Source organism: Sorangium sp. So ce362 (genome assembly GCF_051519845.1).
Lineage (GTDB): Bacteria > Myxococcota_A > Polyangia > Polyangiales > Polyangiaceae > Sorangium.
Genome location: NZ_CP150332.1, coordinates 5,643,529 through 6,104,901 on the forward strand (window position 1 = coordinate 5,643,529; position 461,373 = coordinate 6,104,901).

Annotated in this window: 344 protein-coding genes, 2 tRNA genes and 4 pseudogenes (2 of these 350 cut by a window edge); 188 read left to right on the top strand and 162 right to left on the bottom strand. The window is 71.6% G+C overall.

From position 1 onward, the window contains the following. Positions 1-15,474, bottom strand: the 5' portion of a protein-coding gene (locus WMF17_RS21530; RefSeq protein ID WP_437651001.1) for a type I polyketide synthase. It extends 12,240 nt beyond the left edge of the window; 15,474 of the gene's 27,714 nt are visible here — the first part of the coding sequence; its start codon is at positions 15,472-15,474; the stop codon falls past the left edge of the window. A 439-nt stretch (positions 15,475-15,913) separates the two neighbouring features. Here WMF17_RS21530 and WMF17_RS21535 point away from each other — a divergent pair, with 439 nt between their 5' ends. Next, positions 15,914-17,080, top strand: a complete 1,167-nt coding sequence (locus WMF17_RS21535; protein WP_437651003.1) for an acyl-CoA dehydrogenase family protein — start codon at positions 15,914-15,916, stop codon at positions 17,078-17,080. Positions 17,081-17,202: 122 nt separating this feature from the next. Beyond that, positions 17,203-18,099, top strand: coding sequence for an SAM-dependent methyltransferase (locus tag WMF17_RS21540; protein WP_437603961.1), 897 nt, complete (start codon positions 17,203-17,205; stop codon positions 18,097-18,099). Between the two features lie 91 nt (positions 18,100-18,190). On the opposite strand, the gene WMF17_RS21545 is transcribed toward WMF17_RS21540, so the two are convergent. Further along, on the bottom strand, positions 18,191-18,538 hold the full coding sequence (locus WMF17_RS21545; protein ID WP_437603962.1) for a DUF2834 domain-containing protein: 348 nt from the start codon (positions 18,536-18,538) through the stop codon (positions 18,191-18,193). A gap of 267 nt (positions 18,539-18,805) precedes the next feature. Here WMF17_RS21545 and WMF17_RS21550 point away from each other — a divergent pair, with 267 nt between their 5' ends. The 3 genes from WMF17_RS21550 to WMF17_RS21560 all read left to right on the top strand — a co-directional run bounded on the left by WMF17_RS21550 (position 18,806) and on the right by WMF17_RS21560 (position 21,949). Beyond that, complete coding sequence (locus tag WMF17_RS21550) at positions 18,806-19,561, top strand: thioesterase II family protein (RefSeq protein ID WP_437603963.1); 756 nt, start codon at positions 18,806-18,808, stop codon at positions 19,559-19,561. Positions 19,562-19,935: 374 nt separating this feature from the next. After that, positions 19,936-21,312 carry a hypothetical protein gene (locus WMF17_RS21555; RefSeq protein ID WP_437651005.1) on the top strand — a complete coding sequence of 459 codons (1,377 nt, stop codon included), beginning with the start codon at positions 19,936-19,938 and terminating at the stop codon, positions 21,310-21,312. Positions 21,313-21,394: 82 nt separating this feature from the next. Continuing rightward, the gene (locus tag WMF17_RS21560) at positions 21,395-21,949 is read left to right on the top strand and encodes a site-specific integrase (protein ID WP_437603965.1); all 555 of its coding nucleotides are present in this window, start codon (positions 21,395-21,397) and stop codon (positions 21,947-21,949) included. On the opposite strand, the gene WMF17_RS21565 is transcribed toward WMF17_RS21560, so the two are convergent. After that, positions 21,921-21,995: transfer RNA gene (locus WMF17_RS21565), tRNA-Glu, on the bottom strand. The two genes, WMF17_RS21560 and WMF17_RS21565, sit on opposite strands and share 29 nt — an antisense overlap. A 510-nt stretch (positions 21,996-22,505) precedes the next feature. On the opposite strand from WMF17_RS21565, the gene WMF17_RS21570 reads away from it, so the two are divergent. From WMF17_RS21570 to WMF17_RS21580, 3 genes are all read left to right on the top strand, one after another. Next, the gene (locus tag WMF17_RS21570) at positions 22,506-24,560 is read left to right on the top strand and encodes a TonB-dependent receptor plug domain-containing protein (protein ID WP_437651007.1); all 2,055 of its coding nucleotides are present in this window, start codon (positions 22,506-22,508) and stop codon (positions 24,558-24,560) included. Further along, entirely contained in the window at positions 24,557-25,624 is a 1,068-nt protein-coding gene (locus tag WMF17_RS21575) for an HmuY family protein (RefSeq protein WP_437651009.1), read from the top strand. Before WMF17_RS21570 ends, WMF17_RS21575 begins: the two co-directional genes overlap by 4 nt. Before the next feature lie 126 nt (positions 25,625-25,750). Continuing rightward, on the top strand, positions 25,751-27,544 hold the full coding sequence (locus tag WMF17_RS21580) for a hypothetical protein (protein WP_437651011.1): 1,794 nt from the start codon (positions 25,751-25,753) through the stop codon (positions 27,542-27,544). Between the two features lie 57 nt (positions 27,545-27,601). Here the strand turns inward: WMF17_RS21580 and WMF17_RS21585 are convergent, their stop codons facing one another. From WMF17_RS21585 to WMF17_RS21605, 5 genes are all read right to left on the bottom strand, one after another. Further along, positions 27,602-28,717, bottom strand: coding sequence for a glycosyltransferase family 4 protein (locus WMF17_RS21585; protein WP_437603969.1), 1,116 nt, complete (start codon positions 28,715-28,717; stop codon positions 27,602-27,604). 4 nt (positions 28,718-28,721) lie between these two features. Beyond that, complete coding sequence (locus WMF17_RS21590; protein ID WP_437603970.1) at positions 28,722-29,738, bottom strand: NAD-dependent epimerase/dehydratase family protein; 1,017 nt, start codon at positions 29,736-29,738, stop codon at positions 28,722-28,724. A 95-nt stretch (positions 29,739-29,833) separates the two neighbouring features. Next, positions 29,834-31,051 carry a glycosyltransferase family 4 protein gene (locus WMF17_RS21595; RefSeq protein WP_437603971.1) on the bottom strand — a complete coding sequence of 406 codons (1,218 nt, stop codon included), beginning with the start codon at positions 31,049-31,051 and terminating at the stop codon, positions 29,834-29,836. 147 nt (positions 31,052-31,198) lie between these two features. After that, a complete protein-coding gene (locus WMF17_RS21600; RefSeq protein ID WP_437603972.1) occupies positions 31,199-32,023 on the bottom strand; it encodes a CBS domain-containing protein in 825 nt (274 codons plus the stop codon). Between the two features lie 553 nt (positions 32,024-32,576). Next, positions 32,577-32,969 carry a hypothetical protein gene (locus tag WMF17_RS21605; protein WP_437603973.1) on the bottom strand — a complete coding sequence of 131 codons (393 nt, stop codon included), beginning with the start codon at positions 32,967-32,969 and terminating at the stop codon, positions 32,577-32,579. 711 nt (positions 32,970-33,680) lie between these two features. Here WMF17_RS21605 and WMF17_RS21610 point away from each other — a divergent pair. The 4 genes from WMF17_RS21610 (at position 33,681) to WMF17_RS21625 (ending at position 38,336) form a co-directional block, all read left to right on the top strand. Next, complete coding sequence (locus WMF17_RS21610) at positions 33,681-34,505, top strand: GNAT family N-acetyltransferase (protein WP_437603974.1); 825 nt, start codon at positions 33,681-33,683, stop codon at positions 34,503-34,505. A 50-nt stretch (positions 34,506-34,555) separates the two neighbouring features. After that, entirely contained in the window at positions 34,556-35,962 is a 1,407-nt protein-coding gene (locus WMF17_RS21615; RefSeq protein WP_437603975.1) for an FAD-binding oxidoreductase, read from the top strand. Between the two features lie 128 nt (positions 35,963-36,090). After that, positions 36,091-36,963, top strand: a complete 873-nt coding sequence (locus WMF17_RS21620; protein ID WP_437603976.1) for an alpha/beta fold hydrolase — start codon at positions 36,091-36,093, stop codon at positions 36,961-36,963. 149 nt (positions 36,964-37,112) lie between these two features. Beyond that, positions 37,113-38,336, top strand: a complete 1,224-nt coding sequence (locus WMF17_RS21625) for an MFS transporter (protein ID WP_437603977.1) — start codon at positions 37,113-37,115, stop codon at positions 38,334-38,336. A 66-nt stretch (positions 38,337-38,402) separates the two neighbouring features. Here the strand turns inward: WMF17_RS21625 and serA are convergent, their stop codons facing one another. Continuing rightward, entirely contained in the window at positions 38,403-39,662 is a 1,260-nt protein-coding gene (serA, locus tag WMF17_RS21630) for a phosphoglycerate dehydrogenase (RefSeq protein ID WP_437603978.1), read from the bottom strand. Between the two features lie 168 nt (positions 39,663-39,830). Between serA and WMF17_RS21635 the strand changes: the two genes are divergently transcribed. Next, entirely contained in the window at positions 39,831-41,003 is a 1,173-nt protein-coding gene (locus tag WMF17_RS21635; protein WP_437603979.1) for a S1C family serine protease, read from the top strand. 89 nt (positions 41,004-41,092) lie between these two features. Here WMF17_RS21635 and WMF17_RS21640 read toward each other — a convergent pair whose 3' ends face one another. Together WMF17_RS21640 and WMF17_RS21645 are read right to left on the bottom strand one after the other, a co-directional pair. After that, entirely contained in the window at positions 41,093-42,469 is a 1,377-nt protein-coding gene (locus WMF17_RS21640) for a DUF1552 domain-containing protein (protein WP_437603980.1), read from the bottom strand. Further along, on the bottom strand, positions 42,466-44,181 hold the full coding sequence (locus WMF17_RS21645; protein WP_437651013.1) for a DUF1592 domain-containing protein: 1,716 nt from the start codon (positions 44,179-44,181) through the stop codon (positions 42,466-42,468). Before WMF17_RS21645 ends, WMF17_RS21640 begins: the two co-directional genes overlap by 4 nt. 362 nt (positions 44,182-44,543) lie before the next feature. Between WMF17_RS21645 and WMF17_RS21650 the strand changes: the two genes are divergently transcribed. The 7 genes from WMF17_RS21650 to WMF17_RS21680 all read left to right on the top strand — a co-directional run bounded on the left by WMF17_RS21650 (position 44,544) and on the right by WMF17_RS21680 (position 53,665). Then, entirely contained in the window at positions 44,544-45,374 is an 831-nt protein-coding gene (locus WMF17_RS21650) for an alpha/beta hydrolase (protein WP_437651015.1), read from the top strand. Positions 45,375-45,487: 113 nt separating this feature from the next. Continuing rightward, positions 45,488-47,275, top strand: a complete 1,788-nt coding sequence (locus WMF17_RS21655) for a hypothetical protein (protein WP_437651016.1) — start codon at positions 45,488-45,490, stop codon at positions 47,273-47,275. Between the two features lie 216 nt (positions 47,276-47,491). Continuing rightward, a complete protein-coding gene (locus tag WMF17_RS21660) occupies positions 47,492-48,436 on the top strand; it encodes a CARDB domain-containing protein (protein WP_437651017.1) in 945 nt (314 codons plus the stop codon). 448 nt (positions 48,437-48,884) lie between these two features. Continuing rightward, positions 48,885-49,175, top strand: coding sequence for a hypothetical protein (locus tag WMF17_RS21665; RefSeq protein ID WP_437651019.1), 291 nt, complete (start codon positions 48,885-48,887; stop codon positions 49,173-49,175). Positions 49,176-49,390: 215 nt separating this feature from the next. Further along, positions 49,391-50,464, top strand: a complete 1,074-nt coding sequence (locus WMF17_RS21670; RefSeq protein ID WP_437651021.1) for an NAD(P)-dependent alcohol dehydrogenase — start codon at positions 49,391-49,393, stop codon at positions 50,462-50,464. 618 nt (positions 50,465-51,082) lie between these two features. Then, positions 51,083-51,637 carry a hypothetical protein gene (locus tag WMF17_RS21675; protein WP_437651023.1) on the top strand — a complete coding sequence of 185 codons (555 nt, stop codon included), beginning with the start codon at positions 51,083-51,085 and terminating at the stop codon, positions 51,635-51,637. A 399-nt stretch (positions 51,638-52,036) separates the two neighbouring features. Next, complete coding sequence (locus WMF17_RS21680; protein WP_437651025.1) at positions 52,037-53,665, top strand: S28 family serine protease; 1,629 nt, start codon at positions 52,037-52,039, stop codon at positions 53,663-53,665. Positions 53,666-53,719: 54 nt separating this feature from the next. Here WMF17_RS21680 and WMF17_RS21685 read toward each other — a convergent pair whose 3' ends face one another. Next, a complete protein-coding gene (locus WMF17_RS21685; RefSeq protein WP_437651027.1) occupies positions 53,720-54,301 on the bottom strand; it encodes a LysR substrate-binding domain-containing protein in 582 nt (193 codons plus the stop codon). Between WMF17_RS21685 and WMF17_RS21690 the strand changes: the two genes are divergently transcribed. From WMF17_RS21690 to WMF17_RS21705, 4 genes are all read left to right on the top strand, one after another. Beyond that, entirely contained in the window at positions 54,296-55,234 is a 939-nt protein-coding gene (locus WMF17_RS21690) for a hypothetical protein (protein WP_437651029.1), read from the top strand. The genes WMF17_RS21685 and WMF17_RS21690 overlap by 6 nt on opposite strands. 115 nt (positions 55,235-55,349) lie before the next feature. Beyond that, positions 55,350-55,877, top strand: a complete 528-nt coding sequence (locus tag WMF17_RS21695; protein ID WP_437651031.1) for a hypothetical protein — start codon at positions 55,350-55,352, stop codon at positions 55,875-55,877. Between the two features lie 317 nt (positions 55,878-56,194). Continuing rightward, complete coding sequence (locus tag WMF17_RS21700) at positions 56,195-56,722, top strand: nuclear transport factor 2 family protein (protein WP_437651033.1); 528 nt, start codon at positions 56,195-56,197, stop codon at positions 56,720-56,722. A 313-nt stretch (positions 56,723-57,035) separates the two neighbouring features. Further along, complete coding sequence (locus tag WMF17_RS21705; RefSeq protein ID WP_437651035.1) at positions 57,036-58,103, top strand: trypsin-like serine peptidase; 1,068 nt, start codon at positions 57,036-57,038, stop codon at positions 58,101-58,103. 83 nt (positions 58,104-58,186) lie between these two features. On the opposite strand, the gene WMF17_RS21710 is transcribed toward WMF17_RS21705, so the two are convergent. The 3 genes and pseudogenes from WMF17_RS21710 to WMF17_RS21720 all read right to left on the bottom strand — a co-directional run bounded on the left by WMF17_RS21710 (position 58,187) and on the right by WMF17_RS21720 (position 60,616). Continuing rightward, positions 58,187-58,411 (bottom strand): hypothetical protein, encoded by a 225-nt coding sequence (locus WMF17_RS21710; RefSeq protein WP_437603995.1) that lies wholly within the window; start codon positions 58,409-58,411, stop codon positions 58,187-58,189. A gap of 91 nt (positions 58,412-58,502) precedes the next feature. Next, entirely contained in the window at positions 58,503-59,447 is a 945-nt protein-coding gene (locus tag WMF17_RS21715) for a hypothetical protein (protein ID WP_437651037.1), read from the bottom strand. A 365-nt stretch (positions 59,448-59,812) separates the two neighbouring features. Continuing rightward, positions 59,813-60,616 (bottom strand): annotated as a pseudogene (locus WMF17_RS21720) (phytanoyl-CoA dioxygenase family protein). Positions 60,617-60,726: 110 nt separating this feature from the next. Here WMF17_RS21720 and WMF17_RS21725 point away from each other — a divergent pair. Beyond that, on the top strand, positions 60,727-61,479 hold the full coding sequence (locus WMF17_RS21725; RefSeq protein WP_437651039.1) for a hypothetical protein: 753 nt from the start codon (positions 60,727-60,729) through the stop codon (positions 61,477-61,479). Positions 61,480-62,006: 527 nt separating this feature from the next. Here the strand turns inward: WMF17_RS21725 and WMF17_RS21730 are convergent. The 5 genes from WMF17_RS21730 to WMF17_RS21750 form a co-directional block, all read right to left on the bottom strand. Next, complete coding sequence (locus WMF17_RS21730; protein WP_437651041.1) at positions 62,007-63,140, bottom strand: glycosyl hydrolase family 18 protein; 1,134 nt, start codon at positions 63,138-63,140, stop codon at positions 62,007-62,009. Positions 63,141-63,274: 134 nt separating this feature from the next. Then, positions 63,275-64,462 (bottom strand): glycoside hydrolase family 19 protein, encoded by a 1,188-nt coding sequence (locus WMF17_RS21735; RefSeq protein WP_437651043.1) that lies wholly within the window; start codon positions 64,460-64,462, stop codon positions 63,275-63,277. 529 nt (positions 64,463-64,991) lie between these two features. Further along, positions 64,992-65,918 carry a hypothetical protein gene (locus tag WMF17_RS21740; RefSeq protein WP_437651044.1) on the bottom strand — a complete coding sequence of 309 codons (927 nt, stop codon included), beginning with the start codon at positions 65,916-65,918 and terminating at the stop codon, positions 64,992-64,994. A 190-nt stretch (positions 65,919-66,108) separates the two neighbouring features. Continuing rightward, positions 66,109-67,008 carry a PAS domain-containing protein gene (locus WMF17_RS21745; RefSeq protein ID WP_437651046.1) on the bottom strand — a complete coding sequence of 300 codons (900 nt, stop codon included), beginning with the start codon at positions 67,006-67,008 and terminating at the stop codon, positions 66,109-66,111. A 47-nt stretch (positions 67,009-67,055) separates the two neighbouring features. Next, on the bottom strand, positions 67,056-67,331 hold the full coding sequence (locus tag WMF17_RS21750; RefSeq protein ID WP_437651048.1) for a hypothetical protein: 276 nt from the start codon (positions 67,329-67,331) through the stop codon (positions 67,056-67,058). A gap of 498 nt (positions 67,332-67,829) precedes the next feature. On the opposite strand from WMF17_RS21750, the gene WMF17_RS21755 reads away from it, so the two are divergent. Continuing rightward, on the top strand, positions 67,830-69,116 hold the full coding sequence (locus WMF17_RS21755; protein ID WP_437604003.1) for a PAS domain S-box protein: 1,287 nt from the start codon (positions 67,830-67,832) through the stop codon (positions 69,114-69,116). A 46-nt stretch (positions 69,117-69,162) separates the two neighbouring features. Here WMF17_RS21755 and WMF17_RS21760 read toward each other — a convergent pair whose 3' ends face one another. The 8 genes from WMF17_RS21760 to WMF17_RS21795 form a co-directional block, all read right to left on the bottom strand. Beyond that, complete coding sequence (locus WMF17_RS21760; RefSeq protein WP_437651050.1) at positions 69,163-70,140, bottom strand: hypothetical protein; 978 nt, start codon at positions 70,138-70,140, stop codon at positions 69,163-69,165. 191 nt (positions 70,141-70,331) lie between these two features. Next, positions 70,332-71,144 carry a HugZ family protein gene (locus WMF17_RS21765; RefSeq protein WP_437651052.1) on the bottom strand — a complete coding sequence of 271 codons (813 nt, stop codon included), beginning with the start codon at positions 71,142-71,144 and terminating at the stop codon, positions 70,332-70,334. A 138-nt stretch (positions 71,145-71,282) separates the two neighbouring features. Then, a complete protein-coding gene (locus WMF17_RS21770) occupies positions 71,283-71,663 on the bottom strand; it encodes a hypothetical protein (RefSeq protein WP_437651054.1) in 381 nt (126 codons plus the stop codon). A 132-nt stretch (positions 71,664-71,795) separates the two neighbouring features. Then, positions 71,796-73,856 (bottom strand): SIR2 family NAD-dependent protein deacylase, encoded by a 2,061-nt coding sequence (locus WMF17_RS21775; protein ID WP_437651055.1) that lies wholly within the window; start codon positions 73,854-73,856, stop codon positions 71,796-71,798. Positions 73,857-73,920: 64 nt separating this feature from the next. Beyond that, complete coding sequence (locus WMF17_RS21780) at positions 73,921-75,249, bottom strand: ISL3 family transposase (protein ID WP_437644356.1); 1,329 nt, start codon at positions 75,247-75,249, stop codon at positions 73,921-73,923. A 45-nt stretch (positions 75,250-75,294) separates the two neighbouring features. Continuing rightward, entirely contained in the window at positions 75,295-77,790 is a 2,496-nt protein-coding gene (locus WMF17_RS21785; protein ID WP_437651057.1) for an NACHT domain-containing protein, read from the bottom strand. Positions 77,791-77,907: 117 nt separating this feature from the next. After that, positions 77,908-79,740 (bottom strand): radical SAM protein, encoded by a 1,833-nt coding sequence (locus WMF17_RS21790; RefSeq protein WP_437651058.1) that lies wholly within the window; start codon positions 79,738-79,740, stop codon positions 77,908-77,910. Positions 79,741-79,767: 27 nt separating this feature from the next. Continuing rightward, positions 79,768-81,042, bottom strand: a complete 1,275-nt coding sequence (locus WMF17_RS21795; protein WP_437604010.1) for a glycoside hydrolase family 1 protein — start codon at positions 81,040-81,042, stop codon at positions 79,768-79,770. 220 nt (positions 81,043-81,262) lie between these two features. Here WMF17_RS21795 and WMF17_RS21800 point away from each other — a divergent pair, with 220 nt between their 5' ends. After that, the gene (locus WMF17_RS21800; RefSeq protein WP_437651060.1) at positions 81,263-81,940 is read left to right on the top strand and encodes a tetratricopeptide repeat protein; all 678 of its coding nucleotides are present in this window, start codon (positions 81,263-81,265) and stop codon (positions 81,938-81,940) included. A 76-nt stretch (positions 81,941-82,016) separates the two neighbouring features. Here the strand turns inward: WMF17_RS21800 and WMF17_RS21805 are convergent, their stop codons facing one another. From WMF17_RS21805 to WMF17_RS21840, 8 genes are all read right to left on the bottom strand, one after another. Then, complete coding sequence (locus tag WMF17_RS21805) at positions 82,017-82,346, bottom strand: DHCW motif cupin fold protein (protein ID WP_437604012.1); 330 nt, start codon at positions 82,344-82,346, stop codon at positions 82,017-82,019. 111 nt (positions 82,347-82,457) lie between these two features. Next, positions 82,458-83,189, bottom strand: coding sequence for a methyltransferase domain-containing protein (locus WMF17_RS21810; protein WP_437651061.1), 732 nt, complete (start codon positions 83,187-83,189; stop codon positions 82,458-82,460). 76 nt (positions 83,190-83,265) lie between these two features. Further along, positions 83,266-85,629 carry a lantibiotic dehydratase gene (locus WMF17_RS21815; RefSeq protein ID WP_437651063.1) on the bottom strand — a complete coding sequence of 788 codons (2,364 nt, stop codon included), beginning with the start codon at positions 85,627-85,629 and terminating at the stop codon, positions 83,266-83,268. A 4-nt stretch (positions 85,630-85,633) separates the two neighbouring features. Then, positions 85,634-86,479 (bottom strand): hypothetical protein, encoded by an 846-nt coding sequence (locus WMF17_RS21820; RefSeq protein WP_437651064.1) that lies wholly within the window; start codon positions 86,477-86,479, stop codon positions 85,634-85,636. Between the two features lie 4 nt (positions 86,480-86,483). After that, positions 86,484-87,383, bottom strand: coding sequence for a DUF692 domain-containing protein (locus tag WMF17_RS21825; protein ID WP_437651066.1), 900 nt, complete (start codon positions 87,381-87,383; stop codon positions 86,484-86,486). A gap of 112 nt (positions 87,384-87,495) precedes the next feature. Beyond that, positions 87,496-87,693 carry a hypothetical protein gene (locus WMF17_RS21830; RefSeq protein ID WP_437651068.1) on the bottom strand — a complete coding sequence of 66 codons (198 nt, stop codon included), beginning with the start codon at positions 87,691-87,693 and terminating at the stop codon, positions 87,496-87,498. Positions 87,694-87,751: 58 nt separating this feature from the next. Further along, positions 87,752-88,876 carry a site-2 protease family protein gene (locus WMF17_RS21835; protein ID WP_437651069.1) on the bottom strand — a complete coding sequence of 375 codons (1,125 nt, stop codon included), beginning with the start codon at positions 88,874-88,876 and terminating at the stop codon, positions 87,752-87,754. Then, on the bottom strand, positions 88,873-89,835 hold the full coding sequence (locus WMF17_RS21840; RefSeq protein WP_437651071.1) for a class I SAM-dependent methyltransferase: 963 nt from the start codon (positions 89,833-89,835) through the stop codon (positions 88,873-88,875). Before WMF17_RS21840 ends, WMF17_RS21835 begins: the two co-directional genes overlap by 4 nt. Positions 89,836-90,111: 276 nt before the next feature. Between WMF17_RS21840 and WMF17_RS21845 the strand changes: the two genes are divergently transcribed. Beyond that, a complete protein-coding gene (locus WMF17_RS21845) occupies positions 90,112-90,615 on the top strand; it encodes a cupin domain-containing protein (RefSeq protein ID WP_437651073.1) in 504 nt (167 codons plus the stop codon). A 233-nt stretch (positions 90,616-90,848) separates the two neighbouring features. Next, the gene (locus WMF17_RS21850; protein ID WP_437651074.1) at positions 90,849-92,099 is read left to right on the top strand and encodes a zinc-dependent alcohol dehydrogenase; all 1,251 of its coding nucleotides are present in this window, start codon (positions 90,849-90,851) and stop codon (positions 92,097-92,099) included. Positions 92,100-92,606: 507 nt separating this feature from the next. On the opposite strand, the gene WMF17_RS21855 is transcribed toward WMF17_RS21850, so the two are convergent. Then, positions 92,607-93,410 carry an SDR family oxidoreductase gene (locus WMF17_RS21855; protein ID WP_437651076.1) on the bottom strand — a complete coding sequence of 268 codons (804 nt, stop codon included), beginning with the start codon at positions 93,408-93,410 and terminating at the stop codon, positions 92,607-92,609. Continuing rightward, a complete protein-coding gene (locus WMF17_RS21860; protein WP_437651078.1) occupies positions 93,407-93,541 on the bottom strand; it encodes a hypothetical protein in 135 nt (44 codons plus the stop codon). Before WMF17_RS21860 ends, WMF17_RS21855 begins: the two co-directional genes overlap by 4 nt. An 83-nt stretch (positions 93,542-93,624) precedes the next feature. Here WMF17_RS21860 and WMF17_RS21865 point away from each other — a divergent pair, with 83 nt between their 5' ends. From WMF17_RS21865 to WMF17_RS21875, 3 genes are all read left to right on the top strand, one after another. Beyond that, positions 93,625-94,020 carry a winged helix-turn-helix transcriptional regulator gene (locus WMF17_RS21865; protein ID WP_437651079.1) on the top strand — a complete coding sequence of 132 codons (396 nt, stop codon included), beginning with the start codon at positions 93,625-93,627 and terminating at the stop codon, positions 94,018-94,020. A gap of 522 nt (positions 94,021-94,542) precedes the next feature. Further along, complete coding sequence (locus WMF17_RS21870) at positions 94,543-95,043, top strand: N-acetyltransferase family protein (protein WP_437651081.1); 501 nt, start codon at positions 94,543-94,545, stop codon at positions 95,041-95,043. Between the two features lie 33 nt (positions 95,044-95,076). Next, a complete protein-coding gene (locus WMF17_RS21875) occupies positions 95,077-96,102 on the top strand; it encodes a cation diffusion facilitator family transporter (protein ID WP_437651083.1) in 1,026 nt (341 codons plus the stop codon). 63 nt (positions 96,103-96,165) lie between these two features. Here WMF17_RS21875 and WMF17_RS21880 read toward each other — a convergent pair whose 3' ends face one another. After that, positions 96,166-98,052 (bottom strand): phosphoenolpyruvate carboxykinase (GTP), encoded by a 1,887-nt coding sequence (locus tag WMF17_RS21880; protein WP_437651364.1) that lies wholly within the window; start codon positions 98,050-98,052, stop codon positions 96,166-96,168. A 516-nt stretch (positions 98,053-98,568) separates the two neighbouring features. Here WMF17_RS21880 and WMF17_RS21885 point away from each other — a divergent pair. The 7 genes from WMF17_RS21885 to WMF17_RS21915 all read left to right on the top strand — a co-directional run bounded on the left by WMF17_RS21885 (position 98,569) and on the right by WMF17_RS21915 (position 109,945). Then, the gene (locus WMF17_RS21885) at positions 98,569-99,390 is read left to right on the top strand and encodes an SAM-dependent methyltransferase (protein ID WP_437604023.1); all 822 of its coding nucleotides are present in this window, start codon (positions 98,569-98,571) and stop codon (positions 99,388-99,390) included. Positions 99,391-99,401: 11 nt separating this feature from the next. Further along, entirely contained in the window at positions 99,402-100,496 is a 1,095-nt protein-coding gene (locus WMF17_RS21890) for a tetratricopeptide repeat protein (protein ID WP_437651085.1), read from the top strand. A 15-nt stretch (positions 100,497-100,511) separates the two neighbouring features. Next, a complete protein-coding gene (locus WMF17_RS21895; protein WP_437651087.1) occupies positions 100,512-100,802 on the top strand; it encodes a hypothetical protein in 291 nt (96 codons plus the stop codon). 203 nt (positions 100,803-101,005) lie between these two features. Further along, the gene (locus tag WMF17_RS21900; protein ID WP_437604026.1) at positions 101,006-102,106 is read left to right on the top strand and encodes a tetratricopeptide repeat protein; all 1,101 of its coding nucleotides are present in this window, start codon (positions 101,006-101,008) and stop codon (positions 102,104-102,106) included. 25 nt (positions 102,107-102,131) lie between these two features. Beyond that, on the top strand, positions 102,132-102,419 hold the full coding sequence (locus tag WMF17_RS21905; protein WP_437604027.1) for a hypothetical protein: 288 nt from the start codon (positions 102,132-102,134) through the stop codon (positions 102,417-102,419). Positions 102,420-102,458: 39 nt separating this feature from the next. Next, complete coding sequence (locus WMF17_RS21910; RefSeq protein WP_437651089.1) at positions 102,459-107,819, top strand: trifunctional serine/threonine-protein kinase/ATP-binding protein/sensor histidine kinase; 5,361 nt, start codon at positions 102,459-102,461, stop codon at positions 107,817-107,819. 146 nt (positions 107,820-107,965) lie between these two features. Then, a complete protein-coding gene (locus WMF17_RS21915; protein ID WP_437651091.1) occupies positions 107,966-109,945 on the top strand; it encodes a protein kinase domain-containing protein in 1,980 nt (659 codons plus the stop codon). Here WMF17_RS21915 and WMF17_RS21920 read toward each other — a convergent pair. The 4 genes and pseudogenes from WMF17_RS21920 to WMF17_RS21935 all read right to left on the bottom strand — a co-directional run. Beyond that, a complete protein-coding gene (locus WMF17_RS21920) occupies positions 109,888-111,405 on the bottom strand; it encodes a complex I subunit 4 family protein (protein WP_437651093.1) in 1,518 nt (505 codons plus the stop codon). The genes WMF17_RS21915 and WMF17_RS21920 overlap by 58 nt on opposite strands. Then, positions 111,402-112,826, bottom strand: coding sequence for a proton-conducting transporter transmembrane domain-containing protein (locus WMF17_RS21925; RefSeq protein ID WP_437604031.1), 1,425 nt, complete (start codon positions 112,824-112,826; stop codon positions 111,402-111,404). The genes WMF17_RS21920 and WMF17_RS21925 overlap by 4 nt, the downstream gene beginning before the upstream one ends. Next, complete coding sequence (locus WMF17_RS21930; RefSeq protein ID WP_437604284.1) at positions 112,816-115,878, bottom strand: YbcC family protein; 3,063 nt, start codon at positions 115,876-115,878, stop codon at positions 112,816-112,818. Before WMF17_RS21930 ends, WMF17_RS21925 begins: the two co-directional genes overlap by 11 nt. 141 nt (positions 115,879-116,019) lie before the next feature. Beyond that, positions 116,020-117,624 (bottom strand): annotated as a pseudogene (locus WMF17_RS21935) (SulP family inorganic anion transporter); the annotation flags it as partial. Between the two features lie 360 nt (positions 117,625-117,984). On the opposite strand from WMF17_RS21935, the gene WMF17_RS21940 reads away from it, so the two are divergent. Continuing rightward, positions 117,985-118,119 carry a hypothetical protein gene (locus WMF17_RS21940; RefSeq protein ID WP_437651095.1) on the top strand — a complete coding sequence of 45 codons (135 nt, stop codon included), beginning with the start codon at positions 117,985-117,987 and terminating at the stop codon, positions 118,117-118,119. A gap of 55 nt (positions 118,120-118,174) precedes the next feature. Here WMF17_RS21940 and WMF17_RS21945 read toward each other — a convergent pair whose 3' ends face one another. After that, positions 118,175-119,053, bottom strand: coding sequence for an alpha/beta fold hydrolase (locus WMF17_RS21945; RefSeq protein ID WP_437651096.1), 879 nt, complete (start codon positions 119,051-119,053; stop codon positions 118,175-118,177). Between the two features lie 187 nt (positions 119,054-119,240). Beyond that, positions 119,241-119,978, bottom strand: coding sequence for a hypothetical protein (locus WMF17_RS21950; RefSeq protein ID WP_437651097.1), 738 nt, complete (start codon positions 119,976-119,978; stop codon positions 119,241-119,243). 605 nt (positions 119,979-120,583) lie between these two features. Here WMF17_RS21950 and WMF17_RS21955 point away from each other — a divergent pair. From WMF17_RS21955 to WMF17_RS21985, 7 genes are all read left to right on the top strand, one after another. Further along, positions 120,584-121,810: a FecR domain-containing protein gene (locus WMF17_RS21955; RefSeq protein WP_437651098.1), complete on the top strand. Its 1,227-nt coding sequence runs from the start codon at positions 120,584-120,586 to the stop codon at positions 121,808-121,810. After that, positions 121,807-122,544 carry a hypothetical protein gene (locus WMF17_RS21960; RefSeq protein WP_437651100.1) on the top strand — a complete coding sequence of 246 codons (738 nt, stop codon included), beginning with the start codon at positions 121,807-121,809 and terminating at the stop codon, positions 122,542-122,544. The genes WMF17_RS21955 and WMF17_RS21960 overlap by 4 nt, the downstream gene beginning before the upstream one ends. A 728-nt stretch (positions 122,545-123,272) precedes the next feature. Beyond that, positions 123,273-124,301: an ABC transporter substrate-binding protein gene (locus tag WMF17_RS21965; RefSeq protein ID WP_437651101.1), complete on the top strand. Its 1,029-nt coding sequence runs from the start codon at positions 123,273-123,275 to the stop codon at positions 124,299-124,301. 98 nt (positions 124,302-124,399) lie between these two features. Beyond that, a complete protein-coding gene (locus WMF17_RS21970) occupies positions 124,400-125,950 on the top strand; it encodes a sugar ABC transporter ATP-binding protein (protein ID WP_437604038.1) in 1,551 nt (516 codons plus the stop codon). Then, on the top strand, positions 125,931-127,013 hold the full coding sequence (locus tag WMF17_RS21975; RefSeq protein ID WP_437604039.1) for an ABC transporter permease: 1,083 nt from the start codon (positions 125,931-125,933) through the stop codon (positions 127,011-127,013). The genes WMF17_RS21970 and WMF17_RS21975 overlap by 20 nt, the downstream gene beginning before the upstream one ends. 2 nt (positions 127,014-127,015) lie before the next feature. After that, positions 127,016-128,020: an ABC transporter permease subunit gene (locus tag WMF17_RS21980; protein ID WP_437604040.1), complete on the top strand. Its 1,005-nt coding sequence runs from the start codon at positions 127,016-127,018 to the stop codon at positions 128,018-128,020. Between the two features lie 24 nt (positions 128,021-128,044). Beyond that, positions 128,045-129,037, top strand: a complete 993-nt coding sequence (locus WMF17_RS21985) for an NAD-dependent epimerase/dehydratase family protein (protein WP_437651103.1) — start codon at positions 128,045-128,047, stop codon at positions 129,035-129,037. 161 nt (positions 129,038-129,198) lie between these two features. On the opposite strand, the gene galK is transcribed toward WMF17_RS21985, so the two are convergent. Continuing rightward, on the bottom strand, positions 129,199-130,320 hold the full coding sequence (gene galK / locus WMF17_RS21990; RefSeq protein WP_437604042.1) for a galactokinase: 1,122 nt from the start codon (positions 130,318-130,320) through the stop codon (positions 129,199-129,201). A gap of 292 nt (positions 130,321-130,612) precedes the next feature. On the opposite strand from galK, the gene WMF17_RS21995 reads away from it, so the two are divergent. From WMF17_RS21995 to WMF17_RS22010, 4 genes are all read left to right on the top strand, one after another. Next, positions 130,613-131,050 carry a CBS domain-containing protein gene (locus WMF17_RS21995; RefSeq protein WP_437604043.1) on the top strand — a complete coding sequence of 146 codons (438 nt, stop codon included), beginning with the start codon at positions 130,613-130,615 and terminating at the stop codon, positions 131,048-131,050. A gap of 244 nt (positions 131,051-131,294) precedes the next feature. Further along, positions 131,295-131,510, top strand: coding sequence for an MbtH family protein (locus WMF17_RS22000; protein ID WP_437604044.1), 216 nt, complete (start codon positions 131,295-131,297; stop codon positions 131,508-131,510). 285 nt (positions 131,511-131,795) lie between these two features. Next, positions 131,796-133,529 (top strand): nitroreductase, encoded by a 1,734-nt coding sequence (locus tag WMF17_RS22005; protein ID WP_437604048.1) that lies wholly within the window; start codon positions 131,796-131,798, stop codon positions 133,527-133,529. Between the two features lie 283 nt (positions 133,530-133,812). After that, positions 133,813-136,545 (top strand): protein kinase domain-containing protein, encoded by a 2,733-nt coding sequence (locus WMF17_RS22010; protein WP_437651105.1) that lies wholly within the window; start codon positions 133,813-133,815, stop codon positions 136,543-136,545. 44 nt (positions 136,546-136,589) lie between these two features. On the opposite strand, the gene WMF17_RS22015 is transcribed toward WMF17_RS22010, so the two are convergent. Further along, positions 136,590-138,542 (bottom strand): DUF6345 domain-containing protein, encoded by a 1,953-nt coding sequence (locus WMF17_RS22015; protein WP_437651107.1) that lies wholly within the window; start codon positions 138,540-138,542, stop codon positions 136,590-136,592. 231 nt (positions 138,543-138,773) lie between these two features. Here WMF17_RS22015 and WMF17_RS22020 point away from each other — a divergent pair, with 231 nt between their 5' ends. The 8 genes from WMF17_RS22020 (at position 138,774) to WMF17_RS22055 (ending at position 147,543) form a co-directional block, all read left to right on the top strand. Continuing rightward, on the top strand, positions 138,774-139,886 hold the full coding sequence (locus tag WMF17_RS22020; RefSeq protein WP_437604050.1) for a polyprenyl synthetase family protein: 1,113 nt from the start codon (positions 138,774-138,776) through the stop codon (positions 139,884-139,886). Continuing rightward, a complete protein-coding gene (gene mvk, locus WMF17_RS22025; RefSeq protein ID WP_437651109.1) occupies positions 139,883-140,953 on the top strand; it encodes a mevalonate kinase in 1,071 nt (356 codons plus the stop codon). Before WMF17_RS22020 ends, mvk begins: the two co-directional genes overlap by 4 nt. Beyond that, positions 140,950-141,963 carry a diphosphomevalonate decarboxylase gene (mvaD, locus tag WMF17_RS22030; protein WP_437651111.1) on the top strand — a complete coding sequence of 338 codons (1,014 nt, stop codon included), beginning with the start codon at positions 140,950-140,952 and terminating at the stop codon, positions 141,961-141,963. Before mvk ends, mvaD begins: the two co-directional genes overlap by 4 nt. Then, positions 141,960-142,976 (top strand): hypothetical protein, encoded by a 1,017-nt coding sequence (locus WMF17_RS22035; RefSeq protein ID WP_437604053.1) that lies wholly within the window; start codon positions 141,960-141,962, stop codon positions 142,974-142,976. The genes mvaD and WMF17_RS22035 overlap by 4 nt, the downstream gene beginning before the upstream one ends. A 484-nt stretch (positions 142,977-143,460) precedes the next feature. Further along, a complete protein-coding gene (locus WMF17_RS22040) occupies positions 143,461-144,381 on the top strand; it encodes a hypothetical protein (protein WP_437604286.1) in 921 nt (306 codons plus the stop codon). 134 nt (positions 144,382-144,515) lie between these two features. Beyond that, complete coding sequence (locus WMF17_RS22045; protein ID WP_437651366.1) at positions 144,516-145,769, top strand: AAA family ATPase; 1,254 nt, start codon at positions 144,516-144,518, stop codon at positions 145,767-145,769. Then, a complete protein-coding gene (locus WMF17_RS22050) occupies positions 145,766-146,563 on the top strand; it encodes a hypothetical protein (protein WP_437651113.1) in 798 nt (265 codons plus the stop codon). The genes WMF17_RS22045 and WMF17_RS22050 overlap by 4 nt, the downstream gene beginning before the upstream one ends. A 215-nt stretch (positions 146,564-146,778) precedes the next feature. Further along, positions 146,779-147,543, top strand: coding sequence for a phosphoenolpyruvate--protein phosphotransferase (locus tag WMF17_RS22055; protein ID WP_437651115.1), 765 nt, complete (start codon positions 146,779-146,781; stop codon positions 147,541-147,543). 183 nt (positions 147,544-147,726) lie between these two features. Here the strand turns inward: WMF17_RS22055 and WMF17_RS22060 are convergent, their stop codons facing one another. Then, the gene (locus WMF17_RS22060) at positions 147,727-148,452 is read right to left on the bottom strand and encodes a nucleotidyl transferase AbiEii/AbiGii toxin family protein (RefSeq protein ID WP_437604056.1); all 726 of its coding nucleotides are present in this window, start codon (positions 148,450-148,452) and stop codon (positions 147,727-147,729) included. Next, a complete protein-coding gene (locus WMF17_RS22065) occupies positions 148,439-148,684 on the bottom strand; it encodes a hypothetical protein (protein WP_437494337.1) in 246 nt (81 codons plus the stop codon). The genes WMF17_RS22060 and WMF17_RS22065 overlap by 14 nt, the downstream gene beginning before the upstream one ends. 117 nt (positions 148,685-148,801) lie before the next feature. Here WMF17_RS22065 and WMF17_RS22070 point away from each other — a divergent pair, with 117 nt between their 5' ends. Beyond that, positions 148,802-149,620, top strand: a complete 819-nt coding sequence (locus WMF17_RS22070) for a DUF4150 domain-containing protein (protein ID WP_437651117.1) — start codon at positions 148,802-148,804, stop codon at positions 149,618-149,620. On the opposite strand, the gene WMF17_RS22075 is transcribed toward WMF17_RS22070, so the two are convergent. Then, positions 149,621-149,926, bottom strand: coding sequence for a hypothetical protein (locus WMF17_RS22075; protein ID WP_437604058.1), 306 nt, complete (start codon positions 149,924-149,926; stop codon positions 149,621-149,623). Positions 149,927-150,756: 830 nt separating this feature from the next. On the opposite strand from WMF17_RS22075, the gene hisC reads away from it, so the two are divergent. Together hisC and WMF17_RS22085 are read left to right on the top strand one after the other, a co-directional pair. Next, positions 150,757-151,848 carry a histidinol-phosphate transaminase gene (gene hisC / locus WMF17_RS22080; protein ID WP_437604059.1) on the top strand — a complete coding sequence of 364 codons (1,092 nt, stop codon included), beginning with the start codon at positions 150,757-150,759 and terminating at the stop codon, positions 151,846-151,848. After that, a complete protein-coding gene (locus WMF17_RS22085; protein WP_437651119.1) occupies positions 151,839-152,993 on the top strand; it encodes a tetratricopeptide repeat protein in 1,155 nt (384 codons plus the stop codon). Before hisC ends, WMF17_RS22085 begins: the two co-directional genes overlap by 10 nt. 2 nt (positions 152,994-152,995) lie before the next feature. Here WMF17_RS22085 and WMF17_RS22090 read toward each other — a convergent pair whose 3' ends face one another. The 8 genes from WMF17_RS22090 to nuoE all read right to left on the bottom strand — a co-directional run bounded on the left by WMF17_RS22090 (position 152,996) and on the right by nuoE (position 163,089). Continuing rightward, on the bottom strand, positions 152,996-153,949 hold the full coding sequence (locus tag WMF17_RS22090; RefSeq protein WP_437651120.1) for a hypothetical protein: 954 nt from the start codon (positions 153,947-153,949) through the stop codon (positions 152,996-152,998). 250 nt (positions 153,950-154,199) lie between these two features. Next, complete coding sequence (locus WMF17_RS22095) at positions 154,200-155,726, bottom strand: NADH-quinone oxidoreductase subunit N (protein WP_437651122.1); 1,527 nt, start codon at positions 155,724-155,726, stop codon at positions 154,200-154,202. Continuing rightward, positions 155,723-157,729, bottom strand: a complete 2,007-nt coding sequence (locus tag WMF17_RS22100; protein ID WP_437651124.1) for a complex I subunit 4 family protein — start codon at positions 157,727-157,729, stop codon at positions 155,723-155,725. Before WMF17_RS22100 ends, WMF17_RS22095 begins: the two co-directional genes overlap by 4 nt. Next, positions 157,726-160,236, bottom strand: coding sequence for an NADH-quinone oxidoreductase subunit L (gene nuoL / locus WMF17_RS22105; RefSeq protein WP_437604064.1), 2,511 nt, complete (start codon positions 160,234-160,236; stop codon positions 157,726-157,728). Before nuoL ends, WMF17_RS22100 begins: the two co-directional genes overlap by 4 nt. A 55-nt stretch (positions 160,237-160,291) precedes the next feature. Then, positions 160,292-160,603 (bottom strand): NADH-quinone oxidoreductase subunit NuoK, encoded by a 312-nt coding sequence (gene nuoK / locus WMF17_RS22110; RefSeq protein WP_437604065.1) that lies wholly within the window; start codon positions 160,601-160,603, stop codon positions 160,292-160,294. Further along, positions 160,600-161,253, bottom strand: a complete 654-nt coding sequence (locus WMF17_RS22115) for an NADH-quinone oxidoreductase subunit J family protein (protein WP_437604066.1) — start codon at positions 161,251-161,253, stop codon at positions 160,600-160,602. The genes nuoK and WMF17_RS22115 overlap by 4 nt, the downstream gene beginning before the upstream one ends. Beyond that, a complete protein-coding gene (gene nuoF / locus WMF17_RS22120; protein WP_437604067.1) occupies positions 161,250-162,602 on the bottom strand; it encodes an NADH-quinone oxidoreductase subunit NuoF in 1,353 nt (450 codons plus the stop codon). The genes WMF17_RS22115 and nuoF overlap by 4 nt, the downstream gene beginning before the upstream one ends. Before the next feature lie 4 nt (positions 162,603-162,606). Beyond that, a complete protein-coding gene (gene nuoE / locus WMF17_RS22125) occupies positions 162,607-163,089 on the bottom strand; it encodes an NADH-quinone oxidoreductase subunit NuoE (protein WP_437604068.1) in 483 nt (160 codons plus the stop codon). A gap of 708 nt (positions 163,090-163,797) precedes the next feature. Here nuoE and WMF17_RS22130 point away from each other — a divergent pair. The 3 genes and pseudogenes from WMF17_RS22130 to WMF17_RS22140 all read left to right on the top strand — a co-directional run. Beyond that, a pseudogene (locus tag WMF17_RS22130) lies at positions 163,798-163,863 on the top strand (zinc-ribbon domain-containing protein); the annotation flags it as partial. A 45-nt stretch (positions 163,864-163,908) separates the two neighbouring features. After that, positions 163,909-165,318 (top strand): hypothetical protein, encoded by a 1,410-nt coding sequence (locus WMF17_RS22135; protein WP_437651506.1) that lies wholly within the window; start codon positions 163,909-163,911, stop codon positions 165,316-165,318. 114 nt (positions 165,319-165,432) lie between these two features. After that, positions 165,433-165,786: a DUF2752 domain-containing protein gene (locus WMF17_RS22140; RefSeq protein WP_437651126.1), complete on the top strand. Its 354-nt coding sequence runs from the start codon at positions 165,433-165,435 to the stop codon at positions 165,784-165,786. 15 nt (positions 165,787-165,801) lie between these two features. On the opposite strand, the gene WMF17_RS22145 is transcribed toward WMF17_RS22140, so the two are convergent. Both WMF17_RS22145 and WMF17_RS22150 read right to left on the bottom strand, forming a co-directional pair. After that, positions 165,802-166,368 carry a hemerythrin domain-containing protein gene (locus WMF17_RS22145; protein ID WP_437604070.1) on the bottom strand — a complete coding sequence of 189 codons (567 nt, stop codon included), beginning with the start codon at positions 166,366-166,368 and terminating at the stop codon, positions 165,802-165,804. A gap of 153 nt (positions 166,369-166,521) precedes the next feature. Continuing rightward, on the bottom strand, positions 166,522-167,643 hold the full coding sequence (locus WMF17_RS22150; protein WP_437651128.1) for a serine/threonine-protein kinase: 1,122 nt from the start codon (positions 167,641-167,643) through the stop codon (positions 166,522-166,524). A 255-nt stretch (positions 167,644-167,898) separates the two neighbouring features. Between WMF17_RS22150 and WMF17_RS22155 the strand changes: the two genes are divergently transcribed. Then, positions 167,899-168,453, top strand: coding sequence for an exonuclease domain-containing protein (locus WMF17_RS22155; protein ID WP_437604072.1), 555 nt, complete (start codon positions 167,899-167,901; stop codon positions 168,451-168,453). Between the two features lie 19 nt (positions 168,454-168,472). Here the strand turns inward: WMF17_RS22155 and WMF17_RS22160 are convergent, their stop codons facing one another. Both WMF17_RS22160 and WMF17_RS22165 read right to left on the bottom strand, forming a co-directional pair. Then, positions 168,473-170,914, bottom strand: a complete 2,442-nt coding sequence (locus WMF17_RS22160) for a hypothetical protein (protein WP_437651129.1) — start codon at positions 170,912-170,914, stop codon at positions 168,473-168,475. 33 nt (positions 170,915-170,947) lie between these two features. Continuing rightward, complete coding sequence (locus tag WMF17_RS22165) at positions 170,948-172,906, bottom strand: hypothetical protein (protein ID WP_437651131.1); 1,959 nt, start codon at positions 172,904-172,906, stop codon at positions 170,948-170,950. A 131-nt stretch (positions 172,907-173,037) separates the two neighbouring features. Between WMF17_RS22165 and WMF17_RS22170 the strand changes: the two genes are divergently transcribed. Next, positions 173,038-173,730, top strand: a complete 693-nt coding sequence (locus WMF17_RS22170) for an HAD family hydrolase (protein WP_437604075.1) — start codon at positions 173,038-173,040, stop codon at positions 173,728-173,730. A gap of 37 nt (positions 173,731-173,767) precedes the next feature. Here WMF17_RS22170 and WMF17_RS22175 read toward each other — a convergent pair whose 3' ends face one another. Next, positions 173,768-174,988 carry an AAA family ATPase gene (locus WMF17_RS22175; protein ID WP_437651133.1) on the bottom strand — a complete coding sequence of 407 codons (1,221 nt, stop codon included), beginning with the start codon at positions 174,986-174,988 and terminating at the stop codon, positions 173,768-173,770. Positions 174,989-175,290: 302 nt separating this feature from the next. Next, entirely contained in the window at positions 175,291-179,256 is a 3,966-nt protein-coding gene (ileS, locus tag WMF17_RS22180; RefSeq protein WP_437651135.1) for an isoleucine--tRNA ligase, read from the bottom strand. 189 nt (positions 179,257-179,445) lie between these two features. On the opposite strand from ileS, the gene WMF17_RS22185 reads away from it, so the two are divergent. Further along, positions 179,446-179,574, top strand: coding sequence for a hypothetical protein (locus tag WMF17_RS22185; RefSeq protein WP_437651137.1), 129 nt, complete (start codon positions 179,446-179,448; stop codon positions 179,572-179,574). Positions 179,575-179,600: 26 nt separating this feature from the next. Here the strand turns inward: WMF17_RS22185 and WMF17_RS22190 are convergent, their stop codons facing one another. The 5 genes from WMF17_RS22190 to WMF17_RS22210 form a co-directional block, all read right to left on the bottom strand. Beyond that, a complete protein-coding gene (locus tag WMF17_RS22190; RefSeq protein WP_437651139.1) occupies positions 179,601-180,218 on the bottom strand; it encodes a thiamine phosphate synthase in 618 nt (205 codons plus the stop codon). 31 nt (positions 180,219-180,249) lie between these two features. After that, positions 180,250-180,567, bottom strand: a complete 318-nt coding sequence (locus WMF17_RS22195) for a tetratricopeptide repeat protein (RefSeq protein ID WP_437604080.1) — start codon at positions 180,565-180,567, stop codon at positions 180,250-180,252. Between the two features lie 101 nt (positions 180,568-180,668). After that, entirely contained in the window at positions 180,669-181,931 is a 1,263-nt protein-coding gene (locus WMF17_RS22200; RefSeq protein WP_437651141.1) for a glycosyltransferase family 4 protein, read from the bottom strand. A gap of 100 nt (positions 181,932-182,031) precedes the next feature. After that, the gene (locus tag WMF17_RS22205) at positions 182,032-183,321 is read right to left on the bottom strand and encodes a glycosyltransferase family 4 protein (RefSeq protein ID WP_437651142.1); all 1,290 of its coding nucleotides are present in this window, start codon (positions 183,319-183,321) and stop codon (positions 182,032-182,034) included. Between the two features lie 232 nt (positions 183,322-183,553). Next, complete coding sequence (locus WMF17_RS22210) at positions 183,554-184,336, bottom strand: thiazole synthase (RefSeq protein ID WP_437651143.1); 783 nt, start codon at positions 184,334-184,336, stop codon at positions 183,554-183,556. A gap of 164 nt (positions 184,337-184,500) precedes the next feature. Here WMF17_RS22210 and WMF17_RS22215 point away from each other — a divergent pair, with 164 nt between their 5' ends. The 4 genes from WMF17_RS22215 (at position 184,501) to WMF17_RS22230 (ending at position 189,163) form a co-directional block, all read left to right on the top strand. After that, positions 184,501-185,130 (top strand): hypothetical protein, encoded by a 630-nt coding sequence (locus WMF17_RS22215; RefSeq protein ID WP_437651145.1) that lies wholly within the window; start codon positions 184,501-184,503, stop codon positions 185,128-185,130. Then, a complete protein-coding gene (locus tag WMF17_RS22220) occupies positions 185,117-186,088 on the top strand; it encodes a matrixin family metalloprotease (protein ID WP_437651147.1) in 972 nt (323 codons plus the stop codon). The genes WMF17_RS22215 and WMF17_RS22220 overlap by 14 nt, the downstream gene beginning before the upstream one ends. Beyond that, positions 186,085-187,290, top strand: coding sequence for an HRDC domain-containing protein (locus WMF17_RS22225; RefSeq protein WP_437651368.1), 1,206 nt, complete (start codon positions 186,085-186,087; stop codon positions 187,288-187,290). The genes WMF17_RS22220 and WMF17_RS22225 overlap by 4 nt, the downstream gene beginning before the upstream one ends. Before the next feature lie 115 nt (positions 187,291-187,405). Further along, on the top strand, positions 187,406-189,163 hold the full coding sequence (locus tag WMF17_RS22230; protein WP_437651149.1) for a mechanosensitive ion channel family protein: 1,758 nt from the start codon (positions 187,406-187,408) through the stop codon (positions 189,161-189,163). Here WMF17_RS22230 and bioB read toward each other — a convergent pair. After that, positions 189,102-190,154, bottom strand: a complete 1,053-nt coding sequence (gene bioB, locus WMF17_RS22235; protein ID WP_437651151.1) for a biotin synthase BioB — start codon at positions 190,152-190,154, stop codon at positions 189,102-189,104. The two genes, WMF17_RS22230 and bioB, sit on opposite strands and share 62 nt — an antisense overlap. Positions 190,155-191,200: 1,046 nt before the next feature. Here bioB and WMF17_RS22240 point away from each other — a divergent pair. Further along, complete coding sequence (locus tag WMF17_RS22240) at positions 191,201-191,338, top strand: hypothetical protein (protein ID WP_437651507.1); 138 nt, start codon at positions 191,201-191,203, stop codon at positions 191,336-191,338. A 202-nt stretch (positions 191,339-191,540) separates the two neighbouring features. Here WMF17_RS22240 and WMF17_RS22245 read toward each other — a convergent pair whose 3' ends face one another. From WMF17_RS22245 to WMF17_RS22275, 7 genes are all read right to left on the bottom strand, one after another. Next, complete coding sequence (locus tag WMF17_RS22245; protein WP_437651153.1) at positions 191,541-192,593, bottom strand: type IV pilus twitching motility protein PilT; 1,053 nt, start codon at positions 192,591-192,593, stop codon at positions 191,541-191,543. Between the two features lie 126 nt (positions 192,594-192,719). After that, positions 192,720-193,520 carry a thiamine biosynthesis protein gene (locus WMF17_RS22250; protein WP_437651155.1) on the bottom strand — a complete coding sequence of 267 codons (801 nt, stop codon included), beginning with the start codon at positions 193,518-193,520 and terminating at the stop codon, positions 192,720-192,722. Between the two features lie 13 nt (positions 193,521-193,533). Beyond that, positions 193,534-194,928, bottom strand: coding sequence for a phosphomethylpyrimidine synthase ThiC (gene thiC / locus WMF17_RS22255; protein WP_437604289.1), 1,395 nt, complete (start codon positions 194,926-194,928; stop codon positions 193,534-193,536). A 138-nt stretch (positions 194,929-195,066) separates the two neighbouring features. After that, a complete protein-coding gene (locus WMF17_RS22260; protein ID WP_437651157.1) occupies positions 195,067-195,519 on the bottom strand; it encodes an ExbD/TolR family protein in 453 nt (150 codons plus the stop codon). A gap of 5 nt (positions 195,520-195,524) precedes the next feature. Next, a complete protein-coding gene (locus tag WMF17_RS22265; protein WP_437604092.1) occupies positions 195,525-195,941 on the bottom strand; it encodes an ExbD/TolR family protein in 417 nt (138 codons plus the stop codon). Between the two features lie 111 nt (positions 195,942-196,052). Then, positions 196,053-196,769: a MotA/TolQ/ExbB proton channel family protein gene (locus WMF17_RS22270; protein ID WP_437494415.1), complete on the bottom strand. Its 717-nt coding sequence runs from the start codon at positions 196,767-196,769 to the stop codon at positions 196,053-196,055. Between the two features lie 169 nt (positions 196,770-196,938). Then, on the bottom strand, positions 196,939-197,718 hold the full coding sequence (locus tag WMF17_RS22275; RefSeq protein WP_437651159.1) for an energy transducer TonB: 780 nt from the start codon (positions 197,716-197,718) through the stop codon (positions 196,939-196,941). A gap of 267 nt (positions 197,719-197,985) precedes the next feature. Here WMF17_RS22275 and WMF17_RS22280 point away from each other — a divergent pair, with 267 nt between their 5' ends. Together WMF17_RS22280 and WMF17_RS22285 are read left to right on the top strand one after the other, a co-directional pair. Then, the gene (locus tag WMF17_RS22280) at positions 197,986-201,183 is read left to right on the top strand and encodes a TonB-dependent receptor (protein ID WP_437651161.1); all 3,198 of its coding nucleotides are present in this window, start codon (positions 197,986-197,988) and stop codon (positions 201,181-201,183) included. Positions 201,184-201,213: 30 nt separating this feature from the next. Next, positions 201,214-202,227: a hypothetical protein gene (locus tag WMF17_RS22285; RefSeq protein ID WP_437651163.1), complete on the top strand. Its 1,014-nt coding sequence runs from the start codon at positions 201,214-201,216 to the stop codon at positions 202,225-202,227. A gap of 91 nt (positions 202,228-202,318) precedes the next feature. Here WMF17_RS22285 and WMF17_RS22290 read toward each other — a convergent pair whose 3' ends face one another. The 3 genes from WMF17_RS22290 to WMF17_RS22300 all read right to left on the bottom strand — a co-directional run bounded on the left by WMF17_RS22290 (position 202,319) and on the right by WMF17_RS22300 (position 205,340). Then, complete coding sequence (locus WMF17_RS22290) at positions 202,319-203,620, bottom strand: hypothetical protein (RefSeq protein WP_437604096.1); 1,302 nt, start codon at positions 203,618-203,620, stop codon at positions 202,319-202,321. Positions 203,621-203,686: 66 nt separating this feature from the next. After that, positions 203,687-204,352, bottom strand: a complete 666-nt coding sequence (locus tag WMF17_RS22295; protein WP_437604097.1) for a class I SAM-dependent methyltransferase — start codon at positions 204,350-204,352, stop codon at positions 203,687-203,689. Between the two features lie 10 nt (positions 204,353-204,362). Further along, the gene (locus tag WMF17_RS22300; protein WP_437604098.1) at positions 204,363-205,340 is read right to left on the bottom strand and encodes an NAD-dependent epimerase/dehydratase family protein; all 978 of its coding nucleotides are present in this window, start codon (positions 205,338-205,340) and stop codon (positions 204,363-204,365) included. A gap of 87 nt (positions 205,341-205,427) precedes the next feature. Here WMF17_RS22300 and WMF17_RS22305 point away from each other — a divergent pair, with 87 nt between their 5' ends. Beyond that, positions 205,428-206,354 carry a lysophospholipid acyltransferase family protein gene (locus tag WMF17_RS22305; protein WP_437604099.1) on the top strand — a complete coding sequence of 309 codons (927 nt, stop codon included), beginning with the start codon at positions 205,428-205,430 and terminating at the stop codon, positions 206,352-206,354. A 52-nt stretch (positions 206,355-206,406) separates the two neighbouring features. On the opposite strand, the gene WMF17_RS22310 is transcribed toward WMF17_RS22305, so the two are convergent. The 9 genes from WMF17_RS22310 to WMF17_RS22350 all read right to left on the bottom strand — a co-directional run bounded on the left by WMF17_RS22310 (position 206,407) and on the right by WMF17_RS22350 (position 219,806). Beyond that, positions 206,407-207,381 carry a S66 peptidase family protein gene (locus WMF17_RS22310; protein ID WP_437604100.1) on the bottom strand — a complete coding sequence of 325 codons (975 nt, stop codon included), beginning with the start codon at positions 207,379-207,381 and terminating at the stop codon, positions 206,407-206,409. Between the two features lie 44 nt (positions 207,382-207,425). Next, complete coding sequence (locus tag WMF17_RS22315; RefSeq protein ID WP_437651165.1) at positions 207,426-212,669, bottom strand: hypothetical protein; 5,244 nt, start codon at positions 212,667-212,669, stop codon at positions 207,426-207,428. Between the two features lie 176 nt (positions 212,670-212,845). Further along, positions 212,846-214,312, bottom strand: a complete 1,467-nt coding sequence (locus WMF17_RS22320; RefSeq protein WP_437651167.1) for a serine/threonine-protein kinase — start codon at positions 214,310-214,312, stop codon at positions 212,846-212,848. Between the two features lie 249 nt (positions 214,313-214,561). Continuing rightward, positions 214,562-215,581 (bottom strand): hypothetical protein, encoded by a 1,020-nt coding sequence (locus WMF17_RS22325; RefSeq protein ID WP_437604103.1) that lies wholly within the window; start codon positions 215,579-215,581, stop codon positions 214,562-214,564. After that, a complete protein-coding gene (locus WMF17_RS22330; protein WP_437604104.1) occupies positions 215,581-216,660 on the bottom strand; it encodes a tetratricopeptide repeat protein in 1,080 nt (359 codons plus the stop codon). Before WMF17_RS22330 ends, WMF17_RS22325 begins: the two co-directional genes overlap by 1 nt. A gap of 190 nt (positions 216,661-216,850) precedes the next feature. Beyond that, on the bottom strand, positions 216,851-217,159 hold the full coding sequence (locus WMF17_RS22335; protein WP_437604105.1) for a hypothetical protein: 309 nt from the start codon (positions 217,157-217,159) through the stop codon (positions 216,851-216,853). A 56-nt stretch (positions 217,160-217,215) separates the two neighbouring features. Continuing rightward, complete coding sequence (locus WMF17_RS22340) at positions 217,216-218,286, bottom strand: DUF4190 domain-containing protein (protein ID WP_437651169.1); 1,071 nt, start codon at positions 218,284-218,286, stop codon at positions 217,216-217,218. A 66-nt stretch (positions 218,287-218,352) separates the two neighbouring features. Continuing rightward, positions 218,353-219,426, bottom strand: coding sequence for a hypothetical protein (locus WMF17_RS22345; RefSeq protein ID WP_437651170.1), 1,074 nt, complete (start codon positions 219,424-219,426; stop codon positions 218,353-218,355). A 296-nt stretch (positions 219,427-219,722) separates the two neighbouring features. Continuing rightward, a tRNA-Leu gene (locus WMF17_RS22350) sits at positions 219,723-219,806 on the bottom strand. Between the two features lie 261 nt (positions 219,807-220,067). Here WMF17_RS22350 and WMF17_RS22355 point away from each other — a divergent pair. The 9 genes from WMF17_RS22355 to WMF17_RS22395 all read left to right on the top strand — a co-directional run bounded on the left by WMF17_RS22355 (position 220,068) and on the right by WMF17_RS22395 (position 228,754). Then, positions 220,068-221,399 (top strand): dihydroorotase, encoded by a 1,332-nt coding sequence (locus WMF17_RS22355; RefSeq protein WP_437604108.1) that lies wholly within the window; start codon positions 220,068-220,070, stop codon positions 221,397-221,399. Further along, complete coding sequence (rimO, locus tag WMF17_RS22360; RefSeq protein ID WP_437604109.1) at positions 221,396-222,862, top strand: 30S ribosomal protein S12 methylthiotransferase RimO; 1,467 nt, start codon at positions 221,396-221,398, stop codon at positions 222,860-222,862. The genes WMF17_RS22355 and rimO overlap by 4 nt, the downstream gene beginning before the upstream one ends. Positions 222,863-222,971: 109 nt before the next feature. Next, positions 222,972-223,361, top strand: coding sequence for a hypothetical protein (locus WMF17_RS22365; RefSeq protein WP_437651369.1), 390 nt, complete (start codon positions 222,972-222,974; stop codon positions 223,359-223,361). 125 nt (positions 223,362-223,486) lie between these two features. Beyond that, positions 223,487-224,965 (top strand): sigma-54-dependent transcriptional regulator, encoded by a 1,479-nt coding sequence (locus tag WMF17_RS22370; RefSeq protein ID WP_437651371.1) that lies wholly within the window; start codon positions 223,487-223,489, stop codon positions 224,963-224,965. Positions 224,966-225,128: 163 nt separating this feature from the next. After that, entirely contained in the window at positions 225,129-225,707 is a 579-nt protein-coding gene (locus WMF17_RS22375; protein ID WP_437651172.1) for a type IV pilin protein, read from the top strand. Positions 225,708-225,857: 150 nt separating this feature from the next. Further along, entirely contained in the window at positions 225,858-226,511 is a 654-nt protein-coding gene (locus WMF17_RS22380) for a type IV pilin protein (RefSeq protein ID WP_437651174.1), read from the top strand. Between the two features lie 135 nt (positions 226,512-226,646). Beyond that, positions 226,647-227,210, top strand: coding sequence for a type IV pilin protein (locus WMF17_RS22385; RefSeq protein ID WP_437651176.1), 564 nt, complete (start codon positions 226,647-226,649; stop codon positions 227,208-227,210). Between the two features lie 60 nt (positions 227,211-227,270). Continuing rightward, complete coding sequence (locus WMF17_RS22390; protein ID WP_437604114.1) at positions 227,271-227,768, top strand: hypothetical protein; 498 nt, start codon at positions 227,271-227,273, stop codon at positions 227,766-227,768. After that, positions 227,765-228,754, top strand: a complete 990-nt coding sequence (locus WMF17_RS22395; protein WP_437651177.1) for a hypothetical protein — start codon at positions 227,765-227,767, stop codon at positions 228,752-228,754. The genes WMF17_RS22390 and WMF17_RS22395 overlap by 4 nt, the downstream gene beginning before the upstream one ends. A 197-nt stretch (positions 228,755-228,951) precedes the next feature. Here WMF17_RS22395 and WMF17_RS22400 read toward each other — a convergent pair whose 3' ends face one another. The 3 genes from WMF17_RS22400 to WMF17_RS22410 form a co-directional block, all read right to left on the bottom strand. Beyond that, entirely contained in the window at positions 228,952-231,168 is a 2,217-nt protein-coding gene (locus WMF17_RS22400; protein WP_437651179.1) for a PEGA domain-containing protein, read from the bottom strand. 13 nt (positions 231,169-231,181) lie between these two features. After that, entirely contained in the window at positions 231,182-231,679 is a 498-nt protein-coding gene (locus WMF17_RS22405) for a hypothetical protein (RefSeq protein ID WP_437651181.1), read from the bottom strand. Between the two features lie 82 nt (positions 231,680-231,761). Beyond that, positions 231,762-234,566, bottom strand: coding sequence for a hypothetical protein (locus WMF17_RS22410; protein ID WP_437651183.1), 2,805 nt, complete (start codon positions 234,564-234,566; stop codon positions 231,762-231,764). Positions 234,567-234,751: 185 nt separating this feature from the next. Between WMF17_RS22410 and gatC the strand changes: the two genes are divergently transcribed. From gatC to WMF17_RS22445, 7 genes are all read left to right on the top strand, one after another. Continuing rightward, the gene (gatC, locus tag WMF17_RS22415) at positions 234,752-235,063 is read left to right on the top strand and encodes an Asp-tRNA(Asn)/Glu-tRNA(Gln) amidotransferase subunit GatC (protein WP_020737093.1); all 312 of its coding nucleotides are present in this window, start codon (positions 234,752-234,754) and stop codon (positions 235,061-235,063) included. A gap of 5 nt (positions 235,064-235,068) precedes the next feature. Continuing rightward, positions 235,069-236,616: an Asp-tRNA(Asn)/Glu-tRNA(Gln) amidotransferase subunit GatA gene (gene gatA / locus WMF17_RS22420; RefSeq protein WP_437651185.1), complete on the top strand. Its 1,548-nt coding sequence runs from the start codon at positions 235,069-235,071 to the stop codon at positions 236,614-236,616. 16 nt (positions 236,617-236,632) lie between these two features. Continuing rightward, positions 236,633-237,229: a GNAT family N-acetyltransferase gene (locus WMF17_RS22425; protein ID WP_437604120.1), complete on the top strand. Its 597-nt coding sequence runs from the start codon at positions 236,633-236,635 to the stop codon at positions 237,227-237,229. Positions 237,230-237,322: 93 nt separating this feature from the next. Beyond that, positions 237,323-238,489, top strand: coding sequence for an NAD-dependent epimerase/dehydratase family protein (locus tag WMF17_RS22430; protein ID WP_437604121.1), 1,167 nt, complete (start codon positions 237,323-237,325; stop codon positions 238,487-238,489). 20 nt (positions 238,490-238,509) lie between these two features. After that, positions 238,510-239,769 (top strand): lysophospholipid acyltransferase family protein, encoded by a 1,260-nt coding sequence (locus WMF17_RS22435; protein WP_437651187.1) that lies wholly within the window; start codon positions 238,510-238,512, stop codon positions 239,767-239,769. 29 nt (positions 239,770-239,798) lie between these two features. Then, the gene (locus WMF17_RS22440) at positions 239,799-240,938 is read left to right on the top strand and encodes a tRNA pseudouridine synthase B (protein ID WP_437651189.1); all 1,140 of its coding nucleotides are present in this window, start codon (positions 239,799-239,801) and stop codon (positions 240,936-240,938) included. Positions 240,939-241,154: 216 nt separating this feature from the next. Next, positions 241,155-242,447, top strand: coding sequence for a hemolysin family protein (locus WMF17_RS22445; protein WP_437651191.1), 1,293 nt, complete (start codon positions 241,155-241,157; stop codon positions 242,445-242,447). Between the two features lie 319 nt (positions 242,448-242,766). On the opposite strand, the gene WMF17_RS22450 is transcribed toward WMF17_RS22445, so the two are convergent. Continuing rightward, positions 242,767-243,699, bottom strand: a complete 933-nt coding sequence (locus tag WMF17_RS22450; protein ID WP_437651193.1) for a formin — start codon at positions 243,697-243,699, stop codon at positions 242,767-242,769. A 689-nt stretch (positions 243,700-244,388) separates the two neighbouring features. Here WMF17_RS22450 and WMF17_RS22455 point away from each other — a divergent pair. Then, entirely contained in the window at positions 244,389-245,363 is a 975-nt protein-coding gene (locus WMF17_RS22455) for an alpha/beta fold hydrolase (protein WP_437651195.1), read from the top strand. Between the two features lie 132 nt (positions 245,364-245,495). Here WMF17_RS22455 and WMF17_RS22460 read toward each other — a convergent pair whose 3' ends face one another. The 4 genes from WMF17_RS22460 to WMF17_RS22475 all read right to left on the bottom strand — a co-directional run bounded on the left by WMF17_RS22460 (position 245,496) and on the right by WMF17_RS22475 (position 251,475). After that, positions 245,496-247,892, bottom strand: a complete 2,397-nt coding sequence (locus WMF17_RS22460) for a Tex family protein (RefSeq protein ID WP_437651196.1) — start codon at positions 247,890-247,892, stop codon at positions 245,496-245,498. A 55-nt stretch (positions 247,893-247,947) separates the two neighbouring features. Continuing rightward, positions 247,948-249,231, bottom strand: coding sequence for an imidazolonepropionase (gene hutI, locus WMF17_RS22465; protein ID WP_437651198.1), 1,284 nt, complete (start codon positions 249,229-249,231; stop codon positions 247,948-247,950). Beyond that, the gene (gene nagZ, locus WMF17_RS22470; protein ID WP_437604129.1) at positions 249,228-250,331 is read right to left on the bottom strand and encodes a beta-N-acetylhexosaminidase; all 1,104 of its coding nucleotides are present in this window, start codon (positions 250,329-250,331) and stop codon (positions 249,228-249,230) included. The genes hutI and nagZ overlap by 4 nt, the downstream gene beginning before the upstream one ends. Positions 250,332-250,464: 133 nt before the next feature. Next, positions 250,465-251,475, bottom strand: coding sequence for a zinc-dependent alcohol dehydrogenase family protein (locus tag WMF17_RS22475; protein ID WP_437604130.1), 1,011 nt, complete (start codon positions 251,473-251,475; stop codon positions 250,465-250,467). 199 nt (positions 251,476-251,674) lie between these two features. Between WMF17_RS22475 and WMF17_RS22480 the strand changes: the two genes are divergently transcribed. Beyond that, complete coding sequence (locus WMF17_RS22480; RefSeq protein WP_437604131.1) at positions 251,675-252,739, top strand: CAP domain-containing protein; 1,065 nt, start codon at positions 251,675-251,677, stop codon at positions 252,737-252,739. Further along, the gene (locus WMF17_RS22485) at positions 252,736-253,923 is read left to right on the top strand and encodes a GspE/PulE family protein (RefSeq protein ID WP_437604132.1); all 1,188 of its coding nucleotides are present in this window, start codon (positions 252,736-252,738) and stop codon (positions 253,921-253,923) included. The genes WMF17_RS22480 and WMF17_RS22485 overlap by 4 nt, the downstream gene beginning before the upstream one ends. A gap of 35 nt (positions 253,924-253,958) precedes the next feature. Here WMF17_RS22485 and WMF17_RS22490 read toward each other — a convergent pair whose 3' ends face one another. The 7 genes from WMF17_RS22490 to WMF17_RS22520 all read right to left on the bottom strand — a co-directional run bounded on the left by WMF17_RS22490 (position 253,959) and on the right by WMF17_RS22520 (position 264,222). Next, the gene (locus WMF17_RS22490; RefSeq protein WP_437604133.1) at positions 253,959-255,350 is read right to left on the bottom strand and encodes a GH1 family beta-glucosidase; all 1,392 of its coding nucleotides are present in this window, start codon (positions 255,348-255,350) and stop codon (positions 253,959-253,961) included. An 18-nt stretch (positions 255,351-255,368) separates the two neighbouring features. Further along, positions 255,369-256,424: an ABC transporter ATP-binding protein gene (locus WMF17_RS22495; protein WP_437651200.1), complete on the bottom strand. Its 1,056-nt coding sequence runs from the start codon at positions 256,422-256,424 to the stop codon at positions 255,369-255,371. 2 nt (positions 256,425-256,426) lie between these two features. Beyond that, positions 256,427-257,386, bottom strand: a complete 960-nt coding sequence (locus tag WMF17_RS22500) for an ABC transporter ATP-binding protein (protein ID WP_437494498.1) — start codon at positions 257,384-257,386, stop codon at positions 256,427-256,429. Beyond that, a complete protein-coding gene (locus tag WMF17_RS22505; protein WP_437604135.1) occupies positions 257,376-258,332 on the bottom strand; it encodes an ABC transporter permease in 957 nt (318 codons plus the stop codon). The genes WMF17_RS22500 and WMF17_RS22505 overlap by 11 nt, the downstream gene beginning before the upstream one ends. Before the next feature lie 21 nt (positions 258,333-258,353). Beyond that, positions 258,354-259,331, bottom strand: a complete 978-nt coding sequence (locus WMF17_RS22510) for an ABC transporter permease (protein ID WP_437604136.1) — start codon at positions 259,329-259,331, stop codon at positions 258,354-258,356. Between the two features lie 48 nt (positions 259,332-259,379). Beyond that, positions 259,380-261,101: an ABC transporter substrate-binding protein gene (locus WMF17_RS22515; protein ID WP_437604137.1), complete on the bottom strand. Its 1,722-nt coding sequence runs from the start codon at positions 261,099-261,101 to the stop codon at positions 259,380-259,382. Positions 261,102-261,864: 763 nt separating this feature from the next. Next, positions 261,865-264,222, bottom strand: coding sequence for a right-handed parallel beta-helix repeat-containing protein (locus WMF17_RS22520; RefSeq protein ID WP_437604138.1), 2,358 nt, complete (start codon positions 264,220-264,222; stop codon positions 261,865-261,867). Positions 264,223-265,328: 1,106 nt separating this feature from the next. On the opposite strand from WMF17_RS22520, the gene WMF17_RS22525 reads away from it, so the two are divergent. Both WMF17_RS22525 and WMF17_RS22530 read left to right on the top strand, forming a co-directional pair. Next, positions 265,329-266,012: a hypothetical protein gene (locus tag WMF17_RS22525; protein WP_437651202.1), complete on the top strand. Its 684-nt coding sequence runs from the start codon at positions 265,329-265,331 to the stop codon at positions 266,010-266,012. Between the two features lie 232 nt (positions 266,013-266,244). Continuing rightward, complete coding sequence (locus tag WMF17_RS22530) at positions 266,245-267,786, top strand: Glu/Leu/Phe/Val family dehydrogenase (RefSeq protein WP_437604140.1); 1,542 nt, start codon at positions 266,245-266,247, stop codon at positions 267,784-267,786. A 69-nt stretch (positions 267,787-267,855) separates the two neighbouring features. On the opposite strand, the gene WMF17_RS22535 is transcribed toward WMF17_RS22530, so the two are convergent. Next, positions 267,856-269,820 carry a sigma 54-interacting transcriptional regulator gene (locus WMF17_RS22535; RefSeq protein ID WP_437604141.1) on the bottom strand — a complete coding sequence of 655 codons (1,965 nt, stop codon included), beginning with the start codon at positions 269,818-269,820 and terminating at the stop codon, positions 267,856-267,858. Positions 269,821-270,003: 183 nt separating this feature from the next. Between WMF17_RS22535 and WMF17_RS22540 the strand changes: the two genes are divergently transcribed. The 12 genes from WMF17_RS22540 (at position 270,004) to WMF17_RS22595 (ending at position 281,700) form a co-directional block, all read left to right on the top strand. Continuing rightward, entirely contained in the window at positions 270,004-270,318 is a 315-nt protein-coding gene (locus WMF17_RS22540) for an Mpo1-like protein (protein WP_437604142.1), read from the top strand. Positions 270,319-270,676: 358 nt separating this feature from the next. Then, positions 270,677-271,525 carry an SDR family NAD(P)-dependent oxidoreductase gene (locus tag WMF17_RS22545; protein WP_437604143.1) on the top strand — a complete coding sequence of 283 codons (849 nt, stop codon included), beginning with the start codon at positions 270,677-270,679 and terminating at the stop codon, positions 271,523-271,525. A 429-nt stretch (positions 271,526-271,954) separates the two neighbouring features. After that, the gene (locus WMF17_RS22550) at positions 271,955-273,556 is read left to right on the top strand and encodes an HAD-IG family 5'-nucleotidase (RefSeq protein ID WP_437651204.1); all 1,602 of its coding nucleotides are present in this window, start codon (positions 271,955-271,957) and stop codon (positions 273,554-273,556) included. A 58-nt stretch (positions 273,557-273,614) separates the two neighbouring features. Continuing rightward, entirely contained in the window at positions 273,615-273,935 is a 321-nt protein-coding gene (locus WMF17_RS22555; protein ID WP_437604145.1) for a hypothetical protein, read from the top strand. A gap of 58 nt (positions 273,936-273,993) precedes the next feature. Further along, positions 273,994-275,217: a tRNA pseudouridine(13) synthase TruD gene (gene truD / locus WMF17_RS22560; RefSeq protein ID WP_437604146.1), complete on the top strand. Its 1,224-nt coding sequence runs from the start codon at positions 273,994-273,996 to the stop codon at positions 275,215-275,217. A 63-nt stretch (positions 275,218-275,280) separates the two neighbouring features. Beyond that, positions 275,281-276,045, top strand: coding sequence for a MotA/TolQ/ExbB proton channel family protein (locus tag WMF17_RS22565; RefSeq protein ID WP_437604147.1), 765 nt, complete (start codon positions 275,281-275,283; stop codon positions 276,043-276,045). Then, positions 276,045-276,548 carry an ExbD/TolR family protein gene (locus WMF17_RS22570; protein WP_437604148.1) on the top strand — a complete coding sequence of 168 codons (504 nt, stop codon included), beginning with the start codon at positions 276,045-276,047 and terminating at the stop codon, positions 276,546-276,548. The genes WMF17_RS22565 and WMF17_RS22570 overlap by 1 nt, the downstream gene beginning before the upstream one ends. Positions 276,549-276,567: 19 nt before the next feature. Next, complete coding sequence (locus tag WMF17_RS22575) at positions 276,568-277,596, top strand: energy transducer TonB (RefSeq protein WP_437604149.1); 1,029 nt, start codon at positions 276,568-276,570, stop codon at positions 277,594-277,596. 68 nt (positions 277,597-277,664) lie between these two features. Next, complete coding sequence (locus WMF17_RS22580) at positions 277,665-278,138, top strand: cyclic nucleotide-binding domain-containing protein (RefSeq protein WP_012236950.1); 474 nt, start codon at positions 277,665-277,667, stop codon at positions 278,136-278,138. Between the two features lie 115 nt (positions 278,139-278,253). After that, positions 278,254-278,937: a hypothetical protein gene (locus tag WMF17_RS22585; RefSeq protein ID WP_437604150.1), complete on the top strand. Its 684-nt coding sequence runs from the start codon at positions 278,254-278,256 to the stop codon at positions 278,935-278,937. Between the two features lie 293 nt (positions 278,938-279,230). Next, a complete protein-coding gene (purF, locus tag WMF17_RS22590) occupies positions 279,231-280,673 on the top strand; it encodes an amidophosphoribosyltransferase (protein WP_437604151.1) in 1,443 nt (480 codons plus the stop codon). A 40-nt stretch (positions 280,674-280,713) separates the two neighbouring features. Further along, positions 280,714-281,700: a hydroxymethylglutaryl-CoA lyase gene (locus WMF17_RS22595; protein ID WP_437604152.1), complete on the top strand. Its 987-nt coding sequence runs from the start codon at positions 280,714-280,716 to the stop codon at positions 281,698-281,700. Between the two features lie 64 nt (positions 281,701-281,764). Here WMF17_RS22595 and WMF17_RS22600 read toward each other — a convergent pair whose 3' ends face one another. Together WMF17_RS22600 and WMF17_RS22605 are read right to left on the bottom strand one after the other, a co-directional pair. Further along, the gene (locus WMF17_RS22600) at positions 281,765-283,444 is read right to left on the bottom strand and encodes a putative metal-binding motif-containing protein (RefSeq protein ID WP_437604153.1); all 1,680 of its coding nucleotides are present in this window, start codon (positions 283,442-283,444) and stop codon (positions 281,765-281,767) included. Continuing rightward, a complete protein-coding gene (locus WMF17_RS22605; protein ID WP_437651206.1) occupies positions 283,435-283,887 on the bottom strand; it encodes a hypothetical protein in 453 nt (150 codons plus the stop codon). Before WMF17_RS22605 ends, WMF17_RS22600 begins: the two co-directional genes overlap by 10 nt. 235 nt (positions 283,888-284,122) lie before the next feature. Between WMF17_RS22605 and WMF17_RS22610 the strand changes: the two genes are divergently transcribed. Then, positions 284,123-285,097: a lamin tail domain-containing protein gene (locus WMF17_RS22610; RefSeq protein ID WP_437651207.1), complete on the top strand. Its 975-nt coding sequence runs from the start codon at positions 284,123-284,125 to the stop codon at positions 285,095-285,097. A gap of 78 nt (positions 285,098-285,175) precedes the next feature. On the opposite strand, the gene WMF17_RS22615 is transcribed toward WMF17_RS22610, so the two are convergent. Beyond that, entirely contained in the window at positions 285,176-285,988 is an 813-nt protein-coding gene (locus WMF17_RS22615) for a peptidylprolyl isomerase (RefSeq protein ID WP_437651209.1), read from the bottom strand. A 66-nt stretch (positions 285,989-286,054) separates the two neighbouring features. Here WMF17_RS22615 and WMF17_RS22620 point away from each other — a divergent pair, with 66 nt between their 5' ends. Next, complete coding sequence (locus WMF17_RS22620; RefSeq protein WP_437651211.1) at positions 286,055-286,765, top strand: DUF192 domain-containing protein; 711 nt, start codon at positions 286,055-286,057, stop codon at positions 286,763-286,765. Positions 286,766-286,814: 49 nt separating this feature from the next. Here the strand turns inward: WMF17_RS22620 and WMF17_RS22625 are convergent, their stop codons facing one another. Further along, on the bottom strand, positions 286,815-287,660 hold the full coding sequence (locus tag WMF17_RS22625; RefSeq protein WP_437604158.1) for an MBL fold metallo-hydrolase: 846 nt from the start codon (positions 287,658-287,660) through the stop codon (positions 286,815-286,817). A gap of 138 nt (positions 287,661-287,798) precedes the next feature. On the opposite strand from WMF17_RS22625, the gene WMF17_RS22630 reads away from it, so the two are divergent. The 6 genes from WMF17_RS22630 (at position 287,799) to WMF17_RS22655 (ending at position 295,076) form a co-directional block, all read left to right on the top strand. Continuing rightward, positions 287,799-289,169 carry a hypothetical protein gene (locus tag WMF17_RS22630; protein ID WP_437651213.1) on the top strand — a complete coding sequence of 457 codons (1,371 nt, stop codon included), beginning with the start codon at positions 287,799-287,801 and terminating at the stop codon, positions 289,167-289,169. 337 nt (positions 289,170-289,506) lie between these two features. After that, the gene (locus WMF17_RS22635) at positions 289,507-290,373 is read left to right on the top strand and encodes a formylglycine-generating enzyme family protein (RefSeq protein ID WP_437604160.1); all 867 of its coding nucleotides are present in this window, start codon (positions 289,507-289,509) and stop codon (positions 290,371-290,373) included. A gap of 193 nt (positions 290,374-290,566) precedes the next feature. Next, positions 290,567-291,424 (top strand): 1-acyl-sn-glycerol-3-phosphate acyltransferase, encoded by an 858-nt coding sequence (locus tag WMF17_RS22640; protein ID WP_437604161.1) that lies wholly within the window; start codon positions 290,567-290,569, stop codon positions 291,422-291,424. A 168-nt stretch (positions 291,425-291,592) separates the two neighbouring features. Next, entirely contained in the window at positions 291,593-293,041 is a 1,449-nt protein-coding gene (locus tag WMF17_RS22645) for a serine/threonine-protein kinase (RefSeq protein WP_437604162.1), read from the top strand. Further along, positions 293,038-294,060 carry a hypothetical protein gene (locus WMF17_RS22650; protein WP_437651214.1) on the top strand — a complete coding sequence of 341 codons (1,023 nt, stop codon included), beginning with the start codon at positions 293,038-293,040 and terminating at the stop codon, positions 294,058-294,060. Before WMF17_RS22645 ends, WMF17_RS22650 begins: the two co-directional genes overlap by 4 nt. A gap of 26 nt (positions 294,061-294,086) precedes the next feature. After that, positions 294,087-295,076: a hypothetical protein gene (locus tag WMF17_RS22655; RefSeq protein WP_437651216.1), complete on the top strand. Its 990-nt coding sequence runs from the start codon at positions 294,087-294,089 to the stop codon at positions 295,074-295,076. Between the two features lie 38 nt (positions 295,077-295,114). On the opposite strand, the gene WMF17_RS22660 is transcribed toward WMF17_RS22655, so the two are convergent. From WMF17_RS22660 to WMF17_RS22675, 4 genes are all read right to left on the bottom strand, one after another. After that, positions 295,115-295,915, bottom strand: a complete 801-nt coding sequence (locus WMF17_RS22660) for a hypothetical protein (RefSeq protein ID WP_437651373.1) — start codon at positions 295,913-295,915, stop codon at positions 295,115-295,117. An 18-nt stretch (positions 295,916-295,933) separates the two neighbouring features. Next, positions 295,934-296,638, bottom strand: coding sequence for a DUF2914 domain-containing protein (locus WMF17_RS22665; RefSeq protein ID WP_437651218.1), 705 nt, complete (start codon positions 296,636-296,638; stop codon positions 295,934-295,936). A 729-nt stretch (positions 296,639-297,367) separates the two neighbouring features. Continuing rightward, the gene (locus tag WMF17_RS22670; protein WP_437581800.1) at positions 297,368-297,601 is read right to left on the bottom strand and encodes a hypothetical protein; all 234 of its coding nucleotides are present in this window, start codon (positions 297,599-297,601) and stop codon (positions 297,368-297,370) included. Positions 297,602-297,694: 93 nt separating this feature from the next. After that, positions 297,695-298,294 (bottom strand): hypothetical protein, encoded by a 600-nt coding sequence (locus tag WMF17_RS22675; RefSeq protein ID WP_437651220.1) that lies wholly within the window; start codon positions 298,292-298,294, stop codon positions 297,695-297,697. 99 nt (positions 298,295-298,393) lie between these two features. Between WMF17_RS22675 and WMF17_RS22680 the strand changes: the two genes are divergently transcribed. Both WMF17_RS22680 and WMF17_RS22685 read left to right on the top strand, forming a co-directional pair. Continuing rightward, a complete protein-coding gene (locus tag WMF17_RS22680; protein ID WP_437651222.1) occupies positions 298,394-299,611 on the top strand; it encodes a serine/threonine protein kinase in 1,218 nt (405 codons plus the stop codon). Continuing rightward, positions 299,608-302,793, top strand: coding sequence for a serine/threonine protein kinase (locus WMF17_RS22685; protein WP_437651224.1), 3,186 nt, complete (start codon positions 299,608-299,610; stop codon positions 302,791-302,793). The genes WMF17_RS22680 and WMF17_RS22685 overlap by 4 nt, the downstream gene beginning before the upstream one ends. Before the next feature lie 159 nt (positions 302,794-302,952). On the opposite strand, the gene WMF17_RS22690 is transcribed toward WMF17_RS22685, so the two are convergent. Continuing rightward, positions 302,953-303,798 carry a hypothetical protein gene (locus tag WMF17_RS22690; RefSeq protein WP_437651225.1) on the bottom strand — a complete coding sequence of 282 codons (846 nt, stop codon included), beginning with the start codon at positions 303,796-303,798 and terminating at the stop codon, positions 302,953-302,955. 382 nt (positions 303,799-304,180) lie between these two features. Between WMF17_RS22690 and WMF17_RS22695 the strand changes: the two genes are divergently transcribed. Further along, entirely contained in the window at positions 304,181-306,538 is a 2,358-nt protein-coding gene (locus WMF17_RS22695) for a cyclic nucleotide-binding domain-containing protein (protein ID WP_437651227.1), read from the top strand. 597 nt (positions 306,539-307,135) lie between these two features. Here the strand turns inward: WMF17_RS22695 and WMF17_RS22700 are convergent. After that, on the bottom strand, positions 307,136-307,759 hold the full coding sequence (locus tag WMF17_RS22700) for a hypothetical protein (RefSeq protein WP_437651229.1): 624 nt from the start codon (positions 307,757-307,759) through the stop codon (positions 307,136-307,138). A gap of 301 nt (positions 307,760-308,060) precedes the next feature. Here WMF17_RS22700 and WMF17_RS22705 point away from each other — a divergent pair, with 301 nt between their 5' ends. The 6 genes from WMF17_RS22705 (at position 308,061) to WMF17_RS22730 (ending at position 317,617) form a co-directional block, all read left to right on the top strand. Then, positions 308,061-309,773: a vWA domain-containing protein gene (locus WMF17_RS22705; protein ID WP_437651231.1), complete on the top strand. Its 1,713-nt coding sequence runs from the start codon at positions 308,061-308,063 to the stop codon at positions 309,771-309,773. Beyond that, positions 309,755-311,482, top strand: coding sequence for a DUF4215 domain-containing protein (locus WMF17_RS22710; protein WP_437651233.1), 1,728 nt, complete (start codon positions 309,755-309,757; stop codon positions 311,480-311,482). Before WMF17_RS22705 ends, WMF17_RS22710 begins: the two co-directional genes overlap by 19 nt. Next, positions 311,466-313,919, top strand: coding sequence for an NAD(P)-binding domain-containing protein (locus tag WMF17_RS22715; RefSeq protein WP_437651235.1), 2,454 nt, complete (start codon positions 311,466-311,468; stop codon positions 313,917-313,919). The genes WMF17_RS22710 and WMF17_RS22715 overlap by 17 nt, the downstream gene beginning before the upstream one ends. Positions 313,920-313,972: 53 nt before the next feature. Further along, on the top strand, positions 313,973-315,514 hold the full coding sequence (locus WMF17_RS22720; protein ID WP_437651236.1) for a vWA domain-containing protein: 1,542 nt from the start codon (positions 313,973-313,975) through the stop codon (positions 315,512-315,514). A 159-nt stretch (positions 315,515-315,673) separates the two neighbouring features. Continuing rightward, a complete protein-coding gene (mltG, locus tag WMF17_RS22725) occupies positions 315,674-316,903 on the top strand; it encodes an endolytic transglycosylase MltG (protein ID WP_437651238.1) in 1,230 nt (409 codons plus the stop codon). Positions 316,904-316,996: 93 nt separating this feature from the next. After that, the gene (locus WMF17_RS22730; protein ID WP_437651240.1) at positions 316,997-317,617 is read left to right on the top strand and encodes a hypothetical protein; all 621 of its coding nucleotides are present in this window, start codon (positions 316,997-316,999) and stop codon (positions 317,615-317,617) included. Positions 317,618-317,629: 12 nt separating this feature from the next. On the opposite strand, the gene WMF17_RS22735 is transcribed toward WMF17_RS22730, so the two are convergent. From WMF17_RS22735 to WMF17_RS22745, 3 genes are read right to left on the bottom strand one after another with little or no spacing between them, the layout of a single operon-like run. After that, positions 317,630-319,093 carry a cation:proton antiporter gene (locus WMF17_RS22735; RefSeq protein ID WP_437604178.1) on the bottom strand — a complete coding sequence of 488 codons (1,464 nt, stop codon included), beginning with the start codon at positions 319,091-319,093 and terminating at the stop codon, positions 317,630-317,632. An 11-nt stretch (positions 319,094-319,104) separates the two neighbouring features. Further along, complete coding sequence (locus WMF17_RS22740; protein ID WP_437604179.1) at positions 319,105-320,409, bottom strand: cation:proton antiporter; 1,305 nt, start codon at positions 320,407-320,409, stop codon at positions 319,105-319,107. Beyond that, the gene (locus WMF17_RS22745) at positions 320,406-322,514 is read right to left on the bottom strand and encodes a mechanosensitive ion channel domain-containing protein (RefSeq protein WP_437651242.1); all 2,109 of its coding nucleotides are present in this window, start codon (positions 322,512-322,514) and stop codon (positions 320,406-320,408) included. The genes WMF17_RS22740 and WMF17_RS22745 overlap by 4 nt, the downstream gene beginning before the upstream one ends. A gap of 143 nt (positions 322,515-322,657) precedes the next feature. Between WMF17_RS22745 and WMF17_RS22750 the strand changes: the two genes are divergently transcribed. Next, on the top strand, positions 322,658-323,758 hold the full coding sequence (locus WMF17_RS22750) for a glucokinase (RefSeq protein WP_437651244.1): 1,101 nt from the start codon (positions 322,658-322,660) through the stop codon (positions 323,756-323,758). 30 nt (positions 323,759-323,788) lie between these two features. Here the strand turns inward: WMF17_RS22750 and pgl are convergent, their stop codons facing one another. Genes pgl through zwf form a run of 3 tightly spaced genes read right to left on the bottom strand, consistent with a single transcriptional unit; the run spans position 323,789 to position 327,203 of the window. Beyond that, entirely contained in the window at positions 323,789-324,517 is a 729-nt protein-coding gene (pgl, locus tag WMF17_RS22755; protein WP_437651246.1) for a 6-phosphogluconolactonase, read from the bottom strand. Between the two features lie 35 nt (positions 324,518-324,552). After that, on the bottom strand, positions 324,553-325,629 hold the full coding sequence (locus tag WMF17_RS22760) for a glucose-6-phosphate dehydrogenase assembly protein OpcA (protein ID WP_437604183.1): 1,077 nt from the start codon (positions 325,627-325,629) through the stop codon (positions 324,553-324,555). Further along, the gene (gene zwf, locus WMF17_RS22765) at positions 325,626-327,203 is read right to left on the bottom strand and encodes a glucose-6-phosphate dehydrogenase (RefSeq protein ID WP_437604184.1); all 1,578 of its coding nucleotides are present in this window, start codon (positions 327,201-327,203) and stop codon (positions 325,626-325,628) included. Before zwf ends, WMF17_RS22760 begins: the two co-directional genes overlap by 4 nt. A gap of 235 nt (positions 327,204-327,438) precedes the next feature. Here zwf and WMF17_RS22770 point away from each other — a divergent pair, with 235 nt between their 5' ends. From WMF17_RS22770 to WMF17_RS22785, 4 genes are all read left to right on the top strand, one after another. Next, complete coding sequence (locus WMF17_RS22770; protein WP_437604185.1) at positions 327,439-327,768, top strand: DUF433 domain-containing protein; 330 nt, start codon at positions 327,439-327,441, stop codon at positions 327,766-327,768. Positions 327,769-328,054: 286 nt separating this feature from the next. Next, a complete protein-coding gene (locus WMF17_RS22775) occupies positions 328,055-329,353 on the top strand; it encodes a hypothetical protein (protein WP_437604186.1) in 1,299 nt (432 codons plus the stop codon). 364 nt (positions 329,354-329,717) lie between these two features. Next, positions 329,718-333,491: a serine/threonine-protein kinase gene (locus tag WMF17_RS22780; RefSeq protein ID WP_437651247.1), complete on the top strand. Its 3,774-nt coding sequence runs from the start codon at positions 329,718-329,720 to the stop codon at positions 333,489-333,491. Further along, the gene (locus WMF17_RS22785; protein ID WP_437651249.1) at positions 333,488-334,291 is read left to right on the top strand and encodes a lysophospholipid acyltransferase family protein; all 804 of its coding nucleotides are present in this window, start codon (positions 333,488-333,490) and stop codon (positions 334,289-334,291) included. The genes WMF17_RS22780 and WMF17_RS22785 overlap by 4 nt, the downstream gene beginning before the upstream one ends. 90 nt (positions 334,292-334,381) lie before the next feature. On the opposite strand, the gene WMF17_RS22790 is transcribed toward WMF17_RS22785, so the two are convergent. Continuing rightward, on the bottom strand, positions 334,382-336,115 hold the full coding sequence (locus WMF17_RS22790) for a hypothetical protein (RefSeq protein WP_437651251.1): 1,734 nt from the start codon (positions 336,113-336,115) through the stop codon (positions 334,382-334,384). A gap of 286 nt (positions 336,116-336,401) precedes the next feature. On the opposite strand from WMF17_RS22790, the pseudogene WMF17_RS22795 reads away from it, so the two are divergent. Continuing rightward, positions 336,402-337,052: pseudogene (locus tag WMF17_RS22795) on the top strand (DNA alkylation repair protein); the annotation flags it as partial. A 321-nt stretch (positions 337,053-337,373) separates the two neighbouring features. On the opposite strand, the gene WMF17_RS22800 reads toward WMF17_RS22795, so the two are convergent. Further along, on the bottom strand, positions 337,374-337,922 hold the full coding sequence (locus WMF17_RS22800; RefSeq protein WP_437651253.1) for a DUF892 family protein: 549 nt from the start codon (positions 337,920-337,922) through the stop codon (positions 337,374-337,376). Positions 337,923-338,276: 354 nt separating this feature from the next. Next, positions 338,277-340,823: a DEAD/DEAH box helicase gene (locus tag WMF17_RS22805; RefSeq protein WP_437604191.1), complete on the bottom strand. Its 2,547-nt coding sequence runs from the start codon at positions 340,821-340,823 to the stop codon at positions 338,277-338,279. A gap of 299 nt (positions 340,824-341,122) precedes the next feature. Here WMF17_RS22805 and WMF17_RS22810 point away from each other — a divergent pair, with 299 nt between their 5' ends. Both WMF17_RS22810 and WMF17_RS22815 read left to right on the top strand, forming a co-directional pair. Then, on the top strand, positions 341,123-343,681 hold the full coding sequence (locus WMF17_RS22810; RefSeq protein ID WP_437651255.1) for a hybrid sensor histidine kinase/response regulator: 2,559 nt from the start codon (positions 341,123-341,125) through the stop codon (positions 343,679-343,681). 79 nt (positions 343,682-343,760) lie between these two features. Beyond that, positions 343,761-344,087, top strand: a complete 327-nt coding sequence (locus WMF17_RS22815) for a rhodanese-like domain-containing protein (RefSeq protein WP_437494623.1) — start codon at positions 343,761-343,763, stop codon at positions 344,085-344,087. Between the two features lie 38 nt (positions 344,088-344,125). Here WMF17_RS22815 and WMF17_RS22820 read toward each other — a convergent pair whose 3' ends face one another. The 3 genes from WMF17_RS22820 to WMF17_RS22830 all read right to left on the bottom strand — a co-directional run bounded on the left by WMF17_RS22820 (position 344,126) and on the right by WMF17_RS22830 (position 345,804). Further along, the gene (locus WMF17_RS22820) at positions 344,126-344,449 is read right to left on the bottom strand and encodes a hypothetical protein (protein WP_437651257.1); all 324 of its coding nucleotides are present in this window, start codon (positions 344,447-344,449) and stop codon (positions 344,126-344,128) included. 520 nt (positions 344,450-344,969) lie between these two features. Further along, positions 344,970-345,512 (bottom strand): nucleotidyl transferase AbiEii/AbiGii toxin family protein, encoded by a 543-nt coding sequence (locus WMF17_RS22825; RefSeq protein ID WP_437651259.1) that lies wholly within the window; start codon positions 345,510-345,512, stop codon positions 344,970-344,972. A gap of 73 nt (positions 345,513-345,585) precedes the next feature. Continuing rightward, positions 345,586-345,804: a hypothetical protein gene (locus WMF17_RS22830; protein WP_437651261.1), complete on the bottom strand. Its 219-nt coding sequence runs from the start codon at positions 345,802-345,804 to the stop codon at positions 345,586-345,588. A gap of 178 nt (positions 345,805-345,982) precedes the next feature. On the opposite strand from WMF17_RS22830, the gene WMF17_RS22835 reads away from it, so the two are divergent. From WMF17_RS22835 to WMF17_RS22845, 3 genes are all read left to right on the top strand, one after another. Then, a complete protein-coding gene (locus WMF17_RS22835) occupies positions 345,983-348,688 on the top strand; it encodes a helicase HerA-like domain-containing protein (RefSeq protein WP_437651263.1) in 2,706 nt (901 codons plus the stop codon). A gap of 141 nt (positions 348,689-348,829) precedes the next feature. Further along, positions 348,830-349,672 (top strand): NAD(+) diphosphatase, encoded by an 843-nt coding sequence (gene nudC, locus WMF17_RS22840; protein ID WP_437651265.1) that lies wholly within the window; start codon positions 348,830-348,832, stop codon positions 349,670-349,672. 283 nt (positions 349,673-349,955) lie between these two features. Continuing rightward, positions 349,956-350,348, top strand: coding sequence for a type II toxin-antitoxin system VapC family toxin (locus WMF17_RS22845; RefSeq protein WP_437651374.1), 393 nt, complete (start codon positions 349,956-349,958; stop codon positions 350,346-350,348). Positions 350,349-350,424: 76 nt separating this feature from the next. On the opposite strand, the gene WMF17_RS22850 is transcribed toward WMF17_RS22845, so the two are convergent. Beyond that, entirely contained in the window at positions 350,425-351,900 is a 1,476-nt protein-coding gene (locus WMF17_RS22850) for an MATE family efflux transporter (RefSeq protein WP_437595192.1), read from the bottom strand. Between the two features lie 129 nt (positions 351,901-352,029). Continuing rightward, positions 352,030-353,127, bottom strand: coding sequence for a Nif3-like dinuclear metal center hexameric protein (locus tag WMF17_RS22855; RefSeq protein ID WP_437651267.1), 1,098 nt, complete (start codon positions 353,125-353,127; stop codon positions 352,030-352,032). Positions 353,128-353,837: 710 nt separating this feature from the next. Here WMF17_RS22855 and WMF17_RS22860 point away from each other — a divergent pair. From WMF17_RS22860 to WMF17_RS22870, 3 genes are all read left to right on the top strand, one after another. After that, positions 353,838-355,616 carry an RICIN domain-containing protein gene (locus WMF17_RS22860; protein ID WP_437651269.1) on the top strand — a complete coding sequence of 593 codons (1,779 nt, stop codon included), beginning with the start codon at positions 353,838-353,840 and terminating at the stop codon, positions 355,614-355,616. Between the two features lie 164 nt (positions 355,617-355,780). After that, the gene (locus WMF17_RS22865; RefSeq protein ID WP_437651271.1) at positions 355,781-357,154 is read left to right on the top strand and encodes a WD40/YVTN/BNR-like repeat-containing protein; all 1,374 of its coding nucleotides are present in this window, start codon (positions 355,781-355,783) and stop codon (positions 357,152-357,154) included. Between the two features lie 60 nt (positions 357,155-357,214). Continuing rightward, positions 357,215-357,529, top strand: coding sequence for a hypothetical protein (locus WMF17_RS22870; RefSeq protein WP_437651273.1), 315 nt, complete (start codon positions 357,215-357,217; stop codon positions 357,527-357,529). A gap of 31 nt (positions 357,530-357,560) precedes the next feature. Here WMF17_RS22870 and WMF17_RS22875 read toward each other — a convergent pair whose 3' ends face one another. Beyond that, positions 357,561-358,154, bottom strand: coding sequence for an ATP-dependent Clp protease proteolytic subunit (locus WMF17_RS22875; RefSeq protein ID WP_437651275.1), 594 nt, complete (start codon positions 358,152-358,154; stop codon positions 357,561-357,563). A gap of 127 nt (positions 358,155-358,281) precedes the next feature. Here WMF17_RS22875 and WMF17_RS22880 point away from each other — a divergent pair, with 127 nt between their 5' ends. Then, positions 358,282-359,172, top strand: coding sequence for an AraC family transcriptional regulator (locus tag WMF17_RS22880; RefSeq protein ID WP_437604293.1), 891 nt, complete (start codon positions 358,282-358,284; stop codon positions 359,170-359,172). A gap of 25 nt (positions 359,173-359,197) precedes the next feature. On the opposite strand, the gene WMF17_RS22885 is transcribed toward WMF17_RS22880, so the two are convergent. Next, positions 359,198-359,713 carry a hypothetical protein gene (locus WMF17_RS22885; protein ID WP_437595200.1) on the bottom strand — a complete coding sequence of 172 codons (516 nt, stop codon included), beginning with the start codon at positions 359,711-359,713 and terminating at the stop codon, positions 359,198-359,200. Positions 359,714-359,895: 182 nt separating this feature from the next. Between WMF17_RS22885 and WMF17_RS22890 the strand changes: the two genes are divergently transcribed. From WMF17_RS22890 to clpA, 3 genes are all read left to right on the top strand, one after another. Continuing rightward, positions 359,896-362,466, top strand: a complete 2,571-nt coding sequence (locus WMF17_RS22890) for a glycogen/starch/alpha-glucan phosphorylase (RefSeq protein WP_437643237.1) — start codon at positions 359,896-359,898, stop codon at positions 362,464-362,466. A gap of 266 nt (positions 362,467-362,732) precedes the next feature. After that, positions 362,733-363,056: an ATP-dependent Clp protease adapter ClpS gene (gene clpS / locus WMF17_RS22895; RefSeq protein WP_437494666.1), complete on the top strand. Its 324-nt coding sequence runs from the start codon at positions 362,733-362,735 to the stop codon at positions 363,054-363,056. Then, the gene (gene clpA, locus WMF17_RS22900; RefSeq protein ID WP_437595202.1) at positions 363,053-365,368 is read left to right on the top strand and encodes an ATP-dependent Clp protease ATP-binding subunit ClpA; all 2,316 of its coding nucleotides are present in this window, start codon (positions 363,053-363,055) and stop codon (positions 365,366-365,368) included. The genes clpS and clpA overlap by 4 nt, the downstream gene beginning before the upstream one ends. Before the next feature lie 82 nt (positions 365,369-365,450). Here clpA and apaG read toward each other — a convergent pair whose 3' ends face one another. Beyond that, entirely contained in the window at positions 365,451-365,834 is a 384-nt protein-coding gene (apaG, locus tag WMF17_RS22905) for a Co2+/Mg2+ efflux protein ApaG (protein ID WP_437604294.1), read from the bottom strand. A gap of 181 nt (positions 365,835-366,015) precedes the next feature. On the opposite strand from apaG, the gene WMF17_RS22910 reads away from it, so the two are divergent. Beyond that, positions 366,016-367,050 (top strand): rhomboid family intramembrane serine protease, encoded by a 1,035-nt coding sequence (locus WMF17_RS22910; protein WP_437595203.1) that lies wholly within the window; start codon positions 366,016-366,018, stop codon positions 367,048-367,050. 9 nt (positions 367,051-367,059) lie between these two features. On the opposite strand, the gene WMF17_RS22915 is transcribed toward WMF17_RS22910, so the two are convergent. Continuing rightward, the gene (locus WMF17_RS22915; protein WP_437643239.1) at positions 367,060-368,271 is read right to left on the bottom strand and encodes a hypothetical protein; all 1,212 of its coding nucleotides are present in this window, start codon (positions 368,269-368,271) and stop codon (positions 367,060-367,062) included. Between the two features lie 152 nt (positions 368,272-368,423). On the opposite strand from WMF17_RS22915, the gene WMF17_RS22920 reads away from it, so the two are divergent. Further along, a complete protein-coding gene (locus WMF17_RS22920) occupies positions 368,424-369,041 on the top strand; it encodes a hypothetical protein (RefSeq protein ID WP_437643241.1) in 618 nt (205 codons plus the stop codon). 61 nt (positions 369,042-369,102) lie between these two features. Here the strand turns inward: WMF17_RS22920 and WMF17_RS22925 are convergent, their stop codons facing one another. After that, a complete protein-coding gene (locus WMF17_RS22925; RefSeq protein ID WP_437643242.1) occupies positions 369,103-370,293 on the bottom strand; it encodes a 1-aminocyclopropane-1-carboxylate deaminase/D-cysteine desulfhydrase in 1,191 nt (396 codons plus the stop codon). A gap of 25 nt (positions 370,294-370,318) precedes the next feature. After that, a complete protein-coding gene (locus WMF17_RS22930) occupies positions 370,319-371,281 on the bottom strand; it encodes a ferritin-like domain-containing protein (protein ID WP_437643244.1) in 963 nt (320 codons plus the stop codon). A gap of 194 nt (positions 371,282-371,475) precedes the next feature. On the opposite strand from WMF17_RS22930, the gene serC reads away from it, so the two are divergent. Continuing rightward, the gene (gene serC, locus WMF17_RS22935) at positions 371,476-372,561 is read left to right on the top strand and encodes a 3-phosphoserine/phosphohydroxythreonine transaminase (RefSeq protein WP_437595208.1); all 1,086 of its coding nucleotides are present in this window, start codon (positions 371,476-371,478) and stop codon (positions 372,559-372,561) included. A 368-nt stretch (positions 372,562-372,929) separates the two neighbouring features. Further along, a complete protein-coding gene (locus WMF17_RS22940) occupies positions 372,930-373,391 on the top strand; it encodes a KGG domain-containing protein (RefSeq protein WP_437643246.1) in 462 nt (153 codons plus the stop codon). Between the two features lie 194 nt (positions 373,392-373,585). On the opposite strand, the gene WMF17_RS22945 is transcribed toward WMF17_RS22940, so the two are convergent. Beyond that, the gene (locus tag WMF17_RS22945) at positions 373,586-374,530 is read right to left on the bottom strand and encodes a fatty acid desaturase family protein (RefSeq protein WP_437595209.1); all 945 of its coding nucleotides are present in this window, start codon (positions 374,528-374,530) and stop codon (positions 373,586-373,588) included. Positions 374,531-374,898: 368 nt separating this feature from the next. Between WMF17_RS22945 and WMF17_RS22950 the strand changes: the two genes are divergently transcribed. After that, entirely contained in the window at positions 374,899-375,945 is a 1,047-nt protein-coding gene (locus tag WMF17_RS22950) for an agmatinase family protein (RefSeq protein ID WP_437595210.1), read from the top strand. 9 nt (positions 375,946-375,954) lie between these two features. Here WMF17_RS22950 and WMF17_RS22955 read toward each other — a convergent pair whose 3' ends face one another. After that, positions 375,955-377,250 (bottom strand): M18 family aminopeptidase, encoded by a 1,296-nt coding sequence (locus WMF17_RS22955; protein WP_437604295.1) that lies wholly within the window; start codon positions 377,248-377,250, stop codon positions 375,955-375,957. Positions 377,251-377,533: 283 nt separating this feature from the next. On the opposite strand from WMF17_RS22955, the gene WMF17_RS22960 reads away from it, so the two are divergent. The 3 genes from WMF17_RS22960 to WMF17_RS22970 are packed head-to-tail and all read left to right on the top strand — an operon-like array spanning position 377,534 to position 380,563. After that, a complete protein-coding gene (locus tag WMF17_RS22960) occupies positions 377,534-378,670 on the top strand; it encodes a quinone-dependent dihydroorotate dehydrogenase (RefSeq protein ID WP_437643248.1) in 1,137 nt (378 codons plus the stop codon). Continuing rightward, a complete protein-coding gene (locus WMF17_RS22965) occupies positions 378,660-379,820 on the top strand; it encodes a GNAT family N-acetyltransferase (RefSeq protein WP_437595212.1) in 1,161 nt (386 codons plus the stop codon). Before WMF17_RS22960 ends, WMF17_RS22965 begins: the two co-directional genes overlap by 11 nt. 59 nt (positions 379,821-379,879) lie before the next feature. After that, entirely contained in the window at positions 379,880-380,563 is a 684-nt protein-coding gene (locus WMF17_RS22970) for a hypothetical protein (RefSeq protein WP_437643250.1), read from the top strand. Positions 380,564-380,736: 173 nt separating this feature from the next. Here the strand turns inward: WMF17_RS22970 and WMF17_RS22975 are convergent, their stop codons facing one another. Beyond that, positions 380,737-382,038 (bottom strand): sigma 54-interacting transcriptional regulator, encoded by a 1,302-nt coding sequence (locus WMF17_RS22975; protein ID WP_437643252.1) that lies wholly within the window; start codon positions 382,036-382,038, stop codon positions 380,737-380,739. A 390-nt stretch (positions 382,039-382,428) separates the two neighbouring features. On the opposite strand from WMF17_RS22975, the gene WMF17_RS22980 reads away from it, so the two are divergent. Together WMF17_RS22980 and WMF17_RS22985 are read left to right on the top strand one after the other, a co-directional pair. After that, on the top strand, positions 382,429-384,774 hold the full coding sequence (locus WMF17_RS22980; RefSeq protein ID WP_437643254.1) for a DUF1588 domain-containing protein: 2,346 nt from the start codon (positions 382,429-382,431) through the stop codon (positions 384,772-384,774). Positions 384,775-384,782: 8 nt separating this feature from the next. Continuing rightward, positions 384,783-386,054 carry a DUF1501 domain-containing protein gene (locus WMF17_RS22985; RefSeq protein WP_437643256.1) on the top strand — a complete coding sequence of 424 codons (1,272 nt, stop codon included), beginning with the start codon at positions 384,783-384,785 and terminating at the stop codon, positions 386,052-386,054. Positions 386,055-386,097: 43 nt separating this feature from the next. Here the strand turns inward: WMF17_RS22985 and pbpC are convergent, their stop codons facing one another. The 3 genes from pbpC to WMF17_RS23000 all read right to left on the bottom strand — a co-directional run bounded on the left by pbpC (position 386,098) and on the right by WMF17_RS23000 (position 395,667). Beyond that, on the bottom strand, positions 386,098-388,629 hold the full coding sequence (gene pbpC / locus WMF17_RS22990; RefSeq protein WP_437643258.1) for a penicillin-binding protein 1C: 2,532 nt from the start codon (positions 388,627-388,629) through the stop codon (positions 386,098-386,100). 3 nt (positions 388,630-388,632) lie between these two features. Beyond that, a complete protein-coding gene (locus WMF17_RS22995; protein ID WP_437643260.1) occupies positions 388,633-394,413 on the bottom strand; it encodes an Ig-like domain-containing protein in 5,781 nt (1,926 codons plus the stop codon). Positions 394,414-394,662: 249 nt separating this feature from the next. Further along, positions 394,663-395,667, bottom strand: a complete 1,005-nt coding sequence (locus tag WMF17_RS23000; protein ID WP_437643262.1) for a hypothetical protein — start codon at positions 395,665-395,667, stop codon at positions 394,663-394,665. Positions 395,668-395,890: 223 nt separating this feature from the next. On the opposite strand from WMF17_RS23000, the gene WMF17_RS23005 reads away from it, so the two are divergent. From WMF17_RS23005 to WMF17_RS23025, 5 genes are all read left to right on the top strand, one after another. Further along, the gene (locus WMF17_RS23005; protein ID WP_437651376.1) at positions 395,891-396,970 is read left to right on the top strand and encodes an ABC transporter permease; all 1,080 of its coding nucleotides are present in this window, start codon (positions 395,891-395,893) and stop codon (positions 396,968-396,970) included. Beyond that, the gene (locus WMF17_RS23010) at positions 396,970-397,899 is read left to right on the top strand and encodes an ABC transporter permease (protein WP_437643263.1); all 930 of its coding nucleotides are present in this window, start codon (positions 396,970-396,972) and stop codon (positions 397,897-397,899) included. Before WMF17_RS23005 ends, WMF17_RS23010 begins: the two co-directional genes overlap by 1 nt. Before the next feature lie 73 nt (positions 397,900-397,972). Continuing rightward, on the top strand, positions 397,973-398,671 hold the full coding sequence (gene biuH / locus WMF17_RS23015) for a biuret amidohydrolase (protein WP_437643265.1): 699 nt from the start codon (positions 397,973-397,975) through the stop codon (positions 398,669-398,671). Beyond that, positions 398,671-400,269, top strand: a complete 1,599-nt coding sequence (locus WMF17_RS23020; RefSeq protein ID WP_437651378.1) for an ABC transporter ATP-binding protein — start codon at positions 398,671-398,673, stop codon at positions 400,267-400,269. Before biuH ends, WMF17_RS23020 begins: the two co-directional genes overlap by 1 nt. Further along, a complete protein-coding gene (locus WMF17_RS23025; protein WP_437595223.1) occupies positions 400,266-400,940 on the top strand; it encodes a cysteine hydrolase family protein in 675 nt (224 codons plus the stop codon). Before WMF17_RS23020 ends, WMF17_RS23025 begins: the two co-directional genes overlap by 4 nt. Positions 400,941-400,947: 7 nt before the next feature. On the opposite strand, the gene WMF17_RS23030 is transcribed toward WMF17_RS23025, so the two are convergent. Continuing rightward, positions 400,948-402,141, bottom strand: coding sequence for a BMP family ABC transporter substrate-binding protein (locus WMF17_RS23030; protein WP_437643267.1), 1,194 nt, complete (start codon positions 402,139-402,141; stop codon positions 400,948-400,950). Positions 402,142-402,316: 175 nt separating this feature from the next. Here WMF17_RS23030 and WMF17_RS23035 point away from each other — a divergent pair, with 175 nt between their 5' ends. Continuing rightward, positions 402,317-402,634 carry a cupin domain-containing protein gene (locus WMF17_RS23035; RefSeq protein ID WP_437643269.1) on the top strand — a complete coding sequence of 106 codons (318 nt, stop codon included), beginning with the start codon at positions 402,317-402,319 and terminating at the stop codon, positions 402,632-402,634. Between the two features lie 6 nt (positions 402,635-402,640). Here WMF17_RS23035 and WMF17_RS23040 read toward each other — a convergent pair whose 3' ends face one another. Beyond that, a complete protein-coding gene (locus tag WMF17_RS23040; RefSeq protein WP_437643271.1) occupies positions 402,641-402,811 on the bottom strand; it encodes a hypothetical protein in 171 nt (56 codons plus the stop codon). A 247-nt stretch (positions 402,812-403,058) separates the two neighbouring features. Between WMF17_RS23040 and WMF17_RS23045 the strand changes: the two genes are divergently transcribed. Further along, positions 403,059-405,032, top strand: coding sequence for a DUF2169 domain-containing protein (locus WMF17_RS23045; RefSeq protein WP_437643273.1), 1,974 nt, complete (start codon positions 403,059-403,061; stop codon positions 405,030-405,032). A gap of 9 nt (positions 405,033-405,041) precedes the next feature. Here the strand turns inward: WMF17_RS23045 and WMF17_RS23050 are convergent, their stop codons facing one another. Next, the gene (locus tag WMF17_RS23050) at positions 405,042-406,970 is read right to left on the bottom strand and encodes a type VI secretion system Vgr family protein (RefSeq protein ID WP_437643275.1); all 1,929 of its coding nucleotides are present in this window, start codon (positions 406,968-406,970) and stop codon (positions 405,042-405,044) included. A gap of 184 nt (positions 406,971-407,154) precedes the next feature. Between WMF17_RS23050 and WMF17_RS23055 the strand changes: the two genes are divergently transcribed. The 7 genes from WMF17_RS23055 (at position 407,155) to WMF17_RS23085 (ending at position 415,871) form a co-directional block, all read left to right on the top strand. Continuing rightward, complete coding sequence (locus tag WMF17_RS23055) at positions 407,155-408,045, top strand: hypothetical protein (protein WP_437595229.1); 891 nt, start codon at positions 407,155-407,157, stop codon at positions 408,043-408,045. A 334-nt stretch (positions 408,046-408,379) separates the two neighbouring features. Further along, positions 408,380-409,462 (top strand): ABC transporter ATP-binding protein, encoded by a 1,083-nt coding sequence (locus WMF17_RS23060; RefSeq protein ID WP_437595230.1) that lies wholly within the window; start codon positions 408,380-408,382, stop codon positions 409,460-409,462. Next, complete coding sequence (locus tag WMF17_RS23065) at positions 409,459-410,184, top strand: ABC transporter permease (protein WP_437475460.1); 726 nt, start codon at positions 409,459-409,461, stop codon at positions 410,182-410,184. Before WMF17_RS23060 ends, WMF17_RS23065 begins: the two co-directional genes overlap by 4 nt. Continuing rightward, the gene (locus WMF17_RS23070) at positions 410,181-412,184 is read left to right on the top strand and encodes a Gldg family protein (protein WP_437595231.1); all 2,004 of its coding nucleotides are present in this window, start codon (positions 410,181-410,183) and stop codon (positions 412,182-412,184) included. The genes WMF17_RS23065 and WMF17_RS23070 overlap by 4 nt, the downstream gene beginning before the upstream one ends. Then, a complete protein-coding gene (locus WMF17_RS23075; RefSeq protein ID WP_437595232.1) occupies positions 412,181-413,227 on the top strand; it encodes a DUF4340 domain-containing protein in 1,047 nt (348 codons plus the stop codon). Before WMF17_RS23070 ends, WMF17_RS23075 begins: the two co-directional genes overlap by 4 nt. A 147-nt stretch (positions 413,228-413,374) precedes the next feature. Beyond that, positions 413,375-414,019, top strand: coding sequence for a hypothetical protein (locus WMF17_RS23080; RefSeq protein WP_437595233.1), 645 nt, complete (start codon positions 413,375-413,377; stop codon positions 414,017-414,019). Between the two features lie 4 nt (positions 414,020-414,023). Continuing rightward, positions 414,024-415,871 carry a serine/threonine protein kinase gene (locus WMF17_RS23085; protein ID WP_437595234.1) on the top strand — a complete coding sequence of 616 codons (1,848 nt, stop codon included), beginning with the start codon at positions 414,024-414,026 and terminating at the stop codon, positions 415,869-415,871. 15 nt (positions 415,872-415,886) lie between these two features. Here the strand turns inward: WMF17_RS23085 and xerD are convergent, their stop codons facing one another. Next, positions 415,887-416,777, bottom strand: a complete 891-nt coding sequence (gene xerD / locus WMF17_RS23090) for a site-specific tyrosine recombinase XerD (RefSeq protein ID WP_437595235.1) — start codon at positions 416,775-416,777, stop codon at positions 415,887-415,889. A gap of 160 nt (positions 416,778-416,937) precedes the next feature. On the opposite strand from xerD, the gene WMF17_RS23095 reads away from it, so the two are divergent. The 3 genes from WMF17_RS23095 to rpmB all read left to right on the top strand — a co-directional run bounded on the left by WMF17_RS23095 (position 416,938) and on the right by rpmB (position 419,319). Further along, the gene (locus tag WMF17_RS23095; RefSeq protein WP_437604297.1) at positions 416,938-417,795 is read left to right on the top strand and encodes an N-formylglutamate amidohydrolase; all 858 of its coding nucleotides are present in this window, start codon (positions 416,938-416,940) and stop codon (positions 417,793-417,795) included. A gap of 13 nt (positions 417,796-417,808) precedes the next feature. Further along, positions 417,809-418,885: a hypothetical protein gene (locus WMF17_RS23100; protein WP_437643276.1), complete on the top strand. Its 1,077-nt coding sequence runs from the start codon at positions 417,809-417,811 to the stop codon at positions 418,883-418,885. Positions 418,886-419,094: 209 nt separating this feature from the next. Beyond that, positions 419,095-419,319, top strand: coding sequence for a 50S ribosomal protein L28 (gene rpmB / locus WMF17_RS23105; protein WP_020737334.1), 225 nt, complete (start codon positions 419,095-419,097; stop codon positions 419,317-419,319). Positions 419,320-419,592: 273 nt separating this feature from the next. Here rpmB and WMF17_RS23110 read toward each other — a convergent pair whose 3' ends face one another. The 10 genes from WMF17_RS23110 to WMF17_RS23155 all read right to left on the bottom strand — a co-directional run bounded on the left by WMF17_RS23110 (position 419,593) and on the right by WMF17_RS23155 (position 426,827). After that, on the bottom strand, positions 419,593-420,642 hold the full coding sequence (locus WMF17_RS23110) for a hypothetical protein (RefSeq protein WP_437595237.1): 1,050 nt from the start codon (positions 420,640-420,642) through the stop codon (positions 419,593-419,595). Beyond that, positions 420,639-421,364 carry a DUF72 domain-containing protein gene (locus WMF17_RS23115; protein WP_437595238.1) on the bottom strand — a complete coding sequence of 242 codons (726 nt, stop codon included), beginning with the start codon at positions 421,362-421,364 and terminating at the stop codon, positions 420,639-420,641. Before WMF17_RS23115 ends, WMF17_RS23110 begins: the two co-directional genes overlap by 4 nt. Positions 421,365-421,453: 89 nt before the next feature. Then, complete coding sequence (locus WMF17_RS23120) at positions 421,454-422,401, bottom strand: lysophospholipid acyltransferase family protein (protein ID WP_437595239.1); 948 nt, start codon at positions 422,399-422,401, stop codon at positions 421,454-421,456. 72 nt (positions 422,402-422,473) lie between these two features. Continuing rightward, positions 422,474-423,655, bottom strand: a complete 1,182-nt coding sequence (gene queG, locus WMF17_RS23125; protein ID WP_437643278.1) for a tRNA epoxyqueuosine(34) reductase QueG — start codon at positions 423,653-423,655, stop codon at positions 422,474-422,476. A gap of 70 nt (positions 423,656-423,725) precedes the next feature. Beyond that, the gene (locus WMF17_RS23130; RefSeq protein WP_437595241.1) at positions 423,726-424,301 is read right to left on the bottom strand and encodes an RNA methyltransferase; all 576 of its coding nucleotides are present in this window, start codon (positions 424,299-424,301) and stop codon (positions 423,726-423,728) included. Then, entirely contained in the window at positions 424,298-425,089 is a 792-nt protein-coding gene (gene trmD, locus WMF17_RS23135) for a tRNA (guanosine(37)-N1)-methyltransferase TrmD (RefSeq protein WP_437595242.1), read from the bottom strand. Before trmD ends, WMF17_RS23130 begins: the two co-directional genes overlap by 4 nt. Positions 425,090-425,129: 40 nt before the next feature. Further along, positions 425,130-425,642 carry a ribosome maturation factor RimM gene (gene rimM / locus WMF17_RS23140; protein ID WP_437595243.1) on the bottom strand — a complete coding sequence of 171 codons (513 nt, stop codon included), beginning with the start codon at positions 425,640-425,642 and terminating at the stop codon, positions 425,130-425,132. Between the two features lie 12 nt (positions 425,643-425,654). Continuing rightward, positions 425,655-425,906, bottom strand: coding sequence for a KH domain-containing protein (locus tag WMF17_RS23145; protein ID WP_437572994.1), 252 nt, complete (start codon positions 425,904-425,906; stop codon positions 425,655-425,657). 1 nt (position 425,907) lies between these two features. Further along, entirely contained in the window at positions 425,908-426,174 is a 267-nt protein-coding gene (gene rpsP / locus WMF17_RS23150; RefSeq protein WP_012237071.1) for a 30S ribosomal protein S16, read from the bottom strand. Between the two features lie 470 nt (positions 426,175-426,644). Next, complete coding sequence (locus tag WMF17_RS23155; protein ID WP_437475505.1) at positions 426,645-426,827, bottom strand: hypothetical protein; 183 nt, start codon at positions 426,825-426,827, stop codon at positions 426,645-426,647. A gap of 212 nt (positions 426,828-427,039) precedes the next feature. Here WMF17_RS23155 and WMF17_RS23160 point away from each other — a divergent pair, with 212 nt between their 5' ends. The 9 genes from WMF17_RS23160 to WMF17_RS23200 all read left to right on the top strand — a co-directional run bounded on the left by WMF17_RS23160 (position 427,040) and on the right by WMF17_RS23200 (position 438,824). Beyond that, a complete protein-coding gene (locus WMF17_RS23160) occupies positions 427,040-428,497 on the top strand; it encodes a DUF4350 domain-containing protein (RefSeq protein WP_437595244.1) in 1,458 nt (485 codons plus the stop codon). Then, entirely contained in the window at positions 428,494-429,471 is a 978-nt protein-coding gene (locus WMF17_RS23165; protein ID WP_437595245.1) for an AAA family ATPase, read from the top strand. Before WMF17_RS23160 ends, WMF17_RS23165 begins: the two co-directional genes overlap by 4 nt. A 7-nt stretch (positions 429,472-429,478) precedes the next feature. Then, positions 429,479-431,155, top strand: coding sequence for a DUF58 domain-containing protein (locus WMF17_RS23170; RefSeq protein WP_437595246.1), 1,677 nt, complete (start codon positions 429,479-429,481; stop codon positions 431,153-431,155). A 9-nt stretch (positions 431,156-431,164) separates the two neighbouring features. Further along, positions 431,165-431,995 (top strand): 16S rRNA (adenine(1518)-N(6)/adenine(1519)-N(6))-dimethyltransferase RsmA, encoded by an 831-nt coding sequence (gene rsmA / locus WMF17_RS23175; protein WP_437595247.1) that lies wholly within the window; start codon positions 431,165-431,167, stop codon positions 431,993-431,995. Positions 431,996-432,210: 215 nt separating this feature from the next. After that, complete coding sequence (gene atpD, locus WMF17_RS23180; RefSeq protein WP_437595248.1) at positions 432,211-433,635, top strand: F0F1 ATP synthase subunit beta; 1,425 nt, start codon at positions 432,211-432,213, stop codon at positions 433,633-433,635. A gap of 7 nt (positions 433,636-433,642) precedes the next feature. After that, complete coding sequence (atpC, locus tag WMF17_RS23185) at positions 433,643-434,200, top strand: ATP synthase F1 subunit epsilon (protein ID WP_437595249.1); 558 nt, start codon at positions 433,643-433,645, stop codon at positions 434,198-434,200. 199 nt (positions 434,201-434,399) lie between these two features. Beyond that, complete coding sequence (dnaG, locus tag WMF17_RS23190) at positions 434,400-436,349, top strand: DNA primase (RefSeq protein WP_437643280.1); 1,950 nt, start codon at positions 434,400-434,402, stop codon at positions 436,347-436,349. A gap of 117 nt (positions 436,350-436,466) precedes the next feature. Next, complete coding sequence (gene rpoD / locus WMF17_RS23195; protein WP_437595251.1) at positions 436,467-438,386, top strand: RNA polymerase sigma factor RpoD; 1,920 nt, start codon at positions 436,467-436,469, stop codon at positions 438,384-438,386. A 27-nt stretch (positions 438,387-438,413) separates the two neighbouring features. Then, complete coding sequence (locus WMF17_RS23200) at positions 438,414-438,824, top strand: hypothetical protein (protein ID WP_437595252.1); 411 nt, start codon at positions 438,414-438,416, stop codon at positions 438,822-438,824. Positions 438,825-438,872: 48 nt separating this feature from the next. On the opposite strand, the gene WMF17_RS23205 is transcribed toward WMF17_RS23200, so the two are convergent. Both WMF17_RS23205 and bamA read right to left on the bottom strand, forming a co-directional pair. Continuing rightward, a complete protein-coding gene (locus WMF17_RS23205) occupies positions 438,873-439,634 on the bottom strand; it encodes a rhomboid family intramembrane serine protease (RefSeq protein WP_437595253.1) in 762 nt (253 codons plus the stop codon). 257 nt (positions 439,635-439,891) lie between these two features. Beyond that, a complete protein-coding gene (gene bamA, locus WMF17_RS23210) occupies positions 439,892-442,228 on the bottom strand; it encodes an outer membrane protein assembly factor BamA (RefSeq protein ID WP_437595254.1) in 2,337 nt (778 codons plus the stop codon). Positions 442,229-442,852: 624 nt separating this feature from the next. On the opposite strand from bamA, the gene WMF17_RS23215 reads away from it, so the two are divergent. Both WMF17_RS23215 and WMF17_RS23220 read left to right on the top strand, forming a co-directional pair. Then, the gene (locus WMF17_RS23215; protein WP_437595255.1) at positions 442,853-445,255 is read left to right on the top strand and encodes a DNA gyrase/topoisomerase IV subunit A; all 2,403 of its coding nucleotides are present in this window, start codon (positions 442,853-442,855) and stop codon (positions 445,253-445,255) included. Between the two features lie 2 nt (positions 445,256-445,257). After that, positions 445,258-447,195 carry a DNA gyrase/topoisomerase IV subunit B gene (locus WMF17_RS23220; protein WP_437595256.1) on the top strand — a complete coding sequence of 646 codons (1,938 nt, stop codon included), beginning with the start codon at positions 445,258-445,260 and terminating at the stop codon, positions 447,193-447,195. A gap of 314 nt (positions 447,196-447,509) precedes the next feature. Here the strand turns inward: WMF17_RS23220 and WMF17_RS23225 are convergent, their stop codons facing one another. Continuing rightward, complete coding sequence (locus tag WMF17_RS23225; RefSeq protein WP_437595257.1) at positions 447,510-447,812, bottom strand: hypothetical protein; 303 nt, start codon at positions 447,810-447,812, stop codon at positions 447,510-447,512. Between WMF17_RS23225 and WMF17_RS23230 the strand changes: the two genes are divergently transcribed. Continuing rightward, positions 447,811-448,203 carry a helix-turn-helix domain-containing protein gene (locus WMF17_RS23230; protein WP_437595258.1) on the top strand — a complete coding sequence of 131 codons (393 nt, stop codon included), beginning with the start codon at positions 447,811-447,813 and terminating at the stop codon, positions 448,201-448,203. The two genes, WMF17_RS23225 and WMF17_RS23230, sit on opposite strands and share 2 nt — an antisense overlap. Before the next feature lie 99 nt (positions 448,204-448,302). On the opposite strand, the gene WMF17_RS23235 is transcribed toward WMF17_RS23230, so the two are convergent. Both WMF17_RS23235 and WMF17_RS23240 read right to left on the bottom strand, forming a co-directional pair. Next, complete coding sequence (locus WMF17_RS23235; RefSeq protein ID WP_437643282.1) at positions 448,303-449,121, bottom strand: carbon-nitrogen hydrolase family protein; 819 nt, start codon at positions 449,119-449,121, stop codon at positions 448,303-448,305. Between the two features lie 59 nt (positions 449,122-449,180). After that, positions 449,181-449,957: a hypothetical protein gene (locus WMF17_RS23240; RefSeq protein ID WP_437643284.1), complete on the bottom strand. Its 777-nt coding sequence runs from the start codon at positions 449,955-449,957 to the stop codon at positions 449,181-449,183. A gap of 151 nt (positions 449,958-450,108) precedes the next feature. On the opposite strand from WMF17_RS23240, the gene WMF17_RS23245 reads away from it, so the two are divergent. From WMF17_RS23245 to pruA, 3 genes are all read left to right on the top strand, one after another. After that, complete coding sequence (locus WMF17_RS23245) at positions 450,109-450,594, top strand: NUDIX hydrolase (RefSeq protein ID WP_437595261.1); 486 nt, start codon at positions 450,109-450,111, stop codon at positions 450,592-450,594. Positions 450,595-450,607: 13 nt separating this feature from the next. Continuing rightward, entirely contained in the window at positions 450,608-452,623 is a 2,016-nt protein-coding gene (gene ligA, locus WMF17_RS23250; protein WP_437643286.1) for an NAD-dependent DNA ligase LigA, read from the top strand. A gap of 378 nt (positions 452,624-453,001) precedes the next feature. Continuing rightward, on the top strand, positions 453,002-454,642 hold the full coding sequence (gene pruA, locus WMF17_RS23255) for an L-glutamate gamma-semialdehyde dehydrogenase (protein ID WP_437595263.1): 1,641 nt from the start codon (positions 453,002-453,004) through the stop codon (positions 454,640-454,642). A 71-nt stretch (positions 454,643-454,713) separates the two neighbouring features. On the opposite strand, the gene WMF17_RS23260 is transcribed toward pruA, so the two are convergent. Next, positions 454,714-454,986 carry a hypothetical protein gene (locus WMF17_RS23260; protein ID WP_437573015.1) on the bottom strand — a complete coding sequence of 91 codons (273 nt, stop codon included), beginning with the start codon at positions 454,984-454,986 and terminating at the stop codon, positions 454,714-454,716. 442 nt (positions 454,987-455,428) lie between these two features. Here WMF17_RS23260 and WMF17_RS23265 point away from each other — a divergent pair, with 442 nt between their 5' ends. Both WMF17_RS23265 and WMF17_RS23270 read left to right on the top strand, forming a co-directional pair. Further along, positions 455,429-456,952: a hypothetical protein gene (locus tag WMF17_RS23265; RefSeq protein WP_437643288.1), complete on the top strand. Its 1,524-nt coding sequence runs from the start codon at positions 455,429-455,431 to the stop codon at positions 456,950-456,952. A 152-nt stretch (positions 456,953-457,104) separates the two neighbouring features. After that, positions 457,105-459,255: a M3 family metallopeptidase gene (locus WMF17_RS23270; protein WP_437643289.1), complete on the top strand. Its 2,151-nt coding sequence runs from the start codon at positions 457,105-457,107 to the stop codon at positions 459,253-459,255. Between the two features lie 119 nt (positions 459,256-459,374). Here the strand turns inward: WMF17_RS23270 and WMF17_RS23275 are convergent, their stop codons facing one another. Continuing rightward, positions 459,375-461,373, bottom strand: the 3' portion of a protein-coding gene (locus tag WMF17_RS23275; protein WP_437595266.1) for a tetratricopeptide repeat protein. It continues 803 nt past the right edge of the window; the window shows 1,999 of its 2,802 coding nt (coding positions 804-2,802); its start codon lies beyond the right edge, outside the window — the gene reads right to left on this strand; it ends in the stop codon at positions 459,375-459,377.

Here is a 461,373-nt window from a genome sequence, read left to right on the forward strand (position 1 = left end):
CTCCGCGCTGTCCTTCTCGGTTCCTGGCAGCACCACCCGGCCGTAAAGCCTCGTGCCTTCGCGCCACAGCTCCACGAGCCCCTGGAACGCCGGGCCGTAGTGGAGCCCGCGCTCACGCAGCCGCTCGTAAAACCCGGACAGGTCCACCGCCTCCGCGCCCGGCACAGGCCACGTCGACAGCTCGTCGAGCTCGTCAGGAACGCCGGGGGTCTCGTCCGTCAACACCCCCATGGCGTGCTGCACCCACGGGGCGTCCTCCGGGGCCTGCTCGGGCTGGCTGTACAGCCCGACCTCGCGCCGGCCCGCCGTGTCCGGCATTCCGATCATCACCTGCAGCCGCGCCGCGCCCTCCTCGGCCAGCACCAGCGGCTCGGCGAGCGTGAGCTCCGACAGCGACCGGCTGCCCACCGCGCGCCCCACCGCCAGCGCCAGCTCCAGCATGCCCGTGCCCGGAAACACCACCTTGCCAAACACCTTATGATCCCGGAGCCACGCATGCTCCGCCAGCGACAGCCGCCCTGTGAACAGGTGCCCCTCGCCGTCGGCCAGCTTCATCGCGGCGCCGAGCAGCGGATGGCCGGCCGCCTTCAGGCCCGCCGAGCTCACGTCACCGCGCCCCCTCGGCGCCTCCAGCCAGTAGCGCTGCCGCTGAAACGCGTACGTCGGCAGCTCCACGGGCCGGCCGCCACGGCCCGACAGCACCCGCGACCAGTCCACCTCGTGCCCCTGCACGTGCAGTTGCCCCAGCGTCCTGTACAGCTGCGACACCCCACCTTCGTCGCGCTGCAGGCTCCCCACCACCACGCCCTGCGCCTCCGCGCACGCCGTCGTCAGCGGCATCGCCAGCACCGGGTGCGCGCTCACCTCCACGAACACCCCGTGGCCGTCCTCCAGCAGCTTCGCCAGCGCTCGGTCCAGCCGCACCGTCTGCCGAAGGTTGCGGCACCAGTACTCGCCGTCCAGCCCCTCGCCGCGCGACACCTCTCCTGTCACCGTCGAGTAAAACGGGATCTCCGTCGCCTTCGGCCTGAGCGACGACAGCTTCGCCCCCAGCTCGGGCAGCAGCGCATCCATGTGCGCGCTGTGCGACGCGTAGTCGACATTGACCTTCCGGCAGAACACACCTTCTGCCGTCAGCTCCGCCATCAGCCCGTCCACCGCCTCCACGTCCCCCGACATCACCGTCGAGCTCGACGTGTTCACCGCCGCTATCGCCAGCGCGTCGCCGTACCGCTCGATGCGCTGCTGCACCTCCGACACCGGCCGCTCGACCAGCATCATCGCCCCTGACCCCGACCGCTGCCGCACCGCCTGGCTGCGCAGCGCCACGACCCGCGCTCCCTCCGCCAGCGACAGCGCTCCGCACACCACCGCCGCCGACACCTCGCCCTGGCTGTGGCCCACCACCGCCGCAGGCTCGACCCCCAGCGAACGCCACGCCGCGGCCAGGCCCACGCACATCGCGAACAGCGCTGGCTGCACCACGTCCACCCGCTCCAGCGACGGCTGCTCCTCCCCGCCTTCTCCGCGCAGCACCGACAGCACAGACCAGCCCGTCCACGGCCGCAGCGCCTCATCGCACGCCTGCACCGCCTCCGCGAACGCCGCGCTCTGCTCCAGCAGCGCCCGGCCCATCCCCGGCCACTGGCTCCCCTGGCCGGGGAACACGAACACCACCTTGCCTCGCGCGCGCGCCGTGCCCACCGACGCCGCCCGGTGGCCGCGCCCCTGCGACAGCGCCCTCAGCCCCTCCACCGCCTCCGATACGCTCGCCGCCTGCACCGACGCGCGCGAGGCGAAGTGCGTCCGGTGCAGCGCCGCCGTCCTCACCACGTCCGACCAACGCACCTCCCCGTGCTCGCCGAGCCATGTCGCCCAGCGCTCCACCTGCGCCGCCACCGAGGCCTCGTCTCGCCCCGACAGCACCAGCGGCATCGCAACACCCTCTGCCGCCGCCGCCGCCGCCGGCTCGCGCACCGCCTCCAACGGCGCCTCTTCGAGGATGACATGCGCGTTCGTCCCGCTGATGCCGAACGACGACACGCCCGCGCGGCGCGCCCGGCCGTTGCGCGGCCACCGACGCGCCTCTTGCAGCAACGACAGCCCGCTCCCCTCCCACGCAATGTGCGGGCTCGGCTGCTCCGCGTGCAGCGTCCGCGGCAGCACCTCGTGCTGCATCGACAGCACCATCTTGATCACACCGACCACGCCCGCCGCAGGCCCCGTATGCCCCAGGTTCGATTTCGACGAGCCCAGGTACAGCGGCCGCTCGGCCTTGCGCCCAGGCCCGAACACCTCCGCAAGCGCTCCGGCCTCGATCGGATCTCCGAGGCTCGTGCCCGTCCCATGCGCCTCCACCACGTCGATGTCCCCGGGCGACAGCCGGCACGACGAGAGCGCCTGCTCGATCACCCGCTGCTGCGAGGGGCCGTTCGGCGCCGTCAGACCCTGGCTGCGACCATCCTGGTTCACCGCTGACCCACGGACCACCGCCAGCACACGGTCCCCGTCGCGCCGCGCGTCCGAGAGCCGCTTCAACACCAGAATCCCGCACCCATCCGACCAGATGACGCCGTCCGCTCGCGCAGAGAAGCTCTTGCAGCGACCGTCCCGTGCAAGGCCCTTGAGGCGGCTGAACTCCACGAATCCCGCAGGCGTGGTCATCACGATCACCCCGCCGGTCAAGGCCAGATCGCACTCGCCCTGACGCAGCGCCGTGCACGCCAGGTGCAGCGACACAAGCGACGACGAGCACGCCGTGTCCACCGTGATCGCTGGGCCCTGCAGTCCGAGCACATAAGCCACACGGCCTGAGAGCACGCTCGCCGCGCTCCCGGTGCCCCGGTACCCGTCCAGCGCCTCCAGGTCGCCGCCGTGAAGAGCACCGTAGTCCGAGCCTATCGAGCCCAGGTACACCCCGGTGGCGCTCCCGCTCAGCGCCGACGGGCGCACGCCGGCCCGCTCCAAGGCCTCCCACGTCGTCTCCAGCACAAGCCGCTGCTGGGGATCCATCGACTGCGCCTCGCGCGACGATATCCCGAAGAAACCCGCATCGAACAGGTCGATGTCCGGCAGGAACCCCCCCTCGCGCACGTAGGTCTTGCCCACCGCCTCCGGATCGGGGTCGTAGACCGAAAGCGCATCCCAGCGCGCAGGGAAGCCCGCGATCACGTCCCTCTCTTCCGCCAGGAGACGCCAGTAGTCTTCCGGCGTCTCGACGCCCCCCGGCAGCCGGCACGCCATCGACACGATCGCGATCGCCTCGTCTTCCCGCCCCCGACGACGCGCCCGCGGACGGGATTCCACCAACAGCAGCTCCGAAAACGCGTGTCTAAGGAGCAGCTCTGCGATCGCCCGCGGTGTCGGGTAGTCGAAGACCAGCGTCGCCGGCAGGGAGATCTCGGCTCGGGCGCTGAGCCGGCGGCGCAGCTCCACCGCCATCAACGAGTCGAGCCCCAGATCCTTGAGCACCTGATCCGCTGCCACAGCCTCGCTGCGCGGAAGCCCTATCACGGCCGCAACCTCGCCCCGCACCAGCTCGACGAGCGCGTTCAGCCGCTCCGCCTCCGGCAGCGCCGAGAGGCGCTCGCGGAGCGCCGAGGCGTCTCGCCTCGTTGCCGAGGACGCCTTGCGCAAGCTGGGCCGCAGCAGCGCCCGAAACAGCGCCGGCAGCTCGCCGCTGGCCTCCAGCCCACGCTGCAGCTGCGCGAGATCCAGGTGCACAGGGACCAGGCTCGCTTCAGGGCGTGAGAGCGCGGCGTCCAGCAGCGAGAGCCCCTCTTCCACCGGCATCGGCACGAACCCGTTGCGCCTCATGCGCGACAGCTCGGCCTCGCCCAGGTGCGCTGTCATCCCCACGCCCGCCTGTGTCCAGAAGCCCCACGCGAGGCTCGTCGCCGCGAGCCCGCGGCCGCGACGGTGCGCCGCGAGCGCGTCGAGGAACGTGTTCGCCGCCGCGTAGTTGCTCTGGCCCGCCGTGCCAAACGTCCCGGCCGCCGACGAGAACAGCACGAACGCCGCGAGATCGAGCTCCCGCGTCAGCTCGTGCAGGTGCAGCGCCCCGTCCACCTTCGGCGCCAGCACCCGCGAGAAGCGCTCGGCCGTCTGGGCGGCGAGGACGCCGTCGTCGAGCACGCCGGCCAGGTGCAGCACCGCGTTCAGCGGCCGCGCCGCGTCGATGCCGGCCAGCACACGCGCGACCTCCTCCCGCTTCGACACGTCGCACGCAGCCACCGTCACCGTCTCGGCGCCGAGCTCCTCGAGCGACCGCACAAGCTCACGTGCCCCGGGCGCCTCCAGCCCGCGGCGCGACGTCAGCACAAGGTGCCGCACCCCGTGCGCGCGCACCAGGTGCGCCGCGACCGCCTGACCCAGCTCGCCTGTTCCGCCGGTCACCAGGACCGTGCCCGTCGGGTCCAGCCCGCGAACCGGCGTGAGCGTCTCCGCTGCCGCCTGCACGCGCACAAGGCGCGCGGCCAGCGCCGCGCCGCCACGCAGCGAAAGCTCCGGCTCCGCCGCCGTCGCCAGCGCCCGCGCCAGCAGCCCAGCGTCCACGCGCTCGGTCCCGACATCGATCAAGCGCAGCCGGCGCTCGGGGTGCTCGTTGCGCGCCGTGCGAACAAGCCCCCACAGCGGCGCGTGCGCCAGGTCCTCGACAGCGTCGCTCGGCGCCGCGCTGACCGCGTCCCGCGTCATCCACACCAGCTCGGTCGCGTCGAACCGTGGCTCCGACAGCCACGCTTGCAGCAGCGACAGCGCCTGCCGCGTCGCCTCGTGCGACGACCCCGCCACGTCCAACGGGCTCGGGCTCGCGGCGGTGACGTCGACCACCACCCACGCAGGCGCGCTCGCGCCCTGCTCGAGGCGCGCAACCAATGCATCGAGATCGGCAATCGCCTCCGCCCCCAGGGCTTCGGCGAGCCTCCCGCGTCCCTCCGCTGCACCGAGGACCACCAGCGAGCCCGCCTCCAGGGGGGCCGCCGCGAGCTCCACAGGTTGGAAGCTCACCCGGTACATATGCTGGGTTCCAGAGTGAATCGCTGTCCACAGCTGCTCGGCCGTCGCCCGGCGCAGATGCAGAGCGCCGATCTCCGCCACCGGCTGCCCCGCGGAGTCTGCGACTTGCAGCGAAGCGGTGTCCTGGTGTGCGCCTCGGTCCTGGATCTCCACCCGGACCCGAAGCTCGCTCGCCCCCGTCGCGTGCAGCGCCACGTCCGACCAGGCAAACGGCACGAGCACCTCGTTCGCCCCTGGGCTCTCGGAGAGGGCCGCGACCATCGTGTGGAGCGCGGCGTCCATCAACGCCGGGTGCACGCCATACGCGTCCGCGCTGTCCTTCTCGGTCCCCGGCAGCACCACCCGACCGAAGTAGGTTGTGCCTTGGCGCGACAGCTCCACGAGCCCTTGAAACGCCGGGCCGTAGTCGAGCCCGCGCTCACGCAGCCGCTCGTAAAACCCGGACAGGTCCACCGCCTCCGCGCCCGGTACAGGCCACGTCGACAGCTCGTCGAGCTCGTCAGGAGCGCCGGGCGTCTCGTCCGTCAACACCCCCGTGGCGTGCTGCATCCACGGGGCGTCCTCCGGGGCCTGCTCGGACTGGCTGTACAGCCCGACCTCGCGCCGGCCCGCCGCGTCCGGCGCTCCGACCGAAAGCTGCAGCCGCGCCGCGCCCTCCTCGGCCAGCACCAGCGGCTCGGCGAGCGTGAGCTCCGACAGCGACCGGCTGCCCACCGCGCGCCCCACCGCCAGCGCCAGCTCCAGCATGCCCGTGCCCGGAAACACCACCTTGCCAAACACCTTATGATCCCGGAGCCACGCATGCTCCGCCAGCGACAGCCGCCCTGTGAACAGGTGCCCCTCGCCGTCGGCCAGCTTCATCGCGGCGCCGAGCAGCGGATGGCCGGCCGCCTTCAGGCCCGCCGAGCTCACGTCACCGCGCCCCCTCGGCGCCTCCAGCCAGTAGCGCTGCCGCTGAAACGCGTACGTCGGCAGCTCCACGGACCGACCGCCACGGCCCGACAGCACCCGCTTCCAGTCCACCTCGTGCCCTTGCACGTGCACCGTCCCCAGCGCCGTCGCCAGCGCGCGCTCTTCCTCCTGCTCTCGCCGCAGGCTCGCCACAAACGTCGCCTCCGCTCCCTCCGGCAGGCACCCCGCCCCCAGCGCGCACAGCACGCCATCCGGACCGCACTCGACGTACGTGCTCACCCCCGCCGCCGCCAGCGTCCGCATCCCGTCGAAGAACCTCACCGCCTCGCGCGCCTGCCTCACCCAGTACTCGGGTGACCTCAGCTCCTGCGCGCTCCACAGCTCGCCCGTCACGCTGCTCACCACGGGCAACTGCGGCCTCCCATACTCGCACTCGCGCGCCACCCTCCCGTACTCTTCCAGCATCCCGTCCATGTGCGGGCTGTGGAACGCGTGCGACACGCGCAGACGCCGCGCGCGCCGGCCCTGCGCCTCGAACCGACTCCCCACCTCCAGCACCGCCGCTTCGTCCCCGCTCAGCACCGTCTGGCTCGGACCGTTGAGCCCCGCGATCCCGAGCACGCCCTCCAGCCCCATCGCCGACAGCGCCCCCTGCACCTCCGGCTCCGACGCTTCCACCGACATCATCGCTCCGCCCGCCTGGCACCTCTGCATCAGCCGGCCTCGCGCGCACACGAGCCTCGCCGCGTCCACGAGGCTCAGCACACCCGACACGTGCCCCGCGCTCAGCTCTCCTATCGAGTGCCCCAGCAGCGCCGCGGGCCTCACTCCCCACGCCTCCCACTGCCGGTACAGCGCCACCTCCAGCGCGAACAGCCCGGGCTGCGTGTACTCCGTCCGCTCCAGCAGCGCTCCCTGCTCGCTGCCCGCTTCCGCGAACACCACCTCTCTCAACCCACGGTCGAGCTGCGCGTCCAGCGCCTCGCACACCTCGTCGAACGCCGCGCGGAACACAGGGTATGATTCGTAAAGACTCTTCCCCATCCCCGCCCGCTGGCTACCCTGCCCCGTGAACAGCACCGCCAGCTTCCCGCCGCGCCCTCCCGTCCCGCGCACCACCCCGGCAGAAGCTCGACCCTCCGACAGCGCTCTCAGCCCCTCCACCGCCTCCGATACGCTCGCCGCCTGCACCGACGCGCGCGAGGCGAAGTGCGTCCGGTGCAGCGCCGCCGTCCTCACCACGTCCGACCAACGCACCTCCCCGCGCTCGCCGAGCCATGTCGCCCAGCGCTCCGCCTGCGCCGCCACCGAGGCCTCATCTCGCCCCGACAGCACCAGCGGCATCGCAGCACCGTCCGCCGCCGCCGGCTCGCGCACCGCCGCCACCGGCTCGCGCACCGCCGCCACCGGCTCGCGCACCGCCTCCAACGGCGCCTCTTCGAGGATGACATGCGCGTTCGTCCCACTGATGCCGAACGACGACACGCCCGCGCGGCGCGCCCGGCCGTTGCGCGGCCACCGACGCGCCTCTTGCAGCAACGACAGCCCGCTCCCCTCCCACGCAATGTGCGGGCTCGGCTGCTCCGCGTGCAGCGTCCGCGGCAGCACCTCGTGCTGCATCGACAGCACCATCTTGATCACCCCAGCCACACCGGCGGCCGACTGCGCGTGCCCGAGGTTCGACTTCGACGAGCCCAGGTACAGCGGCCGCTCGGCCTTGCGCCCAGGCCCGAACACCTCCGCAAGCGCTCCGGCCTCGATCGGATCTCCGAGGCTCGTGCCCGTCCCATGCGCATCCACCGCGTCGATGTCCCCGGGCGACAGCCCGCACGACGACAGCGCTTGCTGGATCACGCGCTGCTGCGCGGGGCCGTTCGGCGCCGTCAGGCCCTGGCTGCGACCGTCCTGGTTCACCGCTGACCCACGGACCACCGCCAGCACACGGTCCCCGTCGCGCCGCGCGTCCGAGAGCCGTTTCAGCACCAGGATCCCGCACCCCTCGGCCCAGATGACGCCGTCCGCCTGGGCAGAGAAGCTCTTGCAGCGACCATCTCGCGCAATGCCCTTGAGACGGCTGAACTCCACGAAGGTCGTGGGCGTGGTCATCACCATCACCCCGCCGGCCAGCGCCAGGTCGCATTCGCCCCGGCGCAGGGCCATGGAGGCGAGGTGCAGCGACACAAGCGACGACGAGCACGCCGTGTCCACCGTGATCGCTGGGCCCTGCAGCCCGAGCACGTACGCCACGCGGCCCGAGATGACGCTGCCGGCCCCGCCCGTAATGCGATAGCCATCGAGCGTCCTCAGGTCGTCCGCGTGGCCAGCGGCGTAGTCCGAGCCCATCCAGCCCAGGTACACCCCGGTGGCGCTCTCGCTCAGCGCCGACGGGCGCACGCCGGCCCGCTCCAAGGCCTCCCACGCCGTCTCCAGCACAACCCGCTGCTGGGGATCCATCGACTGCGCCTCGCGCGGCGATATCCCGAAGAACCCCGCGTCGAACAGGTCCACGTTCCGTAGAAATCCCCCCTCTCGCGCGTAGCTCTTGCCCACCGCCTCCGGATCGGGATCGTAAATAGAAGAAGCTTCATATCGGGAGGGGAAGCTCTCGATGACATCCTTCCCTTCACGCAGGACACGCCAGTAATCCTCCGGCGTCTCGATGCCACCCGGCAGCCGGCACGCCATCGACACGATCGCGATCGGCTCGTCGTCCCTCACCCGACGGCGCACACGCGCGCCGCCCCCCGTCTCCTGCAGCTCCGAGAAGGCCTGCTTCAGGAGCAGCTCTGCGATCGCCCGCGGCGTCGGGTGGTCGAAGGCCAGGGTCGCCGGCAGCGAAGTCTCGGCCCGGGAGCTCAGTCGACTGCGCAGCTCCACCGCCATCAACGAGTCGAGCCCAACCTCCTTCAGCACCTGGTGGGGCTCCACCAACGCGGGGTGGTGCAGCCCGAGCACCGCGGCGACCTCGCCCCGCACCAGGTCGATCAGCGCTTCGAGCCGCGCCGACTCCGGCAGCGCCGAGAGGCGCGCGCGAAGCGCTGAGGTCTCCTGTGTCCCGGAGGATGCCTTGCGCAGGCTCGGGCGCACGAGAGCCCGGAGCAACGCGGGCACTCCGCCGCTGGCGTCAAGCCCCGATCGCAGCTTCCCCAGATCGAGGTGCGCCGGAACCAGGCTCGCTTCAGAGCGCGAGAGCGCGGCGTCCAGCAGGAACAAGCCCTCTGCTACGGACATCGGAATAAATCCTGCGCGCCTGATGCGAGAGAGCTCGGCCTCGCCCAGGCTGTCCGTCATGCCCCCGGCACCCGGCGCCCAGAAGCCCCAGGCGAGGCTCGTCGCCGCGAGCCCGCGGCCGCGGCGGTGCGCCGCGAGCGCGTCGAGGAACGTGTTCGCCGCCGCGTAGTTGCTCTGGCCCGCCGTGCCAAACGTCCCGGCCACCGACGAGAACAGCACGAACGCCGCGAGATCGAGCTCCCGCGTCAGCTCGTGCAGGTGCAGCGCCCCGTCCACCTTCGGCGCCAGCACCCGCGAGAGGCGCTCGGCCGTCTGGGCGGCGAGGACGCCGTCGTCGAGCACGCCGGCCAGGTGCAGCACCGCGTTCAGCGGCCGCGCCGCGTCGATGCCGGCCAGCACACGCGCGACCTCCTCCCGCTTCGACACGTCGCACGCAGCCACCGTCACCGTCTCGGCGCCGAGCTCCTCGAGCGACCGCACAAGCTCGCGTGCCCCGGGCGCCTCCAGCCCGCGGCGCGACGTCAGCACAAGGTGCCGCACCCCGTGCGCGCGCACCAGGTGGAGTGTCACCGCCTGCCCCAGGCCGCCCATGGCTCCGGTCACCAGCACGGTACCCGCGGGGTCCAGCCCGCGGGCTCGGGTGAGCTCTTCCGTTGCCGCCTGTGCGCGCACCAGGCGCGCGGCCAGCGCCGCGCCGCCGCGCAGCGAAAGCTCCGGCTCCGCCGCCGTCGCCAGCGCCCGCGCCAGCAGCCCAGCGTCCACGCGCTCGGTCCCGACATCGATCAAGCGCAGCCGGCGCTCGGGGTGCTCGCTGCGCGCCGTGCGGACGAGCCCCCACAGCGGCGCGTGCGCCAGGTCCTCGACAGCGTCGCTCGGCGCCGCGCTGACCGCGTCCCGCGTCATCCACACCAGCTCGGTCGCGTCGAACCGTGGCTCTGACAGCCACGCTTGCAGCAGCGACAGCGCCTGTCGCGTCGCCTCATGCGACGACCCCGCCACGTCCGACGGGCTCGGGCTCGCGGCGGTGACGTCGACCACCACCCACGCAGGCGCGCTCGCGCCCTGCTCGAGGCGCGCAACCAATGCATCGAGATCGGCAATCGCCTCCACCCCCAGGGCTTCGGCCAGTCGCGCTCCTCCCTCCGGTGCACCGAGGACCACCAGCGAGCCCGTCTCCGGCCCGGTCGCCACGAGGCTCACCGGTTGGAAGTCCACCCGGTACAGCTGCTGGGCATTGGCACGGCTGGCAGCCGACAGCTGCTCCGCTGTCGCTCGCCGCAGATGCAGGGCGCCGACGCTGGCCACAGCCTGCCCCGCCGCGTCCGCGGCCCACAGCGACGCCACGGCTTGCGTCATGTCTCCTGCTTCAAGCTCCAGCCTCACCCGGAGCTCGCGCGGTCCCGTCGCGTGCAGCGCCACGTCCGACCACCAGAAGGGTAGCAGCACCATGTCCGCTCCAGCCGCCTCCGAAGAGGCCGCGAACAGCACATGCAGCGCGGCATCCATCAGCGCCGGGTGCACCCCATACGCCTCGGCGCTGTCCCTCGTGCTCTCGGGCAACACCACCCGGCCGTAAAGCCTCGTGCCTTCGCGCCACAGCTCCACGAGCCCTTGAAACGCCGGGCCGTAGTCGAGCCCGCGCTCACGCAGCCGCTCGTAAAACCCGGACAGGTCCACCGCCTCCGCGCCCGGCACAGGCCACGTCGACAGCTCGTCGAGCTCGTCAGGAGCGCCGGGCGTCTCGTCCGTCAACACCCCCGTGGCGTGCTGCATCCACGGGGCGTCCTCCGGGGCCTGCTCGGACTGGCTGTACAGCCCGACCTCGCGCCGGCCCGCCGCGTCCGGCGCTCCGACCGAAAGCTGCAGCCGCGCCGCGCCCTCCTCGGCCAGCACCAGCGGCTCGGCGAGCGTGAGCTCCGACAGCGACCGGCTGCCCACCGCGCGCCCCGCCGCCAGCGCCAGCTCCAGCATGCCCGTGCCCGGAAACACCACCTTGCCAAACACCTTATGATCCCGGAGCCACGCATGCTCCGCCAGCGACAGCCGCCCTGTGAACAGGTGCCCCTCGCCGTCGGCCAGCTTCATCGCGGCGCCGAGCAGCGGATGGCCGGCCGCCTTCAGGCCCGCCGAGCTCACGTCACCGCGCCCCCTCGGCGCCTCCAGCCAGTAGCGCTGCCGCTGAAACGCGTACGTCGGCAGCTCCACGGACCGACCGCCACGGCCCGACAGCACCCGCTTCCAGTCCACCTCGTGCCCTTGCACGTGCACCGTCCCCAGCGCCGTCGCCAGCGCGCGCTCTTCCTCCTGCTCTCGCCGCAGGCTCGCCACAAACGTCGCCTCCGCTCCCTCCGGCAGGCACCCCGCCCCCAGCGCGCACAGCACGCCATCCGGACCGCACTCGACGTACGTGCTCACCCCCGCCGCCGCCAGCGTCCGCATCCCGTCGAAGAACCTCACCGCCTCGCGCGCCTGCCTCACCCAGTACTCGGGTGACCTCAGCTCCTGCGCGCTCCACAGCTCGCCCGTCACGCTGCTCACCACGGGCAACTGCGGCCTCCCATACTCGCACTCGCGCGCCACCCTCCCGTACTCTTCCAGCATCCCGTCCATGTGCGGGCTGTGGAACGCGTGCGACACGCGCAGACGCCGCGTGCGCCGGCCCTGCGCCTCGAACCGACTCCCCACCTCCAGCACCGCCGCTTCGTCCCCGCTCAGCACCGTCTGGCTCGGACCGTTGAGCCCCGCGATCCCGAGCACGCCCTCCAGCCCCATCGCCGACAGCGCCCCCTGCACCTCCGGCTCCGACGCTTCCACCGACATCATCGCTCCGCCCGCCTGGCACCTCTGCATCAGCCGGCCTCGCGCGCACACGAGCCTCGCCGCGTCCACGAGGCTCAGCACACCCGACACGTGCCCCGCGCTCAGCTCTCCTATCGAGTGCCCCAGCAGCGCCGCGGGCCTCACTCCCCACGCCTCCCACTGCCGGTACAGCGCCACCTCCAGCGCGAACAGCCCGGGCTGCGTGTACTCCGTCCGCTCCAGCAGCGCTCCCTGCTCGCTGCCCGCTTCCGCGAACACCACCTCTCTCAACCCACGGTCGAGCTGCGCGTCCAGCGCCTCGCACACCTCGTCGAACGCCGCGCGGAACACAGGGTATGATTCGTAAAGACTCTTCCCCATCCCCGCCCGCTGGCTACCCTGCCCCGTGAACAGCACCGCCAGCTTCCCGCCGCGCCCTCCCGTCCCGCGCACCACCCCGGCAGAAGCTCGACCCTCCGACAGCGCCCTCAGCCCTTCCACCGCCTCCGATACGCTCCCCGCCTGCACCGACGCGCGCGAGGCAAAGTGCGCGCGAGCGGTCGCCAGGGTGAAGGCGACGTCGACGAGAGCCATGTCGCCTCGGCCAGCAAGATGTGTCGCCAGGCACGCGGCGTTCTCCTGCAGGGCCTGCACCGTCTTCCCGGACACCACCAACGGCAGAGTGACCGCGCGCGAAGCCGCCGCGCGGCCGCCCGTGCGGACCGCGTCCCAGTCGACATCGATCCCTTCGCGCCACAACGCGCCGAGCAGCGCCTCCAGCCCGCCCCGCGCGGCCGCCTCGCGCCAGCAGGTCGCGAGGACCACAGAACGGCTGTCTCCCCACGTCTTCAGCGACGCTTCGAACGAGCGCACCGCGACTGGATGCGGCCCCACCTCGACGATGCACGCGCTGTGCTGCCGCGTCACGCTCTCGACAGCTTCGACGAGTTGAACCGGCTCGCGGAGGTTCCGCGCCCAGTAGTGCCCATCGAGCTCCGGACCGGCGATATACCGGTTCGCGACCGTGGACCACATCGGGATCGTGGGCGCGCTGGGCTGGATCGCCGCGAGCCGCCGCTCGATCTCGGGGAGCAGCGGCTCCATCTCGGCGGTATGAGCGGCGTAGTCGATGCGCACGCGCATGGCGCCGATGCCATCGCTCGCGAACCGGCGCACAAGACGCTCGACGGCATCGACCGGCCCGGCCAGGCAAACCTGGCCGGGGGCCAGATGGACGGCGACTTGAACGCCGCCCGCGTCGCCGCTGGCGAGGACGCGCTCGGCGTCCGCGACCGACAGATCGGCGACGATCATCGCGCCACGTCCTGACGCATGGTTCGCGATCAGAGCCGACCAGGTGGAGATCACCCGCGCCCCGTCGCGCAACGACAGGGCCCCAGCGACCACGGCCGCGGCGACCTCGCCGACGCTCTGGCCGAAAACGAGCTCAGGGACCACGCCCCAGCTTTGCAGGGTGCGGGCAAGCGCGACCTGAACGCTGAAGACCACGGGCTGCACGACGTCGGTTCGGTCGAGCCGCGAGCACGCCTCGTTCGCCGCGAGCTCGGCGATCACGGACCACCCGGTGAACTCCCGGACGGCTCCATCGCAGGCCTCGAGGGTCGCGCGGAACACCGGCTCCCCGGCCATCAGGTCACGGACCATGCCAGCCCAGTGGCCGCCGTGTCCTGAAAAGAAGAACACCAGCCGCGGCCTCGGCCGGGAAATCGGGTGGAGCTCCGCGCCACCGTCGACCAGCTCCCGCAATGCGGCCTCCACCGAGGCAGCATCGCGCCCCTGGACCATGGCGCGAACGGAGCCCGTGCCGGGCTGGACCACGAGCCGCTCCGCGTCGCGACCCGCGCCCGAAGCAGCGAAATCGGCGAGGAGGCGTCGAGCCGCATCGCGGAGCGCCTGCTCCCCATCAGCAGCCAGGGGGACGAGGATCTGCGGTCTGTAGGGAGGTTCCTCCAGCGCAACATGGGCATTCGTTCCGCCGAAGCCGAAGCTGCTGACGCCGGCGAGACGGCCCGCGTCCCTCGGCCAGCCTTGCTGCCGTGCGACGACTTCGAGCCGAAGCGCCTCAAAGTCGATGTGGGGGTTCGGGCTCTCGAAATGCAGGCTCGGCGGCAGCTGCCCGTGATGCAACGCGAGCGTCGCCTTGAGGAGCCCGGCGATGCCCGCCGCAGCCTCGAGGTGGCCGAAGTTCGTCTTGACCGAGCCGATGCGAAGCGGCTGCTCCCGGCCGGGTGCGAACACGGCGGCCAGCCCCGCGGCCTCGATAGGATCGCCGAGGATCGTGCCCGTACCATGGGTCTCGACGTATGCGACCTCGCGGGGCGCAACCCCCGCTCGCTGCCAGGCGTCTCGGATGACGTCAGCCTGAGCCTCAGGGTTCGGTGCCGTGAGTCCATTGGACGCGCCGTCGCTGTTCACGGCGCTGCCTCGCAGCACCGCGTAGATGCGGTCGCCTGCGACGAGCGCGTCCGAGAGGCGGCGCAGCACCACCACGCCGCACCCCTCGCCACGGACGTAGCCGTTGGCACCTGCAGCGAAAGCCCGGCAGCGGCCGTCAGGACTCATCGCGCCGAACTTGGTCATCTGGACCGTGGCGTGGGGGGTCAGCATGAGGTTGACCCCACCCGCGAGCGCCAGATCCGCCTCCCCACGCCTGAGGCTCAGCGCCGCGAGATGCACGGCTACCAGCGAGGAGCTGCATGCCGTGTTGACCGTCATCACCGGCCCGCGAAGCCCCAGAGCGTAGGCGATGCGGGCGGGGATGATGGAGTTATCCCAGCCCACGGCAGAGTGTGGCTCGATGCCTGTCGCGTCCGCCCCCGCGACGCGGCCATACTCCTGCCACATGGCGCCGAAGAACACGCCCGTCCGAGACCCCCCGAGCCCGGTGGGAACGATGCGCGCGTCCTCGAGCGCTGCCCAGGCAGTCTCAAGCGCGAAGCGCTGCTGCGGATCCATCTGCCTGGCTTCAGCCGGCGAGATTCCGAAGAAGCCTGCGTCGAAGCCCACGATCTCATCGAGAAAACCACCCCATCGGGTCGTCATCTTCCCGGGCGCCTGGGCGTCCGCGTCCAGCCAGGCCTCAGCGTCCCAGCGGTCCGGAGGAACCTCGACGATGGCATTCACGCCCGAGCACAGGGCCCGCCACATCCCCTCGGGGGACGTGATGCCGCCGGGCATGCGGCACCCGAGCCCGATGATGGCGACGGGCTCGTCGACGGACGACGACGCGACGGCGCGCGCGCCGAGGGCTGTGGAAACGGGCTCACCGTGCGTATCCGCCAGATGCCTGGCAAGCGCGTTCAAGGTGCTGTGCTGCCATATCAGCGTGGCGGGGAGAGCGCGCCCCATCCAGCTCGACAGCTTTTCAACCAGGAGCAGCGCCCTCGCGGAGTCGAGGCCCTGCTCGTGGAATCGAACATCATCCTGAACGGCTCCCGGCGTAACCTGCAGCAAATCGGCCAATGAATCGCGCAGAAACCCAAAAATCCTGTCCATCGGCGCCACGCTTAACACAATGAATTATTATGATCAAGCACGACCCCATAAAGATGCACACGGCAAAACCGCCATCACCCCGCACAGTGCGGGCGCAATTTCACACAAACCGCGACACGTCTTTGAAATATGTGCCGCGATCCCCCAGGGACACGAACGATAGCGTTCATTGCGCCGCACATCAGGGAAAGAGATTTCCAAAACCAAGCAGCCAACATGAATCCGCTTGCAATCAAACAAACAAGCAAATACTGTGGCCCGCGCACCCCCACCTGTAGGTTTGCTGCCATCTCTCGATGGCGTTCCGCGGTCGTGCAGCGCTCGTAGTCACGGAGCTTCTGCCTCGCAGAGGCTCGCCTGTGGAAGGGGGTCACGAAAGGCAGCTCGCGCCGCTCGATGCGACGAGAGCCTGCACGACCGCAAAACGCAAGGAAGACCAATGAGCTCCACGCAAGGCCATCTCAGCATTCAGGATATACTCGTCTCCACGCGAGAGCTCGTCCCCGCGCTGCGCGCTTCTGCAGCCGAGGTCGAGGCAGGCCGCAAGCTCCCCAGTAGCGTATTGAGCTCCCTGGACAAGACGGGAGTGTTTCGCATGGCCATGCCCAAGGCGTGGGGCGGTCCGGAGGCCGATCCGTTCTCGCAAATCGAGGTGATAGAGAACCTTGCGCGCGGCGACGCCTCGTCGGCGTGGTGCGCGATGATCCTTTCGGGCAGCGGCTTCTATGCATCCCATCTGGAGGACAGCGTGGCGCGGCGCCTCTACGGCAAGCTCGACGTACGCCACGCCGGAAGCCTGAGATGGTCCGGGAAGGCCGAGAAAGTGGCCGGAGGCTATCGGGTGACAGGAACCTGGGACTTCTGCAGCGGTTGCCACCACGCGGACTACCTTGCGACGGGCTGTCTGGTCACCGAAAATGACAGCCCGGTTCTCAACGCGGACGGCACCCCACGTACCCTCTGGGCCGTCCTCCCCGCTGGAAGCTTCGAGGTCCTGGACACCTGGTACACGACGGGCCTGGCGGGAAGCGGTAGCAACGACTGCAGCGCGAGCAACGTCTTCGTGCCGGAGGAGCACACCTTCAACCTGGTGGACCGCAAGCGCAGCGAGCCGCTGTACTCCTATGCCCCCCTCTTCCTGCAAACCCTGGTGGGCGTTCAGCTAGGCATCGCGCGCCACGCGATCGAGCTCGCGCTCGATCTCGCGCAGAACAAGAAGGTCATGCCGATGGGGCACAGCCTGGGCGCCGAGCAGAGCGTGCAGGTGGCGATCGCCGAGGCGGAGGGCACGCTGGGCTCGGCCAGGAGCTACGTGCGCGATGTCGTCGGCGAGCTGTGGGATGCGCTGCAATCCGGCAACGGACCGTCGCTGAAGCTGCGCGCCAAAGGAATGCTGATGATGATCCACGCCGCACAATCGACGCGACGCGTGGTCGAATCGATGTGCGACGTAGCAGGGGCCACCGCGATCTTCGCCAAGCATCCCATCGAGCGCCTCCGGCGCGACATCATCACCGCGAACTCGCACTTCCTCTGCCAGCCGAACAGATATTCAATCATCGGCCAGGCGCTGATGGGTATCGAGCCGGCCTACCCCTACTTCTGATCCGGCAAGGACCGGGGCGGTCAGGGCGAGCCGGTCACGGGCTCGTCCGGTCGTCGCGAGCAATGCCGCATCGAGGGATGACTCAAACCTCTGGCCATGCGCCAAGGCACCATGAGGACGGTATGGATATACATCGGAATAGAGCGAGCTGGCGCGCGGCGCTGAGCGGGGTGTTCACGTCGGTGCACACCATCGCGAAGGGCAAGGACCCTCGCTGGTACTACAACAACCTCGGCGAGAACATATTCACCGAGCAGTCCAAGTTCTTGAACCTCGGGTACTGGGCCGACCCAGAGACGAGGACGATGGACGCCGCGTCGACCGCGCTGGTCGACCTCGTCGCAGGGGCCGCGAAGCTCTCGGCGGGCGACGAGGTGCTGGACGTGGGCTTCGGCTTCGGTGACCAGGACATCCACTGGGCAAAGCGTTACTCGCCGAAGCGCATCGTCGGCATCAATGTCACAGAGAAGCAGGTAGAAGAGGCGCGCAGGCGGATCGCGGAGCTCGGGCTCGACGACCGCATCGACCTGCGCGTGGGCTCGGCGACGGACATGCGCTTCGCGCCGGAGAGCTTCAACAAGGTGCTCGCCGTGGAGTCGGCCTTTCATTTCGATACGCGCGACAAATTCTTCGGCGAAGCCTTCCGGGTCCTCCGCCCGGGAGGTCGAATCACCACCGCCGACATCATCCCGCTGCCAGGGCGGCGGGGCTCCCCGCTGTTCACGCTGCAGTCGCAAGCCCCCGCGGAGAATCACTACCCTCGCGATGTCTATGCGGAGAAGCTTCGCGCTGCCGGCTTCGTGAACGTCGAGGTCCGGTCGATTCGCAAACACGTCTACGATCGGTACCTCGACCACCTGGATCGCTGCACGGCGAGCCCCGACTTCAAGCGCAAGAACCCGCTGCTCCGGCTGCTGATGATGAAGGAGAACCCGCTGCTCTCCTGGCTGTGGGCCTCATTCGATTACGTCATCGCATCCGGGGAGAAGCCCGGGAACACGCCTCAGCCCGCCACGTGAGCACCGCGCGCGGCCTCCCGGCGCAAGTGGCCTGTCTCGCCGGCGCGCTCCACGTCGCGCGCCGGCGGCCGCCCCGCTCCGACCGTCCGCGTCACCCCGCTCCTTCGAGCGCAGCGAGGCGCAGCTCGCGCGCGAGCAAGAACGCCGGGAACGTCGCCGCGAAGGCGAGCAAAAAGCTCAGCAACACATACGCCCAGACATGGCGCACGCCCACCCGCCGGCCCTCGACCACCATGAACAGCATCCCAGCCGCGGAGGCCACCGCGATGTCGACGAACACGGAAGCGCCCGCCGGGTTGACCGTGGCCGCGTCGACGAACCCCGTCGGGGAATCGAACCCCCCGGCGTTCATGAACTGCATATTGAACCACAAAACGCCGGCAGCGCCGATCAGCGTGAGCGCGGCATACAGGACGATACGAATTTTTCGTGTGTTCATGGCGATGCCTCGATGGCAACGCCTAACATAGAACACATTACCTCGTCAAGCGACTGCGATACCGGCGAGCATCGAAGGCGTGTGCGAGGCTGGATGGATAGAACCGCTGCCGCACTGGCCGTGAAGCCGGCATCGGGACGCCGCCTTCGCGATGAGACCGTATCGCCTCTCACGGAGCGGGTTGACGCGAATCGCAACCAATGCAAATGGCTTTGACCATGATCGCTCTCGCGGGAGAGACACGATCATCTTGCACCGGAGATCTACATGGAGAAGAATCCCTGGCTGTCGCACCGGACCGCGCGGACGGACGCGAAGCTTCGCCTTTTCTGCTTCCCCTACGCCGGCGCCGGCGGGGCCATTTATAGAGACTGGGCGAAGAGCCTACCAGCGCACATCGACGTCTGCCCGATAGAGCCGCCGGGGCGATTCGCTCGGTCCAAGGAGAAGCAACCTCGCTCGATGTCGGAGCTCGTCGACGGCATCGAGCGGGGGCTGGACCACATGCTCGACCTGCCGTTCGCGTGTTTTGGATACAGCCTGGGAGCGCTGATGGCCTTCGAGTGGGCCCGTTCTCTCCGCAGGCGCCGTGGGATCGAGCCGACCTGCATGGTCGTCGCCGCGAGCAGAGCCCCTCACGTACCCGCCCGCCTGCCGCGGATCTCTCACCTCCCCGCGAGCGAGTTCCTGCGACGTGCGCAGCAGAGGTACGGCGCGTTCGATCGTGTGGTCCAGGAGGACCCTGAGCTGCTGCAGCTCGTCGGCAAGATCATGCAGGTCGATCTGGAGGTGCTGGAGCGCTACGAGTGCAGCGACGAAACGCCGTTCACCTGTCCGTTCACTGCCATCGGCGGCACCGACGATCCTGGGACGAAGCGGGAAGACCTGGATGCGTGGGGTAGCCACACGGTGGGCGGATGCGACGTGCGAATGGTGGACGGAGGCCACTTCTTTCTTCGTCCACGCGGCCAGGAGCTGCTGGACATCGTCCGGTCCGCGGTGCAGGCGCCCGGCGCGGCCTGACCCGCCGGGCAGCATTCATGATCGATACAATCACAGACAGCTGAACCACGAGGATGTGCCTGATGTCTAACGCAAAACGATGTCGACCCAGGACGCTCGCCGGCCTGGCGACGCTGGTCCTCGCTTTCACCGGAGCGTGTGGGAGCACGGACAACGACATAGCTCCGGTGGCCACGGGCGGCTGCGGGGATGCTGAGCTTTCCAGTACGTGGGAAGGAATTCAGCGAGTCATCCTCGCTGGCTACCAATGCAGCAACAGCACGTGCCACGGCGGCGCGAGCGCTCCGGCGGGAGGCCTCGATCTCCGGCCGGAGGCAGCGTATGCGAGCCTGGTCAACGTACCGGCGAACGCGCCGCTTCAGACCGAGACCGGCGTGACGCTGCGCATCCACCCGGGTGAACAGGAGCTGAGCTCGTTCTACAAGAAGATCGAGGCGGCGACGCTGGGCGTCTCCTTGCCTGCGGACTTCGGCGCTCCGATGCCACCGCCGCCGACGTCCGCCGTCTCCAAGGAGCACCTGGAAGCCCTGCGGCTGTGGATCCGGGCCGGAGCGCCCGAGACGGGGATCGTGCAAGGAACCGAACAGCTCCTCGGATGCGACCTGCCCGACGACTTCGACGCGAACAAGCTCCCTCCCCTCGCCCCCCCGCCCGCCGGCGAGGGTCTTCAGTTCTACTCGTCCGGCTGGCATGTGCCCGCCGGAAGTGAGCATGAGGTATGCTACGCGACGTACTACGATTTCACGGCCGAGGCCGGGCAGATACCGACCTGGGCTGAGGCTCCATGCAGGCCCGAGGCCGGCGGCCCGGAGGAGACCTGCTTCTCCATCAACCAGAACCTGCTGCACCAGGATCCGCAGTCGCATCACAGCATCATCTATTCTGTCAGGGCCGTAGTGGAGCCGGACGACGCGTCTTGGGGACAGTGGACCTGCCTGGGAGGCGATCTCGCCGGAGCGCCATGCGACCCGAGGATGCAAGGCGTCTCGGCGTCGCAGGGCGGCGCCGACTGCGGGCCCCGCAGCGCCTGCACGTCGCCGCCGAGAGACTCGATCGCTTGCTGGGACTACCTTCCGTCCGTGGCCATGAGCCCCGAGGTGCTCACGCCGCTCGGAGGCGCACAGGAGCCCGTGAGCGGCGGTCCGCTGCACGAGGGGGTGTACGACACCCTGCCCCTCAGAGGATACATCTTCTGGAACTCGCACGGATTCAACCTTACACGCAAAGACACGACCATCGAGCTTTACCTCAACCTGCGCTTCGCGCGCCCCGAGTCACGCAAGTTCATGTTCCAAGGCTTCGGCGCCAGCAGGTTCATGTTCGCGATGGATGTCCCTCCGTTCGAGAGCCGGGAGTACTGCGCCAGCTTCACGCTGCCACGATATTCCAAGGTCACCGATATATCCTCTCATATGCACCAACGCGGAGTGCAGTGGAGGACCTGGGAGCCCCCTCAGGATCCGGAGTGCAGCCCGGACAACGGATGCCTCCCGAACGATGATCCTCCGGACTACACCAGCACGATATATAGCGATCCTTTCAAGAAGGAGTACGAGACGCCTCTCGCCCTCGACGAGGAAGACGACGCGTCCCGCACATTCAAGTACTGCGCCGTCTTCGACAACGGCTTGAGGAATCCTGCGACCGTGAAGCGCTGCGAGGACGGACGCCCGTGCAATCTGGTGGGCGGCTACACGACGGATGACGAGATGCTGTTCTTCATCGGCCACTATTACCTCGACGAGCCGTAGGGATCCTGCGGGCGTCACGCCCACACGGCGGCCCGGAGCCCAGGCTCGGCAGCGGAAGCCCCCATCCACGTAGCCCACGTCCATGGACCCCCTGGTCCACGTCGACGTCCTGCGCCGCGTCCTCGCCGGGACCTGCGCCAGCACCAACACGGTCGGCTTCGCGACCGTCCCCTGTCGGGGTGACGGGAGGCCGCAGTACCTCACGGGGCTGAATCCCCTCGCCTTCGAGCTCGGTGGCGTGCGCCGCGTGGCTGTAGCGGACGCCGCAGTCGAGCAGGTGCGCCCCGACGCCTCCCCAGCGGCGCTCGGGCGCGCCGAGCTCTTCGCCAACGACGCCACCCGCAAACAGCTCACCTTCCACGATCTCCGCGCAACCGGCATCACGTGGATGGCCCTTCGCGGCGACGAGCCGATCAAGATCATGCGCCGCGCCGGCCACGAGGACATCGCGACCACCATGGGCTACGTGCGCGAGGCCGAGAACCTCATGCACCCGGTGGGCGAGCCCTTCCCGCCGCTCCCTGCCGCGCTCCTGGTTTCGTCAGCGGAATCGTCAGAAGGGCCGGCCCACTGGGCCCAACTCCGCGAATCTACTTACAAAACCGTAGCGTCCCCAGCGGGATTCGAACCCGCGTAGCAGCCTTGAAAGGGCTGAGTCCTGGGCCGGGCTAGACGATGGGGACCGGCGATGCGGCGCGGGAAGCTACCGTCCGTCGTCGACCAATGCAAGCCTTACTCGCATCGCCCGTTCCGTCAGGTCCCGCCCCCCGGGAAGCCGCGGCGTGAGCCGGCCGCTCGGCCGCTCGTCACGGCGGGCTTCCCTGGGGAAGGCGCCGGTCCTCGTGGACCCGCTCCAGACCACCTGGAGCCGTCGAGGCGCACCGCAAGGGGGCCAACCGGGCGCCGGTGAGCTCGACAGGGCTCGACGCAGCCGCTCGTCCGGCACGGACCTCCCTGCCCGCGCCGGGTCCCGCGCTGCCCTTGCGCCGCGTAGCCCTTGCGCCGCGCGCCGCGCACCCGTGCCCCCCGTGGGCGCGACCTCCCGCTCGCTGCCCGCGAACCGCTGGACGACCGCGCTGAATCGGGCGACCATGCGAGCCGCGCCACCCACCTTGCGCCACACAGGCAGACCTTTTCCCCATGCTTCCGCTTCTGCCCCTCGGGCCTGCCGTTCCGACGTCCCAGGGAGGACCGTGCATCGCCCTCGGCGCCTGACGCGCCCCGCGCGGCTCGCCTTCTGCCTTCTCCCGGCGCTCCTCTCAGCCGCCCCTTCGCGCCCTGCGCTCGCGCAGCTTCCGCCTGCGCCGCCCTCCCCGCCCTCTCCGCCCTCCCCCGCCCCGCCTCCCCTCGAGGTCGTCGTCACCGGCACCCGCACCCCCGAGAGCAGCCAGCGCGCCACCGTGCGCACGCGCGTCATCCCCCGCGAGGAGGCCGAGCGCCGCGGCGCCACAAACGTCGGCGAGGCGCTCGACGGCGAGCTCGGTGTCCAGGTCAACCCGAGCGCCTACGGCGCCATCGGCAACCCGAGCGCCATCCAGATCCAGGGCTTCGACCTCGACCGCGTCCTCGTCCTCGAGGACGGCGAGCGCGTCATCGGCGACAGCGGCGGCGCCATCGACCTCTCCTCCCTCCCGCTCAGCGACGTCTCCCGCATCGAGCTCGTCACCGGACCGACGAGCTCGCTCTACGGCGCGAGCGCCATCGGCGGCGTCGTCAACGTCCTCTCCGCCCCCCCGGCCCACCCCGGCTTCAGCGGCCGCGGCCGCATCGAGGGCCGCAGCCGCGCCGGGCTGCTCGTCCAGGGGTCCGGCGCCTACCGCGACGAGCACGCCTGGGCGACCGCCGACGCCTCGTTCCAGCGAGAAGACAGCCTCTCCCTCCTCGACGACAGCGCCGCCACCACCCTGCCCGAACGCGCGCAGCACCTCGTCGGCCTGCGCGCCGGCGCCGCGCTCGGCCGCGGCATCGACGTGCGCCTCCGCGCGCGGTGGATCCACGACGAGCAGGACGGCATCGAGCAGCCGCCGCAGCTGCCAGGCCTCCCCGTCTACCTCTACGACCTCCCCGAGGTGACCGACCGCGTCACCCTCCACCTCACCGAGACGCTCGACCTCGGCGGCGGCTCCAACCTGCGCCTCGCCGCCGGCCAGCAGTGGGCCTTCCGGACGAGCGGCCGCGACCAGCGCGGCTCGCCCTTCGCGGAGACGCGCGACCGCACAGGCACCCTGCAGAGCTACGAGGCCATCGCCACCGTCGCCCAGGGACAGCTCACCTGGGTCGCCGGCGCGCGCGCCGAGGTCGAGTCGCTCACCCAGAAGCTCGATCGCACCGAGGTCTCCACCTCGGGCATCTCCGAGAGCGCCGTCGATGAGGTGCCCGACACCGAGCTCGGCAGCGCCGCCCTCTACGGCCAGCTCGCGTGGAAGCTCACCGATCGACTCACCCTCATGCCCGGCGTCCGCGGCGAGTACTGGCCGCGCTACGGCGGCGTCATCGCCCCGCGCCTCGCGCTCGCCTACCGGCCCGCGCCGTCGCTCACGCTGCGCATCTCCGGCGGCCGAGGGTTCCGCACGCCCAGCGCGAAAGAGCTCGGCTTCTCGTTCGATCACTCGGGCCTCGGCTACATCCTCGAGGGCAATCCGGAGCTCGCCCCGGAGACGTCCTGGGGCGCGAACGGCGACGTCACGTGGATCCCCAGGGAGGGCCTGACGGTGCGCGCCGGCGCCTTCGCGAACTGGGTCGACGACCTGATCGACATCAACCCGAGACCCATCCGCTCCTCCGGCGACGTCGACACGTACACCTACAAGAACGTCGCCAGGGCGCGGACCGCAGGCATCGAGCTCTCGGCGACGTTCCAGGCGGCGTCGTGGCTCCGCGCCGAGGCCGGCTACGCCTACCTCTGGACGCGCGACGACGCGGCCGATCCCGCGCAGCCGCTCTCCGGCAAGCCGCCGCACACGGCGCAGGCGGCCCTCCGCGCCGGCCTGCCCCTCCAGATCGAGCTCGTCACCCGGCTGCGGACGATCTCCAGCGCGTTCGTCGAGGAGGGCCTGCGCGCGCCCGGCTTCACCACGCTCGACGCGCGCCTCGCGCGGCCGCTCTGGCCCTCGTCGCAGGCCTACGTCGGCGTCAGAAACCTGCTGGGCGCGCAGAAGGACCCTGACCGCCGCGGCGATCACCGGCCCCTCGAGGGGCGCACCGTTTACCTCGGCGTCGTCGCCGAGCTACCGTGGGAGGACTCATGACAAGAGGGTCAATCGCCATAGCGCTTCTCCTGCTCGCCCCGGCGTGCGGCAGCGGGGGCGAGCAGACCGCCGGAGACGGCACGCTCCTCGAGATCGAGGTGCCGGCCTCCGGGCGCGTCTTCCTCCAGCTCGCCACGCCGGAGGTCGTCGTCCCGGCCGGCGACGCCGCGGCGTCCACCGACTGGGATCTCGCGTTCTCGGGGTACGACGTCCTCACCAACAGCGGCCTCAGCGGTCCCGGTGATGGCGGAGCGCTGCCGATCAGCCTGGAGGACTACCGAGCAGGCCAGCTGCCGAGCACCCCCTTCCTGCTCCAGGACGAGGCCGGCGGCGCCTTCACGCGCTGGTACGCTTACGACGGCGAGACGCACGTCGCCTTCAGCCGCTATCACATCCAGGCGGTCGAGCACGAAGGACGGTACTGGAAGCTCCAGATCCTCTCCTTTTACGGCGAGGTGGACGGAGCGCCGGTCACGGGGCTCTACCAGCTCCGCTATGCCGAGGTGCTCCCCGACGGCTCCGGCCCGACGGTCGACATCGAGGATCTCGACGCGACAGCGGGCGGCATCGAGGGGGTCGACACCGCGCCGAGCGCTTGCCTCGACCTCGCCGGCAACCAGCAGCTGATGCTGACGCCGGAAGAGGCGCGCGCGTCGACGGCGTGGCACGTCTGCTTCCGCCGGTCGCTCGTCAGCGTCAACGGCGAGCTCGGCGGCCCCGGGACCGCGCGCGCCGCCGACCTCCAGGAACAGGAGGCGAGCTCCGAGGCGCTCGCCGAGGTCAAGGAGCGGACCGCCGAGTCGGAGGAAGCGCGGTTCAACGCCGCCGACCACGCCGCCCTGACCGATCCCGCGGTCGCGTACCGCGGCGACCACATCGCCACGGCCTTCACGGGGCGGTGGCTCGCTCCCGGGTCGAGCCCCCCCGCCCCGGCGAAGGACGCCGCATGGCTCGTCCAGAGCGCAGACGGCCAGTCACGCTTCGTCGCCGTGATCGAGCGCTTCGAAGGCGCGACCGACGTTTCCCCAGGACGGGTGATAATGCGCGTCAAGCAAGTGGAATGACCTCCACTCCCGCGATCTTGCGCCGCGGGACGTCACGAGGGTGCGCGGCGCGTGACATCGCGCCAGGACCCAAGCATACTGCGCGCGCGATAAGGGACGCCCTTGTCCACGGTAAGGAGTATGCTTATGACAGAGTCGCTTGCACCCGCATCGAGCGCCAGAGGTCCGTTTCGCGAGAATGGGACGCTGGACGATGAGCGCGCGGCAACGCGGGCGCGCCGTGGCGGCCTGCTCCCCGCGGTGGCGCTCGCCGCGGGCGCCGCGCTCGCCGCGGGCGCCTGCGGCGGCAGGGTGGTGGTCGACGGGTTCGAGCCCATCGACGGCACCGGCGGCTCCGGAGCGACAACGAGCTCCGCCACGCCAGGCTCATCGGGCGTCGGTCAAGGGGGCGCCATCGGCGAGGGCGGCGCGCCGCCGATTCCGCCCCTCGTGAAGCAGGAGTTCGGCGATGTCGTCGCCGGGGAGGCCGTCGCGGTGGTGGTCCCGCCCGGCACCCTCGGCATCACGGCCGTCGCTCAACGCCTGACCTCGCCGCCGAGCTGGGAGCCGATCGGGATCAAGAACATCACCGGACCTGACGGCAGGACGCTGGTGACGGACTACTCGATTCCCGGCACCATGGCCCTCTTTTACAACCAGGGCATCGGCACGGCGGCCGTACCCCAGACTGGCACGGCCGCAGCCGTGCCACTTGTGCCAGGCATCTACTGGATCACGGCCGGCGACGGCGGCTCCGGCCCCCTGGCGGCGCCGGCGCGCCTCTCGGTGTGGCGCCGTCAGACGCTCGACGGGCGCTTTCACGGCGGGAAGATCGACATCAACGCCTTCATCGCCGGAAACGCGATCTCCGAGGCGTACATGCAGCGCGCGCTGCTCGCCGCCTACAGGGGGTTCGTGGGGCTCGACGTGGGCAGCATCACCGTCCATCACATCGGGTCGGAGTGGGCGAGCGTCGACGAGGAGCGCCTCCCCGGCGTGCTCGAGCAGACGGCCGGCGCCCTCGGCAGGCCGGCGCTCAACGTGATCGCGGTGTCGGAGTTCCACGGGCGGCTCGCGGGCGCGGCCGGCGCGACGCCCTCCGCGCCCGCGGTCGCGGTCGAGCACGGGACCCACCTCAGCGGGATCGTCGTCACGCTCTTCGAGGACCCCGGGGTCGACACAATCATCCTGCGCCACGAGCTCGGCCATTTCGCCGGGCTGTTCCACACCACCGAGTTCGACGCCGGCTTCGCCGATCCGCTGGACGACACCTCGCAGTGCGACGACGTGCTCTCGCAGCTCGAGGGCTGCCCCGATTACGACAACCTCATGTTTCCGACGGGGGGCGACCTCTCGAGCACGATGACGCCGCAGCAGACGACGATCGTGCAGGCGAGCGCGCTCTACCGGGGGATCGTCGAGGACGGCGGCGGCGCGGCGGCTCCTCTCCCGGCCGGCCCGGGTACGCCGGCGAGCGGAGCGCCCGTGGCGCCGCCGGCCCCGAGCGGCGGGGACGCCCGGGCTGCGGCGCCCGACCGCCGCGCCTGGGGGGCGGCGCTCCCGCCGCGCGCCGCGATCCTGCTCGGGGGGCACTTCTGCGGGCACAGCGCGGCCGGGGGCGCGGGCTTCTTCGCGCGGCTCGGCGCGGCCGGCGGCGCCGACGCCGGCCAGCTGCTCGCGGTCGGCCGCGATGAGGGCGCGCCGGTGCACGCCAGGGCGCGCGCCCTGGCGGCGGCCGGCCGTTCCGCCGGGGCCTCGGCGCGCGTGGTCGCGGAGCTCCAGGCCATCGCCGAGGACCCGCGCCTGCCGCGGCAGACGCGGCTCGGCGCGATCCAGGGGGTCGCCTCCGCGTCGCCCGCCGCCGCCCGCGCGCTCGCCGCGCGCCTGATCGCCGATCCCGATGAGGTGGTCGAGCGGATGGCGATCCGCGCGGCGCGCTGACCAGCGGCCACGCGACCAGCGCCAGGGGCCGCGAAGAGCGCGAAATCACGGAACTGCTCACCGCGCAGCCGACGTGAGCTGCGCATAGAGCGCGGCGTACTCCGCCATGACCGTCCGCGTCGCGTAGCGGCGCTCGGCGCGCCGACGCGCGGCCTCGCCGAGCTGCGTCCTGAGCGAGGGGTCGTCGCGCAAGGAGCGAAGCACGTCCCGCAACGCGGCCTCGTCCCTCGGGGCCACCGCGAGGGCCGCGCGGCCGTCTTCGCCCTCGATGACGTCGGGCACGGCGCCGACCGGCGTGACGACGCAGGGCAGGCCGCTGGCCATGGCCTCGAGCAGCACGTTGGGCAGGCCCTCGCCGTGGCTCGGTAAACAGAAGATGTCCGCGCCGCGGTAGGCCGCGGGCATCGCGTCCTCCGGCAGCTCGCCGAGCAGGTCCAGGCGGCCCTGCCGCGCGAGCTCCCCGAGCGCCTCGTCCAGGCGACGCGCGTCGCCCGCGGCGCCCCCGGCCGCCCGGGGCCCCGCGAGCGCGAGGGTCAGGCCCTCGACCGCCAGCACGGCCCGCGTGAGCTCGAGGACGCCCTTCTGCGGGGTGACGAGGCCCGCGAAGAGCACCCGCAGCGGCCCCCCGGGCGAGCGCGGCGCGTCGGCGGGGCGGAAGCCCTCGGTGTCGACCGGGTTCGGGATCCGGACGACGCGGCCGCCCGGGACCAGGCCCTGCACGTAATGCCGCAGCTCTTCCGAGAGCGTGACGACGGCGGCGGCGCGGCCGAGCACGGCTCGCACCGCCTGCCGGGCGGGCCACGCAAGGGCGCGATGCCAGGCGATGATCTGCGACGAGAAATGCAGGTGGAGCACGGCCGGCACCCCCGCGCGACGGCACAGCTCCACCGCGAGGCCGTCGCGGGCGGTCGCCCAGAACAGCGTGGTGCACAGGTGTACGACGTCCGGCCGGCGTCGCGCGAGCAGCCGGTGGAGCTCGGAGAGCGCCTCGCCTGCGCGGACCACGCGCGCAGGGCGAAGCTTGCTCGTGGGATCGATGGCGGCGCTGCGAGGCGAGGTGTCGATGACGTCCGCCTCGATGCCCGCCGCCGGCGCCGCGTCGAGGTAGGTCCGCACCCACCGCGTGAGCCCGCCGGCGGGCGGCGGGAGGGGGCCCCAGAGCGCGACGCGCATGGTCCTAGAAGCGCGCCTCGGCGGCGATCTGGGCCCAGTGCTCGCGGAACCACGTCACGGTGGTCGCGAGCCCCTCGTGCAGGTCCATCCGCGCGTCGAAGCCGAGGACGCGCCGGGCCTTTTCGGTGGACGCGAGGCGACGGCGCTGCGTGTCCCACGCGCGGCGCTCGACGAACCGGATGCCGGCGCGGTTGCCCGTCATTTCATTGATGGCGCGCGCGAGGTCGAGGATGGTGGTCTCGCTGCCGGACGCCAGGTTGAACGCCTCGCCCGAGGCGCCGGCCGTGGTGCCAGCCCGGAGCAGGCCGTCGACGATGTCGCCCACGTAGGTGAACGAGCGGGTCTCTTCTCCCGTGCCGGTGATCGGCAGCGGCTCGCCCCGCAACGCCCAGCAGATGAAGTTGGGGATCACGTTGCGGTAGCGGCCAGGGACCTCGCCCGGACCATACGAGTTGAAGAGGCGGACCCGCACGGTGCTCATCCCTGCCTGCCCCGTGAAATAATTGCAATAGAGCTCGCCGAGCAGCTTGGTGGCCTGGTAAGGCGTATGCACGTCGAGCGAGACGTAGTCCTCCGGGACGGGCCGCGGCGGATCGCTGCCATAGACCGCGCAGCCGGACGAAGCGAAGACGACGCGCTGGGCCCCGCTCCGTCGCGCGTGGCGCAGCACCCGCAGCGTGCCGAGGCCGTTGACCTCGAGATCGCGCTCCGGGTTGTCCACCGAGTTCTGGTTCGCGAACAGCGCGGCGAGGTGGAAGACGTGAGAGGGCTTGTCCCGGAAGGCCTCCGCGAGCACGTCGTCGTCGACGACGCTCCCCTCCACGAAGCGCACGTCGCTCCGCGCCGCGATGGACCACCGGGGCGAGGAGGAGAAGTCCTCCACGACGATCACCTCCGCGCCCGCGTCGGCCAGGGCCACGGTGAGGGAGCTGCCGATCGCGCCCGCGCCCCCGGTCACGACGACCCGCCTGCCCTTGTAATTCTGCCTGATGCCCGACATCTCCTCTGTCGCCTCGCGCATGGAATCCTCCTCACAGCAACGCGCCGGTGCGTTGCGTTCTGCCGTTGCCCAGCCCCGCGCCGGCGCATTCGCGCGCCGGCGCGCTCATGACGCGCTCATTGCGCCGCGCGCGCGAAGACCTCCTCGTAGCGAGTCACGAGCGCGTCGCGCGTGAACGAGCGAAGGAAATAGCGGCGGCCGGCCTCCCCCATCGCGCGCCGCGCCTCGGGCGTCATGTCGCGCAGCCGCCGCACCGCGCCCGCGAGCGCCGCAGGATCCTCGGGCTCGCAGACGAGGCCCGCCCCGCTGTCCCGGACCAGATCCGCCGAATCTCCGCCCGCCCCGACGAGCACCGCCCGGGCCGCGGCCATGTAGGCCGGGATCTTCGAAGGGATCGTGATCTCGAAGCGCGGATCGCGCCGCAGGTGCGAGAGCAGCACGTCGGCGAGCGCAAAGAGATGAGGCATGCGCTCGTGCGGCTGCTGGCCGATGAAGACGACGTTCGAGAGGGCGCGCGCCTCCGCCTCGCGCCGGAGCCTGGGCGCGTCGATCCCGTCCCCCACCATCACGAACCGCACGTCGTCGAGGTCCCGCAGCAGCGCCGCCGCGTCGAGCACGCTGGAGAGCGCCTGGGCGGCGCCCATGTTGCCCGCGAACAGGACGACGAACCGCCCCGTGAGCCCGTGCTCCGCCGCGAGCTGCGGATCCGGCTCCACCGGCTGGTAGATCCGGTCGTCCGCCCAGTTCGGTATCACGTGCACCTTGCCTTCGGGGACGCCTTTGCGCGAGAGCGCGCGCACGAGGCCTGGGCTGATCACGATGAGCGACGCGGCTCTCCGGTACAGGGCGCGGTTCACGCGGTCGATACCAGCGAGCACGTGCGGGTTGTCGAGCATGCCTGAGGCGGCCGCGGTCTCGGGCCACAGGTCCTGGACCTCGTACACCCACGGGATCCCGCGGAGCGCGGCGAGCCAGGAGGCCGCGACCGCGAGGCTCGGCGCGGGATTGTGAACCCAGGCGACGTCGGCGCGCCCGGAGAGCGCGGGGCCGAGCACCGCGGTCGAGGCGGCGAAGCTCGCGTAATTGAGCGTCCGCCGCAGGCGCGACCGGCTGTGGTCGAGGTAGCTCGGGAGCCGTATCACCCGGGTGCCGCTCACGTGCTCCACGTCCCAGAGGCGCTGCCGGTACCCCGCGTAGAGGCGGCCGTGCGGGTAGTTCGGGAACGCGGCGATCGACGTCACCTCGTGCCCGCGCGCAGCCAGCGCCTCGGCGAGCAGATGGGCCCGCGATATCGGCTCCGGGTGATACCACTGAGATATAAGGAGAATCCTCACCGTGCGTCCTCCGATGCACGGATGCCTGGCGGCATTCATCCGGAGAACGCGGCGCGCCCTGGCCCATGAGCCTCAGCCCCCGGAGCGCTGGTGCCATCGGATTTTTGCACGCGTCAGCCCTCCCTGACGCGTCTCTGAGGCGGCGAGCTAGCCGGCCTTGGACCTCGCGGCCATGGAGATGAGGCCCCTCCCGGCGACGGCGCGCGCGAAGTCCAGGCCCGTCAGCACGCCGCGGAGCCGCCGCCCCTGCACCACGAGCACGCGCCGCGCCTGCGCCGCGTGCGCGGCGGCTGCGGCCCGGTGGAGCGGCGTCCGAGCGTCGAGACAGACCATGGCAGGGCTCATCACGTCCTCGACCGGTGAGTCCGACAGCACGCCGTGCGCGAGCAGCGCCTCGGTCTGGGTGAACATCCCCACCGGCCAGCCGCCGGGGTCCACCACCACGAGCCCGCTCACCTGCGCCGTCGTCAGGCGGTCGGCGGCCAGCGCGAGCGGCGCTTCGAGCGGGATCGTGTACGCGGGGGCCGACATGAGCTCGGCGATCGGCGTCGCCTCCCGCGACTCGACGAGGGCCAGGAGGAGATCCTTCGTGCTGAAGACGCCGGTCAAGGCGTCGTCCTCGCGGACGAAGACGCGGTGGATGCGGTGCTTCAGCAGCACGCTCGCCGCCTGGACGACCAGCGTCGTGCGCCCGATCGTGATGATCCCGGGGCGCAGCACGTCGCGCGCCGGGACGTCGGGCAAGGTGAACCGCATTCCGCGACTGTTGGTCTTCGTCTCGAACTGGCCGAGCCGGAGCAGGTCGGTGCGCGACAGCACGCCCAGCGCACGCGACGCCGCGTCGACGATGGGCACGCAGGAAATTGCGTGCTCGCACAACGAGCGGTGGACCCGGGGCAGGAGGGTCGTGTCGGGCGCTGTGATGACTTCGCAGGTCATGTAACGCGAGACAGGTGTCGCAAAGCGCATCATGGGGAGGATTCCTCGAGGACGCCGGCGCGGGTCTCGGGCAGGCGGCGCGTGAGCGCGCAGCAGACGGGAGCAAGAAGCGATCCGTGATGCGGTGACGTGCGGCCGCGCCCGGCCGCCTCGGAGCGAAAGGCGTGGCGCAGCGCCGCGAGCGGGCGCCGCAAGCGGGCTCACCGCCGACCGCGCCGGCGCAGGCGTCGCGCGTGGGCGCGCGATCTGCGCCGGGTGTGCGACGAGCTGGGCAGTTCCGGGGCGATGACCCCGAGATCAGGGCGCCCAGCGGACGCTGTCCCAAAATGCATCACGTGGGGAGCCCTGGAACGTGGCCGCCGGGGCACGGCCGTAGCGGAACCGGAAGACCCCCGGGGCGCCTGGCCGCCTGGAGCAGCGCGTTGACCGCGAGCTCCCGGCGGCCAGCGCCCCGGCGACTTGCCTCAGGCGACCCGCGGCTCAGACGCTGAGCGCAGAGCGGCTCCCTGTCGAGATCCCGAGAGCGCGCCGCGCCAGGGCGCGGGGCCGGAGCTCGCCTTCGCCTCGCAGCGCCGGCGCGGGGCGATTACCACCGCCCGTTGCAGCCGCTGCCGTAACCGAAGGGGCCGCCGTAGTTGCCGCCGCTGAAGCCGCCGCCGGGGCCGTAGCCGGGGCCGTAGCCGGGGCCGTAGCCGGGGCCATAGCCACCGGCAGGCGGACGGCCGTAGCCGCCGGACCACGGCGCCCAGGGCTCGCTGAAAGAGCCCCCCCAGGGGTCGAAAGCGCCGCCCCTGTTCCAGGGGCGGCGCCACCGGTCGCGCCCCCAGCCGCAGCTCCGCGAGTTCCCATAACCGTACAGCGCCTGCGAGGTCTCCTCGACCTCCACGGCCTCGGCCTCGTCCATGTCGATCTCGTCGGCGCCCGCCTCGCCCGCCGCGCACCCGGTGGTCAGGGCGGCCATCGCCATCGCAACATGCATCCACCTGCTATTCAACAGCTCAACCATTTCTCCCCCTTCCACGACCCGCGACATCCGCGGGCCGTCAGGTCAGTCGGATTGAGCAGAGAGCAGCGCTCATGCCCGAGAGCCGGTGTGCACGGGCTGCCGCCCGAGGGCGCGCGCAGCGGGCGGGAGGCAGCGACAAACCGACAATCCTAAACAGCGCACAGCCTCGCAGCGAAGGCGTGTTCACCCGCGCTGGATCGCTGAGCAGATAAGGCGCTTCGAGGCGCGCGCGGCGCACAGCAGCTCGCCGCGGCAGGCGCCCTTGAACGACGCGACGACTCGCGCAAAACACGCCTTTCGCGAGCCGCGGGCTTCTCGGCGCAGGGCGCCTCCACGAGGCGTCTCCGACGATTCGAAGCCTCGTCGCCGACACGCTCGGTCGACAGGCGACAACGCCATACCAACACTCACCGTCATCGGACGATCCGCGACTTTCCGCGCGGCGCGCTCAGCCCATTTCCTCTGCGCCCACGTAGGCAAAGGTGCTCAACAAGAGCGCTCCGGGCGTCTCGCGACGCGCGCACCAGAGCACCTGTCGGACCGACCCCTCCACGCGCGCCCCTGCTGGAGAAGCCCATGACATAACGCCCGCCGAACGTGTCGCCGAGAACGCGCGCCAGGCGCCGCGACGCTCGCGCCCGCGATCCGCGCGACGCGCGGCGCCCCCGAAGGTAAGCTCGACCCATGCTTCGCCTCGCCGCGCGCCCTGCGGGCCCATCCGATTATGACCACTTTGCTCGGTTCTTCGTGGAGCTCGGGACGGACAACCCGGTTCTGCCTCGCGACCGCTGGGAGAGCGCCTTCGCCAGGGACACCCTCTTTTTCGAGGAGGACGGCGAGGTGGTCGCCTATGCCTATGTCCAGCCGCTGCGCGGGGTCGGCTACGTGCGGCACGTCGTCGTCGCGCCGCCCCACCGCGGCCGCGGCGTCGGCGTCCAGGTCATGCGCGCCGTCGCCGCGCACCTCCGCGGCCGCGGCTGCACGCGCTGGTGCCTGAACGTGAACCCGGACAACACCGCTGCCGTGCGGCTCTACCGGAGCGCCGGCATGAACAACGTCTACGCCATGACCACGTTCCAGCTCGCCTGGGACGCCGCGGCGCGCCTCCCGCGCCCTGCCCGCCCGGTCATCGCCCGCCCGGCCGAGCCGCCCGACGACGCCGTCCTGGAGGCGTCGTTCGGCCTGCTGCCCGGCCAGATCGCCGAGGCCCGCGGCCGGGGCGGCCTCGTGCTCCTCTGCCTCGTCGACCCCGCCGCGCCGGGCGCCGCCCCGCTGGGGTTCGCCAGCTTCGACTCGTTGCTCCCCGGCGCGTTTCCCTTCCGCGTGGCCGCCCCCGAGCTCGCCGCTCCCCTGCTCGACGCCATCCGCCCCCACGCCCCGTGCGCCCCCGAGGCCCTCCTCGTCACGGTCGAGGACGACGACGCGCTCACCGCCGCGCTGCGCGCGGTGGGCGCGACAGTGCAGCTCGTCGGCGCGCACTTCCGCGGCGAGATCCCGGACCCCGGCTGAGCCGCGAAGGCCGCTTGCCCTCGCAGCCACACCGCAGTACCGAGCCGGCCATGAGCCCACTTCCCGGCCTCCCCGGCGACTTCCTCGCGGCCGTCCAGCGCGAGTTTCCCGCGGATTTCCTCTCCACGGACGCCGCCGACCTCGCGACGTTCGGCCGCGACTGGACCAAGGTCCACGAGCCGAGGCCCTCGGCCCTCGCGCTCCCGCGCTCGACCGACGAGGTCTCGCGGCTGCTCCGCCTGTGCTCCGAGCACCGCGTCCCGGTGGTGCCCTCGGGCGGGCGCACGGGGCTCGCGGCCGGCGCCGTGGCGGCGAAGGGCGAGCTCGTCGTGTCGCTCGAGCGGATGCGCCGGATGGGCCCGGTCGACGTGCTCGGCGCGACCGTGCGCGTCGAGGCCGGCGCCGTGACCGAGGCGGTGCACCAGCACGTCGCGCCGCACGGCCTCACCTGGCCTGTCGACTTCGCCTCCAAGGGGTCGAGCCAGGTCGGCGGCAACATCGCGACGAACGCCGGCGGCGTGAAGGTCATCCGCTACGGCCTCACGCGGCAGTGGGTGCTCGGGCTCACCGTCGTGACCGCGAACGGCGCGGTGCTCGAGATGAACGGCGCGCTCGAGAAGAACAACACAGGGATCGACCTGCGCCAGCTCTTCATCGGCAGCGAGGGCACGCTCGGGATCATCACCGAGGCGACGCTCAAGCTCACGCGGTCGCCCGAGGGGCTCAACGTGTTCCTGTTCGCGGTGCCGGATCTCGCCGGCGTGCTCGCGCTGTTCCGCGAGGCCCGGATGGGGCCCTTCGTGGTGATGGCCTACGAGTTCTTCACGGAGAAGTGCCAGGCGCGCCTGCGCAGCCACCGGAACGTGCGCGTGCCGCTCTCCGCGCCGTCGGACTACTACGTGCTCATCGAGGTCGAGCGCGGCGAGCCCGAGGCGCTCGAGGCGTGGATCACCTCGCTGTTCGAGCGCGAGCTGGTCACCGACGGCACGCTCGCGCAGCACGGGGCGCAGGCCGCCGAGCTCTGGGCGCTCCGCGAGGGGATCAGCGAGAGCCTGTCGGCGACCGGGCTGCCGCACAAGAACGACGTCTCGCTCCCCATCCAGGAGCTCGAAGGCTTCTGCTCCGAGCTGGAGAGCCTGTTCGAGGCCAGCTATCCAGGGTGGGAGATCGCGCTCTTCGGCCACATCGGCGACGGCAACCTCCACATCAACGTGATGAAGCCCGACAGCCTCACGCGCGAGGAGTTCCTCCGGCGCACCCACGAGGCGGATCACGCGATCTTCACGCTCGTGAAGAAGTACCGCGGCAGCATCTCCGCCGAGCACGGCATCGGCCTGCTCAAGAAGGACTACCTGCCCTACTCGCGCTCGCCCGAGGAGCTCTCGATCATGCGATCGATCAAGCGGGCGCTCGATCCGCTGAACCTCATGAACCCGGGCAAGATCCTCGATGTCTGAGCGCGTCCCAGGCCCCCTCGGCCCGAGGCATCCGGCGCGACGCCGGTGGACGGGCATGTAGAAACCCAGCCATTCAGCGCGGGCTCGGCCCCGGTGCGCCGGCGGCCGTCCTGCGGAGAGGAGAGACGATGACCCTCGACGAATCCAAGCTATCGCACCGGTTCACCGAACGGAGCGGCGTGCGCCTTCACTACGTCGAGGCGGGCGAGGGGCCGCTGGTCGTGCTCCTCCACGGCTTTCCCGAGTTCTGGTACTCGTGGCGCCACCAGATCGCCGCGCTTGTCGAGGCGGGTTACCGCGTGATCGCCCCGGACATGCGCGGCTACAACCTCTCGGACAAGCCCCGGGGCGTCGCGGCCTACGCGCTCGCCGAGCTGACCGCGGACGTGGCGGCGCTCATCGAGGCTTCGGGCGCGGAGCGCGCCGCGGCCGTGGTCGGCCACGACTGGGGCGGCGGCGTCGCCTGGGCGTTCGCGGGGCGGTATCCCGCGCTCCTCGATCGGCTGGTCATCCTCAACTGCCCTCACCCCCAGAGGCTGCTCGCCGGGTTTCGCACGGCGCGGCAGCTCCGCAAGAGCTGGTACATGCTCTTCTTCCAGCTCCCGAAGGTCCCCGAGCTGCTCGCCCGGCGGGACGATTATGCGTTTTTCCGCGCGTCGTTGAAGGACGATCCGCAGCGGCTGGGCGCCATGAGCGACGAGGAGCTCGCGCGTTACGTCGAAGCGTGGTCGCAGCCGGGCGCGCTCACGGCCACGATCAACTACTACCGCGCCACCTTCCGCCCGAGCGGCCTGCGCGGGTTGACCCGGCCGCTCCGCATCGCCCCCCCCGTGCTGGTGATCTGGGGCGAGCACGACCGCTACCTCGGCGCCGAGCTCGCCGTGCCGGATCCCGAGCTGGTCCCGAACGCCCGTGTCGCCCGCATCCCCGACGCGAGCCACTTCGTGCACTACGACAGGCCGGAGAGGGTCAATCAGCTCCTCCTCGAGTTCCTGCGGTGAAGCCCGCACGGCAGCGCCGCGCCGTCGGCGGCGCGACCGCGCCGTCACGCGCCGTCACGTGACGGCGTCTGCGCGGCGTCAAAGCGGCTCTTCGCCGCCGCGGACCCGTTTGACACGGCGGTGCGGCCGATCGACCCTGCCGGGCGACCATGCTCCGCCGCATCCCTGATCGGAATATCTGGCTCGTCTACGGCGCGATCTTCCTCCTCGGCCTCGCTTACGGCATCGCCATCTCGCTCACGGCGGTCTTCCTGGACGTGCGCGGGTTCACCAAGCGCGACATCGGGCTGCTCGCGTCGTGCTTCGCGCTCGGCATCGTCCTGCTCTCGCTGCCCATGGGCGCGCTCATCCGCCGGTTCTCGGCGAAGGCCACGCTGGTGAGCTCGCTGGTCGGGTACGCGGCCGCGGTCGGCGTCTTCCCCTACCTGCCGGGCTTCGCCTCCATCGCGGCGGTCCGCTTCCTCGACGGCGCGTGCTCGGTCGGCATCTGGGTGAGCTGCGAGACGATCCTGCTCGCCCGGTCGGACAAGGACAACAAGGCGTTCGTCACGAGCCTCTATGCGGTCGCGATGGCGCTCGGCTACGTCATCGGCCCGCTCTGCGCGAAGGGCATCGTCGCCCTCGCCTCGATGCCCGCGGCGTTCGTGATCTCGTGCGTCATCGCGGCGCTCTCCGCGCTCCTCGTGCTCGCGCGCCTCGATCGCGACCCGAAGGACGCGCCGGCGCACGGGGAGGCCGGCGCGCCGGACGGCGAGGAGCCTCAGGCGACCTCCGCCTCGATCCTCTGGCGCATCAAGACCTCGTGCTTCGCGACCTTCGCCTATGGCTACTTCCAGGCCTCGGTCGTCCTGTTCCTCCCGCTGTACCTGATGGCGTCGAAGGGCGTCACGCTGGAGCAGACGATCCTCATCCCTGCCTTCTTCGCGGTCGGGATGCTCGTCTTCACCAACGTCTTTGGCCGGATCGGCGATCGCCGCGGCCACCTGTTCCTCATGCGCGTGCTCGGCGCGATCGGCACGCTGATGATCCTCGGCTTCGTGTACCTGGATCGGTACGACGCGATGTGCGCTGCGGTGCTCGTCGCCGGGGCGACGCTCGCGTCGATCTCGCCGCTCAGCCTCGCGCTCCAGGGCGTCGTCACCGCGCCGCGCGACTACAGCCGCGCGAACTCGCTCTACAACGTCTTCTACGCCGCCGGGATGCTCCTCGGCCCCCCGGTGTCGAGCGCCCTCTACGAGGCCTCGGGCGGCGTCGCGATGCTCTACCACCTGGCGGTGCTGTGGGCCGGGTTCGTCGTCTTCGCCCTCGTCTTCGCGGGGGACGACCCGGCGGCGCGGCGGCGCGAGCGGAGCCGGGTCGAGGCCGCCGCCTGAGGGCGAGCTCGGCGGGGCCCCCGCCCCCCCCCGAAGAACCCCCTCGCCGGCGGCCGGGCCCTGCTCTCAGTAAAGAACGCGCGTCCGGAGGCTGGTCTCCAGCGCCCCGATCCGCCGGCTCACCTCGGCGGACACGTCCTGCGAGAGGTCCATGATGAGGTAGCCGATGTTGGCGTCCGTCGACAGCACCTGGCTGTCGATGTTGGCGTTCACGTCCGACACGATGCGGTTCACGTCACGGAGCACGCCCGGCACGTTGCGGTGGACGTTGAGGATGCGGTGCGTGCCCTTGAGCGGCGGGAGCTCCACGTTCGGGAAGTTCACCGCGCCCGTCGTCGCCCCGGTGATCGCGAACTGCGTCAGCGCGCGCGACACCTCGCGGCCGATGGCCTCCTGCGCCTCCTCGGTCGAGCCGCCGATGTGCGGCGTCAGGATGACGTTCGGGAGCCGCTGCAGCTCCGTGTGGAAGCCGTCCGAGTTCGACTCGGGCTCCTCCGGGTAGACGTCGATCGCCGCGCCCGCGAGGTGCCCGCTCTTCAGCGCCTCGGCCAGCGCCGGGATCACGACGACCGTGCCGCGGCTCGCGTTGAGCAGGTACGAGCCCTTGCGCATGTGCGCGAGCTCGGCGGCGCCGATCATCTTGTGCGTCTCCGGCGTGCCCGGCACGTGCAGCGAGACGAAGTCCGACTCGGCGAGCAGCGCCTCCAGCGTCGGCAGCGGGCGGTTGTTGCCCATCGGGAGCTTCTGGCCGATGTCGTAGTAGACGACCCGCATCCCCATCGCCTCGGCGAGCACGCCGAGCTGCTGGCCGATGTGGCCGTAGCCGATCAGGCCGAGCGTCTTGCCGCGGATCTCGTAGCAGGCCTTCGAGACCTTCTTCCAGGTGCCGGCGTGCACCTCGCGCGACCGGTCGCCGAGCTGCCGGGAGAGCATGACGCACTCGGCGATGATCATCTCGGCGACGCTGCGCGTGTTGCTGAACGGCGCGTTGAACACCGGCACACCGCGCCGGTTCGCCGCGTCGAGGTCGACCTGGTTCGTGCCGATGCAGAAGCACCCGATGGCGAGCAGCTTGTCGGCCTTCTCGAGGACGCCCGCGGTGACGTGCGTCTTGCTCCGGATGCCGACCATGTCCACGCCCGGGAGCGCGGCGATCAGCTCGTCCTGCTTCATCGCGGAGCTGCGCGTCTCGATCTCGAACGACCGCGTTCGAAAGAGCTCGTGCGCGCTCTGGTGGATGTTCTCGAGCAGGAGCACCTTGACGGGCTCCTTCGCGGCTGGGGGGGTGGTCTGAAGTTTCGTTGAAGTTGGCGTCATTGGCTTCATCCGTCAGGGCCACCTCTACCGCAACTTGGCCGGTTTGCATCTCGGATCCGATCCGACGCCGCCGGGGCGGCTGTCCGCGCATCCGTTGCGCGCGGCAGATCGCCGCACCGCCCCCTCGCGCGCGCCGCAGGGGAGACGCCTTGCCCATGGCAGGCTAGATTGCGCCGCATGCGCCACCGCAGACACGCTCGACTCCCCGCCTTCCTCGCCGTCGCCGCGCTCGCCGCTGCCCCTGGATGCAAGGGGAAGCCCAGCCCCAGCGGCCCCCCGCAGAGCGCGACGACGGCCCACGACGCGCCCGCGGCGCCGCCGGCCTCGACGACGATCGACACGATGCCGCCGCCGGTCCCGCCGCCGTCGAAGAACGCGCTCATCGAGGACGAGCGCAACACGATCTCGGTGTTCCGCGAGGTCGCGTCCGCGACGGTGTTCGTGACGCAGCGCCGCCTCGTGGTGGACCGCTTCTTCGGGACCGCGGTCGAGGTGCCCGCCGGCTCGGGCTCGGGCTTCGTCTGGGACGCTGACGGGCACATCGTCACGAACTTCCACGTCGTGGACAACGCGCAGTCGCTCATCGTCCGGCTCCAGGGGGAGAAGACGTTCCCGGCGCGCCTCGTCGGCGTCGAGCCGCGCAAGGACATCGCCGTGCTCAAGATCGACGCGCCGAAGGAGATGCTCAAGCCGATCCAGATCGCGCCCCTGCGCGAGCCGCTCGAGGTCGGGCAGAAGGCGATCGCGATCGGCAACCCGTTCGGCCTCGATCACACCCTGACGACCGGCATCATCAGCGCGGTCGGCCGCCAGGTCGAGGGCGCCGGCGGCGTGACCATCCGCGACATGATCCAGACCGACGCCGCCATCAACCCCGGCAACTCCGGCGGCCCGCTGCTCGACTCGAGCGGGCACCTCATCGGCATGAACACGATGATCTTCTCGAAGAGCGGCGCCTCCGCCGGCATCGGCTTCGCCGTGCCCTCGACGATGATCGCGCGGGTGGTCCCGCAGATCATCAAGACCGGCAAGGCCGAGACGGTCGGCCTCGGCATCCAGCTCGACCCGGCCCGCCGCCTCGAGCGGCGCAACGGCATCCGCGGCGTCATCGTGATGAGCGTCATCCCCGACGGCCCCGCCGCCAAGGCGGGCCTGCGCGGCCTCTCCGAGGGCGACCGCGGGCTCGTGCTGGGCGACGTGATCGTCGGGCTCGACGGCGCGCCGGTCGCGGATTACGACGCGCTCTACAACGCCCTCGACGGCAAGAAGCCGGGCGAGAAGGTGAAGGTCGACCTGCTCCGCGGCGGCCAGAAGACCACCGTCGAGATCGCGGTCGAGCTCCTCAGCTGAGCGGCCGGCGGCCGCCGCGCGGTGTCCGTCGGGGGAGCGATGAGCCGCCCGGCGGCCGCCGACGCGGGCCCCGCCGGGCGACGGCGCGCTCAGGCGATGATCGGATCGATGAGCCCGCCTTCGAGGCTCTCGTCGCCGAAGGTGTCGAGCGGGCCGCCCTGGCCGTTGGTGCAGCCGACGGCCGCGCCGATCGTGTTGAGCAGCTTGTTGTTGGTGACCTTGATGTCGACGAACTGGCCGGTCTTCAGGTAGCCCGCGGCGCCGCCGGCGAGGATGTACGGGACCCTCCGGAAGGAGTGGTACTTGTCGGCGTTGTCGTTGAGCCACACGGCCACGCCGTGATCGAGCAGCGTCCCCGAGCCGAGATCGTAGGACGAGAGCCTGTCGAGCAGGTGCTTGAAGATCCGCCCGTGGATCCGGTCGACCTGGTGATGCAGCTCCTGCGCGCCCTCGATCGGCGGGCCCTCCGAGCCGTCGCCGTCGATGCGGTGGGAGATCTTGTGGAAGCTCTTCTGCCGCACGCCGTGGATCGTGTACTCGGTCCCGTCGTTGCCGTCGCCCACCTGGAGCGTCGCCGCGCGCGTCACGCCGCACGCCATCGCGAGCGCGATGATGTCCATCTGCATGCGGGCGATGGTCTCCACGTTGTCGTGGCTGCGGACGCCCGGGGAGATCGCCTCCATCTCGGCGACCCGCTCCTGCGGCAGCTTGCAGGCGAGCGCGACCTCGAGGTCGCGGATGCTGTCGAAGTGGAGCTGTAGCCGCTCGCGATCGCTCTTGCTGAGGTCCTTCCGGCCCATGAGCGACTGCATCTCCGCGCGGACCAGGTCGTTCACGCTGGCGCGGCGCTCGGCCAGCGACTGCGCGACCCCGTCGTCGGCGTCGGCGAGCCCGAAGAGCTTCTTGTACGCGTTGAACGGGTCGCGCTCGGCGGCGCGGAGCTGCTTCGGGCCGCGGTACGAGAGCACCTCGTTGAGGTAGCCGACCATCCTGCCCGCGTAGAGCGTCAGCGGCTCGACGCCCGCCGGGTTGAGCTCGGTCGCGATGCGGTTGTCGATCGACTCGCCCATCGCGAGCGACTCGTTGCCCGACGGATCGTCCGACACGCGCGCGGCCGTGAGGCACTGGTTGCCGCCGCCGGAGTGGCCGCACCCGTTGGCCTTGAACGCGAAGCTGATGCCGCGCACCATGATCAGCTTGCTCGCGTAGTCCTTGAGCTCGCTGACCGCGCGGTCGCTGTCCCGCTCCATCGACTCGGCGGTCAGCGGGCCCGTCTCGCTCGGCCAGAACATCTCGGGCTCGTCGTCGACCTCCTGCGCCACGCCGTTCGCCTGGCGCATGAAGATCGCGAAGGGCGGCGCGTCGCCCGTGCCGGCCGCGGCGCGCCGGGGCGCGAAGGTCTCCAGGAACGGGAGCGCGACCGTGACGCCAAACAGGCCTCGAAGCACACGTCGTCGGGTGATCATTGCGCCTCCGCGGGAACGCGAGCGAGGAAGGAAGTGGACGAGACGATCTGGAGAAGGAGCTCCTGGGTCGAGGCGCCGCCGCGCGACGCGTCGCCGAGCTCCTGGATGAGCCCCCGGTCCTTCGCGGCCGCGCCGCGGCCGTGGGCGAACTCGACCCAGTGCTTCGCGTAGCACGCGTGCGCCTCGCTGCTCTCGGCGAGGACCTGGCTGAACGCGATCGCGTCCGCGTAGCTCCTCGGCTGGCCGCCGAGATAATAGACGTCCGCGGCGTCGACGGGCACGCCGTTGTCGGTCGCGCGGTACTTGCCGATCGCGTCGTAGTGCTCGAAGGCAAACCCGGCGGGGTTGATCATCGTCGCGTGGCACGCCTCGCCGCAGGTCCCCTTGCCCGTGTGCGCCGCGACGCGCTCGCGGTTTGTCGCGTGCTCGCCCGGCGGCAGCGCGGTCGCGTTGTCGGGCGGCGCCGGCAGCGACGCGCAGAGGATCCTGAGGTTCACGAAGACGCCGCGGTGGATCGAGTCCGGCTGCCGCGCCGTCGCCCTCGACGCGAGGAAGCCGAGGCGCGTGAGCAGCCCGGAGCGCTCCGCCCCGTTGAGCTCCACCTGCTTGAATTCATTGGAAAATTCTCCGTCGATGCCGTAGGCCGCCGCGAGGTGGCCGTTCACGAACGCGGTGCGGGCGGTGAGCAGGTCGGTGAGCCCGCCTTCCTTGTCGAAGACGACGTGATCCACGAAGAGCTCCGCCTCGCGCTGCATGGCGTCGCCCATCTCGGGGACGAACTCGGGGAACAGCGCCTGGTCCTTGTTGAGGTCGTCGTACTGCTCGTAGTCGTAGAGCTGCCGGTGGAACGCGCCGACGACCTCGCGGGCGCGCGGGTCCTCGAGCATGCGCTCGGCGTAGGCGCGGACCGCCTCGTGGGTTGACAGCTCGCCCGCCTTCGCCGCCGCGAGGAGCTCGTCGGAGGGCATCGTGTTCCAGAAGAGGTACGCGAGCTTGGCCGCGATCTCGTACCCGCTCAGCGGGATGAGCCCGCCCTTCGCCGGCCCGGCGCCGAGCTCGACCCGGTAGACGAAATGGGGCGACTGCAAGAACGCCTCGAGCGCCGCGCGCACGCCCGCGACGAACGGGTCCTCGCCCTCGAAGAGCTCCTTGCCGCGGTCGAACAGCGCGAGGTACGCGCCCCGCTCGTCGGCCGTGAGCGGGCGCCGGAACGCCCGCTCGCCGAACCGCTCGACGAACGCCTGCGCCCGCGCCTCCGGCTCGGCCGGCAGGTCCGCGGGCACGATCCGCGCGAGCTTGCCCTGGTCGCCGGCGACCATCGCCGCGAGCTCCTCGGCGGCGCGCTGGTAATCGCTCCAGAGACCTGGCGTCACCCGGAGCGCAGCCTCGTTGTTGTCGAACACGCCGCCGAGCGGATCGCTCGTGAACGACGCCGAGAGACCGGGCCTGTCGTCGAGGCGCAGGAGATCGCGCACCGTGTTCTCCCACTGCGCGTGGCTCAGCCGCGGGAACATGCTGCGCCCGGCGACCTGCGTCTCTGCCGCGCCATCCGGCAAGCCGCCCGGCACAACAGGGCCGGGGCCGTCGCCCTCCCCCGGCTCGCCCACGGAGCCCGTACACCCCCCGAGCAGGAGCGCCGTGGCGCAGAGCCCCGCGCCAAGCGCCCGCCGCCATCGCGGCGAGCCGGTCATCGAACAAGACGGTGAGGTCATCGTTCCCTCCTGGCCAAGAACTCTGGTGATTAAGCAGCTCCTTCAGCATAACTATTAATTCAACACCCATCAACCAGAAACCGTCTCGTTTGAACGTCGTGTCGGTTCAAGCTGCAGCTCTGCCACGTTCGCGCCAAGTTCGCGCCAAGTTCGCGTCACAACCGCTCGGCGCTGGACAAATCGAACATCACCGGAACTCCCATGCTCGCGCCGGAGCGAAATCGCCGGTGATCACGCGATCTCGATGGATGCCGCGCAACCGCGGGCGGCAGGGTGTGCGCCGATCCGCCGCAGGGGGGCGCGTGGAGTCTCACGTAGGTTCTCTGTTGCTCCAGCGGGGATGATTCAGCAGTCTGTCGCTCATGCGCACCTATCGCCCTCGACTCGTCTCCACGTGGTTTGCGCTCGCGCTCGCGTCGCTCGCTGCCCTCTCTGCCTGCGAGCGGCGGGCGGCGCCGCCCGCTGGCGGCGCCCCGGCGGGCCCCGGAACGGAGGCGCCGCCGGCCACGCCGGTCGCGAGCGCGCCGGCGGCCGCCGCGGCGGCCCGGGTCGAGTACCTCGAGGAGGTCACGGGCGGCGCGGACAGGAGCGAGGCGCTCCCCCTGGTCGTCGCCATTCATGGGCTCGGCGATCGGCCCGAGTCGTTCGCGGGGGTCCTGGCGGGCGCCGACGTCAAGGCGCGCCTCATCGTGCCCCGCGGGCTCACGCCGTACGGGGACGGCTACTCGTGGTTTCCGCTCCAGCAGGCGCTCGCGAGCGAGGATGTCGGACAGGGCATCTTGCGCGCGGCCGCCGCGCTCGCGGCGACGATCGAGCGGATCGCCGCCGAGCGGCCGACGCGGGGCAAGGCCATCGTGACCGGCTTTTCCCAGGGCGGCGCGCTCACGTTCGCGCTCGCCCTGCACCACCCGCGCGCCGTAGGCGCCGCCTTCCCCGTGAGCGGCTGGGTCCCCCCCGCGGTGCTGCCCGGCGGAAGCGCGGTGGAGCCGGCGACTCCGGCGCTCGTCGCGCTGCACGGCGAGGCCGATCGGCGCGTCCCGATCGGCCCCACCCGCGACGCGATCGCGGCGCTCGACGGGCGCGGCGTCAAGGCGAGCCTGAAGAGCTACCCGGGTGTCGGCCACACGGTGAGCGGCGAGATGCGGCGCGATCTCCTGCAGCTCATCCGCCGCGCCGCCGCCGAGATGCGCTGATGTCTTTCCCGTCGTCGTCGGGAGCGCCGCGCGGGTCGTGGGGACGGCGACGTGCGGGACGCGCAGCGCCGATCTACACGGCGCGCCGCGCATACCCTATGTTGCGAGCTCGAATGGAACCGGACCTTTCCCCTCGCTTCGAGCGGTGGCTCTGCCACCCTCGCTTCTTCAAGGCCGTCTTGCTCCTCGCGCTCGCCCTGGCGGCGTCCACCATCACGCTCGCCTTCTACAGCGATGACTATATTCTGCTGTGCTATCTCGCGGAGCTGATCCCCGGCTCGCCGCCCTGGTACGATCTCTACAACTTCTTCGGCGGCGACCCGCACCGGACGCAGGCGAACATCGCCCTCACCGGGTTGCCGTGGTGGACCGATCCCGAGCTCAGGCTCCACCTCGTCCGCCCCCTGGCGAGCGCGCTGTTCACGCTCGAGAACGCCGTCTTCGGCCGCGCCCCGCTCGGGTACCACCTCGTCTCCATCGCGCTGTATGTCGCCCTTGTCGCGGCCGCCGGCAGGCTGTTTCTGCGGGTGCTCCCGGGCGCGACCGCGGCGCTCGCGCTGCTCATCTTCGCGGTGAGCGCGAGCCACATGCAGTCGGCCGGCTGGATCGCCTGCCAGCACCTCCTGCTCGCGGCGCTCCCGGTGGTGCTCGGGCTCTCGGCTTATCTCCGCTACCGCGAGGAGGGATGGCGCCCGGGGCGCTACCTGGGCCCGCTCGGGCTCGGGATCGGGCTCCTGGGCGGCGAGGCGGCGCTCGGCGGGGCAGCGTACTGGATCGCCTACCAGCTCGCCGGCCCCGCGCCGCCGAGCCGCGCGGCCGGCTGGCGCGCCCGGGCAGCCGCTGCGCTCCCGGTGCTCGGTCTCCTCGTGTACTTCGCCGCCTACAAGGCGGCCGGCGGCGGCGCCGCGCACACCGGCGGTTACGTCGACCCGCTCGCCGACCCGCTCAGGTTCGTGGCCACGGCGGCGGAGCGCCTGCCCGTCCTGCTCGGCAACGCCATCGTGACGGTGCCCGCCGACTTCTCGACCGCGTTCCCCAAAGGCCCCTTCGTCGTCATCGGCCTCGCGGCGACCGCCGGCGCCGCCCTGCTCTACCGCGCTTGCCTCCCGGCGATCCCCGAGCGCGAGCGCGCCGCCCTGCGCTGGCTCGTCCCCGGGGCGCTCCTCGCGTTCGTCACATGCCTCGGCGGCTTCCCCGGGTCGCGCCTCCTGCTGCTGCCGAACCTCGGGATCGCGCCGCTCCTCGCCGTCCTCATCGTGCGCGGGCTCCGCCGCGGTCCATCGCACGGGCCCGCGTCGTGGCCCCGCCGCGCAGGCGCCGGGTTTCTCGGCGTCGTGCACGTCGCGCTCGCGCCGCCGATGTTCCTCCTCGCCACCGCCTCGAGCGCCGACATCGCGCGGAAGCTCGAGGACGTCGCCCGCACCGCCGAGATCGGGGCGCCGCCCCGCAAGCGGGTCTTCATCGCCGCCTCCTCGGATCCCATGGCATCGATGTATCCTCAGGCGATCATCGCCCTGGAGTCGCCCGACGCCATCTCCTGCTGGGCGATGCTCTCGATGACCAAGGCCTCACACCGCCTCACGCGCACCGGCGGATCGTCGTTCACCCTCGCGCCCATCGGCCAGACGATGCTGACAGGAGCGTTCGAGAGCCTCTATCGCGCGCCGTCGTCGCCGCTCCAGCCGGGCTACGAGATCCGCCAGTGCGGCGGCACGATCCGGGTCGCCGAGGTCGAGGACGGGAAGCCCACGCGGCTCGAGATCGATGTGGGCGCGCCGCTCGAGGATCCAGGGCTCGCGCTCCTGGCATGGCGCGACGGGAGGCTCCGCCGCGTCGCGCCGCCCGCGGTCGGCGAGACGATCGAGCTCCCGTGGTCGCCGGGGCCGATCGGGGTGTTCTGAGCGGAGGATCGCGCCGCGCTGGAGGTCGTCCGGGCGCGCGCCCGGACGAGAGCGCGGGCAGGGTCCGCCGCTTCCGCGTCGCGCTCGCGCAAGGTCGCTGTCTCACGGAACGCCAGCGGAACTGCAACCCCCCTTGACGTGGGCGCAGCTCCGGTTTCCCCTGACTCTCTATGCTCAGCCAAAGAGTATCTCACCGTGTGCAACCAGGGCAATTCGGTGAGCTCCGGCACGAACGTCGAGGTGATCCTGTCGGAAGACGACATCATCACACCGTCGGATGCGCTCGCCGGCTACGCCTCGCTGGGGCACCTCTACCCGGGGCAATGCGCGGTGCTCGGCGTCCAGACCAGCGCGGGCGTGCCCGACGGCGCGTACACGCTCGGCGCCGTGGTGGACTCGTTCGGTGATGTGATCGAGCTCTCGGAGACCAACAACGCGGCTGCGGGAGGCGACATCGGCATCGGCGACGGCCCGGATCTCATCGTCTCCGCCGTGAGCGGCCCGCCGAGCGCCTTTCCCGGCGGCGGTTTCAACGTCCAGGTCACGGTGTGCAACCAGGGCACGGCGCCGAACCAGACCGGGATCGTGGATGTGCGGCTCTCGCCGGACGCCACGATCGAGCCGTTCGATCCGCTCCTCGGCAGCGCCCCGGTGCCTTGGTTGTACTCTGGCCAGTGCGAGCCGGTGACCGTTGCTGTCAGCGCCGACGTACCCGAAGGCGCCTATCATCTCGGCGCGATCGCGCGCGAGAACGGCTGGAACCAGGAGCTCATCACGTCCAACAACACGCGGGACGGCGGGCTGCTCGGCGTCGGCCATCGCGCGGATCTCGTCGTCTCCGCGGTGAGCGGGCCGCCGGGCAGCCTCTTCGACGCCTCGATCACCGTCTGCAATCAGGGGACGGCCCCGAGCCACGGCGTCACCGTGGAGGTCCGGCTGTCCCCCGACGCGACGATCACGACGGCCGACGTCATCGCCGGAGGCACCTGGCTGCCGAGCCTCGACGTCGGCCAGTGCGAGAGCCTCGTCGTCCCCACCGACGCCTATGTTCCCGTGGGCACCTATACGCTCGGCGCCGTCGTGGATGCCTACGACGGAGTCCCCGAGCTCCTCGAGAGCAACAACGCCACGGCCGGCGGCGAGCTGCTCGTCGCCTTCTGATCGTCCGCCTTGCGGCATCGGCAGCAGCGGCGAGGACACCGCGTCCTGCCAGGCGGACCGTCAGCTGGAGGTGCGTACGACGCCCATGCCTCGACACTCACGATCCTGGGGCGCCCTACGCTGACGCTGATCTCCGTGAGTACGAGTCCGCGCGCTTCCACGAACGACAGCAGCCTGGGCCGTCGTGCTCCGGGGTCGCCCGGAGCTCGGCGTCCCGCGAACAGGCGGCTTCCTCGCCGTCGCCCCGCGGGCTCGTATACATTGCATGCATGAGCCACGTCGTGATGCAGGCAGCGGAGTTCTCGACGGTCGCCGCGGCGGCGCAGGTCGCGGCGGAGCTGCGGCGGCTCGTCGCGGACTACGTCACCTACGAGGAGACCGCCGATGCGCCGTGGAGCGAGCGCGCCGTGCCCGCGCCGCTTGTCGACTGCCGCGGCTGGCGGTGCGCGTGGACGATCCGCAGGCTCGCGCGGCGGCGTCGGGCGAGTTCCTCGTCGAGGCGGACTACGAGGAGCAGTGCACGACGACGTCGGACGACGCCGCGCTCGACCGTGCGCTGTTCTCCATCACCTTCGAGCGCGACGGCGACCGCATTCACCTGACGTTCGACGACTCGGGCGTGCAGGACTGGGCGTTCGTCGCGATGCTGCCCCAGCTCTCGGGCGACGATCCCGCGCTGCGTGCCCCCGCGCGGGGCCTGCACGCGAGCGTTGTCGATGGCGGAGGGGCGCTCGGCTGAGGGCTCGAGCTCGGCGCAGGAGGGAGCGCACCACGAGGTCGGCTGCCGTGAGGTGCTCTCGGCCGCACGAGCTCTCAGGACGGCAGGGGGCGCTCTCCCTCGGCCTTCGGGGACCTTGGGTCAGGCCAGGTTCCCTCGGAGATTCGGCTCGAGCTTGGACGTTCATGTTCATTCCCCTCGACGCGCTCGGTCCGCTCGGGGCAAGCTGCCTTGGCATGAAGGCTGCGATCTGTCCGAGCTACGGCCCTCCCGAGGTCCTCTTCATCGGCGATGTCCCGAAGCCCACTCCCAAAGCCGACGAAATCCTCGTCAAGGTCCGCGCCTCCTCTGTCAACTCGAGCGACTGGTTCATTCGCAGCGGCCTTCCCACGGCCCCCTTCTACATGCGGTGGATGATGAAGGTCGCGCTCGGCTTTCGAGGACCGCGCCGTCGCATCCTCGGGCTCATCGTCGTCGGTGAAGTCGCCGAGGTCGGGAAGGCCGTCACCCGATTCCGTGCCGGCGACCGAATCTGGGCGTTTACCAAGCTCCGCCTCGGGGCCTATGCCCAGTTTACCTGTCTCCGTGAGTCGAGCGCCGCAGCGCTTTCCCCGCGAAACCTCGCCGATGAAGAGACCGCCGCCATTCCCTACGGCGGCCTGCTGGCGCTCCACTGCCTCCGCCGCGCGGCGCTCAAGCCGGGCCACGCTATCGTTATCTACGGGGCTTCGGGCGGCGTAGGGACTTCGGCCGTCCAGCTCGCGCGCCACATGGGGGCCGAAGTCACGGCGGTGTGTAGCGCGGCCAATTCGGAGCTCGTCCGCTCTCTCGGCGCGGCGCACGTGATGGACTACACGACGGAGCTGTCACCTCCCGAAGGCGCTCGCTACCATGCCGTGCTCGACGCGGTCGGCAAGCGAAAGACCTCGCCGCTCCGCTCCGCGTGCGAGAGCGCGCTCGCCCCCGGAGGCCGTTCGATCTCGGTCGATGATGGGACACCGGAATTCGTGGCGCGCGATCTCGAGGAGCTGGCCGAGCTCGTCGACAACGGGTTCCTGCGGCCCGTCATCGATCGGCGCTATCCACTCGATCAGATCGCCGAAGCCCACCGGTACGTCGAGCAAGATCACAAGAAAGGCGCCGTCGTCATCACCGTCGCGCACGACGACTGGGCGGGGCTACGCAGCGCATCCTGCCCTTTCGCCTGCAGGAGGTTCGGGAGGCGCGCGCTCCGCATGGACGCTCAAACACACGGCCTCTCCCCGCGGCGTGAGCTCGTGAGGAGGCGCTCTTCAAGGGCTCCGCAATAGCCCAAAGCACGCGGGAGCCTGCCGGCGTCCAGGCCGAGACGTGCCATATCACCCACGAAGACTATCCCCTCCTGCAGACGGGGACTGGACCCCAGTGCGGAACGCTCGAATCCCCCTGCGCGCCGGCGTGTCTCAACTACGCAATGTGCCGGCACCCCGACCTCGGCCTGCAGTCCATGGTGGGGCAGATCCCGCTCCACAGCTGGGGTACCGGCGCGCAGCGCGGGACTATGGTCGGCACCTGCTCGGACACGAGCGTCGTACCGCTGTACCTGGCGTGCCGGCACGAGAGGCACGGTTCAACAACAATCCGGGGCCCGGATTCAACCCGGATACGTTCTGGGGCCCGTATCCGCTCCTCGCCGACCGCTGGCCGGACATCACCACGGCCGACTCGATCCGGCGCTTCACCGGCCAGAGCGCCCGGGATGCGGTGCGGGCGGCGGTCTCGGCCGATCTCAAGGACCTTCAGAAGATCTTCTACGCGGGGGGCGCCGCGCGCATGACGAAGGCGGGCGACAGCCTCGCTCTCGCGGCCAGCCGGCTCTCTCGGGCTCGAAGCTCTTCTGGGAGGCCTATGTGCCCCTGGGTCTGCCCCTGTCGCTCGAGAACGACGAGGTGCTGCGCGAGCAGCTCTACGGCTCGGAGGCGGTGCTCACCGGGCGGGACGTGGTCAACATCGACGACCATATCAACGATGTGGAGGACGCCTACCGCTTGTTTGCCGTCACTCCGCCGGACAGCAACGTGCTCGCGGATATAGACGCTTCCGTCGTCTCCCGCGCGAACCGGCTCGATGCGACGATCGACGCCATCCTCACCCGGCTGTCGCAGAGCGGTGACACAGCGGCCGGCTCGATCGTGGCGCCGACGCTGCTTCGCGTACGTCTGCTCGGTCTCCAGAGCACCGATTACGTCAAAATCCAGAGAGATTCAGCAGATTGGAAGAGGGCCGCAAGGGCACGAGGGACGCAAGGGGAAGAGGGGAACAGGGCGGCGACGGAGGTGACGACCGACATCCCCGAGCACAGCGACCTTTACGACGCGCCCCGGACGGCGGTGACGGCGAGCAGCGCGACCGACGACAGGGCCTCGCCGCCCGCCCGATCGACGACGACGACGCCGATGAACGCTTTGGCCTTGTACTTCTGGACGTCCGTCAGCGGGACGTAGAGCGACTCGTTTGTCACGTGCTGCAACGAGTAGTTGAGCCCGCGAGCGCCGGCAGCCAGCACGATGGATCTGTTGATTTTTGTAGGCGGATCAGTGGATCGTACGTTTGGACGTCATGTCGACGGCCGGTCGTTGGCGGGAGATTCTTGACAGGTCGGAATGGCTTTGCGCGGACTATCCTCCCGGAGGCTGTCATGTTCCGCATCGCCTGATACAGTACAACCCCTGGCGGAAGAGCGAGTGCGTTCGCTTCTTCGACGTATTTGCCTGCAGGGTTCGATCAAGCCCGGTCTCTTCGCTGGTCGCCCGTTCCGCATGGCTTGACACCTGGGCGGCGCGCAGGACGCCGACCACGCCGTTCCTTTGAGGTGTACTCTCCCGGACATGCAACCACTCCGGATGGCTTCTCTGACCCTTCCCTTTGCCCTCCTCGGGCTCGCCGCTTGCGGCGACGGCGCGGCGCCCCCGGGGCCCACGACCAGCACCCAGGCCACGACCAGCTCCAGCGGCGCCGGTGCGGACGGCAGCACGAGCAGCTCCTCGGCGGGCGGCTCCGGCGGCTCTGGCGGAGACGGCAGCACGAGCAGCTCCTCGGCGGGCGGCTCCGGCGGCTCTGGCGGAGACGGCAGCACGAGCAGCTCCTCGGCGGGCGGCTCCGGCGGCTCCGGCGGCTCCGGCGGCTCCGGCGGCGCCGGCGGCGTCGTGCAGCCTGATGTCCTGGAGCAGCTCCGGGAGCTCCCCGGCGTCACGAACGTGGTCGAGGACCGCTCGGCCCTCGACGACTATCGCTTCTTCCTCATCGATTTCGACCAGCCCATCGATCACGCCGATCCGGCGGGACAGCACTTCTCGCAGCGCCTCGCGCTACACCACCGCGATGCCGGCGCTCCCTTGGTGCTCGCTAACTCGGGGTATTTCCTTATGGTGTCTTCAGAGTACCAGTACATCGATGAGCCGACCGGGCTGCTCGGTGGGAATCAGCTCAACATCGAGCACCGTTATTTCACTCCGTCGCGCCCTGAGCCGGCGGACTGGACGAGGCTCAACATCGAGCAGGCAGCCGCCGACCAGCACAGCATCTCCGAGGCATTCCACGCGCTTTACACCGGCCCCTGGATCTCGACCGGCGCCAGCAAGGGAGGGATGACCTCCGTGTATCATCACCGCTTCTACCCCGAGGACGTGGACGGCACCGTGGCCTATGTCGCGCCACACAGCAACTCCGTCGCGGACCCGCGGTACGTCGACTTCCTCAACGAGGTCGGCGACGCCGGCTGCCGGCAAGCCCTGAGAGACTTCCAGCGCGAGGCGCTGCTCCGGCGCGACGCCATGCTCGCGCGCATGGCCGAGCAAGCGACGATATTAGGGGTCAACTATGACCTCTTCGGGCTCGACGCGACCCTCGAGAGCACCGCCATCAGCTTGGCGTTCGGGTTCTGGCAGTCCCATGGGCAATATCGCTGCGCCGACATCCCCTCGCAAGAGGCCTCCGACAACGAGGTCTGGGGCTTCCTCGACGAGATCGGCTCGCCGCTCACCGCGTCCGATTCCTACATGCTCGCCCTTGAGCCCTACTACTGGCAAGCCTACACGCAGCTCGGCGCGCCGGCGATCGACACGTCCTACTTCGAAGACCTCCTGGTCTTCGACTGGGGAACCGTCGACGATCTGCCCAGCGTCCCCATCGAGCCGGAGTTCGACCCGGCGCCGATGCAGGACATCTCCGCCTGGCTGGCGACGGAGGGGGAGCGGATCCTCTTCATCTACGGGGAGACGGATCCCTGGACCGCCGGCGCCTTCGAGCTCGGCGGCGCGCGAGACTCGTATAAGCTCGTCATGCCAGGCGGCAACCACAGCGCGAGTATCGACGGCCTCGTCGCTGCGGATCAACAGACCGCGCTCACCGTGCTGGAGACCTGGACCGGCGTGAGCCCGCGCTCCCCGAGCCGCCTCCTGCGCTCGAGGCCGACGCCGCTGCCGCCGTCCTTCCAGCTGCTGCACCGCCTGCACCGCCGCTCCCACCGCTGATCGCGGGCAAGGTGAGATTTTCCCCTCCGGCTCTGCGCGCGAGAACGATGCGGCTCACCGCGATCGCGGACGTGCCCGCACGCGTCGCGCGTCGCTCAAGAATTGAAGATGCTCTTCGAGAGCGCTCCACACGGCGGCGATGCGCGGCACCTGGCGCAGGCTGCGCGGCGTGACGAGCCAGAGCTCGATCGCTGGACCTGCGGGTAGACCCAGATCGAGCGCCACCAGGTCGTCGTCCAGATCGAGCGCGCTGCGCGCCAAGACGGCGGCGCCGGGCCCCGCTCGCACGGCCTCGATCTGAGCAATATAGCTGCTCACGATGAGCTTCGGGACCTTCCTTGCGTGCCGCTTCACGTAGTCGTCCTCGACGGTGGACGTGCGGCCCAGATCGACGCCGCCCCAGTCGAGCTCGTCGAGGCTCTTCTTCGAGCGCTTGCGGTGGGCGATAGGCACCGTGGGCAGGGTGACGATGCGCGCGGCCACCAGATCGCCGCTCTTCGGTCGGAAGAAGCGCACGGCCATTTCGGCCTCGCGATGGCCCAGGTCCGCCACCTCGTAGCTGGTCAGCAGGTGGAGCGAGACGCGCGGGTGTTTCTCGGCGAGCGCCGGGAGCACGCGCGGAATGACGCCGTGCACGGCGATCGACTCGGTGAGCGCAAGGCGAACCAGACCTTCGGCCTCTTTCTCGTGGACGCTGCGTCGCCGGACGGCGACGCAGCCCCGCACATGACCCTCGAGGAGGTCGCGGCCGCGGCCTCCCCACCCCCTGCGTTCGTTGATTCGGCCGGCGTGCGTTGGTTCTACGTCGGGCAGGTCGCCCGCACGAGCGCACCCGCCGCCGACGGGGAGACCAGCGAGGAGTTCGCCGAGGACGAGGCCGCCGAGTTCGAGCCCCTGTCGCTCGTGTTCGCGGACGGGCGCGAGTACATCACGCGCGACACGCTGCCGCGCCTCGACATCGACATCCCTGGCAGCGGCGAGAACGTACATGCGCTGATCAATGGCTCCGACGGCCGCATGCAGATCGTGTCACCGGCGAACTTGTCCCCGCCGTTCTCGAGGGTCGTGTTCCTCGTCAACAGCAGTATTAGCTGTTCCGGGGCGATGTCAGAGCGGGTCGGGCATCTGGATCGACGACAAGCTGGTCGGCATCCTCAGCAATCACACGTTGTTCGCCAACCGCGCGGTCCGCATCCGCGACGAGATCGTGTCGGCGATGAACGACGCGCGCGCGGACTACCCTTAGCGCTTCACCCGATGCCCGAGCTGCACGATGCCATCGTCGTCAGGACTGCGGCGCTGCAGCGCTTCCGGTCGAGCTGGCTCTGCTCACACGCCGGGATCGTCCTCGTGAACGACGTGAGATCGGGCCCGCCGTCGGTCCGGTGCACGATGACCACGACGTCCGTCGGTCGTGGGCCAGTTCTTGACGTACACCGGGGAATCCTGGCGCTCGCCCGCGTCGACGGCCGGCTGCGCCATCGACATCAGATCGCCGAAGCCCACCGGTACGTCGAGCAAGATCACAAGAAAGGCGCCGTCGTCATCACCGTCGCGCACGACGACTGAGCGGGGCTACGCAGCGCATCCGGCCCTTTCGCCTGCAGGAGGCCCGGGAGGCTCGAAGCTCTTCTGGGAGGCCTATGTGACCCTGGGTCTGCCCCTGTCGCTCGAGAACGACGAGGTGCTGCGCGAGCAGCTCTACGGCTCGGAGGCGGTGCTCACCGGGCGGGACGTGGTCAACATCGACGACCCTATCAACGATGTGGAGGACGCCCACCGCTTGTTTGCCGTCACTCCGCCGGACAGCAACGTGCTCGCGGATATAGACGCTTCCGTCGTCTCCCGCGCGAACCGGCTCGATGCGATGATCGACGCCGTCCTCACCCGGCTGTCGCAGAGCGGTGACACAGCGGCCGGCTCGATCGTGGCGCCGACGCTGCTTCGCGTACGTCTGCTCGGTCTCCAGAGCACCGATTACGTCAAAATCCCGAGAGATTCAGCAGATTGGAAGAGAGCCGCAAGGGCGCGAGGGACGCAAGGGGAAGAGGGGAACAGGGCGGCGACGGAGGTGACGACCGACATCCCCGAGCACAGCGACCTTCACGACGCGCCCCGGACGGCGGTGGTGGCGAGCAGCGCGACCGATGCGCGATGCACGCGCGGGTCATGTCACGCTGCAGGCCGTGACATGTCACGCTGCAGGCCGTGACATGTCACGCTTCGATCCGTGACATGTCACGGAGAAATGAGCCGCAATTCATGGCGGGCGGCTCATTGTCCGGCGCATGGGGCGCGACGGTTCGAGAAATCCAGCGGCTCCCGCGCATGGCACATGGCGTGCAATGCCCCTCCAAGCGAGGCCGAGCGGCGTCGAGCTTCCGGGACGCACCTGGTCGCGTTCTTCTCACGCTGGCAGGGGAGAAAGAACGATGGTCGACCGCTAGCCTCGAAAGGACGACAACATTGACACACGCCGCGCCCACGCGGTGAACCCGGCGAAGGAGAACGAACATGAAGAATGGTTCGATGAAAAGCCTCTGTCAGATGCTCGCCGCGTCGACGGCCGTGCTGGCGCTCGGAGGCACGATGAGCAGCGCCGAAGCCACGACCACCTGCACCAGCAGCTCGGAGGAAACCCAGATCGCCAGCCTGGTCGGGCAGCTCTATGAGGCATCCACCACGGGTGATATCGATTTCATCGACGATATCATCTCGAACGATCCGAGCGCGCTGTTCCTCGGCACGGCGCCGGGGGAGGTCTATGCCGGCCACACGGCCATCGTTCAATGGTGGGAGGACCTGTTCACCGGCCTCGACGGCCTTGGATACCCGAACGACGGGGGGCTCCCGATCGAGGCCACCGGAGGGCTCCTCCAGCTGAAGCAGCACGGCACCGTCGCGTGGGTGGCGGATGACCCGACGTTCGCTTTGCTGGGCGGCGACGTCCCGAGCCGATTGACCCTCGTCTTCCACAAGGAGAGTAGCGGACAGTGGAAGATCATCCAGGGGCACTGGTCCATCGGCGTGCCCAACGAGGATCTTCCCCTGCTGTGATCGTGGTCCTGAAGGGGCGGCTCGCACGTCGCTGACGCCGCCCCCTGTACGGCTATTTCGTCGGTGCGCAGCTCGCCGGGGTAGACCGACTTGTATGGACGTCGCAGAAGATGCGCTGCACGGGCGACGATCTGTACACGGAGGTTCAGCTTTTACCCAGGGACCCAGCGCACGATGGGGCTTCACGCCGACGGAGACGAAGCAGAGCCTGGCCTGGGTGAAGCGTCACGTCCGGCGGAGGCGGCGGCCAGGAGGAAGCTCCGTCCCCGTAGGCCTATCGCCGCAGGCCCCAGAACTCTGATACGAAGGAGGAATGCACTTTCTATCATTCCTCCAGTTCGCGCAGCGCGGGGGCCTCGTGGCCGCCGCGCTGTCCGTGGGCCTCGCGGCCTGCGCTGTCGACGGCGGGACCGACGCTGCGTCGCCGGACGGCGACGCAGCCCCGCGCATGACCCTCGAGGAGGTCGCGACAGCGGCCTCCCCACCCCCTGCGTTCGTTGATTCGGCCGGCGTGCGCTGGGTCTACGCCGGGCAGGTCGCCCGCACGAGCGCGCCCGCCGCCGACGGGGAGACCAGCGAGGAGCTCGCCGAGGACGAGGCCGCCGAGCTCGAGCCCCTGTCGCTCGTGTTCGCGGACGGGCGCGAGTACATCACGCGCGACACGCTGCCGCGCCTCGACATCGACATCCCTGGCAGCGGCGAGAACGTACATGCGCTGATCAATGGCTCCGACGGCCGCATGCAGATCGTGTCACCGGCGAACTTGTCCCCGCCGTTCTCGAGGGTCGTGTTCCTCGCCAACAGCAGTGTTAGCTGTTCCGGGGCGATGTTCGGCCCGCGTCACGTGCTCACCGCCGGCCATTGCCTGCACAGCGGCAAGCGCTCTGGGAACCACTATGGCCCGACCTCGGCGACGCCCGGTCGCGTGTGCGCGTCCGGCGCCGCCTGCGCGCCGTACGGCGCCGCGGGCGAGCTCGCGCGCATCGTCTCGTCGTCGTGGCGCAGCGGTATCCGCCACCGCTGGCCGGACGATTGGGCGATCCTCATCCTCGACAGCAGCCTCGGCCTCAGCACCGGGTGGTTCGGAGCTGGATCGACGAGCTCGAGCGCGCTCCGGGACGCCCAGGTCACGACGTATGGATACCCGGGCGACAAGCCGGCGGGTACGATGTGGGGTATGTCGTGCGGCGTCGACACCGTGCTTGCACAAAAGTTCCGCTATGAGTGCGACACCATGAACGGCCAGAGCGGGTCGGGCATCTGGATCGACGACAAGCTGGTCGGCATCCTCAGCAATCACACGTTGTTCGCCAACCGCGCGGTCCGCATCCGCGACGAGATCGTGTCGGCGATGAACGACGCGCGCGCGGACTACCCTTAGCGCTTCACCCGATGCCCGAGCTGCACGATGCCATCGCCGTCAGGACAGCGGCGCTGCAGCGCTTCCGGTCGAGCTGGCTCTGCTCACACGCCGGGATCGTCCTCGTGAACGACGTGAGATCGGGCCCGCCGTCGGTCCGGTGCACGATGACCACGACGTCCGTCGGTCGTGGGCCAGTTCTTGACGTACACCGGGGACTCCTGGCGCTCGCCCGCGTCGACGGCCGGCTGCGCCACCGACGCGAGCGGCTCGTCGTCCTCCGGGGCCACGCAGCCAGACGCCGCCACGGCCGCCGAGGTGATGCTCACGAGGGCGAGAGGGGCTTGCCGGCGCAGCCCGCGGGCGCCTCGCTCGCCCCGAGCCGAGGACCAGCTCGGGGGCGAACGCAACGAGGACGCTTTACTCCATGGCCATCACCGCGGTCTCGCCCCCGATGTCCAGGCGCGAAAGAAACGATTCGACGGTCTCTACGGACAGGGAGGCATCCCTCACCATCAACGCGGATTCACGAACCCTGGTGAGCGCTGGAAGCCAGTCGAAGCTCGTGAGCTCGCCCGAGCTCGAGAGTCTGAGCTCGCCCACCTCCGCGAGGGCGTCGAAGCCGTCGAGGCCCGGGCCTTGCAGCAGATGCGTCTGAAAATTCGCGCCGACGCGGCGCAGGTTGCGCAGCGCGGTGAAGTCGTCCGTATGGTTGCGGAAGAGGGTCAGCGAGCCGTCGATATGGACGAGGGAGGAGAGCGGCTCCAAGGCGCCTGGCGTCGTGTCGCTCAGGTGGATCGAGCCTCGGAAGCGGGTGCATCCGGCCACGCTCGTGTAGGGCAGGATCACCAGATCGCTCGGCTGGCCACACACGACCGCCTCGGCGTCGGGGTCCGGCGGCTCCTTGGGAACGGCGTTCGTGAGGGACACCAGCGCGCCGCTGCGCACGTGCGACGTCGCGAAAGACTCCAATGCTTCAGCGGTCAGCTGCGCGTTGCGCCGAGCGATCATGGAGGCGCCGATCTCCGCGAGAGCAGGGAGCCACGAGAAGTCGGCAAAGCCGCTCTCGTAGAGCCACAGCCCGGAGACGTACTGGACCGACTCCAGGCCGCGCAAGGCTTCCGGCGCTGCCATGACCAGCAACCGATCTTCGATCCGCGTCAGGTTGGACAGAGGCCCGAGATCCTCAGGAGGCCCAAGGAGCACCAAGGACCCCGCTATTTCCCTGAGCTCCGTGAGCGCGTCGATCGCCTCGGGGCCATCCAGGCTCAGCAGATGAAGCGTGCCGAGAAAGCGCGTACAGCCGCGCAAGCGCTCCAGCTCGGGCGCGGGTCCGGTCGCGTCTTGAAGGATGTTCGCGCCCACCGCGATCACCTCTCCCGCCGTCCCACAGTCACGACCCTCCGGAGATCCCGCTTGCCCGCCCCCGGAGGGCTCGGCGCCCCCGGAGCCGCCGCTGCCAATCGTCGCCCCCCCTCCACCGCCCGCGCCGGCGCTCGAAGCTCCCGTGGAAGCGCCGCCTGTCGCACCGCTCGGGCCGTCGGAGGTGGTGCCACAGGCCGCAGCCCCGAGAAGCAGCAACGCCGCCGACCCGCTCAGCGCGCCGCAGCATGCCCTTTTCCTCATTCTTCCTCGCATGGTCGCTCGATTCTAACAGAATTCTCACGCGCGAAGGCTGCGCAGGTAGGAGGCAGACCTGCGCGTTTCCGCCGGAGGGCGACCGGGCGGCTTCAACCTGAGTCGGGTCGCTGGTCGGCTCCGCTCAGCGCCCGGCGGATGGCTTGCTCGACGGGTGAATGATCGCCGCGCTGGCGATCGAGCTGCAGCGGCTCGGTCGGGAGCAGGGGCGGCTGGGCCATGAAGCGCGGATGCGTGCCGCGGTGCGTCTGCGCTGCGTGGACCAGGAACGGGTGGCACAGATAGACCGTCCCCGCTTCGCCCGTCGCGAGCACCTGCGGTCGCTGCGCTGTCTCCGCGAAGCCGTTCGCGGCCAGCTCACGCAGCGTCAGTCCCTGCTCGGCTGCCGGCGCCAGCCGCCTCGCGATGTCGAGATGCGACCCCGCTCGAATGCGCGTCGGCGCGTCGGCTTCGCTGACCTCCGAGAAGAGAAACAGCAGGAGCAGCGCGCGGCCGCGCGACGTGACGTTCACGCGCCACTCCATGAAGTCAGGGATCTCGGTGCCGAAGCTCGCGTCGATGTGCCAGCCCGTGTCGCCCGGGTCGTCGGGCGATGGGAAGCGAATGGGGAACGTGCCGAGGGCGGTCAGCGGTTGCCAGCGCCCGCGGCCGACCAGTTGATCGAGCGCGGCTCGGAGCACCGGTGTGTTCGCGGCGTCGGCGAATGGTCGCTGGCCGTACTGCCCGAGTCGAACGACCGGCTTCGTTTAGGTCTTCCGGTCGTGTGGGGCCATGCCTGTGTCACGCCACAGGATGGCGCGGGCCTCGTCGGCGAGGCTCCGAGGAAACGCCGCATCGATGCGGACGAATCCGTCGGTGATGAAGTGCTCGATCTGCGAATGACTCAGCTCGTTCATGGCCGCGGACCACACTCTACCCAATCCAGTATCGGGTTGTACCGGCTTCTTTTACTTACGCGCCGGGATGCGGAAGGCGAATCCGCTGTAGTGCTTGCGCGCGGGGGGTGATGATCGCATTCCGTGTCTCGGTCAATGGAACGAAGGTCTGCACCGCCGGCGTCGGCCCGAACGGCGTTCTGTCGATCGTGGTCGGGCGGAACGCCGGCTCTCTGCAGGCGCTGATCGAGGACGGCGACATGCACATCAGCGGGATGGACTCCGACCGGCGGGAGTATTTTTTCTGGTCTTCCCCCAGGCTCAGGGTCGGGGACGAGATCGGGATCGAGATCCTCGAGGCCGACAGGGGCGACCCTCCTTCGAGGCGCATCCCGCACACCGAGTCGTATCTCGGCCTGAACCTCCTCCACGCCCGTGCCGCGCTGGGCGCCTTCACCGGGTCGATGCTCCGCGATCCCAGGGGGCAGCTCGCGACCATCGCCCGCAGCATCCGGGACATTCTCTCCAGAACCGCAACCGCGATCATGAGCCGCGCGCTTCGTATCCCTGCTGCGCGCGCAGAACGCGCCCTCTGCGTCGAGCTCAACTCGCGGCGATTATGTATCGCCGGTGTACCGCGCCGTGGTCATGTGATGACCTTGATCGCCTGGGCTGGAAGTGAGGGAAAGCGTACCTACAGCCATTTCTTGTTCTCGGTCCACGGGCGGGACGCCCGCACGGACGAACACCTGGACTGGAGCCGTCCGACCCTGGCCGTCGGCGATCATGTATCGATCCGAATCGCTCGATCGATAGAACACGATGCGCCCACGCGACGCGCGGGAGAGAGCGCGTCGCCGTGCGCCATGCCGACGGGGGCCTGACCCGCCCCCCCACGACCGCGCCGGGGACCTCGTGCGCGTCGATCACGCGGACGGCACGGCGACGCGCTTCGAGCTCGGAGGGCTGCACAAGGTCTGCGCGATCCGTCGCCGTCCATCGGCGCGCCGCTGCGAACGGCGAGGAGCGCCACAGGGCCACGCCACGGCGGGGTAGGCCTATCCGACGCTCCGTCGTAGGGCGGCTCACCGAGATCTGGGGGGGGCCACCCGGCCTCGGTGGCGGTTCACCGGGATCTGGGGGGGGCCCCCCCGGCCTCGATGGCGGTTCACCGGGCCTCGATGGCGGTTCACCGGGCCTCGATGGCGGTTCACCGGGCCTCGATGGCGGTTCACCGGGCCTCCGAGGCGGTTCTCCGGGCCTCCGAGGCGGTTCACCGACCCTCCGAGGCGGTTCTCCGGGCCTCCGAGGCGGTTCACCGACCCTCCGAGGCGGTTCTCCGGCAGCGTCAACATCGGACCCGCGCCGGTAGCGCGGCGGCCCGGCCCGGCTCCCTCGCGATGGCGTCCCGCTACTTGACCAGCGGTCCGACGCGGTTGGCGAAGGGCCACCCGAGGCTCTCATCGGTGTGGATCTGCCAGTCGAACGCGCCGCGGAGCGTCGGGTGGTTGCTCTCGATCTGGTTCCACGTGGGGATCGCCTCGTCGACGGACATGTAGTTCGGCTGGTCCCAGATCCCGAACCCCACGACGACGTGCGTCGGGCCGAGCAGCCCGACCCACTCGTTCACGTTGTTGACGATATAGGACTGCTGGTCCAGATCGGGACCGTCGTAATACTGCGGGGCCGCGTAGTCCATGGCGCCGGCCTCCACCATCTCCTTGCAAAACGTCTTGTCGCGGTTGTTCCAGGGGGCCGGGGGCGAGGTGATGAGGAAGCCGGGGTAGCGCCGCTTCAGCTCCAGGCTGATCCACTTCATCTCGGCGGTGTCGGGCGCCTGATCGGCCTCGAAGGTGTTCCAGTCGAGGCCGTCGAACCCACCGAGGTCGTTGTAGATCCCGACCACGCTATCGACGAAGGTCTGCGACTTCGTGCGATTCGGGAAGCTCATGCCAGCCCCGGCGCCGCCGACGGACAGGATGATCTTGCGACCCTGGGTCGTCCGCGCGTACTGGATGTCTGCCTTGAGGTTCGTCGCCGCTCCCCTGCCGTTGCCCGGCGGCGTCCAGGTGACGGCGCCCGTCGTGCCGGGCGACCCGCCCACGGGCTTCGCGGCGAAGAGGTAGATCACGTTGTAGTTGCTGTTGACGTCGCGGATGCGGACGGGCGACGGCGTCCAGTTGGGATAATAGCCACCGACGACCTTGGCCGGCAGCGCGCCGATCGGGCCGGGGGTGGGATCGGGGTCGGGGCCGTCGCTGCAGGCTGCGTACGGCTCCCAGAAGTACGTGCTGACGGTCGGGATATAGCCCGGATTACCGTGCTCGGCGATGTAGGCCGATCCCTGGTAGTTCACGACGGTCCCCTCGCCGTACCACTGCCCGCTCCGCCATTCCGGAGCGCCTGCGCACACGGCAGACACGTTCTGCTCGGCGTCGATCTCGTCCTGCGGCGAACCAGCACCGAGGCATCCGACGCCGCTCGTGGCGATGGCGAGGAGGACAAGTGACAGCCCAGAAGCAGTGGCAGCAGAATTGAGCAACATGATGACCATTCCCTGTCTAAGTGGAGAAGAATGAAGGCTGACGGCCACCTTGCCTGCTGCAGTGTGGCCATGCGGTGTGCGCTCCGGTGTGTTGCACACGGTGTTCCATCGCCGCGATGAGGCGCCGGGGCAGCTCAGCAGCCGGTGTTGTTCCCGGGGCTCACGCCGAGGAGGCGCGTGAACTGCATGTATTTGTCCACGCGGCTCTGCACCTGGGCGGGGTTGCGGCCGTTGCACTCCAGCGCTCCGTTGATGGTGCGGATCGTCTCGCCGAATCCGGCGCCTGTGACCATGGCGTCGTGCGCGGTCCTGGTGCCGGCGCCGGTCTGCGTGGTCCAGAACCAGAAGGCCGTACGCCACGCGACGTTCGCGTCCTGCGCGACAAGATCCGGGTTGCTCTGGAGGGGCAACCCGAGCGCGTTGCCAGCTGCGCAGTAGTTGCCGTTCCAGGAGAGCTGTATCGGTCCGCGCCCGTAGTACGACTTGCCCGGTGCGCAGCTGCAGCCCGGTGGACCCCAGGAGGTATCGCAGAGTTGCGCCTTCGCGATCTCCTCGACGTACACGAGCCCGCCGGTCTCGTGCGAGGCATTGGCGAGGAAGGCCGCGACCTCCCGCTTGCGGGTGTCGGCGTCGCCCGTGGTGGCGAGCCCGGGGAAAGTCGACGCCGCGGCGATCAGCGCCCGGTACGTGTAGAACGGGTTGCGGCCCGGGAACATGGTGTTGAACACCGATTCGCTCAGGATCGCACCAAACCCGTCGCCGCCGCCACCACCGCCACCGCCGCCGCCGCCGCCACCACCGCCACCGCCGCCGCCGCCGCCGCAGCCGGCGTGGGGGTCCCAGAACCACGTGCTGATCGTCGGGTCGTAGCCGGGGTTATCGTGCTCGGCGATGTAGAGAGACCCGTTGAAGATCACGATATCGCCCGTGCGATAGCTCTTGCCCCGCTGCCATGCCGGGTAGCTACACCCGCCGCCGCCGCTGCCACCCGAGCTGGCGCTGCTGCTGCTGCTGCTGCTCGAGCTGGAGCAGGTCCCCGTCTCCAGCCAGAGCGCGGGCACGGCGGAGGGCGTCCAGCCCGCCAGGCTCGTGTGGCTCTGCCTGCACGCGTAGGACTTGCCGTCGTGGTTCACGACAGTTCCGACCGTGTACGCGACGCCCTCGGCCCAGCCTTTTGCGCTCGCACAGAGCGCCGCTTCCTGGCTGTCGAAGTCGTCCTCGTCCAGCGAAGCCTCCGCGACGCATCCGCTCGCATTCACGGCCGCGGCGACGAGGACCAGGGACAGCAATGAACCAGAGATGATGCCGAGTTGGTGCGACATGGCAGTACTCCTTTGCAGTTCGCAGGGGGTGTCTCGCAGGCAGCCCCGCCGGCCGTTTCAGCGCAGCGTTGCCGATCGCGAGGGTCGACCCGCTGCATCGCAAGGAGCAGGCCTGTGGCCGGCGACCTTCAGCGAGCGCCGTTTCTGGCCTCCGTGGCGCGAAGAGCGCAGCGCGCGCAGCGATCGCGCCAGAGGGGGTGATCCACCCGATCACCCTCTCTGGCGATCCCGGGGATCGCCCTCCGGCGATCCTGGGGATCGCCCCTGTCGATCATCACCAGCCAGGCGACGAAGCGCTGGAACCTGCGATCTGGCGCACGAAACAGGGAATCGATTCCAGCCCGCCACCGCAGTGCAGCGTGGATGCCATCTTCCAGGAGACGCTCCGGGGTGAGGGATGGGCCGATGTCGCAGCACGATGTGAGCCAAGCACGGCGGTGGATCGCCCACCAGCGATGTCAGCGCCCCGGCTTCGCGTGACGGGGCGGAGGCACGCGCGCGCGGCGCGCGCGGCGCGCGCGGCCAGAAATCAGTACACGATCCCGGAGTACGGGCAGCGCTGCTGGATCGCCTCGACGTCGCACGGCTCGGGCGGCATGCAGTCGAACGAGGGAGGACAGCTCGCGTCCTGCTCGCAGCCGCAGCCGCACGCGCTCTGGAAGTAGGCCGTGCTCTCGGGGCAAATGAAGTCGATGAGCGTGCACTCCTCCGGGCTGCTGCCCACGTAGCTGCGCCACCACTCGGTCTTCGGGTCGCACGCGCAGGCGCGCTCGGTGCACGCGACGTCGCCGCCGGCCAGGCACGTGCAGGTGTTGCAGCCGTCGAGCGACGGGAACGAGCCGCCCGGCTCGTAGCTCGCGCCGCCGTAGGCGCAGGTCTCCGGGCAGCCAGCGTCCGTGCAGACGACCTTGCCGTCCACCGAGCACGTGCAGGTGTTGCAGCCGTCGTCCGCCGGGAACACGTCCCCCGACTCGTGACTCGCGCCACCGTAGGTGCAGGTCTCCGGGCAATAGGCGTCCGTGCAGATGCGGTTGCCGTCCGCGTCGCACGTGCAGGTGTTGCAGCCGTCGCCCGCCGGGATCTCCTCCCCCGGCTCGCAGGCATGGCACCCGATCTTCGTGCAGGCGACATTGCCGCTGCCGGAGGGGTCGCACGTGCAGGTGTTGCAGCCATCCGAGGCGGGGAACGACGCGCCGGGGGCATGGTCGACGCCCTCGTAGGTGCAGCCGGAGACGCAGGCCATGAGGGTGCACGCGACACTCCCATCCTCGTTGCAGTAGCAGCTGTTGCACCCGTCATTGTCCGGGAACGAGTCGCCAGGGTGGTAGGCGATCCCATCCTTTTCACAGGTCCCGTCAAAGAGGGTGATGTCGCAGCCCGCGAGGGCCCCGGGGAGGGAGACGGCGAGCGAGAACAGGCTGCCGAGGTGGAACCAAGAAAGACGATGGGCTGTCATGGGTTTCGCTCCTGTGCCAAAGAGTGCCACGGCGCCGCATCCGGCTGGAGGCGGATCGACCGCGGATCGATGCTGGAGCGAGGAGGTAGAAAATAACGTGCCAGCGCCGGGCGCCCGGCGCCGCTGCACGGGGCTGTCCGCGCCGGCAGGGGCGGCCTCCAGCAACCCCGCGCCGGAGCGGGCGGCGCGCTCACGCGTCCTGGGTCACCCGGATCCGCGCGATGAACTCGACCCCCGCGCCGGGCTGCGCTCCGAGCGGGGTCAGCGTGACGCTGGCCTCGAGCGCGCGGCTGCGCGGGCAGACGAGGCGGCTCCGCGCGACCGCGCGCGCGGCCGGGAGCGGGGCCTGCACGTCGACGAGCACCGACGCGACGTCGCGCCCGCAAAGGAGCTTCTCGTCCACGCCGAACAGGTCGTGAGCGCTCGGGTTGGCGCCGAGGATCTCCCCCGCGCTGTCGAGCAGGAGGCACGGATCGGCGATCTCGGCGAGGAGCGCCCTCGACCGCTCCTCGAGCTGCGAGACGCTCTCCATCGCGATCACGAGCTCCTCCTCCAGCTGGCTCACCGACGTCCTCACGCCGGCGAGCGAGTCGTACATCCGCGCGATGGTGGTGACGATCTGCCGGACCTCGATGGCCTCGAACGGCTTGCGGAGGATGAGCAGGTTCGGCGGACACCCGAGCTCGATCGCGATCTCATCCCAGCTGTAGTCCGAGTAGGCGGTGCAGATGACCGTGTAGATGTCCGGCGCGACGCTCCAGATCCCCTTGATCGTCTGGATACCGTCGAGCCCCGGGGGCATCCGCATGTCGACGAAGGCAAGGAAATACCTGCGCGGACTGGCCCTGACGAGCGCGATCCCATCCATCCCCGAGTGGGCCGATTCAATGGTGAACCTGAGCCCGTGAAGGGGGTCCGGCTCCTCCTCGGGCGGCTCGGCGCCGAACAGGCGCGACTCGAGGGCCTGCAGCCCGCGGACCATCTCCGGATCGTGGATCGGCCTGGGCACGAGCATCCGCTCCATCAATCCATGGATGTCCGGATTGTCGTCCACGACGAGGATAGGTCGGCTTACGGATTCCGAAGACATGAAGTTCCTCTCGAGTCGCTCAGGCCCCGCCGCGGCCCCCCCCGGGTCTACCGCCGATTCCGCTGCTCCAGCCGGCGCCGGACCGAGGCGACGCGCAGCTCGGCCCGCGCGACGCTGGCCGCGGTGCCGGTGACGCCGGGCCTCGCCGCCAGCGACTCGAGCGCCTCGGACGCGTCGTCGAGCGGCCAGAGGGCGCCCGCCAGCGCGAGCCGCTCGCCCTCCCGGTCGACGAGCTCCGCCGCCGCGGCGCCGCCGAGCGCCCGCCCGAGGCGCTCCACCAGCTCGGCGCGCTCACATCGAGGGGTGCTGTCCGAGGATCCCATGCCTTCGCGTTTCCTTGATCGCCACGTTGCGCGGCAAACATTGGACTCCCTGGCACGGGAGGTGTCAACGATCAGCGTGATGGCACGCACATCCCATCGGTTGACTCGAACTCAATAGGCGTAATCCAGACCACACCGCCCAGCAGATCCCGGGCGTTTGCGGGCGGCGCCGTCGCGGATCGCCGGGGCGGCTTGCGCCTCGCCTCGCGCGCCGGCCGCGCTCCCGGCGCGGCGGTCGATCGCGCGCCGCGGCCTCGTCGCGCGCGCAGCGCGGGCAGCCGAGCCCGCACGCCCGGGCCAGGCCGTCGCAGATTTCATCCGTCGTGCAGAGGTCGTCCGCCGCGAGCGCGCGGGTCGAAAGAGCGCGCGCGGGCCGGTGAGCGCTCGGAGCAGCGTCAAGATCGGCTATCGTCCTCCTCATCGCGGCGCGCGGGCGGGAGAGCGGCCCTCGGCCGGTCGTGGGTGGCCGCGGCGGGGATGACGGAAGGAAGACCGAAGGTGGCGACAGATCACGACAGCATCGAGCGGCTCCGGGTGGAGAACGCGGGACTGCGCAAGGAGGTCGACAGGCTGCATGAGCAGCTGGGGCGCCGGGAGGAGCGGACGCGGCTGATCCTGCAGGCGGCCGTCGATGGATTCCATGTCGTCGGGATGAACGGCGAGATCCTCGACTGCAATCCATCCTTCGCCAGCATCGTGGGTTACGAGCGGAGCGAGCTCCTGACGATGAACATCGGCCAGATCGACGCGCAATCGCCGCACGAGGTCGCCGCGATCATCGAGGAGATCAAGGCGAAGGGGGCGCTCCGCTTCATCACGAGGCACGTCCACAAGGACGGCCGCCCGATCGACGTCGAGGTCAGCTCTCACCTCGTCCGCAGCGGGGACGAGCAGTTCTTCTCGGCCTTCTCTCGCCCGCTCACGGAGCAGCTCAGGCGCGAGCAGGCGCTGCGCGAGAGCGAGCAGATGTTTCGAGCGATCTTCGACGAGACGTCGATGTTCATCAGCCTGCTCACCCCGAGGGGGGAGCGGCTCGAATGCAACCGGACGATGACCGATTTCATCGGGGTTCGTCCCGAGGACGGGCGCGGCGAGCCGCTCTGGCGCGCGCCGTTCTGGGGCGGCGCGCCGGGCGTGGAGGAGCGGGTGAAGGCGTGCGTGCTGAAGGCCGCGTCGGGCGAGCCGACCTCGTGCGAGCTGGAGATCCACGGTACGGGCGGGCGCGTGGCCACGCTCGACCTCAAGATGAAGCCGATCCTCGACGTGTCGGGCGAGAGCGTCCTCGTGGTCGCCGAGGGGTACGACGTGACCGAGCTCCGGCGGGCCGAGGCGGAGCGGGCGGCGCTTCAAGCGCGAATGATCGACGCGCAGGAGGCGACGATCCGGGAGCTCTCGACGCCGCTCATCCCGCTCGACGCGGGGATCCTCGTGATGCCGCTCGTCGGGCGGCTCGACCGGGTGCGCATCGAGCAGCTGCTGGAGCGGCTGCTGCGCGGGGTGGTGGCGCAGCGCGCGGCCACGGTCATCCTCGACGTCACCGGCGTGCCGGTGGTGGACGCCGAGATCGCGGACTCGCTGCTCAGGGCGGCCCAGGCGGTCAAGCTGCTCGGCGCGGAGGTCATCCTCACCGGCGTCGGCCCCGAGGTGGCGCAGACGATGGTGGGTATCGGCATCGATCTCCGGGAGATCGTCACGCTGAGCTCGCTCCAGAGCGGGCTCCACCACGCGCTCGGGCGCTCGCGGCGCGGGAGCAGGGCGGGCGGCTCGCGGCGCCGCGGAGGCTGAGGGGCTGGCGGGCGGCCGCGGTCAGGGGCGGGTCAAGGGAAGCGCTTCACCGGCGCATCGGCTCCGCGAGCCAGCGCACCAGCGCGTCGCCATCGAGATCGAGCAAGGCGTCCTCGACCTCGCCCGGTCCGATCGCCTGTGCGCGCTCGACGATCGAGCGCTCCTCCTCGGTCGTCGGCCGGCGCCCGACCCGCCGCGCGAAGAGGCGGCCGAGCAGCTCGGCGATGACCCTCTCCGCCGCTTTCTCCGCCGCTTTCTCCGCGCTCTTCGCGGCCTGCTGCGCGGCCTGTTGCGCGGCCTGCTGCTCGGCCTCGAGGATCATCTCCCCGATGATCGGCATGCTCCGGAGCAGCTTCTTCTCCGTCTCCCTGTCGTCGAACAGCATGACGAGCTCCTTTCGCAGATTGTGACCCCAGGGGTCGATGGCCGCCATCACCAAGAGCGCGGCGTAGAGCTCGACCCGCTCCTCGCCGGTCGACGCTCGCGCGTGGATCTCCGCGACGACCTCCCGCAGCGCCACCGCGGTCGCGTCGCGGGCCAGCGGGGCGAACACCAGCCAGAACACGCTGCCGCGCGCCCGGAGCTCGGCGATCGTGCGCTGGTAGACCGCGTCGATGCGGAAGTGCGCGCCGCTGAACGGCCGCTCCGGCCAGGCCGTGCGACGCTCGCCCGTCGCGGGCAGGCGCCGCCTGTGGCCCGAGAGGACCACGGCGACGCTCTCGATGGGCGGCACCGGCTCTCCGGGCGCTTCGGTGCGAAGCGCGGCAAAGAGGAAGCCGAGGTACTCGAAGACCCGATCAGGCACGTCGTCGCGCAGCGCGAAGCAGAACTCGACGTGCAGCACGCGCAGCTCGCCGCCGACGCGCAGGCGCAGGGCCTTGTCGAGGCGTCGCTCGAGCTTCGTGACCTGGGTGTCGACCCACCCGAGGACCTCGACGGAGCGCCCCTCGGGGACGAATACGCGCGCCAGGTCTCCGGGGCATCTCCGGGCGATGTGGCGCAAGGTGATGTCGGCGTCTCCCATGCGCCGCGCACCTGGCAGATCGCGTGCCGTGAGCGCGGATGGGTCGAACGGCGAGGGTTCCGGGGCGTGGCGTGCGCCGCGGGGATGACGCCGCCATGGCGGGGGCGGCATCGCCACCGTGCGGGCCACCTGGCATGGTGGCATGGCGCTCTCACAGCCCGGCGAGCGTGATGCCACACCACGGTCAGCTCTCAGGCGCTGCGCCCGCGCGCCTCGCGCACCAGCACCACCATGGCCTTCCGCACCTCGTCGCTCGTCGAGACCGGCGCATCGAACGCGAGCCGCGCCGCCTTTGGCCCTGCGGGCGTGATGACGTCCAGCTCGAAGCCGTAGCGATCGACCGAGGTCATCGTGGCGCCGGTAGCGTCCTTGATGCCGGCGAGGGCCTTCGCATACGCGAGGACGGCGTCGGCGTGATCGGTGTTCATGTGCTCGAGGATGCGCGCGGCGTCGGCCGCGAGCGGATCGGGCTCGGCGGCCGCGTACGCGTCGGCCTCGACCCAGGACATCCGGCCGAAGCCGCCGACGTAGCGGATCGACACGGGGTCGAGCCGATAGAAGGAAAAGTCAGTAAAATCCACGTAGTACGACGCGCGCGGGTGCGCCGCGAGGAAGGTCTTCCGGGCGGCCGCCGCGTCGGCGCCGTCGAGCGGACGGCACGGGCCGATCAGCGTCATCCGACCGAGCGCGAGCGGGTCCGTCCGGCCTTCGGCGGGCTCGGCGACGAGCAACGACGCCTCGGGACGGACCTTGAGGTTGCCGGTGTGCTCGGCGAGCGCCGAGAGCAGCAACAGCGGCCGTCCGTGTGCGTCCACGGCGACGGTGACGAGCGAGCCGTAAGGATAGCCGGCCGGGTCCCGCGCGAGCGTGCACAGCGTGGCGGAGCGGGCCCGCTGCGCCAGCGTACGGCAGCGCTCGGCGTGGCTCGGCGACGGGGCGTTCTGGACAGGGGGCGCCGCCTCCGAGGCAGAGCCCGGTCGGCCGTGATCTGTGGGCGTCGACATGGAGGGCGGGTAGCACGCCCGGGGGGTTGCCGGGAACCCGGGAGACGGTGCACATCAGGGGCGCTCCGCGGTGCATCGAGCTCGGATCGCTCGATGGCAGAGGCGGTGCGTTCCGGCCGATTTCTGTTCTCCGTCGGTTCAGCTCGGCTCGTCGAGCACGTCGGTGAGCGTGCCGGCGGTGGCGGCCTGCTCGAGCCAGCGCTCCAGGCGCTCCGGGTCCTTCTGGGCGACGATGCGCTCGCGTGCTGCGTCCGGCACCGCGATTCCGCGCGCGCGGAGCACCGTCAACAGCGCGCGTGCGGCTTCCTCGATGCGCCCCTGCGCGACGTACTTCTTCGCGAAATCGCTCTGGTACTCGTAGCCCTTCATCATCGCCTCCAGCGCCCGGCGAGCCGCCTCGTTCAGGGAATTGTACAGGAGATCGTAGTAGAATCGGGCGCGTTCGTCATCGAGCCCCTGAAGCGCAGGCAGCACCGCGCCGGCGATCGTCGCGCCTTGCACCGTCTCCCCGTGGGCCATCGCGGAGAGCACTCCCAGCTCCGGTCGACGGGTAGCTTCCGCTGGGTCCGTCACGACCGGAACGCTGTTGCGACGGAGCACGGGCGGCCCAGCACCGCCGATACCGCCCGGCAAGGACGGCTCACGTGAAGGTCACGGCTTGGTCGCTCGGAGCGCGCGGAGGATGGCCGGGAGGTCGTCGTGGTCTTGGTAGGGCAAGACCTGCACGTTGAACTCGCGCTGAAAGCGATCGCGATCGCGCGGGTCCTTCATGAGCGCATAGTGACGGCTGGTCGCCGTTCCGAAAGCCCGGACGTTAAGCTCGAAGACGAGATCGAGGTCCAATGGATCGTTGATGCCGTAACCAACGAGCAGGAACGTGTAGGTCTGGAGCAAATGGCTCATCGTGCACTGGTAGGACTCGTCCCTGGTCGCCAAGGCGTACTCGCCCTGAGTCATCACGACGGACTCTTCGTCATCAGCGGTACCGTGAATCTTGTACAACACCTTGCGCCTCTCGCCGATATCGGAGAGCGCACTGTCGGATTTCCGCCAGGTATAGGGCTGCCGTCCGGGCTCCGCCGTTTCGAGGAGCTGGTCGTAGTTCGTGGTCACGAGGACGTCGAGCCCCAGATCGACGAGCGCGCGATGGACATCGCCAGGCGCCGCGTTAGCCGGGCGGAAGATGGCATTTAGCGCCGCCTGGTACCGGCGCGCGTTGCGGAGGCTGGTCTTCGGGAGGTCGAGCACGGCAAGCATGCTCTCCAGCGACACATGGCCCGCCTTCAAGTACGCGCGCAAGCCGTCGAGCTGCGCGGACTCGAGTACCGCATAATTCTGGGCCTGCTCGAAAAATCGCTCGGGCAGCTCGTTCCAGCTAGGAAAACTCCCCTGGACGTCGCGGGCCATGGACAGGCCCGAGCCAAAGAGCACAGCAAGCTTGTTCTTCCTGTACGCTTCGACGAGGGGAGCCGGAAACGAGAAGCGGTGCATGGCGGCAGGTAGAGGATGGCTGGGCATCGTCTTAAAGGCGGTGGAGCCGAGGTCGATGACCTCACATGGGGATCGGGGGATCCAGGTTCCCTGAGCGGCGGCATCTTTCGCGCCGTGGATGGCCCAGGTGAAGTCGCGGTCAGGGAAGGTCTGCTGGATTTGCTCGATCGCCGCGACGGCCTCGAGGGTGCCTCGCGAACTCAGCTCGCCGAGCAGCGAATTTCGCAGTTCAGCCACCCTACGGCGTGAAGTAAAATCATTCATCTCACCTTGCCGATCTTGTGGGTCGCTATCGCTCGAAAAATGTCGCTCGATCCAGACATAGATCATCATGGCATCCGCGTTCAACAGGCACTTACACCAGGAACTCGAATACCGGCGATCGATCTCGCGAACGAAGGTGATAAACACCTCCTCGCCGAATGCCGGATCCGCCTCGAGAAGAGGCCGCACGACGGGCCAGCCTATCTTGGGGTTGAAGGCCATGAGCGCATGAGCTGCCGCGTGTGCGCGAAGCCGTCCAGGACTACCCTCAGGAATCGGAGCGTTCAGGATCGACACCGCCGCGTCCGTTGCACCCTCGACCGCATGCAGGATCAGCTCATCCAGCAGATCGCCGAGGAATCGAGGCTTCAGATCCGGACGCCGTGCGTACTCGAGCAAGAAACGCCCGAGGTCCGCGTCCCAGCACGCTGCCAGATGGTGAAGCCGGCCTGGGTAGCCGTGCTTGCGATGATCCTCATCAAGCAGTGCGCGCAGCACATCCCGCACGCGCGATGGTTCGGCCCGATACGCGCGTGCTACGACTCGTTGGCTCTGCGCGTTTACATTGGGTGCAAAGGCGAGGGCGATGGCGCTCCAGTTCGCCCAGACGGTGACAGCATGCTCGTCGAGCCACGCGGGGTCGAGCGCGTCAATCAGGCAGACATACCTGTAACCAACGGCAGCAGGGTGATAGCCATATGGAACTTCTACACCTAACCACTCGCCGGAGCGCTCATTGGCAAGTAACAGGTATTCGCGACCGACATCGAGAACGCGATTCTTAGTCTCTTCGTCGGCACGTTGCCAGCCGGGGAATTTCCTAAGATCCTCCCTGTAGTACAAATCGTTACGCAACCCACCCTCAGAATCCACCGCAAGCAACGATTGGAGTCTCCACCCGGCATCGATGTCGCCATCTCCGAACCGTCGCAAGCAAACCTGGATGCGCTTCTGCACACGCGGAACTCTTGGGGACGCGCGCGGCTTTACCCGAAAGCGACCACGAAACTTTGGCTCTCTTTTAGGTTTGGTGGAAGCGTGGCCACGTGTGAACAGGTTGCAGCGAGAGACCTGAACAGCAGAGATGAATCAGCGCGATGAGGGAGGAGGCTCCGTGGAGGCCGTAGGACCGTCGCGTGATGGTGCGCACCTTGCCATTGGTGCCTTCCGAGCGTGCGTTCGACAGCCCGCTCGCGACGTAGGCGACGATGCCGTCGAGATGGTGACCAATCGTTCGCGCCGCTTTGGCGAAGGGCTTGAGACCCGAGTGCGTGGCCCACGACATCCACTCTTCGAGTTTCGCCAGTACGACATTCGGCTGACGCCGATCGAGAATGGCTGCGAACGACTCCTTGAGCAGGTAGGCGCGGTAGAGCGTCGCGTTCGTCTTCGGCAGTTCCGTCAGCTTCGCTTGCTCGATTGCAGTCAGATTCCAAGGGTTCTTCTGCAACGCGAATCGGGTATGCTTCAGCGCGCTGCGGTCTTCGGGGTCTTCGATTGTCCTCACTTCTGCACGGCGTACTTCGTCGAGCGCGTCATGAACCAGCCGCTGGACATGAAAGCGGTCAAAGATGATCTGCGCGTTCGTCGCCGACTCCGAGACCGCCGAGATGTACGCTTTCGACATGTCGATCGTGACCGCCTGGATGAGCGCGCATCGCTCCGAGCCGAGCTCTTGGAAGAAGGCCCGGAGCGTGTCGGCGTTCTTCCCCTCTCGCGCCCAGACCACGCGCCCGGTGACGTGGTCGACCACGATGGTCACGTACTTGTGGTGTTTCCTGTAGGAGAGCTCGTCGATGCCGATGTGCGTGAGCCCGTCGAGGATGTCGCGGGGAAGCCGCCGCTCGACCACGCGACTAATGATTGCACCGACCGTCGCCCACGCGACGCGCATCATCGTCGAGACGACGGTCTTCGAGGTCATCTGCGCCAGGTAGCCGACCGTCTCCTCGAAAGCGTGCGTGAACCAGCTCATCGGGTCGGCCCACGGCACCATCTCGGTAGTCACTCCGCACCGCGGGCAACGCAACCGCCGCGGCGAGTACCGGAGCTCCAGCGACATCCCCGCGAGGTCGAGGTGACGCCAGCAACGCGGTTTCCGCTGGTCGTACACCTTCCTCACCGGGCGACCGCACCCTCCGCAGCGAGGGATCTCCGTGGTCGGCTCGACGTCGCAGACCAGCCCGTCCGCCGTGAATTGCGCGCCCGTGACGCGAGTGAACTTGATTCCGAGGACATTGTTGAGCAGAGTGGTCGCGCGCACAGCCGATCGGGCTCCAAGGGTTGGTGTCGTAACCCCCGAGGTAGCCCGTCGGCTGTGCGCGTTCCATCCCCAATCGCACCGCGCCATTCCTGCGCCGAGCTCGCCCGCAACGCCGCGGGGGCCGGGACCAGGTCACGCAGCCGCGCTTCCACCAAACATCTCGGAGAGCCGAAACTTTCGAGCCTGACGGCATTCGCGCCGCATCCACCGGGACAGGGCTGACCCGAGTTCAACGTTCTTGATGAGCCATGGCATTGCCTCGCGAATCTCGCTGAATTCATCCACTGCTCCGAGGATAGGGTCCGCGACCTCGAAGGCCCAATCCGAGAGTGCAACTTGCCTCAAGATCGCAGCCCAATGCTCCCGCTCCAGCGGGGTCGCCCCGTTGCGGAGCTGCTCGATGACCCAGGGGACGTCCTTTGGGAGGACAAGTCCGTGATGGACGATCAAAAACGTATCGTACGGCCCCCAGGGCAATAAGGCGACCATCGCGGTTGCGAGCAGGCGTCGCCGACCATCGTCCCGCGCTGGATCCGGGGTCTCCTCGTCGCCGTGACCGCGCCGCACGAAAATGACGTCATGAACCGCCAGACGCCGAACCACGGCCTGAGCGAGCAGGGCTCGCACCTGGGCGTCCTCGAGCCGCTCCCAGGCCATCCGCAGAATCTTGTCGAGCAACCTGGTGAGCGCAAACGGTGCGTCACGGCGTGAGGGCAGCACGAGGGTCCAGCGGAGTGCCTCCGGCAGAGCTGGTGGAGGCAGCGTCATGCTCAATCTATGCAGAAAATCCCCGTAAGACCCGCCGTGCGACCGCTCTTCGAATGGCTTCAAGGCAGCAAACAGCTCGGCGGCGGTGATCTCGTCCGGCCAGAGAGCCAGCAACGCATATCCCTTCAACTCGTCGTCCAGATCAACTTCGCAATCGCCACGAAGAAGCGGCAAGAGCCGTTGCTTGGCCTCCCGAGATCCGATGTGCGCGAGCGTGTGCGCGGCCGACGAACGGATTTCTATGTGTTCGCTGCCGTCGAGCACCACGTCCGCCACCACGTCTTGGAGCGCTACCACCTGGCATGCATCCACGATGTCCAGAGCTGCCCGCCGGGCCATGGTGTAGCGGTCACGCCCCACGAGATAAGGACGCAACTGGTCGGCGAGCCCGGCGTGGTCGAGGCGCGCCAGAAGCTCACTCCGGTGCAAAATCGTCATGTTCGACATCTCTCGCCGGTCGAGCTTCTCCAGCAAAGCAGCAACCAATGCCTCGCGCTCCGCGTTCCCGACCAGCGCGAAGTCGCTCCCGAGCAGCGATCCGGGGTCCACGACGAGCATGCGCTGGAAGAACTCCTTCCTCATGCTTGCCAGGCTCATGCTTGCCAGCCACGCCACCGTCTCGCGCAGCGCCGGGACCACGCGGCCCATGGCTCCGTTCGAGACCTGGCCCACCAGATGCTCCGTCGATAGCCCTCGCTCATGCAGGAACCGAGCGGCCAGGAACTCGGCATATGTCTGGTGGGCCCATCCAATCTGGTCGCTGCCTCGCGGCGCGAACAAGCCGCTCACGTTGAGCACATCTTCGAGCGCGTCGCTGTCGACTGTCACCTGGCCGGACGTGCTCGGCTCGGCGGCCCCGACGAGGTCTTCGATCGTGACGGCCTCCGGCGGCACGGTCCCCAGATCCTGGCCCGTGAACACCACGCTGCGACGTCCCAGGACGCAGACCGCCGCGATCCGGGAAGCGATAGCCAGTCGCTCCGAACCGCGCAGCCTCCAGGTATGGCGTGCTCCCCGGCGCGATTTGCTCGACTCCTCGCAGAGGATCCGGCACCCCTCCTCATACAGTTCCAGCCGCGTGCGTGGCAGCTCCCCGCGCCGTCGGTACTCCTCCAGCAGGAATCTCAGCGTTATCGGCTTTATCGCCAGCGATCCGGCGTCCACCCGCGCGGCCTCGGCGAGGAACCCGGCCGCATCCTTCCCCGCAGCCAGCTCGACATCGCTCTGCCGCAGCGGCGCCAGACCATGGAAAGTCGCCTGCAGTTCTTCTCCCTTCGGCTTCCACAGGAGCGGGAGTTGCTCGTCGAGCATGGCAGGCCATTCCGCCGAGCGGCACGCGATCCGCAGCCGCAAGGAGTTGACCGGCCCACGCCGGATCTGGTCGATGAGCTGCGACGCGATCCCGTATGCGCCCTGCGGGTGCTCGTCGAGGCTGTCGACGACCAGCGTGAGGGGGGCCCGACCCGCGCGCCATTGCTCGAACGCCTCCGTCGCGAAGATCTGCTTCTGCAGGTCGGGGCTCCACCGGCAGTCGACGTCGAGCAGCATCGCAGACCGACCCGCACGGAGACCGTCCACGTAGGCGCGCACCGCAAACGATTTCCCGCTCCCGGGCTCTCCGAGCAGCGCGACGCATGGCGTGTCCTCGAGCTGCTCCAGCGTCCGCGCCTGCGGGTTCATGTGCCGCCCGTACATTCCCTCGGGATCGGCCAGGTACCCGCGCCCATCCAGCACGGGGGCCGTGTCACGCGGGATCCAGAACCGCCTCCACGGAATGTCGATTTCGCCAAGCAGGCCTTCCATCATCCACCTTCGCGTGCGCTCACCTGCCCTCTTCGAGGTCGCGTCGTCAAACGCCACGCGTTCTCTCCGCCTGGTGCTCACGCCCCAGCTCGGGAGCGGCTCGAAGGAGGCGAACGGTCCGCTCGTGATCAGCAACGAGAGTCGCCGCGGCATCGGCAACCCGCCTTTCCCTCCCTACGACGGCACCACCCGCAGCCGCCCGCGCTGCCCCGCCGCCTCGCGCCCGCCCGCCTCGACCGGCCGCGCCGGCGCGGGCCGCGCCACGACGGCCGGCGGCCACGCCGCGAAGTCCTCCGGGAGCGGCCCGGGGAGCGCCGGCTGCGCCGTCCGCTCCAGCAGCTGGAAGTCGCAGCGCGCGACGAGATCGAGCGGCAGCCCCTTGTCCGGACCGCCCTTCGCGTACCACGCCCGCGCCGCCTGCACGTTGCGGATGAGCACGGCGTGCTGCGGATCGCTCTTCGCCGCCGCCGTGAAGTGATCCTGCATCGCCTGCCAGTCGCGCCGGCCCGCCGCGATACACGCGAGCGCGTTGTACGCGAGCCCCGGCAACGGATACCCGAGCTCCAGCGCGCGCGCGACGTGCCGCTCCGCCAGATCGAGCTGCCCCGCGTCGAGGTAGGCGACGCCGAGCTCCAGGTGCGCCGCGTGGTGATCGCCGAGCAGCGCGAGGATCGCCCGCCGCTCCTCCACCCCCTCGCGGTAGAGCTCGCGCAGACCCTTGTTCTGCTCGAACCAGGCGCTCATCAGCGCCGTGTCCTCCTCCGAGGCGTCGAACGGGGTCTTGAGCTCCTGGAAGTCGCCGCGGAAATAGACGTCGCGCTCGAGCCAGCCGGCCGCCTCGGCGTCGTCGAAGTCGCGCGTCCCGGGGTAGATGGACAGGCACGAGAAGATGTACTGGTGCGGCCTCGCCGCCTCCAGGAACGCGAGCGTCTCGCGGAACGTCTCCGCCGTCTCGCCGCGGTTGCCCAGCATCATGTAATAGCGGACCTGGATACCGTACTTCTTCGCGAGCTCGGTCGACTCGATGATCTTCTTGGCCGTGATCTTCTTGTCGATGTTCTTCAGGATGGCCGGCGACCCCGACTCGACACCGAGGCTCAGCCGCTGGCAGCCGGCGAGGCGCATCTCCCGGAGCAGGTCGTCGCCGAGCACGTCGACGCGCGTGTCGCAGCTCCACAGAAACGAGATCTTGCGCTCGCGGATGCCACGGCAGATCTCGATGACGCGCTTCCTGTTCGTCGTGAAGGTGTCGTCCTTGACCTGGACCATCTTCACGGGGAGCTTCTTCACCGTGGCCTCGAGGGCGTCGAGCACGTAGGGCACCGACTGGCCCCGGAAGCCGCGGCCCCAGGTCGCCTCGGCGCCGCAGAACGTGCAGGCCCAGGCGCAGCCGCGCGAGGTCATCACGATGTGCGTGGAGAAGTGGTCGTGCGGCGACGCGAGCGCGTCGAGGTCCTCGATCGCGGCCCGGGGCGGGCCGAGCTCGACGCGGCCCTCGACGCGGTAGGCCGTGCCGGCGAGGCCGAGCGCGGGCCGGCCGGCCTCGAGGCGGTCGAGGAGCTCCAGGAACGAGTGCTCGCTCTCGCCGAGCGTCACCGTGTCGATCTCGGGGTGGTGCCGCAGCATCTCGGCCGCGAGCGGGGTCGCGTGCGGCCCGCCGACGACGATGTGCGCCGCGGGATGGATCCGCCGGATGCTCCGGGCGGTGAGGGCCACGCCGCGGCGGTTGGCGGTCCAGCACGACATGCCGAAGACGTCCGCGTCGAGCTCGCGCACTATCCGCTCGACCTGCGAGAACGGGTACGACGAGAGGTTCAGCACCTTCACCTGGTGGCCCGCGCGGAGGGCCTGCGCGCCCAGAGAGAAGAGCCCGTACGGGGTCTGGTGGAAGTCCGGGTCGAGATCGCCCTCGCGGTAGTCCGCCGGCGGGCCGTCCCCGCTCGTGTCAGGCGCCTCCCCCGGCGCGGGGATCTTCCAGGGCGGTGGGTAGAGCAGCGCGATGCGCATCGATCCTGCCTTTCCGGTGCTGGGGGGTCACGCGGGGGCGGCGCCGAGCGCGAGCGACGCGCCGTCGACGTCGATGCGGCGCGCGCGCGCGATCCGGGCGTAGAGCTCGGCGCTCGGCCGGGGGCTGCGCTCCTGGGTCACGCGGTCGACCTCGACGAGCCCGAAGCGCGGGGCGTACCCCTCGGCCCACTCGAAGCTGTCGAGCAGCGACCAGTGCATGTACCCGCGCACGTCGATGCCGCGCTCGATCGCCCGCGCGACCTCGGCGAGGTGCCGCACGAGGAAGCGCGGGCGCTGGTCGTCGTCGGCGTCGGCGATGCCGTTCTCGGTGATGTAGATGGGGACCCGGGCGCGGGGCCACCAGGCGTCGAGCACGTAGCCGAGCCCCTCGGGGTAGACCTCCCAGCCGAGATCGCTGACCTCGGCGCCCTCGGGGACGAGGCGCCGGAGGAAGCCCGCGCGCGCGTGCGCCGGCGAGAAGCGGACAAGGTCGCGGCTGTAGTAGTTCACGCCGAAGAAGTCGTGCAGGCCGCTGTCGCAGAGGGCGCGCGCGAAGGCGTCGTTGAACAGCCGCTCGAAGAGCGCCGCCCACATGCGGTCGGCGAGGCGCCCGAACCGCTCCGGCTCGATGACGCGCAGGTGGTGCGCGACGCCGACGGCGATGGCGTGGCCGCGGCGGCCCGCGGCCTCGTGCATGGCGCGGTACATGGCGGCGTGGGCGCGGAAGAGGTTCTGATGGGCGCGCACCGCCTCGACGGGCGAGCTGCGCGCGGGCGGCCAGACGCCGAGCAGGTGGGCCTGGAGGGCGAGCATGTTGGGCTCGTTGATGGTGACCCAGAGCTGGCAGAGATCGCCGAGCGCCTCGACGGCGCGCTCGGCGAAGCGCGAGAGGAGCGCCGGCAGCTCCTGCGAGAGCAGGCCGCCGCGCAGCGCGACCCAGCGCGGCAAGGTGACGTGGTGGACGGTGACCATCGGGGTGATCCCGGCCTCGAGGTGCGCGCCGAGCACGGCGCGGTAGTGGTCCCACGTGGCCGGGTCGAACTCGCCCGGCTCCCGCTCGACGCGGGCCCACTCGATGGAGAGCCGGTGGGCCCCCATGCAGAGCCGCGCCTGGAGCGCGACGTCCTCGCGGAAGCGGTGCAGCTGGTCGCACGCGTCGTCCGGCGTATCGCCGCCGCGGACACGCCCCGGCTCGCGCGCGAACGCGGCCCAGTCGCTCTGCGCACAGTGCCCCTCGACCTGTGTGGCAGAGGCGGCAGTGCCGAACAGGAAGGCGTCCGGGAAGCGCAGCTCCTCACCCATGGCCGCGCATCCTACGCGAACTCGCGCCGGGCGGCTGCCTTCCGGGCAGGAACGCGACCCCGCGGCGCGCTGCGCTGCGGCGTGACCTGCGTGACGGGCAGGACCGGCGTGCCGCCTGCGGCGGCGCGACGATTGCCCGATCGGCCGGGCGCCCGTACGATACGGACCGGTGCGGTGCGGAGGTGCGGCGAGCGCGGGACGGGGAGCGCGCGCCCTCGCCGTGGCCCTCGCCGCCGCGCTGCTGCACGGGGCCGCGCTGGCCAGGGCGGACGGGGTCGGCTGGGCGACGGCGCAGGCCGCCGAGCTGACACGCCAGGCCGAGGCCCGCGCGGCGGCCGGCGAGGCGGACGTGGCGCTGTCGCGGTACCTGGAGGCGGTCCGCTTCGACGCCACCTACGGCCCGGCGTACCTCGGGCTCGGCGCGCTGTACGAGCGGGCGGGCGACCCGCGCGAGGCGGAGCGCACGTACTCGGTGGGCCTCGACCACGTGCGCGGCTTCGTCGAGGGCTACCGCGCCCGGGCGGCGCTCCGGGCGCGCGCGGGGCGGCGCGACGAGGCGATCGCCGACTTCGAGGCGGCGGCGGCGCTCCGGGTCGACGACGCCGGGCTGCTCCAGGAGCTCGCGGCCGCCTACGTGGCCGCGGGGGCGCTGCCCGCGGCGCTCGGCGTGGCGCGGCGGCTCTCGGCGCTGGCCGCGCAGGCCGGCGATCCCGCCCGGACGGCCACGGCGAGGACCCAGGCGCGCGCCCTGTCGGCGCTTGTCGGCGAGGCCGATCCCGTGCGGGCGGGCCGCGCCGATCGCGGCCCGGTGCGGCGCGCGCTCGCGCTGTACGCCGCGGCGCCGGCGCGGGTGGTGCTGTCATTTGAAGGCGGGAAGGCGAGAAGAAAATCCCAATGATCTTCCCGCCACAGCCGAGACAACTCTCCACGACCGGCCCTCGAGGGAGCAGCCGAAACCACGCTCGCGCTCCCCTTCAATCGACGATGAAGAGCGTCGCGCCCGCCTGCGTGGACGAGAGGTGCGGCTCGGCGCCGTCCGCCACCTGGTAGCTGGTCCCGGCTGGCAGCGTGAACCTCCGCCCGTCCTTGAGCTCGGTGGTCAGCTCTCCCTCGAGGACAAGGAGGACATGCCCGCGGCTGCACCAGTGATCCGCGCGGTACCCCGGCGTGTATTCGACCATCCTGACACGGAGGTTGCCGGCCTCGATCGTCCGCCAGATGGCCTTCCCGGTCTCCCCTGGATGCTCGGTCGGCTCGACCTTCGCCCAGTCGGCGACGAAGAAGGGGACCCCTTCGATTTTCATCCTCGACAACTCCTCTCTTCTGCGCTCTCGCGCCCCGCCCCGCCCGCTCGCCGCGAGCGGAGACCGGCCGGGCGCCGCGCGCTGGCGCCGTGCGGCCGGCGCCCGGCGCGCTCACTTGATGGCCAGGAACCCCTCGAACGAGACGTACTTCATGATGGACATGATATCGACGAAGCCGGCCCGCTTCAGCATGTCAACGTTCCCCTGGGTCGAGAACGGCTCGAGCACTCCCTTGAGGCTCCGGGCCTTCGCGACGATCTCGGAGGGGGTGAAGCGCTGCTTCAGCTTGAACTCCTGGTACAGCGCCGTCGTGATGTCCTGGAACCTGGCGTCGCACGCCCGCACCTTCTCGAACAGGACGAAACAGCCTCCCCAGTTGAGGGACTCGTAGATCCTGTTGATGACCTCCTGCCGGAACTTCGGCGGAACGAACTGCAGACAGTAATAGGACACCATCATGTCCGATTTCTCGAAGTCCCACAGGACCGCGTCGCCGACGTGGAGCTCGACGTTCTTCATGCCGTCGAGGCTCGCGCGCGCCTGCGCGATCATGGTCTCCTCGACGTCGAGGCCGACCCACTTCGCGTGCTTGCCCGCGTTGTGCCGGGCCAGCTTCCCGAGGAGCTCCCCGGTCGACACCCCGAGCTCGTAGCAGACGGACCCGTCGTTCACGAAGAAATCGCTGATCTGACAGATCAGGTCGTGCCCCGCGTCGTACAGCGGCACCGACCTGCGGACGTGCTCCAGAAACGTCTTCGGCACCTCCGCGCCGAAGGACCACGACGCGTTGGGCGCGAGGATACCGTCACCGACGCTGAACACCTCACTGTGCTGCATGCTCATAGAACTGTCTCCTCAGTCAGGATCTGCTGCATCAAGCTCGCCTGAAGGCCGTCGCGCCCGTGCCGCGCAGGCGCGGTTACCGGCGAGAGCCCTTGGTGGTGAAGGAGGTCCGCAATTCGGAGGTGAACGCGCCGCGCTCGTCGGCGAGCCAGAGCTCGTCGGGGCCCGGTCGCATCTCCGAGATCGTCACGTCGTCGGCCTGCCGGGCCTGTTTGTAGAAGAGGTCGACGGCGAGGGGGTTCTCGAAGTCGACGTAGATCGGCTTGGGCTCTCCCGGGCATTTCACGAACACCCAGCGCGGCAACCCGAGCGCCCGGGCCCACGCGTGGACGGCCATGAAGGACTGGAAGCTCTCGCCGGGGAGCTTCACGCTCGGCAGGCTCGACCCGGAGGCGCGCCACGTGCGGCGCTTCAGCATGAAGTTGCCGCACGAGATGCGGCACGGGTGCGCCGCGCCGAGCACGTCGGCGGCCAGGTCGAAGAGCATGCGGTGGAAATCCCGCGGCATCACCGTGATGATGTCCTCGAGGCGCCCCGAGGCGCGATCCAGGTACTTGACGCCCCCGTCGCGGAGCACGACGCGCCCGTTCCCGGTCGCCACCTGCCGCGAGAGCGGCGAGCGGCTGTCGTCTCCGGGCATGAGCACGTCGTGGAGGTTCGTCACCACGGGCCAGTTGAGGTTCGAGCGCTGGTGCCCGAGCGCCGGATCGACGAGCACCATGCGGCCGGGGGCGAGCAGCGCGTCGACCTCCTCCAGGATCTCGCGCGAGAACGGCGAGAACGGCTGCGCCACGGGCTGCGACACGTTGTGGACGCCCGGGTGCACCTCTCCGACGATGATCTGGTACTCGCCGCGCCGCAGGGCCTCGAGGTCTCTGGCCGCGACCAGGAGATCGGGGGAATGCACGTCGACGCCGAGCGGCTCCGGGGCGCCGTCCGTGGGGCCGCTCTCCTCGAGCCAGCCGAGCAGGCGGACCAGATCGCGCTCCTCGATCATCACGTCGTCCGCCGGCGCCGGGCCGAGGAGGCGACCCCACGCGGCCCTGAGCTCGCCCCTCAGCAGCTCGACCGAGGGCTCCAGGGCGGGGCTCTTCCGCACGGTCGTGAAGAAGAGCAGGAAGTCGACGCCCTCCTCGTCGCCCTCGGCGCAAAGCTCCCTGTAGACGCGCTCGTAGCGCGCATGGATGAGGTGCGCGGCGCGCTTCGCGAGCCACCGGTAGATGTTGCAGACGGGCTCCAGCACCGCGTCGAGCCTCGCCTCCACGGAGCGCCCGAGCTCGATGAACAGGGACCGCTCGCAGTCCTCGTAGACGACGTACCTGCCCGTGTACATGCTCCCGGCTTCCCGGTCCGTGTTGATGCCGAGGCTCTTCAACACGCTGTAAAGCTCGCTCGAGGTGCGCGCGCGCTCCTCCAGCGCGCCGCCCTGGTACCGCTCCCGCAGCGCGAGGAGACCGTCGATCGTGTGCAGCCAGCGCGCGCGCCCCGGACACGCCTCGGGCAAGGCCGCGACGGTCCGCCGGACCCGCTCCTCGGGGCGATGCTCCGCTGTCGGGACCTCGATGTTCCGCACGAGCACGCCCTTTTCGAGCAGGAAGCTGCACGCGCGCTCGATGTCCTCAGGGCTCTGGCCCGTCTCGCGGGCGAAGCGCGCGCACAGCTCCGCCGCCGGCCAAGCGCCGTGGCGCCGCGCCTCGCCCACGAAGCGGAGGAAGTCCGCGGCCGGCGCCGAGAGCCGGGTCCGCTTGTTCACGGGATACCGCAGCTCGGTGCCCTCGACGTGACAGCCCGCGTTGAGCCGGAGCGGCAGGTGCGGGGACACCTCGGGATCGGCCGAGATCGCCGCGCCCAGCGCGACGGCCGCCCAGTGCTCGAACGACACGATCCGCCGCTTGATCCAGCCCGGGCCGGTCGTGCTCAGCCGGGCGGGCTCGTCGAGCCCGGACATGCGCCCCCAGGCCATGGGGCCGAAGAAGCTCACGGTGTCGTTCTTCGTGCAGAGCCGCTGGAGGTAGCTCCACGCGAGGCGAACATGCTGTCTCCGGCGGCTGTCGAGCTGCGCCGCGCCGCCCTGCCCGAGCGAGCGGACCCGCTCGAGCGCCGCGGGGTTCAGGAGGAAGAGCGCCTCCTCCGCCAGCGGCCCGGACAGCCGCTCGATCACCTTGCTCCTGACGGCGCGCGCGTCGGCCGTGAACAGCGCCTCGCCCTCGGCCTCCAGCGCGGCCCGCCGCTCGGTCAGCTGCTTGCGCCGGACCGCCTGCGCGTCGGGCGCAGCCTCCGCCGCGCTGCCGGCCCGCCGCCCCGCGCCGAGGCCGCGCAGCTCGTCCGTCACAAGGTACAGCTGCGCGACGACGGGGCGGCTCGCTTCGATGCCGAGGTCGCTGACCCAGCCGATGGGGAACCCCGCCGATCGCAGCCAGAAGGTCCTCGAGAGGGACATGGCGCTATCCTCTCGAGGCCTCGACGACCCCGTACGCGCAGAGCCGTCGCAGGATGACCACGTCGTCGCCCTCGGGGGGCTCGTCGCCCCCGAGAGAGCGGCGCAGCGCCGAGAGCGAGCGCGGCTCCGTCAGGGCGTTGAAGAGCCGCGCCCCGCGCTCCGGGATGCCGGCGAGCTTGTAGCTGCTCGTCGGCGACGGCACGTAGAGCAGCAGGTGCTGCGGTCCCTTCTGCAGCGGAGTCCGCCCCAGCAGGGACTTGTCCCTCAGCCACGGCCCGAGCGCGTGCTCCGTGGTCACGGTGATGCCCTGCAGGTTCCTGCGGAGCGTGGCGGCGCGCAGATCGACTCCATCGCTCGGCGCCGGGCGCAGGTAGCGCTCACCGGGCAGCTTCGCCAGGCGGCGCACGAGCTCCACCGAGGCGGCCTCGAGCGCGATCACGTCGCGCAGGTAGGGCAGCTCGGCGGCGAGCTCCGAGCGCCGCAGGAAGTCCAGCACGTCCGCGCAGAACGTGTAGACGAACGGCCCGTGATCCTCCCACCCCCGCGCCTCCATGTAGCGCTCGCCCAGCGCGCGCAGATCGTGGCCGGAGCTCACGAGCAGGCGCACGGTCAGCGGGGCGCCCGTCTCGAGGGCATACAGGAACGAGCTCACGAGGCGGAAGCGGTAGTTGACGATGAACCACCGCGTGCGGTGGGGCGTCTCGGCGTAGGCGAGCGCGATGGGGATCTGCTCCGCCGTGAAGCCGTGCTCCGAGGCGCGGTCGGCGAAGCCGGGCTCGAAGATCACGTCGCTGAGCGCGGGCTCGCGGAGGATCCGGCGCCAGACGGTCCAGACGGTCGACGCTTCCATGCGGTCACCCTGCCTGCCGTGTCGCGACCACGCCATGCGCCTTGTCCCACGCGCGGCGGGCGCGCTCGATGTCGCGCACGATCATCTCGTGATCGCTCTCGCGCCCGAGGACGCGCGTCGACGGGTGGTGCGCCTGGCCCTGGTACTCGATGATGACCGCGCCGGGCCGGGCCCGCTCCAGCACGCGATCCAGGAGGTCCCACACGGGCTCCGGCACGCGCTCGTCGTGCCAGTCGTGGTAGAGGCCGTCCAGCCAGCTGCCGCCCGCGAGGTGGATCGCGATCACGCGGTCCAGCGGGATCGTATCCAGGTAATCCTCCAGGTCGAAGCGCGGGAGGTTGATCGAGTTCGTGTAGATGTTGTGCAGGTCGAGGTGAAGGTAGGTCCCGGCCTCGTCCACGAGGCGGGCCATGAACTCGGCCTCCCGCATCTCGGCGCCTGGACACGGGATGTAATAGGCGGCGTTCTCGTGCGCGAGCGGCATCCCGTACATCTCCTGGAGCGCCCGCGCGCGCCCGGCCACCCGCTTCACCTCGGCGGTCGAGAACTGGACGGGGCTGCTCCAGATATCGAGCCACGAGTTGTCGCCATAGAAGCAATGGTTCGCCACCCACGGGCTGCCGATCGCCTTCGCCAGCGCGACGTGACGCAGCGCCGCCGGCGTCGTGTCGAGCGGCTCGAAGCCGAAGTCGCACCCGTAGTTGGAGTGGGCGAGGAGCTTGTATTTCGAGGCGAGGCGATCGAGCTTCTCCTTCGCCCCCGGCTTCATGACATAGGGGCTGTCCAGGGGGCCCATCACGGTGTCGAGGAGGATCTCCATCGCGTCCACCTCCATCTCCTCGAAAGGAAACCAATCCAGGATCTCTGGATTGTACTGAAGGCCGACTCCGAGGCTCGGGTACATAGCGGCGCTCCTTGACGGACGCCGTGCCCGGTCGATCGCCCCGAGCGCGGCCCCGTCCTCAACTGCTCGATGGAGGGCAGGAGCGTTCTCCAGCCCTCCATCGAGCCACCTGTCACGCGAAGACCTTGCTCTCGAGGACCTCGATGTCGTCGAGATCGAAATCCTCGAAGCTCGCGGCGGCCGGCTTCTGGGCGGCCTCGTCCTTCGCGGCGGTGGGAGGGCCCTTGAGGGCCTCGGTACAGCTCCCCTGGGCGACATGGCCGGTCGCCTCGATCGGGTCGCCCGCTTCGTGCTCATTCGAAGGAATCATTGCTCTTCTCCTCTTGAGGATGCCTGTGATGGATGCGTTGCAGGGTAGGCGCCGGGGCCTACCGGAAGAACAGCGAGTACGCGCTGGCCCAGGCGATGAGCCAGCTAAGGAAGGTCCCTGCGACAACGGAGAGGTAAAGGAGCTTTCGCCGCGGGCTCAGGTCCTGCGCGCGCCCGGCGTCGCGGCGGAGCAGGCCGCGCGCAAACCGCCACGACTTCTGCCGGAGGCCGGGGATCCCCAGCACCTCGGTCAGGAAGAGATAGCTGTCCCCGTTGAACACCGGCAGCAGCGTCGGGATGACCGCGAGGGCCGACGTCGCCGCCACGCGGACGCCGAAGACGCCGAGCTCCGAGCCGGGCGCCGCGAGCGCCCATATCACCATGCCCACCGAGGCGCACGCCAGGCTGGCGAGGGGCCCCATGACGATGCTCACGACGCGCTGTCGCTTCGTCATGCGCGACCACTCTCGCTGGACGGGGCGGGCCCATCCCGTCACGAAGAGGAGGTAGGCGCCGAGGCCCATCTCGCTGATGCGCACGCCGTACGCCTTGCAGGGCAAGGCATGGCCGAGCTCGTGGCACACGACGGACGCGATCATGATCGGGTAGTGCCACGGCAGCCAGCCCCAGCCCGTGTACGCCAGCACGAGATCTCCCGAGAACGCGTGCCATCCGAGCCCGGCGATCCAGCCGCCCGCGGCGATGAGCGCGAGACATCCGTAGACGAGCCACCGGCTGACGAGCACCGGGGCGGCGCGCGCGAGCCGGTCGAGGTGCTCGTCGGGCTTCAGGTTGATGAGCGGCACGAGCAGCAGCGACTTGAGCGGCCCGAAGCTGATGCCGGCGAAGGGGTCCTTGCGGGCCCTCTCGGGGCGGCTCGAATCGACGAGGATGCCGAGGCCGACGAGGCGCTGCTCGAACTGCGCGAGCTTCTCGGCGGACAGCCGCGGGGACACGCACGCCCGCGCCTGCTCCAGCACCTCGTCGCGGGATCGGCGCCCGTCGAAGAGCCTCGCCAGGGTGAGCTCCGCTTTTCCCAGCGCGAACGACGTGTCCGTGGCGCGGTCGTAGAGCGCGAAGCGGCGCGGGTCGGGCCCCTCGCCCTCCGCGGGCCCGAGCACCTCGATGTCCGGCGAGAGGAGCGGGAAGGCCGCCGCGCTGCTCGAGCTCTTGTCGCCTGTCACGCGACGCCCTGGGCGTCTCGGTTGGGCGCCGCGTCGACCGCGACGCCGCCGGCCGCCAGGCGCTCCTGCAGCGCGCGAGGGTCGTCGCGCTTTCCGCTCCGGATGAGCGCGCGGACGACCTCCGGGGCGGGCACGTCGACCGCGCGTCCCAGGCAGTAGACGCCCCCCGGGCGCGTCGGCCCGCAGAGGGGCGCGTCCGTGGTGAAGAGGGGCTCCCAGCCATGCTTGACCATGAGCAGCTCGAGCGAGCTCGCGGTCAGGTACCGGCGGTGGTTGTGGCTGAAATGGCCGCTCAGGATGCCCTGCCCGAGCGCGCGCCCCTCGAGGAAGAGCAGCGCGCCGGGCCTGGAGGCCCGGCGGCACAACGAGAGCGTGTGGTTCGCGTCATAGACATGCTCGAGCGAGCCGGTGATGACGACGAGATCGTACTCGTCGGCCTGCAGGTCCATGTCCTCCGCGTCGACAACGACCAGCGGCAGCCCCAGCCGATCCTTGCCGTGGTTGACGAAGCCGATGTCAGGATCCGTCCCGAGCCCCGTCCACCCGCGCCGCAGAAAGCTGACCATGAGGCCGCCGGCGGAGCACCCCACGTCGAGGAGCTTCCCCGGCTCCTTGAGATAGCCCCTCTCGGCGAGGCTCCTGTAGAGCAGCTCGCCGCGCCGCACCTGGTCGGAGATGAACGCCTTCTCGGGCTCGCTGCTCCCGAAGAGGAGGGTCCGGTAATAGGTGTTGTAGAAGGTCGTGTAGAAGTGCCTGTTGAAGCGCGGATTCTGCATCATGAATCCGCAGGCGGTACAGCACTGGATCGGCAGCTTGCCGAAGGCGTCCTTGCCGATGTCCACAATGTCCGCCACCGTGACGAACTCGGCTCCGCCGCAGACCTCGCAGTCGACCGCCGACGCCGTGACCCCCTCCGTGATACCGATATGACGCAAGTAGTCGACGAGGAACGATTCCATCGAGCCCTCATTGCAGGGCCGCATGCGTCAGCGCACGGCCGGCGTGTCGGGCGGCAGGATGCATGCTTACCATAAACGGGTCAAGTCCGTATTTCGATCAGGGTTCGCCGGACTTCAGCCGTACGCGGCCGAGCCGGGCTGTGATCTCACAGGGCTGTAACTCTCCATTCGCCGACGTGTCGCCCTGGCGATATCGCGCCGCACCGGCAGAGCCTGCCATCGGCAAGGACCGACCTGACGGAAGAGTTTGTGTATCTTGAGCAAGGAAACTCCCCGATGAAAAATCCGCAAGACGACAACGGCGAGCACGGCGGCGAGCACGGCGAGGCGCGCTGGAAGCACGACGGCGTGCAGGTGATCTCCGGCGATCAGCTCGACCCGAACACGGCCCAGACGGAGGGCATGGATCGCAGGGCCGCGATCAACCACGCCCGCGTCGGAGCGCAGAAGCTGTGGGCCGGGACGGTGAAGATCCACCCGAACGCGAAGACCGGCGCCCATCACCATGGGCCGCTGGAGAGCGTCATCTTCGTGGTGAAGGGTCGGGCACGCATGCGCTGGGGCGACCGGCTCGAGTTCACGGCCGAGGCGGGCGCCGGCGACTTCATCTATGTGCCCCCCTTCGTGCCGCACCAGGAGATCAACGCGAGCGCGGACGATCCGCTCGAGTGCGTGCTCGTGAGGAGCGACGGTGAAGCGGTCGTGGTCAATCTGGACATCACGCCGGCGGAGAGACCGGAAGCGGTCGCCTGGATCGATCCAATCCACCGCGCGCCGTAGAGAGTCGGCCTCAGGTCCCCTCGAGACGAGCTCTGCGGCGCCTGCGGCAGGCGGCCACGCGAGAGGCAAATTGTCACGCGCTCCTCCCGCGGCGCGGCCGCGGGCGACGCGCCTCCAGCGGGCGCGGCTCGGAGCGCGTCCGCTTGGCACCTCGGTTGCTCCGCCTGCGGCCGCAGCGCCCCTGTCCTGCGATCAGCCTGGAGCGCGATGGGGGGGGGAGAAAGCGAGAACCCATGAAGGCGGTAGTCTTTCACGGCATCGGCGATATCCGGATGGACGACATCAAGGAGCCCAAGATCAAGGATCCGACCGACGCCATCCTCCGCATCACGGCGAGCGCCATCTGCGGCACCGACCTCCACTTCGTCCGCGGCACGATGCCCGGGATGGTGCCGGGCACGGTGCTCGGCCACGAGGCGGTCGGCGTCGTCGAGGAGCTCGGCGCCGACGTCAGGAACCTGAAGAAGGGCGACAGGGTGGTCGTACCGTCGACGATCGCGTGCGGCTATTGCTCGTACTGTCGCGCCGCGTACTACGCGCAATGCGACAACGCGAACCCGAACGGCAAGCACGCGGGCACGGCGTTCTTCGGCGGGCCCAAGATGTCAGGCCCCTTCGACGGACTCCAGGCCGAGCTCGCGCGCATCCCTTTCGCCAACGTCGGGCTCGTCAAGCTCCCGAACGGCGTCAGCGACGACCAGGCCATCCTGCTCTCGGACATCTTCCCCACCGCGTACTTCGGCGCCGAGCTCGCCGAGATCCGGCCCGGCGACACCGTGGCGGTCTTCGGCTGCGGCCCCGTCGGCCTGTTCACGATCGCGAGCGCCAAGCTCATGGGCGCGGGCCGCATCATCGCGATCGATCAGGTGCCCGACCGCCTCGAGATGGCGCGCGACCAGGGCGCCGAGACCGTCGACTTCTCCGCCGAGGATCCGCTCGTCGCGATCCTGCGCCTCACCGGCGGCATCGGCGTGGACCGGGCGATCGACGCCGTCGGCGTCGACGCCGAGCGCCCCCACGACGGTCCGGCCCGCAAGCAGGCGAAGCAGGACGCCAAGGCGTTCGACCTGGAGGTCAAGCAGATCTCCCCCGACGCGCGCACCAAGGGCGACACCTTCCGCGCCGGCGACGGGCCGTCACAGGTGCTGCAGTGGGCCGTCCGGTGCGTGGCCAAGGCGGGGACCCTCTCCGTGATCGGGGTCTACCCGCAGACGTCGCGCACGTTCCCCATCGGCGAGGCCATGAACAAGAACCTCACCCTCCAGATGGGCAACTGCAACCACAGGAAGTACATCCCGAAGCTCGTGGATCTTGTGCAGACCGGCCAGGTGGATCCCACCACGATCATCACCAAGCAGGCGCCGCTCGAGTCGGCGATCGACGCCTACAAGGCGTTCGATCGACGGGAGGCCGGGTGGGTCAAGGTCGAGCTCCGCCCGTCGGCGGCGGGGACGCCCGCCCACCTGAGCCGCGCCGTCGCGTAGCCCGGCGCCTTCCGAGGGCTCGGTCGAATGTTGAACCTTCGGACCGGGCTCGGATCGTCTGCTGGATCGTGGACCGAGCAACGCCGACCCCCCATCCGCTCTGCCTGGTCCCCCGCTCCGCGCTCACTTCACCGCCGTGCGCGTCCAGCACGCCGCCGATGTTCGAAGGGCGTCGTCTGTGGGCAACGAACCGAGCGCATCTCAGCTTCCTAATCAAGTGGCTGTCCACGGACGGAGCGCTCCCGAAGCATGATCATGTCGATAGATCATATCTTGAAACGCTACCCAAATGGCTCCGCGCCCGCAAAGACCGGGCCGAGATCCTAAAGCGGCTTCATCGATTGCAAGGCGACGGCGATGTGTAGCCGCGCCTCTCAGACGGTACTCCCCAGCAAGCGGCTGATGCTGACGGTGCGCCGAGCCTCGCTGCGCTCGGCGCGGCGCCCCGCAGCACACCCGCACGTTCGGCGGGCGCGCGTTGTGCCCAGGTGGGCCCGGTATTTGCGGTCAAACGGTGGGCACAGTGCCCCCGTCGATCAGGTACTCGCTCCCATGGATGGACGCCGCCCTGTCGGAGGCAAGGAACGCGACGAGCTCCGCGACCTCTTCGGGCCACGCGGGACGCCCGATGGGGATACCACCGAGCGCGTTCATGATGCCCTGCCGGGCCGTGTCGTCATCTGTACCGGCGTGCTCGGCGAGGCGCTTCACCAGGGCGTCGGCTGCCGTCGTGCGGATCCATCCCGGGGCGATCGAGTTCACGCGGACGCCCTTCGGGCCCAGCTCCTTGGAGAGCGCCTTGCTGTACGTGGACAACGCGGCTTTCGCGGACGCGTACGCGATCGTCGAGTCGTGGAGCGGGAGCCGGCGCTGAATCGACGAAACGTGGAGGACGACCCCCGAGCCTCGCGCGATCATGTGCGGGAGGAGCGCGCGATCGAGACGCACGGCCGCCATCAGGTTGAGCGATAGCTCGTCGTGCCAGAGGTCCTCGGTGAGCGCCGCAAAGCCGCCGCCCGGTGCAGAGGAGCCGCCGAGGGTGTGGACCAGGAGGTCGATCCCGCCAAGCTCGCCCAGGACCGCGCGGACGACGGCGTCCACACCCGCCACCGTGGCGAGGTCGGCCTGTACGAAGACGTTCGGCGACTGGCCTGCCGGGAGCGCAGAGCGCGCCGCGGTCGCAATCACGGCGCCCCCAGCGCCGAGGCGGCGGACGATGGCCTCGCCCGCCCCCTGGGTGCCGCCTGTGACGAGCACGCGCTTGCCGGCGAACTCCTCGGGATCGATCGAGAATCTTCGGGGCGTGTTCATCCGTCGATCTCCAGGCGCGCGATCTGATCTCGACGGACGACGGCATCGTCGGTGAAGCAGGCGAGCATGGCATCGACGCTTCGCGCGTTCTGCGCGGCGACGTACCCTGCGAGCGGTTCGGGAACTTGCATAGGTGATGAGTCCTCCTGGGGGACGATGACCCGAGGCCCGTCACGTGGGCCCCTCGCACGCAGAGTTGGGCTAGGCTCATCGGGTGGCAAGAACGCACAAAAAGGTGGGGTACGCACCCGAAGGTGAGTACGACGAGCCGGCCACCCCCGAGATCGCCGCCGAGCGTGTCGAGCAGGCCCTCGAGCTCGTCAAGGGGCGCTGGAAGCTCGTGATCCTCTTTCGCCTCTTCGGAGGGAAGGTGCAGCGCTTCTCGGAGCTCGAACGCGCCATCCCCGGCGTCTCGCAGAAGATGCTGATCCAGCAGCTCCGGCAAATGGAGCGTGACGGGATGGTCTGGCGCGTCACGCACCCCGAGGTGCCGCCCCGGGTCGAGTACGGGCTCACCGAGTGGGGACAAGCGCTCTGCCCGGCGCTGGACACGCTGCTGCGATGGGCAGCGAAGCGCGGCGCGTCCGCTCCCGTCGATGCGCGTTCGTGATGGCTGCCCCGGTGGAGCGCAGCGCCCCGAGGCGCGACACGGCGGACTCTGGATACCGCCATCCGATCACCGGACAGCCGCCCTCGACGCCGGAGCGCTCGAGTCCGCGCGCCTCGCCCCGTCGCCCCGTCGCCCCCTCGCCCCCTCGCCCGGTCGCCCGATCGCGCGCCCCCGGATGCGCCCCGCGTTTCGCCCAGAAGCGTGCCGGCCCCGCAGCGCACGCTCTTGTGTGCGGTCCGGCGGGGTCTCGCCCCGCCGCGCGCGCTCAGAATTGCGGTCCGGAGGGGTCCCGACCCCCCTTTTGGCACAAGATCGAGGGCGTTCTCGGGGTTGATGGCACAAAAATGCGACGCAGATCGCGGTTTTTGGCACAATTTTGTCTCGGATGGCGCTCTGCAGAACGTTGGCGAGGGGTCGGGACCCCGGTGTGTCGCAATGCATTGCGTTTGTGCCAGTGCCGGACCCCCCTCACCTGGCACAGACCAGGGTCGGCTTGGCACAGATCAGGGCGCTGCTCGCTCCGTGGCACGCAGCAAGAGCGGCGGCTTGAAGGGGCCGGGCTGCCGCGGCGATCAGCTGGGCCTCGCTGCGCGTCGCGCCGCGGCCGGGGCACGCTGCCGGACGGCGATCGCGGCCTTCAGGCCCGCCCGCAGGTTCCGGAAGGTCTCCACGCCCGACCCGTCGAGCCCGAGCCCCGTGAGCGCCTGCGCCATGGCCGGCGAGATGCCCACGAGCGAGCACGCCGCGCCGAGGAAGCACGAGGACGAGCTGCCCGTCGACGCGGCCGCCTACGCCGAGCAGCGGGAGCGCGCCGGGCTCACGGCGACGGACGGCTCGGCGCTGTGCCTGGCCGCCGAGCTGGAGGGGGGCGGCCTCGTCGGGGAGGCGACGCTCCTCCGGTTCAAGCCCCGGATGGTCCGCCACGTGGGGGTCCTCGGGATCGGCGTGCACCCGGAGGCGCAGGGGCTCGGGGTGGGCCGGGCGCTGATGAAGCGGCTGCTCGGATGGGCGCGCCGGGCATGACGAGCGCGGGCGCCGCGGGGTAGCCTCCCCGCGATGAGCGGACCGCCCAACGCCGCCCGCGCCGCCCCCCCCGGCGCCCTCCCCGACCCCACCGCCCTCCCCGGCCCTGGCGTTGCGCCCGCCGGCGCGCCCGCCCCCGCCGGCGCGCCCGCGCCCGCCGCCCGCCCCGACCCCGCCGCCCGCGCCCGCGCCGCGCTGCGCGCCGGGCGCATCGCCGCGCTGACCGCGGGCGGCCTCGCCCTCGGCAAGCTCATCGCCGGCCAGCTCGGCCATTCGATGGCCGTCACCGCCAGCGCCGTCGACTCGCTCACCGACCTCTTCGCCTCCTCGGCGAACGCCCTCGCCATCCAGCTCGCCCACGCCGCGCCCGATCGCTCCCACCCGTTCGGTCACGCGAAGATCGAGACGCTCGCGACCGCCGGTCAGGGCCTGCTCATCGGCGGCTCGGGGGTCTACCTGCTCATCGAGGGGATCCGGCGGCTGCTCTCGCCCGAGCCGCTCCGCCTCGCCGCCGTCACGCTCGGCACCATGGCCGCCGCCGCGCTGATCACCGCCGCGCTCGTGGCCTACCTCGGCCGCGTCGCCGCGCGCACCGGGTCGAGCGCCATCCAGGCCGACGCCGTCCACTACCGCACCGACATCGCGGCGAACCTCGCGGTCCTCCTCGGCGTCGCCCTCACCTACGCGACGGGCTTCTCCCGCGTCGACGGCCTCCTGTCGATCGCTGTCGCCGTCTACATCCTCACGTCGGCGGGGACCCTCCTCCGGCTCGGCGTGCGCGACCTCATCGACACGAGCGCCCCCGAGGAGCGCGTCGGCGCCATCGAGGCCGCGCTCGACGCCATGCGCGCGCGCGGCGAGCTCCTCGGCCACCACGGGCTGCGCACGCGGATCGCCGGGAGCACGCTGTTCGTCAACGTGCACATCGAGCTCCCCGGCGACCTCCCCCTCGCCCGCGCGCACGCGAGGAGCGACCGCGCGCGCGACGCGATCCTCGCGATCGAGCCCGACGCCGAGGTGCTCGTGCACATCGACGTCGAGCGCGATGAGCCGGCGTGAACGCGCCGGCGGAGCCGCCGCGGATTCTGCGCCTCATTCTCGCTCTTCGAGCGGCTCGGTGCGCTAGGCGCTCGCCCCGCCCTCCTCGTCGTTCTCGTCGTGCTCGTCGAGGTAGCGCTCGGGCGCGAGCTCCCACCGCTCCGGCGAGCGCCAGAGCTGCGACAGGAGCAGCTCGCGCATCAGCAAGAACTCCTTGGGCAGCCGGTCGTAGAGCCGCTCGAAGAGCTCACCGTGCGAGCCGAACTCGACCTTCCACGCCTCTCTGTCGACCGCCATCAGCTGGTAGAACCGCTCCTTCGAGAAGCGCTCCATGCCCCGCCACTCGATGTCCTCGTAGCGCGGCATCCAGCCGAGCGGGCTCTCCTCGGCGAAGCCGCGGCCGTGCACGCGATCGACGATCCACTTGAGGACACGCATGTTCTCGCCGAAGCCCGGCCAGAGGAAGTTGCCCTGATCGTCCTTGCGGAACCAGTTCACCGAGAAGATGCGGGGCGGATTGACGATCTGACGCCCCATCTGCAGCCAGTGGTTGAAGTAATCGCCCATGTGGTAGCCACAGAACGGCAACATCGCCATCGGGTCGCGGCGGACCTGGCCGATGGTGCCGCCCGCCGCCGCCGTCATCTCCGAGCCGATCGTCGCCGCCATGTAAACGCCGAAGCCCCAGTTGAACGACTGGTACACGAGCGGCACCGTCGTCGCCCGCCGCCCGCCGAAGACGATCGCGCTGATGGGCACCCCGTTCGGGTCGTCCCAGCGCGGATCGATCGAGGGACACTGCGACGCAGGGGTCGTGAAGCGCGCGTTCGGGTGGGCCGCCTTGCGCCCGCTGTCCGGGGTCCAGGGCTTCCCCTGCCAGTCGATGAGCTCCGGCGGCGGCTCGTCCGTCATCCCCTCCCACCAGACGTCGCCGTCGGGGGTGAGCCCCACGTTCGTGAAGATCGTCCCCTTCCGGATGGTCGCCATCGCGTTCGCGTTCGACTTCTCCGACGTCCCCGGCGCCACGCCGAAATACCCCGCCTCGGGGTTGATCGCGTAGAGCTTCCCGTCCCGCCCGGGCTTCATCCAGGCGATGTCGTCGCCGACCGTCGTCACCTTCCAGCCCGCGAACGCCTTCGGCGGGATGAGCATCGCGAAGTTCGTCTTGCCGCACGCGCTCGGGAACGCCGCGGCGACATACGTCTTCTCGCCCTTCGGCGACTCGACCCCCAGGATCAGCATGTGCTCGGCCAGCCACCCCTGCTCCCGGCCGAGCACCGAGGCGATGCGCAGCGCGAAGCACTTCTTGCCGAGCAGCGCATTGCCACCATAGCCGCTCCCGAAAGACCAGATCTGCCGCTCGCCCGGGAAGTGGACGATGTACTTGTGCTCCGCGTTGCACGGCCACGGCACGTCGGCCTGCCCTGGAGCGAGCGGCATGCCGACCGAGTGCAGACACGGGACGAAATCGCCGTCCCCGAGCGCATCGAGCACCCGGCGCCCCATGCGCGTCATGATCCGCATGCTCGCGGCGACGTACGGCGAGTCGCTGAGCTCCACGCCGATGTGCGCGTAGGGCGAGCCGACGGGGCCCATGCTGAACGGGATGACGTAGAGCGTCCGGCCCCGCATCGACCCGGCGAAGAGCCGGCGCAGCGTGGCCTTCATCTCCTGCGGCTCGGCCCAGTTGTTCGTGGGGCCGGCGTCCTGCTTGCGGCGGCTGCAGATGAACGTGCGGTCCTCGACCCGCGCGACGTCGCTCGGGTCCGAGCGCGCGAGGTAGCTGTCCGGGCGCTTCTCCGGGTTCAGGCGGATGAGCGTGCCCGCCTTGACCATCTGGTCGCAGAGCGCGTCGTACTCCTCCTTCGAGCCGTCGCACACGTGCACGTTGTCCGGCTGGCAGAGCGCGACGACCTCCGAGATCCACTGCCGCAGCTTCTCGTTGGCGATCGACGATCGCAGCCCGGGGATGGAGACCGGCGGCGGCGGCTCGGAGTGGACCGAGTTCTGGATGCTCTGACTGGCTGCTACGGACACTGGCGTACCCTCCTGATTCTCTGGGTCGAACGGGTTTGCAAGGTGCAGGCCCTGCCCGCCCTCACCACGATTCTGGCCGAAATGCGCCCGCCAGGCTGCACCGATTCTTCCTGAGCCTGGCCGCCGCAGCGCAGCCGCGCGCACCAGGTGCGCCCAGGGGCAAACGGTGCGCCGGCGATGTGCCCCGGTAGGCGCCCCCGCGACGTCGACCGCCGTCGCGGCCGTACCGCGTGGACGATGCGGGTCGCGGAGCGGGCGAGCTCGGGCCGAGCGCGCCCGAGGACAGCGCCGCGCGCGGGCCGGGCCGAGCGCGCCCGAGGCGCCTGTGCACGTTCGATTGATCCCGGGTCGATGTCACGTTAGGGAGAAAATGAAGCCATGGGGTCCGGGGGGAACGACGATGGATCGCCCCTCCGGCCGACGCGTGGACGCCGGCACAGGGCAGAGCGCATGTCAACCAGTGGATCTCTCGTCGTCGTCGGCATCGGCATCCAGTGGGCCGGCCAGACGACCCTCGCAGCCCAGCGTGCCATCCAGCGCGCGGATCGCGTGCTCTTCGCGGTCGCCGACCCGTGGGCCGCGCGCTGGGTGCGCAGCCTGAACCCGGCGGCCGAGTCGCTGCCCTACGGGCAGGGCAAGACGCCGCGGCGGTCGATCTACGCCGAGATGGTCCAGCGCGTCCTGGGAGAGGTGCGCAAAGGGCTCAAGGTCTGCGCGGTGTTCTACGGGCACCCGGGCGTGCTCGCGAGCGCGGCGCACGAGGCGGTCCGGCAGGCGCGCGACGAGGGGTTCTCGGCCCGGATGCTGCCCGGCGTCTCGTCCATCGACTGCCTCTTCGCCGATCTCGGGTTGGACCCGGGCCGCGACGGGCTCCAGCTCTTCGAGGCGACCGATCTCCTCATCCGGGGGCGGGAGATCGACGCCCGGACGCCGCTCGTGCTGTGCCAGATCGGCGGCGTCGGCAACGCCGGGGTCTTCGACCCGTCGGACGCCGCGCGCATCCGCCGCGGGCTCGAGGCCCTCGTCGAGCGCCTGTGCCAGACCTACCCGGCCGCCCACGAGGCGGTGATCTACGAGGCGGCCGCGCACCCGCTGGCCTCGCCTCGGCTGGACCGGGTGGCGCTCTCGGCGCTCGCGGCGGCGCGGGTGGACGACATCTCGACGCTGTATGTGCCGCCGATCGCGCGGGCGGCCGTCGACCCGGAGGTGCTGGAGCGCATCGGCTGGGACGGCGGCGCCGGAGCCGGGGTGGATTCACCGCTTGTCCACTGATGAGGGAGCTCATGGCAGAGAATGAATGCACGATGCGCAAGAGCCTCGCCCAGCAAGGTGAGGTGCACCGCAGAAACGGCGAGTACACCGCGGCGATCCAGCTCTTCACCGAGGCGCTCGCGATCGACAGCGAGTACGCGTGGGCCTACGCTCACCGGGGCGCTGCGCGCGCGGCGATCGACGACTGGGAGGCCTGCTGCGAGGATTTCGAGACGGCGTTGAAGCTGAAGCCCGATTACGGGTGGGCGTACGCGCGCTGGGGAGAAGCTCATCGGATGCATGCTAGCTACAGGCTGGGCAGGGCCGACACGCCCCCGGACTGGCGCGAGCAGCACGCGGTCATCGACCGCGGGATCGAGCTCCTCGAACGAGCTGCCGAGCTGTCGCCGGGGAGCGCCTGGACCTTCGCCCACCGGGGCGCGGCGTACATGTACAAGTACTGGCTCGAGGTGATGCCCAGGCTGGTGCCGGCCCTGGAGCTGGACAACCGCCCGGCGCCGGAGGCGCAGAACGGCAGCGACGCCGCGTCGCGAGCGCTGCAGGACCTCGACAAAGCCAGCGAGCTCAATCCGCAGTACGCGTGGGCCTTCGCGTTCAAGGCATGCGTCCTGGCGCTCATCGCGCGGGAGCAGCTCGATATGAAGCCCGGGCTTCTCGAGGCGCACGATTGCCTGCTCAAGTCGCTCGCGCTCGACGTCGACAAGCGGCTGCCAGTCCACCGCGCCGCCGCAAAGGCCCTGAGCTCCGCGGGGACTTTCCGTGAGTCCGTGGCCGCAGGGCTCAACGGCGTGGCGAAGGATCCGTCGGATGTCTTCTCGCGCTACTTCATCGCCGTCGGGCTGAAACACCTCGATGACCCCCTCGCGCCGGTGGTCATCGAGCACACCCGGAAGGTGCTCGAATCTACAAAGAGCGAAATCGACACGATGCTTCACGGACTGGACGTGCTCGAAGGCCGGGTGGGCGGCATGTCCATCGTGAGCGAGCGAAATAACCTGTCCGTCGAGGCAATCGCGCTCGTGGCCTTCGATCCCACGTGGAGCGAACTCCACATGAAGCCGCTCTCGTCGCTCGAAATTCGAGAGCTCCAATCCAAGAACGACTGAACCACAGGAGGATTCATGGATCATCTCTTCGACCTGCTCACCGAGCTGAGCATCGACCCTTTCAAGCAGACCGCGTTGATGGCTGACCGGCAGGATGAGCTGCGCACCGACGAGGAGCGGGCCGCGCTGGAACAGCGGGGTTCGCCCGAGGTGCAGGCCGCGATCGCGGGAGGCGCGTGGACCCGATGCGCCGGTCTCCTGGATCCCGGCCCCGACCCGAGCGAGGACGAGGATCCCGACCACTCCGACCTCCGGGACGAGAGCCCCCACGCCTTCCAGAACGACCGGCGCCACGCGGCGCGGTGACCCGGCCGCCAAGAGCGCGGGCTCAGCCCATGCGCGCGGATGTGAGCCAGTCAAGTGAATGGAGAACGAATCCATGAGTTCCGGGGGGGATGGCTCTGTATCGCGCGAGCGGCCGTCGACCTGGACGTGCTGGAGCACATCGGCTGGGACGGCGACACCGCGCCCGGGGCGGATCCAACGCTTGTGCACTGATGAGGGAGCGCATGACAGACAAAGAACGCACGAAGCTCAAGAGCCTCGCCCAGCAAGGCGAGGTGCACCGCACGAACGGCGAATACACCACGGCGATCCAGTGCTTTACCGACGCGCTCGCGATCGACGACAAGTACGCGTGGGCCTACGCTCACCGGGGCGCCGCCCACGCAGCCATCGACGACTGGAAGTGCTGCTGCGAAGATTTCGAGACCGCGCTGAATTTGCAACCGGAATACGGCTGGGCCGTCGGGCACTGGGCGGAGGCCTTCAGGACCCACGCGATCTACAACATGTCCGGGCAGAGCTGGGAAGAGCTGCACAGCCTCGTGGACAGGTCGGTCGAGCTCTTCGATACGGCGATCACGCTCTCGCCGGGGAGCGCCTGGACCTTCGCCCACCGCGGCGCAGCGTACACATTCAAATACTGGCTCGACATGATGCCGAAGCTCGCGCCGAAGCTCGGCCTGGACGCCGCGCACGTGGCGCCGCGCAGGGCGAGCTGCGGCAAGAGCGCCGCGGAGCTGGCGAGGGAGAGCTTCGATAGGGCGTGCCAGCTCAACCGGCGCTACGCCTGGGCGCACGCCTTCAAGGCGATCCTCCTCGGCCTCGTCGCGGGCGAGAAGCAGGGGGCGCCGAAGGATTTCGACGAGGCGCGCCAAGCCTTGCTCGAGGCGCTCCTGCTCGACGTCAACCAGCGGCTCGTGCTCGATCGCCCGCTCGCGACGCTCCTGCACAGCGCCGGACGCTTCGAGCAGTCGGTCGCTGTCGGGACGTCCGGCCTTCAGAAGGATCCGGAGGATGTCGTCTCGCGCTATCTCGTCACCGTCGGGCTCAAGCGGCTTGGCGACCCGCTCGCGCCGGCGGTCATCCAGCAGACGCGAAGGCAGCTCGAGTTTGCCCGGTCCGAGATCCAGGTGATGCTCCTCGGGCTCGATCTGCTCGACAAGCCCGGCAGCGAAGGCACGGTGCTCGAGACGCTGTCGCGCGAGCGCCTGTCCGTCGAGGCCATCGGGCTCGTCGCCTTCGACCCCACGTGGAGCGCTGTCCGCGCGGCGTCCGCGGAGGCCGACGGCAGCACGACAGGCCCCGCCAAGCCCACAAAAGAGTGAGAGAGAGAGAGACAGAGGAGGATTCATGGATCATCTTTTCAAGCGGCTCACCGAGCTGAGCGTCGACCCCTTCGAGCACGCCGCGTTCACGGCCGGCGGGCAGGACGCGGCGCTCACGGACGAGGAGCGCGCCGCGCTCGCGCGATCGCGCTCGCCCGATGCGCAGGCCGAGATCGCGGGCGGGGCGTGGAGCCGATGCGCCTGGATCGGTGACCCGGGTCCCGACCCCGACGAGGATCCCGACCCCCCGGGCCGAGAGGCGCAGGGGTCGCGGGCCGGCCATCGCCTCCCCGGCGGCGGTCGCGGGCTCTGAGCAGGGAGAGGGTCGCCTAACCCGTCGTGGTGGAGAAGGATGATGGACATCTGCGGCTGTGAGATCATCGAGCGGCTCCGGGAGGGCGCCCGCTCGACCGCCTACCGTGCGAGGCGGCGTTCGGACGGGCTCCCTCTGGTGCTCAAGGTCCTGAAGGAGCAGAATCCGTCGCAGGCGCAGATCGCGTCGCTCCGCCACGAGCACGCGATCCTGAGCGATCTCAAGGACGTCGACGGCGTCGTGCGCAGCCACGGCGTCGAGGAGGACGGCGGGCGATATGCCCTCTTGATCGAGGACTTCGGCGGCACCTCGCTCAAGGCGATGAACGCCGCCGGGACGCTCTCGCTCGAGCGGACGCTCGCGCTGGCCATCGACGTGGTGTGTGTCCTCGAGGCGATCCACCAGCGCCGCGTCGTCCACCGCGATCTCAACCTCTCCAACATCGTGATGAACCCGGCCGACGGGCGGGTGAAGGTGATCGATTTCGGCCTCGCCTCGGTGCTCCCGCAAGAGTCGACGTCGTTCACGAGCCCCGGAGGCCTCAAAGGCACGCTGGCGTACATGTCTCCGGAGCAGACGGGCCGGATGAACCGGTCTGTCGACTACCGGACAGACTACTACTCGCTCGGGGTGAGCCTCTACGAGCTGCTCACCGGCCGTCTCCCCTTCACGGCGGATGACGTGCTCGAGCTGGTGCACGCGCACATCGCGCGGCAGCCTCCCTCGCCGCGGGCGTCTAACCCGGCGATCCCCGAGGTCCTCGCGCAGATCGTGCTCAAGCTGATGGCGAAGAGCGCCGACGATCGCTACCAGTCCGCGCGCGGCATCCGCGCCGACCTCGCGGGCTGCCTCGAGAGGCTCCGCCAGCACGGCGCCGTCGATCCGTTCCCGATCGGGCGACACGACCGCTCCGAGCGGTTCCACCTGCCGCAGAAGCTGTACGGCCGCGACGTTGAGGTCCAGGCGCTCATGGCGGCGTTCGAGCGGGTCGACCAGGGCGCGGTGCTCATGCTCGTGTCCGGCTACTCCGGCGTCGGGAAATCAGCGCTCATCCACGAGGTGTACCGCCCGCTCACCGCGCGGCGCGGCGTCTTCATCGCCGGCAAGTTCGACCAGTACCGCGACGACGCCCCGCACGCCGCGCTGGCGCAGGCGCTCCACGCGCTGGTCGAGCAGCTCCTCACCGAGAGCGAGGACCGCCTCGCGGCGTTCCGCTCGCGGGTGCGCGAGGCGCTGGGAGCGGGAGCACGGGTCCTCATCGACGCGTGCCCGAGCCTCGAGCTCGTGCTCGGGCCACAGCCCGAGGTGCCGGTGCTGCCGCCCACCGAGGCGCGCCAGCGCTTCAACCAGACGGTGCGCGATCTGGTCGCCGCCATCGCCACGCCGGAGCACCCTCTCTGCATCTTCTTCGACGACCTCCAGTGGGCCAACCTCGACGCCTTGAAGCTGCTGGAGGAGCTGCTCAACGCCGCGCAGGATCTGCCGCTCTTCTTGATCGGCTCCTACCGGGACAACGAGGTCACCGACGTCCATCCCCTCTCCCTGGCGGTCCGGGAGATCGCAGCGCGCGGCGCGCGCGTCGAGCGGCTCTCGCTCGCGCCGCTGGGGCTCGACCCCATGAAAGAGATGGTCGGCGACGCGCTCGGCGCCTCGCCCGAGGAGGCCGCCCCGCTCGCCGATCTCCTGCTCTCGCGCACCGCGGGCAATCCGTTCTTCGTGCGCGCGTTCCTGAGCTCGCTGTACGCCGATGGGCTGATCGAGCGCAGCGCCGACGGCTTCCGCTGGGACCTGGACCGCATCCGGCAGCGCGGGATCACCGACAACGTCGTCGAGCTCATGGTGGCCCGGGTGCGGAAGCTCTCGCCCGCGGCGCAGGACCTGCTCAAGGTGGCGGGCTGCCTCGGCGGCATGTTCGACCTCGGCACGCTCGCGATCGCGGCGGAGCGGCCGGTGGAGGAGGTCGGACGCGACCTGTGGAGCGCGGCCGCAGAGGGGCTCTTGATCCCGATGGATCAGGTCAGCTCCGCCGTGCAGATGGGGGCGGCGGGGCCAGGCCTCCGCTGTCGGTTCGCGCACGACCGCATCCAGCAGGCCGTCGTCTCGCTGCTGGACGAGGAGGCGGGGCCGCGCCTGCGCCGGGACGTCGGCAGGAGGCTCCTCGGGCGCTCGAGCGCGGAGGAGTCGGCCGGCCGGCTGTTCGACATCGTGGGGCTGCTCAACCAGGGGCGAGCGGCGATCGAGCAGCGCGAGGAGCTCATCGATCTCGCGCGTCTCAATCTGCAGGCGGCGCGGAGGGCGCTCCAGGCCGGCGCGGGGCAGCAGGCGCGGGTCTACGGTCAGGCGGGCATTGCGCTCCTCGGCGCCGAGGACTGGAGCACGCGCTACGAGCTCGCCCGCGACATCCACCTCGCCGCGGCCGAGGCCGCGTTCTCCCAGGGCGACTTCGAGGCGACGCAGACCCTGTGCGAGGTCGTCCGGCCGAGGGCCGCGAGCGCGCTCGACGAGGTCAAGCTCCTCGACTTGGAGGGGCACGCCCTCTATTCGCAGCAGCGGCTCGCCGACGCGATGCGGGTATACCTTGAGGCGCTCGGGCGGCTCGGCGTCGAGATGCCGAAGAACGCGGCTGCCGAGGACGTCGAGCGGGAGCTCGCCCTCACGGCGGAGACGCTCGGCGACCGGCCGATCGAGGAGCTCGCCGACCTGCCGGAGTGCAGCGATCCGGCGGACCGGGCGAGGATGGCCCTCCTCAACCACGTGATCAACATCGCCGTGATCACGGGGGCGAGGCTGCTCTCGATCGCGGTCTGCCGGCTCGTCCGGATGTCGCTGCGCTGCGGGGGCGCGCCGCAATCCCCCTTCGGGTACGCCTACTACGGCTTCCTCCTCCTCTCCCGGGACGAGCTCGATCGGGCCTACCGCTTCGGCCGGCTGGCGCTGCGGCTCGCAGATCGGTTGAGCGACAAGGGGTCTCGCGCGCACACCTATCTCTATGGCGGCTTCATGGTCATTCACGTGAAGACGCCGCTCCACGAGCTCTCGCCGCTGTTCTCGGACGCCTATCGCTTCGCGCTGGAGGCCGGCACGCCGTACCAGGCCGCCAACGCGGGGGTGACGGTCTGCATGACGCGGCTGCTCGCCGGCGTCGACCTCGGGACGCTCGCCGCCGACATGGAGCAGTACGCGCACGGGATCGCGAAGCTCCACCAAACCATGGTCCTCGGCTGGATGCAGATCTACCAGCAGACCGTGCACGACCTGCGCGGCAAGTCCTCCGATCAGGTCGTGCTCGCCGGCCCCGCGTACGTCGAGGCCGAGCGGGTCCCGCAGCAGCGCGCGGCCGGCGACATGGGGGCGATGTTCAACTACCATTTCTGCAAGACGCTGCTCTGCTACGTGTTCGGCGAGCACGAGCAGGCCGCGGCAACCGCGGAGGCCGCCGCGCCCTACGCCGCCATCGTCGAGCGATCGACGTCGGCGGCGCCGTGGATGCTGCTCGAGTCGCTCGCCCACCTCGCGGTCCACGACCACGCCGACGAGCCCGCGCGCGAGCGCATCGGCGCGCTCGTGGAGCGGAACATCGCCAAGCTCGAGACGTGGCGCGAGCACTGCCCGGCCACCTACGAGCATAAGCTGCTCCTCATCCGCGCCGAGCGCGCGCGCGTGCTCGGCCAGGACGACGCGGCCCGCGACGCCTTCGAGCGCGGCGCGGAGCTCGCGGAGAAGAGCGGCTATCAGCACGAGGCCGCCATCGCCCACGAGCTCGCCGGGCGCTTCTACCTCGCGCGGGGCGACCAGAAGCTCGCGCGGCAGCACCTGCGCGACGCGCACGAGGGCTACCTGCGCTGGGGCGCGGTCGCCAAGGCCAAGGCGCTGGAGAAGCAGCACCCGGGGCTCGTGCCGCACGTCGCCTCCGGCATCCTGGCGGCGTCGAAGTTCTCGGAGACGGCCGGCCGGGAGCTCGATTTCAGCGTCCTCGACCTGATCAGCGTCCTCAACGCCTCGCAGGACCTCTCGCGCGAGATCGAGCTCGACCGCCTCCTCGCCCGGCTGATGCAGATCCTCCTGGAGACGAGCGGCGCCGAGATCGGGTACCTGCTCCTCGAGCAAGGCGGCCAGTGGGTGGTGGAGGGCGAGAAGTCCGTCGATGAGGACGCCAAGGTCCTCCAGTCGATCCCGATAGCCGATCTCGCGCCCCGGGGGCGCCGGGGTCTGCCCACCTCGATCGTCTATTACGTCGCGCGCGCGCAGGAGAGCGTCGTGCTCGACGACGCCGCCGCGAACCCCCGCTTCGGACGCGACCCCCACATCGCCGAGCACGCGATCGGCTCGGTGCTCTGCTTCCCGCTCGGCCGCCCGGGAGGCCGGCGCGGCATCGTCTACCTCGAGAACAGCCTGGTCAAAGGCGCCTTCACCCCGGCCCGCATGCGCATCCTGCAGATGCTCTCGACGCAGGCGGTCATCTCGCTCGAGAACGCCGCGCTCTACAACACCCTGGAGCAGCGGGTCCAGGCGCGCACCCGGGAGCTGCAGGTGAAGAACGAGGAGCTCGCGGCCACCCTGAAGCGCCTGCGCGAGGCCCAGGACCGCATGATCGTGCAAGACCGGCTCGCCTCGCTCGGCTCGCTCACGGCCGGCATCGCCCACGAGCTCCGGAATCCGCTCAACTTCGTCAACAACTTCGCCGAGCTCTCGGCCCGCCTCATCGACGACATCGGCGGTGACATATCGACCCTCGCCCGGGGGCTCGACGACGGCCGCGAAGAGTACCTCACCGAGGCGCTCGGCGACCTGACGAGCAGCGTGAAGAAGATCGGCGAGCATGGCCAGCGCATGGAGGGCATCATCCGCTCGATGCTCGATCACTCGCGGGGTGAGCGCGGAGAGCGCCAGGAGGTCGACTTCAACACGCTCGTGACGACCTACGTCAACATCGGTTATCACGGCGCCCGCGCGCGCGCCTCATCGGCCGAGATCGCGATCGAGCTCGACCTCTCCCCTTCCATCGGCCAGGTGAGCCTCGTCCCCCAGGAGATCAGCCGCGTGGTCATCAACCTCGTCGACAACGCCTGCTACGCCGTGCGGCGGAGAGACCCGGCGCGCGGACAGGGGCCCTCCCCCCGTATCCGGGTCACGACACACGATCTCGGCGATCGTGTCGAGCTCCGTGTCCATGACAACGGCGTCGGCATCCCCGCGGGGATCCGGGACAGGATCATGAACCCCTTCTTCACGACGAAGCCGCCGGGCGAGGGCACGGGGCTCGGGCTCTCGATCTGTCATAACATCGTCGTCGAGGGCACCGGGGGCACCCTCACCTTCGAGACGGAAGAAGGGGAGTTCACCGAGTTCATCGTGACGCTCCCGAAGCGCGTGTCCGGCCCGGAGCTCGGTGCTGTGTAGGCGCCCTGACCAGACCACCGCGCGGCCCCTACAACGATCCTCCCGCGCCGCGCGCAATGGAGCGCCATGGAGGCGGATGGCTGTAGGGCAGAGCGCGCGCTGCTCCATTGACTCCCGTATGCCACGGCTGTAACATGCGCCCCGCCATGGCAGAACCCATCATCGCCGAGAAGTACATGCTGATACGGCATATCGGCGGTGGCGGCATGGGGCAGATCTGGGAGACGGAGGACTTGCGCCTTCAGCGGCGCGTCGCGCTCAAGCTGATGAGCGCCGAACACGTGGAGTCGCCGGAGTCGTGCGCCCGCTTCGATCGCGAGGCCAAGGCGATTGCGCAGCTCCGCAATCAGCACGTCGTGCACATCTACGATTACGGGATCGACCGCGGGATCGACGAGGAGCGGCCGTACATCGCGATGGAGCTGCTCGAGGGCGAGGATCTCCAGCGCCGCCTCGATCGCGTGAGGCGGCTCCCGCTCCCGGCGGTCGCGTCGATCGTGACGCAGGCGGCGCGGGGCCTCGCGGCCGCGCACGCGGCGGGCATCGTGCACCGCGATCTGAAGCCCGGGAACGTCTTCCTCGCCCGGACCGAGGCCGATGAGGTCGTGAAGCTCCTCGACTTCGGCGTGGTCACCATGCTGTCGAGGACCGACGATCTGCGCCTCACCGGCGGCGGCGGCCTCATCGGCACGCCGACGTACATGAGCCCGGAGCAGATGCGCGGCTCCGTCGTGGACCACCGGAGCGATCTCTGGTCGCTGGGCGTCCTCGCCTACTGCGCGCTCACCGGCGAGCTGCCGTTCTCGGCGCAGACGCTCGCCACGCTCGTCATGGGCATCTGCACGGAGACCTTCCCTCCCCCGTCGAGCCTCGTCCCCGAGCTGTCGCCAGAGCTCGACCGGTTCTTCGAGCGCGCGCTGGCCAAGGACCCGACCCAGCGCTTCCGGTCGGCGCGCGAGATGGCTGCCGCGTTCACCGCGCTGGCCGCCGGCAACGAGCGGCGCCCGGCCAAGATCCTGATCGCCGACGACGAGCCTGACGTCTCCACCCTCATCAAGCAGTGCTTTCGTCGCCAGATCCGCGAGGGCATCTACAACTTCGTCTTCGCCGAGGACGGCGAGGGCGCCCTCGCCGCGCTCCGCAACCACCCCGACATCGACGTCATCCTCACCGACATCAACATGCCCCGCATGAATGGTCTCACGCTGCTCGCCCACCTCGGCGATGTGACCCCGCACGCGCGGGCGGTGGTCGTGTCCGCGTATGGCGACATGCAGAACATCCGCACCGCCATGAACCGGGGCGCGTTCGATTTCCTTGTGAAGCCCATCGCGCTCAACGATCTCGAGCTCACGATCGAGAAGACGCTGAAGCAGGTGCGCGAGCTGCGCGACAACAGCCGGTCGAACCGGGAGAACGACCTCCTGCGCACGTTCGCGAGCCCGCTCGCCGTCGAGCGGCTCCGCAGCCCCGACGGCTTCGGGGCGTGCGAGGTCGCGGAGGGCACCGTCGCCTTCCTCGATCTGGCCGGCTTCCACGACGCGGTCCGGGGCAAGCGCGCGGAGGAGACGGTGCGGGTGCTGAACGCGAACCTCGATGTCATCGCGCTCGAGCTCTCGATGCGGGGTGGGATGGTCGACAGGTTCCTGGGCGACTGCGTCATGGCCCTCTTCCGCGGCCCCGATCACGTCGCGCGCGCGCTCGACGCCTGCCTGGTCGTGCGCGCGCAGCTCGAGACGCTGGCGCGCCGCGCCGGGGAGACGTCGGCCTTCGTCCCCGGCATCTCCATCGGCGTGGCGACAGGCGAGCTCACCATCGCCGAGGTCGGCTCGAGGTCCTGCCGCCGGCTCGACTGCACGGTGCTCGGCGAGATCGTGAGCGTCGCCGCCCAGCTAGAGGCCGCGGCCGAGCGGAATCAGATCCTCGTGAGCGGAGACGTCCACACGAAGGCCGCCGGCTTTCAGTGCGCGCCGCGCGGGCAGCGCGCCTTCGTGGGCGCCGCGGGGCCCGTGGAGGTCTTCGAGCTCCTCGGCCGGGCGACCGCGGCGCAGGGGGCCGCCGCGGGCGCTCAGGGCGACATCCCCACGCTCGAGATTCGCTCCAGCCGAGCCACGTCGGCCTCCTGAGCGCTGGGTCCGAGGACCCGCTTCACCACCGGCTCGTGCAGCGCGAGCAGCCGCGACGGCGCGACGCCCAGGGCCACGGTCAGCGCCAGGATCGACAGCAAGACGGCCCGCTCGCGGAACAGGAGCGCGGAGATCGCCGCGCCGCTCGCCCGGCCGCGCGGGATCGGGCCCAGGAAGGTGCGCTGGAACGCGCGGAACATCGTGATCCCGTTGAGCGCCGTCGCCCCGAGCATCAGCACCGAGAGCACGGGGTGCACGTGCAGGATCCCGTGCAGGAGGAGATCCTCGCCGATGAACGTCAGCGCCCCCGGGAACCCGATCGTCGCGCACGCGAGCAGCAAGAAGAAGGCGGCCATGCGCGGCGTCTTCGCCACGAGGCCGCCGAGCTCCGCCATGTCCGCCGTGCCCGTGCGCGCCTCGATCGCCCAGACGACCATCGTCACCCCGGTGACGGCGATCGACAGCGCGAAGCTCTGGAGCAACGCGCCGCTCAGGCTCTGCGGGTTCATCGACGCGAGCCCGAGGAGCACGAGCCCCTTCTGGCTCGCCACGAGGTAGCCGATCATCCGGCGGAGATCCGTCTGCGTGAGCGCGAGGATCGAGCCGTGCAGGGCGCTGAAGAGCCCCAGCGCGGCGAGGATCGGCATGTCCTCGGCGCAGCTCTCGGGCAGGAGCGGCGCCACGACGCGCACGAGGACGCACAGGCCGACCTGCATCTCGGCGAGCAGGACGGTCACGCCGAGCGGCCCCCGCTCGAGCAGCACGGGCAGCCAGCCGTGGAACGGCACGGCGGCCATGCGCATCAGCACCGAGATGCCGATGAGCGCGAACAGCGGCGACTGCCACGCCTCGGGGATCCCGGCGCGGGCGACCTCCTGGAGGTCGAACGGCGGCGCCACGCCGCGGCGCGCGGCGAGCGCGGCCATGATGCCGAGCGCGAGGACGAGCGGCGCCGTGCCGCCGATCAGGAAGATGCGGTAGGTGCGCCGGAGGAGCTTGTCGGCCGCGCCCCTCCCGGCGATCAGGCGCGCGCCCGGCAGGAACGCGGCGACCCACGCCACCGCGAGCAACGCGAGGTCGGAGGCGCAGTAGACGCCGAGGATGGCGCTGCCCGTGGTGAGCAGCGCCGTGAGGTTCTGCCGATCGAGCGCGGCGCGCGGGCCCGCGGCGATCAGGGCGATCAGCATGAAGCCGAGCAGCGGGAACAGCGTGGCGGTGAAGCCGTCGAGGCCGAGGCGGAGGCGCACGCCGAGGAGCGGCACGGCGGGGCCGATCGCGTCGACCGCGACGCCGCCGGCGGCGTGGAACAGCGCGAGCGACACGAGCGAGAGCGCCAGGGTGAGCGCCGCGCCGGCGAGGGCCACGCGGCGCGCGGCCTCGTCGCTGCGCGCGCGGGAGACGGCCAGCGCGGCGAGCGCGGGCGCGAGCACGGTCGCCGAGAGGAGCAGGAACATGCTCATGAGCGCGCCCCCTTCGTGCTGGGCACCGGGGCCCCCGCGCCCGCGCGCTCGCCGCGAGCGCCCGCCTCGTCCGCGTCGCCGGCCTCGCGCTCGGCGAGGCCGCTCAGCGCCGCGACCCAGCGGCGCTCGAAGCCGTCGATCGCCTGCCCGAGGCGCATGAGCGGCGCAGCGACGAGCCGCTGCTGCAGCGCCTCCAGGTGGAAGCGATCGAGGGAGAGCCAGTACGCGCGCCGCACGAGCGACGCCGGCAGCACGCGGGCGGCGATCCCGAGGTGCGGCAGCGGCTCGCCGGCGTGCGCGGCCCGGATCTCCTGCGCGTCGCGGAGCGCCGAGGGCGCGCGCAGCATCTGCAGGCACCGCAGGCACGCGTGCGCGAAGAGGTGCACGAGCGCGAGCCGGTAGTACCCGAGCCCGATCTCCACGAACATGATCCCGACCTGCGACATCGTCGCGTACGCGAGCGCGCTCTTCACGTCCGCCTGCGCCCGGCCCACGAGCGTCCCGTAGGCGGCGGTGAGCGCCCCGACGCCGGCCACCACCACGCTCGCCACGGGCGAGCGCTCGAGCAGCGGGGCCGCGCGCAGCATCAAGTACACGCCCGCGTGGATCGAGATCGCCCCGTAGAAGAGCGCGCTCGACGGCGTCGGCCCCTCCATCGCGCGCGGGAGCCAGCTCCCGACGGGGAACAGCGCGCTCTTGCCCATCGCGGCGAGGAACAGGCACAGCGCGAGCGCCGTGGCCCCGGAGGCGCCGATCGCGGCGGCGGGCCCGGGCCACGCGGCGCCGCCGAACACCTCGGCGAAATGGGAGGAGCCCGAGATCCCGTGCATCAGCACCAGGGCCACGAGCAGCCCCACGTCGCAGAGCCGGTAGGTGATGTAGACGCGCAGCGCCGCCCGCGCCGGCGCCGCGCGCTCGTGGAAGAAGGCCACGAGGAGCACGCTCGTCGCGCCGACGAGCTCCCAGCCGGCGAAGAGCAGGTCGATGCTCCCCGCGGACACGAGCGCCAGCATGCCCGTCGAGAACAGGGCGAGGAGCAGGAAGAACCGCGCGAACCCCGCCTCGCGATGCAGGTACGCGACCGAGAACCTGCCGGCGATGAGCGCGATGAGCGAGACGAGCACCATCATCGTCGTCGACAGCCGGTCGACGAGCAGGACGACGTCGAACGAGTAGCCCGAGGCCTCGAACCAGCGCCCGAGCTCCACCGAGAGGAAGGCGTAGGGCGCCATGACGGACGAGCCCCAGACGACGAGCGAGGCGGCGAGCGAGAGCGAGAGGGCCGACAGCACGACGCCCGACACGACGCGCTCGCCCGGCGTGCGCAGCAGGAGCAGGTAGGCGCCGAGCGCGGCGAACGCGAGCGCCGGCGAGAGCACGGCGAGCGCGGCGAGCTTGCCGAGGAGGACGTCAGGCAGCATGGGAGGCGATCTCCGGCGAGGGCCGCGGAGGCGCGGCGGCGGCGTGGACGATGGCGGGCGGGAGGAAGCCGCGCTTGCCCGCGTACCAGTCGGCGGACCGCTGGACCGTGGGCAGAGGGTGCTCCGGGGGCGTGAACGGCGCGAAGGCGCCGCGGGCGAGGTGCGCGATCTGGCCCGTCGCCGGATCGACGCAGACGAGCTGGATCCAGCCGTTGAAGATGAGCTCGCGGAGCGAGGGCTGCCGCGCGCAGATCGCCGCGGCCGTCTCCGTGCTCGCCTCCACGATGACGAGCAGGCGCACCGGCTCGTGGATCTCGATCATCTGCTTCGGCAGGCCGGTGCGCAGATCGCTCAGCGAGCCGTCCATGACGCCGAGCAGCGAGGCGAGGTTGTGCGGGAGCTTGGTCCCGGCGCCGTAGCGGAGGTTGTCGACGCGGGAGAAGTAGTACTCGAGGTTGATCCCCGCCCCGACAGGACCGGCGGAGAGCAGGACGCGCTCGAGGATCGCGCCGGTGGGGTCCTGGGCCGGGTCGTACGAGACGAGGAACGCCCGGCGGTCGAGGAACAGCCCGCGGGTGAGCTCGCGGTGGCCGACCACGCAGACAGCGTTTGTGGCGTGGCCGAGCTCGGGCCGGGCCTCGCTGAGGTCCACGGCGCGCGCCTCGACGTGCGCGAGCGCCCGCTCGGGGCTCAAGCGCTCCGAGGCCGACGCGAAGCGACGGCAGCGCTCGTGCGCGTGCCGCTTGCGCGCCTCGCCGAGGGCGTCGATGAGCGCCGCGATCTCGCCGCGGTGCGACGCCGGCGCGAGGTGCTCGTCGTAGAAGACGATCTCCTCCGTCGTCGTGTTGTTCATCCCGCCGAGGAAGAAGGTCCCGTCCGGGATGGCGATGCCGCGCTCGGCCAGGAGCGCGCGCACCTCCCGGTCGTTGGCCATGGCGGCGAACAGCCGCGCGTTCGGGCCGCCGTGCCGGCCGCCGCACGCGCCGCAGTCGTACGCGGACTGGTGCGGGTTGTTCACGCTGGCCGCGCCGTGCCCGAGCACCGCCACGATCGGCGCGAAGCCCCGGGTGAGCCCCATGCTCTCGAGCGTCGCCGCCACCCTGGCGGCCTTCTCGGAGGCCGTGAACGGCGCCCCTCCGCTGCCGGCCGGCTCCCCGTCCTCGTGCGGGCTGCGGAGGTGGGTCGGCACCGCCGGCAGGAGGCGGCGCTCGAGCGCGCGGCGCAGCCGCGCGGCGCTCCTCGGGAAGAGGGTGCGCCCGACGAGCGGGATCGTGGAGAGCAACCCGAGGGTCGGCGTGAGCAAGAGGCCGCGCGAGAGGGTCCGCGTCCCGTGCCCGAGCGCGTGGACGAGGCGCGCCCAGCGCCTGCGGCGCCCCTTCCGGAGGAGCCAGGCGTCCTCCCCGCGGGGCCGCTCGACGATCTCGTGCGCCGGCTCGACGCCGACGGGGCACAGGCTCACGTCGCCGGCGTCGTCGAGCCCGCGGTACCGGATCGGCACGCCGAAGAACCCGGCGAAGCCGAGCGTCTCGTGCCGCGGGGAGAGCTCCTCGAAATGCCGCCGGAGGCCCTCGCAGCGATCGTCGATGCAGAGCACGACCTGGAACCGAGGATCCACGACCGCGCGCTCGGCCGCCGGGCGCCGCAGGTTCGCCGCGATGCCGTGCAGCACCTCGACCCGGTGGTGATGCTCGTAGGCCTCGTGCAGGAGGCGCCGCCGCGCCACCTCGTCGAGCGCCTCGAGCGCCTCGAGCGCCCAGATGCGGTCCGCCGCCGCGAGCGGCTGGAGCTCTGCGACCGAGAGCCCCGCGAGCTGCGCGAGCTGGAACAGGCGGAACGGCCGATCGCAATCGGGCGAGCGTCGCGGCGGCTCGGCGTGCCTCGCGGCGCGCCGGGCGTGCTCGACGAGCCCCGCGAGGGGCCCCTCGAACCCGAGCCTCCGGCGCGCCACGTCGCGCAGGGCGTACCGGGCGAGGGTCAGGCGCACTGCGAGGTACTCGAGCAGCGACGCGGGCGGCGAGCCCTGCGGCCGGTCGCCCGGCGTATGCTCGAGGCGGTGGATCAAGCCCGCCCAGCCCGGCAGCTCGAGCAGGACGCGCGTCACGTAGCCTTCCCATCGATCCTCCGCGACGCCGAGGTCGCGCAGGGCGGCGACGACGATGGCGGCGGGCGGCGCGCTCGCCCCGAGCCGGCGGAGCTCCGCGCCGAGCCCGGCGAAGTGCGCGCCGGCCGGCGTCGATCCCTCCAGCACGAGGCGGCGGAACGCGCGAAAGAGCCCCTGCGCGCGGTCCGGCATCGCCCAGTGCGCGACGCCCTCGTCGAGGTAGGCGCCGAGGAGCCGGATGAAGAGCGGGTCGATGAGCTCGGCCGGATCTTCCCCCGTGAGCGCGAGCAGCAGATCGCGGTGCGATCGATCGACGCCCACGCGGCCGACGAGCGGCGGCTCGGCCGGCGGCGCGGGCGGCAGCGGCACCCTGCGGCACGCCTCCCAGAGGGCGAGCGCGGCGCGGGACTCCGGGTCGCCGCCGCCCTGATCGACGAGGCGCGCCGCGGCGTCGGGGCGGTCGGCGAGCCAGCGCTCGGTCTTGACGATGAGGCGGCGGTACGGCTCCGTCGGGAGGTCGGGCCGCAGCCTGCGCGTCTCTCCCGCCTCGGCGATGCGCCACCGGAGCCCTGCCTCGGTGACGGCCTCGACCCCGAAGCGCAGCGCGAGGCGCTCGATCTCGTTCCGTGACAGCGGGCCTCGGCGCTCGTCGGGCCTCTCGGCGAAGCGCTCGGCGAGCGCCGCCTCGATGTCCAGGTCGTCGATCCGACCTGACGCGATGTGCGCGCGGTACTCCGCCTCGGAGAGGAACGGTTCTGCCTCGAACAGCGCGCTCGCCGTGGCGAGCGCGTCGTGGAACGGCAGGTGCTGGAACGCGTGCAGCGTGTTGTGGTGGACGAACACGCCGATGGGCCCCTGCGCTGGCAGGAAGTGACCGGCGTGCTGGAGGAGGGTGCGCAGGCGCTCTGCTGGAGCTTCGTCTGCGCCGGACTTCGAACTTGGCTCGTTCATGTCAATCGTATGGTGGTGATTATCCCTCCAGATGCGTTGCGCGCACGCGGATCTTTCGCGCGTCTCGCCCGCAGCGTGCGGGCTCGACGGCGCATCTTCCTCATCATCATGCGCCCGGGGAGGCGGCTTCTCCTTCCGCTTCCGCTTCCGCGCAGAAAGGGGGTGCGAGGACATCGGACCGTGGTCGTCGAGGCCTGAGAGCGTCAGCGCCCGCCCCTCGCGCGCGAGGCTGGCCTTGAGATCGTGCAGGTTGGCCATGACCGTGTGATCGACAAGACCGGTGCCGGCGAGATCGATCTCGATGGCAGGGGCGCCCTGGTGCCGCGCGAGCCTCCGTTTGATCGAGAGGTAATTGCTGAAGACGGCGGCCTGCTTGACGCGCAGCACGACCCGCCCGCCGTCGACGTGCTCCTCGAGACCGGGCCGGAAGAGGTTGCGGAGCGGCGCGCCGTTGAGCACGTGGATGAGCATCTCCACGGCGATGCCGGCCGCGACCCCCACGAGCAGATCGGTCGCGATGGTGATCGCGGCGGTGGCGACGAAGACCACGAGCTGCTCCTTGCCGATGCGGAACGTCTTCACGAGCTCCCCGGGAGACGCGAGGCGGATGCCCGTGAACGTCAGCATCGCGGCGAGCGCGGCGAGGGGGATCCGGTGGATGAGCCCCGGCGCGAAGGCGACGAAGAGCAGGAGGAAGGCGCCGTGGAAGAAGTTCGAGAGCCGGCTCCTCGCGCCGTAGCCGAGGTTGGCGGAGCTGCGGACGATCTCCGAGATCATGGGCAGCCCGCCGAGCAGGCCCGCGACGAGGTTGCCGATGCCGGTCGCGAGCAGGTCCCTGTCGAGGTCAGGGCGGCGCCTCTCGGGATCGAGAGAGCTGACCGCCTTGGTGGACAGCAGCGACTCGATGCTTCCCACCATGGCGAACATCAGGACGTACTTGATGGACGCGGGCGAGGTGACGAGGCTGAAGTCCGGGAAGACGATCGCCTGCGCCAGGCTCCCCGGCAGGTTGACGAGGAACTGCGGCCCGATCGTGTAGATCGAGCCCGTCAGCGGGAGCGTGTACGTGTGCTCGTGCTCCAGGTCGAAGGCGAGCGCGAGCGGCATCGAGGCCGCGAGCACGAGGAGCGGCGCGGGGATCTTCTGCAACCATCGCGTTCTCCTGGCGAGCGCCGGAGCTCCGAACAGGAGGACGAGCGACAGGACGCCTATCAGGGCGATCTCGGGGTTCAGTCGGAGGACGCTGGCCGGGATCTCCAGCAGCAGCTGGAGCGGCGCCTTGGCGGTCGGGGTGACGCCGAGGAGCGTGTGAACCTGCTTCGAGCAGATGATGATCCCGATGGCCGCGAGCATGCCGTGCACCACCGAGGACGGGAAGAGGTCGCCGAGGGTGCCGGCGCGCGCGAGCGCGAAGGCGATCTGCACCACGGCGGCGACGGCGATGCAGGCGAGCGCGCGGCGGTAGCCTGTCGCGTTGTCCCCGCCGCCGAGCTCCTGTACCGCGCCGAGCGCGATGACGATGAGCCCCGCGGCCGGGCCCTTGATGGTGAGCGGCGCGCTGCCGAGCCAGGTGGCGACCACGCCGCCGATGACGGCGGTGAGCACGCCTGCGATGGGGGGAAATCCGCTCGCCATGGCGATGCCAAGGGAGAGCGGTAGAGCGATCAAGAAGACGAGGAATCCTGCGACGAGATCGCTCTTCCACGTCAATGGGCTTGGAGCTGGTGGATCCGGGATCTTCGGCATGGGCTTGGTGGTATTCGACCTTCGGATGCGCGGGCAGGACGTGAGTCCCGCAGCCGCTGTGCCGACCGCTGGTACGTTGTCGTCCAGGCTCGTCCAGGTTCGTCGCTCACGTGGCCAGCGCGCCAGCGAGCCTCAGAGATGGCTCGCCTCCACGCCGGTCCCTCCGCGGCGGACCTCGGATGAACTTGGGCGACGCGGTACTAGGAAACGAGGTGGACGGTTTCCAGTCCCCGGCCAGACGATCTTTCAGAAATGTTTCCTGACGCACCTACATCCAACTATTCCACTGTCAACGCATCGGCGCGCCGTGCCTGCGCCCCGCTCTCGGGCAGTGCGCGCCGTGCGGGCAAGCGCGCCTTCGTGGACGCCACGGGGCCCGTGGAGGTCTTCGAGCTCCTCGGCCGGGCGACCGCGGCGCAGGGGGCCGCCGCGGGCGCTCAGGGCGACATCCCCACGCTCGAGATTCGCTCCAGCCGAGCGACGTCGGCCTCCTGAGCGCGGGGTCCGAGGGCCCGCTTCAGGATCGGCTCACAAGCCCATGGCGTGGAGGTCAGGGCAGGAACTGGGCGATGGCTTCTGCCGTGGCGTCCGCCCATTCGGTATTGCTGGACAAGTTGTGTTGTGCGCCGGGGATCTGGATCCACTCGGCGTGGTGCACGCTCTCGGAGAAGGCGAGAGAGGCGTCCTCGAAAGCCGAGTCGAGGGCCTCCGACACTCCCGGGATCGTGGGGATGGAGAAATCACGGGTGATCAGCAAGACCTTCCGGAGGTGGTCCCAGGTGGGCTCGACCCCAAAGGCCGAGTACGCATCGATGCCGGCCACGCACTCGTCGTACGTCATCCCCATCTCGGGCGCCCCACAGAACATCTTGTTCACGTCGCCGATGCTGTACTCTCCCGCGGGGATCCCGAAATCGTTTCCTCCCGGGAAGACGAGATTGGGCAGGTCCTGGAACGAGATCTGTCCGTCATCCAAGAGGACCACGCGGTTCTTCACCCGATTCGGGTAGGCGTCCTGGAACGCGAGGACCTGAAAAGCGCCCACGGAGTGGCCGACGAAGTACGCCCTGCGGATCCGCTCGTGGTCCATGAACCGGCGGATCACCTCGTTCATGAACGGCACCAGGTCGGTGACCACCTCATGATCCGACTGACCTTGATTCAGCGGATCGATGGAAAGGACGCCGTACTTCCTGAACTCGTCACGGTGGAGAATCGGATCGCCCGACGTCCCCGCATCCCCGAATCCCGGCATGTACACGATGGTCTGGTGACGATCGCAGTTCCAGCAGGTCGCATGGAACGTGAGACCGTCATAATCCACGTAGACGTCGCGAACCGGCACGGGATCTTCCCAACATTTCGCCATGGCCGGCTGCGCAGCCAGCAGTGCAAGAGCGACAGCTTGAGCCTTGAGGACGGTTTTCATCTTCATTCGCCTTTCTGAAACAAGAATTGATAAAACGCAGTAAACGCGCCTGCGCGAGCGCAGGGGCCGGTGGCTTTGGGGGAGAAGGACAGCTGTTCGAGCGACTTCACGACATCCGAAAGAACAGGCCCGCGGTGCGCTTCAACCGAGCCGGGTCGGCTTGTGCGCCGGAGGTGCGAAACTTGAGCTAAGAGGCCAGGAACACCGTCACAGCGCCCTTCTGCATCTTGCCGGAGGGATCCCTGCACTTGTCGGAAGCGCCGTCGTTGAGCTCCTTGCTGCAGACGTCATCGCAATCCCCGAGCACCTCGATGGGTGAGCAGCCCTGGATAGAGGGCCCGCACACCCGCGGGATCTGCGACGCGCCGGGGGCGACGCACGCGTAGAGCTCCTGCGGGGTCGCGAAGATGTCCCCGAAATAGGCGCCCTCGCGCTCGGTGTACTCCTCGCGCTCCTCACTCGTGCTCGCGAGCGCCTTGTCCTTCCCCCGGACCGAGATCCTGACGCTCTGGCCGAGGTAATTGACCCGGGAGATCACGCACGCGGACACCCAGGACTTGCAGTTCTCGCCGCACTCGCCGCCGTCCTTGCCCCACTCGGGCGCCAGGCCAACCGAGCCTTCGAAGGAGTAGTCGACGCCCTCGATGTTCAGATCGATGGCCTCCCCCTCGGGGAGCGCGCAGCTCACGATGGCGGACAGCAGCTGGCGGCCCAGCGGATCCGAGAGCTCCGCCATGGCAAGCCCGTTGAACGTCAGCCCGTTGAACGTCAGCCCGTTGAACGTCAGCCCGTTCCCCATGATCGCGGCCTGCTGGTCCGCTCCGAGGGTCTCCTCGGCCATATCCTCCGGGAGCACAGCACAACCCAATGGCACGAGGGATACCGCGGTGGCGATGATGAGCGCGAGTCGTGGCGACTTTGTCATATCACTTAACAATTACCCGTCCCGCACGGATATTCAACTTTTTCTTTCGAGGGCAATGCGCGCTTTTGTGCTTCTCACGAGCCTGCGCCCATCGCCCCAGGACCCCCTGGAAGGCGCAGCGGGGCACGCTATCCACCGCAACGTCGTGCCGCGTTCAACGAGGGAGCATTCAAAGGGCGACCGTTGACGACCGTTTCGAGAATATTACCGTTACGATGGAACAGCGGGCGACCCTCGTTGAATCCGGGTTGAAGCGGCGGACTCCCGATAAAATCGGTCGGCGGCGCAGCTCCTTCCTGCGGCTGGTCTCCTGGCGCTCAAGGCCTCGGCCCTCGTCCTTTGCGCGGCAGCCGGGGCGCCCTCGCGTCGCCGCCACGGAGGCTCGCCGCTGAGCACCGGCTCGCCGGCGCCAGGACACACAAGACACAGAGGGCGGACTGCGCGACGATTGTTGGACCGCGCTGGAGGGGGCCGGCCACCTTGGAGCGCCGAGAGCTCCGGCCTACCGCCAGCCCGAGGACGTCGCTCCCGCGACCTCCCATCCCCATCGCCTCTCCCGGCTCCGAAGCAAGCGGTGCGCCGCGAATGACGAAGGAGGGCTCGCGATGGCCAGCGCGCGTCTGAGTCAGGCAGGGCGTCGCGTCGCGGCGACGCTGGACGGCGCCCTCCAGCGCCGTGAGCGCCCGAGCCTCGATGAGCACGCCTCGAACCTGAGCGCGCTCCGCGCCGAGCGACGCCGCGCGGCGACGAAGCGGACGCGCGGCGCGCTCCTCGGCGCGGCCGCCATCGCCGCCGCGAGCGCGGGCCTTTGTCTCGTGACGCGCCCGAGCGACATGACCTTCTCGGTCGACAGCGCACACGGCGAGGAGGGCGCGTGGGTGGCCGCCGTGGGCCAGGGTGTCGCCCTTCGGTTCTCGGACGGGACGCTCGTCGATGTGCGGCCCGAGGGCCGCACCCGCGTCGTCGACGTGAGCGAGCGCGGCGCCAGCATCTTGCTGGAGCGGGGCAGCCTGTCGGCGCACGTCGTGCACCGCGAGCGGAGCGCGTGGACCGTCGTGGCGGGGCCGTTCGCGGTGCACGTCATCGGCACACGCTTCGACGCGGCCTGGGACCCGTGGAACGAGGTGCTGAGCGTCGCGCTGTCCGAGGGTCGCGTCGAGGTGACCGGGGCTTGCCTGCGCGAGCCCCGCTCCGTCGGAGCCGGCGAGGCGGTGCGCCTCTCCTGCCGCGACGTCGTCACCGACGCGAGCGACGCCCCTCGCATCGACGCGCCGGCGCCTGCTCCGACCCCGCGCGCCGCGCCCGCCGCCGCGCCATCGACGACGGCGGCGCCCGCTGCGCCGAGCGACGCGCAGGTCAGCCGGCCCAGGCCCGCTGCGTCGTGGCGCGACCTGTCGCAGGAGGGCGACTATGCGGGCGCGTTCGACGCCGCAGAGCAGCAAGGCATCGACGCCATCGCGGCGCAGGCGGGCTCCTCCGAGCTCCTCGATCTCGCCGACGTCGCGCGGTTCGCCAAGCATCCGGAGGTCGCTCGGCGGATCTACGCGAGCCTCCGAGCTCGCTTCGCCGGGACCGACAGGGCCGCGGCCGCGGCCTTCCACCTCGGTCGCATGAGCTTCGACGCCAGCACCGCCGAGGCGGAGCAGTGGTCTTCGACCTACCTCGCGGAGCGCCCGTCGGGCGCCTTCGCCCCCGAGGCGCTCGGCCGGGTGATGGAGATCCAGCACCGCGCCGGGCGGCTTGATGCCGCCCGCGCGACGGCCTCGCGCTACCTCGACGCCCATCCTCGAGGTGCCCACGCCGCGCTGGCGCGCAGCATCCTCGCGCCGTGACTCGCTCGCTCACCGCGCTCGCCTCGCTCGTCATGCTCGCCGGCCTCGCGGGCGACGCGCGCGGCCACGACGGCGGCGGGCAGGTCATCGTGATCGTCACGCGGACAGGCGGCCTGTTCTCTGCGCGCGTTCGCGCCGAGCTCGAGTCGATCGGCTTTCGCGTCGTCGTGCGCGGGGCCGTGCGCCGCGAGGTCCCCGACGGCACGATCGCCATCGCGCGGATCATCGATGGACCGCCCAGCCGCATCGAGATCAAGACGGTAAACCCCCGCTCGCAAGCGGAGGACGCGGAGATCGTGATCGACGGCGCGGGGAGCGACGTGGACGTCGGATCCGTGCAGGCCGCCGAGCGCGTCAGGGCCCACTTTCAGCCCCTCGCCGCGCGACGTGCCGAGCCGGGCGCAGCTCCGGGCGGAGCGCCCCGGGGATCGCCGATCGAGGTGTCTCCGGCCCCGGGGCCGCGACCAACGCGCACCACGGGCGCGCAGGCGAGCGAGAGAGCGCCTCGCCGGCTTCGTCACGAGGCGGGGACTCCGGTCCCCCGGAAACGGACCGCGGTCACGGCGGCCACGGGCACCCAGCTCGGGCTGTCGCTGGGTCTCGGCATCCCCATCGACGTCGGGAACGGCGGTCTCGACGGAATCGGGTCCTTCTGGTTTTCGCTGACCCCCAGGCTGCGAATCGAGCCGATCGTGAGGGTTCAACGTCGAGCCCATCGACGATGGGCTCGATGATGTGACTACCTCCGGCGGCGGCATCGGCCAAGGCGGCTCTACCAGCGCATCCACCGGCGGCGGCATCGGCCAAGGTCGCTCGATGCGCCAACGCTCGTGATGCGCCGGCGGAAGCATCGCGCCAGCACGGCCTATCCAGGGCAAAGCGAAAGAATACCCGAAGCGCATATTGTGAGCGCTCACATCATCCGCGTCAATCAAGGGCCGGCGCGCGGCTATCCTCGATCCCGAGCGGGGCGCAGCGGCAGTCGGCGGCGGCATCGTGAGCCGCCAACCAATCTCGGCTCATGCGAGCTCGTCGGTTCCTGGGGACCTGGGCGGAGCTTCTGCGCAGGACCAGCTCGGCCTCGACCACCACGCGCGGCCAGGAGCGCTGGCCGCTCTCAATCTGCCCGAGCAGGGAGATGGAGGCAGCGGCGCCCGACCTCGGAGAAGTCCTAGCAGCCGTCGATGCGCTGATCGGCTTCGAGCTCGCCGGGCGGGCCGGCGATGCTCCCGGTCCGGCGCCCCGCCCCTCTTGACGCGGCGCTCCGGAGGAGCCCCGCCAGCCTCGTCCTCCCTCGGGCTCGAGGATACACGCGGGCCGATCGATTGGAATTGACGCCGGCCATGTGATCGTTCACATTGCGACCGAGGATATTCTTTTGCTTCGAAAATGCGATGCAACGGCGTCCGCGCAGGGCCGGCCAGCGATCCGCGCCCCAAAGGCAGCAGGAAGAGAGAAGAGCATGGACCTCCAAAACTCCGTATCACGGAGGATGTTCCTGGCCATCTTGGGCTCAGCATCCATCGGCGCCGGCTGCTCCCGCGGGGAGAGCGACGCCGAGCGCGCCGCCCCGAAGCCGGCATCGGGCACCGATCCCGTGGGGCGGAAGCCGAAGAAGCTGTCCGAGATCGTGGTCGGCTTCTCGCAGACGGGCGCCGAGAGCTCCTGGAGGATCGCGCACAGCAAGTCGATCCAGGAGGAGGCGGCGAAGCGCAACGTGCAGCTCCTCTTCGCAGACGGCCAGAACGTGCACAACAACCAGGTCAACGCCGTCAACGGGTTCATCACCAAGGGCGTCGATGTCATCGTCATTGCGCCGCAAGAGTCCGTTGGCTGGAAGCCTACGTTGAAGGAGGCCAAGCGCGCCGGGATCCCGGTGGTGCTCACGAGCCGGGGCGCGGACGCCGACGAAGATCTGTACGAGACGGTGATGGTCGCAGACTTCGTCGGGGAGGGGCGCCGGGCGGCCGAGTGGCTCGCAAAGCAGACGAACGGCAGCGCGCGCATCATCGAGCTCGTGGGCACGCCGGCGGCGGACGTGGCGGTGATGCGCAAAGCCGGCTTCGCCGAGGCCATCGCTAAATCCCCGGACATGAAGATCATCGCGAGCCAGAGCGGTGACTTCACGCGCACCAAAGGCAAGACCGTGATGGAGACGCTGCTCTCGGCCCACAAGGGGGAGATCAACGCCGTCTACGCACACAACGACGACATGGCGCTCGGGGCGATTCAGGCGATCCAGGCGGCAGGGTTGAAGCCCGGGCAGGATATCCTGGTTGTGTCGATCGACGCCGTGAAGCCGGCCTTCGAGGCCATGATAGAGGGGAAGCTGAACGCGACGGTCGAGTGCAACCCCATGCACGGCCCCCTGCTCTTCGATACCATCGAGAAGATCGTGCGCGGCGAGACGGTGCCGAAGCGCACGATCGTCCCTGGCCAGATCTTCGAACGCGAGCAGGCAGCGGCGCTCATCAGCTCGCGGCCCTACTGAGGAGGAGGCGGCGCCGGCGCGCTGCAGCGGCGGCGCAAGCCCCATCACGCTCGTGAGCCCGCTTGTCGAGCGGCCCTCACCTACGGAGTAGCAGCCGCATGCCTGGTTCGAAAGCCTTGCTCTCTGTCGAGGGCCTCAGCAAGTCGTTCCCTGGCGTTCGCGCTCTGCATGACGTGCACGTCGAGGCGCACGCGGGCGAGATCCAGGCGCTGATGGGGGAGAACGGGGCCGGCAAGTCGACGCTGATCAAGCTGCTCACTGGCGTCCATCCCCCCGACGCCGGGACCCTGCGCCTCGACGGCACGTTGATACGGCCGACCTCTCCCCGTCACGCAGAGTCGCTGGGGATCAGCGCGGTGCACCAGGAGATCAGCCTCATCCCGCAGCTCTCCATCGCGGACAACATCATGCTGGGCCGGCAGCCTCGGCGCTTCGGTCTGATCGACCAGCGCGCCGTCCGCGCGAAGGCTCGTCAGGCCCTCGCGCGCCTCTCGCTCGACCTCGACGTGTCGCGATCGGTGGCGGCGTTGCCCACCGCACTACAGCAGATGGTCGCGATCGCCCGCGCGCTCGCCGTGGACGCCCGGATCCTGATCCTGGATGAACCCACCTCCAGCCTGGATGAAGCGGAGACGCAGCGGCTCTTCGGTGTGATGCAGAGGCTGAAGGCGCAGGGGCTGGCGATGCTCTTCGTGACTCACTTCCTGGATCAAGTCTACGCGGTCAGCGACACGATCACGGTGCTCAGGAATGGCTGCTTGGTCGGGCGATACGCGAGCAGCGCGCTGCCTCGCCTGGAGCTCGTCCAGGCGATGCTGGGCGTGAAGCTCGGCGCAAGAGACAAGCCCGCGCCAGGCAGCCCTGCCGGCCCTGGAGGGGAGGCGAGCGCCGCGGAGCCGGCGCTCGCCGCGCGCGGCCTCGAACGAGAGGGGGTCATCGGGCCGATCGATCTCGCGCTGCGGCCCGGCGAGGTCGTGGGGCTGGCGGGGCTGCTCGGCTCCGGTCGAAGCGAGACCGCCAGGATGCTCTTCGGGATCGAGCCCGCCGATCGCGGTGAGCTCACGGTGGACGGCGGCGCGCTCGAGATCAAAACACCACGGCACGCGATCCGGGCGGGCCTCGCGTACTGCCCGGAGGACCGCAAGGTGGATGGCATCGTCCCGAACCTCTCCGTGCGAGAGAACCTCGTGTTGGCCTTGCAGGCCTCGCGGGGGGCGCTGCGGGTGCTCCCGCGCCACGAGCAGGATCGTCTGGTCCAGCACTACATCAACGCCCTGAGCATCAAGACACCGTCCCCGGAGACGCCCGTCAAGCTGCTATCGGGCGGCAATCAGCAGAAGGTGCTGCTCGCGCGCTGGATGGCCATGCAACCACGGGTCATGCTGCTCGACGAGCCCACGCGCGGCGTGGACATCGGCGCCAAGCTGGAGATCGAGGCGCTGGTGAAGTCGCTCAGCGAAAAGGGGGTCGCTACGCTCTTGATCTCGTCGGAGCTCGAGGAGATCGCGCGCAACTGCTCCAGGGTGGTGGTCTTGAGAGACCGAAAGCAGCAGGGCGAGCTCGCGGGAGAGTCGGTGACTCCCTCGTCGATCATCCAGGCCATTGCCCAGCAGAAGGAGGCGCCGACCGATGCACGAGAAGATCGCTGAAGCGGTGCGCACGAACGCCAACCTCACGGGCATCGGGATCATCCTCGTCACCGGCGGCGCCGGCGCCCTGCTGTTCAGGCGCGGGCGCCGCGAAGCTTGGCCTTTGCTCGGTCTCCTGGCGCTCTTTCTGTTCAATTTCATCCTGTCCAAGAACTTCTTCTCCATCGTCGAGCGAGACGGGGCTTATTACGGGACGCCCATCAACCTGCTCAACCAGGGCTCGGAGGTGATGCTCCTCGCCATCGGCCTGACCCTGGTGATCGCCGTCAGGGGCATCGACCTGTCGGTCGGCTCGGTCATGGCGCTGTCCGGCGCCACCTGCGTGATCCTGATGAAGGACGCTGGCCACGGGCCGCTCCTGGCGGCGCTCTTGTCCCTCCTGGTAGCGGGCAGCGTCGGTTTGTTCAATGGCGCGCTGGTTACGTTGCTGAACATTCAGCCCATCATCGTGACCTTGATCAGCATGGTCGGCGTTCGTGGCGTCGCCATGCTCATCACCCGCGCCGAGCCCGTGACGCACGTGGATCCGACGTTTGCGTTCATCGGCAGCGGCCACGTCGGTGGCTTGCCGTTCTCCATGTTGCTGGTGGCCGCCGTGTTCGTCGTCGCCGCGCTGCTCTCCCGGAAGACGGCGCTCGGTCTGTTCATGGAAGCGATCGGCGACAACGAGCGGGCGAGCCGCCTCGCAGGCGTCGACGACCGCCGCATCAAGCTCTGGTTGTACGGGTTCTCCGGTCTGTGCGCCGGCATCGCCGGGCTCGTGGCCGCCTCGTACATCTCCACGGCTGACCCCGATCGCGTGGGGCGCCTGCGGGAGCTGGATGCCATCTTCGCCGCGGTGATCGGTGGTACGGCGCTCACCGGCGGGCGCTTCTATCTGGGCGGTACCCTGATAGGAGCATTGTTGATACAGACGCTCTCCATCACGATGTACATCCAGCATGTCCCCTCGGAGATCGAGCCGATGCCCAAGGCCGGCGTGATGCTGATAAGCTGTCTGCTGGTCTCGGAGGAGTCGCGCCGGCGGCTCGTCGCGCTGCTCGGCCTCAAGAGGTGGCAGTAGCGATGCACAGCTGGGATCGGCGGCATCTGCCGCTCATGGTGACTGCGGTCCTCCTGGCCGCGCTTTACTCGGGGGTGCTGGTCGGTTACGATGCGACGCGCAGCCTGCGTTTCCTTGTCGACCTGATCAAGGGTAACGCCGCGATGGGCATCTGCGCGGTCGGCATGACCTTCGTCATCCTGTCGGGGGGTATCGACCTCTCGGTCGGCTCCGTCGTCGCGCTCACGACGGTCCTCGTGGGCACGCTGGTGGCAGGTGGTTGCCATCCGCTGCTGGCGTTCTGCGTCGGCCTCGCGGTGTCGGTTTCGTTCGGCGCGATGACGGGGTACCTGATCCATCGTTTCTCGCTGCCCCCGTTCCTGGTGACGCTCGCGGGCATGTTCTTCGCGCGCGGCGCGGCGTTCCTCGTCAGCATGCAGCCCATCGGCATCGATCATCCTGCGCTGGACTGGATCGTCGATGAGCTCGGCTTCGCGATGAGGATCCCGGGCCTGGACCGAACGTGGGTCCCCGCGACGGCGCTCTTGTTCTTGATCGTCCTCGTGCTCGGCGTGATCGTCGGCCGCAGCACGAGCTTCGGCCGGAACGTCCTGGCCATCGGCGGGGACAGGCAGGCTGCCCTGCTCATGGGGGTGCCGGTGGGCGCCACGACGGTGTGTCTGTATGCGTTGAGCGGCCTGTGCGCGGGCCTCGGCGGGGTCACGACGGCGCTTGTCGACAGCGCCGGCAAGCCGAACATCGGCGCCGGCCTGGAGCTCGAGGCCATCGCCTCGGTGGTGATCGGTGGAACGCTGCTGACCGGGGGTGCTGGCAGCGTCGTCGGCACCGTGATGGGCGTGATGATCACGGGCATCGTGCGGGCGGTGATCAACCTGGATGGACGGCTGCCGTCGCCCTGGCACCACATCAGCATCGGGCTGCTGCTGCTCGGCTTCATCGTCATGCAGCAGGTCCTGATCCGCTCGGCCCCCGCAGCCAGGGGTGGTGAAGTGCGGTCTCATCGATGATGCTGGAGAGCGAGGAGCGATAGAATGAGCGAGACGAAGCGAATTCTGGTCACCGGGGCGGCGGGCAAGGTCGGCCAGACATTCATCCGCAGGTTCCTGTCGGACCCCAGGTTCGAGGCGTGGAAGGTCCGTGCGCTATGCCACAACCGCATGCTGGAGCGGACGACGCGCCTGGAGGTGGTGCGTGGGTCCATCGAGCACCGGGCCGTGGTCGACGAGGCAGCGGAGGGCGTGAGCCACGTGCTGCATCTGGCGACCAGCAAGGAGACCCCCGAGAGCGTCATGGACGTGGCCGTCAAAGGCATGTTTTGGCTGCTCGAAGCCTGCCGCGTCAGCCCTGCGTTCGAGCAATTCATCTTGATCGGGGGCGACGCCGGGATGGGCCACTTCTTTTATCCGCACCCGGTCCCCGTCACGGAGGCGCAGAGGCACAGCGCCTACCCGGGCTGTTACGCGCTGTCCAAGGTGCTCGAGGAGGTCATGCTCGAGCAGTACTACATTCAATATGGTCTGAACGGATGTTGCCTGCGCGCGCCGTGGATCATGGAGAAGGACGACTTCAAGGCGCAGCTATCCTTCGGTGACGACGTGTTCGGAGGGCCGAGGTGGCGCGATCTGGTCGGCGCTGAGGCGGCAGCGGGTTACGTCCGCTCAGGCGCTGTCCCTGTGATGCTCGACCCTGACGGTAAGCCGGTGAAGCGTAACTTCGTGCATGTGGAGGATCTGGTCACCGCGATCCTCAAGGCCATCAATCATGAGAAGGCTCGCCAGCAGACCTTCAACATCTGCATGGATGAGCCGGTCGACTACGGGGAGCTGGCGCGTTATCTGGAGGCCACGCGGGGCTTGCCGAGCGTGAGGCTGAAGACGCCGTTCCATTCGACCTGGCTGGACAACTCGAAGGCGAAATTTCTGCTCGGTTGGCGGCCGCAGTACGATCTGGCGCGGCTCACGGACGCCGCCTTCGACCACGTGCGCGCGCCCGATGACCCGCGGATCACGTGGTACCCCGGCTGACGAGCGCCGCCACCGAGCCGCGGCCTAGGCCCGTGGGCCAGCCAGGAGCCGTGGCGTCCGCTCCGTGAGAAATCGCTGCTTTGTGCGGGCACCACGCGGCTGCGCAGGACCGCGCGCCCGGCACTCGACGCCGGCCCAGCGCGCGATCCCGGAGCGCTCTTTCATGAGACGGGCCCTCCTACCAGCACCGTCGCCCGGCGGCCCGGCGTGCGCTCGTAGGCCTCCACGACCGCCCGCCCCACCCTCGCCGCGCCCCCGCGCTTCACGAGGGCCACGATCGCGCCGCCGAAGCCGCCGCCGGTCAGCCGGGCGCCGAGGACGTCCGGCTGCGCCCGCGCGCTCTCCACGAGGTCGTCGACCGCCGGCACCGACACCTCGAAGTCGTCGCGCATCGACCGGTGCGACGCGTCGAAGAGCTCGCCCAGGCGGCCGAGGTCCCCGGCGCGGAGCGCGGCCACGGCGGCGAGCACCCGGGCGTTCTCGGTCACGACGTGGCGCGCCCGCCGGTCGAGCGGCGCCGGGAGCGACGCGATGCGCGGCTCCACGGCCGCGTCGACGTCCCGGAGCTGCGGGACGCCGAGCGCCGCGGCCGCGCGCTCGCACTCCGCGCGCCGCGTCTTGTAATCGCCGCTCGCGTGCTGGTGCGCCACCCCGGAGTCCACCACGAGCAGCTCGGTCTCCGCGGGCAGCGGGATGCGCTCGAACGCGAGCGTCCTCGTGTCGATGAAGAGCGCCGTGCTCTCGTCGGCGAGGCTCGCGGCCATCTGATCCATGGTCCCGACGGGCGCGCCCACGAAGTCGTGCTCCGCCGCGTGCGCGATCCGGGCGATCTCCACGTCGTCGATGGACAGGCCGAGCATCGCGCGCAGGGCGCGGGCGAGCGCCACGAGCAGCGAGGCGCTCGACGACAGGCCGCTGCCGAGCGGCACCGTCGACTCGATCCTCGCGTCGAAGCCGGGGATCGAGGCACCCCGGCCCCGGAGGACCGCGGTGATGCCCTGCACGTAGTCGAGCCACAGGCCACGGCGCGACTCCTCGCCAGCGCGGAACGAGAGCTTGGCGCCGCCGTCCGCGCCGCCCACATTCAGCGTGACGACCTGGATGAGCCCGTCGCCCCGCGGCGCGATCTCGACGCGCGTCTTCTGCGGGATCGCCGTCGGCAGCACGTACCCGCCGCTGTAGTCCGTGTGCTCGCCGATCAGGTTCACGCGCCCCGGCGCCTCGGCGAGGACCTTCGCCGGACGGCCGAAGAGAACCTCGAAGCCTTGCCCCTTCACCGTCATCGCGGCGCACCCATTTTCATGGGCAGAAGGCATCATAGGAACGTGGCGTCCGCAAGGTCGATCCTGCTGGTTCCCGCAGCCGCCGACCGTGACCGCGCAACCGGACGCCGTCGCGCGCGCTCCGCACGACCGCCCCCTCCCCGGTCCGCGACCCACGTCGAGGCGAGCGCGGCTGTGAAGCGCGGGAAGTCTGGCTTCCAGGTGAAAAGAACCCGAAAAATCTGCGCGCGACAACGTCCCAGCGCTCGATTTTTTGTCATGCTTCCGGCTGGCTCTGGGTAAGGAGGCGACGATGGACAGCGTCGGCGAAATCCTCAACAGGAAGGGTCGGAACGTCTACACCATCGCTCCGGAGGCGACAGTCTTCGAGGCCGTGCAGTCGATGTGCGTGCGACACGTGGGCGCGCTGCTCGTGAGCATCGACGGGTCTCCGAGCGGCATCATCAGCGAGCGGGACGTGATGACGCGGGTGATCTTGGCCTGGCGCGATCCGGCGACGACCCCGGTCGCGGAGGTGATGACCTGCGAGGTCGTCTGCGTCGAGCCGAGCACGACGGCGCGGCAGGCCATGGCGGTCATGACCGAGCGGCGCTGCCGTCACCTGCCGGTCGTCCAGGACGGGCGGGTGGTCGGGATGATCTCGATCGGCGATCTCGTGCACTGGGCGAGCCGAGAGCAAGAGGCCGAGATCAAGATGCTGACCGAGTACGTGCAGGGGGTCTACAGCTGAGCGCCCCGGCGAGTGGCCGCCTTGCATGATCTCGGCTGGCGGCTCGGACAGGGGAGTCGATCCACCGGCAATCGGCTCGCCGGCACGATGCCAGGACATGGGCATCGACCCCGGCATGACGCCGTATTGGGCCGGAGACGGCCTGATCCTGAGATGCGCGCTCCGAGATTCGGGCTCGCCTGCGCGAGCGCCGAGGTTATGGTGCGACCCCGCAGCGCAATCGGGCCGCCCCTCGGAGGTGAAGATGAGTCAGGGAGAGCGACAGGACGCAGCCACCTATCGCGTCGTCGTGGATCACGAGAAGCAGTACTCCGTGTGTCCGGTCGAGCGCGCGATCCCGCGCGGGTCGCGGGAGGCCGGCAAGCAGGGATCCATCATGGAGTGCCTCGCTTATATCGAGCAGGCATGGGAGCGCCTGCGCGCGCCGGTGGAGGGAGGCGCCCCGGCGGACGTCGCCTGAGCGCGCGCGGGACGAGCGGCCCGGTGCGCCCCAGCCGGCCGAGGACGAGGCCCGCGCGAATGCGATTGCCAATCGACAATCGATGACGACACCGCATCGGCGCGATCATCACGCTGCGCGACGGCGCGTCGTGCAGCGCGAGACGAGCTTTTCCATGAAGCCGCCTCCTTCCTTCCGCGCCTCTGGCCGGGAAGCCGCCTTTTTCCGAGGTTCCTTCGGACGAGCTCGCTCGGTCCGGTAGCGGCGCCCCGGGCCGCTGCTACCCTGGGTCCGCGGAGCGGCCCCATGTCCAGAAGCCCCGTCGAGCGCGCGCTCTCGTATCACACGCGCACGAAGCATCACCTGCGGCGTTATGCCCGCGCCCTGGGCTACCTGGACTGGAGCACGCAGCCCGATCCATTCCGCACCTTCCAGGGCGCCCCGGAGGTCCTCTTGCCGCTCCGCGCCGGCGAGGTCGCCGCGCCGTACGGGGACCTCTACCGCCCCGGCGCGGTGCCGCCCGCCGCGGTCGAGCTCGGATCGATCGCGGCCCTCTTCGAGCTCTCCCTCGGCCTCTCCGCCTGGAAGGAATACCGAGGCTCGCGCTGGGCGCTCCGGTGCAACCCCTCGAGCGGGAACCTCCACCCGACCGAGGGATACCTGCTCTCGGCCGGCGCCCCCGGCCTACCTGCGGGCCTCTATCATTACGTGAGCCGCGACCACAAGCTCGAGCGCCGGTCCACGCTGGGCGCCGGATCCGCCCGCGCGCTCTCGGAGCTCCTCCCCGCCGGCGGCTTCCTCGTGGGACTGAGCTCCGTCCACTGGCGCGAGGCGTGGAAGTACGGCGAGCGGGCGTTCCGCTATTGCCAGCACGACGCCGGTCACGCCATCGCCGCTGTCCGCTATGCCGCGGCCGCGCTCGGCTGGTCCGCCGTGCTGCTCGACGACCTCGGCGATCCCGAGCTGTCCGCGCTGCTCGGCCTCGATCGGGACGCGGACTTCGCGGGGATCGCGGCGGCGGATCGCGAGCACCCGGACGCCGCGTTGCTCCTCGTGCCCACCGCGCCGCTGCGACGGGAGGAGGCGCTCTCGGCCGCCCGCGCGGCCTCCGCGCGCGCGGCCGAGCTGACCCGCCTCGCCGGCGAGGGCGCGTGGGCCGGACGGGCGAACGCGCTGAGCCCGAGCCACGTCGACTGGGAGGTCATCGAGGACGTCGCCCAGGCCACCTGGAAGGCCCACACGGAGGACCCGGCCGCCGTCCTGGAGAGCGCGCTGCCTCCATTGCCTGACGTCGGCGGAGGCGCCCTGGCGTCCGAGATCATCCGGACGCGGCGGAGCGCCTCCGCGTACGACGGCCGCACGTCGATCGGCGCCGAGACGTTCTACGCCATGCTCGACCACCTCCTCCCCCGCCCCGGCGTGCCCCCGTGGGACGCGCTCCCGTGGGCGCCGCGGGTGCACGCGATCGTCTTCGTGCACCGCGTCCGCGGCCTCGCCCCGGGCCTCTACGCGCTAGAGCGGTCAGAGGACGCGCACGCGCGGCTCAAGGCCGCGCTCGCGCACCCCTTCGCGTGGGAAAAGCCGGAGGGGTGTCCGGGTCACCTGCGGCTCTATCGCCTCTCCGAGGCCGATCTCCGGAGCGCGGCGCAGATCGTGAGCTGTCATCAGGAGATCGCCGCCGAAGGCGCGTTCAGCCTCGGGATGATCGCCGATCTCGGCGCCACGCTCCGGGAGCGCGGCGCGCCGTCGTACCGCCGGCTCTTCTGGGAGGCCGGCGTCCTCGGCCACGCGCTGTACCTCGAGGCCGAGGCCGCGCGGGACAGCGGCGGCCGGGTGCGCGCGACAGGCATCGGCTGCTACTTCGACGATGTCTTTCACGAGCTGTGCGGCATCGCCGGCGACGACTTCCAGAGCCTCTATCACTTCACCGTCGGCGGCCCCCTCGAGGACACGCGCCTGACGACGCTCGCCCCCTACGAGCACCTCGATCGAGAGCGCACGGCTCCCCGCGTCCCCTCCCCCGGCGCACCGCCCACGTGAAAAATGACGACCACACAACAAGGCCGCAAACCGGCTTCGAATTCGTGATGTCAACTCGGTCGCATCGCCCCATGAACCCATCGATGCCACGACCTCAACCGGCTGAGGGCGGGCGGGTGAAGCACGCGCAGCACATGCAAGGCGTGAAACGTGCTCGATCGACCCAACCCGCGGAGGCGTTCGCCTCTGTGGCGGGGGCCGGCGGCGTTGACAGGGATATCGGTCTTTGCTCCTATGGCCAATCCACTCGGAGCGGCGCGCGCGTCTGAGGACGGCCGGGGGCATGGTGGGCACGGGTCAAGACATCGCGGACGCGGAGCCGACCCAGACGGCGATCATGGGCAAGTACCGGCCGATCGCGAAGCTCGGCCGGGGTGGGATGGGGGACGTGTTCCTGGCGAGCGCGCGGGGGCCGGGGTCGTTCAACAAGCTCGTCGTCGTCAAGCGCCACCGCGGCGTGGGCGGAGACGACGAGAAGGTCGTCAGCATGTTCCTCGACGAGGCGAAGCTGTCGGCGCGCCTCAACCACCCCAACATCGTCCAGACCTACGAGGTGGGCATGGACGAGACCGGCTACTTCACCGTGATGGAGTATCTGGAGGGCCAGCCGCTCAACGGGATCATGAAGGCGGTGGCCCAGGGAGAGCCGGGCGCGGCAGGCTTCACGCGCGGCGTCTGTGTCCGGATCGTGGCCGACATGCTGAGCGGCCTCCATTACGCGCACGAGCTCTGCGATTACGACGGCACGCCGCTCGGCATCGTCCACCGCGACGTCTCCCCGCACAACATCTTCGTCACGTACGACGGCGCGGTGAAGCTCCTCGACTTCGGCATCGCCAAGGCGTCCATCAACACGAACCACACCGAGACCGGGAAGCTGAAGGGCAAGACGTCCTACATGGCGCCCGAGCAGGCCGTCGACAGCGCGGGGATCGACCGGCGGGCCGACATCTTCGTGGCCGGGATCGTGCTCTGGGAGCTCCTCACGCGGGAGCGGCTCTTCGGGGGCGACCCCGTGAGCGCGCTCTGGAAGCTGGCGGCCGTGGACGAGATCCAGCGGCCCTCGCTCGTCCACCCGGACATCCCGCCGGCGCTCGACGCCATCGTCGCGAGGGCGCTCGAGCGCGACCCGGCGAAGCGGTTCGCGACCGCGCAGGAGATGCGCGCGGCGCTCGAGGACTACCTGCATGGGACGGGCGAGGACGCGGGGTCGGACGAGATCGGCGCCACGATGCTGGGCATGTTCGCGGAGCGCCGCGCCAGCATGCAGCGGCAGGTCAAGGCGTACATCGAGCAGAGCGCGAGCCGTCCGAGCGTGCTCCTCTCGCCCGGCCTCTCCCGCGCGAGCTCGATCGAGGGCGCAGACGGAGGGCGCCTCCAGGCCATGCCCCCCCTCGATGAGGAGCTCGGGCAGAGGACCCCTGGGCCGCCTGGCCAGCGGCGCGCCACGTCCGACTCGACGAGCCTCAAGTCGACCCTCCCCACGGCCGCCGCGCCTCAACAGCGCAGCTACCTGATCGGGGCGCTCGGCGTGGCCGCCCTGATCGCCGCGGTGGCGATCTCCACGCGCCGCCCGGAAGGGCAGGCGCGCTCGGCCGGCTCCGGGGCGGCCGTGCTCGCCGGGTCGACCGCCGCCGGATCCGCCGCGGCCGCGGGCGCTGGCTGCTCGGGGGCGCTCCGCATCCGGATCACGACGGGCGAGACAGGGCCGACCGCCGACGTCGCGCCGGCGTACAAATACGGAGTCTACGACTACCTGCGTCACCTCAACGACAGTCAGGGAGGGCTCCGTGGCTGTCCCATCGACGTCGACATGAAAGACGCGCAGTACAACCCGGCCATGACGGAGGAGGCCATCGAGGCGTGGCGGCGGGAACCGGCGTGGAGCGAGGTCTCCACGCTGTTCATCTTCGGCACCGGACCGACCACCCGCGTCGCGCCGAAGCTCGCGGAGGAGAAGAAGCTCATCATCCCCGGCTCGTACGCCGGCTCGCTCGCCACGCCGGTGCCGATCTCGGCGGACGTGCGCTACGCCGAGTTCAACGCTCTCGGACACAGCCTCTCGGCGACCGAGCACAAGACGAGCCCCGGCTATCCGTACATCTTTTTCCCGGCCACGGACTACTCGACCGGGATCCGCATCGGGATGAAGGCCGCCTGGAAGATCGCGCCCGGGCGCATCGCGATGGTGCATGACACCATCGACAGGTGTCTTTACTGCGTCGATCCGCTCGCGGCGGGCAAGTCGTACGTGGAGCACCTGCCTGGCATGCTGCTCGGCGAGGATCTCCTCGTTCCCCAGACGTCCTCCCCCGACGACGAGGGGCTCATCGTCGACGCGGTGACCCGCTACGTGAAGAGAGAGATCGAGAAGAAGAAGGCGGACCCGTCCTACGTCCCGGCGAGCTGGTTCTGGGCCGGCAACACCGTCCTCTCTTCGGCCTTCGTCGGGAAGGGCGCCGCCGCCGCGCAGAAGCTCGTCGATCGGGCGTTCCCGGGGAAGGAGCGCTGGCAGCTGCGCGTGATGGCGAACAACTGGGGCATCGGCGAGCGGACGCTGACGATCTGCGGGGCCGACTGCGCTGGCATCTTCTACGGCCTGTTCCCCGTCCCGATCTACGGTGACACCCAGCATTCGAGCGGGATGGCGGCGATGCTGCGGATCCACCGGGCGTACCGGGAGAAGGACGACCACCCGCTCGGCCGGTATCAGGACCAGTTCTACGTCCAGGGCCACGCGGCGGCGCTCATGTGGCGCAAGGCCGTCGAGCGGGCCGTCGACGCGGGGCACGAGCGGCCGACGGGAGAGGACCTGAAGAACGCGCTCGAGTCGTTCCAGAACGTGGTGCTCGACGGGATGACGGCCGGGCCGATCTCGTTCAGCCCGACCGACCATCGACCTCAGTCGAACGAGTCGGTGTACGCGATCCGCGCGAGCGGGGATGCGGGGGGCGTGGCGTTCCGGTTCGTGGACTACTATTCCATCGAGCTCGATTCGACGTGGCGTGGCTACTGAGCCGAGCCGGCGAGATCCAGGGATGAGCCTGGACGACGCGGCGCTCAGGTAGGTCCGGCGATCCGCCAGAACCCGATCCTCGCGGCGCCCCGGAGGTCCGGGCCGACCGGGCCCTTGCCCCAGAAGTGATCATCGTAGTTGGGGAGAGTCCAGTCCGCACCATAGACCCCCATCACGGCGTAGGTCACCTTGTCGTCGGGCTGGATCTCGATCGCCGTCGTCGCCCACGCCTGCCGCACCGGCGCCGGGCTCTTGTCGTCGAGCAGGTAGCTCGCGAACAGGGAGCCCTCGGTCGTGTCGTCGAACGACTCGGTCGCATAGCCGAGCAGGAGGTGGAGGCCGTCGAACGCGCCCGACCACCGGAGACGCCAGGCGCCCGCGTCGTCCTGCAGCGGGCCGCAGGCGGCGACCACCATCCACTCCAGGTTGGAGTTGCCCCAGTGAGCGTCGCTGAAGTGCAGGAACCGATCGCTCATGGCGCTGCAGAACATGAACCCGACGCCGTTCGCGTGCCCCGTATAGAACGTGAGATCGACCGAGTCCGCGTACGACGCGTCCTGGCCCCCCAGCGCCGGATCCTTGAAATCGACCTCCCACGCGCGGAGCTCACCCCAGTTGAAGCGCTGCTGGACCCCCCCCTCCCGGAAGGTCTTCAGGAGCCCGTCGACGTTCGCCGCCGAATGATCGAGGCCGCCGCAGAGCCCGACCCACTCGGCGCCGACCATGGCGCGGCCCTCGTCGCCCGGAGACGACGGGGAGGGGCTCGGCGACGGGGGCGGGCTCGGCGCCGCGGGCCCCGCCGTGCGCGCGAACGAGAGCGGCCGCGCCGCCGTCGCGACAAGACCGTCGGCGTCCGTGACATAGAGAGAGAGCGTCTCCGTCTCGCCGCGAAAGCCCGAGCCGCCCCGCGCCATCCGCACCGCCCTGCCGTCTGCGTCCGCAGGGGCGAGCGAGCGCGCCGAGGATACCCACCTGTACGTGTAGGGAGCAGTGCCCCCGGTGACGCTCGCCTCCGCGGAGACGGCCTCGCCGTCCACACGCACGGTGATCGCGGCCCTCGGAGCGTCGACGACGGCCGGGACGATCACCTTGCGGACGTCCACCACCTCACCGCCGACGCGCCGCCTGGCGCTGCACACGAAATGGGGGAGGATCCGCCGCACCTCGCGGGAGAGCGGCGGCGCGTAATAGACGAGCTCCGGCTCGGCCGCGATCACCGCGCCGCCGCCCAGCGCGCGGGCGCACAGCGCCGGGGCCTCGGAGGCCGGGACAATCGCGACGTCCTCGCCGCGCTCGAGGTCGCGACGCGCGTAGATCAGGTGGGTCACGGCGCCCTGGGCGTCGAACGTCACCCGGACCTTGGCGCCGGGGCCGATCAGCCGGAGCCCCTCGGCCTGCTCGCGAAAGCTCACCTGCGTGTCGAGCTCGGCCCGCGCCACGTAGCGCCCCTCGACGTCGATCGCCTCGAAGAGCGAGTGGCCCACGGCGATGTCGCGCCCGACGGGCAGGCGCGCGCCCTCCAGCGCGGCCCACGCCCGCGCCGCAGCGTCCGGCTCCGGGACGACGCGCAGCGCCGCGAGCGCCTCGAAATCCAGGGCGTCATCGCCCGGCGCCGTGGCGAAGCCGCGCTCGTCGCGGAACCCGGGCGCGGGCGGGCCGGCCTTCGTCGTGGGCAAGCGCTGGAACCGCGCGCGATCGAGGTAGCGAATCGCGCCGTCGGCCCCGATCGAGGCGCCGCCCCGGAAGTTCTCCTCCGCGAGCCCGAGCGCGCCGGCGAGCGCGGACGCCCGCGCGACATCGGCGCTCCGGCCGATCACGCGGTAAGCGGGCAGGAAGCTCGCCCTCGCCCACGCCCGCGTCAGAGCGGGCGCCGTGCCGGACGCACCGTCACCGGCGCTCTCCGGGAGATCCTCGCCGGCGTCGCGGCCGCTGCACCCGGCGACGCCGAGGGTCATGAGGAGAAAGATGCCCAACACCCCACCCGGTGATCTCTTCACGAAAGTCCCCCTTTCCCTTCGGTTGCGGCGAGGCTCGGCGCGCAACTCCAGAGGAGCGATCTCGCAGGGAGCCTGCGCGCGGCGCTCCCGGCCCGCGACGCGGCCCCCCCACATTGCAGGACCCAAGCCACCTCGGAGGCGGCGCGGAGCGGCGCGACTCACCGCGCTATCCGCCCTTTTTCGGGCGAGATTGACCGGCTCGCGCGCGGCTCCTAGGCTGCCGCGCATTCCATGACAGCGCACACGAAGGACGGAGAGAGCGCGCCCCGCGCCGGTGATCGAACGCTCGAAGGGACGGAGGACCCGGGCGCGCGCCTGTTCCTCGACTTCCTCTCCTCGATCCGCCCCCGCATCGAGGCCGCGCTCGAGCAGCGCTGGCGCGACAGGGTGAGCCACGTGCAGCGCTACGGCCGCGAGGTCGCGGCGATGGCCATGGAGGCGAGGAACCTCACCCTGCGCGGCGGCAAGCGGTTCCGCGCGGGCCTGCTCGTCGCCGCCTACCAGGGCGTCGCGCCGGACGCGCCGCTCGAGCCCGCGATCGACGCCGGCGTCGCGCTCGAGCTGCTCCAGACGTACCTGCTCATCCAGGACGACTGGATCGACGGCGATACCGTCCGGCGGGGGGGTCGCACCGTGCACGTCGCGCTGACCGAGGTGCTCGGCGATCCGCACCTCGGGGCCTCGTCCGCGATCCTCGCGGGCGATCTCACGTGGAGCCTCGCGCTGAGCGCGCTCGCGGGCGCCGAGGCGCCGCCGGCGAGGGCGCTCGCGGCCGTGCGGCTGTTCTGCGCGATGCACGAGGACGTCGTGATCGGGCAGCACCTCGACATCGTCGGGCGGGCCGAGGACGTCGAGCAGATGCACGCGCTCAAGACCGGCAGCTACACGGTGCGCGGCCCGCTCGCGCTCGGCGCCACGCTCGCCGGCGCGCCGGCCGAGACCGTGGCGGCGCTCGAGCGGTTCGCGGCGCCGGTGGGCGTCGCCTTCCAGCTGCGCGACGACCTCCTCGGCACCTTCGGGAGCGCCGCCGCGACGGGCAAGCCGGTCGGCAACGACCTGCGCGCCGGCAAGCGCACCGCGGTGCTCGCGTCGGCCGAGGGGCGCCTCGACGCCGCGGGCCGGAGCGCCGTCGAGCGGGCGCTCGGCCACAAGGACGCGAGCGACGACGCCGTGACGGCCGCCACCCTGGCGCTCGAGGCGTGCGGCGCGCGGCGCGCGGTCGAGGAGCGGCTCTCCGCCCTGTGCGGCGAGGCCGAGGTCCTCGGGCGATCGCTGCCGGTGAGCGCGTCGGCCCGGCAGATCCTGTGCGGCGCGGCGAGCGCGCTCCGGTGGACGGGCGCATGATCGAGGCGCTCGGCCAGGCGTCCGGCAAGGTCATCCTGCTCGGCGAGCACGCGGTCGTGTACGGAGCGCCCGCGCTCGCCGCCGGCATCGAGCGAGGCGCCCGCGCGCGCGCGACGCGCGTCGACGCGCGGGCGAGCGCGCTCCGGCTGGGCGGGCGCGAGCACGGCACGGCGCCGGCCGAGGGGGACATCGCGCACGCGTTCGCGGCCCTGCTCGACGCGCTCCCGGGCGCCGGCCCGGTGCGTGTCGAGGCGGAGAGCGACCTGCCGCCCGGCGGCGGCCTGGGGAGCTCGGCGGCGCTCGGGGTCGCGATCGCCCGTGCGGTCGCCGCGCTGGCGCGCGGGTCGATCGAGGCCGCCGCGCCGGCCGAGGCCGCAGTTCCGGCCGAGGCCGCGGTTCCGGCCGAGGCCGCCGCGCCGGCCGCGTCCATCGCGCCGGCCGCGTTCACCGCCGAGGCCGTGGTCACCGCGGCGGCCGCCTGGGAGCGCGTGTTCCACGGCAACCCGTCGGGCATCGACACGACGGCGGCGGCGCGCGGCGGGTGCTTCCGCTTCACCCGGGCGCACGGCGCGAGCTCCGTCGCCCCGCGCGACGACCTCTGGCTGTGCGTGGGCTCGACGGGGGTGCCGTCGTCCACGCGCAGCATGGTCGAGCTCGTGGCGAAGCTCTTCGAGCGCAAGCCCACGCTGGCCGAGACCTCGATCGCCGGCATCGCCGCGCTCGTCGAGAGCGCGGCCCTCGCGATCGAGGCGGGCGACGCGATCGGGCTCGGCCGGCTGATGGACCTCAACCAGACGCTCCTCGCCGGGATGTTCGTCTCGACCGAGGCGATCGAGACCCTGTGCAAGCTCGCGCGCGAGGCCGGCGCGCTCGGCGCCAAGCTCACCGGCGCCGGCGGCGGCGGCTCGGTCATCGCGCTGCTCCCGCCCCCGCTGCCCGGCGGCGCGGCGGCGACGTCGAGCGGCGCGGCACACCGCGTGCTCGCCGCCTGGCGCGACGCGGGGTACAGCGGCTTCGTGACCCGGGTGAAAGCGGGCACGAGGACGGGGGTAGAGGAGCAAGCATGAGCGCCGTGAGCCGGGCGACCGCGATCGCCCATCCGAACATCGCCCTCGCGAAGTACTGGGGCAAACGGGCCGACGGGCACAACCTGCCCGCCGTGCCGAGCCTCTCGGTGACGCTCGCCGGGATGGCGACGACGACGGAGGTCGTGCTCGACCCGTCGCTCGATCGCGACGAGCTCCACCTCGGCGGCGCGGCCCTGCCGCCGGACTCGGGGGCGACGCGCCGGGTCGCCGGGCTCCTCGACCGCGTCCGCGCCGCCTCGGGGCGGCGCGAGCGCGCCCGCGTGGTCAGCCACAACGACTTCCCCACCGCGGCGGGGCTCGCCTCGAGCGCGTCGGCGTTCGCCGCGCTCGCGCTCGCCGCGAGCGCCGCCGCGGGCTTGCCCACCGCGCCCGCCGTGGTGAGCGACCTCGCGCGGAGGACCTCGGTCTCCGCCGCGCGCTCCGCGTTCGGCGGCTTCGTCGAGCTCCGCGCCGGGCGCCCCGGCGACGAGACGCTCGCGGCGACGCCGCTCGCGCCCGAGGGCCACTGGCCGCTCGCGGTCGTGATCGCGGTGACGCGCGAGGGCCCGAAGGAGGTGGGCTCCAGCGAGGGCATGCGGCACACCGCGACGACGAGCCCGTATTTCCCCGCCTGGGTCGACGCCGCGCCGTCGCTCTTCGACGTGGTCCGCGCGGCAGTCCTCGCCCGCGACTTCGCCGCGCTCGGCGCCGCGGCCGAGGCGAGCGCCCTGTGCATGCACGCCTCGAGCATCGCCGCCTCGCCGGGCCTGCTCTACTGGACCGGCGCCACCGTCGAGGTGATCGCCGAGGTGCGCAGGCTCCGGGGCCAGGGCATGCCGGCGTTCTTCACCATCGACGCCGGCCCGCACGTGAAGGTCTTCACGGCGCCCGAGGCGCAGGCCGCCGTGGAGCGCGCGCTGCTCGCCGTCCCCGGCGTCCTCCGCACCATCTCGGCCGTCCCCGGCGGCGGTGCCCGCCTCGTGCCTCTGGTGGGGAGCGCGGGCGCGTGATCGTCCGGGCGCCTGGCAAGCTCGTCCTCTCGGGCGCGTACGCCGTGCTCGAGGGCGCGCCCGCGCTCGTGGCCGCGGTCGATCGGTATGTCGTCGCCGATCCGGCGCGCCGGGCCGACCTCGTCACGGAGGAGGTCCAGGCGGCGATCGACGCGGGCGCGCTCGACCGGGCGGTGTGGTTCGACGCGTCCGCGCTTCGTTCGTCGGCGGCGGCGTCGGCGGCGCCGGAGCCGCGGGCGGCCTCGCCGGGCGCGCCGCCGTCCGGGGCGAGCCGCAAGCTCGGCCTCGGCTCGAGCGCGGCCATCCTCGTGGCGACCCTCGCGGCGCGCGCGGCGGCGTCCGCGCCGACCTCGACTGCCGCGGCGGCGGCGTCCGGCCGGCCGATGCCCGCCTGGGACGTCCGCGCGCTCTTCCTCGCCGCGCTCGCGGCGCACCGGCGGGCGCAGGGCGGGGGCAGCGGCGTCGACGTCGCGGCGAGCGTCCACGGCGGCGTGCTCTGCTGCCGGCTCGGGCCGGACGGCGAGCTCGCGGTGACGCCGCACGCGCTGCCGGGCGGGCTCGCGATCGAGGTCTTCGCCAGCGACGCCTCGGCGCGCACGAGCGCCATGCTGGAGCGCGTGCGCGCGCTCGCCGCCCGCGAGCCGGCGGCGCACCGCGCCCTGCTGGACGCGGCCGCCGGGGGCGCACGCGCGGCGGCCCTTGCCACGGACGCCCGCGCGCTCGTGGCCGCGCTGGATCGCCAGGTCGATGCGCTCGCCGAGCTCGGCGACCGCGCGGGCGCGCCGATCGTCACCCCTGCCCTCGCGCGCCTCCGCCCCGCCGCGGCCGCCGAGGGCGCAGCGCTCGCGCCGAGCGGCGCCGGCGGCGGCGACGTCTCCCTTTACGTCGGCGGCGCGCCGCCCTCGGCGGCCTGGCTCGCTGCGGCGCGCGCGGCCGGCCTCGAGCGTGTGCCCATGTCGCTCGGCGCCCCCGGCGTCCACGTGCTGGACGCAGCTCCTCCGCCGCACGCCTGAGCGCGCCCCCTCACCGATCGTGCGCCCCGCGGTGTCGCGGCGCTTGGCACGGAGCCCGCTCTGCTCGCTCCGGGCTCGACCGCGGCGCTGCGCTCCGGCGACGCACCGCGGGCCTTCGCGAGGCCTTCGAGATGCGAAGAGCGAGACAAGCATGAGATTCGTGGAGCTCGTGATGCCGCAGCGCCGCCACAAAATATTGAATTTTCATGATGTTACCTCATGGGCGGCCGATGAGCGCGGCGGGCTCTGGGTCCTCCGAGGCGGGCTGTGCGGGCTGGTGGTCGCCGGCGGGGGCTCGGCGAGCGTGAGCTGTGTTCACAGCGCGCCTGCGCGGGGCGCGCGCTTTCGCGCCGAACGCCCGACCGGCTGTGTCGGCCGCGGGGGGTGGTGAACGGGGCGAGGTGGCACGAGGACCAGAGGACCAGGTGGTGAGGAGGGGGGCTCCATGACGACGTGCGATCGAGAGCTTTGCCGATTGGAGGATGTGCTTGGCGCCAGCATGGCCGAGTCGCGGGCGACGCTGGCCGCGTTCGGCGTCCAGGTCGCACCGCTGCGGAGGCGCACCGCGCGCACCTACCTGGGGCGGGTGATGGTGCACCCGTACAACCTGCTCGTCGTGGGGAGCGTGCTCCTCCTGAGCTTCATCGGCTGGAGCCCGCTCCTCTTGCTGTTCGGCCTCGGGGCGGAGCTCGTGATCCTGTGCATCATCCCCTGGCGCGGCTACTTCCGGCGCAGCATCGACGCGCAGCTCGACGAGGCCGATCGGGCGGCGTGGTCGCGGGCGCGCGAGTCGCTGATCCGGCAGATGGACATCCGGCACCAGCAGGAGCTCGCGCGGCTCGACCGGCTGATCGATCGCACCCGCGAGAACATCCGTCGCCGCGGCGGCTCCGTCCCGCTGTTGCTCGACGACGGCTTCGGCCTGAGCCGCCTGCTCATGAGCTACATCCGCCTGGCGATCGCGCACAAGGCCGGCCAGGAGTCGCTCGCGATGACGAACCACAGCGAGCTCATGGAGACGATCCGGTCGCTCGAGACGCTCCGGAGCACGTCGGCGGGGCGCGCGCGCGGGCTGTCCGAGCGGCGGCTCTCGATCGCCTACCGGCGGGCCGAGTGCTGGAGCCGGACCCGCGAGGGGCTCGATGTGGTGTCGCAGAAGCTCGCGACGATCCTGGAGCTCATCCAGCTGATGCACGAGCAATCGATGACGCCCGTGGACTCGCCGGCGACCTGCGCGGAGATCGACCGGTTCATGCGCGAGCTCGACGGCTTCGACAGCGGCGAGAGCACGCAGCGCGAGCTCGAGGAGCTCGACATGGACATGGACAGGGCGTTCGAGCTGGAGGAGCTCGAGGCCGAGCACACCCAGCACAGCCGCCCCGCGATGCGCCTGGTCGCGCGCTGACGGCGGGCGGGCTGGCCGGTGTGATCACCCGGCGATTCGGGGCGGGTGTCCGGCCGCTGCGCGCGGGCAGCCGCCCGCTGCGCGCGGGCAGCCGCGGTTGACGGCACAGCGCGGCCGGCTAACGTCGGCGCGTGATGCTGAAGCTCAGGCGACTGCGGATCGAGAAGTTCCGGGGCGTGGCACCGGGCACGGAGCTCCGGTTCTCGGACGGCCTCAACGTGCTGCTCGGCCAGAACGGGACCGGAAAGACGACGCTGCTCGAGCTGATCTCGATGGTGGTGAGGTCGGATTTCAGCGGCCTCGCCAGGGAGGAGTTCGCCGTCGAGTACGAGCTCGCGGTTCCGGGAGAAGCGACGGTGCTCGTTGCGATCGGCAACAAGGAGCAGACGAGCTTTGTAGAGACAACGCCTCGCACCCAGATTGACCTATCGGAGCACTGGCGCCCTGCTGCGGACGTCACGATCGAGGATTCGTCCTCTGGAACTCGCCGCCGCATCCGGTACGACGTCGAGCATGGACTCAGGATCGGAGATAACCGGCCGATCGGAGGGGGTCGGGAGTTCTCATGCCTCAACGCAGGATTCCTTTGGAGCTACATGCTGGAGACTCCTGAGTTCATGGGATCCATCTTCGACAGGGTCTTCGCTGGGAGCTCCGCGCGGCGATTCGACGAGTCACTGGAGCTGTTCACGTGGCTGGCTGGGTCGAGTGACGCTCACGAGAGGGTCGTCGTTCGTCGAGAAAAGGAGCTGATAGCTGGAGCTGGCTCCGTTCTCCTGCCGGAGCCCCTCCTCCGACAGCTGGCGCCGATGTACGAGCGGTCAAGGTCTGACTACACCTTCAAGCACGCTGATCTGGACTTCCTTGCCACCATCAAGGGAATCATGGGATTCGACGCCGCCGAGCTGAAGGTGGACGTGACCGAACGGCACCCGTGGGGCGAAGATTCCGAGTACGTGACGCTCGGGGGTCTCGTGTTCCGGTTCTGGTGGGAGGGCGGCGAGTTCATCACCCACACGCGCCTGAGCTACGGGCAGAAGCGCCTGCTCACCTTCTTCTATTACCTCGCCTGCAACGACGACATCGTCATCGCCGACGAGCTCGTGAACGGCCTGCATCACCACTGGATCACGGCGTGCGTCGACGCCATCGGAGAGCGTCAGGCGTTCTTGACGAGCCAGAACCCGCTCCTGCTCGACTACATCCCCATCACCTCGCCCGAGCAGGTCCGTCATAGCTTCGTCCTGTGTCGCGGCGAGCGTAGCGGCGGCAGACCGGCCTGGAGCTGGGCGAACATGCGCGCAGAGGATGCCGCGGAGTTCTTCGCCGCGTACGAGGTCGGCGTCGAGCACGTGAGCGAGATCCTGCAGTCGCGAGGGCTGTGGTGACCTCGGAGGGAGCCCGCCTCTCGATCGTGATCCTCACGGAGGACAGCGGCAGGGACGGTCGCGCGACCGTCGAGGCGCTCGTCGGCCGGATGCTCGAGGTCGTCGTTCCCGGCTACGGGCGCCATCGCGTCGACTTCCTCCCGAGCGAGCCGATGGAGGAGGAGGCGATGCGCGGCAACGTCTGGAAGACCGACGGCAAGAACCCGCGCGAGCACGAGCGACGCGTCCGGCTGCTGAAGTACATCGCGCGCAAGCTCCTGTCGCCCGGCACGTTCGTGATCTTCCATATCGATGGGGATCGGCCGTGGGCCGAGCGGGACACCAGCGAGAACATCGCGAAATTCGACCGGAAGGTCCTCATGCAACTGCCGCAGGTCGTCGACCGCGGTCGCGCCAATGCGCCTCGGACCAGGCTACGAACCAAGGGCGACGCCGAGCCGCCTGCTCCCGTACTGCAGATCGAGCATCTCCTTCTCGTCTGCCCGTTCCGGAGCATCGAGGCGTGGCTCTACCAGAACGTTCGACGCGCGAGCGAGATCTGCCGCCGTGAGCACGGGGGCCGCCACGTCGGAGACATCGAGGCATGGGAGGGAAAACGTGCGGAGCTCGATGAGCTGCCCGCGCCCGACCAGGCGCTGTGCCTGAAGAAGGCACACAACATGGAGCTCGCATCCCGTGGATTTCCCGCGCAGCTCGCCTATGACGTGAGGAAATCGTTCGCCGAGAGCGTGGATCGCATGGGTCGGTGCGGCGCGCTGCGCGCTGCGCTCGAGCGCACGCGCGGCTGGGAATGACGCGGCCGCTGCACCTGAGGCGCCTCCGACGGCGACGATGACCTCGGGCGCGTCGCCGCGTCGCCGACGCGCCCCGGGGAGCCACCACCGCGTCGCCGACGCGCTCCGGGGAGCCACCGCCGCGTCGCCGACGCGCCCCGGGGAGCCACCGCCCCCCATGGACGCAATGCTGCCCCGCGCTCCCACGCCCGCTCGGCCGTGATATCCCTGCCATCATGAGAAAAGCCGCGTTTCTCGCCCGCCGGCTCACGCCGGCCGGGTGCATCATCGCAGGTACAAAGCTCGCCGCTCATCGAGAGGCGCTCAGATCCAGGAAGACCAAGCTCGCCCCCAAGGTCGACGCAGCGGTCCAGTCCGTCATCGCGCGCACCGAGGCCGTCGAGGCGCTCGGGAGCACCGACGCCACCATGACGGAGATCGACCGCGGCGCCGACCGGTGCATCTCCGCCTTCGGCGCCCAGCTCGACGGCATCGAGCGCGCCTTCGACCACGACGACATCCTGCCGGTGGGCCATGAACAGGCCGCGCGCCGGGCCGACGCCGCGCTTGTGCGCTCGGAGGTGCTGTCGTCGGGGACGGGCTTCGTCAAGCTCGTGTACTCCCAGCAGTGGGTGCGCATGAACGCGATGGTCAAGGCGCTCGACGGCAAGGGCGTGAAGGCGGCCGTGGAGCGCCTCGGGCTGGGGGCCGAGGTCGATCGCCTCCGCCGCTGGACCGCGCTCTACGGCCAGAAGCTCGGCGTCACCGAGGCGAAGGGCGCGGATCCGGCGATCAAGGCGGTGGAAGCGTGGCACGAGGCCTACGGCACCCTCATGGTGCAGGTGCACGCGGAGTACGACGACGACACGGACGAGACGCACGCGCTCCTCCGCGACCGCCTCCTCTCGCCCTACGAGGACGCGGCGGAAGAAGAGCGGCGCGCCGAACGGGCCCGCGCCGCCAGCGCCAGGAAGAAGAACGAACCCGAGCCGATCGTCTAGAGCTCCTCTCCCGCACGGTCGCCCCCCGATCGCTCCCGGCTCCACGCCACCCTCCCCCACTCGCCGTGCGCATTCACGTGTCCCGTGCCTCGCGCACGATCGCCCTATCGTCCTCCCTCCTGGCGCCGCACGCCGACCCGGGTGATGCGCGCTTTGGGGCGTACCTGGCCAGCCCCGGGCAGGCTATTGCTCCCGCTGGTTCGTGTGCGCATCGAGGTCGGAGAGCAGCGCGCTCACGCCGCGCAGCACGTCGTCCGTACCCTCGACGTCGAGCCCCGCGAAGCATCGCCCCTGGTAGCTGGGCTCCGAGAGGAACCGCTCGGCCGCCTTGCGAAGGTCGTGGAGCGGCGCGGACTTGTAAGCGCTCTCTGCGGCGGCCCAGGCCGCCTCCGGGATCGGCCCGTGCGAGACGCGCAGCACGGCGAGATCCACGAGATCGCGCGAGAGCTCGTCTCGATCGGCCCAGCGGTCGGAGTTCGCGAGGAGCTTCTCGGCGAACGCATCGGTGACGGACAGGAGAGGCACGGGCGTCCATGCGGCCTGCGCGGCGGGGCCGAGCGCGATGCGCGCCTCGCGGATCATCTCCACGCGGATCGACGTGCCCCCCACGACGACCGGGAAGCGCAGGCCGTACTGATCCGTGCGAATTTCCCGAGGAAAGCCGAAGGTGGCCCGCGCGGACGCGGGGAAGAGCGCGTCGTACCCGCGCTCTCGCACCGCGAGGCGAAGCTCCGCGTACCCGCTCGGGTCGGAGCACACGAAGTCGAGATCGCGCGACAGACGGTACTCGCCGTGCGCCAGCGCGAGGCACGTCCCACCGCCGAAGCGGAAGGATGTCCGCGCGAGCGCGTTCGCATCGAGGGCGTCGAGCACGCGCGCCATGGTGCGGTAGAGCTCACGCCGGAACATCGAGCACGCTCCCGAAGCGGTGAATGAGCGCCCGCACGAACGCGGCCTCCTCGCCGGAAAGATCGGCCGTCACGCCGCGATTCCGCCACCCGCGCTCGTAGCGCTGGAGCATCTCGATGGCGGACAGCTCACGCCAGCGGGCGTCGAACCAGGACAGGCTCTCCAGGAAGGGGAGATCCTCCGGTACGACGAGGTCGGCAGCCGCGCCGCCTTCGGGGTTCATGGCGCTCATCGCCCGGGGAGTATACCGCTCCCTCGATCCCCTCCCCCACGCTCGCGACGACGGTGGACTGCAGGGACGAGCGCGCGGTCGTGGCCGCCTCCCCGCCCGTGAGAGCATGCCAGGGCCATGGGTAAGGTCACTGCCCTCCACCTGAACACCGTCACGGGGAAATCCGGACACCAGATGACCGGCATGGCCGTCAGCGTGTGCCTGACCCCGGCCGCGCCCAGCCCATTGCCCATCCCCTACCCGACCATGGGCACCGTCGCCGAGGGGATCATCGACCCGTGCATGCGCACGAAGATCGAGGGCGCGAAGATCCTCACGGTCGGCGGCTGCATGAAGGCGTGCCACGGCAACGAGCCAGGCACGCTCAAGGAGGTCGTCAGCCTCAACACCGGCGGGCCCTGCTTCCCCTGGCTCGGCGCGCCCAACGTCCTCCTCGAGCTCGGCATGGCCGGCATCACCGGCAGCATGGGCCAGATGAACAAGAGCATCACCGTCGGCGCCGGCGCCAGCGCAAGCAACGCGAGCGGCGGCGGCGGCGGCGGCGGCGACGGAGCCGGGGGCCCGGGCGGGGGCGGGCCGCAGGGCGGAGGCAACGGCGGCGCCGGCGGTGGCGGCAGCAACGACGGCGCGGGACCGCCCAGCCCTCCGGCGCCGCCCGGCGCTGATGGACAAGGCAAGGCTGGCCACCCGGTCGACGTGAGCGCAGCACCGCCGGCTCGGGGTCGCGTACGAGATCGATGCGCGGGGAGACCTGGTCAAGGTCGTGGACTCAGGCGGCGTTGCCGTCGAGTACCGCTATGCGGTGGCACGCCCACGGTGGGCCAGGTCAGCACGCCCAGCTCGCAGCACGCGGGCTCGTGGAGCGATCCCACGGCGCCGACCGGGCGCGGGTCGCACGGCGGCGGCTTCCCCGGCGCACCGCCGCACCAGGACTGATCACCGGGACGCTGGCGCCTTCGCGAGGACCTCGGCGTTCTCGACCCACGCTGCGAAGACGGGCAGCTTGCTGCGCCGGGCGAGCACGAGGACCAGGAACGGCATGGCGCAGCTGAAGCGCCGCGGGGGTGACATCAGGCCGAAGGAGCGCGGCGGCGAGAGCGCCTTTGCGCCCCCGTCGTCGAGGCGAAAGCGGATGACCTGCTCGAGAGGGCCCAGGCGAGCGCGCCCGAGGGACGGACTCTCGAACACGCGGTCGGCGAGCTCGCTTGTGCGGGCGGCGCACGCGATGTCGATCACCGGCATGAACAGGCCCTCGTCGGCGGAGAAGCGCGCGCGGGTGCGCGTCGTCTTCTTGAAGAAGGGAGAGCGCGCGGCTGATCGTGCGCGCTAGCGTCGATCCGGCGGGCAATGTGGCCACGAGGATCCTGACCTCGGGCTCGGCCGCGCGGAGCTCGACGACGAACTGGTTGTATGCAGCGTCGATCTCGTCGTCCGAGAGGCCCACGAGCTCGGCGTCCGTGTAGCGGGGGAAATGCACGAGTGCCTGGGTTGCCCGCGCCTGCCAGACGGATTCGGGCTCGCCCGGGCTCGACCACACGCCGAAGCAGGGGACCTGAACGCCGTGGTGCGATCGAGGGAATGGAGCGCGGGCCAGCGGAGGATCGAAGCGCGGGTGCATCGCGAAGCCGCTCCACAGGGGGTGGTAGACGGCGAAGGCGGTGGGCGGCATGGCGACAAGGGAGTTTAACCGCGGACGCCTGCCGCGCGCCGAGCAACGCCGGCCCAGGCCCCGCCGGCTGCGCGAAGCTCCGCGCCCTGCGCCCGCCCTCACCGCTCACGATCTCCACAAATCCTGCCCAACGCGCGCGACCGACCAGGGCACCTCGGCGGCGCGCCGCACGGCGAACGCCTTCCCGTGGCTCGCTCCTCCAGCGGGAAGTCCGGCGAGGAGATCAGGTTCAGGCCTGGAACGATGGGGGACGACAGCGACGGCACGAGCACGGTCGCACGGCGGATCGTGGGCATGAGATCACCTGGCATCGCACGTCGAGATGTTCCCGCTCAGGCGCGGGTAGTATACCGCTCCCCAGCTCCCCTCCCCCCCCCCGCCCGCGACGACCGTGGACCGAGACATGCCGCTGCCCGACTTCCTCCCTGCGCTGCTCCGTCCGGAGCTCGCCGAGCTCCACGCCTACACCCCGGTCGCAGGTCACTTCCCCGTGCGCCTCGACGCCAACGAGAGCCCGCCGCTGCTCTCGGCCGAGGCGCGGGCCGCCCTCGCGCGCGCCGCGGCCCCCGAGGACTGGGGCCGCTACCCCGACGCGCGCCTGATCGAGCTCCGCGAGGCCATCGCCGCCCGCTGCGGCGCCGAGCCCGACGAGGTCCTCGCCGGCGTCGGCTCCGACGAGGTGATCTCTATCGTCCTCACCGCGCTCAGCCGCCCGCGGCCCGACGCGCACGCGGCGAGCATCGTCACGGTGAGCCCCACCTTCGTCATGTACAAGCTGAGCGCGCGCGCGCGGGGCATGCGCGCCGTCGAGGTCCCGCTCGACGCCGGCTGGGATCTCGACGTGGCGGGCCTCGTGCGCGCCGTCGAGTTCGCGCGCCCGAACGTCGTCTTCATCGCCTCGCCGAACAACCCGACGGGCGCGCTCATGTCGGAGGACCGGCTCGAGGCGGTCATCGCCGCGGCGAAGGACGCCCTCGTGATCCTCGACGAGGCGTACATCGACTTCGCCCCGCGCGACCAGCTCGCCCTCTGGCGCAAGCACCCGAACGTCGCCGTGCTGAGGACGCTCTCGAAGATCGGCCTCGCGTCGCTGCGGGTCGGCTGGCTCCTCGGCGACCGGGCGCTCGTGGCCGAGCTCGACAAGGTCCGCCAGCCCTACAACATGCCCGTCCCGTCGCAGCGCGCCGCCACCTACGCCCTGCGGGAGCTCGGCGGCGAGCTCCACCGCGCCGCCGCGACCGTGACCGACGAGCGGGAGCGCCTCGCGCGCGGCCTGGCCGAGCTCGGCCTCTCGGTCGCGCCGAGCCACGCGAACTTCCTCTGGGTCGGCACGCGCCGCCCCGCCGGGGAGGTGTTCGAGGCGCTCGCGGCGCGCGGCGTCCTCGTGCGCAGCTTCCACGCGGCGGGCGGGCGCCTCGCGCACCGGCTGCGGATCACCGTCGGCCTCCGCGAGGAGAACGATCGCCTCCTCGCCGAGATCGCCGCGTGCGCGTAGCCCTGCCGCGCTCCGCCGCGCGGCTCGCGGCGCTCGCGGCGCTCTCGTTCGGCGCCGGCTGCGCCGCGCCCCGGGTCGCGCGCTCGGTGGACGGCCAGATCATCGAGGGCCGCCAGATCGGGCCGCACGCCTACACGCTGTACGCCATCGGCGCCGAGTCCGAGGCGCGCGGCGATCTCGCGATGGCCCTGCAGGCCTACGAGCTGGCGGAGGACAGCGATCCCGAGAGCGCGGACATCTGGACCCGGGTCGGGTCGGTGCGCTGCCGCCTCGACCGCCCGGAGGCGGCGGACGACGCGTTCGAGCGCGCCCGCGCGATCGATCCCGACTACGAGCCGGCCCACCGCGAGCAGGCGCGCTGCGATCTCGCGGCGGGGCGGCTTCTGGCGGCGCTCGGGCGCGTCGAGCGGGCGATCCTGCTCGATCCGGATCGCGACGACGGCATCCTGCTCCGGGCCGAGATCCTGCGGCGGCTCGGCCGGACCGAGGACGCGCGCCTGTCGTTGCGGGCGCTCCTCGTGCGTCGCCCCTGGTCGGCGGACGCGTGGCGCGAGCTGCGCGCGGTGGCCCTGGGGGCCGGCGATCGCGCGGCGGCCGAGGAGGCCGCGCGGCGCCTGCGCGAGCTCGCGTCGCGGAGGGCTGCCGCTTCCGGGCGGCCGCTGCCTCCCCGGGGGCCGCTGGCCGAGCTCGACGAGGCGCTGGTCCTGGGGCAGCTGCGCCGCGCCCGCCGGCTGGCGCGCGACGCGGATCTGCCGCCCGCCGAGATCGCCGTGCGCGCGGCCGCCCTGGGCCGCGTCGCCGAGGCCCGCGAGCAGGCCGAGCTCGTCTCGGCGGCCGACCCGGCGAGCGCCTCGGCGCTCGTCGCGCTCGCGGCGGCGGCCGATCTGGGCGGCGATCTCGAGGCGCTGACCCGCGCCTGCGACGCGCTCAATGCGCCCGCGGGCGGCGGCGCCGCGGTGCCCCCCTCGCGGCTCGCCCGGCTCCTCTTTGCCGAGCTGCTCTTGCGTCGCGTCGGCCGCGACGCCGCGCTCGCCTGGCTCGGCCCGCCTCCGCCCCCCGCGCCCGGCGCCCGCGATCCGCTGTCGCATGCGATCGAGCAGCGCGTTCACCGCGAGCTCGCAGGGGGCGCGCCGGCCGCGCCCTGAGCTCACTGCGACGGCTTCGCGCTCTTCTTCTCGTTGTGCTTCTTGAGATCGAAGTTGAGCTCGAAATCGAGCGTGTTTTCGCCCTCCTTGATCTCGATCTCCTTCTTCACGTCCTGCGCGATGGCTGGCAGGAGGGCGGCGGTGAGCACCTTGCCGACCGGGATGTTCTTGATCTCGAACTTGCCGTCGAGGCCGGTCACATCGTGGGTCGCGAACTTGAGCACGAAGACCTCGGCCTTGAGGAACGGCTTCGGCATCTTGTCCACGAGCTGGTAGTAGCCCGGCTGCGGGGGGTGGAACGGCACGGCTTCGCCTTGCGGCATGGCGACGAGGACGGCCATGAAGGGGACGCCCTCGAGGTTGGGCATGTAGGGTTCCAGCGGGTCGAGGTTCGCGACCTCGAGCCGCTGTCCGAAGGTCATGGCCACGGTCCGGGTCGAGAACGCGCAGCCGTGGATGGTCACCTTCTCTGCCTCTTCGCGCTCGGGCACGTGGCCGCTGTAGTTGACGACGGTGACGAGCGCGTCGGCGACGGCGTTCTGCTGCCCCACCCGGAAAAGCCTCCCGTAGGTGGCCGCTGCCTCACCGCACTTGCCGATCGGGAAGCTGAGCCCGGTGTCCGGCGGCGGGTCTCCCTTGATGGTGACCCGTCCTCGCAGCGTCCCCGTGGGCCCGCTGTACGGCGCTCGCCCCCGCGGGTTCATCACCTTCAGCACGGCTTCCGAGGTCAACGAGATCGTGGACAGCGCAGCCGGCGCCGCCTGCGCGCTCCCCGCTGCGCCGGCGCTCGCCGCGCTCCCTGCCGGCGCCGCGCTCGCTGCCGGCGCCGCGCTCCCCGCGGGCGAGCCTCCGCCCGTGTTCCCCCCCTGACACCCGAGCGCCCCGAGCAGCGCCACGCTTGCCGCCCGCATCCGCCAGTTCCTCGCCGTCTTCTGCATCTTCTCACCGTTCCGCATCGGCGCCGACTTTAGCAACTCGCGCGCCCCGCGCAGCATCGCGGATTCGCTCCAGAAGGACGCGACCGCCGCTGGCGCCGGTGCCATCGTTGCCAAATCAGTTGGCAGCGCGCGACGCGCGACGCGCTGCGGCGCGCCGCATCCGCCTCCGCGACCGTCGCGCTTCCTCGCGCCGCCCGACGAGCAGGGGCCCCGAGGGCCCGCCAGCTCGGCGAGGCCCCCCTTCCGCGGAATCCGGGATGGTCGTGGATCAGTGCGAAGCGAGGACCGCGCGAACCGCGATCCCGAGGGAGGTCGTCGGCCAGATGCCAAGGACCATCACGAGCACCGCGGAGACGATCAGCGCCGCGTTGACGTAGCCCGAGCGCATGGGCCGGGCGATCGGCGCGCCCGGGGCCGGCTCGCGCATGTACATGAACACGAGCACCCGCAGGTAGTAGTACGCCGAGAGCACGCTGTTGAGGAGCAGCGCCACGGACAGCGTGTACAGCTCGGCGCCCATCGCCGCCTTGACGATGTAGAACTTGCCGAAGAAGCCGGCGGTCGGGGGGACGCCGGCCAGCGACAGGAGGAACAGCGAGAACGCGAGCGCCGCCACCGGGTGCCGCTTGCCGATGCCGGAGAGATCCTCGTAGCTCACCGCCTCGGCGCCGCGGCTGCCGCAGAGGATGAGCGTGCCGAAGGCCCCGACCGTCGAGACCGTGTAGACGAGCAGGTAGAACATCACGCTCGCCTGCGCGTCCTCGCTCGCGCGCACCGTCGCCGCCACGCCGACGAGCAGGTAGCCGGCGTGCGCGATGCTCGAGTAGGCGAGCATCCGCTTCACCGACTCCTGCCGCCCCGCGATGAGGTTCGCGACCGTCATCGTGAGCAGCGCCATCACCGCCACGGCCGGCGGCCAGCCCGCCGCCCACGACGAGAGCGCCGGGCCGCCGAACGCGCCGAGCAGCACGCGCAGCAGCGTCGCGAACGCCGCGCCCTTCACCGCGACCGCCATGAACGTCGTGGCCGGCGTCGGCGCGCCCTCGTAGGCGTCGGGCGTCCACATGTGGAACGGCACCGCGCTCACCTTGAACGCGAGCCCCACCAGTATCAGCGCCGCCCCGATGAGCAGCAGCGCCGGGTTCGGCGCCTTGTCCCCCGTCGCGCTCGCGATGGTCTGGCCGATCCCGGCGAGGTCGGTGTGCCCCGTCGCCCCGTAGATCAGCGCGCCGCCGTAGAGGAGCAGCGCCGCCGCGAACGAGCCGAGCAGGAAGTACTTGATCGCCGCCTCGGTGCTCCGCGGCGAGGTCCGGCGGAAGCCGGTCAGCGCGTACGCCCCGAGCGACATCGTCTCCAGGCCGAGGAAGAGCGTCAGCAGATCCCCCGCGGCGGCGAGGATGATCGCGCCGACCGTCGAGAAGGTCAGCAGCGGGTAGAACTCCCCGCGATCGAGCCGGTGCTCCGGGAGGTACCCGCCGGCGAGCAGCGCCGCCAGCGCGCCGCCCAGGCAGAGCACGAAGGAGAAGAACAGCGTGAAGCGGTCGATGATCAGGTAGGGCGCGAGCACGTCGGCCCCGTCCAGCGTCTCGGGGCCGACGAACCCGACCGCGCCCGAGAACACCGCCCCGGCGAGGAGCGTGATCGCGGTCCCGAGCGCGATGTCGGACGAGGGCCCGGAGCGGCGGTCGTGCGACTCCTCGCGGCGGTGCGAGAACGCCTCCGTGAGCATCAGCAGCAGGCCGCCGAACGAGACCACCAGCAGCGGCGACACCGCGATGAAAGGTCCGACGTTCATCGCGCCGCCTCCCCCGCGCGCGCCACGACCTTGCCGCCCGCCGCCGGCTCGAGCCGCGCCTCTCCGCCGTCACCCGCCCCCTCCGCGCCCTCACCGGAGCGCAGCACGGGCGCCCCCTTCATGAAGGCCGGCGAGAACGTGTCCTCGGGCAGGAGCTTCGCGTTCTGTTCGTCCGCGAAGAGGATCGCCTGCCCGGAGACGACCTTGAACTGGTTGTAAGTAGACAGGACCGACTCCTTCATCCGATCGAGGAAGATCCCAGGAAACAGGCCGATCACGAAGATCATCAGGATCAGCGGCGCGAGCGCGAGGCCCTCGCGGGGCGTGAGGTCGGGCAGGTGCCTGTTCTTCGGGTTCGTGAGCGGCCCGAAGAACATCTTCTGCACGACGCTCAGCATGTAGACGGCGGCGAGGATGACGCCCGCCGCGGCGCCCACGGTGTGGATCCCGCTGAAGACCCCGAGGCGCTCGGAGACGTAGGTCGCGGTGATGATCATGAACTCGCCGATGAACCCGTTCGTGCCGGGCACGCCCACGGAGGCGAACGTCACGATCAGGAAGAGCGCCGCGTAGACCGGCATCACCTTGGCGAGGCCGCCGAACTCGGAGACCTGGCGGGTGTGGCGGCGATCGTAGATCACGCCGACGAGGAGGAAGAGCGCGCCGGTGGAGACGCCGTGGTTCACCATCTGGAGCACCGCGCCCTGGATCCCGCTCGGCGTGACGCCGAAGAGCCCGAGCATCACGTAGCCCAGGTGGGCGACCGACGAGTACGCCACGAGCCGCTTCACGTCGGACTGCTTCCAGGCGACGAGCGCGCCGTAGAGCACGCCGCCGAGGATCGCGATGCCGGCCAGGTTGGCCGCGAGGCTGGAGGCCGGGCCGGGGAAGAGGCCCATCGAGAAGCGCAGGTACGCGTACGTCCCGATCTTCAGCATCACCGCGGCCAGGATGACCGAGCCGCCGGTCGGCGCCTGCACGTGGGCGTCCGGCAGCCACGTGTGCACCGGCCACATCGGCACCTTGATGAAGAACGCGATCGAGAACGCCCAGAAGCAGAGCATCTGGGTGCTGCGCGGCAGCACCACGCGCGAGAGCGCGAGGTAGTCGAAGGAGTACGCGCCCGTGAGCTTCTGGTTCGCCCACACGAGGTACACGATGCCCGCGAGCATCAGCATCGAGCCCGCCATCGTGTAGACGAACAGCTTGATCGCGGCCTTGATCTTCTCGACGCCGCCCCAGATGCCGATCATCACGAACATCGGCACCAGCATCAGCTCCCAGAAGACGAAGAACAGGAACAGGTCGAGCGCGACGAAGGCGCCGAGCATCGCGCCCTGCAGGAGCAGGAGGCAGAAGCAGAGCTCCTTGATCCGGCTCTTGATCGACCCGAACGACGCGTACGCCGCGATGGGCGCGATGAACGTCGTGAGCAGGACGAGCCAGAGGCTGATGCCGTCGATCGCGACGTGCCACCGGATGCCCAGCGACGGGATCCACTCCTTGATCGACTGGAAGTGCCAGCCCTCCGTCATCGGCACGCTGAGCAGCCAGAGCGACGCGAGGAAGCCCGCGCCGAGCACGGCCAGCGTGAAGCCCCGGAGCAGCGAGAGCATCTGCCGCGGCATGAACAGCACCGCGGCGGCCCCGACGAACGGCAGGCCGATGAGCACGTTGAGGAGCGACGACCACTCCCCGGACGCCTCCGCCGCGGCCGCCGGCGCGCCGGACGGCCAGAGCCACTGCACGCCGAGCACGGTCAGCGCCGCGATCAGCCCGAGGCCGAACCGCTGCCACGGGGTGTACCCGGCGCTGGCCTGGGCCTCGCCGTGCCCGTCGCCGTGGTGGTGGTCGTCGCCCGCGTGGTGGTCGTCGCCGTGCCCGTGGTCGTGGTCGTGATCGCCGTCCGCGCGGGCGTCGTCCGCGCCCCGCGGGATGAGCGCTCCGACGACGCCGGCTGCGAGCGCCGGCCAGTGATGGGTTACGAGGTCGAGCGCGCTCATTGCAGGCCTCTCGGCTTGATCAGGTCATGGATCTGCTCCGCCGGGGTCGTCCCCGGGGGGAGCGTGGGCACGTCCGGGACCCGCAGCGTGGTCGGACCCGTCGGGCTCTTGCGGCCCGGTGGCCGCGAGAACGAGAACGTCTCGGTCGCCTCGCGGTTGAAGGCGTTGCGCACGCGGAGCACGACGTCCTTCTTCTCGCCCGGCTCGAGCTTCACCGTGACGTCGGTGGTCTTGGAGAAGTCGCGCGACGGCACGCCGGGCCCCTCCCAGCGGTACTGGTAGCCGAGCCCGGGCGCGGCCGAGAGCTTCACCTCGCCCGACCGGCGCAGCTGCGCGTCATCGACGTTCGCGTCCGCGTGCGGGCTGACCATGAACCAGCCGACGCCGGCGAGCCCGACGACCATCGACGCGGCATAGACCTGCACGCGGCCCGTCTGGAGCGCGCGCAGCACCGTGCCGAAGAACCCGACCAGCGCGGCGGTGAGCTTGGCGATGACGCCGTCGATGATCCACTTGTCGGCCATCGTGAAGATGTCCGCCAGGGCGTCGACCATGCCCACCACCGTCGCGTTGTAGAGCTCGTCGATCCGCCACTTGTCGTAGATGAGCCGGTAGAGCCGCGGGAAGGCCTGGGCGAAGCGCCGCTCGTCCTCGCCGCGGCGGTTCCAGTACACGTACGTCGCCGCGACGATGCCGATGAAGCACGCCGCGACGCCGGGCAGCATCATCGGGAAGAGCATCCCCTTCGCCGCCTCGCGCTCCACCACCGCCCGCGACGTCATCGAGAAGACCGGCTCGAGCAGGTGCGCGAGCGGCGCGAACGCGTGCACGTGGGTGAGGTGCACGAGCGGCTCCGCCATGAGGAAGCCGGCGAAGACCGACAGCGCCGCGAGCACGATCAGCGGGATCGTCATCGACAGCGGCGACTCGTGCGGCTCCGGGCCATCGAGCTTCTCGCCGTCCGCGTGCGCGTGGTGGTCGTCGTGATGGCCGTGCGGGTGCGGATCCTTCCACCCGCCCACGATCTTCCAGCCGCGGAACTCGCCGTGGAACGTCATGAAGTAGGCGCGGAACATGTAGAAGGCGGTCATCGTCGCGGCCACGATGCCGGCGAAGAAGATCGTCGGGCCGAGCCACTCGGGCCACTGCCACACCGGCTGCCCGCGCGTCGCCACCGAGGCGATCCGGCTGGAGAAGGCGCGCCACAGGATCTCGTCCTTCGACCAGAACCCGGCGAACCCGGGGAAGCCCGCGATCGAGAAGCACGCGAGGAGGAACGTCCAGCGGGTCAGGGGCATGTACTTCTTGAGGCCGCCCATGTTCCGCATGTCCTGGGACCTGTCGGTGTCGTGGATGCGGGCGTGCATCGCGTGGATCACCGAGCCGGCGCCGAGGAAGAGGCAGGCCTTGAAGAAGGCGTGCGTGAGGACGTGGAAGAAGCCGGCGGCGAACGCGCCGACGCCCACGCCGATGAACATGAACCCGAGCTGGCTCACCGTGGAGTAGGCGAGGACCTTCTTCAGGTCGTTCTGGAAGAGCCCGATCGAGGCCGCGAACAGCGCCGTGAGCACGCCGGTCACCGCGATCACCGCCATCGCGAACGGCGACAGCACGAACACCGCCGCGAGCCGGGCCACGAGGTAGACGCCCGCGGTCACCATCGTCGCGGCGTGGATCAGGGCGGAGACCGGGGTCGGGCCGGCCATGGCGTCGGGCAGCCAGACGTACAGCGGGATCTGCGCGCTCTTGCCGGCGCAGCCGAGGAACAGCGCGAGCCCGACCAGCGTCGCCGCGTACATGAGCACGGGCTGCGACGGGATGAGGAAGCTCAGGAAGCCGGGCACCGTCTCGGCCGACATGTTGCCGATCGGCCAGACCTTCACCGCGGAGAGCAGGTTGCCCGCGTTCGCGGCGATGCCGTCGAAGTTCAGCGTGCCCGTGTAGTAGACGAGCATCGCCATCGCCACGAGGAGGCCGAAGTCGCCGATGCGGTTCACGACGAACGCCTTCTTGCCCGCGCTCGCGTTCTTGTCGTCCTGGAACCAGAAGCCGATGAGCAGGTAGCTGCACATGCCGACGCCCTCCCACCCCACGAAGAGGACGGCGAGGTTGTCGGCCAGGATCAGCACGAGCATCGAGAAGCAGAACAGGTTCAGGTACGCGAAGAACCGGTGGTACCCGGGGTCCTCGCGCATGTACGCGGACGAGTAGAGGTGGATGAGGAAGCCGACGCCGGTGACGACGAGGATCATCGTCCCGCTCAGGCCGTCGACGCTGAAGGCGACGTCGATCGGGATCGACTGGCCCATCCGGCCGGTGATCGAGAACCAGCGCCAGGCCGTCCAGGTGAGCTTGCCGCCATCGTGCGGCAGCATCAGGAACGTCATGACGGCCGCCAGGAAGGCGCCGCCGAGCGCGGCGAGCGCCATCAGCCGGACCGCGTCCTTGCCGAGCCGCTTGCCGAAGAGGCCGTTCACGAACGCGCCGAGCGCCGGCAGGCCGAGCACGACCGCGATCAGCGCGAACTCGGACGCGGGGAATAAGACTCTCAGGGCTTCCACGCTAACTCCTCAGGAGATCGGCGTCGTCCGAGCGCACCGTCTTCCGGATGCGATAGAACGCGAGCACGATCGCGAGACCGACTGCGGCTTCCGCCGCGGCGATGGCGATGACGAAGAAAGTGAAGATCTGCCCGGTGTGATCGTGCAGGTGCACCCGGTTGTACGCGACGAGCGTGAGGTTCACGGCGTTGAGCATCAGCTCGATGCTCATCAGGAGGACCAGCAGGTTCCTGCGCAGCAGGAAGCCCACCGACCCGATCACGAACAGCACCGCCGCGACAACGAGGTAGTACTCGATGGGGACGGAGATCATGATTTCGGCTCCTTCGTCGACAGGGTGAAGTGGCCCGTGAGGGCGCCCGGCTGCGGGTCCGGCGCCGCCGCGTCGCGCACGGGGACCTGGTCGCTCGCGTCCGGCGACGCGGCCCCGACCGGCAGCAGCGTGGGGTCGACCTGCTTGCCACGGGCGACGGCGACGGCGCCGACCACGGCGACGAGGAGCAGCGCGCCCGAGAGCTCGAACGGCACGATCCCCTTCGTGAAGAGCTCGTGCCCGAGCGCATCGATGGTCCCGAGCGACTCGGGGGCCTCCGCGAGGACCCGGGCCCCGGGCTTCGCGGCGCTCACGATGAGGGAGAGCGCGCCGATGCTGCTGGCCACGAAGACGCCCGCGCCCAGGTAGCGCGGCACCGCGGTGCGGGCGTCGCGCGGCGACGTCGCCGACGGGCCGAGGAGCATGATCACGAAGAGGAAGAGGATGACGACCGCGCCCGCGTACACGAGGATCTGGATCGCCGCGAGGAACTCCGCGGACAGCATCAGGTAGAGCCCCGCGATGCCGACGATCGACGTGAGCAGGCCCATCGCGCCGCGGATCGGGTTCCGGGCCGCGACCGTGGCCACGCCGCCGAGGAGGACGAGCAGCGACGCCAGCCCGAAGAAGGCGAATTCAAAGATTTTCACGGCGAGAGCACCCCTGTCGACGACCGGCCCTTGGTCTGTATGTACGCCTCGAATTCCTTGCGGAATTTGCGCAGGAAGCCGAGCGCGGGCATCGCCGTGCCCTCGCCGAAGGCGCAGATGGTGTTGCCCATGATGTTGTCGGCGATCTCGTGCAGCCGATCGAGCTCCTCGATCGTCCCCTCGCCGTGCACGATGCGATCGAGGATCCGGTGGATCCACGCGCTGCCCTCGCGGCACGGCGTGCACTGGCCGCACGACTCGTGGCGGTAGAAGCGCATCAGGTTGTGCATCGCGAGGACCGGGCACGCCTTGTCGCTGAGGACGATGGCGCAGCAGGTCCCGAGCATCGTCCCGAGCGAGCGGAACGTGTCCACGCCGAGCGGCACGTCGAGCACGCTCTGGCCGTGCCACGGGTGGAGCGGCGACTTCTCGTTCGGGGCGTTGACGATCTCGTCGGCGCGCAGGATGGGGCACGACGAGCCGCCCGGGATGACCGCGAGCAGGTTGCCGTGCTTCACGCCGCCGCCGAAGTCGTAGATGAGATCGCGGAGGGTGACGCCGACGCACGCCTCGAAGATCCCGGGGTTGTTCACGTGGCCGCTCACGCCGAAGAGCCGGCAGCCGCCGTCCTTCAGGTGGTGCAGCGCCGAGAGCTTCGAGAAGTTGTCGCCCCCGAGCTCGAGCGCCGTGGGCACCGCGGCGATCGTCTCGAGGTTGTTCACGGTCGTCGGCATCCCGAACGCGCCGAACTGGGCGGGGAACGGCGGCTTGAGCCGCGGCTCGCCGCGCTTGCCCTCGAGCGAGTTGAGGAGCGACGTCTCCTCGCCGCAGATGTACGCGCCGGCGCCCGTGTGGACGTAGACCTCGACGGGGTAGTCGATCCCGAACGGGCGCTTGCCGAGGTAGCCCTTCGCGCGCGCCTCCTCGATCGCGGCCCAGAGCCGCGCCTTCGAGAGGTGCAGCTCGTCGCGCACGTAGATGTACGCGGCGTGGGCGCCGATGCCGAAGCACCCGATGATGCACCCCTCGACGACGGAGTGCGGGTTCTTCTCCATCAGCGTGCGGTCCTTGAAGGTGCCGGGCTCGCCCTCGTCCGCGTTGATGACGAGGTAGTGCGGCTTCTCGGGCTTCGGGGGCCACGGCATGAAGCTCCACTTCACGCCCATCGCGAAGCCCGCGCCGCCGCGGCCGCGGATGTTGGCGGCCTTCATCTCCTCGACGAGCGCCTCGCGCGTCATCCCGAGGGCGCGCTTCGCCTGCTGATAGCCGCCGCCCTTCTCGTACACCGAGAGCTTGTGGCCGTCGGGCGTGTCGTAGTTCTTCGTCAGATAGCGCGTCAGCCGGAGCATCTCGTCACCTCGTCAACCGATCGAGGATCACGTCCACCTTCTCGAGCGTGAGGCCCTCGTGGTAGTCGCGATCGACCTGCATCATCGGGGCGGTGCCGCACGAGGCGAGGCACTCTGCGGTGCGCAGCGTGACCTTCCCGTCCTTCGTGGTCTCGCCCGCGTGGATCCCGAGCCGCTTCTCGCAGTGGTGGAGCACCGCGTCCGCGCCGTTCAGCGCGCAGCTCAGCGTCCGGCAGACCCAGACCTGGTGCTTGCCCACGGGCTCCTTGTTGAAGAGCGTGTAGAAGGTCGCGACCCCCTGGACGTGCGCCGTCGGGAGGCCGAGCTGCTCGGCGACCCAGCGGAGCACCCGTTCGGAGACCCACCCCTCCTGGCTCTGGCAGAGGTGGAGCACCGGGATGCACGCGGCCTGGCGGTTCGGGTAACGCGCGAGGATCTTCTCGAACTCGGTTTGCCGGTCGGCGCTCAGAGCAAATTTGTCGGTCATGTCCGCTGTTGGCACGGTCCGCTGGCTCCCTGGGCGCGCCGCGATTGCGACGTGCCCGCTTCGACATGCAGTCGGGACCCCGCAAGGCGGGTCCCTTCCAACGAGGGTCTGCCCGGCAAAGCCGGGCGCTACCTCGTGCGCCTCCGGTGTGGAGGCGCCTGCCGGAGGCGGACAGCCCCGCGCACCGGCGGCCGGGCATTCGGTTGTCCGTCGTACGGAGCCGTCCCGAGGCGCCGGCACGCTAGTGAGCCACGGTGGTCACTGTCAAGGCGCGCCGGGGGGAAACCTCCAGCGAACCACGCAAACCCTCCCGCTGCCCAGAAAGCTGGCGCCTGCAGCAGCACGGGTCACGGGTGACAGGTGCCCCGCAGCCGCCCGCAGCCGCCAGAGCGCCGGCCGGCCTGCCCCGACCACGGCGGGTCGCCGGCGCGCCGCGCCCACGGCGGCACGGCCTTCCAGGCGGAGAGCGGAGGAGCGCGCGGCGCACGGCGCGCGGCGTACGGCGCGCGGCGTACGGGAGCGCGCTCGCTCGCGGCGAGAGAACGCCCTGGGTTTTCTGGCGGAGAACGCGTAGCCTCGGGAGAAGTCCGCAGCGTTCTTCGTCTTTCACTTGAGAACCGGAACGCGCTTCAACTACCCTTCGCGCCCATTACGACGCGCGCAGGGCGCGGACATCCGTAGCAGCGAACCCCCCTCCGGAGGTGGTGCGTGTTCTGTCCGAATTGTGGGACGCAAAACTCGGAAACGGCGTCCACGTGCACGAAGTGTGGCTTCAACCTCAAGGGGGCGGCCGCACCGAAGTTCAAGGGCACCATGCTGATGAGTCAGCCGTCTTCGGGGGCCCCGCGCGCTCCCGGGGCGCCTCTGCCTCCGGCGCCTCCGGCCGGCGCACCGCCGGGCATGCCCGGCGGCATCCCGAGCCCGCCGCAGGGCCTGGCTGGCACGGTGGTCGGCGTCCCGCCGGCCGGGCTTGGCGCTTCTGCCGGGCCTCCCCCTGCGCCGCCTCCGCCCGGGATGGGCTATGGATCGCCGCCCGGGGGACAGCAGCCCTCCGGTCCGTCCTTCGGCGGCGCGGCCGCGAGCCCGTCGGGCGGGTATGCGCCGTTCGGCCAGCAGCCCAACCAGGGCGTGAACCCGCTCGGCGGCACCATGGCGATCGACCAGCTGCCCGGGTACAGCGGACCGGGCGGGCAGCAGTCGCCCGGCGGCACGCCGGCCGGCGCGTTTCCGCCGCCCGGCGGCAGCTACGGTCAGCCCCCGCAGGGCGGCAGCCCCTTCGGTTCGCCCCCGGGCCAGGACCCGATGGGCGGGCTCGGCGGCGCGCCTCCGGGTTACGGCCAGCCTCCGGGTTACGGCCAGCCTCCGGGTTACGGCCAGCCCCCGGGCCAGGATCCGATGGGCGGGCTCGGCGGAGCGCCTCCGGGCTACGGCCAGCCTCCGGGCTACGGCCAGCCCCCGGGCTACGGCCAGCCCCCGGGCTACGGCCAGCCGCCGCAGCACAGCGCCAGCGGGTACGGTCCGCCTCCGGGCCAGGATCCGCAGGCGGGCGGCGGCTACGGCAGCCCTCCAGGCGGCGGTGGTTACGGCAGCCCTCCGGGCGGCGGCGGCTACGGCAGCCCTCCGGGCGGCGGCGGTTACGGCAGCCCTCCGGGCGGCGGCGGTTACGGCAGCCCCCAGGAGGGCGGGGGGTATGGCAGCCCTCCGGGCGGCGGTGGTTACGGTAGCCCCCAGGGTGGCGGCTACGGTAGCCCCCAGGGCGGCGGCTACGGCAGCCCGCAGGGCGTGAGCGATCCGGGTGGCTACGGCAGCCCGCAGGGCGGCGGTCAGCTGTCGGCGCCTGGCCAGTTCGGCCAGGCGGCCAGCAACCTGGGCGTGTACGGCGGCAGCGGGTCGCTGGCCCCGGGCGGCGGCCGGGGCGAGACGCGCAACCCGGTCACGGTGTGCGTGATCGGGATGGTCTGCTTCGTCTACGCGATCTGGCAGCTCTGGGCGATGCTGAACGAGCTGCAGCAGGCGACGAAGGACCCCGAGTTCAAGCCCTGGTACGTCTTCATCCCGCTGCTCAACTACTACTTCCTCTGGGTGAAGGTGCCGGAGCAGGTGACCCGGGCCAAGCAGATGGCCGGCTCGCGCAACCCGCAGGCCGAGGGCATCGTGCTCTACATCTTCCTCCCGCTCTACGCCCTCGCGAAGGACCTCAACGAGGTCTGGGACCCGAACGCCGCCTAGCCCGCGCCGCCGTTGTCGCTGTCCTGCCCGACCGACGCCCCTTCGCCCGCTCCATCGGCTCCGTCCCGATGGAGCGCGGCGCGTCCTGGCGGCCGCGCGGCGCGCCTCGGCGCGATGGCGGCGCTGCTCGGGCTCCTTGTCGCGTGCGGCGTCCCGCTCTGCCCGTTCGCGATCGTCACCGGCCACCCCTGCCCCGGCTGCGGGCTCACGCGCGCGACCCTCGCCCTCGCGCACGGCCACGTGGCCGAGGCGCTGCGGTTCCACCCCCTCGCCCCGGTCATGGCGCCGCTCGTGCTCGCCGCGATCGCCTACAACGCCGCCATCTACGTGAAGGACGGCCGCATCGCCGCGACCGAGTCGGTGCAGGGGGTCTGGGTGACGCGGCTCGGCGCCGCGCTGGCGGTCCTGATGGTCGCCGTCTGGGTGGCGCGCTTCCTCGGAGCCTTCGGCGGCCCCGTACCGGTCTAGTTCCGTCCTACCGGCTCAGCACCCGCGGGCGCGGGGCCCCTCGCCGCGGCGGCGCGACATGGGCCGGAGGGCGCGCAGGGTGTGGGTGCCGCGCCTCGGCCGGCCGCGCTGCGATCGCACGAGCGGGACGCCCGCGGGCACCCCGACGCGCAGCAGCACCTCGTACGCGCGCTCGAGATCGCTGCCGATCACGTCGAGCTGCTCGTCCGTGAGGCCCCGCTTCGCCTTCGGGAAGAGGATGCCCTCCTCCTCGTCGGCGTGGTGGGCGAAAACATCCCGCAGGAGCCGGAGGCGCGCCTCGAAGCGCACATCGGTGACGCGCGTGCGCAGCAGGTTGTCCGCCGCGAAGCGCGCCAGGCCGTGCTTCTCGTACGCGTCGTGGAGCGGCTTCCGGTCGACGGCCATCCGCTCGGCACACACCGGGTAGAGGTACGTCTCCTCGATGCGCACGTGCGCGTCGATCATCCGGGAGAGCTGCGCGACCATCGATGTCCGCAAGCCCGGGCTGGGCTCGGCGGCGATGCGCGCCATCAGGTCGCTGACTTCGAGATGCTGCTGCTCCAAGAGATCGAGTGCGTCCATGGGGTTCCCCTCGCGTGAAGCTCACCGCGCCACGTCGCCGCCCTTGAGCAGCGCGTGCACAGCCCGGCTCGCGGTGCTGCGTGGCGCGGCCCCCGTCGTGGCAAGGAGCGGGCCGGCGCTGGAAGGGACCGCGGACGCGCCGCGCGCGCGGGGCTACACCTGAATGGCGGCGAGCGCGTCGCGCATCGCCGAGGCGCCGGCGAAGCGATGGTCGGGGTGCTTGGACAGCGCGCGGGAGAGCACCTCGTCGAGCACGCGCGGGAGTTCGCGGCGCTCCCGCCGGAGGGGCACGGGCGCGGAGCGCACGATCGCGACGAGCACGTCGAGATCGCCCCGGCCGCGGAAGGGGAGCTTGCCCGAGAGGGCGTAGTAGATGAGCAGCGCGGCGGCGAAGAGGTCGCTCCGATCGGTGATGGCGCGGCTGCGCATCGCCTGCTCCGGCGACATGAACAGCAGGGTGCCCACGAGGGACCCGGGGCTGTCGGGCGTCACGCCGTCGCCCGTGTCGACGCCCGGCTCGTGCGCGAAGCCGAGATCGATGAGCTTGATCGTCGGCACCCCGTCCCCTGCTCCGGCGCCCGGCGCCCCGGGGACGAGCAGGATGTTGCCCGGCTGGAGGTCGCGGTGGACGACCTTCGCCTCGTGCATGGCCGCGAGGCCAGCGAGGATCTGGTCCGCGAGGGCGAGCGCGCGGCCCAGCGGCAGGGGGCCGTTGCGCCGCACCTCCTCGCTCAGGGTGACGCCGTCGAAGAGCGGCATCAGGAAGAACGGGCGCCCGTCCGCGAGGCGCCCCTCGCCGAGCACAGGGCAGACGTTCGGGTGGTCGATGCGGCGGGCAAGCCGGACCTCGCGGGCGAACCGGCTCTCGATCCCCGCGTCCCCCGCATGCACGCGCCGGAGCGCCTTGAGCGCGACCGGCTCCCCCGTCGCGACGCGGCGGGCCGCGTACACCGCGCCCATACCCCCCTCGGCGATGAGCCGCTCGATGTGCAGTCCGTGCTCTGTACGGCCGACGAGCGGGTCGAGCGCCGCGGCCCCACATGCTGCCGGGAACCGCGCCGCCGCGCTGGCCGCCGCCCCGCCGCGCGCCGCGGGGTACGCCTTCGCCCCCCCCCGGTCACGGCCCGCGTGGCAGACGATCCCGGAACGAGGAGGCCGCCGTCGCTCCGAGGCGGGACCGGGATCCTCGGCGGCAGGTTCGGGGAGCGCCTCAGCGAACGCGGACCTGTCCCTGGCTGAACCGGTGGAGCGACGGAGCGGGGAACCAGGAGCCACGTAGAGAACCTCGTCAGAAATTACCTGACGAGTGTCCATGGTCCAGGCCCTCCAAGCAAGGGGATTGGGCACCGAAACGACCGGACCGCTGTAGGTGCTCTGCCGGCTTATGTCCCGTATCTACTCAGTTTTTACCCGGACAAAGCGAACCGCCCGAGGCGGTTTTGGCTTGTCGGGAAAATCCCGAAAGAATTTTCGTCCCGATCGCCGTTACCATGGCAACGTACTCATCACTACATGTAGGGGCGATAACGAATGGCGAAGCGTCTTGATCTCATCCTCGTGATCGACGTCGAATCGACCTGCTGGGACGGCGACCCGCCGCGGGGCGAGGAGAACGAGATCATCGAGATCGGCGTGTGCACGCTCGAGGTCGCGTCGGGCCGGCGGCGCGATCGGCGGTCGATCCTTGTGCGCCCCGAGCGCTCGCGCGTGAGCCCGTTCTGCACGGCGCTGACCACGCTGACGCAGGCGGACGTCGATGCGGGCGTCTCGTTCAGGGAGGCGTGCGCGCTCCTGCGGGGCGAGCTCAAGGCGCAGGATCGCCTCTGGGCGAGCTACGGCGACTACGACCGGCGCATGTTCGAGCGGCAGTGCCAGGCGTCCAGCGCGCCCTTCCCGTTCGGGCCGAGCCACCTCAACGTGAAGAGCCTGTTCGCTGTGACGCACGCGCTGTCGCGCGAGGTGGGCATGGCCGAGGCCCTGGAGCGCGTGGGCCTGCCGCTCGCGGGCACGCACCACCGGGGCACCGACGACGCGTACAACATCGCGGGCCTGCTCGCGCACCTGCTCCTGGCCGCGCGGCGGTGAGGCGGGGCGCGCCGCGCGCTCACGCGACCGGCGCCGCGTCGGGCACGTCGGGCTGCGCCTCTGCGGCGCCCCGGGCCGGCTGCGCGCTGTGGGCGGCGGCGGCGCTCGACGGCCCCCGCTCGTCGTCGCCCGCGGCGGCCGCCCCGGCCGCCGCGGGCGGCACGGCCGCCGCGGCGAGGAGGTACACGAGGCCCGCGCCGAGCAGCAGGGCGCTGTAGCCGAGGTGCATCGCGCACAGGGCGCCGAGGGGCAGCGCCGTCGCGCCGGCGAGGGCGCAGAGCGACCAGCACCAGGGGAGCAGCGCCGGCGCGATCGAGGCCACGAGCTTGACCCCGAGCGGCGCGAGCGAGCCCGCGAGCAGGCCGAACGGCACGAGGATCGCGATGGCGAGGATCGCGCGCGGGAGGGACCCGAGCCCGAGGCTCCACTGCGCGAGCGGGACGAGCCCCACCGCGGCGAGCGCCGCGGCAACGACGAGCACCTCCGCCACCCGCGCGGAGACCCGCGTCGCGGCGTCCGGCGCCACGCGGGCGGTGAGCAGGCCGCCCACGCCGGCGGAGACGAGGAGGATCACGAGGACGGCCGGGAGCTCGTGCGCGGGCAGCTCGAGCAGGAGGAGCCCGTGGCGGAAGACGGCGAGCTCGACGAGCGCGAAGCCCGCGCCGATCGCGGCGAAGAAGAAGAGCGCGCGGGCGCGCGGCGGCGGGGGCGCGGCCCCTGGCACCACGACGTCGCGCGCCGCGGCGTCGCGCCGGAGGCGGCCGACGCGCGCGGCGAGCACCGGGAGCAGCGCCACGAGCGCGAGGAGGCCCGCGCCGACGGCGAGCAGCGCCGAGAGCGCGAAGAGGCCCGCGTGCTCGGCGCGGAGGGCCCCGAGGTCGCCGAGCACCGCGGGCAGGCGGCGCGCCGGGACGGTGTACGAGAAGAACGGCCTGTCGTCGGTCGGCGTGGGCGGCGTGAGATCGGCCCCCGCGCCGGGCGCGCGCGCTCCCGCGGCCGCGACGAGGAGCCCGCGGCTCGGCGTACCTGGGCGGTCGGGGGCGAACGCCTCCGAGAACTTGTGCCGGCGGCAGTGGCGGCGCAGCGCCTCGACGTCCTGGCGCGCGAGCGGCGTGCGCCGCGCGAGGAGCGCGGTCCTGTGCGCGGCGGTGCACGCGAAGAGGTGGTCCCTCGGCTCGGCCGCGCCCGCGCGGCGCAGCGCCGCGGCCGTGAGGGCGAGCAGGCGATCGAAGTCGACGTCCGCGCGGCTCAGGACCAGCGTGCCCTCGGGCAGGAGGCGCGAGAGGAAGTCCCCGACGCCCTCGACCGTGTGGAGCCGGCTCTCCGACAGCGCGAGCGCGCCGGTCGTCGACGCCTCGGCGGTCTCGGCCGACGGGATCACGATGTTCCGGAAGAGCAGCGGCGTGCGCCGGGCGAAGCTCCGCCCGTCGCCCAGCACGAGGTGGACCTCGGGCTTGTCGAACAGGTGGCCGTTGAACGCGGCGTACCGCCCGCGCATCACCTCGACGACGCCGCGGTCTCCCTCGACGGCGACCACGTGCTTCTGCCCGGCCTTCAGCGCGGCGCGCACGTCGCGCCCGCCCCCGGCGCCGACGACGAGCGCCGGGCCCTGGTCCTTGTGGAGCGCGTACGCCATGTCCTCGGGCTGGGGCGGGGGCGACGTCTTCGCGTCGAGGATCGGGCTCTGCGCGGCGCTGCCGAGCCGCATCATCGCCGTGCCGGCCCTCGGGCGGTCGACCGTGATCAGCGAGCGCTCGCTCCAGGCCTCGTGCTCGGTCCGGTCGGGCGCGCCCCGGCGGAGGCCGGCGAGCCGGAGCCACGGGGCGCCGAGGTCGCCGGCGAGGAGCACGAAGCCGCCGAGCACGAAGGTGGCGACGAGGCCCCCCGACGCCCGCTGCTCGCCCTCCCGACAGCGCGACCCGAGGTAGAAGAAGACGCCCGCCACCGCGAAGAAGATCGCCGCCGCGAGCGCGGCGCGGGGCGCGCCGGCGCGGATCGCGACGGCCGCCGCGAGCCCGCCGAGGGCGCCGCCGGCGAGATCGAGCAGGTAGAGGCGGGGCATCTCGGACGCGGCGTGCCGGATCGCGGCCGCGAGCGCGAGGCCGGCGAGCGCGAACGGGACGGTGGACGCGGCGTAGAGCAGCGCGTGCCACGGGAGCGATCCCGGCGCGGGCCCGCGCTGCGCGAGCAGGATGATCGCGGCGAGCGTCGCGCCCGACGCGAGCGAGGAGAGGGCCGCCATGCGGGCGAAGAGGGCGGGCGGGCGGACGAGCCACGGGGCGAGGTAGAGCAGCGCGCCGCCCGCGCCCGCGCCGACGAGCGGCAGCGCGAGCGCGACGAACGCGTGGGGCTCGCCGAACAGCGCCGCGAAGATCCGCGTGAGCGAGATCTCGAGCAGGACCGTGGCGCACGCGAGGGCTGCGACGCCGCTGAAGAGGCCGCTCCGCTGGGAGACCCGCATGGGCCCGCTCCTACCACAGCGTGGAGCGGTCGCTCACCTCTCTCGACCGAGCGGGGCGAGCGGCCACGGCGCGAGCAAGGGCACGGGGCCGCTCGGCCGGAACCCGGGCGCGCCGGGAGGGCTCACCGCCGCGGCCCCCGATCGAGCGGCCTCCGCGCTCCGCGGCGCGGGCCCGCCCGGGCGCGGCGCCGGCGGCGCGCCGCTCTGCGGGCCCAGGCGCGGGTCCGCCGCGCCGCTCTGGCGAATCGCGCGCGCGCACTCGTCGACCGTGAGGCGGCGCGGCCCGTACGCGGAGGCGTTGGCCGCGTCGGCGTCCATCAGCCGGGTCGGGGTGTCGATCCCGAAATCGTCGGGGTGCCCCGGCTCGTCGAGCAGCACGTGGCCGAGCTCGTGCGACAGCGCGAACGAGGCGCGATCCGCGCGCAGGCCGGCGCGATCCTCGATGATCGTGTTCCGGATCGCCCCCCCGTCGGCGAAGATGAACGACTCGCCGATGCGCCCGCCGCCGGCGAAGCTCGGGACCATCACGACGTCGACGGTCGCGGGGTCGCCGTCGTCGAACGCCTTGATCAACGCGCGCTCCTCGACGGTGCCGGCGATGGCGTCCGTGTCGGTGAAGTGCTGCAGGCCGTCCTCGAGCTCCACGGCGCCGATGCACGCCGTGAGCGTGGCGTCGGTGCTCAGCGCGCCCGACGCCGGCGGCTCGATCGTCGCCAGCGCGCCGCCGGGGCGCCGCACGAGCACGTCGGTGGTCCCGTACGCGCCCGCGCCGATGACCGGGTTGTCGGAGAGGCGCACCGAGAACCCCGCGGCGCCGATCGCCGCGGCGACGGCGCGGGCCGCGGCGCCGGGGCGCATGCGGGGCCGGATCGCCGCGGTCACCTCGTGGCCGTCGACGCGCACCCGGATCGCGCCGCCGCTCGCCGGGAGGCCGTGGTCGCAGCCGATCGCGAGCAGGTGCGGGCGCGGGGGGTCGACGAAGGTGATGTCGAGCTCCTCCAGCGGGCCGAAGCTCACGCCGCACGCGCCCCAGAGGGCGTTCGCGCGCTCGACCTCCGCCCGCGCGATGGCGACGGCGCCCGCGTCGTCCCCGCCCATCGGCGGCGGCCCGCCGGCGCGCGGCCGCACCATGAGGATGCGGAGGCGCGCGCGCGTGCGCCCGAGCGGCCCGAGCGGCGAGGCGCGCGGGCCGGCGATGCGGATCATCTGGAGCTTCGGCCCCCCGGGCACCGCGACGACGAGCGCCCCGCCGACCTCGCCCTTCACCGAGCGCTCGGCGACCATCGGGTGGTTGCGATCGATGTCGTCGGCGACCGCCCGGAGGGGGCGCGTCGAGCCGCACACGAGGCCTGGCGCGACGTCCGGGGGGCACGGGACGTGGCCGAGCGGCACGCTGGACAGCCGATCGATCGCCTTGCCGGACGGCGCCGCGGAGTGGACGTCGAGGGTGAGCGGCAGGTCGTCGGGCGCGCCGATGACGAGCAGCCGGATCGCGTCCGGATCGTCGAGGTTCCCGAGCGGGTCGTCGCCGAGCCGGTCCGGGGGCGTGCGCTGGAGCGAGGCGTGGGACCGCGCCATGTCGATGCGCCTTCCGGCGCCGTCGATGGCGCGGACCTCGAACGCGCTGATCGTCCGCGTCGTGCCGAAGAGGGCGACCTCGCTCCGCCCCGCCCGGACCGCCTGGATCTCGATGCGGCGCGCGCTCGCGGGGATCGCGCCTCCCGGCTCGACGGGGCTGCCGTCGACGAGGAGCCGCAGGCCGGCGGGGATCGCGGCGGGCGCCTGGCTCGCGCCGCGCGGCGCGCGCAGCGCGAGGAGCTCCGGGGAGGGCGGCACGCGGGCCTGCGCGCCGTCGGGCACTCCGTCGGCGTCGTCGTCGTCCTGATCGACCACGACCACCACGGGCCCGGCGGCCGCGGCGGAGCGCTGCGGCCCGAGGAGGGCGCCGAGGAGGATCGAGAGTGCCGTCAGCCGGCCGTTCATGGATCGCATGGCCTTGTCCGCTCGCCCCCTCGACCAGTCTATCGCGCCTTCGTCCGGGCGCCGCTCGGGCCGGCGCGGCGGCCGCGCCGTCGGGAGCCCTCCGATGGCGATGCGTCCGGCCCTGCGCCACGTGTTGCGCCATGGTCAGCGTCAGCGCCGTCATTTTCGGTGTCGACGGCACGATCCTCGACACCGTGGATCTGCACGCGGCCGCCTGGCAGCAGGCCTTCGGGCGGTTCGGCCGAGAGGTCTCGCGGGAGAAGCTGCGAAGCCACGTCGGCGAGGGCGCGGACCAGCTGCTGCCGGTGTTCCTTTCGTCCGAGGAGATCGGCTGGATCGGCGCGGGGATCGCGGCGCTGCACGACCGGATCTACGAGCGCGAGCTCCTCCCGGGGGCGCGCGTCTTCCCGAAGGTGCGCGAGCTGTTCGAGCGCGTCGCGGGCGACGGGCGCCGGATCGTCCTCGCCTCGTCGCTGCCGCGCGGCGAGCTCGACGCGAGCATCGAGCGCGCCGGGGTGGGCGACCTTGTCTCGTGGGCGGTGTCGGCGGACGACGCGGGGAGATCGAAGCCGCGCCCTGACCTCCTCGAGGCCGCGCTCGACCGGCTGGGCAGCGTCGATCTGCGCGAGGTGCTCCTCGTCGGCGACACGCCGTCCGACGCCGAGGCGGCGGCGAAGCTCGGCATCCTGACGGTGGGGCTGCTCTGCGGAGGCTTCCCCGAGATGGAGCTCATCGAGGCGGGGTGCGCGGCGCTCTACCGCGATCCGGAGGATCTCCTCGCGCGGTACGACGCATCGCCGCTCGCGCCGCGCAGGGAGCGGCTCGCGGGGTAGCGGCGCCGCGGGCGCGGACCACGGCGCGCGGGCAGGCTCACGGGACACGCGGCGGGCGCTCGGATCGCGCGGCCTGGGCGCGCTGGCGCTCCGCGGCGCCGAGCTGATCGCGGAGCGCCTTCCGCTGCGGCGCGTCCACGGGCGACGCGGTGGTCGAGCCGTCGCGGAGCTCCACCGAGTAGACGGATTCGAGCGACAGGAGGTCGAGGAGCGCGGGGCACTCGGTCGTGAGCAGGATATGGCGCTGGGCGGAGGCGCCGCGCAGGTACTCGATCAGCGTCGGCAGCGCCCCGCGATCGACGCCCGCGTCCGGGTGCTCGAAGCCGGCGAGCACGAGCGGCGGCTCCTGCGAGAGCGCGGTGACCATGGCGGCCACCCTCAGCGTGGCGTCCGGCTCGTCCGCGGCGGCGCGCCAGCGCTCGCGGCCGCCTTCGTCGACGCCGTGGCGCAGCTCCGGGACGAGGAGCCCCCCGGACGAGGACGCGCGGGCGCCGTCGATATCGCCGGTCACCTGCGCGAGGCCGGCGAGGAACTGTTCGCTCCAGCGCTCTTTCTCGAGCGCGCGGAGGACGGAGCCCCAGTTCTCGCCGCCCGCGCGGAGGCGGCGGGACGCGCTGATCTTCTGGGGCGAGCGGAGGGTGCGCGGCGCGAGGGAGTAGAGGACCGCGCGGCGCAGCTCGTCGAGCATCGGGGTGAGCGGTCCATCGGAGAGCAGCGGCAGGACGAGCCTGGCGCCGCTCACGGCGATGGGGGCGACCCCGCGGTAGGCGAGCGTGCCGCTGCGGCCCTTGTCCTTGCGCGAGAACCCCTTCGGGCTGCCCTTCAGCCGGTCGAAGGAGACCTCGGGCGGGTCGGTGCCGGCGTCGAAGACGTCGCGCAGGCCCGGCTTGACGAGCCGCGTGAGCGCGCTGCGCTGCCACCACGCGGCCGTCTCGCTCTTGACGCGCGGCACGCCGTCCCGGTCCCCCGGCGCGAGCTGCACGAGCCAGAACCCGTGGCCCTCGGTCCTGGAGACCGCGACGCCGAGGGTGGTGAGCGCGCCATCCCCGCAAGGGCGCTGCAGCGCGCCGCCGCCGCGCCGGCTGGCCGCTGCCTGCTCGAGCGCCCCGTTCGCGCACTCGGCGAGGAACCGCACGGCGTCGAGCAGGCACCCCTTCCCTGCGCCGGGCGGACCGACGAGCGCGGTCAGCGCGCCGAGCGTGAGCTCGAGGCCGGCGCCGATGCTGCCGTAGTTGCTGACATAGATGTGGGTGATCATCGCGGCACGGGGCCCCGGATCGAGGAGCTCCACGCCGCCGCCCGCACCGCGACGCAGCGGGCGGAGCGGCCCAAAGCGCCCAGCTGGGACAGCGGAGCGCCCTTCCGGGATGTCCAACGGCCGATCACGAACATGCCCTCCCCGCGCGCGACGCCCACGCCGGCGCACCAACCCATCGGAGGACGGCTTTCCTCCCAGGCCGGCCGCGGCGCCGCTTCCGTCACGAGCTTACACGAAGCGGATTCGTGTCGATCCACGCGGGATGCGTGGGGTGTCGAGCCATCTGGGTGCTGGCTGACAGTTCACGGCATGCGCGCCAAGCCGATCTCCAGCGCCTCCCCCTCTACGGATGCGTCCATGGTGCTGATCTCCCCCTCGAGGGCACCGCCCACCACGAGCTCCGCGGCGAGCGATTCTGCCATGATCAAGCCCCGCGCCGCCTCGGCGACGCGGCATACGCGCTGGCTGCCCCGGATGGCGAGGCGGATCCTGTCGGTGAAGTCCAGCCCCGCGCCTTTCCTGGCCGCCTGCACGCGCGAGAGGATCTCCCGGCCGAGCCCCTCGTCGCGGAGCGCGTCCGTGAGCGCCGTGTGCAGCACGACGACCCCCGCGCGGCCGCCGGCCGCCGCGAACCCCTCGCCCGCCTCCACGACGACCTCGATCTCCTCGGGGCCGAGCTCCACCGGCTCGCCGTCGAGCGCGATCGCGATCTTGCCCTCGGTCGCGAGCGCCGCGCGCAGCGCCGACGCGTCGGCCTTCGCGAGGACCTGCTTCGCGAGCTGCACCTTCTTGCCGAGCTTCGGCCCGAGCGCGCGGAAGTTCGGCTTGAGCACGTAGCGCACAGCGCTCCCCTCCTGCCCGGGCTTCAGGAAGCGCACCTCGTGGACGTTGAGCTCCTCGGCGATGAGCGGCACGTGCTCGGCGAGCGCCGCCGCGAGGCCCTGCTGCGACAGCACGATGTCCGCGCGCGCGAGCGGCTGCCGCACCTTGAGCCTGTTCGCCGTGCGCACCTGCAGGCCGAGCGAGACGAGCTCGCGCACGGCGCGCATCTCGATCGCGAGCGGCTCGTCCACCGCGGCGGCGTCCGCCTCCGGGAAGGCCACGAGGTGCACGCTCGCGGGCTGCGACGCAGGCCACGGCCGCCGCACCAGGTTCTGGTACACGGCGTCGGCGAGGAACGGCGTGAACGGCGCGCTCAGCTTGGCGATCGCGACGAGCACCTCGTACAGCGTGAAGTACGCGTCGCGCTTGTCCTGGGCCGCGCGCACGGCGCCCGGCGCGACGTCCAGCGGATCGGCCGGAGAGGACGGCGAACGCCGATCCTCGACACACGTAGAGGACGGCGAACGCCGATCCTCGACACACGTAGAGGACGGCGAACGCCGATCCTCGACACACGTAGAGGACGGGGCCCAGAAGCGCGCGCGGCTCCGGCGGACGTACCAGTTCGACAGCGCATCCACGAGATCGACAAGCCGCTGCGCGGCCTCGTACAGCCGGTACTCGTCGAGGTGCGCCGTCACCTCCCGCGTCGAGAGCGCGAGCTCCGAGAGGATCCACCGGTCGAGGAGCGATCGCTCCTTCGCCGGCCGGTAGCCGGCGCTCGCCGCGAGCGCCGCGGGCGACGTGTCCCTCGCCTCGGGGTTCCCCTCTGCCGGCGAGAAGCCGTCGATGTTCGCGTAGATGGTGAAGAACGAGGTGACGTTCCGGAGCTTGACCGCGAACTCCTTCTGGTACGCGCGCACGTTCGTCAGCGAGTGGCGCGTGTTCGTCCACGGCGGGGAGGACGCGTAGAAGAACCAGCGGAACGCGTCGGCTCCAGGCGCGGGCGTCGTCGGGTCCTCGATGGTGACGCGCTCGGGCTGAGCGAGCCGCGGCACGTCGTTCGGCTTCACCGAGAGCGCGTCGCTCCTCGGCGTGAGGCCGAGGCGATCGAGATCGGCGTCGGAGAGCGCGACGATCCGCCGCGGCATCCCCTTCTGCGGCCGGAGCTCCATCGCGATCGGCTGCGCCTCGCGATCGGCGCGGTACATCCGCACCTTCGCGGCGTCGCCCGTCAGGTCGAGCCCCTCGTAGTCCTCGCGCGCGATGAGCGCGACCCCGTCCTTCGGCTGGGCGCCCTTCGCTTCGGAGGCCCGCACCGCCGCGAACTCCATCCGGACGCGCTCGAGGATGACCTCGGGCGGCGTGTAGTTGCCCTTCGACTTGCTCTCCTTCTTGCCCTCGCGGTCGCAGACGTGCCCCAGCACGACGCACGTCCTGTACGGGTGCGGGTAGCTCCGGATCCGCGACAGCCCGAGCTTCTCCTGCGTCGCCTCGTCGAAGACCAGCGTCGAGACCATCAGCAGCGAGTAGAACCAGCCCCGCGTCTGGTCGATCGCCTCGCTGATGAAGTCCGCCGGGAACGCGCGATCGAACAGCTCCTTCGAGCCCGGCGCGTGCGGGTAGCCCCACTGCGCGAACGGCATGCTCCCGCTGTCGAACCACGCGTCGATGACCTCGGTCACGCGCCGCATCTCGCCGCCGCAGGTCGGGCACGGGAAGGTCACCCGGTCGATCCACGGCTTGTGGACGATGAGGTGGTCGTTCAGGCTCGGGTCGGCCTTCTTCGCCTCGTGGAAGTGGTCGAAGGCGCGCGGGTTCAGCGCCTCGATCTCGGCGACCGACGCCGGGGCGAGCTGGTGCTCCTCGCTGTTCGCGCAGATCCAGACGTTGAGCGGCGTCCCCCAGTACCGCTCGCGCGAGAGCGCCCAGTCGACGTTGTTGGCGAGGAAGTCGCCGAAGCGGCCCTCCTGGATGTGGGGCGGGAGCCAGTGGATCGCGCGGTTGTTGGCGATCGCCTTGTCGATGTTCTCGCGCGTCCTGATGTACCAGGCGGGCCGCGCGAGCTGGATCAGCGGGTCGTCGTCCGCGCGCCAGCAGAACGGGTAGTCGTGCCGGTACTTCTCGTCGTGGACGAGCAGCCCGCGGGCCGCGAGATCCTTGAGGATGAGCGGATCGGCGTCCTTCACCCAGAGGCCCGAGAAGGGCGTGAGCCCCGGCTCGAAGGTGCCGTCCGGCCGGACCGCGCACAGCATCGGCACGTCGCCCGCGGCGCCCGGCTCGGCGAGATCCGCGATGCGCCGCTTGTGCGCGTTGAAGTCGTCCTCGCCGAACGCGGGCGCGATGTGGACGATCCCGGTGCCGGAGTCGAGCGTGACGAAATCCGCGCCGAGCACGACCCAGTAGAGCGGCTCGTCGTTGCCGTCCTTCCTCCGCAGGGTGGCGCCCTCGAGCGACCTCGCGAAGCTGTCGAACGGCGGGCGGTATCGCTTGCCGATGAGCTCGCTCCCCTTGAGCTCGCGGAGCACGGGCAGGTCGCGCTTGAACTTCTTCGCGAGCTCCTCGCGCAGCGCCGCGGCGACGATGAGCTTCCCGGCCACCGGCGCCGCCCCGCCGCCAGCGTCCGCCGACGCCCCGGCGTCCACGACGACGTAGTCGAACTCGGGCCGCACGGCGGCGTAGCCGTTCGAGGGCAAGGTCCACGGGGTGGTCGTCCAGGCGCAGAGCGCCGTGTCGGGCTCGTCGACGAGCGGGAACGCCACGAACACGCTGGGGTCGTCGACCGTCTTGTAGTTCAAGCCGACCTCGGCCGCGCTGAGCGCCGTGCCGCCCTGAGGCCACCACCAGCACACGCGGTGGCCGCGGTAGAGCAGCCCCTTCCGGTGCAGCTGCGAGAGGGCCCACCAGACGCTCTCGACGTAGCTCCGGTGGTAGGTGACGTAGGCGCTGTCGAGGTCGACCCAGAAGCCGATCTTGTCGGTCAGGCTCTCCCACGCCTCGGTGTACCGGAAGACCGAGTCGACGCAGCGCGAGATGAACGGCTCGACGCCGTAGCGCTCGATGTCGGCCTTGCCGTGGATACGCAGCTCCTTCTCGACCTCGACCTCGACCGGCAGGCCGTGCGTGTCCCAGCCGGCCTTCCGCGGGACGTCGTAGCCGCGCATCGTCTTGTAGCGGGGGAAGACGTCCTTCACGGCGCGCGTCAGCACGTGGCCGTTGTGCGGCATGCCGTTGGCGGTCGGCGGGCCCTCGTAGAAGACGAACGTGCCCCGGGAAGGGCCGGTGGCGCGGGTCTCGGCGCGGAGGGTCTTCTCGAAGATGCGGTGCTGCTTCCAGAAGGCGAGGATCTTCGCCTCGTCCGCGGGGAAGTTCAGCTCGGTCGCCACCTTGTCGAACAGGGGCTCGTGCGGGCCGCCGGTCGGTTTCTTCGAGGACGCTTCGGACATGGCCCGGCCTAGTAGCAAGGCCGATTGCCAGCGTCGAGGGAGGCGCTGGGGCCGGCGCGGAGGCGCGCGACGAGCGGCAGGGGTGCTAGGATCGGGCGATGAGCGCGCAGCGCCCGCCATTTCCAGGCAATGCGCCCGCGGTCGAGGCCGCGTTCCAGGCCGCGCCGGAGGCTCAACCCGGTCGCGCAGATGCTTGAGGTGTGCCGGCTCGACGACGGCCGGTGGTGGCTGCTCGATACCCACGAGGGTGACGAGGCCGTGCGGCCCGAGCCGTTCGAGGCGATCGAGCTGCCGCTCGCCGCGCTCTGGGCGCGGTAAGTCGCCGCCGGGCGCGGCGGCGCGGCTCACCCCGCGCGCGGCACCGGCAGCGCGCCGTCGAAGTCGGCGCGGATGGCGGCCACCCCGTCCGCGCCCGCCGCGAGGCAGGCCGGCGCCGAGGCCGCGTCCACGCCGCCGAGGGCGATGAGCGCGACGCCGCGCGGCGCCGCCGAGAGGCGGGCCCGCGCCTCGCGCAGCGCGGTCAGCCCGAGGGGCGGGCCCTTGCCGGGCGTCGCGAAGATCGGCGAGAGCACCGCGGCGTCTGCCCCGGCCTCCGCCGCGCGGAGCACCTCGTCCACGCTGTGGCACGCGACCGAGACGAAGACGCCGGCGCCGAGCAAGGCGCGCGCGTCGGCCACCGCGACCGAACGGCGGCCGAGGTGCACGCCGTCCGCGCCCAGGAGGAGCGCGAGATCCAGGCGGTCGTTGACGAGGAACGAGGCGCCGATCGCGGCGGTGGCGTCGCGCAGGCGCCGGCCGAGCGCGTGGAGCGCCGCGCCGGAGAGCTCGGGGTCGCGGAGCTGCACCGCCACGCGGGCGCGGGCCTCGGGCGGCAGGGCGCCGAAGGCCGAGAGCCGCGCGCGCAGGACCGGCTCCGGGACGTCCGCCGTCTGGGTGATCAGGGTCAACCTCGGGGTGAGCATGGCCTTCCTCCAGCGCGAAAGCGGCGGAGCGTCAGCGGGCCCCGTCGCCCGGAGCGCGCCCGCCCGGAGCGCCCGTGTCGCCGAGCGCCTCGAGGTCCTGCCGGGCCATCCGGGCGAACCGGCTGGAAGGATACCGCTCGACAAGGAAGCGCAACGTATCGGCATGGGCGCGGCGGTCGCCGTTCGCCTTGAAGCGCCCGGCCAGGTCGTACAGCGCCTCGCTCGGATCCTCGTACTGGCGATGATCCGGGTCGACATCGCTCACGCACTGGTAGGGAGCCCGCGCGACGGCGGCGAGGAGCACGAGCGGGCCCAAGGCCGCGCGGAAGCCGGTGAGCACGAGCGGCATTGGTCGCTGAACGGGCGCGAGCGTCAAGAGGACGCCGCTCCCGCGAACGATCACGACCGCCGCGAAGGCCGCCCCCGAGCCGCCGCGACCCGCCCGTCAGCTCAGGGGGCGCGCGGTGCGTCGCTCTCGAGCCCGCTCTTCGGGGCCGGGACGCTGAAGGCCACGTCGTCGAGCTCCTGCCCGCCCGCGCTCGGCCGCCGCGCGCTGCGAATCGAGCGCAGGAGCGTCTCGTGGAGGGCGCGCGCGCTGTCATCCCAGTCGCGCCCGCCGGCGAGCTCCACGATCCGCGCCGGGTCGTAGTCGTGCCGCGCGGCGCGCAGCAGCGCGTCCGCCAGCGCATCCTTGTCCCCGGGCGGGATGAGCTCGCCGAGCTCCGGGCTGTGCAGGACGTCGGGGATGCCCCCCACGGTCGTCGCCACAACGCGGCGCCCCGAGGCGAGCGCCTCCAGCACGACGTTGGGCGTCCCCTCGTGCAGGCTCGGGAGCACCAGGGCGTCCGAGGCCCCGAGCCACAGCGACACCTGGTCGTGCGGCAGGTAGCCGGTCACCGTCAGCCGGCCGCCCAGCCGGGCGGCGGCGGCCCTGCACGCCTGCTCCTCGGCGCCGCTGCCCACGAGCGTCAGCTCGATGTCCGGGTGCGCGGGCGCGAGCCGCTCGAACGCCGCGACCAGATCGAGCACCCCCTTGTCGCGGTTCAGGTGGCCGACGAAGACGAACAGCTTCGAGCCCGGGGACCGGCCGAGCGCCGCGCGCGATTCGGCGCGGTTGCGCGGCTGGAACAGCTTCGCGTCGACGCCGTTCATGATGACGTCGATGCGATCGCGCGGCACGCCGAGCGCCGCGACCCCGTCCGCGAGCTTGCGGCTGACCGCGACCACCCGGGTCGCGCGGGTGAGCCCCCAGCCGAGCGGCCGTCGCAGCCGCCCGTCGCGCGGGATGATGTCGATGTCCGAGCCGTGCACCTTGATCACCACCGGCACCCCGAGCAGCCGCCCCAGGCACACCGCGGCAAAGCCATCCGGGTAGGCGAAGGCCCCGACGATCACGTCGGGCGACGGGCCGCGCCCGACGAGCTCCGGGAGCATCGACGCTGCATACAGCGGGCCGTTCAGGGCCGGCGCGACCCTCGGCACGTAGAGATAACGCGGGTGCCGGACCGGCAGCCCATCGATGACCTCCTCGCGCGGCGCGCTGGCGCCGATCGGCCACTTCGAGAGCCGCTTCATGCCAGGGAACCACGGGATCGTCGCGAGCACCCGGACGTCGCAGTAACGCGACAGCGCGGCGAACTGGCGGCGATTGTACGGTGCCTCGTCCGGGTGTACCGCGTTCGGGAAAATTTTCGTGATAAGCAAAACGCGCATCCGCCGCAAAAGCGCCTCCTGTTCGATCCGAGGCAGTGAGCGCCCCGACAAAGGCTGTTGTTCTGGTTCTATCAGAAGTCCCGGACAAGCCTGATGAGAGCTACACGTCCAGCCCCGCCCGATCGCCGGGCCGGCCGTCCCGCTCGCCCCGTCCGGCGGCCGGGCCGCCCGCTGGAGGGCGCGCCGGCTCGGCCGAGCCCACGGGGGCCGACGGCGCGCCCGCCCGGGGCGAGGTCTCCCCGCCGCGCCGCCGGGCGACGAGCTCGTCGAAGAGGCGCACGTGCGCGTCGACCATCGCCTCCAGGCTGAACTGCTCGGTGAACTTCGCGGGGCTCTGCGTGCGCGCGCGCTCGCGGAGCTCCGCGTCGCGGGCGACGCGCGAGAGGTGCTCGACAAGCGCGCCCGGGTCCTTCGGCGGGACGAGGTACCCGTCGACCCCGTGCTCGACGACCTCGGGGACGCCGCCGACGCGGCTCGCCACGATCGGCTTGCCGAGCGCGAGCGCCTCGAGCAGCGCGAGCGGCAGCCCCTCCCAGAGCGACGGGAGCACGTAGGCGTCGAACGCGGAGACGAGCTCGGGGACGTCCGAGCGATAGCCGGGGAAGAGCACCCGGTCGCCGAGCCCCGCGTCCCTGGCGCGCTGCTGCAGCTCCCCCCGGAGCGGGCCGTCGCCCGCGATGACGAAGCGCGCCTCCGGCACGCGCCGCAGCACCTCGGGCGCCGCCTCGATGAGGTAGCAGAGCCCCTTCTGCTCGATGTGCACCACCGCGCACCCGAACACGAACTCTCGCTCGCCGATGCCGAGCTCCGCGCGGATGCGCCCCTGCTCACCGCTGCTCAGGGCCCGGGCGAAGCGCGTCCCATCGATACCATTGTGGATGACCCGGACCGGCGCGCGGACCTTCACGTCGTCGACGAGGATGCGCTTGAGGTCGTGCGAGACCGCGACCATCTCGTCGGCGAGGTAGGCATAGTAGCCGAACTTGCGCCGATCGAAGCCCTTCGCCCGGTTGATCTGGTTGTGCTCGGAGTAGACGACCTGCGGCCGATTCCGGAGCAGGCGCGCCGCGATGCCGGCGAAGATGAGCGGAGCCCGGTTGTGGACGTGGACGATATCCACCGAGCGCTGGTGGAAGAAGCGCCGGATCCAGAGGAGCGCCTCCGGATCGCTCTTGAGGCCGGGCAGCACCGGCCGGATGTCCTTGGTGATCACCAGGCACTTCGAGCGGGGGAGCTTGACCTCCGAGAAGAGCCGCCCCTCGCCGTCGAGGCAGATCAGCGACAGGTCGAAGCCCTGATCGCCGAGCCGATCGAGGAGGCTCAGCACCACCTTCTCGAGCCCGCCGACCTCGAGGTTGTTCACGACCATGCAGACGTTGGGCTTGCTCATACTCTCCTGAGCGGACCGTCAGGTCGCCACGGCCGTCCTCGGGGCGCCTGTCGCGCCACGACAGAGGTGTCGACCGTGCGATGAGCGTTCCGTGTCATTGTGACTCAGGTAGATGAGCGTATCATGACACCGGCGTGCTGTTCGTTTGACGTCGCACATCGGCGCGATGACATCGCCGCCCGCGAGCGCCTGCCGCGCCGGCGGGACGCGCGGCGCGCGCCCACGGCGCCCCCTACAGCGCGGAGATCTTGCCCTGCTCCGGCGACGACGCCGTCGCATAGAGCTTCTTCGGCATCCGCCCCGCCAGGTACGCCATTCGCCCGGCCCTCACGGCGTCCCTCATCGCCTGCGCCATCAGGATCGGGTCCCGCGCGCCCGCGATGGCCGTGTTCATCAACACCCCATCACACCCGAGCTCCATCGCCACCGCCGCGTCGCTCGCGGTCCCGACTCCCGCGTCCACGATCACCGGCACCTTCGCTGTCTCGCGGATGATCATCAGGTTGTACGGGTTCCGGATGCCGAGCCCGCTGCCGATCGGGGCCGCCAAGGGCATCACGGCCGCGCACCCGAGGTCCTCCAGCTTCCGACAGACGATCGGGTCATCGATGCAGTAAGGCAGCACCGTGAACCCCTCCTTCACCAGGATCCGCGCCGCCTCCAGCGTCGCCTCGTTGTCCGGGAACAGCGTCCGTTCGTCGCCGATGACTTCGAGCTTCACGAGGTCCGACAGCCCGAGCTCGCGCGCGAGCCGGCAGGTGCGGACCGCATCCTCGGCGGTGGAGCAGCCCGCCGTGTTCGGCAGGATCGTGACGCGGCTCTGCTGGAGCAGCGACATCATCGACCCCTCGCCCCGATCCTTCAGATTGACGCGGCGGAGGGCCACCGTGACCACCTCCGCGCCGGACGCCTCGAGCGCGCGACGGGTCTCATCCATGTCCCTGTACTTGCCCGTCCCCACGAAGAGGCGGGAAGTGAACGTGTGTCTGCCGATCGTCAACGCGTCGCTCGTCATCGCAGGCTCCTCGGGGTCTCGACCTAGACGATCTGCTAGTCGGACCGGGACACAGGGTCCAGCGCGTCGACCACGCCCCGGCGCTTCCGGCGCGCCTCGCTCGCCAGCATGGTATCTTTGCGCCGATGTCTCCCAGAGCCGTGGTCATAGCCCTCCTTTGCGCGTTGCCCCCCGCCCTCACCCTCGCGCCCCCAGGCGACGCCGTCCCGGCCGCCGGAGCGGGCCCCGGCGCGCTCCTGTCCGGTCCGCGCGCGGCGCAGGCAGCCGTCGCCATCCAGCTCTCGCTGGATGAGCTCGTCTCCGCCGCCTCGTACGTCGTGGTCGCGACCGCCGTCGAGCAGCAGAGCAGGTGGGAAGAGCTCGGCGGATCCAGGAGGATCGTCACGTATACCCGCCTGTCGATCGACCGGACCGTGGCCGGACAGCCCGACGGGGACGTCTGGATCAGGACGCTCGGAGGCGTGGTGGGAGACATCGGACAGCACGTGGACGGCGACGCGCAGCTCAGCGTCGGCGCGCAGGCGATGCTCTTCGTGTCCCGGGCGAGCTCCGCCCTGGTCGTCTCCGGGATGGCCCAGGGCCACTACCCCATCGTCGACGGCGCGGAGACGCGGCGGGCGGCCGGCGCGCCGCGCATCGCCGCGCGGCGGCTCTCGGCGAGCCCGTCCAGCGGGACGATCCTGGCCCGGCCCGGCCCCGCGATCTCGGCGCGCGAGCAGCTCGTCGGCGCGACGCTCGACGCGGCGATCGACGCGGTGAGCCGCGCCTGGAAGGCGAAGCATGCGCAGAAGTGACCGCGTGCCCGCCGGGCGGGGCGCGCGCGCCCGCGCCGTCGCCGTCGCCGCAACCTGCAGCGTGATCGCCGTCGCGGCGCTCGTCCACCCCCGGGCCGCCCTGGCCTTCTGTCGCACCAGCGTCTGCCCCGAGACGCAGTCGACCGCGGCCGTCTGCACGCCGGCGCAGTCGACCGACTGCGGCATCCCCCTCGCCTGGCCGTCGCCGTGCGTCGGCTACGCCATCCAGGAAGACGCCTCGGACCAGGTCTCGCTCGCGGAGACCGAGGCGATCTTCGCGCAGGCGTTCGCCGCGTGGACCTCGGCCGACTGCGGCGGCGGGGAGACCCCGCGCATGGAGGTCATCTACATGGGCCCGGTCTCGTGCGACGCGCACGAGTACAACCAGCGCCAGGGGAACGCGAACATCATCACGTTCCGGGACGACGGGTGGCCGTACGGCGGCAGCGGGAGCACCCTCGCGCTCACGACCGTCACCTACAACCTCAAGACCGGCGCGATCTACGACGCCGACATGGAGATCAACTCGTTCGACCAGAAATTCACGCTCGGCGACGACGGCGTGGGGACCGATCTGCTGAGCGTCGCGACCCACGAGGCAGGCCACTTCCTCGGGCTCTCGCACTCGAGCGATCCGGAAGCGACCATGATGGCGCACTACAACGACGGGACCGTCGTGCTCCGCGACCTCCACGACGACGACATCGCCGGGATCTGCGCGGTGTACCCGCCCGGGGAGCCGGTCAAGGGGTGCGACCCCACGCCGCGCCATGGCTTCTCCGACCTGTGCGCCGCAGATCAGCCCAGCACAGCGCAGGCGAGCGGCGGCTGTACCGCGGCCCCGTCGCCGGGCGGAGGCGGCGGTGGGCTCCTCGCCGCCGCGCTCGCGTCGCTGGGCGCGATCGCGCGGGCGCGGCGCGGCGCGACGGCGCGCCCGGGCCGGACGAGGGCCCGCTGAGCCCTCTCCTCCTCGTCGAGCGCGAGGACGAGCTCGCCCGGCTGGTCGAGCGCGCGGCGCGCGCCGACGCGCTCGCGGTCGACGTGGAGGCCAACGGGCTGTTCGCCTACCGCGCGCGGCTCTGCACGGTCCAGCTCGCCTTCCGCGAGGGGGACGGCATCGCGGTCGCGGTCGTCGACGCGCTCCGCGTGCCCGTCGGGCCGCTCGCGCCGCTCCTCGGGGCCGCGGGGCCGCCCAAGGTGCTGCACGACCTCACCTTCGACGCGCGCATGCTCGCCGAGGCGGGCGCGCCGCTCGCCTCGGTGCGCGACACCTCGGTCGCCGCGCGCATGCTCGGCTGCGCGGCCACGGGGCTCGCGGCGCTCCTCTCGGCGGAGCTCGGCGTGAAGGTCGACAAGCAGCTCCAGCAGCACGACTGGGGGCGCAGGCCGCTCGCGAGCGCCGAGCTGCGCTACCTGGCCGACGACGTGCTCCACCTGCTCTCGCTCGACGCGTGTCTCGCGGAGCAGGGCCGCGCGCTCGGGATCGACGACGAGATCGCGGAGGAGTGCGCCTACAAGCTGGCGGCCGCCCTCGGGCCGCCGCGCGATCCGCGGCCCGCGTACGCGCGCGTCAAGGGCGCCCAGGCGCTCGACCCGGAGGGCCGGGCGATCCTGCGGCGGCTCGTGGCGGCGCGCGAGGCCGCCGCCGAGGAGGCGGACCAGCCCGCCTTCAAGATCGTCGCCAGCGAGGTGCTGCTCGAGCTCGCGCAGCGGAGGCCGGCCCGGGCCGACGACGTGCGCGCCGTCCGCGGGGCCGCGGCGGGACGGGCGGCGGGCTTCGTCGCCGCGTGGCTCGGTGCCATCGAGCAGGGGCGCAGCGACGGCGACGTGCCGGAGGACGAGCGCGCCCTCTTCCAGCAGGCCCGCCCGCCCCGGAAGGAGCTCGCCGCCCGGCGCGCGGTGGAGACCCGGATCATGGCGTGGCGCAGGGCCGAGGCGAGGGCGCGGAAGGTCGACGAGCAGGTCGTGCTGCCAGGGCACTGCGCGCAGGATCTCGTGGAGATCGCGCTCGCGGGGGGCCGCGCCGACGACGCCGCGGTCGCCGCCGCGATCGCGCGCATCCCCGGGCTCGGCGCGCGCCGGCTCGCGCGCTACGGCGCGGCGCTCGCGGCGCTCGCGACCGCGGCGCTGTCGAGCGAGCCGCCCGCCGCAGCGGTGTAGCTGCGAGGGAGCCTACGCGTCACGCGTCGCGCGCGGTGCGACACGCGCGACGCACGGCTCACGCGCGCGCCGCCCGGTCGACAGACGCGCCGGGCGATGGAATAGCAGGGGGCCCATGCCCAGGAACGATCCTCCCGAGGCGCCGAAGCGGCGCCGCCTCTGGCCGGCGGCGCGGTGGTGGCTCCGCGCTGCGTTCGCGTTCGCGCTCGTCTCCGGGTGCGTCCTCCTCGGAGCGAACGCCGCCGAGCTGGCCCCTCCGCCTGCCCCCTCGGCGCCGCCAGCGAGCGCCGAGGGCGGCGTCGATCCCGAGACGCTCCCGGTCGCCCCCGACTCGCCGCAGGCCTCCATGCGCCGCTTCATCGAGCTTTGCCGCGCGGGCAACTACGCCGAGGCCGCGCGCTACCTCGATCTGCCGCCGAAGGCGGACGGCGCGGTGCTCGCGCAGAAGCTCAAGGCGGTGCTCGACCGGCACCTCTGGCTGGACGTGGAGAGGCTCTCGCCGCTCCCGCTGGGGGACGCGCAGGACAACCTCGGGGCCGGCGTGGAGGAGCTCGGCAAGATCCCGACCCGGACAGGGCCCCAGCCGGTGCGCCTGGTGCGGCGAGCGACGCCCGACGGCGTACGCTGGCTCTTCTCGCGCGCGACCGTGGACCGCGTCGACGAGTGGTACACGCGGCTCGAGGATCGCTGGCTCCGCGACCACCTGCCGCCGGTGCTGCTGCGCGCGGGCCCGCGCGAGCTGCTCTGGTGGCAGTGGCTCGCGTTGCCGGTCCTCGCGCTGGCCGCCTGGCTCGTCGGCGCGGTGCTGAGCTTCCTCCTCCGCGCCTTGCTCCGCCGCCTCGTCGTGCGAACGGGCTCCGCGATCGACGACGCGCTCCTCGAGGGCACGCGCGGTCCGCTCACGTTCGCGGCGGCGCTCCTCGCCATCGCGGTCGCGCTCCCGTGGTTCGGGCTCTACCAGCCGGCCGAGGCGTTCCTCGACAAGGTGTTGCGCGCCGGCGTCTTCGTCGCCGTCTTCTGGTTCGCCCTCTGCGCGATCGACGCCGTCGGCGGCCGCCTGCTCGCCGCCCCCGCGACGCGCGACAACCCCGCGGCGCGCTCGCTCGTGCCGCTCATGGGGCGGATCGCGAAGGTCGCGATCGTGATCTTCGGCGCGATCGCCGTGCTGTCGGAGCTCGGCTACCCGGTGACGAGCCTGCTCGCCGGCCTCGGCATCGGCGGCGTCGCGCTCGCCCTCGCCGCGCAGAAGACGGTGGAGAACCTCTTCGGCTCGGTCTCGATCGGCATCGACAGGCCGTTCCAGGTCGGCGACTTCGTGAGGGTCGACGCGCTCCTCGGCACGGTCGAGAGCATCGGGCTCCGGTCGACCCGGATCCGCACGCTCGACCGGACGCTCGTCACGATCCCGAACGGCAAGCTGGCCGATCTCCAGATCGAGTCGTACACGGCGCGCGACCGGATGCGCCTCTCCTGCGTGCTGAGCCTCGTGCACGAGACCACCCCCGAGCAGCTCCGCGCGATCATCGAGGGGTGCGAGCGCGCGCTGCGAGCGCACCCGCACATCTGGCCCGACGACGTCGTCGTGCGCTTCATCGGCGTCGCCCCCTCGTCGCTCGACGTCGAGGTGATGGCCTGGTTCGAGACGCGCGACTTCGGCCAGTTCCGGACCATGCGCCAGGAGGTGCTGATCACCTTCCTGGAGATCGTCGGCTCGGCCGGGTCGCGGCTCGCGCACCCGACGCAGACGCTGCACCTCGCGGCGCGCGACGGGGAGCGCCCGCAGGCCGACGCGGCCGACGGTGGCGGCCCGGCTAACGGCGGGCGGCGTGAGCCGCGGCAGGCGCCATCGGCTGGAGCCCGGCCTTCTCGATGAGCGCGCGGTCCTCGTCCGGGCCCGGGTTCGGGGTGGTGAGCAGCTTGTCTCCGTAGAAGATCGAGTTCGCCCCCGCGTACATGCAGAGCAGCTGCGCCTCGCGCGAGAGCTCCGTCCGGCCGGCGGACAGGCGCACCATCGCGCGGGGCATCATGAGCCGCGCGACCGCGATCATCCGGACGAACTCGATCGGGTCCACGGGGGGCAGGCTCTCCAGCGGCGTGCCCGGCGAGCGCACGAGGGCGTTGATCGGCACGCTCTCCGGCTGCGGATCGAGGCGCGCGAGCTCGACGAGCATCTCGCAGCGGTCGGCGATCGACTCGCCCATGCCGATGATCCCGCCCGAGCAGACGGTGATGCCCGCCCGCCGGACGTTCCGCAGCGTGACGAGCCGCTCGTCGTACGTGCGGGTCGAGACGATGGACTTGTAGGCTTTCCGCGACGTGTCGAGGTTGTGGTTGTAGGCGTCGAGGCCGGCCTCCTTGAGGCGGCGCGCCTGGTCGTCGGTGAGCATGCCGAGGGTGCAGCACGCCTCGAGGCCGAGGGCCTTCACGCCGCGCACCATGTCGAGGACGCGCTCGAAGGCGGGGCCGTCCTTCACCTCGCGCCACGCGGCGCCCATGCAGAACCGCGTCGAGCCACCGCCGCGGGCGCGCTCCGCGGCCGCGAGGACCGCGTCGACGTCGAGCATGCGCTCCGCCCCGACCTCCGTCTCGTAGTGGCTCGACTGCGGGCAGTAGGCGCAGTCCTCGGGGCAGCCGCCCGTCTTGACGCTGAGCAAGGTGCAGAGCTGCACCTCGTGCTCGCCGTGGAAGGCGCGGTGGACCGAGCGCGCGCGGTCGATCAGCTCGAAGAGCGGGAGATCGTGCAAGGCGACCGCCTGCTCGACCGTCCAGTCGTGGCGGATCGCGCCCGCCGCCGGGGCGCGCCCGCCCGGCTCGCCGCGTCCACCTTTGTGCTCCGCCGTTTCTCGTTCGATCCCTTCGAGCATGGGCTCGCTCCATACCCGGGCTTGAGGCGCCGCCGCAAGCGAGCCGCGCGGGGCGCGGAGCGCGGAGGGGGAACGAACCGCGGAAGGGGAGCGAACCGCGGAGGGAGAAGGCGCAGCCCCCGCCGCCGCCGCGGGGGTGGAGGCCCCCGGCGCGCCCGCGGCGGGGGGCTGCGCCTGGAGGAAGAGGAAGGCATCCGGCACGGAAACGAAGCCTTCCGGCGCGGAAACGAAGCCTTCCGGCACGGAAACGAAGCCATCCTGCGCGAAAACGAAGCCTTCCGGCACGGAAACGAGGCCTTCAGGCACGGAAACTAGTCAATACGGCACGAAAACTAGTCAATACGGCACGGAAACTAGTCAATACGGCACGGAAACTAGGCATTCAGGCTCGAAAACAAGGCAATACGGTACGAAAATTAGGCAACACGGCACGGAAACGAAGCATCCGGAGCGCGACGGAAGGTCTCGGAGGTGCGCCGAACGCTTCGATACCGAGCGTACGGCGCGCGGCCGGATCACCACGGCCTTCCAGAGGCTCGTCGCGACGGTCACGGCGCTCTCGATCCTCGCGTCGTCGTTCGCCTGGGCCGGCACACCGTACAGCCTGAGCTGGCCCTGAAGAAGAAGGGGCTCGATGGAGACGTGGAGCGCGTCGAGCTCATCATGCAACAGGGGGCGGAGTTCGACCCAACGAAGTACATGGTCAGATGGCTACCTCTTCGATTCGAACGAGGGCGAGACGGTTACCCTTGATGGTTTTAACGAATTCATCATGGTGATCCGGCTATGAGCGAGTCAGGACCTCACTTCTTCGCCTGGTGCAACGAGGCAGAACGGCTCGACGCCTTCGCCGCGGCACTCTCGGCGCTCGTCCCCCCGGGAGAGCTCATCGGCTTGAGGATGAGCGCGAGCATATCGTGCGACACGCACTCGATCGACGAGGTTCTCTCCAGGGTTCGCGCCCACTTCGGAGGATTGAATAGCGCCCACGTGCTGTCCGGCGTGAGTCTGAACGACTCCGAGCGCGATATCTGCTGTGGCATTGCTTGCTACCCCGAAGAGAGCGAACGTCGCTCCTCCAGCGGCGCCTGCCAAGCGGCGGCGTGGTGCTGGCGACCCACCCCTACCGCACGCTCTGGCCGCTCTGGGCCGATGCGCTCTTCGCGCTCGGCCTGATGTCCTGACGCGCGTCGTGCACGCCCTCCCTTCTCCGGACCTCACACCCCGGCCGCAGGGACCAGACGACGCACCCCTCCCTGAGCGCGCGGAGCGCGCGATTTGGGAGGGGCGGACCGCGCGCAGGCGCGGAGCGCCGAGCACGGGCCGGGGGTGGGCATCCATCTCGCCGCCCCGAACCTCCGCGCAGGACGCGAACGACGCAGTTCGCTACAGCGACGTCACCGCCTTGGCCGTCTCCTTGGCGATCGCACCCTGGCCGACGAGCTGGCGCAGGTGCGCCTCGAAGGTCTGCATGCCGTAAGGCGTGACCCCCTTCTCCATCAGCTCGCGCAACGACGGGCTCCCCTCCGGACGACGGATCGCCTCGCGCACCGCGGCCGTCGCGACAAGCACCTCGGAGGCCAGGACCTCCCCGGCACCGTCGCGGCGAGGGAGCAGGCGCTGCGCAACCGCGCCCTGGAAACAGTCGGCCAGACGGTCGCGCACCTCGCTCGAGCTCCTGCCAAGCGCGACAAGCCGCCCGAGCGTGCGCGTGACGTCCGGCGTGTGCACGGCCGCAAGCACGAGGTGCCCCGTCTCGGCAGCGTGCAGCGCCAGATCGAGCGACTCGCCGTCGCGGAGCGCGCTGAGCATCACGACGTCCGGATCCTGCCGCAACGCGGAGCGCAGCGCGGTCGGAAAATCCGAGGTGTCCACGCCGATCTCGCGCTGGCTCACGCTGGAGCGGTTGTCGTCGTGCACGTGCTCGATCGGGTCCTCGAGGGTGACGATGTGGCGCGGCAAGGTCGCGTTGATCTGCCCGACGAACGCGGCCAGCGTGGTGCTCTTGCCGCTGCCAGCCGTGCCGGCGACGAGGACGAGACCATGGTCGTGCTCCGCCATCGCCCGCACCGCCGAAGGCACGCCCAGCTCATCGAACGCGGGGACCTTGAGCGGGATGCTGCGCAGGATGATCGCGAGCGAGCCGCGCTGGCGATACAGGTTGACCCGGAACCGGCCAAGGCCCGGGACGACATACGAGGTGTCAAGCTCCTGGAGCGTGGCGAGCAGCTCGCGCGAGGGCCTCCCCGCAAGCAGCACGCGCGCCGCAGCCTCGCTGTCCTCGGGGCGGATCCTGTCGACCCGGAAATAAACCATATCGCCGCGCACCCGCGCGCCCGGCGGCTGACCGACCTTGAGATGGATGTCGCTGGCGTGGGCGGCTAGCGCCTTGCCGAGGAGCTGGTGGAGGAAAGCCTCGGAGGTGTACGGCGTCGTCACGGGGGGCAAGCTACCAAAATAGACCCCGATCGGCCCAAAGCGCGGCGGGTCGACCCGGCAGCCAGGGGCGCCGCGCAGGACGGCCGCCCGGCCTTGACGTCCCGCGCCGGCCGCGCAGGACGTACGTCAAGGCTGCGGCGCCTGGCCCCCGGCGGAGCCCGCGCCGGTGACCTCGAGGTCCAGATCCGCAGGGATCCGGCGCGGGTCGACGAGCCCCTTCTCGGCGAGCGCGCGCGCCGCCGAGATCGCGAGCGCGCGCTCCTCCGCAGGGAGGCCGCGCCTGCCCGACAGCTCGACAAGCGCCGCGGCCGCGGCGCGCGCTCCGTCCGGGTCGAGCGGCTCGCGCGGGCGCGGCGGACGGCCGGCGATCCCGAGGAGCGCGTCGAGCAGGGGGGCGAGCGACGCCCCGGACGCCGCGCGGGCGCGCTCGGCGAGCGGCGCGAGCGCCAGATCGGCGTCGTCGGCGTGAGGCAGCGCGCGCAGCGCCGTGAGCGCGATGTCGCCGCCGTCGTCCAGCGCCTCGAGGAGGCCGGAGGCGCCCTCGGCCTCGGCGAGCCGGGCGCACTCCAGCGGGTCGTCCCCGGCGGCGAGGCGCCAGCGCGGATCCGTGAGGCGAGGGCTCGGCGGGCGCGGTGCCGCCGAGACGGAGGCTGTCGGCGAGGAGGGCGACGACGAGGCGCGCGAGGAATTCGCGCGGTCGCGGCCGCACGCGACGGGGGCGAGGAGGACGAGCGACAGGCAGGCGACGAGGGCCGCGCGCGCCGCGACGCGCGACAGGCAGGCGACGAGGGCCGCGCGCGCCGCGACGCGCGACAGGCAGGCGACGAGGACCGCGCGCGCCGCGACGGGCGACAGGCAGGCGACGAGGGCCGCGCGCGCCGCGACGGGCGCGCGAGGGAGGACCGCGCGACCCCTCCCCCGTGTCACGGCCGCCCCGGCGTCACGGTTGATCGATGAGCGCGAGCGAGCGCTTCGTGGGCGCGTTCTCGGGCTCCTGCCGGTCCTGCCGCGCGTTGTACTCGTCGACCACACGGTTGATGTGCATCGAGCAGAACTTCGGCCCGCACATCGAGCAGAACTCCGTGGTCTTGAAGTACTCCTGGGGGAGCGTCTCGTCGTGCATCGCCTGGGCCGTCTCCGGATCGAGCGAGAGCGCGAACTGCTGCTTCCAGTCGAAGGCATAGCGGGCGCGGCTCAGCGCGTCGTCGCGATCCCGCGCGCCCGGGCGCTTGCGCGCCACGTCCGCGGCGTGGGCGGCGATCTTGTAGGCGATGAGGCCCTGCTTCACGTCGTCCGCGTTCGGCAGGCCGAGGTGCTCCTTCGGCGTCACGTAACAGAGCATCGCGGCGCCGGCGAAGCCGGCCATCGTCGCGCCGATGCAGCTCGTGATGTGGTCGTAGCCGGGCGCGAAATCGGTGACGAGCGGGCCGAGCACGTAGAACGGCGCCTCGTGGCAGAGCTCCATCTCCTTCTGCACGTTCATCGCGATCTGATCGAACGGCACATGCCCGGGGCCCTCGATCATGACCTGCACGTCCTTCTCCCAGGCGCGCTTCGTCAGCTCCCCGAGCGTCTTCAGCTCGGCGAACTGCGCCGCGTCGCTCGCGTCGTGGAGGCAGCCAGGGCGGAGGCCGTCGCCGGCCGAGATCGTGACGTCGTACTTGGCGCAGACCTCGAGCACCTTGTCCCAGTGCGTGTAGAACGGGTTCTGCTTGTGGTGCTCGATCATCCACTGCGCCATGATCGAGCCGCCGCGCGAGACGATGCCCGTGATGCGGCCCTTCACGAGCGGCAGGTGCTCGAGCAGCACGCCCGCGTGGATCGTGAAGTAATCGACCCCCTGCTTCGCCTGGTGCTCGAGCATGTCGATGAGGTCCGCGGCCGTCATCTTGTCCGTGCCCTTGCACGCCTCGAGCGCCTGGTAGATCGGCACCGTCCCGATCGGCACCGGGGAGTCGGCGATGATCGCGCGGCGGATGCCGTCGATGTCGCCGCCGGTCGACAGGTCCATCACCGTGTCGGCGCCGTACTTGATGGAGTAGCGCAGCTTCTCGAGCTCGCCGTTCACGTCGCTCGTGGTCTGGCTGTTGCCGATGTTCGCGTTCACCTTGCAGAGCGACGCGATGCCGATGCACATCGGCTCGAGGTTCAGGTGGTTCTTGTTGGCGGGGATGATCATCCGGCCGCGCGCGACCTCGCTGCGGATGAGCTCGGGCGCGAGGTTTTCACGGCGGGCGACGTACTCCATCTCCTCCGTGACGACGCCCTTCCTCGCGAAGTGCATCTGGCTCTGGTTGGGGCTCCCGGAGCGCTTGCTCACCCATTCGGTCCGCAACATCGATAACCTCCCTTTCGAGGTGGGCGGTGTAGGTCGCGACCGCGCGCGACGCAAGCCTCCCGTCGCGCCGGGCCGCCCGCGCCGAGCCCGCGAACCAGGGCCCACGAACCGGCGCGCCGCGTGGGCGCGCGCCGCTCACGGCGTGGGCGGCTCGGGGAGCTCGGTCATCATGCCGAGCGTCTGCGCGCCGGCCGCCTTCGCGCCGTCGAGCACCTCCACCACGGTGCCATAGACGGCGCTGTCGTCGGCGACGACGAAGACGATCCTGTCCTGCGGCCTGCTCTGGCGCTCGAGGAGCGGCCTGAGCTTGCCGACGAGATCGGCGCGCTCGACCCGCTCGTCGTTCACCAGGAGCTCGCCCTGCGCGCTCACCCGGACGACCAGCTGGTCGGGCGGCGGGGGGGTGTCCACCTTGACCTGCTCGGTGTCCGGCACGCGCACGCCGATGTCCTTCTCGAGCAGCGGCGTCACGACCATGAAGATGATGAGCAGCACCAGCACGACGTCGACGAGCGGCGTCACGTTGATGTCCGAGCTCAGCGGCACCGCCGGCTTGACGACGAACTTCCTCTTCGCGCGAGCGCTCATCGCCGCTACCTCCCCTTCAGCTCCTCGACCGCCAGCGACACGCTCTTCGCGCCCGCCTTGCGCGCCGTCTCCATCACCCTGCGGACGTCGCCGAACGAGAGGCGCTGGTCCCCCTTGACCAGCACCTTGCGCCCGCTGTTCGCGGCGAACTCGCGCGTGAGCCGCGCGGCGAGCCCGGCCTCATCGTACGGGTCGTTCTCGACCCACACCGTCTTCTCCAGCGTCACGGAGAGGATCAGCGGGTCCACCTCCTTCTTCTCCTCGTCCACCTTCGCGGCCTGCGGCAACTTCACGTCCTTGCCGCGCTGCAGCATCGGCGTGACGACCATGAAGATGATGAGCAGCACCAGCACGACGTCGACGAGCGGCGTGACGTTGATCTCGCTCTTGAGGCCCTTCTGCGGGCCGGCAGCCATCCCCATTGGAACGCTCGCTTCCCGGCTGAGCGCGTCAGCGCGCGCCTCGCCGCGGGCGCACGGCGCCGCGCGCCGCGCTCCGCGACCCGACAGGCACCGTATCGCGCGGGCTCTGTGTCAAGCGGCCTCGTCGGAGGCCGGCGCGAGGCGGCCGTCGAGCCGCTTCGCCACGATGTCGAGGAGTTCGTTCGACGACTCCGAGATGTCGATCGCCCGGGCGTCGACCCAGCCCTGGAGATAGTTGTAGCCCATGACGGCCGGGATCGCGACGAGCAGGCCAAAGGCGGTCGTGATGAGCGCCTCCGCGATACCCGCCGAGACGGTGCCGAGGCCGCCGGAGCCGGCGGCCGCCATCTGCTGGAACGCGGTCACGATGCCCATGACCGTCCCGAGCAGGCCGACGAACGGCGCCGTGGAGCCGACCGTGGCGAGCAGGCCGTAGCCGCGCTTCAGACTGAGCACCTCGCGCTGCGCCTGGCGCTCGAGGGCCCGCGAGACCGACTCGAACACACCGTCGCGCTCGTGCCCCTGCGCCGGCAGCCGGGAGGGGGCGCTCGACGCGTAGGCGGCGAGCCCGGCGCCGATGACGCGCCCGAGGTAGCCAAGCTCGGCCGGGGGCTTGGCGGCGGCCCGGGCGCCCTCGAACTCGCCCCGGGCGAGCATCGGCCCCACCCGCTCCGCGAAGGCGCGGGAGGCGGCGCGCGACTTGAACGACACGACGAGGCGCTCGCCGAAGATGATCAGGGACGAGACGGACATGAGGGCCAGCGCGAACACGATCAGCTTCGCGAAGAGCCCCATGTGGCCCCACAGCTCAATCAACGTGAATTGCATCGTCTCGCTCGCGCCTCCTGGCGCTCCATGGTGTCGTGATGGTTTTGGCTAGGCTGGATCAGCGCCTCTCGACGCCGTAGCGAACTCGACAGTACCTCCGAGCGGACCTACCCCGTACCCTTCTCTACTACGTGCCGAGCCCGTTCAACAACACCCCCGGGCCCGGCGGTCAAGGGAGCTTGAGCCGGATGTTGAACACGTAGTCGACCGAGACGGGGCGCCCCTGGTACATCACCGGGGTGTAGCGACGGCCCGAGAGCGCATCGAGGATCGCCTTGTCCATGTGGGGCAGTGATTTGACCATGCGGCACTGGGTCAGGACGCCGTCGACCTTGATGACGCACTTGACAATCGCGAGGCCCTCCACCCGCGCGGCGAGCGCCTCGCGCGTGTACTGCGGATCTCGCCCCGAGATCATCGTCGGCCGGCTCATCCCGGCGCCGAACGGCAGCACCACGTTTTGCGGCGGCGCCGTGCTGCCCAGCTGACCGCCGAGCTGGCCGCCCAGCGTACCGCCGATCTGCCCGCCGACCTGGCCGCCGACGGTCCCGCCTGCAACGCCGCCCTCGACTCCCCCCTCGACGCCGCCCGGCTGCTCCGGCGCCTCCTCCCTGGGCGGCTCCGGCTCAGGCGCCTTGGCCTTGGGCTTCTCCGGCATGTCGTAGATGGTGTCAGGTGTCTTGACAGGCTTCGGCTGCTCGATGCGCTCCACCTTCGGCGGGCGCTTCGCGCCGCCTCCCGGCGGCGGCGGCGGCGGCGGAGGTGGCGGCGGCGGCGGCGGCGCGGCGAAGAAGGTGACCTCGACGTCCTTCTGCTTCTCGACCCCAGGGCGCGCGGCCAGCCCGAGGATCGCCGCCGCGATCGCCGCGTGGGCGACGATGGAGAGCGCTGCGCCCGTCCCTAGACGCCCCTGGGTGGCGGTGGCGCGGCCGAGTACCGAGTCGAACATGGGCGGTCGTAACTCCTAGAACTCGAGCTGTTCTTCGATAGGGAGACGCCGTGTGGAAGCGTGCGGCGCCTACCCGGAGTGTACAAGCGAGCAAGTACTACAAAAAAGTCTATTGTCTCGCGCGATTCCTGTCTAGGGTGAGGAGGGACTCGAGGGGCCTACACTTCTGGAGGGAATTCCGTGAAGTTTCTCGAAAAGAGGATGAAACACGGAGCGCGCTCACCACGTGCACCGTTGGGGATGTGGGCGGCATTGGTGCTGCTCGCCATGACTTTGTTGACCGCGGTGCCGGCGCTCGCGCAGACGGGCAACAGCGTTCTGATCGGACGGGTAATCGACGCCTCGAGCAAAGCGCCCGTCGCCGATGTGGTCGTGACGGCGACCTCACCCGCGCTGCAAGGGGAGCAGCTCGTGGTCACGGACGGCACAGGCCAGTACCGTATCCCGAACCTGCCTCCAGGCGACTACACACTCCGCCTGGAGAAGGAGTCGTTCAAGCCGTACGCGCGCGGCGGAATCGCGGTCCGCTCCGGGACGACCCTCCGGGTCAATGTCGAGCTGCTGCCGGAGGCGCTGAAGGCGGAGGAGATCGTCGTCGTCGGCCGCGCGCCGACGGTCGACGTCGGCTCGAGCACGGTGGGCCAGAACATCACGGAGGACTTCACGCGGCGCATCGCCGTGGCGCCCCCGACGGGGAAGGGCGCGGCGTCGCGCTCGTTCGAATCGATCGCCGCGACCACGCCCGGCGCGCAGACGGACGAGTACGGGACGTCCATCGCCGGCACGTCGTCGCCCGAGAACCAGTACGTGATCGACGGCCTCTCGGTGAACGACCCGGCGTACGGGATCATCGGCACGCCGCTCACCATGGAGTTCATCAAGGAGGTCAACGTGATCGCCGGCGGGTACATGCCCGAGTTCGGCCGCGCGACCGGAGGCGTCCTCGACGTGGTCACGAAGAGCGGAGGCAACAGGTTCCAGGGCTCGGTCTTCTTCAACATCACGCCCGGCGCCACCGAGGGGAAGCTCAAGGAGGTCCGCCGCCAGGGCGCCACCGTCCAGACGGACACGCGCCTGTCGTCCATCCGCGACTACGGCTTCGAGGTCGGCGGCCCCATCCTGAAGGACAAGCTCTGGTTCTTCGCGGGCGCCGCTGTCGCGTTCAAGAGCCACGAGCTGGAGCGCAACCTGTTCGCCACGCGCTACGACCGCGACACCTTCGAGACGGTGACGGATCCCGAGACGGGGCTCAACGTCCTCGACCGGCTGCCGGGCACGCAGAGCTTCTACCGCGCCGAGGAGCAGACGCTGCAGTACCTCGGCAAGCTGACCTACCAGATCGACCCGGATCACAGCATCGCGCTCTCGGTCTACGGATCGCCGTCCTCCTCCGGCGGCAACGGCAACTTCGGGTACGACCCGCAGCAGGGCATCGTCGAGGTGGCCAACATCGCCGGCACGTACAACGCGATGGCGCACGAGTACGTGGCGTCATCGAACGACGTCGCGCTGAAGTGGGCATCGGCGTTCAACAACAAGACCCTGCTGCTCGACGCGACGCTCGGCTGGCACAGCCAGCGCAGCGCGCGGCTGCCCTCGGACGGCTCGGAGCTCGGGACGAACGAGGGCCTGGCGGGCAGGCCCTTCGTGGGCTTCGGGAAGTACGACCCCTACCGGCACTCGATCGGCGAATTCGAGCGGCTCTCGCCCGAGGCCCGGCAGATGTGCAGGTGGCTGAGCCGGCGGACCGGCGAGCTCGACGAGAACGGAAGAGAGCTCTCCGAGACCCACGATCCGTGCGCGCTGAACACGTACAGGAAAGGCGGCCCTGACTTTCTCGACGACGCCTCGCTCAACCGCTTCCAGCTCAAGGCGATGGTGACGAGCATCTTCGAGGCGCTCGGTCACCACGTCGTCAAGGCCGGCATCGACGGCGAGATCACGACGTACAAGCACATCAAGGCGTACGCGGGCGGCACCAGCTACCAGGAAGAGGGAGACTGGGACGCCTTCCACGACGAGCGACAGCTCGGCTTCCTGACCGGTCCGGATGGCCTGGCGACCGGCCCCGGCGCCAGGGACTACGTGATCCAGGACAAGATCACGGTGACGTCGCTCGGGGCGACGATCGGCGCGTTCGTGCAGGACAGCTGGAGCATCCTCGACCAGGTGACGTTGAACGTCGGAATGCGCTACGACGCGCAGTACCTGTACGCCAGCGACGGCAAGCTCGGGCTGGCGCTCGCGAACCAGTGGTCCCCGCGCGTGGGCGTCGTCTACGACATCACGCAGCAGGGCCGGTCGAAGGTGTTCGCGAACTACGCACGGTACTACGAGAGCGTCCCCCTCGACATGATGGATCGCGCGTTCGGCGACGAGCGGAACGTCCGCTCTTACCACGTCAAGGGCGACGACGGCTGTAACCCCGAGGATCCCGTGGACGCGAAGGGCTATGGCGAAGGGCAGTGCCGGGGCGACGCGAACCGGCCCGAGATCATGGGGAGCCACGATCCGAACCGGTCGTGGTACACGATCGGCGGCGGCAAGTCCCCTGTGGATCCGGACATCGCGCCGCAGTCGTCCGACGAGCTCGTGGTCGGCGGCGAGTACGAGATCATCGCGAACGGGCGGATCGGCGCGACGTACACGAAGCGCTGGATGAACAACGTCATCGAGGACATGAGCCGGGACGAGGCGAACACCTACTTCATCGGCAACCCCGGGAAGGGGATCGCGAAGGACTTCCCCGAGGCGAGGCGCGACTACGACGCGGTGACCCTCTATTTCCAGAAGGCCTTCGCCGACCTGTGGCTCGCCCAGGCGAGCTACACGCTGTCCTACCTGCGCGGCAACTACTCGGGCCTCTTCAAGCCCGAGACGGACCAGCTCGATCCGAACATCAACTCGGAGTTCGATCTGGCCTCGCTCCTCGTCAACCGCGACGGGGCCCTGCCCGGCGACAACGCGCACGAGATCAAGATCTACGGCGCGAAGACGTTCGAGCTCCCGAAGAACATGCTCGTCGACCTCGGCCTCACGTACCGGTCCCGCTCGGGCGCCCCCATCGACTACTGGGGTTCGCACTACCTGTACAGCTATGACGAGGCGTTCATCCTGCCCCGCGGCGCCGGCGAGCGGCTGCCCTGGCAGCACAACTTCGATGGCCACCTCGGCTATTCGGTCCGGCTCTCGAAGGACAGCCAGCTCACCGTCAGCATGGATGTCTTCAACATCTTCAACTTCCAGCAGATCGTCGCGGTGGACCAGCGCTACACGACGGCGAACGTGAACCCGTGCGTCGATGGAACGCCCGAGGATCTGGAATCGGGGCCCGGAAAATCGACGTGCGTGACCACCATGGACGGCAAGCCGCTCGCGGAGAACGCCAAGAACCCGAACTTCGGCAAGCCGACACAGTACCAGACGCCCCGGCAGTTCCGGTTCGGCGCGCGGGTCACGTTCTAGGCGCGGCGCGCCGGTGAAAGGAAGCAAGCGATGAAGAGGCGATGGCTTGTTGGGATGGCGGGGCTCGCGGCGCTCTCACCGCTCGCGGCGATGTCGCCGGGCTGCTCGCAGCCCAAGCCCGAATGCATGGTCGGCACCGCCAGCTATTACCCGTACGCGACGAAGTTCACGCTGATCGACGGGGATGCGGAGAGCCCCTGCGGTCGGAAGAATGGCACTGTCGAGCGCGTGGGGATGCAGACCTACAACCCGGACGCGAACGGCGACCAGATCCCCGATCGGGAGACGAAGCTCGTCGCGATCCAGACCGAGGAGTTCGGCGGCTGGTACCGCGGCGGCGCCACGATCGACCCGAACCCGGACCTGAACGCGTTCGCGATCGGAACCTTCGCGGCCCTCCAGCCGGATGACAACGACATCTGCACGGTACCGTCGCTCGCCCCTGCCGAGGTGGTGGTGCTGCCCGCCGGCGAGGGCGGCGCCGGCGGCGAAGGCGGCGCCGGCGAAGGTGGTGCTGGCGGCGAGGGCGGCGCCGGCGAAGGTGGTGCTGGCGGCGCCGGCGAAGGTGGTGCTGGCGGTGCCGGCGAAGGTGGTGCTGGCGGCGCCGGCGAAGGTGGTGCTGGCGGCGAGGGCGGCGCCGGCGAAGGTGGTGCTGGCGGCGCCGGCGAAGGTGGCGTTGGCGGCGCCGGCGGCGCTGGAGACGACGGCGCCGGTGAAGGCGGCGAGCCGCCTCTGGAGCCGGGATCGCGCAAGCTCGAGTGGAGCAATCTGCGCGTGTACGTGACGGCCGCCAACCTCGGGAATCAGTTCGAGGCGGAAGTCACGTATTCGGAAGAGAGCTGCACGGCGCGGTACAAGGTCGTCGGGCTCTGGCCGCTGGTCGCTTGTGGGAATGGCGGGAAACCCGATGACACGATCTGCCAGGACCCCCTCTCAGGCATCTCGCCGGAGCTCAAGGTGAAGTGCGCGGCGGTGGACCCCGCGCAGGAAGAGACCGATCACTTCTGCGTGATCGACTCGGAGTCGATCCCCGCCTTCAAGTAGACAGCCCCGCGGGCGCGACGCCCATCGCCGCGCCCGCGCTGCTCCGGCTCCCCCTCCCCTCACCTCCCCGGCGTCGTCCCTGAGCGCAGGCTCACGGCGCCGGCTTGCCCGCGATCCTCTCCAGCGCCGCGCAGCCGGCACCGCTCGCGATCTCGAGCGCGGCCGTGAGCGCGCACAGGCGCGTCGCCCGCCCGAGCGCGGCCGGATCGCCCGATACGATCGCCCGCTTGGCCTCGTGCACGGTGCGGAACGACAGCGTCGTCTGCGCGCGGGGGGGCAGCTCCGCGCGGCGCGCCGCGAGCACCTCGCCGAGCTTCGGGCCGGGATCGGCGGACGGCACCCACGTCCAGACCGACGCGATCAGGGCGTCCGCGAACGCCGCGCGCAGCTCGTCGCCGCCGCGCGCGCCGTCGCACGGGAGCGCAGGACCGGTCGGCCCGACGTCGGTGGCGAGGAGCCTCCGCTGCGCGATCCGCCGGAGCAGATCGTTGTTCACGCCGGCGAGCTTGCCGTCCTCCTCCGAGAACGCCCCCGCCTTGAACCGCACGGCGAGCGCGGCGCACTTCTCGTCGCGCTCCGCGCGCGCCTTCTCCTCGGCGCGCGCCTTCTCCTCGGCGCGCACCCGCTCCTCGCGCTCGCGCGCCTCCCGGGCCTCCACCGCGGCGCACTGCTCCATCCGCGCGGCCACGCGCCGCTGCTGCTCGCTCGCCGCCCGGCCGAGATCGCCCGACGCGATCTCGCGGACGGCGCACACCTCGGGGCGCGCGAGGAGCGCGTCGACGCGCGCGCGGGCGGTCTGGACCCGCACGATCACCGACAGCGCCGCCACGATGACGAGGGCCGAGACCGCGATCGACGCGAGCTTGCGGATCTGCCGGCGGCGGTACGCCTTGGCGAGCGCGCCGCCGCCGCTCTCGTCGAGCAGCTTGCGGCAGCGGCCGATCATCGTCTGCCAGGTCGCGATGTCGTCGGCGAGCGCCTGGAGCGGCTCCGCGAAAGGACGATCGCGCCGGACCTTGTTCGCCAGCCGCTCCAGGCACAGGCCGACGTCCGGCGCCTGGCCGTAGTCGGTCACCTCGGCGACCCCCTCGAGCAGCCCGCCGATGCGCCCCGCGTAGACGTCCCACGCGACAACGGCCTCGGTCTGGCTGTCGCCGAGCCGCTCGACCGCCTCGCGCACCTCGTCCATGGGGAGGAGGCGCTCGACGTCCTCCTTGCGGACGCCGGCGAGCTTCGCCGCGTGCTCGACGCCGCGCTGGAAGCCGCCGAGGAGCCCCTCGGGGGTGAGCGCACCGAGCCCCTCCGGCACCCTGCTGGCCTGAATGGACGCGCCGGCGTGGTGCAACGGCCCCATCGCGCAGGTCAGGAAGGCGCCCCCGAGCTTCACTTCCATTGCACCGTCGCCCTCTCTACCCCGGACGGCGCGGCGCGGAAAGGCTCGCCGCGTGTCCTCGACGCATCATCGGCCGCTGCGCGGGGCCTCGAGATCCCAGAGGGCGTAGAGCACGTCGACGTCGTACTCGGTGTGTCGCCAGCCCGGGTGGAGGCGGTAGCTGCGCGGGAGCAGGCCCGAGCGCAGGATCGCGTCTGTCTGCTCGGCGAACGTGTAAAGATACATGCTCACGCCGGACAGCTCGGCGTCGGAGAGCGGGCGCGCGGCGCGCTCGTGCATCCGGACGTGCGGCCTGCGCTCGACGATGCTCACCAGCATCCGGCCGGAGGGGCGCATCGCGCCGGCGAGGTTCGTGAGGGCGAGCGCGAGATCGTCGCAGAACTCCAGCGTTCCGAGCGCGAGCGCGACGTCGAACCGCCCCCACGAGCGGGGGATCGGGAGGTGGTAGTCGTGCCGGTGGTACGCGCCGTGGGGCCGCTTCTTGCGGGCGATCTCGAGCATGCCCTCGGCGATGTCGAAGCCGACGACGTCGACGGACGGCGGGAGATCGCGCGTGAGGTGGCCCGGACCGCAGCCCGCGTCGAGCACGCGGCCCCCCTCGGGGACGGCATCGCGCAGGAACGCGCGCACGGGCTTCTCGTAGTGCTGGATGTCCTTCCAGGTGGAGACGTAGTCGGGCGCGAAGTCCTCGTAATAGCCGACGAGCCGCTCGATCCGGGTCGATCGCTTCATGACGCGCCCTTCAGGTGATGTCGTCGACCGCCTGGACGGTCTCCTGGATGTCGTGCTGATGCGTGTGGCCGAGGATCTCGCGCGCGCGCCGGTCGTCGACCATGCACACGTAGCGGATGTGATCGAGCTCGGGGGCCGGGAACGAGGTCGCCCGGAACCGCCAGAGCCGCGGGATGATCGTCTGCATGACGAAGTGAGGGATCGCCGCGCGCGCCCGCCCGGTCATGTCGATGACGCGCGAGAGCGGCAGCGGCGCCGGGCCCGCGAGGTTGAAGATCCCGCGCACGCCGGGGCGGAGCGCCGCGGCGATCGCGGAGACAACGTCGTCCTGGTGAATGACCTGCACCATCGGATCGAAGCCGAGGAGCGTCGGGATGACGTTGAGCCGGAGGTAGTTCGACGGCGCGTTGCGCACGGAGCCGAGGATGTGGACCGGCCGGAGGACGACCGTCTCGGTCTGCGGGTGCTTCCAGAAGAACGACTGCGCCAGCATGTCGACCTCGATGAGGTCGCGGATCTCGCTGAACGAGGCGCCGCCGAGCAGCGGCGCGTCCTCGGTGATGAACTGCGGGTTGTCGGGGCGCGGCCCGTAGGCGTTCGCGCTGGACAGCACGATGAGCTTGGGCACGTCGTACTGCGCGACGAACTCGAGCAGCCGCTGGAAGCCTGCGAGGTTCCAGCTGTGGTGCTCCATCTGGCTGGCCCGCGGGTCGTGCATGACCCCGAGGTGGACCACCGCGGCGAGCTGCTCCTGGCGGAAGATGTCCTGGGTCTTCTTGCGGCGGATATCGATCTGGTGATGCTCGATGTCCTTGGGGCCCCCGTCGAAGCTGCGCCGGTCGACGCCGATCACGCGCCGCTCGCGGTGGAGGCGCCGCGCGAGCCGCCGTCCGAGACGACCGCAGATGCCGGTGATGAGGATCGGCCGGAGGGACGGATCCGTATCTGCGCCGGGGCGGCGGCCTCGACCGAGCATTCGTTCGCTCATCGGAGCGACGGTCGCTTCGAGGAGGCCGATGGTCAAGCCCTTCCTGCCGGTGCAGTCTCACGCGAGGTTTGCTATCGTCCCGCGCCCATGGCCAGCAGAACGACGCTCGCCAGGCTGAGCCACTTCGTCACCCACAGCGCGCTGCCGCTCGCGCGGGTCGGGGTCGACAGCCTGCGCGGCACGATCGACGACGCGACCATCCGGTTGCTCGGTCAGGATTTCGAGGATCGGCTGCGCCGGGTCGCGCTGCCGCACGCCGCCGACGGGGTGGACCCGTTCGGGCTCGACCGCGCGTGGGCGAAGTACGCGGTCGGGGTCGCGGCCTTCTTTCATCGCTTCTATTTCCGGACCGAGGTGTTCGGCATCGAGCGCGTTCCGACCGGACGGGTCCTCCTGATCGCCAACCACTCCGGCCAGCTCCCGTTCGACGGCCTGCTGATCGCGGCCTCGCTGTTCCTCGACGCCGAGCCGCCGCGCGTGATGCGGAGCATGGTCGAGAAGTGGACGCAGACCCTGCCGTTCGTGGCGACGTTCTTCTCGCGCGTGGGCCAGGTGGTCGGCGTGCCCGAGAACGCGCGGCGGCTGCTCGACATGGGCGCCGCGATCCTTGTGTTCCCGGAGGGGACGCGCGGGATCTCGAAGGGGTTCTCCAGCCGCTATCAGCTGCTCGACTTCGGGCTCGGGTTCATGCGGCTCGCGCTCGAGACCGACACGCCGATCGTGCCCATCGCGGTCGTCGGGGGCGAGGAACAGTACATCTCGCTCGGCAACCTCGAGTCGGTCTCGAAGGCGCTCGGGATGCCGACGTTCCCCATCATCCCTCAGGTGCTGATCCCCGGCGGCCAGATGCCGCTGCCGACCCGATACAGGATCTACTTCGGCGAGCCCATGACGTTCCAGGGCGATCCCGACGACGACGACGCGGTGATCCAGGAGAAGGTCGGCCTCGTGAAGGGCCGGATCCAGTCGATGCTGAACCGCGGGCTGAAGGAGCGGAAGAGCATCTTCTGGTGATCGCGTGATCGCGTGATCGCGTGATCGCGTGATCGCGTGATCCTGCGGGCGCTCAGGCGCCCGCCAGCGTGACCACGGCCTCGGGGCCGAGCGAGAGGACGCGCGCGCGACCGCCGAGGATGGCGGGCTCGTTGCGGAGGCCGTGGCCGATCGGCAGCCCGGCGACGACGGGGACCCCCAGCGGCAGCAGCCTGTCGCGGAGGACCTCGTCCACCGTGACGCCGTCCGGGCCTGGGTTGCACTGCTCGAAGTCGCCCAGGATCACCGCCGCGGCCGGCGCGAGGTGGCCGCCGACCTCCAGCGTCGCGAGCATGCGATCGATGCGGTAGGGCCGCTCGGTGACGTCCTCGATCACAAGGACGCACCCCTCCGGCACGCGGAGGCGGCCGGCCGCGGCGCAGGCGTGGAGCAGGGCCAGGTTGCCGCCGAAGAGCGGGCCCTCGGCGGCGCCGGCGCGCAGCGTGGCCAGGCCGTCGAAGCGGCGCTCGCCCAGCGGATCTTCGAGGGCGCGGATCAGCGCGGCGCGGGCGCGGGCATCGCCGCGGCCGAGCGCTGTGACGTGGGCGCCGTGGAGCGAGGCGACGCCCGCGCGCGTGGCCTCGACGTGGAGGGCCGTGACGTCGGAGAAGCCGACGATCCAGCGAGGGCGCTCGGCGAGGACGCTCCAGTCGAGCCGGTGGACGAACCGGTTCGCGCCGTAGCCGCCGCGGGCCGCGAAGATGGCGCGCACGTCGGGGTGCGACAGCGCGCGGACGAGCTCGTCCCTCCTCCGCGCGTCGCTGCCGGCCAGGTAACCGGTCCGCGCGAACATCCCGTGGCTGGAGGGCGCCGAGAGCGACGGCTCCCCACCCCCGCGGCTGTCGCCGGCGAGCGGTGGACCTCCGCCGGTATCGAAGAGCACGCGGTAGCGCTGGGCGAGCCAGCCGAGGCCGACCCGCGCGAGGACGTGCTCGAACGGGCTGGAGGGGGCGATCACGGCGACGGTGTCGCCCGGTCGGAGCGCCGGGGGGAGGATCAGAGGGGGCATGTTTCCTCTGTGCCTCTGTGGCTCAAGATCTCTCCGTTGCGCGGCTAAGGAGCACCGGAGTCGTCGTCAAGGAACTCCACATCTTCCGCGTCCTCGTCGACGTCGACCTCGTCGGAGGCAGGCAGGGGCGGCAGCGCGGGCGGGTAAAACGACGGCCGAAGCGCGGCCCCCCCGGCCGCCGCTGCGTGCAGCGGCGGGGGATGGGGCGGCGCGATGGAGGGAGGACGCGAGGGCGCCGCGGACGACGGCGGCGGCGCGACGGGCTGCGGGGGGGTAGCGGGCGCGACGGGCTCCGCCCCGTAGGCCTCGCCGCCGTCGTCGAGGCCGCCGTACGCCGGCGGCGCAGCGTCGCCGTCGAGGTCCGACCGCGGCGCAGCGGCGGCTTGCTCGTCGGCGATCGGCGCGGCGTGGCCGGCGCTCTCCGGAGGAAGCTCCTGCTCCTCGGGCGGCGCCGCGTGGACGTCGACGGCGCCGCTGTCTGCGTCGCCCTCGGCCGTCGCGATCAACGCGTCGCCGTACGCCTCGGCCTGCGGCTCCGGCGCGATCTGCGGCGCCTCCGGGCCGACCACCTCGGGGGCGTCCACCTGCAGCGCCTCGGCAGCGGCTTGCACCCCGCCGCCCGCGTAGCCGTTGCTCAAGGCCGCCGCCGCAACGCCAATCTCCACGCCGGGAGCCTCGAGGGTCGGCAACCGGGGCGCGAGCGGCGGCTCGGTCAGCGACAGGCCCGGCGGCCGGGTCGGCAGCGAGGGCGGCGGCGGGGTACGCTTGAGCTTGCCGGTCTTCGCCCGCTCGAGGCCCGCCGTCGCCTCCGGATCGCCCGCCTTCATGCGGAGGACGCGGCGCCAGGCGTCCGACGCCTCCCGCGCCTCGCCGAGCTCCTCCTCCCAGAGGCGCGCCACCTTCCGCGCGAGCTCCGCCCGCTGCGCCGGATCGCGACCGCGGAGGACCTGGTCCTCGTACAGCTGGATCATGCCGCGGTGGTCGCCGAGCTCCTGCAGCAGACCGGACAGCTCGTTCATCACGTCCTGGTCCGAGGGCGACAGGTCGTGGAGCTTCTTCAGATCCGTCGCGGCGCCCTGCCGGTCGCCGAGCACGTCGCGCCGCAGCCTGGCCCGCCGCTGAAGGAGCTTGCGCACGAGCGGGCCGTCGAACACCTCGTCCAGCGCGCGGTTCAGCGTCGCGCCGATGCGGGGCAGGTCGCCCACCTCGCGGCCGAGCGCCTCGAGGGCGTCGAGCGACGCGTCGTCGACCTGCGTGAGCACGGCGTCGCCGAGCCAGCTGAAGGCGCGGTCGACTTCGCCGAGGTCCTGGTAGGCGATCGTGGCCGCCCGGCGCAGCAGCGCCGCCCGGGTGCGGCCGCCGTCGCGCGAGCCCTGGCCGCCGGCCGCGAGCGCCTCGGCGAGGATCGTGCGCAGCACGGTCGACTGGGACCGCTCGTCGTCGTCCCGCGCCACCCGCTCGAGGGTGGTGATCGTCTCCTCCTGGACGCCGCCGCCGAGGGCCTGCTCGAAGAAGCTCCTCGCCCGATCGATGGCGCCGCGCTCGCAGGCGATCTGGGCGGCGCGGACGAGCGCCGCGAGGCGATCGGCCGGCGTGCGGCAACGGCCCACCTGGCGCTCGAAGAGATCGATGATGAGGCTCGGGGCCTCGGCCAGCGCCGCGAGCCGCTGGAGCAGCGGCTCGACCTCGGCGGTCGGCACGCTCGACAGCGCGCCCTCGCCGTGGTGGATGGACTCCAGCGGGTCGGCCCCCATCGAGACCCGGACCTCGGCCTGCCGTATGAGCTCGACCGCGCGGGCCATGCCCGAGAGATCCCTGGCGAGCAGCTCGTGCGCGACGGCGAGGGCCTCGCCATCCTGGAGCTCCACCGCGATCGCCTCGAGCTTCGCCGCGAGGCCGGCGTCGGCGGTGCGCGAGCGGGCGAGCTCCATCGCCACGCACGCGGCGTCGCGGTGGCGGTCGACCTCCACGAACCTGTCGAAGGCCCCGCGCAGGGCGACCTCGCGCCCCGCGCGCGCGACCGACTCGTTCCAGGCGACCAGCTTTGTCGCGACGACGCCCTTCCACCCGAGGCGGTCGCCGAGCGCGACGTACGCATCCCGGCACGGCTCGTCGCCCTGGTCCGCGAGCCGCTCCAGGAGGGACAGCGCCTCGTCGCTCCTGCCGAGCGCCAGCTCCAGGATCTCGGCGAGGCGGCGGGTCATGTTCGACGCCTCGTCCTCGTCCCCCTCCACCTCGATCAACGCCGCCAGGAGACGCGCGACCGTCGGCCAGTCGTTCAGCCGCTCGGCGAGCCGCAGGAGCCGCGCGACCGCGTCGAGGTCGTCCGGCTCGGCGGCGTGGACGATCTCGAGCGCCCTGACGGCGCCGTGCGGATCGTCGAGCGGCCCCTCGTAGAGCGTCGCGAGCCGCTGCGCGATGTCGAGCTGCTCGGGGCCGTCCACGAGCGCGAGCTCGCGCTCGAGCGCGCCCGCGGTGCCCCGCAGGTTGCCGCGCCGCTCCTCGAGATCGGCGATCCCCCGGAGCGCGATCCGGTTCTGCGGATCGAGATCGGTGACGACGCTCTCGTAGCGCGCGATCGCCGCATCGAGGTCGCCGGAGCCGTCCGCGAGCATGCGCGCCTCGCGCAGGACGAGCGAGATCTTGCCGGGCTCGCTGTCCGTGAGCGCGCTGAGCCTGTGAAGGAGCTCCGCGCCGTGCTGGTGATCGCCGCGCTCGCCGGCGTCATCGGCGAGCCGCGCGAGCGCCTCGGCGTCCTCGCCGTCGGTGAGCAGCAGCGAGAGCGTCGCGCGCTCCCCGTCGCGGTCGCCGAGCTCGCGCTGCGCCACCGCCGCCGCCCGCCGCGCCGCGACGCGCGCCGCCCGGTCGCCGAGCAGCTCGGCCCGGTTAAGGAGGAACCGCACGAGCTCGGGCAAGCGGTTCGTGCGCCGGTAGAGGTCCTCGATCGCGGGGGCGCAGCCGTCGCTCGCCGGATCGATCTCGATCGCGCGCTCGACCCGGTCGAGCGCGCCCTCGACGTCGCCGGCGCTGAGGAGCAGCTCGGCGGCCTGGACGAACAGCGCCGGGCGCGCGTTGCGCTCCGCGAGCAGCGCGCGCTCGCAGAGCGCCCTCGCCGCCTCGACGAGCCGGCCGGCCGCGACGTAGGCCTTCTCCGAGAGCTCCCACAGCTTCGGCTGGCGCAGCAGCTCGGCCACCTGGCTGTACGCGTCGCCCGCGGCGCCCGGCTCGTCGAGCCGCATCCGGAGCTCGCCGAGCTTCTGGAGGAGCGGCGCGCGGGTGAGCTTGTCCTGGAACCGGGAGGCCGCGTCGGCGAGGACCCGCGCGGCGAGGTCGAACCGCTCGCCCCGCTCGAAGAGCTTGACCGCGGACTGGATCGCCGTGCTGTCCTCGGGCGAGAGGGTCGCGACGCGCACCCACGCCTCGGCGGCCGCGATCGGATCGCGGCGCTTCTGCTCGTGGAGCGAGACGAGCTGCTGCTCGATCTCGATCCTCTGCGCGACGTCCGAGGTCGCCACGGCCTCCTGCTCGAGCAGCGCGGCGAGATCGTCCCAGCGGGAGCTCCGCTCGAGCAGCCGCCGCAGCTCGGCGTGGGCCTGCGCGTCGCCGGGATCGAGCTCGGAGAGCAGCTTCCAGGCCTGGACCGCCGTGTCGACGTCGCGCAGCTGCGCCTCGCACAGCCCCGCCACGTCGCGCAGCTGCGCCATCCGGCGCTCGACGGGGGCCGTGGGGACGCGCGCCGCCGCGAGCAGGACATCGCGCAGCTCGGCGAACATCCGCTTCTGGCGGAGGTGCTCGTCGACCTGCGCGAGGGCGTCCGGGTTGGCGGGATCGGCCTTGAGCACCTCGCGCAATCGGGCGAGCGGCAGCGGCTTGCGGGGCTCGGTCACCTCGTCTGCCGCGGGCGACGCCTCCAGCGGGGGCGAGGCGCCGGGGGCTCCAGCAGGAGCCGGCGCGGAGGCGGGTGCGGCCTGCACCGGGCCGGAGCTCGGCCCGGCGGCGCTCGGGACCGACGCCGGCGCGTCCGAGGCCGCGGGCCCCGGCACGGGAGCGAACGAGGAGGCCGGCGCGAACGCGGCGACCGCCGGCTGGGCCAGCTCCGCCGCGCTCGCGGCGGCTGCCGGGGGCGACGGGACGCCGGAGGGGGGCACCGGCGGCGCATGCGCAGGGGCGACGCCCGCGGCAGGCGGCGCCGAGGGCGCCCGCGCCGGAGCAGGGATCGCGCTCACCGGCGGCGGCACCGACGGCAGCCGCGGAGGGGGCGGCGGCACGGACGCCCTCTTGCGCGCCTCGGCCGCCATGAACCCGTTCGGGTTCACCTGGAGGTAGGCGAGGTAGCGCGGGCGGAGCTCGGTGGTGCGGCCCAGCTGCTTCGCGTAGTGATCGGCGAGCTGCATCGCGCGGTCGTGGCCCGGCAGCGCGCGCAGCGCGTACACCGAGTACGAGTAGCCGTACTCCCCGTCGTACGTCTCCGCGAGCGCGACGAAGAGCTCCGCGGCCTCGTCGCGCTCCGGCTGCGGCACCGGCTCGCCGGCCTCGACGCGGTCGACGACGGCGACGCCGAGCGCCTGGATCAGCCCCACGTCGTGCGGCACGAACGCGCGCGCGCTCCGCAGCGCCACCGTGGAGCCGGCGAGGTCGCCGGCGCGGCGCCGGATGTCGGCCTCGTCGCGCAGCAGGGCGAGCCGCCGCTCCGGGTCGTCGACGAGCGCCTGCTCCATCGCGAAGTAGGGGATCGCCTCGGCGTACTGCTGCTGGGCCTTCAGCATCTCGCGCGCGGCGTAGATGGCGTAGACGTTGTGCGGATCGAGCTCCGCCAGGCGGCGCCAGTTCTCCAGGGCGCGCTCCGGCCGCGACAGCGGCGGCTCGCCCCACAGGCGGCCGAGCTCCTCGTGGAGCGTCGAGAGCTGCGCGCGCACCTCGGGTCGCTCGAAGAGCAGCGGCGTGAGCGCCTTGACGAGCCGCTCCAGGAGCGCGACGAGCGCCTTCTGATCGCCCTTGTCGCGGTAGAGCTGCGCCAGCCGCTCGGCCGCCGTCCGCTGCGTCGGGTCCTTGTCGATGGCGATCATGAGCGTCCGCGCGGCGTGGTGCGCGTCGCCGATCGTGGTCGACCACACGTTCGCCGCCTCGCTCAGCCAGTGCGCCGCGTACGACGGATCCGCGGTGGAGCTGCCGACGCGCTCGAGCAGCATCGCGTACGAGCGTGGGTCCTGCTCCCCGGCTCGGTGCGCATACGCCAGGGCTTCCCCGTCATGCGGATTCGTGACGAGGCGCTGGATGAGCGTTTCCATCTCCCGGGGATCCATCGGTGCGCGGCGAAGTTACACGTTAGCCTCCGCCTCGTACAGCGACTCTCGGCCCAATTCGCCAACGACCGCCGCTGCTTCTCGCGCAGCAGGCCTCGTCGACGTGCGGACCTCCTGCGCCCGGATCGGCCTCGCGCAGCGACGCTGCGCGCTTGCCGTCATCAGTCGAATTTCACATACGGCTTGCGCGACTGCGCCGGCCTGCGCTTCGGCGTCGGCGCGGAGGGAACGCCCGCGGGCTCGGGAGCAATGCTGGCGGCGCCGGCGGGGACCGGCGCGGGTGCCGTCGCGGCCGCCGTCGTCGCGGCCGCCGTCGCCGTCGCGGTGGGTGGCGCGACGCGGGGCAGGGCGGGGAGCGCGATCGCGTCCGCGAGCGCCCTGGCTTCCAGCGCCACCCCCGTCTGGAGCCTGCGCACGCCGCTGTCGGCGGGGCGTCGGAGCTCGCGCACGGCGAGGGCCGTCACGATCAGCGACAGGGCGACGGTCCCGACGGCGACGCGCGAGGTGCGCCTCCGCGGCGCGGGGCGCGACGTGCTCGGCGGCTGCGAGGCGTCCACGTCGTCGCCCACGACCGCGAGCAGCTCGCTCGTCGCGCTGACCTCGGCTGGCTGGATCGGGCCGGGGCGCTCGCGGCTCAGGCTCGGCCTCGCCTGGTCCATCGCGCGATCGAGCTCCGCGATGAGCTCCTGCGCGCTCCGCGGCCGCTCGTCGGGCCGCTTGGCCAGCGCGCGCTGCAGGAGCGCCGAGAGCGACAACGGTATCCCGGCGCCAGGCGCCGCCTCGATCGCCGGCACCGGCGGCGACTGGATGTGCCTCGCCATCACGACGACCGCGTCGTCGTCGATGAACGGCGGCCGGCCGACCAGCATCTGATAGAGGAGCACGCCGAGCGAGTAGAGATCGCTCCGCGCGTCGAGCGGCCTGCCCTGGGCCTGTTCCGGAGACATGTACCTTGGCGTTCCGAAGACGGTGCCCGCCTGGGTCTCGAGGGCGTCGACCGGCCGCTCGGTCCCGGTCATCACCTTCGCGATGCCGAAGTCGAGCACCTTGCAGATCTCCTCGTGCTCGCCCGCGGGGGGCCTCGCCAGGAACAGGTTGTCCGGCTTGAGGTCGCGGTGGATGATCCCCTTGTCGTGCGCCTCCGCCAGCGACAGGAGCGCGTGCCGGGCGAAGCGCGCGGCGTCGCCGACGCGCAGCCGTCGCAGCCGCTTGAGCCGCTGCCCGAGCGATTCGCCCTCCAGGAGCTCCATCGCGAGGTAGAGCGAGCCGCTGCGCCACGTCGCCCCCTCCGCGGGCGAGCTCTGCTCCGCCGAGCGGCCGCGACCGAAGGCCGCGTCCGTCGCGTCGTCCACGATCTCGCCGAAATCGAAGACGGTGACCGTGTGCGGCGACCGGAGGAGGCTCATCGCGCGCGCCTCGCGCGTGAAGCGGGCCTTCGCCTGCGCGTCGAAGGCCCGGTCCGACCGCAGGATCTTGATGGCCACGTCGCGGCCCATCGCCTCCTGGCGCGCGCGGTACACCGTGCCCATCGAGCCGGCGCCGAGCTTGCCCACGATCACGAACCGATCCGCGATCGTGATCCCCAGGAAGGGGTCCCCCTCGGCCTCGGCGAGCGCCTCGCGGCTCACGAGGGCCCGCCCGTCGTGGGGGCAGCGCGGCAGCTTCGCGGACGGGCCGGTCTGGGAACCGCGATGGCCGGCGGCGGGCGGGAGCAGGCTGGACGAGCTCCTCGCGTCCAGAGCGACCGCCGAAGGGTGGTGGCACCGCGGGCAGATCAGCGCCAAGGCCCTGCTGGGCTCGCCGGACGATCCGGGTGCGCTGGCCGGGAACTGGTCGTCAGCTGTAGGAGCTACCACCGCGATGGGGGGGATCGTCCGTCACTTGGGCTCGCATCGCAAGGCCCACGACGGACCCGTCGAATGGGGGCGACAGCCGAAGGACGAGGCGTCGCCGCAGGACGCCTCGCCGCAACAGACATCGCTACAGAATCGCTGTGTTTGTTCAGGATGCTCGACGCACATACCGCTCCGACACGCATCATCCGTGGCGCACGGAACGCCGACGGCGGCGAAGCTGTGCTCGGGCAGCGGCCTCGCGCACGCCCGGACGGTCGAGCCTTCCCCGACCGTGATCTTGGCGCAGCCGACGTTCTGCATCACGTCGCCCGGCGCGGCCGGGCACATGTCCGAGGAACAGCACGGGATCGTGCAGCGGCGGGTCCCCTCGACGTAGACGCAGAGCCCGGAGGCGCAGTCCGCGTTCCCAGCGCACTCGTCGAAGTAGCGGCCCTCGCCCTGGCCGACGGGCTGGCACGCCCAGGCCGAACCGGCCGAGACGACGCCCGTCGTGAACCGGCACGCCGCCCCGTTCGTCGCGCAGTTCGTGTCTGAACAGCAGGTGTCGACGCAGGCGCCTTCGTTGCAGATGCCAGAACGGCAGTCGCCAGACGTGGCGCAGGTCGCGCCGGAGAGCCGCGTACCCACCTCGGGCCGGCCGACGTACCGGCCGACGCGACAGAGGCCGCTCCCTCCGCCGTCGGGGATCCAGCAGACCGCGTCCCGGACAGGATCGCAGTCGCTCGAGGTGCAGCAGGCGCGCGCGCAGGCCCGCGGCCCCTTGCCGTCGAACAGCGCGGTATCGAGGCAGAAATCGCGCGCTCCGCAGTCTTCGTGATCCGCGCAGGGCGCCCCCAGCGCGCGCTCGGTGGGCAGCATGTCGATGCAGATCCCGTCCCTGCAAACGGCGCCCTCGGGGCACGCCGGGGGCCCGATCGCGCCCTCGTCCGAGCAGGGCACGGAGCCCAGCTTGCCATCGACGAGGACCTCGCACCCGACGCCGAGCAGCGCGAGCGCCGAGAGCCCGCGGAGGAGCCTGCGCGCCGCGACGCCGAGGTCCATCAGAACTGCACCCGGAGCCGGGCTCCCCCGGCGCCCAGCGACAGGCCGACGCGCGGCGCCTCCTCCCCTGCGCGGGCGCCGCGCGAGGTCGGACCGTCGTCGTGACCCGAGCTCGGAGCGCCCGAGGCCGGGCGCGCGGCGCGCGGGCTCGCCGCGGGAGCCCGCGGCGACAGGGCCAGGTAGAGCGCCGCTGCGCCGGAGAGCCCGGCGACCAGCAGGGCGACATCCGCGGCGACGGCGCACCGGTGGGCGGCGCTCGCGTCGGCCTGCAGATCGGCCACCGAGACGCCCCCGCCCGTGCGCTCGCTGGGGCCGGGATCCCGCGCCACGGCGAGCGCCGCGAACACGCCGCCGACCGCGAGGGACCCCGCAGCGATGCCCCCGCTGACGTAGAGCCAGGGCCCATGCGGCTTCGCGCTGCCCGCCGCCGCGGAACGACGCGGCAGGCGCGGCAGATACGGCAGCGCCGCGGAGGCCTGGACGGAGGGCGAGGGCGCGGGCGGCGGCTTCGCGCTGGAGAGCTCCCGCTTCGCCCCCTGCAGCCGCTTGAGGACCGCCGCGACCTCCTCACGCTCCTTCGGGAGCGCCTCCATCACGAGGTAGCGCCGGTAGTAGCGCTCGGCCTGCTCGATCTCGCCCAGCCGCTCGTGGATGACCGCCAGGTTGTAGATGAGCTCTTTCCCCTCGGGATCGAGCGCCACCGCGGCCTCCAGCTTCGCGATGGCGGCGCGGTACTGGCCGTGCTGGTAGAGCCCCTGCGCCGCATCGTGCAGCGCGGTGGCTCGTTCGATGCGGCGCCGGTTCTCCGCCCCCTCCTCCTGCGATATCGCCGGCGGCGCGGACGGGTCCTGGGCGCTTCCCTGCAGCGGTGGCGCGCTGCCCTGCGGCGGTAGGGCGGCGCCGGACGGCGCGGGCGCGGCCCCCGGCGAAGTGAGCGGCGCCTGCGAGGGCAGCTGCGCGGCGAGCGCACGCGACGGCGCTCCGAGCGAGGCCACCGCGAGCGCGCAGGCGAAGCGCACGAGGATACGCCCGGCCTCGGGACCGATCGAGAGCGGCAGGCGCGCTGCGTGATTCGTCACGGCCGCCCACAATAGCGTAACTCTCGCGAGTGTAACGCCTCTTGCGTGGCGCGGGTCGGCGCGGCGCCGCGTGCGCTGCCCCGGCGTCGCCTGCTGCACGCCGGCCGCGGTCTGCGCCGATCCGCCGGCGCGCGGCCCGGCGCTCCGAGGACGGGGCGCGCTCCTTCCCGCGAGGCCGCCGTTGCGACGATCACCTGAGCTTGCAGCTGTACTCGCCCGCGAGCACGAGCGCACGCTCGCACCGGACGCCCACGGTGCGCTTCGCGGTGGTGAACTCGAAGGTCTGGCCGAACGGCGTCCGCTCCAGCCGGGTCATCTGCGCCCTGCAGTCCCCGCCCGCGCGGCGCGGATCCGGCGCGAGCGAGCCACCATCCTCGCCACATGCGACGAGCGCCGCGCTCCGCTCGACCTCGGCGTTGTCGGAGAAGACGTTGTAGGCCGCCGAGAAGCTGAACGCGACACAGAGAGCGAAGAGGGCGAGCTGGATGAAGCGCTTCACGGGCCGAGCTTACCCCGTCCGAGGCGCGGGGGGCTGGCCGCCGCGCGCGACGTCGCTCAGAGCCGCATGCCCGAGCCCGGCAGCGGGTGCCACGGCTGGCGGCGGGTCGTGTACTGGCCGCGCACGAACGCCCCGAGCACGGGCGCGATGTTGCGCGCGATATCGTCGTCCCACTCGCCGCCGTTGATCCCGTCCTGCGGGGAGAGATCCGGCGAGAGCAGGAAGAAGCCGGGGTAAAGCCGCCGCGGCATCTTGATCTGATCGAGGTCCTCCTTGAAGACGTCGATGTCGACGCGCACGAGCCGCACGCTCCGGAGCGCGGTCTGCATCAGCGGATCGCTGAGCGCGCGGTCGACGCCGCGGCACGGCTCGCACGGATCGCTCGTCGTCATCACGAGGACCTTCTCGCCCCGGGCGTGCGCATCCGCGCGCTGCTTGGCGAGCTCCTCGCTGAGCGTGGAGACGTCGACGCCGATATCGACGATGGAGACCCCGCCGATGCGCCGCTGGATCGTGTGCTGAGGGACGCTGCCGCCGGGCTGGGCCGCCGGAGGAGGCGCGTCCGGCAGCGGCGCCGCCGGGGACGCGGTGCTCGCCGGCTCCGGCGAGCGCTCACCCTCCCCGATGGCGGCGGCGGCGGTCTCGCCGCTGTTGTGCGTCCTCCACATCCACATGCCGAAGCCGATCGCCGAGCTCCAGCAGAGGGTGAGGAGCACGCCGAGCGAGAGCCCCACGCTGGCGAGCACCTGGCCCCTGCGCGCCTCGGGGGCCCGCTCGATCTCGCGGCGGGCCGCCCAGCCGAAGGCGATCGCGGCGATGGCCCCGAGCGGCCCGAAGAGCGCCGCGACCACCGAGCTCACGGCCAGCGTCGAGAACGGCGGTCGCTCCGGCGGGAGCGGCCGGGTGAGGTAAGGATCCTGGATGACCGGCAGCGGCGTGGTGGCGCCGCTCGGCGACGGCGCTCGGGGAGCGGCAGCGACGCGCGCCGCCTCGTCGCAGGCGGGCGCGCTGACAGGCAGCTCGCCCTCGCCGGGCAGGAGGCCCGCCCGCCCATCCCGGAGCGCCGCCAGAGGCTCGTTCGCATCGCGGTTCGGCGGTGGCTGACTCGGGCCGCATGCGTGGCTCACGTCCCTTATCCTAGCGCCAGAGTCGGAGCTACGCCCGCGGTACGCGCCCTCTCGTCGCGTCGGAGCTCAAGGGATGCAGGCGCGCTCGAGCACCCGCAAGACTGCGCGCTTCGTGCTCACACCGCGGCTCATCGCCTCCGTCCATGCGACGCCCACGCGCTCGCCGACGAGGGCCAGGCTGGGAGAATCCTTTACAGGAGTCACCCCATCCGACACCCGGATCCCCCGGGCAGAAGGCGCTCCGTCGGCGGCCAGCTTCACGAGCAGGAGCTGCCCCTCGGCCTTGCCATCGTGGCCGACCCACGCCACGAGCGCCCCGTCCCCGCTCGGCGCGATCGCGCGCCACTTGCCCTTGCCGAGGACCCAGGGCGCCCCGCGAGGCTGCGCCTCGGCGTCCAGCGCGCGGGCGATCAGGGTGGACCCTTCGTTCCACGCCACGAGCGCCCCGCCGCCGGTGGCCACGAGCCCGAGCCGCCGCTCCCTGTCCGGCGTTTCCTGAGTCGCCGCGGCCGAGAGGTCGCTGCCTTGGGGCTTGGCCACGACGTGGGCATTCCCTTCCCTGCCGGCCGCATCGAACCGCGAGGCCTGGATGCTCCCGTCCGCCTCGTCGTGCCACGCGACGAGGTAGCCGCCGGACGCGTCCGCGGCGACCGCCGGCCAGCGCGGCTTCTTTGTGTGGCGCGTTACCCCCACGGCCTTGAGCTGCGGCTGCGCGGGATCCACCGGCGCGAACCGGAACACCCCCAGCTGATTGCGCTCCGCCCCGAAGGGGGCCGCCGCCACCAGGGCGCCGCCCGGAGCCGGCGCGATGGCGACATGCTCGCTGACGTCCCTGCCGATGGCGCCGACGCGCTGGATCTCCGCCGGCGGGGTCGTCTCCCAGCGGGGCCGGGCGTACGCGAGCCCCTCCGCGTCGAACCACGTGATCGCCCACGCGTCCCCGGACGAGAAGATCCGGAGCCCTGCCTCGCGCGTGTTCGAGATCGCCCTCGCCCGGGCGATCTGCCGGGCATCGCTGTCGAAGCCGGCGAACGCGATCTGCGCGTCCCCGCCCTTGAGATCCACGAGCCACACGGCGCCGAACGAGCCGTCGGCCCGGCCCGCCACCCCCATCCCCTCGCGCAGGATGTAGGTCGCCATATCACCCGACTTGACCTTGCACGCAGCGAGGGTCCCGAAGGGAACGAACTCCAGCACGCCGGTCCCCTGCGGAGGCGCGATCTCGACAGGCGCCGTTGCGACAGCGGGCTCGGTCGAGGCGCTCGATGCGGGGGGGCCGGTGGGAGGACCGGAGCGGGGCTCGGCGTCGCTCGAACCGGACGCCGCGGCCGCAGCGCCCCCGGAACGGGAAGCGCTGCGATCGCAAGAGCCGCCAAAAACGGCAAATAAGGAGAAGGCCACTACAGTGGCTAAAGAAGAATAAGAAGAGCGCTTTGTGCGAAGCAGAGGACTTGAACCTCCACGGGAGTTACCCCACTGGAACCTGAATCCAGCGCGTCTGCCAATTCCGCCAGCTTCGCGAGCGGGGACGGCATCACTACCTCACCCCTTCGCGATCCGTCAAGCCCCGCGTCACGCCCTGAGCGTTTTTCTTCCATCCCGTGTTGCCCGCCGCCGGTCACGTTGCGTCGCGTCGCGTCTCGTCATCGTTACCGGGCAGCGCGCGGCTTCCCTCGCTTCACCCGCTGACCTCGCAGCGGTGTCCTCGCAGCGCTCTGGGCCCCCGCTGACCCCGCAGCGGTGCACGGCGAGAGGCGCATGTGCTAGGGGAGCGCGCTCCCATGGCGGCTATCGGCTCACCTCCCCCTCTCCTTCTCATCGTCGGCGTGCGCGCCGTCGACCCAGCCCAACAGCTCGACGACGTTGTCGACGTCGTCGTGGAAGACGGCGTCATCACCCGGGTAGGACGCGGCGCAGCGACCGACGATCTGCGCCGCGCCGACCGGGCCGAGGTCGTCCAGGGCGAGGGGCTCCTGCTCCTCCCCGCCTTCGTCGATCTCCACGCCCACCTGCGCGAGCCCGGGCAGGAGTACAAGGAAGACATCGCCTCCGGGCTGGCCGCCGCGGCTGCCGGCGGCTTCGCGCACGTGTGCGTGATGCCGAACACGCGACCCGTCAACGACACCCGATCCATCACCGAGGCCATGATCGCGCGCGCCCGCGCGCTCTCGGGGCCCGCCCTCCACCCCATCGGCGCGATCACGATGGGCCAGAAGGGCACCGAGCTCACCGAGATGGCCGACCTCAAGGACGCCGGCGCGGTGGCGGTCTCCGACGACGGGCGCTGCGTCACGTCGAGCGCGGTGATGCGCCGCGCGCTCGAGTACGCAAAGACCTTCGATCTCCCGGTCATCCAGCACGCCGAGGACCACGCGCTCACCGAGGGGGCGCAGATGCACGAGGGGGCGATCGCGACGCGGCTCGGCCTCCGGGGCTGGCCCCGCGTGGCCGAGGACATCATCGTCGCGCGCGACGTGCTGCTCGCCGAGGCCACCGGGGCGCGCTACCACGTGGCGCACGTCTCGTCGCTCGGAGCGGTCCGCATCCTCCGCGAGGCGAAGGCCCGCGGCATCGCCGTGACCGCCGAGGTGACGCCGCACCACCTGACGCTCACCGACGCCGCCGTGCTCGGCTACGACACCGCGTGCAAGGTCAACCCGCCCCTGCGCGAGCAGGCGGACGTCGACGCGCTCCGCGAGGCGCTCGCCGACGGCACGATCGACGCGGTCGCGACCGATCACGCGCCCCACTCGACGCTCGAGAAGGACTGCGAGTTCGCCGAGGCGTCGCCCGGCCTCATCGGCCTCGAGCTCGTCGCCCCGGTCCTGCTCGACCTCGTCCGCCAGGGCGCCCTCCCGCTCGGGCGGCTCGTCGACGCGCTCACCCGCGCCCCCGCCCGCATCGCGCGGCTCGACGCGCCCGCGATCAAGGTCGGCGCCCGCGCCGAGCTCTGCCTCGTGGATCCGAACCTGAGCTTCGTCCTCGACCCGGCGCGCCTGCGCTCGAAGAGCAAGAACACGCCGCTGCTCGGCAAGCAGCTCACGGGCCGCGTCAAGATGACGCTGGCCGCCGGCAGGGTCGTCTTCATCGACGGCGAAGGAGCAGCGACATGAGCTCGCGCAAGGTCCATTTCGTCAGCCTCGGGTGCCCCAAGAACCGCGTCGACTCCGAGGTGATGCTCGGCGTCGCCCGCGCGGCCGGCTACGCGCACGTCGACGACGCCGCCGAGGCCGAGGTGATCGTCGTCAATACCTGCGGCTTCATCGGCGAGGCGAAGAAGGAGTCGATCGACGCCATCTTCGAGATGGCGCAGCACAAGGAGCGCGGCAGCTGCAAGCGGCTGGTGGTCGCCGGCTGCCTCTCGCAGCGCCACCCCGAGGATCTCGCCCGCGAGATGCCCGAGGTCGATCACTTCCTCGGATCGAGCGACATGCTCAAGCTCGGCCGGGTGCTCGCGGGCGACGCGGAGCGGATGCTCGTCGGCAACCCCGCCGAGTGGCTGATCCACGCCGGCGATCCGCGCACGCTCTCGACCCCCGGCGGCAGCGCCTACGTCAAGATCGCCGAGGGCTGCAACCGCACCTGCTCGTTCTGCGTGATCCCCGATCTGCGGGGCGCGCAGCGCTCGCGGCCCATCCCGGACGTGGTGCGCGAGGTGGAGCAGCTCGCGGCGGCGGGCGTCCGCGAGATCAACCTCATCTCGCAGGACACGATCGCCTACGGCCGCGACGCCGCGGGCCGCGCGCAAGGCGACGCGCGCGCGACGCTCGCGCAGCTCGTGCAGCAGGTCGCCGACGTGCCCGGCGTGCGCTGGGTGCGGCTCTTCTACCTGTACCCCGAGACGATGACCGACGATGTCATCGAGCTCCTCGCCGACCACCCGCGGGTCGTGCCCTACGTCGACATGCCGCTCCAGCACGCCGCCGACGCGATGCTGCGCAGGATGCGGCGCGGCCACGGCGGCGACCGGCTCCGGCGGGTCGTCTCCACGCTGCGCGAGCGCGTGCCCAACCTCACGTTCCGCACCGCGTTCATCGTCGGCCACCCCGGCGAGACCGACGCCGAGTTCGAGGAGCTCTGCGATTTCGTGCGCTGGGCCGAGTTCGAGCGGGTCGGGGTGTTCCGCTACTCCGACGAGGAGACGAGCCGCAGCCATGCGCTCGAGGGCAAGGTCCCCGCGCGCACCGCCGCGAGCCGCTACCGCCGCCTCATGACGCTGCAGCGCCGCATCGCGCACAAGAAGAGCGCCGCGATGATCGGCCGCGAGCTCGATGTGCTCGTCGAGGGGACGAGCGACGAGCACGAGTACGTGCTCATGGGCCGCCACGCCGGCCAGGCGCCCGAGATCGACGGGCAGGTCTACCTCTCCGGCGGCGAGGTCCGCCCGGGTGAGATGTGCCGCGTCCGGATCACGCAGGCGAGCGACTACGATCTGGTGGGCGAGCTGCTCGACGAGGAGGAGGGCGAGCGCGGCGCCGCGCTCCCCCTGCCCCCGGAGCTCGGCGCGGTCACGGCGAAGCGGCGCGTCGCCCTGCGCGTGCTGCAAACCGATGGACGCGAGCGCCAACAGAATTGACGGCCCGGCCGGCGGGCCGCGGCGCGACGGCTGAAGATCACGGCATACCGCGGCGCTCGCGGGCGTCGAAGGCGCGGCACACGGTGTGCTATGAAGCGGTGCCGTGCCGATGCTCCGCCGCGCTGCGCTTCATCTTGCTCTTGCCCTCGCGACCTCGCTGCTCGCCGGTGCAGCGTGCCTGAGCCCGACGTTGCCCCTCCCCCCGCCCGAGCCGGCCGACACGATGCGGCCGTCCGCGGACCGGGAGGGCGTGTGGCAGATCTCGGGCAACTGCAGCCCTGGGGCGCGCGTCAGCGTGTTCAACGAGCGGACGCAGCGGGGCGTGATCGAGGACGACACCGACAGGAACGGCCGGTACCACCTCGAGATCGAGGCGGAGCTCTGCGACGTCCTGCTCGTGTGGCAGGAGCTGGAGGGCAACGACGAAGAGAGCGCGGCGCAGTCCTTCGTCGTCGAGGAGCGCACGCCGCTCGGCGTCGTGAACGACGCCTGCCCCTGAAGGCCGACGGGCGCGCCGCCGCGGCGCGATCCCCGCGGGCCTGAGCGGGCGCGACGACGCGGCGCGCTGGGCCCGACGGCCGCCGTCGACGCGCGCGCGGGGCATCGTGATAGGGTGGTGGCGTGATGGCGACGATCCCGCCGAGCGTCCCGCCGAACACCACCCGGGTGCTGGTCGTCGATGACGAGCCTGGCCTCCGCCAGGTGCTCACGATCGCCTTCCGCCGCCAGGGCTACGAGGTCGTGCTCGCGCCCGGCGCCCACGCCGCGCTCGAGGCCATCCGCCAGAACCCGCAGCCGTTCCCGCTGATCCTCACCGATCTCGTGATGCCCGACGGCTCGGGGATCGAGGTGCTCACGGCCGCGAAGGCGCGGAGCGGCGCGACCGAGGTGATCGTGATGACCGCGTACTCCACCGTGGAGAGCGCGCTCGACGCGATGCGCCACGGCGCCTACGACTTCGTGACAAAGCCGTTCTCGCCGGCGGAGCTCACCGCGCTCGCGGCGAAGGCGCTCGAGAAGAGCTCGATCGTCGCCGAGAACCAGCGGCTGCGCGCGCAGCTCGAGCGGCTCGATCTGCCGTCGCGCGAGCCGCTCGGCACGAGCGCCGCGATGCAGCGGATCTCGGAGCTGATCGGCAAGATCGCGCCGACGCGCACGACCGTGCTGATCACGGGCGAGAGCGGGACCGGCAAGGAGCGCGTGGCCCGCGCGATCCACGATCAGAGCGACCGCGCCGCGAAGCCGTTCCTTGTCGTCAACTGCGGGGCGCTGCCGGAGGCGCTCATGGAAAGCGAGCTGTTCGGCCACGAGAAGGGCTCGTTCACCGGCGCCGGCGCGCGCGCGCTCGGGCTGTTCCGGGAGGCGGACGGCGGGACGCTGCTCCTCGACGAGATCGGGGAGCTGCCGGCCTCGCTGCAGGTGAAGCTCCTCCGCGTGCTCCAGGAGCGGAAGGTGCGCCCGGTCGGCGCCGCCGCGGAGCTCGCGGTGGACGTCCGGCTCCTCGCCGCGACAAACCGCGATGTGGAGGCCGAGGTGCGCGAGGGCCGGTTCCGGCAGGATCTCTATTACCGGCTCAACGTCATCCGCATCGAGCTGCCGCCCCTGCGCGAGCGCCCGGAGGACATCTCGCGGCTCGCCGAGCGCTTCCTGCGCCGCTTCGCCGCCGAGCTCGGCAAGGACGTCCGCGGCCTGACGACGGACGCCGTGCGTGCGCTCGACGCCTACAGCTTCCCGGGCAACGTGCGCGAGCTCGAGAACATGATGGAGCGCGCGGTGGCGCTCGCCGGAGGGCCCTCGATCGGCCTCGGCGACCTCCCGAGCGCCGTCGCCGGCCTCAGCGCGAGCCCGGCCCCGCTCCTCGCGCAGCTGCCGGCCGGCGGGTGCATGCTCGACGAGGTGCTCGGGGAGGTCGAGCGCCGGCTCATCCTCCAGGCGCTCGAGCACACCGGCGGCGTCCGCAAGGCCGCCGCGAAGCTGCTCGGCGTCTCGTTCCGGTCGCTGCGCTACCGGCTCGCCAAGCACGCGCTCGCCGCCGACGGGGAGGGCGACGACGATCTGGAGGGGTGCCGACGAGAATCGTCACCGCCCGGTGCCCCGCAGTGACGGTTTTCGTCACCGTCGCAAACGAACACAAACACACACCTCCCGGAGCTCGCCCCGCTCCACTCGAGGAAAACCGAGGCAACTCATGAGCTTCTCGCGCAAGTCGACGACGACGCCGGGCCGCGCTCTCCTTGGCACGTCGCCTGCTGGAAGGTCCGGACGGATGCGGAGCACGCAGCGACAGCGAAACGCAGCGAGGCGAGCGTTCACGCTCATCGAGCTCCTCGTCGTCGTGGCGATGGTAGGTGTCCTCGCGGCGCTCGGCATGGTCGGTTACCGCAAGTACATGAACGCAGCGGGCATCGCCGAGCCGAAGGCCGTCATACAGGGGATCCGCGGTGCGCAGGAGTCCTACAAGGCCGAGATGCTCGTGTACCTGTCCGTCTCGAGCTCGCTCAACAACTGGTATCCTGCGGGGACTCTCAATGACCGGAAGCGCGCGTGGGGTCCCCCCCACGACGACGAGGCCAACTGGCGGATGCTCAATGTGACGACCGACGGCGCGGTCCGCTTCGGGTACGCGTCGGTGGCGGGCGATACACCCGCCTTCACCACGACCGGCCTCGCGGACTTCACCTGGGACGGGTTGCCCGGGCCTCCGCTGGCAGATCCGCAGTTCGCACCGAACGGCCCCTGGTACATCATCCAGGCAGCCGGCGATCGCGACGCGGATGAGACGTACGCCTTGCTCCTGACGACATCCACGATGTCCGGGATCTACTGGGAGAACGACACGGAGTAGAGGATGGTTTGCCCCGGCGCGGCGCAGAGAGCGCCTGTCCGTGGGAGAGGTTTTCGCGCTGCGGGCTGGCCGGGCCCCGCACCAGGCGACGTCACGGTCGGTCTCGGCGAAGAATCCAATTAAAGAAAACATCACGGAGGATCGACACTCATGCGTGCACTGAAGCGATACGACAGGAGAGGCTTCACCCTCGTCGAGCTCATGATCGTCGTCGCCATCATCGGCGTCCTTGCCGCGCTGGCGATCTTCGGGGTCCGCCGGTATCTCGCGAGCGCGAAGACCTCGGAGGCCAAGAACTCCGTGGGCGCGATCTCCCGCGGCGCGACCTCGGCGTACGAGCGCGAGAGCGCGGCGTCCGAGATCCTGGGCGAAGGTAGCGAGTCGACCGGCGCGAGCCACGCGCTGTGCACGTCCACGGGGGCGGATCACGATGCTGTGCCGAGCGACCCCGCTCTGGTCCAGGGACGGAAGTACCAGCCGGCCACGGCAGAGGGTAGCGATTTTGAGACGGGCACGGCGACGGACGGGTGGAAGTGCCTGAAGTTCTCGATCTCCCAGCCGATCTATTACCAGTATCACTACAACGCGGGCGCCGGCTACCTCTCGGCTGGTCAGCCCGGCGCGCCCACGATCTCCTCTGGTGTGGACCCCGCCAACGGGCCGAACGGCTTCGAGGCCGCGGCGCAGGGCGATCTGGATGGGGACACCACGGTGAGCACCTTCGCGCGCGCTGGCAACGTCAACCACACTACCAGGCAGCTCATCGTCTCGACGCAGGTTCATATCGACAACGAGTACGAATGATGGCTGCGTGGGCTGCCCTCTCGGCATGAAGTGGGCAGCCCCGCTCGACATGACGATGGTCTCCGGGGCGGAAGGTGGCATGTCATGGGGAGCGCGTCAGCACAGCGAAGACGAGGCTTCACGCTCGTCGAGCTCATGATCGTGATCACCATCCTCGGCGTGCTCGCCGCCTTGGCTGTCGTCGGCGTGCGCAGCTACCTCGCCACGGCGAGGACGGCGGAAGCCAAGCAGACCGTCGGCGCCATCGCCCGCGCCACCGTTGCCCAGTACGAGCGCGAGCGCGACATCTCCCAGATCATGCCCGCCGCAGGCGGAAGCGCGGAGGTCACCCATATCCTCTGCGGCTCGGCGACACCGGTCCCCTCCGCGTTCACCTCCGTCCAGGGCAAGAAATACCAGCCCGGCGCGGCGCCCGGCGCCGACTTCGCGACGGGCTCGTCAATCGCGGGCTGGCAATGCCTCGGTTTCTCGATCAGCCAGCCTATCTACTTCCAGTACTCCTATCAGGTCGGCGGCAACTATGTGAGCCAGCTCATGCCAGGTGCACCCATTCCCAGCGGCGCGGAGGCTTTCGAGATCGCGGCGCTCGGGGATCTGGACGGTGACGGCCTGACGTGCGCGATTGTCCGCACCGGTGAGGTGCGGAACGACGAGATCGCGATGAGCCCGGTGCTCTTCACGAACAACGACCCGGACTGACACGGCCACGCCGCCGGTCGCGCTTGTTGGATCGTGGAGGGGTGAGGTAGAGAGGAGCCCATGACCTGGCGCTCCTGGAGCGCGCTGGAGCTCAGCGCGGCCTTCGCGGTCGGCGGCAGCGTCCTCGCCGTCGCCGTTCCGGCGTTCTTCCGAAACCTCAGCGCGTCCAAGCTGAGCGAGCCGATCGAGGGGCTCGACCGGCTGGTGACCAGCGCGGTCGCCTACGCCGAGTCGCGGCCGCAGGAGATCAGCTTCCCCCCGTCCGCCCCGCTGACCCCGGCGCAGGTGCCGCGCGGCGTGCGCGCCGTCGATCCGCCGGAGTCGTGGGAGCACCTCACGTGGCGGTCGCTCGACTTCCGCTTCGAGGGGCCGCACGCGTTCGCCTTCCAGTTCACGAGCGAGCTCGACGCGTCGAAGGCCATGCGCTTCATCGCGACCGCGCACGGCGACCTCGACGGGGACGGCGCGCTGTCCACGTTCGAGGTGCGCGGCGAGCGGATCCCCGGGGAGCCGGCCCGCGTGCTCCCGGGCATGTTCGTGGACCGCGAGGTGGAATGATGGAGGCTCATCCGGCGCCTGAGACAGCGGCCGGTCCGGCAGCCCGCCCTCTCCTCTCCCGCGTCGCGCGCGCGCGCGACGCGCTCGTCACGGTCGCGCTCTCGGCCGCCGCCGCCGTCGCGATCGGGAGCGTGCGCGCGCCGGCCGCGGCGCTGGAGCAGCGCGTCGCCGAGACCTCCGACGTGTACGTCCTGCCGCCGCCGGACGAGGTGGTCACCCTGTCGCTCGGCCACCGCTCCGCGCTGGCCGATCTGCTCTGGTCCCACGTGCTCGTCTCGCAGGGGCTGCACACCTTCGAGCGCCGCCGCTTCGAGAACCTCACCTTGCTGCTCGACGCCATCAACGCGCTCGACCCGACCTTCCGCGAGCCCTACGTGTTCGCCGATGCGCTCATCACGTTCCAGACGGCCACGACCCCGCGCAACGAGGTCATCAAGGCACGCGAGATCATGGAGCGCGGGGTGCAGAACCGCCCCCTCGACGGCGAGCTCTGGCTCGCGCTCGGCCAGTTCGTCGCCTTCATCGCGCCGGCCTCGTACCTGACCGATCCCGCGGAGAAGGCGCAGTGGCGCCTCGACGGGGCCCGGATCCTCGCGCGCGCCGCGGAGCTCGGCGGCGACGACGCGAACATCAGCTGGCAAGCGCTCGGCGGCGCGGGCATCCTGGGGCGCGCCGGCGAGCGCGAGGCGCAGATCCGGTTCCTCCAGCGCACCCTCGCCGTCACGGACGACGAGGAGCTCAAGCAGAAGATCCGCGCGCAGCTCGACGTGCTGCTCGGGGAGCAGGCCGCAGAGTCCTACCGCCGGCGCCTCGACGGCTTCAGCGAGCTCTGGCGGCGCGATCTGCCGTTCGTCAGCAAGACGGCGATCCTCGTGCTGGGCCCCCCGCGCGACCCGGCGTACTGCGCGGGCGGCGCCCACGCGGACGAGCCGCGCTGCGCGCCCACCTGGCGCGCCTGGGCGGAGCGGGTCGAGCACGACAGGTGAGCCGCCTCCAGCCCTGAAGCGGCTCGCACCGCGCCGGACGCTCGAACAGCGACGGACCCGCCCGGGGTTCGCGCCTCCAGCATCGAGCCGCCTCGAGAAGCGCTCGAATCGGCGCGAAGAGCGAGGCCGCCACGATGAACGGAGCGCCAGGGACGCTCAAGAGAGGTTCTCCCTCTCCCCATGTCCCTGGCGTCGCGTCACTCGAACCTGACGGCCGCGGTCTTTGTCTCGCCGGCCTTCACGGAGACGGTGACCGACTTCTTCCCGAGCTCCGAATGGATGAACGTCACCGTGTGCGCCCCCGCGGGGACGCTGACGCCGACCTTGGGCGTGCTCCCCAGCGGCCGCCCGTTGAGGACCACCTTCGAGACCGGGATCGAGTTGATGTTCAGGGTCGCGTTGCCAGCGGCGGCCGCGGGCGCAGCCGCAGCGGCCGCCTCCGACCTCGGCGCTGCGGCCGCCGCCGGGGCAGGCGCAGGCGCAGGATCCGGCGCGGGTGCCGCGGCGACGGCGGCGGCCGGCGCGGGCTTGCTCGCCTCGTCGAGCGCGATCCGGATCGTCTTCTCGGGCTGCCCGTCCTCGAACGAGATCGCCTGGGAAAAGTCCTCGTACCCCCTCTTCGCCGCGACGACCTTCCAGCCCTCCGACGGATTGACCTCCACCTTGACGGGCGGCTTCTTCCAGGCCGAATCCGGCAGCTTCTTCTCCGTCCCCTTGGCGCTCACCAGCTTGACCGAGGCCCCCGACGTGGCGAGATCGAGCGTGACCTGCCCCTTCAGCACCTTGAGCGCGACGGCGCCGAGGTCCTTCATCTGGCCCTGACCGACCTCGACCGTCTGCTCCACGGGCTCGTAGCGCTCGCCGCCGTCGAAGCGGATCTTGTGCTCCCCCGGCGATACGCTGACCTCGAGCGGCAGCGTGCCTTTCTCCACGCCGTCGACGAGGACCTTCACGCCGGGCTGCGCGCCCGACGCCTTCACGCCGGTCGTCGTCGACGCGTTGGTCGAAGTCCCCGCCGCGTTCGCGCCGTCGAGCGTGATCACGATGACCTTCTCCTTGCCGCCCTCCACGATCTCGACGGCATCGCGCGGCGGGAAGTCGGGGGCGAGGATCTTGACCGCCTTCGAGCCGGGATCGAGCTCGCGCACGATGCAAGGCACGGTGTCGCAGCGCTTCTGGCCGTCGATGAAGATCTCGGCCCGCGCGACGGAGGCGCCGCCCGGGGTCTTCAGGTCGATGTTGAGCGCGCCTTTCTTCGGCACCAGCAGGAGCACGGCCAGGATCAGCACGGCCACCAGCGCGAGGCCGCCGAGGAGCACGCCCGCCTTGCCGGCCCCCTGCTGCATCGCGGGGCGGGGGCGGATCGCCGTCGGCTCGTCGTTGTTGCGCGACAGCGGGCGGTGGCCGATGTCCGGCATCGGAGGCGCCGGCGGGGCGCTCGGGATCGGCGGCGGCGTCGGGATGGGGGTGCGCGCCTTCGCGGCCGGCGCCGCGCCGCCGGAGCTCGCGAGCAGCGCCGCGGCCGCCTTCGGGATCGCCGGCATGCCCCCCGCCGGCAGCGGGGTCGTCCGCCCGGGCATGCTGTCGCTCCCCTGCCGGTCGTAGACGTGGGTCGACTCTTCATCGTCGTCCCAGTTCATGTCGACGGCAGCGCCCTTGCCCGAGCGAGGCTTCGCTTCTTCAGCCGCCTTCTGCGGCGGCATCACCGACGGCGCCCGCACCGGCGGAGGGACCACCGGGGGCAGCGCGCTGGTCGGCGCCGGCGGCAGAGGGCTCTTCGACGGCAGGGCCGGGGCGGCGATCGCGGGCAGAGACGGCTGCCGCGAGCGACGCGGCACCACGGACGGCAGAGCGCCCGGCTTGACCGAGGGGGGCATCGGCGGCGGCAGCGAGCCGGGACTGGTCCCCTTCGGCATCACCGGCGGCGGCAGCGAGCCGGGACTGGTCCCCTTCGGCATCACCGGCGGCGGCCGCGAGCCGGGACTGGTCCCCTTCGGCATCGGCGGCGGCAACGAGCCGGGACTGGTCCCCTTCGGCATCGGCGGCGGCAACGAGCCGGGACTGGTCCCCTTCGGCATCGGCGGCGGCAACGAGCCGGGACTGGTCCCCTTCGGCACCGGCGGCGGCAACGAGCCGGGACTGGTCCCCTTCGGCAGCACCGGCGGCGGCGGCAACGAGCCGGGACTGATCCCCTTCGCCGTCACCGGCGGCGGCGGCAGCGGAGAGGCCATTCCCCCAGGGAGCGTCATCGCATGGTTGTTGGGAGGCGGCTGCAGCGCGCCGACCCCGCCGACGAGGGTGCGGTGCCGCGTCGGCGGCGAGGGGGGCACGAGAGCGGGGGTCGTGGGGCGTGACGACTTCTTCGCGAGCCCCTCGAATACGTCCAGATCGCTGCCGCCCTTGTTATCCGCCATGTTCGAGAACTCCTCACGACATGCGGCGCAGTTCGCCGCGGCTTCCGGGAAACGATCGCGCAGGCTCCGCGCGATGAGCGTGACATGGAACAGCAGGCCCTCGGCGCGGGCGCGCGCGGAGAGCCCTGCGCAAACCTGACCCGCTGAAGCGTACCGCTGGTCCGGTAATTTCGCGAGCACCATCGCGGGGATGCCGGCGCCCGAGCCACGGCGCATGCACCGCGATCTCGCGCGGATCCAGCGCGTCGCGACCGGCGAAACGCCCCATCACGTCCGCGGCGCTCGAGGCCTCGGACAAGCGCTTGCCTGCTGTCATCGTCCGGAAACAGATGCCCAGCGCGACGTGGACCGATCGCGCGCCGCTCGCGATCGCGCGCAACGATGCGACCGCACGCCTCGACACGATGGCGCGCTCGCGCTCCCGGCACGTCGCGCGCGCGACCTCCGCCAGCGAGCCCACGCCGATCCGCGCCGAGAGGTCGCAAGCTCCGAAGGACTGCAAACGGTGCACCGACGACCTTTTTCTAGTCCCTCGGACCGCCGGCGCACAAGCACCTACTGCATCCCAGGAGAGGATCCGGGCGCGCCCACGCTCAGGGGTCTCCGTCCGTCGTTTCCTCTCTCTTCGGCTTTTTGAAGTATCGCACTCGCTTCTGCTGGAGCGGATACCAGACGCTGTGCGGAACGATCGGTGTGGATTCGAACATCCTGCCTGCACCGGGCGCCTCGGCGCGCGTCAGCCGGACGACGCGCGGGCCCGAGGGCGGGTGAACCGCGGCGCCGGAGAGATCTGTATCGCCGCCGAGGGCCACCGAGAGCGGCCGGGAGAGGTAGATCCGCGAGGAGCACCCGAGCCGCGCCAGGAAGTCCTGAAGGAGCTTCGCGTCGCGCCGGTCCACGGGCGTCGGGGGCGGCGCCGAGGCGTCCGGCGACAGCGCGGCGGCCGGTGCGCTGGACGGGCCGGCCGCCACCCGCTCGACGTAGATCAGCATCCCGTCCTCGTCGTTGACGCCGAGAGCAGCCACGGCCCCCGCGCTGCCGTCAGCCCCCGTCGCGATCCGGACCGCGCCGCGGACCGGGGGGGTCGGCGAGGCAGAGAAGGCCCCGGCCGAATGCCACAGGCTCGACGCCGCGCCCCGGCCCGCGCCGGGCGCCGCGCCGCCGTCTCCGTCGCCGAGCACCGCCACGGCCGCGCCCGTCCCGGCCGGCGGGGGCGCCCCGGGCTCGCCCAGCGGTGTGGCCACGACGGTCCGCGGATCGACCTTGAGCACCCGCAGCCGCACGTCGGGCCGCGCGGGGTCGGGGCGGAGCTCGGTGGTCGCCACCGCGTACGGGAAGCCGTGCTGCGGGAGCCCCTGGGTGCGCCAGATGCCCTCCCCCGCCTCGGCCGGCGCGGCGCGCGGGGCGAGCGGCGGCCCCGGCAGGAGGTGCCGCAGCGTCATGTAGAAGAAGTCGCGCGCCTCCCGCCGGATGTAGCGGGGAAAATTCATCAGGCCCATGCCGCGGATGAGCCGGCGGCCGCGGAACCGGTAGCCCGAGAGCCCCGAGACCTCGCCCTCCGCCTCCCATTCGCCCTGGAGCGGGCGCCCCAGCGCGGGCAGCTCGCCGCTCGGCGCCACATGGTAGAACTCGAGCCCGCTGTGGCCCGCGTTCATGTCGAGCGCGATCCCGTAGGCGCAGCGGGCCTGGATCATCGCCCGGGACAGGGCCTCCGGGCTCACGTCGGCGCCGTAGAAATACGCGACGAAGCGCTCCCGGGTCAGGCAGATGCCGGTCCTCACCGTGTGCGTCTTGTCGGCCCAGCCGGGCGGCGTGCCCCCCCACCACGTCCGTCCGAACGGATTCCACTTCTCGTCCTGGACCATGACCGTCATGTTCTGACGGAACGAGAGCATCCACTCGGGGATCGTCTCGTCCTCCGACCAGGTCCCGAAGACGGTGCTGCCGTCGCGCCGGACGGCCACGGTCGCGGCGTACGGCTTCGGCGGCAGGTACACCACCCCGTCGGCCATCATGCCGAACTCGCCGTGCATCGCCTGGAAGCCCGCGTTCGACGCCGCGACCACGCGCTTCATGACCTCGGGCGTGCGCGGGATGAGCCCGGGCCCCGCCTCGCCCGTCGCGCCCTTGGGCTCCACCCTGCCCGCCATCATGTGCAGCTCCACCTGCCGCGGGTCCCAGAGCGCGACGTAGACGCGCGTCGCCTTGCGCGAGCGATCCGCCCGGATATACGTGGTCATGAACGCCGGCGGGAGCCCGTCGAGCTTGCGCACGAAGGCGTCGCCGCCCTGCGGGTTCCACTGCCCCTCCCCGGGCAGCGCCGGCGTCACCCACGGATCGAGCGGCGAGGGCGGCCAGCCGATCTCGGGATCGATCGGGCTCTGGCGGACGGGCGGATCCAGCGCGCTCTTGCCGAGGTCCGAGGCGATGTCCTCGGCGCCCGTGTCGCCCGTCACCGCCTCCTTGTTGCGGAGGATGAAATCGAGCGCCGTGAACGCCACGGCCTTGACCGTCTGCATCGCGGCGTCGCCGATCAAGAAGCGCACCCGGTCGACCGCCCAGGTGACGAAGTTCCCCGGCCGCGCCGTCTCGAACGCCTCGGCGCGGATCCACGCGGGCAGCGGCGCGTCCGCGCCGTGCAGGGGCAGGCGCGCCTCGCGGCCGGCCGCGCGGACGACGACCGCGCTGTCGTCCTCCAGGGCGATCGCGACGTCGCCCGCGTTCGGGGCGCGTCGGCTGCCCCCGTCGGGCTCCGCGGCGCCGGGATCTTCCGCGCCGGGATCGCCGACGGCGAGGTCCTCGGCGGGGGCGGGGTCGATCGCGAACGTCCGCCGGCCGATCCCGCGCAGCCGGCCGGTCGTCTGCCAGTTCGTGAGGGCGAGCTGGAGCCGCTCGACGAGGGGCCAGTCGGCGCCGCCCGGGAGCTCCCGTCCGCCGAGATCGAGCACGTGCACCGTGGGCGACGCGGCCTCGATCAGCGGGCGCGAGATGTACGCCAGCGCGTCGCGGCGGAGCACGGGCTTCGACTCGTCCGCGCCGCTCGTCTCCGTGAGGTTGTGGATCCCCGAGACGTCGAGCAGGACGCCCTCGGGCGAGAGCCTCGTGTCGACGAGGTAGAGGTCGGTGGGCTCCCCGCGGTCGGCGTCAGCGCGCGCGCCGCGCGCGACGGCGCGCGCGCTGATGCCGAGCGGGCGGAAGCCGCCGCGCGGCGGGTCCACCCAGACCACGTCGCCGGACGCCGCGGTGATGCCCTGCTCCGAGAGCTCCTCGGCGAGCGCGGCCGAGCGATCTCGAGCGCCGCCGCCCACGTCCGGCGACATCGCCACGGCCGCGGCCATGCAGAGGACGATGATGCCGATGCGCTCGCGGCGCAGGGAGGGCGTTTTCGGGGACAGCATTCGCCAACAACGCGCGGCGGGCCGGGGCTCCTGCCCGAGCGGCCGAGAACGACCAGGCGCGCGCGAGCCCGCCGTTATCACCGTTTTTGTACCGCGGCCAGATTCGGGGGGCGCGCGTCGGGCAGCCCTCCATGCGGCCGGCTCTAGCGTCCGCCGAACCGGCGGTGCTACATCGGGCGCTCGCCATGTCGAACGCTGACTCGCCCCCTCTCCGCCGCGATGAGGCGCTGACGATAGCGCGCCTCGCCCACCTCGACCTCTCCGCTGAGGAAATGGAGCGCCTCACCGGTGATCTCGGCAACATCCTCAGCTACGTCCGGCAGCTCGAGGAGCTCGACGTCTCGGCGGTGCCGCCGACGGCGCACGTGCAGATCGAGCGGCTGCCGCTCCGCGCCGACGAGGAGGCGCCGAGCCTGCCGCGCGAGGTGGCCCTGCGGGAGGCGCCGCGGGTCGAGGACGACGGGTTCGCCGTGCCGGCCTTCGTGGACGAGGGGTGAGGCCGATGAGCACAGCGATCCTCGATCGATCCATCCCGGAGCTCGCGGCGCTCGTGCAGCGCGGCGAGGTGAGCGCCGAGGAGGTGGCCCGGGCCGCGCTCGCGCGCATCGAGCAGCGCGACGGCGGGCTCGGCGCGTTCCTCACCCTGCAGGGCGAGCAGGCCCTCGAGGCCGCGCGCGCCCTCGACGCGAGGCGCGCGCGCGGCGATGCGCTCGGCCCGCTCGCCGGCGTGCCGGTCGGGCTCAAGGACGCGCTCTGCACCGAGGGCGCGCCGACGACCGCCGGCTCGAAGATCCTCACGCGGGCGGCGGCGGGCGGCTCGTCGAAGGCGCCTGACCCGTCGCGCGGGTATCGCCCGCCGTACGACGCCACGGTCGTCGCCCGCCTGCGCGAAGCCGGCGCGATCCTGCCGGGCAAGTGCAACATGGACGAGTTCGCGATGGGCTCGTCGAACGAGAACAGCGCCTTCGGCCCGGTGAAGAACCCGTGGGACCCGACGCGCATCCCCGGCGGGTCGTCCGGCGGCAGCGCGGTCGCGGTGGCGGCGGGGATGACGCCCGGCTCGCTCGGCTCGGACACGGGCGGCTCCATCCGGCAGCCGGCGAGCCTCACCGGCGTCGTCGGCATCAAGCCGACGTACGGCCGCGTCTCTCGCTACGGCCTCATCGCCTTCGCCTCGAGCCTCGACCAGATCGGGCCGTTCGCGCAGGACGTGAAGGGCGCCGCGCGCCTGCTCGAGGTGATCTCGGGCCGCGATCCGCGCGACGCGACGAGCCTCGACGCGCCGGTGGGCGCCTACGAGGCCGCGTGCGGCCGCGACGTCGCGGGCCTGCGCATCGGCGTGCCCGAGGAGTACTTCGCGAAGGGCATCGATCCGCAGGTCGAGGCGAAGGTGCGGGAGGCGATCGAGGGCCTGCGCGGGCTCGGCTGCGAGATCAGGCCCGTGCACCTGCCGCACACGCGCTACGCCGTGGCGGCCTACTACATCGTGGCGACCGCCGAGGCGTCGTCCAACCTGGCGCGCTTCGACGGCGTGCGCTTCGGGCTGCGCGTGGACGGCGAGCGCGGCGGGAAGGCGGACCTCCAGGGCCTCTACGGCAGCACGCGCGGCGAGGGGTTCGGCCGGGAGGTGAAGCGGCGCATCCTGCTCGGCACGTACGTGCTCTCCGCGGGCTACTACGACGCGTACTACCTGCGCGCGCAGAAGGTCAGGACGCTGATCCGGCGCGACTTCGACGAGGCCTTCCGCGAGGTCGACCTCATCGCGGCGCCGGTCTCGCCGACGGTCGCGTTCCGGCTCGGGGAGCGCGTCGACGACCCGCTCTCGATGTACCTGGCCGACGTCTACACGCTGCCCGCGAGCATGGCGGGCCTGCCCGCGATCAGCGTCCCGTGCGCGACCGCGCCGGCGCCCGACGGCGGGCCTGCGCTGCCCGTCGGCCTGCAGCTCATCGGCCCTGCGCTGGAGGAGGCGCGGCTCTGCAGGGCGGCCTACGCGTGGGAGCAGATCTCTCCGGTGCGCGGGCTGCGCGCGCGCGTGTCGATCGCATGAGGAAGGGAGCGCGAAGGTGAGCTCCGCGATCGCGGTGGCGGCGGCCGGCCCCGAGCACCTGGCCGGGCTCGAGGCGCTCTTCGAGGCCGCCGGCACGCCCTGCTACTGCCGCTACTACCACTTCGGGGGCACAAACAACGAGTGGCTCGCGCGGTGCTCGGACGGCCAGGGCGAGAACCGCCGGGAGTTCGCCGAGGCGCTCGCCGCACGCAGCGACGAGGCGCGCGGCGTCGTGGCGCTCGCGAAGGACGTCTCGGACGTGGTCGGGTGGCTCAAGGTCGCGCCCGCCGCGGTCGTGGCGAAGGCCTACGAGCGCCGGCTGTACCGGGGGCTGCCGTGCTTCGCGGGCGATCGCGCCGGCGTCTTCCTGATCGGCTGCGCCGTCGTGCACCCGGGCCATCGCCGGCAGGGCGTCGCGACGGCGCTCGTCGCGGGCGCGGTGGAGCTCGCGCCCGCCTGGGGTGCGCGCGCCCTCGAGGCCCTGCCCCGCCGTCCGAAGGAGCCGGTGAGCGACGAGGAGCTGTGGACCGGCCCCGTCTCCGCGTTCACGACGAACGGATTCGTCGAGGTGAACGCGTTCGAGCCGTACCCGGTCCTTCGCCGGATGCTGTGACCGCGCCGCCCCGCGGACGTCGCGGGCGGGCCCGGCGGCCGTCGCGCTGCGCTTGCGCGCGCCGGCCGACCAGGTAGTGTCGCGCCCGCGCGCATGGCTCCCCCGTCCGAGCACCCCGACGCTGCGGCCCACGACGACCCTGCCGAGCGGAGCTCCGCCGGCGGTGCAGACCGCGCCGCGCCTGCCGCCGACCCAGGCGCGGCGACGAACAGCCCGGGCGAGCTCGCGGCCGTCGAGGCCGCGCCGGTCAGCCGGCAACCGTCGTCCGGCCCGAGGGGCCGGGTCGTCGCCCTCACCGGCGCCGCGTCCTTCCTCGGGCGCAACCTCATTGGCATCCTCGAGGAGGATCCCCGCATCGCCCGCGTGGTGGCCATCGACATCAAGCCGCCGGACACGGGCGGCTCCAAGCTGCGCTTGCACACGGTCGACCTGACGGCGCCTGCATCCGGGGAGCACGTCGCCGAGGTGCTCGCGGCCGAGCAGGTGGACACGCTCGTCCACCTTGGCTTCCTCTCGTCGCCGACCCCGGCGACCGCCTGGGCCCACGAGCTCGAGTCGGTGGGCACGATGCACCTGCTCCACGGCGCGCGCCAGGCGAGCCTGCGCAAGCTGATCCTCTGGAGCCAGACGATCCTCTACGGCGCACACCCGACAAACCCCAATTTCCTCACGGAGAAGCACCCGCTCCGCGCCGATCCGGAGGAGCGCTTCTTCGCGGACAAGATGGCGGCCGAGCGGGAGTTCAACGCCTTCGGCGCGAAGGCCAAGGGCACGACCGTCACCCTCCTGCGGACCGCGCCGATCCTCGGTCCGACCGTCCAGAACTACCTCACCCGGTACCTGGCGCGGCGGCTGGTCATGACCATGCTCGGCTTCGACCCGCTGTGGCAGTTCATCCACGAGGTCGACGCGATCGCCGCCTTCAAGCTCGCCATCGACAGCGATTTCCCTGGAACGTTCAACATCGTTGGCGACGGCGTGCTGCCGGTCTCCACGATCGTGCGCCTCGCGGGCCGGACGTCCTTCCCGGTGCTGCACAGCGCCGCCGGACCGCTCGTCGCTGCCCTCTGGGCTGCGCACGCGGCGATCGCGCCGCCCAGCTTCCTGCGCTACCTGCGCTACGTGTGCGTGGCGGACGGCGAGAAGGCGGCGCGCGTCATGGGGTTCCGGCCGGTCTACTCCACGCGCGAGGCGCTTCTCGACTACACAAGCGCGCAGCGGCTGCGGGACGTGCGGCTCCTGCAGGAGACACCCGCGTGAGGCGGTTCGGGGGGTAGAGCATGGGCACGGAGCACGATCGAGAGCGCAGGGGAGCAGTGAACGGGCCGACGGCGTCGGCGCGGGGGCGCTCCGAACGGCCGGGGTCGATGCAGCTCGTGCCCAGCATCGACGTCGAGGACGAGGAGACCCGGTACCTGGCGCCGATCGGCCCGACGGAGCCGTCCGACGGGCGAAAGATGCAGTCGTCCGAGGCGCACGCCCCTGTCGTGCCGGTGACGGCCGACGAGCTGGAGCGTCAGATCCGGGAGCTCGAGACGCGGCTCAAGAGCATGCTCGCCGGGGGCCAGCCGCACGACGCGAGCGAGGGGGGCCGCGGCGGGCCCGAGACGCAGCGGGGCCCCCGCCAGGGCGACGCGCCCGCGGCTCGCGAAAGCTACGCCAGCGAGCCGCCGCCGTCCGAGCCGGGGACGGCGCGGGACGTCCTGTCGACCGATTTCTACCTGCGGCAGTGGGGTCGCGCCGGCCTGCGCAGCCGCTCGGAGGAGGTCGACGAGTTCGGCTTCGATCCCAAGTACGAGGCCCGCTACAGGCCGCTCTTCGACTTCCTGTACAGGCACTACTTCCGCATCGATCTCCAGGGCGTCGAGCACATCCCCAGCGAGGGGCGGTGCCTCGTTGTGTCGAACCACGCGGGCGGGCCCATCCCGTACGACGGGCTCATGCTGCGGGCGGCGGTGCGGCGGGAGCACCCGGCGCATCGGGAGCTCCGCTGGCTGGCCGACGACTTCGTGTACTACCTGCCGTTCGCCGGCACGATCATGAACCGGCTCGGCGCCGTGCGGGCCTGCCAGGAGAACGCCGAGCGGCTGCTCGCGGGCGAGCGGCTCGTCGCGGTGTTCCCGGAGGGGGCCAAGGGCAGCGGGAAGCTCTACAAGGACCGGTACCAGCTCCAGCGGTTCGGCCGCGGCGGGTTCATCCGGCTCTGCCTGCGCACGCGCACGCCGCTCGTGCCCTGCGCCATCGTGGGGGCCGAGGAGACGAACCCGCTCCTTTACCGGGTCGAGCACGTCACGCGCGCGCTCGGCATCCCGTACTTGCCCATCACGCCGACGTTCCCTGCGCTCGGGCCGCTGGGCCTCGTGCCTGCGCCCACCAAGTGGAAGATTCGCATGGCCGAGCCGGTGCGGTTCGACGCCTACGGCCCCGAGGCGGCGGACGACCAGATCCTTGTGCAGCGCCTCGCCGAGCGGGTACGCGCCACGATCCAGGGGCTCCTCGACGAGACCCTGGCCACCCGGAAATCGATCTGGTTCGGATGAAGCAGACTGCGCAGACGGTTCCTCCACCCATGCCCGAGCACACCCTGGAAGGGACACCGCCCCCTGAGCCCGAGCGGGCGACGACCGGCAGGCCACGCCCCGACGGCGTGCTGGTGATCGACAAGCCGCGCGGACCGACGAGCCATGACGTCGTGGCCCGGCTGCGCCGCATCCTCGGGGTGAAGCGCATCGGGCATGCCGGGACGCTGGACCCGATGGCGTCCGGCGTCCTCGTGGTGCTCGTCGGTGAGGCCACAAAGCTCGCCCCGTACCTGACCGCGGAGGACAAGCGCTACACGGCGCGCGTCGTCCTCGGCGTCGGCACGGACACCCTCGATGCGGACGGGGAGATCACGGCGGCGCAGCCCTTGCCGGCGTGGCTCGACGACGAGCTCGGCGCGCTCGCCGGGGCCGGCGTGGCCCCCGGCGCCGAGGCGGTCGCGCGCGCGGCGCCGCGCATCGCGGCGGCGCTCGACGCGGAGCGGGCGAGGCGGGAACAGACGCCGCCAGCCTACTCGGCCATCAAGGTCGCGGGGCAGCGCAGCTATGCCCTCGCGCGCGCCGGCCAGGCGGTGGATCTCGCGGCGCGGACCGTCGAGGTCCGGTCGCTCGCGGTCGCCGGCGCCTCGCGCGGCGGGCCCGGCACGCCGGCCGCGGACGCCGCGCCCGCCACCCTCGATCTCGAGCTCGAAGTGAGCAAGGGCTACTACGTGCGCTCGCTCGCCGGCGATCTCGGCGCGCACCTCGGCGTGCCCGCACATCTATCTGCCCTCCGCCGCACCGCGAGCGGCGCCTTCACGGTGGCGCAGGCGGTGCCTCTCGATGCCGGCGCCGAGGCGCTGCGCGCCGCCCTGCGTCCGCTCGCCGAGGCAGCCGCTTCCAGCCTCCCCGTCGCCCGCCTGACCGAGGACGGCACCCGGCGCGCGCGCCTCGGACAATCGCTCACCGAGTCCGACTTCTCCATGGCTCCTGCGCATCCCGGCGCCGCCGTATGGCTCGACCCGGACGGACACGTCGTTGCGCTGGGCGCGCCGGACATTGCGCTGGGCGCCCCCGAGGGCACCGGCGCCGAGGCTTCCGAGAGCTCACCTGCGCTGCTCGCGACCCGATTTTCCGTCCTACGTGGTTTCACCGGGGGGGCGGATGTCCGTGGAAGTTCTGCCAGGTAATGGAAATAGTGTAACGCACGGCAATTCCCTGGACTTCGGCAGATCCACGGATCATGTCACTGGCCGAGCTCGGCCTTGTGGGTCGAGCCAGGGAGTCCGCCCTGCAGCGAGACCGCCGAGAGCGCGTGGATCCGTCCTCTCCCGAGATTTCGCGCCCCGGTCCGGTTGCGCTCCCCTCGCCTGTTCCGTTACGATTCGTCCGTTAGGAGTCTCGGTTTGAGTCCCGATTTCGTTCCATTGCCAGCGCTCGGCGCTGCAGTTCTCTCCGCTGTACTTGGCTCGCTGTTCGTCGGCGCCGACACCGCCCTGACGACGCTGAGCGCAACGAGGCTCGGCGCGCTGATTGAGCAGTCGAAGGGCCCCACGAAGGCTGCCTACGAGCGGATTCGTCGAGAGGACGCCAAGCTCCGCTCCCGTTACCTGCTCGGCTGGGTCGTCTCGACCAGCCTGACCGCCGCCTGCTTCGACCTCTTCTTCCGGCGAAGCGTCCCGGAGGCGGCCCTGGGTCTCGAGCTGGCGACCACCGCCGTCGTCTGCGGGGCCCTTTACGAGGTCAGCTCGACGCTGGGCCGCAAGCACGCCGATCGGGCGGCATCGATGGCGGTCCGCTTCTTGCGCCCTCTCGAGATCGCGATGCTGCCGCTCGCCATACCGCTTGGCTGGATCGGCTCCCGGCTCGGGCAGCGGGACGGGGAGCAGCCTTCGGACCCGCGGGTTGCCGAGGCCGAGGTCGAGATCCTTGTCGATGAGGTCGAGCGCTCTGGCCTCTTCGGGCGAGAACCGGCGGAGATGATCCGGAATGTGCTCGAGTTCGCCGATCGCACGGCGCGGGACGTCATGGTGCCGCGCTCCAAGGTCGAGGCGATCGAGATCTCCACTCCGCTCGAGAAGGTGCTGGAGATCGTGACCGAGAGCGGGCACTCCAGGTATCCGGTGTACAAGGACCAGATCGACAACATCGCTGGTCTTCTCTACGCGAAGGACATGTTCAAGGTCCTCGAGGAGCGCCGTCTCAAGAACACGACGCTCCGGGAGATCACGCGGAGCCCTGCCAATTTCGTCGCCGAGTCGCAGCCGCTCTCCTCTCTGCTGAGGGAGATGAAGAGCCGGAGACAGCACCTTGCGATCGTGGTCGACGAGTTTGGTGGGATGTCTGGGATTGTCACCCTGGAAGACGTCCTCGAGGAGATCGTCGGCGACATCCGGGATGAGCACGACGAGACGGACGATGGGGCGTCGATCCAGGACCTCGGCGATGGCCGGCTGGTCGCCGACGCGGCGGTGTCGATGAGCGATCTCTCGGCGTACCTGGGAGCGGAGCTCGACCGGGAGGGGAAGTACGAATCGCTCGGCGGCATGCTCACGCAGCACGTGGGCAAGGTGCCCGAGGTGGGCACGGCGGTGAGCAAGTTCGGCTTGCGCTTCATCGTGCGGGACAGCGACGAGCGGCACATCGGGAAGGTGGAGATCGTCCGCCCCCGTGCCATGGGCGCCGGCGGCGCTGCCTGAAGCGGCCGCCCGCGCACGCGAGCCCTTGCCGAGCTACCCCGCCCGCGGTGCTCGTCGCGCGCCGCGCGCAGCCCTCCGCTCTGCGACGGCCGACCGCCGCGCGCAGCCCTCCGCTCTGCGACGGCCGACCGCCGCGCGCAGCCCTCCGCTCTGCGACGACCAACCGCCGCGCGTTGCCTTCCGTTCTGCGACGGCCGAGCGGCGCGCGCCCGCACAGGAGACGGGCCCAGATCGGCGTTTTCGGCGCGCAGGCGTACTCTCGTACGCCGAGCACCGAAAACGCCGAGGTGGGCCCGTATCCGCAGCGGGCGTGCGTCGCTCAGCGGGCGAGGGAGACTTTGCGGAGCTCGTTCGCGAGATCGTCGCCCTCTTTGATGAGGCCGGCCGTCTCGGTGGCGGGGTTTTCCTTGTTGCCCTCGAGCAGCTGGCGGACGTCGATCATCGCGCCGCGCAGCTTGAAGACGATCTGCTCGCTCGTGAAGGCGGCCACGGACTGAGGGTCGACCGGAAGGGCCTGCAGGTCGCCGCCGGCGATGTCGCCCTTGGTCCAGCGGGTGGCCTCCTTCTCGGCAGGCTTCAGGCCCTGCTGCGTGCGCTCGAGACGGGTCACCGCGTACTTCGCCGGCCAGTCCTTGCCGAACGGGAACGGCGCCTTGTTTGGAACGAGCTCGGCCAGCGTCTTGTCGCCGTCCCGGCGGAAGACGACCGAGAAGTTCACCACGGGCTCGTCCTGCTCCTTCCACGATTTCTCGACGGAGCTCTGCGCCGCCGTGAGCAGGTTCTTGAGGCTGTCCTTGGTCTTGTTGAGATCCTGGACCGACGTCGTGTAGGCGAGCAGCTGACGCATCACCCGGCCCGGAAGGCTGCCGATCTGCTTCCCCTCCAGGTTGGTGGCGTCGAACGGGACGTTGATCGCGCCGAGCTCGGTCGTCAGCTCTGCCGGGAAGCTCTTCTGCGAGAGCTTCGCGGCCCCCTCCTCGAGCTTCTTTGTCAGCTCCTCCATCTTCGCGTTCGCGGCCCGCACGTCCTTCTCGAGCGCCGCGGCGCCCTCGATAGCGAGCTTGGCGCGATCGCCGCGCTCCTTCGTGCCGCCGACCGCGAAGCCCACGGCGATGCCGAGCAGCGCCGCGAGGCTCGCGTAGAGCGCCGTCCTCTTCGAGGCCTTCCGGCGCTCCTGCTCGACCTCCTCGCCGACCTCGACCTTGATGGTCTGCGCGGCCGCCGTCGGCTTCGGCGGGGACGTCTGGATCACGGGACGCGGCGCCGGCGCGAACGGAGGCAGCGGGATGCCCGGAGAGATGCCCGGCGGAGGCGCAATGCCTCCCACGGAGGGCATGGGCGGACGCGCGCTCGGATACGGCGAGGGCATGCCGCCCGGGAGCGGGCTCCCGTCGGGAGGCGGCCCCGATCCGGGCTGCGGGCCTGGCACGGGAAGGGGGACGGCCGCTCCCGGGGCCCCGCCTATCGTCGTTTTGCCAAGCCGAGCCTTCAGATCGATTTTGCTCTTCTTCTTTTCTTCAGCCATCGGCTCCTCGGGGACGGGATCGCTGCACCACTTCGCCCTGAAAACGCCAGCCCGCCCGAGGGAACCGACCCACCGCGGCCCGAACCGGAGCTGCTCCTGCGCGAGCGGCGACAGGATGTGACACGGGCCGGCCTCCAGCGGACCGACATGGGAGCGGGGAGGAAAAGATCAGCAACACAACGGGAGCGTCGGGCGAGAGGACGACCCGCCGCGCACGTTAGCGGCGCGCCGCCTGGAATGTCAACGCGATGGCGATCATGGCGCAGCGTCGGTTTCGATGAGCGATCGCCAGGCCGCTCCGCCATCGCGATCCGCGGCAGCGCCCTCACCCGGGCGTCAGGCCCCGCCCCCTCCCCACCCGCACGTCGCCGGCAGCATGGCCCTCCGCCGAGGGACCGGGTAGGAAGCAGGGGCCCATGGTCTCGTTCAAGTTCGGCGGAGGCCGGCAAGCGCCGCCCCCTTCTTCCCCCGGCGAGGGCCGGCAGGCATCGCCTCCGCGGCGACCGCCGCTCCGGATGGAAACCCGGCGGGTGACGAGCTTTGATGGAACCGACATCGCGTACCGGGTGACGCCACCGCCGTTCGAAGGAGCGAAGACGGTGGTCCTGCTCAACGGGCTGGGCGGGCCCTACCTCGTCTGGCGGGCGCAGATCGAGTACCTCTCCGACCAGTACCGCTTCATCACGTGGGACTACCGCGGGATGTACGCGTCGGGGCGCCCGTCGCTGGACGCCCCGGATGCCTATGCGGTGGCCAGCCACGTCCGCGACCTGGAGGCGATCCTCGCGGCCGAAGGGGTCCGGCACGGCTCGCTCATGGGATGGAGCATGGGCGTCCAGGTCGCGCTGGAGGCGTTCCGCCGGCTCCCAGGGTTCGCCGCGAACCTGGTCCTGTTGAACGGCACCCACCGCCCGCCGCTGGAGACGATGGGGCCGCTGCCGGGGCTCGGGCGGCTGTTCCCGCCGCTCATGGCGCTCGCAGCGCGCGCTCAGACGGCCGCGACAAAGATAACGCGTCGCGTCATCGGCCAGCCGGACGCTGCGGCGTGGCTGAGGCGGCTGGGGCTGCTCGGGAAGACGCTCGACGGCGAGGTGCTCGCCGAGCTCGTGCAGCCGTTCGGCCAGCTCGATATGGAGGCGTTCCTGCGGAACCTCCGCGCGCTGGGCACGCACGACGTCGAGGAGGTGCTCGACCAGATCGACGTCCCGACGCTGCTCATCACCGGCGACCGCGACGCGTTCACGCCCCTGGCGCTGGTCCAGTCGATGGCGCGACGCATCCCGCTGGCCGAGATCCTCGTGGTCCGCGGCGGCACCCACACCACCGCGCTCGAGTTCCCGGAGCTCGTCTCGCTCCGGATCGAGCGCTTCTTCGCGGACCACGATTTCTAGACCGGAGCCCCCGCCAGGACGCCGAGAGAGCCGCTTCTTCTCCGCTGGCGTCTTCGGCGTCCTCGCGGCTCTTCTCTTCCCTCGCGACCGGCGCTGACGGCGGCCCGCAGCGAGCCGCCCGTCACCTCGGGGCTATTTTCGCAGCAGATCCGCGAACGGGTTGTTGCGGAAGCCGCCCGCCGAGTTGCCCTGCCCCTGCCCCTTCCCTTGCCCCTGGGCCGGCTTGCGGCCGTCGTTGCGAGCGCGCGCGTCGCCGCCGGCCGGCGGGCCGCCCGCCTGCGGGCGCGCGCCGGCCGGCGCGCCGCCCTTCTTCGCGGTGAGGGAGATGCGCTTGCGCACGAGGTCGACCTCCAGCACGCGCACCTTGATCTTCTCGCCGACCTTGGCGACCTCGTTCGGATCCTTCACGAACCGATCCGCGAGCTGCGAGACGTGCACGAGGCCGTCCTGATGGACGCCGACGTCGACGAAGGCGCCGAACGCCGTCACGTTGGTCACCACGCCCTCGAGCTCCATGCCCGGCTTGAGATCCTCCATGGTCCGCACGTCGTCGCGGAACTTCGGCGGCTCGAACGTGGCGCGCGGGTCGCGGCCGGGCTTCTTCAGCTCGCTCAGGATGTCGTTCAGCGTGAACGAGCCGACGTCGCCGGCCTCGTACTTCTTGGGATCGATCCGCGCGATCGCCGCCGTGTCGCCGATGAGCGACCCGACCGGCACGCCGAGATCCGTCGCGATGCGCTCGACGAGGCCGTAGCGCTCCGGGTGCACGGCGCTCGCGTCGAGCGGGTGCTCCCCTCCCCGGACCCGCACGAAGCCCGCCGCCTGCTCGAACGTCCGCGGGCCGACCCCGGGCACATCGAGCAGCGCCTTGCGGCTCTTGAACGCGCCGTGCAGATCGCGGTGGGCGACGATCTTCTTCGCGAGGCTCGGGCCGATGCCGGCGACGCGGGCGAGCAGCGGGGCGCTCGCGGTGTTGAGCTCGACGCCGACCCGGTTGACGCAGCTCTCGATCACCTCGTCGAGCTTCCGCGCGAGCAGCCCCTGATAGACGTCGTGCTGGTACTGGCCGACGCCGATGCTCTTCGGGTCGACCTTCACGAGCTCCGCGAGCGGGTCCTGCAGCCGGCGGGCGATGCTGATCGCGCCGCGCACCGTGAGGTCGAGGTCGGGGAACTCCTCGCGCGCGACGTCGCTCGCCGAGTAGATGCTCGCGCCTGCCTCGCTCACCGGGACGCAGAACATCGTCTCTGACGTGGACCCGTGATCGGCGCTCGCCGTCTCCTTCAGCCCCTCCGACGCGAGCACGTCCTTCACGAACGCCTCGGTCTCGCGGCCGTGCGTGCCGTTGCCCACCGCGACCGCGCGGAGCGGGTACTTGCGGCAGATGCGGCGCAGATCCTGCCGCGCGCGCTCCAGCGCGTCGCTGCTCCCGACCAGGTAGATCGTCGTGTGCTCGAGGAGCTTGCCCGTCTCGTCGACGACGGCGCACTTGCAGCCGGTGCGCTGGCCCGGGTCGATGCCGAGCACCGCCTTCGTGCCGAAGGGCGCCGCGAGGAGGAGCTCGCGGAGGTTCTGGGCGAAGACCTCGACCGCGCCGCGATCGGCCTGCATCTTGAGGTCGACGCGCACGTCGCTCTGCACCGCCGGGAGCAGGAGCCGCTTCACGGCGTCCTCCGCGGCCTTCATGAGCTCGCCGGCCCACGGCGACTTCGGCTTCAGCCCCACCGCCGCGTGGATCGGCGGGACGAGCGGCTCGGGCGCGAGCTCGATCGCGGCGCGGAGCACGCCCTCGGCCTCGCCGCGGCGGATGGCGAGGTAGCGGTGCGAGGGGATGTTCGCGACGGGCTCCTCGAAGCTCGCGTACATGTCGAACTTCGTCTGCTTCCCGTCGTGCTCCTCGTTCTTCTGGACCTTGATGACGCCTTCCTTGACGTAGGCCTCGCGGACGAGCTTGCGCACGTCGGCGTGCTCGGCGATGCGCTCGGCGCAGATGTCGCGCGCGCCGGCGAGGGCGGCCGCCGCGTCGGGGACCTCCTTCTCGGCGCTGACGAAGGCGCGGGCCTCCTCCTCGGGGTTGCCGTCCGCGGCCTGCGACCAGAGGCGATCCGCGAGCGGCTCGAGGCCCCGCTCCTTCGCGATGATGGCGCGCGTGCGGCGCTTCGGCTTGAAGGGCAGGTAGAGGTCCTCGAGCTCGGCCTTGGTCTGGCAGGCGCGGATCTTCGAGGCGAGCGCGTCGGTGAGCTTGCCCTGCTTCTGGATCTCCGCGAGCACCGTGCCGCGGCGCTCCTCGAGCTCGAGCAGGTAGGCGCGGCGCTCCTCGATCGCGCGGATCTGCACCTCGTCGAGCCCGCCGGTCGCCTCCTTGCGGTAGCGGGCGATGAACGGCACCGTCGCCCCCTCGGCGAGCAGCTTGGCCACCGCCGAGACCCCCTGGCGCGGGAGGCTCAGCTCCTCGGCGAGGAGCGGGACGGGATCGAACGAGCTGTCCGCGCGGCTCGGGACAGCGACAGGGCTCTGCGTCTCGGTCATGAGCGCGGCATACGCGCAGGGTGCACGCGCGTCCAGGCTTGACTTGCGCGCCGCCTCACCCGGCCGCCGCGATGACCTCGCCGTCACGCAGCACCGCCAGCGCGCGCGGCGCGCCCCAGGGCTGCACGATCGCGTTCTCGTGCGGCAGGTCCCAGACGACGAGGTCGGCGCGGAGCCCCGGCCGCACGGCGCCGCACACGCCGCCGAGCCCGAGCGCGCGCGCCGCCTCGCGCGTCGCGCCCAGGATCGCCTCGGCGACCGTGAGGCCGTAGAGCCGCACCGCGAGCGCGAGCGCGAGCGGCAGGCTCTCGGTCGGCGCCGTGCCGGGGTTCGCGTCGCTGCCCACGACGAGCGGGACGCCGGCGGCCCGGAGCGCGGCGACGGGCGGCGGCTCCTGCCGCAGCGTGAAGCTCGCCACGGGCAAGAGCGCGGCGGCGACGCCCGCCCGGGCGAGCGCCGCGATGCCCCCGGGCGCGACGTGCTCGAGGTGGTCCGCCGACGCGGCGCCTAGCTCGGCCGCGAGCTCGGCGCCGCCCACGTCCGCGAACTGCCCGACGTGCACGCGCACGCCGAGCCCCAGCGCGCGCGCGCGCTCGAGCACCGGCCGCGCCTCGTCCACCGAGAACGCGCTCCGGTCGATGTACGCGTCGACGTAGCGCGCGAGGCCGGCCGCGGCGATCGCGGGCAGCCAGGAGCGCGCGACGACGCCGGCGTAGGCGGCGCGATCGCCGCCCGCCTCCGGCGGCAGCGCGTGCAGGGCGAGGTACGTCGGCACGACGCGGGGCAGGCGCGCGTCCCTCCCCGCCTCGGCGACCGCCTCGAGCTGCTTGCGCTCCGAGGCCTCGTCGAGGCCGTAGCCGCTCTTCGCCTCCACGGCAGTCACGCCGAGCGCCGCCATCCGGCGGAGGCGGGCGCGGAGCGCGCCGGCGAGCTCGCCGGCCGTCGCGGCGCGCACTGCGCGCATGCTCGCGACGATGCCGCCGCCCGCCGCGGCGATCGCCTCGTAGTCGCCACCGGCCATGCGGACCGCGTACTCCGCGTCCCGCGAGCCGACCCACGGCGCGTGCGTGTGGCCGTCGACGAGCCCGGGCGTGACGACGCCCGCGGCCTCGATCGCGACCGGGACGCCGGCCTCGGGCCGCAGCACCTCGCGCCGCGGCCCGACCGCCTCGATAGCGCCGCCCCGCACGACGATCGCGGCGTCCTCGATCACCCCGAGCGGGTCGCCGGCCGAGGCGCGGGACGGGTCGCACGTGACGAGCCGGCGCGCGGTGACGGCGAACGCGCGATCGGGGCGCTGCGCGGGCTCCCCCGGCGCGGCCCCCGGCGGCGCCGTCACGTCGCCGCCCCCGCGGCGAGCGCGGCGCGCGCCCGCTCGATGTCCGCGAGCACCGCCCTCGAGGCAGGCCCGCCGACGATCTCGGCGAGCGCCGCGGGCGAGGAGACCGGTCGCGGCGGGCACCGCCGGCGCAGCCCGAGGCAGCGCGCGGCCGCCTCGACGCAGCGGTCGCGGAAGCGCGGATCGCGCTCGGCCCTGCGCACGAGCGCCTCGTGCGCGCGGTCCTGAAGGTCCTCGTCCTTGCAGACGAGCAGCGCGTCGCAGCCCGCCGAGATGGCCGCGGTGGCGGCCTCCTCGACCGGGTGATGCGCCGCGATCGCGGCCATCTCGAGGTCGTCCGAGAAGAGCACCCCCTCGAAGCCGATCTCGTCGCGCAGGAGGCCGGTGCAGATGGATCGGGAGAGCGTCGCCGGTACGCCGGGATCGAGCGCCTCGACGACGATGTGCGCCGTCATCAGCGACGCGACCCCGGCGCGGGAGGCGGCGCGGAACGGCGGCAGCTCGATCTCGTCGAGACGACCGCGACCGTGGGCGAGGGTCGGGAGCGCGAGGTGGCTGTCGAGCGCCGTGTCGCCGTGCCCCGGAAAATGCTTGCCGCAGGCGAGGACGCGCTCCTCCTGGAGCCCCTCGAGGAACGCGACGCCGCCCTCCGCGGCGGCGCGAGGATCGCGGCCGAAGGCGCGATCACCGATGATCGGGTTCGCGGGGTTCGAGTCGACGTCGAGCACGGGGGCGAAGTTCAGGTTGATGCCGAGGGCCCGGAGCTCGGACGCGACGGCGCGCGCCGCGCGGCGCAGCAGCGGGAGATCCATGAGGTCGCCGAGCGAGCGCATCGGCGGCAGCTTCAGGAACGGCGCGGGCAGGCGGGTGACGCGGCCCCCCTCCTGATCGATGCCGAGGAAGGGAGGCCTATCCGGGCCGCCCGCCGCGGCGAGCGCCGCGCAGAGCCGCAGCGTGGCGTCCATGTCAGGGACGTTGCGCCGGAAGAGGATCGCTCCGCCCCTCCGCCCCTCGGCGAGCGCCCGGAGGTACCGGGCGGGCGGCTCGGCGCCGTCGAAACCGCCCACGATGAGCTGACCACACAGGACCTCGAGCTGCACCGTCCACCACCTCTCGCGCGGCCGAGGCGCGTGGCTGGCCGCGGGGTCCGTTCGTAAACGACTTGGGCCGGCGGGGCCACTTTTGAGGACGCGCCGGGGCGCCGGCGGGAGGGCGCGCGCCGCGGCCCGCCCGTCAGAACCGGAGCGCGATCTTCCCGAAGTGTCCGCCGCTCGCCATGTGGTCGAGCGCCTGGCGGATCTCGGTGAAGGGGAACACGCGGTCGACGACCGGGCGGAGTCCGCTCGCCGCGATCGCGCGGCCGAGGTCCTCGAACATCGCGCGCGAGCCGACGAAGATGCCCTGCGCGCGGATCTGCTTCATCAGGAAGGGGAACAGGTTGAGCTCCGGCGCGCCGCCCGAGAGCACGCCGATGAGGCTCACGCGCCCGCCGATCCGCACCGCGCGGAGCGACCGGGCGATCGTACCCGCGCCGCCCACCTCGATCACGTGATCCACCCCCGCGCCGCCGGTGAGCGAGAGCGCCTGCGTGTCCCAGTCGGGCGTCGTGCGGTAGTTGATCGTCTCCGACGCCCCGAGCGACCTCGCGCGCTCGAGCTTCTCGTCGCTGCTCGAGGTGACGATGACGCGGGCGCCCGCGAGCCGGGCGAGCTGCAGCGCGAAGATCGAGACGCCGCCCGTGCCCTGCACGAGCACCGTGTCGCCCGCCTTGAGGTGGCTCGCCGCGAAGAGCGCGTTCCAGGCGGTCACCGCGGCGCACGGCAGCGTCGCGGCCTCCTCGTCCGTGAGGTGCGGCGGGACCGCGACGACCCCCTCCTGATCCAGGAGCACCTGCTCCGAGAGCACCCCCGGCAGCTCTCCGCCGAGCGCCCCCTTCGTCTTGGCCCAGGATATCTCCCCGTCGATCCAGCGCTGGTGGAAGATCGGGCACACGCGATCGCCGACCTTCACCCGCGTCACCCCTTCCCCCACCCCGATCACCTCGCCGACCCCGTCCGAGAGCGGGACGAGCGGCAGCGGGAGCTTCGGGTTGTAGAGGCCCTTCGCCATGAGCAGGTCGCGGAAGTTGAGCGACGCCGCCTTCATCCGGAGGACGATCTGCCCGGGTCCGGGCTTCGGATCCGGGAGGTCCATCGGGCGGAGCGCGTCGAGGCCGAACGAACCCTGGAGAGCGAACGCTTTCATGCAGATCCTCCTTGATCGGAGGTGCGCTATCTCATGCGGGGTGGACCCGGTCAACGCGCCGCGCGTCGCGCGGCGCCTGGGAAGCGAGCCAGAGGCCCGGGCTGCTCCGCTCGCCGACCAGGCGCGGCGCTCCCGGGTGCGCGCACGACAGCCAGGCGCTACCGTCGCAACAATGCATGCGAGCACGAGAAGAGGACGAATGACAGGAGCGATGAGCGGGGCGCCCAGGCTGGGGCTCATCGCCGCGGGCGCCCACGCGCTCGCGTGCGGCGCGAGCGCCGGGAGGGAGCCGGCCGGAGGAACGTCGGGGGCGCGGGCCGCCGAGGCAGCGACGGAGGAGAGCGCGCGCACTTCGGGGGGCGAGGCCTCGGACGCCGAGCCCGGCAGCGGCGGCGAGGCGCAGGCCGCACCCGCGCCGCCCGCGCCGGGGCCGCGGATGACCCGCGCGGAGGCGGGGCGGTACGTGCTCGCGCTGGTGAACCGCGATCGGGCGGCGCACAAGCTGCCGCCCGTCCGGTGGGACGAGACCGCGGCGCGCGCGGGGCGGCGGCACACGGAGGACATGGTCCGCGTGGGCTTCACCGGCCACTGGGGCAGCGACGGGTCGGTCCCGGAGGAGCGCTACACAGCGGCCGGAGGCGACGGCTTCGTCATGGAGAACGCCGGCTGCTTCGCCGACGCGATCCCGCGCGAAGTCGATCCGGATCCGCGCTTCTCCGCGGAGAGCCTCGATCGGGTCCACCACGCCTTCATGAACGAGAAGCCCCCGGCCGACGGGCACCGACGCAACGTGCTCACAGCGTCGCACACGTCGCTCGGGGTCGGGCTGGCCAAGGCCAAGGGGTTCGACATCGCCTGCATGGCGCAGGAGTTCGTCGACGACTACGGCACGTACCAGAAGCTGCCCAGGCGGGCGCAGATCGGCGAGGTGATCCAGGTGGCCGGCGAGGTCCGCGCGCCGGCGAAGATCGCGGGCGTCGGGATCTCGCGGATCGAGCCGGGCAAGCCGATCCCGCCGGAGAAGCTGCTCAGGATGGGCGGATACGCGATCCCGTCCCCCTACGCGACGTTCTTCCCGAAAGGCTTCAAGACGCCTATTCCTCTTCAGGTGACAGGCAATCGATTCGACATCCAGGTCCCGCTGAACGACCGCAAGCGGCCCGGCCTCTACGGCGTCAGCGTCTGGGCGACGTTCCCCCCCTCGAACGAGCTCAAGATGGTCTCGCTCCGCACGATCGACGTCGGCAAGGGAGGCGCGCGGTGAACCACAGCCGCCCCCCGGCGTCGTCGCCCGAGGATCTCGACGCGGTCAAGGTGCTCGATCACCTGGTCCGCCGCGCGGTCTCCATGGGCGCGAGCGACATCCACGTCGAGCCGAAGCGCGACAGCATCCGCGTGCGCTACCGCGTCGACGGCGTGATGGTGGCCCAGGGCCAGATCCCGATCGAGATCGCGCCGTCGCTCACGTCGCGCGTGAAGGTGCTCGCCCGGATGGACATGACCGAGCGGCGCCTGCCGCAGGACGGCCAGTTCGGCCTGGAGCTGCACGGGCACCCGCTCATCCACCTGCGCGCCTCGACGTTCCCCGCGATCCACGGCGAGACGCTCGTGCTGCGCGTGCTGCTCAGCCACCAGCTGATCGCGCTCGAGAAGCTCGGGCTCTCCGAGGGCGACGTGCCGCGGGTCCAGGGGCTCGCGGAGCGCGCTTCGGGGCTCATCGTCGTGTGCGGGCCGACCGGCTCGGGCAAGACGTCGACGCTCTACTCGCTCATCAAGGTGATGAAGACCAGCGAGCTCAGCATCGTCACGCTGGAGGATCCGATCGAGGTCGAGTTCGCCGACATCACCCAGGGGCAGACCAACCCGAGGCAGGGCTTCACGTTCGCGACCGGCCTGCGCGCGATCCTGCGGCAGGACCCGGACGTGATCATGGTCGGTGAGATGCGCGATCCAGAGACGGCGCAGATCGCGCTGCAGGCGAGCCTCACGGGGCACCTCGTGCTGTCGACGCTGCACACCTCGGATGCGGTCGACACGGTCGCGCGACTCGTGGACCTCGGCGCGGAGTCGTGGATCGTGGCGAACGCCCTGCTCGCGGTGATCGCGCAGCGGCTCGTGCGGCGGCTCTGCGATGAGTGCGCGGAGAAGTACGAGCTCGAGACCGCCGTGATGGACGAGGAGGAGCAGGTCCTCATCGAGAAAGGCACCGAGCTGAAGCGCGGGGTCGGGTGCCAGACATGCCACCTGACGGGTTACCGGGGCCGGATCGGGCTCTTCGAGATGCTGGAGCTCGACGACGACCTGCGGGATCTCGTGAAGGCGCGGGCGGGGAAGCGCGCGTACCGGGACGCCTCGCGCAAGGTGGGGCTCGTGCCGCTCCGGCACGCCGGGCTCACCAAGGTGAAAGAGGGCATCACCTCCCTCGACGAGGTGCTCCGCGTGACGTGACGGCCTCTGGCGTAGCGCGCAGCGCGCGCCGCCTGTCAGGTGGCTCGCGAGGCGCCGTCGTCGACGGCGTTGGCGGCGATGACGCCCTTGTACCAGAGCGCGCTGTCCTTCGGGACGCGGCGCTGCGTCTCGTAGTCCACCCAGACGATGCCGAACCGCTGGGAGTAGCCGCGGTCCCACTCGTAGTTGTCCATCAACGACCACACGAAGTACCCGGCGAGCGGCGCCCCCGCGTCGATCGCGCCCCGCGCAGCGACGAAGTGATCGCGCAGGAACTGCAGCCGCTGCACGTCCGGAATGCGGCCGTCCTTGTCGGGCCCGGTCGAGTAGGCCGCGCCGTTCTCCGTCACGTAGAGCTTGGGCACCCCGTACTCCACATGCAGCCGGATGAGCAGCCGCCGGAGCCCGTCCGGGTACACCTCCCAGCCCATCTCGGTCTGCTCGGAAGCGGGCGCGACGTGCTCCGTCCTCGGCAGGTTCTGCTCCTCGGGCACCTTGCTGCTCCGCAGCACCGCCCGGGAGTAGTAGTTGAGGCCGAGGAAGTCGCACTGCGTCGCGATGATGTCGAGATCGCCCGGCTTGCACACGGTCAGCCCCTCCGGCGGGAGGTGGCCCAGCGCGATGTAGTCCGCGATCATGTCCGCCGGGTAGTGCCGGCCGTACAGCGGATCGAGGAACCAACGGCTGAAATACCCGTCGTAGTGGCGGGCCGCGTCGTAATCGGCGGCGCTCGGCGACGCGGGCATCGCGTAGTTCATGTTCAGCGTGATGCCGACCTCGGCGCCAGGAACGTTCTTGCGCAGCACGGGCACCGCGAGGCCGTGCGAGAGCAGGAGGTGGTGGCTAACCGCCAGCGCCTTGCCGAAATCGCGCATGCCCGGCGCGTGGATCCCCTTCTCGTAGCTGAGGAACGCCGTGCACCACGGCTCGTTGTGCGTGATCCACTTCTTGACGCGATCGCCGAGCCTCCGCGACACCACGTCGGCGAACTCCACGAACGCATCGGCCGTCGAGCGGTGCTGCCAGCCCCCGACCTGGTCCTGGAGCACCTGCGGCAGGTCCCAGTGGAAGAGCGTCGCGTACGGCTCGATCCCGGCCTCGAGCAGGCCGTCCACCAGCCGGCTGTAGAAGTCGAGCCCCTTCTGGTTCACCGCGCCCCGGCCGTCCGGGAGGATGCGCGGCCACGCGATCGAGAACCTGTAGGCCATCAGGCCCAGGCTCTTCATCAGCGCGATGTCTTCAGGCCAGCGGTGATAGTGCTCGCACGCGACGTCGCCGTTGGTCCCGTCCGTGATCTGACCGGGCGTCTTCGCGAAGCGATCCCAGATCGACTCGCTGCGCCCATCCTCGCTCGTGGCGCCCTCGATCTGATAGGAGGACGTCGCAGCCCCCCAAACAAACTTGTCGGGAAATCTCAGGGACGACATGTTCTCTCGTGAATCTCCTCAGACAGATACGGCCTCGACGGAGGCAGGTACCTTGCGCTCGTACTGCGCGGAGGGAGCGACGGAACCGGGCGAGTAGAGGTGGCAGCGGACCCAGTGCCCCGAGCCGACGTCGACGGCCGCCGGCATCTGCTCCCGGCACGCGTTCATCACGCTCGGGCAGCGATCGGCGAAGGGGCAGCCCGGCGGCGGGTTGACGAGCTTCGGCGCGCCGGAGCGGGCCGGGAGCTCGCCGCGGATCGAGCCGTTCGGGTCGGGCACCGCCGAGAGCAGGAGCTTCGTGTACGGGTGCGCCGGCTGCTGCATCAGCTCCTCGCTCGGCGCGCCCTCCACGATGTGGCCGGCGTACATCACCATCGTGCGATCCGCGACGTAGCGCGCGCTCGCGATGTCGTGGGTGATGTAGAGGTACGAGATGCCGCGCTCCTCCTTGAGCTTCTCCATCAGGTTCAGGACGCCCATGCGGATCGAGACGTCGAGCATCGAGATCGGCTCGTCCGCGAGGATCACGCTGGGATCCACGGCGAGGGCGCGGGCGATCGCCACGCGCTGCCGCTGGCCGCCCGAGAGCTGGTGCGGGTACTTGGCCGCGACCTCCGCAGGCGGGTTGAGATCGACCGTCTTGAGGAGCGCGTGCACCTTCTCCCGGAGGATCGCGGCGTTCGGCGCCTTGTTGTGGAGCAGCAGCGGCCGCTCCAGGTGGTAGCCGATCGAATGCACCGGGTTGAGCGAGCCGAACGGATCCTGGAAGATCATCTGCACCTGCCCGCGGTAAGCGAGCGAGGCGCGCGTCGGCTCTTCCTTCAGCACGTCGCGACCCTTGAACAGGATCTGCCCGCTGCTCGGGGGCATCAGCCGCGCGAGCAGCCGTGCGATCGTGCTCTTGCCGCTGCCCGACTCTCCGACAAGCGCGATGACCTCACGCTCGGCCAGCGAGAACGAGGCGTCGTGCAGCGCCCGGAGCTGCTGCGTGCGTAGGCCGCCGCCGACGGGGAAGAACTTGGCGAGGCGCACCACGTCGAGGACAGGCGAGACATAAGGTTGCGTCATCGTCATCGTCAGTAGAGGTGGCAGGCGCCGCGATGCTCGGGCGCGATTTCACGAAGGGCGGGCTGCTCGGTCTGGCAGGTCGCGAAGGCTTGCGGACACCGGGGATGGAAGCGGCAGCCGGACGGCGGGTTGCGCATGTCGGGCGGCGTGCCCGGGATGCCCTGCAGCCTGCGGCGCGGGCCCCGGACCGAGGGGAACGACCCGAGGAGCCCCTGCGTGTACGGGTGCTTCGGATCGCTGAAGAGGTCCTTGGCGCGAGCGGTCTCCGCGAGCTTGCCCGCGTAGAGGATGGCGATGCGCGTGGAGAACTCGGCGATGAGCGAGAGGTCGTGCGTGATGAAGAGGATCGAGAAGCCGAGGCGCTCCTTGAGCTCGGCGATCTGCTGCAGGATCTCCCGCTGCACGACCACGTCGAGCGCCGTCGTGGGCTCATCCATGATGAGGAACGGCGGCTTGAGCGCCATGGCGATCGCGATCACGACGCGCTGGCGCATGCCGCCCGACAGCTGGTGCGGGTAGCTGGTCAGGCGCGTCGGGTCGATGTTGACGAGCTTGAGCAGATCGGCCGCGCGCTCCATCGCCTGCGCCGGCGTCACGCGGTCGTGCGCGATGATCGGATCCGCGATCTGATCGCCGATCGTCAGCACCGGGTTGAGCGCGTTCATCGCGCTCTGGAACACCAGCGCCACCTTCCGCCAGCGGAACGCGCGGAGCTGCTCCTCGTTCATGGACAGGACGTCCTGCCCGGCGAAGTACACGTGCCCGCCCGTGATGACCGCCGGCGGCCGGAGCAGGCGCATGATGGCCTGCGCCACCGTCGACTTGCCGCTGCCCGACTCGCCCGCGAGGCCCAGCACCTCGCCCGGGGCGATGTCGAAGGAGACGTTGTCGACCGCGCAGACCGGACCGGCCGGGGTCATGAACTCGACCCGGAGATCCTGAACCGAGAGAATCGGACTAGGCGCCATGAGCCCTCACTACCGGCGTGGACGGACCTGCCGCGACGTTGCGGCTCTTGAGCAGGCGCGACCAGGACCCCTCCGCGCGGAGCCGCGGATTCGAGATCTCGTCGATCGCGTAGTTGATCAGCGTGAGCGCGAACCCGACGAGCGCGACGCACACGCCCGTGGGCACGATGGTCCACCAGGCGCCCGTGAGGAGCGCGGCGTTGTTGCTTGACCAGTAGAGGTTCGTCCCCCAGGTCACCGCGCTGAGGTCGCCGAGCCCGAGGAACTCCAGGCCGACCTGCGCGCCGATCGCGTAGACCGTGGCGCCGATGAAGCCGGACATGAGGAGCGACGTCATGTTCGGCAGGATCTCGCGGAAGATGATGCGCGCGCTGCCCTCGCCGCTCACGAGGGCGGCGGAGACGAAGTCCTTGTCGCGCAGCGCGAGCACCTGCGACCGGAGCACGCGCGCGTTCCACGCCCAGCCCGTGAGGATGAGGACGAGGAGGATCGTCATCGGCCCGGCCGGCAGATAGGCCGCGATGACGACGGCCATCGGCAGGCCGGGGATGATCAGGAACACGTTCGTGAGCAGCGAGAGCACGTTGTCGACCCAGCCGCCGAAGTAGCCTCCGGCCATGCCGATCGCCGCGCCGATCGCCATCACGGCGAAGCCCGTGGCGAAGCCGACGGCCAGCGAGGTCCGCGCGCCGACGATCGTCTGCGCGAGCACGTCCTGCCCCTGGCCCGTCGTGCCGAAGAGGTGCTCGGCCGACGGCGCCTCGTGCGGCATGCCCACGAACGCGTGCGGATCTTGACCGACGAGCACGGGGCCGAGCACCGAGAGGAGCAGGAAGAAGAGCACGATGATCGTGCCCACCATCGCCTTGCGATTCGAGAGGAGGAGGCGGATCCACCCCGCCGAACGGGTGGCGCTGCCCCCGCTGTTGCTTTGTTGCGCAGCCATCGCTTCTCCTGGACCGAGCCCTCAGCGCCCTCGGGCGCGGGGATCAAGAAACACGTAGACGACGTCGACCAAGAAGTTCGCCCCCAGCACGGCCAGCGTGATGGTGAGGAAGATCCCCTGCATGAGCGGATAGTCCTGGTTACGAACGGCCTGGATGAGCAGGAAGCCCTGACCCGGATACGAGAAGACGATCTCGGTGAGCAGCGACCCGGCGAGCACGAAACCAAGCGCCATGCCGAACCCGGTGACGTTGGGCAGGAGCGCGTTCCGCGCGGCGTAGCTGAACATGACCCGCCACTGGGAGAGCCCCTTGGCCTGGGCCATCGTGATGTACTCCTCGGACAGCACGGTGACCATCGCGCTGCGCATGCCGAGCATCCAGCCCCCGATGGTGGCGATGACGATCGACAGGCCGGGCAGGACCATGTGCGACAGCACGCTCCCGATGAACTCGAAGCTCCACTCGGGCGAGAGCGTGTCGCTGTAGGCGTGGCGCAGCGGGAAGGCCCCGAGCACGAAGCCGAGGATGTAGAGCGCCACCATCGCGAGCCAGAAGTACGGGAACGCGCCGAGGAACATCAGGACGGGCGGCATGAGCGAGTCGAGCCAACCGCCCCGCTTCCACGTCGCGATGATGCCGAGCAGCGTCCCCAGCGCGAAGCTGACGAGCACGGCGGAGCCCGACAGGAGCATCGTCCAGCCGAGCCCCGTCGCGATGACGTCCGTCACCTTCGCGGGGAAGTGCGCGATCGACAGGCCGAGATCTCCCGTCAGCGTGTGGCTCAGGTAGGTGATGTATTGCTTGTAGAGCGGCGCATCCGTGAACCCGAACGCCTTCCGCAGCGCGTCGATCGCTTCCGGCTGAAGCTGCCCGCGGAAGCGCGCGAACATCGCCGAGGCGGGGTCGCCCGGCATGAGCCGCGGAATGAGGAAGTTCAGGGTGAGCGATGCCCACGCCGCGATGAAATACAAGCCCAGCTGTCGAAGAAGGTAACGCACAGAAGCTCTCTCTTCTAACCTGCTCTCCGGATCAGATCACGCCCGATGTCACTTCGGCTTGAGCTCGGTGAGGACGAGCAGGTACTCGGGCGGGTTGTTCGGCGACAGCTTCGCGTACGGGTTCTCCTTGCTGGGGAACCCGGTGAAGCGGCGGGTGTTGAACTCGCCCCAGGACGGCCCGGGGAAGAGCGGGATGGAGGGCGCCGTCTCGGAGAACGTCTCCTGGAGCTGCTCGATGAGCTTCTTCTGCTCCGCAGGATCCGTCGCGGCCTCGAACGCCTCGAAGAGGCTGTCCGTCTGCTTGGCGCCGAAGCGGTGCCAGTTGCGCGCCGACGACTCGCCGACCGGCTTCACGGTCGCGGTGCCGATGAGGTCGCGGTAGAAGTTGTAGGGCGTCGGCTCCTCGTTCGACCAGCCCATCGACAGATCGAAGGTGCCCTTCTGGAGCGCCTCGAAGAACGCGCTGAAGTCGTACGTCCTCAGCGAGGCCTCGACGCCGACCTGCTTCACCTGCTGCGTGACGATCTGCGCCGCGCGCACCCAGTCGGACCAGCCGGTTACGACGTTGATGTCGAAGCGCAGCGGCTTCCCGTCCTTCGAGCGGATGCCGTCCGGGCCCTTGGCGTAGCCCGCCTCGTCGAGCATCTGGTTCGCCTTGGCCACGTTGAACTTCACCCAGTCGCCGCCCTCGACGACCTTCTGGCTGCGCCAGCGCTCGTGCGCGTCGCTGAGCGCCGTCGCGTCCGCCGGCCGCGTGTAGTTGTTCATGGCGACCTTGACGATCTGCTCGCGGTCGAGCGACATGCTGATCGCCTTGCGCACCCGAACGTCGTCGAGCGGCTTCTTCGTCGTGTTCGTGTAGACGAACACGGTGCTACCGACGAGCGGGAACCAGTAGTGGTGATTGGCGGGGTCCTTGCCGACGTAGACCTTCTCGATCTCCGGGACGAAGTTGCCGGCCCAGTCGACCTCGCCGTTCAGGAGCGCCAGGTTGGCCTGGTCGTTGCCGGGGTAGGCCGGGAAGCGGAGCCCCTTGATCGCGGGCTTGCCCTGCTGCCAGTAGTTCGGGTTCCGGCCGAGCTCGTAGATCTGGTTCTGGAAGGTCTTCACCTCGGTGAAGGGCCCCGTCGCGACCGGGTTCTCGTTCGTGAACGTGACCGGATCCGTCACGTCCTTCCACTTGTGCTCCGGCACGATCGGCTGGTGCCCGAGGAAGACGAGCCCGGGGACGTACGGCCGCGTGAGCGTGAACTCGACCGAGGAGTCGCTCTTGGCCTCAACCGCGGTCAGCCACTTCCAGACGCCCTGCAGGTCGAGGGCCGCGTGCTTCTTCAGCAGCCCGAAGGTGAAGGCCACGTCCTTCGCCGTGAAGGGCTGGCCATCGGACCACTTCACGCCGGGGCGCGTCGTGAAGGTGAGCGTCTTGTTCCCGTTGCTCCACTCGTACTTCGAGGCGAGCCAGGGGGTGAACTCGCCCTTCATCGTGTTGTAAACGAGGAGCGGCTCGTAGATGCCAGCGACGGTCGGCCAGCGAACGTTGCCAGCGGCCAGCAGAGGATTGAAGTTGCGCACCCACGAGGCTTGCTGCTCGATCGACACGGTCAGGAAGGTGTCCGCAGCCGCGGGGTTCTTGCCGGTCCCCTGACCGGCCGGGGCCGTGCCCGCGGGGTCCTTCTTCGCATCGGACTTCCCGCAACCCGCCGCGGCGCCGACCGAAAGAAGCAACGCCGAAAGAACCAACGTTCGACGCGGCAGCAACCAGTTCCTCATGAAATGCTCCTCAGCGGGGCCCTCGTGGACACGCCCGAGCGCCCACCGTCCCTCTCCCATTCATTTGATCTTCCTGGAAGCCGCCACGTGACAGAGCGACTCGCCGGAGCCCGACGCGCGCAACGCAGCGCACCATACCGGCATCCAGACGTCGGCACTGTAGCCGTCTTCGCACAGCAGTGTCAACGGGGATTCGAGGTCGCTATCAAGTTCTCACGCCGCTCGCGCAGGCGCGTTTTCAAGGGAGATGTCGTGGCGCGTCATGCCTCGCGGCGGCAACTCCGTCTCATGGTGTCATCGCGCGTCATGACGGCTGAGGGCTCCGGCACTGACACTGTTATTTTCTTCGTTCACAGCAAGGCAGGAAGGCTGTCGATGACGCATGGTTTCAGAGAGCGGTCGGAGCACGTCATATACAGATGTCCGTGATCGATGACAAGACCAGATTTTTCGGTCTCGTTCCAGTGTGCGGATGGGCACTCTCGGAGGGGCGAGGTGCTGCGCTCGCCCAGCGCTGGCGGCAGGGAGATCGTGCGCCGCGCGCGCGGCGCGATGCGGTCGATAGGCCGGTGCGCTCAGGGTCAATCCGGGGCTGGCGACTCTACCCGTGGAGCCGTGATCCCCGCGGCCGTGGCCCTGGAACCCAGGTAGATACCACGTGTCGAGGAAGATTCCACTCCATGTCCGTTTGGTTTCGTATGGGCTCCTACGAGCTCGTTCGGGCTCGTGCGACGGGGCGGGGGCGTGGTCGAGCGGGCGCGCCTCACGGAAGCGGGGGAGCGGACGCTGGCACGAGGAAATCGGCGCCCCAAAGCTCGTCTGCCGCGCTGTTGTCGGTGAACGCGTTCTCGCTCTCCTTCTTCAGCCGGGGCGCGGGCGAGCCCTGCACGACCAGCCCGAAGCGGTTGTCCGAGGCGCGCACCCTGGAGAGGCGACCCGAGCTCTGGTCGTACAGGATGCCAGCCCGCGCACAGCCGGCGACACGCACGTCGTCGAGGGTGGCTGTGGACCCGGCGAGCACCAGGACGCCATCGGCGACGACGTCGTCGCGCCGCGCGCCCTTCCCGGCTCGGCCGTCGCCGGTCACCCCGTCGACGACGGTCTGTGCGATCTCCGCCTCGGCGGCGAACAGCGCCACGCCGGCCGTGCGGCTCGCGCGGACGATGGACGAGGCGAGCCGGAGCTGATAGCCCGCGGCGGCGACACCGATGCCGGCGCCGCCGTCGCTCGCCTCGCCGCCCGAGGTGTCCTCGATGAGGTCCCCCGTGATCTCGACCTTGCCGCCCGGGAACTCCGCGCCGGCGAGGACGCCGACGGAGCGGTTGCCGCGGATGACGTTGCCCGCGAGCACCGCGGTGGCCCCCCGATAGATGACGATCCCCTGCCCCACCGGCGCGCGGCGGTCCGGCGCGACATGCCCTTCGACGAGGTTGCCTGTCACGGTCGCCTCGGACCCGTCATACCCCACCGACAGCCCGGGCCCCTCGTTGTCGCGAATGGCGTTCGACGAGAGCGTCACGCGGCCCTCCATCACGGCCACCCCGGCGCCGTCGCCCCAGGCCCCTCCGGCGATCGTCCCCTCGATGAGGTTGCCCCCGGCGACCAGCTCGGCGGAGAGATCGCCCACGTGAACCCCGGTCCCTCGGTTCTGAACGACCGCGCTGTCCTGGAGGCGCATCGCCGCGCCGCGGGCCACGGCGACGCCGAACCCGCCGAGGAGCGACAGCGACGGGGCCGCCACCGTGCCCTTGACCAGGCTCCGCGTCATCGTCGCCGCCGAGCCCTCGCCGATGACGGCGACGCCGAGCTCCGCGTTGCCGAGGATCACGCTCGAGTCGATCGCGACGCGCGATCCGCTCGCCGCGTACACGCCGACGCCGTAGCTCGGCTCGTGAATCCCGGGCATCGTCCCCTCGACGAGCACGCCGGAGATCGTCGCCAGGGAGCTCCCCGACGCGACGATCCCCGATAGCCGGTTTCCGACCACAGCCGTGCGCTCGATCGACGCCTCGGCGCCGCCCCGGACGACGATCCCCTCGCCGTCCAGGAGGTGCTCCGACGACGAGGTCCCCTCGATGAGGCTGCCCACCACGGCCGCCGTGGCGCCCACCTCGAGCGCGGCCACGCCCGCGGCGCGGCAGCCCGTCACGGCGCTCTCCTTCACGAACAGCGCGCCGCCGGTGTCCGCGGAGGCGCCCATGCCGTCGCCCGCGCTGCCGGCGCGCGTCCCCTCGATCCAGCTCTGCGCCACCGAGAGCCGCGCGCCGTCGCTTGAGAGGACGCCGGCATGGACAGCGCCCTTGATGTGCACGCGCTCGATCGTCACGGCGCTCGCGCCCATGGCCACCACGCCGGCGCCATCCCCGCCGATCTCGACCCCCCGGAGCGCCACCTCCCCTGCGCCGAGCACGGCCACGATCGCCGGAGGATGGACGAGCGGGCTCACCCCGCGGATGCGCACATGCGAGGCGCACCGGCCGGCGATCGCGAGGGGCCTCGTGATGACGACCGGCTCGTCGTAGGTGCCGTCCGCGAGCGCGATCGTCCCGCCCTCGACGACGAGCTCGAGCGCCGCCGCGAGCGTCGTGGCCGGCCTCGCCTCGGAGCCGTCGCTGTCCGGGCCGGCGTAGCTCGGGTCGACATACACGTTCCCGGGCGCGCGAGGGATGTTCCCCCACGGCCCGAGCCCGCAACCGTCGGGGCCGTCGACGGACACGCACCCCGCTTCCGGGACTGCGAACGTGCCTGTCGGGCACTTCGCCATGGCCGGCCTGCAGAGCCCGTCATCGCCGACGAGCTCGGGAGCGCAGCGCGGGATGCCGGCGGGGACGCAGCCCTCATCGAACTTCGGGATCGTCCCCGGAGGGCATTTCGCCATCGAGGGGTGGCAGAGATCGTCGCTTTCCACGAACAGCTCTGCGCACCCCTGGATGCCCACCGGCATGCACGCGTCCCCGGGCCCGAGGACGTGCCCGCGCGCGCAGCGCGGGGCGACGTGCTCCCCGTCGAGCGCGGCGTCGGCGCTGCGAGCGCGGTCGCCGCACGCCGCGGCGAGCAGCGACAGGGCCGCGATGCCGGCGGCCAGGCAAGACAAACCCGCGCGCGTCGCGCAGAAGCGCATGCAATACCCTCCCTGGACAGCGCTGCCTCGTGGCGCGCCCCGCGAGCTCCCGCTCGCTCCTCGGGCGAACGGCTGCCCGGGGCCCCCGCGACAGCGGGAGACCGCGTGTCCGGCATGAACCGGCGCTCCGAGCGCCGGAGATCCTCATCGAGCCCGCGGAAAGATGACGAGGACAGCGCCTGAACGGCGCCGCGCGCCCCCTTCCGCGTAATGAATCCTACAACAGGAGATAGCCTCCTGCCAGGCAGAGGCGTCTCGATCGCGCCGACTTTCCCTGCATCGCCGGGGACGTCTGCGCCGCGCTGCTCGCTTCGATGCGGGCGTGGGCGGGCCTGTGGATCCTCTCGGGCGGCGAGGCTCGGGCGCGCCTCCACTCGTGTGGGTCGCACGCTTTCTGTCAATCACGTCGGGCCGCGCCGAGCGCCGCCGGGTGGCGCCGCGGAGGAGGCCGTTTTCGCTGCTTCGCGGGGCTGCCGTCCGCGGCTGAAGGCCGCGGCGGCGCCGTCGTTCGGGACGACATGGCGATGGTGCGCAGCGCAGAGCGCGGCTCGAGCGCGCGCTGCGCCGACGCGGTCGCCGCAGAAGGAGCGCCGCTCTGGGCCTCTGTCGGCTCACGTGGGCTGAGCACGGCGTGACCAGAGGACCCGAGGCCCGCGGGCCGTTGCCGCCCATCAGCGATGATGTCGAGTCTCCTCAGCCCTCGATTGCAGAGATCGACCAGGTCTTCGGAAATGCGGTTTGCAGGGCCCGATAAAGCTGCAAGTCGGGTCGCTCTCGTCCCGTCCCGCCGCGCGTCGCGCGCGGGGGAGCCCCGCGGCGCGCGTCGACATTTGCCTTTCTCCAGCGCTCGGGAGCCTCCCACATCGGCGCTGCGGGGCGACGTCGATACGCGCCGGCGCGGCGGCGCTCGGGCGCGATGAAGAGGGGCAGAGCTCCCACCCGGCGCGGATTCAGACAATGCCCTTTCGCCGTCGCCGTCCGGCGGCCGCAGAGGGCCGACGCGGCAAGCTCTGCACACGCGCTGTCAGGCACGCAGCCTGCTCTCGACACCGCTCAACATGCCACTGCGGGCCTGACGGCCCTGGCGGGGCATGGAAGGAGGACGGATGGTTAGCTCGATCGATATGAAGATGGCGCAAGCGGCGATGCTCTTTTCCGTGTTGATGACCGGGTGCGCGGTCGACGCGGTGACACCGGAGGAGGCCGACTTGGAGCAGGCCGACGTCGACGTGGCGTCGAGCGAGCAGGCGTTGGAGGGAGAGACGGAGGAGACGCGGGGCGGCGGCGTGGTGGGCCCGCCCGTGATGCCGGGCAAGACCGATATCGGCCAGGGGCCGATCAAGGGCCCCGGCGGGCCGCTCGTTCAGGGCCCGGGCGGCCCGGGCGTGGGTGGGCCGTTTCAAGGGCCCCCCATCGGCAAGGGCGGCCCCGTCGGCCAGGCTGATCCCGGGCAGATCCCGGGCGGCTATCCGGGCGGCTATCCGGGCGGCTATCCGGGCGGCTATCCGGGCGGCGGCTTCCCGGGCGGCTATCCGGGCGGCGGCTTCCCGGGCGGCTATCCGGGCGGCGGCTTCCCGGGCGGCTATCCGGGCGGCTTCCCGGGCGGCTATCCGGGCGGCGGCCTCGGCGGCCTCGGCGGCTATCCGGGCGGCGGCCTCGGCGGCCTCGGCGGCTATCCGGGCGGCGGCCTCGGCGGCCTCGGCGGCCTCGGCGGCGGTTTCGGCGGCTCCCCGTACGGCAACTTCTCCGGCGGCCTGGGGGGGGCGGGCGCCCCCGGGCTGTTCCCCTGACGTCATCGCCTGAATTGGCCGGCCACGTTGCCGGTCGAGAACAGCGGTGATCGACGCGACGGGCCGCCGGAACCTCTGCGGGGAGCCGCACAAGCTCCCCGCGAGGCCGGCGGCCCGCCGGTCGATCGACCTGTCGAGATCACACGCCCGCCACGGCGCGCTGGCTCGAGCGGCGCGCGAGGCCCGCGCGAAAGGTTGGACCCCCGCCGCGCGGTCGAGGCAGCATACGGCGATGGAAGACGCCCCCCTCCTAGAGCGCGAGCCGGAGACCAACACCTTCGGTGAGTCCATGGCGGTGTTTCACACGGCCGCGGATCTCATCGGCCTGGCTCCCCGCATCCGGCTGGAGCTCGAGCAGCCCGACTACGAGCACATCTTCTACATCACCACGCAGCTCCAGGACCGCCTCGTCCCCTTCCGCGGGGAGGCGGCCGCGACCTACGAACGGCTCCCCGCGTCGACGATCCCGAACCGCGCCGCCATCACCCCGCTCTTCAACGGCAAGCTCATCCTCCGCCCCGAGGCGCTCCGGAGCGGCTCGATCCACGTGCAGGACGGCGTGATCCGCCTCGCCGACCAGGGGCTTTACCGGATCCAGCCCGGCGAGTTCGTCCGCTTCAAGGCCTATCGGGTCCAGCACAACCAGGCGAGGGGGCCCTACAAGGGAGGGCTCCGCTTCCACAAGGCCGTGTCGCTCGACCTGTTCAACGCGCTCGCCGCCGAGATGACCTGGAAGACCGCCATCGCGCATGTCCCGTTCGGCGGCGCCAAGGGCGGTATTCGCATGGATCCGCGCGAGCACAGCAAGGAGGAGCTCGAGGCGATCTCGCTCCGGTACATGTACCGGCTCAAGCAGCTCATCGGGCCCAACGTCGACATCCCCGCGCCCGACGTGGGCACGAACGCCGAGGTGATGGCGTGGCTCCTGCGCCAGTACAGCGACGGCGAGCGCGAGCGGCACAACCACCGCGGCGTCGTCACGGGCAAGGACGTGCGCATCGGCGGCTCCGAGGGGCGTGCCAGGGCGACCGGCCAGGGGCTCGCGTACTGCATCGAGGACTGGTACGCGCAGCGCGGCGCCTCCCTCGCCGGGGTGCGCTTCATCGTGCAGGGTTTCGGCAATGTCGGCTCCGCCGCCGCCGAGATCCTGTGCAGGATGGGCGCCCGGTGCGTCGCGGTCCAGGACGCCGACGGCGCGGTGGCCGACCCGAACGGCATCGATGTCGGCGCGCTGATGGCCTATGTCAGCGAGAACCCGCAGAACCTCCGGCGGTCGGTCGCCGGCTACGGCGGGGCCCAGCCGATCGCGCGGGACGACTTCTGGGGCGTCGACGCGGAGATCTGCATCCCTGCCGCGCTCGGCGACGCCATCACCGGCGAGGTGGCCGAGCGGCTCAAGGCGAAGCTCGTGGCCGAGGGCGCCAACCGCCCGACCACGACCGAGGGGGACAGGGTGCTGGCGGAGCGCGGCATCAGCGTCATCCCCGACATCATCGGCAACGCGGGCGGCGTGACCGTCTCGTACTACGAGTGGATCCAGAACAAGCGCATGGAGCACTGGACCGAGGGCGAGGTGAACACGCGGCTCGAGCGCGCCATCAAGAGCAACTACCGCCTGATCTGCGACATCGCGGAGGACCGGCCGCGCCGCACCGAAGATCACGACTCGACGAGGCTCGTCCTCGGCAAGCGCCTGCCGATGCGGCTCGCCGCGATGGTGCTCGCGCTCAAGCGCATCGAGGCGCACTACATGCTGGAAGGGTTCTCCCAGTAGGCCGCGCCTCCGGCCGCCGAAGCGGCGCAGACGTCCGGCCGTCCCTGGCCGGACGTCCTCCGGGCGGCGCTACCGGGCGACGCCGTACCCGAGCTTCTTGATGCCGTAGACCTTGATCTTGTGCTGCAGCGTCCGCAGCGGCAGCTCGAGGCGCCGCGCCGCCTCCGTCTGGTTCCAGTCGGACGCGCGCAGCGCCTCGAGCAGGAGATCGGCCTCGATCTGCTCCAGGCGCATCTTGAGGCCGCCCGCCGCGGGGGCCGACGACGACGTCGGCTCGGACGCGCGCGAGAGCAGCGGCTCGGACGGGCGCTGGGACAGGGCCGGCATGCCGGGCTCGGACGAGCGCGAGGGGCCGTGGGCGCGCGACGTCGCGGGCGGCGAGCTGGGCGAGGTCACCGCCACGCGGATCCGCTCCGGGAGGTCGCGCGCCATGATCGCCTCGCCCTCCGCGATCACCACCGCCCGCTCGATCGCGTTGCGGAGCTCGCGCACGTTGCCGGGCCACGGGTAGCTCTTCAGCAGGGCCAGCGCCTCGGACGTGATCGACTGGACCCTGCTGAGGTTCGCCGCGTTCGCCTGCTGCAGGAAGCCCGCGGCGAGCGTCGCGATGTCGTCGCGGCGCGCGCGGAGCGGCGGGATGTTCAGCGTCATCGCGTTCAGCCGGTAGAGCAGATCGAGCCGGAACGTGCCCGCGTCGCACATCGCGTCGAGGTCGCGGTGCGTCGCCGCGATCACGCGGACGTCGACCTCGATCTCCTTTGTCGCGCCGACGCGCGTCACCCGCTTGGTCTCGAGCACGCGCAGGAGCGCGGCCTGCGCGGCCGCGGGCAGCTCGCCGATCTCGTCGAGCAGGACCGTGCCGCCGGCGGCCGCCTCGAAGACGCCCTTATGCTGCTGGCTCGCCCCGGTGAAGGCGCCGCGCTCGTGGCCGAAGAGGGTGCTCTCGATGAGCAGCGCCGGGATCGCCCCGCAGTTCACGCAGATGAGCGGCTCGCCGCGGCGCGGGCTGCGGTCGTGGATGAACCTCGCGAGCACCTCCTTGCCCGTCCCGGTCTCGCCGCGCAGGAGCACCGGGATCGAGGAGCGCGCGGCCCGGAGCGCCACCTCGACGAGCGATCGCATGAGCGGGCTCTTGGTCGCGAGGACGTGGCCGTCGGCCTCCCACTGGCTCTCCGGCACCGCGCTCGCGGCGCCCTCCTCCTCGGGCGGCCGGGCGCCTTCGACCTTCGGCGCGACGTAGAGCAGCGCGCCCTCCGGGGCCGCGAGGCGCACGGGCTCCGCGGGGCTCGCGCTCCGCGACGCCTCGTGGCTGACCTCGATGAGCTTGTCGGTGGAGGTCGCGGCGTCGGGGAACACGGCGACCCCCGACACCAGCATGGGCTCGCCCTCGCGGCGCGCGACGATCGCCTTCGCGAGCTCCTCCGCGAGCTCGGGCGTGACCTCGGGGAGCAGGATCTCGAGGGTGTCGGCGCTGTAGAACGCGACGCGATCGACGGGCCGCAGCGCCTCGCGCACGCGGAGCCCCCAGTGGCGGAGGTGGCTCGCCTGCGCGCCGAGCGAGCGGACCACGACGAGCGCGAACTTCCGGCTGAAGAACCTGGACCGCACGATCTCGGCCTGCAGGGCGATGCGGAGCGCGTCGGAGCCCTCCAGGCCGAACGGCGGCAGCTCGCCGCCGGCGAGCACGTGCACCGACGCGACGATGCCGCCGAGCAGCACCTCGTCCCCGGCCTTGACCACGCCGCTCTCGACCCGCTGCCCCGAGATGCGCGTCCCGTTGCGCGAGCCGAGGTCCTCGACCACGACCTCGCCGCCCACGAGGGTGAAGCGCGCGTGCCGGCGCGAGATGCTCCTGTCCCGGATCACGACGTCGGCCGGGGGTTCCCTGCCGACGACGACGCCGACGCCGGGGCTCATCGGGGCCATCTCGACGCCGTCACGATGGTAAACGAGCAGGAGAACACGCCGCTTCTCCGAGCGCGCGCCCTGAATGAGCTCCCCTGTCTTGAATGACAGCGGTGCAGTCGTCGCCATGGGGCCGGTTCTGTGACCGCTCACACTGCCCAACTACGCCTCATTGCTCCAAGCGGCAACCGGGAAGCAACGGCACCGCCGGTCTTCGACGAACGCGCGCCGGGACGCTCGGTCTGCCGCATGCCTGCGCCCCGCGCCCTGCGCCCCGCGTCCCGCGCGGCGGCCGCGTGGTAAGGTGGTCGCATGCTCCGTCTCAACGCCGAATGGACAGAGGTGCTCCGCCGGTACAAGGAAGACCACCAGGATCCGCGCAACCAGGCATGTCACAAGGTGGGCATACCGCTGATCGTCGCGAGCTTCCCGGTGGGCGCGACCCTCATCGGCCTCCCGCTCGCGGCCGCGATGTTCACGGCAGGCTGGGGCTTCCAGTTCGCGGGTCACTACTTCGAGGGGAAGAAGCCGTCGTTCGTGGACGACAAACGGAGCCTGATCGTCGGCGTGCTCTGGTGTCTCGAGAAATATGGCCTGCGCGTCTTCGAGGAGACGCCCGCCCCCTGACGCGCCGCTCCAGCCTCGGCCATCTCTGCCGTCCCACGTGCACGGCTGTGACGCGGACACACCCGACCGCGCATTCAAGGAAAATCTGGAATTACCTACTTCACGCCCCTGCTGCGATGCGTAATGCTCGCTTGACGTGATGCATGCAGGGTCGTACCTGTGTCGCGGGCGGGGGACGACGACTCTTCTTCTTCGGGGTTTCCGGCGGGCGCCGCGCCGTCTCGGCGCTTCGGCGTGTGCCCGCTGCCTGCTCCTGTCGCCGACAAGCTCCCGGAGCGTCGTTACCGGCCCGCCGCCGCAGCGATGAGATGACGATGACGGCGAGACGAGGAGACGGGAGATGGGGTGTGCGCAAGGCATGAGGGGGAAAGTCGCCGTGATCACCGGGGGCACCTCGGGGATCGGGCTCGCGACGGCATCTGCGCTGGCGCGGCAGGGCGCCCGGGTGACCGTGCTCTGCCGCAGGACCGGCTCCGAGGGCGCGAGGAAGCTCGCCGCGCTGAAGGTGCAGGGAGAGGTCAGCCTCGTCGAGTGCGATCTCGGCCGGCTCGCGTCGGTGCGCGCCGCGGCCAGGCAGGTGGCTGACCGGTGCGGGGTCGTTCACCTGCTCGTCAACAACGCGGGGGTGTTCCTGCGCGAGCGCGCGGAGTCCGCCGACGGCCTCGAGATGACGTTCCAGGTGAACTATCTGTCGCATTTCCTGCTGTCGAACCTGCTGCTCGGCCGGCTCAAGGCCGCGCGCGACGCGCGCGTGGTCAACCTTGTCGCGCCGGTGGACGGCATCCGACTCGACTTCGACGACCTCATGTCGAAGCGCTCCTACTCGTTCCTCGCCGCGTCCGCGCGGTCGAAGCTCGCGCTCGTGCTCGCCGCGCACCGGCTCTCGGAGGCGCTCTCGGGCACGGGGGCCCAGGTGCTCTGCTACTACCCCGGGCTCGTGCGGTCGGGGCTCTTCGAGGGGAGCTCTCGCGTCCTCAAGGCGCTGATCGACGTCGTGGGCGCGACCCCGACGCAGGCCGCCGCGAACCTCCTCGCGATCCTGGCCGACGCGTCGCTCACCGAGAGCCCCGCCTTCTTCGAGCGGACCCGGGTGAGGCCCCTCAAGGGGATGGCGACGGACGCCGACGCGGCCGCGCGGCTCTGGGAGATGAGCTCGCGGCTCGTCGGCCTCACCCGGGCCGACGTCATCGGAGCCCCCGCTTCTTGAGTCGAGCTCGCCGAGCGCGGCCGCCGGGCTGACCGAGCTCGATCAGGTCGTCGATCATCGAGAGCACCGTGTCGCCGTTGCTCCGGATGCGCCGGGTCCACGAGGGGCAAGTGTACAGCTCACAATGTTCCGGCGAAAAGTTTGCCGTGAGCCCTGGAACGACCGTTCGCCGCGTACATCGGCTCGGCGCGGCGGCGCAGCATGCCGAGCCACCATGACCCACCATGACGTGGAGCGCTGGACGGGGGGCATGCGGGAGACCGGCTGGGGCGCTGCGAGAAGCATCGAACGAGGTCCCCGTCGGCGACGGATGGGGGTCCGCCTCCGCGATCGCACAAGACGGGACGGGCGCGCACCATGGCGCAGGTTTCCGGCGCCGCGCGCGGCGCGCGGTGTCAACGCCGCGACGCGCTCGTCGAGATAGGGCCCTTGGTACCCGTCGTGGGCGTGGGATACGATAGTCGACCCACTGTGTTCTTCGAGCAGCTCGATCTCCCCCTCGGAGGGCTCTATCCCCAGACCGAGCCCACGCGCATCCCACGGACCCGGCGCGTCTTCGTCAACCGCAACCTCAAGCTCGCGGGGGTCGACTGGGTCGGCTTCGACATGGACTACACCCTGGCGATCTACGACCAGACCGAGATGGACAACCTCTCGATCCAGGGGACCGTCACGAAGCTCGCCGCGCGCGGCTACCCCGAGGATCTCCTGCGGCACCTCCGCTACCCGATCCACTTCCCCATCCGCGGCCTGCTGATCGACAAGCGCTTCGGCCACGTGCTCAAGATGGACCGGTTCAAGGTGGTCCAGCGCGGGTACCACGGGCTGCGCGAGCTCACGAAGGACGAGCTCCGGTCGCTCTACCAGCACCGCAAGATCCGGCCGAACACGGCCCGCTACCACTGGATCGACACGCTGTACGCGCTGAGCGAGGCCACGCTCTACGCCGGCATCGTCGACGCGCTCGAGGGGCGCGGCGTCCCGCTCGACTACGCGCGGCTCTTCACCGACATCCGCGAGTGCATCGACGAGGCGCACCGCGACGGCACCATCCTCGACGTCGTGCTCTCGGACCTGCCGCGCTTCGTCCAGCGCGACCCGAACCTGGCGCAGACGCTCCACAAGTTCCGCTCGGCGGGCAAGAAGCTCTTCCTGCTGACGAACTCGCGCTGGCCGTTCACCGAGAAGATGATGACGTACCTGCTCGGGGACGCGATGCCCGAGTACCCGAGCTTCCGGCACTACTTCGACGTCCTGGTCGTCGCCGCGCAGAAGCCGGCGTTCTTCCAGGAGCGCCGCCCGCTGCTCATCCGCGACGGCGCCGAGGTCCGCCCCGCCACGGCGCCGCTCGAGCGCGGCACCGTCTACGAGGGGGGCAACCTCCACGACTTCGAGAAGTTCCTGAACATCTCCGGCGATCGCGTCCTCTACGTGGGCGATCACATCTACGGCGACATCCTCCGCTCCAAGAAGGAGAGCGCGTGGCGCACGGCGATGATCATCCAGGAGATGGAGGCCGAGGTCGCCGCCCACGAGTCGTGCCGCCGCGAGCACATGGAGAGCGCGCTGCTCGAGGGGCGCCGCGAGGAGCTCGAGGACCAGCTCCGCTTCTACCAGCAGCGCTACAAGGACCTCACCCGCAAGATCGAGGAGGAGCAGCAGAAGAAGAACGGCGCGACCAACGGGGGCGGAGGCCCGCTGCTCGCGGGGGCGGCCGGCGGCCACGTCCAGATCGACTACGCGACGTCGTTCTACGAGGCCGAGCGGGGCCGCACGAAGCGCGCGGTCGAGCGCATCCGCGGCCAGCTCCGGGCCGTCGACGCCGAGGTCGGCAAGCTGGAGCGCGAGATCGCCCGTCGCTTCCACCCCTACTGGGGCTCGCTGCTCAAGGAGGCGAACGAGACGTCCAGCTTCGGCGATCAGGTCGAGGAGTACGCGTGCATCTACACGTCGCGCGTCTCGAACCTGCTCGCCTACTCGCCGCTGCAGTACTTCCGGAGCCCGCGCGACCTGATGCCGCACGAGCTCTGATCGCCAGGGTCCACCGCACCTCCGCGCCCGCGCGCGGGCGCCGCTCCCCGAGATCGCCATGAGCATCGCCAGCCTCCGCCCGCTGATCCTCGCGCTCGTCCCCCCCGCCCTCCTCCTCTCGGCCGGCTGCGGCAAGCGGGCGTGCTTTCACTGGACCGAGCTCGAGGGGGCATGCCCGTCCAGCGAGGACGCGTACGTGTTCTTCCAGAACCCCGGTTGCCTGAGCTCGGTCGAGTCCATCGACAGCGAGGCGGATTTCGACGGTGAGCTCTGCTGCTACGACGTCACCACGGTCGACACGGGCGACGAGGAGTGCGCGACCGTGCAGAGCCCCGTACCCGGCGGCGGTGGCGTCGGCGGCTCCTCCGGGCCCAGGTAGCGGCAGCGCGCGTTCGCCTCTGGACGCCGGGGCGATTTGGGTCACGCTGGCGCTCCCTATGACAACCACCGTCCCGCCCGTCGCGGACCTCGCGGCCGCGGGCCCGCCCGGCGACCTTCCCACGGCCGTGCTCCGGAGCTCGCCGGCGGACTTCGTCGTCGAAGAGCTCCCCGCCTACGCCCCCAGCGGCCGCGGCGAGCACGTGTTCGTGACCTTCCGCAAGACGGGGCGCACCACGCCCGACGCGGTGCGGGCCATCGCGCTCGCGCTCGGGGCCGACCCGGGCAGCACCGGCTTCGCCGGCATGAAGGACCGGCACGCGATCACCACGCAGACCGCCTCGTTCCAGCTCCCGCTCGCGCGCGATCCCGCGCCCCTGCTCGAGCAGGCCGAGCTGCCCGGGATCGAGATCCTCGCCGTCGCCCGCCACGACAACAAGCTCAAGCCGGGGCACCTGCTCGGCAACCGGTTCCGGATCGCGCTCCGCGGCATCGCCCCGGCGGCGCTCCCGCTCGCCGAGCGCCGCCTCGCCGAGATCGGCCGCGCCGGCATACCGAACGCGTTCGGCCCGCAGCGGTTCGGGAGGAACGGCGATAACCCCGAGCGCGCGCTCGCGTGGCTCGCGGGCCGGGAGCGCGGACCCCGCGACCGGCGCGAGCAGCGGCTGCTGTTCTCGGCGCTCCAGTCGCGCTGGTTCAACGAGGTGCTCGCGCGCCGCGAGGCGGACGGCACCTGGAGCACCGTGCTCCCCGGCGATCTCGCCAAGAAGCGCGACACCGGCGGGCTGTTCCTCGTGCCCCTCGAGGGCCCGGAGGTCGCGGACGCCGAGGCGCGCGCCGCCACGCTCGCGATCTCGGCGACGGGCCCGATGTTCGGCCGGAAAATGCGCTGGCCCGAGGGCGCCCCGGGCGCGCTGGAGCTCGAGGTGCTCACGGCGGCGATCGGCGACCCGCGCAGGCTCGACGCGTTCGCCCACGCCGGAGAAGGCACGCGGCGCCCGCTGCGGCTGGAGGTGGACGGCCTGGAGGTGTCCGTCGCCTGGGAGCCGGCGGTGGACGCCGGCGCGCCTCAGCCCGCGGGCGATCCGGGCGCAGGGCAAGGAATCGTCGTCTCGTTTGTGCTACCGAAGGGCGGCTACGCGACCACCGTCCTTGGGCGAGTCTTTCGGCTCGTCGACGCCTCCGCCCCCCAGCCCTCCGTCGGCAGGCCGGGGGCGGCGGGCGCCCCCGCTCCGGAGGAGGAGGACGCAGTCGAGGAAGGGCAGCCCCGCGCCGACCCGTAGGTCCTCTCGAAGCGCGGCTCCCCCACCCCACCCCACCCCATCGGAAAGGCACCAAGGAACAAGATGAACCTCGTCGAGTGGCTGCAGCGCATCATGGTCGGCTTCGGGGCCGCCTGGGTCATGTGGTTGATGATCGCCCTCAGCGTCGTCTCGGTCGCCATCATCCTGGAGCGCGCCTGGTTCTTCTGGTCGCTCCGCGACGACCTCGCCGTCCTCGCGCGGGATCTCCGGACCTCCCTCGACGACTCGATCGAGGGGGCGCGCAGGCGGATGGACGCCTCGCCCTCGGCCGAGGCCGCGGTCGTCTCGGCCGGGCTCGCGGTGGCGCATCAGGGCCCCGACGCGGCCGAGGAGGCGATGGCCGGCGCCGCGGCGCTCCAGCGCATGAAGCTGGAGCGGCGCCTCGCCTACCTGGGCACGCTCGGCAACAACGCGCCGTTCATCGGGCTGTTCGGCACCGTCATCGGCGTCGTCGGCGCCTTCGACGCGCTCGGCCAGGCGGCGAAGGCGCCGGTCGCGCAGGCCGCGTCGCAGTCGATGGCGCCGCAGGCGGTCATGTCGAGCATCGCCGAGGCGCTCGTCGCGACCGCGGTCGGCCTCGCGGTCGCCATCCCGGCCGTCGCGGCGAACAACTTCTTCCAGCGGATGATCAAGTCGACGCTGGCCAACACCGAGGCGCTCACGCGGGTCCTGCTCGCGCACCTCAAGATCGACCCGGCGTTCGCCGGGGCCGCGCCCGCCGCCGCCCCCGAGCCGCGCGGCAAGGCCGCGAGGGCGCCGCGTCAGGACGAGAGCAAGAAGAGCAGCGCGGGCGAGGAGGAGCGCTGATGGCCGCCACGAGCCGCAACGACGATGACGACATGATCAGCGGCATCAACGTCACGCCGCTCGTCGACATCACCCTGGTGCTCCTCATCATCTTCATGGTCACCGCGAAGATCATCGTCTCGCAGTCGCTCCCGCTCGACCTGCCGAAGGCGGCGCAGGGGCAGGAGGTGCAGCTCATCTTCGGGCTCGAGCTGCACGCGAACGGCGACACGCTCGCCGACGGCAAGAAGCTCGCGGGCGAGGACGCCATCCTGCCGATCGCGCGCGAGGCCCAGGCGAAGAACCCGGAGCTCCGCGCCGTGATCCGCGCCGACACGACGGTCCCGCACGGCCGGGTGATCCGCGCGCTCGACCTGCTGAAGCAGGCGGGCGTCTCCAAGATCGCGTTCGGCGTGACGCCGATCGCGCCCGAGCCCGGCGCGGCGCCCGGTCCGGCGCCCGGCGCCCCGGCCGCGCCTCCCCCGGCCGCCCCCGCGCCGGCCACACCGAGCCCCGCGCCCTGAGCGCGCCGAGCGAGAGCTTATGAGCCAGGCCACGAGCGATCGCGCCGCGGGGGCGCTTCACGACGGGCGCCGCCGAGACAAGCGCGGCGGCGCCGATCCCGGGGGCGCCAAGGGGCCCCCGACCGCGCTCGCCGCGCCGGCCCCGGGTCCCGCCGGCGACCGGCGGCGCGCCGCGGATCCGCTCGCCGCGGTGCTCGCGCTCGGCGACCGCGCCTCGCGCGTGGGCGCCTTCCTCGGGGTCACGCTGGCGCTCACCAGCCACAGCGCGGCCTCGGCCCGGGCGATCGTCTCGGGGTCGCTGCGCGACATGCGGCAGGTGGTCGAGGAGATGCGCGTCGGCATCCACGACTACCTCTGGGCGATCTACGAGATCGACCTCACGCCGCCGAAGGCCGAGGAGCCCAAGCCGCCCGAGCCCGAGCCCGAGCCCGAGCCGCCGGCGCCCGAGCCCGAGCCCGTCCCGAAGGTCGCGCCGCCTCCGCAGGCGAACACGCCGCCGCCCAAGGACGACCCCTACGAGCCGCCCCCCGCCGCCGCCGAGGCGGCGAAGGTCCTCACGCGCGAGCCGGATCCGGACGAGGTCCTCGACATGACCGATCGCGGGATCGCGAGCGGCGAGGGCCAGGGCGTCGGCTACGGCCAGGTGGCCGGCGCGGGCACGGCGAAGTCCCCCACCTTCAACCCGAACGCCAAGGTCGGGGGCGTCGTCGGCGGCAAGGGCACGGGCGCTCCGGTCCCGCCGCCTCCGGCCGCCGTGGGCCCGGACCTCTCGGCCCCGCCCGGCCTCGTCGGCAGCAGCAACTGGAACTGTCCTTTCCCTCCGGAGGCCGACGTCGACCAGATCGATCAGGCGAAGGTCGTCCTCATGATCACGGTGCGACCCGACGGCAGCCCGCTGTCCGTCAAGGTCGTCCGTGATCCCGGACACGGTTTCGGTCGCTCCGCGCGCATGTGCGCGCTCAGCCGGCGCTACACCCCCGGCAAGGATCGTGCGGGATCGCCGATCGCCGCCACGACGCCGCCCATCACGGTGACGTTCACGCGCTAGGGTCTCACCGAGAGCTGCCTGAAAATTCGCTCTGCGACCGGCGCCTCGGCTATTCTCCGCGGCAGCTTGTGATCGTCCCCGAACGGATCGAGCAGCTCTCGAAGGTTCCCCTGTTCAAGGGCCTCACTCCGGCCGCGCTCGAGCTCATCTCGCGCGTCGCGAGCGAGGAGACGCACGCCCTCGGCACCAAGATCTTCCAGCACGGGGATCCGGGCGACAAGCTCTACATCCTGCTCGAAGGCAAGGTCCGGATCAGCCGCGAGATCGCCGGGATCGGCGAGGAAGCGCTCGCGGTGCTCGGCCCCGGCGCGGTGTTCGGCGAGATGGCGCTGCTCGACGAGGCCCCCCGCTCCGCCGACGCGCGCGTCCACGAGCGCTGCCGGCTGCTCACCGTGTCGAAGGACGCGTTCGAGGATCTGCTCTTCCTGCACAAAGAGCTCGCGTACGAGGTCCTCTGGAACGTCGTCCGGATGCTCGTCCAGCGGCTCCGCGAGACCAACAACAAGCTCACGTTCCTCTCTGTCTCGGGCAAATTCGAGTAGAGTACGCTTGATCGCCCGGCGACCGTGGGAGCGCGCCCAGGCGGCGCGCCCTGCTGCACGGGAAGCCGCGCTCTGCTCACGATCAACGTTCCTTTGGAGGAGTATGGCAGCCAGGATGAAGCACGCAGCGCTCGCCCTTGCGCTCTGGATGGGCGCCTTCGCAGGAGCATGTGGCTCCGCCACGCCGCCGCCCGAGACGGCGGCCGACAAGGACGACTTCGACGGAGAGTCGAGCCCGGGCGAGGGCGCCGCGACCGCCGGCGCGGAGGGCGAGAAGCCCGCGAAGCCGGAGAAGACGGCGGAGGCCGACAAGGGCGAGGCGGACAAGGCGCCCGCCAAGTCGACGCCGCTCCAGGCGACAAAGTTCGAGGCCGATCTGAAGAAGATCGGGATCAACCTCAAGAAGATCCCCGCGCTCGAGAAGCTCCCGGCCGCGCAGAAGAAGAAGGTGATGCCGCTGCTCCAGAAGGCGCTCGGCCTCGACACCTGCGAGGGCTGCCACGCCGAGGGCGACTTCAAGAAAGAGACGCGGGACATGAAGGTCGCCCGCGAGATGTGGCGCAATTTCGTGATGCCGCTCCGCAGCGAGAGCGGCGGCACCCTCTTCTGCGACAGCTGTCACGCAGGGAACGAGCACGTCCTGAACCGCAAGGACAAGAAGGCCCTGCAGACGTTCATGGAGGAGGAGTACCAATACAAGATCTCGCGCGCGAACAAGGAGGACATGGAGTGCGGCACGTGCCACGGCGACGCCATGGAAACCAAGATCATCGAGAAGCTCTGGAACATCCCGAAATAATGGGAGTTACCCGGCGTTCCTGACGCGCCTTCCTCGTCCAGCACCGGCGTCCCTGACGCGCCTTCCTCGCCCAGCAGCGAAATACCGAGGAATTTCGCGATCCTGGCGCCCCGCAACGCCACCGATTCGTTAGCCCGCTTACCTTCCGGGCGCGATCGGTCTGCGTGCCTGCCCGTGCCCTGATCTCGCACCAGCGTCCGCCCAGAGCTCGGCGCCGGCGCTCGGCCGCCTCATCATGACGACAGATCGCCATGATGGTGGGTCATGCCCCGTTTTCGTACTAGATAGGCGGCATGTGCGGTGTGTTCGGAATCTTTGGCCACCCCGAGGCGGCCAACATGGCCTACCTCGGGTTGCACGCGCTCCAGCATCGAGGGCAGGAATCTGCGGGTATCGTCAGCAGCGACGGGGAGCGCCTCTTCGGCCACCGCGCCATGGGGCGGGTGCAGTCCGGCTTCACCCCGTCCGATCTCGCGGCGCTGCCCGGCGATCGCGCCATCGGCCACGTCCGCTACTCCACCGCGGGCGGCTCGCACCTGAAGAACGCGCAGCCGCTCGGCGTCGACTACGCGCGCGGCTCGCTCGCGGTCGCGCACAACGGCAACCTCACGAACCACGAGGCCCTGCGCGAGCGGCTCGAGGCGCGCGGCTCGATCTACCAGACCGCGAGCGACACCGAGTCGATCGTCCACCTCATCGCGATGAGCAAGAAGCAAGAGCTCCGCGACCGCATCGCGGAGGCGCTGAAGCAGGTGGAGGGCGCGTACTCGCTGCTCTTCCTGACGGAGCGCGAGCTCGTCGCCGTGCGCGACCCGCGCGCCATCCGGCCGCTCTGCCTGGGCGAGATGCCGATGAGCGACGGCGGCGTCGCCCACGTGGTCGCGAGCGAGTCGACGGCGTTCGACCTCATCGGCGCCCGCAAGGTGCGCGACGTCGCCCCGGGCGAGATGCTGATCATCAACGCGGACGGGGTCCGCTCCGAGTTCCCCTTCGCGCCCGAGCCGCGCAAGCTCTGCATCTTCGAGCACGTCTACTTCGCCCGCCCCGACTCGACGATCCAGGGCGTGAGCGTCTACGAGGTCCGCAAGGCGTTCGGCCGGCGCCTGGCCATGGAGCAGCCGATCGAGTCCGGCGACAATCTCGTCGTGATCCCCGTGCCCGACTCGGGCGTGCCGGCGGCGATCGGCTTCGCCGACCGCGCGCGCGCCCCCTTCGAGATGGGCCTCATCCGCAGCCATTACGTCGGCCGCACGTTCATCGAGCCGCAGCAGTCGATCCGGCACTTCGGCGTCCGGCTCAAGCTCAACCCGAACCGGGCGGTGATCCAGGGCAAGCGGGTCGTCGTCGTCGACGACTCGATCGTCCGCGGGACGACGAGCCGGAAGATCGTCAAGATGATCCGCGACGCGGGCGCCCGCGAGGTGCACGTCCGCATCTCGAGCCCGCCCACGCGCTGGCCCTGCTACTACGGAGTCGACACGCCGACGCGATCGGAGCTCATCGCCTCGAGCCACTCCGTGGACGAGATCCGCAGCTACCTGACGGCCGACAGCGTCGGGTACCTGTCGCTGGAGGGCATGGTCGAGAGCGTGCGGTCGATCGAGGAGCGCGAGGGCGACGCCACCACCGCGCGGCCGTCGGCGGACAGCTACTGCCACGCGTGCTTCTCCGGCAACTACCCGATCCCCTTCACGCCGGCCGCGCCGAACAGGCAGCTCCGGATGGTGAGCGGTTGACGCTGCCGCGCTGCCGCGCTCTGGCGCTGAGGGTCTGCCGATGACCGAGGGCACCGCCGAGCACTCGAGCGCGGATCGCGCCGCCTCCGCCCCGCCGCTCTTCGCCCGCGTCGCCGACGAGGTCTCGATCTACGAGGTGAGCCCGCGGGACGGGCTCCAGAACGAGGCGGCGATGATCCCGCTCGAGGGCAAGCGGCGGCTCATCGCGGCGCTCGTCGCCGCCGGCCTCCGCCGGATCGAGATCACGAGCTTCGTCTCGCCGAAGTGGGTCCCGCAGCTCGCCGACGCCGAGGAGCTCGCGAGGACGCTCTCGGCCGAGCCTGGCGTGACCTTCAGCGCCCTGTGCCCGAACGCGCGCGGCCTCGAGCGCGCGCTCGCGGTGGGCCTGCGCGAGATCGCCGTCTTCCTGAGCGCGAGCGAGGCGCACAACCGCGCCAACGTCAACAGGTCGATCGACGACACGCTCTCGGTGTTCTCGGAGATCGTCCCTCCGGCGCGCGAGGCGGGCGTCGCCGTCCGCGCCTACGTCTCGACCGTGTGGGGCTGCCCGTACGAGGGCGACGTCGATCCCGCCCGCGTCGTGCGCATCGCGGAGCGGCTCATCGAGCTCGGGTGCTACCAGGTCTCGCTCGGCGACACGATCGGCATCGGCACGCCGCGGCAGACGCACGACATCGTCCGCCGCTTCCTGGACGCGATGCCGCCCGAGCGGTTCGCGCTCCACCTGCACGACACGCGGGGCACGGCGCTCGCGAACATCCTGATCGGCCTGGAGCTCGGCGTGCGCGACTTCGACGCGTCGGTGGCGGGCGTGGGCGGCTGCCCCTACGCGCCGGGCGCGGCCGGCAACATGGCGACGGAGGATCTCGTGTTCATGCTCCACGGGATGGGCGTCCGGACCGGCGTCGATCTCGACAAGCTCATCGAGGCGGGCAACGTCGCCGAGCAGGTCATCGGCCGCCCGCTGCCGGGCAAGGTCCACCGCGCCGGCCCCTTCCGGCTGCGCCGCCTGCCGACCCGGGGCTGAGCGCGGCGCCGAGCCGACGCCGCGCTCGGCCCCGAGGTCAGCACGCGCTCGGCCCCGAGCGCCGTCAGTCGCCCGCGATGCAGGCGAGCCGGGTGAAGAAGACGTGGTGCTCGCCGCCCTCGCGATCGTCGCGGAAGAGGATGCCCACGTCGCCCTCCGGCCCGAACGTCGCGACCGGGCCGATGCTGTCGCGGCGCGCGAAGGTGAGCCGCTGCTCGGCGCTGATCGGCGCGAGCGCCGCGTTCACCGTGACCGCGTAGAGCTCGTAGCCGTCGTTCTGATCGCGATCGTCCGAGTAGATCGCGAGCAGCCGATCGCCGAGCGGGCGCAGGAACGGATACCGGGAGCGGAACGACCCAGGGTTCGAGATCGCCGTGGGCTGCGCGAGGATCTCACCGCGCTCCGAGACCGCGGCGGCATAGATGCCCTTGGGGCTCGCCGACTTGTCGAACCACGCGATGACGTAGCGGTCGCGGTTCCACACCACCGTCGGATAGACCGCGTCGGTCTCGCCGCTCGTGAGCGTGACGACCTCCGAGATCGGCTCGAGCTCAGCGTCGAACGTCCGGAACTGGATGAGGTGGGTGACCGCGTCGCCCGTGGACCACGCGACGCCGATGCCGCCCTGGCCCGCGGCCGCGGCGGGCGCCTCGTTCGGGAAGCCGAGCGATGCGTCGGTGAGCCGGACGTTGTCGCCGATCAGGTTGCCGTCGATGTCGATGCGCTGGGCGAACAGGTCGAAGGCGCCGGTGCGCTCGTCCTGCCAGACGGGGATGAACTCCGCGTCGGTCCACGTGAGCGCGACGTTGACCGAGAAGCCGGGGGCGTTCGTGAGCCGCCGATCGCCGCCCTCCACCTTCTGGCCGTTCTCGTCGAGCAGGGAAAAGTACACCTCGTAGTCGCCGTCGCGCCGGTCCTGCCAGGCGGCGCCGTACCGATCGCCGACCCACACGATCGGCCCGCCGGAGGCGTCGCCGTTCTTCGGCGTGATGATCTCCTCGCCCGGCGCGAGCGGCTCTCCGTCGGCGCTGATCATCGAGCGGTACAAGTTGAAGCCCCGCGCGGTCCCGGTGTAGAGCGCCGCATACGAGGTCCCGCTCCAGGCGAGGCCGCCGGAGCCGGCCGGCGCGATGTCGCCCGAGATGCGGATCGCGTCCGCGTCGCGCGCCACGAAGCGCGCCCCGTTGTCGACCGTGCCGTCACAGTCGTTGTCGACCCCGTCGCAGATCTCCTGCCCGCCGGGGAAGGCCGCGGCGCTCGAGTCGTCGCAGTCGTCGCCGCACGAGAGCGGCTCGCCGGGCCTCGTGCCGGGCAGCGGCGCGCGGAAGCCGTCGCCGTCGCTGTCGAGCGTCGACGGCCCGTAGCTGCACGCCCCGGTCGCGCTCTCGCAGGTGTCGCGGGTGCACGGATCGCCGTCGTCGCAGTCGACCGGCGCCAGCGCGACGCACGTCCCGCCGCGCCGGCCCGCCGCGCCGCCCGTCGCGCCCCCGGGCGAGGGCGCCGCGCCGCCGCCGGACTGCCCCGCCTCGAACAGCTGGCAGACCACCGGCGCGCAGAGGTCCTCGACGCCGGGGCAGTCGGCGTCCACCTCGCACTCCGGCGCGGGCGGCGGGATGTTCAGCCCCGTCCGCGCCCCGCACCCCCCCGAGAGCGCGGCGCCGCCGGAGGCGATCCCGAGCAGCACCAGCGCCAGGGCCGACCTCCGATGCGCGAGCCGATCCACGGAGCGCTTCGTCACAGGCATCCGCCGATCCCCTCGACGTCGATCGGCTCGCACACGAGCCCCGGACCGCAGTTGTCGTCGCCGCTGAGCGCGCAGAGCCCCACGCACTGCGTGCCCGAGCCGGTCACGACACAGGCGAACCCGGCGCCGCACCCCTCCCAGCACGGATCGCCCTGTCCGCCGGAGCCGGCCGGCGCGCAGGAGGCGCCGTAGATCTCTTGCCCGCACGGCTCGTCCGGATACCGCACGAAGATGAAGCACCCCTCTCCGGGGGCGCAAAAGCCGCTCGACTGATCGTAGGGATCGCACGCGAAATCCGTGAGCGGCGGCCCCGTGTCGGGACAGCCGGGGTCCTCGTACTCCTCGAGCGGGTCCGTTACCGCGCCCGCGCCGCCCCCCCCGACGCCCGGGACAGGGGGCGCGCCAGCCTGGCCCCCCCCGCCGTCCGCGGATGGATCGTCCACGATGACTGTCTGTCCGCAACCGACGGCGAGGCCCAGCCCAGGGAGCGGTACGCAGAGAAGTGTCAGGAAGAGCGAGAAGCAGCGTCGCATGGCGTCATGCTATCGATTCCTCGCGCGCCCGCCACGCCTTTGGCAGAGCGGGCAGCGTCCTGACGCGATCGCGAGAGGTGGATCCTTTCCCCCAGGCTGCAATCCCACTTGCCTGTTGGCCAGCGCTCTGATGTATCTCTCAACAATGCACAAACGCAACCTGCTCAGTATCGCGCTCCTCGCGGCTTCCCCTCTGACGCTCGCTCACCTCATGGCTTGCGGCGACGACGACGCGACCGGAGGAGGCGGGGCGAGCTCTTCCAGCACCACCTCGAGCAGCACGGGCGAAGGCGGCGGCGGCGGTGAGGCCGGCGGCGGCGGCGGCGGCGCGGGCGGAGGCGGCGGCGCGGGCGGAGGCGGCGGCGGCGGCGGCGAGGTCCCCGGCGAGCCCGCAGGCCACCTGCTGATCTCGGAGGTCGTCGTCCGGCCTGGAGCGGCCGAGTTCATCGAGATCTGGAACCCGACCGAGGTTGCGGTCGACCTCACCAACTACTACCTTTCGGACAACACCGTTTATTATGCCCTCACCGAGGGTGAACCCTGGGCGCCCGTCGGCAGCGCAGGGACGGACTTCCTCGTCCAGTTCCCTCCCGGGACCATGATCGGCCCAGGGGCATACCTCGTGCTCGCGAGCGACGAGGGGTTCGAGCTCGCGTTCGATCGGTGCGCCGATTTCGCGCTTGACGAGACGGCCATCCCCTGCGGGGGGAGCGACGTGCCGCCCATGATCGCGCCCACGAACGGCGCCCTCGGGGCGCAAGCCGGCGGGCTGCTCACCGACAGCGGGGAGATGGTGATCCTCTTCGAGTGGGACGGGACGGAAGGCAGCCCGCTCAAGGACATCGACTACGTCATCTGGGGCGAGGAGCTGGGGAACTCGGCGATGGCCTACAAGACGGGGAAGAGGGGCTATGCCGACGACACCGCGCGCAACAGCCAGCGGCCCGCCGCGGCCCCCGGCGACGGAGAGAGCATCGTCCGCTGTAGCGATCGTGAGATCGGCGAGCTCCTGACCGAAGGCAACGGCATCAGCGGGCACGACGAGACGAGCGAGTGGCTCGACGTCAGCTTCACCGCGTCCTCGCCGTCGCCCGGCGAGGCGAGCGACTGCGAGGAGTAGCCACCTCCCCTCCGAGCTCGGCCCCTCGCCGCGCGGCGGCGGGAGCGCGAGCTCGGCGCGGCGAGCGCCGGGACGCGATCACTGCCGGGTGATCGTCACCTTCTTGATGACCGGCGGGTTGGCCGGGCGTTCGCCCTTGACCTCGACGCTGGCGAGCTTGTGGACGAGCTCCTCGGGCCCGCACTCACCGAAGATGGTGTAGCCGTTGTCGAGGTGGAACGCCGCCGCGTCGGTGATGAAGAACTGCGCGGAGTTCGTGTTCTTGCCGCGGTTCGCCATGCACAGGAGGCCCGCGCGGTCGTGGCTACCGTCCTCCCAGACCTCGTCGGGGATCACGTAGCCGGCCTCGCCGGTGCCGTTCTTCTTCGCGTCGCCGCCCTGGATCATGAATCCCTTGATGATGCGGTGGAAGATCGTCCCGTCGTAGGCGGGCTTCTTCTCCCAGGTGCCCTCGGGCGTCTTCCAGGGCCTGATCCCGCGCGCCAGGCCGACGAAGTTGGCCACCGTGATCGGCGCCTTGTCGTCGAACAGCTTGCAGGACAGCGTGCCGAGATCGGTCTCGATCGACGCCGTCAGCGCCTTGCCCGCCGGGAGCCCCTTGGTGGCGTCCTCGAGCGTCCACTTGCCCTTGACCGGGTCGTCCTCGCTGGGCTTGACCTCGGCGACCGGCTTCGCGGCGACCTTGCGCCGCTGCGGCGGGGGGCGCTCCTTCTCCGTCTTCTCCTTCGTCTTCTCCGCCTTGCCTCCGGCCATCCCCGTCGACGCCGGCGTCGTCGTCTTCGGCTTCGGCGATTCTTCGGCCGTGGGCTCCGGGGTCTTCGAACATCCGGCGAGGATCGCCAGCGCGGCGAGCGTGGCGACGGACTGATTGGCGAGGGTTCGAGCGATCATCGGTCAACGATTTCGCTCGTCGTGGTCCAGCGGTCAAGGACGAGCGGCGCCGTGGTAGGAAGCGCCATGAGCTCGCGCTGCGCCCTCGCGACCCGTCCGTTCTCGCTCGCCTCGCTCGCCTCGCTCGCCCCGCTCGCCCCCGCCCTGGGCGCGCTGCTGCTCGCGGTCGCCCTCGGCGCGTGCGAGCGCCGCGTCGACGAGCCGCTCCCGGCCACGCCCCGCAGCGACGCGGTCGACGTCCCCGCCCACGACGTCGCGCCGCCCCCGACCGGGACGCCGCCCGCCGTGGCCGAGGCGCCGGGCGCCGGCCGCTGCATCGACGCGACCCCACCAACGCCGGCGCGACCGCCCCCGAAGGCCGGCCCGGATCCGGCGTGCCCCGACGACCCGACCGGCCCGTTCCAGCTCGCGACCGGCAAGGTGACGTTCCTCGAGGCCAGGGCTCCCGACGTGCTCGTCGAGATCGCGCGGAAGGAGCAAGAGCGCGCCCGCGGGCTCATGTACAGAAAGAGCATGGCGGAGAACCGCGGGATGCTCTTCGTCTTCCAGCAGCGGAGAAATCACTCGTTCTGGATGCACAACACCTGCATCCCGCTCGACATGCTGTTCATCGACAGCGATGGAACGATCGTCGGTATCGAGGAGAACACCCCGACGCTCAATGACTCGAACTTCGACGTCGCCTGTCCCTCGACGTACGTCCTCGAGCTGAACGCCGGCTGGGCGCGGCGTAACGGCGTCGTCGCGGGCCAGAAGGTCCGGCTCGAGGGGATCTGACGCGCGCCCGGCGCAGGGCCTGGCGACGTCGCCCGCCCGGCGCGCCGAGCTACATCCCCGGAAACAGGCCGAGCTGGCGCGGGGGAGCCGGCGGGCCGAGCGCCGAGCGCGCCGCGCCGGGCGGCGGGGCCGGCGGCGCCGTGTCGAGGACGAGCGGCCCTCGCGGCGGCGCGGCGATGAGGCGCGTGCGCCTGCCGAGGAGCGCGTCGCGGGCGGCGTCGAGCGCGAGCTCCGGGCGGTTGTTGACCTCGGAGAGGTGCATCAGCGCGACCGTGTGCGTGCCGCCGGGCAGCGCCGCGAGCAGCGCGCACGCCTGCGCGTTCGCCAGGTGACCCCGCGCCGAGCGGATCCTGCGCTTGAGGTGCTGCGGGTAGGGGCCGGCCTCGAGCAGGTCGGCGTCGTAGTTCGACTCGAGCATCAGCACATCGCAGCCGGCGACGTGCTCCAGAAGCCCCGGCGGGACCTCCCCGAGATCGGTCACGAGCGCGGCCCGCCGCGCGCCGTCGTCGACGACGAGCGCGACCTGCGCCGCGTCGTGCGGCAGCGGCCTCGGTGAGAAGGTGAGCGCGCCGATCGCGAACGGCTCGCGCGGCGAGAAGCTCCGGACGCGCGCCGGGTCGCCGAGCTCCGCGGCGCGCGCGGTCGCCTCCGAGGCGTAGATCGGGATCTTGTGCTTCTTGTTGTATTTGGCGGCCACGCCGACGTGGTCGGCGTGCGCGTGCGTGATCACGATCGCGTCGGGCGCCCAGCCGAGCGCGCCGCCCGCGCCCGCCGCCGAGAGGCACTGCTCGAGCACCCGGGGCCCGACGCCCGCGTCCACGAGGACCCGCGTGCCCCGGGAGGCGAACAGCGTGGCGTTGCCTCCGCTCCCGCTCGCGATGATGGTGATCTTCATACCGGGCTCCGCGGAACGGGACCGACGACGGGCGGCTCCTGTGACCCGTAGCGCAGCCGAGGGCCCGGCTGCAAGCGCGCTGGAGCCGCGCGAAGCGCTCGCGAGCGCGCTGGAACGACGCTACAGCAATTCCACGTCGTGCTGCCCTCCTCTCGCCCCTCCCCTGACCCCGACGCGGCGGCGCCGCTCGCCGCGCCGGGTGCCCCCGGCGACAGCTGCGGTGCGCCGCGCGGCAAGCGGCGCCGCCGCGCCCTGATCGCGGCGCTCGTCGTCGTCGCCCTCGTCGCGGCGGCCGTCGCCGCGCTCCTCGTGCTCGGTCCGCCCGCGCTCCGCCGGCATGTCGTCGCCGAGGCCCGCGCGCGCGGCGTCGCGCTGGATCCGGGCGCGGTCGACGTCGGCCTCGACGCGGTCCGCCTGCGCGACGCGCGCTTCTCGCTGCTCGGGGTGCGCGGCCTCTCGGGCACGGTGGCGCGCACCACGATCGCGCTGCGCGGGCTCTCGCCCACGGGGATCACGGCGGACGGGGTCGAGCTCACGCTCGTGGGGGTCGACGCCCTGGAGGGCCTGCCAGCCTGGGTCGCGCAGCACGGCCCGCGCGCGTCGGCGCTGCGGCTCACCACGGGCCGCGTCCGCCTCGGTCTACGGGATCGCGAGGGAGGACCGGAGGTGCTCGCGCTGACGGATGCCTCCCTCGTGCGGCGCGCGGCCGGCTCGGTCCAGGGCGCCGCAGCGCCGCCGCCGGGCGCGCCGCGACCGGAGGTCGGCGTCCTGAAGCAGGCGCGCGTGCTGGTCGCCGGCAACGAGGTGGCGCGCACCGATATCGCCTGGTCGATCGGCGCGACGGCCATCTCCCTGGGCTTCGGCGGCGAGGACGTCCCCTCCGCGCCGCTCCGGGCCGAGCTCCGGCCGCTGCCCTCGCCGAGCGCCTCGATCGAGCTCGCGCCGACGCCGCTCTCCGCCCTGGGCGCGCTGCTTGGCGTGGACGTCGGCGCCTCGACGATGGTCGTCTCCGGCACGTTCGAGCTGCGGCTCGCGGCCGGGGCGGATCGGACGGCCCTGTCCGAGGCGCCGCTCGAGGGCCCGATCGCGCTCACGGTGAAGGGCTTCACCTTGCCCCACCCCAGGGAGCTCGACGGGCTCCTCTTCGGCGACACCACCACCCTCAAGGCGGACGCACACATCTCGGGCGACCGCCGGCGCATCGCGCTGAGCGCGGTGGAGGTCGCCGCCGGGGCGCTGAAGCTCAAAGGCACGGGGACGATCCAGCGCGAAGGCACGGACGCCGCGATCGGGATGGATCTGTCTGGATCCATTCCGTGCTCTCTGCTGGCCGGCTCTGCCGCGATGTCGCACCTGACCGGCGCCGTGGGTCTGCTCGCGCGCGACCTGGCGAGCCGCGCGCTTGCGGGGTCGGTGGCGGTCCAGGTTCGCGTCGACGCGCGCGCGAGCCGGTTGACCGCCGCGCGCGTCACCCCGAGCGCGATCCTCCGCTGCAAGGTCCGCCTCTAGCGCGGTGCTCTGCGGCGTCTGGCACGGCGGTACGGCGAACAGGAAGCAAGAAGAAGAAAACCGCCAAGGCGCCAAGGACGCCAGGGGAGGAAATTTTCAACTCGGGACCTCTGGTATGCTTGGCGGTTTGTCTTCTTCTCGTCTGAGCGCCGCGCTCGGGCGGAGCCGCCCCCGGCGGGCGGGTCCGTCCCAGCACAGCGAGGGTCCACGAACGAGGAAGGCGGAGGGCGAAGGTCGGTATCGAGGACGATTCGACGCAACGGATCACGGCGGAGAGCCGCGCGCGCGCTCGACGAGAGAGCGCCGCTCTGCCACCCTCGTCGATGAGGAGCCCGCAATGCGCCCTGGAGCTCTCGCCGTTCGGATCGCCTCGCTTCTCGGGCTCGTATCCCTCTTCAGCGCTTCCTGCACCGGCGGCCTCGGCTCCGACAAGGACGACGCCTCGGGCGGCGGGGGGGCAGCAGCGACGTCGTCGTCGACCTCCATGACCCTCGCCGGCAGCGGTGGCGCTGGAGGAGGCGGCGGCGCGGTGGAGGGCGGCGCGGGAGAAGGCGGCGCCGGATATGGCGGCGCGGGGGGAGGCAGCGGCGGAATCGACGAACAGGACTTACCGCTCGACACGCTGCCCGAGGGGCCGTGCCCGCCCGACATGGTGGAGGTCGAGGGATACTGCATCGATCGCTTCGAGGCGCCGAACATCGAAGGCGCGCTGCCGCTCGTGATGGAGAGCGCGGTCTCGGCGCACGCCTGGTGCGAGGAGCGCGGCAAGCGGCTCTGCACCGAGGACGAGTGGGACACGGCATGCCAGGGCCCCGAGGCGTTCGTCTATCCGTACGGGAACACCCACGAAGCCGAGCGCTGCAACGACAACAAGACGTGGATTGCGCCGGACGAGCGGGCGCTCAACACCTGGCCTTCCGACGAGGCGCTCGCCGAGGTCCAGGCGCTCTACCAGGCCGCGCCGAGCGGCTCGCGGCCTGGATGCGTGAGCGCGTTCGGCGTCTACGACATGACAGGGAACGTCGAGGAGTGGGTGGTGCGCACCCGATACCACGTCAACGAGCACCCTCATGTCCTCAAGGGCTGTTACTGGTCCGGCTGCTTCGGCGGCGCGAAGCCGCGGTGCAGCTCCACGAACCCGGCGCACGCGGACGGGTTCCGCTTCTACGAGACCAGCTTCCGGTGCTGCCGCGACGCCCAGTGACCGGCCCGGCGGCGCCGCTCCGGCCCGCGCCGCGGCGGCGCGCCGCGGGGGACCGGCGCGGGCAGCGACGGCGCGCCGGTAGCCCGGCGGCAGGCGCCCTGGACGAACCGCTTCCCCTCGGTCGCGCCGCAGGCTAGGGCACCGGGACACGGTGCTGATCCTGTCAAAAGAGCCCCGCCCCAGCCTCGACCTCGTGAGGGACGCAATCGCCGCGTTCTCGGCCAAGGGCCGCGAGCGCGCGCGCCCGGACGACCTCGACGCGCGCGACCCGGCGTTCATCGCGCGCGTGCTCCCGCTGCTCGGCTTCCTCTACGACGACTACTTCCGCTGCGAGACCGAGCTCGAAGAGGAGCTGCCCGACGGCCCCTTCCTCGCCGTCAGCAACCACAACGCGATGACGGGAATGCCGGATATGTACTGCCACATGACGGCGTTCTGGCGCCTTTATGGGCCCTCGCGCCTGTCCTACGGGCTGATGCACGACCTCCCGTTCAACGTCCCGAAGGCCGGCGCCTGGCTCAATGCCTGCGGGGCCATCGCCGCGAGCCCGGAGAACGCGCGGCGGGCGCTCGCCCGGGGCGCGGCGGTGCTGGTCTTCCCCGGCGGCGATCTCGACGCCTGCAAGCCCACGTCAGCGCAGTACACGATCCGCTTCGGCCGGCGCCGCGGCTTCGTCCGGCTCGCCATCCGCGAGGGCGTGCCGATCGTGCCGATCGTGAGCGTGGGCGCGCACCAATCGCTCTACATCGCCACGGATGGCCGCAGGGTGGCCGAGTGGCTCCGCCTCCCCCAGCTCGCGCGCTCGAACGTCGCGCCGCTCGGCCTCGCGCTGCCGTGGGGGCTCATCGTCGGCATCCCGATCCCCCATGTGCCCCTGCCGGTGAAGATTCACACACGCGTGCTCCGCCCGCTGCACCTCGGCCTCCCGAGAGAGGCCGCGAACGACCCGGACGAGGTGGAGCGCGCGTTCGCGCAGATCGTCGCGCGGATGCAGGCCGGTCTGGACGAGCTCCGGACGGCCGGCAGGCACGGCCTCTTCCCGCGCGGTTGACAGGTCAACCGCAGAAGGATGGCAGCGCGATCGCGCCCCGAGAGCGCCCATGACGCCGGCGGGCAGCGCTCCTGCCGCGCCGAAACCTGCCGGCGCGTGACAAAGGGGGCTCGGGCTCGCGCGGCTCTCGGAAAACCGAGTCCGTTCATGTACGCTTGAGCGCCAGCCGTGACCCCCGACCGCACCGCGCAGCTCCTCGCACCGCTGGCCCAGCCCGGAGAGCTCATCGCGGCCAAATACCGCGTCGAGCGGGTCGTGGCCATCGGCGGAATGGGCGTCGTGCTCGCGGCGCGCAACGAGGATCTCGACCAGCAGGTCGCCATCAAGATCCTGCGCCAGGACGCGCTCACGAACCAGGAGGCCGTCGCGCGCTTCCTGCGGGAGGCGCGCACGGCGGCCCGCCTGCAAGGCGAGCACGTCGCGCGCGTGTTCGACGTCGGCACCACGGAGAGCGGCGTGCCCTTCATGGTGATGGAGTTCCTGAGCGGCCTCGATCTCCAGCAGGTCATCGAGGCCCACGGCCCGCTGCCCATCCAGGACGCTGTCGACTACGTATTGCAGGCGCTGGAGGCGGTGGCCGAGGCGCACGCGGCCGGCGTCGTGCACCGGGACATCAAGCCATCGAATCTGTTCCTCGCCGAGCACACGGACGGGACACGGCACATCAAGGTCCTCGATTTCGGCATCTCGAAGGGACAAGGGCTCGACTCGCCCGCGGAGCCGGGGCTCACGTCGACGAAGCAGGTGATGGGCTCGCCCGGGTACATGTCGCCCGAACAGATGATGGCCCCGAGGACCGTCGACGGGCGCGCCGACGTGTGGTCGTTCGGTGTGCTCCTCTACACGCTGGTGACGGGCGAGCCGCCGTTCCAGGGCGAGACGGTCGCCGCGGTGATGGCGAACATCCTGCACCAGCCGGTGCCGCGGCTGCGCGACAAGCGCAGCGACGCGCCCGCCATGCTGGAGCGGATCGTCGCGCGCTGCCTCGAGCGCGACGTGAGCGCTCGCTACGCCAACGTCGGCAAGCTGGCGCAGGCGCTCGATCCGCTCGGGTCGAGCTTCGCGAAGCTCTCGACCTCGCGCATCCAGAGCGCGATCGGCGCGGCGTCGCCGGCTGGACAGTCGCTGCTCAACTCGAGGGCGGCCGAGGACAGCGACCGGCTATCCGGTGCCTCGTGGACGCACACGGGCTTCCGCCGCCGATCGCGGCGCAAGCTGCTCGTGGCCGCCGGCGTGGGCGCGCTGCTCGCCTGCGTGGCCGGCGCGGGCGTGTGGCTGCTCGGGAGCGCGCGCGTGGCGCCGCAGGCGCCGAGCGCCGCCGCGGCGGGCGAGCCCGAGCGCCCCGGCAGCGGCGCGCTCGGCCCCGGCTCGCCCGCCGCGGCGCTCAACTCCGGCGCGCCGGCTGCAGCGCCGAGCGCGCCGAGCGCGCCGGCCGCGGAGCCCGGCGCCACGACCGCCGCGGCGAGCGCGGCGCCGTCGGTCGCGGCCTCCGCGAGCGGCGCAGCGACCGGCGCGCGCCCGGTGGCGACCGCCTCCGGCGCGCCGATCAAGCCAGGCACCCTGCCGCGACCACCGCGGTCGACCAGCGAGGACGATATGCTGAGGAGCCGCCATTGAGATCGTTTCGAGCACGACACGCGGGCGCATGGCTCGCGCTGCTCTCCGGGATGAGCCTGACCTCGTCGCTCTGGGCCCAGCCGACGGCGGCGGACAAGGCGCTCGCCGAGGGGTTGTTCCAGGACGGGAAGAAGCTCATGGACGAGGACAGGCTCCAGGAGGCGTGCCCCAAGTTCGCCGAGAGCCAGCGCGTGGATCCCACGGTCGGGACGCTGCTGAACCTGGCGGTCTGCCACGAGAAAGAGGGCAAGACGGCCAGCGCGTGGGCCGAGTTCAAGGAGGCGTCCGCGCTCGCGGCGAGCGCCGGGCAGCAGGATCGCTCCCAGTTCGCGGCCAAGCGCGCGTCCGACCTGGAAGCCCGGCTGACGCGCCTCGTCCTGGAGGTCGCGCAGGCGGCGCCGGGGATGGCGATCACGCTGAACGGCAAAGAGCTGAGCGCCGCCGCGGCCATCGGCACGGGCATCCCCGTGGATCCGGGCACGGCGATGATCGAGGCCAGGGCGCCGGGCAAGCAGCCGTGGTCGCAACAGGTGACGCTCGATCCCGGTCCCAGCACGCCGCGGGTGATCATCCCGCCGCTCGCGGACGTCGCCGCTCAGGCGAAGGCCGCGCCCCCTGCCCTGCCGGCGCCGGTCGTCCGGCCGGAGGCTGCGAAGCCCGGGGCGGCCGGCAGCCCTCTGCGCACGCTCGGCTTCGTCGCCGGCGGCGTCGGGCTCGCCGGGATCGGCGTGGGCGCGGTGTTCGGGATCATGGCGTTCCAGGAAGCCGGGGACGTCGAGGTGGGCTGCAGCGGCAACTTCCGCTGCAGCCGCGCGGACGTCGAGGCGAACGAGAGCGCCCGGTCGACCGCGATGGTGTCGAACATCGCGGCCGGCGCTGGTCTTGTGTGCCTCGGCGCCGGCGTCGCGATGGTGCTGATGTCGCGTTCGCCTGAGAAGCCCGTCGCGAGCGAGCGCGTCTGGCTCTCGCCGAGCGTCGCATCGGATGGGGGGCGCGTGACGCTCGGAGGCCAGTGGTGATGCGAAGGTCGAGGAGCTCTGCCGTCATGCTCGCGCTCGCGCTCGCGCCGGGCCTCCAGGGGTGCGCGGAGATCGCGGGGATCGAGGATCGCGAGGTGACCCCGCTGATCGTGATCGCCAGCAGCCAGGCGGCGCCTCAGGGCATCGCGCTCGACGAGGAGGCGATCTACTGGACCAACGCGAGCGACGACCGGAGCCAGGGCGGCGCGCTCCGGAAGCAGATCAAGGATGACCGGGAGGTCGTCGACCTGCTCGCGCCTTCCAGCGAGGCGCCCGGGGTCATTGCCCTGGACACGACGCACATCTACTGGTCGAGCACCGACCAGGCGTTCACCGGCGAATGCGAGGGCGGCAAGGGGGAGCCGGACAAGCTGTGGAAGCTGCCGAAGACAGCGCAGTTTCCGGCGGCTGGTGGGGAGTTTGTGTGGGGCGCCTGCGGCGACGTGACGGAGATCGCGCTCAGCGCCGACAACATCTACGGCGCTCGCCCCAGCGGCCACCGCATCAGCTGGATCCCCAAGGGTGGCGGCACCCGGAAGGATCTGACGGCGGGCGGCGCGCCCGTCGGGGTCGCGACCGACGGCGCCGTCGTTTACTGGACCAATCGCGCCGACAACACGCTCTGGGTCAACAACACGAGCGACGGCGCCGACGCGGAGCTGCTCTTCACGGGCCCCGCGGAGCCGGGCCTGCTCGTGCTGGATGAAGCCAACCTCTACTGGCTCATCCAGACCAACGTGTTGCGGTATCCGCGGAGCCCATCGGACGGCGACGCCCCGGTGCGCCTCCTCGACGACCTGTCGAGCCCTCCCACCGGGATCGCCGCGCACGGGGACCATCTCTACGTCACCGTCAGGGCGGCGGGGAGCGTCTACCGGATTCGCAAGGACAACGCCGCCGATGCGGAGATCATCGCGACGGGTCAGAGGGGCCCGACGGGCATCGCCGCGGACGGGACAGGCGTCTACTGGACGAACACCGACTCCGGAGACATCGTCAGGTTCAACGACGAGTGATCGCGGCCGCCGCGCGCGGGCCGCTCGGTGTCCCGGGATCAATCGATCTGCAGATGGTAGTGGGGCGGCCGCGACTCCTCGAGCGCGAACACGCCCCCGACCTCGTCCACCCCATCGAGAAACGCGCGCTTCTCGGCCGGCGTCATGTCCCGGTTCCGGATGTCGACCGCGCCCTCCCTGAGGTGCGCCGAGATGAACACGCCGCGGTCGACCTGGGCGCGGATCACCCGCTCGAGGGCCGCGATCACGGCCTCGGAGGGCTGCTCGTCCGAGAGCTCCTCCTCGTAGGCGCCCTTGATCTCGCGCGCCGCCGTCTTGTCCTTGTAGAGGCCGAGGACATCGGCGCCGTGCCGGAAGAGATCGTGCATCGCCTCGGCCTGCCGCGCGGGATCTCGCGTGCCGCTCGTGACCACGAGCTCCTTTCCGGTCCGCCGATGATAGGCGGAGGCGATCTCCGCGACCTTCTGCTCCACGGCGGGCGCCAGATCGACGCCGGGCAGGACCACGTAGCGGCGCTCCTCGTCGGCCTCCGCCGACGTCGCGCCCCGCGACCGGACGAGCGCGGACGGATCGGCGTCGGCCGGCTCGACGTCGGAGGGATCGTCCTCGGTGCCCTCCGGGACCTGCAGCGACAGCACCCTGGCCGCGGGTCCATCGGGCACCCAGAAATCGAGCTCCACCTGCTCGCCGAGAGCGCAGGCGAGCGCGAGCGAGCGCCGCGGCCCGGCGGCGTCGGGCTCCCGGGCGACGCGGGAGACGCAGCCTCCCGCGGCGAGCGCGAGGACGAGGACGGCAGCGCGACGGGCGCGCCGGAGCAAGGCGGGGTGCGAGCGCAACATGCGAGCCACGGGCGCCTCCTACGTCGTGATCGTGAACGAGGCGCGCGCGAGCTCCTTGCCCGCCGCGTCGCTGACCGTCACCGACCAGAGCCCCGCCGCGCGCGCCTTCCGCGTGGCCGCCCAGGTGCGGAAGCGCCGCTGCGCGCCGACCGCCAGGGGGATGCGCAGCGGTGCGCTCCCGTCGGGCGGCGTGAAGACGACGCGGATCTCGGAGGCGGCCAGGTCCTTGTTCGAGAGCTCGACGAAGGCGTAGATGCGGTCGATCTCCGCGCTCGCGAACGAGGTCGCCGGCTCGACCGGCTCGCGGCCGGAGATGCCCTTCGAGACGACGAGCCGCGTCACCTGGAGCTCGGGCGCCGCGGGAGCGCCCTCGTCAGCACCGCCGCCTTGCGCCGGGCGCCCGGCGCCCTCCGCGGCGCGCGCCTCGAGGGCCGACCCCGACCTGCGGCGCCGCTCCCGCGCCGGGCCACGGGCCGCGCGCGCTGCGCCGAGGCGATCTGCGTCGCTCCGGCCTTCCTCCACGGCAGCGCCGTCGGCCGACCGCCCCTCGCCGTCCTGCGCCGCTGCGCTCGCTTGCCCCTCGGCCCCGCCGCCCGGCCGCCCCTGGGCCGCGCGGCTCAGCGCGGGAGCCTCTTCCCGGGCGATCCGCGCGATCACCTCGCTCGGATCGCTGCAACCGAGCGCCGCCCCGCCGAAGGCGGCGACGGCGAGCGCCAGGACCATGGTTTTCCGCGTCGTTCCCCGGGTGTTCACACCGACGAGGTGCCACGATTCAGCGGAGCGGGCGAAAAAACGGCAACCCAGCCGCCGGAGGGCCCGCCGCCTGCGCTGGGCTCACGAAGCGCCGCGGGTGCTGAACGGATGCTGGGTTCGGCGCGAAGCGCCGGCAAAACGAAACCAGCTACACAGGGAAAGAGGCCCCCCTCAGGGATGAGATAACGCACCGCGCTACAGTGCGGTTGTGTGCGCTCCCCCGGGACCGCTGGAACGGAAGGCGCTCCGGGCGCCGAGCGTCAGCGCTTCGGACGGGGCCAGCGCCTACCGTTGGCCAACTCACTCTCTTGTGTGGGACCAAAGCTCGCGATCGCGCTGTCTTCGATCATCAGGATGAGCAGGCCTCCGCTCGCGCCTCGTGCCGTCGTCGCCCGGGATCCCTGGCTTGTCTCCCGTGGCGAGTGGTCCGAGCTTTCCGCTGCGATCTGCTTCATCTCCAACTCCTTCGACACTTCAGTCTGGCTGTTCACGCCCCGGCTGGCTGGCCAGCCTGTACTTCCGTGCACCGCGTCTGGGGCGAAAAACTGACCGGGGCGCGAGAGCGCCGAGAGTCGCAGAATAGTCACGGCTTCGAGCGAAAATCATCAGGAAAGAAACTCGCCCGAGGATTTCTGTCCGGCACAGCTTCTACGTTGGCACCTTGGCGCTTATTGGCCGTGGCGCAAGGGCACAGGTGCTTCAGCGGCGGCCGAAGCCGGACAGCTGGCGGGTTGCGGCCACCACCTCGTCGCAGTCGATACAGCGCATGAGCCCGTCGACCAGCTCCATGCTGCCCAGGCTGCCGCACTCCGGACAGCGGTTGGCGAGCTGGTGCTTGCTCTCATCGCAAAGCCGGTTCTGCTCCGCCTCGGCCTCCGCCTCGACGCGGAAGATCTCGGCCGGCGAGCGGACATCGCGCTTTCGGTCATCCATGGCGCGCAACGTATCACGCGCGCCGCGCGCCCCGCGAGCGCCGCGCGCCCCGGCACACGGGGACGCGCGCAGCCGCGCGACCGCCGCATCCGCCTACCGCAGCGACTCGAGCAGGCTCCGGAACGCGGAGCGCGCCGACTGCACCGTCTCGTCCGGGCCGACCATCCTGAAGAACCAGTTGCCGCGATCGGGCGTCCTCACCGCTGCGCCGACGAGCCGGTAGCCGTCCTTCACCATCTCCACGGGCGCGCGCCTGCGGGCGCCCGCCTGAGGCCCGAGCGGGATCTTGTAGGTGCCGGCCACCTCGACCAGCTCGACCCGCATGCCGCGAACCTCGAACGAATCGCGCCTCGCCTTCGCACCGACGTCGCCGTCGAACTGCGCGAACCACTCCCTGAAATTCGCCTCGACGTCCCCTTGGCTCCCCATGCCGAACGAGAGGACCTGCACCTCGACGTCGTCCTTGTCGTCCGCCGCCCTCCGCACCTTGTAGAGGGCCTTGCGCGGGCCGGCGCGCGGCGCCTCGAGCGCCGCCCAGCTCCCCGGGACGTCCCACGCGAGCGGCGCGACGGCCGGCGCGCCGGAGACGGCCGGCGGCGGCTCCGGCTCCGGCTCCGCCGCGGCCCGCGAGCAGGCCGAGACCGCGAGCGCCAGGATCGCGGCTCGGGCGAGCGACGCCCGACGTGTGTGCATGGAGGCCGGTTCTACCACCGGATACGAAATCGGGTGTAAGCCATTGGCACCGCTCGCACGTAGAAGAGACGCCCCGGCCAGGGAGAGGAGACGGCGCGCATGGACCAGATCGGCGAGTACCTCGTTCGACGCCTCGTCGGCGAGGGGGGGATGGGCAAGGTGTACGAGGGCGAAGAGCGCCTGTCGCGCCGGCGCGTCGCGCTGAAGGTGCTCCGCCCGGAGCTCGCCCGGAGCGAGCAGGGGCGGCGGCTCTTCCTGAACGAGATGCAGATCCTCGCGCACCTCGAGCACCCGAACATCGTCCGGAGCCTCGCCAGCATCGAGGCCTCCGGCGAGCTCGTGATGGTGCTCGAGTACCTGGACGGCCAGACGCTGCGCTCCGTCCTCGGCGCCGCCGGCCGCCTCCCCTGGCCGGAAGCGGTGCGGATCACGGCCAGCGTGGCCAGCGCCCTCGCTGCGGCCCACGGACAGAAGCCGCCCGTGATCCACCGCGATCTCAAGCCCGAGAACATCATGGTGCAGAAGGACGGCAGCGTGAAGGTGATGGATTTCGGCATCGCCAAGGTCGTCGAGGCGATGAACCAGACAAACACGCAGAGCGTCGGGACCCTGCAGTACATGAGCCCGGAGCAGATCGACGCGCGCTCCATCGATCACCGGTCGGATCTCTACTGCCTCGGGCTCATCCTGTACGAGGCGCTCTCCGGGCTCCCGCCGTTCCAGTCGGCCTCGCCGCGGGAGCTGCTCAACCTGCAGTGCACGGCAGAGCCCCCGCCGCTCGGTGACGACGTGCGGAACGGGCTTCCCCGCGGCATCGAGCAGCTGCTCTTCCAGCTGCTCGAGAAGGCGCCCGAGGACCGACCGTACCTCGCGCAGGACGTCGTGGATCGGCTGGAGCCGTTCCAGACCGCCGCGATCGCGCCGCGCGGCACGGCGAGCGGCGAGCGCCCGGCCGGCAGCCACGACCGCGCGAGCACGCCGCACCGCGCAGGCAGCCGGGATCGCGCGAGCACGCCGCATCGCGCCGGCGATCAGGACCGCCTGAGCACGCCGCACCGCGCTGGAGACCAGGACCGCGCCAGCGCGGCGGGAGCAGCGCGCGTCACCGGCGGAGCGGGCGCGCCCCGCGCCGACACGATCGCGCTCGTCGAGCAGATCGACCGGAAGCGCGACGTCCCGGCCGGGCTCGCGATCGCCATCGTCGTGGCGCTGTCGGCGCTCGCGGGCATCGGGACCTGCGCGATGCGCTCGACGAGCGGCGCGCCAGAGCCGCCCGCCAGCGCCACGACGCCGGCCCCGCCGGTGGGGGCGCGATGAGGAGAGCGTCGCCGGAGCAGGCGGGCTACGCGGAAGGCGCGCCCCTCCCGGCCGTAGGCTGCGCAACGCGCTCGCGCTGCGGCGCGGCCGAGGAGCTGTGGCGGCTCGGCGAGGCGGACCGGGGCGGCCCGGCAGGGCCCGAGCGCGAGGCCGTCGCGGCGCGCCTCCTGGAGCTCGGCAGCGCAGGGATCGGCGGCTTCATCGACGGCGGCATCGCCGCGCCGGCCGAGGGCGCGGCCGCCGCCGCGAGCCCGGACGGCGCGCGCGTCTGGCTCGTGCGGAGGCTCGCGGGCACCCCCCTCGCGGATCGGATGCGCGCGCGGCGCGGACCGTTCCCGTTCCAGGAGGCGCTCCGGCTCGCCCTCCCGATCGCCCGTGCGCTCGCCGCCTGCGAGCGGGCCAGCCTGTTCCCCGGGCCGCTCTCGCCCGACGCGCTCCTCGTGGACGACGCAGGCCAGGTGACGCTGCCCGCGAGCGCGCTCGTCGGCGCGCTCGTCGGGGCGCCGGTGAGCGGCGGCGGCTCGGCGCCCCGCGCCGAGGGAGCGCGGGTGTCCTCGGAGATCCCGCCGCTCTGGACGCCGCCCGCGCAGGCCGACGGCGCGGTCTGGGACAGCGCCGCGAACCGGTACGCGCTCGGGCTCGTGCTCTACCGCCTGCTCGCAGGCGAGCACCCGTTCGCGGGCGCAGGCCTGCGGCACGCGCTCGGCGAGGCCGCTCGCCGCGAGCCTCCGCCGTTCGTCGAGAGCGTCGCGACGTCGCTGCCCGCGGGCCTGCAGGGCCACGTCTTGCGGCTGCTCCATCCAGACCCTGCGCAGCGGCCGCCGCGCGCCGAGGCGATCGCGGACGCGCTGAGCGGGTTCCTCGAGGGGGACCCGCCGGCGCGGCCGGCGCAGGTCGCCCGGGCGTCCCGCCGCGCCGGCGCGGCGGCCGAGGCGAGCGCCGGCGCGGCGCCGCGCGCGCCGCGGGGCGAGCCGCGCGCCCGCCGCCCGCCGCCCGGGCCCGCCGGCGCCGCGGCGCGGCTGTGGCGGCTCGCGCCGCTCGGCGCCGGCGCGCTTGTCGCGTCGGCCGCGCTCGCGCTCTCGCGGGCCGCGCCCGGGCCGGCGGCGCCGCAGGCGGTCTCCGTGGCGCCGGTCGTGCCGCTCGCGCAGGCGCAGACGGCCGCGGAGGACTGCGCGGCGTGCCACGGCCGCCAGGCCGCGGAGTGGCGCCGCTCGGTGATGGCGCACGCGGTGAAGAGCCCGCTCTTCAACGCGCTGGAGAGCCTCATCGAGGAGCAGGTCGGGCGCGACGCCGACTGCCCGAACGGCGCGGGCATCCTGCGCAAGGCCGATCCCGCGCGCGCCTGCCGCGACAGGCGCAGCGGCGTCGTTGTGACCGGCTCGGGCGGCGAGCACTGGTGCGTGAACTGCCACAGCCCGGCGGAGAACCTCGACGTCGCCATGCCCGCGTGGGACGGCCGCCCCGGCGGCGATCCCCGCACGCGCCTCCCGGTGCGCGACCTGCTCACCCGCCGCGGCATGGAGGGGATCTCCTGCGGCTTCTGCCATCAGGTGCACGGCCCTGTCGGCCCGCGCGGGCGCCCCGGGTACCAGGGCAACGCGACGTGGACGTCCTTCGTGACCGGCGCCGTCTTCGCGGCGCGCCCCGAGGACGCGCGCGGCCTGTTCGGGATCGCGAACAGCGGCTACGACCTCCGCCCCGAGGAGCTGCTGCTCCCCGGCGGCCCGGGCGCCGACCGGCGCGCCGGGACCTCGCCGGCGGGCGCCGACGACCCCGTCGTGCACGGCCGCCCGTCGGCGAGCGCCAGGGCGTACCTGCGATCGAGCGAGTTCTGCGGGGCCTGTCACGACGTGCGCCTCTTCGGCAGCGACAGCCTCGCGGCGGCGCGGGGCGAGCACTTCAAGCGGCTGCGCAACGCCTACACCGAGTGGGCGGAGTGGGCGAGGTCCGAGGAGCGCGCCGGCCGCACCGCGGCGAGCTGCCAGGACTGCCACATGAGCACCTACCCGGGCGTCTGCGAGGCGCTCCCGGCGGGCGCCGCGCCGGCGGCGGCGCCGGATCCCGGGTGCCCGCCCGGCACGCGCTTCGCCCCGCGCCCGCCGGGGGCGCGGCCGCGTGGCCGGATCGCGGATCATTCCACCGCTCCGGCGGACGTCGTGACCCACTACTTCTCTGGCGTGGATGTGCCGCTGTCGGACGAGTTCCCGGAGGCGCTCATCGATGAGCCGTCGCTCGATGTGCACGGCATCCCGGCCAGCGCCCGCCGCCGCCGCGATCTGCTGCTCCGCCGCACGTTCCGCTTCGAGCTCGGCGCCGCGCGGCGCGCCGGCGCGGCCGGGGGTCGCCTCGAGATCCCGATCGAGATCGAGAACACCGGCGCGGGGCACAAGGTGCCGGCCGGCTTCAGCCAGGAGCGCGAGATCTGGGTTCACCTCGTGGTCAGGGACCGAGATCGGCGGGTGATCTACGAGGTCGGCCGGGTCGACCGCGCAGAGGAGGACCTGAGAGACAAGGTGTTCACCCGGGTGACCACCCACCCAGACGCGAACAACCCGTTCGGGCCGGCGGGCGTGCAAGGGGGGTTGTTCGGGGCAGACGTGCGCGACGGGCCGGACGTCCCGCTCTGGGACCCACCTCCGCGGCTCGGCGGCACCTCGTTCCGTGGGCGAGGGCTCATCAACTTCCAGAACGGCTTTCTACGCTGCGTCCGCTGCATCGGTGTCGTGGCCGCGGACGGCAGCTGCCGGCCCGGGCCCGGCCAGGGGCTGCACCACGCCGACCGGTACGCGGACGGCGACTACGATCCAGACACCGGCGCGTGCGGCTCGAACCTCACGGGCCCGAACGCCTTTCTGGAGATCTATTTCCCCGTCGGGGCGCTGGACGCGAGCCGCGGCGTCGTCAGGGGGCCGGACGCGATCATCGATACGCGCTCCGTGCCGCCCGGCGTGCCGATCCGGTACACGTACGAGCTCCCGGCCGGCGCCCTTCGCGGCCCGTTCCGGGCCGAGGCGAGGCTGCTCTTCCGGGCGTTTCCCCCCTTCCTGATCCGCGCCTTCGCCGGGTACGAGCGGGAGCAGGCGCGGCGCGGCCTCAGGCCGTCCGGCCCGCTGGTCGTCGAGTCGATGCTCGCGCGCCTCGAGATCGTCGAGCTCGCGCGGGCCGAGATCGAGATCCCCTGAGCCGAGATCACCGCGATGGAGCAACCGGCGAGGCAGGCCGCTCGGCGAACGGGCGAACAAAAAGGGGCGAGCCCCTACCCCGGCCCGCGGGGTAAGGGCTTCGCTGGTCGGGAGCTGAAGGGCTCAGCTCGCCGTGATCGTGAAGAGCATCCCCGGCGATCAGGGAGGGGGCGGGGGATCCTCGGTCGACATCGGGTCCGGCAGCTTGAACAGCCTGCCGATCCGGAAGGGCCGCGTCATGGGGGAGTAGTAGCTCGTCGTCGACGACGTGACGCTCCACGTGTAGCCGAGCAAGTAGCCCGTGGTCGCGTCGGTGTACACGCGCATGGTGGCCGTCCCGGCCCCCGCCTTCATATTGCCGCCGGTGCACGGTCCGCTCCACCGGCTGTCCGAGTAATCCTTCTCCGGGTCCGCCGCCGGAGCGAGGCACCCGTGCGACGAGGAGGTCGAGTCCACGATCGGCACGGCGAACTGCCTCGTACCCGAGTAACGCGGCTGGATCTGCGGGAAGATCTCCTTGGCCGGGCCCGTGATGATGACCGTGTGACCGGCGTAGGTGGAGGTGGCGCCGATGGCGAGGATATCGCCCTTCTGGATGTCGACCGCCCTGTTGACGCGGCGGAAGGACGTCTCGTCATCTGGAGATGGCGGGGGCGCGCCGGTCGCCGGGCTCATGTTGATCCAGTCGAAGAGGTTATCGGACGTAAGGCCATACGCGCCCCAGATTCTGCGAATATCGCTCTCCGCGTACCCCTTCGCCTTCTGCAGCGACATGATGAAGAAGCACGCGCCCTTGGTCCTGCCGGACCAGGCCGGCACCTCGACGGTCGCTCCATCGACGCTCAGGACCTGCGGCTCCTCCCAGGTCATGAAGCACTTATCGGTCCCGCTGGCGAATTGGTTGTGGTCCGTGCCGTCCTGCTCGCCCGCGCTCTCCGCGCTGTCGATGAAATCGAGGGCCCAGTCCACGTGGTCCTTGGCGCTCGCGGACGCCGAACCCAGCATGATGAAAGACGCGGCAGCCAGGGATGCAACAGCCAAACTCGTCGTGCGCCTGCTCATACTTCTACCTCGTTGATTTGAATGACCTTGCATGTGCACTCTGGAACAGATGCTAGTCATTTCATGTCGAACCATCAAACGAACCCTGGCGCCGAAGATGCCGAGTCTAGCAGGATGGATATTCACTATGATCGGCTTAGGTGTCAAGGCTTTTTCGGGGCGCTCATCCTTTTTTTGCAGTCCTTCGAGCGCTCGCGAGCGCTCGAACGTGAAGTAAGACCATGTCGTCCCTTACGACAGCTGATGCGCGATGGTATGAAGCGAGTCGCGCGCCGGGCGCCGCGTTTCCGGCTGTGCTCGGCGACCGGGAGCCCTGCTTCTGCTTATGCACTCATCGGACCACAGTGACGTCGATGCGCGCGGCGCGGCGCACGACCGCCCCGGCGCCTGGCCGCCGGGGGTGTTCAACGCCCCCTTGCTGCGAGGCCTCGACGAGCGCGCCCGGCGCGAGATCGCCGAGGCAGGTAGGCTCCGCTCCCCCGCGACCGACGAGGTCGTCTATCGCGCCGGCGACGCGGGCGATGCGTTCTTCGTCGTCGCTTCCGGGCGCATCGCCCTGCGCGCGACACGCCGCGGAGACGATCGCGATACCGAGGTGCGCGCCGCCGCTGTAGGCGATGTCCTCGGGGAGGAGGCGGTCGTGGGGATGTCGCGCAGGACCACCGCGGTCGCGCTCGCGCCCAGCGTGCTCGCGGAGATTCCGGTCCACCTGTTCCGCCGCGCGGCCGGCCGCTCCGGCAAGGCCGAGGTCGCCGAGAAGCTCGAGCGCGGCCTGCGGAGGAGCGCCACGCGCGACCTCCTCAGCACCCTTGCCTTCACGCGCGATCTCGATCCAGAGGACATCGAGATTCTCCTTGACGCGGTGAGTCACCGTCGCTTCGAGCGCGGTCAGGCCATCTATCGTGCCGGGGATCCCGCGACCGAGCTGTGGCTCATCGCCGACGGAATGGTGCAAATTCAGACCGAGGACGGAAATCGGATTCATGTGCGCGCGTACCTCACCCGGGGCGATTTCTTCGGAGACGTGGAGCTCGACGAGGGTCGCTGCCGGACGGCGAGCGCCGTGGCCAGCGGCGCCGCGGCGCTCCTGTCGGTACCGTCGAAGACGTTCGCCGCGCTCGCGCGGAGGCACCCTGATCTGATCCCGCGACTCCGGCGCATCACCGGCGAGCAGCACGCCGCCCAGGAGGCGATCGTCGCCGGGCAGGCGCGCAACAACACGGCGCATCTCTTCCGGGACCTCTATCGCCTCCAGGTGGCGCGGTCGCTCCTCGTCATCGATCTCGATACGTGCGCCCGCTGCGGGCACTGCGCGTGGTCCTGCGCCGACGTACACGGGGTCTCGCGACTCGTCCGCCGTGGCGACAAAATACGCGCACAGGTGGACGACGACGCGCATAGAGCGCTGGAGGAAGCGCCGCGGAGCCTGCTCCTGCCGAACTCCTGCCAGCACTGCGAGAGCCCCGCCTGCATGATCGAGTGCCCGACCGGCGCCATCGGCAAGGACACGGGGGGCGAGGTGTTCATCCGCGACACGCTCTGCACCGGCTGCGGCGCCTGCGCCAAGGCGTGCCCCTGGGAGAACATCGCGATCGCGCCGCGCCCCGCCGCCGCGCCGCGCCCGGGCGGCGCGGGCTTCCCGGACCTCGCCGTCAAGTGCGATCTGTGCCGCGAGCACGACGGCCCCGCGTGCGTGAAGGCCTGCCCCACGGGGTCGATCTTCCGCGTGAACCCGGCGGAGGAGATCGCCGACGTGCGCGACCTGCTCGGCGGGGCGCGGCGCGAGCAGGAGCGCTCCGCAGGGCAGCGGGGCGACGCGGCGCTCCTCGCCGGGAGCGCGATCGCGGCGGCAGGGCTCGGCGCGGCCGGGCTGTCGGCGCACGCCCACGGCGGGGCGCGACCGGGCGAGGGCGCCGCGTGGTGGGCGGGCGCCGCCGCGGCCGTGGGGATCGCGCTGCTGCTCTTGTACGCCGTCCCGAAGCGCGCGGGACGGCGGGTGTGGATGCGGCCCAGGCGGCGCGACGCCGCGGCCGAGGAGGCCAGCGACGCCGCGCCCGTGAGGAGCCGACTGCGCCCGCAGCTGGCCGGGCACCTCGCGATCGGCCTCGTCACGGCCGGCCTCGCGCTGGCGCACGCGCCGTGGCCGCGGTCCGGCCGCCCGACGCTCGGCGCGGCGCTGCACCTCGCCTTCTGGGCGACCGCGGCGGCCGGCGCCTTCACGGCGCTCGCGTACCGGCTCGCGCCCCGGCGCCTCGCCCGGATCGAGCGCACCGCCGCGCTCCCCGAGGACTTCGCCGCCGCCCGCCGCGAGCTCCTCGACCGCTTCTACCGCGAGGTGAGCGGGCGCAGCGATCTGGTCAAGAAGATCGTCGAGAAGGTCCTCGTGCCCTACCTGAAGAGCCCCCTCGGCCCGCTCGCGCTCCTCGCCTCGGGGCGCGGGCTGCGCGAGGAGGAGCGCGCGCTGCGCGCCCGCATCGACGCCATCCTCGAAGGGCGCGGCGCAGAGCGCCTGGCCGGCCTGGCGGAGCTCACCCGGATCGCCGTGGAGCTGCGCGCGCTCCCGGCGCAGCGCGCGCTCCTCGGCGCGCTCCGCGGCGGGCTGCCGGCGCACATCATCACGTTCGGCGTCGCCGCCGCGCTGCTCGTGCTCCACGCCATCACGGCGGCGAGCGTGCCCCGATGAGCGCGCGGCGGACCGGGAGCGCGCGCACGCCGCCCCACACGGCCTCGGGCGCGGCGCGCGGCCCGCGACGCGCGCCGCGGTCGGCCGACAGCGTTTCTGACGCGCTATGCAATCGTTGCGAGGCACGGCATTTCTTTGTGCCTTGCGCGCGGCGCCGCGCGCGGCGACGTCCGCGCCTCCGCGCAGCGGCCGCCTTTTTCGCGGCAGGCAGCGCGCGGGCGAGAGGCCTGGACTTTGCCTTCAACGCCCAGGTACAATTTTCCCGACACCACACCAGTGGAAGGTAGAGAAGCTGATGGCTGGTCCCTCGACCAAGTGGATGGGAGCGCTCTCCCGATCAGGCTCCGCCGAGGCGTGGGCGCCGAGAGCGCTGCTGCTGGTCACGCTGCTCACGGCGTCGGCGGTGATCGCCGGGGCGTGCAGCGGAGACGACAGCGGCCCCCCGGGGCCGCAGGACGGAACGGGCGGGCCCGACGCGGGGACGGGCACGGGTGACCCGTGCGTCGACGGCGAAGAAATCGAGTGTCACATCACCGTCGGTGAGCACGAGGGCGTGCTGACATGCATGGACGGCATCCGCCGGTGTCAGGACGGGCGCTACGGAAGCTGCGAGGGGACGATGACGATGCGGAGGTCGCCGCTCGGGCCCTCGCCCCGCGGGAGCGGCGAGAGCGGGTATCCGCGCCCGCTCGCCAACTCGGAGGCTTCCGACGCGGGTCTCTGCGCGACAAACCCGTGCGACCCGTCGTGCCAGTCGTTCGAGGAGGTGCCGGACGGGGGGCCCATCGATCTCTCGGGGGTCGGCACCACGTACACGTGGTCGGTCGGGGACATCAACGAGCTGCCCGAGGGCGTCGCGCGGCAGGGCACGCACCAGCCCTGCACGACCAGCGAGGATTGCCAGTTCGACCAGTACTGCGAGCACCCCGCGCAGGGCGCGTGCGCCCACAATCCGTGCGAGACGGGCCTCTCGCTCCTGTCGACCTGCAGCGGCTGCGTCGCGAAGGTCTGCGAGGCGAACCCGAACTGCTGCACCCAGACGACCATCCCGGCCGACTGCGGGCATGACGCCTGCCAGTATGCCCCCGGCGTCGCGACCCACATGACCGCGACGTGCGGCGACCCGTGCATCGCCAACATCTGCGCGGCCAACCCGCTCTGCTGCGACTTCAGGTGCACGTCGACCATGGAGTGCACGGCCGTCTTCGGAATGAACTTCAACTGCCCTATCGTGCTGCCCGGCACCCCGCGACGTTGCAGCCCGATCATCGGCGGGTGCCCGACGGGAAGCGTCCTGGACCCAATCGGCAGGTGCGCGGGGACCTGGAGCTCAGCGTGCGTCAATCTCGTGGCTACCGAGTGCCCTGGGAAGACGTGCGCCCCAGCGACCCAGGTCTGGGACGCCACGTGCGTCGACCTTGTCGAGCAGCTGTGCGGCTCCACCTGCAGCACCGATCCAGAGCAGCAACGGGGCCTCTGCAAGGCCTACCTGCCGAACCAGACGAACCCCGCATGCACCGGCGTGGATCTCACGGTCGGCGTGCCCTGCGGCGGGACGATCCCGGTCTGCAACCGCGGCAACACGCCGGCCCCCGCGGGCATCGCGATTCACCGCTACGCCGCGGGCGCGGGCCAGCTCCCTTCCTCGGCGCCGAGCCAGGTGCTGGACTCCTGCAGCCCGAGCGGCGGCACCCCCGCCTGCACGACCGCGCAGCCGATCGCCCCGGGCGAGTGCATCAGCGTGGCCGGCTGCACAGGCGTCGCCGACGGCATGGAGCTCATCGTCAACCCGCCGGGCCCAGGGCAGATCGCCGAGTGCGAGTGCGCCAACAACGGGAGCATCTATCAATCGGCCATGTGCGAGTCGCCGGGCTGCATCGCCACGGCCAGCGTCTCGCTGATCAGGCCGGCCACCCTGTTCGTGGCGCTCGATCGATCCACCTCGATGGTGAAGAACTCGTCGGGAGATGACGTGAGCGGCTCCCGATGGAACCCGGCGCGCGAGGCCCTCAGGGAGTTCTTCCGCGATCCGGCGTCCGCGGGGCTCGGCGTCGCGTTCCGGTTCTGGCCGCACGACAACCCCGGCCCTTGCAACGACAACCCCGGCTGCCCGTCCGTCGACGACGGCGGCGGCTGTGCACTGCCGCTCGTCCCGTTCAACGGCGCCGCAGCCGACAGGTTGACCGAGCAATCCGCGATGATGGGCGATCAGCAAGAGCTCAAGCTCCTGCAGGCGTTCATTAATTTCCAGGTGGCCGACGGCGATACGCCGATGCACCCGGCGCTCAACGGCGCCACGACCTGGGCGATCAACTACAAGAAGGCCCACCCCGAGGAGGAGGTCGCTGTCGTGTTCGTGACCGACGGCATCCCGTCGCACTGCGACACCGTCCCGAACCACATCGGGGACCTGGCGGGAAACGCCTTCGAGAACCACGGCGTCCGCGTGCACGCGGTGGGCTTCGGCAACTCGAACGCCGAGATCATCAACCTCATCGCCGCTCGCGGCGGCGGACAGGCGTACAACCTCACCGCAGGCACGACGCTGCAAGGCAGCCTCCTCGACGCGCTCGTCTCGATCCGCGGAGAGGCGCTCCCCTGCGACGTGACGGTCCCCCTCGCCGGCGTCGCGGATCCCGCCTCGGTGTCCGTCGTCCACGTGAACAACGCCGGCACCGAGACCACCCTCACGCCCCGGACCGGGCTGGGCAGCTGCGGCGCCGGCGGCTGGTACTTCGCCGACGCGACGAACACGAGCGTCAAGCTCTGCCCGCAGACGTGCGCCGATCTCCGCGATAGCCCGGGGAAGGTCCGCGCGACCGTCCCGTGCGTGACCACGAGCCTCACGCCCATCACCACGAACTGGGAGCGCTACCACGGCGTCTGCCCGCCGGGGACCAAGACCCAGTGGGGGTACCTCAGGTACAGGACGGCGACGCCGGGCGACTCGAGCGTCGAGTTCTTCGTGCGATCGGCCGACGATCCCGACGATCTCAGCGGGGCGACGGTGCGGCTCGCCGCCACCGCGCAAGCGGCGCCGACCGACACGCGGATCTGCGATGAGAGCTCGGCGCCGCCGTGCGCGATCGATCTGTTCGACGTGCTGGAGGAGCTCCCGGACGCCCGGACCGAGTACCTCGAGATCCAGATGAGGCTCAACCCGACGAGCACGGGCGGAGGCGGTGTTCAGGTGCAGGACTGGGAGATCACGTATTCATGTCCGGATTCCGAGTGAGCCGCCGCATCACGGCCTTCGCGCTGCTCTCCGCCGCGGCGATCGCCGCGGCGGCGTGCGGCGGAGACGACGACAACCGGCCGAGGCCGTCTCCCGCCGGCGGAACGGGGGCCGCTGGCGGTGAAGGCGGCGGCGGGGGCGGCGGCGAGGGCGGCGGCGGCGCCGCGCCCGGCGCCTGCGGCAATGACGCCGCCGAGCTGGACGAGGCGTGCGACGGGCCCGATGTCAGGAACGCCACGTGCCAGAGCTTCGGCTTCGAGAGCGGCCAGCTCGGGTGCAGCGCCGAATGCACCGTCGACACGTCGGGCTGCGCTGGCATCGAGGGATGCCAGGACGGCCGCGACAACGACGGCGACGGCAGCGCCGACTGCGCCGATCCGGAGTGCGCGGCGGCGTGCGCGGACCTGTGCGCCGCCCCGGTGGCGCTGCCGGATCCCGCGTTCGTCACCGGCGACATCAGCGGCCACGCGGCCGTCGAGGGCGGGTGCACGGCGGGGCTCCCGGGCGTCGCCTACACGTTCACGGCGACCACCACCGGGTTCCTCGACGTGGTGCTGACCCCGGGGACCGACGCCGCGCTCATGGCCGTGCTGCGCGGCGCCTGCGACGACGCCGCGACGGAGCTCCATTGCGGCGGCGTCAGCGCCGGCGCGGGCATCGAGAACCGGCTCACCGTCCCCGTCCGCGAGGGCGATGCGTTCTATGTGGTCGTCGCGGGCGCGGCGGACGAGGGGCAGACGGGCGCGTTCGAGCTCGGCGTGAGGAGCCGCGAGACGGTCTGCGGCGACCGCATCCAGGATCCGGCCGAGGAGTGCGACAACCTCGTCGGTCAGCCGGACGACGGGTGCACCGACGACTGCCGGCTCGAGGCGACCGAGGTCGAGCCGAACAACGCCATCGCCTCGGCCAACCCCCACGCGGTCCCGTTCTTCGCCTCCATCGATCCGCCGGATGACGTGGACGTCGTGCGCGTCACCGTGCCGAGCGGCCCCACGGTGCTCATCGCGGAGACCTCCGACGTCACGAGCTCCGACTGCCTCAACGGCCGGCTCGACACCACGGTCGAAATCCTGGACGAGAGCGGCGCGCTGCTCGTGCGACGCGAGTTCGGGGGCGTCGGCCACTGCGCCCGCGCCGTCGCGCCGGCGCTCCCGGCGGGCGACTACTACGTCCGCGTCACGGCGAACGTCGCCGCCGATCAGGGGACTCCCTACCGGCTCATCGTGACGCTCGTTCCCGAGGTCTGCGGGGACGGGGTCGCGACCGACGGCGAGCAGTGCGACGACGGCAACACGACGGCCGGCGACGGGTGCAGCGCCGCCTGCCGCTTCGAGCTCGATGAGACGGAGCCCAACAACACGCCGGCGCAGGCAGACGCCCACGCCGCCCCATGGCTCGCGGAGATCTCTCCGGCAGGCGACGTCGACGTGGTCGCCGTGAGCGTGCCCGGGCCGAGCTCGACCCTGATCGCAACCGTCAGCGACAATGGCACCGGGACGTGCATGACCGGGCGGCTCGACAGCTACATCGAGATCCTGGGCGACAATGGGGCCGCCGTGCTCGCATCGGACGAAGACTCGGGGCTCGGCTATTGCTCCTCCGCGTTGGTCACCGGCCTGGCCGCGGGCACCTACCATGTGAGGGTCAGGGCCGCGGAGATCGTCCCCGACGCGACCTTCTTCTATCGACTGAATGTCACGATCCTCTAGCCCGGGCGGCCGGGGGAGCCGTACGGAGGCGCCGTCCGGCGGCGCCGCCGGGGAGGCGGCGCGCTCGCCCGACCCATCGAGGACGCTCTACCGCGCCGATCTGTCCGATCCGCGCCAGCGCGCCGCCCAGCCGCGGGAGGTCGTCCGCGGGCGCGCCGCGCGCCGCGCCGAGTCGACCTCCGACGTCACCCGCTTCCGCGGCGTGCTGCCGGCCACGCTGGCCGGCGCCGTCGCGACCGGCGCGGCGGCGCTGCTCTTCCCGCCGCCGGGGGGGCATGCTGCGCCGGGGCCGCTCTCGCTGCCCCACGCGCGCGCGCAGCTCGCGTGCGCGTCGTGCCATATCGAGCAGGCGCCCTCCGCGCCGCGCGAAGCGGCCGCCCCGCGCGAAGCCGCCGCGGGCGCGCGCCTGGACCAGGCCTGCACGGGGTGCCACGGCGACCACGGGTCCGCCCGCAGGAGCCACGCGCAGCTGCTCGCGAGCGGCGCGCTGGGCTGCGCCACATGCCACCCGATCCACCGCGGAGACCAGGGCGTCGTGTTCGACCCCTCGAGGCCGCCGGTGCGCTTCGCGCCGGGCGTCGAGGTGGAGCTCCCGCCAACGGCCTTCCGCCCGAGCCAGCCGACCACCGTCGCGATCGTCACCGCCGGGAGCTGCACGCCCTGCCACGACCTCGCCGCGCCGCGCGACCCGATCGCGCGCTGCCTCGTCGCGGCGCAGGCGCCGCTCGGCGACGCCCGGCCGATCACCTGCTTCGACGAGCACCGCCCCGCCCTCCCCGAGGACGCCGCCATCGTCCGCGCCGACCGCGGCAGCAGCAGCGGCGGCCGCCGCGGCAGCAGCAGCGGCGGCGTCTGCAACGGCCAGCACACCGAGGACCGCGCCCTCGCGTGGGACGCGGCGCGCGACGCCGCCGCGGCCTTGCCGGTAGTGACGGGCGCGCTGCCCCCCAGGAGCGCGCTGCCCCCCGGCCGCGCGCTGCCCCCCGGCCGCGCGCTGCCCCCCGGCCGCGCGCTGCTCTGGATGGGCGCCGGCCTCGCCGCGGCCGGCCTCGCGTTCGCGGGCGCCCGCGGCGCCCACGCGCGGCGCGCGCGGCGGCCTTCGCGCGGCCCCGAAGCCGCCGACGCGGCCGAGGCGATGCTGCGCCCCGCGGCGCGCGTGCGCCTTCCCCGCATCGACACGACCACCTGCCTCGGCTGCTACGCGTGCGTCGACGCGTGCCCGTACGACGTGCTCGCCATCGAGCGGTACGTCGCCGTCGTGGCCCGCCCCGAGGCGTGCTGCGGCCTCACCCTGTGTGAGCAGCGCTGCCCCAACGGGTCGCTCACCATCGAGGGCGGCGCGCCCATCGCCGATCGCCCGCGCCTCGGCGACGACCTCGGCAGCCTCGACGTGCCGGGCCTGTACCTCGCCGGCGACGTCACCGGCCTCCCCCTCATCAAGAACGCCATCCACCAGGGCGCGCACGCGGCGACGCGCGTCGCGGAGGACCTGCGCCAGGCCGGCCCGCGCGGCCCGGGGCTCGATCTGATCATCGTCGGCGCCGGGCCCGCCGGGATCAGCGCCGCGCTGCGCGCCAAGGAGCTCGGCCTCTCGTTCGAGGTGATCGAACAGGGCAGCGTGGCGCAGAGCATCCAGAGCTTCCCGCGCGGCAAGCTGGTCTTCGATCAGCCGCTCGACCTGCCCATGACCGGGAAGCTGTGGCTGAAGGAGTCGACAAAGGAGGAGCTCCTCTCCCACTGGCTCCGCATCGTGCGCAAGGAGCGGCTCCCCATCCTGCAAGATACCCGGATGGTGTCGGTCGCGCGCCTCGGCGGCCATGACGCGCGCTCCGCCGGCGAGGCCGCGCCAGGCTTCGTCGTCGTCACCGAGCCGCGCGACGGCGGGCCGCGCACCGAGCGCCGGGCGCGACGCGTGCTGCTCGCCCTCGGCCAGCGCGGCTCGCCGCGCCGCCTTCCATTCGAGCTGTCCGCCGAGGTGGAGGGGCGCGTGTACTACCACCTCGCCGATGCGCGGAGCCTCGCCGGCAGCCGGGTGCTGATCGTCGGGCTCGGCGACGTCGCCATGGAGGCCGCCATCGCGCTGTCCCGCCAGCCGGCCACCGAGGTCACCGTCGTCTACCGCGGCGGCGGGTTCCGGCGCGGGAAGACGCGAAATATCGAGGAGATACGGCGACTTGCGGCCACGTCCCGCCTCTCGCTCCGGTTCGAGACCGACGTCGCCGCGCTCGCCGGGGATCCGCGCGGCGCGCTCGTGGCGACCCTCGCCTCGCCGTCGGGGGCGCTGGCGCACCCCTGCGACGCCGTGCTCGTCCTCATCGGGAGCATCCCGCCGTGGAGCGCCCTCCGCGCCGCCGGGATCCGGCCGACCGTGGAGCCGTCAGATCGTTCCGGGCCCGACGACGTAGAAGGGCTCACGCCTGCGGTCCCTCCGGCGTGAGCCCGGCATGAGGGCGTAAGATCGAGGGGCGCAGGCAGTTCTCTGGAGGAGCCATGAAGCCGACCCATGTCGCCCTGTTCTCCGCCCTCGGCATGATGTTCACGAGCCTCTCGGTCTACTCGCTCGCACCGTCCGGGGGCCGGGGCGCGACGGAGGGGACCACCGAGGTGACCGCCGAGCCGCCCCGCGTGGTCCCGGAGGTGGTGGGCGGCGCCGTGGCCGCGGTCGACCCGAGCCGCTTCACCGCCGGATCCAGGCTGATGCTGGAGGGGCGCGTCGGTCACGCCCGCCTCCCCCGCTCGGCGCAGGAGACGTTCCTGAGCTTCGAGGTCCGCAGCGACGGGTCGCCCACGAAGACGCAGGCGCAGGCGAGCCTCTCGCTGGTCATCGATCGCTCCGGCTCGATGAAGGGCACCCGCCTCGCCAACGCCGTCCAGGCGGCGACGACCGCCGTGAGCCGCATGAACGACGGCGACGTCGTGTCGGTGGTCACCTTCGACACGAGGACGACCGTTGTCGTCCCGCCCACGACCGTCGGGCCGGACACGCGCGGCCGCATCCTCGCGAGCGTCCGCGGCATCTCGCTCGGCGGCGACACGTGCATCTCCTGCGGCATCGAGGAGGGCCTCTCGCTGCTCGGGCAGACGGGCGGCGGCGTGAGCCGGATGCTCGTCCTCAGCGACGGCGACACGAACCACGGGGTCCGCGACCTCCCGGGCTTCCGCGCGATGGCCCAGCGGGCGCGCGATCGCGGCGTGAGCATCACGACCATCGGGGTCGACGTCGATTACAATGAGAAGATCCTGTCGGCGATCGCGCTCGACTCGAACGGCCGGCACTACTTCGTCGAGAACGACGCCGCGCTCGCGCGCATCTTCGAGGCGGAGGCGGAGCAGCTCACCGCCACCATCGCGAACGGCGCGGAGCTCGCGATCGATCTCGCGCCCGGCGTCACGCTCGATCGGGTCTTCGATCGCTCGTTCCGGCGGGCCGGCGACCAGGTCATCGTGCCGCTCGGCGCGTTCGCGGCGGGCGAGGTGAAGACGGTGCTGCTCAAGGTGCGCCTCGACGGCCTCGGCGGCGACGGGCGCGGCGAGTCTCCCATCGCCGACGTCGGCCTCGCTTACCGGGACCTCGTCGCGAAGACCGACGCCCGGTGCGAGGGCAAGCTCGGCGTCGCGATCGCGGACCGCGACGCCGACGCGAGCGAGCTCGACGCGCTCGTCGCGGGGCGCGTGCAGCGCAGCGAGACGGCGGCGACGCTGAAGCAGGCCAACTTCCTGTTCGAGCAGGGTCGGCTCGACGAGGCGCGCAGCAAGCTCGACGCGCAGCAGCGGTCGCTGCGGAGCGCGGCCGACAAGGCCAAGCGCAGCGCGCCGGCGAGCCGCGCGAAGGACGTGGCGTCCGATTTCGAGGGCCAGCTCGCCGCGCTGGAGCGGGCCGACACGGGCTTCGCCACGCCGCCGCCGGCCGCCCCCGCGAAGCCGGGCGGCTTCGCGCAGGCCCCGGCGGCGCGGCCGGCCCCGGCGAAGTCCCGCGAGGGCAAGGCCGCCGTCCGCCGCAACGAGGCGGACGCCTTCGATCTCGCCCGCTGACGCGCGGCGCGACGCGGCGCGGGCAGCGGCGCGGCGAACGCCGGCGCCGGCCAGCCGCGCGCGCGCCGCGGCCCGGGCGTTGACGCGGGTCGGGCTTTCGGGTTTTGACTCCCGGCGGTGGGCGTTCGATCTAGGCCGAGCCGGCCGGGAAACCGACGGATGGGTGGCGACGGCGCGCAGGGCTCGCCCCCGCGCGAGCCCTCGCCGTCGAACCGGAAGACCACCCCTGCGCGGCGCGCGCGCGGCGCGGGGCAGCGCGCGCCCGCGTCGCGGCGCCCGGCGCGGCCCTGGCCGAAGCGCGGGCGGGCGCTGCTCCTCGGGTTCGCGGGCGCGCTCGCGGCGGCGGGCGCGGCGCTGCTCGCGCTGGTGATCGGCTTCGGACGCATGAGGACCCCGGACCGGGGGCGCGTCGTGGAGATCAACTGGCCGGAGGGGCTCGACGCGGGCGAGGCGGCCTCGCTCCTCTGGGCCGAGGGGCTCGTGGAGAGCGAGCGCGCGATGGCGCTGTACCTCGGCGCCACGGGCGGCACCGAGGGGTTCGTGCCGGGCCCGCACCTGCTCTTCGAGGGCGCGACGCCGCGGGAGCTGCGGCAGCTGCTCACGCGCGCGGAGGGGCGTCCCACGGCGAAGGTCACGATCCCCGAGGGCTGGAACCGCTTCGACGTCGCGGCCCGGCTGGAGAAGCTGCACGTCGCCGGCAGGAAGACGTTCCTCGCCGCGACCGCGGACGGCGCGTTCCTGGACGCGCTCGGTATCGAGAACGGCGGCGCCGTGGGGGCCGAGAGCGCGGAGGGGTACCTCTTTCCGGCGACGTACGAGCTCGCGCTGGACACCGACGCGCGCGAGGTCGCGAAGCGCCTCGTCGCCGAGTCCGACCGGCGCTGGAACGCGCTCGCGGGCGAGAGCAAAGACGGGCTCGCCGCGCTCCAGGCGACGCTCGGCTGGGGTCGCCGCGAGGTGCTGACGCTCGCCTCCATCGTCGAGAAGGAGGCGGTCGTCGCGGAGGAGCGGCCGCTCATCGCGAGCGTGTTCCTGAACCGGCTCCTGGATCCGACGTTCCGCTCGCGGCGGCTGCAGTCCGACGCGACGGCGCTCTACGGCTGCGTCGCGTGGCCCGAGCAGGCGCCGTCGTGCGCCGAGTGGGGCGGCAAGCCCACGCCCGCCGTGGTGCGCGACCCGAGGAACCGCTACAGCACCTACGCGCACGCGGGGCTGCCGCCCGGGCCGATCGCCAACCCGGGGGCGCCGTCGATCGCGGCCGTGCTCGCGCCGGCGGCGACGAAGTACCTCTACTTCGTGGCGGCCGGCGGGGGTCGCCACAGGTTCAGCGAGAGCCTGGACGAGCACAACAACGCGGTGCGGAAGCGGCGGGACGCGACGGGGCAGTAGAGAGAGAACAGAAAAAACGCAAAGTCGCCGAGGCGCACCGCGCCGTCCGCGCTTCCTGGATCGCCGCGAGCCGCAGTAGATTCGCGCGCCATCATGCGCCGCCCCGCCCCGCTCCTCCTCGCGCTCTCTGCTCCCCTCGCCTTCGCCGCCGCGGCAGCAGGCTGCTCGCCCCGCACCACGCCCCCGAGCGAGCGCACCGACCGCAGCGTCGCGCCCCCGACTGCGGCGACGCAATCCGCGCCCCCGAGCGCCGCGCCGTCGCCACCCTCCGCAGCCGCGAGCGCAGCTCCCGCGGCGAGCGCCGCAGCCTCCGCCGCGCCCGCCGCCCCCACCGCCAGCGCCGCGGCCGACCCGACGGCCCCGGCCGACGCCGCGCCGCTCCCGAACGTGAAGGTCGCGAACATCGGCATGCACATCGGCGGCGGGCCGCACGACGACTTCACCAAGGAGCCGATCAAGCGCTCGGTCGCCCCTCACTTCGACGACTTCCGCCGCTGCTTCGCGCTCGCGGAGGACCCGGCGAAGGCCGGCGACTTCGGGATCGACCTGCGCATCGAGAAGAACGGCGGCAAGGCCGAGGTGCGCAAGCCGCGGACGGCGCTCAAGGGCGAGGCGTTCACGGCGTGCGTCGTCGGCGTCTTCGAGCGGATCGACTTCCTCAAGCCGAGGAAAGGCCCCACCGTGGTGAGCTACTCGCTCCGGTTCACCCCGTGAGCCGGCCGCAGATCACCCGTGGCGCCCGATGTTCGGCAGCGACCCGCGCGAGGCCTCGACGGCCGTCTCGCCGGCGCGGTCGAGCGCGTACTTGAAGAGGATCGGACCGACCACCTCGTTCAGCGCCACGCACCCGACGACGAGCGCGCGGAAGCCGGCGCCCAGGCTCGGGAACGCGCGCTCGATCGTCAGGCTGATACCCAGCGTGAGCCCGGCCTGCGAGACCAGCCCGCACCAGGCCCACTTCCGGAGCACCGGCGGGTCGTCCGCGAGCCGGTTGCCGATCCGGCTCGCGACGAAGGTCACGAGGGCGCGCGACACGCCGAAGAGCAGCGCGACAGGCCACATCAGCCGGAGCAACGGCAAGTCGAGGTGCGCGCCCGCGGTCGCGAAGAACAGCACGAACACCACGCTCGCGGCGTCCTCGACGGCGTGCACCAGCTTCTCGCCCTGCTTCGACAGGTTCGCGACGACGAACCCGGCGACCACGAACACGAGCAGCGCGTCGAAGCGGAGGTACCGCAGCACCTCGGTGGCGCCGAAGCCGAGCGCCACGAACACAAGGATGAGCTGCCGGCCGATGAGCCGCATGTAGGCCGCGAGCGCGAGCCCGAGGGTCGTGCCGATCGAGATGCTCCCGAGGATCTCGCGGCCGAGCAGCTCGATCTCGTGCATGGACATCGTCGTGCCCGGCTCGATGAGCGGCCGCACCGTGGAGAGCGCGATCGCCGTCACGACGATGACGACGATGTCCGACGTCATCACGAAAGCGAGCGTGTTCATCGCGACAGGCCCCGTCGCCCGCGTCTGCGAGAGGATGCCGAGCACGGCCGAAGGGCTGCGGGTGACCGAGATCACGCCCCAGAGGATCGCCACGCCGAGCGCCGCGGTCGTCGAGAGCTCGGCGGCGAACGGGACGAGCGAGCGCGCGGCGTAGAAGACGCCGGTCATCGCCACGAAGACGAGGACGGTCTGGACGACGTTGTGCAAGAGGAGGCTCTTCAGGCTCTTCTTGACGATCTCGATCCGGAGCTCGGCCCCGCCGGCGAGCGCGATGAGCGCCAGCGCCAGCGTGTTGACCCGGGAGATCTCCTCGACGGCGTGGTGATCGACGAGCTTGAGGACGTGCGGCCCCGCGATGACGCCCGCGAGGATGTAGCCCGAGAGGTGCGGCAGGCCGAGCGGCTCGACGAGCTCGCTCGCGAGCGTGCCGGCGAGCAGGAGGAAGCCGATCGAGGCGATGGTGCCCGCCAGCCCCTGGTCGTGGGGGACCGCGCGCGTCGTCGCGTAGAGCACCCCGAACAGGATCACCAGCGCGACCGCGTGCGTGAGGTGGTTCAGCGGCCCCTTGGGGGCCGACCCATGATGGCGGGCCGCAGGCGCGCCTTGTGGCTCGGCGGGCCCGGCAGGCCCAGCGGGCGCGGCAGGCCCGGCGGGCGAAACGGGCCCAGCGTCAGGAAGTGCTGCAGCGCTCACGGTGACACCTCCTAGCCCTCCCCCCGCCTGGCCGCGGACGACGGCGAGGCATCCCCGTCGCCCGGCGGGGCGTCACGCGCGGCGCGGGCCAGCCCGCGGCCGAAGAAGAGCGACTCCCGCTCGGGCGCGGCGAGCTCGCCGGCCTTGCGGAGCGTGGCGCGCAGCGCCTGCGGCCCGACGAGCTCGCCGAACACGGCCGCGGCCGCCGCGGCGAAGAGGACCGTGTGCCCGACCGGGCCCGGAAAGCGCAGCGCGAAGGCGAGGCCGACGCTGATGGCCACCGCGCCGGACGAGAGCAGCCCCAGGCCGAGCCACGGCGACGTGCCGCGGGCGTCCGGCGACATGACCCGGAAGGCGAGGCCCGTCCCGAGCTTTCCAGCGACCCGCGCCGCGAGCGCGATCCCCACGATCCAGGGCAGGAACGGCGCCGCCTTCGGGTTCACGTGCGCGCCCGCGAGCAGCAGCGCCGGCAGGATGACCGGCCGCTCGGTCGGCGCGACCATCGCGACGATCTCCTCGCGGTGCCGGGAGATCGCGGCGATCGTCACGCCCATCGCGAACGTCGCGAAGAGCGGCGACAGGCCGACCCGGGCGCTCGTGCCGATCGTCAGCAGCGACGTGCCGAGCAGCACGCCCCAGCTCTGGATCAGGCGGAAATCGCTGCCGAGGAGCACGACCGCGATGAGCCCGAGCACCACGCCGATGAGCGCCGTGACGATCGTCCACCCCCAGAACGGGAGCGGCCAGTGGCCCGTCGCCTGCGGGACGAGCGCGAACGCGCCGCCCATCATGAGCAGCGGCCCGAGGTCGTCGCAGTCGGCGATGTCGGCGATGAGGTCCGAGAGCCTGCCGCTCGCGCTGTAGCGCTGCGTGACCCAGAGCACGGCGTGCCGCGTCGTCTCGGCGGAGACGGCGCCCACGCCCGCCGCGAGCAGCCCCCGGTCGCCGGGCTCCAGCGACGGCGCGCCGCGGGCCGCCGCGAACCACACCGCGGCGGCCACCGCGCCGCCGGTCAAGAGGCTCATCAGCACGCAGAGCGCGATGCGTGACGGGCGGACGCGGCGGTTGCCGACGAAGCCGAAATCGAGGCCGACGACCATCGCGAGCCAGCCGAGCGCGACGCCCGCCACGGGCTCGAACGCGGCGAGCGACGAGGGCTCGAGCAGCCCGAGCGCCGAGGGCCCGAGCACGAAGCCGAGCACCACGTACTCGGCGCCCGAGGGGAGGCCGATGCCCCGCAGCACGCGGCCGCTGACGAGCGAGCTGCCGAGGTACGACAGCACGAGGAGCCCCATCAGCAGCCAGATGGCGTTCACGAGGCCGCGCCCCGGTCCTGCGGCGCGCTGCGCGGCGCGGCGCCGGAGGGCACAGGCGCGCGCCCGAGCCGGATGCCCGCGGCGAGCAGCGCCTGCGCCACGGCGGTGAGCCAGCGGCTGCGCACGTCGTCGCCGTCGCAGGCCATCGTGGCCCGGAAGTGCGCGCCCCCGTCGTCGATCGCGACGAGCGCGGCGCGGGCGCGGCTGCCGAGGCCCGAGCCCGTCTTCAGGAGCAGCTCCCGCACCCGCTCGAGATCGGCGGAGGGGTCGACGCTGATCTCGAGGGTCACGAGGGGCGGACGGCCGCGGACGCGCGTCGGATGGAACAGGCTGAGCAGGTGGGGCACGCGCACGACGCACCCGTCCTCGTCCTCGAGGCGCGCCTCGAGCAGCGTCAGCTCGCGGACCCGCCCGGACCGGCCGCCCACGTCGGCGACGTCGCCGACGCGCAGGCGCCGCCCGAAGATGACCGAGAGGCCGACGGCCGCCGAGGCGATGAGCGGCGTGCCGGCGAGCCCGGCCGACGCGAGCACCACGAAGCCGACCCGCGTGATCGGCCCCTCGTCGGTGCCGGTGATGAGCGGCGCCGCGAGGAGCAGCGCGGCCACGAGGATCCCGAAGCGGACGAGGACCCCGGTCGCGACCGCCAGATCGGAGGGGAGCCACCCGAGCGACGTCTCGCCGCGGCTGACGCTCCCGAAGAACAGCCCCACGAAGCGGATGACGACGATGACCGCGAGCGTCGCGAGGATCGCGAGCACGAGCACGGGGACGCTCCGCGCGATGCGCCCCATGAGATCCGACATCGGCGCGAGCACGAAGCCGGTGAGCTTCTGGCTGTAGTTGCGCGTGGACTCGAACAGGGAGAGCGTGAAGAGGATCCAGATGTAGGCGATGCCCAGCCGGACGAGGATGCCGGCGGCGCCGAGCGCGACCGAGAGCGCGCCCTGGGACGCGGCGGGCCGGAGCATCTCGATGCCGCGGACGTGCAGCGCCGGGAGCCGCTCCGGATGCTCGGCGACCCAGGCGCGCGACCGCTCGACGAGCTCGCCGACCTTGCGGAGCAGGAGCAGCGCGATCAGCCCCGAGAAGACGAGCAGCGAGAACGAGAACACGCTCGTCGCGAGGCGGCTCCGGCTCTGCTCCTTGGCGAGGACGTCGCGCACCGTGGCGGCGACCGCGGCGGCGTGGACGGAGACCGTGGCGTTGCCCGCCGCGACGGCGTCCTCGGGCCCGAGGTGGATGAGCGGGCTCTCGCCGACGTAGACGATCGCCACGCCCGCCCGCTCGTCGACGCGGACCTCGGGGACCTGCTTCTCCTGGGCGGCGCGCTCCAGCACCTTCGCCGCCTCGCGGGCGCGCTCCGGGGGAGAGAGGCTGCCCCGGTGCACACGGACGGCGAACACCGTGCGGCCGAGCAGCTCGACGCGCGCCTCGGGCTGCTCGGCCGCAGGCGGCGGAGGCTGGGGGTCGGGAGCGGGCGGCTCGCCCGGGTCAGCGCTCGAAGCTGCCGGCGCGGGCGCGGGCACGGGCCGCGCCGGCCGCGCGGGCGCCAGCACGACCTGCGCGACCGGCGACGGGGCCGGCACAGGCGACGGCGCGACGTGCACGAGCGGCGGCGGCACGGGCGGCGGCGCGGACGCGAGCGGCGCCGCCGACGCAACCTCCGCGGACTCCAGCGCGGGCGCGAGCGGCGCCGGCGTGGAGGCGACCTGAGCGGGCGCGAGCGGCGCCGGCGGCGCGGAGGTGACCGGCGCGGGCGGCGCCGACGCGGCCTGCCCAGGCGCCGACGCGGACGCTGGCGCGGGCGGCGCCGACGGCGCGGAGCTGGCCGGCGCAGGCAGCGCCGGCGTGACCTGCCCGGATCGCGGTGCGACCTGCGTGGCGGATGGCGACGCGGAGACGACCGGCGCGCGCTGCGGCGGAGGCGGCGACGCGCGCTGCTGCGACGGCGGCGCGGGCGCGCCCTGCGCGAGCGGCGACGGCGAGAGCGGCGACGGCGAGAGCTGCGCGAGCGCGCCCGGCGCCGCCTCGGCAAACGCTGGGCCGGCGGGAGAGACGAGGCCGGCAAGCGCGACCAGGAGCGCGGGGAACAGCCGCTGCACGTCGGCACTCTCAACCGTAGGCGGGGCGCCGGTCAAGGCGGGACATCGACGAAGGGCCTCGTGAACCACGGGGCGCCGGCGCCGGCGCGATCGCTCGAGGCCCGAGGGCCGCTCGAGACGATCGCCTCGGCCGCGCTCGCCCGATGACGGATCGCCTTGCCGCCGATGCAGGGCGCTGGCAGGGCGCCCGCGTGGCAAGGACCAAGAAATCCGTGGCCCCGTCGCTGCTCGTCGGCGACATCGGAGGCACGAACACCCGGCTCGCGCTCTACGACGCCTCCGGCGGCAAGCCGCTCTCGGAGGCGGTCTTCCGCAGCCGCGAGCACGCGAGCTTCGAGGAGATCGCCCTCCCCTTCCTCGTCCGCAGCGACGCGCCCCACCCCGCGGTCGCCGTGCTCGGCGTCGCCGGCCCCATCAAGGACCACGCCGCCACCGTCACGAACCTGCCCTGGCGCCTCGCGGAGCGCGAGCTGTCGCGCCGGCTCAAGATCGCGCGCGTCCTGCTCGTGAACGACCTCGTTGTCGGCGCCCGGGGCTGCCTGCACATCCCCCGCGCCGCCATCACGCCGCTCACCGAGCACCGGCCGCGGCCGAAGGGGAACAACCTGGCCGTCATCGCCGCCGGCACCGGGCTCGGCGAGGCCCGGCTCATCTGGGACGGCGCCCGCCACCTGACGCTCCCGACCGAGGGAGGTCACGCCGACTTCGCCCCGCGCTCCGCCCTCGAGACCGAGGTGTGGCAGTTCCTCGCCGAGCGGCACCCGGATCACGTGAGCTACGAGCGGGTCCTCTCGGGCGACGGGCTCGGCGCCCTCTTCGACTTCTTCGCCGCCCGCGCCGCCCGCGTGCCGCGCGCGATCGAGCGCCGCCTCGCCGAGGGCGATCGCAACGCGGCGATCTCCGAGCTCGGGCTCGCGCGCGCGTTCCGGCCCGCCGCGCGCGCGGTCGACCTGTTCGTCGAGATCTACGGCGCCGAGGCGGGCAACCTCGCCCTGCGCGAGCTCGCGCTCGGCGGGGTCTTCGTCCTCGGCAACATCGCGAGGAACCTCGTCACCGCCCGGCGCGAGCTGTTCATGAAGTCCTTCCTGAAGAAGGGCCGCCTCGCGCCGCTCCTCGAGGGGGTGCCCGTCGCGGTGGTCACCGATCCCCTCGTCGGCGTCCGGGGCGCGCTAACGTTCGCGAAGGAGCTCGCCGCGCCGGCCGACGAGGCGCCCCGACGCGGCGCGTCATCCAGGAAGCCCTGAGCGCAAGCGCAGGGCTAGCCCGGGCGCTCCCTACCCGGCCGGCGCCGCCGCCGCGTCGAGCAGCCAGACGAGCTGTCCGGCCCCGCCGCGCACGACGCGCGCCGGCACCTCGTCGGCCGGCCCCGTCCGCTTCGCCTGCTCCAGGACCGCGCGCTTGCTCGCCCCGCGGGCGAGGAGCAGCTTGAGCCGCGCCTCCCGGATCACCGGGGCCGTCAGCGTGAGCCGCGGCTCGAGCCCCTTGTCCGGCTGGGCCGGGATCGCGGCCACCAGGCGATCCTCGATGCCGACCGCGCCCGTCCCGGGGAAGAGCGACGCCGTGTGCGCGTCGTCGCCGATCCCCAGCGTCATCAGGTCGAACGCCACCGCCGACGCGACCCCGAAGCGCGCGCGCAGGAGCTGCTCGTAGCGCGCCGCGGCCCCGGCGAGATCGGGCGCCTCCCCCTCCATCCGGAAGAAGCGCTCCTCCGGGATGCGCGCCGCCGCGAGATCCCGGCGCGCGGCGCCGTAGTTCGAGCGGGGATGGTCGGGCGCGACCGCGCGCTCATCCACCCAGAACCACTCGGTCTGCGCCCACGGGAGCGACAGCGCCGCGAGCCGCTGGTACGCCTCCGACGGCGTGCTCCCGCCCGACAGCGCGATCCGCGCGACGCCGCGCGCCTCGATCGCCGCCGAGATCGCGCGCGCCATGAGCTCCGCCCCGAGGCGCGCGAGCTCCGCCGCGTCCGCCGCGACGCATGTCTCCTCACCACCACCGTTCATCTCGATCCTCCTCTCTACCTCTGCTTCGGGCCTGCTCAGAGGGCGCTCCACGCCGCGGCGGCGAGCACCGCCTCGCGCAGCAGCCGATCGCCCTCCAGCGAGTCGATCGTCTTCGTCAGCACCCACGTCTCGTCGCGGTAGCCGAGCGGGTGGAGGTGCTCGGCCGACCGCGCCCCCTCCATCGTCCACCGCACCGTGGCGGGCGCCTTGTCGAGCCGCACGCACCCGAGCGCGAGCGGCTCGCCGCGCAGCGACGTCCAGAGGCGCACGCCGTCGATCCGCCGCCACGCCTGCTCCTCCGCCGGCGGCCCGTCGACAAGCGCGATCTCGATCGGCGCGCCGTCCGCCGCGCGGGCGCGGCCGACCACGCCGGCGCCGCCGGATTGCGCCGGCCCACGCGAGACGAACGTCCATCCGAGCCGCGAGCCCATCCAGCCGAGGAACAGCGCCGCCGGATCCGGCTTCGACCCCGCGCTGCGCGCGATCTCCACCCGCCGGATCGCGCGGCACGCCTCCGGCATGTCGTCGAAGAACCGGGCCACGAGCTCGCGGAACGAGAACGTCCGCACGTACGCCCGGTCCGCGAGCGGCGCCCTCGTCCGGCGCGCCACCTCCGCGATGCGCTCGATGCACGTCTCGGCCGAGTCGAACACAAGCCGATCGCAGATCGGCGCGAGCGCGTCGCCGAGCACGTTCGGCGCGCCCGGCGCGAGCTCGACGATCACAGCCACGTCGGAGATCGTCAGCGCGCTCACCACCGACGCGACGCGCTCGGCGGCGGCTACCCCGAACGTCAGCTCCACGCGATCGTAGCAGATCGGCACCTCTCCGGCGCGGCGGCACGTGGCCGACCAGTCGGCCTGGACGCTCAGCGGATCGAGCCGGTCGTCGAGCGTGATGAGCAGCGTCCGGCCCGCGTGCGTCTCGGCGAGCTCCTCGGCCTGCTCCTTCAGGCGCTCGACCTCGGCGCGGCTGCCCACCGCGACGAAGTTCATCGTCGACGCGCGCGTCTTCGGGGCCGGCTCCGGCCGCGACTCGTCGGGCGCCGACCAGAACTCGGCGAGCTCCGCCTCGACCCGCTTGATGACCGCGGCGATGCCCTCCGCGCTCACGGCCGCCTCCAGGCCCGCTCCGAGGGCTTGCGGTCGCCGCGCGAGCCGCACGGATCGGCCGTCGGCTCGACCAGGGCGTCGGCCTCCGGCGGGCCCCAGGTGCCCGCGGCGTAGCGCGCGATCGGCGCGTTCTGCGTCCCCCACCCCTCGAAGATCGGATCGACGAAGCCCCACTGCGCCTCGACCTCGTCGGCGCGCGTGAACAGCGTGGCGTCGCCGCGCAGCGCGTCGAGCAGGAGCCGCTCGTAGGCCTCGGGCGTGCTGGAGCCGAACGCCGCGCCGTACCGGAAGTCCATCGTCACGCCGCGGAGCGCGATGCCGCTGCCCGGGATCTTCGCCGCGAAGCGGAGCGAGATGCCCTCGTCGGGCTGGAGGCGCATCACGAGCGCGTTCGGCTCGTCGGTGGCGCCGGGGGCGCCCTTGAACAGGCCGTGCGGCAGCGGCTTGAAGTGCAGCACCACCTCGGCCACCCGCTTCGCCAGCCGCTTGCCGGCGCGCAGGTAGAACGGCACGCCGCCCCAGCGCCAGCTGTCCAGGTGGAGCTTCATCGCGACGTAGGTCTCGGTCTTCGAGTCCTTCGCCACGTCGGGCTCCTCGGTGTAGCCGGGGACCTTCTCACCGCGCACGATGCCGGGCGCGTACTGGCCGCGCACCGTCGACGACAGCACGTCCGGCCCCTCGATCGGCCGGAGCGTCCGCAGCACCTTCACCTTCTCGTCGCGCACCGCGTCCGCGTCCCACGACGACGGCGGCTCCATCGCGACAAGCGTGAGCAGCTGGAGCGCGTGGTTCTGCACGATGTCCCGCGTGATGCCGACCTTCTCGTAGAACTTGCCGCGGCCCTCGACGCCGATCTCCTCGGCCACCGTGATCTGCACGTGATCGACGTGCTGCCGCGACCAGAGCGGCTCGAAGATCGTGTTGCCGTACCGGAGGACGAGGAGGTTCTGGACCGTCTCCTTCCCGAGGTAGTGGTCGATCCGGTAGATCTGCGACTCGGCGAGGTGGGCGAGCAGGTCGCGGTTGAGGGCGCGGGCGCTCGCCAGGTCCTCGCCGAACGGCTTCTCGACGACCACGTGCTGGAACGGCGCGTCCTTCTCGTGCGACGGCGGCGCGACGAGGTCCGCCGCGCGCAGGCCGCGCACGATGGGCGCGAACTGGTCGGGCGCGACGGCCAGGTAGAACACCCGGTTCTTGCGGGTGCCGCGCTCGGCGTCGAGCCGCACGAGCTCCGCCGCGAGCCGCGTGTAGGTCTCGGGCTCGTCGAACGCCCCCTGGACGTAGCTGATGCCCTTCTCCAGCTCGCTCCAGGCGGCCTCCTCGAGCGGGCGCCGCGAGTACTTCCCGACCGCCTCGCGCATCTCCTGGGCGAAATCCGGCTTCGGACGCCGCGCCACGCCGACGACGGCGAAGCCGCCGGTCAGGAGGCGGCTGAGCGCCAGGTTGTAGACCGCGGGCAGCAGCTTGCGCCGGGTCAGGTCGCCCGAGGCGCCAAAGATGACGAGCGCCGCCGGCGAGGCGGTTCGCTCCTCGGGCATTCCTTCGCGAAGCGGGTTCTTCTCGGCTTGGGTCATGATGGATGAGCTCCGGTCGGTGACGACGGGCACGATGCTCGCGCGCCTCCGCGGCGTAGGCTAGCGCCGATCGCGCCGACGGAAGGCCGAACGGCGCGCCTTGACGCGTCTGACGACGGCCGCGCGCGGGCGTACGGGCGGAGCGCGGGGCGGCGCCGAGCGTGCCCGCCGGCTCGCGGCGCCCTTCCATCCGATCGCGACAGGTACTAGGCTCCGCAGCGCGATGGCCGCGCCGGTGCTCCCGCGAATCCGCGTCCCCCACCCTCACGTTCGGTGCGACATCCAGGTGCTCGCCGGCAGCCCGCACGTCGCCGGATCGCGCGTCCCGGTCCGGCGGCTGTGGGCGTGGCACCGGGGCGGCGCGTCGGTCGAGACGCTGCTCAAGCGGTACCCGAACCTCGGGCCCGCGCGCGTGCTCGACGCGCTCGCGTTCGCCTATGACAACCAGGAGCTCGTCGAGGCCGACATCGCGCGCGAGCAGGCGCTCTTCGAGAAGAAGGGTGGACCCACGGTCGGCGCGCGCCCGCTCTCGCAGCTCCCCCTCCCCTTCGACGACGACGAGTAGCGACGCGCCGGGGGCGCGCCGCGACGTACGGCGTCACCTGACGTCACCCGGCGTCCACCGGTGTCAATCGACTTCGCCGCTCGGCGCGCTCAGCTTGTTTCTTTACAGCCATCGTGACTTCGGGCAATAGGGCGCTCTATCGCTGGGGCCCGGCGTGCGGGGGCTGCTCGGCATTGCGAGCGACGGCCGCGCAGGATCGCGGCTGTCCCGGCTTTCAAGGTCGCGGTCGTTGGTGTAGGGTCCGCGCCCCAAGGGGTACCCATCGTGGTGCCGGAGGGTTTCAGAGATGAGCGTCAATCGATGGAAGTTGTTCGCGATGCCCGTGGCCCTGCTCGGGCTGGCTTCGCCTCTCCTCGTGAACTGTGGTGGCAAGGGGTTCCCTGGCGCGGACAGCCTGCCCGGGCCCGCCGGTGATCTGGCTTCCGCCGCGAGCGGCTGCGATGAGCTGAAGAACGGCGGCATCGCCGACCTCAAGTTCGAGGGCGGCGCCGATGTCCAGGGCAAGATCAAGGGCTTCCTCGAGGCCGCGGCCTCGCTCGACAAGCTCACGGCGGACATGGAGGCGGACCTCATCGCCTCGTGCGGCAAGCTCGGCAAGGATCTCGGCATGAGCGACGCCGACCTCAAGGCCGACGCGGGCGGCGGCAAGGGCGCCGAGAAGGTCTGCAACGCGGTCTCGGCCAAGGTGAACGCCGCCGTCAAGGCGAACGCCGAGGCGAAGCTCGCGGTCCAGATCGAGCCGCCGAAGTGCTACGCCGACGTCACCGCCATGCAGAAGTGTCTCGGCGACTGCGGCTCGCCGGTGCAGCCCGGCAAGCTCGAGGCGAGCTGCGAGGGCGGCGAGATCAGCGGCAAGTGCGACGCCGAGTGCAAGGGCAAGTGCAGCGTCGAGGCCGGCGCGGCGTGCTCCGGCACCTGCAACGCGAGCTGCTCGGGCAAGTGCGACGTCGGCTTCAAGGGCACCTGCGGCGGCAAGTGCGACGGCAAGTGCGACGGCAAGGAGTCGAAGGGCGCGGCCTGCGCGGGCACCTGCGACGGCAAGTGCGACGCCAAGGCCGAGGGCACCTGCTCCGGCACCTGTGAGGGCTCCTGCTCGGGCTCCTGCGAGATCAAGGCGGCGGCCAAGTGCTCGGGCTCGTGCTCGGGCGGCTGCAGCGCCGAGATCAAGGAGCCGAAGTGCTCGGGCGAGTTCAAGCCCCCGAGCATCGACCCGAGCTGCCAGATGCAGTGCACGGCGAAGACCGCCGGCACCGCGTCGTGTGATCCGCCGAACGTCCGCATCGTGGCGAACGGCAAGGTGAACGCCGACGCACAGAAGCTCATCGCGGCGCTCCGGACGTCGCTCCCGGCGATCGCCAAGGTCCAGCTCGGGACCGGCAAGAAGCTGGCGGCGGCCGTGTCCGGCGTCGGCAAGGCCGGCGTCGAGGTCAAGGACGCGGCGCTCCAGGCCGGCGGCAAGGCGGTCGCCTGCGTCGCCGCCGCGGTCGACGCGTCGGCCAGCGCGACGGCCTCGATCGACGTCAACATCAAGGCGAGCGCGAGCGTCAGCGGCTCGGCCAGCGGCTCGGCCAGCGGCGGGACCTGATCCCCGGAACGGTTTGAGTCCGGACGCGGCGGCGGTCCCCCTCCTGGAGGGGGTCGCCGCCGTCGTCATTTCCGGCCCCGATCCTGGGGGTCGAAGCGCAGTTCTGGATGCGGGCTCACCTTCCCTGTCGCCGCGCGAGGGCGCGCGGGGCGCGAAGATCCCGGCGATCACCAGAATTGCCGCCCCAACGTGACACGCACGTTTCGTGTCCAGACACGCGCGATGCAGCAAGCCGTCGAGGCGCGACGCGCCCCGAGGCGCCAAATGGCCGTGAAGAGGGCCATTGCGCGGCGTCACGGCGCCGCGTCCGGAGTATCATGAGGCTTCTGCGAGCGATGACGGAGTACTCGGAAGGGCAGGAGCGATGGTCGGCGGTCCCTTGATCGAGCGCGGCGCCACGATTGGCGAGTACACGATCGACGAGCCGCTCGGCGAGGGCGGATTCGGCGCCGTGTTCCGCGGCCACGACGAGTCCGGGAACGACGCCGCCATCAAGATCTTCAAGGAAGTGAGCGCCCAGAACGTCGGGCAGCTCTTCGCCCAGCAGAACGAGATCGAGGCGCTGCTCCGGCTGCGTCATCCGTCGCTCGTGAAGCTCTCCTCGTACGGCGTCCTGGACGGCGTCGGCCTCTATCTCGCGATGGAGCTCGTGCGGGGCGAGACGCTCGACCGGTACCTCACGCGGATGGGCTCGCTCGATACGATCGAGGCCCTGCGCATCGCGCGCCGCGTGGCCGAGGCGCTCGCCCACTGCCACGCGCTCAACGTGCTGCACCTCGACCTCAAGCCGAGCAACATCGTCCTCACCGATCCGTACGAGCCCCGGCTCAAGATCCTCGACTTCGGTCTGGCCACGCTCACGGTGAGCTTTCAGCCCGAGCACGTCCGCGTCAACGCGGGCACCATCGCCTACCTCGCGCCCGAGTGCCTGAAGCGGGGCGCGCTCGCTCGCCCGAGCCCCCGCATGGACCTCTACGCGGTCGGCGTCATGCTCTACGAGCTGCTCGCCGGCCGCCTCCCGTTCGCGGACGGCACCGTCGACAGCGTCATCAACCAGAAGGTCTACGGCACCCTCGTGCCGCTCGCCCACGTCGCCCCGGAGACGCCGGCGCCCGTCGTCGCGCTGGTCGAGGAGCTCATGCACCGCGACCCCGCGCGGCGCTCCTCGAGCGCGGCCCGGCTCTGCGCGCGGCTCAAGGAGCTCTACTACGTCACGCTCCACGGCACCTCGCAGCCCCCGGCCCCCGAGGCGGCCGAACGCGAGCGCGACGCCGCCGCGCCCGACGCCCTCGACGACGCGCCGTTCATCGGCCGCGAGCTGGAGCTCGGCCGGCTCACGGAGCTCCTCCAGAGCGCGGTGGTCGGCGAGCCGCGGCCGGCCGTGGTGGTCGGCGACACGGGCGTCGGCAAGAGCCGCCTCGTCACCGAGCTGCTCCGGAGCGCCGAGCAGACGGGCACGGCCATCGTCGCGTACGGCAGGTGCCGCGAGCTCTCCGGGCTCGTCCCCTACTCCGCGATCCGCGAGGCGCTGACGCAGATCGCGCTCTGGCTGGAGCGGCACACCGACAGCCGCGCAGCGCGCATCCGCCGCCTGGTCAGCCTCGTGGTCGCCGACGACGCCGCCCTGCTCCAGGGGCTCGTCCCCGAGCTCATCCGCGCGGTCGGGCTCGCCGACGCGGGCGGCGCCATCGGCCCGGGCGGCACGCGCTGGATCGCCGATCTCCTCCTGCGGCTGCTCGGCGCGATCTCCGAGGAGATCCCCGTCATCCTCGCGATCGAGGACGTCCACTGGGCCGACGAGGCGACGCAGGACGTCCTCCTGCGGATCTCGGACCACCTCGCCGAGATGCCGGTCCTGCTGCTCGGCACGGCCCGGCCGCCGTTCCCGGGCGCGCGCAGCGTGGCCGGCTCGACGCTGCCCCCGCCGGCCTCGGCCGGGGTGCGCGGCTCGCCCGGCTCGTCGCCGATGACCCCGCGCACGGCGGGGTGGCTCGCGTGGAAGAACGTCGAGCGCCTCGACCTCGGCCCGCTCCCGCCCGAGGCGAACCGGGCGCTGCTCTCCGCGCTCGGCCGCGGCGCGGGCGACGACCTCGTGCAGGAGCTCGTCCGCCGCGTCCCGCTGCTCGCCGCCGGCAACCCGCTCTTCAACATCCAGGTCGTCCGCAACATGGAGACCGAGGGCTTCCTGCAGCGCGGCCGGAGCGGCGCGCTCGAGCTCTCCCGCGCCGACGCGCACTACCGCGCCCCCGCCTCGGTCTCGGACGTGCTCTCCCGCAGCATCGAGGCGCTCGACCCCACCACGGTCCAGGTCCTCGGCGTCGCCGCGCTCATCGGCCGCCAGTTCCTGCGCGACGACCTCGTCGAGCTCGGCCTCTTCGACCCGGCGCAGGTCGACAGCGCCCTGCGCGACGCCGCCGCGCACTACGTCTGCCTGAGCGAGGACGGGCGCCTCACGTCGTTCTCGCACGACGTGGCGCGCGAGCAGCTCTCCGCCCGCGTGCCGCCCGAGGAGCGCGGCGAGGTCCACCGGCGCATCGCGCGGCGCATCGCGCTGCGCGGCGGCGATCCGGGGACGCTCGCGCACCACGTCGAGCGCGCCGGCGAGCTCGATCGCGCGGCGGAGACCTACCTGCTCGCGGCGGTCGAGGCCGACCGCCTCCAGGACCCGCACGGCGCGAGCCGGCGGCTCAAGCAGGCGCTCGCGCTGCTCGAGCGGCTGCCGCTCGACCCCGCGCGGATCGATCTCCGGGCCCGCTGCGCCCACGAGCTCGCGCGCGTCGCGTGCCTGCTCGGCAGCACGGCGGAGCCGCTCGATCTGCTCCGCCGCACGCAGGGCGCGCTCCCGGAGACGCCGCTCGTCACCGCGGCCCTCTCCAGCGCCCTGTCGCGCGTGCACTACGTGCGCGGCGAGTTCGCCGACGCCGTGGCGCACAGCCGCAAGGCGCTCCAGGCCGTCGGCGCGAGCCCCGAGCTCCGCCCGTACCAGTGCCTGCCCGCGAACATCCTCGGGCGCGCGCTGTGCGCGGCCGGCAAGGTGGGCCCGGCGACCGAGCCGCTCCGCCGCGGCTGCGAGCTCGCGGAGGCGGCGGGCGAGTACATCGAGCTGTGCCACTCGCGCGGCATCCTCTGCGTCGCGCTGAGCCAGGCGGGCTTCTACGCCGAGGCCGAGCAGAGCGCCGCCGACGCCGCGCGCCTCGCCGAGCGCCTGCGCGACCCGGTGCGGCTGCTCGGCACGTGGTTCTACTACGCGGTGCTCGCCGAGGGCCGGTTCGACTGGGATCTCGGCGTCCGGTCGACCGCGCAGCTCCTCTCGTACGCCGAGGAGCACGGCCTGAGCGGGCTCTACCTGTACGTCGGCACGATGTACGCGGGCCGGCATCAGTTCCACGTCGGCCACCTCGCGCGGGCGCGCGTGCTGCTCGCCAACGCGTGCAACCTCAGCGGCGTGCTGGGCATCGGCATGGGGCGCGGCTGGGCCGAGGGGTACCTCGGCGACGTGCTCTTCGTGCAGGGCCAGCTCCCGGAGGCGCTCGCCGCCTACGAGCGGGCGGTCGAGATCGGCTCGGCGGGGACGGGCGACGCGTACGCCGTGGGGCTCGGCCGGGTCGGCCGGATGCACGCGCGCGCGCTCCTGGGCCGCGACGTCGGCGAGCTCAGGGCGTACGGCCGGGAGACGCTCGATCTCATCCGCGCCTCGGGCAACCGGACGCAGCTCGTCACGGCGCTCGAGCGCTTCGCCGAGGCGTTCGACGCGCTGGGCGACGAGCAGGAGGCGCGCGACATCCGCGCCGAGCGCGAGGTGCTCGTCGAGGAGCTCGGCCTCACGGAGCCGACGTTCTGGCCGCGGCCCCCGGTCGAGGCGGCGTTCCAGGGCCTCCCGCGGACGTACTGGGCCGAGCTGCCGCGTGAGATCCGGTCGGCCGGCCCGAGCAGCATGGGCACGACGCAGATCGTCGGCGCGACGGTGGCGGAGCTCGCGGCGGCGGCGACGATCGCGATCCCGGACGAGGAGATCGGCGTGCCGACGTACGTGGCGATCCCGCGCCTGCGCCACGTGACGCTGCTCGAGACGCTCGCCTCGGTGGAGGGCTTCGTCCCGCGCTTCGACGGGCCGGAGATCCCCCCGGTCGCGAAGTGACGGCGGCGGGCGCTGCCGTGGCGCCGGCCGGTCCTGTGGAGGTCGTGCGCACGGCGCTCGCCCACGCCTGGGCGATGCTGTTCCTCGTCGTCCTGCTCCCTGTCGGCCTGCTCTGCTTCCCCTTCGATCCGCGGCAGCGGATGCACGATCGCCTCTCGGTGGTCTGGGCGCGCGGGGCGCTCTGGCTCGTCGGCGTGCGCGTCGAGGCCGAGGGGGTCCTGCACGCGCGGCCGGGCGAGCGCTACGTGATCGCGGCGAACCACCAGAGCACGCTCGACATCCTCGCGTTGCTCGTGGTGCTGCAGGGGCGCACGCCGTTCCGCTTCCTGGCGAAGCGCGCGCTGTTCCGGGTGCCGGTGCTCGGCTGGGGCATGCGCCTCTACGGCCACACGCCGGTCGACCGGCGCGCCCGGGGCGCCGCGGCGGATCTCGGCGCGGCGCAGCGCAACCTCATGCAGCGGTGGTCGACGGTGTTCTTCCCCGAGGGCACGCGGAGCGCGACGGGCGGCCTCCTGCCTTTCCGGCTGGGCGCCTTCCGGGTCGCCGCGGCCGCGGGCGCGCGCGTCTTGCCGGTGACGCTCGTCGACGCGGGCGCGCTCCAGCCGAAGGGCCGTTACGCCGCCGCGCCCGGCGTCCTGCGGGTCGTCGTGCACCCGCCGCTCGATCCGCCCGGGCGCTCGCTCGATGAGCTCCGCGCCTCGATGGAGGCGTGCAGGGCCGCCGTGGCCTCGGCGCTGCCGGCGGCGCTCCGCGAGGGGGGCGAGGCGGGGCGCGGGGAGTCGGGGGAGCCTCACGCCTGAACGGGTGACACCCGGTGACCGGAAAGCGGGCAAGCCGCGCTGATCGCGAGAGGAGAACCCGCTCGCGGCCACCTCGGCGAGCGCCCGGGGTCACGCGCCCCGCGAAAAGGCGCTCTCCACCTGCTGCGCGAGCTCATCGCAGCTCCGGTACGCGTTCCGGTACGGCTCGGCGGACAGGTTCTTCAGGAACCGGAGGACCGAGCGCGTCACCGCGTCGATCTCGTCGCGGGGCGCCATCGGGTGAGAGCGCCATTCGTTGAACCGCTCGACCACGTCGCGAGGCTCGACGGGCAGACACCTCGCGACCGGGCTCGGATCGGGATCCGGATAGGAGGCCAGCGTCTCGACCTCCTCCCGCGCCAGATCGAGCGCCCTGCGAGGGTCTGCCTCGCGCAGGAGGAGCGCGTAATCCCGGTACGGCGTGTGGTGCGACGGGGGCAGCTCCAGCGCCTTCTCGTAGTAGAGGCGCGCCGCATCCGGGTTGCCCAGGCGGTCCCGGTACAGGTTCCCGAGCCTGCCATACGCCTCGACCGTCCCCGGATAGAACCTCTTGATATCGTAGTAGTCCCGGTGCGGGGCGTAGGAGTTCCTCGGGGAGAAATCGGGCTCGAGCTCCGCGAAGCGCGCGTAGTGGCGCGCGGCCTGCTCATGGGCGCCCCGCCGCTCGTGGAGCTCTCCCAGGTAGAAGTGGTTGACCGCGTAAAGGCGCGGATCGTGGTAGGCGCGCGACACGCCGTCCGGATACGGCTCCTTCAGGGGCACGCGGGGCATGACCGGGACCGCTCCGGCCTGCCCGCGGGTCATGAGCGTCTCCGCCAGGTGAAGGGAGCGGAGGAGATGGCGCTCCGCCTCGTCCGACTCGTGATAATGCCACAGGAACTGGCTGCTGATGACGTAGGCCCCCAGCGGATGGATGCCGTCCTCGTTCATGAAGGGGTCCGAGTGGTCGTAGGGGACCTCGGACTGGAACGAACGCTCGATCTCGTCCCGCCAGCGCTCGAGGTGGCGCAGCGACTCGAGCGCGCTCTCCAGGGACATGTTCAGGCTCCGCTCGGAGTACCACCAGTAGATCCCGTACGGCATCCGGAGAAAGGCGACCGCCTGCCGGAGCGACCCCTGCTCCTCGGCGGACAGCCCTCGCTGCTTCGTCACCTCGTACTCGACGCGATCGAGCCCGGGGTACTTCCAGCGGACCTGCTCCTCTTCTTCGCGCTGAAGCTCGGTCTGCAAGAGGTCGATCACGGTGGTGACGTCCACCCGGACCGACTCCTCTTCTTCCCCTTCGAGGGCGGCTTGCAGGACGGGGACGAACCGCGCCCAGCCGGCCCTGTTCTCGTAGGTGCACCAGGCCGCCTGGGCCCTGACCTCGGGGCGGGGAGACCGCAGCGCGCGCTCGTACAGCGCCGCGATCCGGTCGTCGAGCTCGTCGTCATGACGCGCCACCTCCGCGAGGAGCTCCAGCGGGACCGGCGTCCGCTCCACCTCGCGGTCGGCCAGGTCGATCAGCTCGTCGAGGGTGTACTGCGGGAGCCGCTCCCGGACGAGCTGCGCGACCGCATCGAGCAACTCCGAGCGCAGGACGCTCGTCTCCAGCCGGTAATACCGGAGCCGCTTCGATGCCACGAGGACGAAGCGGACCCCCTCGGAGGCATACTCGACCGCCGGAGTCCGGTCCGCCGTTCCCGCCTCCTTGCGGGTCACGGTGAAGGCGAGGGAGTGCGTCTCTCCAAGGCTCGTCACGAGCTCCTCCAGCGCGCGGAGGAGCGCCTCCGGGAGCCGCGACGGCTCGTGGGCGCCTCGGAGGACTGTCGTGAACCGGCTCATCCGCGTCCACTCCCGGCGACCCGCCGCCCTCCGTCATCCCCCGGGTCCATGAACCATGGATTCAACCACAGAGGCCCCGCGGACACAGCGGTTTCTCCTCTGTTTCTCTGTCCCCGAGACCTGCGCCGGGCGCGACGGGCGCGTAGGACATCATGGCGAGCTCGAGCGCACAGGGTCGACGCCGCGGGCGCGCCTCGGGCCGCGTCGACAGGCTCGCCCCACGAAGCGGTTTGCACGAAAAAAGTTGGTGCGAGCGCGTAATGGACAGAAAGGTTAGGTGAGAGCCATGAATTTCACCGAGGTGATGCGCGAGCTCGAGCGGCTCGGCACCGAGCAGAACCGGAAAGTCTACCGGCGCCACGGCGCGACCGATCCGCTCTTCGGCGTGAGCTTCGCCCACATGAACACGCTGGAGAAGCGGATCAAGCGCGATCACGAGCTCGCCGAGGCGCTCTGGGCGACGGGCAACTCCGACGCGCGGACGCTGGCGGCGGCGATCGCCGATCCGGGGCGCTTCACCCGGGACCAGCTCGAGGCGTGGCTCGACGGCCTGCGCTCACCGCTCCTCGTCGACCTCTTCGTGAAGCACATCGCCGCGAAGACGCCGTTCGCCCGCGAGGCGATGGCGCGCTGGACCGCATCGGACGACGAGTGGATCGGCCGGGCGGGCTGGACGCTCCTCGGCGTGCTCGCGACCGGGGACCCGTCGCTGCCCGACAGCCTGTTCGAGGAGCGGCTCTCGGTGCTCGAGGCGTCGATCCACGAGGCCGGGAACCGCGCCCGGGAAGCGATGAACAGCGCGCTCATCAGCATCGGCTCGCGGAGCGAGCCGCTGCGGGGAAAGGCGCTCACGGCGGCGAGGCGCATCGGCAAGGTCGACGTCGATCACGGCGAGACGAGCTGCAAGACGCCGGACGCGACCGCGTACATCCAGAAGGTATGGGCCACCCGGAAGCCGGCCGCCGCGCCTGCGGCCAAGCCGGCCAGGGCCGGCGCCGCCAGGCCGGATGCGGCCAAGCCGGCCAGGGCCGGCGCCGCAAAGCCGGCCAGGGCCGCCTCCGCCACGCCGGACGCCGCAAAGCCGGCCAGGGCCGGCGCCGCAAAGCCGGCCGCCGCCAAGACGGCCAGGAGGGTCAAGGCGCGCGACGGCGCCGACAAGGCCGCCCCCGCCGCGGAGAAACCGAAGCGCGGCGCCTCGCCCCGCGCCGCCCCGCGCCGGGGCTGATCCCGGGACGCGCGCCGCCCCGCGCCGGGTCGCTCACGTCGGGTGCGCCGCCGCGATGGCCTCGTCCGGCGACCCGAGCAGCTCCTTGCGCGTGAGCCGCTCGACGACCTCGCGCGTGAGGATGAGGTGGTCCTCCTCCTCGTGCAGGCGGCGCCGGAGCTCGTCCCTCGCCTCGCCGTCGTCCGCCTCGTCGGCGAGCTCCAGCAGGAGCTCCCAGCCGGCGTTATCGACGAGCTCCGCGGTGAGCAGCGCATGAAAAAGGTGGGTCGGGTTCTGATCCCCGTCGAGCACCACCTGCTCGATGCCCTGTGACTCGATCGCGATCAGCCGCGACATCTCGGTCTCGGCGTGCGCGTCCCCGCCGAGCGCGCGGATCTGCGCCTCGAGCCACTCCTCGTGCTCCTTCTCCTGATCCCGGTGGGTCTTGAGCTGGCCGAGCAGGTTCAGCAGGCCGGGATCGGCCGTGCGGCCGACCTTCTCCAGGATGGAGTCGTAGAGCTTCACGCTCGCGCGCTCGAACGTCAGCCGCTCGTTGAGCAGGTCGATGGCCTTGTCCTTGTTCACCTGTGCAAGCTTCTGCATGGATGCCTCCGGCCGGGGCAGATGCGATTCGCAGGCCGCCGCGCCGCGGCGGGCGCACCGGCCGGGCGCGCGCCGCTCCGAGGTGCTCGCTCAGGTACTCCACGAGGGTGCGGTTCGCGAAATGGCTCCCCACCGGCGACCGGCAGCGGCGCCGCTCGCCCGGGAACACGCCCCTGTCGAACCGCCGCCCGCGGCCATGAGCGCCACGATCCTGCGGGCCGTGTGCGCGAAGTGCACGTGTTCATCATCCATGAGCCCGTGCATCAGGCAGCGCTGGAGGGCACGTCGTATCGAGCGCGCTGCCTCTTCGGCGACGATAGGCCCGCGCGTGCGCGCGCGTGGACCCGAGGCCCGTCAGCTCGCGATGCGCCGGAGCACGATGACCGGCCGCCCCGCGTCGCGCGAGCGATCGAGATCCACCTTGCAGTCGAGCATCCAGTCGTTGTGGTCTTCCGGATCGGCGATGATCTGCTGGACCGCCCAGGAGCCGCCGTCCTCGGCGGGGTGGATGATCGTGTTGCTCGGGCTCCGGGCCGCCGGGTCGGTGCGGATCGCGGCGTGCTCCGCGTGATATCCGCGGAGCGCCTCCTCCAGCCGATCGGCGGTCCAGGGCGCCTCCTCGCCCTCGACCATCTCGGCGGCCACCTCGTAGTCGCGGCGGGAAAGCGCGCGCAGGAAGAAAAACAGCTCGTTCCTGACGAGCACCGTGAACTCCTTGGCGTTGCGCGTGACGTCGAACGCGGTCGGCTCGACCGTGCCCGAGGCCCCCGCGCGCGGCTGGTACGTGGGGTCGCGCAGCCGCTCCCACTCGTCGAGCAAGCTCGAGTCCACGCCGCGGATGAGCGCCCGGAAATAGGCGATCATGTCGGTCGTGTCGCTGTCCTTCGCGTAGTCGGGCACCGTCTGGACCAGCGCCTTGTACACCTCGGACACGTACCGGAGGAGCAACCCCTCCGCCCGCTCCAGGTTGTACTCCCGGATGTACTCGCCGAACGACAGGTACTGCTCGTACATCTCGCGCGCCACGCCCTTCGGCCGGATGTTCTCCTGCCCCACCCAGGGGTGCCGCCGCGCATAGTCGTTGAACGTCCCGTAGATGAACTCCCGGTTCGGCTTCGGATAATCGAGCTTGTCGAGCTCCTGCATCCGCTGCTCGTACTCCACCCCCGCCGCCTTGAGCTCCGCGATCTTCTCCGTCTTCAGCCGATCGAGCTGCTTCTGCAGGATGAGCTCGGGGTTCTCCAGGATCGACTCGACGAGCGTGAGCAGATCGAGCGGATACGTGCCGCTCTCGGGATCCAGCTTGTCCACCGTCTCGAGGACATAGAGCGAGAGCGCGTGGTTCAGCGAGAAGTCCTCCTGGAGATCCGCGTTGATGCGGAGGCGCTTGCCAGGCCCGTCCTCCCGGGGGACGAACTCGATGATGCGCGCCTCCACGAGCGAGCGGAAGAGGAGCATCGCTGTCTTGCCGTGCTGCCGCCGGACCGCGGGCCGGTCGTGCGTGCTGCGGATGAGCCGCTTCAGCGCCCGACACCCGCCCTCCTCGCGGCCGAGCACGTTGACCAGCAGGCCGTGCGTGACCTGGAACCGCGACACGAGCGGCTCGGGCGGCGACTGGATCAGCCGCTCGAACGTCGCCCGATCCCAGTGCACATAGCCCTTCTCCGGCGGCTTCTTCTTGACGATCTTCCGCCGCTTCGCCGGGTCGCTCCCCGCCTTCGCCTCGAGCCTCATGTTCTCGATGACGTGCTCCGGCGCCTGCGCCACGACGCTCCCCTGTGTGTCGAACCCCTTCCGGCCAGCCCGGCCGCCGATCTGCTGGAAGTCACGCACGCTCAGGACGGCCGTCTTCTCGCCGTCGAACTTGCAGAGCTTCGTGAACAGCACCGTGCGGATCGGGATGTTGACGCCGACGCCGAGCGTGTCCGTGCCCGAGATGATCTTGAGATGCCCCTGCTGCGCCAGCTTCTCGACCAGGAGCCGGTACTTCGGCAAGAGCCCCGCGTGGTGGAGCCCGATGCCGTGCCTGACGAAGCGCTGCACCTCGCGGCCATAAGGGCTCGAGAACTTCACCCCGGCGAGGGCGGCGGTGATCGCCCGCTTCTCCTCCTTGGTGCAGTAGTCCTGGCTCATCAGGTTCTGCGCCTCCTCGGCGCAGGCACGCTGGGTGAAGCTCACGATGTAGATCGGCGCCTTGCCGTTCTTGACGAGGTTCGCCACCGTCTCGTGGAGCGGCGTCTCGCGGTACTCGTAGTCGAGCGGGACCGGGCGCACGGTCGACTTGACGACGGCGGTCTGCTCCCCGGTCAGCCGCGTGATCTCCTCCTGGAAGAACTCGGTGCCTCCCAGCGTGGCGCTCATGAGCAAGTACCTCGCCTGAGGCAGCGTGAGCAGCGGGATCTGCCAGGCCGCCCCGCGATCGCGATCCGAGTAGTAGTGGAACTCGTCCATGATCACGTAGTCGCAGAGCGCCTTCTCACCCTCGCGGAGCGCGATGTTCGCGAGGATCTCCGCGGTGCAGCAGATGATGGGCGCGTCGCGGTTCACCGACGCGTCGCCGGTCAACATACCCACGTTCTCGGGGCCGAAGTCGTTGCAGAGCGAGAAGAACTTCTCGCTGACGAGCGCCTTGATCGGGCACGTGTAGTACGACTTCATGCCCTCGGCCATGGCCTTGAAGTGCATCGCGGCCGCGACGAGCGACTTGCCCGAGCCGGTCGGGGTGTTGAGGATGACGTTCTTGCCGCCGAAGATCTCGAGGATGGCCTCCTCCTGCGCCGGGTAGAGCTCGAGTCCCCGCTCGGCCACATAGTCGAGGAAGCCGTTCAAGAGATCGTCGGCCACGAAGTCGTGGGACGACGGCGGGAGGCGGGCGCGGAGCGGAGCAGCGGATTGATCCATGGCGGCTGGGACGCCCATCGAGAGGGGCGCACCCTGCAGAAGCCTGGTTCCAGGGAAAAATGCAAGCAAACTCCTCCATGTCCCGGTCGGATCACCGAGCTCCACGCGAGCTCTGGACGGAACGTACTCCGGGGACAGCCCCGGTGAGCCGAGGGCGTGGGCTCGATCCGGCTGCCATGCTGCCGCGCCCCGGCGTGTTCGTGATAGCGTGACCGGACGAAACGGGGGAGCCGCGCGCACGTCCGGGGGACAGGTCGAGCGCGTCGGTGGCCGGAAGCCGGAAGAGTAGACAGACAGCAATGGGGGAGAGCACCGGACATCCAGCCTGGGCGATGCGAGGTCCGGGCAGGGGGAGCGTGCAGGTCGACGCGCCGAGCGGGCGGCTCCTGCGCATCAGCAGCTCGCTCTGCCAGCTGCTGGGCTGCGCTGAGCGGGAGTTGCTCGAGAAGAAGCTGCTCGACCTGGCCCTGCCGGAGGACCGGGCAGGCGCGCAGGCGGCGTGGCGCTCGCTGCTCGACGCCGACGCGGAGGAGCTCACGTTCGAGATGCGCTGCCGCTGCAAGGACGGCGGCGTCCGCTCGCTCCAGATGACTGGCGTCTTCGTCCGCGACGCCCGGGGCCGACCGTATCGCGCGGTGGTGTTCGTCGAGGACGTGACCGACCGGAGGCGCGCAGAGGAGCGGGCGCTCGCGGCGGAGCAGGCGCTGGCGGAGGGTGAGGCCAGGCTGCGGAAGCTCTTCTACAGCAACATGGCCCCGATGGCCTTCTGGATGCCTGACGGGCGGATCGTCGAGGCGAACGACGCGTATCTGCGGCTCGTGGGCCACCCGCGGGAGGATCTCGCGGCCGGCCTGGTCCGCTGGGATCCCGACCTGCCGCCGGAGGAGCGCCCCGCCGACGACCGTGCCCGGGCGGAGCTCCTGGCGAGCGGGTGGACGTTCACGCCGTTCGAGAGGACGCATGAGCGGCCCGACGGCACGCAGATAAAGATGCTCGTGAGCGGCTGTCTGCTGCCCCGGGTCGAGCGGTGTATACGGGCAGGCGAGCCGTTCGAGGAAGAGCTCTGTTATCTCGGCGCGGACGGCACGGTCCACCCCATCCTCAACTGGGGGGTCCCGATCCGCGACGAGCGGGGCGAGATCACCTCCTGGGTCGGCCTCTGTCTGGACATCGGCCGGCTCAAGCGCACGGAAGAGGCGCTGCGCGAGAGCGAGCGCCGGCTCCGCGCGGCGCTCGACGACGCGCGGCGGGTCATCGCGGAGCGCGAGCGCCTGGAGGACGAGCTCCGCCGGCGCGAGCGGCAGCTCACGTCGCTGATGGCGAGCTCGCCCGACGTGATCTTCCGGCTCGACCCGGAGATGCGGTGCACGTTCGTGACGGCCTCGATCGAGGCGATGACCGGGCTCCCACCCGAGCACTTCCTCGGCAAACACGGCTCCGAGACCTGGCTCCCGAGGGAGATGTGCGAGGCCAGCGACGCCGCCTGCGGCGAGGCGGCGAGGACGGGCAAGCAGCAACGGATCGAGTTCAGCCTGGGCGAGCGGAGGTGCCGGACGCGCTTCATCCCCGAGCTCGGGCCCGACGGGGCGGTGGAGTCGTTCATGGGGATCACCGAGGACGTCACCGCGGCGTGGCAAGCCGAAGGGGAGCGCCAGAAGCTGCTCGAGAGCGAGCGCGCCGCCCGCGACGAGGCGGAGCGCGTGAGCCGGGTCAAGGACGACTTCGTCGCGACGCTCTCGCACGAGCTGCGCTCGCCGATCAACGCCATCCTGGGCTGGGCGCGCATCCTGCGGAGCCGGGCGCCGGAGCCGCAGGCGCTCGCGCGGGGGCTCGAGGTCATCGAGAACAACGCGCGGCTCCAGGCCGACATGGTCTCCGAGCTGCTCGACATGAGCCGGATCGTGTCGGGGAAGCTGCGGCTCGACGTCCAGCCGGTCGATCTGCAGGGGGTCCTCCAGAGCGCGCTCGAGGCGATCAAGCTCGCGGCCGAGGCCAAGGGGATCGCGATCCACGCGAGCGTCGATCCCGAGGCGAGCTCGCTCCGGGGGGACCCTGCGCGGATCCACCAGGTCGCCTGGAACCTCCTGTCGAACGCCGTGAAGTTCACGCCGGCGGGCGGGCGGATCGACGTCGCGCTGCGGCGCGCTGGCGCGCACGCCGAGCTGTCGGTGACCGACACCGGCCCGGGCATCGCCCCGCAGTTCCTGCCGCACCTGTTCGAGCGCTTCCGGCAGGCGGACGCGTCCTCGACGAGGAAGCACGGCGGGCTCGGCATCGGGCTCTCGATCGTGAAGCACCTTGTCGAGCTGCACGGCGGCGCGGTGGGGGTCGCGAGCCCGGGCGAGGGCCGGGGCGCGACGTTCACGGTGAGGCTGCCGCTCGCCGGCGTCTCGCAGCGGGCGCCCGGCGCGGCGCAGCGGCCCACCTCGGCGCGCGCCGAGGCGCTGGCCGACTACCCGGCGGCCGATCTCACCGGCGTGCGGGTGCTGGTGGTCGACGACCAGCCCGACGCGCGCGAGGTCGCCCAGCGCGTGCTGGAGGACTGCGCGGCGAGCGTCACGACGGCGGGGTCGGCCGCCGAGGCGATGGCGACGCTGGAGCGGGAGCGGCCCGACGTCCTCGTCAGCGACCTCGGGATGCCGGGCGAGGACGGCTTCCAGCTCATCCGCCGGATGCGGGGCCTCGGCGCGGCGCGCGGGGGCGCGACGCCGGCGATCGCGCTGAGCGCGCTGGCGCGGGCCGAGGACCGGGCGCGGGCGCTCGGCGCGGGGTACCAGGCGCACGTCGCGAAGCCGCTGGATCCGGCGGAGCTCGTGGGGGTGGTCGCGTCGCTCGTCAGGGAGCGGGCGGCGAGCTGAGAGGCGGTTGTTCCCGGGGAGCTCTTTGGATAGGTAGAGGCGTTCACGGCATCATCCCGGGGGCGATCGCGAGCAGACCATGGTCCAGCAGATTTCGGTGAAAGAGCTCTTTCTGAAGCTGAAGGCGAGGGAGCCCGTGGTCCTCCTCGACGTGCGCACGCCCGGCGAGCACGAGATCGCCGCGCTGCCGGACAGCACGCTGATCCCGCTGAACGAGCTCGCCGAGCGCGCGGACGAGGTCGCGCCCGCCGAGGGCGCGCTGGTCGTCGCGTACTGCCACCACGGCGTCCGGAGCCTCTCGGCCGCCGCGATCCTCGAGAAGCTCGGCCACGAGCGCGTCGCCTCGCTCCAGGGCGGCATCGACGCGTGGTCGATCCACATCGACGAGAGCATTCCGCGGTACTGACGCGGGGCGCGGGCGCGGCGGCGCGCTCGCGGGCGGGTCTAGTTGAGGGCGGCGGCGCCGAGCCGGAAGTAGAGCTTCCGGCGCGCGCCGCACGCGCTGCAGGCCACCTGCGCGACGCGGAGGCGGACGCCGTCGAGCGTCTCGGCCGTGTGGTCCTCCATGCGGAGGGCGCCGCGGCAGCGCGGGCACGGGATCGACCGCGCGGCCACCTCGACCTGCGAGGCCGCGTCGAGCGCGATGGCGCGCCCGGGGGAGTGGCCCGGCTCGAGCTGCGCGAGCCGCTCGATGTCGCGGGTGAGCTTCGCCGACGTGCGATCGATTTCGCGCCGGGCGGCGCGGGCCGAGAGCTTCTTCTTCGCCATGATGCCTGTCCCTGCGGCCCGCCCGGTGCGGCGAGGCCGACCCGCGCTCGGGGAACGCGGGGCTTGTCTACCGCTTGTCGCGGATCGGCTCCAGGCCCGCGTACAGGTCCGGGACCCCTCGGCCGTACACGTCCCCCTCCGGCGAGAGGAGGCCCGAGCGCGAGGGCGCGCGGGTGCCGGGCCGCCGCACCTTGTGAGGCCGGACCGCCAGCGGGCGTTGTTCGGGGACCGCTCGCAGTCCGAGGCGAGCAACACCGCCATGGCGAGCCCTGCGCCGCTCCGCCGAACGCCACGCACGCGCTTCGTCCCCATGCACCTGCTTCCGTGGACACGAGCCTACGCATGCGACCCAACGGACTCAACAAGCAACCTGCGGAGCGAAGCAGCTGGAGCACGGCGGTCGCTCAGGACGCCCCGCTCCAGCAGCGCTCCTGGCGCTGGTCAACCTCAGCGATCGCCAGCGCAGCCTCCGGATCGACGAGCTTGCCGGAGCTGCGCTCCATCAAGTCCCCGCGACGCATCATCGCTTGCGAGGACGAGTCTTCTTTTTCACCTTCGTCGGTGTCCGCTGGCGGAGCAACTTCACGAGATCGGTCACGAGCTCCGGCGAGTCCAGCGCCTCGGCGAACTCACGAACCGTCGAGACAACCCACTTCTCGTCGACATCGGCATGCGCGCTCAGGATGGATTCGATGTCCACCATGTCCCGCGAGCGATGCGCTACGGCCTTCATGACGAGGAGATCCTCGGGCATGGGAAGCGGAACGCGAAGGGCGCCTAGATCCGTCGGAACTGCGCGACGAACCGCGTTCTCCTCGAACGGCAGGGCGCCCATCGAGAGGTCGATCGGAACGCCGGAGCGGTCGTGTCGAAGGAGAAGGACGCGGGAGCTGAGGGCGAACCCCAGCGCATCCGGGATGCGGGGAACGATTCCATGCCGCTCCCCATCGGCCAGGAAGGCGGGCCACTCGTCGTGGTCCGGAAGCCACGCGACGACATCCACGTCTCTCGTCGTGCGAGGCTTGCTCAGGATCGACACCGCGACCCCGCCGATGATCAGCATGGGGACGCGGGACGCCTCCGACCACGCGAGGAGCGCGCGTACCGCGCCCTCGAGCTCCGCCAGCGAGCGCAACTCAGACACCAAGGCGCTCCGCGAGCAGGGTCCAGCGCCGGCGCACCTGTTCCACGTCTTTGTCCGCGTCGGTCGAGCTATCCAGTCCCCGGGCCACGCCCATGAGCATGGCGAGGTCGCGGAACTTTTCGGCCGGAGACATCGCCGCGAGCTCTGCCTGCTCGACCTCCACGACCATCTCCCAGCGCTTCTTGTAGGCCCGGATGTCGTCCGCGTTCATGCGTTGATCCTACCACCCGAGACACGCTCGACGTCAGATCGTCGGTTTCTTCCCGGATTCGCTCGCCGCGCGCAGGCTGCGCCCGCGCCGCCGGCTCCGCCCGCGCGCCCCGTCACCGCGTGTTCCTCCCCCGTCCAGCATTGCGACAGCCCTCCCGCCATGGCACGAGCGCGCCCTCATGCCGACCCGCCCCTTCACCCTGGGCCGCTCCCGCCCGCTCTCGGGTGATCCCGGCGCCGCCGCCGCGCGCCCGTTCGAGCTCCCCGCGCACCACCTCGTGACCCACGGCGTGGTCGTCGGCATGACCGGCAGCGGCAAGACCGGGCTCGTCATGGTGCTCGTCGAGGAGGCGCTCCGCTCGGGCGTCCCCGTGCTCATGATCGACGTGAAGGGCGACCTCCCCAACCTGCTCTTTACCTTCCCCGGCGTCTCGCCGGCCGAGTTCGAGCCGTGGCTCGACCCCTCCGCGGCCGCGCGCGACGGCCGCTCGACGGCGGACGTCGCCGCCGAGCTCGCGGCGCGGTGGCGCGCGGGGCTCGCCTCCTCGGGCCTCGGGCCGGCCGACGTCGCCGCGCTCCGCGCCTGCATGGCGCCGCGCCTGCTCACGCCGGGCACCACGGCGGGCGAGCCGATCCACGTGCTGTCGGCGCTCGAGGCGCCCTCGTCGCTGTGGGACGAGGACGAGGAGGCCGCCCGCGAGGCGCTCTCGGCCTCGCTGTCGCTCCTGCTCCGGCTCGTCGGCCGCGACCCGGATCCGGCGCGGAGCCGCGAGCACGTGCTGCTCGCGCACCTCGCCGAGCGGCGGCTGCGCGCGCGGCGGGCCGCGGGGCTCGAGGCGCTGCTCGCCGACCTCGCCGCGCCGCCGATCGCCGCGGTGGGCGCCCTCGCCGTCGACGAGTTCTTCGCCCCGAAGGAGCGGCAGGCGCTCGCGCGCGAGCTCAACACCCTGCTCGCCTCCCCCACGTTCGCCACGTGGCGCAAGGGCGCGCCGCTCGACGTCGCGGCGTGGCTCGCGCCGCAGGCCGGCAGCGGCGGCGGCGGCGGCAAGACCCCCGCGGTGATCGTCAGCGTCGCGCACCTCGACGACGACGAGCGGCTCCTCGTCCTCGGGCTGCTGTTCGATCAGCTGCTCTCGTGGGTGCGCGGCCTCTCCGGCACGAGCGACCTGCGCGCGCTCGTGGTCTTCGACGAGGTCTTCGGTTTCCTGCCCCCGCACCCGGCGAACCCGCCCACCAAGCGGCCGCTGCTCGCGCTCCTGAAGCAGGCGCGCGCCTTCGGGGTCGGCGTCGTCCTCGCCACGCAGAACCCGATGGACCTCGACTACAAGGCGCTCTCGAACGCCGGCGCGTGGTTCGTGGGCCGGCTCCAGACCGACGCCGACCGCGAGCGCGTCGTCGAGGGGCTCTCGGGCGCGGACGGGGGCGCCGGCGGCGTCCCGGCCGCGGCCCTCTCGGCCACGCTGAAGGCGCTCCCCCCGCGCACGTTCTTCGTGCGCGACGTCCACATGCAGCCGCCGGCGTTCCTCGCCGAGACGCGGTTCAGCCTGTCGTGGCTGCGCGGCCCGGTCACCCGACGCGAGGTCGGCCGCCTCGTCCGGAGCATCTCCCCTCCTCCGAAAGCGCCCGTTCCGACACGCGATTCTCTGGATCCGAGGCGAAAATACCCAGATTCGACAGACGATTCTCTGGATCCGAGGCGAAAATACCCAGATTCGACAGACGATTCTCTGGATCCGAGGCGTGTTTACCCCAATTATAAAGACGATTCTCTGGATCCGAGGCGTGTCTACCCAGAATCGACAGACGATTCTCTGGATCCGAGGCGTGCTTCCCCGGATCCGACACGCGCTGTCCACGATCCGTCGAGCCCAGCCCGGCGCGCGCCCGTGGGTCCGGGCGGCACGGTCCTCCTCGACCCGCGCCACGCGCCCTCCGCCCCGCCGCCCGCGCGGCGCAGCGGGGCCGCTCGTGCGGACGCTGGCGCCCCCGCGCCGGCGGCCCCGCCCCCGGCAGCGCCAGCGCCCCCGCCACCGCCCGATGGCTGGCGGAGCCTCTACGCGCACGCCCCTGCCGTCGCTCCGGAGGGCTTCCGCTACATCCCCTGGGTGGCCGCCTCCGTGATCGCTCACCTGCGCGACACGAAGCTCGGCGTCGCCCTCAACCGGAGCCAGCTCCTCGCCGCCCCGCTGCTGCCCGACGGCAAGCCGGATCTCTCGCGCATCGCCCGGCTCGACCCCTCGCTGCTCTCCACGGCGCCCGCCGCGGGCGCCCGCTTCGCCGAGCTGCCCGCCCCGCTCGCGAAGCGCGCCACCGCGCAGGCCGCGGCGCGCGCGCTCCGGGAGCACGCCTACCGCACGACCGAGGCCGCTGTGGCCGTCCACCGGGAGCTCGGGCTCGCGCAGGCCGAGGGCGAGCCGCTCGAGGCGTTCGCCGCCCGCTGCCGCGCCGCCGCGGCCCGGCTCGCCGCCGCCGAGCAGCAGCAGGTGATCGGCCGGTTCGCGCCCAGGATCGCGCGCCTCGGCGAGCGCATCGCCGCCGCGAAGGCGCGGTACGACCAGGCCCAGGCCGAGGTGGCCGCGCTCCCCGGCGCGGTGGGCGCCGCGCTGCTCGGGCTCGTCGCCGGCCGGGACACAGCCCGGCGCGCCGGGACCCAGCGCGACAAGGCCACCGCGAAGCTCGAGCGCGCGCGCCAGGAGTGGACCGAGGCGGACGCCGCGCTCCGCGACCTCCATGCGGCCCAGGCCGCCGAGCTCTCCGCGCTGGAGCAGCTCCCCCTCCGCGCCGGCGAGGGCATCGAGACGAAGCGCCTCGTCCCCAGGAAGAACGACGTCGAGGTCGCCTTCGTCGCGCTCGCCTGGGCCGCGACGCTCGCCGGCCCCGCGTGAGCCCTCGCCCCGGGGCCCGCGCGCCCGCCCGAGGCGCTAAGCTCTCCCGCATGCACCCGATCGGCTCTCCGGCAGGCGGACATCGCGCAGCGCAGACCCTCGCAGCGGAGCCCGCGCGGGCCCGCGGGCGGGCGTGACGCCATGCCGCCCGCCCGTTTCCGCCCCGGGCTCGGCCGCCCGGGCGCGCCGCCCGCCGAGATCGCGTGGTTCGCTTTCCACGGCGACGAGCTCCTCGTCCGCGCGCGCATGCCGGCCGACGGCGGCGGTCAGTTCGACGTCCCCGTCGCGGCCGATCTCGCCCGGCTCGGGGTCCTCGTCGTGCGCGACCAGCCGCTCGGCGAGCTCGACGGGCGTCCCTGCCGCTCCGCGGAGCTCGCGCCGGGCTCGCCGGCGCCCGAGGGGCACGCCTATGTCTCGCTGCGGCGCCTCCACGGGCGCATCGATCCGGAGCTGTTCGACCTGGCGGGCACGGCGTACCAGGTGCAGCACTGGGACAGGGCGCACCAGTACTGCGCGGCGTGCGGCGCCGGGCTCGAGGGTGGGCAGGACGAGCGGGTCAAGCGCTGCGGCCGCTGCGCGAGCAACTACTTTCCCCGGATCACGCCTGCGACGATCGTGCTCGTCGAGGACGGCCCGCGCCTGCTCATGACGCGGCAGGCGCGGTTCCCTGCGGGCATGTACGGCCTCGTGGCCGGCTTCGTCGAGCCGGGCGAGACGCTGGAGACGTGCGTCGCGCGCGAGGTCCAGGAGGAGACGGGCGTCGACATCGCCGACATCGCCTATTTCGGCAGCCAGCCGTGGCCCTTCCCTCACCAGATCATGGTCGGCTTCACCGCGCGCTACACGGGCGGCGAGCTCCGCGTCGACACGCGCGAGCTCGAGGACGCCCGCTGGTTCCACCGCGACGCGCTCCCGATGCTGCCGCCGCCGCTCAGCATCGCCCGCAAGCTCATCGACGCCTGGCTCGCGCGCCCCGCGCGGTAGCGGCTCCGGCGCGGCGGATCGGCGCTCTCGCGCGGCCGTGCTACCGTCCACGCATGCAGGCGCACCGAGCGCTCCTCGAGACCGACGAACACGGCCGGCTGAAGGAAATGCCGGTCCTCCCTCCTCGCACGCGAGTCGAGGCAATTTTCCTGGTTCTCGAAGAACCGCCCTCGTCGCCGACCGCAGTGCGCCGGCCCCCGGCGGAGCTGTCTGGGCTCCAGATCCTGGGCGACGTGATCACCCCTGCCCTCGATGAGCCTGACTGGAGCGTGAACGACGCGTGATGGTCCTCGACACGCACACCTGGCTCTGGTGGATCCAAGGAACCGCCGACTCTCTTCCTTCCAAGACGAAGGCGCTCATCGAGCACGAGCCCGGCCCCGTCGGCATCGCCTCGGTCTCCTGCCTGGAGGTTGCCTGGCTTGCAAAGAAGGGGCGCATCGTGCTCCCGGTCTCCGTCGAGGACTTCTTCACGAAGGCGATTGAGCAGGCGGGTCTTGTCCTGCTTCCCCTGACTCCGCAGATCGCAGCCAAGTCGGCAGCTCTGCCCGATCTGCATCGCGATCCGATCGATCGGGTGATCATCGCCACGGCCATCGATCACAACGCCGAGCTGGTGAGCAAGGACGAACTCGTCTCCCGCTACCCCGGCGTCCGTGTTCGCTGGGATTCGTGACTCTGGGGAGCGATCTTTGACACCGCTCCACTTCCTCCCGTTCCGGCTCTGCAGACGCCGCCCGCGGTGACGCCCCTCAGACGCGGCGCCGCTTCCAGGCGCCGCGGCGGAACATGAGCCAGCCCGCGACCGCGAGCGTCGAGAACGCCACGGCGATCGCGATGGGCACGCCCGCCGAGCCGATCCCCGCGGCGCGCGAGAGCCCCCAGCCGAGCGGGATCTCCCAGAGCCAGAAGCAGGCGAAGTTCAGCATCGTGGGCGTCCACGTGTCGCCGGCGCCGTTGAACGCCTGCGTGAACACGATGCCGAAGCCGTAGAACAGGAACCCGCACGCCACGATCCGCAGCGTCTGCGTGCCGGCCCGGAGCACCTCGACGTCGTCCGTGAACGCGCCGACGATCGCGCCGGCGGCCACCGCGAAGACAAGGCCGACCGCGCCGAGCATGACCGTGGTCCAGAGGCCCGCGCGGTAGACGGCGGCCTCGGCCCGCTCGGGGCGCCCGGCCCCGAGGTTCTGCCCCACCATCGTCGCGGCGGCGTTCGCGAGCCCGAACGCCGGCAGGATCGCGAACGCGATGACCCGCATCCCGATCGTGTAGCCGGCCAGCGCCGCGCTCCCGAACGGGGCGAGGATGCGCACCATGCCGATCCAGCTCGCCGTGCCGATGAGCGCCTGCAAGGCGCCGTTCGCGAAGAGGCGGAGCAGCGCCGCGAGCGCCGTCGGATCGGGGACGAGGTGCCGCGCCTTCACCTTCACGCGACCGCCGCCGCGCGCGAGCAGGAACACCTGCAGCGCGACGCCGGTCCCGCGGCCCAGCGTCGTCCCGACCGCCGCGCCGGTCACGCCGAGCTCCGGGAATGGACCCAGGCCGAAGATGAAGCATGGGCCGAGCGCCATGTTCAGCGCGTTCGAGAGCCAGAGCACCCGCATCGACAGCGCCGCGTCGCCGGCCCCGCGGAAGATCGCGTTCATGACGAACAGCATCAGGATCGTCGCGTTGCCGAGCAGCATGATCGAGGCGAACGGCGTGCCGGTCGCGATCACCCCGGCGGTCGCCCCCATCGCCTCGAGCAGCCGCGACGCGAGCAGCCCGCCGGCCGCCGCGATGGGCAGCGAGGCGACGAGCCCGAGCAGGATCGCCTGCCCCGCCATGGCGGCCGCCTCCTCGTGGCGCCCCTCGCCGACCCGCCGCGCGACCGTCGAGGACGCCGCGACCGAGAGGCCGAGCCCGAGGGCGTACACCACCGCGAGCAGCGACTCCGTGAGCCCGACGGCGGCGACCGCGTCGGCGCCGAGCCGCGACACCCAGAAGACGTCGACGACGACGAAGAGCGACTCCATGAGCATCTCCATGACCATGGGGATCGCGAGCAGGACGATCGCCCTGTCGATGGATCCCTTGGTGAAGTCGTGCCCGCTGCCGCTCACCGCGTCGCGGAGCGTCGACCAGACGCCGGCGCCGCGGCGCAGGCCGGGCGAGGGCGCATCGGGCTCCGCGCCCGGGTCATCCGCGCGCAGGTCGCGGGCAGGAGGCGTGGCATCGTCGCGCATGGGGCGAGCAGGCTGTTCGCGGGTGCGCGCCCTGTCCAGCGCCTTCGCGGGTCCGAGCGCCCGTCCTCGAGGGGGCAGCCAGACTTGCCGGTTCTCTCCGCGTTCCCCTTTCCCGGGTTCGCCGCGCCGTCAGCGGATCGAGAACGGATCCCTGTCGCGCGCGCTGAGCTCGACGCGGAGCGACGGCAGCTCGGCGCGGAGGCGCTCGGCCAGGCGCTTCAGCGCGGCGCGCTCGCTGTTCGAGTGCAGCGCGCACACCACGGTGACGCCCGCGCTCGCCGCCTTGAGGGCGTCGTGGTGGCGCAGCTCGCCGGTCAGGTAGAGCTCGGCGCCCTGCGCGATCGCGTCGTCGAGGAGCGCGCCGCCCGCGCCGGCGCACGTCGCCGCGCGGGAGACGGCGCGCTGCTCGGGGCCGGCCACGAGCAGCGCGTCGACCCCCAGAGCCCCCTTGATGCGGCCGAGCAGCTCGCCGACCGGCGCGGCGCCGGCGAGCGGCCCGATCCGGCCGATGCCGGCCCGCAGCGGCTCGACGGCGAGCTCGACGAGGTCGAACGCCACCTCCTCGTACGGGTGCGCGGCGCGCATGGCCTGCAGCACCGCCTCGGTCCGGTCGCGGGGAAAGACCATCTCCAGCCGCACCTCGGTGACACGCTCGAGCCGGCCCTTCTCGCCCACGGTGGGGTTCGTCCCTTCCTCGCCGAGGAACGTGCCCGTCCCGATCGTCCGGAAGCTGCAGCGGGAGTACCGGCCGATCCGGCCCGCGCCCGCCTCGGCGAGGGCGTCGGCGACGGCGTCGACGTGATCCTCCGGGACGAAGACGACGAGCTTGTGCTGCCACGCTTTCGGCGGCGCCCGCCTGAGCGGCGCGCGATCCCCGGAGATCCCGAGCGCGTCGGCGAGGACGTCGTTTGTGCCGCCCTCGGCGACGTCGAGCGCGGTGTGGGGCGAGTACAGCGCGATGCCGTCGCGGATCGCCGCGAAGACGGGGCTCGGCGCGACGACGCGCTTCACGGCCTCGAACAGCGGCGGATGGTAGGCGACGACGAGATCGCAGCCGAGATCGCGCGCTTCCCGGGCGACCTCGGGGGTGTAATCGATGGCGAGGAGCGCCGCCGACGAGGGCCGCCCGGGGTCGCCCGCCAGGAGGCCCACGTTGTCCCAGGGCTCGGCGAACCGGAGCGGGGCGATCGACTCCAGCGCGGCGATGACGTCTTGGAGGAGGGTCATGCGCGCATCTATACCAGTATACCAGCGGCGGCGGAGCGAGCCAGCGAGCCAGCGAGCCAGCGAGCCAGCGAGCCAGCGAGCCAGCGAGCCAGCGAGCGACGGTAGAGCCGCCGTGTCGTGCGTCGAGCTCCGAGTGCGCCAGTAGACCCACGCCGACTCCGGCGCTCTCACCGGAGGACTCACGCGCTCACCATCGACCACGGATTGCCACCCTCGCGACAAAGCGCGCAGAATGCCGACCAAGATCGCTCAAGCGACCGAGCACAAGCGCCCTGCGCCAGATCACGTGATGACGCTGGGTGGTGTTTTCATGTCCATTCAGGATCTCTCGCGATCCATGCCAGTCACGCAAACATAATATCTGGCTGGATCATCGGCCGCCCTCACGTGATTGTTCCACCGAGAGAGGCGAGCTGCCCGTGTCAAGCCGCGAGCACGACTGTGGCCGCGTATTTGCTTTGAAGGGAAAGGCACTCGCGAGGGGGCCTTGACGGCGACGTGGCGTGACGATCGCGAGCGACGGTCGCGCCACTCGATGGGCGGGTTGGCCGTCAAGTTACATCAGCAGCGGAGAGGCTGGCGGCGCTTGCGGCCTCTCCTTGGCAGCGCTCCGTCGCGCCGCGCCCAGGCTCCTCCGGGGGGATGGCGCGGCGCTCTCCGACCTCCGGGGGCGACGGGCGTATCGGACCGAGCCAGGAAAGGAAGATCCCATGCAGCGCTTCAAGTCACACCTCTCCACCGTTGCCCTCACCGCAGCGTGCGCGTTCGCGTCCGGCTGTCTGAGCATCGACGCCGGTGACGAGGAAGCGGGGCCGAACCCCACCGCCTCCGGAACGCTGACCGTCGCCGTCGCCAATGGCGAGGCGCGGTACATGCTGGAGCGGGAAGACGGGGTGTTCGTGCGCCTCGACCTGGACTCGCTGACGGCGACGGCGACCCCCGGCGCCGAGCCGTCGATCGACTGGCGCACGGCCAGCGGCTCACCGGTGGACGTGTTCGGCACCGAGGGCGACGACGGCACGATCGTCGTCGACGTGATGCGGCCGGCCGAGGGGATCGGCGAGCTGACGAGCGCGCTCGTCACGACCGGGACCAAGCGCGTCCTGGCGCTGCGCGTGCAGTTCGACGGCGGCCAGACGCTCGGCACGGAGCAGGACGTGCGCAACACCCTGGCCGGCGCGGCGACCCACCTGGCGGGCTCCTCGTTCGGGAAGATGCAGCTCGAATACGACGTCGCCGGCCCGTTCAACATCGCCTTCGGCAAGTGCGATGACTACAACCGGTGGCAGAACGAGGCGAAGGCCGCGGCGCGGAGCGCCGGCTTCGACCTCGGCGCGTACCAGCACTTCATGATCATGGGGAAGATGGATTGCGGGTATGCCGGCATGGGCGCGCAGCCCGGCAGCGCCACCTGGATCGCCGGCCTCTGGCCCGAGGTCGTCGTGCACGAGCTCGGCCACAACTTCGGCCTGTGGCACGCCTCCTCGCGGACGTGCCGCAACGGAGGGGCGACGGTGACCATGAGCAACGAGTGCACCTTCGACGAGTACGGCGATCCGTTCGACCCGATGGGCAACGGCGGGAAGCAGCACTTCAACGCCAACTACAAGGCGAACCTCGGGTGGATCCCGTCGTCGCAGGTCATGACGGCGGCCAGCGATGGAACCTATACGCTCGCCCCGATGACCGAGGCGAGCAGCGGGATCCAGCTCCTCCGCGTCAAGGGCCCGAACGACATCATGTACCAGGTGGAGTTCCGCCAGCCGGCGCCGACGAACGTCATCGACTCGCGCAACAGCTCCGGCCGCGGCGTCCTCATCCATGCGTTCTTCACGCAGGCGCGAGAGAGCGGCCGGGCGCACCTCCTCGACATGGTCCCGGGCGGGAACTTCAGGGACGCGCCGCTCGCGGTCGGCGCCTCTCATCAGCTCTTCGGGACGAACGCGACGCTGAAGCTCCTCTCGGTGTCGCCCACGGGCGCAGCGGTCCAGATCTCCGGCCTGGGCGGCACCGGCGGCACGGGCGACCCCGGCGACCCGGGCGACCCCGGCGATGACGGCGGCACCGGTTCCACCGGCCAGAGCCTGGCGGTCCTCCATTCCGGCAAATGCATGGGCGTCAACGCGGCGAGCCTGGACAACGGCGCCACCGTCGTCCAGCGGCCATGTACCGGGGCGAGCGACCAGCAGTGGCAGATCGAGAGCATCAGCGGCACCACGGCGGTCGTGAAGAACGTGAACAGCGGAAAGTGCCTCGACGTGCGGGGGTCCAGCCGGAACAACAGGGCGAACATCACGCAGTCAGATTGCGACGGCAACAAGAACAGCCAGAAGTGGAATCTCATCGACCGCGGCAATGGCGTCGTCTCGCTGCGCTCGGTCAACAGCGGTAAGTGCGTGGACGTCTCGGGGGCCAGCACCGCCGACGGCGCCAGCTTCATCCAGTACACGTGCAGCAGCGGAACGAACCAGCGGTTCCGGCGGCAGTAGCGCGTCCGGGGCGCGACGGCCCGGGGGCGCCGCCCGGCCGTCGCGCAGCAGAGCGGCGGGTCGCGGCCCGATGGAAACAGCGGATCTCCCCGGCCAGGCGCCGCGCCTCGGGACCTCCTGTCGAAGCGTTGCGCTGCGCAGGAGGATGGATGAACCTCCCTTCGATGAACCGATTCGCTCTGGGGCTCGGGGCCGCCGCGGCGTGGTTCGCCCTCTCCGCCGCGGCGCCCGCGCTCGCCAACGGCCGATACCCCTCCGCCGGCCAGATCCTCGTCGATCCCGCCGATCCTGACCACATCGTCGTCCGCGCGACCTACGGCGCCCTCGTCACGCGCGACGGCGGCGAGCGGTGGTCATGGATCTGTGAGACGGCCATCGGCTACAGCGGCTTCGAGGATCCCATGATGGTCGTCACAGGCGACGGCTCGATCCTCGCCGGGCTCTTCGACGGGCTGAGCGCGACGCACGACCGCGGCTGCGATTGGCAGCTCGCCGAGGGCCCGCTCGCCCGGCGCAACATCGTCGACCTGTCGATCGACCGCGCGGACCCCGCGAGCGTCCTCCTGCTCGGCTCCAGCGTCATGGCCGGCGACGCGATCTTGACCCAGGTCTGGGAGTCGAAGGACGACGGGAGGACCTGGACCCAGACCGGCGCCGATTTCCCGAGCACGTTCCTCGGCGTGACCCTGGACAGCGCGCCGAGCGATCCGCGGCGCATCTACGTGAGCGGGCGCCGGAACGGACCCACGTTCCAGGGGATCGTGCGGCGCTCGGACGATCGCGGCGCGACCTGGGAGGAGCTCGACGTCCCTGGCAGCGACGATCGCAACCTGCCGTATCTCGGCGCGGTGGACCCGGAGGATCCCGACGTCGTGTATGTGCGCCGCGACGGCGACGGCGCGGACGCCCTGCTGGTCTCGGAGGACGGGGGCGTCACCTGGCGCGAGGTGTTCCAGGCGGTGAGCCTCCTCGGCCTCGCCCTCTCGCCCGACGGGACGAGGATCGCGGTCGGCAGCGACATGGATGGCCTGTGGGTCGCGCCGACGGCGACCCTGGAGTTCACCCAGGTGGGGCAGCTCGGCGTCCGCTGCCTGACCTGGACGCCACAGGGCCTCTTCGCGTGCGCCGACGAGCCCCTGGACGGCTTCACCGCGGGCGTCTCCACGGACGGGGGCGAGACGTTCTCGCCGCTCCTGACGCTCGACCGCCTCTGCGGCCCGCCGCCGGACTGCGGGGGCGAGAGCTCGACCGGCCGGACCTGCCCCGAGCTCTGGCCGGGGACGGCGAGCTTCCTCGACGCCGCGGACTCGTGCGAGGCCGGCGCGGACCCCGGCGGCACGGCGGGCGCGGGGGGGAGCGGGGCGAGCGCCGGCGGGAGCGCGGAGGGCGCGGGCGCAGCCGAGTCGAGCGCCGGCGGCGGCTGCTCCTGCGAGGCGTCGGGCGGAGGGCGCGCCGGCGTGCTCCTGAGCTGCCTGGCCGCGGCCGGCGGCTTGCTCCTGCGCGCGCGGCGGCGCGGGCGGAGCTGCCCTGGGCGATGACCGGGACCGGGTTTGTTGGCCGGTCCAGCCGCCTCGACGGACACTGGCGAGACGGTCGCGATGAAGAAGTGGAGCTTTCTCGCCCTGGGACGCAGCTACGAGATCATGGATTATGGCCCGAGGTTCGGCATCGAGGTCACACGGAACGGTTACACGGTGTGGACCGGCTACCGTGATGGAGCGCGGCTCGTAACCGACACGAGCACCCTGCCCGCGCGCGAGCTCACGGCGCTCCGCGAGGAGCTCGCGCGGGGAGCGACCTCCCGGGACGCCACCCCGGCGGCGGACGCGGGCCGGCGCGCGCGCCGGCCGCAGCGCGCGGTCGAGCAGCTCGATCTGCTCGGGGCGCCCCTCCTCGGCAGCTGCCAGCGCTGAGCCGCGAGGCTGCCGGGGTACGGTCGAACGGTCAGACCTCCAGCGCGCTCTCGATCACGCGATGCACGAGGCCGTAACCTTGGGCCTCGCGCGCCGTCATCCACAGGTTGCGCTCGGTCTCCTGCGCGATCTTCGCGGGCTCCTTCCCGGTCGCCTCGGCGAAGATGCGGTTGAGCCGGTCGCGCGCGGCCAGGATCTGGGCCGCCTCGATCTCGATGTCCGACGCCGGGCCGCGCACCCCGCCGAGCGGCTGGTGCAACAGGAAGCGCGTGTTCGGGAGCGCGAACCGGTGCTCCCTCCGCGCGGCGACGAAGATCAGCGCGCCCGCGCTGGCGACCCACCCGGTGCCGATCACCTTGACCTCGGGCCGGATGAAGCGAATCACGTCGTAGATCGTATCCCCCGACTCCACGTGTCCTCCCGGCGAGTGGATGAGGAGCCGGATCGGCTCCTCGCTCTCGTTCGCGAGGGCGAGCAGCTGCGCCGTCGTCGTCTGCGCCAGCTCGCTGGTGATCTCCCCGAAGATCAGGATCGTCCGGCTCCTCAGGAGGCTGCTGCGGACCTCCTCGGGCAGCGCGCGGGGGAGCAGCTGTTCTTCGTTCGGCGTCGCATCGAAGCGCATCATGGCCCCGAGCTTCCGGCCGCCCCCGCCCGCGCGCCATGACCGTAAAGCGCGGAGTCATGCCCGCGCGTCTCGACCGCGAACGAGCGCTGGACGAGCGGCCTCGGCGCGGCAACCCTGCGGCATGGAGATGAATGACGACGTGGAGCGGCAGCTTCCCCGCGGCGTGGCGGTCTCCCGGCATCATGGGCATCCTGGGGCGCTCTTTCGTGGGGCCGCGGGTGATCCGCCGAGCCTCCACGTCGTCGTGCAAGGCTCCTTTCACCTCTCGCAGGACGGGGAGCACGTCCTCCCGCTCGATCCTGGCGACCTCGTGCTCCTCGGGTTCGGCCCGCGCGGCGCGGCGCCCTGCGAGCAGAGCCTCCGCTGCGTCGCGCCGCCGCCCGGCGCCGCTCCCGCGCCGGCGGAGCTGCTCTCGGCCACCTACGCCGCCGCGCCCGCCGGGCCGCTCGCCTCCCTCGCGCCCGTGGTCCACCTCGCCGCCGGCGAGGTGCGGTGCGCGCCGGGGCTCTCGGCCGTCGTGAGCCTGCTGCGCGCCGCGCTCGCGGATCCTTCCCCGGGGCAGGCTCGGTTGGCGCGCTCGCTCCTCGATCCGCTGCTCGCCTACGCGCTGCACTGCCACGAGCGCGCGCGCGCAGGGCGCGCCGCGGGCGCCGTCGATCGGCGCGTCGCGCGCGTGCTCCGGCTCATGCAGGAGAAGCCGGCGGAGCGCTGGACCATCGAGGCGCTCGCGAAGGCGGCGGGCCTCTCCCGCGCCGCGCTCGCGCGGCGTTTCCTGGCCGAGCTCGGCGTCCCGCCGCTCCGCTACCTCGCCGAGCTCCGCATGCAGCGGGCGGCCGAGCTGCTCGCCGAGGGCGACGGCGCGCTGGCCGCCGTCGCGGCCGAGGTCGGGTACGACTCGGAGTTCGCGTTCAGCCGCGCGTTCAAGCGGCACACGGGCGAGGCGCCGGGCGCCTTCCGCCGGCGCAGCCGCTCCGAGGGCGCCGCGTTCCGCCTGCCGCCCGTCCGCGCGGCGGCGTGAGCGCTTCGCCGGGCGGCCAGGGAGCTCACCGCCCCGCGCCCTCTCCGGGGAGGCACATCTTCCGCCCCGCGCTGTCCGCGATCTGCTCGCAGGCCTTCAGGCCCGCCGGGCAATCCTCGGCGCTGTCGCAGTACGCCGAGCAGTGCCCCGGCTGATCCAGCGCGCCGGTCCGGTGCAGGCACCGCCCGTGCTGGCACTCGACCGCGGTCATGCACGCCTCGCCGAGCGCCAGGCCCTGCGGCCTGCTGCACACGCCGCCCGGACCCTCGTCGCGCGAACGGCACACGGACCCCGCGCCGCACTCCCGGTCGACCCGGCAGCCCGTCGAGCAGACGCCCCCGATCGCAGCGCACACCGACGACGCGCACTCCGCGCCGTCCGCGCACGCCTCGCCGAGCTCCTTCTTCGCCGCCTTCACCCCGGACCGCTCATCGCAGCCCACCGCCGCGCAGAGCAGCCCCAGCACCCCGGCGAGCGCGACCCCCCCGGCGCGTCCGAACGCCCTGCCACCGCGTCGCCCAGCCCGCTCTCCGTGGACCATCCGCCGACCTCCCGAGGCTCCGGCTGGCGACGTTCGCGTGGCGCACGAGGTCGCCGGGCCGCCGGCGCTCCTAGCACACCGGCGACCAGGAGTGATCTGCAACCCCAAGACCCGACGGAACCTCACCCGGGCCCGTCGTGCAGCCCACCAGTCCGGCCCGGATCCGTCTAAAGTGCGCCGCCATGGCTAACCCGATCGACGTCGATCCCAACCGTCAGAGAGAAACCCCCGCCCAGCGAGACACCCCTCAGCAAGACGTCCCCGCCGCTTTTTTCCGCGGAAGCCCGGCGCCGGACGCCCGCACCGGCATGCACCCGGTGGCGCTCCGCCGCGCCTTCGCTGACCACCTCCACTACTCGCGCGCCCGGGAATCCCTCTCCGCCACGCCGTTCGACCGGTACGTCGCCCTCGCCCTCTCGGTGCGCGATCGCCTCGTCGACCGGTGGACCAAGACCCAGCACACCTACTACGAGAAGGACGTCAAGCGCGGGTACTACCTCTCCGCAGAGTTCCTCCTCGGCCGAGCGCTCGTCGCCAACCTGCAGGCGCTCGACATCTACGACAGCTACAAGACCGTCCTCGGCGAGCTCGGCCTCAGCCTCGACGAGCTCGCCGAGCAGGAGCCCGACGCCGGGCTCGGCAACGGCGGCCTCGGGCGGCTCGCCGCCTGCTTCCTCGACTCCATGGCCACCATCGGCCTGCCCACCTACGGGTACGGCATCCGGTACGAGTTCGGCATCTTCGAGCAGGTCATCCGCGACGGCTACCAGGTCGAGCGCGCCGACGAGTGGCTCCGCTTCGGCAACCCCTGGGAGGTCGAGCGCCCCGAGCACGCCGTCCCGGTCTCGTTCGGCGGCTACACCGAGCGCGTCCCCGACAAGCGCGGCGGCTTCCGCGTGATCTGGCGCCCCTCCGAGCAGGTCATCGGCGTCCCCTTCGACACGCCCATCGCGGGCTACAAGTCGAACACCGTGAACACCCTCCGGCTGTGGTCCGCCCGCGCGGGCGAGGAGTTCGACTTCGAGCTCTTCAACGCCGGCGACTACGTGCACGCCGTCCACGAGAAGAACCAGTCGGAGGTCATCTCCAAGGTCCTCTACCCGAACGACAACTTCGACAAGGGCAAGGAGCTGCGCCTGCGGCAGGAGTACTTCTTCGTCGCCTGCTCCATCGCCGACATCGTGAACCGCTACAACCGGGTCCACCCGGACTTCTCGCGCTTCGCCGAGAAGAACGCGATCCAGCTGAACGACACGCACCCCGCCATCGCGATCGCCGAGCTGATGCGCGTCCTCGTCGACGACCACCTCCTCGCCTGGGAGGACGCGTGGAAGCAGACGACCGCGTCCTTCGGGTACACGAACCACACGCTCCTGCCCGAGGCGCTCGAGCGCTGGCCCGTCGCGCTCTTCGAGCGGCTCCTGCCGCGGCACCTCGAGATCATCTACGAGATCAACCGGCGGTTCTTGCGCGAGGTCATGGACGCCCACCCGCAGGACCACGACCGCGTGGCGAGGATGTCGCTCGTCGAGGAGGGGCACGAGCGCCACGTGCGCATGGCCCACCTCGCGGTCGTCGGCTCGCACTCGGTGAACGGCGTGGCCAAGCTCCACTCCGAGCTCGTCAAGCGCGACCTGCTCCGCGACTTCTACGACCTCTGGCCCGAGCGGTTCAACAACAAGACCAACGGCGTCACGTTCCGGCGGTGGCTGCTCGCCTGCAACCCCGCGCTCGCCGCGCTCGTCACCGAGAAGGTCGGCCCGCGCTGGGTGACCGAGTTCGAGCGGCTGCGCGAGCTCGAGGGCCACCTCGGCGATCCCGAGTTCATCGAGCGGATCGCCCGGGTGAAGCGCGAGAACAAGGAGGCGCTCGCGAAGATCATCGGCCATGAGCTCGACATCCACGTCGACCCCGCCTCGCTCTTCGACGTCCAGATCAAGCGCCTCCACGAGTACAAGCGCCAGCTGCTCAACGCGCTCCACATCGTCGCGCTCTACCTGCGCCAGAAGCGCGGCGAGCAGGTGACGCCGCGGACCTTCATCTTCGGCGCCAAGGCGGCCCCCGGCTACCGGCAGGCGAAGCTCATCATCAAGTTCATCCACGCCGTCGCCTACGTCGTGAACGGCGACCGGCGCCACACCGGGCTGCGGGTCGTGTTCATGCCGAACTACCGCGTCTCGCTGGCCGAGCACATCATCCCGGCCGCCGACGTCTCCGAGCAGATCTCGACCGCGGGCATGGAGGCGTCGGGCACCGGCAACATGAAGCTCGCGCTGAACGGCGCGCTCACCGTCGGCACGCTCGACGGCGCCAACATCGAGATCCGCGACGCGGTGGGGCCGGAGAATTTCTTCCTGTTCGGCCTGACCGCCGACGAGGTGATCGCCCGCCGCCACGCGCACTTCGAGGGGCGCGACGCCGTCGCGGCCGACCCGGAGCTCCGCGAGGTGATCGACCTCATCTCGTCCGGCTTCTTCTCCCCGGAGTACCGGGAGCTCTTCCAGCCCCTGCTCGACCGGCTGCTCGGCCGGGACGAGTACATGATGCTCGCCGACTTCAAGGCCTACTCCGCCTGCCAGCGCGAGGTGGACGCGGCCTACAACGACCGGAAGAGCTGGCTGCGCAAGTCCACGCTCAACATCGCCCGCGTGGGCGAGTTCTCCTCCGACCGCACGGTGCGCGAGTACGCGCGCGACATCTGGGGCCTCACGCCCGTCGACGTCGACCTCGGCGCCACCCCGTCGCTGCTGTGACCGCATGACCCCGCCGTCCCCCCGCGCGCGCCCGCGCGCCAGGGGACGGCGCCCCTGCCGGGCGGCCCCGGCGGCGCCTCCGGGCGGACCCGACAAGCCTTCAGCGCGGCCCCTGAGCGGCCTCTGACCAGAACGCCACGGCGGACGGAAAATCCAGGGCCGCGCGTGGCGGAACACGTTCCGGCGGAGCATGCTTCCCGGAGCGGGAGCCTCCTTTGTCGGCCGCTCGCGGAGGCGGGGGGCTTGCTATCCTTCCCGACGGATTTATGCCGAACGATCCTGAGGAAAGAGAAGACAAGCAGGGCGACCTCGCGACGGAGCGGGAACGGAAGGTCGAGAAGGCCCGCCGCTACAAGGTCGTGTTCCACAACGACGACTACACGACGATGGAGTTCGTCGTGCTTGTCTTGATGAAGTTCTTCCACCGCACCGAGACGGAGGCCACGCACATCATGCTGAGCGTGCACCACCGCGGCCACGGGATCGCGGGCGTGTACACAAAGGATGTCGCGGAGACCAAGGTCGCCCAAGTCCAGGACTTCGCCAAGGAGCACGGAATGCCCCTTCGGTTGACCGCCGAGCCGGAATGACCATGCGCATCAGCCCCGAAGTTGAGATCGCCTTTTCGCTCGCCACCCGGGAGGCCTCGCGCCGCCGGCACGAGTTCGTGACCATCGAGCACCTGCTCTACGCGCTGCTCTTCGACGAGGAGACGGCCGAGGTGCTCCGGCACGCGGGGGGCGACACCCCGCTGCTCAAGAAGAAGCTGGAGCGCTTCCTCGACGAGGAGATCGAGGCGCTGCCAGACGACGCGGACACGAGCCCGACGCTCTCGCTCGGGTTCCAGCGCGTCGTCGGCCGCGCCGCGATGCACGTGCAGTCCTCGGGCAAGAAGGAGCTCAAGGGGGCGAACGTGCTCGTCGCGATGTTCGCCGAGCGCGACTGCCAGGCCGTGACCCTCCTCGGCGAGCAGGGCATCAGCCGCTTCGACGTCGTGAACTACATCGCGCACGGCATCTCGAAGACCGGCCAGGACGACAGCCTCCGCGAGGAGGCGTCGGAGGAGAGCGGCGAGCCCGGCAACGGGCAGTCGATCAAGGACCCGCTCGCCGCGTTCACGATGAACCTCAACAAGGAGGCGGCCGAGGGGCGCATCGATCCGCTGGTCGGCCGCGAGAACGAGGTCTCCCGCACGATCCAGGTGCTCGCGCGGCGGCGCAAGAACAACCCCCTCCTCATCGGCGACGCCGGCGTCGGCAAGACGGCGATCGTGGAGGGGCTCGCGCAGCGGATCGAGAAGAAGGAGGTGCCCGCGCCGCTCAAGGACGCGACCGTCTACGCGCTCGACATGGGCGCCCTCCTCGCCGGCACGAAGTACCGCGGCGACTTCGAGAACCGCCTCAAGGCGGTGCTGCGCGCGCTGGAGAAGCAGCCGGGCTCGGTCCTGTTCATCGACGAGATCCACACGATCATCGGCGCGGGCGCCGCGAGCGGCGGGACGATGGACGCCTCGAACCTGCTCAAGCCCGCGCTGACGTCGGGCCGCCTGCGCTGCATCGGCGCGACCACGTTCCAGGAGTACCGCGGCCACCTCGAGCGCGACAGCGCGCTCGCGCGGCGCTTCCAGCGCATCGAGGTGCCCGAGCCCTCGGTCGACGACACGACGCAGATCCTGAAGGGCCTCCAGAAGCGCTACGAGGAGTTCCACAAGGTCACGTACACGCCCGACGCGATCGAGGCCGCGGCCAAGCTGTCGGCGCGCTACCTCCAGGATCGCCGGCTGCCCGACAAGGCGATCGATCTGCTCGACGAGGCGGGCGCCGCGGCGCGCCTGCGCCACGGCGACGGGTACACGGTGGAGACCGCGGACATCGAGCTCGTCATCGCGAAGATGGCGCAGATCCCGCCGCGCCAGGTGTCGACCTCGGACAAGGCGCAGCTCAAGGATCTCGAGGGGTCGCTGCGCTCGGTGATCTTCGGCCAGGACGAGGCGGTGAAGCAGCTCGCGTCCGCGATCAAGCTGTCGCGCGCGGGGCTGCGCGCGCCGGAGAAGCCGATCGGCTCGTTCCTGTTCTCGGGCCCGACCGGCGTCGGCAAGACCGAGCTCGCGAAGCAGCTCGCCAAGGCGCTCGGCATCGGCTTCCTGCGCTTCGACATGAGCGAGTACCAGGAGCGCCACACCGTCTCCCGGCTCATCGGCGCGCCGCCCGGCTACGTCGGGTTCGATCGCGGCGGCCTGCTGACGGAGGCGGCGGCGAAGACGCCGCACGCGGTGCTCCTGCTCGACGAGATCGAGAAGGCGCACCCGGACGTGTTCCAGGTCCTGCTCCAGGTGATGGACCACGGCACGCTGACCGACAACAACGGCAAGAAGAGCGACTTCCGCCACATGGCGCTGATCATGACGAGCAACGTGGGCGCGCGGGAGCTGGCACAGTCGCGGGTCGGCTTCGGCGAGCGGGGCACGGCGGGCGACGACGACAAGGCCTACAAGAACACGTTCAGCCCGGAGTTCAGGAACCGGCTGGACGCGCGCATCATGTTCCGGCCGCTCGATCCGTCGGTGATGGGGAGCATCGTCGACAAGTTCATCGGCGAGCTCGCGGCGATGCTCGCGGACAGGTCGGTCACCGTCGAGGTGACCGAGCGGGCGCGGGCCGCGCTGGCGACGCGCGGGTACGATCCGGCGAACGGGGCGCGGCCGCTCGGGCGCGTCATCGAGAACGAGATCAAGCGCCGGCTCGGGGATGAGCTGCTCTTCGGGGCCCTCGAGAACGGGGGGAACGTGACGGTCGACTTCGAGGGGGACGACTTCACGTTCAAGTTCACGGCGGCGAACGGGGGGGACGCCGAGACGCCGAGGGCGAACGCGGCGGCGGTGGAGCCGGAGGCCGTCGGGTAGCTCGGAGGCGACGGAGCCAGCGGGGAGGGGGTGCCCGTGCGCGCGGGCCCCCTCCCCGCTGGCTCTTCCCAGCTGGCGAGGGTCAGTTCAGCGAGTGCGGCATCGCGAGGGTGAAGGGCGCGATCTCGGCGTCGAAGGCGCGGCCGTCAGCGCGGTGCATCTGGTAGGTGCCGCGCATCGTGCCGCGAGGGGTCTCGAGCACACAGCCGCTCGTGTACTCGAAGTGCTCGCCAGGCTTGAGCGAGGGCTGCTGGCCAACCACCCCGGGGCCGCGCACCTCCTCCACCTTCCCGCTGCCGTGCGTGATGATCCAGTGCCGCGTCCTCAGCTGGGCAGGCTCGGTGCCTTCGTTCGCGATCCGCACGGTGTAGGCAAAGACGTAGCGATGCTCCGTCGGGGATGACTGCGTGGGGACGTACACCGTCGAGACGGTAACCCGGATGCCCTGCGTGATGGCTGTCGACACAACCACGCACTGCCACCGCTGCGCCGCGCGCACAAGGGTCCGGCCGCGCGGAGCGCGCCGGGACAGAGGCGGTCGGGCTCCCCGAGCGGCGGCGTTGACAGCCTCCGGCCTCATCCTCAGGTTTCGTCGAACCTGGGGTCAACCAGCCGTGGAGGAACCCGCCGTGGGCGAACAAGACCGTATGGGTGCTCGAGATGCTGCAGGCGAGCGGTTCGTCCCGATCGCGATCCTGCCACCGGCGCACGGCGAGAGGGCGGCGATGGTCGAGAGCAGCGATGCCCCCGGCGGAGAGGGGGAAAACCACGGGCTCGGGCTCACGGCCATCGGGCCCGTCACGCCGGAACGCAAGGTCCGCGAGTGGGCCCTCGTCCTCCAGTCGAGCGAGCTTTGGCACGCGGTGCGTTACACCCAGGCAGGCTGGGTGCTCCTCGTGCGCGACGAGGACTATGCCTTCGCCGCAAGCTCGATCGATCGGTACGAAGCGGAGAACCGCGACTGGCCCCCGCGCCGCCCGCGCGAGCGCCCGCGCCACCCGCCGTCCATGGTCGCGGGCGTCGCGTTCGCCGCGCTCGCCCTCTTCTTCTTCCTCGTCACCGGCCCCGCGAGCGGCGGCGGGCGCCTGTTCCAGCGCGGCGCCTCCGTCGCCGACCTCGTCGTGGGACCCGAGCCGTGGCGCGCCATCACCGCGCTCACGCTGCACGCCGACTCGGCCCACGTGATCGGCAACGTCATCTCCGGGACGATCTTCGCGTCCGCCGTGCAGCGCCGCCTCGGGCCGGGCGGCACCGCGCTCGCCCTCGTCGCCTCGGGCACGCTCGGGAACCTCGCGAACGCGCTCTGGCACCAGAGCCTCGGCCAGCACCACGCCTCGATCGGCGCCTCCACCGCGGTGTTCGGCGCGATCGGGCTGCTCGCCGCCACGCAGCTCATGCTCGACCGCGCGCACGACAAGGACAGCGGCGAGAAGCGCCACCTCCTCCAGCTCGTCGCGCCGCTCGTGGGCGGCCTCGCCCTCCTCGGCGCCCTCGGCGCGAGCCCGCGCGCCGACCTCGGGGCGCACGCCTTCGGCCTGATCAGCGGCGCCGGGATCGGGCTCGTCGCCGGCCTGTCGCTGCGCAACCGGCCCTCGCCGCGCCGCCCCCTCGTCCAGGTCGCGCTGGGCGCGACCGCGGCCGGGCTCGTCCTCGGCGCGTGGCAGCTCGCACTCCACGCCTGACGCGCGACCTCAGTCGACCGGCCAGATCCCCACCGTGCCGCCCACCCAGGTCAGATCCCGGTTCTGATCGACCCCGAGCATCCTCCCGCGCGATAGCCGCACCAGGTTCAGCACGAGCGAGAGCTCGGGCTCGTCCGGCGCGCGCAGGAACATCATCCGGACCTCGGCCTTCACCCCGGTCCCGTCAGGCATCAGGAGCGCCGGCTCGTACGCGATCTTCTCCTGGAGCAGCCACCTCGAGCGCTCCCCCTCCGGGATGGCCGCGATGTGCTCGGGCGTGACGTCGACCTTCACCCCGGAGCCCGCGAAGGAGAACAGCGGCTTGAGCACGTAGCGCTCGAGATCCGGAGGCACGCCCTCGAGCGCGCTCAGGGTCCGCGCCCGCGGGACCGCCGGATGGTCGAGGTAGGGCAGCGTGTACTTCGACCAGGTCCAGTACCAGTTCGGGTGCGAGCACCACGTGACGTCGAGCGGCTCGTCGTACCGGAACGGGAGCTCGACGCGCTTCGACTCGAGCTCGTCGAACACGACGCGGTTGTACAGCCGGCGGACGGGGACGAGCCGCCCGTTCACGCGGCGGAACAGCCGGTTCCTCTCCCGGACGAGCGCCGTCGGGCAGACGGCGTCGACGCCGACGAGGAGCTTCGTCGCCACGAAATCCGGGTAGGTCTTCTGCTGCTCCGGCGCGAGATCGAGCAGCACCACCGACTCCTCGGGCTCGCCCGCGAGGATCGCGCGGCGCAGCTGCGCGACGACGTCGTCGCGGCTCCGGCCCCCGAAGCAGCACGACCAGCGCCGGTCGAGCCCGGGCATCCCGGCGAGCACCTCGGCCATGATCTCGGTCTGCACGAGCATGAGCGCGTACAGCGACGGGAACGCCTGCAGCTCGACCACCTTGCCCTCGAGCTCGCCGTCCGGACCGCGCACGATCGCGAAGTCCACCTGCGCGCAGTTGGGGAGCGCGTCCATGCCGGGGACGTCGAGGTGCGCGGGGATGGCGCGCTTCATCTGCTCGATGAGCGCCGGGCGCGAGATCTGCTGAACGATCTCCGTCGCGGAGCGCTCGAGGTCCTCGCGCAGCCTGCCCGGCAGGAACAGCGGCGTCTCGGCGACGCGGAACGGGATCGAGCATCCGAGCCGCCGCTCGAGGCGGCCCAGAGTATCCGCGTAGATCGACGGGCCGAAGGCAGCGTTGAAGGCGCGCCGGAGGGTGGGCTCCATGAATTTTGGTGGTATCACGGCGGCGCGCGTGGCTGCACGACCGACAGCGCCTCCGTCTGGAGCGCTGGAAGCGCCCTCGCAGATCCGATCCGGCTTGAGGCTCCGGGCGCGGCGACTACAGTCGCGGCGAACCCCCGCCGAGGCACCCCACGATGATCAAGCTCCGCTCCGCCATGGTCCTGCCGCTCGTCGCCACGCTCGCCGCGGCGTGCTCGAAGACCCCCGAGCCGACGGCCACGTCGGCGCCCGAGCCGCCGGCGACCAGCAAGCCCGCGGCGCCCGCCCCGACGCCGGCGCCCGCCGGCGGCCAGCAGGCGGCCGCGGGCGAGCTCGTCTGGGACGCCCCCGCGAGCTTCGAGAGCGCGCCGAACCCCAACACGATGCGCAAGGCCACGTACAAGATCAAGCGCGCCGCGGGCGACACCGAGGACGCCGAGCTCAGCATCAGCCAGGCCGGCGGCAGCGTGGACGCGAACATCACGCGCTGGGTCGGCCAGTTCTCCCAGAAGAGCGACGACTCTCCGAAGCGCACCGAGCTCAAGGTCAAGGACATCCAGGTCACGGTCGTCGAGGTCAAAGGGACGTTCGCCGGCTCCGGGATGCCCGGCATGCCCGCCCAGGATCCGAAGTCGAGCTACGGCCTGCTCGGCGCGATCGCCGAAACGCCCTCCGGCGACCTCTGGTTCCTCAAGATGACCGGCCCCGAGAAGACGGTCACCGCGGCGCGCGCCGACTTCGACAAGCTCGTGGACAGCCTGCGCGTGAAGTGATCCGGCGCGCGCCGCCGTGCGCCGCGCCCTCACGACAGGAGCTCGGCCGCGCGCCGCGCCCTCAGTACGCGACGTCCCCCTCGAAGAACCTCGCGAACGCAGGCGGCAGCGCCGCGGCGCCGCCCTCCGCGAGCGGCGGGCGCGCGCTCGAGAGCGTCTGCCAGAGGAGGATCGTCTCCCCCGGGTGCTCCCGGCCGATCTCGCGCAGCGCGGCGAGCGCCTTGGCGCTGTACGTGATCTCCCCCGGCACGCCGATGAGCCGCTCCACCTCGGGGATCGCGGCGATCGACGCGGGGGTCGGCGCGCCGTAGCCGGGGCCGATCGCGCGGTGATCGATCGCGAAGCGGACAGGCGGGAGCCGCCGCCGGGTGAAGCGCGGCGCGCGCCGGGCGAGGAGGCGCATCATGTTGCGGACCTCGTACCGGACGACGGCGCGGTTCGAGGCGACGCGCTCGGTGATGCGCACGCCGACGATCGTGGTCGGCCAGCCGAGCATCGCCGCGCCGAGCGCGAGCCCCGCCAGCGTCCCGCCCGTCCCCGAGGGGACGACGATGCGATCGGGACGCGGCGCCTCGCCGCGCCGGACCTGCTCGGCGAGCTCGAGCATGGCGTCGACGTAGCCGAGGCACGGGAGCGCGGCCGAGGCGCCGGGCAGGATGAAGTAGGGCCGCTCGGCCCGGCGCAGCGCCCGGATCGCCCGGAGCGCGGTGGTCGCGTACCCGCCGCCGTGGACGAGCTCCGCGCCGCTGGCCGCGTCGGCGAGGAGCGCGCTGCGGCCGAACCGGGTGATCGGCTGGTCGAACAGGACCGCGACGACGGCGAAGCCGAGCGCCCGACCGAAGAGGGCCGTGGCCATGACCTGCGTCGACGCGAGCCCGCCGACCGTGACGAGCGTCCGCGCCCCGCGCCGCTCCGCGTCGGCGAGCAAGAACTCGAAGCGCCGCACCTTGTTGCCGCCGTAGAGCGGCGAGATCACGTCGTCGCGCTTGACCCAGACACCGCCGCGGCCGAGGTAGCCCTCGATCGCAGCGCAGGGGACGACCGGCGTCGGCGCATGCGCGAGGGGACGCCAGGGGATCCGCCCCGAGAGCTCGGGCAGCTCGGCGAAGAGCGGCAGCTCCCGGGAAGCGGGGAGGGAGCTCCGCGTCGCGCCGGCGGTCGCCGCTGCGCCGGGCGCCCCGGCGGCTCCGCCGGGCGCCCCGGCGGCTCCGCCGGGCGCCCCGGCGGCTCGCCCCTCCTCGTCGTCAACCACCCGCGCCACCCGCGCTCCCACGCGCTCAGGCGCGCGCCGCCGCGCCGTGCCCCGCCGGGGAGCCGCCCGGACCCGCCTGCTCGCCGGCGTCGCTCGGGTCGTCCGCCGCCGCGGCGCCGAGCCGGCCGCCGCCCACGACCAGCGGATCGCTCAGGTACGTGTCCGTCAGCCGCTTCGGCCCCGCGAGGCCGAGCAGCCGGAGCGGCGAGAGGAGCACCGAGAGCACCCACGACGCGAGGCCGAACGCGAGCTTGCCCGCGTACGCCTCCGCCACGAGCGCGAGCTTGCGGGCGGCCGACATCGACGAGAGCGGCGCGTCGGTCAGGCCGATGCGCGTCAGCCGGAGCTCCGCGATCCGCACCGAGTGACGGACCAGATCGGGCAGGCGCTTCAGCGCCGGGTGGTCCTTCGGCAGGCGCTTCTTCATGAACGCGTCGAGCCGCGACACGCCCCAGAGCGACACGAGCGCGAGGCCGAGCAGCCGCCGCCGGAGCGCGGGCCTGCCCGCGATCGCCTTCCTCGTCTGCTGCTCGCCGAAGTCGACGTGGCGCTCCTCCTGCCGCACGCCGCGCTTCAGGATCGCGACGATCTCCGGCTCGTCCACGGTGTCGATCATCGCGTAGAACGCCTGGAGGACGAGGCCCTCGCCGAGCGCCATCTCGAGGGCGACGTGCTCGGACCAGTCGCCGCCCATGAGGCCGGTCGCGAGGAAGCGCACGCTCCAGGCGGCCTTCTCCGGCGGCGCGCCGAGGATCTCGAGGATGCGGAGGAAGTTGCCGACGTGCTGGAACTCCTCGACGGCCTGGCGCGCGAGGAAGCGCGCGGACTCCAGATCCGGGGCGTTGTAGAGCCAGTGGCCGATCTGGACGCCGGTGATCTCTCCGTAGAGGAACTGCTGGACGGCCCAGACGATCACGTCCTTGTCCTTGACGGGATCGAGCTTGGCGCCCTGGAAATCGAACGCCATCTCTTCGCGGGTCACCAGCATCGTTCGCCTCCGGAGCGGTGAATTTAGCCCAGATCGCGGCCCCGGGCAGGCCCGAGACGCAGCGCTCGGCGTGGTCCTGGGCCGCCGCGCCCGGGCCCTTGCTCGGCTCGCCCGGGCGGAGCCGGCGTCCCCCGTGGTATACGGCCGCGGCGGCGGCATCAGGAACCGCCGACTTGAACCTCAGGAGAAGCACCATGGCGCGCGTCCACAACTTCAACGCCGGCCCTGCCGGGCTCCCCCTTCCCGCCCTCGAGCGCGCTCAGCGCGAGCTCCTCGACTTCGAGGGGACGGGCATGTCGATCATGGAGCACAGCCACCGCGGCAAGGCGTTCGATGCGGTGCACAAAGAGGCGATCTCGCTGCTCCGGCAGCTGCTCGGCCTCTCGGACGACTACCACGTGCTGTTCATGCAGGGCGGCGCGGCGATGCAGTTCGCAGTCGTGCCGATGAACCTCCTGCCGCCCGGCAGGAGCGCCGACTACCTCCTGACCGGCGGCTGGTCCGAGAAGGCCCTGGACGAGGCGAAGCGCGTCGGGACCGTCCGCGTCGCCGCGAGCACCGCCGTCGACAAGCGCTACACCCGCATCCCCCACCAGAGCGAGCTCTCGCTCGATCCGAACGCTGCCTACGTCCACATGACGACGAACAACACGCTGTTCGGGACGCAGTGGCACTGGCTGCCGGAGACGGGCGACGTGCCGCTCGTCGCCGACATGTCGTCCGACATCCTGTGGCGGAAGATGGATATCTCCAGGTTTGCCCTGATCTACGCCGGCGCCCAGAAGAACATCGGGCCGAGCGGGATCACGGTCGTGATCGCCCGGAAGGACCTTGTTGACAGCGGGCGAAAAGACATTCCTGTCATTTTCCGTTATGCCACTTACGCAGCCAACAACTCGCTCTACAACACACCTCCGACATTCGCAATCTACCTCATGCGCAACGTGCTCGCGTATACGCTTGAGATCGGTGGGCTCGAAGAGGTCGAGCGGCGGAATCGCAAGAAGGGTGAGCTGTTGTACGAAACCCTCGACGCACATCCGGAGATTTTCCGGGCTCCGGTCGAGAAGGAGAGCCGTTCGTTCATGAACGTGGTGTTCCGGCTGGCCAGCGAGGAGATGGAAAAACGCTTCGTCGCCGAAGCGGCAAAGGAGGGTATGGTGGGCCTCGCCGGACACAGGTCGACCGGGGGTATCCGGGTTTCGATCTACAACGCAGTCTCTGTGGAGTCGGTGGAGCGCCTCACGGCGTTCATGCGGGACTTCGCCAAGAGGGCATGACGCGCAGCGGGAGCACGACATTCTCGGTATTTCCAGGCTCACCTCGGTTTTCAAAAGCGTCTCTGGTGAGCTTCCCCTCAATTCGTCGCGTCCCAACCTTCAGCCCGCTTGACGTTGTTCCGCCCGGTACAACAGGCCCCCGCGGAAAGGGCCTGTCGGCCTTTCCGCAGCTGGGAGGGAGGCGGTGAACGCCGCTTCCCGATCGGCACCGGGAGGGGATGGCGAACGCTGGATCCCCGACCGATACCGGGAGGGGGCGGACATCGCCGGCCTCGCCCGGACCGGCCGGGGACGGAAAGCGCCGCCCTCGACCGGCTCGCAGGCCCCGTTCGGAGACCTGAATCGAGCGAGCCAACCGTAAGGAGAGGATGATGGCGAGCATGGATGATCGTGGGATGATTTCCAGGAGTGAGGAGGACCAGGAGGAGAAAGGGGCCTCGCCGAGCGAGCCCCCGCCTTCGTCAGCGACGCAGAGGGCAATTGAGCGGCAGCAGCGTGGGTTCGCCGCCATGGATGAGGAGCGTCAGCGCAAGATCGCCAGCAAGGGCGGGAAGGCAGCCCACGAGAAAGGCACGGCCCACGAGTTCACCCGCGACGAGGCCCGCGCCGCCGGCAAGAAGGGCGGCGAGGTCGTCAGCCAGAACCGCAAGCACATGGCCGAGATCGGGCGTCGGGGCGGCGAGCGCGTGAGCCAGGACCGGGCCCATATGGCCGAGATCGGACGCAAGGGGGGCGAGGCCGTGAGCGGCGATCGCCAGCACATGGCCGAGATCGGTCGCCGGGGCGGCGAGTCGCGGGGAGACCAGCCGCGGGAGAATCAGCCGCGCTGACCAGGGGAGGCGAGAGCCCGGTGCCGAGGCGCCGGGCCAGCCCTGCATGCTTGCGCCGTCCACGACCCGGGGCTCCCGGTCGTGGCCGCAAGCTGCGTCTTCAAACGTATCCAGGGATGGCGAGGGCCGCGGTCGCCGCGGCCCTCACCCACGCCGCAGGGGTGTCCTTCGCGTGAAGGACAGCAGACCGGGCGTCAGCTCGGCGCGATCGCGCCCAGCGAGACGTCGCTCGGCGTCTCCTTCGGGCCGGGGATCCACTCCTCGTCAGGCTCTTCCTGCGGGAGCACGACCGGGGCGCCGTCGTAGCGCAGGCGCTTTCCGGGCCAGACGAAGGTGCGGAGCAGGTAGGCGGGGAGCGAGGGCTGGTCGAGGTTCGGGTGGATGAACGGCGCCACGCGCCTCGCGTGCTCGGCCGGCAAGAGGCTCCAGTGGAGGCCGGGCTCCATGTGATGGATGGAGTGGAAGCCGTTGTTGTACGTCCACCAGTTGACCAGCCGGCCGACGAAGTTGCGCGAGTGGTCGTGCTCGCTGTCCTCGTCGCAGCCGTCGTGCTGGAGGTAGTTCATGGTGACGATCCCCCACGCGGCGTACTGGTGCGGGATCAGCACGTAGAGGAGGAACTTCTTCCAGTCGAGCGCGAGGAGGGCGCCCATCGTGCCGAGGAACACCGCCGACTCGAGGAGCATCTGCCGGAACCACGGCGGGTTGCGCCGGTACATCGCCTTGAAGTAGCGCATGTCGGCGGGCAGGATGTCCCGGACCACGCGGCTCATGAAGAGGAGCCCGTTCAGCAGGTTCCACCGATAGCGCACCTTCGTCGTCCGCATCACGTCGCGCCGGGACTGCGTGTACTTGTGGTGGCTGAGGTTATGCCCGGGGACGTAGGCGCTGACCGGGTGCCCGTAGGTGAGCGTGAGCGCGACCTGGAACGCGCGGTTCATCCAGCGCCGCCGGAAGACGGGGCAATGGACCGAGTTGTGGGTCGCGACGGCGCCGAGGAACGAGAACGCGCAGGTCATCGCGAAGAGCGGAATCGCGAGCCCGAGCGCGCGCGGCGCGTAGACCCATTGCACCGCCACGAGGGCGAAATACGTCGCGACGAAGAGGAGCGTCTTGATATCGGCGCGGTACCGGAGCATGGCTGTTCTTCAGGGTGCGATGGGCCGCGCGCCGGACCGACCGGCAGCGCGCCGCGGCGCTGGCCGCTCCGAACGGGCGCGGAGGCCCGTCATCCATCGTCTGGGCACCCTTCGTACCCCATTTCGTCGGTGCTGGAAGCCCCAAGTTGCATCCCGACGGGCGCTTCGCGTCGTCGCGCACGACACCGGTGTTTCACGACGATGTCCCGCGCTCGGTGCGATCACCTCTACGCACCTCGCGCCGGCGATCCCGGGTGTGGAGGTCGCTCCGCGGTGCTCTGCGGAGCGTGAAGCGGAGCGCTCCGCCGCGCGTCTGGCGGGCGAGGCTCGCGCTTGACGACCTTGTCGCGAACCGCCAACGTGGCCGCGTGAGCTCATCCCCTCTCGGTTTCGATCCGAACGGTCCTGCGGTTGGCAACGGGATCTACGGGCTGCCACACACGGCCGAGGACGCTCGAGTGGTCCTCATCCCGGTGCCCTGGGAGCCGACGGTGTCCTACCGCCGCGGCGCCGCCAAGGGGCCTTCGGCGATCCTGCGGGCCAGCCGGCAGGTCGACCTCTTCGACCTGCACACGGGCAGGCCGTACGAGCAGGGCATCTCGATGCTCGACGTCGACCCCGACATCGTGCGCTGGAACGCCGAGGCGTGCGCGGCGGCCGAGCCGGTGATCACGGCCCAGGGGGCGGTCGCCGGCGACCGGGACCTCGAGGCGCGCCTCGCGGCGGTCAACGCGCTGTCGCGCCGGCTGAACGAGCGCGTCACCGAGCTCGCCATGCGGTGGATGGAGCGGGGCAAGCTCGTCGGCGTCGTCGGCGGCGACCACTCCGCGCCCTACGGCACGATCGCGGCGCACGCCGAGCGTTACCCCGGAATGGGGATCCTCCACGTCGACGCGCACGCCGACCTGCGCGACGCGTACGAGGGATTCACCGACTCCCACGCTTCGATCATGCACAACGTCGCGACCCGCCACCCGAAGATCTCGCGGATCGTCCAGGTCGGGCTGCGCGACATGAGCGAGGACGAGCTCAGGTTCATCCGCGCGTCGAACGGACGCGTGGTCGCCCACGTCGACGCCGCGATCGCCGATCGGCTCTTCGAGGGGGAGCCGTTCCACCTGATCGCCGACGCGATCGTGGAGGATCTCCCGGACGACGTCTACGTGACCTTCGACATCGACGGGCTCGATCCGACGCTGTGCCCGAGCACAGGCACGCCCGTGCCCGGAGGCCTGTCGTTCCAGCAGGCCGTCGCGCTGATCGGGCGCATCCACAAGAGCGGGCGGCGCATCGTGGGCTTCGACCTGAACGAGGTCGCGCCCAAGGACGACCACGACGACTGGGACGGCAACGTCGGCGCGCGCCTGCTCTACAAGCTGATCGGCTTCACGCTGCTATCCCAAGACAACCGCTAGGCGCGGCGCTCAGGCGAGGGCGCGGCGGTAGGTCTCGATGGAGAGGTGGACGTCGAGCGTGCCGGCCATCTCGCGGCAGGAGTGCATGCTCAGCATCGGCGCGCCGACGTCGGCCGTGGCGATCCCGAGCGCGGCCGCGGTGATCGGGCCGATCGTGCTGCCGCACGGGAGGTCGCTGCGCACGACGAAGCGCTGCGGCGCGTAGCCCGCGTCGTGGCAGAGCGCCTCGAGCGCGGCGGCCGTCGCGCCGTCGGTGGCGTAGGACTGGTTCGCGTTCGACTTGATGACGAGCCCGCGGTTGATCTGCGGGGCGTGGCGCGGCTCGTGCTGGTCGGCGTAGTTCGGGTGCACCGCGTGGGCCATGTCCGCCGAGAGGAGCAGCGAGCCCGCCATCGCCCGGGCGAACGCCTGCGGCTCGCGCGCCGGGTAGGCGTCGACGATCCGCGCGAGCACGTCGCGCAGCACGCTGCCCGCCGCCCCCACCGCGCTCCGGCTGCCGCACTCCTCGTGGTCGTAGAGCGCGACGACCCGCGTCGCCGCGCCGGGAGCGCCCGCGCCGATCAGCGCGGTGGTCGCGGCGTGACAGCTCGCGAGGTTGTCCAGCCGGGATGCAAAAATGAACTCGTCGGCGAGCCCGCCGAGCGACGCCTTGAGCGTGTCGTACAGGCAGAGATCGAAGCCGAGGACGGCGTCGCGCGGCGCGTCGACCGCGCGCGCGAGCTGGGCGTGCAGATCGGCCTCCCGGCCGAGGCCGATCACGGGGACGAGGTGCTTCTGCGCGTTGAGCACGAGCCCCTCCGAGTTGACCCCGCGGCTCAGGTGGATCGCGAGGTTCGGGATGCGCGCGACGGGGCGGCCGAGGTCGACGAGGTGGCGCTCGATCCGGCCGTCCCTGCGGAGGTGGACGCGGCCGGCCACGCTGAGGTCGCGATCGAGCCAGGTCGAGTACAGCACGCCGCCGTAGACCTCGACCCCGAGCTGCTGGTAGCCGCTCCGCGAGAGCTCGGCGCTCGGCTTCACCCGGAGGTTCGGCGAGTCGGTGTGCGCGCCGAGGACGCGGAAGCCGCCCAGCGCCGGGTGCTCGACCCCGGCGACGAACGCGACGATCGTCGACCCGCCCCGGATGACGAAGCGGCGATCGCCCGGCGCGATCGCCCACGCGTCGCGCTCCCCGAGCTCCGAGAAGCCCGCCGCCGCGAGCCGCGAGGCGACCTCCCGGACGGCGTGGTACGGCGTCGGCGCGCGATCGATGAAGGCGCAGAGGTCGCGCGCGGCGGCGACGCCGCGCTCGCGCAGCGCCGACATCTCGTCCGCGCTCTTCGCGAAGCGCTCGCCAAGGTCGGTCGATGGCTTGGGATCGCCTGGGCGATCGAGGATCTCGGGGGCCGTCATGGGGGCGCCGAGTCTAGCAGAGCCGACGCGCGCCTCGCCCGGCGCGCGCTCGCCCGGATCGCGCCCGCGCCCCCTCGCGCGCCTCGCGCGCCTCTCCGAGATGGCGGCACACGCGCCCGGTGCGTCGTGGTATCGCCCACCGCTGCGCCGCGCGCCGGCCCCTCCGGCGCCGCGCACGCAACGGAGACGCGCCCCGATGTACCGCCTCGTCCGACCGCTCCTCTTCGCGCTGCCGCCCCGCCTGGCGCACGAGCTCGGCATGCTCGCGCTCGCCCCGCTCGAGCACGCGGCGCCGCTCCGCGCCCTCGTGCGCGCCCGCCTCGCGCCCCGCGACGGGCGCATCGCGGTGCGCGCCCTGGGGCTCGACTTCCCCTCCCCGCTCGGCCTGGCGGGCGGCTTCGACAAGGACGCCCGCCGGGCCCGCGCGCTCGCCGCCCTGGGCTTCGGCTTCGTCGAGCTCGGGACCGTCACGGCGCAGCCCCAGGCCGAGAACCCGCCGCCGAACCTCTTCCGGCTGCCGGCCGACAGGGCGCTCATCAACCGGCTCGGGTTCCCGAACCAGGGCGCCGCGCGCGTCACCGAGCGGCTCCAGGGCCGCGGCGGCGCGCCGGCCGTCGGCGTGCCGGTGGGCATCTCGATCGGCAAGTCCCGCGTCGCGCCGCTCGATCCGATCGAGCCCGCGATCGAGGACTACCTCGCGAGCTTCCGGGAGGTGCGGCGCGCGGCCGACTTCGTCGTGATCAACGTGTCGTCGCCGAACACAAAGGACCTCCGGGCCATGCAGGGGCCGGCGATCGCGCGGGCGCTCCTCTCGGCGATCGCGCGGGAGAACCGCGGCGCCGGGACGCCGCTGCCGCTGCTCATCAAGGTCGCCCCGGACCTCGGCGACGAGGAGCTCGAGGCGCTGCTCGCCGTCGTGGAGGAGGTCGGCCTCGCCGGCGTCATCGCGACGAACACGACCGTGCGGCGCGACGGGCTCGCGACGGGCGCGGCGGCCGTCGAGGCCATGGGCGCGGGCGGGCTGAGCGGCCCGCCGCTCCGGCAGCGCTCGCTCGCGATGGTGCGGCGGATCCGCGCGCGCCTCGGGAGCGGCGTCACGGTGATCGGCGCCGGCGGCATCGAGTCGGCGGAGCACGCGATGGACCAGCTCAAGGCGGGCGCCGACCTCGTGCAGCTCTACACCGGCTTCATCTACGGCGGCCCCCTCCTCCCCGCCGCGATCGCGCGCGGGCTGTCGGACCTCGTGGCGCGCTCCGGCGCGCGGTCGATCCAGGAGCTCACCGGCCGGTCGGGCGGCGCGGCCCACGCTGCGATGATCGACCATGGAGCTTGAAGCGCACGTCCACGGCGCCATCCGCGAGATCCCGGAGAGCGAGTGGGACGCGCTCGACGGCGCGGGCGAGGCGCCGTTCCTCTCCTGGGCGTGGTTCGACGCGCTGGAGCGGACGGGGTGCGTGGGCGAGGAGGCGGGCTGGCTGCCCCACCACATCACGCTCCGGGCCGAGGGCGTCCTGCTCGCCGCCGCGCCCGCGTACCTCAAGGACAACAGCGAGGGGGAGTTCGTCTTCGATCAAGGCTGGGCGTCGGCGTCCCACCAGCTCGGCGCGCCGTACTACCCGAAGCTCGTCGTGGCGGTGCCGTTCACGCCCGCCACGTCGCCGCGCCTGCTCGTGCGCCGCCCGGAGGACCGGCCGGCGCTCCTCCAGGTGTTCGCCGAGACGCTCCGCCAGCTCGTCGCGCGGAGCCGCATCTCGGGCGCCCACGTCCTGTTCCCGACCGAGGACGAGGCCGTCGCCCTCTCCGGCGCGGCGATGGCGCACCGCTCGGGCATCCAGTTCCAGTTCGAGAACGAGGGGTATGGGACGCTCGACGACTTCCTCGCGCGCTTCAACGCGAAGAGGCGGCACCAGATCCGGCGCGAGATGCGCGAGGTCTCGAGGCAGGGCCTGTCGATCGAGACGCTGCGCGGCGCGGAGATCACGCCCGAGATCGTGGACGTGATGTTCGACTACTACGCCTCCACGGTGGAGAAGTTCGCCTGGGGCCGGCAGTACCTGAACCGTGCCTTCTTCGAGGAGATCGCGGCCCGGCTCCGCTCCTCCGGGGAGCGCGCCGGGGGCCGGGGAGGCGTCGAGATCGTCCTCGCGCGGGACGGCCGACGCCCCATCGCGGGCGCGCTCAACCTCGCCGGGCCGACGACGCTCTACGGCCGTTACTGGGGCGCTTCGGAGGAGCGCCCCTTCCTGCATTTCAACGTCTGCTATTATCATCCGGTCGAGGACTGCATCGCCCGGGGACTGCGCCGCTTCGAGCCGGGCGCCGGCGGGTCGCACAAACTCGTACGCGGGTTCGCTCCGAGCATCACCCACAGCGCCCACCACCTCGCGCATCCGCGCCTCGACGCTGCGGTGCGCGACTTCCTTGTCCGCGAGCGCGCCGCCGTCCGCGCGAAGACGGCGGACAGGAACGTGGCATTCCGTTGAGCGCTCCTGACGACGCGCGGTGTTGACGTGACGCGCTCGCGGGAGAGATGCTGTCGGGCATGCGCGCCTTTCTTGCCCTCCTCACCTCCTCCATCGTCGTCGGGTTCGCCGTGAGCGGCGGCTGCTCGAGCAATCCGGCGACCGACGCGACCTCGACGACAACGGTGGCGACGGTCGCCGGCGCCGGCGGCTCGCTCGGCTTCGGCTGCTTCGGCGGCAGCCCGGACGGGCGGTGCACGATCCTCGCCCAGGTCCCCGAGAGCTGCGGCTGCCCCGATTGCGCGGACACGGCGAGCTGCCTCGGCTTCTGCAACGACGACGGCGCCTGCGATCTGCGGCCCGACGCCCCCGACGGCGAGGATTGCACCTGCCAGGACTGCGCCAACAGCGTCGCCGAATGCAGCCCGTCGCGCGGGTGCAACGACGCCGAGGGGTGCAACCTCAACGAGGATTGCACCTGCCCCGATTGCACGGACACGCCCCGGTGCACCGACCATTGCACGGACAACGGCTCGTGCGCGCCGTACTTCGAGGGCTGCTCCTGCACCGATTGCCGCTCCGCGGAGCGCTGCGGCGGCAACCCGGCCACGACCACCGCGGCCACGACGGGCGGCGGCGGCGAGGGCGGCACCGGCGGCAGCGGCGTGGGCGGCGACCCGGCCGGCACCGGCGGCAGCGGCGTGGGCGGCGACCCGGCCGGCACCGGCGGCAGCGGCGGCGCCGCCGGCGCGGGCGGCGCCTAGAAGGCCAAGAAAGACGAACCACAGAGGCGCAGAGGGCACAGAGGAGAGAATCAAAGAATTCTTAACTCTGTGTCCTCTGTGCCTCTGTGGTTAAAATTCTCTCTCAGCGTTTCACGAGATCAATCCTTGACGCCTGAAGGCGAGAGGCCGCAGCGCGGGAGGCGTGCGCCGCCTCACTGCTTCGCGGTCAGCCCGTGCTTCCGCAGGAACATCCGCACGTGGTGGCGCTCCATGCCGGCGCGTCGCGCCATCTCGCTGACGTTGCCGCTCGTCGCGCGGATCAGCTCGCTGAAGTAGCGCTGCTCGAACGCCGCGACGGCGCTCCGCTTCGCCTCGCCGAAGGCCGACGTCGGCGCGACGACGTCGCTGCCGCCCTCGAGCGGGAGGATCGCCGCGATCGCCTCGGCCCCGGGCGGCAGGCTCGCGGCCACGCTCGTGACGTTCATGAGCTCGCGGACGTTGCCCGGGAAATCGTGCTGGCCGAGCGTCGTCGTGATGAGATTGACCATCTCCACGGCGCGCTCCGAGCACCCGAGGCGCGCGCAGACGCTCTCGACGAGCAGCGGAATGTCCTCGCGCCGCTCGCGGAGCGGCGGCAGCTCGACGCGCATCTGGGCGATCCGGAAGAAGAGATCGCTCCGGAAGCGCCCGGTGTTCATGCTGCGGCCGAGATCGCTGCGGGTCGCCGCGATGATCCGCACGTCGACGGGCTCGTAGACCCGCGACCCGACGCGCTTCAGCTTCCGCTCGGACAGCACGCGGAGCAGCTTCGGCTGGAGCTCGGGCGGCAGCTCGCCCAGCTCGTCGAGGAAGATCGTCCCGCCGTTCGCCTCGTGGAACGCGCCGCCCTTGCGCTCTGTCGCCCCCGGGAAGGCGTCCCGCTCGTGCCCGAACAGGAAGCTCTCGGCCAGCGCGCCGGGCAGCGAGGCGCAGTCCACGACGATGAACGGGCCGGCGCGCCGGCCCGAGCCGTCGTGGATCGCCTGCGCCGCGAGCTCCTTGCCCGTGCCGGTCTCGCCGGTGATGAGCAGCGACAGCTCCGTCGCGGCCACCTCGCGCAGCAGACGGAACAGGTGGCGCATCCGCGGCGAGGCGCCGATCAGCGGGCCGAAGCTCTCGTCGAAGCCGACGTCGACGCGCTCCTTGTCGAGCGGCTCGAAGCCCAGCACCGAGCTGCCGACCTGGATCACGCACGCGGCCGTCAAGATCGCGTCGCGGATGCGCACCGTCGACACGAACGTCCCATTCTTGCTGCCGAGATCGCGGACGAGCACGCCGGGCCCCTCGGCGCGCAGCTCGCAATGTGTCGAGCTGACCTCCGGATCGTCGACGACCACACCGCAGCTCGGATCGCGCCCCACCACGACCGGCGCGATGCCGATCTTGACAGGATCCCGGCCGGCCACGCGCAGCGTGCCGCCGCGAACGAACCACTGAACCGCGCGAGCGCGGGTCGCATCCCTGGTGGAGTTCATATCCAACGGTTATTCGATTTCTCCGGGCTTGACCACATTCACGTACGCCCCCGCCACCGCATGACTGCGCCCACCTGGGCGCACCGGGTACGCGCCTTCCGGAGGAGCCACAGCGTCGCGTCGCAAAACTTCACAATCACGAGAGGTATCGGGGAAAATTCAGATCCTGCGATGTGCCTGGCGCATAGCGGGAGAGGCCCTCGAGAGGTTAGACTAGGAGGCTACGCAGGAGATGACGCGGGCGCTTCTCCAGCTCGCTTCATCGGGCGTCGTTGAACGACAGCCCACATTGGGTTGTTCGACGGTGCGTCGATCAACGCGGTTCGGGGCTCCGCACTCCCGGTCCCTTCAACGCGGGGGCGCGCGCAGGCGCTCCCGGCGAGGATGCTTATGCCGAGAACAGGATGGTTACTCCGGAAGCGCGCCGCGACGGCCCTGGGGCTCCTCGGGCTCTCCGCGGGCGCGACCGCGCTCGCGTCCGCGTCGAGCGGTTGCAGCAGCGAGGCCGACGGCCCGTGCATCTCCGACGAGCAGTTCTTCGCCGAGAAGGTGTGGGTCCCCATCCTCTCGACGAAGTGCATCGGCTGCCATAACCCGCAGGGGCAGGCCGCGGAATCGAAGCTGATCCTCGCCGGGAGCAGCGAGGCGGGCTTCCTCGACAAGAACCTCGCGACGTTCAAATCGCTCGCGGGGCTCGAGCTGAGCGGCGAGTCGTACGTGCTCCTCAAGCCGACGAAGACGATCGAGCACGGCGGCGGCCACGTCATCGGCGCGGACAGCCCCGAGTACGAGGCGCTCCGGGAGATGGTCGACCGCACGAAGAGCCCGTCGTCCTGCGAGACGGACGTCAACGCGTCCTTCGGCGGCGTGGTGATGAGCGGGCCGCAGGAGACGCTCCGCGCGGCGAGCCTCGAGCTCGCCGGCCGCCTGCCCACCGAGGCCGAGGAGCAGGCCGTCGCGCAGAGCGGCATGGACGCGCTCGATCCGATCCTCGACCAGCTGCTCACGGAGGAGGGGTTCTACGTGCGGCTGAAGGAGATCTACAACGATCTCTTCCTCACCGATCGCTACCTGAACGGCGAGGCGGCCGTCGATCTGCTGAGGAGCGACGCGTACGACCCGAAGTGGTACAACAGCCTCCCGCAGGATCCCGCGCTTGTCGCGAAATACGGCGCGCGCGACCTGGAGGACGTCATCAACAAGATGAAGTCCTGGACGAACCGGGGCGTCGGGCGGGAGCCGCTCGAGCTCATCGCCTACGTCGTGCGGAACGACAGGTCCTTCAAGGAGGTCCTCACCGCCGACTACACGGTCGTGAACCCGTTCTCCGCCAGGGCGTACGGCGTGACGGCCGAGTTCGACAACGACGCCGATCCGGAGGAGTTCGTCCCGGCGAAGCGCGATCCGATCCCGCTCGCGGGCGTGCTCACCTCGCCGGTCTTCCTCTCCAGGCACCCGACGACGAGCACCAACAGGAACCGCCACCGGGCGAGGATGGTCTATCAGTACTTCCTCGGCACCGACATCCTGAAGACGGCCGAGCAGCCGCTCGATCAGACGAAGATCACCGACTTCAACCCGACGATGAACAACGCGGCGTGCACCGTCTGCCACGCCGCCCTCGACCCGCTGTCGGGCGGGTTCCACACCTTCGATTCGTCGGGGCGGTACCGGGCGGACGACACCTGGTACGAGGACATGCGGCCGCCGGGCTTCGGCGCCGAGTCGGTGCCGTTCAGCGAGTTCCCGAGCGCGCTCTCGTGGGTGGCGAAGCGCATCGCCGACGACCCCCGCTTCGCGCTGGCGGCGGTCTACACGATGTACACCGGCCTCACCGGGCAAAAGCCGCTCGTCGCGCCGATGAACGACGATCCGGAGTTCAGCGCCAAGTTCCGGGCGTACCTCGCCCAGTACCACGCCTTCAACGGGATGGCGCGCGACTTCGCCGACGGCGATTACAACCTGAAGACGGTCGTCAAGGCCATCATCAAGAGTCCTTATTTCCGCGCGCGCAACGTCGCGCAGGCGTCGTCGCAGGGCAACGCGCCCTCGCAGCTCGGCGGCACGCGGTTCCTCGGGCCCGAGCAGCTGCACCGGAAGATCTGGGCGGTGACGGGGTATCCGTGGCGCCCGAGGGCGTTCGAGGACGACGGCAGCCGCTACGACTTCCTGCTCCGGCGCGACGCCTACCGCTTGCTGTACGGCGGCATCGACTCGGAGGAGGTGATCCAGCGGATCACCGAGCCGAACGGGATCATGGCCAACGTCGCCGACCGGATGGCGAACGAGATGTCGTGCATCTCGGTGCCGCGCGATTTCAAGCTCCCGCAGGAGGAGCGGCTCCTCTTCCCCTTCGTCGAGGCGACGTTCGAGCCGCGGGACACGAACGATTTCGACGTGCTGCCGGCCGTCGAGGCGATCAAGCAGAACATCCAGTACCTGCACAAGCGGGTGCTCGGCGAGTCGCTCGAGCTCGGCGACCCGGAGCTCGAGCGGACCTACAAGGTCTTCCTCGAGACGTGGGAAGAGGGCAAGGCGGGCATGATGAAGCCGGAGGGCGAGGAGGGCCGCCTCTCGACGAGGCTGCCGGGCGCCTGCCACGTGAACAACGACTACTGGACCCGCGACGGGCTGCCCGAGGAGGAGAGGCTCCAGCGGGACGACAAGTACACGATCCGCGCGTGGATGAGCGTGATGACGTATCTCCTGTCGGATTTCAGGTTTCTTTACCAGTAGGAGCAGCCATGGAACGTCGAGATTTCCTCAAACTGGCATCTATGGCGGGCCTTGGCGTCGTCGCAGCGGGCTCCCTGTCCAGGGACGCCGCGGCGGCCGGCCCCTACACGGGCCCCCTCTGGGTCCACCTCCACGCGAGCGGCGGCTGGGACCCGACGAGCCTCTGCGATCCGAAGGGCGCGATGAGCGTCGAGGAGCAGGGGCGGCGGGAGGCGATGAACCGCAGCTACCTGAACGCGGACATCGGGACGGCCGGCAACCTCAAGTTCGCGCCGGTCGGCGGCAACGCCGAGTTCTTCGAGAAGCACTACAGCCGGCTGCTCGTCCTCAACGGCATCGACACCGCGACGAACAGCCATGACGCGGGCGTGCGCAACACGTGGTCCGGGACGCTCCGCGAGGGCAAACCCGGCTTCGCGGCGCTCGTGGCCGGCGTCCACGGCGGCGAGCTGCCGATGGGGTTCATCAGCAACGGCGGCTACGACACGACGGCGAACCTCGTGGCCGTCACCCGCGTGCCCGACACCGGGCTCCTGCAGCGGCTCGCCTACCCGAACGTGATCGATCCGTCGAACGAGAAACGCGAGAACTACCACACCGACGCCACGATGAAGCGGATCCTCGAGGCGCGGCAGGCGCGGCACGGGGTGAAGCTCGAGCAGCAGCGCCTGCCCCACGTGAAGCAGGCGATGAGCACGCTCTTCACGTCGCGCGTCGGGCAGAACGAGCTCAAGCAGCTCATCCAGTTCCTGCCCGAGGAGTTCGAGCGGGAGTCGCTGCGGCGGCAGGCGCAGGTGGCGCTCGCGGCCTACCGCGCCGGCATCTGCGTCAGCGCGAACCTGACGATCGGCGGGTTCGACACCCACGGGAACCACGACGACAACCACATCCCGCGGCTCGGCCAGATCTGCGACGGCGTCGACTTCCTCCTGACCGCCGCGGAGGAGCAGGGCATCGCCGACCGGATCGTCATCGTGGTGGGCTCGGACTTCGGGCGGACGCCGGGCTACAACGAGGGCAACGGCAAGGACCACTGGAACATCACGAGCATGATGCTCGTCGGCGCAGGCATCCCGGGAAACCGGGTGATCGGCGCGACCGACGATCGGCACAACCCGCTGGAGGTCGATCCGGTGACGCTCGAGCCCAGAGAGGGCGGCGTCCGGATCACGCCGGGGCACGTCCACAAGGCGCTGCGCAAGCTCGCGAGCATCGCGGACGACCCGCTCGTGCAGCGATTCCCGCTCTCCGAGGAAGAGGACCTGCCGCTCTTCGGATGACGCGCGCGCCGCCGGCGGCGCGGCGCCTCCCCTCGCCCGCCGCTCACTCCACCGAGAACGCGATCTCCTCGCCGGCGGACGCGCCGTCCGCCTCGACGCGGAGCCGGTGCGCGCCGGCGACGAGCGGCCAGTCGAGCGCGAACGGGGGACCGACCTCGATCGGGCGGCCGTCGAGCACGAAGCGCGCGCGGCGCACGCCCGGCGGGACGTCGGCGCGGAGCCGGATGGCCTGCAGCGAGTTGACCGAGGGGTCGAGGACGAACCGGGCGCCGTCGGGCGGGTACGCGACGCGGATACGCGCGCCGGCCGGAGGGACGTCGCCCCCGGGGAGCGGGCCGCAGAGGGGCGACGCCTCCTCGGGCGCGACGGGGCGGCCGGCGGCGCGCGCCCATGCGGTGAGCGCCGCGTCGTGGCGCTCGAAGACGCGCTCCTCGACCGCCGCGTCCGGGCAGGCGCCGGCGCGCAGGCCGTTGCGGCGATCGATGCGCACGACCTCGTGCATGTCGCACGGCGCGAGCGCCGCGGCGTCGCCGCGCGGGAGGAGCTCCCGGCGGCGGTGCGGGCACGCGGCGGCGGGCCGCATGCCGGAGAGGCCGCAGACCTCGACCTCGGCGAGCAGCTCGGGATCGGGCGGATCGAAGGGGCGCGGCGGCCGGACGCGCGCGGCGGCGAGCATGGCGTCGCGGAAGAGCGGGCCCGCGCCGGTGATGCCGCTGACGCCGCCCATGGAGGAGCCGTCGAAGTTGCCGACCCAGACGGCGACCGTGACGTCGGGCGTGAAGCCGACCGCGAGGTTGTCGCGGAACCCCTTGGAGGTGCCCGTCTTCGCGGCCACAGGGAACGGCAGGTCGAGCGCGCTGCCCTCGCCGAACGAGCCGATGCGCGCCTTGTCGTCGGCGAGGATGTCGACGATCACCCGGGCGCGCGCGGCGTCGAGGACGCGCGCGCCGCGCCCGGCAGGCGCCGCCGGCGGCTCGACGGGAGCCGCGCCGGCGCCGCCCGCGGGCGACGAGAGAGAGAGCTCGCGCACCGCGCGCACCGGCAAGTAGAGGCCGCCGCGCGCGAGCGTGGCGTAGGCGTTCGCGAGATCGAGGAGCCGGACCTCGCCGTCGCCGAGCGCGATCGCGACGCCGTAGCGCGACGGCTCGCGATCGAGCGAGCCCAGGCCGAGCTCGCGGAGCCGCGCGAGGACGCGCTCGGGGCCGAGCGCGGCCGCCGTCCAGACCGCCGGGACGTTGTACGAGCTGGCGAGCGCGTCCCGGAGGCGGACAGGGCCGTGGAAGCGCCCATCGTAGTTCCGCGGCACGTAGCTGCCGCCCTCCGCGGTCGGGAACGAGAGCTCGACGTCGGGCAGGACGGTCGCGGCCGTGAACCCGAGCTGCTCCATGGCGAGCCCGTAGACGAACGGCTTCAGGGCGGAGCCGGGCTGGCGCAGCGCGAGCACGCCGTCGTTGTGGCCGAGCCCGGCGGCGTCCTCGATGTCGTGCGAGCCGACGTACGCGAGGATCTCGCCGGTCGCGTTCTCGAGCACCACCACCGCCGCGGCGCCGACGTCGCGGTCCGAGAGGCCTCGGACGGTCTGCTGCGCGAGGACCTCGATCTCGCGCTGGAGGCCGCGGTCGATCGTCAGGGTGATCGAGCTCGCCCGGCCGCGCAGCGGCGCCGCGCCGCCCCCGGGGGGGACGGCGGCCGGGCCCAGCGCGCCGCCGAGCACGGCGCGGACGAGGTGCGGCGCGCCGAGGCCGCTGCCCCTCGGGGCGAGCGCGATGGGCTCGGCGCGGGCGCGCGCGACCTCGGCCTCGCCGGCGAGGCCGGCCGCGAGCATGCGATCGAGGACACGGTTCCGGCGGCGCTCGAGCGGCCCCGCGCCGCGGCGCGGATCGTACAGCGAGGGGCCGCGCGGCATGCTGGCGAGCGCGGCGGCCTCCGCGAGCGACAGGTCCGCGGTGGGCTTGTCGAAGTAGAAGCGGCTGGCCGCCTCGACGCCGCGCAGGCCCGGGCCGAAGGTGACCCGGTTCAGGTACTGCTCCAGGATCTCGCGCTTCGAGAGCGACGCCTCGACGCGGAGCGCGAGCGCCATCTCGCCGAGCTTGCCGCGCACGGTGCGGGGGCGCGGGACGAGCGCGCGCGCGAGCTGCTGCGTGATCGTGGACGCGCCCGAGACGACGCGCCGCTCCGCCGCGAGCTGGCCGAGCGCCCGCGCGATCGCGATCGGGTCGACGCCGGGGTGGCGCGCGAACCGCCGGTCCTCCGCGGCCAGGAGCGCGCGCTGGATGCGATCGCCGGCCTCGGCGAGCGGCAGCCAGCGCGCGCGCGCGCCGTCGCCGGCGCGGAGCTCGCGGAGCACGGTGCCGTGGCGATCGCGCAGCACCGTGGAGACGGCGCGCTCCTCGAGGGCTCCGAGCTCCGGCGGGAGCGGCGTGAGGGCCGCGGCGACGGCGAGCAGCAGCCACGGGGCGACGGCGAGCGCGAGCGCGAGCCACGCGGCGCGGCGCAGGACGAGCGGCAGGCGCGGGTGGACGCGCGCGAGCCAGCGCCCTGCGCGGCCGGGACCGGGCGGGGAGAGCGCGCGCACGGCTCAGCGCGGACGCGGCGCCGCGTCCGGCATCCGGCTCCCGACCTTGACCGCGAGGGCGCCCGTCCGGCCGAAGACCTCGGGGCTGTACATCTCCTCCGCGCGCGCGGGCGGGACCACGAACGAGCCGAGCGTCGTGGCGCGCGCGAGGTAGCGGTACCGGTACATCCCGGCCGCCATGTGATCGACGAAGAACAGGACCCGATCGTCGCGCACCTCGCGGACGAAGCGGCTCGGGTTGTACGCGCGGCCGGTCGCGCGCAGGTCGTCCTGATCGTCGTCGTCGTCGTCGTCTGCCCTGCCCTCCGCCGCGTCGACGTCGAGCGAGCGCGCGGACGTGGCGAGGCGCGCGTCGATCGCCTCGAGGCCGGCCGGCAGCGGATCGTCGATGACAACGAAGTCGCGCGGCGAGGGCGTCACGACGAGGATCTCGCCGAGCACGAGGTCGCTGCCGGCGAAGGCGAGCGACGAGGGCGCCGCGCCGGGTCGACGCGGCGCGCCGTCCGGCGCCCCGCCGCCGAGCGCGGCGGCGAGGTCCTCGGGCGCGAGCGCGCGCAGCGACTTCTCGATATAGAAGCCGCGATCGATCCCCGCCGTCGGGAGCTCCTTGCGCGCATAGCGGAGCCGCGCCTCGTAGAAGAGCCGGCCGCGCCCGTCGACGGTGAACGCGAGCGGCGCGCCCGCGGCGCTCGCGAGCCGCGCCGCGGGGATCGACGTCTTGACCTGCTCGGTCGTCGGGCCATGGAACGGGGCGGAGAACAGCTCCGCCTGCCCGAGGAACACCCGCGCGTCGAAGTCGGGCGCCGTCTTCTCCTGCGCCGCGCGGTACTTGTCGAGCGCGAGCAGCGCCCACGCCGTCTCCTGCGTGCTGCGCCACGTGCCCCCGCGGCGATCCGCGAGCAGGCCCGCCGCGAGCCGCGGCCCGAGCGGGTGCGCGGGCCGCGCCGCGAGCAGCGCGCGCAGCACGAGCGCCGAGGTGCGGGCCTCGGAGTCCATGAGGACCGCGTACGCGTCGCCGTGGTTGTGGACGGCCCGCGCGATCGGGCCGTCGAGGCGCAGCGCCCCCTCGAGCTCGCGCACCAGCTCATCGACGGCCGCCCTGTCGCTCTTGCCGATCACCATCGCGTGCGCGAGCAGCGCCTTCGAGAAGAGCGGCAGCTTGGCGCGCTCGTCGAACAGCTGGCTCGCGCGCCCCGGATCGGGGGCGCCGCTCGCCGCGAGGACGTCGAGGATGAACGGCGCCGTCGCCCGCAGCAGCGGATCGTCGCCGGCCTCGTTGAGCCGCCCGCGCAGGAACGACGTCGCGCGCTCCAGCGCGTCGGCCGGCACCGCGACCCTGTAGCGCTTCGCCTCGGTGAGGCCCCACAGCGCGTACGCGGTGGTCCACAGGTCCGCCCGGTCCGACTCGGCGAAGAAGCCGAAGCCCCCGTCCCCGCGCTGGTGCGAGAGGATCTCCCGGACCGTCTTGCCGATCACCGCCGTGAGGTCCTTCGGCAGCGCGATCCCGTAGGCCTTCGAGAGATCGCGCAGCGACAGGAGCGGCACCATCCGGCTCGTCAGCTGCTCGGTGCACCCGTACGGGTACTCGATCAGCTGCTCCACGCCGCCGCCGAGCCCCACGAGCGCGGTCGGCGCGAGGCTCACCGTGAGCCCGCCGGTGTCGTCGCGGATCGCCGACAGGTCCCCGAGCTTCTCCGCGCTCGCGGTGGTCGTGTCGCCGTAGAGCGCGACGGCCTCCGGCGACATGGGCGCCCTGACCTCGCGGGTCACCTCGACAACGTCCGACGCGCCGCCCCCGGTCGCGCGGAAGCGCAGCGTCGCCGGGCCGGCCCGCGGCGCCGAGAGCGCGAAGCGGACCTCGGCCGACCCGCCCGGGGCGAGCTCCACCGCGCGCTTCGCGCTGCCCTGGAGCGTGAGCCCGGACGCGGCGACCTCCACCTCGACCGTCGTCGGCTTCGCGAGCCCCTTCGACGTGACGACCACGCCGGCGTCGATCGCGTCGCCGGCGCGGAGGAAGCGGGGCAGCGCCGGCCGGGCCATGAGCGGCTGGCTCGCCGTCACGCGGGACTCGCCGTAGCCGAAGCGGTCGTCCTCGGCGGTCACGACCGCCATGACCCGGTAGGTCGTGAGCGAGTCCGGCAGCTTGAAGCTCGCGTGCACCTGCCCGGAGGCGTCGGTGACGAGCGCGGGGTGGTAGTAGGCGCTCTGGCGGAAATCGCGGCGCACGCCCGTGCTGCCCTGGGCGCCGCCGCCGCCCGCGCGCCCCTTGTCGGCGCCGAGATCGGCGAACGGGTTGCGCACGCGGGCGAGCGCCTCGCGCGTCTCGACCGTCGCCACCCTCAGGCTGCGCGGCGCGCCGAACACGGGGATCGGATCCGGCGTCGCGTAGCCGGTCAGCGAGAGCACGCCCTCGTCCACGGCGTAGAGCGTCACCTCCGCGCGCGCGGGCTGGCCTTCGCGATCGCGGACGTCGACGTCGACGCGGAGCGGATCGCCGGGGCGCGCGTCCGCCTTGTCCGGGCGGACGCGCACCGCGAGCCGCTGCGCCTCCGGGTTCACGCGGAGCGGCGCGTAGCCGAGGCGGAACGCCGGCGCGCCGACGTCGGGCCCGGGCACCCCCCCCTTCCCGAGCGCGGGCGGCGGCTTCGTCCGCCCGCGCAGGATCAGCACCGAGACGAACGCGTTCGGCCGGAGGTCCTCCGTGATCGGGACGTCGATCACCGGCATGGCGCCCGACAGCTTCACCTTCCGGTGCGACGAGATCCCGGCGCGCTCGACCGTGACCAGCGCGTCGGCGGACGCGAACGGCGACTTCACGATCACGCGCGCCGTCTGCCCGATCTCGTAGCTGTCGCTGTCGGGCACGAGCTCGACCTTGAGCTCGTCGCTGTCGCCGAAGCCGCCGCCGCCCCCCTCGCCGAGCGCGTAGACCCCGGCGGCGGCGCCGACCGGGTTGCCGCGGCGGTCCTTGGCCGTCGCGTGCAGGAGGTAGTAGCCGCCGGAGGGCACCGCCAGCTCGCAGCTGCGCGGCGTCGCCGCCGTCGTCACGCCGCACCGCGCGACGACCTTGTCGACCGGCACGCTGATGCTGCGGTACGCGCTGCCGCTCTCCGCGCGGGCGAGCGTCCACGTCCGATGCACGAGCTCGACCCGGACGGCGACCTGCGCGACGCGCGCCCCCTTCGGATCGACGGCGAGGATCTCCGGCCGGAGCATGTCGCCCGCCTTCGCGAAGCGATCGGGCTCCTTGAGGGCGACGTAGAACTCGGCCGGGTGCACGAGCGCCGTCGAGCTCCCGGCGATCGCCTGGCGCGACACGTCCGTGATCTCCGCCTCGCACGTGACGAGCTCGGTGCCGCGCTGCCCGGGCATGGCGAGCGTCGCGCCGATCGCCGCCTGCCCGGCCGCGTCGAGCTTCTCGCGCCCGCTCTGCACCTCGAACTCGCGCGGGGCCCGGTCCAGCAGGGCGTCGGTGAGCTCGTCCTCGCGGACCGTGAAGCCCTCGATCCCCGGCGGCGAGAACGCCGACGGCGCCCGCGTCACCGAGAGCCGCGCCTCCGCGTTCGTCATCGGCGCCCCGAACAGGTAGTCGCCGCGCGCGATCCAGCGCGCCTTGTCGCCGCGGACGTAGCTCGGCCTGTCGCTCTCGACGCCCACCTTGAACTCGGCGGGGCGGTACTCGGCGACCTCGACGCTGCCCGTCACGTCCGGCCACCCCGCCTCGCCCCCCTGGACCGTCGCGGCGAGGCCGTACGTGCCGAGCCGCGCGGTCTCCGGGATCTTCACGTCGGCCGAGAACGTGCCGAAGGCGCTGAGCGACGGCGACAGGGAGACGAGCGCCTCGCCGTCGGGCCCCTCCACCTTGAACGCGACGCTCTTGCCCGCCGGCGTCCTCGTCCCGCGCGCCGCCTCCTCGCGGAAGATCCCCTTCACGCGCACCGTGTCGCCCGGCCGGTAGATGCCGCGATCGGAGAACACCATGCCGAACGGGCGCGGCTCGCTGAAGTCGGACGGCGCGCCGAAGCGCCACCCGCTGAGCGCGTCGGCCACGCGGCGGTACGTCCAGTCCTCGCCCGAGCGCGCGAAGATCACGCCGCGCTCCGGGCCGGACGCGGCGCCTGGCCTGTACGCCGTCGCGGGGACGGTCGCGAACCCCTCGGCGTCGGTGAGCACCGCCGCGGGCGCGCGCGTGCCTGGGGTCCGGATCCACACGCTGGCGCCGGGCACCGGCGCGCCCGTCGACAGGCGCGTCACCCACACGACCGAGCCGTTCGGCGACACCTTCGCGCTGATCCCGAGGTCGGTCACCTGCGCGATCACCGCCTCCGAGGCGGTGCGCGCGTGCCGCGTCCCTGGCCGGGCGGTGTAGCTGATCCCGATCGCGAGCGGCCCGCGCTTGCCCTCGCCGCCGAGCACCTCGCTGGCCCGCACGAGGTGCGTCGCCGGCGCGTTTGTCGCGGCGGCCGGGCGCAGGACCGACTGCTTGCCGGCGGGCAGCGCCGCGATCTCGCTCATCTTCGGGCTCCGCCCCGGGCTGTGCGGGTCGGCCTCCAGCGCGAGCACCGCCTCCTCGGTCATCGCGCCGAGCGCGAGCGAGAGCTCGCGCACGTTCACGGACACGACGGGGATCTCGCGCCGCTGCGCCGGCTCGAAGATGCTCCCGGTGAGGCCGATCTGCGCCTCGGGCCAGCGATCGCCGAACGCGACCTGCTCGGTGACGGCGCCGGCGAGCGCCTGTCCGTGCTGGTCGCGCAGGCCGGCGGCGACGCGCACCTGGTAGGTGCGACCCGGCACGAAGCGCCCGCCGAGGTAGAGGCGGCTCGTGAGCATGTTGTCCTCGAGCCACGTCGGCCACGTCAGCTTGACGGCGGGCTCCACCGAGATCGCCCGCTTCGCGTCCGCGAAGCGGACGGGGTTCGAGAAGGAGAGCGCGAAGCCCCCGTCGGGCGCGCAGGCCCCCTGCGGCGTGTCGCGATCGCACTCATGGCGCAGCACCCGGAGCGGCCCGTAGGTGCGGTACGAGAACCGCTGCTCCTCGCCGGCCGGCAGCGGCCCTTCGCTGCCGCGGAGGCTCCCGGCCACGACGACCTCGACCTCGCTGTTGCGCGGCAGCGGCGCGCGCGGGACGATCTCGGCGAGCATCTCGTTCTTCGGGTCGGGGCGCCGGACGTCGAACGCCACCTTGGCCGCGAGGCCGGCCGCCCGGATGGACACGCTCCGCGCGACCTCGGCGGTCTCGACCGGCTGGTTGAACCTGAGCTCGAACCGCGCGTCCGGCCTGAGGTCGTCCCTCCCCGACCACGGCTCGACGCGCGCGACGCTCGGCAGCTCGGTGCGGAAGGTGAGCACGTAGGGCTCGGCGAGCGCGCTGCCGTCGAGCGCGCGCGTGCCCGCCGGGACCTCGACGGTGAACGCCGTGCCGCGCGGCAGGCGCCCCTCGGGGGCGAACGTGAGGCCGCTCGTGCCGACCCAGCGCCAGCTCCCCGGCGCGGGCGGCTTGAGGATGGCGGGAGCGGCGGCCTCGCCGCCGGCGAGGTCGAGCGGCCGCATGGGCCGGTTGAAGACGAGGCTGATCTCGGCCGGGCTCGTCGTCTGCCCGCGGGGCGCGCCGAACACCACCGCGAACGGCCCCTCCGCGGCCCTGGCGCCCGGATCGAGCGCTCCGGGGGCGAGCGTGCCGCGCGGCGGAACGTTGGGGGCGCGCGCGCCCTGAACGCACGCGAGGCTGAGGGCGATGGCCGCCAGGGCGGCAGGCGCGAACCGGAGGCGCGGAGCGGCGAGCATGGTCCCGCGACTCAGCAATGGGGATGCCGCGGGCGCAAGGGGCCTGTCCGCGGCGGAAGCCGGGCGCGCGATGTGGCAGGCGGGACACACCGGGGGAGCTCCGGGACGCGGCGGACGATGGGGTGGGGTCGTCCGAACATGAAGGCGCGGAGGCGGGCAGAAAATCAACAATGATTTTCATACTTTACCGCCTCATCGCCTTCATGTGACACCTCTCCGGGCAAATGCCCCACCCCCATGGAATGGGGCTCACGGCCAGGTGGCCAGCACCGGGGCAATCCACCGTTCCGGATCGCGAAACCCGGGGTGCTGCTCGATGTGCACGAATCGCCGAGATCGCCGGGGAAGGGGCGCCGCCGCGCTGCCGAGGCCCCACTCCATCGGCGCGCTGTTGAGGAGCTGCCCCTGGACGTTGCTCGTCGCGTTCAGCGAGCACGCACGGCTGCCGGCGACGCCGATCCGCCATGTCGGCTCGCGGGCGAGGAGGTTCTTCCTGAGCTCCAGGATCTTGTCCTCCCCCGCGGGGGGCGTGTCCACGCCGTGAGAGAGGTGCACATCCACCGGCGCGCACGTGTCCTCGGCCATGCCGTGCCACTGAATGGCCCACCACGGCTTCTCCCCGTAGTGGGCCATGACCTCCACATGCGTTGTGTGGAACATCGTCGCCGCGTTGCGGGTGGCGTCCGAGCTCGCCGAGGAGCCGTGGAATCCGCCCTCGCCCGGCCTCGCGTCGCGGTGCGCGCCGGCCAGGAGGAAGGTGCGGGATCTCGTCTTCTTGAAGACGGTGACAGCCTGCGTCTCGGTCCCTGCGTCCGCGATCGGGTGCGACACCTGGTGGCTGAGCTCCCGCTCGGCGCTCGCGTCGACGATGAAGGCCCCAAAGCCCCGATCGACCACCCCGTCCCCGTTCCAGTCGGCGGTCTCCATGAGCACGCAGTAGCTGCGGCCGTTGTCCGCGTCGCGGAAGCGCCGGATCTGCACGAAGAGCGACAGGCTGTAAGGGAGCGCGAAGCCGCAATCGCCGCGCATCATGGCGGAAGCGACGCTCCGCCAGGCGCTCATCTCCGCGAAGCTCGGAGCGACGAACGTCCCTGATCCCCGGCTGGGCATCTGGTCGCGAAGGCACGCCACGAGCGCCTCGAGGGTCGCGCTCGATGGACAGGTCCGCTCGACGGCGCCCGTGGCGCCCGTCGGGCGCGTCGCCAGGAGGACGCCGGCGCTCAGGACGAGAAGGAACGATCGGTCGCACCGCATGCCAAAGACACCTCCGGCTCCGGGCTCACCGGGCCGACGTGCGCCGCGTGCAAGGCCGGGACCGGGCGAGAGAGGGGCGCGCTGTGCGGATCGTTCGCGGTCGCCGCGGCCACCACATCGCAGCATCCCTCGGACCGCAGTGTCACGCCCCGCAAGGTCCCCGAAAAATGGCGGAAATAGTGGAGGCCTTATCCTCGGCGGCGTGAAGCTCCTCCCGCAAGCGATGCTCGGGCGCGAGACCGCCGAGGCGATCGCCATCCCCGTCGGGGCCCTCGCGGCCTCGCTGCTCGTGTTCGGCGCCTTCGTGGCCTCCCAGGGGGCGAACCCGCTCGGCGTCTATTACGAGATGTACCGCGGCGCCTTCGGCACGTGGTTCTCGTTCCAGAACACCCTCCTGCGCGCCGCGCCGCTCATGCTGACCGCGCTCTGCACGGCGCTCCCGGCGCGCCTCGGCCTCATCGTCATCGGCGGCGAGGGCGCGGTCGTCGTGGGCGGGCTCTCGGCCGCGTCGGCGGCGCTGGCCTCGCGGGCGTTCGGCGCGCCGCCCGTCGCGGTGCTCGCCGCGATGCTCCTGTCGGGGCTCGCCGCCGGCGCGCTCTGGATCGGCCTCGCCGGCGCGCTGCGCGTGTACCGCGGCGTGAGCGAGACGATCAGCAGCCTGCTCCTCAACTACATCGGGATCGCGATCCTGAACCACCTCGTCGAGGGCCCCCTGCGCGACCCGGCGAGCCTGAACAAGCCGTCCACGGCCCCGATCGGCGCCGAGAACGCGCTGGGGAGCCTGCCCGGCGTCGAGGTCCACTGGGGCCTCGCCTACGGCGTGCTCGCCTGCGCGCTCTGCTACGTGCTCATGCACCGGACGACGTTCGGCTTCGCCGCGGCGATGAGCGGCGGCAACGTCCGCGCGGCGCTCCTCGCCGGCCTGCCGGTCAAGCGCCTCGTCGTGATCACCTGCATGCTCGGCGGCGCGTGCGCTGGGCTCGCCGGCATGGTGGAGGTCGCGGCCGTCCACGGCCGCGCCAGCGCGTCGCTGATCAGCGGCTACGGCACCACCGGGATCCTCGTCGCGTTCCTCGCGCGCCATGACCCGCTCGCGATCCTGCCGGTCGCCCTCCTGCTCGGCGGCATCGGCGCGAGCGGCGGCCTGCTGCAGCGCACCGCGCAGCTCCCCGACGCGACGGTCACCGTGCTCCAGGGGATCCTGTTCATCGCGATCCTCGCGAGCGAGACGCTCCACGGGCGCCCCCGCGCCGCCCGCGCGCCCGAGGTCCGGCAGGCGGCGCCGGCATCGGCGGTGGCGTGATGAGCAACGCAACGGCGCTGGGTCTCTGGGGCATCCCCCTCGCGGTCGCCGCCGGGGCCATCCGCATCAGCACGCCTTTCCTCTTCGTGAGCCTCGGCGAGTGCCTCACCGAGAAGAGCGGCCGCGTGAACCTCGGCCTGGAGGGCACGCTCGTCATGGGCGCGATGGGCGGCTACGGCGTCTCTTACCTCACCGGCTCTGCCTGGCTCGGCGTCCTCGCCGCCGGCCTCATCGGCGCGGCGCTCGGCGCGCTGCACGCGTGGCTGTGCTCGAAGCCGCGGGTCAACGACATCGCGGTCGGCATCGCGCTCATGCTCTTCGGCGTCGGCCTCGCCTTCTTCCTCGGCAAGCCGCTCATCCAGCCGACGGCGCCCCGCCTGCCCGCGATCTCGCTCGGCTTCTTCAGCGATCTGCCGCAGGTCCGCGCCGCGCTCGAGGTGAACGCGCTCTTCCTCATCGGCGCCGCGCTCGCCCCGCTGCTGATCTGGATGCTGAGCCGCACCCGCTCCGGGCTCGTGCTCCGCACCGTCGGCGAGAGCGCCGACAGCGCCCGCGCGATGGGGGTCGACGTGAACCTCGTCCGGCGGCGCGCGACGATGGCCGGCGGCTTCCTGGCCGGCGTCGGCGGCTCGTTCCTCTCGCTCTTCTACCCCGGCAGCTGGAACGAGGGCCTGTCGAGCGGACAGGGGCTCATGGCCGTCGCCCTCGTCATCTTCGCGCGCTGGAACCCGGTGCGCTGCCTCGCGGCCTCGCTCCTCTTCGGCGGCGCGAGCGCGCTCGGCCCGGCGCTCCAGTCGGTGGGCGTCACCTGGGGATACCACCTCTTCAACGCCGCCCCGTACATCGTCACGCTGGCCATCCTTGTCGCCGCGAGCTCCGCGACCCGGCCCCTGCGCGACCAGCCCGCCGAGCTCACGCTCGCCCGATGAGCCCTGAAGACGCGAACACCACAGGCACCACGCGAAACGCTGCGAAACGCTGAACGACAGGAGGACTCGACGCATGACCTACGTGGCCGCTGATCCCTACGCCTGGCCGTACAACGGCGAGCTCCGCCCCGAGACGACGGCCCTGATCGTCATCGACATGCAGACCGACTTCTGCGGCAAGGGCGGGTACATCGATCGGCTCGGGTACGACATCTCGCTGACGCGGGCCTGCATCGCGCCGATCCAGCGCGTGCTCGCGGAGGTGCGCCGCCGCGGCGTCCACGTCCTGCACACGCGCGAGGGGCACCGGCCGGACCTCGCCGATCTCCCGGCGAACAAGCGGTGGCGCTCGCGCCGGACCGACGGCGGGCGCGGCACGGGTGTCGGCATCGGGGATCCGGGGCCGCGCGGGCGGGTGCTCGTCCGGGGAGAGCCGGGCTGGGAGATCATCCCGGAGCTCGCGCCCCTGCCCGGCGAGCCGATCATCGACAAGCCGGGCAAGGGCTCGTTCTGCGCGACCGACCTCGATCTCATCCTCCGCCAGCGCCGCATCGAGAACCTGATCCTCACGGGGATCACGACGGACGTCTGCGTGCACACGACCCTGCGCGAGGCGAACGATCGCGGCTACGAGTGCGTGCTGCTCTCCGACTGCTGCGCCGCCACGGACCCCGGCAACCACGCCGCGGCCCTGAAGATGATCACGATGCAGAACGGCGTGTTCGGCGCGGTCTCGACCTCCGCGGCGCTCCTGGAGGCGCTCGCGTCGTGATGGCCCCGCGCGTCCTCTCGATCCCGGCGGCGAGGCCGACCCGCGCCGCCGCCGCCCGCGCCGCCGGCCCGCTCGGGCCGCCCCCGGCGCTCTCCGCCGCCGGGATCACGAAGCGGTTCGGGCCGCTGCTCGCGCTCGACGACGTGTCGCTGCGCCTCGCGCCCGGGAGCTTCCACGCGCTCCTCGGCGAGAACGGCGCCGGCAAGAGCACGCTGGTCAAGTGCATCATGGGCTATCACCCGGCCGACGCGGGCGAGGTGCGGGTCGGCGACGCCGCCCTGTCCATCAGGAGCCCGCGCGAGGCGCGGTCGCTGGGGATCGGCATGGTCTACCAGCACTTCACCCTGGTGATGAACATGACGGTCGCCGAGAACCTCGTGCTCGCGCGCCCGTCGCTCCCCCCCGTCATCGACTGGCGCAAGGAGCGCGAGGCGATCCGCGCGTTCATGGCGCGCATGCCCTTCCGGATGGATCCGGAGTGGACCGTGCGCGAGCTGTCCGCGGGCGAGAAGCAGAAGCTCGAGATCCTGAAGCAGCTCTACCTCGGCAGCAGGATCATCCTCCTCGACGAGCCCACCTCGGTCCTCACGCCCGCGGAGGCGGACGAGGTGCTCGGGATGCTCCGGCGGATGGCCGACGAGCAGCGGATCAGCGTGCTCATGATCTCGCACAAGTTCCGCGAGGTGACGGCGTTCGCCGACGAGGTCACGGTGCTGCGGCGCGGCCGGGTCGCGGGCCGGGGAGAGGCCCGGGACCTCACGCTGGCGGCCATGGCCGAGATGATGGTCGGCGCGCAGCCGGCGCGCGTCTCCGCGGCGCGCGGCGACGCGCCCGCCGGGGAGCCGGTCCTGCGCATCGAGGGGCTCGCCGCGACCGACGGCCGCGGGCGGCCGGCGCTCGACGGCGTGACGCTCACGGTCCGCCGCGGCGAGATCGTCGGGATCGCCGGCGTCTCGGGCAACGGGCAGGAGGAGCTCGTCGAGGTGCTCGCGGGCCAGCGGGCCGCGCGGGCGGGCGCGGTGCTCGTCCATGGCGAGCCGTACGGCGCCGGACGCGAGCAGACCCGGGCGCACCGGGTGCGGTGCCTGCCCGAGGAGCCGCTGCGCAACGCCTGCGTGCCTGCGATGTCGGTCGCCGAGAACCTCGGCTTCCGCGTCTTCGACAGGCCGCCGTTCACCGCGCTCCGCTTCGGCGTGAGCCGCGCCGCGCTGCGGCGGTCGGCCGAGCGCCTCGTCGCCGAGTACGCCGTCGAGACGCCCTCGGTCGACGCGCCGATCGGCCGGCTCTCCGGCGGGAACGTGCAGCGGGCCGTGCTCGCGCGCGAGCTCGGGCTCGGCTCCGGCGAGGACATCGAGCTCCTCATCGCCGCCAATCCGTGCTTCGGGCTCGATTTCGCGGCCGTGGCCGAGATCCGCTCCCGCATCCTCCTGGCGCGCAACCGCGGCACGGCCGTCCTCCTCGTGAGCGCGGATCTCGACGAGATCTTCGCCCTGGCCGACAGGGTCCTCGTGATGAGCGAGGGCCGCATCGTCCACGAGTCGCCGATCGCCTCGGCCGACGTCGCGGAGATCGGGCGCGCGATGGCGGGGCACCGATGACGGCGCGGGCCCCCGAGATCGCGGCGAGCCCGCGCCCGTTCCGCCTCGCCGAGCCGGACGCGGTGGCGCTGCTCGTCATCGACATGCAGCGCGATTTCCTGGAGCCGGGCGGCTTCGGCGCGGCGCTCGGCAACGACGTCCGCCGGCTCCAGCGCATCGTGCCGACGGTTCGCCTGCTGCTCGACGCGTTCCGCGAGCGCGGCCTGTCGATCATCCACACAAAGGAGGGTCACAGACCGGATCTCTCGGACTGCCCGCCCGCGAAGCGGGCTCGAGGCGCGCCGGGCATGCGGATCGGCGATACCGGGCCGATGGGCCGCATCCTCGTCCTGGGCGAGCCTGGGAACGACTTCGTCCCCGAGCTCGCGCCGGCGCGTGGGGAGCTCGTCCTGCCGAAGCCTGGCAAGGGCGCCTTCTACAGGACGGGGCTCGACGCCCGGCTCGCGGCGCTCGGCGTCTCTCAGCTGCTCATCGCCGGCGTGACGACCGAGGTCTGCGTCCAGACCACGATGCGCGAGGCGAACGATCGCGGTTACGAGTGTCTGTTGATCGAGGACGCCACCGAGAGCTATTTCCCCGAGTTCAAGGCGGCGACCCTGGAGATGGTCCGCGCCCAGGGCGCCATCGTCGGCTGGACCGCCCCCGCCGCCGCGGTCCTCGAGGCCCTCTGATCCACGTCTATTGGTTGACGGAGCCGATGGCGCCGTTGACGAGGTAGTTCATGCTCTCGAGCACGAGGTCGGTCTGCCTCTGCTCGACGGCCTCGGCGATGACCACCTTGCCCTCGTTGTCCTTGACCGGCCCCTTGAAGATGACGAGCGTGCCGTCCGTGAGCCCCGCCTTCGCCTCCTCGGCCTTCTTCTTCGCCTCCTCGGAGACGGCGGGCCCGTAGGGCGAGAGCTTGACGAACCCCTCCTTGAAGCCGCCGCGCAGGAGGTGTTGATACGGCTTTCCTTCGCGGATCCACGCCATGTAGTCCGTGTATACCTTGGACCAGTTCCACTCGGCTCCGGTCAGGTACCCCTTCGGGGCGAGCGTTGCCTGGTTTGTGTGGTAACCGGTGCTGAAGGCGCCGCGGCGCTCTGCGAGCTCGATGATCACCTTGGGCGAGTCCACGTGGGCGGTCAGGACGTCGACGCCTTGATCGATGAGGCTGTTCGCCGCCTCCGCCTCCTTGACGGGCATCGACCAGTCGCCGGTGAAGATCACGGCCGTCGTCGCGCTCGGGTTCACGCTCCGGACGCCCAGCGTGAAGGCGTTGATGTTGCGAAGCACCTGCGGGATCGGCTTGGCCGCGATGAACCCGAGCTTGCCGCTCTTCGTCGTCATCCCGGCGACGATGCCGGACACGTACTCGGCCTCGTCGATGTAACCGAAATAGCTGCCGACGTTGCTCGGGTGCTTCGACGCGTCGTAGAGGCCGCCGCAGTGGAGAAAGACCTTGTCCGGGAACTTCTCCGCCACCTTGAGGATGTGCGGATCGAAGTAGCCGAAGGACGTCGGGAAGATCACCGCCGCGCCGTCGAGGTGGATCATGCTCTCGATGGTCTTCTGCACGGCGACCGTCTCGGCGACGTTCTCCTCCTCGCGCGTCTTCACGCCGGCCAGCTTGGCGACCGCGGCGGCGCCCTCGGCGTGCGCCTGGTTGTAACCGTAGTCGTCCCGGGGGCCGACATAGATGAAGCCCACCGTGAGCGGCTGTTCGCTGGACGCCTCCTTGCTGCAGCCGGCCGCCGGCAGCAGCGAGAGCGAGAGGAGCAGCGGACGCAGGAAGGCGAAAGAGCTCCGGCGGCGCGGCGTGTCGGCTCCACCGGGGAGGAGCGGAGTTCTCGGGGTGTTCTTCACCCCCTGGATCTGTACGCGCCTCTTCATTTCCGAGAGTTTTCCCGGCCATGAATTGTTCGCGCCCCACGCGATCGCCGTTGAGCGCGGACCGCTTGCCGTGCCATGGTTCCATCAACATGGGAGATTCGCGATGACGTCCATGAATCCAGCAGCAACGCGGAATGCGGCACCTGGGCATTTGCCGTTCATCGTTGCAGACGTGATGGCGCTCACCGCTCATCCGGACCTGGTCCCGTGGCGTCGCTTCCGGGAAGGTGTCGAGATCCATTGCCTTCACGGGTGCGGCGACGCGGGCGCCTCGGCGGCGCTCCTGCGCTATGCGCCGGGCGCGTCCGTGCCCCAGCACGTCCATCGCGGCCATGAGCACATCCTCGTGCTCGCTGGCTCTCAGACGGACGAGCGCGGGCACCACCGCGCCGGCACGCTGGTGGTGAACACCCCGGGCACCCGGCACAGCGTATCGAGCGCCGAGGGCTGCATCGTCCTCGCGATCTGGGAGCAGCCCGTCGTCTTCATCTGATCCACCTCACGAGGGGCACAGTCCGGCCATCTGGACATCCTCCCCGGCCATCTGGACATCCTCCCCGGCCATCTGGACATCCTCCCCGGCCATCTGGACATCCTCCCCGGCCATCTGGACATCCTCCCCGGTCATCTGGACATCCTCCCCGGCCATCTGGACATCCTCCCCGGCCATCTGGACATCCCACATCCGTACCCGGCGTCGGGGGCCGTCACGCGCAGCCGGGTGGTGGGGGCATCTGCCCGGAGAGATGTCCCATGAAGGCGGGAAGGCGGAGGTTCGCCCGGACGCGGCCCTGCCGGCTCGGATATCCTGAGGGACATCGCTGCGATGCACGTCGCCCGGTGCGCGCGGGATGGACGCCCGACGCGCGCCTGGTCCTCGTCTGTTCCTCATCTGTTCCTCATCTGTTCCTCACCTGATGCACCTCGTCTGCCAAGGCCTGATACGCGCCAGCGCGCTGGAATGGCGCCCCGGACCCGACGCGTGGGTGCTCACCGTCGCGTGCCATGCGCTGTTCGAGCTCGCGCCGTTCGAGTCGCCGATCACGAGCGGCCCCGCGGCCCCGCTGGAGGACGAGGGGGACGAGCGGCGGTTCGTCGAGCCGTGGGGTCCGGTCGCCCCGTTCAAGCGGTGGGGTGAGGTGCTCGTCGTCGGCCACGCGCACGCGCCCGAGGCCGGCGCGGCGACGTCGCTCATCGCGCGGCTCTCCGTCGGCGACATCGACAAGGCGATCGAGGTCCGCGGCGACTCGTGCTTCGCGTCGGACGGATCGCTCGGCGAGCCCGCGCCCTTCACGCGCGTGCCGCTCCGCTGGGAGCGCGCCCCGGGAGGTCCGTTCAGCGCGAACCCGGTCGGCGTGCCGACGGGCAGCGGCGCGCTCGCCGATGGATGGGGGCGAGCGCGCGCGCCGAACCTCCTGCCGATGGCGTCGTCGACCGCGATCCGGCACGGTCTCCTCGGGCCCGCCGGCTTCGGCCCGCTCCGGCCGGAGTGGCCCGACCGGGCGCAGCGCCTGCGCCGGCACGCGGCAGGCTGGGATCACGCGCGCTGGACCGAACGACCGCTGCCCGATGGCATCGACGCCGGGTACTTCAACGTCGCGCCGCTCGATCAGGTGACGAACGAGCTCACGGGCACGGAGCCGATCGTGCTCGAGCACCTGCACCCGCGCTTCCCGCGGCTCGCGACGCGCCTCCTCGCGCCGGCGCCGAGCGCGATCGCGGCGCTCAACGGCGTCGAGCAGCGCGTCCCCCTCCGGTGCGACACGCTCGTCATCGACGCCGATCACGGCGTCGCGGCGCTCGTGTGGCGTGGGCAGCTCATGCTCGATCGCCCTCCGGGCGAGGGGGTCGTGCTCGTCAGCCAGGGCGAGCTCGCGCCGAGCCTCACGGGCACGATGATGGCCCCGCTCTCGTCGAGGCCTTCCGCGGCCCTCCCGTTCCTGCAGACCCCCGCGCAGCTCGCCCCGGAGCCGCCCGCCGGAGCCGCGCCGGACGCGGCCGACCCGCGCTTCCCGCCGGCCGACCCGCGCTTCCTGTCGGCCGACCCGCGCTTCCTGTCGGCCGACCCGCGCTTCCCGCCGGCCGACCCGCGCTTCCCGCCGGCCGACCCGCGCTTCCCGCCGGCGCCCCCGTCGTCGCGCCCCGGCGAGGAGGAGGACCCCGCGCAGACCGTCGTGCCCGCCGTGGTGCTCCCGAGGCCCGCGCTCCCGTTCCACGCGCTCTCGCCGGTGCGATCCCACGGTCGCTCGCTCGCGCCGCACGAGCACGAGCACGAGCCGGAGGAAGGGCCGCCGACGCCGCCGGCGCCGCCGACGCCGCTCCCGCCGCCGGCGCGGCTCGCGGCGATGAGCGTCGCGGAGCCCGTCCGGACGGCGGCGGCCGCGCCCGACGCCGCCGTCCCCGAACGACGTCCCGCGGCTGTCCCCGAGCCGCTGCCCGCCGAGGGGCCGTCAGAGCCGACCTTGCCGGTCGAACCGTACCCCCTCGCGCGATGCGCGGCGATCGCGGCGCGGCTCGCGAGGCGCCCCGAAGCGCTGGACGCGATCCTCGCGGCGGAGGCGCTCTCGACGGACGCGTGGGAGGCGCTGCACGCGCACTGGCTCGACGCGATCCGCGCCGACGTGGGGCGCGGAAAGAGGCGGCTGCTCTCGTCGTACGACGCGGCGTACATCGCGGCGCTGGAGGCCGAGCGAGGGCCGATCACGGCGGGCGAGTACGCCCGGCTCGTGATCGCGTCCGAGCGCGGGAACGACGCCCGGACGCGCGCGGAGCTCGGCCTGCCCGACGGCGTGCTGCTCCGGCTCCGGCGCGTGTGGCTGGAGAGGATCGTGAAGGATCCGATCGCGGCCCAGGAGGTGCGCGCGGCGATGCGCAGCGCGGCGGAGGCCTAGAGAGAGCGACTAGTTGAGGTCGATCGGATCGCCGTAGACCTGCGTGTGGCCGCTCGAGTGGATCGTGATGTCGGTCCCCGAGATCACGATCTTGCCCGACTTCTCGAGCACGATGCTCGACTTGCCGCAGACGATCTCGACCCTGTCCCCGACCCGGGTCGCCTGCACGCTGCCGATCTCCACCGTCTCGTTGTTGCCCACGGCGCGCGATCGGTTCATTCCGACCACCTCGCGCGCGTTGTTCATCACCTGCTTCGCGAAGTCGTTGCCGACGGTCTGATCCTCGTTGCGCCCGATCGCGCTCACGCGATCGTTGCCGACGGTGACCTCCTCGTCGCGCTTGACGGTCTTGTGCAGGTCGCGCTCCGCCTGCATCCGGACGAGCTCCTTGCCCGCCGCGTCCTCGAACATGATCTCGTTGTAGCCGCCGGTCTCGGGCGACGAGCTGCTCTTCCAGCCGCTCTGCGTCTTGTTCTCGGGGAGCTTGTACGGCGTCTTCTGGAGGTTCGTGTACACCCGGCCCGTGATGATCGGGCGGTCGGGATCGGCGCCGAGGAAGTCGACGATCACCTCCTGGCCGACGCGCGGCAGGCTGGTGCCGCCGAAGCCGGCGCCGCTCCACGGCTGGCTCACGTGGATCCAGCACGACGACCCGTCGTTCATGCGGCCCTCGCGGTCCCAGTGGAACTGCACGCGCACGCGGCCGAACTCGTCGACGTGGATCTCCTGGCCGGGCGCGCCGACCACGGTGGCGCACTCGACCCCCTGGACGCGCGGCTTCGGCGTGCGGAGCGGCGGGCGGTACGGGACGTCCGCGGTCACGCCCCGGCACGCGTGCCGGAGGGAGCCCGGGATCTCTCCCGTGAGCGTCGACTCGAGGACGAGGAGCGCCCTGTCCGGGCCGAGCTCGGCCTTCGGGTGGTCGAGGAACGAGAGGACGGTGCCCGGCGCGAGATCGATCGTGTTGGTCTCGAAGGTGATCTCGCGGGCCGAGGCGCGCTTCGCGTCGAGCCGCCGCTGCGCGAGCGCGGCCCCCTCGGACTCGTCCGCGCGGTACTTGCCCTTGTCATCGGCGGCAGGCGTGCTCTCACCCCGGTCGCTCTCGAACAGGAACGCCCCGGGGACGTAGTGGAACCGCTCGAGCCGCTCCTCGACGCCGCCCGGGCCGGAGGCGCTCGCCACGAGATCGTACGACGCCGGTCGCCGGGTGTCGTGGTCGCGGACCGTGTACTTGCCCGGGCGCAGCCGGCGGGCGACGTGAACAGCGGTGACGTGCTCCCGGTCGGCGTCGGTCGGGTGGTCGCGGAACGCGATCGGGCGGCGACGGGCGTTGCCGTGCGGTCCGTCGTCGAGGACGAGCCGGCTCTCGCCGCCGCTCTCGAAGTAGAAGCTCACCCCCGCGTCCTCGAGCATGCGGCAGAGGAACGTGTAGTCGCTCTCGCCGTACTGGACGCGGTACTTGCGCTTCCTGTAGCTCCCGATGAGGCGCAGCGTCGGGGCGATCTCCCGCTCCTCGAGGAGCTTCAGGGCGATGTCGATCTCCGACATGTGCTGGAAGATCCGGTGGTTGCGCCGCTGCGTCGCGAGCCACAGCGCGGGGACGAGCGTGAGCTCGTAGGTGGAGAGGTGGCGCTCCTCGACGGCGATCTGCCGGAGGTGGCTGCAGATGCCGGACCACGCGCGGACCTTGTCGCTGTGCGCGGCGAAGCGCATCGGCCGGCCGATGACGGCCTCGAAATCGATGTCCGGGTTGTCCGACACGGCGACGACGCGCACCTCGAAGAGCGCCGACATGCGGTCGGATACCGTGAACTGGCGCACATCGAGCATGTCCCCGGACGCGACGTGCACCTCCGCCCGGGCCTCGCCGCGCGCGCTCAGCGCGCCGGCCACGCCGTTCCCCTTCACCAGATGAGCCGGGTTCGCACCGTCGTCCATACATGCTCCCATGCCCGCTCCTCCCGCACGGGACGTGACGGGGCCGACCGGTGGATGGTACCCGGCGAAGCGAGCGCGCCACAAGGCCGGCTCCGGCCCCTCACGAGGAGGACGACGAGGCGCAGCTCGCTTTCTCGGGCACAGAGGTTCAGGTGGACCGCACTTTGCCGTAGGCTGGGCATCCATGGATCCACGCGGGAAGTCGCTCCCCCCGGGGCCGCTCGTCACGGACGAGGACATCCGGGAAGAGCTCCGGCGGCTGTTCGACGCCGGCCCCGATTCGGGGCTCGTCATCCGGGTCTACGGCGAGTCGGGCGAGGGGGCGGCCGCGGCGGACGCCTTCCGCGAGATGTTCGCGTCGCTGCGCATGTACGAGGGGAAGCCGCAGGACCAGCCCCTGGAGATCCTCGTCGACGCCCCGAGCAAGGCGCACATCGCCCGCGCGCTGTCCGTGCTCGGCCACCAGCAGCACCAGAAGCGGATCCTCGATCACATCCTCACGACGTTCGGCCGCCGCCTGATCGACCCGCTCGCCGAGATCCTCGACACGACCCCGAGCGGCTCGTTGACGGCGCGGCTGACCATGCTGCGGGACATCTTCCTCGCGCACATCGCGGATCTGCGGATGACGCCCGAGTCGCAGCAGATCCTCACGAGCGACCTGCGCAAGCTCCTGTCCGACGACTACCTGGCGATGGTGGCGGAGAACGAGGAGCGCGTGCAGCGCCCGCGCGTGGCGAGGCTCGCGCAGCAGATCCTGAGGCTCGTCGGCTCGACGTTCCACCAGGCGCTCAAGCGCTGGCCGGCGCACGCCGAGCAGATCGCCTCGTCGATCGCGCGGCGGAGCCCGAAGAAGGTCCGGCTGAGCGAGGTGCCGAGGCTCATCCGCGGCCAGATCACCGACGGCATCGAGGAGTTCCTGTGGATCGAGACGAGCGCGGACATCGAGGGCGCGCTCCGCCCGATGCTCGCGGAGCACCAGGACGTGATGCCGGTGAAGCAGGCGACGCTCGAGCGCTCCACCTACCGGGAGTTCGCGGACGCCTGCTGGGCGATCATCGCCGAGCATTGCTGACGGCGGGTCGAGCGCGCCGCCGGCTCGCCTCCCGTCGCCCATCGTCACCGGACGTCGACCTCTTCCCTCGTCGCCGGGCGCCGACCGCCTCGCCGGACGCTGAGATCCTGCACGTCCCGGTCGCTCTGCTCACCGCCTCCGCCACATGTCCCGGTCGATCGCGTCCGGCGGATGGACTGCTGTCCTCCGGAGGGGGACCCCGCTCGCGCCGCGTGGGGAATGATTTCCGTCACCCGCTGTTGTAAGGGGCCGCTGGCGCCTGGACCGCCGCGCTCAGCGGCGTCCCGTTCGCCGGCGCGGAGAGCTTCTTCCCTGCGCGGAGGGGTGCACGGCCGTGATCGAAATCAGCGACCTATACAAGTATTATGGCGACCGGAAGGCCATCGGGCCCCTGTCGTTCTCCATCGAAACGGGCGAGATCGTCGGGCTGCTCGGCCTGAACGGCGCCGGCAAGACGACGACGCTCCGGATCCTCGCCTGCGACCTCCTGCCATCCGCAGGCCGGGTCCTCGTGGACGGGCTGGATGTCGTCGACCACCCGCACGAGGTGCGGTCCCGCATCGGATATCTCCCCGATCGGCCGCCGCTCTACGAGGAGATGAGCGTGCGCGCGTTCCTCCACTTCGCGGCGCGCCTGCGCGGCGTCGAGCCCGGCGCCGCCGACAAGCGCGTGGCCGAGGCGCTCGCGGTGACGCAGCTCGAGGACGTCGCCGCCGATCCCATCAGCGCGCTGTCGCACGGCTACAAGCAGCGCGTCGGCATCGCCCAGGCGATCGTGCACAAGCCGCGGCTGCTCGTCCTCGACGAGCCGATCAGCGGCCTGGATCCGGTGCAGATCGTCGAGATGCGCTCCCTGCTCCGGAGCCTGCGCGGCGAGCACACCATCCTGCTCTCGAGCCACATCCTCTCCGAGATCAGCGAGACGTGCGATCGCATCCTCGTCATCCGGGACGGCGAGATCGGCGCGCAGGGCACCGAGCAGGAGCTCTCGGCGAAGCTCCTCCACGGCGTCCGGATCGAGCTCACGGTCCGCGGCCCCGCGGCCGAGGGCGCCGGCCACCGCGTGACGCGCGGCGAGGCGGCGCGGGCGCTCGAGCTCGCCCGCGAGATCGAGGGGGTCACGTCCGTCGAGCAGCTCGCCACGACCGAGCCGGGGAGCGACGTCGTGAGCTTCGCGGTCGAGGCCGATCGCGACGTGCGGGCGGCGCTGTGCGCCGAGCTCGTGCAGGCGGGGATCGGCATCCTCGAGGTGAAGCGGAGCGAGCGCGAGCTCGAGTCGGTGTTCCTGCGGCTCGCCACGCGCGCGCCGCAGGCGACGAAGGGGAGGCCCGCCGCCGCCGACGGGGCGAGGGCCGGCGGCCAGGCGAAGAAGGCCCCTGCCGGGGAGCAGGCGGAGGAAGGCGAGGGCGAAACATGAGAGGGACATTGCTCGTCGCGCGGCGGGAGCTGTCCGCGTACCTGAGGTCACCGCTCGGGTACGTCGTCGCCGCCGCGGCGTTGCTCATCGACGGCATCTACTTCCAGGTCGCGGCGCTCGGATCGGGCGCGCGGCTGTCGGCGGAGGTGCTGCTCAAGTTCTTCGACGGCACGGCGTTCATCACCATGGTCGCGGCGCTCATCCTCTCGATGCGGCTCATCGCCGGCGAGCGCGAGAGCGGGACGCTCATCCTGCTCAGGACGGCGCCCGTGCGCGACGGCGAGATCATCGTCGGCAAGTTCCTCGCCGCGCTCGCGCTGGTCGGCGTGATGACCGCGATCACGATCTACATGCCGCTGATGATCTTCGTGAACGGCAAGGTGTCCGTCGGGCACATCCTGGTCGGCTACTCCGGGGTGCTGCTGCTCGGCGCCGCGTCGCTCGCGATCGGGCTCTTCGCCTCGACGCTCGCGGCGAGCCAGGTCATCGCGGTCATCCTCGGGGCGGCGATCCTCGGGACGCTCGGCTTCCTGTTCCTCGTCGCCCGCGTGACGGCGCCGCCGCTCAACGACTTCGTGAGCGCGCTGAACCTCTACCCGCTCAACCAGAAGCCGTTCCTGAACGGCGTGCTCCGGCTGGAGAACGTCCTGTACTACGTCGCGGTCGCGTACTTCTTCCTGCTCGCCGCGACCCACACCCTCAGAGCACGGAGGTGGCGGTGAAGGACCAGAAGACTCAGGCCGACGAGGCCGAGATCAGCGGCGAGGAGGCGAGCGCCGCGCAGCGCGCCGCCGCGCCGGCGCCGGGCCCGGAGCAAGAGGCCCCGCCGGCTGGCGAGCCGGCGCCCGCCGCGCAGCCCGGGGCGCCCGCGCTGAGCGCCGGGGGCTGGATGGTGCCGGCGTACGCGGGCGCGCTCCTCGCCATCTTCCTGGGCGAGCGCGTGGTGCCCACGATCGATGGGCTCCGCTACGCGCTGTCGGGGCTCGGGCTGCTGACGCTCGTCCTCGTCACCGCGCTGCGCTTCGCGACGGCCGTGCGCGAGGCGGGCGAGCGCCGCGTCGTCGAGCGCGCGCTCGCGATCCTGTCGGCGCTCGGGGTCGTCGCGGTGGCGGCCTACTTCACGACGACCGACGCGGGGCGCGACCTGCTCGGCGTCTCGCAGGCCGCGCCCGAGCTGCGCGCGCGCATCGACGCGGCCACGATGGTCGGCTGGATCGCGCTGCTCGTCATCGCGACGGTGCCGCTGTTCTTCGGCGAGGCGGCGCTCGCGCCGATGCGGCGCGCCGAGCGCATCGAGGGCCGGCGCGTGCGCGCCGCGACGCTCTCGGGCGTGACGCTCGCGTTCGCGGCGGTCTACTCGGCGCTCTTCGTGTACGCGGCGAGCCAGCTCGATCTCAAGGCGGACTTCTCGTACTACCGCACGGCCCGCCCCGGCGACTCGACGAAGCGCGTCGCCGAGAGCCTGACCGAGCCGCTCAAGATCACGGCCTTCTTCCCGCAGCTGAGCGAGGTGGGCGCCGAGGTCGAGGGCTACCTGCGCGAGGTGAAGGCGGCGTCGCCGCAGATCACCGTGGAGATGCAGGACCGGCTGCTCGTCCCCGCGCTCGCCAAGGAGGCGAAGGTCACGCAGGACGGCGTCCTCGTGCTCTCGCGCGACACCTCGCGCGAGACGCTCACCATCGGCGCCGACATCAAGACCGCCGGCGCCAAGCTGAAGAGCCTCGACGCCGACTTCCAGAAGGCGCTGCTCAAGGTGATCCGCGCGCAGCGCACCGCCTACTTGACGGTCGGCCACGGCGAGATGAACGAGGCGACCTCCGCGGCCGAGGGGCGGACGGCCAAGAACCTCCGCAAGCTGCTCGAGTCCCAGAACTACGCCATCAAGGATCTCGGGCTCGCCCAGGGCCTCGGCAGCGAGCTCCCGAAGGACGCGAGCGTCGTCATCGTGCTCGGCCCGCAGAAGGAGTTCCTGCCGGAGGAGGTCGCGGCCCTCAAGCGGTACGCCGACGACGGCGGGCACCTCCTGCTCGCGCTCGATCCGGAGGCCAAGGTCGACCTGTCGCCGCTCGCCGGCGCCGTGGGCCTCACGTGGAGGCCCGAGGTGCTGGCGAACGATCGGGTCCACGTGCGGCGGCGCTTCAACGACTCGGACCACGCGATGCTGGTCACGACGCGGTACTCCTCGCACGCCTCGGTCTCGACCTTGAGCCGCCACGCGCAGCAGGCGCCGACGATCTTCCCGGGCGCGTCGTCGCTCGACAAGGTCGAGGGCGGCGACCTGAAGATCGACTTCGTCGTCCGCTCGCTGGGCGAGACGTTCGCCGACGCGAACGGCGACTTCAAGTTCGACGACGGGAGCGAGAAGCGGAGCGCCTACAACCTCGCCGCGGCGGTCTCGAAGGAGCTCGCGCCCGGCGACGGTGGCGGCAAGGACAAGAAGGAGCTGCGCGCGTTCGTGGTCGCCGACGCCGACGTGTTCAGCGACGCAGCATTCAGGAACGAGCCCAACATCGTGCTCGCGCTCGACGCGTTCCGGTGGCTCGGCGGCGAGGAGAGCTTCGCCGGGGAGATCACGACGAACGAGGACGTCCGGATCGAGCACACGAAGGAGAAGGACCAGGTCTGGTTCTGGGCCACGATCCTCGTGGCGCCGGCCATGGTGCTTGGGCTCGGGCTCTTCATCACGCGCCGCGGGCGGCGCGCGAGCGGGAGGCGCGCATGAGGTTGGATCGCAGCTTTTTCGTGCACCTCGGTCTTCTCGTGGTCGCGACCTTGTTCGCGGTCGTCGTCTGGACGCGCGACAAGACGGCGGCCGCGCTCTCGGTCGCGGACGTGACCGTCTGGGCCGGCCGCGCCGAGGACGTCGAGCGCATCGCCTTCGAGGGCAAGTCGAAGACGGTCGTCCTCGAGGCGAAGAAGGACAAGGACGGCCGTTACTTTGTCGGCACGGCCGAGCGCAGGACGACGCCCCCGGCCAGCAAGCCGAAGGACGATGTCCACGAGGACCACGGCGACGAGCCGCACGACGACCCGCCTGCGGAGCCGGAGCCGACGGTCAAGACGACGACGTTCGTCTCGGTGAGCGGCGGCAACAAGCTCGCCGAGACGATCGCGCCGCTGAAGGCCCTGCGCTCCATCGGCCGCATCGCGGACGATCGCGCCAGCGAGTTCGGCCTGGCCGAGCCGGAGGGCACGATCACCGTCAAGCTGCGCGGCGTAGAGCGCAAGCTGGTCGTCGGCGGCGCGACCCCGGGCGGCGCGGACCGCTACGCGCGCGACGAGGCCACCGGCGAGGTGTACGCCATCAAGGGCGACGTCTACCGCGATCTCGAGACCGCGGAGTCGCGGCTCATGGAGCGGGAGCTGCACGAGTGGAAGGACGTCGCTCTCACCCGGGCGCGCGTCATCGCGGGCGACAAGCGCCGCGAGCTCGTGCGCAGCGGCGATGAGGGCAAGAAGTTCTGGGCCGATCCAGCGAGCCCCGAGCAGAACGACGAGACCGTCGGCAACTGGATGAGCAAGCTCGACCGCCTCCGCCCCACGGAGTACCTGGCCGCTGCCCCGGAGCAGAAGGAGGTCGTGGCGCGGATCGAGTACACCGGCCGCTCGGGCGACATCGGCTTCATCGAGCTCGTGAAGGGGCCCCCCGGGGCGAGCGGCAAGCCCGACTACTTCCTGGTCACGGAGCGCACCCGCCTCTACGGCAAGGTGCCCGTGGGCGTCGCGGAGCAGGTCGAACAGGACGTCGGCGCCGTCGTCAAGTAGCCCCTGCGCCTCGCGAGCGCGCCCGGGGCAGCCCCCCGGCGCGCTCGCCGTTCCAGGGGCGCCGGCCGCGTCCCGCGGCGCAAGCTGCCCCGCCGGGATCGCTCTTTACTTGCCGTCCCGGGGCCGGTCCTGCAACGCTCGTGCGCAATGATCTTCCGACGATGGCCCACCCTGGCGCTGAGCGCTGCGGCGGCGCTCGCCACGGCGTGCAGCTCGCCGCCTCCACCGCAACCCGTAACGCCGGCGCCGGTCGTGACCGCGGCGCCCGAGCCGCCGGCCCCTCCTGCCCCGAAGCCCTGCAAGGCGCTCGACGAGCAGTGCCAGGCAGATGAGTCGACCCGGGCGAAGATCGCCGGGAGCTCGCTCGTGCTCACGCCCGCGAAGGGCTGGACCTACGCCCAGGCAGAGAGCGCCACGATCGCGCAGGCCGCGGACGAGGGCCCTGCCCTCGCGACGGCGCAGGTCGATACGGGCGAGGGCAAGCAGACGGCCGAGAAGCGCGACGCCGCGCTCGACGCGCTGGCGCGCGAGATCAACGTCACGCTGCCCAAGAAGAAGGTGAGCTGGAAGAAGCCCGACGACGTCAAGGAGATCGCCGGAAGGAAGATCGGCCTGTGGCAGAGGGAGGGCGCCGTGCGCGGGACCAGGAAGGGCCCGCTGCTGATCTTCGCCGACGCCGGCACGGACGGGGAGATCGTGATCGGGCTCGGCTTCGTGCCCGACGACGACAACTCCGGCGCCGACGCGACCATCCTGCAGTCGATCGAGTCGATCTCGGTCGCGGAGGAGTGATCTCGTGACGGCACCGAACGTCGCGCCGGGCAGCGTCGTCGCGGGGAGGTTCTCCGTCCGCTCGCTCCTCGGCTACGGGGGCGCGACGGCCACCTTCCGCGCGGTGACGGCGCAGGCGCGCGACGTCGCCCTCAAGCTGTACGCGCCGGCCATCGGACAGCGGCCGGACGCGATGCAGCACCTGCAGCGGTACGTGGCCGAGACGAACAGGCTGCCGCACGAGCTCGTCGCGCACATTCTCGAGGCCGGCTACGACCCGGGGACGGCCGCGCCCTTCACGGTGACGGACATGATCCACGTCCCGTCGCTCGCGGAGCTCGCGCAGCGCCGGCCCATGAGCTTCGAGGAGGTCGGGGCGATGCTCCGCTCGCTCGCGGCGGTGCTCGACGCGGCGCACGCGCGCGAGGTGCCCCACCACGGCATCAAGCCGACGAACCTGTTCATCGACCCGAGCGCTCCGGGCAGCGTGAAGGTCACCGATTTCGGGCCGTCCGTCGCGCGGAGCATGCTGCCGACGTCGGAGGGCTACGTCCTCTCCGCCCCGTGGCTCGCGCCCGAGCAGCTGCAGGCGGGCGCCCCGGCGGGCGCCGCCGCCGACATCTTCTCGGCGGCGCTGGTCGCCTTCTTCGCGCTCACCGGCCGCTCGTACTGGCGATCCTGCCAGGGTCAGGTGGACGTGCCGGCCTGGCAGCGCGAGCTCATGGCGCCGCGCCTGTCCGCGTCGGCGCGCGCCGCGGAGCTCGGCGTTCCGGTGAGCCCCGTGCTGGACGCCGCCTTCGCGCGCGCGCTGGCGCACGATCCGCGCGATCGTTTCCGCTCGGCGAGCGAGCTCGCGGCCATGCTCAGCGGCTTCTCGGCCGCGGCGATCGAGGTGGGCTCGACGCTCGCCCTGTCCCCCTCGGCGAACGAAGCGCCCGCGCCCGTGCCGCCGGCCCACGCCGTCCCCGCGGCGAGCGCGCCCGCGCCTCTGCCGGCGGCCGACGCGACGCAGCTGGCCCCTTCGCCTTTTTCACCATCGACGCAGCTGGCCTCCTCGCCTTTTCCGGCATCGACGCAGCTGGCCCTCTCGCCTTTTCCGGCATCGACGCAGCTGGCCCCCTCGCCTTTTTCACCATCGCCGCCGCCGCCCCCCGCGCCGTTTCCACCCTCGGCGGCCCTGTCATCTTCACCGCAGCCGCCGCCCCCTTTCGCTGACGCGAACCTCGGGCAGGCGCCGTCGCCTTCGGCCCAGAGCGCCGCTGCCGCATCCCCTCGGAGCGCCGGCGCGATGCTGACCGCGGTCAGCGCGCCGCGGTCGCCCTGGGGCAAGGCGGCTTCCCTGACGGTGGGCATCGCTGCGGTGCTGCTCGTCGGGGGCACGGCCGCCGCGTGGTACGTCATGGATCGCAGGGAAGAGCCGCAGCCGAGCCCCGCCGCGTCGACAACGGCGTCCTCCATGGCCCCCGTGCCGACGGCCGCGCCCGCGCTGCCCGAGCCGATCGCGAGCGCGCAGGCGGCCGATGCCGGAGCCCCGGCCACCGCGACCCCGATCGACGCAGGCGCCTCGACCGACGCGGGCGCGAAGACCGACGCGCTCGTGAAGATCTCCTGCAAGCCCGTCGCGTGCGAGGAGATCACCGTCGATGGCAAGGCGACCCGAGCCCCTGAGGTCGAGCTCGATCTCAAGCCGGGAGTGCACAAGGTCAGCGTCAAGCGCACCGGCTACTTCCCGCGGAGCATGAGCATCGTCGTCAAGGCTGGCACGCCGCTCGTGCAGGAGTTCCAGCTCACCGAGATCCCCCCGGCGCCGGCTCAGCCCGCGGGGCAAGCCACGAACAAGCCTTGCGGTAAGTTCCTCAAGCGCTGCAAGTAGCCGCGGTCCGCGCGCTCACGCGCGAGGGTGCGCCCGTCGGTACGCGGCGCGCACATGATCGTCGGCGAGGTGCGTGTAGATCTCGGTCGTCACCACGTTCGCGTGGCCGAGGAGCGCCTGGACGCTCCGGAGATCCGCGCCCCCCTCGAGCAGGTGCGTTGCAAAGGAGTGGCGGAGCTTGTGCGGCGAGCTCGGCTTGCCGATCCCCACGGCGCGCGCGTATCCCCCGAGGAGCTTCCACACCGCCTGCCGGGTGAGCGGCCCGCCGCGGGGGGACAGGAACAGCACCTGCGTCGCTGCGCTGCGCGGGTGCGTGGCGCGCGCCTCCAGGTAGGTGTCGATGGCCGCGAGCGCCGGCTCGCCGAGCGGCACGAGCCGCCGCTTCCCGCCCTTGCCGAGCGCCGTCACGATCCCCTTGCGCCGCTCGATGTCGGCGACCTTGAGGCGCACCACCTCGCTGACGCGCAGGCCGGCTGCGTACATCACGTGGAGCATCGCGCGATCGCGCAGCCCCTTGAAGGTCCCCTGCTCGGGCGCCTCGATGAGGAGCGCGATCTCGTCGAACGAGAGCACCTTGGGCAGCCGCCGCCCGACCCTGGGTCGCTCGATCAGCGCGCATGGATCCCGCTCGATGCAGCGCTCACGGAGCAGGAAGCGCATGAACCCGCGGACCGCAGAGAGGTGGCGAGCCGCCGAGCTCGCGCTGATACCCGCCTGACCGAGCGCGACCAGGTAGGTGCCGAGCAGCGCCTGGTCGATGCCGTCGACGGTCGAGATCCCGGTCGCCTCGGCATGGGCGACGAGCTTGGCGAGATCGTGCCCGTACGCCTCGAGCGTCAGGGGCGCCAGAGCCCGCTCGACGCGGAGGTGATCCAGGTATGCGTCCACCCAGGTCGCGAGGTCCACGGCCAACGCTACTGCGGAACCGGCCACGGACGCCAGAAAGCCGGGCGGAGCAGGTGCCCACAGGACGCCCCGGACGGCACCACGTCGTCCTTCCTTCCGGTCAGGAACCTCCCCGTCCTGGTTCCAGCCGGACGCGGAATGCGTCACAGTGGGCCTCGTGGTGTCAGCCTTCGAGGTCGTCGAGCCCCGCGGAGCGGAAAGCCCGGTCCTCGTCGAAGTACCGCACGCGGGTGTCCACATGGATCCCGAGTCGCTGTCCTGGACCATCGCGCCTGCGCGCAGCATCGGGCGCGACGCCGATCTCTACGTGGACGCGCTCTTCCAGGACGCTCCGGCCGAGGGAGCGACCCTCCTGTTCTCGCGGATGAGCCGGCTGGTCGTCGATCTCAACCGCAGCGAGTCCGACTGCGACGGCGATGCGGTCGAGGGCGGCGGTCGGGCGCCGTTCCCGAGGGGGCTCATCTGGCGCGTGACAACGGACGGCGAGCCCATCCTTGTCGCTCGACTTCCGAGGCGGGAGCTCGAGCGCCGGCTCGACCGCTTCTATCGCCCCTACCACCGTACCCTCAGCGAGATCCTCGCCCGCAAGCGCGAGCGCTTTGGCTTCGCGATCCTCCTCTGCGCCCACTCGATGCCGAGCCAGAGCCGCCGCGGCCATGCCGAGGGCGCGGTCGGCCGAGCCGACATCGTCCCCGGCACGCGCGGACGGACGACCGCCGCGAGCGCGGTGATCGACGCGGTCGATCAGCACGCGCGCGCCTGCCGCTTCTCCGTGCGTCATGACGACCCCTACAAGGGGGGGTTCAGTACCGCGCACTACGGCCAACCGCGCCGTGCCGTCCACGCCGTGCAGATCGAGATTGCACGCCGGCTGTACATGGACGAGCAATCCCTCGCCATGGATGGGCAAGGATTCACTACCGTGCGAGACTTCGGGCGCACCCTGGTCGCGCGGCTCACCTCGGCCGAGCTGCTTGGTCAGCTCCGCAGCAACCCCATCGACGTCCGTGAGATCTGATCCAGCTCCAGCAATGGAAAAGCCTTACGGAGAGGCGAACCGCGACCGCCCGCCAGCGAGCCGTCGCGCGATCGCCGAACGGGACAAGGCAGCTCCAGCCCAGGCGGAGGGCGCCGCGGCCGGTGACAGCCCGGCCGAACCGCCCCCGGCAGGGCCTTCGGCGGCGCCGCCCGGCGCCACGCCGGTCGAGCGGCTCTCCGGGTCGAGCCCAGCCATCTCGCTCGAGGAGACGCCGCCGAGCGCGCGCGAGCATGTCACCAAGCCGCTGCTCGCGTCCGAGGCGCTCATGGAGGACCTGGCGCCGATGCGTCCGGCGCAGGACGCGGCGCGGGTCTGGTGCGCCGTGGTGGGCGTGAGCTTCCTTCTGTTCGGTGGCCTGTCGGTCGCGGGGCTCCGCCCGGACGGCGTTGTCGCGGGGCCGCCTGCGTTCGTTCTGGGCATCGTCACGCTGTTCACCGCGCTCACGTCGGTGAGCTACAGGCAGCGCGCCGTCGCCATGGTGGTTCTGGGGACGATCGCGACCGTCATCGGCCTCCAGAGCTCCGGTCCCGCGGTCGGGTGGGGCGCTGCCCGGGCTGGGGCGGCGATAGCGCTGCCGGCGGCGCTCGTCTTCCGGTCCCGCTACAGGGCGTACACCGGCGCCCGGTGGCTGCTCGTCGTCGCGTTCCTTGTCGCGCTCCCCTCGTTCGGGCATGCCATCGCGCAGCTCGCCTTGCTCGACCCGCACCTGGGCCAGCTCGGCGCCCTGATGGTGATCCTGGCGGTGCTGTCGAGCCTCACCGGCTTCATGGGGTCGGAGACGACGGGCGCCGGTTCGTTCCTTGCGGTCGCGGTGGTGCTCGCCTTCACGGCCGACCTTGTCGTCGGCAGGCTCGCCCAGCTCAGCGCCTTCTCGCCGCGGGATCTCGTCAGCGTGCTCTCCGCAGGCCTGGCGTTCGCCGCGACGTCTGCGATCACGAGCCTTGGCCTGTTCCAGATCCTGGCCTGGCGTCTTGCCGCCGACGCCCGGCGTATCGATCTACACCGCCCCGAGAACGACAAGGAGGGCCGGGACCGGCGGCCGCCCTCGGGCGGCGAGTGGCTGACCTAGCTCCGCGGGCGGTCCACCGCCCCCTCCGCGGGCGATTTCCGGTGCATTGCGGCGAAGTACCCCCGGTGGACGCTTGACATGTCCCCCGGCTTCCTTCACTTTCCCGCGCTCCCGAGCCCCCCTGCTCCCCCGCGCAGGGCGTGCGCCCGGCCAGCTTGTTCGATACAGGATCGGGTACCGAGTCCGGTCCCCTTCCAACCGAGGACGTCATGGCGAAGAGCGACATCACTGGGAAGCGGAAGCTTCTGGCGCAGAATGTCTCCCACTCCAACATCAAGACGAAGCGCTGGCAGCTCGTGAACATCCAGACCCGGCGCGTCTGGGTCCCCGAGCTCAACCGCTTCGTGAAGCTCAACCTCACGACGCGTGACATCCGCACGATCGACAAGATCGGCGTCGTTGCCTACGCGAAGCGCTACGGCGTCACGCTCTAGCTGGAGCGGCGCTCGGTCGCGTCTGGAGCAGCGAGCCAGCGATAGCGACCCGGACGAGAAAACCGCCAGGACGCCAAGGGCACCAGGAGAACCGAGAGGTCCTCTTCGTGGTGTCCTTGGCGCTCTGGCGGTTTGATCACGTCTAGACCACCGTCATGGCCTCCGCGCTGACGCATCCGCCGGAGGTATGGCGGCCGCTTCGGTCCGGCCGATCGCTCGGCTCCCCTGCGTCGGCTTCGGCCGATCGCTCGGTCAGCCTGCGCCGGCGTCGCCTCAGCCCTCTGCTGGCGGTGTCCGTACCCCTGCCATGAATCCGGCCGCGAGGCTGGCCGCGCGCGCGTCGCGGTCGTCGCGCAGGACGGCGAGGGCGCCGGCGGCGCTCAGCTGCGTGCGGACGTCGTGGAGGGCCGCCTCGAGCGCGTTGCCGCGGAGGAGCGCGCCGAGGGCGGTCACGTCGAGCTTGGACCTGCCGGTCACCGCGATCGCGGCCGCGAAGGCGCTGCGCTGGAGGATCGCGATCGGCGCCGCCGCCGGCAGGGGCGTGCCTGGGGCGAGGCGCGTGATTCCGCGGCGCACCGGGACGGCGTCGCGCCCCAGCACGATGTCGAGCTCGGGCACGGTGATCCCATCGTCGGTGCGCGCGTAAGCCAGCGCCGCCACGGTACCCCATCCGTCGCAGGCGACGATCGCATCCGCGGGTCGCACCAGGTCCCCGACCGGCCACGGCGCCTGGAGCGCTGTCGCGCCCTCCGCGATCGTGGTCGACGCGGCCTCCACCTCGGCCGGGACCGCCTCGGCCAGGTCTTCGGCGGTCAGGGTCCCACCGGCGACCGGCCCGCCCACGGCCAGCAGCGCCCGCTCCACGTCGCGCGCCCGGAGCGCTATCGCGCCGAGCGAGCCGACCTCGCGGAGCAGCTCGGCGCGCCCGCTCGCGCCCGCGCGCTCGGCTGCGGCCACGCCGGCCCGAACCAGCTCCCGGAGGCGCGCGCGCCCGAGGTAGCCGTGCAGCAGGACCAGCATCCCGAGCGAGCGCGGAACCGCGACGCGCGCGGCCTCCGGCACGCTTTGCCCGTCGACGAACCCGCGCGGGCGCGGCGCGCCGCGCCCGGGCTGGATCGCCCGTCCATCGAAGGCCCGCGCGCCCACGCCGACGCCTGCCGCAAGCGCGACGGCAGGCGCGAGCAGCACGTCGGGCTGCTCGCCAGCTGCGGCGAAGAAGCCGGCGATGATCGCATCGATCGCGCTGCCGGACGACTCGAGCGCGGCCCGAGCGGCCGAAGCCGCGAACGCATCACTCGCCGTAGCCGCCGCGCCGCGGATCACTGCTCCTCGTCCTCGGCGACGAGGGTGTTCGGCATAGGCATGGTAGGCCTTACCACGGCGGAAGCTGTTGAGCGATCGGGCTTGCGCGCGAGCGACGCCGCGAGCTGGGACTTGATCTGCGGCGCGCGGTCGCCCTCGACGACCAGGAACACCTCACGCCGTCCGCGCAGGCGATCGGCGACGCGCTCGAGCGCGGCCGCTCCCATCGACGACGACTTTCCGAGCGCGCGCAGCCGTGTGTAGACGATCGGCCCGGGCGGCGGCGCGTCGCGCGCGACGTCGAGCACCGGGAGGACCTTCGCGGCGCGCGCGGTCGCCACGATGTCGTCGCGCTCCCAGATCCCGGAGGGCTCCCAGCAGCGCACGACCCCTTCGGCGGGCAGACGCTCGAAGAGCGCCGCGAGCTTCTTGCGGTTGCTCGCCGTCGGGCGGAGCGACGGCGGCGTCTGGAGCACGACGCACCGGGCCTCGAGCACGGACGCCACCTCGAGCGAGGTCGACAGCGCTTCGTCGAGCTCGTCCCCGGCCACGAGCTCGCCGACCACGCGCGGCAGCACCACGCTGAAGACGAAGCCCGGCGGCACCGCTTTGCGCCACTTGCGCAGCGTGGTCGCGCGGGGCAGCGACGTATCGAGCGGACGGAGCTCGACCAGATCGAAGCGATCTTTGTACTTCTGGATATCCCCCTTGAGCGAGGGCAGTCCGACGAGGAGGCGGGCCATCAGCGCGGACTCTTAACCCAGGTTGCGCGCCGATGCAGCGCGTGGCCGACCGCGGCGTGATTTCTCATTTGAGGCTCAAAGTCCTTGATTTATTCGAAGTGGAACCACTGCGTCGGGTTCTCCCGCAGAAAGCGCTCCATCTCCGCCGTGATCTGCCGCGCCGCGACGTCGAGCTCGGACGGTCCTGGCCTCCTGGGCAGCGAGATGGGCGGCGCGATGCAGATCTCGTACTCCATGAAGCCGGTCCGCCGGGTGAACACCGGGACGATCGGCGCGCCGCTCACCGCGGCGAGCTGGAGCGGCCCCTCCGGGACGCGCCAGGGCATCCCGAAGAGCTCGACATCGCGCCCGCGCATCCCGGACGGGAGGCGATCGATCTGGATGGCCACGACGCCTTGCCGCCGCAGGTGCGCGAGCAGCGGGAGCACCGCGAGCGGATCGTCATCCACGTGCTGCATCCGCACGCCGACCCGATCGCGCGCGCCGTCCTGGATGGCCTGCGCCCGGCTGTCGCGCTCGCGCTGCATCACGATCAGCACGTCGGCCGCGTGCACCGAGCGCAGCAGCGGCGCCGCGGCCTGCCATCCGCCGGTGTGCGCCGTGACGACGATCACGCCGCGGCCGCGCCGGAACGCGCTCGTGAAGTGCTCGTCGTTCACGCACAGGCCGGTGAGCCGCTCGGACCGGCTGCTGCCCGCGATGAACGCGTCGGTGAGGCAGCTGGCGAAGTTGATGAACACCCGGGCGACGTCGCGGTACTCGTCGAGCGCCCCCCGCTCGCCGAGCGCCAGCCGCAGGTTCCTGCGCACGGCCCGCCGGTGCTCCGGCAGCACGGCCCCGCAGACGAGCCCGAACAGCGCGGGGCTGTGCCGGACGAGGAGATCTGGGCCGTAGGTCACCCCGGCGTCGACCGCACGCCGCCAGAGGACGGAGTCGTGCCGGCGCAGATCGTCGAGGAGCGCTCGGAGCCTGGGGGGGAGATCCACGTTCTTGCTCGTGCGCGCGGCGTCTTGCCGGCGAACACCGTAGCGGATCATCGGCCGCCCGCGAAGGGCGCCCGAGCACCGCCGCGCCTCGGCGCTACGATCGACCTCGACGCCCTCTGCGCCTCAACCTGCACCGGGATCCTCGAGCGACCCGGCAGGCTCCGCCGCGTCGGGGCGCGTCGACTCACCGCAGCCCGCGCGGCGCATGCCCCACGCGGCGACGGCGCGCACGGAGGGGTCGTCGTGGGTGAGCGCCGCGGCGAGCGCGCGCTTCGCGCTCGCCGCGGCCTCGCCTTCCGCCCCGCGCGCGAGCCGGTTCGCAGCGACGATGGTCGCGTTTCTGGCGAGCCCGCCGCGCCGCGCGCGCCGCACCGGCGTCCCGACGGTCAGCGCGTCGAACTCTTGGTCATCCAGCGACGTGAGATCGTCGACGTCGCGCGCCTCCCATCGTGCGAGCGGATGGAACGGCGCGGTGCGATCGAGGGGCGGCGGCGCGGTCCTGTTGAACGGGCAGACCTCCTGGCACACGTCGCAGCCGAAGAGGTGCTCTCCCATGCCGGGCCGCAGCTCCTCGGCGGGCGCGCTTCGCTGCTCGATCGTCAGGTACGCGACGCAGCGCCGCGGATCGAGCACGAAGGGCGCATCGAACGCCTGCGTTGGGCACGCGTCGAGGCAGCGCGTGCACGAGCCGCAGCGCTCTGCGATGGGCACGTCGGGGACGAGCGGCAGCGTGGTCACCACCTCGCCGAGCAGCTGGTAGCTCCCCTGCCCCGGCGTGATGAGCAGCCCGTTCTTGCCGACGAAGCCGAGGCCGGCGCGCACCGCCCAGACGCGCTCCATCACCGGCTCGACGTCGCAGAGCGGCCGCGCGAGGACGGACGGCGCGAGCGACCGGATGAACGACGCGAGCCGCCGCAGCCGGCGCTTCAGGTGGTTGTGATAGTCCTGGCCGCGCGCGTACCGCGCGATGATCTGCGCGAGCGAAGGGTCGCGCCCCTCGCTGTCCTTGGGCCGGGCATACCTGCGGCCGACGCACACGACCGAGCGCGCCCCCTCGAGGATCGCGCCGGTGTCCACCCGGCGCCGCTGCTCCGCGTACTCCGCGAGGTAGCCCATCTCCCCGTGCATGCCCCGCTCGATGAACTCGAGGTACCGCGCGTGCTCGACCCCGAGCGGCTCGTCCGCGCGCGCGACGCCGACGACGTCGAACCCGAGCGCGAACGCCTGCTCGCGCACCAGCCGATCGTGCGTCGGTCGCTCCGAGCTCGTCTCGTCTGCGGGACGGTGGGCCTCGCGCTTGCTCATGGCCGTAGGATGGACCGCGGGGCGGACGGCGGCGCTGGCGTCACGCTCGGCCGCCGCGCACCGCGAGGGCTCACCCGGCGTGCCAGTCGCCGAGCAGCCGATCGAGCGTGATCGCGCACGCCGCGCGCACGCTCAGGTGGTTGTAGCCGGTGGTCGCGGCCGCCCGGATGGGCTCGATCCGGAGATCGGCGTCGTCGATGATCTCTGGCGCGAGCCCCCAGCCTGTGCCGAACAGGATCAGCACCGGGCGGCTCGCCTGCGCGAGGCGCGCGCGGGTCGCTGCATAGCTCGTCACCTGGAGCCCTCGCGAGGCCGCCGCCGTCGTCCAGACCTCGACGCCGGGGCGCCCGGCGCTGCTCAGCGCGCCATACACGTCGTCCAGGCTCGAGACCACGCTCAGCACATCGAGCGCGACGGCGCGATCGGGGATCCGGCGCTTGCCGGAGCCGAGCACCCAGTGCTCCCTGATCCGCTCTGCCAGCGCGCGCTGTGCGGCCACCGGGTGCACGACGAACAGCCGCTCGGCCCCGTACGTGCGCGCGCTCCGCGCCATGTCGTGCAGATCGAGGTTCGTGATCGCGGTGGTCACCGTCTCGCCGGAGCGGTCGAGCACCGGGTAGTGGACGAGCGCGAGCGCGAGTCTCATCGTCGCACCTCGCCGCCCTCGTCCGGCGGAGGCTGTCCTCCGCGCGTCTTGCACCAGAGGTCGGGCCGGCGCTCGGCCGTGCGCTGCTCTGCCTGCGCCCGTCGCCAGCGAGCGATCACCGCGTGGTTCCCCTGCTGCAGCACCTCGGGCACCTTGTGTCCGCGGAACTCCACGGGGCGCGTGTACTGCGGGTACTCCAGGAGCCCGGACAGCGCGGGGCTATGCGACTCGTGCTCCGCCGACCCCGCGTTGCCCAGCACCCCTGGGAGCAAGCGCACGCACGCATCGATCACCGCCATCGCCGCCACCTCGCCGCCCGTCATCACGAAGTCGCCGAGCGAGATCTCCTCGTCGACGAACGCGCGCACCCGCTCGTCGAACCCCTCGTACCGGCCGCACACGAGCGCGACGGCAGGGCGCGCCGCGAGCTCGATGGCCTTCTCCTGGCGGAAAGGCTGCCCCTGCGGCGTGAGCAGCACCCGGTGCGCGCGCTGCGCAGGGCCCGAGGGCGCCGTCGCCTCTCCGGAAGGCGCGCCCGCCGGCTCGCCCTCGACGGCGGCCTCGTCGAGCGCCTCCAGGCAGCGGACGATGCAGTCGACGCGCATCACCATGCCCGAACCGCCGCCGTAGGGCGTGTCATCCACGCTCCGGTGCCGGCCGAGGCCGAACTCGCGCGGACTGCGCGTCCGGACCGCGAACGCGCCCGAAGCGAGCCCGCGCCCGACCATGCCGATCGCCAGAAATCCCTCGAAGAGCTCGGGAAACAGGGTGACTACATCGATGCGCATCGAACTTGCCGCGGCGGGCCGCCTCGCGCCGGACGGCGGCTCAGACGAGGCCTTCCAGCGTCACCAGCTGGACGATCTGCTGCTCCACGTCCACGCTGCCGACGAAGCTCTCGGTCAACGGGATCTCGATCGAATCTGCGCCGCGCCGCTCAACGACCAGCACGTCGCAGGTCGGGTACGACTGGAGCGACCTCACGTGCCCGAGCAGGTCGCCCTCTGGGGTCATCACGCGCGCCCCCTCGATGTCGCACGCGTAGAACTCGCCCTCGGAGAGCGGCGCGAACGCGTCCCGCGGCACGCACACCGCCGCGCCGCGCAGGGCCTCGGCCGCGTCCCGACCGTCGATCCCAGCGAGCCGCACGAGCAGCGCCTTGTCGGTGGGGCGCGCCGCGACGATCTTCGCGTCCCGCTCGGCGCCATCGGGGAGGCGCAGCCTGATCGGAGGCCGCGCGAGGAGCAGGTCGGATGATTCGTTGTAGATACGAAGCCGGAGCTCCCCCTGGACGCCATGCGGCCGGGCGATCTCCGCGACGGGGACGTAGCGTCGCTCCACGTTGGGTCCGCCTCAGTCGAGGATGTCGAGGTGTGCGCGCCGCCCCGACTTGCTCGCAGCGGCGCTCAGCAGTGTCCTGATCGACTGCGCGGTGCGCCCGTCCTTGCCGATCACCTTGCCGATGTCCTCGCGCGCGACCGTCAGCTCGATCCGGGGGAAGCGGTCGCCCGCCACCTCGCGAACGACGACCCGGTCCGGCTGGTCGACGAGCGCGCGGGCGACGAGCGCCACGAGATCGACCAGCGGAGACGTCGAGGAGACCATGCTACTTCGCGGCGTCCGCCGGAGCGGCTGCCTGGGCGAGCCCAGGGTGCTTCAGGAGCAGCGCCACCGTGTGCGTCGGCTGGGCGCCGTTCGAGATCCAGTGCCTCACGCGGGGCACATCGAGGCGGATCTCGGTCCTGCGCGGGTCGTACGTGCCCAACCGCTCGATGAACCGGCCGCCGCGCGGGCTGCGCTGGTCGGCGACGACGATGCGGTAGAAGGGCGTCTTCTTGGTGCCCGCGCGGGCGAGGCGAATATGAACGGCCATCTGTAGAACCTCGATCGATATGGAAGAGCCCGTGCTCACGTTGCGCACGGTCTGCTCTGAAGCGCCGGAGCGTAGCTTGTTCAGTGCTCGGCGCCAGAAGTGGGGGCGCAACCTAGGCGAAGTTCCCACCTCCGGTCAACCCCGCACGAACGTGGTCATCTCGACCAAGGACAATTTTTCGGCCCACGCCGCTCGGCGCCCTGCCGCGCACGGCGACCCAAGGACTGGGAGCGCGGACGCAGCAGACTGACCGGACGAGCTCGCTTCAGGCAACTTCAGGCAAGAAGACGAGCTCGCTTCAGGCAAGAAACGGAGTCCCATGCGCGCGCATCGAAGGATGCCAGTGTGCCCGTTTTTCGGGATTTACGGGGAGAGCGTGGAGGGTGTCGGGGACGTCCCGCGGACTTTGCCGCCGGGGCGGCGTCTCGCGTTTCCACGGGGACCGCGAAGGGGGCGTGCTACACGTGGTTTTAGCCCAGGTCGAGGATGATGACGCCCCGGTTGGGATCGTCCTCTTCCGTATCGGGAAGACGACGAGGAGCGGGGTAGCGTTCGATCGGCAGCTCGAGGCGCGGTCGAATTTCTTCGCTTCTTGACCGATCCTTCTCTTCTTCGCGCTGCCGTATTTGCTCGATGATGAACGGAGGAAGCATCGACTAACCCCGTAGAGTGCTCGGCCGAGTTGGTCGAACGAGGCCTGCGAGAAAGCACCCCGCTCTTACAAAGCGAATCTAGCAATGTGAGATGGCGGGTCAAGGTTATCGCTCGGGCTGACAGTGGTATGTTCGCGGCGCTCATGACGCGGCACGGCGCGTGGCTTGCGCACGCATCCTTCGAATTTCACAGGGATCATCGGCGTCTGTCGGTGCGCCGGCGGGCCACATCCTGCTCCCTCCGGATCGCGCTGATCGCGCTGATCGCCCTGATGGCGCTGCTCGCGCCCGCCCGAACAGCGAGCGCTGCCTTCGACGTGAACGACACGAGCTGGGAGGGGTGCTCGGAGTTTCTCGAGATCGCGCGCGCGGAGCTCGGCGTCGCCAGGGTCCACCCCGTCGCTGTGCTCGACTGGAGCCAGGTCGGCCCGGAGGACGGCATCCTCGTGCTCCATCCGCAGCAGGCGCTCGACGCTGACGAGACGACCTCGTTCATGAAGGCCGGCGGGCGGCTCGCCATCGTCGACGATTTCGGCCGCGGCGACGACACGCTCCGGCGGTTCCAGATCGAGCGCGTCCCGACGCCAGCCCGGCCGCTCGCCGCGCTCCGGAACCGCCCCGCCCTCGCCATCGCGGAGCCCGTCGCCGACGCCGTCGGGGGCAACTCCATCGGTCGGCACCCCGTCGTCAGCCACGTCGAGCGGCTCGTCACGAACCACGCGACCGGCCTCCGGCACCCGAACCTCTCGCCCGTGCTGCGGATCCGCGCCGTCAGCGAGCCGGACGTGATCGTCGCCGTCGCCGGGCAGGTCGGCAAGGGCCGGCTCTTCGCGATGGGCGACCCGTCGGCGCTGATGAACATGATGCTCCGGTACCCGGGCAACCGCGCCTTCGCCTCGGGCCTGACCCGCTACCTGGTCGACGAGGATGGCGCGGAGCCGCGCCGAGGCCGCCTCTACATCGTCGCGAACCGGTTCGACGAAGAGAGCTCGTTCGGCGGCGAGACGTCGCTCCGCAAGGACTTCGACGCGCAGCTCAAGGCGCTCGCGAACGCCGTCGAGGACGCCCGCCGCGACGGGCTCCCCGGCGGCGCCCTCCTCGCCCTCGCCGCCCTCGCCGGCCTCGCCCTCGCGATCTGGACCGCGCGCGCCTCGGCGAAGCCCTACCGAGGCCCGCTCCCTCGATACGCCCGTCCCACGCCGCTCGTCGCGCAGGGGGGCGCCGCCGGGCGCTTCGCCGTCCTCGCCGCCCCCTCGTCCCCGCGCGGGCTCGCGTTCCTCGAGCTGAAGAGCGCGCTCTTCGAGGCCCTGTCCGTGCGCTTCGGTCTCGAGGCCAACCCGGCGCAGGAGACGGTCGCGCGGCTCGTGGCCCGAGAGGGATCTCTTGACGAGCGAGCCCTCTCGGCTTTCAAGGAGGTTCTGGGCACCATGTACCGAGTCGAAGCGTCCGTCGTCGCCGGCAAGCCGGCGAGCGTGTCCAGGCCCGCGCTCCTGCACGCCGCCGGCGTCGTGCGGAGCGTCCTCGCCGCCTGCGGCGCCGACGGCCGGAGGCCACCGCGGGGGCCTCACCCCGGCGCGCCTGCCGACCCTTCGACGGCGTCCCCGGAGGCGCGGCCCTCACCGGCGGAAGCGAAGCTCGCAACACCACCCTCTGACAAAGGCGCTCGATGAACCAGGTTCAGGCCGTCGCCGTCGACGAAATCTCCGCTGCCAGGGAGCGGATCGAGGCGGTCCGGCGGGAGATCACGCGCGTTTACATCGGATCGCCGCGCGCGATCGATCTGATGCTCACCGCCCTGCTCGCGCAGGGGCACGTGCTGCTGGAAGGCGTGCCCGGCGTCGCGAAGACCACGCTGGTCAAGGCGTTCGCGGCGGCGCTGGGCGCGTCCGTCCGGCGGATCCAGTTCACGCCCGACCTCCTGCCCGCCGACATCACGGGGACGTACGTCCTGTCGCCCAAGGAGGGGACCTTCACGCTGCGCCCCGGCCCGATCTTCGCGAACCTCGTGCTCGCTGACGAGATCAACCGCGCCCCGGCGAAGACCCAGTCGGCGCTCCTCGAGGCCATGCAGGAGCGGCAGGTGACGATCGAGGGCGATCGCTTCGAGCTGCCGTCGCCCTTCATGGTGCTGGCGACGCAGAACCCGATCGATCTCGAGGGGACCTACCCGCTGCCGGAGGCGCAGATCGACAGGTTCCTCATCCGCGTGAGCATCGGCTACCCGCAGCACAAGGACGAGGTGGCGATGCTCCGCGCGCACAACGTCGAGCCGCCGCGGGCGCGCGCGACGCTCGCCGTCCAGGACCTCCTCATGCTGCAGGGCGTCGCGCGACGGATCCACGTCGAGGAGGACCTGTACGACTACGCGGTGAACCTCACGGGGTTCACGCGGACGCACCCTCGCGTGCTGCTCGGCGCATCGCCGCGCGCCACGCTCGCGCTGCTCCAGGCGGCCAAGGCGGCGGCGGTGATCGGCGGGCGCCCGTTCGTGACCCCGGACGACGTGCGCGGCATGGCGCCCGCGGCGCTCGCGCACCGCCTGGTGCTCGTGCCCGAGGCCGACGTGGATCCGAAGGCGCGCGACGCGATCATCGACGAGGCGGTGCAGCGCGTGGGTTACCGGCGCGCGGCGCGGCCGGCGTAGATCCCCCATGCAGCTCTATCCCACGCGCACCGCCGCCCACCTGGCCATCGCCGGCGTCGCGGTCATGGGCGCAGGGCTCATCGCGCGCGAGCCGGCGATCGTCGGCTGGGGCGGGGCGATCCTGGTCGCGATCGCGCTCGCCCGCGGCGTGACGCTTGTGTCGGTGGCGCGCATCCGCGCGGCCGGGTTCGAGATGCTCTGGAGCGGCTCGCGGCGTGTCCTCCGGTCCGCGCGCGGAGGCACCGTGGAGATCGAGGCCGAGGTGCGGAACCGCGACACGCTCGCGGCCCGCTACGTGAAGCTGCGCGCGATCGCCTCGTCGCAGCTCGACGTGCGCATCGAGCCGAGCCGAGGAGAGGTCTCCGCCTCGGGGCGGCTCAAGGTGAAGGTCGTCGTGCGCACGCCGCGCGTCGGCCAGCACGGGCTGCACGGGCTCGCGCTCGAGGTGCACGGCGCCCCGGGCCTCTTCGAGGTGCCCCTGACCTTCGCGAACCCGTACGGGATCGAGGTCCTCCCGCGGCCCTTCATGGCGTACCTCACGCAGCCGCGCGGCGGGCGCAGCCACCTGCTCGCGGCCTCCGGCAAGCCCGGGCGCGTGCGCGGCGAAGGCGACGACCTGCGCGAGCTGCGAGAGCACCAGCCGGGGGATCCCTTCCGGAAGATCGCGTGGAAGGCGAGCGCGCGCCGCGGCACGCTGCTCGTGCGGGAGTTCGAGCGCGAGGAGCGGGATGTGGTCTGGATCCTCGTCGACGCGGCCGTGGAGCTCTGGGCGGGCCCGCTCGGCCGCGCTCCGCTCGATCTCATGATCGACGAGGCCTCGGCCGTCGCCACGAGGCACCTCGGGCGCGGCGATCGCGTCGGGCTCATCCTCCTGGCGCCCGGCCCTCGCGTGACGATCACGCCCGACCACGGCCCTGGGCACGGCCAGAAGATCGCGCATGCGCTCACCGTCGGGTGCGGCACGTACGACGCGGATCGGAGCGAGCTCGACGAGGCGGACGTCGCTGCGCGCGTCCTCGAGCACCTCAGGCCGCTCGACGCGCGAGGCCTCGATGACCTGCGCCGCGGCGACCTCGACCGGCTGGCCGCCCGCGCCGAGTCGATGCGCGCCCGTGCGCCGTTCTCGGCGCCGGCGCCGCTCGGGCGCTCGCAGCGCGAGCGCACGCTGCGCCGCTACCTCGCGAGCTACGGCATCGAATCGCCCGCGCGGTCCGAGCTGGATCGACGCGATCCCACCGTGACCGTCGCGGAGTCGCTCACGCACATCGCGCGCAGCAAGCCGCGCGCGAGCATGGTCTACGTCCTGGCGCCGCCGCCCGCCGACGCGCAGCTGAGCCGGCTCTCGGAGGCGGTGCGACGGCTCTCGCGGAAGGCGATCCACGTGATGTGGACGCTCCCCGATCTCGAGCCGGGGCTCGCTCCTCCCTGGGAGGCGCCGCGACCGCTGGAGAGCGACGGGGACGAGCAGCAGAGGAGCCCCACGCCGGCAGACAAGGCGTTCCAGGAGCTCGCGCCCATCGCGGCCGAGGCCGTGCTCATCCGCGCGCGGGTGGCGCAGACCCGCCGCGAGGCGGTGCTCCGCAAGGTCGGCGTGCGCGTCGCGCGGCTTCGCTCCACGCCCGCGGCCGCGCCGAGCGCAGCCGCTGCAGCGCCCCACGAAGGGGCGCCCCCACCGCAGACCTGAGGTCGAGGGATGTCCATCGCAGAGCTCTTGCGCGCACGCGGCCTCTCCCCGAAGAAGGGGTTCGGACAGAATTTCCTCGTCGACGTCGAGGCGGCGCGCCGGATCGCCGAGGCAGCCACGACGCCGCCAGGTGGCGCGGTGCTCGAGATCGGGGCGGGGCTCGGCGCGCTCACGCGGCCGCTCCTCGCTCGCGCCGCGCACGTCGTCGCGATCGAGCGTGATCGCGACCTCGTCCCGATCCTCCGCGAGCAGCTCGCCGACCCGATCGAGGGCGGCCGGTTGACGTTGCTCGAGGCCGACGCCGCGCAGGTCGACTGGGTCGCGTCGCTCTCCGGTCACGCGCGCCCGCACACGGTGGCCGGCAACCTCCCGTACCAGCTCACCGGCCGGCTCCTCGAGCAGGCCACCACCATCGCGGACCAGATCGATCGCGCGGTGTTCATGGTGCAGCTGGAGGTGGCGGAGCGCCTCGTCGCCGCCCCGGGCAGCGGCGACTACGGCGCGCTCTCGGTCTTCGCGCAGGCCGCGTTCGACGTGCGCCGCCTCCTGATCGCGCGCGCCGGCGCGTTCTACCCGAGGCCGGAGGTCAACTCCGCCGTCGTCGTCCTGACGCCGTCGCGCCCGCGGCGCGCCGAGGAGACGGACGCCTTCCGCGCCGCCGTGCGCGCCGCCTTCTCGGCCCGCCGCAAGACGCTCCGGAACGCCTGGAAGAACCTCTACGGCTGGTCGTCCCAGGAGCTCGAGCGCCACGCGAAGGACGCCGGCATCTCGCTCGACGCGCGCGGCGAGACGCTCAGCGTCGAGGCGTTCGCGCGGATCGCCGCCCTCCGAGATCGCTGACCGCAGCCGCACACGGGCGTTCCCTCCCCGAGGAGAGGGGCGCGAGGCACGGGACCCCGCATGAGAACCCAGGGCCTGAGGCCGTCCCCCCCACCACGAAGCGTCGGCACGAAGCGCGGCAGGATTTCTGGCGCGCAGCCACTAGTCGGACGCGCAGGTCCATGCTAGTGGGCCGCGCGACTCGTCAAAGCTCGTACGAGGAGGACTCCCGCTCCATGGTTGTTGGAAAGATCACCCAGGTCATCGGACCGGTCGTCGACGTCGATTTTCCGTCCGGCCAGCTACCCAAGATTCTGAACGCGCTCAAGCTGAGCAACCCGAGCATCTCGGCCGAGCCCGACAACCTCGTGCTCGAGGTCGCCCAGCACCTCGGCGAGTCGACGGTGCGCACCATCGCGATGGACTCCACCGACGGCCTCGTGCGCGGGATGGAAGTCCGCGACACGGGCAAGCCCATCATGGTCCCGGTCGGCAACGAGTGCCTCGGCCGGATCCTGAACGTCGTCGGCGTACCGATCGATGACGCCGGCCCCGTGCATGCCAAGAAGCTGTCGCCGATCCACAGGGAGCCGCCCCCGTTCATCGAGCAGTCGACCAAGGTCGAGGTCTTCGAGACGGGCATCAAGGTCATCGACCTGATCGCCCCCTACCGCAAGGGCGGCAAGATCGGCCTCTTCGGCGGCGCCGGCGTCGGCAAGACGGTGCTCATCCTGGAGCTCATCAACAACGTCGCGAAGGCGCACGGCGGCGTGTCCGTCTTCGCCGGCGTCGGTGAGCGGACGCGCGAGGGCAACGACCTCTTCCTCGAGATGAGCGAGTCGAAGCTCGCGGACGGCAGCCCTGTCATCTCGAAGGCTGCGCTCATCTACGGCCAGATGAACGAGCCGCCGGGCGCTCGCGCCCGCGTCGCGCTCTCGGCGCTCGCCGTCGCCGAGCACTTCCGTGACGAGGAGGGCCAGGACGTGCTCCTGTTCGTCGACAACATCTTCCGGTTCACCCAGGCGGGCTCCGAGGTGAGCGCGCTCCTCGGGCGTATTCCGAGCGCCGTCGGTTACCAGCCGACCCTCTCGACGGAGATGGGCGCCTTCCAGGAGCGCATCACCTCGACGACGAAGGGCTCCGTGACCAGCGTGCAGGCGATCTACGTCCCCGCCGACGACCTGACCGATCCGGCGCCGGCCACGGCCTTCGCCCACCTCGACGCGACCACCGTTCTCTCGCGCGCGATCTCGGAGCTCGGCATCTATCCGGCCGTCGATCCGCTCGACTCGAACTCGACGATGCTCGATCCCCAGATCGTCGGCGAGAAGCACTACTCCGTCGCGCGGCGCGTGCAGCAAACGCTCCAGCGCTACAAGGATCTCCAGGACATCATCGCCATCCTCGGGATGGACGAGCTCAGCGAGGACGACAAGCTCGTCGTGTCGCGCGCCCGCAAGATGCAGAAGTTCCTGTCGCAGCCGTTCTTCGTCGCGGCCCAGTTCACCGGGCTCGAGGGCAAGCTCGTCTCGCTCAAGGACACGATCTCGGGCTTCGAGGAGATCCTGGACGGAAAGCTCGACCACATCGCGGAGCAGGATTTCTACATGGTAGGCAATATCGACGAGGTGAAGGCTCGAGCGTCGAGGAAGGCGGCCTGACGCGGCCATGGCCGATACAATCCTCCTCGAAATCGTGACGCCCACCGGCGTCGCGCTGCGCGAGCAGGTCACGGACGTGACCGCGCCGAGCGTCGCCGGCGAGTTCGGTGTGCTCCCGGGTCACCTGCCTCTGCTCGCCGCCCTCCGGACCGGCCTCGTGACGTACCACCAGAACGGCCAGGAGCACCGCCTGGCCGTTCATCACGGATTCGTCGAGGTCGTCAGCGATACGGCGCTGCTGCTCACCGAGCGCTTCGCCAAGAAGGATGATGTCGACGTCGTGCGGGTGCGCCTCCGGCTCAAGGAGGTCGATGCAGAGCTCGACCACTGGCAAGGCGACCTGACTGATCCGCGTCGCCGCGAGCTCATCGAAGAGGAGCAGTGGCTCGCCACCGAGCTCGAGCTCATCGGCGATCCGCCTCCTCCGATGGTTCGCGAGGATACGCGGTTCCTCGCCGACCACGCCGAGGCGCCGTCGATCGAGGAGATGGTCGAGGCCTCCCAGCCCGACGAGAGCCTCACGGACCACAAGAGACCCGGCTCTCCGTTCCCCGATCCGAAGTGACGTACCTGGCGGCTACCGCCTTGCGCGCGCGGCCGCCGCACAGGACACTGTTCTCCACACAGGCCGCGAGGGTCTTGGGGATCTCCCGCCTCGCGAGCTACCCGCACCGCCAAGGCGCTGGCGCAAACGGCGCCACGCTGTCTGGGTCCACCCGTGATGTTCTGCGGGCCCCGCGCGCACGGGGCCACCAAGGCAGCCCATGATCACTCCGGAGACGATCGCGCTCGTGAAAGAGCGCACGGATCTCGTAGCGCTCATCGGCGAAAGCGTGCGCCTCACGCGCCGCGGGCTCTCCTTCGTCGGGCTCTGCCCCTTTCACAAGGAGAAGACGCCCAGCTTCCACGTGAACGCGAACCGCGGGTTCTATCACTGCTTCGGCTGCAAGGAGACCGGCAGCGCCATCGACTTCGTGATGAAGCTCGAGGGCCGGACGTTCGCCGAGGCGGTGCGCGCGCTCGCCGAGCGCGCCGGCATCGAGGTGGCGGAGTCGCTGACCGACGCCGAGCGGCGCGAGGCGCAGGCGGCGCGCAAGTCGAAGGACGACCTCTACGCCGTCAACCACCTCGCCGCGACGTTCTTCGAGCACAGCCTCCGCGGTGGCCCGGGCAGCGGCCCCCATCCGCTCGCGCGCTACGCCCACGAGGAGCTCGTGCGACGCGGGCTGCCGCTCCGCGACGGCGATGGCGGCGTCGACCCGATCTCCGATGCCCTCCAGGCGTTCCGGATCGGCTACGCCCCGTTCGGCTGGGACGCGCTCGCGACCTACCTGCGGCAGCAAGGCATCTCCCCGGTCCTCGCGGAGCGCGTCGGGCTCCTCGTGCCGCGCTCCTCGGGGAGCGGCCATTACGACCGCTTCCGCCACCGGCTCATGTTCGCCGTGACCGACGTGATGGGCCGGGTGATCGCGTTCAGCGGGCGCGCGTTGCCCGATCCGAGCCCCGCGGAGCTCTCGTCGCTCAGCCTCACCGGCCCTGCGCCGCAGACCGACGGCGCGCCGGCCAAGTACATCAACAGCCCCGAGTCGCCGATCTACACGAAGGGAGAGCACCTCTTCGGGCTCTACCAGGCGCGCCAGGCGATCCGGCAGCGCGGCGAGGGGGTCCTCGTGGAGGGCAACTTCGACGTCGTCGCGCTCCACGCGCGCGGCATCGGCCACGCGGTCGCTCCGCTCGGGACCGCGTTCACGCCGGCACAGGCGAAGCTCATCAAGCGCTTCGCGCCCGTGGTCATCCTGCTCTTCGACGGCGACGCGGCCGGCAAGAAGGCCACGCGCGCGGCGCGCTCCCCGTGCCGCGAGGCGGGGCTCAGCGCGCGCGTCGCCGTGCTGCCGGCCGGCGTCGATCCCGACGATCTCGCTCGCGAGCACGGCCCGGAGGCGGTCGCGCGCATCCTGAAGGGCGCGCGCGGCCTGCTCGAGCACGTCATCGACGAGGCGCTCGACGGCGACAGCTTCGGCGGCTCGTCGCTGCCCGAGCAGCTCGCTCGCGTACGCGCCGTGGCCGCGTTGCTGGCCGACGAGGACGATCCGAACCTCAGGATGATGGCGAAGCTCTACGCCGATCGTGTCTCCTCGAAGCTCGTCATCGGCGGTCGCTCACCCGACGACCTCCGGCAGCTCGAGCGCGTCGTCGAGGAGTCCCTTTCCCGGCCGCGGAACCAGCCCAGCCGCGAGGTGACCCCCTCCGGACAGACGACCGAGACGTGGGAGCACGCGCGCTCACGCGCGCAGGTCCCGGAGGTCAGCCTCGAGATCCTTGGCGCGATCCTCGATTTTCCCGAGCTCATGGCCGACGATGAGGTGCAGACCGCGCTGGAATGCCTCGAAGGCGAGGTCGCCCTGGCAATTGCCACAGTGCGTCAAAATTTCACATTTGAAATGGGTCTTGCCGCCGGCGAATTTCTTGCGCAAGTCCCGGCTCCGATCCATTCATTCGCGGCTGGACGGCTGGTCTCGCCTGTCTTCGAAGCGGCCTCAACGGCCAAGGCGACGCTCTTGGAGAACTCACAAAAGTTGAGCAGGCAGGCCCTGGCGCGACAGAAGGCGGCCGTCATGAGCCAGCTCCAGAAGAGCGCGGTCGATGCCGATGCTGAAAACGCTTTGTTGCGTGAGCTATTCCAGCGGAGAGCGGGGGGGCTCGGTCTTCCTTGATGCGTTCCGTGTCGCCCCTACGTGGCGACCCGACGTGCGGATCCCTAGGGTTTGTCGGAATCATTTGGTGTCTTGTCGGTCGCGGCGAGCTGGTCGCCGTAAGTGGAGCATGAGGTAATGGCGAGCAAGGCCAAGCAATCTTCCGGTCGGGCAGGCGGGGTCGCAAGGGCGGCGGGGGGCGGCGCGCTGAACGGCGCGCGGCACGCATCGACACGCGGGCACGCTGAGGCAGGAGCACGCCCAAGCAACAAAGGAGACGCGGGCATCCGAGCCGAGCGGTCCGAGAAGGACCGGAAGACCCTGGAAAAACTCGTCGAGACCGGCAAGAGCAAAGGCTTTCTCACCTACGACGAGGTGAACGACGCGCTCCCCGCGGACGTCGCGCCCGATCAGCTGGACGACGTGGTGGGCGCCCTCGGCGACGAGGACATCGAGATCGTCGACGGCGCGACCCAGGTGAAGATCGCGCCGAAGCGCATCGCGGACGAGGAGGCGGGCGAGAAGAAGCTTGTCGTCACGCCCGACCGCGAGGAAGAGGACGTCGACTACTACTCGAAGTCGAACGATCCCGTCCGGATGTACCTCCGCAAGATGGGCAGCGTCTCGCTGCTCACCCGCGAGGGCGAGGTCGAGATCGCGAAGCGGATCGAGATCGGCGAGCAGAAGGTCAACGCCGCGATCCTCGACTCCCCCATCGCCGTCCGCGAGATCATCGATCTCGGCGAGAAGCTCCGGAAGCACAAGATCCGGGTGAAGGAGCTCATCAAGGACGCCGAGAACGACGACCAGGAGTTCGACGAGGAAGAGGCCGACCGGCGCATCATCCGCCTCATCGACAAGGTGAAGCGCGTCGACAAGAAGAAGGCGGAGCTCGTCGAGGAGCGCAAAGACGTAAAGACCGAGGTCCGCCGCAAGCAGATCGACGTCGAGGTCACGCAGGCGACAGCCGAGCTCGTGACGACGCTCGAGGAGATGCGCCTCAACAAGCGGACGATCGACAAGATCGTCCAGAAGCTGAAGAGCCTCATCTCGAAGGTCGAGAAGGCCGAGGCCGGCGCGACCGAGCTGGAGCGCCGCACGGGGCTCTCGAAGGGCGAGCTCAAGCGCGAGCTCATCAAGGTGAAGGGCAACCGCGCCCTCGAGGGTCGCCTCGCCAAGAAGCTCAACGTCAACCGCGAGGAGCTCAACGACTTCGAGTCGACCATCAAGAACGCCCAGAAGGGCCTGAAGAAGGTCGAGGAAGAGCTCAACATCGACGTCCTGGCGATCCGCGACACCTACGAGAACATCCGCGAAGGCGAGCGGATGGCGGAGCGCGCCAAGGCGGAGCTGGTCGAGGCGAACCTCCGCCTCGTGGTCTCCATCGCGAAGAAGTACACGAACCGCGGGCTCCAGTTCCTGGACCTCATCCAGGAAGGCAACATCGGCCTCATGAAGGCCGTCGACAAGTTCGAGTACAAGCGCGGCTACAAGTTCTCGACGTACGCGACGTGGTGGATCCGGCAGGCGATCACCCGCGCGATCGCGGACCAGGCGCGGACGATCCGCATCCCGGTCCACATGATCGAGACGATCAACAAGCTCATCCGCACCTCGCGCTACCTCGTACAGGAGTACGGCCGCGAGCCGACCCCCGAGGAGATCGCCGAGAAGATGGAGCTCCCGCTCGACAAGGTGCGGAAGGTCCTGAAGATCGCGAAGGAGCCGATCTCGCTCGAGACCCCGATCGGCGAGGAGGAGGACTCGCACCTCGGCGACTTCATCGAGGACAAGAGCGTGATCTCGCCGGCGGAGGCGGTGATCAACATGAATCTCGCCGAGCAGACCCGGAAGGTCCTGAAGACGCTGACGCCGCGCGAGGAGAAGGTGCTCCGGATGCGCTTCGGCATCGGCGAGAAGAGCGACCACACCCTCGAAGAGGTCGGTCAGGATTTCGAGGTCACCCGCGAGCGCATCCGGCAGATCGAGGCCAAGGCGCTCCGCAAGCTCCGGCACCCCAGCCGGTCGAAGCAGCTCAAGAGCTTCATCGACAGCTAGTCCGTGGGCTGGCCTGCTCGGCATCCGATGGCAGCCTCTGCGCGCGCACCGCGCGGCCGGGCTCTCCCCGGCGAGCCGCGCGCTCGCGCGGGGAGGAGCCCGCTCGGCGCGCAGCGCGCCGTCGCGGCCTTCCTCGTGGTCGCCGGCGCGCTCCATGGCGCCGGTTGCGGCAAGACCATGTCCGAGGAGGACTGCCGCAGGGTCGGCGAAGCCATGCGCGCCGCGTGGACGGCGGAGGTGAGGCGGGTGGGGCCGGCGGAGCCAGGGGGCTCGGGGAAGGCGACGGTTGTGCTCGCGAGCGAGGGTGAGCGGCTCTCGTCGGAGTGGACGTCCGACTGCAAGCGGGAGCTCACCGGGAGCGAGGTGGACCCGGGCGAGCTCGACTGCCTCACGCGCGTGAAGACGCTCGAAGAGCTCCGTCGGTGCGCCGCGCCGTGAACGCCGGCGCGCGCGCCGAACAGGCGTGACGGGCGCGCCGCGACGACTTCAGTTCAGGTAGCGCTTGTCCTTCGGGGGGTCCTTCTGGCCGCCGGGGATGACCCGGAGCGAGGCGCCCCCGGCGCGGCCGCGCGCCGCGGGTACGCGGCGGAGCGCGACGGACTGCGCCTGCAGCTGGCGGAAACGCATCCGCAGGTAGAAGCGCCGCAGCGGGGAGAAGTCGCCGAAGAGGTAGCCCGCCAGCATGCCGCCGAACGGCGTGATCAGCCCCTCGTGAGGCGCGCGCATGGAGATGACGTTGAGCACCGAGATGGCGAAGATGAAGACGAGCAGCATCGTGCCCGTCACGGGGAGGACGAAGAAGAGACGGACCGTGGTGTGCCGGTGCGCGAGCGCCCACGCGACGGCGACCGCCTCGATCATCCCGAGCCCGCCGTAGAATACGGGCTGCGCCACCTTCGGGAAGAGCGCGCCCACCGCCACCTGGAGCGCGAACGCGAAGGCCGCGGAGCCGAACAGGAACGCCAGCATCCGGCCGACGCCCCAGCGCTCCTCGAGCGAGGTGCCGAGGAAGTACAGGCCGAGCAGCGTCATGACGAAGTGCCACGGATCGCTCGGGCTGTGGATGAGCGGCGCGGTGAGCAGCCGCCACACCTGACCGTGGAGGACCCGATCGCTGATGCCAACGAACGGCGCGAGCACGCCTTCCCCCGCGCCCCCCCAGTTCAGCCCGAGGGTGAACATCACCCAGATACAGCCGATCGCGATCATCATCCCCAGCAGGGCCTTGCCTGGTTTGGGGAACCCCATTGAGCTGTGCTCCGGGCGCATAGCTTTCCACCTAACAGCCGCGCCCCCGCCGGGCAACCGCCGCCCCCTTACTTTACGGCGATTCGCCCCCCGGCCAGCGCCCGCACGACGAGCGCGACGCTCGCCGCGCGCCATCCTGGACACTCCGGCAGGGCACGCCCGGCGTGCGCGCGGGGCGCCGGGCAGCGCGCGCGCCATCGGCCGGCGCGCCCGGCGGGAGGCCATTCACGTCCCTGCTGCGTCCGGCGCCCGGCGACTCAGAAGAAGTTGCCGATGTTGAACTCGAACTTGTACGTCTCTTCGTAGGGCAGCCGCTTGAACGGGAAGCCCCACTCGAAGCGCAGCGGCCCGAGCGGGGAGAACCACCGGAACCCGAACCCCCACGAGGTGCGGACATCGAGCAGACGCTCGATCGAAAAGCACGGGTTCGTGACGTCGTGCGGCGAAGCGGGGGCGGCGTTGCAGTAGAGCTTCTCGAGATTCCACGCGTTGCCGAGGTCGGTGAACACCACGCCCTTGATCTGCACGGCCTCGATGAGCGGGAACTCCAGCTCGAGGTTCTGGTAGTACATCAAGTTGCCGCCGATGTTTGCGCCGTTCACGATGGGCGGGGAGTTCGGATCGAGGGACTCGCGGAGCGGGAGCCGCGGGCCGATGTCCCGGATCTCGAAGCCGCGCACGTCGAGGATGCCGCCCAGGAAGAAGCGGGCGAAGACCGGCACGCCCTCCGGGTTGGGGCTCGTCACCATGCCGGCCTCGGTGTTCAGCTTGAGGACCAGGCTGTCCGTGATCGGGTAGTAGAACCGCCCCGTGGCGCGATACCGCAGGAACTCGTTCTGGCTGCCGAGCGCGCTGTGGGCGAGCTCCACCGAGCCCTGCAGGTAGATGCCTGAGGTCGGGAAGAGCTGGTTGTTGCGCGTGTCGTAGGTGAGCGCCGGGCGGATGCTGGACGTGATCCCGTCGTTGAAGAGGTTGTAGAGCGGGAGCCGCTGAAACGTGGACCGCGGGTCCGCCGTGCCGAGGCCGGTCGACGTGGAGGACGAGATCTCGTCGTTCTCCAGCGTGTAGGTCAGCTGCGCGCGGAGCTGCGGCTCGATGAGCGGGTAGCCGAGCGTGAGCGAGCCGCCCGTGGAGGTCTGCGAGAACTCCTTGTAGGCCCGCAGCTGGTTGTAAACGCTCACCGCCGCGGAGAACGGGCTGTCGAACAGGTAGGGCTCGAAGAAGCGGACGTCGATGAGGCGCCGCAGCCCCGAGATCTGCGCCTGGAGCGAGAGCGACTGGCCGCTTCCGAGCAGGTTCGCCTGCTGCACCTGCGCCGTCGCGATGAAGCTCTCGACGCTCGAGAAGCCAGCCCCGATCTGGAAGGTGCCCGTCGGCTTCTCGCCGATGTCGACGTTGACGTTGATGTGCTGGGCGTCCTCGCCCTGTTCGGTGGAGATGTCGACCCGCTCGAAGTAGCCGAGCGCCGTGATCCGCTGCTTCGACCGCTCCAGCTTCGTCTCGCTGAACAGCTGCCGCTCCTCCACCTCCAGCTCGCGGCGGATCACCTTGTCCCGCGTCTTCGTGTTGCCGCGGATCTCGATGCGCCCGAAGTAGACGGGCTGGTTTCTGCGGATGCCGACGGTGATGTCGACCTCGCGCCTGTCCGGGTCGAGCTGGGTGTCGGGCGAGGCCTCGACGTTGGCATAGCCGGCATCCCGGTAGAGCGTCTGGATCGCGCTGAGATCCTTCGCCAGCTCGGCGCGGTTGAACCAGTCCCCCGGCTTGGCCCGCACCATCTCGCGCAGCGCCCGGCGCCCGCCGAGCGGCTCGATCTCGCGCCCGTCGGCGTCGCGCTCGTACACGCGGAGCGAGCGGATGCGGAACCGCGGCCCCTCGTTGATCGTCAGCGTGACCTCGATGCCCGTGCGGTCAGGCGTGAGCATCACCCGGGGCGTCGCGACCTGCACCGCGAGGAAGCCGCGATCGTAGTAGAGGGCGTTGATCACGAGGACGTCGCGCTCGAACATGTCCTGGCGGAACGGGCCGCCCGTGCCGAAGGCGAAGAACCCTCCCTGCCCCGTGAGCATGACCTCCCGGAGCTCCTCGTCCGGGATGTTGTGGTTCCCGATGAACGTGATGCGCCGGACGGTGACGGGCGCGTGCTCCTTGATGGTGAACTTGAGGGTGACCTGGTTCTCCCGCTCCGGTTTGACCTCGTAGCTGACCTCGGCGAGGAAGTAGCCCTCCTCGGCGTACTTATCGCGGAGCTTCTGCACGCCGCGGCGGACGGCCGCGTAGCTCAGGATCGTGCCGGTCTTGATCTCGACCGAGAGCGCCTCGGTGAGGTCCTCGCTGTCGATCGCGTCGTTGCCGGAGAACTCGATGGCCTTGATGCTCGGGCGCTCGCGGACGAGCACCCGCAAGCTCACGCCGTCGTCGCGGCGGGTGAGGTCGACCTCGACGTCGTCGAACAGGCCGGAGTCCCAGAGCTCGCGCACGTCGCGGGCCAGCCCCTCGGGGGTGAACGGCCTGCCGACCCGCGTCTGCCCAAGGTAGACGAGCACGTCCTCGGACGAGATCCGCCGGTTGCCGGCGATGGCGACCTGGACCACCGGCTGCCCGCGAGCGAGCTCAGCCTCCGTGGGTGCCAGGTCGAGCGTCGGTTCGGCCGTATCGGCGGCCCCCTGCGCAGGTGTACTGGAGCCTGGCTGGGCTCCCCCGGTCGCGTTGGCCGGGGCAGACGGCTGAGCGGCACCGGCCGGAGCGGGAGCCGGCGGGGCGCCGCGCCCGGGCGCCTGCGTGTCCGGAGCACCTCCGGGCACCTGAGCTGCCGCAAGCCGGGGCCGTATCGCCGCTGCCGCAACGAACACCAGGAAGAGGCCGAGCCAGACGAGCCGCTGCCAGCGGCCGGGGAGGCGAAGCATTGAACGGGTGCCTGTCGCGTACAAGGCGCCACCCCGTAGCCCAGTGCGCCGTGAGTCTCAAGGGCGGACGCCGAAAACAGGGCGTCGCCGACCGATCGCGCCGCGAACCCCCTGCGTGCGGGGTCGATCTCTCGGCCACTTGACGCTATGCCAGGGGCCGCACGAACGCAGGCGAGCACGCGCTGCCAGAAATTCCCGCGAGGCAGCCTTGACCGAGCGCGAGGCCCTGGGTAATTGCCGAGGCTCGCCAGCGTTCACCTGAACATCGGAGCACCTGCTCAACCGGTGCCCGATCACTCCCTGGAGTAACGCGTGTCTCGAACCCCCTCCCTTCCGTCCGACGGTGAGCCGCCTCGCAAGGGCCGCCGTGGCGGCCGGCCCGGTGATAGCGAGCCTCCGCCGCCCCCGGCGCCCGACACCTCGCTCGCCGAGGAGGCGCAGCGCCGGTACCTGAACTACGCGCTCAGCGTCATCACGTCGCGCGCGCTCCCCGACGTGCGCGACGGGCTGAAGCCGGTGCAGCGCCGCATCCTCTACGCGATGCTGCACGACCTGCACCTCGGGCCGGACGCGAAGTACCGGAAGAGCGCCGCGGTCGTCGGCGACGTGATGGGCAAGTACCACCCGCACGGCGACGTCGCGATCTACGACGCGATGGTCCGGCTGGCGCAGGACTTCGTGATGCGGGCGCCGCTCATCGCCGGCCACGGGAACTTCGGCTCCCTGGACGGCGATGCCCCGGCGGCGATGCGTTACACGGAGGCGAAGCTCCGCCCCCTCGCGCTGGAGCTGCTCGGCGAGCTCGGCCAGCGCACCGTGAATTTCCGCCCGAACTACGACGGCACCCGCTTCGAGCCGATCGTCCTCCCTGCCCGCTTCCCGAACCTCCTCGTGAACGGGTCGCAGGGGATCGCGGTCGGGATGGCGACGAGCATCCCGCCGCACAACCTGAGCGAGGTGATCGACGCCTGCGTCGCGCTGATCGAGAACCGCGAGCTCACCACGCAGCGGCTGCTGTCGTACGTGAAGGGGCCCGACTTCCCGACGGGAGGCCAGCTGCACGCGACGAAGAAGGAGCTCGAGGCCGTCTACACGTCCGGCCAGGGCTCGCTGAAGCTCCGCGGCGAGTGGCTGCAGGAAGAGGGCGACGGCAAGCGCGGCGCCGTACCGCAGATCGTGATCACCTCGATCCCGTACGGGATCGAGCGGAAGGCGATCGTCGAGAAGATCGCCGAGGTGATCCTCTCGAAGAAGCTGCCGACGCTCGTGGACGTGCGCGACGAGTCGACGGCCGAGGTGCGCATCGTGATGGAGCTGAAGCGCGGCGCCGACGCGCAGCTCGTGATGGCGTACCTCTACAAACAGACGCCGCTCGCGATCAACGTGCAGGTGAACCTCACCTGCCTCGTGCCCACCGACAACGCGGACGTCGCCGCGCCGCGGCGGCTCGGCCTGCACGAGATCCTGACGAAGTTCCTCGACTTCCGCTACGTGACCGTGACGCGGCGGCTCGAGTTCGCGCTCGGCGAGCTGAGGCGGCGGATCACGATCCTCGAGGGGTTCGAGAAGATCTTCGACGCGCTCGACGAGGTGATCCGGATCATCCGCAAGAGCGAGGGCAAGGCCGACGCGGCCGAGAAGCTGATAAAGCGCTTCACCCTGAACGAGGAGCAGACGGACGCGATCCTCGAGCTCAAGCTCTACCGGCTGGCGCGCCTCGAGATCCTGCTCGTGCAGAAGGATCTCTCCGAGAAGCGCGCCGAGGCGAAGCGGATCGACGGGCTGCTCAAGAACGACGCGAAGCGCTGGGGGATCGTCCGCGACGAGCTCGTCGAGATCAAGGGATCCTACGGCGAGAAGCGCCGCACGAAGGTGGTCGGCTCGATCGACGAGCCCGAGTACCAGGCGGAAGACTTCATCGTGGCCGAGGACGCGAACGTCATCCTCTCGGCGCAGGGCTGGGTGAAGCGCGTACGCGAGGTGCGGGATCTCTCCTCGACGCGCATCCGCGAGGGCGACAGCGTGCTCGCGGCCGTCGCCGGCTCGACGCGGTCGACGGTCGCGTTCTTCTCGAATCTCGGCGCGTGCTACGTGTGCCGCATCCACGATGTGCCGCAGTCGACCGGCTACGGCGATCCCGTGCAGAAGCTGTTCAAGCTGGCGGACGGCGAGCAGCTGATCGCGATGCTCTCCTTCGATCCGAGGGCGCTCGATGTCCCGGCGCAGACCCCTGACTCCGCCGAGCCGGAGCCTCCCTTCGCGCTCGCGATTACCCGCGGGGGCCTCGGCTTCCGGTTCTCGCTGCGGCCGCACCGCGACCCGTCGACGCGCTCCGGGCGCCGCTTCGCCAAGCTGAACGAGGGCGACGAGGTGCTCTTCGTCCACGCCGTGGACGGCGCCGACAGGGTGCTCTGCGCCTCGAGCGACGCCTGGGCGCTCAGCGTGGCCGTGGAGGAGCTGGCGCTGCTCTCCGGCCCGGGCAAGGGCTCGGTGGTGATGCGGGTCGCCGAAGGCGAGCGCCTGGTCGGCGCCGCCCTCGCCCTCGGCCGGAACGACGTGATCACGGTCGAGACGGAGAAGGGCAAGACGCTCGAGATCGCCGCGGGCAAGATCGCCGGTCCGCGCGGCACCCAGGGCGAGCCGATCGCGCGACGCGACCGCTTCATCCGCGTGGTGCCGCCGGCCGTCGTCGTACCGACGCTGGAGGTGAGCTGAACATGGCCGCCACGAATCCCCCGGTCCGCGCCGCGTCCGGCGCGCGTTACACGGCCGCTGACATCGAGGTGCTCGAGGGGCTGGAGCCCGTCCGCAAGCGCCCCGCCATGTACATCGGTGGCACCGACGCCAGGGGCTACCACCACCTGCTCTGGGAGATCGTCGACAACGCCGTCGACGAGGCGATCAACGGGCACGCGAAGCGGATCGAGGTGACGCTCGACGCCGATCTCCAGGGCGTGACCGTGACCGACGACGGCCGCGGCATCCCCGTCGACGTGCACCCCCGGTACAAGCGCCCCGCGCTCGAGCTCATCTTCTGTACGCTGCACGCGGGCGGGAAGTTCGCGAGCGACAGCTACAAGGTCTCGGGCGGCCTCCACGGCGTCGGCTCGAGCGTGGTCAACGCGCTCTCGGAGCTCGTCGAGGTCCGGGTGCTGCGCGACGGGCTCGAGCACCAGCAGACGTTCTCGCGCGGCGCGCCGATCAGCAAGCTCAAGAAGGGCGCGCCCACCCGCAAGCACGGCACGAGCATCCATTTCCGGCCGGATCCGGAGATCTTCGGGCAGGGCCGGCGGTTCGATCCCGAGACCATCCGCGAGCGCCTGGAGGCCAAGGCGTACCTCCACGGGGGGCTCGCGATCGCGTTCCGCGATCTCTCGTCGGGGGAGTCGATCGAGCTCCTTCACCCGAACGGCATCGCGGACTTCCTGCCGAAGCTGGTCTCCCAGCGCGGCAAGGCCGTGACGCACCCGACCATCTTCTACATCGCGCGCGAGGGCGAGATCCGGCTGGAGTCCGCGCTCCAGTGGACGGAGTCGACCGACGACTACGTGAAGTCGTACGTCAACGGCATCCCCACGCACGCGGGCGGCGCGCACGAGGCGGGCTTCGGCTCCGCGATCGTGAAGGCGGTCCGCGCCTTCATGGACGCGAAGAAGATCCAGCCGAAGGGGGTGACGCTGACGGCCGACGACATCCGCGAGGGGATCGTGGGCGTCCTGTCGATCTACATCCAGGAGCCTCAGTTCCAGGGGCAGACGAAGGATCGACTCAACAACGCGGAGGCAGGACCGGCGGTCGAAGGCATGGTCCGGCCCGCGCTCGAGCAGTGGCTGCTCCACAACGGCACGGCCGGCGAGTCGATCGTGGCCCGCGCGATCCTGGCGGCGCGCGCCAGGGAGGCACGGCGCGAGGCGACCCAGCAGGTCCTGCGGAAGACCCCCGTGTCGCACCGGCTCAACCTGCCGGGCAAGCTCGCCGACTGCGCCTCGACCGATCCCAGCGAGAGCGAGCTCTTCATCGTCGAGGGAGACAGCGCAGGCGGCTCTGCCAAGCAGGGCCGGGATCGCCGGACCCAGGCGATCCTCCCGCTGCGCGGCAAGGTGCTCAACGCGGAGCAGGCCTCGACCTCGAAGGTGCTCGGCAACAAGGAGCTCCAGGACATCGTGAGCGCGCTGGGCTGCGGCTTCGGCAAGGACTTCGACGCCTCCAAATTGCGATACGGTAGAATTTTTCTACTGATGGACGCCGACAGCGACGGCCAGCACATCGCGACGCTGCTGCTGACGTTCTTCTACCGGCACCTGCCCGGCCTGCTCCGCGGCGGGCACGTGTTCCTCGCACAGCCGCCGCTCTACAGGATCGACGCCAGCAAGGAGACGTACTGGGCCCTCGACGACGCAGAACGCGACCGGATCCTCGCGAAGCTCCCGAAGACGGCCAAGGCGGATATTTCTCGCTTCAAGGGACTCGGCGAGATGCCCGCGGAGGACCTCAAGGCGACGACACTCGACATCCGCCGCCGGCGCGCGCTGCGCATCGTGATCGAGGGAGAGATCGAGACCGATCGCATCCTGAACGAGCTGATGGGCAAGGACGCGCAGGCGCGCTTCCGCTTCATCATGGAGCGCGCGCCGAACGCCGAGATCGACGTCTGACATCGATCCCTCGCCCCGGAGATCGCGGCGCCTCCTCGCGCGCGCGCGAGCCGCGTTGGATGCCGGATCGCCGGCTCACATTCATCACCTGACAGTCACGAGATCGCCGCGACGATGTCGCGATCCGTGCGACCGCCGCGGCGTGCGTGCGGCGTGCGCGGCGCACAGGCACGCTGTGCCAGGCACGGGGGATCCCCGGTGGCTGTGCCACGTGAACCGTGGGCCACACCCCTATGACATCGCGAGCTGGTTGACTCGCAAACGCGGCGTTTTGCGCTGTGGAACGCCGATTCACCTGAGCCAGGAGCGCTGAGTCAGCTTGCGGCCTGCTGGTTGCAATACGTCGCGCCGGTGGCCGCGATGACCGCGATGACCGCGGCACATCGCCCTTTCACCGCTGGAGAGGTACCCGTGACGACTGCGCTTCCCATCTCGACTCCGATCACACCCTCCTCGTCCCACAACATGCCGGCCGCACGCTCCCTGTCGGTTCCGGCCACGCCCATCGCAGCCGCGAGCAGCGGGTCGGTCGCACGGCCGACGACGCTCCCGGCGTCCGACGCTGCAACGCCGAGCGACAGCGCGCTGCCGCCGCCCGAGGACGCTTCAGCCATCATGAGCTCGCCCTCCACCCTGCCGCCGCACCCGGCAGCCCCGCTCCCGCGCAGCACCTCGGAGCGGCTCCTGCTCGGTCGCGACCGCATCCGCAGCGCCGCGGAAGAGGGACATAAGATCCGTTCCTACGAGCTCGCACTGGCTCTCAATCTGTCCGAGTTTCATTTCGCGCGGCTCTTCCGTGCCGCCTTCGGGCTATCGCCGCACGTCTACTACGACGAGGTACGCGCGGAACGCGCCCGCACACTATTATGCGAGGGGCACACCGAGAAGGAGGTCGCCCGTCGCATCGGCTTCCGCCGGCCGGCGGAGCTCCGGGTCCTCCTGTCGAAGCGCGGCGGCTCGCTGCCCCCGGCCGGCGAGGCGGAGGCGAGCGACGCCTCGGCCGAGTGATCCGTTGAGTGAACCAACGCAAGACGTCGGCCACGCGAAGCGCCGGAACCACCAGCCCCCCTGGCGCGAGACAAAGTGCTTACCTCCATGACATCGTGATCAGAGTCGCCTGTGCTTGAGTGAGGGGAGATTCGCCCTGACCCGATCGAGGTAAGCAGGGTCGAGCATCGCCATCGCGATCCCCTCCCCTTCGGAGGCCTGAGCGATCACCTCACCCCACGGATCGATCACGCACGACTTCCCGAAGGTCGCCCGCCCGCCGGGGTGCTTGCCCCACTGCGCTGCGGCCACCACGTACGCCTGGGCCTCGATCGCCCGCGCGCGGAGCAGGATCAGCCAGTGGTCCTTGCCGGTGAGCAGCGTGAACGCCGCGGGGACGACGATGGCCTCGGCGCCTTCCGACGAGAGCGCGCGGTAGAGCTCCGGGAACCGGACGTCGTAGCAGATCGACAACCCGAGCTTCACGCCGTCGATCTCGGTGACGACGGGGAGCTCTCCGGCGGTCGTCGATGCCGACTCACGGTACTTCGTGCCATCGGCGATCTCGACGTCGAAGAGGTGAATCTTCCGGTAGCGGGCGGTGAGCCGGCCGTCGGGCCCGAAGACCGCGCAGGTGTTGTACGGCCTCGCCGCATCCGGCGCGCGCTCGGGGAAGCCGCCGGCCACGAGGGTCACCCGGGCGGACCGCGCCGCGTCGGCGAGACGATGCGCGATGGGACCGCCGCCGGCGTCGAGGTCCTCCGCGATGTGGCGCTTTCCTTCCTCGTTGCCCATGTACGCGAAGTTCTCGGGCAGCACGACCGTCGTCGCCCCACGGCCGGCCGCCTCCACGACGCGCGCCTCGATCCGCGCCAGGTTCTCGCTCACGTTCTCCTGGCTGGAGAGCTGGAGGGCCGCCCAGATCACCGGTTTTTGCATGGGGCAAGCCTACCGCACGAGGAACCGTAGCGGACCGCGCGTGGAAGAGCGCGCGGACTTCACCGGATTCCTCGTTGTCCGGACGCGCCCGCAGCTCCGCCGCCGCCCGCAGCTCCGCCGCCGCCCGCAGCTCCGCCGCCGCCCGCAGCTCCGCCGCCGCCCGCAGCTCCGCCGCCGCCCGCAGCTCCGCCGCCGCCCGCAGCTCCGCCGCCGCCCGCAGCTCCGCCGCCGCCCGCAGCTCCGCCGCCGCCCGCAGCTCCGCCAGCGCCCGCAGCTCCGCCAGCGCCAGCCAACCCGACGCTCGCCTCAGCGCACTCGAGCGGCGCGTCGTAGTAGGCGCACCTCGCGCCGCACGCGGCGCACACGCAGGCGAGCACCTGCTGATACGCCCGATGTGCGGCGCCCGCTTCGTCCGGGAACACGCACGCCGTCTGGCAGGCCTTGTTGTGACCGCAGCCCTTGAGGCACACGCTGATCTGCCTGCACCCGGGCTCGCCGTCGCACGCCGAGAGCTGCGCCTCGCAGCGCGCACCGCGGGAGGCGTGCTCGTTGAAGCAATCGCCGCATCGCCCCGCTTCGCCGCCATAGGCAACGACGCACTCGCAGAGGTTCGCCGGCCGAGGCTCCTCGTCGACGCTCGCATCGGGCGCGGCGCCCCCCGCTGCCCCCGCGCCGCTCGACGTGCCGGCATGAGCGCGCGGCGGCGGGAGCCGCTCTTCGGTGCAGCTCGGCGTCGACGCGAACGCGAGCGCCGCCCCCCACGCCGTCGCGCCGCAGAGGACAGCGCGGCCGTACGATCCGACAGGAGCGCGCAGCGCCCTCCACACGAACAACATGATGGAGCAAGCGTAGCCTGCCCCTCACCCGGGACCGAGATCGAGCCGCGCTGCTCACGGCCGTCCGAGGGATCGGCCGAGGTCGCACGGAACCCTCTCCCGGCCGCCGCCGATCGCTCCTATGCTTTGCTGACACATCGCAAAAATTCTCATGGAAATCGCTCCCCTCTCGCTGTTACCGCGCTCCGTGCTCGCCCTGGCCAAGGAGGTCGCGCGCGCGTTGCTCCGGCGGCCGGTCGTCGGGATCGCCGCCGCCGCACAGACCGCCGACGGCCGGTGGCTGCTCATTCGCCGCAGCGACACCGGAACCTGGGCGCTCCCAGGAGGGACCCTGGAATGGGGCGAGACGCTCCGCGACAGCATCGTGCGGGAGCTCGCCGAAGAGGCCGGCGTCGTCGAGGTCGAGCTCGGGCGGGTCGTTGGCGTGTACTCGCGGCCCGACCGCGACATCCGTTTCCACGCCGTGACGGTCGTCGTCGCCGCCCGGATCGGCGCACCCACACGCCCTCCACAGAACCCGCTCGAGATCCGCGAGGTCAGGCTGTTCCGCGAGGACGAGCTCCCGGCCGAGCTCGCGATGGGCATGGGGGACCTCCTCGCCGCCGCCCGGCGCGCCGGCGACACCGAGCTCGAGTGAGCCGAGGCAAGCGATGACGCAGGCACACCACGACGAGGCCGAAGCGCGCATGCTGCAGGGCGGGCTCGCGACGGATCCGACGCACAAGGCGAGGATCGATGAGCTCGCCGAGCGCATCGAGAAATACAGGGCGAGCTACTACGCCGGGCACCCGGAGGTCTCGGACGCGGCGTTCGACGCCCTCGAGGATGAGCTCCGCGCCCTCGATCCCGCGCACCCGGTGCTCGCCCGGGTCGGCTCCGCCTCCCTGATCACGGAGTGGGAGAAGGCGCGGCACGAGATCCCGATGGGCTCGCTCAACAAGGTCGTCTCCGAGGACGAGCTCCGGGCCTGGGTCGCCCGGTGCGACGAGCTCCTCGCGAAGGACGCGCACGACGGCGCCGCGCAGCCGGCGAGCTCCGCCGGTGCCAGCGTCGCAGACGATCTCTTCGTGGCGGAGAAGCTCGACGGCATCTCCATCGAGGTCATCTACAAGGGCGGCAAGCTCGTCGATGCGATCACCCGGGGCGACGGCGAGTGGGGCGAGCGGATCACCGCGAACGTCGCGAGGATGAAGGGCGTCCCCCCGAGGATCCGGGAGCGGGGCCGGCTGTCCGTGCGCGGCGAGATCATCCTTCGCCTGTCGGACATGAAGCGCTATTTCCCCGGCGTCACCAGCCCGCGCAACATGGCCGCGGGCGCGGCCAAGCGGTTCGACGGCCAGGGGGCGGAGCACTGCACGGTGCTGTTCTACGACGTCGCCGATCACCTCGAGATCCCGACGTGCCGGGCGCGCTTCGCGTGGTTGCGCGATCTCGGCTTCGCGACGCCGCAGACCGCTCACGGCGACGTCGAGGACGTCGTGAAGCTCTATCGGCGCTACTCGAGCGAGCTCCGCGCGAGCCTCGACTACGAGATCGACGGGCTCGTCGTCTACGTGGACTCGCTCCACCTCCAGGGCATGCTCGGCGACGTCAACCGAAGGCCGCGCGGCGCGGTCGCCTTCAAGTTCGCGTCGCCGGCCAAGGTGACGACGGTCGTGGCGATCCAGTGGGACACCGGGCCGAGCGGGCGCGTCACCCCGGTGGCGATCGTCGAGCCGGTGGAGCTCGCGGGCGCCAACGTCCGGCGCGCCTCCCTGCACAACGCGGCCAACGTGCGCGGCCTCGGCATCGGGGTGGGCGACGAGGTGCTGGTCTCGCGCCGCAACGACGTGATCCCGTACGTCGAGGAGGTCGTCGAGAAGCGCGGCCCCGTCGCGGTCCCCCCGTCGCTCTGCCCGGTCTGCAGCGCGCCGCTCGTCGTCGAGGGAGAGTACCTCCTCTGCCGGAACGCCGCGTGCCGCGCCCTCATCGAGGGGCGCATCCACAACTGGATCGACGCGATCGGCGCGCTGGAGTGGGGCGACAAGCTGATCGAGCAGGTGGTCGCCGCGGGCCTCGTGCGCGAGCCGCTCGACCTCTACAAGCTCACGGTGAAGGACATCGCCGAGCTCGACCGGCGCGGGGAAAAGAGCGCCACGAAGTGCCTCGACCAGCTGAAGAGCCGGCTCCCGCTCACGCTGCCGGTCTTCCTCGCGGCGCTCGGCATCGAGGGGTTCGCGATCCAGACCGCGCGGCTGCTCGTGTCCGCCGGCTACACGACGATCGAGAAGCTGCTCGCGGCCGGCGAGGACGAGCTCGCCGACATCCCGGGGCTCGGCGCGATCAAGGCCGCGAGCATCGTTCGAGGGCTGCGCGCCCGCGGCGACGAGATCGCGCGGCTGCTCGCCGCCGGCATCGTCCCGGTGGCCCCCGAGGCCGAGGGGCCGCTCGCCGGCCTCACCTTCTGCTTCACCGGCGCGGCCGTGCGCCCCCGCGGCGAGCTCACCCACCTCGTCGAGTCGAACGGCGGCCGGGTGCTGAACAGCGTCACGAAGGAGCTCAACTACCTCGTCCTCGCCGACGTGGCGTCCGCGTCGAGCAAGGCGGTCAAGGCGCGCAAGTACGGCACCAAGCTCATCACCGAGGACGACCTCGACAAGCTCATCGCCGAGCGCCGCGGCGGCTGACCGGAGGAGCCGCCGGGGCTAGAGAGCGCCGGCGGAGCGGCGCGGCTGTCCAGCTGAGCCTCCAGCGCGAGCCCGCGGAACGCGGCGGCCACGGCGACCCTCGACTTCCCCGCGCGGGCGCTCGATCCGCACCTGCGCGCGGGGCAGCCACGCGCGCGCGGAGCTGCCTTCGCCGCCCACGTCGCCCACGCGTGATGAGCTCGCGCATCGCACGAGCGTAGCGGCGGCGCGGGCGCTGCCCAAGGCGGGCGACGTCTGATCATGACATCCACGAAATGCGGTGAGCGCTGCCCAGCGCGGCCATCCGGCTCACGCCGCAGCCGCGAACAGCGGCGCCGGAGCGCTGCGTGCCCGTGTCTCCCCCGCTAGACTCGCGTCATGATCGACGCCATCGCCACGCCCCCGAGCCCCCAGAACGAGCCCGTCCTCGCGTACGCCCCTGGCAGCCCGGAGCGCGCGGCCCTCAAGGCGGAGCTCGATCGCCGGGCACGGGAGACGATCGACATCCCGATGGTCATCGACGGCGAGGCGGTCCGGACCGGAGCCCTCGACGAGGTCCGCGCACCGCACCGGCGCGACCTCCTCCTCGCCCAGGCCCATCAGGGCGGCGCCGAGCACGTCGCGCGCGCGATCGAGGCCGCCCGGCGAGCGCAGCGCGCCTGGTCGCGGACGCCGTGGACAGAGCGCGCCGCGGTGTTCCTCAAGGCGGCCGAGCTGCTCGCGACCCGGTACCGCCCCGTGCTCAACGCGGCGACGATGCTCGGCCAGAGCAAGACGGCATTCCAGGCGGAGATCGACTCCGCCTGCGAGCTCATCGATTTCTTCCGCTACAACGTCCACTTCGCCCACCGGATCGCGGCGGAGCAGCCGGCGAGCGCGCCCGGCATCTGGAACCTCGCCGAGCCTCGCCCGCTCGAGGGCTTCGTCTTCGCGGCCACGCCGTTCAACTTCACCGCGATCGCGGGCAACCTGTGCGCGGCCCCGGCGCTGATGGGCAACACGGTGGTCTGGAAGCCGTCGGCGAACGCGCTCTGCTCCGCGCACGTCGTGATGGAGCTCCTGATCGAGGCGGGCCTGCCTCGCGGCGTCATCAACCTCGTCATGGGCCCGCCCGAGCTCGTCTCGAACGCCTGCCTCGATCACCCGGACTTCGCCGGCATCCACTTCACGGGATCGACCGCTGTCTTCCGGTCGATCTGGCGCCGCATCGGGGAGAACATCGGGCGCTACCGGAGCTACCCGCGCATCGTGGGCGAGACCGGCGGCAAGGACTTCGTCTTCGCGCACGCGAGCGCCGACGTCGACGCGCTCGCCGTGGCGCTCGTCCGGGGGGCCTACGAGTACCAGGGGCAGAAGTGCTCCGCCGCGTCGCGCGCGTACGTCCCCCGCTCGCTCTGGCCGGCGCTCAAGGGCCGACTCGAGGGCCACATCCAGGCGATCCGCATGGGGGACGTCGCCGACTTCCGCAACTTCATGGGCGCGGTGATCGACGGGCGCGCGCATGCCCGGCTCACGGAGCGGATCGCCGCGGCGAAGAAGGACACGGCGTGCTCGCTCGTGTGCGGCGGCGGCGGGCGCGCGCACGACGGGAGCGACGGCTGGTTCGTGGAGCCGACGCTGATCGAGACAACGGATCCGCGCCACGCCCTGATGACGGAGGAGCTGTTCGGTCCGGTGCTGACGGTCTGGGTCTACCCCGACGGCGAGGAGGACAAGGCGCTCGCGCTCTGCGACGAGACGTCACCGTACGGCCTCACGGGCGCCGTGTTCGCGCGGGACCGGGCGTTCATCGAGGCGGCGAGCGACGCGCTCCGCTTCGCGGCGGGCAATTTCTACATCAACGACAAGCCGACGGGCGCCGTCGTCGGGCAGCAGCCGTTCGGCGGCGGGCGCGCCTCCGGCACGAACGACAAGGCGGGCAGCCTGTTCAACCTGCTCCGGTGGGTCTCGCCGCGGGTCGTGAAGGAGACGTTCGCCCCGCCGCACGCAGTCGCCTACCCGTTCATGGCAGCCGAGTAGGACGCGCGCGGCGCGCCAGGAGGCACGCGGCGCGTCGCCGCGCGGCGACGAGGTGTGGCGGGCCTCGTCGGTCAATCCTCCGGCGAGTAGTCGCAGGCGCCGGCCGCGAGGTCGGCGCAGGACCAGCTCTCCTCCTCGTAGCATTCGGCCTGACGCTCGATGGCGATGGCATAGGACGCGCGGTCGGATTCGCCGAGACAGATGGCGATGCAGGCGTCCTTGCCAGGGCTGTCGGGCTGGCACTCGGCGTTCTTGGCGCAGACGACCTCGCAGGGGTCGCTGCCCGAGCAGCCAGCCGTGAAAGCGAAGAGCAGCAGGGCAAAGACGAGCGCGGGACGGGGCATGGCGGAAGCTCCAGCGGCCATCGGAGCACGCGACGCAGCCGGCGGCGAGAGGCGAGCAGGAGGGCGTCTGCGCGCCGTCGCCTGCCCGGGAGACAAGGAGGGAAGCGCGCCCCGGCAGCGGTGACGCCGGAGGTGAGCTGACCGGCGACCGCCGTGCTCGATCCGCCGCGCCGAGCGCCCGGGCGAAGACCAGGTCGCTCCACGAGAGTTCAGGCCCGACGGATCACCCTCCCAGGCACCGCTCACTGAGCCCCACAGCTCGCACCGGCCTCTGGAGGATTCATCTGTGGAGCAGCCCCCCAAACTCCACGATTTGTCCAGATCTTCGACCGTCAAAACCGTGCGCTCTCATGGCGCACGCGACGAGCAGCGGTGTAGGTGTACTAATCCCACGTAGCCACACCAAATGCTGCAGTGGGACAGCAAACGTGTTGGAGGTGCCATGAGGTCGATGTATTTTTTGGGTTTTTTCGTGCTTGGCACGATCGCGGCGCCAGCTGCGGGCTGCGGTGGCGATGAAGACGGCAGCGGAGGAAGCGGAGGCGAGGGGGGAGCCGGGAGCACCACGACGTCGAGCGTGACCACCACCACCGGCCTCGTCACGAGCACCTCCACGGGCTCGGGCGACGTGGACGACGGCAACGACAGCATCGATGAAGCAGAGGAGATCCCCGCCGGCAACAACGGGCTAAGCGGGACGCTCGAGCCGCTCGAAGAGGACGCGGACTACTATCGGTTCACCGGAACCAAGGGCCTCCCGGTCTACCTCATCAGCGACGCGAAGCCGAGCGACGCCGAGAGGGATCCGACCTTCCCCGATACGGTCATCACGCTGCTCGACGCCGAAGGGAACCAGATCGCGCAGAACGACGACCCGGTCGACGGTCTCACCAACGACGGCGAGCTGCTCACCGTGCTGCCCGCAGACGGCGAGTATTTCGTGGTCATCCAGGACTGCAACGCCGCGTTCCCGGAGATCGCCTTCCCGAACGGTTGCTTCAACCCGGCCGAGGTCGTCAGCTTCGACTACTCGCTGCAGTTCCTCCCGATCAATCTGGCAGCCAGCGACACCGACAGCCTCGTCGGCGAGACGGAGCCCAACGATGACGCCGAGCAGGCCGTGCCGATGCCGTATCAGCTGACAGCCAACGAATCGGCCTACTACACCACGTTCGTGTTCGGCAGCTTCGCGAGCGAGACCGACGTCGACGTGTATTCGTTCACCCCGCCGGCGACCCCCGAGGTCGACAACGCCCAGCTGGCCGAGCTCACCCTCTCCGGCCCGAGCGGGTCCGAAGGCAACGGCTCGACGGTGGACGTCAGCGAGATCGCCGTCTTCAACGCGACCGATCTGACGAGCGCCTATGCGAAGGTCGACCCGTCAAAGGGCGGCGATATCGCCGTTCCGGTGGAGGCCGGGCAAGAGTACCTCGTGTTCGTCAAGCGCCCCGCAGGAGCGGTGGGGAAGAACGACTTCTACATCCTGCTGAACAACCGGGCGAGCTCCGAGCCGCTCGAAGCCGAGGAGCTCACAAACGGTGACGTGACGACGCCGGAAGGCGGCCTGGTCTCCTTCCCCAACGGGGGAGGCGGCGTCAGCTTCGCCATCGAGGGGAAGCTCGCCGACACCGAGGAGGGCGCGGACGTCGACGTCTACGAGGTCCCCCTCGACGACGCGGAAGCGGGCTGGACGATCTCGGTCATCTGCGGCGCCCAGCGCCACGGCTCCGGCGTCCGCGAGCTCAGCGCCGAGGTGCTGAACGGAGACGGCACCCCGATCGACGCCACCACCCACTCGGGCACGGAGACCGAAGCGGAAGCGCTGTTCATCGATAAGGTCGCGATCCCAGAGGCTCCCGAGGGCAACCGGCTGCTCGTCAAGGTGTCGGCCGGTACCCCGGCCACCGATGTGACGAGCCGCGGTTACAACTGCCTCTTCGCCTACCTGCCGCCGGCCACCGACTGAGGGTCCGAAGCACCGCACGGCTCGAGCTCCCGTTTTCCGGGGGCTCACGCCGCTCGGCGCTCTGGAGCGCACACCGTCGGACGGCGCCGGAAGGCCTGGGCCGCGCGCTCCCGCCCGAACCCCTCGAGACCCCGTGGTATAGCCGGACCGACATGAAGGTCGGCCACACGCCCGCGCGCCCCGGGCTCCTCTCCCTCCTCCTGCTCGTCGCCTGCAGCGCCGGCCCCCGGACCGGCGCGGTCGCGCCGCCGGACGGGCCCCGCGGCGCCGCCCCGCCGGGGACGACCTCGCGTCCGGCGATGACGCCGCCGTCCGAGGAGGCCCCGGCGCGCGCCGAGTTCGACCCCGTGCCGCACGGGATCACCGCGGGCGGGGTGAAGCAGCTCTGCGACGATCACCTGCGCGCGGCACACGAGCACCTCGACGCGATCAGGGCGCTCCGCGGCGCGCCGCCGGAGAAGCTCACCTACCCCGCGACCCTCCGGCGGTTCGACGACGCCGTGCTCGAGGTGAACAGCGCGGGCGACTTCCCGTACCTGATGGGGGTCGCGCACCCGGACGCGGCCGTGCGCGAGGCCGCCAGGCTCTGCGAGCCGAAGGTCGACAGGTTCACGACCGCGATGTGGCTGGACGCCGATCTCGCCGCCGTCATCAAGGCGTACGCCGAGACGGACGAGGCGCGCGAGACGCTGAAAGGAGAGCGCGCCCGGCTCCTCTCCGACGTCCTCCGCGACTTCCGACGCAACGGGCTGTCGCTGCCGCCCGACCGGCAGCAGCGCCTCCGCGACGTGAACGAGCAGATCACCCGCATCGGACAGGAGTTCATGGCGAACCTGTCCACGGCGAACGGCTCGATCGAGATCGCGCCCGCCTCGCTCCAGGGGCTGCCCAAGGAGTACGTGGCGAAGCACCCGCCCACGGCGAACGGCAAGGTCGAGATCAGCACCGACTACCCCGACTTCTTCCCGTTCGTCACCTACGCGAAGGATCGCAAGGCCGCGCTCGAACTCTACGTTCTGTTCACCAACCGCGGCGGCGAGAAGAACGTGAAGCTGCTCGAGCGCCTCCTCGCGCTCCGCTCCGAGAAGGCGAAGATGCTCGGCTACAAGAGCTGGGCCGACTACGCCATCGAGCCGCGGATGGCCAAGACGAGCGGCGCCGTGCGCGCCTTCCTCGACCAGGTCAAGACCGCGCTGAAGGCGCCCGCCAAGGCCGAGTTCGCCGAGCTGATGAAGGAGCACGCGCGGCTCGGAGGCAAGCCGACCGACAGGCTCCCGCCCTCCGAGCGCTACTTCCTCGAGGATCGGGTCCGCGCGTCCAAGTACCAGTTCAACTCGCAGGCGCTCTCGGACTACCTCGAGATCGGCGCGGTGAAGCAGGGGCTCATGGACATCACGGCGCGGATGTACGGGGTCGAGTACAAGGAGGTCCCCGCCAAGGCCTGGCACCCCGACGTGACCGCGTACGAGGTGCGCTCCGAGGGCAAGGCGATCGGGAAGTTCTACCTCGACCTCTACAGCAGGCCCGACAAGTACAAGCACGCGGCGATGTTCGCCGTGCGGACGGCGAAGCTGCTCGACGACGGTTCGTGGCAGACCCCCGTCGCGGCGCTGGAGTGCAACTTCCCGAAGCCGGGGGCGCAGCCGGCGCTCATGTCCCACGAGGACGTGGTGACGTTCTTCCACGAGTTCGGGCACGTGCTGCACCACCTCCTCACGCGCTCCGAGCTGGCCTCCTACTCGGGGACCGCGACCGTGCGCGACTTCGTCGAGGCGCCGAGCCAGATGTTCGAGGAGTGGGCGTGGTCCCGCGAGGTGCTCGATCTGTTCGCGAAGCACCACGCGACCGGCGAGAAGATCCCGGACGATCTCTTCCAGGCGATGACCCGCGCGCGGGGCTTCGGGCGAGCGCTCGCGACGCAGCGGCAGCTCACCCTCGCGTCGATCGACCTGGAGCTCCACTCCCGCGAGCCGGGCTTCGACACGACCCTGGTCGTGGAGCAGGCGCAGCGCGCGAACGAGTCCTTCGCCTTCGTGAAGGGGACGCACCTGCAGTCGAGCTTCGGGCACCTCATCACGTACGACGCCGGCTATTACGGCTACCAGTGGGCCCTGTCGCTCTCGCGCGACGTGCTCACCCGCTTCAAGCAGGAGGGCCTGCTCAACCCCGTCGTCGCGCGCGCCTTCCGCGACGAGGTGCTCGCCAGGGGAGGCGGCGTCGAGGCAGGCGAGCTCGTCGCCCGCTTCCTCGGCCGACCACCGCGCCACGACGCGTACCTCGCCTACCTCCAGGGCAAGGAGTGAACGCGCCTCGGCCGCGCTGCGGACGCGGGGCCGGGGCTTCCAGGAGACAGGACGGACGCCGCGCGCCCTCCGCCGCGGAGCGGCGGCCGGTGCTCGGGAAGGACATCTGACCCGCGCAGCTACGGCTCGATCGCGACGCCGAGCTCCTCGCGCAACGCGTGATAGGCGTCCGAGACGGTGAACGAGAGGAGATCGCCGATCTTCTCCTCCGCCGTCAGCACGCCAGGCGCATCCCCGCGCGAGAGCGACGACGCCGCGACCGAGAGCTCGCCGGTCAGCAGGTAGCCGACCCGGGCAGCGCACCGCTCCACCGAGCCCGCCCAGTGGGCGAGATCCAGCGGCGCGCGGATCTCGTAGAGCTCGAACACCGCGGCCTCCAGCGCGTCACGCTCGCGCTCCGTCAGCCGCTCGTCGAGCAGAGGCATCAGCGCGAGCACCGCGCCCTCGAGCTCGGCAGGAACAGGCTCCGACGGCCGCGCCACCTTGACCGCCGCAGCAAGACAGACGCCGAGCTCCTCGAGCGAGGGGAAATGAAGGAGCAGCCGGTGCGGGCCGACGTGATACGCGACGTGGCTGCCCACCAGGAACGCGAGCTCCGCGGCCGTCCTCCCGCGGAGCGCCTCGCCGCCGACCAGGACGCTCGGCTCCTCGACCGTCACGGCCGCGACCGCGATCGGCGCGTCCTTGCGGAGATAGACCGCCGGCGCGGCGATCCCGAGGCACCGGCTCGCCCACGAGAACAGGCGCACCACGCCCGCCGCGTTCTGCTCCGCGTCGGCGCGCGCGGCCGGATCGACGTGGGGGGCCTTCTTCTCCCGCGCGCGCTGGGCGAACCGCGCGCGGATCGCCGCGTCGGCGACCGACGCGAGGATCTCCTCGAGCGCGCGATCGCGATCGGCCGCGCGCAGGAGATCCCAGCTCCCCGGGCCCAGCCCGCGCGCGGGCTGCACGAGGCCCGCGGGCCGGTGCTCCTCGAAGATGAAGCGCTCCCGCTCCTCGGCGGCGCCGAGGTAAACGGCCACGCTCGCCGCGGCCCAGGCCTGGTCGACGCGCCTCAGCTTCTGGAAGGTGTCGAACAGGTCGTGAAACACCTGGACGTTGCCCGGATCGAGCACCGCCGCGGCCTGGAGGTGCGCGGCCGCGCGCTCGATCCGGCCGGCGCTCCGCGCGAGCGACGCCGCGCTGAGCCGCCCGGGGACGTCGTCCGGCCGCTCGGCCACCGCGCCCTCGAACGCCTCCAGCGCGGAGCTCGGGTCCTCGAGGTGGTCGCGGAAGAGCATGCCGAGGCGGCGGCACAGCTCCCAGGTGACATCGCTCCGGACGCGCAGGCCGGGGATCCGCTGCGCCCGGTCGAGCATGCGCCGGTACGCGAGCTCGAGCTCGCCCCACTCCTGCCGCGCCGAGAGGAGGATCGCGATCAGCGCGAGCGGATCGAGGAACGTGGGATCGGCGTCGAGCGCGCGCTCGAGCAGATCGATGCCATCCTGCTCGCGCGTGACCTCGGTCAAGGTGGCGCGGGCCTCGCCCTGCATGGCGGCGCGCGCGAGCTCCAGGAGCGCGATCGCCCGCTGCCGCGGGTCCGGAGCGAGCTCGGCGAGGCAGCGGCGCGCGTCGAGCGACGCCGCGAAATCGCCCGCCGCCTGGTAGAGCCGGCCCAGGCCGCGCAGGACCGCGGCGTCGTCCGGGCCGAGCTCCCGCGCCCGCTCCAGGAGCTGCTGCGCCCGCTCCGGATCCCCGGCGACGATCTCCCAGTGCTCGGCGAACCTGACGAGGAGCCCGAAGCGAGCGGCGTCCCCCTCGACGCGCGTGAGCAGCCGCTCCTCCGCGGTGCGCAGCCTGGCGAAGTCCCGCTCGGCGAGGTGGAGCTCGACAAGCGCCTCGAGCGCGGGCCGGTGCTCGGGCGCGAGCGCCAGCGCCTTCTCGAAGCCCTCGATCGCCTCGCGGTGCCGCCCCTGGCGCCACCTCGCGTGGGCGATGCGCAGGTGCACCTCCGCGCGCGCATCCCGCTGCACGACCCCGACGAGCGCGAGCGCCTTCTTGTACGCCGTGAGCGCCCCGTCGAGGTCCGACGCGGCGGCGAGCGTGTCGCCGGCCGCGAGGTACTGCGCGACCGGGTCG

Coding starts and splice junctions, on each gene's coding strand:
- WMF17_RS21535 (WP_437651003.1), top strand. CDS start 15,914: ATGAGCTCCACGCAAGGCCATCTCAGCATTCAGGATATACTCGTCTCC.
- WMF17_RS21540 (WP_437603961.1), top strand. CDS start 17,203: ATGGATATACATCGGAATAGAGCGAGCTGGCGCGCGGCGCTGAGCGGG.
- WMF17_RS21545 (WP_437603962.1), bottom strand. CDS start 18,538: ATGAACACACGAAAAATTCGTATCGTCCTGTATGCCGCGCTCACGCTG.
- WMF17_RS21550 (WP_437603963.1), top strand. CDS start 18,806: ATGGAGAAGAATCCCTGGCTGTCGCACCGGACCGCGCGGACGGACGCG.
- WMF17_RS21560 (WP_437603965.1), top strand. CDS start 21,395: ATGGACCCCCTGGTCCACGTCGACGTCCTGCGCCGCGTCCTCGCCGGG.
- WMF17_RS21575 (WP_437651009.1), top strand. CDS start 24,557: ATGACAAGAGGGTCAATCGCCATAGCGCTTCTCCTGCTCGCCCCGGCG.
- WMF17_RS21580 (WP_437651011.1), top strand. CDS start 25,751: ATGACAGAGTCGCTTGCACCCGCATCGAGCGCCAGAGGTCCGTTTCGC.
- WMF17_RS21585 (WP_437603969.1), bottom strand. CDS start 28,717: ATGCGCGTCGCGCTCTGGGGCCCCCTCCCGCCGCCCGCCGGCGGGCTC.
- WMF17_RS21590 (WP_437603970.1), bottom strand. CDS start 29,738: ATGCGCGAGGCGACAGAGGAGATGTCGGGCATCAGGCAGAATTACAAG.
- WMF17_RS21600 (WP_437603972.1), bottom strand. CDS start 32,023: ATGATGCGCTTTGCGACACCTGTCTCGCGTTACATGACCTGCGAAGTC.
- WMF17_RS21605 (WP_437603973.1), bottom strand. CDS start 32,969: ATGCATGTTGCGATGGCGATGGCCGCCCTGACCACCGGGTGCGCGGCG.
- WMF17_RS21610 (WP_437603974.1), top strand. CDS start 33,681: ATGCTTCGCCTCGCCGCGCGCCCTGCGGGCCCATCCGATTATGACCAC.
- WMF17_RS21615 (WP_437603975.1), top strand. CDS start 34,556: ATGAGCCCACTTCCCGGCCTCCCCGGCGACTTCCTCGCGGCCGTCCAG.
- WMF17_RS21620 (WP_437603976.1), top strand. CDS start 36,091: ATGACCCTCGACGAATCCAAGCTATCGCACCGGTTCACCGAACGGAGC.
- WMF17_RS21625 (WP_437603977.1), top strand. CDS start 37,113: ATGCTCCGCCGCATCCCTGATCGGAATATCTGGCTCGTCTACGGCGCG.
- serA (WP_437603978.1), bottom strand. CDS start 39,662: ATGAAGCCAATGACGCCAACTTCAACGAAACTTCAGACCACCCCCCCA.
- WMF17_RS21635 (WP_437603979.1), top strand. CDS start 39,831: ATGCGCCACCGCAGACACGCTCGACTCCCCGCCTTCCTCGCCGTCGCC.
- WMF17_RS21640 (WP_437603980.1), bottom strand. CDS start 42,469: ATGATCACCCGACGACGTGTGCTTCGAGGCCTGTTTGGCGTCACGGTC.
- WMF17_RS21645 (WP_437651013.1), bottom strand. CDS start 44,181: ATGACCTCACCGTCTTGTTCGATGACCGGCTCGCCGCGATGGCGGCGG.
- WMF17_RS21650 (WP_437651015.1), top strand. CDS start 44,544: ATGCGCACCTATCGCCCTCGACTCGTCTCCACGTGGTTTGCGCTCGCG.
- WMF17_RS21655 (WP_437651016.1), top strand. CDS start 45,488: ATGGAACCGGACCTTTCCCCTCGCTTCGAGCGGTGGCTCTGCCACCCT.
- WMF17_RS21670 (WP_437651021.1), top strand. CDS start 49,391: ATGAAGGCTGCGATCTGTCCGAGCTACGGCCCTCCCGAGGTCCTCTTC.
- WMF17_RS21680 (WP_437651025.1), top strand. CDS start 52,037: ATGGCTTCTCTGACCCTTCCCTTTGCCCTCCTCGGGCTCGCCGCTTGC.
- WMF17_RS21700 (WP_437651033.1), top strand. CDS start 56,195: ATGAAAAGCCTCTGTCAGATGCTCGCCGCGTCGACGGCCGTGCTGGCG.
- WMF17_RS21705 (WP_437651035.1), top strand. CDS start 57,036: ATGCACTTTCTATCATTCCTCCAGTTCGCGCAGCGCGGGGGCCTCGTG.
- WMF17_RS21725 (WP_437651039.1), top strand. CDS start 60,727: ATGATCGCATTCCGTGTCTCGGTCAATGGAACGAAGGTCTGCACCGCC.
- WMF17_RS21730 (WP_437651041.1), bottom strand. CDS start 63,140: ATGTTGCTCAATTCTGCTGCCACTGCTTCTGGGCTGTCACTTGTCCTC.
- WMF17_RS21735 (WP_437651043.1), bottom strand. CDS start 64,462: ATGTCGCACCAACTCGGCATCATCTCTGGTTCATTGCTGTCCCTGGTC.
- WMF17_RS21740 (WP_437651044.1), bottom strand. CDS start 65,918: ATGACAGCCCATCGTCTTTCTTGGTTCCACCTCGGCAGCCTGTTCTCG.
- WMF17_RS21745 (WP_437651046.1), bottom strand. CDS start 67,008: ATGTCTTCGGAATCCGTAAGCCGACCTATCCTCGTCGTGGACGACAAT.
- WMF17_RS21750 (WP_437651048.1), bottom strand. CDS start 67,331: ATGGGATCCTCGGACAGCACCCCTCGATGTGAGCGCGCCGAGCTGGTG.
- WMF17_RS21760 (WP_437651050.1), bottom strand. CDS start 70,140: ATGGGAGACGCCGACATCACCTTGCGCCACATCGCCCGGAGATGCCCC.
- WMF17_RS21765 (WP_437651052.1), bottom strand. CDS start 71,144: ATGTCGACGCCCACAGATCACGGCCGACCGGGCTCTGCCTCGGAGGCG.
- WMF17_RS21770 (WP_437651054.1), bottom strand. CDS start 71,663: ATGGCCCACGGGGAGACGGTGCAAGGCGCGACGATCGCCGGCGCGGTG.
- WMF17_RS21780 (WP_437644356.1), bottom strand. CDS start 75,249: ATGGCGCGGTGCGATTGGGGATGGAACGCGCACAGCCGACGGGCTACC.
- WMF17_RS21790 (WP_437651058.1), bottom strand. CDS start 79,740: ATGCGCATCGCGCTGCTCTACCCACCGCCCTGGAAGATCCCCGCGCCG.
- WMF17_RS21795 (WP_437604010.1), bottom strand. CDS start 81,042: ATGGGTGAGGAGCTGCGCTTCCCGGACGCCTTCCTGTTCGGCACTGCC.
- WMF17_RS21805 (WP_437604012.1), bottom strand. CDS start 82,346: ATGAAAATCGAAGGGGTCCCCTTCTTCGTCGCCGACTGGGCGAAGGTC.
- WMF17_RS21810 (WP_437651061.1), bottom strand. CDS start 83,189: ATGAGCATGCAGCACAGTGAGGTGTTCAGCGTCGGTGACGGTATCCTC.
- WMF17_RS21815 (WP_437651063.1), bottom strand. CDS start 85,629: ATGTCCCTCTCGAGGACCTTCTGGCTGCGATCGGCGGGGTTCCCCATC.
- WMF17_RS21820 (WP_437651064.1), bottom strand. CDS start 86,479: ATGGAAGCGTCGACCGTCTGGACCGTCTGGCGCCGGATCCTCCGCGAG.
- WMF17_RS21825 (WP_437651066.1), bottom strand. CDS start 87,383: ATGTACCCGAGCCTCGGAGTCGGCCTTCAGTACAATCCAGAGATCCTG.
- WMF17_RS21830 (WP_437651068.1), bottom strand. CDS start 87,693: ATGATTCCTTCGAATGAGCACGAAGCGGGCGACCCGATCGAGGCGACC.
- WMF17_RS21840 (WP_437651071.1), bottom strand. CDS start 89,835: ATGGAATCGTTCCTCGTCGACTACTTGCGTCATATCGGTATCACGGAG.
- WMF17_RS21845 (WP_437651073.1), top strand. CDS start 90,112: ATGAAAAATCCGCAAGACGACAACGGCGAGCACGGCGGCGAGCACGGC.
- WMF17_RS21850 (WP_437651074.1), top strand. CDS start 90,849: ATGAAGGCGGTAGTCTTTCACGGCATCGGCGATATCCGGATGGACGAC.
- WMF17_RS21855 (WP_437651076.1), bottom strand. CDS start 93,410: ATGAACACGCCCCGAAGATTCTCGATCGATCCCGAGGAGTTCGCCGGC.
- WMF17_RS21860 (WP_437651078.1), bottom strand. CDS start 93,541: ATGCAAGTTCCCGAACCGCTCGCAGGGTACGTCGCCGCGCAGAACGCG.
- WMF17_RS21875 (WP_437651083.1), top strand. CDS start 95,077: ATGAGCGGACCGCCCAACGCCGCCCGCGCCGCCCCCCCCGGCGCCCTC.
- WMF17_RS21885 (WP_437604023.1), top strand. CDS start 98,569: ATGTCAACCAGTGGATCTCTCGTCGTCGTCGGCATCGGCATCCAGTGG.
- WMF17_RS21890 (WP_437651085.1), top strand. CDS start 99,402: ATGGCAGAGAATGAATGCACGATGCGCAAGAGCCTCGCCCAGCAAGGT.
- WMF17_RS21895 (WP_437651087.1), top strand. CDS start 100,512: ATGGATCATCTCTTCGACCTGCTCACCGAGCTGAGCATCGACCCTTTC.
- WMF17_RS21900 (WP_437604026.1), top strand. CDS start 101,006: ATGACAGACAAAGAACGCACGAAGCTCAAGAGCCTCGCCCAGCAAGGC.
- WMF17_RS21905 (WP_437604027.1), top strand. CDS start 102,132: ATGGATCATCTTTTCAAGCGGCTCACCGAGCTGAGCGTCGACCCCTTC.
- WMF17_RS21910 (WP_437651089.1), top strand. CDS start 102,459: ATGATGGACATCTGCGGCTGTGAGATCATCGAGCGGCTCCGGGAGGGC.
- WMF17_RS21915 (WP_437651091.1), top strand. CDS start 107,966: ATGGCAGAACCCATCATCGCCGAGAAGTACATGCTGATACGGCATATC.
- WMF17_RS21920 (WP_437651093.1), bottom strand. CDS start 111,405: ATGAGCATGTTCCTGCTCCTCTCGGCGACCGTGCTCGCGCCCGCGCTC.
- WMF17_RS21925 (WP_437604031.1), bottom strand. CDS start 112,826: ATGCTGCCTGACGTCCTCCTCGGCAAGCTCGCCGCGCTCGCCGTGCTC.
- WMF17_RS21930 (WP_437604284.1), bottom strand. CDS start 115,878: ATGAACGAGCCAAGTTCGAAGTCCGGCGCAGACGAAGCTCCAGCAGAG.
- WMF17_RS21945 (WP_437651096.1), bottom strand. CDS start 119,053: ATGAAAACCGTCCTCAAGGCTCAAGCTGTCGCTCTTGCACTGCTGGCT.
- WMF17_RS21950 (WP_437651097.1), bottom strand. CDS start 119,978: ATGACAAAGTCGCCACGACTCGCGCTCATCATCGCCACCGCGGTATCC.
- WMF17_RS21955 (WP_437651098.1), top strand. CDS start 120,584: ATGGCCAGCGCGCGTCTGAGTCAGGCAGGGCGTCGCGTCGCGGCGACG.
- WMF17_RS21965 (WP_437651101.1), top strand. CDS start 123,273: ATGGACCTCCAAAACTCCGTATCACGGAGGATGTTCCTGGCCATCTTG.
- WMF17_RS21970 (WP_437604038.1), top strand. CDS start 124,400: ATGCCTGGTTCGAAAGCCTTGCTCTCTGTCGAGGGCCTCAGCAAGTCG.
- WMF17_RS21975 (WP_437604039.1), top strand. CDS start 125,931: ATGCACGAGAAGATCGCTGAAGCGGTGCGCACGAACGCCAACCTCACG.
- WMF17_RS21980 (WP_437604040.1), top strand. CDS start 127,016: ATGCACAGCTGGGATCGGCGGCATCTGCCGCTCATGGTGACTGCGGTC.
- WMF17_RS21985 (WP_437651103.1), top strand. CDS start 128,045: ATGAGCGAGACGAAGCGAATTCTGGTCACCGGGGCGGCGGGCAAGGTC.
- galK (WP_437604042.1), bottom strand. CDS start 130,320: ATGACGGTGAAGGGGCAAGGCTTCGAGGTTCTCTTCGGCCGTCCGGCG.
- WMF17_RS21995 (WP_437604043.1), top strand. CDS start 130,613: ATGGACAGCGTCGGCGAAATCCTCAACAGGAAGGGTCGGAACGTCTAC.
- WMF17_RS22000 (WP_437604044.1), top strand. CDS start 131,295: ATGAGTCAGGGAGAGCGACAGGACGCAGCCACCTATCGCGTCGTCGTG.
- WMF17_RS22005 (WP_437604048.1), top strand. CDS start 131,796: ATGTCCAGAAGCCCCGTCGAGCGCGCGCTCTCGTATCACACGCGCACG.
- WMF17_RS22010 (WP_437651105.1), top strand. CDS start 133,813: ATGGTGGGCACGGGTCAAGACATCGCGGACGCGGAGCCGACCCAGACG.
- WMF17_RS22020 (WP_437604050.1), top strand. CDS start 138,774: ATGACAGCGCACACGAAGGACGGAGAGAGCGCGCCCCGCGCCGGTGAT.
- mvk (WP_437651109.1), top strand. CDS start 139,883: ATGATCGAGGCGCTCGGCCAGGCGTCCGGCAAGGTCATCCTGCTCGGC.
- mvaD (WP_437651111.1), top strand. CDS start 140,950: ATGAGCGCCGTGAGCCGGGCGACCGCGATCGCCCATCCGAACATCGCC.
- WMF17_RS22045 (WP_437651366.1), top strand. CDS start 144,516: ATGCTGAAGCTCAGGCGACTGCGGATCGAGAAGTTCCGGGGCGTGGCA.
- WMF17_RS22055 (WP_437651115.1), top strand. CDS start 146,779: ATGAGAAAAGCCGCGTTTCTCGCCCGCCGGCTCACGCCGGCCGGGTGC.
- WMF17_RS22060 (WP_437604056.1), bottom strand. CDS start 148,452: ATGTTCCGGCGTGAGCTCTACCGCACCATGGCGCGCGTGCTCGACGCC.
- WMF17_RS22065 (WP_437494337.1), bottom strand. CDS start 148,684: ATGAGCGCCATGAACCCCGAAGGCGGCGCGGCTGCCGACCTCGTCGTA.
- WMF17_RS22070 (WP_437651117.1), top strand. CDS start 148,802: ATGGGTAAGGTCACTGCCCTCCACCTGAACACCGTCACGGGGAAATCC.
- WMF17_RS22075 (WP_437604058.1), bottom strand. CDS start 149,926: ATGCCGGTGATCGACATCGCGTGCGCCGCCCGCACAAGCGAGCTCGCC.
- hisC (WP_437604059.1), top strand. CDS start 150,757: ATGCCGCTGCCCGACTTCCTCCCTGCGCTGCTCCGTCCGGAGCTCGCC.
- WMF17_RS22090 (WP_437651120.1), bottom strand. CDS start 153,949: ATGCGGAACGGTGAGAAGATGCAGAAGACGGCGAGGAACTGGCGGATG.
- WMF17_RS22095 (WP_437651122.1), bottom strand. CDS start 155,726: ATGAACGTCGGACCTTTCATCGCGGTGTCGCCGCTGCTGGTGGTCTCG.
- WMF17_RS22100 (WP_437651124.1), bottom strand. CDS start 157,729: ATGAGCGCGCTCGACCTCGTAACCCATCACTGGCCGGCGCTCGCAGCC.
- nuoK (WP_437604065.1), bottom strand. CDS start 160,603: ATGATCTCCGTCCCCATCGAGTACTACCTCGTTGTCGCGGCGGTGCTG.
- nuoF (WP_437604067.1), bottom strand. CDS start 162,602: ATGCTCCGGCTGACGCGCTATCTGACGAAGAACTACGACACGCCCGAC.
- nuoE (WP_437604068.1), bottom strand. CDS start 163,089: ATGACCGACAAATTTGCTCTGAGCGCCGACCGGCAAACCGAGTTCGAG.
- WMF17_RS22135 (WP_437651506.1), top strand. CDS start 163,909: ATGAGTCAGCCGTCTTCGGGGGCCCCGCGCGCTCCCGGGGCGCCTCTG.
- WMF17_RS22140 (WP_437651126.1), top strand. CDS start 165,433: ATGGCGGCGCTGCTCGGGCTCCTTGTCGCGTGCGGCGTCCCGCTCTGC.
- WMF17_RS22145 (WP_437604070.1), bottom strand. CDS start 166,368: ATGGACGCACTCGATCTCTTGGAGCAGCAGCATCTCGAAGTCAGCGAC.
- WMF17_RS22155 (WP_437604072.1), top strand. CDS start 167,899: ATGGCGAAGCGTCTTGATCTCATCCTCGTGATCGACGTCGAATCGACC.
- WMF17_RS22160 (WP_437651129.1), bottom strand. CDS start 170,914: ATGCGGGTCTCCCAGCGGAGCGGCCTCTTCAGCGGCGTCGCAGCCCTC.
- WMF17_RS22165 (WP_437651131.1), bottom strand. CDS start 172,906: ATGCGATCCATGAACGGCCGGCTGACGGCACTCTCGATCCTCCTCGGC.
- WMF17_RS22170 (WP_437604075.1), top strand. CDS start 173,038: ATGGTCAGCGTCAGCGCCGTCATTTTCGGTGTCGACGGCACGATCCTC.
- WMF17_RS22175 (WP_437651133.1), bottom strand. CDS start 174,988: ATGATCACCCACATCTATGTCAGCAACTACGGCAGCATCGGCGCCGGC.
- ileS (WP_437651135.1), bottom strand. CDS start 179,256: ATGTCCGAAGCGTCCTCGAAGAAACCGACCGGCGGCCCGCACGAGCCC.
- WMF17_RS22185 (WP_437651137.1), top strand. CDS start 179,446: ATGCTTGAGGTGTGCCGGCTCGACGACGGCCGGTGGTGGCTGCTCGAT.
- WMF17_RS22190 (WP_437651139.1), bottom strand. CDS start 180,218: ATGCTCACCCCGAGGTTGACCCTGATCACCCAGACGGCGGACGTCCCG.
- WMF17_RS22195 (WP_437604080.1), bottom strand. CDS start 180,567: ATGCCGCTCGTGCTCACCGGCTTCCGCGCGGCCTTGGGCCCGCTCGTG.
- WMF17_RS22200 (WP_437651141.1), bottom strand. CDS start 181,931: ATGCGCGTTTTGCTTATCACGAAAATTTTCCCGAACGCGGTACACCCG.
- WMF17_RS22205 (WP_437651142.1), bottom strand. CDS start 183,321: ATGAGCAAGCCCAACGTCTGCATGGTCGTGAACAACCTCGAGGTCGGC.
- WMF17_RS22210 (WP_437651143.1), bottom strand. CDS start 184,336: ATGACGAGCGACGCGTTGACGATCGGCAGACACACGTTCACTTCCCGC.
- WMF17_RS22220 (WP_437651147.1), top strand. CDS start 185,117: ATGCGCAGAAGTGACCGCGTGCCCGCCGGGCGGGGCGCGCGCGCCCGC.
- WMF17_RS22230 (WP_437651149.1), top strand. CDS start 187,406: ATGCCCAGGAACGATCCTCCCGAGGCGCCGAAGCGGCGCCGCCTCTGG.
- bioB (WP_437651151.1), bottom strand. CDS start 190,154: ATGCTCGAAGGGATCGAACGAGAAACGGCGGAGCACAAAGGTGGACGC.
- WMF17_RS22260 (WP_437651157.1), bottom strand. CDS start 195,519: ATGAGCGCTCGCGCGAAGAGGAAGTTCGTCGTCAAGCCGGCGGTGCCG.
- WMF17_RS22265 (WP_437604092.1), bottom strand. CDS start 195,941: ATGGGGATGGCTGCCGGCCCGCAGAAGGGCCTCAAGAGCGAGATCAAC.
- WMF17_RS22270 (WP_437494415.1), bottom strand. CDS start 196,769: ATGCAATTCACGTTGATTGAGCTGTGGGGCCACATGGGGCTCTTCGCG.
- WMF17_RS22275 (WP_437651159.1), bottom strand. CDS start 197,718: ATGTTCGACTCGGTACTCGGCCGCGCCACCGCCACCCAGGGGCGTCTA.
- WMF17_RS22280 (WP_437651161.1), top strand. CDS start 197,986: ATGACTTTGTTGACCGCGGTGCCGGCGCTCGCGCAGACGGGCAACAGC.
- WMF17_RS22285 (WP_437651163.1), top strand. CDS start 201,214: ATGAAGAGGCGATGGCTTGTTGGGATGGCGGGGCTCGCGGCGCTCTCA.
- WMF17_RS22290 (WP_437604096.1), bottom strand. CDS start 203,620: ATGGAAGTGAAGCTCGGGGGCGCCTTCCTGACCTGCGCGATGGGGCCG.
- WMF17_RS22295 (WP_437604097.1), bottom strand. CDS start 204,352: ATGAAGCGATCGACCCGGATCGAGCGGCTCGTCGGCTATTACGAGGAC.
- WMF17_RS22300 (WP_437604098.1), bottom strand. CDS start 205,340: ATGAGCGAACGAATGCTCGGTCGAGGCCGCCGCCCCGGCGCAGATACG.
- WMF17_RS22305 (WP_437604099.1), top strand. CDS start 205,428: ATGGCCAGCAGAACGACGCTCGCCAGGCTGAGCCACTTCGTCACCCAC.
- WMF17_RS22310 (WP_437604100.1), bottom strand. CDS start 207,381: ATGCCCCCTCTGATCCTCCCCCCGGCGCTCCGACCGGGCGACACCGTC.
- WMF17_RS22315 (WP_437651165.1), bottom strand. CDS start 212,669: ATGGAAACGCTCATCCAGCGCCTCGTCACGAATCCGCATGACGGGGAA.
- WMF17_RS22325 (WP_437604103.1), bottom strand. CDS start 215,581: ATGGACCTCGGCGTCGCGGCGCGCAGGCTCCTCCGCGGGCTCTCGGCG.
- WMF17_RS22345 (WP_437651170.1), bottom strand. CDS start 219,426: ATGGCGACCTACATCCTGCGCGAGGGGATGGGGGTGGCGGGCCGGGCC.
- WMF17_RS22355 (WP_437604108.1), top strand. CDS start 220,068: ATGGCGGCTATCGGCTCACCTCCCCCTCTCCTTCTCATCGTCGGCGTG.
- rimO (WP_437604109.1), top strand. CDS start 221,396: ATGAGCTCGCGCAAGGTCCATTTCGTCAGCCTCGGGTGCCCCAAGAAC.
- WMF17_RS22365 (WP_437651369.1), top strand. CDS start 222,972: ATGCTCCGCCGCGCTGCGCTTCATCTTGCTCTTGCCCTCGCGACCTCG.
- WMF17_RS22370 (WP_437651371.1), top strand. CDS start 223,487: ATGGCGACGATCCCGCCGAGCGTCCCGCCGAACACCACCCGGGTGCTG.
- WMF17_RS22375 (WP_437651172.1), top strand. CDS start 225,129: ATGCGGAGCACGCAGCGACAGCGAAACGCAGCGAGGCGAGCGTTCACG.
- WMF17_RS22380 (WP_437651174.1), top strand. CDS start 225,858: ATGCGTGCACTGAAGCGATACGACAGGAGAGGCTTCACCCTCGTCGAG.
- WMF17_RS22385 (WP_437651176.1), top strand. CDS start 226,647: ATGATCGTGATCACCATCCTCGGCGTGCTCGCCGCCTTGGCTGTCGTC.
- WMF17_RS22390 (WP_437604114.1), top strand. CDS start 227,271: ATGACCTGGCGCTCCTGGAGCGCGCTGGAGCTCAGCGCGGCCTTCGCG.
- WMF17_RS22395 (WP_437651177.1), top strand. CDS start 227,765: ATGATGGAGGCTCATCCGGCGCCTGAGACAGCGGCCGGTCCGGCAGCC.
- WMF17_RS22400 (WP_437651179.1), bottom strand. CDS start 231,168: ATGGCGGATAACAAGGGCGGCAGCGATCTGGACGTATTCGAGGGGCTC.
- WMF17_RS22410 (WP_437651183.1), bottom strand. CDS start 234,566: ATGCTGTCCCCGAAAACGCCCTCCCTGCGCCGCGAGCGCATCGGCATC.
- gatC (WP_020737093.1), top strand. CDS start 234,752: ATGTCGAACGCTGACTCGCCCCCTCTCCGCCGCGATGAGGCGCTGACG.
- gatA (WP_437651185.1), top strand. CDS start 235,069: ATGAGCACAGCGATCCTCGATCGATCCATCCCGGAGCTCGCGGCGCTC.
- WMF17_RS22430 (WP_437604121.1), top strand. CDS start 237,323: ATGGCTCCCCCGTCCGAGCACCCCGACGCTGCGGCCCACGACGACCCT.
- WMF17_RS22435 (WP_437651187.1), top strand. CDS start 238,510: ATGGGCACGGAGCACGATCGAGAGCGCAGGGGAGCAGTGAACGGGCCG.
- WMF17_RS22440 (WP_437651189.1), top strand. CDS start 239,799: ATGCCCGAGCACACCCTGGAAGGGACACCGCCCCCTGAGCCCGAGCGG.
- WMF17_RS22455 (WP_437651195.1), top strand. CDS start 244,389: ATGGTCTCGTTCAAGTTCGGCGGAGGCCGGCAAGCGCCGCCCCCTTCT.
- WMF17_RS22460 (WP_437651196.1), bottom strand. CDS start 247,892: ATGACCGAGACGCAGAGCCCTGTCGCTGTCCCGAGCCGCGCGGACAGC.
- WMF17_RS22475 (WP_437604130.1), bottom strand. CDS start 251,475: ATGAAAGCGTTCGCTCTCCAGGGTTCGTTCGGCCTCGACGCGCTCCGC.
- WMF17_RS22480 (WP_437604131.1), top strand. CDS start 251,675: ATGACAGGAGCGATGAGCGGGGCGCCCAGGCTGGGGCTCATCGCCGCG.
- WMF17_RS22490 (WP_437604133.1), bottom strand. CDS start 255,350: ATGTCGTCCCTGAGATTTCCCGACAAGTTTGTTTGGGGGGCTGCGACG.
- WMF17_RS22495 (WP_437651200.1), bottom strand. CDS start 256,424: ATGACGATGACGCAACCTTATGTCTCGCCTGTCCTCGACGTGGTGCGC.
- WMF17_RS22500 (WP_437494498.1), bottom strand. CDS start 257,386: ATGGCGCCTAGTCCGATTCTCTCGGTTCAGGATCTCCGGGTCGAGTTC.
- WMF17_RS22505 (WP_437604135.1), bottom strand. CDS start 258,332: ATGGCTGCGCAACAAAGCAACAGCGGGGGCAGCGCCACCCGTTCGGCG.
- WMF17_RS22515 (WP_437604137.1), bottom strand. CDS start 261,101: ATGAGGAACTGGTTGCTGCCGCGTCGAACGTTGGTTCTTTCGGCGTTG.
- WMF17_RS22520 (WP_437604138.1), bottom strand. CDS start 264,222: ATGCGCTTCTGCGCGACGCGCGCGGGTTTGTCTTGCCTGGCCGCCGGC.
- WMF17_RS22525 (WP_437651202.1), top strand. CDS start 265,329: ATGGTTAGCTCGATCGATATGAAGATGGCGCAAGCGGCGATGCTCTTT.
- WMF17_RS22530 (WP_437604140.1), top strand. CDS start 266,245: ATGGAAGACGCCCCCCTCCTAGAGCGCGAGCCGGAGACCAACACCTTC.
- WMF17_RS22535 (WP_437604141.1), bottom strand. CDS start 269,820: ATGGCGACGACTGCACCGCTGTCATTCAAGACAGGGGAGCTCATTCAG.
- WMF17_RS22540 (WP_437604142.1), top strand. CDS start 270,004: ATGCTCCGTCTCAACGCCGAATGGACAGAGGTGCTCCGCCGGTACAAG.
- WMF17_RS22545 (WP_437604143.1), top strand. CDS start 270,677: ATGAGGGGGAAAGTCGCCGTGATCACCGGGGGCACCTCGGGGATCGGG.
- WMF17_RS22555 (WP_437604145.1), top strand. CDS start 273,615: ATGAGCATCGCCAGCCTCCGCCCGCTGATCCTCGCGCTCGTCCCCCCC.
- truD (WP_437604146.1), top strand. CDS start 273,994: ATGACAACCACCGTCCCGCCCGTCGCGGACCTCGCGGCCGCGGGCCCG.
- WMF17_RS22565 (WP_437604147.1), top strand. CDS start 275,281: ATGAACCTCGTCGAGTGGCTGCAGCGCATCATGGTCGGCTTCGGGGCC.
- WMF17_RS22570 (WP_437604148.1), top strand. CDS start 276,045: ATGGCCGCCACGAGCCGCAACGACGATGACGACATGATCAGCGGCATC.
- WMF17_RS22575 (WP_437604149.1), top strand. CDS start 276,568: ATGAGCCAGGCCACGAGCGATCGCGCCGCGGGGGCGCTTCACGACGGG.
- WMF17_RS22585 (WP_437604150.1), top strand. CDS start 278,254: ATGAAGCACGCAGCGCTCGCCCTTGCGCTCTGGATGGGCGCCTTCGCA.
- purF (WP_437604151.1), top strand. CDS start 279,231: ATGTGCGGTGTGTTCGGAATCTTTGGCCACCCCGAGGCGGCCAACATG.
- WMF17_RS22595 (WP_437604152.1), top strand. CDS start 280,714: ATGACCGAGGGCACCGCCGAGCACTCGAGCGCGGATCGCGCCGCCTCC.
- WMF17_RS22600 (WP_437604153.1), bottom strand. CDS start 283,444: ATGCCTGTGACGAAGCGCTCCGTGGATCGGCTCGCGCATCGGAGGTCG.
- WMF17_RS22610 (WP_437651207.1), top strand. CDS start 284,123: ATGCACAAACGCAACCTGCTCAGTATCGCGCTCCTCGCGGCTTCCCCT.
- WMF17_RS22615 (WP_437651209.1), bottom strand. CDS start 285,988: ATGATCGCTCGAACCCTCGCCAATCAGTCCGTCGCCACGCTCGCCGCG.
- WMF17_RS22620 (WP_437651211.1), top strand. CDS start 286,055: ATGAGCTCGCGCTGCGCCCTCGCGACCCGTCCGTTCTCGCTCGCCTCG.
- WMF17_RS22625 (WP_437604158.1), bottom strand. CDS start 287,660: ATGAAGATCACCATCATCGCGAGCGGGAGCGGAGGCAACGCCACGCTG.
- WMF17_RS22635 (WP_437604160.1), top strand. CDS start 289,507: ATGCGCCCTGGAGCTCTCGCCGTTCGGATCGCCTCGCTTCTCGGGCTC.
- WMF17_RS22655 (WP_437651216.1), top strand. CDS start 294,087: ATGCTCGCGCTCGCGCTCGCGCCGGGCCTCCAGGGGTGCGCGGAGATC.
- WMF17_RS22660 (WP_437651373.1), bottom strand. CDS start 295,915: ATGTTGCGCTCGCACCCCGCCTTGCTCCGGCGCGCCCGTCGCGCTGCC.
- WMF17_RS22665 (WP_437651218.1), bottom strand. CDS start 296,638: ATGGTCCTGGCGCTCGCCGTCGCCGCCTTCGGCGGGGCGGCGCTCGGT.
- WMF17_RS22670 (WP_437581800.1), bottom strand. CDS start 297,601: ATGGATGACCGAAAGCGCGATGTCCGCTCGCCGGCCGAGATCTTCCGC.
- WMF17_RS22675 (WP_437651220.1), bottom strand. CDS start 298,294: ATGCACACACGTCGGGCGTCGCTCGCCCGAGCCGCGATCCTGGCGCTC.
- WMF17_RS22680 (WP_437651222.1), top strand. CDS start 298,394: ATGGACCAGATCGGCGAGTACCTCGTTCGACGCCTCGTCGGCGAGGGG.
- WMF17_RS22685 (WP_437651224.1), top strand. CDS start 299,608: ATGAGGAGAGCGTCGCCGGAGCAGGCGGGCTACGCGGAAGGCGCGCCC.
- WMF17_RS22690 (WP_437651225.1), bottom strand. CDS start 303,798: ATGCTGGGTTCGGCGTCCGCGAGCGCCAAGGACCACGTGGACTGGGCC.
- WMF17_RS22695 (WP_437651227.1), top strand. CDS start 304,181: ATGCACTCATCGGACCACAGTGACGTCGATGCGCGCGGCGCGGCGCAC.
- WMF17_RS22710 (WP_437651233.1), top strand. CDS start 309,755: ATGTCCGGATTCCGAGTGAGCCGCCGCATCACGGCCTTCGCGCTGCTC.
- WMF17_RS22715 (WP_437651235.1), top strand. CDS start 311,466: ATGTCACGATCCTCTAGCCCGGGCGGCCGGGGGAGCCGTACGGAGGCG.
- WMF17_RS22720 (WP_437651236.1), top strand. CDS start 313,973: ATGAAGCCGACCCATGTCGCCCTGTTCTCCGCCCTCGGCATGATGTTC.
- mltG (WP_437651238.1), top strand. CDS start 315,674: ATGGGTGGCGACGGCGCGCAGGGCTCGCCCCCGCGCGAGCCCTCGCCG.
- WMF17_RS22730 (WP_437651240.1), top strand. CDS start 316,997: ATGCGCCGCCCCGCCCCGCTCCTCCTCGCGCTCTCTGCTCCCCTCGCC.
- WMF17_RS22750 (WP_437651244.1), top strand. CDS start 322,658: ATGACGGATCGCCTTGCCGCCGATGCAGGGCGCTGGCAGGGCGCCCGC.
- pgl (WP_437651246.1), bottom strand. CDS start 324,517: ATGAACGGTGGTGGTGAGGAGACATGCGTCGCGGCGGACGCGGCGGAG.
- zwf (WP_437604184.1), bottom strand. CDS start 327,203: ATGACCCAAGCCGAGAAGAACCCGCTTCGCGAAGGAATGCCCGAGGAG.
- WMF17_RS22775 (WP_437604186.1), top strand. CDS start 328,055: ATGAGCGTCAATCGATGGAAGTTGTTCGCGATGCCCGTGGCCCTGCTC.
- WMF17_RS22780 (WP_437651247.1), top strand. CDS start 329,718: ATGGTCGGCGGTCCCTTGATCGAGCGCGGCGCCACGATTGGCGAGTAC.
- WMF17_RS22790 (WP_437651251.1), bottom strand. CDS start 336,115: ATGAGCCGGTTCACGACAGTCCTCCGAGGCGCCCACGAGCCGTCGCGG.
- WMF17_RS22800 (WP_437651253.1), bottom strand. CDS start 337,922: ATGCAGAAGCTTGCACAGGTGAACAAGGACAAGGCCATCGACCTGCTC.
- WMF17_RS22805 (WP_437604191.1), bottom strand. CDS start 340,823: ATGGATCAATCCGCTGCTCCGCTCCGCGCCCGCCTCCCGCCGTCGTCC.
- WMF17_RS22810 (WP_437651255.1), top strand. CDS start 341,123: ATGGGGGAGAGCACCGGACATCCAGCCTGGGCGATGCGAGGTCCGGGC.
- WMF17_RS22815 (WP_437494623.1), top strand. CDS start 343,761: ATGGTCCAGCAGATTTCGGTGAAAGAGCTCTTTCTGAAGCTGAAGGCG.
- WMF17_RS22820 (WP_437651257.1), bottom strand. CDS start 344,449: ATGGCGAAGAAGAAGCTCTCGGCCCGCGCCGCCCGGCGCGAAATCGAT.
- WMF17_RS22825 (WP_437651259.1), bottom strand. CDS start 345,512: ATGCTGATCATCGGCGGGGTCGCGGTGTCGATCCTGAGCAAGCCTCGC.
- WMF17_RS22830 (WP_437651261.1), bottom strand. CDS start 345,804: ATGAACGCGGACGACATCCGGGCCTACAAGAAGCGCTGGGAGATGGTC.
- WMF17_RS22835 (WP_437651263.1), top strand. CDS start 345,983: ATGCCGACCCGCCCCTTCACCCTGGGCCGCTCCCGCCCGCTCTCGGGT.
- nudC (WP_437651265.1), top strand. CDS start 348,830: ATGCCGCCCGCCCGTTTCCGCCCCGGGCTCGGCCGCCCGGGCGCGCCG.
- WMF17_RS22845 (WP_437651374.1), top strand. CDS start 349,956: ATGGTCCTCGACACGCACACCTGGCTCTGGTGGATCCAAGGAACCGCC.
- WMF17_RS22850 (WP_437595192.1), bottom strand. CDS start 351,900: ATGCGCGACGATGCCACGCCTCCTGCCCGCGACCTGCGCGCGGATGAC.
- WMF17_RS22855 (WP_437651267.1), bottom strand. CDS start 353,127: ATGACCCTCCTCCAAGACGTCATCGCCGCGCTGGAGTCGATCGCCCCG.
- WMF17_RS22860 (WP_437651269.1), top strand. CDS start 353,838: ATGCAGCGCTTCAAGTCACACCTCTCCACCGTTGCCCTCACCGCAGCG.
- WMF17_RS22865 (WP_437651271.1), top strand. CDS start 355,781: ATGAACCGATTCGCTCTGGGGCTCGGGGCCGCCGCGGCGTGGTTCGCC.
- WMF17_RS22870 (WP_437651273.1), top strand. CDS start 357,215: ATGAAGAAGTGGAGCTTTCTCGCCCTGGGACGCAGCTACGAGATCATG.
- WMF17_RS22875 (WP_437651275.1), bottom strand. CDS start 358,154: ATGATGCGCTTCGATGCGACGCCGAACGAAGAACAGCTGCTCCCCCGC.
- WMF17_RS22880 (WP_437604293.1), top strand. CDS start 358,282: ATGAATGACGACGTGGAGCGGCAGCTTCCCCGCGGCGTGGCGGTCTCC.
- WMF17_RS22885 (WP_437595200.1), bottom strand. CDS start 359,713: ATGGTCCACGGAGAGCGGGCTGGGCGACGCGGTGGCAGGGCGTTCGGA.
- WMF17_RS22890 (WP_437643237.1), top strand. CDS start 359,896: ATGGCTAACCCGATCGACGTCGATCCCAACCGTCAGAGAGAAACCCCC.
- clpS (WP_437494666.1), top strand. CDS start 362,733: ATGCCGAACGATCCTGAGGAAAGAGAAGACAAGCAGGGCGACCTCGCG.
- clpA (WP_437595202.1), top strand. CDS start 363,053: ATGACCATGCGCATCAGCCCCGAAGTTGAGATCGCCTTTTCGCTCGCC.
- WMF17_RS22910 (WP_437595203.1), top strand. CDS start 366,016: ATGGGTGCTCGAGATGCTGCAGGCGAGCGGTTCGTCCCGATCGCGATC.
- WMF17_RS22915 (WP_437643239.1), bottom strand. CDS start 368,271: ATGGAGCCCACCCTCCGGCGCGCCTTCAACGCTGCCTTCGGCCCGTCG.
- WMF17_RS22920 (WP_437643241.1), top strand. CDS start 368,424: ATGATCAAGCTCCGCTCCGCCATGGTCCTGCCGCTCGTCGCCACGCTC.
- WMF17_RS22930 (WP_437643244.1), bottom strand. CDS start 371,281: ATGCTGGTGACCCGCGAAGAGATGGCGTTCGATTTCCAGGGCGCCAAG.
- serC (WP_437595208.1), top strand. CDS start 371,476: ATGGCGCGCGTCCACAACTTCAACGCCGGCCCTGCCGGGCTCCCCCTT.
- WMF17_RS22940 (WP_437643246.1), top strand. CDS start 372,930: ATGATGGCGAGCATGGATGATCGTGGGATGATTTCCAGGAGTGAGGAG.
- WMF17_RS22945 (WP_437595209.1), bottom strand. CDS start 374,530: ATGCTCCGGTACCGCGCCGATATCAAGACGCTCCTCTTCGTCGCGACG.
- WMF17_RS22955 (WP_437604295.1), bottom strand. CDS start 377,250: ATGTCGGCGCTGCGCGAGCGCGGCGTCGCCGCCGCGCGCGACCTCTGC.
- WMF17_RS22960 (WP_437643248.1), top strand. CDS start 377,534: ATGTACCGCCTCGTCCGACCGCTCCTCTTCGCGCTGCCGCCCCGCCTG.
- WMF17_RS22965 (WP_437595212.1), top strand. CDS start 378,660: ATGGAGCTTGAAGCGCACGTCCACGGCGCCATCCGCGAGATCCCGGAG.
- WMF17_RS22970 (WP_437643250.1), top strand. CDS start 379,880: ATGCGCGCCTTTCTTGCCCTCCTCACCTCCTCCATCGTCGTCGGGTTC.
- WMF17_RS22975 (WP_437643252.1), bottom strand. CDS start 382,038: ATGAACTCCACCAGGGATGCGACCCGCGCTCGCGCGGTTCAGTGGTTC.
- WMF17_RS22980 (WP_437643254.1), top strand. CDS start 382,429: ATGCCGAGAACAGGATGGTTACTCCGGAAGCGCGCCGCGACGGCCCTG.
- WMF17_RS22985 (WP_437643256.1), top strand. CDS start 384,783: ATGGAACGTCGAGATTTCCTCAAACTGGCATCTATGGCGGGCCTTGGC.
- WMF17_RS22995 (WP_437643260.1), bottom strand. CDS start 394,413: ATGCTCGCCGCTCCGCGCCTCCGGTTCGCGCCTGCCGCCCTGGCGGCC.
- WMF17_RS23000 (WP_437643262.1), bottom strand. CDS start 395,667: ATGCGGTGCGACCGATCGTTCCTTCTCGTCCTGAGCGCCGGCGTCCTC.
- WMF17_RS23005 (WP_437651376.1), top strand. CDS start 395,891: ATGCTCGGGCGCGAGACCGCCGAGGCGATCGCCATCCCCGTCGGGGCC.
- WMF17_RS23010 (WP_437643263.1), top strand. CDS start 396,970: ATGAGCAACGCAACGGCGCTGGGTCTCTGGGGCATCCCCCTCGCGGTC.
- biuH (WP_437643265.1), top strand. CDS start 397,973: ATGACCTACGTGGCCGCTGATCCCTACGCCTGGCCGTACAACGGCGAG.
- WMF17_RS23020 (WP_437651378.1), top strand. CDS start 398,671: ATGGCCCCGCGCGTCCTCTCGATCCCGGCGGCGAGGCCGACCCGCGCC.
- WMF17_RS23025 (WP_437595223.1), top strand. CDS start 400,266: ATGACGGCGCGGGCCCCCGAGATCGCGGCGAGCCCGCGCCCGTTCCGC.
- WMF17_RS23030 (WP_437643267.1), bottom strand. CDS start 402,141: ATGAAGAGGCGCGTACAGATCCAGGGGGTGAAGAACACCCCGAGAACT.
- WMF17_RS23035 (WP_437643269.1), top strand. CDS start 402,317: ATGGCGCTCACCGCTCATCCGGACCTGGTCCCGTGGCGTCGCTTCCGG.
- WMF17_RS23040 (WP_437643271.1), bottom strand. CDS start 402,811: ATGGCCGGGGAGGATGTCCAGATGGCCGGGGAGGATGTCCAGATGACC.
- WMF17_RS23045 (WP_437643273.1), top strand. CDS start 403,059: ATGCACCTCGTCTGCCAAGGCCTGATACGCGCCAGCGCGCTGGAATGG.
- WMF17_RS23050 (WP_437643275.1), bottom strand. CDS start 406,970: ATGGACGACGGTGCGAACCCGGCTCATCTGGTGAAGGGGAACGGCGTG.
- WMF17_RS23055 (WP_437595229.1), top strand. CDS start 407,155: ATGGATCCACGCGGGAAGTCGCTCCCCCCGGGGCCGCTCGTCACGGAC.
- WMF17_RS23065 (WP_437475460.1), top strand. CDS start 409,459: ATGAGAGGGACATTGCTCGTCGCGCGGCGGGAGCTGTCCGCGTACCTG.
- WMF17_RS23075 (WP_437595232.1), top strand. CDS start 412,181: ATGAGGTTGGATCGCAGCTTTTTCGTGCACCTCGGTCTTCTCGTGGTC.
- WMF17_RS23080 (WP_437595233.1), top strand. CDS start 413,375: ATGATCTTCCGACGATGGCCCACCCTGGCGCTGAGCGCTGCGGCGGCG.
- WMF17_RS23100 (WP_437643276.1), top strand. CDS start 417,809: ATGGAAAAGCCTTACGGAGAGGCGAACCGCGACCGCCCGCCAGCGAGC.
- rpmB (WP_020737334.1), top strand. CDS start 419,095: ATGGCGAAGAGCGACATCACTGGGAAGCGGAAGCTTCTGGCGCAGAAT.
- WMF17_RS23115 (WP_437595238.1), bottom strand. CDS start 421,364: ATGGCCCGCCTCCTCGTCGGACTGCCCTCGCTCAAGGGGGATATCCAG.
- WMF17_RS23120 (WP_437595239.1), bottom strand. CDS start 422,401: ATGATCCGCTACGGTGTTCGCCGGCAAGACGCCGCGCGCACGAGCAAG.
- queG (WP_437643278.1), bottom strand. CDS start 423,655: ATGAGCAAGCGCGAGGCCCACCGTCCCGCAGACGAGACGAGCTCGGAG.
- WMF17_RS23130 (WP_437595241.1), bottom strand. CDS start 424,301: ATGAGACTCGCGCTCGCGCTCGTCCACTACCCGGTGCTCGACCGCTCC.
- trmD (WP_437595242.1), bottom strand. CDS start 425,089: ATGCGCATCGATGTAGTCACCCTGTTTCCCGAGCTCTTCGAGGGATTT.
- WMF17_RS23145 (WP_437572994.1), bottom strand. CDS start 425,906: ATGGTCTCCTCGACGTCTCCGCTGGTCGATCTCGTGGCGCTCGTCGCC.
- rpsP (WP_012237071.1), bottom strand. CDS start 426,174: ATGGCCGTTCATATTCGCCTCGCCCGCGCGGGCACCAAGAAGACGCCC.
- WMF17_RS23155 (WP_437475505.1), bottom strand. CDS start 426,827: ATGCTTCCTCCGTTCATCATCGAGCAAATACGGCAGCGCGAAGAAGAG.
- WMF17_RS23165 (WP_437595245.1), top strand. CDS start 428,494: ATGAACCAGGTTCAGGCCGTCGCCGTCGACGAAATCTCCGCTGCCAGG.
- WMF17_RS23170 (WP_437595246.1), top strand. CDS start 429,479: ATGCAGCTCTATCCCACGCGCACCGCCGCCCACCTGGCCATCGCCGGC.
- rsmA (WP_437595247.1), top strand. CDS start 431,165: ATGTCCATCGCAGAGCTCTTGCGCGCACGCGGCCTCTCCCCGAAGAAG.
- atpD (WP_437595248.1), top strand. CDS start 432,211: ATGGTTGTTGGAAAGATCACCCAGGTCATCGGACCGGTCGTCGACGTC.
- atpC (WP_437595249.1), top strand. CDS start 433,643: ATGGCCGATACAATCCTCCTCGAAATCGTGACGCCCACCGGCGTCGCG.
- dnaG (WP_437643280.1), top strand. CDS start 434,400: ATGATCACTCCGGAGACGATCGCGCTCGTGAAAGAGCGCACGGATCTC.
- rpoD (WP_437595251.1), top strand. CDS start 436,467: ATGGCGAGCAAGGCCAAGCAATCTTCCGGTCGGGCAGGCGGGGTCGCA.
- WMF17_RS23200 (WP_437595252.1), top strand. CDS start 438,414: ATGGCAGCCTCTGCGCGCGCACCGCGCGGCCGGGCTCTCCCCGGCGAG.
- WMF17_RS23205 (WP_437595253.1), bottom strand. CDS start 439,634: ATGGGGTTCCCCAAACCAGGCAAGGCCCTGCTGGGGATGATGATCGCG.
- WMF17_RS23220 (WP_437595256.1), top strand. CDS start 445,258: ATGGCCGCCACGAATCCCCCGGTCCGCGCCGCGTCCGGCGCGCGTTAC.
- WMF17_RS23230 (WP_437595258.1), top strand. CDS start 447,811: ATGAGCTCGCCCTCCACCCTGCCGCCGCACCCGGCAGCCCCGCTCCCG.
- WMF17_RS23225 (WP_437595257.1), bottom strand. CDS start 447,812: ATGATGGCTGAAGCGTCCTCGGGCGGCGGCAGCGCGCTGTCGCTCGGC.
- WMF17_RS23235 (WP_437643282.1), bottom strand. CDS start 449,121: ATGCAAAAACCGGTGATCTGGGCGGCCCTCCAGCTCTCCAGCCAGGAG.
- WMF17_RS23240 (WP_437643284.1), bottom strand. CDS start 449,957: ATGTTGTTCGTGTGGAGGGCGCTGCGCGCTCCTGTCGGATCGTACGGC.
- WMF17_RS23245 (WP_437595261.1), top strand. CDS start 450,109: ATGGAAATCGCTCCCCTCTCGCTGTTACCGCGCTCCGTGCTCGCCCTG.
- ligA (WP_437643286.1), top strand. CDS start 450,608: ATGACGCAGGCACACCACGACGAGGCCGAAGCGCGCATGCTGCAGGGC.
- pruA (WP_437595263.1), top strand. CDS start 453,002: ATGATCGACGCCATCGCCACGCCCCCGAGCCCCCAGAACGAGCCCGTC.
- WMF17_RS23260 (WP_437573015.1), bottom strand. CDS start 454,986: ATGCCCCGTCCCGCGCTCGTCTTTGCCCTGCTGCTCTTCGCTTTCACG.
- WMF17_RS23265 (WP_437643288.1), top strand. CDS start 455,429: ATGAGGTCGATGTATTTTTTGGGTTTTTTCGTGCTTGGCACGATCGCG.
- WMF17_RS23270 (WP_437643289.1), top strand. CDS start 457,105: ATGAAGGTCGGCCACACGCCCGCGCGCCCCGGGCTCCTCTCCCTCCTC.